The 461,373-nt window shown below is 37.7% G+C and carries 444 protein-coding genes, 5 tRNA genes, 1 pseudogene and 1 riboswitch (2 of these 451 only partly in view); of the genes and pseudogenes, 288 read left to right on the top strand and 162 right to left on the bottom strand.

What is annotated here, in order from left to right; translation table 11 throughout:
- From ACORJQ_RS10405 to ACORJQ_RS10270, 28 genes are all read left to right on the top strand, one after another.
- Positions 1-287, top strand: the end of a protein-coding gene (locus ACORJQ_RS10405; RefSeq protein ID WP_321324298.1) for a sensor histidine kinase. 853 nt of this gene lie to the left of the window's left edge; only the last 287 of its 1,140 coding nucleotides appear in the window; its start codon lies beyond the left edge, outside the window; the stop codon is at positions 285-287.
- Positions 284-1,693: a sigma-54-dependent transcriptional regulator gene (locus ACORJQ_RS10400; protein ID WP_321324296.1), complete on the top strand. Its 1,410-nt coding sequence runs from the start codon at positions 284-286 to the stop codon at positions 1,691-1,693. Before ACORJQ_RS10405 ends, ACORJQ_RS10400 begins: the two co-directional genes overlap by 4 nt.
- Positions 1,694-1,863: 170 nt before the next feature.
- Positions 1,864-2,202, top strand: coding sequence for a flagellar hook-basal body complex protein FliE (fliE, locus tag ACORJQ_RS10395; protein WP_321324294.1), 339 nt, complete (start codon positions 1,864-1,866; stop codon positions 2,200-2,202).
- A 56-nt stretch (positions 2,203-2,258) separates the two neighbouring features.
- On the top strand, positions 2,259-3,950 hold the full coding sequence (gene fliF, locus ACORJQ_RS10390; RefSeq protein ID WP_321324293.1) for a flagellar basal-body MS-ring/collar protein FliF: 1,692 nt from the start codon (positions 2,259-2,261) through the stop codon (positions 3,948-3,950).
- Between the two features lies 1 nt (position 3,951).
- Positions 3,952-4,974 (top strand): flagellar motor switch protein FliG, encoded by a 1,023-nt coding sequence (gene fliG, locus ACORJQ_RS10385; protein ID WP_321324291.1) that lies wholly within the window; start codon positions 3,952-3,954, stop codon positions 4,972-4,974.
- On the top strand, positions 4,975-5,793 hold the full coding sequence (locus ACORJQ_RS10380) for a FliH/SctL family protein (protein ID WP_321324289.1): 819 nt from the start codon (positions 4,975-4,977) through the stop codon (positions 5,791-5,793).
- Between the two features lie 42 nt (positions 5,794-5,835).
- The gene (gene fliI, locus ACORJQ_RS10375; RefSeq protein ID WP_321324287.1) at positions 5,836-7,182 is read left to right on the top strand and encodes a flagellar protein export ATPase FliI; all 1,347 of its coding nucleotides are present in this window, start codon (positions 5,836-5,838) and stop codon (positions 7,180-7,182) included.
- 84 nt (positions 7,183-7,266) lie between these two features.
- Positions 7,267-7,716, top strand: a complete 450-nt coding sequence (gene fliJ / locus ACORJQ_RS10370) for a flagellar export protein FliJ (RefSeq protein ID WP_321324285.1) — start codon at positions 7,267-7,269, stop codon at positions 7,714-7,716.
- An 88-nt stretch (positions 7,717-7,804) separates the two neighbouring features.
- Complete coding sequence (locus ACORJQ_RS10365; RefSeq protein WP_321324283.1) at positions 7,805-9,406, top strand: flagellar hook-length control protein FliK; 1,602 nt, start codon at positions 7,805-7,807, stop codon at positions 9,404-9,406.
- A 9-nt stretch (positions 9,407-9,415) separates the two neighbouring features.
- Positions 9,416-10,402 carry a methyl-accepting chemotaxis protein gene (locus ACORJQ_RS10360; protein ID WP_321324281.1) on the top strand — a complete coding sequence of 329 codons (987 nt, stop codon included), beginning with the start codon at positions 9,416-9,418 and terminating at the stop codon, positions 10,400-10,402.
- Between the two features lie 43 nt (positions 10,403-10,445).
- On the top strand, positions 10,446-11,297 hold the full coding sequence (gene motA, locus ACORJQ_RS10355) for a flagellar motor stator protein MotA (RefSeq protein ID WP_321324279.1): 852 nt from the start codon (positions 10,446-10,448) through the stop codon (positions 11,295-11,297).
- Positions 11,298-11,324: 27 nt separating this feature from the next.
- Positions 11,325-12,206: a flagellar motor protein MotB gene (gene motB / locus ACORJQ_RS10350; RefSeq protein ID WP_321324278.1), complete on the top strand. Its 882-nt coding sequence runs from the start codon at positions 11,325-11,327 to the stop codon at positions 12,204-12,206.
- Between the two features lie 24 nt (positions 12,207-12,230).
- On the top strand, positions 12,231-12,830 hold the full coding sequence (locus ACORJQ_RS10345) for a flagellar basal body-associated FliL family protein (protein ID WP_321324276.1): 600 nt from the start codon (positions 12,231-12,233) through the stop codon (positions 12,828-12,830).
- Positions 12,831-12,841: 11 nt separating this feature from the next.
- Positions 12,842-13,861: a flagellar motor switch protein FliM gene (gene fliM, locus ACORJQ_RS10340; protein WP_321324274.1), complete on the top strand. Its 1,020-nt coding sequence runs from the start codon at positions 12,842-12,844 to the stop codon at positions 13,859-13,861.
- Entirely contained in the window at positions 13,854-14,306 is a 453-nt protein-coding gene (gene fliN / locus ACORJQ_RS10335) for a flagellar motor switch protein FliN (RefSeq protein WP_321324273.1), read from the top strand. Before fliM ends, fliN begins: the two co-directional genes overlap by 8 nt.
- Positions 14,306-14,743: a flagellar biosynthetic protein FliO gene (fliO, locus tag ACORJQ_RS10330; RefSeq protein WP_321324272.1), complete on the top strand. Its 438-nt coding sequence runs from the start codon at positions 14,306-14,308 to the stop codon at positions 14,741-14,743. The genes fliN and fliO overlap by 1 nt, the downstream gene beginning before the upstream one ends.
- 74 nt (positions 14,744-14,817) lie before the next feature.
- On the top strand, positions 14,818-15,507 hold the full coding sequence (fliP, locus tag ACORJQ_RS10325; protein WP_321324270.1) for a flagellar type III secretion system pore protein FliP: 690 nt from the start codon (positions 14,818-14,820) through the stop codon (positions 15,505-15,507).
- Positions 15,507-15,776, top strand: coding sequence for a flagellar biosynthesis protein FliQ (fliQ, locus tag ACORJQ_RS10320; protein ID WP_321326879.1), 270 nt, complete (start codon positions 15,507-15,509; stop codon positions 15,774-15,776). Before fliP ends, fliQ begins: the two co-directional genes overlap by 1 nt.
- Before the next feature lie 4 nt (positions 15,777-15,780).
- Positions 15,781-16,557 carry a flagellar biosynthetic protein FliR gene (fliR, locus tag ACORJQ_RS10315; protein WP_321324269.1) on the top strand — a complete coding sequence of 259 codons (777 nt, stop codon included), beginning with the start codon at positions 15,781-15,783 and terminating at the stop codon, positions 16,555-16,557.
- A gap of 3 nt (positions 16,558-16,560) precedes the next feature.
- The gene (flhB, locus tag ACORJQ_RS10310) at positions 16,561-17,685 is read left to right on the top strand and encodes a flagellar biosynthesis protein FlhB (RefSeq protein ID WP_321324268.1); all 1,125 of its coding nucleotides are present in this window, start codon (positions 16,561-16,563) and stop codon (positions 17,683-17,685) included.
- A 38-nt stretch (positions 17,686-17,723) separates the two neighbouring features.
- Entirely contained in the window at positions 17,724-19,814 is a 2,091-nt protein-coding gene (gene flhA / locus ACORJQ_RS10305) for a flagellar biosynthesis protein FlhA (RefSeq protein ID WP_321324266.1), read from the top strand.
- A 1-nt stretch (position 19,815) separates the two neighbouring features.
- On the top strand, positions 19,816-20,991 hold the full coding sequence (gene flhF, locus ACORJQ_RS10300; RefSeq protein ID WP_321324264.1) for a flagellar biosynthesis GTPase FlhF: 1,176 nt from the start codon (positions 19,816-19,818) through the stop codon (positions 20,989-20,991).
- Entirely contained in the window at positions 20,981-21,856 is an 876-nt protein-coding gene (locus ACORJQ_RS10295; RefSeq protein WP_321324262.1) for a MinD/ParA family protein, read from the top strand. Before flhF ends, ACORJQ_RS10295 begins: the two co-directional genes overlap by 11 nt.
- A gap of 18 nt (positions 21,857-21,874) precedes the next feature.
- A complete protein-coding gene (locus ACORJQ_RS10290; RefSeq protein WP_321324260.1) occupies positions 21,875-22,600 on the top strand; it encodes an RNA polymerase sigma factor FliA in 726 nt (241 codons plus the stop codon).
- Between the two features lie 47 nt (positions 22,601-22,647).
- On the top strand, positions 22,648-23,037 hold the full coding sequence (locus tag ACORJQ_RS10285) for a response regulator (RefSeq protein ID WP_321326877.1): 390 nt from the start codon (positions 22,648-22,650) through the stop codon (positions 23,035-23,037).
- A gap of 76 nt (positions 23,038-23,113) precedes the next feature.
- Positions 23,114-23,782: a protein phosphatase CheZ gene (locus tag ACORJQ_RS10280; RefSeq protein ID WP_321324258.1), complete on the top strand. Its 669-nt coding sequence runs from the start codon at positions 23,114-23,116 to the stop codon at positions 23,780-23,782.
- Positions 23,783-23,924: 142 nt separating this feature from the next.
- Positions 23,925-25,997 carry a chemotaxis protein CheA gene (locus ACORJQ_RS10275; protein WP_321324257.1) on the top strand — a complete coding sequence of 691 codons (2,073 nt, stop codon included), beginning with the start codon at positions 23,925-23,927 and terminating at the stop codon, positions 25,995-25,997.
- A 10-nt stretch (positions 25,998-26,007) separates the two neighbouring features.
- Positions 26,008-26,502, top strand: coding sequence for a chemotaxis protein CheW (locus tag ACORJQ_RS10270; protein WP_321324256.1), 495 nt, complete (start codon positions 26,008-26,010; stop codon positions 26,500-26,502).
- Between the two features lie 175 nt (positions 26,503-26,677).
- On the opposite strand, the gene ACORJQ_RS10265 is transcribed toward ACORJQ_RS10270, so the two are convergent.
- The 5 genes from ACORJQ_RS10265 to ACORJQ_RS10245 all read right to left on the bottom strand — a co-directional run bounded on the left by ACORJQ_RS10265 (position 26,678) and on the right by ACORJQ_RS10245 (position 29,561).
- Positions 26,678-26,983 carry an EscU/YscU/HrcU family type III secretion system export apparatus switch protein gene (locus tag ACORJQ_RS10265; protein ID WP_321324255.1) on the bottom strand — a complete coding sequence of 102 codons (306 nt, stop codon included), beginning with the start codon at positions 26,981-26,983 and terminating at the stop codon, positions 26,678-26,680.
- Between the two features lie 55 nt (positions 26,984-27,038).
- A complete protein-coding gene (locus ACORJQ_RS10260) occupies positions 27,039-27,311 on the bottom strand; it encodes an STAS domain-containing protein (protein WP_321324253.1) in 273 nt (90 codons plus the stop codon).
- Positions 27,312-27,349: 38 nt separating this feature from the next.
- A complete protein-coding gene (locus tag ACORJQ_RS10255; protein ID WP_321324251.1) occupies positions 27,350-27,709 on the bottom strand; it encodes a response regulator in 360 nt (119 codons plus the stop codon).
- Between the two features lie 72 nt (positions 27,710-27,781).
- Positions 27,782-28,306: a chemotaxis protein CheW gene (locus ACORJQ_RS10250; protein WP_321324249.1), complete on the bottom strand. Its 525-nt coding sequence runs from the start codon at positions 28,304-28,306 to the stop codon at positions 27,782-27,784.
- Between the two features lie 211 nt (positions 28,307-28,517).
- Positions 28,518-29,561 carry a flagellar hook-length control protein FliK gene (locus tag ACORJQ_RS10245; RefSeq protein WP_321324248.1) on the bottom strand — a complete coding sequence of 348 codons (1,044 nt, stop codon included), beginning with the start codon at positions 29,559-29,561 and terminating at the stop codon, positions 28,518-28,520.
- Between the two features lie 179 nt (positions 29,562-29,740).
- Here ACORJQ_RS10245 and ACORJQ_RS10240 point away from each other — a divergent pair, with 179 nt between their 5' ends.
- From ACORJQ_RS10240 to ACORJQ_RS10230, 3 genes are all read left to right on the top strand, one after another.
- Positions 29,741-30,568 (top strand): CheR family methyltransferase, encoded by an 828-nt coding sequence (locus ACORJQ_RS10240; RefSeq protein WP_321324247.1) that lies wholly within the window; start codon positions 29,741-29,743, stop codon positions 30,566-30,568.
- Positions 30,569-30,681: 113 nt separating this feature from the next.
- A complete protein-coding gene (locus ACORJQ_RS10235) occupies positions 30,682-31,824 on the top strand; it encodes a protein-glutamate methylesterase/protein-glutamine glutaminase (protein ID WP_420719581.1) in 1,143 nt (380 codons plus the stop codon).
- Positions 31,825-32,170: 346 nt separating this feature from the next.
- On the top strand, positions 32,171-33,424 hold the full coding sequence (locus ACORJQ_RS10230) for a methyl-accepting chemotaxis protein (RefSeq protein ID WP_321324243.1): 1,254 nt from the start codon (positions 32,171-32,173) through the stop codon (positions 33,422-33,424).
- A 123-nt stretch (positions 33,425-33,547) separates the two neighbouring features.
- On the opposite strand, the gene ACORJQ_RS10225 is transcribed toward ACORJQ_RS10230, so the two are convergent.
- Positions 33,548-33,814 carry a hypothetical protein gene (locus ACORJQ_RS10225; RefSeq protein ID WP_321324240.1) on the bottom strand — a complete coding sequence of 89 codons (267 nt, stop codon included), beginning with the start codon at positions 33,812-33,814 and terminating at the stop codon, positions 33,548-33,550.
- Positions 33,815-33,927: 113 nt separating this feature from the next.
- On the opposite strand from ACORJQ_RS10225, the gene ACORJQ_RS10220 reads away from it, so the two are divergent.
- Positions 33,928-34,257 (top strand): YqfO family protein, encoded by a 330-nt coding sequence (locus ACORJQ_RS10220; protein WP_321324239.1) that lies wholly within the window; start codon positions 33,928-33,930, stop codon positions 34,255-34,257.
- Between the two features lie 319 nt (positions 34,258-34,576).
- Here the strand turns inward: ACORJQ_RS10220 and ACORJQ_RS10215 are convergent, their stop codons facing one another.
- Positions 34,577-35,284, bottom strand: coding sequence for an FKBP-type peptidyl-prolyl cis-trans isomerase (locus tag ACORJQ_RS10215; RefSeq protein ID WP_321324237.1), 708 nt, complete (start codon positions 35,282-35,284; stop codon positions 34,577-34,579).
- A gap of 79 nt (positions 35,285-35,363) precedes the next feature.
- The gene (trxB, locus tag ACORJQ_RS10210) at positions 35,364-36,311 is read right to left on the bottom strand and encodes a thioredoxin-disulfide reductase (RefSeq protein ID WP_321324235.1); all 948 of its coding nucleotides are present in this window, start codon (positions 36,309-36,311) and stop codon (positions 35,364-35,366) included.
- Between the two features lie 226 nt (positions 36,312-36,537).
- On the opposite strand from trxB, the gene ACORJQ_RS10205 reads away from it, so the two are divergent.
- The 10 genes from ACORJQ_RS10205 to ACORJQ_RS10160 all read left to right on the top strand — a co-directional run bounded on the left by ACORJQ_RS10205 (position 36,538) and on the right by ACORJQ_RS10160 (position 49,839).
- Complete coding sequence (locus ACORJQ_RS10205) at positions 36,538-39,099, top strand: DNA translocase FtsK (protein WP_321324233.1); 2,562 nt, start codon at positions 36,538-36,540, stop codon at positions 39,097-39,099.
- Between the two features lie 128 nt (positions 39,100-39,227).
- On the top strand, positions 39,228-39,866 hold the full coding sequence (gene lolA, locus ACORJQ_RS10200; RefSeq protein WP_321324231.1) for an outer membrane lipoprotein periplasmic chaperone LolA: 639 nt from the start codon (positions 39,228-39,230) through the stop codon (positions 39,864-39,866).
- Positions 39,866-41,221, top strand: a complete 1,356-nt coding sequence (locus ACORJQ_RS10195) for a replication-associated recombination protein A (RefSeq protein WP_321324230.1) — start codon at positions 39,866-39,868, stop codon at positions 41,219-41,221. Before lolA ends, ACORJQ_RS10195 begins: the two co-directional genes overlap by 1 nt.
- Positions 41,222-41,325: 104 nt before the next feature.
- Complete coding sequence (crcB, locus tag ACORJQ_RS10190; protein ID WP_420719559.1) at positions 41,326-41,709, top strand: fluoride efflux transporter CrcB; 384 nt, start codon at positions 41,326-41,328, stop codon at positions 41,707-41,709.
- 68 nt (positions 41,710-41,777) lie between these two features.
- Positions 41,778-42,923 (top strand): glycine cleavage system aminomethyltransferase GcvT, encoded by a 1,146-nt coding sequence (gene gcvT, locus ACORJQ_RS10185; protein WP_321324228.1) that lies wholly within the window; start codon positions 41,778-41,780, stop codon positions 42,921-42,923.
- A gap of 141 nt (positions 42,924-43,064) precedes the next feature.
- Complete coding sequence (gene gcvH, locus ACORJQ_RS10180) at positions 43,065-43,436, top strand: glycine cleavage system protein GcvH (protein WP_321324226.1); 372 nt, start codon at positions 43,065-43,067, stop codon at positions 43,434-43,436.
- 87 nt (positions 43,437-43,523) lie between these two features.
- A complete protein-coding gene (gene gcvP / locus ACORJQ_RS10175; protein WP_321324224.1) occupies positions 43,524-46,520 on the top strand; it encodes an aminomethyl-transferring glycine dehydrogenase in 2,997 nt (998 codons plus the stop codon).
- Entirely contained in the window at positions 46,513-47,040 is a 528-nt protein-coding gene (locus ACORJQ_RS10170; RefSeq protein WP_321324222.1) for a glycine cleavage system transcriptional repressor, read from the top strand. The genes gcvP and ACORJQ_RS10170 overlap by 8 nt, the downstream gene beginning before the upstream one ends.
- A gap of 147 nt (positions 47,041-47,187) precedes the next feature.
- Positions 47,188-48,474, top strand: coding sequence for a serine--tRNA ligase (serS, locus tag ACORJQ_RS10165; RefSeq protein WP_321324221.1), 1,287 nt, complete (start codon positions 47,188-47,190; stop codon positions 48,472-48,474).
- Between the two features lie 201 nt (positions 48,475-48,675).
- Complete coding sequence (locus ACORJQ_RS10160) at positions 48,676-49,839, top strand: GGDEF domain-containing protein (protein ID WP_321324219.1); 1,164 nt, start codon at positions 48,676-48,678, stop codon at positions 49,837-49,839.
- An 85-nt stretch (positions 49,840-49,924) separates the two neighbouring features.
- On the opposite strand, the gene ACORJQ_RS10155 is transcribed toward ACORJQ_RS10160, so the two are convergent.
- Positions 49,925-50,251 carry an MGMT family protein gene (locus ACORJQ_RS10155; protein WP_321324217.1) on the bottom strand — a complete coding sequence of 109 codons (327 nt, stop codon included), beginning with the start codon at positions 50,249-50,251 and terminating at the stop codon, positions 49,925-49,927.
- Positions 50,252-50,367: 116 nt separating this feature from the next.
- Here ACORJQ_RS10155 and ACORJQ_RS10150 point away from each other — a divergent pair.
- A tRNA-Ser gene (locus ACORJQ_RS10150) sits at positions 50,368-50,458 on the top strand.
- A gap of 230 nt (positions 50,459-50,688) precedes the next feature.
- Here ACORJQ_RS10150 and ACORJQ_RS10145 read toward each other — a convergent pair.
- The 3 genes from ACORJQ_RS10145 to ACORJQ_RS10135 form a co-directional block, all read right to left on the bottom strand.
- Complete coding sequence (locus ACORJQ_RS10145) at positions 50,689-51,855, bottom strand: hypothetical protein (protein WP_321324216.1); 1,167 nt, start codon at positions 51,853-51,855, stop codon at positions 50,689-50,691.
- Positions 51,856-51,864: 9 nt separating this feature from the next.
- Positions 51,865-53,073 (bottom strand): hypothetical protein, encoded by a 1,209-nt coding sequence (locus ACORJQ_RS10140; protein ID WP_321324213.1) that lies wholly within the window; start codon positions 53,071-53,073, stop codon positions 51,865-51,867.
- Between the two features lie 134 nt (positions 53,074-53,207).
- Positions 53,208-53,879, bottom strand: coding sequence for an RluA family pseudouridine synthase (locus ACORJQ_RS10135; protein ID WP_321324212.1), 672 nt, complete (start codon positions 53,877-53,879; stop codon positions 53,208-53,210).
- Positions 53,880-53,956: 77 nt separating this feature from the next.
- Between ACORJQ_RS10135 and ACORJQ_RS10130 the strand changes: the two genes are divergently transcribed.
- On the top strand, positions 53,957-54,439 hold the full coding sequence (locus tag ACORJQ_RS10130) for a low molecular weight protein-tyrosine-phosphatase (protein WP_321324210.1): 483 nt from the start codon (positions 53,957-53,959) through the stop codon (positions 54,437-54,439).
- A gap of 143 nt (positions 54,440-54,582) precedes the next feature.
- Here ACORJQ_RS10130 and rne read toward each other — a convergent pair whose 3' ends face one another.
- A complete protein-coding gene (gene rne / locus ACORJQ_RS10125) occupies positions 54,583-57,249 on the bottom strand; it encodes a ribonuclease E (protein WP_321324207.1) in 2,667 nt (888 codons plus the stop codon).
- Between the two features lie 830 nt (positions 57,250-58,079).
- Between rne and ACORJQ_RS10120 the strand changes: the two genes are divergently transcribed.
- Both ACORJQ_RS10120 and ACORJQ_RS10115 read left to right on the top strand, forming a co-directional pair.
- Complete coding sequence (locus ACORJQ_RS10120) at positions 58,080-59,024, top strand: RluA family pseudouridine synthase (protein WP_321324205.1); 945 nt, start codon at positions 58,080-58,082, stop codon at positions 59,022-59,024.
- Positions 59,025-59,090: 66 nt separating this feature from the next.
- Positions 59,091-59,756, top strand: coding sequence for an HAD family hydrolase (locus ACORJQ_RS10115; protein WP_321324204.1), 666 nt, complete (start codon positions 59,091-59,093; stop codon positions 59,754-59,756).
- 117 nt (positions 59,757-59,873) lie between these two features.
- On the opposite strand, the gene ACORJQ_RS10110 is transcribed toward ACORJQ_RS10115, so the two are convergent.
- Positions 59,874-60,506, bottom strand: a complete 633-nt coding sequence (locus tag ACORJQ_RS10110; protein WP_321324202.1) for a Maf family protein — start codon at positions 60,504-60,506, stop codon at positions 59,874-59,876.
- A gap of 205 nt (positions 60,507-60,711) precedes the next feature.
- On the opposite strand from ACORJQ_RS10110, the gene ACORJQ_RS10105 reads away from it, so the two are divergent.
- The 15 genes from ACORJQ_RS10105 to ACORJQ_RS10035 all read left to right on the top strand — a co-directional run bounded on the left by ACORJQ_RS10105 (position 60,712) and on the right by ACORJQ_RS10035 (position 75,327).
- Positions 60,712-61,248: a YceD family protein gene (locus ACORJQ_RS10105; protein ID WP_321324200.1), complete on the top strand. Its 537-nt coding sequence runs from the start codon at positions 60,712-60,714 to the stop codon at positions 61,246-61,248.
- A 30-nt stretch (positions 61,249-61,278) separates the two neighbouring features.
- Positions 61,279-61,455 carry a 50S ribosomal protein L32 gene (gene rpmF, locus ACORJQ_RS10100; protein WP_321324198.1) on the top strand — a complete coding sequence of 59 codons (177 nt, stop codon included), beginning with the start codon at positions 61,279-61,281 and terminating at the stop codon, positions 61,453-61,455.
- Between the two features lie 6 nt (positions 61,456-61,461).
- Positions 61,462-62,496, top strand: a complete 1,035-nt coding sequence (gene plsX / locus ACORJQ_RS10095) for a phosphate acyltransferase PlsX (RefSeq protein ID WP_321324196.1) — start codon at positions 61,462-61,464, stop codon at positions 62,494-62,496.
- A gap of 113 nt (positions 62,497-62,609) precedes the next feature.
- Entirely contained in the window at positions 62,610-63,587 is a 978-nt protein-coding gene (locus ACORJQ_RS10090; RefSeq protein WP_321324195.1) for a beta-ketoacyl-ACP synthase III, read from the top strand.
- A 141-nt stretch (positions 63,588-63,728) separates the two neighbouring features.
- Positions 63,729-64,652: an ACP S-malonyltransferase gene (gene fabD, locus ACORJQ_RS10085; protein WP_321324193.1), complete on the top strand. Its 924-nt coding sequence runs from the start codon at positions 63,729-63,731 to the stop codon at positions 64,650-64,652.
- A gap of 103 nt (positions 64,653-64,755) precedes the next feature.
- A complete protein-coding gene (gene fabG, locus ACORJQ_RS10080) occupies positions 64,756-65,496 on the top strand; it encodes a 3-oxoacyl-ACP reductase FabG (protein ID WP_321324192.1) in 741 nt (246 codons plus the stop codon).
- Between the two features lie 171 nt (positions 65,497-65,667).
- Positions 65,668-65,901: an acyl carrier protein gene (gene acpP / locus ACORJQ_RS10075; RefSeq protein ID WP_029407252.1), complete on the top strand. Its 234-nt coding sequence runs from the start codon at positions 65,668-65,670 to the stop codon at positions 65,899-65,901.
- Between the two features lie 216 nt (positions 65,902-66,117).
- Positions 66,118-67,356, top strand: a complete 1,239-nt coding sequence (gene fabF, locus ACORJQ_RS10070; protein ID WP_321324188.1) for a beta-ketoacyl-ACP synthase II — start codon at positions 66,118-66,120, stop codon at positions 67,354-67,356.
- Between the two features lie 107 nt (positions 67,357-67,463).
- Positions 67,464-68,936: an aminodeoxychorismate synthase component I gene (locus ACORJQ_RS10065; RefSeq protein WP_321324187.1), complete on the top strand. Its 1,473-nt coding sequence runs from the start codon at positions 67,464-67,466 to the stop codon at positions 68,934-68,936.
- Positions 68,936-69,823 carry an aminodeoxychorismate lyase gene (gene pabC, locus ACORJQ_RS10060; RefSeq protein WP_321324185.1) on the top strand — a complete coding sequence of 296 codons (888 nt, stop codon included), beginning with the start codon at positions 68,936-68,938 and terminating at the stop codon, positions 69,821-69,823. Before ACORJQ_RS10065 ends, pabC begins: the two co-directional genes overlap by 1 nt.
- Entirely contained in the window at positions 69,820-70,896 is a 1,077-nt protein-coding gene (gene mltG / locus ACORJQ_RS10055; protein WP_321324184.1) for an endolytic transglycosylase MltG, read from the top strand. Before pabC ends, mltG begins: the two co-directional genes overlap by 4 nt.
- A gap of 99 nt (positions 70,897-70,995) precedes the next feature.
- Positions 70,996-71,622, top strand: coding sequence for a dTMP kinase (tmk, locus tag ACORJQ_RS10050; protein WP_321324182.1), 627 nt, complete (start codon positions 70,996-70,998; stop codon positions 71,620-71,622).
- Positions 71,623-72,645: a DNA polymerase III subunit delta' gene (gene holB, locus ACORJQ_RS10045; RefSeq protein WP_321324181.1), complete on the top strand. Its 1,023-nt coding sequence runs from the start codon at positions 71,623-71,625 to the stop codon at positions 72,643-72,645. It begins immediately after the preceding gene.
- Entirely contained in the window at positions 72,642-73,418 is a 777-nt protein-coding gene (locus tag ACORJQ_RS10040; RefSeq protein WP_321324179.1) for a TatD family hydrolase, read from the top strand. The genes holB and ACORJQ_RS10040 overlap by 4 nt, the downstream gene beginning before the upstream one ends.
- Positions 73,419-73,512: 94 nt before the next feature.
- Entirely contained in the window at positions 73,513-75,327 is a 1,815-nt protein-coding gene (locus ACORJQ_RS10035) for an ABC transporter ATP-binding protein (RefSeq protein WP_321326873.1), read from the top strand.
- An 805-nt stretch (positions 75,328-76,132) separates the two neighbouring features.
- Here the strand turns inward: ACORJQ_RS10035 and lon are convergent.
- Complete coding sequence (gene lon, locus ACORJQ_RS10030; protein ID WP_321324177.1) at positions 76,133-78,814, bottom strand: endopeptidase La; 2,682 nt, start codon at positions 78,812-78,814, stop codon at positions 76,133-76,135.
- A gap of 104 nt (positions 78,815-78,918) precedes the next feature.
- On the opposite strand from lon, the gene mog reads away from it, so the two are divergent.
- From mog to ACORJQ_RS10000, 6 genes are all read left to right on the top strand, one after another.
- Complete coding sequence (mog, locus tag ACORJQ_RS10025; protein WP_321324175.1) at positions 78,919-79,473, top strand: molybdopterin adenylyltransferase; 555 nt, start codon at positions 78,919-78,921, stop codon at positions 79,471-79,473.
- 20 nt (positions 79,474-79,493) lie between these two features.
- A complete protein-coding gene (gene prmB / locus ACORJQ_RS10020) occupies positions 79,494-80,429 on the top strand; it encodes a 50S ribosomal protein L3 N(5)-glutamine methyltransferase (RefSeq protein WP_321324173.1) in 936 nt (311 codons plus the stop codon).
- Positions 80,430-80,735: 306 nt separating this feature from the next.
- Positions 80,736-81,746 (top strand): carbonic anhydrase, encoded by a 1,011-nt coding sequence (locus ACORJQ_RS10015; RefSeq protein ID WP_321324171.1) that lies wholly within the window; start codon positions 80,736-80,738, stop codon positions 81,744-81,746.
- Between the two features lie 272 nt (positions 81,747-82,018).
- The gene (locus ACORJQ_RS10010; protein WP_321324169.1) at positions 82,019-82,561 is read left to right on the top strand and encodes a cytochrome b; all 543 of its coding nucleotides are present in this window, start codon (positions 82,019-82,021) and stop codon (positions 82,559-82,561) included.
- Positions 82,562-82,642: 81 nt separating this feature from the next.
- Complete coding sequence (locus tag ACORJQ_RS10005; RefSeq protein WP_321324167.1) at positions 82,643-83,221, top strand: YceI family protein; 579 nt, start codon at positions 82,643-82,645, stop codon at positions 83,219-83,221.
- A 200-nt stretch (positions 83,222-83,421) separates the two neighbouring features.
- Positions 83,422-83,595 (top strand): DUF2798 domain-containing protein, encoded by a 174-nt coding sequence (locus ACORJQ_RS10000; protein WP_321324165.1) that lies wholly within the window; start codon positions 83,422-83,424, stop codon positions 83,593-83,595.
- A 34-nt stretch (positions 83,596-83,629) separates the two neighbouring features.
- On the opposite strand, the gene ACORJQ_RS09995 is transcribed toward ACORJQ_RS10000, so the two are convergent.
- The gene (locus tag ACORJQ_RS09995; protein WP_321324163.1) at positions 83,630-84,076 is read right to left on the bottom strand and encodes an acyl-CoA thioesterase; all 447 of its coding nucleotides are present in this window, start codon (positions 84,074-84,076) and stop codon (positions 83,630-83,632) included.
- Between the two features lie 87 nt (positions 84,077-84,163).
- On the opposite strand from ACORJQ_RS09995, the gene aroC reads away from it, so the two are divergent.
- The 4 genes from aroC (at position 84,164) to ACORJQ_RS09975 (ending at position 87,622) form a co-directional block, all read left to right on the top strand.
- Entirely contained in the window at positions 84,164-85,264 is a 1,101-nt protein-coding gene (gene aroC / locus ACORJQ_RS09990; protein ID WP_321324161.1) for a chorismate synthase, read from the top strand.
- 228 nt (positions 85,265-85,492) lie between these two features.
- Positions 85,493-86,650, top strand: a complete 1,158-nt coding sequence (locus ACORJQ_RS09985) for an MFS transporter (RefSeq protein WP_321324159.1) — start codon at positions 85,493-85,495, stop codon at positions 86,648-86,650.
- A gap of 59 nt (positions 86,651-86,709) precedes the next feature.
- Positions 86,710-87,105: a lactoylglutathione lyase gene (gene gloA, locus ACORJQ_RS09980; protein WP_321324158.1), complete on the top strand. Its 396-nt coding sequence runs from the start codon at positions 86,710-86,712 to the stop codon at positions 87,103-87,105.
- 199 nt (positions 87,106-87,304) lie between these two features.
- Positions 87,305-87,622: a pyrimidine/purine nucleoside phosphorylase gene (locus ACORJQ_RS09975; protein ID WP_321324156.1), complete on the top strand. Its 318-nt coding sequence runs from the start codon at positions 87,305-87,307 to the stop codon at positions 87,620-87,622.
- 105 nt (positions 87,623-87,727) lie between these two features.
- On the opposite strand, the gene ACORJQ_RS09970 is transcribed toward ACORJQ_RS09975, so the two are convergent.
- Positions 87,728-87,871 (bottom strand): hypothetical protein, encoded by a 144-nt coding sequence (locus tag ACORJQ_RS09970; RefSeq protein WP_321324155.1) that lies wholly within the window; start codon positions 87,869-87,871, stop codon positions 87,728-87,730.
- A 103-nt stretch (positions 87,872-87,974) separates the two neighbouring features.
- On the opposite strand from ACORJQ_RS09970, the gene ACORJQ_RS09965 reads away from it, so the two are divergent.
- From ACORJQ_RS09965 to ACORJQ_RS09940, 6 genes are all read left to right on the top strand, one after another.
- Complete coding sequence (locus ACORJQ_RS09965; RefSeq protein ID WP_321324153.1) at positions 87,975-89,561, top strand: SulP family inorganic anion transporter; 1,587 nt, start codon at positions 87,975-87,977, stop codon at positions 89,559-89,561.
- Between the two features lie 280 nt (positions 89,562-89,841).
- Positions 89,842-91,590 (top strand): sensor domain-containing diguanylate cyclase, encoded by a 1,749-nt coding sequence (locus ACORJQ_RS09960; RefSeq protein ID WP_321324151.1) that lies wholly within the window; start codon positions 89,842-89,844, stop codon positions 91,588-91,590.
- A 36-nt stretch (positions 91,591-91,626) separates the two neighbouring features.
- Positions 91,627-92,541, top strand: a complete 915-nt coding sequence (locus ACORJQ_RS09955; protein WP_321324149.1) for a PilZ domain-containing protein — start codon at positions 91,627-91,629, stop codon at positions 92,539-92,541.
- Between the two features lie 110 nt (positions 92,542-92,651).
- Entirely contained in the window at positions 92,652-93,821 is a 1,170-nt protein-coding gene (locus ACORJQ_RS09950) for a GGDEF domain-containing protein (RefSeq protein ID WP_321324147.1), read from the top strand.
- A 24-nt stretch (positions 93,822-93,845) separates the two neighbouring features.
- Positions 93,846-94,118 carry a (2Fe-2S)-binding protein gene (locus ACORJQ_RS09945; protein WP_321324145.1) on the top strand — a complete coding sequence of 91 codons (273 nt, stop codon included), beginning with the start codon at positions 93,846-93,848 and terminating at the stop codon, positions 94,116-94,118.
- A 116-nt stretch (positions 94,119-94,234) separates the two neighbouring features.
- Positions 94,235-95,122 carry a Cof-type HAD-IIB family hydrolase gene (locus ACORJQ_RS09940; RefSeq protein ID WP_321324144.1) on the top strand — a complete coding sequence of 296 codons (888 nt, stop codon included), beginning with the start codon at positions 94,235-94,237 and terminating at the stop codon, positions 95,120-95,122.
- Between the two features lie 59 nt (positions 95,123-95,181).
- Here ACORJQ_RS09940 and ACORJQ_RS09935 read toward each other — a convergent pair whose 3' ends face one another.
- The 6 genes from ACORJQ_RS09935 to queE form a co-directional block, all read right to left on the bottom strand.
- Positions 95,182-96,096: a metal ABC transporter permease gene (locus ACORJQ_RS09935; RefSeq protein ID WP_321324142.1), complete on the bottom strand. Its 915-nt coding sequence runs from the start codon at positions 96,094-96,096 to the stop codon at positions 95,182-95,184.
- A complete protein-coding gene (locus ACORJQ_RS09930; protein ID WP_321324140.1) occupies positions 96,096-97,460 on the bottom strand; it encodes a metal ABC transporter permease in 1,365 nt (454 codons plus the stop codon). Before ACORJQ_RS09930 ends, ACORJQ_RS09935 begins: the two co-directional genes overlap by 1 nt.
- Positions 97,461-97,465: 5 nt before the next feature.
- Entirely contained in the window at positions 97,466-98,257 is a 792-nt protein-coding gene (locus tag ACORJQ_RS09925) for a metal ABC transporter ATP-binding protein (RefSeq protein ID WP_321324138.1), read from the bottom strand.
- A 64-nt stretch (positions 98,258-98,321) separates the two neighbouring features.
- A complete protein-coding gene (locus ACORJQ_RS09920) occupies positions 98,322-99,227 on the bottom strand; it encodes a metal ABC transporter solute-binding protein, Zn/Mn family (RefSeq protein WP_321324136.1) in 906 nt (301 codons plus the stop codon).
- Positions 99,228-99,510: 283 nt separating this feature from the next.
- The gene (rlmD, locus tag ACORJQ_RS09915) at positions 99,511-100,746 is read right to left on the bottom strand and encodes a 23S rRNA (uracil(1939)-C(5))-methyltransferase RlmD (protein ID WP_321324134.1); all 1,236 of its coding nucleotides are present in this window, start codon (positions 100,744-100,746) and stop codon (positions 99,511-99,513) included.
- A gap of 96 nt (positions 100,747-100,842) precedes the next feature.
- Positions 100,843-101,487, bottom strand: a complete 645-nt coding sequence (queE, locus tag ACORJQ_RS09910) for a 7-carboxy-7-deazaguanine synthase (RefSeq protein ID WP_321324132.1) — start codon at positions 101,485-101,487, stop codon at positions 100,843-100,845.
- A 121-nt stretch (positions 101,488-101,608) separates the two neighbouring features.
- On the opposite strand from queE, the gene leuC reads away from it, so the two are divergent.
- The 15 genes from leuC to ACORJQ_RS09835 all read left to right on the top strand — a co-directional run bounded on the left by leuC (position 101,609) and on the right by ACORJQ_RS09835 (position 116,559).
- On the top strand, positions 101,609-103,024 hold the full coding sequence (leuC, locus tag ACORJQ_RS09905; protein ID WP_321326871.1) for a 3-isopropylmalate dehydratase large subunit: 1,416 nt from the start codon (positions 101,609-101,611) through the stop codon (positions 103,022-103,024).
- A gap of 22 nt (positions 103,025-103,046) precedes the next feature.
- Complete coding sequence (leuD, locus tag ACORJQ_RS09900; RefSeq protein ID WP_321324130.1) at positions 103,047-103,688, top strand: 3-isopropylmalate dehydratase small subunit; 642 nt, start codon at positions 103,047-103,049, stop codon at positions 103,686-103,688.
- An 87-nt stretch (positions 103,689-103,775) separates the two neighbouring features.
- The gene (gene leuB / locus ACORJQ_RS09895) at positions 103,776-104,849 is read left to right on the top strand and encodes a 3-isopropylmalate dehydrogenase (protein ID WP_321324129.1); all 1,074 of its coding nucleotides are present in this window, start codon (positions 103,776-103,778) and stop codon (positions 104,847-104,849) included.
- Positions 104,850-104,872: 23 nt separating this feature from the next.
- Positions 104,873-105,841: a peptidoglycan DD-metalloendopeptidase family protein gene (locus tag ACORJQ_RS09890; protein ID WP_321324127.1), complete on the top strand. Its 969-nt coding sequence runs from the start codon at positions 104,873-104,875 to the stop codon at positions 105,839-105,841.
- Positions 105,751-106,257 carry a bactofilin family protein gene (locus ACORJQ_RS09885; protein WP_321324125.1) on the top strand — a complete coding sequence of 169 codons (507 nt, stop codon included), beginning with the start codon at positions 105,751-105,753 and terminating at the stop codon, positions 106,255-106,257. The genes ACORJQ_RS09890 and ACORJQ_RS09885 overlap by 91 nt, the downstream gene beginning before the upstream one ends.
- 82 nt (positions 106,258-106,339) lie before the next feature.
- Complete coding sequence (locus ACORJQ_RS09880; RefSeq protein ID WP_321324123.1) at positions 106,340-107,362, top strand: aspartate-semialdehyde dehydrogenase; 1,023 nt, start codon at positions 106,340-106,342, stop codon at positions 107,360-107,362.
- 4 nt (positions 107,363-107,366) lie between these two features.
- Complete coding sequence (gene truA, locus ACORJQ_RS09875) at positions 107,367-108,152, top strand: tRNA pseudouridine(38-40) synthase TruA (RefSeq protein WP_321324121.1); 786 nt, start codon at positions 107,367-107,369, stop codon at positions 108,150-108,152.
- 47 nt (positions 108,153-108,199) lie between these two features.
- Positions 108,200-108,829 carry a phosphoribosylanthranilate isomerase gene (locus tag ACORJQ_RS09870; protein ID WP_321324119.1) on the top strand — a complete coding sequence of 210 codons (630 nt, stop codon included), beginning with the start codon at positions 108,200-108,202 and terminating at the stop codon, positions 108,827-108,829.
- Positions 108,826-110,031, top strand: coding sequence for a tryptophan synthase subunit beta (trpB, locus tag ACORJQ_RS09865; protein ID WP_321324117.1), 1,206 nt, complete (start codon positions 108,826-108,828; stop codon positions 110,029-110,031). Before ACORJQ_RS09870 ends, trpB begins: the two co-directional genes overlap by 4 nt.
- A gap of 47 nt (positions 110,032-110,078) precedes the next feature.
- Complete coding sequence (gene trpA, locus ACORJQ_RS09860) at positions 110,079-110,900, top strand: tryptophan synthase subunit alpha (RefSeq protein WP_321324115.1); 822 nt, start codon at positions 110,079-110,081, stop codon at positions 110,898-110,900.
- Between the two features lie 55 nt (positions 110,901-110,955).
- A complete protein-coding gene (gene accD / locus ACORJQ_RS09855) occupies positions 110,956-111,810 on the top strand; it encodes an acetyl-CoA carboxylase, carboxyltransferase subunit beta (protein ID WP_321324113.1) in 855 nt (284 codons plus the stop codon).
- Between the two features lie 67 nt (positions 111,811-111,877).
- A complete protein-coding gene (locus ACORJQ_RS09850) occupies positions 111,878-113,188 on the top strand; it encodes a bifunctional folylpolyglutamate synthase/dihydrofolate synthase (RefSeq protein ID WP_321324111.1) in 1,311 nt (436 codons plus the stop codon).
- A gap of 4 nt (positions 113,189-113,192) precedes the next feature.
- Positions 113,193-113,780 (top strand): SPOR domain-containing protein, encoded by a 588-nt coding sequence (locus ACORJQ_RS09845; RefSeq protein WP_321324109.1) that lies wholly within the window; start codon positions 113,193-113,195, stop codon positions 113,778-113,780.
- Positions 113,781-113,850: 70 nt separating this feature from the next.
- Positions 113,851-115,368: an amidophosphoribosyltransferase gene (purF, locus tag ACORJQ_RS09840; protein WP_321324107.1), complete on the top strand. Its 1,518-nt coding sequence runs from the start codon at positions 113,851-113,853 to the stop codon at positions 115,366-115,368.
- A 12-nt stretch (positions 115,369-115,380) separates the two neighbouring features.
- On the top strand, positions 115,381-116,559 hold the full coding sequence (locus tag ACORJQ_RS09835; RefSeq protein WP_321324105.1) for an O-succinylhomoserine sulfhydrylase: 1,179 nt from the start codon (positions 115,381-115,383) through the stop codon (positions 116,557-116,559).
- 57 nt (positions 116,560-116,616) lie between these two features.
- Here the strand turns inward: ACORJQ_RS09835 and yhbY are convergent, their stop codons facing one another.
- Positions 116,617-116,922, bottom strand: a complete 306-nt coding sequence (yhbY, locus tag ACORJQ_RS09830) for a ribosome assembly RNA-binding protein YhbY (protein ID WP_321324103.1) — start codon at positions 116,920-116,922, stop codon at positions 116,617-116,619.
- Positions 116,923-116,988: 66 nt separating this feature from the next.
- On the opposite strand from yhbY, the gene rlmE reads away from it, so the two are divergent.
- From rlmE to ACORJQ_RS09715, 23 genes are all read left to right on the top strand, one after another.
- On the top strand, positions 116,989-117,609 hold the full coding sequence (gene rlmE / locus ACORJQ_RS09825; protein ID WP_321324102.1) for a 23S rRNA (uridine(2552)-2'-O)-methyltransferase RlmE: 621 nt from the start codon (positions 116,989-116,991) through the stop codon (positions 117,607-117,609).
- A 133-nt stretch (positions 117,610-117,742) separates the two neighbouring features.
- Complete coding sequence (gene ftsH / locus ACORJQ_RS09820; protein ID WP_321324099.1) at positions 117,743-119,719, top strand: ATP-dependent zinc metalloprotease FtsH; 1,977 nt, start codon at positions 117,743-117,745, stop codon at positions 119,717-119,719.
- A gap of 74 nt (positions 119,720-119,793) precedes the next feature.
- A complete protein-coding gene (folP, locus tag ACORJQ_RS09815; protein WP_321324098.1) occupies positions 119,794-120,630 on the top strand; it encodes a dihydropteroate synthase in 837 nt (278 codons plus the stop codon).
- Positions 120,631-120,664: 34 nt separating this feature from the next.
- Positions 120,665-122,002 carry a phosphoglucosamine mutase gene (glmM, locus tag ACORJQ_RS09810; RefSeq protein ID WP_321324096.1) on the top strand — a complete coding sequence of 446 codons (1,338 nt, stop codon included), beginning with the start codon at positions 120,665-120,667 and terminating at the stop codon, positions 122,000-122,002.
- A gap of 67 nt (positions 122,003-122,069) precedes the next feature.
- On the top strand, positions 122,070-122,825 hold the full coding sequence (gene tpiA, locus ACORJQ_RS09805; protein WP_321324094.1) for a triose-phosphate isomerase: 756 nt from the start codon (positions 122,070-122,072) through the stop codon (positions 122,823-122,825).
- 2 nt (positions 122,826-122,827) lie between these two features.
- Positions 122,828-123,154: a preprotein translocase subunit SecG gene (gene secG, locus ACORJQ_RS09800; protein ID WP_321324092.1), complete on the top strand. Its 327-nt coding sequence runs from the start codon at positions 122,828-122,830 to the stop codon at positions 123,152-123,154.
- 9 nt (positions 123,155-123,163) lie between these two features.
- A tRNA-Leu gene (locus ACORJQ_RS09795) sits at positions 123,164-123,248 on the top strand.
- Positions 123,249-123,308: 60 nt separating this feature from the next.
- On the top strand, positions 123,309-123,665 hold the full coding sequence (locus tag ACORJQ_RS09790) for an NADH-quinone oxidoreductase subunit A (RefSeq protein ID WP_321324091.1): 357 nt from the start codon (positions 123,309-123,311) through the stop codon (positions 123,663-123,665).
- Positions 123,656-124,132 carry a NuoB/complex I 20 kDa subunit family protein gene (locus ACORJQ_RS09785; protein WP_040728184.1) on the top strand — a complete coding sequence of 159 codons (477 nt, stop codon included), beginning with the start codon at positions 123,656-123,658 and terminating at the stop codon, positions 124,130-124,132. The genes ACORJQ_RS09790 and ACORJQ_RS09785 overlap by 10 nt, the downstream gene beginning before the upstream one ends.
- A gap of 22 nt (positions 124,133-124,154) precedes the next feature.
- On the top strand, positions 124,155-124,829 hold the full coding sequence (locus tag ACORJQ_RS09780) for an NADH-quinone oxidoreductase subunit C (protein WP_321324087.1): 675 nt from the start codon (positions 124,155-124,157) through the stop codon (positions 124,827-124,829).
- A 13-nt stretch (positions 124,830-124,842) separates the two neighbouring features.
- Complete coding sequence (locus tag ACORJQ_RS09775; RefSeq protein ID WP_321324085.1) at positions 124,843-126,096, top strand: NADH-quinone oxidoreductase subunit D; 1,254 nt, start codon at positions 124,843-124,845, stop codon at positions 126,094-126,096.
- Positions 126,093-126,599: an NADH-quinone oxidoreductase subunit NuoE family protein gene (nuoE, locus tag ACORJQ_RS09770; protein ID WP_321324084.1), complete on the top strand. Its 507-nt coding sequence runs from the start codon at positions 126,093-126,095 to the stop codon at positions 126,597-126,599. The genes ACORJQ_RS09775 and nuoE overlap by 4 nt, the downstream gene beginning before the upstream one ends.
- Positions 126,600-127,880 carry an NADH-quinone oxidoreductase subunit NuoF gene (nuoF, locus tag ACORJQ_RS09765; RefSeq protein ID WP_321324083.1) on the top strand — a complete coding sequence of 427 codons (1,281 nt, stop codon included), beginning with the start codon at positions 126,600-126,602 and terminating at the stop codon, positions 127,878-127,880.
- A 52-nt stretch (positions 127,881-127,932) separates the two neighbouring features.
- Positions 127,933-130,041, top strand: coding sequence for an NADH-quinone oxidoreductase subunit NuoG (nuoG, locus tag ACORJQ_RS09760; protein ID WP_321324081.1), 2,109 nt, complete (start codon positions 127,933-127,935; stop codon positions 130,039-130,041).
- Positions 130,042-130,046: 5 nt separating this feature from the next.
- Positions 130,047-131,108: an NADH-quinone oxidoreductase subunit NuoH gene (gene nuoH / locus ACORJQ_RS09755; protein ID WP_321324079.1), complete on the top strand. Its 1,062-nt coding sequence runs from the start codon at positions 130,047-130,049 to the stop codon at positions 131,106-131,108.
- Between the two features lie 11 nt (positions 131,109-131,119).
- Positions 131,120-131,611, top strand: a complete 492-nt coding sequence (gene nuoI, locus ACORJQ_RS09750) for an NADH-quinone oxidoreductase subunit NuoI (protein ID WP_321324078.1) — start codon at positions 131,120-131,122, stop codon at positions 131,609-131,611.
- A 17-nt stretch (positions 131,612-131,628) separates the two neighbouring features.
- Complete coding sequence (locus ACORJQ_RS09745; protein WP_321324076.1) at positions 131,629-132,270, top strand: NADH-quinone oxidoreductase subunit J; 642 nt, start codon at positions 131,629-131,631, stop codon at positions 132,268-132,270.
- Positions 132,267-132,572: an NADH-quinone oxidoreductase subunit NuoK gene (gene nuoK, locus ACORJQ_RS09740; protein ID WP_029407865.1), complete on the top strand. Its 306-nt coding sequence runs from the start codon at positions 132,267-132,269 to the stop codon at positions 132,570-132,572. The genes ACORJQ_RS09745 and nuoK overlap by 4 nt, the downstream gene beginning before the upstream one ends.
- 6 nt (positions 132,573-132,578) lie before the next feature.
- Positions 132,579-134,552: an NADH-quinone oxidoreductase subunit L gene (nuoL, locus tag ACORJQ_RS09735; RefSeq protein WP_321324071.1), complete on the top strand. Its 1,974-nt coding sequence runs from the start codon at positions 132,579-132,581 to the stop codon at positions 134,550-134,552.
- Between the two features lie 31 nt (positions 134,553-134,583).
- Positions 134,584-136,098, top strand: coding sequence for an NADH-quinone oxidoreductase subunit M (locus tag ACORJQ_RS09730; protein WP_321324070.1), 1,515 nt, complete (start codon positions 134,584-134,586; stop codon positions 136,096-136,098).
- 23 nt (positions 136,099-136,121) lie between these two features.
- Positions 136,122-137,567 (top strand): NADH-quinone oxidoreductase subunit NuoN, encoded by a 1,446-nt coding sequence (nuoN, locus tag ACORJQ_RS09725; protein WP_321324069.1) that lies wholly within the window; start codon positions 136,122-136,124, stop codon positions 137,565-137,567.
- Positions 137,568-137,620: 53 nt separating this feature from the next.
- A complete protein-coding gene (locus ACORJQ_RS09720) occupies positions 137,621-137,941 on the top strand; it encodes a DUF2818 family protein (protein ID WP_321324067.1) in 321 nt (106 codons plus the stop codon).
- 188 nt (positions 137,942-138,129) lie between these two features.
- Positions 138,130-138,206: transfer RNA gene (locus tag ACORJQ_RS09715), tRNA-Met, on the top strand.
- 152 nt (positions 138,207-138,358) lie between these two features.
- Here the strand turns inward: ACORJQ_RS09715 and ACORJQ_RS09710 are convergent.
- The 7 genes from ACORJQ_RS09710 to ACORJQ_RS09680 all read right to left on the bottom strand — a co-directional run bounded on the left by ACORJQ_RS09710 (position 138,359) and on the right by ACORJQ_RS09680 (position 144,136).
- On the bottom strand, positions 138,359-138,844 hold the full coding sequence (locus ACORJQ_RS09710; RefSeq protein WP_321324065.1) for a hypothetical protein: 486 nt from the start codon (positions 138,842-138,844) through the stop codon (positions 138,359-138,361).
- Between the two features lie 238 nt (positions 138,845-139,082).
- Complete coding sequence (locus tag ACORJQ_RS09705; protein ID WP_321324063.1) at positions 139,083-139,508, bottom strand: hypothetical protein; 426 nt, start codon at positions 139,506-139,508, stop codon at positions 139,083-139,085.
- A 42-nt stretch (positions 139,509-139,550) separates the two neighbouring features.
- Positions 139,551-140,135 (bottom strand): DUF2726 domain-containing protein, encoded by a 585-nt coding sequence (locus tag ACORJQ_RS09700; protein WP_321324061.1) that lies wholly within the window; start codon positions 140,133-140,135, stop codon positions 139,551-139,553.
- A gap of 18 nt (positions 140,136-140,153) precedes the next feature.
- Entirely contained in the window at positions 140,154-140,408 is a 255-nt protein-coding gene (locus ACORJQ_RS09695; protein WP_321324059.1) for an excalibur calcium-binding domain-containing protein, read from the bottom strand.
- A 296-nt stretch (positions 140,409-140,704) separates the two neighbouring features.
- Positions 140,705-141,100 carry a group I intron-associated PD-(D/E)XK endonuclease gene (locus tag ACORJQ_RS09690; RefSeq protein ID WP_321324058.1) on the bottom strand — a complete coding sequence of 132 codons (396 nt, stop codon included), beginning with the start codon at positions 141,098-141,100 and terminating at the stop codon, positions 140,705-140,707.
- Between the two features lie 511 nt (positions 141,101-141,611).
- On the bottom strand, positions 141,612-143,135 hold the full coding sequence (locus ACORJQ_RS09685) for a DHA2 family efflux MFS transporter permease subunit (RefSeq protein WP_321324056.1): 1,524 nt from the start codon (positions 143,133-143,135) through the stop codon (positions 141,612-141,614).
- A gap of 5 nt (positions 143,136-143,140) precedes the next feature.
- Complete coding sequence (locus ACORJQ_RS09680) at positions 143,141-144,136, bottom strand: HlyD family secretion protein (RefSeq protein WP_321324054.1); 996 nt, start codon at positions 144,134-144,136, stop codon at positions 143,141-143,143.
- 362 nt (positions 144,137-144,498) lie between these two features.
- On the opposite strand from ACORJQ_RS09680, the gene ACORJQ_RS09675 reads away from it, so the two are divergent.
- The 7 genes from ACORJQ_RS09675 (at position 144,499) to ACORJQ_RS09645 (ending at position 151,137) form a co-directional block, all read left to right on the top strand.
- Positions 144,499-145,200 (top strand): lysophospholipid acyltransferase family protein, encoded by a 702-nt coding sequence (locus ACORJQ_RS09675; protein WP_321324053.1) that lies wholly within the window; start codon positions 144,499-144,501, stop codon positions 145,198-145,200.
- Positions 145,201-145,326: 126 nt separating this feature from the next.
- Positions 145,327-145,596 (top strand): ApeE family acyl carrier protein, encoded by a 270-nt coding sequence (locus tag ACORJQ_RS09670; protein ID WP_321324051.1) that lies wholly within the window; start codon positions 145,327-145,329, stop codon positions 145,594-145,596.
- Positions 145,597-145,608: 12 nt separating this feature from the next.
- On the top strand, positions 145,609-147,018 hold the full coding sequence (locus ACORJQ_RS09665; protein ID WP_321324049.1) for an AMP-binding protein: 1,410 nt from the start codon (positions 145,609-145,611) through the stop codon (positions 147,016-147,018).
- Positions 147,019-147,020: 2 nt separating this feature from the next.
- Entirely contained in the window at positions 147,021-147,344 is a 324-nt protein-coding gene (locus ACORJQ_RS09660; protein ID WP_321324047.1) for an ApeI family dehydratase, read from the top strand.
- Entirely contained in the window at positions 147,337-148,227 is an 891-nt protein-coding gene (locus ACORJQ_RS09655; protein ID WP_321324045.1) for a lysophospholipid acyltransferase family protein, read from the top strand. The genes ACORJQ_RS09660 and ACORJQ_RS09655 overlap by 8 nt, the downstream gene beginning before the upstream one ends.
- Positions 148,217-148,816 carry a LolA family protein gene (locus tag ACORJQ_RS09650; RefSeq protein WP_321324043.1) on the top strand — a complete coding sequence of 200 codons (600 nt, stop codon included), beginning with the start codon at positions 148,217-148,219 and terminating at the stop codon, positions 148,814-148,816. Before ACORJQ_RS09655 ends, ACORJQ_RS09650 begins: the two co-directional genes overlap by 11 nt.
- A 191-nt stretch (positions 148,817-149,007) precedes the next feature.
- Entirely contained in the window at positions 149,008-151,137 is a 2,130-nt protein-coding gene (locus ACORJQ_RS09645; protein ID WP_321324042.1) for an MMPL family transporter, read from the top strand.
- Positions 151,138-151,147: 10 nt separating this feature from the next.
- On the opposite strand, the gene ACORJQ_RS09640 is transcribed toward ACORJQ_RS09645, so the two are convergent.
- The 7 genes from ACORJQ_RS09640 to ACORJQ_RS09610 form a co-directional block, all read right to left on the bottom strand.
- Positions 151,148-151,891, bottom strand: a complete 744-nt coding sequence (locus ACORJQ_RS09640) for a glycosyltransferase family 2 protein (protein ID WP_321324040.1) — start codon at positions 151,889-151,891, stop codon at positions 151,148-151,150.
- Between the two features lie 38 nt (positions 151,892-151,929).
- A complete protein-coding gene (locus tag ACORJQ_RS09635; RefSeq protein WP_321324038.1) occupies positions 151,930-152,634 on the bottom strand; it encodes a YdcF family protein in 705 nt (234 codons plus the stop codon).
- A 4-nt stretch (positions 152,635-152,638) separates the two neighbouring features.
- Entirely contained in the window at positions 152,639-153,046 is a 408-nt protein-coding gene (locus ACORJQ_RS09630) for an ApeA family protein (protein WP_321324036.1), read from the bottom strand.
- 103 nt (positions 153,047-153,149) lie between these two features.
- The gene (gene fabG / locus ACORJQ_RS09625; protein ID WP_321324034.1) at positions 153,150-153,884 is read right to left on the bottom strand and encodes a 3-oxoacyl-ACP reductase FabG; all 735 of its coding nucleotides are present in this window, start codon (positions 153,882-153,884) and stop codon (positions 153,150-153,152) included.
- Positions 153,885-153,907: 23 nt separating this feature from the next.
- On the bottom strand, positions 153,908-154,357 hold the full coding sequence (locus ACORJQ_RS09620; protein ID WP_321324032.1) for a hotdog family protein: 450 nt from the start codon (positions 154,355-154,357) through the stop codon (positions 153,908-153,910).
- Positions 154,354-155,166 carry a beta-ketoacyl synthase chain length factor gene (locus ACORJQ_RS09615; RefSeq protein WP_321324031.1) on the bottom strand — a complete coding sequence of 271 codons (813 nt, stop codon included), beginning with the start codon at positions 155,164-155,166 and terminating at the stop codon, positions 154,354-154,356. Before ACORJQ_RS09615 ends, ACORJQ_RS09620 begins: the two co-directional genes overlap by 4 nt.
- The gene (locus tag ACORJQ_RS09610; protein WP_321324030.1) at positions 155,166-156,401 is read right to left on the bottom strand and encodes a beta-ketoacyl-ACP synthase; all 1,236 of its coding nucleotides are present in this window, start codon (positions 156,399-156,401) and stop codon (positions 155,166-155,168) included. The genes ACORJQ_RS09615 and ACORJQ_RS09610 overlap by 1 nt, the downstream gene beginning before the upstream one ends.
- A gap of 73 nt (positions 156,402-156,474) precedes the next feature.
- Between ACORJQ_RS09610 and ACORJQ_RS09605 the strand changes: the two genes are divergently transcribed.
- Positions 156,475-157,545 (top strand): class I SAM-dependent methyltransferase, encoded by a 1,071-nt coding sequence (locus ACORJQ_RS09605; RefSeq protein WP_321324029.1) that lies wholly within the window; start codon positions 156,475-156,477, stop codon positions 157,543-157,545.
- 58 nt (positions 157,546-157,603) lie between these two features.
- Here the strand turns inward: ACORJQ_RS09605 and ACORJQ_RS09600 are convergent, their stop codons facing one another.
- From ACORJQ_RS09600 to ACORJQ_RS09590, 3 genes are all read right to left on the bottom strand, one after another.
- Positions 157,604-158,107: a COG4648 family protein gene (locus tag ACORJQ_RS09600; RefSeq protein WP_321324028.1), complete on the bottom strand. Its 504-nt coding sequence runs from the start codon at positions 158,105-158,107 to the stop codon at positions 157,604-157,606.
- Positions 158,107-158,940: a MipA/OmpV family protein gene (locus ACORJQ_RS09595; RefSeq protein WP_321324026.1), complete on the bottom strand. Its 834-nt coding sequence runs from the start codon at positions 158,938-158,940 to the stop codon at positions 158,107-158,109. Before ACORJQ_RS09595 ends, ACORJQ_RS09600 begins: the two co-directional genes overlap by 1 nt.
- Before the next feature lie 193 nt (positions 158,941-159,133).
- On the bottom strand, positions 159,134-160,378 hold the full coding sequence (locus ACORJQ_RS09590) for an L-lactate MFS transporter (RefSeq protein WP_321324024.1): 1,245 nt from the start codon (positions 160,376-160,378) through the stop codon (positions 159,134-159,136).
- A gap of 749 nt (positions 160,379-161,127) precedes the next feature.
- Here ACORJQ_RS09590 and purU point away from each other — a divergent pair.
- The 11 genes from purU to ACORJQ_RS09535 all read left to right on the top strand — a co-directional run bounded on the left by purU (position 161,128) and on the right by ACORJQ_RS09535 (position 172,913).
- Positions 161,128-161,979 carry a formyltetrahydrofolate deformylase gene (gene purU, locus ACORJQ_RS09585; RefSeq protein WP_321324022.1) on the top strand — a complete coding sequence of 284 codons (852 nt, stop codon included), beginning with the start codon at positions 161,128-161,130 and terminating at the stop codon, positions 161,977-161,979.
- A gap of 9 nt (positions 161,980-161,988) precedes the next feature.
- The gene (locus tag ACORJQ_RS09580) at positions 161,989-163,230 is read left to right on the top strand and encodes an FAD-dependent oxidoreductase (RefSeq protein ID WP_321324020.1); all 1,242 of its coding nucleotides are present in this window, start codon (positions 161,989-161,991) and stop codon (positions 163,228-163,230) included.
- A gap of 9 nt (positions 163,231-163,239) precedes the next feature.
- A complete protein-coding gene (locus tag ACORJQ_RS09575; protein WP_321324019.1) occupies positions 163,240-163,500 on the top strand; it encodes a sarcosine oxidase subunit delta in 261 nt (86 codons plus the stop codon).
- Positions 163,497-166,382, top strand: a complete 2,886-nt coding sequence (locus tag ACORJQ_RS09570) for a glycine cleavage T C-terminal barrel domain-containing protein (RefSeq protein WP_321324018.1) — start codon at positions 163,497-163,499, stop codon at positions 166,380-166,382. The genes ACORJQ_RS09575 and ACORJQ_RS09570 overlap by 4 nt, the downstream gene beginning before the upstream one ends.
- Positions 166,379-166,846 carry a hypothetical protein gene (locus ACORJQ_RS09565; RefSeq protein ID WP_321324017.1) on the top strand — a complete coding sequence of 156 codons (468 nt, stop codon included), beginning with the start codon at positions 166,379-166,381 and terminating at the stop codon, positions 166,844-166,846. The genes ACORJQ_RS09570 and ACORJQ_RS09565 overlap by 4 nt, the downstream gene beginning before the upstream one ends.
- A 10-nt stretch (positions 166,847-166,856) precedes the next feature.
- On the top strand, positions 166,857-168,191 hold the full coding sequence (gene glnT, locus ACORJQ_RS09560; protein WP_321324016.1) for a type III glutamate--ammonia ligase: 1,335 nt from the start codon (positions 166,857-166,859) through the stop codon (positions 168,189-168,191).
- A 12-nt stretch (positions 168,192-168,203) separates the two neighbouring features.
- The gene (locus ACORJQ_RS09555; RefSeq protein WP_321324015.1) at positions 168,204-169,103 is read left to right on the top strand and encodes a class II glutamine amidotransferase; all 900 of its coding nucleotides are present in this window, start codon (positions 168,204-168,206) and stop codon (positions 169,101-169,103) included.
- 29 nt (positions 169,104-169,132) lie between these two features.
- Positions 169,133-169,810 carry a GltB/FmdC/FwdC-like GXGXG domain-containing protein gene (locus tag ACORJQ_RS09550; RefSeq protein WP_321324013.1) on the top strand — a complete coding sequence of 226 codons (678 nt, stop codon included), beginning with the start codon at positions 169,133-169,135 and terminating at the stop codon, positions 169,808-169,810.
- A gap of 47 nt (positions 169,811-169,857) precedes the next feature.
- On the top strand, positions 169,858-171,183 hold the full coding sequence (locus ACORJQ_RS09545) for an FMN-binding glutamate synthase family protein (protein ID WP_321324011.1): 1,326 nt from the start codon (positions 169,858-169,860) through the stop codon (positions 171,181-171,183).
- Positions 171,184-171,187: 4 nt separating this feature from the next.
- The gene (folD, locus tag ACORJQ_RS09540) at positions 171,188-172,042 is read left to right on the top strand and encodes a bifunctional methylenetetrahydrofolate dehydrogenase/methenyltetrahydrofolate cyclohydrolase FolD (protein ID WP_321324009.1); all 855 of its coding nucleotides are present in this window, start codon (positions 171,188-171,190) and stop codon (positions 172,040-172,042) included.
- 169 nt (positions 172,043-172,211) lie between these two features.
- Positions 172,212-172,913: a type 1 glutamine amidotransferase gene (locus tag ACORJQ_RS09535; RefSeq protein ID WP_321324008.1), complete on the top strand. Its 702-nt coding sequence runs from the start codon at positions 172,212-172,214 to the stop codon at positions 172,911-172,913.
- A gap of 72 nt (positions 172,914-172,985) precedes the next feature.
- Here the strand turns inward: ACORJQ_RS09535 and ACORJQ_RS09530 are convergent, their stop codons facing one another.
- The 5 genes from ACORJQ_RS09530 to ACORJQ_RS09510 form a co-directional block, all read right to left on the bottom strand.
- A complete protein-coding gene (locus tag ACORJQ_RS09530) occupies positions 172,986-173,429 on the bottom strand; it encodes a GNAT family N-acetyltransferase (RefSeq protein WP_321324007.1) in 444 nt (147 codons plus the stop codon).
- A gap of 142 nt (positions 173,430-173,571) precedes the next feature.
- Positions 173,572-174,822 carry an ammonium transporter AmtB gene (locus ACORJQ_RS09525; RefSeq protein WP_321324006.1) on the bottom strand — a complete coding sequence of 417 codons (1,251 nt, stop codon included), beginning with the start codon at positions 174,820-174,822 and terminating at the stop codon, positions 173,572-173,574.
- A gap of 23 nt (positions 174,823-174,845) precedes the next feature.
- Positions 174,846-175,184, bottom strand: coding sequence for a P-II family nitrogen regulator (locus ACORJQ_RS09520; RefSeq protein WP_321324005.1), 339 nt, complete (start codon positions 175,182-175,184; stop codon positions 174,846-174,848).
- Positions 175,185-175,415: 231 nt separating this feature from the next.
- Entirely contained in the window at positions 175,416-176,009 is a 594-nt protein-coding gene (locus ACORJQ_RS09515; RefSeq protein ID WP_321324004.1) for a type II toxin-antitoxin system RelB family anti-toxin, read from the bottom strand.
- A gap of 259 nt (positions 176,010-176,268) precedes the next feature.
- The gene (locus tag ACORJQ_RS09510; protein WP_321324002.1) at positions 176,269-177,108 is read right to left on the bottom strand and encodes an MYG1 family protein; all 840 of its coding nucleotides are present in this window, start codon (positions 177,106-177,108) and stop codon (positions 176,269-176,271) included.
- 410 nt (positions 177,109-177,518) lie between these two features.
- On the opposite strand from ACORJQ_RS09510, the gene ACORJQ_RS09505 reads away from it, so the two are divergent.
- Together ACORJQ_RS09505 and ACORJQ_RS09500 are read left to right on the top strand one after the other, a co-directional pair.
- The gene (locus tag ACORJQ_RS09505; RefSeq protein WP_321324000.1) at positions 177,519-178,097 is read left to right on the top strand and encodes a hypothetical protein; all 579 of its coding nucleotides are present in this window, start codon (positions 177,519-177,521) and stop codon (positions 178,095-178,097) included.
- 187 nt (positions 178,098-178,284) lie between these two features.
- Positions 178,285-181,209, top strand: a complete 2,925-nt coding sequence (locus ACORJQ_RS09500; protein ID WP_321323998.1) for an EAL domain-containing protein — start codon at positions 178,285-178,287, stop codon at positions 181,207-181,209.
- A gap of 98 nt (positions 181,210-181,307) precedes the next feature.
- Here the strand turns inward: ACORJQ_RS09500 and ACORJQ_RS09495 are convergent, their stop codons facing one another.
- Positions 181,308-182,597, bottom strand: a complete 1,290-nt coding sequence (locus ACORJQ_RS09495; RefSeq protein ID WP_321323997.1) for a 6-phosphofructokinase — start codon at positions 182,595-182,597, stop codon at positions 181,308-181,310.
- Positions 182,598-182,773: 176 nt separating this feature from the next.
- Positions 182,774-183,961, bottom strand: coding sequence for a ribonuclease D (locus tag ACORJQ_RS09490; protein ID WP_321323996.1), 1,188 nt, complete (start codon positions 183,959-183,961; stop codon positions 182,774-182,776).
- A 48-nt stretch (positions 183,962-184,009) separates the two neighbouring features.
- Between ACORJQ_RS09490 and mpl the strand changes: the two genes are divergently transcribed.
- Positions 184,010-185,404 (top strand): UDP-N-acetylmuramate:L-alanyl-gamma-D-glutamyl-meso-diaminopimelate ligase, encoded by a 1,395-nt coding sequence (mpl, locus tag ACORJQ_RS09485; RefSeq protein WP_321323994.1) that lies wholly within the window; start codon positions 184,010-184,012, stop codon positions 185,402-185,404.
- Between the two features lie 179 nt (positions 185,405-185,583).
- Here mpl and ACORJQ_RS09480 read toward each other — a convergent pair whose 3' ends face one another.
- The 3 genes from ACORJQ_RS09480 to ACORJQ_RS09470 form a co-directional block, all read right to left on the bottom strand.
- A complete protein-coding gene (locus tag ACORJQ_RS09480; protein ID WP_321323992.1) occupies positions 185,584-185,718 on the bottom strand; it encodes a hypothetical protein in 135 nt (44 codons plus the stop codon).
- A 3-nt stretch (positions 185,719-185,721) separates the two neighbouring features.
- Entirely contained in the window at positions 185,722-186,174 is a 453-nt protein-coding gene (locus tag ACORJQ_RS09475; protein WP_321323990.1) for a DUF302 domain-containing protein, read from the bottom strand.
- A gap of 77 nt (positions 186,175-186,251) precedes the next feature.
- Positions 186,252-186,848 carry a hypothetical protein gene (locus ACORJQ_RS09470; protein ID WP_321323988.1) on the bottom strand — a complete coding sequence of 199 codons (597 nt, stop codon included), beginning with the start codon at positions 186,846-186,848 and terminating at the stop codon, positions 186,252-186,254.
- Between the two features lie 446 nt (positions 186,849-187,294).
- On the opposite strand from ACORJQ_RS09470, the gene ACORJQ_RS09465 reads away from it, so the two are divergent.
- Complete coding sequence (locus ACORJQ_RS09465; RefSeq protein ID WP_321323986.1) at positions 187,295-187,624, top strand: DMT family transporter; 330 nt, start codon at positions 187,295-187,297, stop codon at positions 187,622-187,624.
- 29 nt (positions 187,625-187,653) lie between these two features.
- Here ACORJQ_RS09465 and ACORJQ_RS09460 read toward each other — a convergent pair whose 3' ends face one another.
- From ACORJQ_RS09460 to ACORJQ_RS09415, 10 genes are all read right to left on the bottom strand, one after another.
- Positions 187,654-187,968: a hypothetical protein gene (locus tag ACORJQ_RS09460; protein ID WP_321323984.1), complete on the bottom strand. Its 315-nt coding sequence runs from the start codon at positions 187,966-187,968 to the stop codon at positions 187,654-187,656.
- 39 nt (positions 187,969-188,007) lie between these two features.
- Positions 188,008-188,535 (bottom strand): elongation factor P hydroxylase, encoded by a 528-nt coding sequence (locus ACORJQ_RS09455; protein ID WP_321323982.1) that lies wholly within the window; start codon positions 188,533-188,535, stop codon positions 188,008-188,010.
- Between the two features lie 100 nt (positions 188,536-188,635).
- A complete protein-coding gene (gene hemL / locus ACORJQ_RS09450; RefSeq protein ID WP_321323980.1) occupies positions 188,636-189,916 on the bottom strand; it encodes a glutamate-1-semialdehyde 2,1-aminomutase in 1,281 nt (426 codons plus the stop codon).
- A gap of 193 nt (positions 189,917-190,109) precedes the next feature.
- Positions 190,110-190,760, bottom strand: a complete 651-nt coding sequence (thiE, locus tag ACORJQ_RS09445) for a thiamine phosphate synthase (RefSeq protein ID WP_321323979.1) — start codon at positions 190,758-190,760, stop codon at positions 190,110-190,112.
- A gap of 74 nt (positions 190,761-190,834) precedes the next feature.
- Complete coding sequence (locus tag ACORJQ_RS09440) at positions 190,835-191,338, bottom strand: TlpA family protein disulfide reductase (protein ID WP_321323977.1); 504 nt, start codon at positions 191,336-191,338, stop codon at positions 190,835-190,837.
- 263 nt (positions 191,339-191,601) lie between these two features.
- Entirely contained in the window at positions 191,602-192,267 is a 666-nt protein-coding gene (gene rpiA / locus ACORJQ_RS09435) for a ribose-5-phosphate isomerase RpiA (protein WP_321323976.1), read from the bottom strand.
- Positions 192,268-192,541: 274 nt separating this feature from the next.
- Positions 192,542-193,057: a hypothetical protein gene (locus ACORJQ_RS09430; RefSeq protein WP_321323975.1), complete on the bottom strand. Its 516-nt coding sequence runs from the start codon at positions 193,055-193,057 to the stop codon at positions 192,542-192,544.
- 62 nt (positions 193,058-193,119) lie between these two features.
- Positions 193,120-193,665 carry a copper chaperone PCu(A)C gene (locus tag ACORJQ_RS09425; RefSeq protein ID WP_321323972.1) on the bottom strand — a complete coding sequence of 182 codons (546 nt, stop codon included), beginning with the start codon at positions 193,663-193,665 and terminating at the stop codon, positions 193,120-193,122.
- Between the two features lie 203 nt (positions 193,666-193,868).
- Positions 193,869-194,471 (bottom strand): SCO family protein, encoded by a 603-nt coding sequence (locus tag ACORJQ_RS09420; RefSeq protein ID WP_321323971.1) that lies wholly within the window; start codon positions 194,469-194,471, stop codon positions 193,869-193,871.
- Between the two features lie 125 nt (positions 194,472-194,596).
- Entirely contained in the window at positions 194,597-196,624 is a 2,028-nt protein-coding gene (locus ACORJQ_RS09415; RefSeq protein ID WP_321323969.1) for a TonB-dependent copper receptor, read from the bottom strand.
- 418 nt (positions 196,625-197,042) lie between these two features.
- Here ACORJQ_RS09415 and ilvA point away from each other — a divergent pair, with 418 nt between their 5' ends.
- Positions 197,043-198,572 carry a threonine ammonia-lyase, biosynthetic gene (gene ilvA / locus ACORJQ_RS09410; RefSeq protein ID WP_321323968.1) on the top strand — a complete coding sequence of 510 codons (1,530 nt, stop codon included), beginning with the start codon at positions 197,043-197,045 and terminating at the stop codon, positions 198,570-198,572.
- A gap of 94 nt (positions 198,573-198,666) precedes the next feature.
- Entirely contained in the window at positions 198,667-199,080 is a 414-nt protein-coding gene (arfB, locus tag ACORJQ_RS09405; RefSeq protein ID WP_321323967.1) for an alternative ribosome rescue aminoacyl-tRNA hydrolase ArfB, read from the top strand.
- Between the two features lie 169 nt (positions 199,081-199,249).
- Here arfB and ACORJQ_RS09400 read toward each other — a convergent pair whose 3' ends face one another.
- From ACORJQ_RS09400 to purM, 6 genes are all read right to left on the bottom strand, one after another.
- On the bottom strand, positions 199,250-199,990 hold the full coding sequence (locus ACORJQ_RS09400; protein ID WP_321323965.1) for a DUF4395 domain-containing protein: 741 nt from the start codon (positions 199,988-199,990) through the stop codon (positions 199,250-199,252).
- Positions 199,991-200,192: 202 nt separating this feature from the next.
- Entirely contained in the window at positions 200,193-200,618 is a 426-nt protein-coding gene (locus ACORJQ_RS09395) for a hypothetical protein (RefSeq protein ID WP_321323964.1), read from the bottom strand.
- A gap of 256 nt (positions 200,619-200,874) precedes the next feature.
- Positions 200,875-201,492, bottom strand: coding sequence for a dCTP deaminase (dcd, locus tag ACORJQ_RS09390; protein WP_321323962.1), 618 nt, complete (start codon positions 201,490-201,492; stop codon positions 200,875-200,877).
- A gap of 21 nt (positions 201,493-201,513) precedes the next feature.
- Positions 201,514-202,317: a DUF3108 domain-containing protein gene (locus ACORJQ_RS09385; RefSeq protein WP_321323961.1), complete on the bottom strand. Its 804-nt coding sequence runs from the start codon at positions 202,315-202,317 to the stop codon at positions 201,514-201,516.
- A gap of 48 nt (positions 202,318-202,365) precedes the next feature.
- Positions 202,366-203,034 (bottom strand): phosphoribosylglycinamide formyltransferase, encoded by a 669-nt coding sequence (gene purN / locus ACORJQ_RS09380; RefSeq protein WP_321323960.1) that lies wholly within the window; start codon positions 203,032-203,034, stop codon positions 202,366-202,368.
- Positions 203,035-203,201: 167 nt separating this feature from the next.
- Positions 203,202-204,251, bottom strand: a complete 1,050-nt coding sequence (gene purM, locus ACORJQ_RS09375; protein WP_321323959.1) for a phosphoribosylformylglycinamidine cyclo-ligase — start codon at positions 204,249-204,251, stop codon at positions 203,202-203,204.
- Positions 204,252-204,474: 223 nt separating this feature from the next.
- On the opposite strand from purM, the gene ACORJQ_RS09370 reads away from it, so the two are divergent.
- From ACORJQ_RS09370 to ACORJQ_RS09340, 7 genes are all read left to right on the top strand, one after another.
- Positions 204,475-205,641, top strand: coding sequence for a DUF8605 domain-containing protein (locus ACORJQ_RS09370; protein WP_321323958.1), 1,167 nt, complete (start codon positions 204,475-204,477; stop codon positions 205,639-205,641).
- Between the two features lie 11 nt (positions 205,642-205,652).
- Positions 205,653-206,360 carry a DnaA regulatory inactivator Hda gene (hda, locus tag ACORJQ_RS09365; protein WP_321323957.1) on the top strand — a complete coding sequence of 236 codons (708 nt, stop codon included), beginning with the start codon at positions 205,653-205,655 and terminating at the stop codon, positions 206,358-206,360.
- A gap of 77 nt (positions 206,361-206,437) precedes the next feature.
- Entirely contained in the window at positions 206,438-206,971 is a 534-nt protein-coding gene (locus tag ACORJQ_RS09360; RefSeq protein ID WP_321323956.1) for a TlpA disulfide reductase family protein, read from the top strand.
- A 122-nt stretch (positions 206,972-207,093) separates the two neighbouring features.
- A complete protein-coding gene (locus ACORJQ_RS09355) occupies positions 207,094-207,627 on the top strand; it encodes a thioredoxin family protein (RefSeq protein ID WP_321323955.1) in 534 nt (177 codons plus the stop codon).
- Positions 207,628-207,693: 66 nt separating this feature from the next.
- A complete protein-coding gene (locus tag ACORJQ_RS09350) occupies positions 207,694-209,190 on the top strand; it encodes a TolC family protein (RefSeq protein ID WP_321323953.1) in 1,497 nt (498 codons plus the stop codon).
- Positions 209,191-209,290: 100 nt separating this feature from the next.
- Positions 209,291-209,803: an efflux RND transporter periplasmic adaptor subunit gene (locus tag ACORJQ_RS09345; protein WP_321323951.1), complete on the top strand. Its 513-nt coding sequence runs from the start codon at positions 209,291-209,293 to the stop codon at positions 209,801-209,803.
- 128 nt (positions 209,804-209,931) lie between these two features.
- Entirely contained in the window at positions 209,932-210,192 is a 261-nt protein-coding gene (locus ACORJQ_RS09340; protein WP_321323949.1) for a hypothetical protein, read from the top strand.
- 83 nt (positions 210,193-210,275) lie between these two features.
- On the opposite strand, the gene ACORJQ_RS09335 is transcribed toward ACORJQ_RS09340, so the two are convergent.
- Entirely contained in the window at positions 210,276-211,127 is an 852-nt protein-coding gene (locus tag ACORJQ_RS09335) for a 23S rRNA (adenine(2030)-N(6))-methyltransferase RlmJ (RefSeq protein WP_321323948.1), read from the bottom strand.
- 86 nt (positions 211,128-211,213) lie between these two features.
- Positions 211,214-212,158: a ribosome biogenesis GTPase YlqF gene (gene ylqF, locus ACORJQ_RS09330; RefSeq protein WP_321323945.1), complete on the bottom strand. Its 945-nt coding sequence runs from the start codon at positions 212,156-212,158 to the stop codon at positions 211,214-211,216.
- 286 nt (positions 212,159-212,444) lie between these two features.
- Here ylqF and ACORJQ_RS09325 point away from each other — a divergent pair, with 286 nt between their 5' ends.
- Positions 212,445-213,254, top strand: coding sequence for a DUF2189 domain-containing protein (locus tag ACORJQ_RS09325; protein WP_321323944.1), 810 nt, complete (start codon positions 212,445-212,447; stop codon positions 213,252-213,254).
- A gap of 424 nt (positions 213,255-213,678) precedes the next feature.
- The gene (locus ACORJQ_RS09320) at positions 213,679-214,011 is read left to right on the top strand and encodes a hypothetical protein (RefSeq protein ID WP_321323942.1); all 333 of its coding nucleotides are present in this window, start codon (positions 213,679-213,681) and stop codon (positions 214,009-214,011) included.
- Positions 214,012-214,083: 72 nt separating this feature from the next.
- On the opposite strand, the gene ACORJQ_RS09315 is transcribed toward ACORJQ_RS09320, so the two are convergent.
- The 13 genes from ACORJQ_RS09315 to ACORJQ_RS09255 all read right to left on the bottom strand — a co-directional run bounded on the left by ACORJQ_RS09315 (position 214,084) and on the right by ACORJQ_RS09255 (position 230,664).
- Positions 214,084-214,323, bottom strand: a complete 240-nt coding sequence (locus ACORJQ_RS09315; RefSeq protein ID WP_321323940.1) for a hypothetical protein — start codon at positions 214,321-214,323, stop codon at positions 214,084-214,086.
- 104 nt (positions 214,324-214,427) lie between these two features.
- Positions 214,428-215,966 carry a diguanylate cyclase domain-containing protein gene (locus ACORJQ_RS09310; protein ID WP_321323938.1) on the bottom strand — a complete coding sequence of 513 codons (1,539 nt, stop codon included), beginning with the start codon at positions 215,964-215,966 and terminating at the stop codon, positions 214,428-214,430.
- A gap of 111 nt (positions 215,967-216,077) precedes the next feature.
- Complete coding sequence (locus ACORJQ_RS09305; protein ID WP_321323936.1) at positions 216,078-216,749, bottom strand: phosphoribosyltransferase; 672 nt, start codon at positions 216,747-216,749, stop codon at positions 216,078-216,080.
- Positions 216,750-216,906: 157 nt separating this feature from the next.
- Positions 216,907-218,622: a proline--tRNA ligase gene (locus tag ACORJQ_RS09300; RefSeq protein WP_321323934.1), complete on the bottom strand. Its 1,716-nt coding sequence runs from the start codon at positions 218,620-218,622 to the stop codon at positions 216,907-216,909.
- 231 nt (positions 218,623-218,853) lie between these two features.
- Positions 218,854-219,387 (bottom strand): DUF2062 domain-containing protein, encoded by a 534-nt coding sequence (locus tag ACORJQ_RS09295; protein WP_321323933.1) that lies wholly within the window; start codon positions 219,385-219,387, stop codon positions 218,854-218,856.
- An 87-nt stretch (positions 219,388-219,474) separates the two neighbouring features.
- A complete protein-coding gene (locus tag ACORJQ_RS09290) occupies positions 219,475-220,239 on the bottom strand; it encodes an SDR family NAD(P)-dependent oxidoreductase (protein WP_321323931.1) in 765 nt (254 codons plus the stop codon).
- 72 nt (positions 220,240-220,311) lie between these two features.
- Positions 220,312-221,526 carry an APC family permease gene (locus tag ACORJQ_RS09285; RefSeq protein WP_321323930.1) on the bottom strand — a complete coding sequence of 405 codons (1,215 nt, stop codon included), beginning with the start codon at positions 221,524-221,526 and terminating at the stop codon, positions 220,312-220,314.
- Positions 221,527-221,620: 94 nt separating this feature from the next.
- Positions 221,621-223,987 (bottom strand): S8 family peptidase, encoded by a 2,367-nt coding sequence (locus ACORJQ_RS09280; protein ID WP_321323929.1) that lies wholly within the window; start codon positions 223,985-223,987, stop codon positions 221,621-221,623.
- 28 nt (positions 223,988-224,015) lie between these two features.
- A complete protein-coding gene (locus ACORJQ_RS09275) occupies positions 224,016-226,358 on the bottom strand; it encodes an AsmA family protein (RefSeq protein ID WP_321323927.1) in 2,343 nt (780 codons plus the stop codon).
- A gap of 259 nt (positions 226,359-226,617) precedes the next feature.
- Complete coding sequence (locus ACORJQ_RS09270) at positions 226,618-226,977, bottom strand: YdbL family probable chaperone protein (RefSeq protein ID WP_321323925.1); 360 nt, start codon at positions 226,975-226,977, stop codon at positions 226,618-226,620.
- Positions 226,978-226,984: 7 nt separating this feature from the next.
- Positions 226,985-227,224 (bottom strand): YnbE family lipoprotein, encoded by a 240-nt coding sequence (locus ACORJQ_RS09265; RefSeq protein ID WP_321323924.1) that lies wholly within the window; start codon positions 227,222-227,224, stop codon positions 226,985-226,987.
- Positions 227,225-227,332: 108 nt separating this feature from the next.
- On the bottom strand, positions 227,333-230,380 hold the full coding sequence (locus ACORJQ_RS09260) for an intermembrane phospholipid transport protein YdbH family protein (RefSeq protein WP_321323923.1): 3,048 nt from the start codon (positions 230,378-230,380) through the stop codon (positions 227,333-227,335).
- 62 nt (positions 230,381-230,442) lie between these two features.
- The gene (locus tag ACORJQ_RS09255; protein ID WP_321323921.1) at positions 230,443-230,664 is read right to left on the bottom strand and encodes a hypothetical protein; all 222 of its coding nucleotides are present in this window, start codon (positions 230,662-230,664) and stop codon (positions 230,443-230,445) included.
- A 264-nt stretch (positions 230,665-230,928) separates the two neighbouring features.
- Between ACORJQ_RS09255 and ACORJQ_RS09250 the strand changes: the two genes are divergently transcribed.
- Positions 230,929-232,293 (top strand): anti-phage deoxyguanosine triphosphatase, encoded by a 1,365-nt coding sequence (locus ACORJQ_RS09250; protein ID WP_321323918.1) that lies wholly within the window; start codon positions 230,929-230,931, stop codon positions 232,291-232,293.
- A 52-nt stretch (positions 232,294-232,345) separates the two neighbouring features.
- Here ACORJQ_RS09250 and queG read toward each other — a convergent pair whose 3' ends face one another.
- Positions 232,346-233,605 (bottom strand): tRNA epoxyqueuosine(34) reductase QueG, encoded by a 1,260-nt coding sequence (gene queG / locus ACORJQ_RS09245; protein WP_321323916.1) that lies wholly within the window; start codon positions 233,603-233,605, stop codon positions 232,346-232,348.
- Between the two features lie 143 nt (positions 233,606-233,748).
- On the opposite strand from queG, the gene tsaE reads away from it, so the two are divergent.
- Together tsaE and ACORJQ_RS09235 are read left to right on the top strand one after the other, a co-directional pair.
- Positions 233,749-234,231, top strand: a complete 483-nt coding sequence (gene tsaE, locus ACORJQ_RS09240; RefSeq protein ID WP_321323915.1) for a tRNA (adenosine(37)-N6)-threonylcarbamoyltransferase complex ATPase subunit type 1 TsaE — start codon at positions 233,749-233,751, stop codon at positions 234,229-234,231.
- Positions 234,232-234,327: 96 nt separating this feature from the next.
- Positions 234,328-235,944 carry an N-acetylmuramoyl-L-alanine amidase gene (locus tag ACORJQ_RS09235; protein WP_321323913.1) on the top strand — a complete coding sequence of 539 codons (1,617 nt, stop codon included), beginning with the start codon at positions 234,328-234,330 and terminating at the stop codon, positions 235,942-235,944.
- 176 nt (positions 235,945-236,120) lie between these two features.
- Here the strand turns inward: ACORJQ_RS09235 and ACORJQ_RS09230 are convergent, their stop codons facing one another.
- Positions 236,121-236,729, bottom strand: coding sequence for a 5-formyltetrahydrofolate cyclo-ligase (locus ACORJQ_RS09230; protein ID WP_321323911.1), 609 nt, complete (start codon positions 236,727-236,729; stop codon positions 236,121-236,123).
- Positions 236,730-237,080: 351 nt separating this feature from the next.
- On the bottom strand, positions 237,081-237,365 hold the full coding sequence (locus ACORJQ_RS09225; RefSeq protein WP_321323910.1) for a cell division protein ZapA: 285 nt from the start codon (positions 237,363-237,365) through the stop codon (positions 237,081-237,083).
- Positions 237,366-237,541: 176 nt separating this feature from the next.
- On the opposite strand from ACORJQ_RS09225, the gene ACORJQ_RS09220 reads away from it, so the two are divergent.
- The 6 genes from ACORJQ_RS09220 (at position 237,542) to ACORJQ_RS09195 (ending at position 244,194) form a co-directional block, all read left to right on the top strand.
- Positions 237,542-238,129, top strand: a complete 588-nt coding sequence (locus ACORJQ_RS09220) for a UPF0149 family protein (RefSeq protein ID WP_321323909.1) — start codon at positions 237,542-237,544, stop codon at positions 238,127-238,129.
- Positions 238,130-238,211: 82 nt separating this feature from the next.
- Complete coding sequence (pepP, locus tag ACORJQ_RS09215) at positions 238,212-239,528, top strand: Xaa-Pro aminopeptidase (RefSeq protein WP_321323906.1); 1,317 nt, start codon at positions 238,212-238,214, stop codon at positions 239,526-239,528.
- A gap of 76 nt (positions 239,529-239,604) precedes the next feature.
- Positions 239,605-240,864, top strand: coding sequence for an FAD-dependent monooxygenase (locus tag ACORJQ_RS09210; RefSeq protein ID WP_321323904.1), 1,260 nt, complete (start codon positions 239,605-239,607; stop codon positions 240,862-240,864).
- On the top strand, positions 240,861-242,138 hold the full coding sequence (locus tag ACORJQ_RS09205; protein WP_321323903.1) for a UbiH/UbiF/VisC/COQ6 family ubiquinone biosynthesis hydroxylase: 1,278 nt from the start codon (positions 240,861-240,863) through the stop codon (positions 242,136-242,138). Before ACORJQ_RS09210 ends, ACORJQ_RS09205 begins: the two co-directional genes overlap by 4 nt.
- 40 nt (positions 242,139-242,178) lie before the next feature.
- A complete protein-coding gene (locus ACORJQ_RS09200) occupies positions 242,179-243,015 on the top strand; it encodes a potassium channel family protein (protein ID WP_321323901.1) in 837 nt (278 codons plus the stop codon).
- A gap of 222 nt (positions 243,016-243,237) precedes the next feature.
- A complete protein-coding gene (locus tag ACORJQ_RS09195; RefSeq protein ID WP_321323899.1) occupies positions 243,238-244,194 on the top strand; it encodes a LysR family transcriptional regulator in 957 nt (318 codons plus the stop codon).
- Between the two features lie 99 nt (positions 244,195-244,293).
- On the opposite strand, the gene ACORJQ_RS09190 is transcribed toward ACORJQ_RS09195, so the two are convergent.
- Positions 244,294-245,700: a PhoH family protein gene (locus ACORJQ_RS09190; RefSeq protein ID WP_321323897.1), complete on the bottom strand. Its 1,407-nt coding sequence runs from the start codon at positions 245,698-245,700 to the stop codon at positions 244,294-244,296.
- 67 nt (positions 245,701-245,767) lie between these two features.
- On the bottom strand, positions 245,768-246,232 hold the full coding sequence (locus tag ACORJQ_RS09185) for a peroxiredoxin (protein ID WP_321323895.1): 465 nt from the start codon (positions 246,230-246,232) through the stop codon (positions 245,768-245,770).
- Positions 246,233-246,461: 229 nt separating this feature from the next.
- Between ACORJQ_RS09185 and dapA the strand changes: the two genes are divergently transcribed.
- The 4 genes from dapA (at position 246,462) to ACORJQ_RS09165 (ending at position 254,542) form a co-directional block, all read left to right on the top strand.
- Entirely contained in the window at positions 246,462-247,343 is an 882-nt protein-coding gene (dapA, locus tag ACORJQ_RS09180) for a 4-hydroxy-tetrahydrodipicolinate synthase (protein WP_321323894.1), read from the top strand.
- Between the two features lie 37 nt (positions 247,344-247,380).
- Positions 247,381-248,502: an NlpB/DapX family lipoprotein gene (gene bamC, locus ACORJQ_RS09175; protein ID WP_321323893.1), complete on the top strand. Its 1,122-nt coding sequence runs from the start codon at positions 247,381-247,383 to the stop codon at positions 248,500-248,502.
- Between the two features lie 61 nt (positions 248,503-248,563).
- Positions 248,564-252,433 (top strand): phosphoribosylformylglycinamidine synthase, encoded by a 3,870-nt coding sequence (gene purL, locus ACORJQ_RS09170; protein WP_321323891.1) that lies wholly within the window; start codon positions 248,564-248,566, stop codon positions 252,431-252,433.
- 195 nt (positions 252,434-252,628) lie between these two features.
- Positions 252,629-254,542, top strand: coding sequence for a 5'-nucleotidase C-terminal domain-containing protein (locus ACORJQ_RS09165; RefSeq protein ID WP_321323889.1), 1,914 nt, complete (start codon positions 252,629-252,631; stop codon positions 254,540-254,542).
- A gap of 324 nt (positions 254,543-254,866) precedes the next feature.
- Here the strand turns inward: ACORJQ_RS09165 and ACORJQ_RS09160 are convergent, their stop codons facing one another.
- From ACORJQ_RS09160 to ettA, 4 genes are all read right to left on the bottom strand, one after another.
- A complete protein-coding gene (locus ACORJQ_RS09160; protein ID WP_321323887.1) occupies positions 254,867-255,340 on the bottom strand; it encodes a hypothetical protein in 474 nt (157 codons plus the stop codon).
- 171 nt (positions 255,341-255,511) lie between these two features.
- On the bottom strand, positions 255,512-256,003 hold the full coding sequence (locus ACORJQ_RS09155; protein ID WP_321323886.1) for a DsrE family protein: 492 nt from the start codon (positions 256,001-256,003) through the stop codon (positions 255,512-255,514).
- An 84-nt stretch (positions 256,004-256,087) separates the two neighbouring features.
- On the bottom strand, positions 256,088-256,999 hold the full coding sequence (locus ACORJQ_RS09150) for a GGDEF domain-containing protein (RefSeq protein ID WP_321323884.1): 912 nt from the start codon (positions 256,997-256,999) through the stop codon (positions 256,088-256,090).
- A gap of 12 nt (positions 257,000-257,011) precedes the next feature.
- Complete coding sequence (gene ettA / locus ACORJQ_RS09145) at positions 257,012-258,682, bottom strand: energy-dependent translational throttle protein EttA (protein WP_321323882.1); 1,671 nt, start codon at positions 258,680-258,682, stop codon at positions 257,012-257,014.
- 239 nt (positions 258,683-258,921) lie between these two features.
- On the opposite strand from ettA, the gene glyA reads away from it, so the two are divergent.
- The 8 genes from glyA (at position 258,922) to thiL (ending at position 266,019) form a co-directional block, all read left to right on the top strand.
- Positions 258,922-260,193: a serine hydroxymethyltransferase gene (gene glyA / locus ACORJQ_RS09140; RefSeq protein ID WP_321323880.1), complete on the top strand. Its 1,272-nt coding sequence runs from the start codon at positions 258,922-258,924 to the stop codon at positions 260,191-260,193.
- Positions 260,194-260,394: 201 nt separating this feature from the next.
- Positions 260,395-260,859 (top strand): transcriptional regulator NrdR, encoded by a 465-nt coding sequence (nrdR, locus tag ACORJQ_RS09135; protein ID WP_321323878.1) that lies wholly within the window; start codon positions 260,395-260,397, stop codon positions 260,857-260,859.
- Between the two features lie 43 nt (positions 260,860-260,902).
- Positions 260,903-262,057, top strand: a complete 1,155-nt coding sequence (ribD, locus tag ACORJQ_RS09130) for a bifunctional diaminohydroxyphosphoribosylaminopyrimidine deaminase/5-amino-6-(5-phosphoribosylamino)uracil reductase RibD (RefSeq protein ID WP_321323876.1) — start codon at positions 260,903-260,905, stop codon at positions 262,055-262,057.
- A 3-nt stretch (positions 262,058-262,060) separates the two neighbouring features.
- Positions 262,061-262,711, top strand: coding sequence for a riboflavin synthase (locus ACORJQ_RS09125; protein ID WP_321323873.1), 651 nt, complete (start codon positions 262,061-262,063; stop codon positions 262,709-262,711).
- Positions 262,712-262,713: 2 nt separating this feature from the next.
- The gene (gene ribBA / locus ACORJQ_RS09120) at positions 262,714-263,829 is read left to right on the top strand and encodes a bifunctional 3,4-dihydroxy-2-butanone-4-phosphate synthase/GTP cyclohydrolase II (protein ID WP_321323871.1); all 1,116 of its coding nucleotides are present in this window, start codon (positions 262,714-262,716) and stop codon (positions 263,827-263,829) included.
- A gap of 104 nt (positions 263,830-263,933) precedes the next feature.
- Positions 263,934-264,395: a 6,7-dimethyl-8-ribityllumazine synthase gene (gene ribE / locus ACORJQ_RS09115; RefSeq protein WP_321323870.1), complete on the top strand. Its 462-nt coding sequence runs from the start codon at positions 263,934-263,936 to the stop codon at positions 264,393-264,395.
- The gene (gene nusB, locus ACORJQ_RS09110) at positions 264,395-264,874 is read left to right on the top strand and encodes a transcription antitermination factor NusB (protein ID WP_321323868.1); all 480 of its coding nucleotides are present in this window, start codon (positions 264,395-264,397) and stop codon (positions 264,872-264,874) included. Before ribE ends, nusB begins: the two co-directional genes overlap by 1 nt.
- A 104-nt stretch (positions 264,875-264,978) precedes the next feature.
- Positions 264,979-266,019, top strand: a complete 1,041-nt coding sequence (thiL, locus tag ACORJQ_RS09105) for a thiamine-phosphate kinase (RefSeq protein ID WP_321323866.1) — start codon at positions 264,979-264,981, stop codon at positions 266,017-266,019.
- A 93-nt stretch (positions 266,020-266,112) separates the two neighbouring features.
- On the opposite strand, the gene ACORJQ_RS09100 is transcribed toward thiL, so the two are convergent.
- Positions 266,113-267,183: a 3-deoxy-7-phosphoheptulonate synthase gene (locus ACORJQ_RS09100; protein ID WP_321323864.1), complete on the bottom strand. Its 1,071-nt coding sequence runs from the start codon at positions 267,181-267,183 to the stop codon at positions 266,113-266,115.
- Positions 267,184-267,501: 318 nt separating this feature from the next.
- Here ACORJQ_RS09100 and ACORJQ_RS09095 point away from each other — a divergent pair, with 318 nt between their 5' ends.
- Positions 267,502-267,792, top strand: a complete 291-nt coding sequence (locus tag ACORJQ_RS09095; RefSeq protein WP_321323863.1) for a DUF3579 domain-containing protein — start codon at positions 267,502-267,504, stop codon at positions 267,790-267,792.
- Between the two features lie 159 nt (positions 267,793-267,951).
- Here ACORJQ_RS09095 and ACORJQ_RS09090 read toward each other — a convergent pair whose 3' ends face one another.
- Complete coding sequence (locus tag ACORJQ_RS09090; RefSeq protein WP_321323861.1) at positions 267,952-268,737, bottom strand: prepilin peptidase; 786 nt, start codon at positions 268,735-268,737, stop codon at positions 267,952-267,954.
- 293 nt (positions 268,738-269,030) lie between these two features.
- On the opposite strand from ACORJQ_RS09090, the gene ACORJQ_RS09085 reads away from it, so the two are divergent.
- The 15 genes from ACORJQ_RS09085 (at position 269,031) to ACORJQ_RS09015 (ending at position 281,757) form a co-directional block, all read left to right on the top strand.
- The gene (locus ACORJQ_RS09085; protein ID WP_321323859.1) at positions 269,031-269,723 is read left to right on the top strand and encodes a DUF502 domain-containing protein; all 693 of its coding nucleotides are present in this window, start codon (positions 269,031-269,033) and stop codon (positions 269,721-269,723) included.
- A gap of 186 nt (positions 269,724-269,909) precedes the next feature.
- The gene (gene aspS / locus ACORJQ_RS09080; RefSeq protein ID WP_321323857.1) at positions 269,910-271,691 is read left to right on the top strand and encodes an aspartate--tRNA ligase; all 1,782 of its coding nucleotides are present in this window, start codon (positions 269,910-269,912) and stop codon (positions 271,689-271,691) included.
- Between the two features lie 47 nt (positions 271,692-271,738).
- Positions 271,739-272,827 carry a quinolinate synthase NadA gene (nadA, locus tag ACORJQ_RS09075; protein WP_321323855.1) on the top strand — a complete coding sequence of 363 codons (1,089 nt, stop codon included), beginning with the start codon at positions 271,739-271,741 and terminating at the stop codon, positions 272,825-272,827.
- A 134-nt stretch (positions 272,828-272,961) separates the two neighbouring features.
- A complete protein-coding gene (gene ruvC / locus ACORJQ_RS09070) occupies positions 272,962-273,480 on the top strand; it encodes a crossover junction endodeoxyribonuclease RuvC (protein ID WP_321323853.1) in 519 nt (172 codons plus the stop codon).
- A gap of 12 nt (positions 273,481-273,492) precedes the next feature.
- Complete coding sequence (ruvA, locus tag ACORJQ_RS09065) at positions 273,493-274,125, top strand: Holliday junction branch migration protein RuvA (RefSeq protein WP_321323852.1); 633 nt, start codon at positions 273,493-273,495, stop codon at positions 274,123-274,125.
- The gene (ruvB, locus tag ACORJQ_RS09060) at positions 274,126-275,133 is read left to right on the top strand and encodes a Holliday junction branch migration DNA helicase RuvB (RefSeq protein WP_321323851.1); all 1,008 of its coding nucleotides are present in this window, start codon (positions 274,126-274,128) and stop codon (positions 275,131-275,133) included. It begins immediately after the preceding gene.
- A 104-nt stretch (positions 275,134-275,237) separates the two neighbouring features.
- Positions 275,238-275,924: a protein TolQ gene (gene tolQ / locus ACORJQ_RS09055; RefSeq protein WP_321323849.1), complete on the top strand. Its 687-nt coding sequence runs from the start codon at positions 275,238-275,240 to the stop codon at positions 275,922-275,924.
- Between the two features lie 52 nt (positions 275,925-275,976).
- Complete coding sequence (locus tag ACORJQ_RS09050) at positions 275,977-276,438, top strand: ExbD/TolR family protein (RefSeq protein ID WP_321323847.1); 462 nt, start codon at positions 275,977-275,979, stop codon at positions 276,436-276,438.
- A complete protein-coding gene (gene tolA / locus ACORJQ_RS09045; protein ID WP_321323845.1) occupies positions 276,438-277,460 on the top strand; it encodes a cell envelope integrity protein TolA in 1,023 nt (340 codons plus the stop codon). The genes ACORJQ_RS09050 and tolA overlap by 1 nt, the downstream gene beginning before the upstream one ends.
- Positions 277,461-277,767: 307 nt before the next feature.
- A complete protein-coding gene (gene tolB / locus ACORJQ_RS09040; protein WP_321323843.1) occupies positions 277,768-279,135 on the top strand; it encodes a Tol-Pal system beta propeller repeat protein TolB in 1,368 nt (455 codons plus the stop codon).
- Positions 279,136-279,205: 70 nt separating this feature from the next.
- Entirely contained in the window at positions 279,206-279,781 is a 576-nt protein-coding gene (gene pal, locus ACORJQ_RS09035) for a peptidoglycan-associated lipoprotein Pal (protein ID WP_321323841.1), read from the top strand.
- 9 nt (positions 279,782-279,790) lie between these two features.
- Positions 279,791-280,726 (top strand): tol-pal system protein YbgF, encoded by a 936-nt coding sequence (ybgF, locus tag ACORJQ_RS09030; RefSeq protein ID WP_321323839.1) that lies wholly within the window; start codon positions 279,791-279,793, stop codon positions 280,724-280,726.
- Between the two features lies 1 nt (position 280,727).
- On the top strand, positions 280,728-281,438 hold the full coding sequence (gene queC, locus ACORJQ_RS09025) for a 7-cyano-7-deazaguanine synthase QueC (protein ID WP_321323837.1): 711 nt from the start codon (positions 280,728-280,730) through the stop codon (positions 281,436-281,438).
- A 101-nt stretch (positions 281,439-281,539) separates the two neighbouring features.
- A tRNA-Lys gene (locus ACORJQ_RS09020) sits at positions 281,540-281,615 on the top strand.
- A gap of 66 nt (positions 281,616-281,681) precedes the next feature.
- Positions 281,682-281,757 (top strand) — tRNA-Lys (locus tag ACORJQ_RS09015).
- A 157-nt stretch (positions 281,758-281,914) separates the two neighbouring features.
- Here ACORJQ_RS09015 and upp read toward each other — a convergent pair.
- Both upp and ACORJQ_RS09005 read right to left on the bottom strand, forming a co-directional pair.
- Positions 281,915-282,538: a uracil phosphoribosyltransferase gene (gene upp, locus ACORJQ_RS09010; protein ID WP_321323835.1), complete on the bottom strand. Its 624-nt coding sequence runs from the start codon at positions 282,536-282,538 to the stop codon at positions 281,915-281,917.
- Between the two features lie 192 nt (positions 282,539-282,730).
- Positions 282,731-283,498, bottom strand: a complete 768-nt coding sequence (locus ACORJQ_RS09005; RefSeq protein ID WP_321323834.1) for a hypothetical protein — start codon at positions 283,496-283,498, stop codon at positions 282,731-282,733.
- Between the two features lie 323 nt (positions 283,499-283,821).
- Between ACORJQ_RS09005 and ACORJQ_RS09000 the strand changes: the two genes are divergently transcribed.
- The 6 genes from ACORJQ_RS09000 to ACORJQ_RS08975 all read left to right on the top strand — a co-directional run bounded on the left by ACORJQ_RS09000 (position 283,822) and on the right by ACORJQ_RS08975 (position 288,909).
- On the top strand, positions 283,822-284,073 hold the full coding sequence (locus ACORJQ_RS09000; protein ID WP_321323833.1) for a hypothetical protein: 252 nt from the start codon (positions 283,822-283,824) through the stop codon (positions 284,071-284,073).
- A 91-nt stretch (positions 284,074-284,164) separates the two neighbouring features.
- Positions 284,165-284,833: a metal-dependent transcriptional regulator gene (locus tag ACORJQ_RS08995; RefSeq protein ID WP_321323832.1), complete on the top strand. Its 669-nt coding sequence runs from the start codon at positions 284,165-284,167 to the stop codon at positions 284,831-284,833.
- Positions 284,834-284,838: 5 nt separating this feature from the next.
- Complete coding sequence (gene glnL / locus ACORJQ_RS08990) at positions 284,839-285,897, top strand: nitrogen regulation protein NR(II) (protein WP_321323830.1); 1,059 nt, start codon at positions 284,839-284,841, stop codon at positions 285,895-285,897.
- Positions 285,894-287,348 carry a nitrogen regulation protein NR(I) gene (gene ntrC / locus ACORJQ_RS08985; protein WP_321323828.1) on the top strand — a complete coding sequence of 485 codons (1,455 nt, stop codon included), beginning with the start codon at positions 285,894-285,896 and terminating at the stop codon, positions 287,346-287,348. Before glnL ends, ntrC begins: the two co-directional genes overlap by 4 nt.
- Before the next feature lie 120 nt (positions 287,349-287,468).
- Positions 287,469-288,239: a hypothetical protein gene (locus ACORJQ_RS08980; protein ID WP_321323826.1), complete on the top strand. Its 771-nt coding sequence runs from the start codon at positions 287,469-287,471 to the stop codon at positions 288,237-288,239.
- Between the two features lie 121 nt (positions 288,240-288,360).
- Positions 288,361-288,909: a hypothetical protein gene (locus ACORJQ_RS08975; protein WP_321323824.1), complete on the top strand. Its 549-nt coding sequence runs from the start codon at positions 288,361-288,363 to the stop codon at positions 288,907-288,909.
- Between the two features lie 192 nt (positions 288,910-289,101).
- Here the strand turns inward: ACORJQ_RS08975 and ACORJQ_RS08970 are convergent, their stop codons facing one another.
- The 3 genes from ACORJQ_RS08970 to asd all read right to left on the bottom strand — a co-directional run bounded on the left by ACORJQ_RS08970 (position 289,102) and on the right by asd (position 290,926).
- Entirely contained in the window at positions 289,102-289,311 is a 210-nt protein-coding gene (locus ACORJQ_RS08970; RefSeq protein ID WP_321323822.1) for a cold-shock protein, read from the bottom strand.
- Positions 289,312-289,651: 340 nt separating this feature from the next.
- Positions 289,652-289,990, bottom strand: a complete 339-nt coding sequence (locus tag ACORJQ_RS08965; RefSeq protein ID WP_321323820.1) for a P-II family nitrogen regulator — start codon at positions 289,988-289,990, stop codon at positions 289,652-289,654.
- 36 nt (positions 289,991-290,026) lie between these two features.
- On the bottom strand, positions 290,027-290,926 hold the full coding sequence (gene asd / locus ACORJQ_RS08960) for an archaetidylserine decarboxylase (protein WP_321323818.1): 900 nt from the start codon (positions 290,924-290,926) through the stop codon (positions 290,027-290,029).
- A 260-nt stretch (positions 290,927-291,186) separates the two neighbouring features.
- Here asd and ACORJQ_RS08955 point away from each other — a divergent pair, with 260 nt between their 5' ends.
- The 5 genes from ACORJQ_RS08955 to ACORJQ_RS08935 all read left to right on the top strand — a co-directional run bounded on the left by ACORJQ_RS08955 (position 291,187) and on the right by ACORJQ_RS08935 (position 295,280).
- On the top strand, positions 291,187-292,398 hold the full coding sequence (locus ACORJQ_RS08955; RefSeq protein WP_321323816.1) for an argininosuccinate synthase: 1,212 nt from the start codon (positions 291,187-291,189) through the stop codon (positions 292,396-292,398).
- A gap of 110 nt (positions 292,399-292,508) precedes the next feature.
- Complete coding sequence (locus ACORJQ_RS08950) at positions 292,509-293,012, top strand: phosphatidylglycerophosphatase A family protein (protein ID WP_321323815.1); 504 nt, start codon at positions 292,509-292,511, stop codon at positions 293,010-293,012.
- Positions 293,013-293,171: 159 nt separating this feature from the next.
- Positions 293,172-293,468, top strand: a complete 297-nt coding sequence (locus ACORJQ_RS08945) for a rhodanese-like domain-containing protein (protein WP_321323813.1) — start codon at positions 293,172-293,174, stop codon at positions 293,466-293,468.
- Positions 293,469-293,570: 102 nt separating this feature from the next.
- A complete protein-coding gene (locus ACORJQ_RS08940) occupies positions 293,571-294,833 on the top strand; it encodes a dicarboxylate/amino acid:cation symporter (RefSeq protein WP_321323811.1) in 1,263 nt (420 codons plus the stop codon).
- A gap of 102 nt (positions 294,834-294,935) precedes the next feature.
- Complete coding sequence (locus ACORJQ_RS08935) at positions 294,936-295,280, top strand: hypothetical protein (protein WP_321323809.1); 345 nt, start codon at positions 294,936-294,938, stop codon at positions 295,278-295,280.
- An 83-nt stretch (positions 295,281-295,363) separates the two neighbouring features.
- Here the strand turns inward: ACORJQ_RS08935 and ACORJQ_RS08930 are convergent, their stop codons facing one another.
- The 3 genes from ACORJQ_RS08930 to ACORJQ_RS08920 all read right to left on the bottom strand — a co-directional run bounded on the left by ACORJQ_RS08930 (position 295,364) and on the right by ACORJQ_RS08920 (position 297,510).
- Positions 295,364-296,125, bottom strand: coding sequence for a UDP-2,3-diacylglucosamine diphosphatase (locus ACORJQ_RS08930; protein WP_321323806.1), 762 nt, complete (start codon positions 296,123-296,125; stop codon positions 295,364-295,366).
- A gap of 228 nt (positions 296,126-296,353) precedes the next feature.
- Positions 296,354-296,857 carry a peptidylprolyl isomerase gene (locus tag ACORJQ_RS08925; protein ID WP_321323803.1) on the bottom strand — a complete coding sequence of 168 codons (504 nt, stop codon included), beginning with the start codon at positions 296,855-296,857 and terminating at the stop codon, positions 296,354-296,356.
- Positions 296,858-296,898: 41 nt separating this feature from the next.
- Positions 296,899-297,510 carry a peptidylprolyl isomerase gene (locus ACORJQ_RS08920; RefSeq protein ID WP_321323801.1) on the bottom strand — a complete coding sequence of 204 codons (612 nt, stop codon included), beginning with the start codon at positions 297,508-297,510 and terminating at the stop codon, positions 296,899-296,901.
- Between the two features lie 292 nt (positions 297,511-297,802).
- On the opposite strand from ACORJQ_RS08920, the gene cysS reads away from it, so the two are divergent.
- Entirely contained in the window at positions 297,803-299,179 is a 1,377-nt protein-coding gene (gene cysS, locus ACORJQ_RS08915) for a cysteine--tRNA ligase (protein ID WP_321323800.1), read from the top strand.
- 352 nt (positions 299,180-299,531) lie between these two features.
- Here cysS and ACORJQ_RS08910 read toward each other — a convergent pair whose 3' ends face one another.
- The 3 genes from ACORJQ_RS08910 to gloB all read right to left on the bottom strand — a co-directional run bounded on the left by ACORJQ_RS08910 (position 299,532) and on the right by gloB (position 304,671).
- On the bottom strand, positions 299,532-301,613 hold the full coding sequence (locus ACORJQ_RS08910) for a transglycosylase SLT domain-containing protein (RefSeq protein WP_321323798.1): 2,082 nt from the start codon (positions 301,611-301,613) through the stop codon (positions 299,532-299,534).
- Between the two features lie 233 nt (positions 301,614-301,846).
- On the bottom strand, positions 301,847-303,796 hold the full coding sequence (locus ACORJQ_RS08905; RefSeq protein ID WP_321323796.1) for a LysM peptidoglycan-binding domain-containing protein: 1,950 nt from the start codon (positions 303,794-303,796) through the stop codon (positions 301,847-301,849).
- 98 nt (positions 303,797-303,894) lie between these two features.
- A complete protein-coding gene (gloB, locus tag ACORJQ_RS08900; RefSeq protein WP_321323794.1) occupies positions 303,895-304,671 on the bottom strand; it encodes a hydroxyacylglutathione hydrolase in 777 nt (258 codons plus the stop codon).
- A 76-nt stretch (positions 304,672-304,747) separates the two neighbouring features.
- Between gloB and ACORJQ_RS08895 the strand changes: the two genes are divergently transcribed.
- Positions 304,748-305,548 (top strand): methyltransferase domain-containing protein, encoded by an 801-nt coding sequence (locus tag ACORJQ_RS08895; RefSeq protein WP_321323793.1) that lies wholly within the window; start codon positions 304,748-304,750, stop codon positions 305,546-305,548.
- A 187-nt stretch (positions 305,549-305,735) separates the two neighbouring features.
- The gene (gene rnhA, locus ACORJQ_RS08890) at positions 305,736-306,200 is read left to right on the top strand and encodes a ribonuclease HI (RefSeq protein ID WP_321323791.1); all 465 of its coding nucleotides are present in this window, start codon (positions 305,736-305,738) and stop codon (positions 306,198-306,200) included.
- Positions 306,201-306,305: 105 nt separating this feature from the next.
- On the opposite strand, the gene dnaQ is transcribed toward rnhA, so the two are convergent.
- Positions 306,306-307,007, bottom strand: coding sequence for a DNA polymerase III subunit epsilon (gene dnaQ / locus ACORJQ_RS08885; RefSeq protein ID WP_321323789.1), 702 nt, complete (start codon positions 307,005-307,007; stop codon positions 306,306-306,308).
- Positions 307,008-307,093: 86 nt separating this feature from the next.
- On the opposite strand from dnaQ, the gene ACORJQ_RS08880 reads away from it, so the two are divergent.
- Positions 307,094-307,519 (top strand): FKBP-type peptidyl-prolyl cis-trans isomerase, encoded by a 426-nt coding sequence (locus ACORJQ_RS08880; RefSeq protein WP_321323786.1) that lies wholly within the window; start codon positions 307,094-307,096, stop codon positions 307,517-307,519.
- 353 nt (positions 307,520-307,872) lie between these two features.
- Here ACORJQ_RS08880 and ACORJQ_RS08875 read toward each other — a convergent pair whose 3' ends face one another.
- Positions 307,873-308,565, bottom strand: a complete 693-nt coding sequence (locus ACORJQ_RS08875) for an MBL fold metallo-hydrolase (RefSeq protein WP_321323784.1) — start codon at positions 308,563-308,565, stop codon at positions 307,873-307,875.
- Between the two features lie 173 nt (positions 308,566-308,738).
- Between ACORJQ_RS08875 and hrpA the strand changes: the two genes are divergently transcribed.
- From hrpA to rluF, 3 genes are all read left to right on the top strand, one after another.
- Positions 308,739-312,776 (top strand): ATP-dependent RNA helicase HrpA, encoded by a 4,038-nt coding sequence (gene hrpA, locus ACORJQ_RS08870; protein ID WP_321323782.1) that lies wholly within the window; start codon positions 308,739-308,741, stop codon positions 312,774-312,776.
- A 202-nt stretch (positions 312,777-312,978) separates the two neighbouring features.
- Positions 312,979-313,530, top strand: coding sequence for a c-type cytochrome (locus tag ACORJQ_RS08865; RefSeq protein ID WP_321323780.1), 552 nt, complete (start codon positions 312,979-312,981; stop codon positions 313,528-313,530).
- A 233-nt stretch (positions 313,531-313,763) separates the two neighbouring features.
- Entirely contained in the window at positions 313,764-314,762 is a 999-nt protein-coding gene (rluF, locus tag ACORJQ_RS08860) for a 23S rRNA pseudouridine(2604) synthase RluF (RefSeq protein WP_321323777.1), read from the top strand.
- Between the two features lie 20 nt (positions 314,763-314,782).
- Here rluF and ACORJQ_RS08855 read toward each other — a convergent pair whose 3' ends face one another.
- Positions 314,783-315,085 carry a peptidylprolyl isomerase gene (locus ACORJQ_RS08855; protein ID WP_321323775.1) on the bottom strand — a complete coding sequence of 101 codons (303 nt, stop codon included), beginning with the start codon at positions 315,083-315,085 and terminating at the stop codon, positions 314,783-314,785.
- 250 nt (positions 315,086-315,335) lie between these two features.
- Between ACORJQ_RS08855 and ACORJQ_RS08850 the strand changes: the two genes are divergently transcribed.
- Entirely contained in the window at positions 315,336-315,782 is a 447-nt protein-coding gene (locus ACORJQ_RS08850) for a hypothetical protein (RefSeq protein ID WP_321323773.1), read from the top strand.
- A 69-nt stretch (positions 315,783-315,851) separates the two neighbouring features.
- On the opposite strand, the gene ACORJQ_RS08845 is transcribed toward ACORJQ_RS08850, so the two are convergent.
- The 3 genes from ACORJQ_RS08845 to ACORJQ_RS08835 form a co-directional block, all read right to left on the bottom strand.
- Complete coding sequence (locus tag ACORJQ_RS08845; protein WP_321323771.1) at positions 315,852-316,214, bottom strand: DUF6172 family protein; 363 nt, start codon at positions 316,212-316,214, stop codon at positions 315,852-315,854.
- A 130-nt stretch (positions 316,215-316,344) separates the two neighbouring features.
- On the bottom strand, positions 316,345-316,626 hold the full coding sequence (locus tag ACORJQ_RS08840) for a VF530 family protein (RefSeq protein ID WP_321323769.1): 282 nt from the start codon (positions 316,624-316,626) through the stop codon (positions 316,345-316,347).
- A gap of 28 nt (positions 316,627-316,654) precedes the next feature.
- Positions 316,655-318,034: a glycosyltransferase gene (locus tag ACORJQ_RS08835; RefSeq protein ID WP_321323767.1), complete on the bottom strand. Its 1,380-nt coding sequence runs from the start codon at positions 318,032-318,034 to the stop codon at positions 316,655-316,657.
- Positions 318,035-318,304: 270 nt separating this feature from the next.
- On the opposite strand from ACORJQ_RS08835, the gene ACORJQ_RS08830 reads away from it, so the two are divergent.
- The 5 genes from ACORJQ_RS08830 (at position 318,305) to ACORJQ_RS08810 (ending at position 321,774) form a co-directional block, all read left to right on the top strand.
- Positions 318,305-318,646, top strand: coding sequence for a hypothetical protein (locus ACORJQ_RS08830; protein ID WP_321323765.1), 342 nt, complete (start codon positions 318,305-318,307; stop codon positions 318,644-318,646).
- Between the two features lie 85 nt (positions 318,647-318,731).
- On the top strand, positions 318,732-319,094 hold the full coding sequence (locus tag ACORJQ_RS08825) for a hypothetical protein (RefSeq protein ID WP_321323763.1): 363 nt from the start codon (positions 318,732-318,734) through the stop codon (positions 319,092-319,094).
- Between the two features lie 261 nt (positions 319,095-319,355).
- Complete coding sequence (locus ACORJQ_RS08820; protein ID WP_321323762.1) at positions 319,356-319,784, top strand: hypothetical protein; 429 nt, start codon at positions 319,356-319,358, stop codon at positions 319,782-319,784.
- Between the two features lie 219 nt (positions 319,785-320,003).
- The gene (locus tag ACORJQ_RS08815) at positions 320,004-321,251 is read left to right on the top strand and encodes a GGDEF domain-containing protein (protein WP_321323760.1); all 1,248 of its coding nucleotides are present in this window, start codon (positions 320,004-320,006) and stop codon (positions 321,249-321,251) included.
- Between the two features lie 70 nt (positions 321,252-321,321).
- On the top strand, positions 321,322-321,774 hold the full coding sequence (locus ACORJQ_RS08810) for an FKBP-type peptidyl-prolyl cis-trans isomerase (RefSeq protein ID WP_321323758.1): 453 nt from the start codon (positions 321,322-321,324) through the stop codon (positions 321,772-321,774).
- A 68-nt stretch (positions 321,775-321,842) separates the two neighbouring features.
- Here ACORJQ_RS08810 and ACORJQ_RS08805 read toward each other — a convergent pair whose 3' ends face one another.
- Entirely contained in the window at positions 321,843-322,106 is a 264-nt protein-coding gene (locus ACORJQ_RS08805) for a PP0621 family protein (protein ID WP_321323756.1), read from the bottom strand.
- A 385-nt stretch (positions 322,107-322,491) separates the two neighbouring features.
- Between ACORJQ_RS08805 and sucC the strand changes: the two genes are divergently transcribed.
- From sucC to ACORJQ_RS08790, 3 genes are all read left to right on the top strand, one after another.
- Positions 322,492-323,655 carry an ADP-forming succinate--CoA ligase subunit beta gene (gene sucC, locus ACORJQ_RS08800; protein WP_321323754.1) on the top strand — a complete coding sequence of 388 codons (1,164 nt, stop codon included), beginning with the start codon at positions 322,492-322,494 and terminating at the stop codon, positions 323,653-323,655.
- A gap of 5 nt (positions 323,656-323,660) precedes the next feature.
- Positions 323,661-324,542: a succinate--CoA ligase subunit alpha gene (gene sucD, locus ACORJQ_RS08795; RefSeq protein WP_321323751.1), complete on the top strand. Its 882-nt coding sequence runs from the start codon at positions 323,661-323,663 to the stop codon at positions 324,540-324,542.
- A gap of 488 nt (positions 324,543-325,030) precedes the next feature.
- Positions 325,031-326,659, top strand: coding sequence for an NAD+ synthase (locus tag ACORJQ_RS08790; RefSeq protein ID WP_321323749.1), 1,629 nt, complete (start codon positions 325,031-325,033; stop codon positions 326,657-326,659).
- A gap of 146 nt (positions 326,660-326,805) precedes the next feature.
- Here ACORJQ_RS08790 and ACORJQ_RS08785 read toward each other — a convergent pair whose 3' ends face one another.
- On the bottom strand, positions 326,806-327,654 hold the full coding sequence (locus tag ACORJQ_RS08785) for an outer membrane protein assembly factor BamD (RefSeq protein ID WP_321323747.1): 849 nt from the start codon (positions 327,652-327,654) through the stop codon (positions 326,806-326,808).
- A 380-nt stretch (positions 327,655-328,034) separates the two neighbouring features.
- Between ACORJQ_RS08785 and rluD the strand changes: the two genes are divergently transcribed.
- Complete coding sequence (gene rluD, locus ACORJQ_RS08780) at positions 328,035-329,054, top strand: 23S rRNA pseudouridine(1911/1915/1917) synthase RluD (RefSeq protein WP_321326869.1); 1,020 nt, start codon at positions 328,035-328,037, stop codon at positions 329,052-329,054.
- Between the two features lie 22 nt (positions 329,055-329,076).
- Positions 329,077-329,820: a peptidoglycan editing factor PgeF gene (gene pgeF, locus ACORJQ_RS08775; RefSeq protein WP_321323746.1), complete on the top strand. Its 744-nt coding sequence runs from the start codon at positions 329,077-329,079 to the stop codon at positions 329,818-329,820.
- 83 nt (positions 329,821-329,903) lie between these two features.
- Here pgeF and ACORJQ_RS08770 read toward each other — a convergent pair whose 3' ends face one another.
- Complete coding sequence (locus ACORJQ_RS08770) at positions 329,904-331,892, bottom strand: monovalent cation:proton antiporter family protein (protein WP_321323745.1); 1,989 nt, start codon at positions 331,890-331,892, stop codon at positions 329,904-329,906.
- 105 nt (positions 331,893-331,997) lie between these two features.
- The gene (gene nadC, locus ACORJQ_RS08765; protein ID WP_321323744.1) at positions 331,998-332,846 is read right to left on the bottom strand and encodes a carboxylating nicotinate-nucleotide diphosphorylase; all 849 of its coding nucleotides are present in this window, start codon (positions 332,844-332,846) and stop codon (positions 331,998-332,000) included.
- Between the two features lie 227 nt (positions 332,847-333,073).
- On the opposite strand from nadC, the gene ampD reads away from it, so the two are divergent.
- A complete protein-coding gene (gene ampD / locus ACORJQ_RS08760) occupies positions 333,074-333,661 on the top strand; it encodes a 1,6-anhydro-N-acetylmuramyl-L-alanine amidase AmpD (protein WP_321323743.1) in 588 nt (195 codons plus the stop codon).
- A gap of 32 nt (positions 333,662-333,693) precedes the next feature.
- Here the strand turns inward: ampD and ACORJQ_RS08755 are convergent, their stop codons facing one another.
- Both ACORJQ_RS08755 and ACORJQ_RS08750 read right to left on the bottom strand, forming a co-directional pair.
- Positions 333,694-335,706, bottom strand: coding sequence for a cache domain-containing protein (locus ACORJQ_RS08755; protein ID WP_321323741.1), 2,013 nt, complete (start codon positions 335,704-335,706; stop codon positions 333,694-333,696).
- A 356-nt stretch (positions 335,707-336,062) separates the two neighbouring features.
- The gene (locus tag ACORJQ_RS08750; RefSeq protein ID WP_321323740.1) at positions 336,063-336,275 is read right to left on the bottom strand and encodes a uracil-DNA glycosylase; all 213 of its coding nucleotides are present in this window, start codon (positions 336,273-336,275) and stop codon (positions 336,063-336,065) included.
- A gap of 234 nt (positions 336,276-336,509) precedes the next feature.
- Here ACORJQ_RS08750 and ACORJQ_RS08745 point away from each other — a divergent pair, with 234 nt between their 5' ends.
- The 3 genes from ACORJQ_RS08745 (at position 336,510) to ACORJQ_RS08735 (ending at position 341,195) form a co-directional block, all read left to right on the top strand.
- A complete protein-coding gene (locus ACORJQ_RS08745; RefSeq protein ID WP_321323739.1) occupies positions 336,510-337,025 on the top strand; it encodes a flavodoxin in 516 nt (171 codons plus the stop codon).
- Positions 337,026-337,371: 346 nt separating this feature from the next.
- Entirely contained in the window at positions 337,372-339,999 is a 2,628-nt protein-coding gene (locus tag ACORJQ_RS08740) for an ATP-binding protein (RefSeq protein ID WP_321323737.1), read from the top strand.
- Positions 339,996-341,195 carry an EAL domain-containing response regulator gene (locus tag ACORJQ_RS08735; protein ID WP_321323734.1) on the top strand — a complete coding sequence of 400 codons (1,200 nt, stop codon included), beginning with the start codon at positions 339,996-339,998 and terminating at the stop codon, positions 341,193-341,195. Before ACORJQ_RS08740 ends, ACORJQ_RS08735 begins: the two co-directional genes overlap by 4 nt.
- Before the next feature lie 178 nt (positions 341,196-341,373).
- On the opposite strand, the gene ACORJQ_RS08730 is transcribed toward ACORJQ_RS08735, so the two are convergent.
- Both ACORJQ_RS08730 and ACORJQ_RS08725 read right to left on the bottom strand, forming a co-directional pair.
- Positions 341,374-341,823: a CZB domain-containing protein gene (locus ACORJQ_RS08730; protein ID WP_321323732.1), complete on the bottom strand. Its 450-nt coding sequence runs from the start codon at positions 341,821-341,823 to the stop codon at positions 341,374-341,376.
- Between the two features lie 196 nt (positions 341,824-342,019).
- Positions 342,020-342,547, bottom strand: a complete 528-nt coding sequence (locus ACORJQ_RS08725) for a DUF2062 domain-containing protein (protein WP_321323730.1) — start codon at positions 342,545-342,547, stop codon at positions 342,020-342,022.
- Between ACORJQ_RS08725 and ACORJQ_RS08720 the strand changes: the two genes are divergently transcribed.
- The 5 genes from ACORJQ_RS08720 to ACORJQ_RS08700 are packed head-to-tail and all read left to right on the top strand — an operon-like array spanning position 342,531 to position 347,673.
- Positions 342,531-345,398, top strand: coding sequence for a DNA internalization-related competence protein ComEC/Rec2 (locus tag ACORJQ_RS08720; RefSeq protein WP_321323729.1), 2,868 nt, complete (start codon positions 342,531-342,533; stop codon positions 345,396-345,398). The two genes, ACORJQ_RS08725 and ACORJQ_RS08720, sit on opposite strands and share 17 nt — an antisense overlap.
- Positions 345,395-346,447: a tetraacyldisaccharide 4'-kinase gene (gene lpxK / locus ACORJQ_RS08715; protein ID WP_321323728.1), complete on the top strand. Its 1,053-nt coding sequence runs from the start codon at positions 345,395-345,397 to the stop codon at positions 346,445-346,447. Before ACORJQ_RS08720 ends, lpxK begins: the two co-directional genes overlap by 4 nt.
- A gap of 26 nt (positions 346,448-346,473) precedes the next feature.
- Positions 346,474-346,674, top strand: a complete 201-nt coding sequence (locus tag ACORJQ_RS08710; protein WP_321323727.1) for a Trm112 family protein — start codon at positions 346,474-346,476, stop codon at positions 346,672-346,674.
- A 21-nt stretch (positions 346,675-346,695) separates the two neighbouring features.
- Positions 346,696-347,457, top strand: coding sequence for a 3-deoxy-manno-octulosonate cytidylyltransferase (gene kdsB, locus ACORJQ_RS08705; RefSeq protein WP_321323726.1), 762 nt, complete (start codon positions 346,696-346,698; stop codon positions 347,455-347,457).
- A gap of 12 nt (positions 347,458-347,469) precedes the next feature.
- Positions 347,470-347,673 (top strand): G protein-coupled receptor family protein, encoded by a 204-nt coding sequence (locus ACORJQ_RS08700; protein WP_321323724.1) that lies wholly within the window; start codon positions 347,470-347,472, stop codon positions 347,671-347,673.
- Between the two features lie 45 nt (positions 347,674-347,718).
- Here ACORJQ_RS08700 and ACORJQ_RS08695 read toward each other — a convergent pair whose 3' ends face one another.
- The 6 genes from ACORJQ_RS08695 to ACORJQ_RS08670 form a co-directional block, all read right to left on the bottom strand.
- Positions 347,719-348,546 carry a cobalamin-binding protein gene (locus ACORJQ_RS08695; protein WP_321323723.1) on the bottom strand — a complete coding sequence of 276 codons (828 nt, stop codon included), beginning with the start codon at positions 348,544-348,546 and terminating at the stop codon, positions 347,719-347,721.
- A 111-nt stretch (positions 348,547-348,657) separates the two neighbouring features.
- Positions 348,658-349,269 (bottom strand): cob(I)yrinic acid a,c-diamide adenosyltransferase, encoded by a 612-nt coding sequence (gene cobO, locus ACORJQ_RS08690; protein ID WP_321323720.1) that lies wholly within the window; start codon positions 349,267-349,269, stop codon positions 348,658-348,660.
- Positions 349,270-349,288: 19 nt separating this feature from the next.
- Positions 349,289-350,863, bottom strand: coding sequence for a cobyric acid synthase (locus tag ACORJQ_RS08685; RefSeq protein ID WP_321323719.1), 1,575 nt, complete (start codon positions 350,861-350,863; stop codon positions 349,289-349,291).
- Between the two features lie 20 nt (positions 350,864-350,883).
- A complete protein-coding gene (locus ACORJQ_RS08680) occupies positions 350,884-352,710 on the bottom strand; it encodes a TonB-dependent receptor plug domain-containing protein (protein WP_321323718.1) in 1,827 nt (608 codons plus the stop codon).
- 206 nt (positions 352,711-352,916) lie between these two features.
- A riboswitch (cobalamin riboswitch) is annotated at positions 352,917-353,158 on the bottom strand.
- 183 nt (positions 353,159-353,341) lie between these two features.
- The gene (locus tag ACORJQ_RS08675; protein WP_321323716.1) at positions 353,342-354,049 is read right to left on the bottom strand and encodes a DUF3581 domain-containing protein; all 708 of its coding nucleotides are present in this window, start codon (positions 354,047-354,049) and stop codon (positions 353,342-353,344) included.
- Between the two features lie 234 nt (positions 354,050-354,283).
- Positions 354,284-354,901: a LysE family translocator gene (locus ACORJQ_RS08670; protein ID WP_321323714.1), complete on the bottom strand. Its 618-nt coding sequence runs from the start codon at positions 354,899-354,901 to the stop codon at positions 354,284-354,286.
- Positions 354,902-355,332: 431 nt separating this feature from the next.
- Here ACORJQ_RS08670 and ACORJQ_RS08665 point away from each other — a divergent pair, with 431 nt between their 5' ends.
- The 3 genes from ACORJQ_RS08665 to fghA all read left to right on the top strand — a co-directional run bounded on the left by ACORJQ_RS08665 (position 355,333) and on the right by fghA (position 358,205).
- Positions 355,333-355,890 (top strand): DUF2058 domain-containing protein, encoded by a 558-nt coding sequence (locus tag ACORJQ_RS08665; protein ID WP_321323713.1) that lies wholly within the window; start codon positions 355,333-355,335, stop codon positions 355,888-355,890.
- A gap of 298 nt (positions 355,891-356,188) precedes the next feature.
- Positions 356,189-357,298: an S-(hydroxymethyl)glutathione dehydrogenase/class III alcohol dehydrogenase gene (locus tag ACORJQ_RS08660; RefSeq protein ID WP_321323711.1), complete on the top strand. Its 1,110-nt coding sequence runs from the start codon at positions 356,189-356,191 to the stop codon at positions 357,296-357,298.
- Positions 357,299-357,359: 61 nt separating this feature from the next.
- Positions 357,360-358,205, top strand: coding sequence for an S-formylglutathione hydrolase (gene fghA, locus ACORJQ_RS08655; protein ID WP_420719580.1), 846 nt, complete (start codon positions 357,360-357,362; stop codon positions 358,203-358,205).
- Between the two features lie 31 nt (positions 358,206-358,236).
- Here the strand turns inward: fghA and ACORJQ_RS08650 are convergent, their stop codons facing one another.
- Together ACORJQ_RS08650 and ACORJQ_RS08645 are read right to left on the bottom strand one after the other, a co-directional pair.
- On the bottom strand, positions 358,237-359,061 hold the full coding sequence (locus ACORJQ_RS08650; RefSeq protein ID WP_321323707.1) for a DnaJ domain-containing protein: 825 nt from the start codon (positions 359,059-359,061) through the stop codon (positions 358,237-358,239).
- Between the two features lie 29 nt (positions 359,062-359,090).
- On the bottom strand, positions 359,091-359,369 hold the full coding sequence (locus ACORJQ_RS08645) for a peptidylprolyl isomerase (protein WP_321323705.1): 279 nt from the start codon (positions 359,367-359,369) through the stop codon (positions 359,091-359,093).
- Between the two features lie 295 nt (positions 359,370-359,664).
- Between ACORJQ_RS08645 and glnS the strand changes: the two genes are divergently transcribed.
- From glnS to dbpA, 3 genes are all read left to right on the top strand, one after another.
- On the top strand, positions 359,665-361,344 hold the full coding sequence (gene glnS / locus ACORJQ_RS08640) for a glutamine--tRNA ligase (RefSeq protein ID WP_321323704.1): 1,680 nt from the start codon (positions 359,665-359,667) through the stop codon (positions 361,342-361,344).
- 41 nt (positions 361,345-361,385) lie between these two features.
- Positions 361,386-361,823: a DUF3010 family protein gene (locus ACORJQ_RS08635; protein WP_321323702.1), complete on the top strand. Its 438-nt coding sequence runs from the start codon at positions 361,386-361,388 to the stop codon at positions 361,821-361,823.
- A 227-nt stretch (positions 361,824-362,050) separates the two neighbouring features.
- Positions 362,051-363,427, top strand: a complete 1,377-nt coding sequence (gene dbpA / locus ACORJQ_RS08630) for an ATP-dependent RNA helicase DbpA (protein WP_321323700.1) — start codon at positions 362,051-362,053, stop codon at positions 363,425-363,427.
- Positions 363,428-363,552: 125 nt separating this feature from the next.
- On the opposite strand, the gene ACORJQ_RS08625 is transcribed toward dbpA, so the two are convergent.
- The gene (locus ACORJQ_RS08625) at positions 363,553-364,017 is read right to left on the bottom strand and encodes a peroxiredoxin (protein WP_321323698.1); all 465 of its coding nucleotides are present in this window, start codon (positions 364,015-364,017) and stop codon (positions 363,553-363,555) included.
- A gap of 412 nt (positions 364,018-364,429) precedes the next feature.
- On the opposite strand from ACORJQ_RS08625, the gene ACORJQ_RS08620 reads away from it, so the two are divergent.
- Positions 364,430-367,015, top strand: coding sequence for a PAS domain S-box protein (locus tag ACORJQ_RS08620; RefSeq protein WP_321323697.1), 2,586 nt, complete (start codon positions 364,430-364,432; stop codon positions 367,013-367,015).
- Positions 367,008-368,192, top strand: coding sequence for a SpoIIE family protein phosphatase (locus tag ACORJQ_RS08615; RefSeq protein WP_321323695.1), 1,185 nt, complete (start codon positions 367,008-367,010; stop codon positions 368,190-368,192). The genes ACORJQ_RS08620 and ACORJQ_RS08615 overlap by 8 nt, the downstream gene beginning before the upstream one ends.
- Before the next feature lie 94 nt (positions 368,193-368,286).
- Here the strand turns inward: ACORJQ_RS08615 and ACORJQ_RS08610 are convergent, their stop codons facing one another.
- From ACORJQ_RS08610 to metG, 11 genes are all read right to left on the bottom strand, one after another.
- Entirely contained in the window at positions 368,287-368,940 is a 654-nt protein-coding gene (locus ACORJQ_RS08610; protein ID WP_321323693.1) for a ribonuclease H family protein, read from the bottom strand.
- Between the two features lie 27 nt (positions 368,941-368,967).
- Entirely contained in the window at positions 368,968-369,894 is a 927-nt protein-coding gene (locus ACORJQ_RS08605) for a sulfurtransferase (protein ID WP_321323692.1), read from the bottom strand.
- Positions 369,895-370,105: 211 nt separating this feature from the next.
- Positions 370,106-370,537: a DUF1841 family protein gene (locus ACORJQ_RS08600; protein ID WP_321323690.1), complete on the bottom strand. Its 432-nt coding sequence runs from the start codon at positions 370,535-370,537 to the stop codon at positions 370,106-370,108.
- A 93-nt stretch (positions 370,538-370,630) separates the two neighbouring features.
- The gene (gene nth / locus ACORJQ_RS08595; protein WP_321323687.1) at positions 370,631-371,263 is read right to left on the bottom strand and encodes an endonuclease III; all 633 of its coding nucleotides are present in this window, start codon (positions 371,261-371,263) and stop codon (positions 370,631-370,633) included.
- A 16-nt stretch (positions 371,264-371,279) separates the two neighbouring features.
- Complete coding sequence (locus tag ACORJQ_RS08590) at positions 371,280-372,005, bottom strand: electron transport complex subunit E (RefSeq protein WP_321323685.1); 726 nt, start codon at positions 372,003-372,005, stop codon at positions 371,280-371,282.
- Positions 371,998-372,642, bottom strand: coding sequence for an electron transport complex subunit RsxG (rsxG, locus tag ACORJQ_RS08585; RefSeq protein WP_321323683.1), 645 nt, complete (start codon positions 372,640-372,642; stop codon positions 371,998-372,000). Before rsxG ends, ACORJQ_RS08590 begins: the two co-directional genes overlap by 8 nt.
- A gap of 8 nt (positions 372,643-372,650) precedes the next feature.
- Positions 372,651-373,685, bottom strand: coding sequence for an RnfABCDGE type electron transport complex subunit D (locus tag ACORJQ_RS08580; RefSeq protein ID WP_321323681.1), 1,035 nt, complete (start codon positions 373,683-373,685; stop codon positions 372,651-372,653).
- The gene (gene rsxC / locus ACORJQ_RS08575) at positions 373,686-376,250 is read right to left on the bottom strand and encodes an electron transport complex subunit RsxC (protein ID WP_321323679.1); all 2,565 of its coding nucleotides are present in this window, start codon (positions 376,248-376,250) and stop codon (positions 373,686-373,688) included. It lies immediately after the preceding gene.
- Positions 376,250-376,810, bottom strand: a complete 561-nt coding sequence (rsxB, locus tag ACORJQ_RS08570) for an electron transport complex subunit RsxB (protein WP_321323678.1) — start codon at positions 376,808-376,810, stop codon at positions 376,250-376,252. The genes rsxC and rsxB overlap by 1 nt, the downstream gene beginning before the upstream one ends.
- Before the next feature lie 10 nt (positions 376,811-376,820).
- Positions 376,821-377,396 (bottom strand): electron transport complex subunit RsxA, encoded by a 576-nt coding sequence (rsxA, locus tag ACORJQ_RS08565; RefSeq protein WP_321323676.1) that lies wholly within the window; start codon positions 377,394-377,396, stop codon positions 376,821-376,823.
- 108 nt (positions 377,397-377,504) lie between these two features.
- Positions 377,505-379,601, bottom strand: coding sequence for a methionine--tRNA ligase (gene metG / locus ACORJQ_RS08560; protein WP_321323674.1), 2,097 nt, complete (start codon positions 379,599-379,601; stop codon positions 377,505-377,507).
- Positions 379,602-379,915: 314 nt separating this feature from the next.
- On the opposite strand from metG, the gene ACORJQ_RS08555 reads away from it, so the two are divergent.
- Positions 379,916-380,218 (top strand): STAS domain-containing protein, encoded by a 303-nt coding sequence (locus tag ACORJQ_RS08555; RefSeq protein WP_321323673.1) that lies wholly within the window; start codon positions 379,916-379,918, stop codon positions 380,216-380,218.
- 214 nt (positions 380,219-380,432) lie between these two features.
- On the opposite strand, the gene apbC is transcribed toward ACORJQ_RS08555, so the two are convergent.
- On the bottom strand, positions 380,433-381,557 hold the full coding sequence (apbC, locus tag ACORJQ_RS08550; protein WP_321323671.1) for an iron-sulfur cluster carrier protein ApbC: 1,125 nt from the start codon (positions 381,555-381,557) through the stop codon (positions 380,433-380,435).
- A 449-nt stretch (positions 381,558-382,006) separates the two neighbouring features.
- Here apbC and mutL point away from each other — a divergent pair, with 449 nt between their 5' ends.
- From mutL to ACORJQ_RS08505, 9 genes are all read left to right on the top strand, one after another.
- Positions 382,007-383,920 (top strand): DNA mismatch repair endonuclease MutL, encoded by a 1,914-nt coding sequence (mutL, locus tag ACORJQ_RS08545; protein WP_321323670.1) that lies wholly within the window; start codon positions 382,007-382,009, stop codon positions 383,918-383,920.
- Between the two features lie 43 nt (positions 383,921-383,963).
- Positions 383,964-384,929, top strand: a complete 966-nt coding sequence (miaA, locus tag ACORJQ_RS08540; protein ID WP_321323668.1) for a tRNA (adenosine(37)-N6)-dimethylallyltransferase MiaA — start codon at positions 383,964-383,966, stop codon at positions 384,927-384,929.
- 250 nt (positions 384,930-385,179) lie between these two features.
- Positions 385,180-385,446: an RNA chaperone Hfq gene (gene hfq / locus ACORJQ_RS08535; RefSeq protein WP_420719557.1), complete on the top strand. Its 267-nt coding sequence runs from the start codon at positions 385,180-385,182 to the stop codon at positions 385,444-385,446.
- A 109-nt stretch (positions 385,447-385,555) separates the two neighbouring features.
- Positions 385,556-386,860: a ribosome rescue GTPase HflX gene (gene hflX / locus ACORJQ_RS08530; RefSeq protein ID WP_321323666.1), complete on the top strand. Its 1,305-nt coding sequence runs from the start codon at positions 385,556-385,558 to the stop codon at positions 386,858-386,860.
- 155 nt (positions 386,861-387,015) lie between these two features.
- Positions 387,016-388,275 (top strand): FtsH protease activity modulator HflK, encoded by a 1,260-nt coding sequence (gene hflK, locus ACORJQ_RS08525; protein WP_321323664.1) that lies wholly within the window; start codon positions 387,016-387,018, stop codon positions 388,273-388,275.
- Positions 388,275-389,132, top strand: a complete 858-nt coding sequence (gene hflC, locus ACORJQ_RS08520; protein WP_321323662.1) for a protease modulator HflC — start codon at positions 388,275-388,277, stop codon at positions 389,130-389,132. Before hflK ends, hflC begins: the two co-directional genes overlap by 1 nt.
- Positions 389,133-389,185: 53 nt before the next feature.
- Positions 389,186-389,374 carry a DUF2065 domain-containing protein gene (locus ACORJQ_RS08515; RefSeq protein ID WP_321323660.1) on the top strand — a complete coding sequence of 63 codons (189 nt, stop codon included), beginning with the start codon at positions 389,186-389,188 and terminating at the stop codon, positions 389,372-389,374.
- A gap of 66 nt (positions 389,375-389,440) precedes the next feature.
- Complete coding sequence (locus ACORJQ_RS08510) at positions 389,441-390,613, top strand: ATP phosphoribosyltransferase regulatory subunit (RefSeq protein ID WP_321323658.1); 1,173 nt, start codon at positions 389,441-389,443, stop codon at positions 390,611-390,613.
- Between the two features lie 65 nt (positions 390,614-390,678).
- Positions 390,679-392,007 (top strand): adenylosuccinate synthase, encoded by a 1,329-nt coding sequence (locus ACORJQ_RS08505; protein ID WP_321323656.1) that lies wholly within the window; start codon positions 390,679-390,681, stop codon positions 392,005-392,007.
- Between the two features lie 173 nt (positions 392,008-392,180).
- On the opposite strand, the gene ACORJQ_RS08500 is transcribed toward ACORJQ_RS08505, so the two are convergent.
- Positions 392,181-392,540, bottom strand: coding sequence for a response regulator (locus tag ACORJQ_RS08500; protein WP_321323655.1), 360 nt, complete (start codon positions 392,538-392,540; stop codon positions 392,181-392,183).
- A gap of 285 nt (positions 392,541-392,825) precedes the next feature.
- Here ACORJQ_RS08500 and ACORJQ_RS08495 point away from each other — a divergent pair, with 285 nt between their 5' ends.
- Positions 392,826-394,730: a SurA N-terminal domain-containing protein gene (locus ACORJQ_RS08495; RefSeq protein WP_321323654.1), complete on the top strand. Its 1,905-nt coding sequence runs from the start codon at positions 392,826-392,828 to the stop codon at positions 394,728-394,730.
- Between the two features lie 182 nt (positions 394,731-394,912).
- On the opposite strand, the gene ACORJQ_RS08490 is transcribed toward ACORJQ_RS08495, so the two are convergent.
- From ACORJQ_RS08490 to ACORJQ_RS08475, 4 genes are all read right to left on the bottom strand, one after another.
- A complete protein-coding gene (locus tag ACORJQ_RS08490) occupies positions 394,913-395,185 on the bottom strand; it encodes a cupin domain-containing protein (RefSeq protein ID WP_321323653.1) in 273 nt (90 codons plus the stop codon).
- A 33-nt stretch (positions 395,186-395,218) separates the two neighbouring features.
- Positions 395,219-395,920: a high frequency lysogenization protein HflD gene (gene hflD / locus ACORJQ_RS08485; protein WP_321323651.1), complete on the bottom strand. Its 702-nt coding sequence runs from the start codon at positions 395,918-395,920 to the stop codon at positions 395,219-395,221.
- Positions 395,921-395,934: 14 nt separating this feature from the next.
- A complete protein-coding gene (gene mnmA / locus ACORJQ_RS08480) occupies positions 395,935-397,062 on the bottom strand; it encodes a tRNA 2-thiouridine(34) synthase MnmA (RefSeq protein ID WP_321323648.1) in 1,128 nt (375 codons plus the stop codon).
- A gap of 164 nt (positions 397,063-397,226) precedes the next feature.
- Complete coding sequence (locus ACORJQ_RS08475) at positions 397,227-397,790, bottom strand: rRNA large subunit pseudouridine synthase E (protein ID WP_321323647.1); 564 nt, start codon at positions 397,788-397,790, stop codon at positions 397,227-397,229.
- Between the two features lie 168 nt (positions 397,791-397,958).
- Between ACORJQ_RS08475 and ACORJQ_RS08470 the strand changes: the two genes are divergently transcribed.
- The 21 genes from ACORJQ_RS08470 (at position 397,959) to ACORJQ_RS08370 (ending at position 417,407) form a co-directional block, all read left to right on the top strand.
- Positions 397,959-400,184 (top strand): NADP-dependent isocitrate dehydrogenase, encoded by a 2,226-nt coding sequence (locus ACORJQ_RS08470; protein ID WP_321323646.1) that lies wholly within the window; start codon positions 397,959-397,961, stop codon positions 400,182-400,184.
- Between the two features lie 423 nt (positions 400,185-400,607).
- Positions 400,608-400,904 (top strand): hypothetical protein, encoded by a 297-nt coding sequence (locus ACORJQ_RS08465; RefSeq protein WP_321323645.1) that lies wholly within the window; start codon positions 400,608-400,610, stop codon positions 400,902-400,904.
- A 129-nt stretch (positions 400,905-401,033) separates the two neighbouring features.
- A complete protein-coding gene (locus ACORJQ_RS08460; protein ID WP_321323644.1) occupies positions 401,034-401,597 on the top strand; it encodes a hypothetical protein in 564 nt (187 codons plus the stop codon).
- A gap of 71 nt (positions 401,598-401,668) precedes the next feature.
- Positions 401,669-403,285, top strand: a complete 1,617-nt coding sequence (locus ACORJQ_RS08455; protein WP_321323643.1) for an SEN1985 family protein — start codon at positions 401,669-401,671, stop codon at positions 403,283-403,285.
- A 264-nt stretch (positions 403,286-403,549) separates the two neighbouring features.
- Positions 403,550-405,121: a hypothetical protein gene (locus ACORJQ_RS08450; protein WP_321323641.1), complete on the top strand. Its 1,572-nt coding sequence runs from the start codon at positions 403,550-403,552 to the stop codon at positions 405,119-405,121.
- Positions 405,121-405,480 (top strand): hypothetical protein, encoded by a 360-nt coding sequence (locus ACORJQ_RS08445; protein WP_321323639.1) that lies wholly within the window; start codon positions 405,121-405,123, stop codon positions 405,478-405,480. Before ACORJQ_RS08450 ends, ACORJQ_RS08445 begins: the two co-directional genes overlap by 1 nt.
- Positions 405,481-405,506: 26 nt before the next feature.
- A complete protein-coding gene (locus ACORJQ_RS08440) occupies positions 405,507-406,775 on the top strand; it encodes a PA3715 family protein (RefSeq protein WP_321323637.1) in 1,269 nt (422 codons plus the stop codon).
- Positions 406,768-406,857: a hypothetical protein gene (locus ACORJQ_RS08435; RefSeq protein WP_420719578.1), complete on the top strand. Its 90-nt coding sequence runs from the start codon at positions 406,768-406,770 to the stop codon at positions 406,855-406,857. The genes ACORJQ_RS08440 and ACORJQ_RS08435 overlap by 8 nt, the downstream gene beginning before the upstream one ends.
- A gap of 90 nt (positions 406,858-406,947) precedes the next feature.
- Positions 406,948-407,337 carry a YybH family protein gene (locus tag ACORJQ_RS08430; protein WP_321323636.1) on the top strand — a complete coding sequence of 130 codons (390 nt, stop codon included), beginning with the start codon at positions 406,948-406,950 and terminating at the stop codon, positions 407,335-407,337.
- An 81-nt stretch (positions 407,338-407,418) separates the two neighbouring features.
- Complete coding sequence (locus ACORJQ_RS08425; RefSeq protein WP_321323634.1) at positions 407,419-407,829, top strand: hypothetical protein; 411 nt, start codon at positions 407,419-407,421, stop codon at positions 407,827-407,829.
- A gap of 92 nt (positions 407,830-407,921) precedes the next feature.
- Positions 407,922-409,085: an EAL domain-containing protein gene (locus ACORJQ_RS08420; RefSeq protein ID WP_321323632.1), complete on the top strand. Its 1,164-nt coding sequence runs from the start codon at positions 407,922-407,924 to the stop codon at positions 409,083-409,085.
- A 206-nt stretch (positions 409,086-409,291) separates the two neighbouring features.
- A complete protein-coding gene (locus tag ACORJQ_RS08415; protein ID WP_321323630.1) occupies positions 409,292-409,555 on the top strand; it encodes a cupin domain-containing protein in 264 nt (87 codons plus the stop codon).
- Between the two features lie 355 nt (positions 409,556-409,910).
- Entirely contained in the window at positions 409,911-410,348 is a 438-nt protein-coding gene (locus tag ACORJQ_RS08410; protein WP_321323629.1) for a hypothetical protein, read from the top strand.
- Between the two features lie 32 nt (positions 410,349-410,380).
- On the top strand, positions 410,381-411,340 hold the full coding sequence (locus tag ACORJQ_RS08405) for a hypothetical protein (protein WP_321323628.1): 960 nt from the start codon (positions 410,381-410,383) through the stop codon (positions 411,338-411,340).
- A gap of 95 nt (positions 411,341-411,435) precedes the next feature.
- Complete coding sequence (locus ACORJQ_RS08400) at positions 411,436-411,792, top strand: hypothetical protein (protein WP_321323627.1); 357 nt, start codon at positions 411,436-411,438, stop codon at positions 411,790-411,792.
- Between the two features lie 79 nt (positions 411,793-411,871).
- Positions 411,872-413,005: a DUF3800 domain-containing protein gene (locus ACORJQ_RS08395; RefSeq protein WP_321323626.1), complete on the top strand. Its 1,134-nt coding sequence runs from the start codon at positions 411,872-411,874 to the stop codon at positions 413,003-413,005.
- Between the two features lie 88 nt (positions 413,006-413,093).
- A complete protein-coding gene (locus tag ACORJQ_RS08390; RefSeq protein WP_321323625.1) occupies positions 413,094-413,510 on the top strand; it encodes a VOC family protein in 417 nt (138 codons plus the stop codon).
- A gap of 146 nt (positions 413,511-413,656) precedes the next feature.
- Positions 413,657-414,280, top strand: a complete 624-nt coding sequence (locus ACORJQ_RS08385) for a DUF4386 domain-containing protein (RefSeq protein WP_321323624.1) — start codon at positions 413,657-413,659, stop codon at positions 414,278-414,280.
- Between the two features lie 67 nt (positions 414,281-414,347).
- Entirely contained in the window at positions 414,348-414,803 is a 456-nt protein-coding gene (locus tag ACORJQ_RS08380) for a hypothetical protein (RefSeq protein WP_321323622.1), read from the top strand.
- Between the two features lie 162 nt (positions 414,804-414,965).
- On the top strand, positions 414,966-416,438 hold the full coding sequence (locus ACORJQ_RS08375; RefSeq protein WP_321323621.1) for an FMN-binding glutamate synthase family protein: 1,473 nt from the start codon (positions 414,966-414,968) through the stop codon (positions 416,436-416,438).
- A 177-nt stretch (positions 416,439-416,615) separates the two neighbouring features.
- Positions 416,616-417,407 carry a M90 family metallopeptidase gene (locus tag ACORJQ_RS08370; RefSeq protein WP_321323619.1) on the top strand — a complete coding sequence of 264 codons (792 nt, stop codon included), beginning with the start codon at positions 416,616-416,618 and terminating at the stop codon, positions 417,405-417,407.
- Between the two features lie 36 nt (positions 417,408-417,443).
- Here ACORJQ_RS08370 and ACORJQ_RS08365 read toward each other — a convergent pair whose 3' ends face one another.
- Together ACORJQ_RS08365 and ACORJQ_RS08360 are read right to left on the bottom strand one after the other, a co-directional pair.
- Positions 417,444-417,680 (bottom strand): DUF2789 domain-containing protein, encoded by a 237-nt coding sequence (locus ACORJQ_RS08365; protein ID WP_321323617.1) that lies wholly within the window; start codon positions 417,678-417,680, stop codon positions 417,444-417,446.
- 185 nt (positions 417,681-417,865) lie between these two features.
- A complete protein-coding gene (locus ACORJQ_RS08360) occupies positions 417,866-419,086 on the bottom strand; it encodes a Card1-like endonuclease domain-containing protein (RefSeq protein WP_321323615.1) in 1,221 nt (406 codons plus the stop codon).
- Between the two features lie 210 nt (positions 419,087-419,296).
- Here ACORJQ_RS08360 and ACORJQ_RS08355 point away from each other — a divergent pair.
- From ACORJQ_RS08355 to mnmH, 6 genes and pseudogenes are all read left to right on the top strand, one after another.
- Positions 419,297-419,689 (top strand): annotated as a pseudogene (locus ACORJQ_RS08355) (nucleoside deaminase); the annotation flags it as partial.
- Positions 419,682-421,598, top strand: a complete 1,917-nt coding sequence (locus tag ACORJQ_RS08350; protein WP_321323614.1) for a diguanylate cyclase — start codon at positions 419,682-419,684, stop codon at positions 421,596-421,598. The pseudogene ACORJQ_RS08355 and the gene ACORJQ_RS08350, both read left to right, overlap by 8 nt.
- Before the next feature lie 97 nt (positions 421,599-421,695).
- The gene (locus ACORJQ_RS08345) at positions 421,696-422,550 is read left to right on the top strand and encodes a PA4780 family RIO1-like protein kinase (RefSeq protein ID WP_321323612.1); all 855 of its coding nucleotides are present in this window, start codon (positions 421,696-421,698) and stop codon (positions 422,548-422,550) included.
- Between the two features lie 46 nt (positions 422,551-422,596).
- Positions 422,597-423,382, top strand: a complete 786-nt coding sequence (locus ACORJQ_RS08340) for a ribonuclease H1 domain-containing protein (RefSeq protein WP_321323610.1) — start codon at positions 422,597-422,599, stop codon at positions 423,380-423,382.
- A gap of 179 nt (positions 423,383-423,561) precedes the next feature.
- Positions 423,562-424,641 (top strand): selenide, water dikinase SelD, encoded by a 1,080-nt coding sequence (gene selD / locus ACORJQ_RS08335; protein WP_321323608.1) that lies wholly within the window; start codon positions 423,562-423,564, stop codon positions 424,639-424,641.
- Positions 424,641-425,765 carry a tRNA 2-selenouridine(34) synthase MnmH gene (mnmH, locus tag ACORJQ_RS08330; protein WP_321323606.1) on the top strand — a complete coding sequence of 375 codons (1,125 nt, stop codon included), beginning with the start codon at positions 424,641-424,643 and terminating at the stop codon, positions 425,763-425,765. Before selD ends, mnmH begins: the two co-directional genes overlap by 1 nt.
- Before the next feature lie 83 nt (positions 425,766-425,848).
- Here the strand turns inward: mnmH and ACORJQ_RS08325 are convergent, their stop codons facing one another.
- From ACORJQ_RS08325 to ACORJQ_RS08315, 3 genes are all read right to left on the bottom strand, one after another.
- On the bottom strand, positions 425,849-427,294 hold the full coding sequence (locus tag ACORJQ_RS08325; RefSeq protein WP_321323604.1) for a sensor histidine kinase: 1,446 nt from the start codon (positions 427,292-427,294) through the stop codon (positions 425,849-425,851).
- Complete coding sequence (locus tag ACORJQ_RS08320; protein ID WP_321323602.1) at positions 427,291-428,013, bottom strand: response regulator transcription factor; 723 nt, start codon at positions 428,011-428,013, stop codon at positions 427,291-427,293. The genes ACORJQ_RS08325 and ACORJQ_RS08320 overlap by 4 nt, the downstream gene beginning before the upstream one ends.
- A gap of 112 nt (positions 428,014-428,125) precedes the next feature.
- A complete protein-coding gene (locus ACORJQ_RS08315) occupies positions 428,126-428,677 on the bottom strand; it encodes a cytochrome P460 family protein (protein ID WP_321323600.1) in 552 nt (183 codons plus the stop codon).
- Between the two features lie 159 nt (positions 428,678-428,836).
- Here ACORJQ_RS08315 and ACORJQ_RS08310 point away from each other — a divergent pair, with 159 nt between their 5' ends.
- Entirely contained in the window at positions 428,837-429,079 is a 243-nt protein-coding gene (locus ACORJQ_RS08310; protein WP_321323598.1) for a hypothetical protein, read from the top strand.
- 77 nt (positions 429,080-429,156) lie between these two features.
- On the opposite strand, the gene ACORJQ_RS08305 is transcribed toward ACORJQ_RS08310, so the two are convergent.
- Positions 429,157-429,630 (bottom strand): CopD family protein, encoded by a 474-nt coding sequence (locus tag ACORJQ_RS08305; RefSeq protein ID WP_321323597.1) that lies wholly within the window; start codon positions 429,628-429,630, stop codon positions 429,157-429,159.
- 235 nt (positions 429,631-429,865) lie between these two features.
- Between ACORJQ_RS08305 and ACORJQ_RS08300 the strand changes: the two genes are divergently transcribed.
- Positions 429,866-430,402, top strand: coding sequence for a YaeQ family protein (locus ACORJQ_RS08300; RefSeq protein WP_321323595.1), 537 nt, complete (start codon positions 429,866-429,868; stop codon positions 430,400-430,402).
- A gap of 66 nt (positions 430,403-430,468) precedes the next feature.
- Here the strand turns inward: ACORJQ_RS08300 and ACORJQ_RS08295 are convergent, their stop codons facing one another.
- Entirely contained in the window at positions 430,469-431,425 is a 957-nt protein-coding gene (locus ACORJQ_RS08295; RefSeq protein ID WP_321323593.1) for a sensor domain-containing diguanylate cyclase, read from the bottom strand.
- A gap of 193 nt (positions 431,426-431,618) precedes the next feature.
- Positions 431,619-432,335 (bottom strand): YebC/PmpR family DNA-binding transcriptional regulator, encoded by a 717-nt coding sequence (locus tag ACORJQ_RS08290; protein WP_321323591.1) that lies wholly within the window; start codon positions 432,333-432,335, stop codon positions 431,619-431,621.
- A 143-nt stretch (positions 432,336-432,478) separates the two neighbouring features.
- Here ACORJQ_RS08290 and ACORJQ_RS08285 point away from each other — a divergent pair, with 143 nt between their 5' ends.
- Entirely contained in the window at positions 432,479-432,673 is a 195-nt protein-coding gene (locus ACORJQ_RS08285) for a DUF2986 domain-containing protein (protein ID WP_321323589.1), read from the top strand.
- Between the two features lie 102 nt (positions 432,674-432,775).
- Here ACORJQ_RS08285 and ACORJQ_RS08280 read toward each other — a convergent pair whose 3' ends face one another.
- The gene (locus ACORJQ_RS08280) at positions 432,776-433,345 is read right to left on the bottom strand and encodes a PhnA domain-containing protein (RefSeq protein ID WP_321323587.1); all 570 of its coding nucleotides are present in this window, start codon (positions 433,343-433,345) and stop codon (positions 432,776-432,778) included.
- A 463-nt stretch (positions 433,346-433,808) separates the two neighbouring features.
- Between ACORJQ_RS08280 and clpS the strand changes: the two genes are divergently transcribed.
- Complete coding sequence (gene clpS, locus ACORJQ_RS08275) at positions 433,809-434,126, top strand: ATP-dependent Clp protease adapter ClpS (protein WP_321323585.1); 318 nt, start codon at positions 433,809-433,811, stop codon at positions 434,124-434,126.
- A 2-nt stretch (positions 434,127-434,128) separates the two neighbouring features.
- Positions 434,129-436,369: an ATP-dependent Clp protease ATP-binding subunit ClpA gene (gene clpA, locus ACORJQ_RS08270; RefSeq protein ID WP_321323584.1), complete on the top strand. Its 2,241-nt coding sequence runs from the start codon at positions 434,129-434,131 to the stop codon at positions 436,367-436,369.
- Between the two features lie 243 nt (positions 436,370-436,612).
- Here clpA and infA read toward each other — a convergent pair whose 3' ends face one another.
- The 7 genes from infA to aat all read right to left on the bottom strand — a co-directional run bounded on the left by infA (position 436,613) and on the right by aat (position 441,746).
- Positions 436,613-436,831: a translation initiation factor IF-1 gene (gene infA, locus ACORJQ_RS08265; RefSeq protein ID WP_029407455.1), complete on the bottom strand. Its 219-nt coding sequence runs from the start codon at positions 436,829-436,831 to the stop codon at positions 436,613-436,615.
- A 60-nt stretch (positions 436,832-436,891) separates the two neighbouring features.
- Positions 436,892-437,335, bottom strand: a complete 444-nt coding sequence (locus tag ACORJQ_RS08260; protein ID WP_321323581.1) for an Sdh5/SDHAF2/SdhE family assembly factor — start codon at positions 437,333-437,335, stop codon at positions 436,892-436,894.
- Position 437,336: 1 nt separating this feature from the next.
- The gene (locus ACORJQ_RS08255) at positions 437,337-438,041 is read right to left on the bottom strand and encodes a succinate dehydrogenase iron-sulfur subunit (RefSeq protein WP_321323579.1); all 705 of its coding nucleotides are present in this window, start codon (positions 438,039-438,041) and stop codon (positions 437,337-437,339) included.
- A 15-nt stretch (positions 438,042-438,056) separates the two neighbouring features.
- Positions 438,057-439,895, bottom strand: coding sequence for a succinate dehydrogenase flavoprotein subunit (gene sdhA / locus ACORJQ_RS08250; RefSeq protein WP_321323577.1), 1,839 nt, complete (start codon positions 439,893-439,895; stop codon positions 438,057-438,059).
- Between the two features lie 125 nt (positions 439,896-440,020).
- Positions 440,021-440,380 carry a succinate dehydrogenase, hydrophobic membrane anchor protein gene (sdhD, locus tag ACORJQ_RS08245; RefSeq protein WP_321323575.1) on the bottom strand — a complete coding sequence of 120 codons (360 nt, stop codon included), beginning with the start codon at positions 440,378-440,380 and terminating at the stop codon, positions 440,021-440,023.
- Positions 440,377-440,778: a succinate dehydrogenase, cytochrome b556 subunit gene (sdhC, locus tag ACORJQ_RS08240; RefSeq protein ID WP_420719555.1), complete on the bottom strand. Its 402-nt coding sequence runs from the start codon at positions 440,776-440,778 to the stop codon at positions 440,377-440,379. The genes sdhD and sdhC overlap by 4 nt, the downstream gene beginning before the upstream one ends.
- Before the next feature lie 215 nt (positions 440,779-440,993).
- A complete protein-coding gene (gene aat / locus ACORJQ_RS08235; protein WP_321323574.1) occupies positions 440,994-441,746 on the bottom strand; it encodes a leucyl/phenylalanyl-tRNA--protein transferase in 753 nt (250 codons plus the stop codon).
- A 281-nt stretch (positions 441,747-442,027) separates the two neighbouring features.
- Here aat and dnaE point away from each other — a divergent pair, with 281 nt between their 5' ends.
- The 3 genes from dnaE (at position 442,028) to ACORJQ_RS08220 (ending at position 446,970) form a co-directional block, all read left to right on the top strand.
- Positions 442,028-445,510, top strand: a complete 3,483-nt coding sequence (dnaE, locus tag ACORJQ_RS08230) for a DNA polymerase III subunit alpha (RefSeq protein WP_321323572.1) — start codon at positions 442,028-442,030, stop codon at positions 445,508-445,510.
- Between the two features lie 105 nt (positions 445,511-445,615).
- Positions 445,616-446,590, top strand: a complete 975-nt coding sequence (locus ACORJQ_RS08225; RefSeq protein WP_321323570.1) for a hypothetical protein — start codon at positions 445,616-445,618, stop codon at positions 446,588-446,590.
- Positions 446,590-446,970, top strand: a complete 381-nt coding sequence (locus ACORJQ_RS08220; protein WP_321323568.1) for a hypothetical protein — start codon at positions 446,590-446,592, stop codon at positions 446,968-446,970. The genes ACORJQ_RS08225 and ACORJQ_RS08220 overlap by 1 nt, the downstream gene beginning before the upstream one ends.
- Before the next feature lie 152 nt (positions 446,971-447,122).
- Here the strand turns inward: ACORJQ_RS08220 and ACORJQ_RS08215 are convergent, their stop codons facing one another.
- Both ACORJQ_RS08215 and thpR read right to left on the bottom strand, forming a co-directional pair.
- Positions 447,123-447,788, bottom strand: coding sequence for a nitroreductase (locus ACORJQ_RS08215; protein ID WP_321323566.1), 666 nt, complete (start codon positions 447,786-447,788; stop codon positions 447,123-447,125).
- 12 nt (positions 447,789-447,800) lie between these two features.
- Positions 447,801-448,367: an RNA 2',3'-cyclic phosphodiesterase gene (thpR, locus tag ACORJQ_RS08210; protein ID WP_321323564.1), complete on the bottom strand. Its 567-nt coding sequence runs from the start codon at positions 448,365-448,367 to the stop codon at positions 447,801-447,803.
- Between the two features lie 433 nt (positions 448,368-448,800).
- Here thpR and acs point away from each other — a divergent pair, with 433 nt between their 5' ends.
- The 10 genes from acs to truB all read left to right on the top strand — a co-directional run.
- Positions 448,801-450,753: an acetate--CoA ligase gene (gene acs, locus ACORJQ_RS08205; protein WP_321323562.1), complete on the top strand. Its 1,953-nt coding sequence runs from the start codon at positions 448,801-448,803 to the stop codon at positions 450,751-450,753.
- A 359-nt stretch (positions 450,754-451,112) separates the two neighbouring features.
- Complete coding sequence (locus tag ACORJQ_RS08200) at positions 451,113-451,331, top strand: DUF485 domain-containing protein (RefSeq protein ID WP_321323560.1); 219 nt, start codon at positions 451,113-451,115, stop codon at positions 451,329-451,331.
- Entirely contained in the window at positions 451,331-452,941 is a 1,611-nt protein-coding gene (locus ACORJQ_RS08195) for a sodium/solute symporter (RefSeq protein WP_321323558.1), read from the top strand. Before ACORJQ_RS08200 ends, ACORJQ_RS08195 begins: the two co-directional genes overlap by 1 nt.
- Before the next feature lie 139 nt (positions 452,942-453,080).
- Positions 453,081-454,946: a putative nucleotidyltransferase substrate binding domain-containing protein gene (locus ACORJQ_RS08190; RefSeq protein ID WP_321323556.1), complete on the top strand. Its 1,866-nt coding sequence runs from the start codon at positions 453,081-453,083 to the stop codon at positions 454,944-454,946.
- Positions 454,946-455,599 (top strand): 3'-5' exonuclease, encoded by a 654-nt coding sequence (locus tag ACORJQ_RS08185; RefSeq protein ID WP_321323554.1) that lies wholly within the window; start codon positions 454,946-454,948, stop codon positions 455,597-455,599. Before ACORJQ_RS08190 ends, ACORJQ_RS08185 begins: the two co-directional genes overlap by 1 nt.
- 226 nt (positions 455,600-455,825) lie before the next feature.
- Complete coding sequence (rimP, locus tag ACORJQ_RS08180) at positions 455,826-456,281, top strand: ribosome maturation factor RimP (RefSeq protein WP_321323553.1); 456 nt, start codon at positions 455,826-455,828, stop codon at positions 456,279-456,281.
- 79 nt (positions 456,282-456,360) lie between these two features.
- Positions 456,361-457,848, top strand: coding sequence for a transcription termination factor NusA (gene nusA, locus ACORJQ_RS08175; RefSeq protein WP_321323552.1), 1,488 nt, complete (start codon positions 456,361-456,363; stop codon positions 457,846-457,848).
- A 17-nt stretch (positions 457,849-457,865) separates the two neighbouring features.
- Positions 457,866-460,376, top strand: a complete 2,511-nt coding sequence (infB, locus tag ACORJQ_RS08170) for a translation initiation factor IF-2 (protein ID WP_321323551.1) — start codon at positions 457,866-457,868, stop codon at positions 460,374-460,376.
- Between the two features lie 197 nt (positions 460,377-460,573).
- Positions 460,574-460,936 carry a 30S ribosome-binding factor RbfA gene (gene rbfA / locus ACORJQ_RS08165; RefSeq protein WP_321323549.1) on the top strand — a complete coding sequence of 121 codons (363 nt, stop codon included), beginning with the start codon at positions 460,574-460,576 and terminating at the stop codon, positions 460,934-460,936.
- Positions 460,937-461,373 carry the 5' portion of a tRNA pseudouridine(55) synthase TruB gene (gene truB / locus ACORJQ_RS08160; protein WP_321323548.1) on the top strand. 478 nt of this gene lie beyond the right edge of the window, so the window shows 437 of its 915 coding nt (coding positions 1-437); its start codon is at positions 460,937-460,939; the stop codon falls past the right edge of the window.

The following is a 461,373-nucleotide window of genomic DNA, read 5'->3' as shown; positions in this document are numbered from 1 at the left end:
ATATTGTTGGCCAAAGGGCCGATATCGAAGTTACTGTGAATAAAGTTTCTGCCAACAGAGTCGATGTCGTTGTCAGTGATAAAGGCCCTGGTATTGAATCAGATAAGCTAGAAAAGATTTTTGAACCTTTTTTTACAAGTCGTGCAAAAGGAACAGGCCTTGGTTTGGCGGTTGTAAGAGCAATTGCTGAAGCTCATAATGGTGAAGTCTGGGTAAAATCCATTGTTGGTTACGGCACCCAATTTGGTTTACGTTTACCTTTAACATCTAGGAAGGAAGTCTCATGAGTATTGCCAAAATATTAGTGGTAGAAGACGACTCAGAATTACAAGAAGCATTAGTTGATACCTTATCGTTAAACGGTTTTGAGGTAATCAGTGTAAGCAGTGCTGAAGAGGCATTAACCGCTTTGAATGATGAGATTGGTATGGTATTCAGTGATATTCGAATGGATGGCATGGACGGCTACACCTTAATGACTAGAATTAGAGCCATAAAACCTTATTTACCGATTGTCTTAATGACTGCCTACGGTACGATTGAGCAAGCTGTTGACGCTATGAAAGCTGGAGCTGTTGACTACATTGTTAAACCCTTTCAAGCTGGTGTTTTGGTAGAAAAAGCCAAGGTGTATTTTAACCGCGATGCCTCTTCTGAAGATGATTTTGTGGTTGCAGATCCTGCTACACAACAACTAAAAACCATGTCTAAGAAAGTTGCAGAAAGCGATGCTAGCGTTTTAATTAGTGGAGAGAGCGGAACAGGTAAAGAGGTTTTGGCTCGATATATACACATGCAATCGCCACGAGCTAAACAACCTTTTGTTGCAATAAATTGTGCTGCAATACCTGAAAGCATGCTGGAAGCTATGTTATTCGGCTATGAAAAAGGATCCTTTACAGGTGCAGCCAAGGCTATGCCGGGTAAGTTTGAACAAGCACAAAATGGCACAATATTTTTAGATGAAATTGGAGAGATGAAGCCCGATTTGCAAGCTAAGATATTACGTGTTTTACAAGAGAGAGAAGTTGAACGAATAGGTAGTGCAAAGGCGGTTAAGTTAGATGTTAGAGTTTTAAGTGCATCAAATATTGACATGAAAAAAGCGATTGCAACGGGAGACTTTAGAGAGGATTTATTCTATAGATTAAATGTATTCCCAATGCATTTACCTCCTTTAAGAGAACGCCCTAGAGACATTGCTGCGATTGCAGAACGATTGATTCAAAGGCATTGTGGAGCTTCAAGAGTTCAGCCCATGATTTCCGCACCTGCTATGAAGCGGTTAATCCAATACACATGGCCTGGTAATATTCGTGAATTAGATAATGTGATTCAAAGGGCATTGGTTATGATGTCTGGTGATACGATTCAAGACCAAAATATCATGCTAGATGATGGTTTTGATACCTTGCATAGTTTAATGAATCCAACTCAGACAGAGGATGCCAAAGCCGAGTTAGCTGATAATGCTTGTGAAGGGATTGAAGAGTCTGAAAATACTGAATCTACAAATTTTAAACCGCTAGAGTTACCGATGGATTTGAAAGCTCGTGAAACAGAGATGATTTTAGAAACGTTGCGTCAAAATTCTGGCCATAGACAAAAAACAGCCGAAGCGTTAAATATTAGCCCCAGAACTTTGCGTTATAAAATTGCAAAACTTAAAGAGCAAGGTGTGGACGTTCCGTAAAGTCGGTAGTTATCGGCCAATGTTATAAATAGTTTAGGGAATTGTTTGTTTTTTGACATAAAACTGGCATATCAATTGCTGAAAGTGTTTTGAAACTGTGTGATAATAAATTCACATTTTTCATAAATCCGTTGAAATGGCCTAGTACTTATACAGAGTGAATAGAGTAAATGAATCCGATTGATACACAAAGTTTAATGTTACAAATGCGTTCTTTAGCTGCTCAAGCAGAAGCTAAATCGGCTGCTGATGTAACGAATACTTCAGAAAGTGGTCAAGAAAAAGCGGCTAATTTTGCCGAACTTTTAGCGGAATCAGTACAATCTGTAAATCATGAGCAGCATAAAGCCGGCGATATGAAAAACGCGTTTGAACAAGGTGACCCTGAAATGGAATTATCAGAAGTTATGCTTCAAGTTCAAAAGGCAAGCCTTTCTTTTCAAGCCATGACTCAGGTAAGAAATAAACTCGTTGAAGCCTATAAAGATGTGATTAATATGCCTTTATAGTTAGAAACTTACCTTCTAACTAATCGCATTAATTTAAAAAACAAGAAGATTTTATAATGGCAGATCAACAAGCGTCTCTCGACAATTCTCTTAATATGCAGCCACCAAGTGGCACTGGCTCTGCTTTATTAAATAATCTTACTTCTCTATCTGTTGCTAAACAAGTCAGTTTAGTGATTGCTTTAGCTGCTTCTCTGGCTCTTGTTGTGGGTATTTTTTTGTGGTCGCAAAACACAAATTACACTCTGCTTTTTGGAAGTGTTGATGCCAAAGATATGAATGAGATTGTACAAACGCTGGAGCAAGAAGGCGTTAAATACCGCATTGATAGCAGCAGTGGTGGTATTTTAGTTCCTAATGATTTAGTTCATTCACTTCGCATAAAATTAGCTGCCGCTGGTTATCCAAAACAAGCCGCTACTGGCTATCAACTTTTAGATGTTGAGCAAGGTTTTGGTATTTCTCAATTTAAAGAAACAACTCGTTATCACCGTGCTCTTGAAGGTGAATTAGCTAAATCGGTTTCATCTATTAATTCCGTAAAATCTGCTCGAGTGATGTTAGGATTGCCAAAGCGTTCAGTTTTTGTAAGAAAGCAGCAAAAGCCATCAGCCTCAGTCGTTGTTAAGCTTTATCCAGGTAGAAGCTTAAATGAAGAGCAAGTCAGTGCGATTGTCTATTTAGTTGCCTCAAGTATTCCAAATTTAGATGCTAAATCTGTGACCGTTGTTGATCAAAACGGAAATCTACTAACAAATTCAAATGCCAATAATGGCATGCTTCATATGAGTATGAAACAGCTGGATTATACTCGCCAGGTTGAAGAGACCTTATCTAACCGTATTATTAGACTTTTAGCTCCTATTGTTGGCGGGGAGAATAAAGTAAGGGCTCAGGTAACTGCCGAGCTTGATTTTACACAGCAAGAACAGACACGAGAAAACTATGAGCCGGATCCTGAAGCGATTCGCTCTGAACAAGAAGTAAAAGAGATTAATCGTGATCAAGGACCAACAGGGATTCCGGGGGCTCTAACTAATCAACCTCCAAGAGCAGGTATTGCACCTGAAGAAGGCTATAAGGCAAGTAATGATCCTAATTTAAAAAGCTCAAGTGAGAAAAAAACCAAAAACTATGAGCTTGATAGAACAGTTAGTCATATTAAAAATTCAGTAGGTAATATCCACCGTTTATCTGTTGCAGTGGTTTTAGATGATAAAACGAGTCTTGATGCAAATGGGCAAATTGTTAGGCAGCCTATTGCAGAAGACGAGCTACTTCGTTATCGACGTCTAGTCAGTGATACTGTTGGCCTTGATGAGGCACGTGGCGATACCTTAAGTGTTGTAAATGCTTCTTTTGTTACTGCTCCTGCAGAAGTGGTTGAAACAGCTCCTATTTGGCAAGAAACCTGGTTTTGGAACTTAATTAAACAAGTTTTAGCAGGCCTGGCAGTTCTATTTATTATCTTTGGTGTGATTCGTCCGATGTTGAAAGATTTATCTAAGAAAGAAGAGACTTACTTAGAGTATCCTGAGGATGTTCCTGAAGAAGCTGAAGAGTTAGAAAATGTAGATGAGATTTCTAGAGCTCTTGAACAGATGAATGAGGAAGTAGAACAGACAGCAGTAGCGTCTGAAGCCGAATCTGAAGCTGAGCATGAGTTATTGGAGAAAGTACGAACAATTGTTGCGTCAGATCCTAAGGTGGCTGCTCACGTAATTAAACAATGGATGTCTGGAGGCTAATATGGCTGATTCACTAATTGAAGAAATGGGAGATGAAAAAGATATTCCTAAGCTTGATAAAGCTGCCATATTGCTACTTTCTTTAGGTAAAGATTCTGCTGCTAAGGTGCTAAAACACCTAAATCCAAGAGAGGTACAGCAAATTGGTTCAGCAATGACATCAGTTGAAAATGTGTCCCATAAAGACATCCATACAGTAATGAAGTCTTTTTTAAATGAGTTAGGAGATGATGCGTTAGGTGTTGATCCTAGTGAATATGCTCAATCGCTTATGGCGGATGCGTTAGGTGATGGAGGTGGACATCTTATGGATGCAGCACTTCTTGGAGACCAGGTTAAGGGGCTTGAAGCTCTTAAATGGCAGCATCCATCAACCATTTCTAATATGCTTCGTAATGAACACCCTCAGGTAATAGCGATTGTATTATCTTATTTTGATTCTGACCAAGCAGCAGAGGTCTTAAGAGGAATTCCTGAACGATTCCAGTCCGAAGTGATTTACCGTATTGCAACTCTAACGACTATTCAGCCTCGGGCTTTATTTGATTTAAATGATGTATTAGAGAATGCATCAAGTGATGGTGAGGGAGGTAAGCTTGCCTCGATTGGTGGTGAAAAACGTGCCGCAGAAATCTTGAACTTAGTGGGTGGTGGCGTTGATTCTCGTATTTTAGATGATATCTCTATTGAGCATGAAGAAGTCAGTAAAGCTATTCAAGACAAAATGTTTGTCTTTGACGACATCGATGGTATTGATGACAGAGGTATTCAAACAATTGTTGCTGAAGTACCGAGTGATATTCTTATTGTGGCACTTAAAGGTGCAGATACAGGCATTAAAGAGAAGTTCTTATCTAACCTTTCAAAACGTCAAGCAGATATTATGCGTGATGATCTTGAAACTGGTGGACCAGTTAAACTTAGTGCGGTTGAAGATGCTCAGCGTAGCATTATTCAAACAGTTCGCCGTTTAGCCGATGAAGAGAAAATTATGATGCCTGGTGGTGGTGAGGAGTTTGTGTAAGTGGTTGATGAATCTTTTCAAGAAAAGAAATACCATGAAGATAATGAGCAACCTGAGATTGCCACTCTTTTGCCATCTTCTGAAATAGATTCTTCAAATCATATTAAAGCTTGGAAAATGTCAAATTTTGAAGAAGAGACTAAACAAGCGGATAAAAAAGTCTCTGATGAGGTGTATCAAAAAATTCAACAAGAGATGCAGCCTGAAATTCAAAAACAAGCTGAAATCATAAAAAAAGAAACCTACGAAAAAGCGTTTGAGCAAGGTTACCAAGAAGGCCTAAAAAAAGGTCAAGAGGAAGGTTATGATAACGGGAAAACTGAGGCGAAATCTGAGGTTTTTGCTAATCTACAACCTAAGTTAGATCAGTTTGATTCAATACTCTCATCTCTTAAAACTCCTTATGATTCTCTAGAACAGCGTATTTATTCTGAGCTAGTTGATTTCGCATTGCATGTTGCGAAAACCGTTATTAAAAAGGAAGTGCAGGCTGATAAAGAGTGGATTCTAAATACGATAAGAGAATCGGTAGCTGCTCTTCCTGAATCATCTAGTGAGATAAAAATCTATTTACATCCAGATGATTTGGCTTTTTTACAAATTTCTCAGCCGTCAATTTCTGAGAAGTGGTCTCTTCATGAAAACCCTAAAATTGAACTAGGAACCTGTATTGTTAAGCAAGACTATTCAACCATTCTTAATAGTTGGATTGCTCGGTTTGATGAGGTGGTTGAAAAGGTTTCACAAGATGTATCTGATGAATCAGATTCTGTTATCCCAGAAATATCTAATAGTTCAGAAACATCCAGTACTGCGTAATTCAGTAATCTAATTATCCATTTATTGATCAAGAAGATAAGTATGGAACTCACCAAACAATTCAATCAAAACTTGAGCGATAAGTTAACACATCTAACCAAAAGCGGTATTAAACCTCAGGCACTAAAAGTGGCAGGAAGGCTTGTGCGAATGGTTGGAATGACGTTAGAAGTTGTGGGTACATTTGCTCCTATCGGTTCCCGATGTCAAATCATGCGAAGTCATGATTTACCACCGATTGAAGCTGAAGTGGTTGGGTTTCATGATGGTCGCCTTTTTTTAATGCCAATTGGCGATACCAATGGGCTTGAGCCCAATGCTGAAGTACTGCCTGTAGATGGTGGTGTTAAAGTAGGAGTGGGTTATGGAATGCTGGGACGAGTTGTAAGCGGCACCGGCGAAGCATTAGATGGACTTGGAGCTATTGAAACTACCGATTATGTATCTTTAGCAGGAGAGAGAATTAACCCTTTGAGCCGCCACCCAATTCAAGAACCACTAGATGTTGGAATTAAGGCGATTAATGGATTGCTAACATTAGGTAAGGGACAACGTATTGGTTTAATGGCCGGAACTGGTGTTGGTAAAAGTGTTTTATTAGGTATGATGACTCGCTATACGGATGCTGATGTTGTGGTGGTTGGTCTAGTTGGTGAGCGTGGCCGAGAAGTAAATGAGTTTGTTAGAAATAACCTCGGTGAAGAGGGGCTCAAACGTTCAGTCGTCGTGGCAACCCCTGCAGATGATCCGCCACTTATGCGTTTGCATGGAGCAATGTTAGCCACATCCATTGCGGAATACTTTAGAGAGCAGGGCAAAAATGTTTTGTTGTTAATGGATTCTTTAACCCGTTTTGCTCAAGCCCAGCGCGAAATTGCTTTAGCGGTTGGAGAACCTCCAGCCAGCAAGGGCTATCCGCCTTCTGTCTTTGCTAAGCTACCACAGTTGGTTGAAAGAGCGGGTAACGGAATGCTGGGCGGAGGTTCTATTACCGCAATTTATACTGTTCTAGCAGAGGGGGACGACCAGTCTGATCCTATTGTTGATTCGGCTCGTGGTGTTTTAGATGGGCATATCGTGCTTTCAAGAGAAATTGCTGATAGCGGTCGATATCCGGCGATTGATATTGAGTCTTCTATCAGTCGAGTAATGGTAGATATTGTTCCCGATGAACAATTAAATTTGGCCAGAAAATTTAAAAACCTCTACTCAACATACCAGCAAAATCATGATTTAATTAGTGTTGGTGCTTATCGTAAAGGTGCTGATCAAGGGATTGATTTAGCCATATCTAAACATCCTGCTCTTAATGCGTTTTTATCTCAAGGTATTCATGAACAATTTTCGCTAGATGTTTCTTTAGAAGCTTTAAAGTCGACTTTAAGCTAAGTGCTGCGTAGCTAATTGATAGATAGGAACCAATTTGTATTGTTTACTGGCAGACGGTAATGCTTATTAAAGGAAACGATATTTGTGTCACGTAGATTGCAAAGAATCAAAAAAATAGTAGAGCTTGCCGAAATGGAGTTAGACAAGGCGGCTCAAACTTATGCCTATATGCAAACCAGATTAGCTGACGCCAAGCAGCAGCTAGAATCTTTACTTTTATATTGTGATGAGTATGCCAAAAAACCGAGTTCTGTTGGTCAAATTTCTCCCATTCAATTGCAAACCCATAATGCGTTTTCAGAAAAGTTAAGCCAAGCGGTAGTTGCCCAAAAAAATCAGGTTGAAGAATCTGAAAAAATGTTGGTTTTATCTAAAGAAGCCTGGATTGAAAAAAGAGCCAGAGTAAAGTCTTTAGAGGCGTTGTATAAACGTATTAGTAATAATGAACAAGCGATACTTAATCGAGCAGAACAAAGGATGCTTGATGAACTGTCAGCCCAAAAATATATTCAAAATCAGAAAATATCACATTAGTTATTTCTCTTTTTATCAGTGTTTTATTTGTTAGGCATGTATATTGCTTTTCTGAGTTTACGATGCAATGTACAGATGTGAGATACAAATGCTTATAAATGCTAAACCTGCACAAGTTGAACAGCCTCTAGAAGGCTTAAATATGTTGGATAAAGGGCAAGGTTTGCCACAAGGGAAACCATTTTCACAGCTTTTTGCCTCAATGATTAATCAGCCAGGTAAGCAGATTGCTAATTCAGACAAGATGGCTGAAGAGCAAACGATTGGTACTGCTAATGATTTGCCAGTTTCTGTTATTGATGTTTCAGCGTTACTGGAAGGTAAAACAATCCCTGCAAGTCAAGTTGATAATGCCGAGCCTTCAGAGGCTTTTGCAAGCATGCGATTAGATGTAGCTAATTTAGATGTACCCAATATTGATAAAGATTCTGTCAATTTACCAGGCCTGGTAAATTCAAATATTGATGCGGCAAGTGAATTAAGTGCTGATAACAATCTTGATATCGTTGTACAGTCAAACACTGAATCCGTTGATATGGTCGTAAATGATGGTGAAGCCCCTGAGCAAAACAATGTGTTAAACCTAGCTGGTTATCAAGAGGTGGATTCTGTAGATAACCCTATTTTAAGTCAGTCTCAAGAATTTGGTTACAGCGTTTCAGATGCGTCTATTGATGAGTCTGCCAATAATGTGGCAAATGTAACCATGCCTTCAGAGGCTACACAAGAAACGGTTGATAAGTCGGTCGATGAGACAACATCACCAGAAAGCATCCAGGCCAACAATTTGGCAACGGATTCTCTACAAAAAAGTGCAGTTGCCTCGAGTAGTCAGAATGTTACAGGCATGGCATCAAATGTATCTCATGCCGGTGCTACAGTAACCGCCAACCAGCAAGTGGTTAATCAGCAATCCGGTGTCCAGCAACCAGGTAGTCAAACTAGTTCTGCTGCACATTGGGGGGCTTCTAGTTCTGATGGCTCTCAATCTTCTGGCTTTGCTCAAGGTGGTCAATCTGGTTCTCAATCTAACGGACAGCAGAGTGCTCAACCAGGAACACAACCAAATGCACAACCATATATAGCAAATGCGATTCAATCATCGCAGTTTCAAGAGAAAAGAGCTCAAAACATTGAACAGCAAATGGCTGTAAAAGCCACGGATGAATTAATTGTTAAAGCCGATTCCAAAGAAAGTTTGCTGGCAATTGATGGTCTTTCTGGTGATAAAAAGACATTCTTACCACCTGGAATGCAGTCGATTCCTGTACCAGTGAGATCTCCACAGTGGGGCCAAGCTTTTGGTCAACGTGTGGTTTATATGGCAAATAATAAACTACAACAAGCACAAATTACGCTTAACCCAGAAAAGCTTGGCCCAGTTCAAGTCAAATTGCATATAGATAAAGATCAGCAAGTACACGTAAGCATGAATGCTCAGCATCTAACGACTCGTGAAGCAATGGAAAATGCAATCCCAAGACTTAGAGAAATGCTTGAGCAAGCTGGTATTGATCTAGCCTCTGTGGATGTTGGAGAGCAATCAAATTTTGCAAATAATTCTGATGGTGAATCTGGTTCTGAAAACAATGCTAACTCATCTGCGATGAGTGCTGATTCAGATGGGGTTGAGCAATCATTAACAAAAACAACAATCATGTCCGATAACATTGTCGATTTTTACGCCTAGGAGCGAGAGATGAAATTTGAAAAAAGTATTGCCCTATTTGTGGCTTTAAGTACAAAAAATGCCTATGCGGGATCAACTATCGCAGGTATTCCAACTGTTGGATTTGTTGTAATGGCAATGGTTGTTGCTGGCTTGGTAGTTGGTTCTTTGGTGTATTTAATGACATGTAATAAATCGGGTGCTTGTGATCAAACAGAATTAGTTGAGGCTTTGCAAAAGGTAATAAACGAAAAAGATTTGGCCACAACGGTTAATCTTGCCAATGCCGATCCAAAGCTTTTAACCGTTGTTAATAACCTTTTAGAGTTAGCATCAAACCAAGTGACTAAAGAGATGATTGAGAAATCAACCATAGAAGCTAAAGTTGCCGACTTAGATAATCAAATTGAAGAGTTAAATGAAACTTTAGCGGCTTGCTATTCTCAACAGAGTTCAACCAGCTCTGCAAAATTTGATAACAGTGAATTGATGATGCTTTCACAAAAGTTAGCCACTAAGCTTCAGGCTCTTAACTCAGGATCATCTCAAGGCATGGAATCTGCCGGTAATGTTATAACAGAGGTCAGTGGCTTAACAGATGAGGTTGTTCATGCTTCTGGTGTTATTAAACGCTTAGAAGAGGACAGCAGTAATATCGGAACGGTTTTAGTCTTAATTCGTGATATTGCAGAACAAACAAATTTATTAGCATTAAATGCGGCAATAGAAGCCGCCCGAGCTGGTGAGCATGGCCGCGGATTTGCTGTGGTAGCTGATGAAGTGCGTATTTTAGCGGGTAAAACTCAGCAAGCAACAACAGAGATTCAAACCATTATTGAAGAGCTTCAGCAGCGTGCACGAAATGCGGTGCAAGTTATGGCGAGTGGTCAAAACAGAGTGGATTCTACTCAAGAGCAAGCTGGACGAGTAAATGACATATTTAATGGTATAGTCGCAGACCTTTCTGAGTTAAAATCTGCGCAAGAAGAATTGGCTGGCGTTATTCAGCGCAGTTAATGGGTAAAACCATAATTTTTGAGCAGCAATATAGGATGAATAGATGAAGGCAATAGTAGGTACACTCGTCGTAATCGGTACCTTATTGGGTGGTTACTTACCACACGGTAGTATAGGTATTATGATTCAGCCGCTAGAGATGGTTATCATCTGTGGTGGTGCATTGGGTGCTTATATTATTGCCAATCCGGGCTGGGTAGTTAAAGCTGGTTTCTCAAAAGGACTTGGTCTTGCTAAGCCTCACCATGTAAACAAAGAATTGTTTATGGAGTTGCTTGGTCTCATGTTTAAAATCTTTAATAAGGCACGTCGTGAAGGTTTAATGTCAATTGAAGCGGATGTAGAAGACCCTCATTCAAGCGAATTGTTTAATAGTGCACCCAAGGTGGCTGCTGATCACCATGCTGTAGATTTTATTTGTGATTATTTGAGGCTAATGATTAGTGGTGCAAGCAATCCTTATCAGTTAGAAGACTTAATGATTTTAGAACTCGATGCCCACCACCATGAGGCTATGATGCCAAGTGCCGCAATTGGTAAGGTTTCTGAGGCTTTGCCAGCCTTTGGTATCGTGGCAGCGGTATTAGGGATTGTTATTACCATGAGTTATCTTGACGCAGGACCGATGGAAATAGCTCATCATATGTCTGTTGCTTTAGTAGGGACTTTTTTAGGGATTCTGATTGCATATGGCTTTATTGCACCGATTTCGTCTGAACTAGCTAACAGAGCAGAGGCAGAAGGAGCATTTTTTGGTGTAATTAAAACCTGTTTAATGGCCAACCTTAATGGATATGCCCCGCAAGTTGCGGTAGAGTTCGGGCGTAAAGCAGTGCCAAGCCATGAAAGACCTACTTTTACAGAAGTAGATGAATTTTTACAGAGCCAGAAATAACCTCTAGTTCGAGTTAGTTGAAACGCCATGAGTGATGAACAATCCATAATTATAAAGCGCTTAAATAAGTGCCCGCACTCAGCACATGGCGGAGCATGGAAAATTGCGTTTGCCGATTTTATGACGGCAGCGATGGCGTTTTTTTTAATGTTATGGGTTTTGGGTGGAACTAACGACGAAGAAATGAAGGCAATGGCTGAATACTTTAGAGATCCTACGGTAATAGAGTCTTCGCCCATGTCTCTTGTTGAATCAAAAGAAGCGGGTCAAACTTCAGATGCAATGATTGATATGGGAGGATTTAAAGATTCACCAAAAGGCACTGAGGGAAATGAGGATGGTTCGGGTAAGGCGGCAGAAAAAGCTCAAATGGAAGCGATGAAGCTTCAGCTTGAAAAACAGATTGCACAAAGTGACTCTTTAAGTGAATTAAAAGATCAGTTAAAAATAGACGTTACTCCTAATGGATTACAGGTACAAATTTTGGATGATAGAAAACGCCCAATGTTTGAAACTGGAGTAGATTTACCTAAAGAGTATGCATCTAAGTTATTGCAAGAAGTTGGTAAGGTTTTATCGACTACCAGAAATAAAATAAGTATAACTGGACATACCGATTCGTCGGGTTATCACGATAACTCTGAATATACCAACTGGGAGCTTTCAGCAGACCGAGCGAATGCAGCAAGAAGGCTGTTACTTAAAGGTGGGGTTGATAGTAATCGTATTGCACAAACAGTTGGAATGGCGGATACTGTGCCGTTTGATAAAGAAAATCCGTATAATCCAAGAAATAGAAGAATTAGTATTATTGTTTTGAATAAAGAGGCTGAGCAGCGTTTGCGTAGCTTAAGTGATGCAGTACCTGTAGAAGACTTGAGTAAAAAGCTACGACTCACTCCTCAGTAAACCAGAGAAAAGGAAGGAAAAACCATGTCTGAAGAAGATGTTAAAGAAGAAAAGAAAAGCGGTGGAAAAGGATTGATTATTGTCCTTTTGGTTGTGGTCATTCTTCTTTTAGTTGGTATTGGCGCTTTAGCTTTTTTGTACCTGAGTGCTGATAAACATTCAGAAGAAAAAGGAGCGAATGCTGAAGTACATGGTTCAGCAGAGCATGGTACTGATGAAGCTGACGGACATGATATGGGGCATGCAAAAGAGTATTCACCTAAATATAAGCAGTTTGAACCACCTGCGGCAGATGCACCTCCAAGTTATTTTACAATGGATAAATTTGTTGTAAATTTCAATGGAGATGGTCAAGCAAAATTCTTAGCAGTTGATTTGAAGTTTCTATCGTATTACCCTCAGGTAGTCGGTCCAGATGGTGAAATGGAATATTTACGACCTATTCTTAAAAATGATATTGAACGTTTATTGCGAAATCAGCACTACAATGAATTAATCAAACCGGATGGGCCTGATCAGTTACGAGCACAAATTTTAGATGTGACCCGTAAGGTTCTAGAAAAACATAATATTTACCCAGATTTAGTTGAAGATGTTTATATGACACGTTTTGTGATGCAGTAAGGCGATTATAAATGGATGATATTCTAAGCCAAGATGAAGTTGACGCCCTTTTAAAAGGGATGGGCGGTGGTGATGTCGAAACTGAAGGTGATGATACTTCAGGGGGGCAGAGTGCCAAAGTCTATGACTTTACTAACCAAGAGCGTATTGTTCGTGGTCGTCTGCCTGCTTTAGATATTATTAACGAACGATTTGCTCGAGGTTTTCAACGTCATTTTAATGAAATGATTATGGCGAGTGTTGAGGTGACGGCGGGTGAAGTAAAAATCATTAAAATGATTGACTACTTGCGTAATCTATTTGTGCCTACCAGCTTGAATATTTATCGTATTAACCCGTTAAACGGAGTGTCATTATTTACCTTAGACTCAAAGTTGATTTTTACTGCGGTTGATATCTACTTTGGTGGAACAGGTCTACTTCCCTTCAAAATCGAAGGGCGTGAATATACACCTGTTGAAATGAGTATGGTAAGAAGTATTCTTGATATCACCTCTGAGAACATGCGTAAAGCATGGGGTCCAGTTATGGATATTGAGATCGAATACATGCACTCTGAAATGAACCCTAAATTTGCAGGGATTGTTGACCCAACTGATATGATTGTTGTGAGTCCAATCAATGTTCGTTTTGAAGGGGTTGAAGGGCGTGTTGATATTGTCATGCCTTATGCCATGCTTGAACCAGTTAGAGACAAGCTTGAAGAAGGTATGCAAAATCTTCAAGGTGAGAGTGATAATCGTTGGTCAAGAACACTTAAAGAAGAAGCAAAAAATATTGAAATTGATTTAAGTGTGAGTTTAGCTGAACTAAAAATGAATGTTGATGATTTATTAAGAATGGAAAAAGGCGATATTATTCCGCTGGAAATGCCTAAACAAGTTACAGTTAAAGCTGAAAATATTGCCATTATGCGTGGCAAACTAGGTGAAAGCCATGATAAAAAAGCCGTTAAAATAGAAGAAGTTTTACGTCACCCCGCTTATCAAGAGCGAACGATAGAGAATGTTAAGGAGTGGTACGATGAGTGATGAAGAAGATTTAAGTGCGTGGGGCGACGCCTTAGCTGAACAAGCTGATGCAGAAAGTGCAACAGGCTCTGCAGATGCAGATTGGGGAGATGCATTGTCGGAGCAAGCAGATGCTATGAATGCTGAGTCAATTAGCTCGGCGGCATTTGATGAACTCAACGCAGAACGTGGTGGCAATAAAGATAAGGTTGATTTAGATGTCTTAATGGATATCCCTGTTACATTGCAGCTAGAAATTGGTAGAGCAAAAGTCTCTATTCGTAATCTGCTCTCATATACACAGGGTTCGGTTGTTGAAATGGATCGTTTAGCGGGAGAACCTTTAGATTTATTAGTAAATGGAACCCTTATCGCTCATGGCGAAGTGGTTGTTATCAATGATAAGTTTGGTGTGCGTTTAACCGACGTGGTTAGTCCACAAGAGCGAATCAAAAAGTTAAAGTAATGACCATGAAATTAATTAAGCAGGCCTGGTTAACTTTACTATTAACTCTTCAAACTACTTGGGTGTTTGCAGAAGATAAAATGCCTTTGATTGGAGAGAAAGTTACCCAACCCAGTGAATATTTTGGACAAATTATTTTGTCTTTGGTTTTGGTTCTGGTTATTATTTTTATTTCTGCTTGGTTGTTAAGACGTTATGGACGTTTTCCTGGTGTGGCTGACGGCAATCTTAAAGTTCTTGGGGCTTTATCTGTTGGGCAAAGGGAACGTATTTTGTTATTGCAAGTTGGTAAAGAACAAGTTTTGGTAGGGGTGACATCGAGTAGAATAAGTCGATTGCATCAACTTGAAGAAAATGTTGAAGTCCAAGAAAATGTTCCTGTTTCAGGGCAGTTTTCAAAGCGGTTGCAAGAAGCCATTAAGTCTAAAGGAAAATAGTCGACATACTCGTGAAGATATTAAAGCCCTCTCTATTTTTTATACTTACTTTTTTCCCTGTATTGACATGGGCTATGCCTGGTATTCCTGCATTTTCTGTAGAAACGGATGCCGCTGGTAATCAAGATTACACTTTAACCATCCAAATCCTACTCTTAATGACAGGCTTAACGTTATTGCCTGCGGCATTAATTGCAACCACGTCATTTTTGAGAATAGTTATTGTCTTGGCTCTACTAAGACAAGCTTTGGGTACAATGCAAACCCCATCAAATCAGGTTTTGATTGGTTTATCTTTGTTTTTAACACTTTTTATAATGGGTCCAGTGTTAGATAAGGTTTATGACACAGCCGTAGCTCCTTACCTTGATGAAAAAATACAGTTTCAAAAAGCGGTAGAACTCGGATCAAAACCCATGCATCAGTTTATGCTCCAACAGACTCGAGAAGATGACTTGGGTATGTTTGCTGAAATGGCTGATGTGACTTTGAAAGACCCTCAGTCTGTACCATTTAAAGTACTTATTCCTGCCTTTATGACAAGTGAATTAAAAACCGCTTTTCAAATTGGGTTTATGTTATTTATTCCCTTTTTAATTATCGATTTAGTCGTTGCCAGCTTATTGATGTCTATGGGTATGATGATGTTATCACCCATGATTATCTCTTTACCCTTTAAACTTATGCTGTTTGTGCTCATAGATGGTTGGGCTTTGGTTGTTGGTACTTTAGCAAATAGCTTCGTTGTACCTGGAGGTATATGATGCAAGAAGAATTTGTATTAACACTCGGGCAAAAGATGCTTGAAGTAACTGCCATGTTGGCAGCTCCTTTATTGATTCCAGCACTGATTATTGGTTTATTGGTGGGTATGTTTCAAGCGGCCACACAAATTAACGAAATGACGCTGAGTTTTATTCCAAAGCTCGCCATTGTTGGTGTTGCATTAGTTGTTGCAGGTCCTTGGATGTTAACGACGTTAATCTCTTTTACTCGTGAGCTTTATCAAAATATTCCTGCCATGATTGGTTAGTCAGATGTCTTTTAGCTATCCAGAATTTTTGCAACTGGTAGGCCTTTATTTTTACCCATTTGTTAGAATTGGTGCCATGCTGTCAATTATTCCTATTTATGGAATAAGAGCTGTACCTGTGCGTTCTAAAGTTATTTTGACATTTTTTCTTACGCTCGTTATTGCCCCTTCTCTTTCACTTCCTCCGCCCGTTGATCCTTTTACAAATGAAGGTGTACTCTATCTTGTTCAACAAGTTCTAATTGGTTTAGCAATGGGGTTGGTTTTTTTAATTGTCTTTCAGGCTTTTGTTATTGCAGGACACTTGATTGCTATGGGTATGGGGTTAGCATTCGCTCAAATGGTTGACCCAGGAACAGGAGTTAACTCTCCTGTTGTATCTCAGTATTTTACCATTGTGGTGACATTGCTTTTTTTAGCGTTAAATGGTCATTTATTAGTTATTCAGGTAGTGGCAAATAGTTTTGAATACTTGCCAGTAGGGACACATTTTCTTAATTCCGAAAGTTTATGGAATTTAGTCAAATTTGGTAGCTATATGTTTACTGCAGGTGTCTTGATTGCTTTACCTGCTATTACTGCTCTGCTGTTGATTAACGTGGCGTTTGGTGTCGTTACTCGTGCCGCACCTTCGTTAAATATTTTTGCAGTTGGTTTCCCTCTTACATTATTAGCAGGCCTGGTCATGTTGTCACTGACAACGCCTTTAATTTTGCCTCATCTTCAAGAGCTAATTCATCGTGCAGTTGATGTCATTAGCCAATTACGTTTAACGGAGTAAATCATGGCTGAAAATGCAGACGGCAGTGAAAAATCCGAAGAACCCACCCAGAAAAAATTAGACGATGCCCGCGAAAAGGGTCAAATACCTCGTTCCAAAGAATTAACCACTTTGTTAATGACCTTGTCGGCGGCAATTTTTATGCTGATGTATGGCGGCTTTATGATGCAAGACTTTATTGATTTAATGACGAAAGGCATTAGTTTTGATCGAGATGTTGCATTTGATTCTCAGAAAATGATTGATTTAATGATTGCTTTGATTCTTCAAGGTATCTATATGATTTTGCCATTTATTTTGGTGATGGTAATTATTGCTCTTATTTCGCCAACTTTATTGGGGGGCTGGTCTTTTAGTACCAAGGCATTAGCTCCAAAAGCAAGTAAATTAAATCCTGTTTCTGGCATTAAAAGAATGTTCTCAGTAAAGGCGTTACTTGAGTTGGCAAAGGCGTTTGCAAAATTTGCTTTAGTGATGACAATGGCGACTTTCTTTTTATATTTTAGTTTTAATGAGGTATTACAACTTGGTATAGAACCCCTTAAGTTTGCTTTGGCTCACTCTGGGAGCTTAATCGTAGAAGCATTTATTTTTGTCAGTTTATCGTTGTTGATTGTTGCAGCTATTGATGTGCCGTTTCAACTTTGGGATCATAATAAGCAGTTAAAAATGACCAAGCAAGAGGTCAAAGAAGAGTACAAACAACAAGAAGGTAATCCAGAAGTCAAAGGGCGTATTCGTCAGGTTCAAAGAGAGATGTCTCAACGCAGAATGATGCAAAAAGTTCCAGAAGCAGATGTGATTATCACCAACCCTACACACTACGCAATCGCACTGAAATATGATCCTGAAAGTATGCAAGAACCCGTAATTTTAGCCATGGGTGTTGACTTTATGGCGGCACAAATTAGAACCATTGCAAAAGAGAATAATATTACCATGGTAGAAGCCCCCCCTTTAGCTAGGGCTTTGTACTATAATGCTGAAATAGACAGGCCTATACCTTACGATTTGTTTAAAGCAGTCGCTGCTGTTTTGGCTTATGTTTATCAGCTTAAAGAAACTGGTACTGCAGATAAGGTGGATTTTGCAAATTTAGCAATTCCAGCTGATATGAAAACCGAATAAAATGTATATTCAACACACTCAGGTTATTTAATTCATTAATGAACTTTACTCAACTTATCAATAAAGCCAAAGAGAGCTTGTCTAGTAGCTTGGGCATACCTATTGCGGTATTAGTTCTGTTGGGTATGGTGACTATACCGCTTCCTCCTTTTTTATTAGATGTATTCTTTACATTTAATATCGCACTCTCCTTGGTTGTGTTAATGGTGACTCTGTATGCCAAAAGACCACTAGATTTTGCCGTTTTTCCAACCATTATTTTATTAGCAACCTTATTTAGGTTGTCACTCAATATTGCATCTACCCGCGTTATTTTACTTGAAGGTCATAATGGTGGTGCCGCTGCAGGTGACGTTATTGAGGCCTTTGGTGAGTTTGTTATAGGTGGAAACTACGCAGTAGGTTTGGTGGTGTTTGCCATCTTAGTTGTTATTAATTTCGTGGTGATAACAAAAGGTGCAGGACGTGTTGCGGAAGTGTCTGCCAGATTCACTTTAGACTCTATGCCCGGAAAGCAGATGGCTATTGATGCCGATTTAAATGCAGGGTTAATTACTCAAGAAGAAGCTCAAGTAAGACGAGCAGAAATATCTACTGAAGCAGAATTTTATGGCTCTATGGATGGGGCAAGTAAGTTTGTAAGAGGAGATGCCATTGCCGGTATCTTGATTCTTTTTATAAATTTAATTGGTGGGTTTGCAATTGGTGTAGGCCAACATGACTTATCGTTTGGTGATGCGGCTCAGGTGTATACCATTTTGACACTGGGTGATGGTTTGGTTGCCCAAATTCCAGCCCTATTACTCTCTACTGCGACTGCGATTATTGTGACTCGCGTTACTGGTGGTGATAAAAAAGACATGGGGGAGCAGATTCAACTGCAAATGTTTGCTAACCCAAAAGCCTTAGCGACTGCAGCTGGTGTGGTAGGTTTTTTAGGTCTTATTCCTGGTATGCCAAACTTTGCCTTTCTTGCCTTTGCTGGTGTTGCAGGGGGCGGAGCTTATTTAATTCATAAACAGAAAACTCAAGAGCAAGAATCAACACCAATCGAAATACCTGATGAAGAAGAGGCAAAACCAGTAGATTTAAGCTGGGATGATGTTCAAAATGTTGATGTATTGGGTTTAGAAGTTGGTTATCGGCTAATTCCTATGGTTGATCAAGCACAAAACGGTCAGCTATTAGATCGTGTGAAAGGGGTGCGCCGTAAGGTATCTCAAGAGCTTGGCTTTTTGGTTCCTCCTGTACATATCAGAGACAACTTAGATTTAAAACCAAATCAATACCGGATCATGTTAATGGGTGTACCAGCGGGTGAGGGTGAAGTTTTTCCAGATAGAGAGTTGGCAATCAACCCTGGCCAAGTCTTTGGTGAAATTGCTGGTACAGCTACTAAAGATCCAACCTTTGGTTTGGATGCGGTTTGGATAGCACCGACTGACCAAGATCAGGCACAGGCACTAGGTTATACGGTAGTCGATTCAAGTACCGTGGTGGCTACCCATGTCAGTCAACTTATTCAAGATTACGCCTTTGATCTATTGGGGCATGATGAAGTTCAAAAACTGCTTGATAAATTAAAAACGGTGTCACCTAAATTGGTTGATGAGCTTGTTCCTGATAAGTTATCTCTAGCAACTTTAGTTAGGGTATTACAAAATTTATTACAAGAAAAAGTCTCTATTAGGGATATGCGAACAATCTTAGAAACCTTAACTAAGAAAGCAGACACTACTAAAGATGCGGCCGAATTAACGATACATGTTCGTACTGCATTAGGACGTTCTATTGTTCAGGGAATTGTTGGACAAGATGAAGACCTTAAGGTCATTACTTTAGACCCAAGCTTGGAACAGATATTGCTCCAAGCAACTCAAGGGGCTCCTGAAGGACAATTAGCAATTGAACCAGGCCTGGCAGAACGTTTACACACCACTTTAAAAGAAGAATCTCAAAAAATGGAAATGTCAGGTCAATCTGCGGTTTTACTGGTTGCACCGCAAATCAGAGCACAATTAGCAAGACTGTTTAGGTACAGTTTGCCAACGTTATATATATTAGCGTACTCAGAGGTGCCAGAAAACCGACAGATTAGTGTTGTGGCTAGCGTAGGGCAAGGAGGATAACTTGAAAATAAAACGTTATTTTGCTCCCAATATGCGGCAAGCAATGAATATTGTTAGAGAAGAACATGGTGATGATGCCGTTATTTTATCGACCAAAGATACTGGTAATGGTGTTGAAATTGTAGCGGCGTTAGATCCGGATTCAAATAAAAATCAGCCAGAAAAACAAGCTTCTACTGGAAGCACATATAACACATCTGAGACCCAACAAAATCAGTTTAATTCTCAACAAGTTCAACAGCCTAATCCTGAGATCGCTAATATGGCTGAGGAACTTAAAGCCGTTAAAGCAATGCTTGAGAATCAACTATCAGGACTGGCATGGAATCAAACTGAGCAAAATGACCCAGCAAGAATAGAGCTTATTAAAAAATTGGTTAAGCTTGGAGTGGGTTGGGATTTAAGTGAAAAATTGGTCAATAAACTGCCACAAGTCAATAACCAGTCTTGGTCAGCTATTTTGATGCAGATGGAAGAACAGATACCTACTGCAGATAGAGATATTATTGATAGAGGTGGTATTTTTGCATTAGTTGGGCCAACAGGCGTTGGCAAAACAACCACAATAGCAAAAATAGCAAGCCGCTTTGTGATGAGAAATAGTCCAAATGAATTGGCTTTGATTACTACAGACTGTTATAAAATCGGTGCTCAGGCACAATTAAAAACGTTTGCAGATCTAATTAATGTTCCTGTTCATATCGCTAAAACGCAAGGTGAACTTTATGCTCTATTAGCATCGCTTTCACATAAGAGGTTAATACTCATTGATACAGCAGGAATGAGTCAGCGAGATTTGCAACTTTCGCAACAAGTGACTTCTGGGCATGAAGGTGTTGCTACCATTAGAAACTATTTAGTTATGTCTGCTGCAACACAATTATCTGTTATGAAAGATATTGTAAAATCGTTCAGTCAGGTGGTATTGCACGGATGTATCTTGACCAAAGTTGATGAGGCCGTACAATTAGGTAATGTGTTAACTGTTTTAATAGAAGAACAGTTACCTATTGCCTATTTATCAAATGGGCAGAGAGTGCCAGAGGATTTAGAATCTGTGAGAACCAGAGAATTTATTGATCGATTCATTGTATTGGGTCAACAAAATAAAGAACATAATCAAAATGAGCAAGCGTTCCGATTAGGAATGGGAAAGGAGATTTCTGATGCTCAATGATCAGGCAGCAGGATTACGTGCAATGCAGACAAATAAAACAACTTCAAGCAGTGAAACACAACCCGTTAGAGTTATTGCTGTAGCCAGTGGTAAAGGTGGGGTGGGTAAAACAAATGTATCTGTAAACTTAGGAATATCATTGTCTAAGCTGGGTCATAGAGTATTGTTAATGGATGCTGATATGGGTTTAGCCAATGTGGATATCATGCTTGGTCTGCAAACTAAATATAACTTGTCTCACGTTCTAGATGGTGAAAAAACGCTTCAAGAAGTTATTGTTGAAGGTCCTGGTGGGCTAAAAATTATTCCTGCCGCTTCTGGTGTTCGAAGAATGGCACAATTAAGTGCTTTAGAAAATGCTGGAATCATCAATGCTTTTTCTGAGTTAAGTGGTGATATTGACATTTTGTTGGTTGATACTGCTGCCGGTATTGCCGATAGTGTGGTGAGTTTTTGTAGAGCTGCCCAAGAAGTGGTTGTGGTTGTAACCGATGAGCCAGCGTCTATTACTGATGCATATGCTCTTGTTAAAGTTTTAAGCAGAGATTATCAGTTAACTCAGTTTAGATTATTGGCTAACATGAGTAGAACGCCTGGCCATGGAAGACAGCTTTATGAAAAATTTGCTAAGGTTTGTGAACAATTTTTAGATGTTAGCATCGACTTTTTAGGTTCGGTTCCATTCGATCATGATTTAAGAGAAGCTGTTCAGAAACAGGTTCCGGTTACGGTTTACCGTCCAAATAGTATTGCATCAAAGTCATTTAATGATATGGCTAAACAAGTTGAAAGATGGCCAATCCCAAGAGGAGTAACGGGTTATTTACAGTTTTTTGTTGAGAACCTGTTTAATTCAGGGCATTAATAAGGTGGCAATAAGAGCATGAGTGGTACACGTGTTTACGAGCAAGTTCAAAAACAATCAGGTAACGAATTACTTGATTTAGAGTCGTATTTGCCATTAGTTAAGCGTATCGCTTACCATCTTAAGGGTCGCTTGCCTGATAGTGTGTTTGTGGATGATCTAATTCAATCGGGTATTATTGGTTTAATTGAGGCTATGCAAAAGTTTAACTCTAATCAAGGGGCAAGCTTTGAAACTTATGCAGGTATTCGTATTCGTGGAGCTATGCTTGATGAAATGCGCAAAGGTGATTGGACTCCGCGATCAGTGCATCGTAAATCTAGAGAAGTCAGCGATGCTATTCAAAAAGTTGAATCTAGAGAAGGGCGTGAAGCCAAAGATACTGAAATCGCTTTCGAAATGGGAATTGAAATTGAACAGTATCATCTCATACTACAAGACACCAATTCTGCACAACTTCTTTCTATTGACGAGCCAGATCACGAGGAACTTTCTGAAGGTAAAATTATAGGTAAAAGCCACACGCCATTTGCAGAGTTATCAGAAAGTGGTTTTCAAGAAGCTTTAGCTAAGGAGATTGGCAATTTACCTGAAAAAGAGAAGCTTGTTATGGCTCTTTATTATGATGAAGAACTGAACCTTAAAGAAATTGGTGAAGTTCTTGAGGTTAGTGAGTCGAGAGTAAGTCAGATTCATAGTCAGGCAATTAAACGAATTCGTTCTAGAATGTCTGAATGGATTTAAATATTATCTGATACCGAATACTTAATGAGAACGGATAAACAGTGCAGATTAACCAAGATATAAACATTCTAATTGTAGATGATTTTTCTACCATGAGAAAAATTGTAAAAGACCTTTTGGAAGAGTTAGGTTTTAAGAATTTTGATGAAGCTTATGATGGTGAAAATGCTTGGCAAAAATTATCGAATCATCATTTTGATTTGATTGTCAGTGATTGGAATATGCCTAATTTATCAGGTTTAGAATTACTCAAACTCGTTCGTAATGACCCATCTTTAAAAAACATTCCTTTTCTCTTAATTAGTGCAGAAGCAAAAAGATCACAAATTATTGAAGCTACTGATGCAGGAGTGGATGGCTATATTGTTAAGCCCTTTAATTCCGAGACTCTTAATGAAAAGATACATAGTATTTTTAATCAAAGATCCGAACTTTAGCAAAATCTAAAATATCACACAAAATTAACTTAAAGGCGTTTTTTCGCTATTAGTCCCTGCAAGGAGCAGTCAATATATGGCAATCTCAAATCAAATTGATCTACAACAAGCAAAACAGCTTGTAGAAGCTCTTGAAAATCAAGAACATGAGCTAGCTGCAAATATTGTTGATGAGATGACTCAGATTAGAGAAAACGAACTTTTCCAACAGTTAAATACATTAACCAGCAATTTGCATTTAACGCTAAATGAAATTGATGATGACTCACTGTTGATGCAGACTAAGCATGACATTCCAGATGCAACCGAACGCTTAGAATACGTCATTCAAGCTACTGAACAAGCAAGTAACCAAACGTTGGATACAGCTGAACGGGCATTACAAAGTATTGAAAGTATTAGCCAAATGTTGCAGAGTAATCAGCATCAAGAAATACAGGCTGAATTAAGTAAAATAAGTGAAGGTTTAACTGAGATTATGTTGGCTCAATCTTATCAAGACTTAACAGGCCAGGTACTGAATAGAGTTATTTTTGTCATTAGTTCACTTGAACATAGCTTGATTCAATTGATAGAAAACTCTGGCCACGACTATCATTCAATTCCCGAACGTGCAAAAGATGCAGATGAACAAAAATCTCAAGAAATGCAGGGAGTTGGTCCAAATGTCACCACAAATGCAAAGAAAGATATCGTAGAATCGCAAGATGATATTGATGATCTTTTAAGTGATTTGGGTATTTAGGGTTAAACGTAATCACAAAAAATGCTTTCTTTTCGCTTTAATAAATACTCAGCCGTAAATGGCATGAGGATTGCTTTTACTTGGGTATTGATTTCAGTGTGACATACTACACTGAGTAAGGAATAGCCAAGAGGTAAAAGCTGTGGATGAAGAGATTTTACAAGACTTTTTAGTTGAAGCATCAGAGTTGGTTGATCAACTCAATGAACAGCTAGTCGAGCTAGAGCATTCTCCTAAAGATGCAGATTTGCTTAATGCCGTGTTTAGAGGTTTCCATACGGTAAAAGGTGGTGCTGGTTTTTTAGGAATTACCCCCCTTATTGAAGTTTGTCATAGAGCTGAAAATGTATTTGATAAGATCCGCAACGGTGATGTAGATTACGATGCTGTTGCCGCAGATGTTATCTTACGAGCGTTTGATGTCATAAGTGATTCTATTGAATTATTAAATGACGGAGAGCGTGATCTTCCTGAAAATAATCCCACTCTTTTAATAGAATTAGATGCTCTAACTAAAGGGCAAAGTTTGCCAGAAATCCCTGCTGAAGAACCACAAACTCAAGCAAGTTCAGGTTTGCATCTTGCTGAAGGCGTTGATCCTGATGGTGATATGACTGATGAAGAGTTTGAAGCATTGCTTAACCAACGTGATGGTAATTCTACTCCAGCTCAAGCTACTAATGGCTTGCAGCTTGAAGAGGGTGTTGACCCTGATGGTGATATGACGGATGAAGAGTTTGAAGCTCTACTGAATCAAAGGGACGGAACGTCCAGCCAAGAAACACAACAATCAAAAGGCTTGGCTCTTGAATCGGGTGTTGATCCTGACGGTGATATGACGGATGAAGAGTTTGAAGCACTGCTTAATCAACGTGACAGTATAGAAGACCAAATAAATGGGGCTTCATCTTCTCAATCAGAACCTGTTTTGGCTGAACCGATTGTGGCAAAACCAACACCGACCGTTGTGCCAAAAGCACCAGAAAAAACCATTTCTCAAGCAAAATCAAAAACAGCCGTTAATGCTGAATCAAAGGCTCCTGCTAAAAATAACACTGAATCAACTGTTCGTGTTGATACTAAGCGATTAGATGAAATTATGAACTTGGTTGGTGAGCTAGTTTTAGTCCGCAACCGTCTATTAACCCTTAGAGGCGGTGAAGCTAATATTGAAGCTATCTCTAATGCAGTTGGTAATTTAGATCATGTGACCACTGATTTACAAGCTTCAGTAATGAAAACGCGAATGCAGCCAGTTAAGAAAGTATTTGGTCGTTTTCCAAGGGTTGTCCGTGACTTGGCGAGAAAACTGGGTAAAGAGATTGATTTAGAGCTTCGTGGCGAAGAAACCGATTTAGATAAAAACTTGGTGGAAGCTTTGGCTGATCCACTAGTGCATTTAGTCCGTAACTCAGTTGATCATGGTGTTGAGATGCCTGAGGATAGAGTTGCCGCTGGCAAACCTAGAAATGGTACTGTGGTTCTTGCCGCCCAACAAGAGGGGGATCATATATTATTGTCCATTACCGATGATGGTAAAGGGATGGATCCAGATCTGTTACGCCGTAAAGCAGTTGAAAAGGGCATGATGGATGAATTAGCAGCAAATCAATTAGATGATAAAGCTGCTTTTGAATTAATTTTATCGGCAGGGTTTTCAACTGCTGAACAGATTAGTGATATCTCTGGGCGTGGCGTAGGGATGGATGTTGTTAAGAATATGATTACCAAATTAAATGGTAGTATCGATATTCATTCAGTCTTAGGTCAAGGTACAGAAATCAGTATTCGAGTTCCTTTAACACTGGCTATTTTGCCTACTTTAATGGTCTCGTTTGATGAAGATAGTTATGCTATTCCGTTAACTAGTGTGCAAGAAATTTTTGACTATGATGCAAGTAAAACCAATAAAATTGATGGTGCTATGATGGTTAGATTGCGTGAACGCAGTGTACCGTTATATTTTCTATCGGAATGGTTAGCACCAGGTTCGGTTAAAGATGACTATCATGGCAATAAGGTCATTATTGTTTCAGTGGGCAATCAACGAGCGGGATTAGTTGTTGATCAAGTAAATGGTCAAGAAGAGGTGGTTATTAAACCCCTTGGTGTTGGTTTAAGACATGTTCATGGTTATGCTGGAGCAACCATTACAGGTAACGGTAATATTGCTTTAATTTTAGACTTACCTGGCGTTGTTCAGCGTTTTCAGTAGGGAGAGATGAATGGAATTTACTAAAGAATCGTTTTCATCGACATCGCGTGGTGCTCCAGTTTTGGATGATGAAGATGAGTACAAAGGGCCAAGTGCTCGCTGCGTTTTGTTTACCTTAGAAAATGAAATTTATGGTATTCAAGTCAAAAAAATTAGAGAGGTTTTAAGGGTAGGTACAATTCGTAAAGTGGAAGGTGCTGACTACAATATTCTTGGAGTTATTAATGTTCGTGGTGTTATTGTTACGGTTATTGATACAAGAGTCATGTATGGCATGCCAGCTAAAGAAATTAATGACTTATCACGAATTATTATTGTTGAATTAGATGACGAAAAAACCGTAGGAATGTTGGTTGATTTTGTTATGGAAGTAAAAGATATTCCTGAAAATCGCTTTGAAGCATTATCCACAACAAAAGAGACCACTTCTTCGTATATTCAAGGAATTGCCCATTTTCAAGATAATGTGATTATTTTGATTGATGTGGATAACATGTTTAGTTAGTTTAGTTCTCTTTAATATTCTTACTTATTTAAAAGCCTTATTTATTTTGCTACGTGTTTTGCAATATAAATAAGGCTTTTTTGTTAAGTTTATACGCAAGTACTTTAATTAAACTTAAAAATGAATGAATAGAAAATTTGTAGATTGTATCTGATGGAGTTGATGTTACTTTTGCTTAAGTCTTTGAAAACTCTGTATGATCTGGTTGATCATCTAATGGAGATTTACCACTGATTTGATAGGCAAAAATCAGCACTTGTGCCACAGCCTCATAGAGGGCTTCGGGTATTTCGTGATTGAGCTCTACCTGGCTTAAAACATTCACCAATTCTGGATCACTTTGAATGGGTATGTTGTGTTCTTTAGCGGCTTGAATAATTTCTTCAGCAATATAGCCTCTGCCCTTAGCGGTTACTTTTGGGGCCCCTGATCCTTCGTACTCTAAAGATACGGCAAATGAATCTGATAAAGTTTTATTCATCGTAACCCTTAAACACTAAAATTCAGATATAAAAAAACGGCTTAAAGCCGCTTTCTTAAAATGAGAGTTGTTGTTTTAAACCGAGTTTTTCGGCACTTAATTTAAGTATTTCTGGTACTTCTAGCCAAGTAACAGTTTTACCATTATCTATAGCGTTTTTAACCAGAATCATTAAAGTTTGTAATCCAGAAGTATCAACGTTTTCAACTGCCGATGCTTCAATAGTAATGTCATCGTCAAAATCATTAAATTTTTTGTTTAATTCATTGAAATGACTTTCAATATGATGAATTGTTAAGCTTTCAGGAAGTTGAATCACGTTGCTCATTAGTTACCTCTTCACTCTGTTATGTATCATTGAGTAAATTACAATACTCGGCTAATCACAGATAATAATTTTTCAGGGCTAAATGGTTTAACAATCCAACCCGTTGCTCCTGCTTCCTTACCTTTTGTTTTCATGTCACCAGAAGACTCTGTGGTTAAACAAAGAATAGGAGTAAACTTAAAGTTTGGCATAGCTCGTAATGCAGTAATAAGCTCAATACCATTCATATTTGGCATATTTATATCTGTAACGATTAAATCAAATTGATTTTGTTGAGCAATGCTTAAAGCAACTGCACCATCTTCAGCCTCAGTTACATCATGTCCTGCGGATTTAAGCGACATGCTTACCATTTGTCTCATAGATTTAGAATCATCAACAGCTAATATCTTGGCCATCTTTATACTCTCACTTTTTGTTTAAATTGATATTTAACGTTAAATTTTTGGTTTGTTTTATTATACAGACGGCTATTCAATATTTAAGGCTTTTTTAATAGAAGCCAGTATGCCATCATTAATTAATTGGTCTACATGTAGCACAATAAGCATTTTGTCTGAAACAGTTGCTAAACCGTTTACGTAATCTGTATTAATCGTACCTGACATTTCTGGAGCGACTTGTAGTTCTGACTTATTTAAAGCATAAACGTCGGATACTCCATCAACCACTAGCCCAATAATCTTTTGTGAACCAGTATGGTCTTCTGAACGCACAATAATAACAACAGTTGAATCATTATAAGTGACTTCTTTTAAGCCAAATCGAACCCGTAAATCAACAATAGGAACTACTGAACCTCGTAAGTTTATTACTCCCATAACATAAGCAGGGCTGTTTGGTATGGCGGTGGTTTTTTCCCAACCTTTAATTTCTTGTACTCTCAAGATATCCACGCCATACTCTTCTTCACCTAAAACAAAGCTTAAAACTTGATCGTCAACCGATTCGTTTTGTTCTATGTGTTCTTGAATAGCGTCCAAATTCTTATCCATGTTGGTTATCTCTCTTTGGTTGGCTCATGTTGTAATAATTAACTGAAATCGTAATGAGCTTTTGTTGCTGTGTTCAGAGTTCGTCATAATATTAGGTTGAATAGGTATGCTTTTCATCTACCTATTTTCTTATGCCTAACTCAAACGGCAATAGTGAACTTTTCAAACTTTTCATAAACCAAGCAATAACATTGCCAAATGGCATAAAAAATTAAATTTTGATGTCGATAAGTGCCATTTTAGTTGATTTGTCGGTTTTGGGTGGTTTGTTTAAAGCAAGCTGGATGGTGTTTAACTCTACACCTTCTATTTGTAACAGTTGTTTGAGTAAATCCATGTGTTGTTCAACATTTTCTTTTAGTTCTTCTGTTTCACCCCAAACAAAGCAGTCTAGTTGGTTATCGTTGTTTAGATTGAGCTTAACGGACAATAAGCCTTGCGGCAATGTTAAATCAATATAAGCTTCCCATTTAGCTTTGTCTGCTTGTTCATGCTTTCTGATTTCAACTGAATCATTATGGATTCTTTTGTTTCTTTCAAACGGTATTTCTAAAGGGGTTATATTTGGGTTTTCAAACAGTTGAACTTGCTGCACGGTAATGCGGCTAAGAGCTTGATCTAACAAGGTAGAAAGTTTGGTTAAACTGCTCGAGTTGTTTTGTTGTTGTATTGCACTCACTTGTTGTTGAAGTTGTAAAATTTGAGCCTTAATATCATTTTTGAAACTAGTCATGTCACCAGGCTTGCTTTGCTTAAGTTTAGACTCTAAAAAAAGCCCACTCTCAATGAGTTTTTGTTTAATCCACTGTCCATCTGGTTGTAGTTGGTTTTTTGAAGTTAAACTCATTAACTCTTGAACCGAAGTTTGTACTGAAGGCGGCAAAGATTGCAATAGGTTAATTTGTTGAAAAACTTGGCTTATAGGTGATTGTAAAGGAACAAATTGCCGATAGGCCGATTGCACTGTTTGAGAAAGATTATTTAAGCTGTTTGGAGCTGGGTTTTTAACAATTGAAAGTTGCAACTCTGGCGTAACTTGGTTGACTTTAACTTGTACCGTACCAGTTTCTTGAATAGGTGTTTTGGTTGTTGCTAGTAATGTCTGATTACCAATGGTCAATTGTACTTGGGTATTACTTAAGGGTTTAATATCGGCAGTTAGTATGTGTCCAACCTTTAATAAACTCTCAATAGAATTACCAGGCCTGGTAGTTAATAGTAGGTTATTAAGGGTGTTATTAACTGTAGTAACCATATTAACAATACCAACCTTTAAATGAATAGAGTGTAGTTACCCTCAATTATAGGGGGTGATTGGTTTATAAATAAACTAGTTTTACTTGAGAAATTTACAATAAAATAACTAAACCCTTAAAAATAGGCTAATTTTTTGCTTAAACAATTATTATTCACCTCAAATTAGAGCAATATAACATGAGCGAACGCGAATTTGATTTTCAAGACAATGACTTTAATCGTGTAAAAAAAATTGTTTACGATTACGCTGGCATTGATTTAAATGAATCTAAAAAGAATCTTGTCTATAACCGTTTATCTAAACGCATTCGTTTTTTGAATATGCAGACATTTGCTGAATATTTAAAGTTTGTAGAAGCTCAAGGTGAAGCAGAATTTGTACACCTTATTAATGCCATTACGACTAATTTAACGTTCTTTTTTAGAGAAAATCATCATTTTGAATATTTAGCTAACACTGTTATACCAGGCCTGGTAAAAGCCAATCAAGGCAAAAAGAAAATTAGGGTTTGGTCAGCTGGTTGTTCTACCGGAGAAGAGCCTTATTCGATTGCAATCGCCCTAAAAGAGTCGGTTCCAGCTGGATGGGATGCAAAAGTGATTGCCACTGATCTTGATTCAAATGTCGTGGCAACTGGTAAAGCAGGGGTTTACAAGATTGATCGCCTTAAAGGGGTGAGTGAAGAACGAAAAAAACGTTGGTTTTTAAAAGGAACGGGTTCTCAAGATGGGCTAGTTAAAGTAAAGCCTGAGATACAAAAAATTATTGAGTTTGGGCAATTAAATTTAATGGAAGACTGGCCCATAAAAGATGATATTGATGTTATATTTTGCCGTAATGTCGTTATCTATTTTGATAAAACTACACAGGCCAAATTATTTAATCGTTATGCTGATAGACTCCCCGAAAATGGTCATTTATTTATAGGACACTCCGAATCACTATACAAAGTTTGCGATCGTTTTGAATTGCTTGGGCAAACCATCTATAAAAAAATCAAATAAATAGTCGTTCATTTGAACCTTATTTACGTATTTATAGAATAATCGTTATAAAATAACTGGTATAGAATTAACCCAATTATCGATATTTAACAGATACAAAAAGGATTACAGTGATTACACCAATTAAAGTTTTAATTGTAGATGACTCTGCCTTAGTAAGAAAAATGCTGAAAGAAATGTTGTCAACAGATCCAATGATAACGGTTGTTGGTACGGCAATAGATCCTTATGATGCACGCGAAAAAATAAAACAGTTACACCCGGATGTTTTAACCTTGGATGTTGAAATGCCTAAGATGGATGGAGTTACCTTTTTAAAAAACCTAATGCGTCTTCATCCTGTTCCAGTCGTTATGGTATCAACCCTTACAGAGAAGGGAGCGGATGTTACATTTGAGGCAATGGATTTAGGTGCTGTAGATTTTGTTACTAAACCTAAAATTGATTTAGCTCATACCTTTGAAGATTACACATATGAGATTTGCAACAAGGTAAAAACAGCTTCAAGAGTTAGTCGCTCAATGTTGGAAAGGCAATATGCTCGATATGTGTCCAACCAGTCGCAAAAACCAGCCACCGCTTCATACTCTGTAAATCATAAAGTGGATCATACAGTGGATTCTTTATCGGCTCGTTTTTCAGCAACAAGTTCTTTGCAAAGTAATCAACAGGTATCTCAAAGTACAAGAAAGAGCACTAAGCTTGTTGCTTTAGGAGCTTCTACAGGCGGTACAGAAGCAATTAAAGAGGTGTTGATAAGATTGCCTGCTAATGCTCCCGCTATTGTAATTACGCAACATATTCCAGCAGCATTTAGTTTACCTTTTGCAAATCGTATGGATTCAGTGTCACAAATGACTGTGCATCATGCTGAAGATGGGATGGAAATACACCCTGGGCATGTTTATATTGCTCCAGGTGATAAGCACTTAGTTATTGCTAAGAGTGGCACTCGTTTAATTTGTCGTTTAGATGATAGTGAACCTGTTAATCGCCATAAACCAGCTGTAGATGTTATGTTTAGAAGCGTATTGCAAGTGGCCGGTTCAAAAGCTATTGGTGTATTGCTAACTGGCATGGGGGCTGACGGTGCGGCGGGTTTAAAAGAGCTTAAACTTTCTGGAGTGCCGACTATAGCTCAAGATCAAAAAACCAGTGTGGTTTGGGGAATGCCTGGCGAGGCCGTTAAAATTGGTGCTGTAGATTCTGTATTACCGCTTGAAAAGATAGCCAGTAAAATAATGGAACTTGCATAAAAAAATAATTTACAGGCGTGTGATTAAATACCCAATTCTTATACAGCACATGACGAGAAAAATTATTACAAAGCCTATAAAACTCTGTGAGTTTATAGGCTTTTTATTTGTTCATCGATTGTTTATTTACTGAACGTTTAACATTTGATTTATTTATGTTAATTCCTTGTTTAATTGACTGAAAATTAAATCGAATGCTTGCTGATTAATCAATCGATATTTTAATCTTTAACAATCCGAAAATGCTTGGCATATTACATGCTTTGTAAGCTACTAAATACATTTAACTATCCCGTTTTTTGGGCGGTTTTATACCTATCCAATCAGCGAATTAAGGAAAAATCTCATGCTTGATGTCATCAAAACATATTGGTTAGCCTGGTTACTTACCCTTTTGGGCGTAATTATGAGTTTTATGGACATACCCTATATTGCGGGCATGATGCTTATATTGGTCTCAATAGTATGGACTTTACTTGTGGCAAATGTTGCCAAAACACAATCTCATACTGCGGCTAATGAAAAAAGTGTGTCAGTCCCTTCAACACCTACAGTACCTTCTTCTTCCAAAGAGGCTGTAGTAAGGGTTAAAACAGTAGATGAATCACTTCAGCTTATTATGAGTGATGTAGATGCAGTTATAGAGAAAGAAGTCTCTGTAGTTGGTGAAGAGCTATTGCAGGTGAAAACCTTAGTCTCTGAGGCCATTGATACCTTAAACGGTAGCTTTTCTGGGTTGCATGAACAAACCCAAGCCGAGTATAAACTTGTTGTATCGCTATTAGACAACTTAGGCGGTGGAGAAACTTCTAGCGAGATGAGTATTCAAAAATTCTCTTCTGAAATTAAAGTTGTATTGCAATACCTTATTGATCTGTTGACTAACGCAAGTCAACGAAGCAATCAAACTGTGGACAAAATTGATGAGATGGTGGTGCAGATTGAATCTATCTTTCACTTGCTTGAAGACGTTAAAGGCATTGCCGACCAAACCAATCTATTAGCACTAAATGCGGCCATTGAAGCTGCTCGAGCTGGTGAAGCAGGGCGAGGTTTTGCGGTGGTGGCTGATGAAGTTCGTAAACTTTCATTAAACTCCAATGTATTGAATGAACAAATTCGTAAACAAGCTGAACAAGCTCGTGTAACAGTTGATCAGGTGCGAAACATTGTCAGTGAAACGGCTACTAAAGATATGGAACATGCTGTGTCATCTCAAACAAAAGTAGGTACTATGCTTGGTGATCTTGAAGAAATGAATGATGGTATTTCTTCTAAATTGGGTGATGTTTCTGGCATGATTTCAGAGATTGAAACGAGTGTATCAAATGCGGTACGTTCACTTCAGTTTGAAGATATTGTGCGTCAGCTGGTTGAACAGGTGATGAGCCATTTAGATAATCTAAATCGTTTTTCTAATGAAATCAGTGAGTTTTTAATAGAAAATCAAAATACGCCTGCACAATCTGAAAGCGAGCATAAACAACGTATTGAAGAGTTTAGAGCACGTATTCATGAAAAACGTCAAGAGATAGATGCTCATCGAATGAGTAGAGTGAATACAGAAAGTATGGACGAAGGTGAGATTGAGCTGTTTTAGTTTTTCAATCAACTCTAGTTCTAAACAAAAGCCCCGTAAATACGGGGCTTTTTTGTTTTAAGAGGTTTTTAAGTCTTTATGTTATAAACCTAATGTTATAAACCTAATGTTATGAACTTATTGTTAACTAGCCATATTGCCCATTTGGTTATTCCATAAGCTACCAAAGATTAAACTAAAGAAAATCCCCGTAGCGAACACCACATACCAGTAACGGCGCATTTTAATTGCATATTCGCTCTCTTCGTCTGGACGGTCTTTAAAGAAGACAACCATAAAACCAACGGCAGAAATAAAACCGGCAATATTGGCTAAATAGTACCAGTCTGTGAGCATGGCAGTGATTCCTAAAAATAAAATAACCGCATAGGTGATTAGAATTAAACGCATGTGTTTACCTTTTATCAATGTGTTATAAATGTTTTAAAGTTTTTTTTGTTTTAAGAGTTGAAACATATTGTAGTGAATTTATTTGGCTGTAAGAGAGCTTTTTGGGAGTAAATATGTATAAAGTCACATTCTATGTGCCTGAATCACATCTAGATGTAGTTAAAACAGCTATGTTTAATGCTGGAGCAGGGAATATCGGCAATTATGATAGCTGCTGTTGGCAGGTAAAAGGTCAAGGCCAGTTTAGACCTCTTAATGGCAGTAACCCTTTTATTGGTAAGGAGAATACTGTACAAAGTGTGGAGGAATTTCGGGTTGAAATGGTTGTTAAAGAAGAGGGGATTGAAAAAGTGATTACAGCATTAAAAAACGCTCATCCCTATGAAACGCCAGCCTTTGATGTGGTTGAATTATTAGATCGCTTTCATAATGATGAAGAGTGAGCTTCTAGTGAAGATAATAAAGCTCTACTAAAGCTTTATGAGGTATAAAATATTGTAATACTTTTTATATTAGAATTTGTTGATATGTTTATCGGGTTCGATTAATATGAGCTCGTTGTTTCATTACAACACTCCTCTAAAAGAGCTAAGATTGTTCCCCTTATTATGGAACCCCCCAGCTTAAGCATGTCTTAACTGGGGTTTTTTTTGCCCTTAAAAAAGGTTTTTTACAGAAACATTTGTTATAAACTTTTGTAACAAAAAATAAGTTAGCTCAGCCAGCAAAACTAATCTAAAACTAACTTATTGCAAACTCACATTATTTAGCTTTAGCGTGGTCGTCAGCTTTTGTAAATTGAATTAATTCAATAGTAAATAATAGTGTTTTATTAGGCCCAATTGCTTGACCAGCACCTTTTTCACCATAAGCTAACTCAGGAGGTATAACGACTTCCCATTTAGCACCAGGCTTCATTAATTTAAGCACTTCACCCCAACCAGGAATGACATTTTCCATTTTAAACTTAAGTGGTGAACCACGCTTGTATGAGCTGTCAAAGACCTTGCCATCAATAAAGCTACCTTTATAATTTGCAAAGATAACATCATCTTCGGTAGGTGACTTACCTTTACCTTCGGTGATTACTTTATATTGAATGCCGTTTTTTAAGGTTTTTACACCAGGTTCTTTAGCATGTTTGGCTAGAAATGCTTTACCTTCTTTACTGTTAGCAGCAGCTTTTGCTTTATGCATTTCAAGTTGTTTTTGCATCATGCCTTTTTTGACTTCTGCGACTGCATCCATCATCTCTTTTTCAGTTAAACGCGGTTTTTTGTTATTAAGTGCGTCTTCTAAGCCAAGAGTAAATGCTTTTACGTCGATATTTAAACCTTGTCTAGTGAAGTTTTTAGCTAAGTCGCTACCTAAGGTATAACTCGCTTTTTGTTCTGTCGTGGCTAGTGGGTCTGCAGAAAGTGCATTTTGAGATGCAAGTAAACCTAATGATAAAAAAAGAACTTTTTTCATGAAATTGCCTTTAGTTGTATATGAAATTGTATGGGTTTTAATCAATTTACCAGGCCTGGTAAATTGATTAACTCAACTTTTAAAGGTTGTCTAGATACTTCTCCGCATCTAAAGCAGCCATACAGCCTGCACCAGCCGATGTGATCGCTTGTTTGTACATTTGATCCATAACATCTCCAGCAGCAAAAACACCAGGAATGGATGTTTGCGTCGCATTACCTTGCAATCCACTTTGTACTTTTAGATAGCCATTATCCATTTCTAGTTGGCCATCAAAAATACCAGTGTTTGGTGTATGCCCGATTGCAATAAATACACCTGCCACATCAATTTCTTTGGTTTCACCTGTTTGAGTATCTTTTAAGCGCAAACCTGTGACACCCATGTTATCACCAAGAACTTCATCAAGTGTTGAGTTAAACTCAATATTTATATTGCCATTGTCAGCTTTTTCTTGAAGGTGTTTAGCCAGAATTTTTTCAGATGAAAAAGAGTCACGACGATGAACGATAGTCACCTCAGAAGCTATGTTTGATAGGTATAGAGCTTCTTCAACGGCTGTATTACCACCACCAATTACCGCTACTTTTTGGTTACGATAGAAAAAACCATCGCAAGTAGCACAGGCAGAAACGCCTTTACCCTTAAAGGATTCTTCAGACTCTAGACCTAGATATTTTGCAGAAGCTCCCGTTGCAATAATTAGCGCATCACAAGTATATTCACCTGAATCACCAATTAATTTAAATGGTTTTTCATTTAATTCAGCAGTATGAATGTGATCAAATAGAATTTCAGTACCAAAACGTTCGGCATGTTGTTGCATACGAACCATCAAATCTGGGCCTGTTAAGCCTTCTGGATCACCTGGCCAGTTATCAACTTCAGTTGTGGTTGTTAGCTGCCCGCCTTGTTGCATACCGGTAATCATTACGGGTTCAAGGTTTGCTCGTGCCGCATAAACTGCCGCAGTGTAACCTGCTGGTCCAGAACCTAAAATTAATAATTTGCAATGTTTTGTAGCCATAACAATTTCCTTTTAACGAATAAGAGTCGCTTGTATTGTGAATTAAAGTTAAGAAAAGTGCCACCTAGATTGTTATGTAATCCAGGTTATAGTCAGATTCTCTCTTTTTTCTATGCTAAAATTTTAGCAGTTTTTAAAAGACAAACTAGACTAAAAGTCGGTTTGTTTTAAATAATGAATAAGTTCAAGTTATTAGCAAATCTAAATAGGATATAAGCAACTCTAAATGTCTTTTAAATCAGCAAAAATTGAAAAAAAGTCCACTACTGTTAGTAATGAAAAAAGCGGTGAAAAAATTAGCACACTCAAACGTTTTAGTTGGATTCTAAAAGACGGTGTCGTGTTGAGCTGTATTGGTTTAGCTTTTTTCTTATTTATTGTGTTATTTAGCTTTTCACCTACTGACTCAGGTTTTGACTCAGTTGGCGAGAGTCAAAGCTTTAAAAATTACGGTGGGCAAACAGGAGCTTGGATCTCTTCGATGTTGCTCTATGTATTTGGCGTTTTTGGTTTTCTGATTCCCTTTGGTATTTTATTAGCAGGCTGGGTCACACTCAAAATTAGAACGGGGAATGAGCTCGATTATTTAAGGTTTATATTGAGTTTATTTGGTTTATTGCTGTTGATTAGTTCAGGAGCAGGCCTGGCAAATTTATATATGCATCCAGATACTTTAATTGCTTTGCCTTATTCTGCTGGTGGTGTTTTGGGTTATGAATTAAGTAATGCTCTGGTTGGTTCGGTTGATTTATTAGGAGCAACCTTAATTTTATTGGTTATGTTTGCCGTCGCGTTTAGTATGTTAAGTAGTTGTTCATGGCTAACGATTATTGAATTTACTGGTGAAAGTACCTTTAAGTTATATGACAAATTAACAGGCCTGTTCAAAGACAAGGTTATGGAATCTGATAGGGTTAAAGAGCGTGTTCAAAAAATCCATACTCAGGTTAAGCAGGGAGTTAGTCAAATAGCCTCCAATACTACAAGTAATGATGCAGTAGAGGCTAGAAAAAAATGGTTGGCAAAAGTGTTGCCTTCCTCTAAAGATAGCAATTCTGAAATAGAAACAGATTTGGCCAATAAACCAACGGTTGATCCAAAAATTGTTACAACGCCTCTTTACAATGACGAAGCTCCGGTTACTCAAACAAACGCTAAAGTAGCTGGTTCAGATTCTATTAGTACAACAACAAATTCAACTGAAACAACGGATTCTACCGTAGCGGCTCCCCAGGGGTTAACGGTAGGTACTAAGCAAGTCGGTTCTGCTAATGTAAGCATTGTTGAAAAAGCGGAACTACCTAAGCTAGATTTATTGGATATGCCTCCAACTTATGATGAAGGTTTTAGTAAAGATGAACTAACTGCGTTATCTTCCTTGTTAGAACAACGATTACTTGAGTTTGGTGTGACCGTCCAGGTGGAATCGGTTCAGCCAGGCCCAGTGGTAACCCGTTTTGAGATTTTGCCAGCACCAGGTGTAAAGGTGAGTCAAATTAATAATTTGGCAAAAGATTTAGCCCGTGTACTTTCTGTGCAATCGGTACGTGTGGTAGATGTTATTCCTGGTAAAGCGGTAGTGGGCATAGAGATACCAAATGAACAACGAGAAATTGTGGGCTTTAGAGAGGTCTTGGCCTCAGAAGAGTTTCAGTCTGCCTCATCACCATTAACGATTGCTTTAGGTAAAGATATTGCCGGTAAGCCAGTGGTGGCGGATATCGCTAAAATGCCGCATTTATTAGTGGCGGGTACAACCGGTTCGGGTAAATCGGTTGGTGTGAACAGTATGATTTTGAGTATGCTTTATAAGAGTACAGCTGAAGAAGTTCGCCTAATCATGGTTGACCCAAAAATGTTGGAATTATCCATTTATGAAGATATTCCGCATCTATTAACCCCAGTTGTTACTGATATGAGCGACGCCGCTAATGCATTGCGTTGGTGTGTATTTGAGATGGACAGACGTTATCAGCTCATGGCAAAACTAGGGGTAAGAAATATTGCCGGTTATAACCTTAAAGTCAAAGAAGCGATTGATAAAGGCCAACCTATTATTGATCCACTTTATCAACAAGCGGCTAACTTTGGTCATGAAATCGGCGAAGCACCGCCAACACTAGAGCCTTTGCCATTTATTGTTGTGGTGGTAGATGAATTTGCCGACATGATTATGGTTGTAGGTAAAGAAGTTGAGCAGTTGATTGCTCGAATTGCCCAAAAAGCACGTGCCGCAGGGATCCACCTAATTTTGGCCACTCAACGTCCATCGGTTAACGTCATTACTGGTTTGATTAAAGCCAATATCCCAACTCGTATCTCTTTTATGGTAAACACCAAAATTGACTCGCGTACTATTTTAGATCAGGGTGGGGCAGAACAACTTTTAGGTATGGGGGATATGCTCTTTATGCCGCCTGGTTCTGGTTCGCCCAAGCGTGTTCACGGTGCCTTTATGACCGATGAAGAAGTTCATAGAGTGGCCGAGTTTGTAAAATCACAAGGTAAACCTCAGTACTTAGAGTCAATTACCAAAGCTAATAATGGGGCTGATGGTAACGGTGGTATGAACGATGGCGATGCTGAACAAGATGCTTTGTATGACGAGGCTGTTGAGTTTGTTGTGCAAGGTAGAAAGGTCTCAATTTCATCGGTACAACGCCGCTTCAAAATTGGTTATAACCGTGCAGCTCGTATTGTCGAGGCCATGGAATCAGCTGGTGTGGTTTCAACGGCAGGTTCAAATGGTAACCGTGAAGTATTGGCTCCAAAACCACAAGAACAATAAACCTTAATGCAGATTATTTTATAAATTACATGTAGAAAATAACTGTCAAAAACCAACAAAATATATAGACATATACAAAGACATATACAAAGACATATAACAAAGACTTAAATATAAGGGCATACACAGTGAAATTGATTTTTAAAACCTTTGCCACTTTATTGGTAGTGGCAAGTTTAGCGGTAACCAATCAGGCCTATGCTAAAGCTAAACCAGGTAAAGCACTGCAAGATTATGTTAACCAGTTACAAACGTTTAAAGCCGATTTTGTGCAAACCCAACCAGATGAGGAGTTGTTTCAAACCAACCAATCTACAGGGCATTTTGAATTGAACAGGCCTGGTAAACTTACTTGGCAATACTTTCAGCCAGAGCAACAAAAAATCGTGGTTGATGGTCATAATCTATGGGTGTATGACCAAGATTTAGACCAAGTTACCGTGCGACCAATAAACGATATAAAAGCCGAACTACCACTTAGTTGGTTGCTTTATAGAGATCCCATTCAAGATAAATTTAGTATTATTGAATCAGGTGATAAAAACGGTTTGCAATGGTTTAACTTAACGCCAAAAGCACCAACCTATTTTCAAAGCATTGATGTGGGTATGAGAGACGGTGAAATGGTTGAGGTAAAAATGTATCAAAGTCCTACCAATGTGACGAATGTGAAATTTAAAAATATTCAATCTAATCAAGTGATTCCTTACAAAAACTTTGAGTTTAAAATGCCAGAAGGTGCAGACTTAGTAGGTACGCCGCAGTAATGTCTGTCTATCAACCACTTTCAGATCGCTTAAGACCCAAAACACTGACTGAGTATGTTGGTCAAACTCACTTATTGGGTGAACGCCGAGCACTTTCAAGAATGCTCGATTCTGGTCGATTACACTCTATGGTTTTTTGGGGGCCACCAGGGGTCGGTAAAACTACCTTGGCACGCCTCATTGCCTTACAGTCAGATTTGCAATTCATCAATCTCTCTGCGGTTTTGGATGGCGTTAAAGAAGTACGAGCGGCGGTAGAACAAGCCAAACTTCACAGAGAGCAATTTAAGCAGGGCACGTTATTATTTGTGGATGAGGTGCATCGTTTTAACAAAGCACAGCAAGATGCTTTTTTACCGTTTGTAGAAGACGGCACTTTTGTGTTTATTGGGGCAACCACAGAAAACCCATCGTTTGAACTCAATAATGCCTTGTTATCACGAGCTAAAGTGTATGTACTTAGAATCTTAGAAGATGATGAGCTGGCAAAAGTACTTGAACGTGGTCGTGCCTTAATTGAACAAGATTTGAGTGTTGATGAAAAAGTCACGGTTCAGATTGAAGACAAAGCTAGAGAATTACTGATTGAAGCTGCCGATGGTGATGCCCGTAGATTATTAAATAGCCTAGAACAAGCGATAGATTTTGCTGAATTTGTGCCCAAAAAAATATCAGACAATCAAGATTTACCAGGCCTGGTCATTTTATCAGCAGAACATTGTAAAGAAGTCATTCAGGGTGGCGTAAGACGTTTTGATAAAGGTGGTGAGGCATTTTATGACCAAATATCCGCTTTGCATAAATCAGTAAGGGGGTCAGATGCCAATGCCGCTTTGTATTGGTTAGTCAGAATGTTAGATGGAGGAGCTGACCCACGCTATTTGGCACGTCGTTTAATCCGCATGGCAAGTGAAGAGATTGGTAATGCCGACCCTAAAGCATTGCAGTTAGCCATGAACGCTGCCGAAGCTTATGAACGTCTTGGTTCTCCAGAAGGTGATTTAGCTCTTGCTCATGCTGCAACGTATTTAGCGGTGGCTCCAAAATCAAACGCTGTCTATATGGCTTACAAAGCAGTATTGGCCGATATTAAAGAACATGGTTCGCATGAAGTCCCATTGCATTTACGCAACGCTCCTACCAAACTCATGGCCGAGCTGGATTACGGACAAGGCTATCGTTACGCACATGATGAATCAGAAGCCTTTGCGGCTGGCGAATGTTACTTTCCAGAAGATATGATGGAGAGAGACTATTATCAGCCTGTTGAACGAGGGTTGGAAATAAAAATTTCCGCTAAGATGGAGCATCTTAGAAAATTGAATGAAAAAGCCATTTATAAACGCCGCTCATAATGATTAAATAAGATTACTTAAAAAAGTTAACCATAAAAGTTAACCACAAAAGCTAATCAAATTTTAAAAACACGTCAAACGTAACAGGTATAAAGGTAAAGCCAATGATGTCAGCTTGGGGATGGATTGCAATTGCTATGGGTGGTGCATTGGGTGCTATGTCGCGTTTTGCCATGTCTCATCATGTTTATCAATGGTTTGGTCGAGACTTTGCCTGGGGTACCTTGTCGGTCAATGTCATTGGTTCCTTTATTATGGGTTTATCGGCAGTGTTATTGGTTGACAAAATCGCCGTTTCTACCGAATGGCGTGCCTTTATTATGGTAGGTTTTTTAGGAGCCTTTACCACCTTTTCTACTTTTTCTTACGAAACCATGCAGTACATTGAAATTGGTGAACTTAACAAAGCCGTGCTGAATATTGGGGTGAGTGTCATCACTTGTTTAGTTGCGGTTTGGTTGGGAATGTTGGCGGCAAAACAGTTTTAAGCCTGTCAGTTTAAATTTATTGATTTTGATTTTATCGGTTTTAAACGTATTCGTTAATAGGAGATTTCATGTCTTCCGAACACCAAATTTCAACGCCTTTACAGCAAACACCTCTGTTTGCCTTACACCAAGAATTGGGTGCTAAATTAGTGCCTTTTGCAGGCTATGAAATGCCGGTGCAATACCCACTTGGTATCAAAAAAGAACACCTTCATACCCGCAGCCAAGCTGGATTATTTGATGTCTCTCATATGGGGCAAATTATCCTAAAAGGCCCGCAAGCCGCTTTAGCATTAGAAAAGCTAGTGCCCGTTGATATTGTTGATTTACCATTTATGCAGCAACGTTATGCTCTGTTTACTAATGAACAAGGGGGCGTAATGGATGACTTAATGGTGACCAATATGGGCGATTCTCTATTTTTAGTGGTCAACGCCGCTTGTAAAGAACAAGATGTTGCCCACCTTAAAAACTATCTTAATCAAGAGTGTGAAATAGAGGTTTTACAGGACAAAGCTCTACTTGCTCTTCAAGGACCAAAAGCCGCAGAAGTGTTAGCCAAGTTAGCACCAGAATCAACTCAGATGGTTTTTATGACTGGCAAAAAATTAACCATAAATGGCATAGAGTGTTTTGTCACTCGTTCAGGTTATACCGGAGAAGATGGGTTCGAGATTTCGGTAGCGAATCATCAGGCTGAAGCCCTGGCAAGAAAATTATTGGAACATGAAGCGGTTGAGATGATTGGCCTTGGAGCAAGAGATTCTTTACGTTTAGAAGCAGGGTTATGTCTATATGGGCACGAATTAGACAATACAATCTCTCCAGTTGAAGCCAATTTACTCTGGGCCTTGTCAAAATCTCGCAGAGCAGATGGTCAACGTGCTGGTGGATACCTTGGCGACCAAGTCATTATGCAACAAATTGCCACGGGTGTTTCTCGTAAACGTGTTGGCGTTCAAGCCTTGGGTAAAATGCCTGTTAGAGATGGTGCGGAGATTGTTGATGCAAATGATGACCTTGTGGGCACAGTCACCAGCGGTGGTTTTGGCCCATCATTTGGCGGGCCAATTGCCATGGGATTGATAAAAACAGAATGGACACAAGAAGGCCAACAAGTAGGTACAGAATTAAATGCGATAGTTAGGGGAAAAAAAGTCCCTGTAAAAATCGTTAAGCTGCCTTTTATAAAACAGAATTATTACCGAGGGTGAAGGAAAATACCCTCATTCAATTGCCATTTACTCCATGCTCAAAGGGCTTTATAACCAGAGAGCATACCAGGCCTGGTAAATTGAAAATCAAGAACAGATTCAATTAATTAAATGTTAGATAAAACACTGAGGAGAAACTCAATGAGCAATATTAAATTTAGTGCAGAACATGAATGGATTCAAGATAACGGTGATGGCACAGTTTTAATTGGTATTACCGACTTTGCCCAAGCACAGCTGGGCGATTTAGTTTTTGTTGAGTTGCCAGAGATAGGTACTGAGATTAACAAAGGTGAAGAAATTTCTGTGATTGAATCGGTTAAGGCAGCCAGTGATCTGTTTGCACCTGTCGATGGAACGGTGGTTGAAGTTAATGATGCTTTAGATGATGAACCCGAGTTAATTAACGAAGATGCCATGGCAAATTGGATTTTAAAAGTTGAACTTTCTGATCCATCAGATTTAGATGATCTTATGGATGAAGATGCCTATAACGCTCTAACTGAAGAATAAAGTTTAAAGAATAAAACTTAAACATAAGTACTTTCAAAAGCATTCCTTTAATGAGTTTTCATTGAAGAATACGCGGGAGAATAGAACATGGGTAAAAGACTTTTATCTAAACTGGCAAATCGTTCACTCCACGAGCTTCAACAGAGCGAACAGTTTGTAAAACGTCACCTTGGGCCTGACCAAACTGAACAACAACAGATGTTGGATTTGCTTGGTTTAGCAACCATAGATGAATTGTTAGATAAGGTCATACCAAAGTCTATTCGCCGCCAACAACCTATGTTGATTAATGAGGGATTGACCGAGCATCAATCTCTTAGCAAATTAAAAGCGATTGCAAGTCAAAATAAAGTGCTCAAGTCTTTTATTGGTATGGGGTATTACAACACTCTGGTACCACCAACCATTCAACGCAATATTCTCGAAAACCCCGCCTGGTACACCGCCTATACTCCTTATCAAGCCGAAATTTCTCAAGGCCGCTTAGAGGCGATGCTTAACTTTCAAACCATGGTTGCTGATTTAACCGGGCTAGAACTCGCCAATGCCTCTATGTTAGATGAAGCCACTGCCTGTGCAGAAGCCATGACACTTTGCCAGCGAATGAGTAAGTCTAAAGGTAAAGTGTTTTTTGTGGCAGATGACTGTCATCCACAAAATATAGAAGTGGTAAAAACTCGTGCAGAACCTTTAGGTATTGAAGTGGTGGTAGCTGATCCCACACAAGGTTTTGATGATTACGATCTGTTTGGTGTCTTACTGCAATACCCAAGTACCTATGGAGAGGTGAGAAACTTAACGCCTTTGATAGAAAAAGCCCATGCTAAAAAAGCATTGGTGGCTGTGGCGGCAGATTTATTGGCATTAACCTTACTAAAACCACCTGGCGAAATGGGGGCGGATGTCGCTATTGGTAATACTCAGCGTTTTGGCGTTCCGCTTGGTTATGGTGGCCCGCACGCCGCCTATATGGCGACAAAAGATGCCTTTAAACGTTCTATGCCAGGGCGATTAATCGGGGTGTCAGTTGATAGTAATGGGCAAAAAGCCTACCGACTTGCTTTACAGACCCGAGAGCAACATATCCGCCGAGAAAAGGCCACCAGTAATATTTGCACAGCACAGGCTTTATTAGCGGTAATGGCTAGCATGTATGCTGTGTATCACGGGGCGGAAGGATTAACTCAAATTGCCTATAGAGTGCATCGTTTTACTCAAGTATTTGCAACAGGTTTAATTAAAGCCGGTATTGAAATTGAGTATAAAAACTATTTTGATACTCTCAAAATAAAATTACCAGGCCTGGTAAATGTTGTATTGCAACAAGCGGTAACCCAAGGTTATAACTTAAGAAAGATTGATGAAAATAGCATTGGACTCTCTTTTGATGAAAGTACTACGCTAGATGACATTAAAGCCTTGTGGCAAATAATAGCGGCAGAGCACGCTGAGCAATTAACCACCGATTTGTTGCCTGAACAAGCTGTGGATAACTTTGTACAAAGTGTTGAGCAAAGTGTTGTGCAGAGTGTTGTGAAAAACGCTGAACACTCCTTATCATCAGCGATTCCAGAAGAATTAATTCGTGAGTCAGAGTTTTTAACACATCCCGTATTTCATGAGCACCGTTCAGAAACTGAGATGATGCGTTACATGCGAATGTTGGCAGATAAAGATTTGGCTTTAGATAGAGCCATGATTCCATTAGGTTCATGCACCATGAAGCTTAATGCCGCAGCGGAACTCATGCCCGTTTCATGGCCGGAATTTGCCAATATTCACCCATTTGTTCCTCTAGATCAAGCCCAAGGTTATCAACAAATGCGGCTTGAGCTGGAACAGATGCTTTGCCAAGCAACAGGTTACGATGCGGTTTCTTTACAACCTAACTCAGGAGCACAAGGTGAATATGCAGGTTTATTGGCAATTCGTGCATACCATAAAAGCCGTGGCGAACAACACCGTAATATTTGTTTAATTCCAGCATCGGCACATGGAACAAACCCCGCTTCCGCACAGATGGTGGGTATGACAGTGGTGGTCGTTAAAACAAATACCAAAGGTGAAATTGACTTAGAGGATTTGCAAGCCAAACTTGAAAAACACTCGCAAAATTTAGCCGCCATTATGATTACCTATCCCTCAACCCATGGCGTGTTTGAAGAAAACGTAAAAACAGTTTGTGATTGGGTGCATCAACATGGTGGGCAAGTCTATATTGATGGTGCCAATATGAATGCCATGGTAGGGGTTGCCGCACCAGGCCATTTTGGGGGCGATGTCTCGCATTTAAACTTACATAAAACCTTTGCCATTCCGCATGGCGGGGGTGGACCAGGTATTGGACCAATTGGGGTGGGCAAACATTTAGCCCCATTTTTACCAGGGTATGCGGTAATTGAAGACGAGAATGAACCTAAGGAAGTTGGTGCGGTTTCTGGAGCTCCATGGGGGAGTGCAGGCGTACTACCGATTAGTTGGAGTTATATTGCCATGATGGGGCGTGATGGCCTTATGCAAGCGACCTCAGTGGCCATTTTAAATGCTAATTACATTGCCCAACGACTCGCACCGCATTATCCAATTTTATATAGTGACGATAATGGCCTGGTCGCTCATGAGTGCATTATTGATTTGCGTCCTATTAAAGAAGAGTCGGGCATTAGTGTGGACGACATTGCTAAACGGTTAATTGATTATGGTTTTCATGCACCCACTATGTCGTTTCCAGTTGCTGGAACCTTGATGATAGAGCCTACCGAGTCTGAGTCTAAAGTGGAGCTTGACCGTTTTTGTGATGCGATGATTGCCATTAAACAAGAGATTAATGATGTGATGAATGGGGTATTGGATGAACATGATAACCCACTTATTAATGCACCTCATACCGCTTACAGTGTTATGAATAGTGAATGGAATCACTCATATAGCCGAGAACAAGCAGCCTATGCTTTAGAGAGTTTACAACAGGTTAAATATTGGCCTCCAGTAGGTCGGGTCGATAATGTTTACGGTGACCGTAATTTGGTTTGTTCTTGCCCGCCATTAACGGAGTATGAGCAAGAGGAGATGAGTTATGAATAAGTCCATTGTGATTAGCGTATTGGGGAATGATTCACCAGGCCTGGTAAAATCGCTTTCAAAAATAATTGTGGCTCATCAAGGTCAATGGATTGAGAGTCAGATGGCCAGTTTAGCTGGCAAGTTTGCTGGTATTTTACGTGTAGATTTACCGGCAAGTGAATTTGAAGGTTTTAAACAAGAACTGCAAAATGCAAAACAATTAGGGTTAAGTGTTCTATTTGAAGAGGTCTCTGAAAACGCCAATAAAGAGCCTCAAAATCAATTTGAGATTGAGCTGATTGGCCAAGACCAACCCGGGATTATTCACCGAATTTCATCCGCTTTAGCTCAAATTAATGCCAATGTGGATGAACTTGAGTCAGAAGTGATTGAAGCTTCTATGTCTGGCGAACATCTGTTTAAAGCCAATATCAAAGTTCACATTTCCACAGAGGTGCCTGCCAGTGAAATTAGAGCAATATTAGAAGAACTGGCCAATGAGTTAATTGTGGATATTGAACTTTTAGAAGAAGATGTCTAACTTTGTATTTTTGGGAGAGCCTTTTGTTTATAGTCTCGTGCAAAGACGACAATAAGTGGTAAAATACTTCGCAAATTAATTGGCAGAAATCTTAATTTCACAGCTCCCAATGCCAATATAAACTGAATAATCAAACAGAGATAAATAATGTTAGACGCAAAGCTATTACGAACGGATTTAGAAACGGTTGCCCAAAAATTAAAAACACGTGGATTTGAACTCGATACCGCTCAAATTCAAACGTTAGAAGCTCAGCGAAAAGAGCTGCAATCCAAAGCCCAAGATTTACAAGCTGAACGTAATAGCCGCTCAAAAGGTATTGGTAAAGCAAAAGCACAGGGCGAAGATATCGCACCGCTATTGGCAGAAGTTGAAAACCTAAAATCTCAATTAGAAACAGCAGAGCAAGCTTCGGTAGCCGTACAAGCTCAAATTGAAGAGATTTATGCAGGTATTCCAAATTTACCGCATGAATCAGTGCCTGTCGGTTTAAGTGAAGATGACAATGTTGAAATCCGTAAATGGGGTGAGCCAAAATCTTTTGCTTTTGAGGTAAAAGATCACGTAGAACTTTCTGAACAGCGTGGCTGGTATGATAACGATGCCGCTGTAAAAGTGACATCAGGTCGTTTCTCTGTACTTAAAGGGCCAATGGCTAAGTTACAACGTGCTTTAACGCAGTTTATGTTAGATACCCATTCAGAAAGTGGTTATGAAGAAGTCTACGTACCTTATTTGGTTAACCAAGACAGTTTGCGTGGTACGGGTCAGTTACCAAAATTTGAAGCTGATTTATATAAAATCAGTAAGAATGACGAACATGATACCAATGACCGTGATTTGTATTTAATTCCAACTGCGGAAGTACCCATTACTAACTTAGTGCGTGATGAAATTATTGATGAAGCAGACTTGCCAATCCGCATGGTAGGGCATACACCATGTTTCCGTTCAGAGGCGGGTTCTTATGGACGTGATACCCGTGGTTTAATTCGTCAGCACCAGTTTGAAAAAGTAGAGATGGTACAGGTTGTTCATCCAGAAACATCTCATCAAGCGTTAGAAGACCTAACCGGACATGCTGAAAAGATTCTACAAAAATTAGAACTGCCTTATCGTGTTATGAGTTTATGTACTGGCGATATTGGTTTCTCATCAGCCAAAACCTACGACTTAGAAGTCTGGTTGCCAGGTCAGCAAGCGTATAGAGAAATCTCATCTTGTTCTAATTTTGAAGACTTTCAAGCACGTCGTTTAATGGCTCGTTACCGTTCAGGTGAAGGCAAACCACAACTGGTACATACTTTAAATGGTTCTGGTTTAGCGGTAGGGCGTACTTTGGTTGCGGTACTAGAAAACTATCAGAATGAAGATGGTTCTATCACTGTTCCAACGGTACTACGTTCATATCTTGGTGGTGTTGAGGTTTTATAACTCGCATTTTAAAAATAAAACTTCAAGTCGACATAAATAGATTAATTAAATAACCGATTAATATAAATGTATAGCCTTACCTTTTCGCGATGAAAAGGGAGGCTATCCCTATTGGTAAATTGCCTTAAGAAAACACGGGCTGTGGTTGAGCAGTTGGATTCATGTACTCAATTATTTCTTAGGTAAAAGGGAAGCCATCAAGTGAATACACCAGAAATACCTGAATTTAAGTACTCAGACAAAAAAGTTGATCAGTTACTGACTGACTATTTGTATTCACACGCCTATGGAACCGTTTTTATTCATACGGTATTTGGTTTATTAGTTGCAGCAACTTTCTTTGGTAAAGTTGATTCGACCTTGCTTGGCTTATGGCTGGGGGTGTTGCTAGTCAATATGCTTGTCAGGTTTACATTTATCCGTATTTGGTTAAATGCCACCACTGTGCAAAGAAATAAGTCTTGGATGAGGAATATGGCGCTCGGAACATCCCTTACAAGTGGTGTTTTATGGGCGGCTTCTGTTGTTTTCTTAGATTTTCACAACTTACCATTTGAATCCTTAGCCCTAAGTTTAATGGTGATGTCTTTAGCGGCAAGTGCCGCGATGTATTCTGCATTTTTTATTCCTGCCTTTTATCTTTCTGTGGTGCCTTATATTGGCAGTTATCTCATTTACAACTTACTGCAGTTTAGCTTTGTATCTATGATTATTAGCATCGTGCTCATGGTCTTTGGGGTTATGTTGTATGGTCAAGTAAACCGTTTGCATCAAACGCATAAGCAAAATATTATTCAAACATTAAAAAATGAATTTTTAATCGCCAACCTTAAGGAAGCCAATCTTAAATTAGAAGAAACTTCCACAACAGATTTTTTAACGAAGGTTTTAAACAGACGTTCGTTCGATGAAATTTTGAACAAAGCTTGGGATGTGCACAAAAAAAATCAGCAACCGATTAGTTTAATCATGTGTGATATTGATAACTTTAAAGATTTTAATGATACTTTTGGGCATAAAATTGGAGATGAAGTATTAGTGAGGGTTGCAAATAACATCAAGCAACAGATTCGGCCAGAAGATGCTCTGTTTCGTTATGGAGGAGAGGAATTTGTGATTACGCTTCATAATACAAATCTCGATGAAGCATTGATCATTGCTGAAAGGATTCGTAACAATATCATGAATGACCAAATTGAAATTGATGGGGGAGAACAGTCGATAACATTGAGTTTAGGAGTGAGTTCTAAAGTACCTGTCAATGGTTTCAGTGCTTCTGATTTATTGCATGAATCTGACAATATGTTGTTTGAAAGTAAACGAAATGGACGAAATAGAGTGACGTCCGTCACGCAACTGAGTTAATAATGTCCAGACAGTGCTTTACAGACAAGACCCTCACCAGCCTAAAGCGCATGATGTGTATTGGTGATAGTTAACCGGTTTTAAATTAATTAAATGTAAATAAATGCGTTTCAAAATCTACTATTTTTCCATCTTTGATTTGTAGCCCTTCGGATTCTAATAACGCTGTTTTTTTATCTATACCAAAAGCATAGTTGCCAAGTGCCCCATTAGCGTTAACCACTCTATGGCAAGGTACAATAATTGGGTTTGGATTTGCTGCCATGGCATTGCCAACAGCTTGATAGGCTTTGGTACCAAGAGCTTCAGCCATTGCTTTATAAGTGGTGATTTTGCCTTTTGGAATTAGCATCAGTAGGGTATAACATTGCTCATTAAAAGGTAACGTATTGTTTTTTATCTGTTTTGTCATGGGTAAAATACCAGGCCTGGTTGTTTGATTCTATTTTACAAAAAAAAAGACAAAAAACTTAATAAAACGCCTTGCAAAAATCCCTCAGACCTCTATAATACGCCACATCAAAACATGGTGGACTGGCTGAGCGGTTGAAGGCGGCGGTCTTGAAAACCGTTGTAGGTTTGTAGCCTACCTGGGGTTCGAATCCCTAGTCCACCGCCATATTTTGAAAAAAGCTCGTACTTAGTACGGGCTTTTTTTTTGCCTAAAATAAGGTTGCAAGCAATCTTCATCTGTTGGTTGTTAATGAATAATGATAGTAGATAGGGTGTTTGATTAAGTTAAAACTTTTACCGTTGAAAAGAGATGGCAGTCGCTTATAAACTAAAAAGCCCATATCGTTTTAATTATATGGGCTATAAGATAGTACAGAATTTTAATGCTAAACGAATTTATTTAGCTTTATAACTATACGGTTGTGGCTCTTTAGGCTGATTAGCTAATTTTTTTACCGATGATTGCATTTCTACAATCTGTTTTTGTAAAGCGCTTTGTTGAAGCTGTAAGTTTTTAAGTTCATTCAAAATTGTGTCATTGTTGGAATGACTTATCTTGTTATCTTTTAAACCAATTTTTGCTTCAATCTCTTTTAATGTTTTAGTTTGCTGTCTTACTATCCAGCTAATGTCATTCAGTTTTTTCGCGTCGTCTTTATTTAGTCCACTGCTGGTTGTGTGATGAGTTTGCGTTTGTAGTGCATTTTGAGCGGCTAATAGCTTTTCAATTAACGCTTTTAACTCTTTGTACTCTTCTTGTGAGAGCGTTACTAGATTAGTGTGTTCTTCCGTTGGAAGGTTAGCTTTAGCTAGTGCCGTTAATTCTTTAGTATGAGTTTTATCATTTGTCTTGTCATCTGTCTTGTCATGTGTCTGCAAAGCGGTAGCGTTGCTCTTTTCTTTATCTGTAGGCACTGTTTTTTCAGATTCATTTTTAGTGTCGATGACGTCTGAATGATCTTCTGAATTTTCTATTTTATGAATACTTACTGCAGTTTTGCCATGAGTTGCGGTTGATTGAGATACTTTTTGAGTAAGAATTTCAATTACAGATGCTAACTCATCCATTTTGAGAGTGACTTTTTTATCGAGCAGAGTGTTTTCTGTTGAAACCATATCCAAGACGTCTCCTTTAAATTGAGCTTCTTGCTTTTGTATGGCATACATCAAATAACCTATTGCTCCAAGAGCGATCAAGCTAAAGGTAATTGAAGTGATGAGCATAATTGTGAAATTGCCCTTAATAGATTCAATTTCTTTATTGGCGTTACGAACAGCTTGACGCCAATTGAAGTTTGATTCACTAAGTTCTAAAGTCTGCTCTTTAAGAATTTCTGCTTGTTTGATTGCCGTTTTGGCAGCTAAATGACTTTGTTTGGCTGCTTCTTGGGCTGTTTTTGAGGTTTCAAGGGCTAATAAATTGGCATCGGCTGATGCTTTATTATTAGCTTTATCAATTTGTTGTTTTTGATTTGCCGATTGTTCAGAAGCTGACTCTAACTCTTGAGTCGATTGTTCTAGCTGTTCAACTTCTTCTAGTAGGTCGTCCATAATATCGCTCATAGAAAAGGCCTATTCTGCTTTAAGTTCTGTAATTCTAGCTCTAATGCTGTCATTCACAGATTTTAATTGAGTATTTTTTTCTTGAATTTCAGCAAGTCGTGAAGCAATTTCATCACTTGTTTGATTGGTATTTAAGCTAGATAAATCTACACTATAACCTGCTTTTTTAGCCGCTTCAAAAGCTCGTTCAGCCGCTGCAAAAGTAGCTTCAATTGCTTGTTGGGTTTTTTCTGCAGAAGCTTGTGCTTGCTCAGAGGTTGCAATGGCAAGTTGAGTCGCTTCATGAGCAGTTGTTTTAACTTGCTGAGCAATTTCTTGAATAGATTGATCTATATTTATGGCTTCTTCCATTGCTGCAACTGAATGGCCTGCTTGATCAATTAAGGCGATATCTTCACTGTTTTGGTTTTCAGTCACAGCTTCTTGTTCATTTGCTATGTCATCTTCTTCTGGCTGATGAACTTCCGGCTCTGCTTCCAGTTCAGTAGTTGTTTCTTCAATATCCAGGTTTGCCATAGAATCAAGATTTTCGATTTCATCTAAAGCATCTAAATCATCTAAGCCATCATTGGATTCAATATCGTTCAGTAGGGTGTCTTCTGTAACTGGTGCTTGCTCTGTTTCTTCAATGTCAGCTGGGATATCATCAGCCGTCATTTCTACATCATTTAAGCCATCTAAATCTTGTAAGTCTTCTAACTCTTCTAAATCAATATCAGCAGTTTCATCAATATTGTCTAAATCATCCATGTTTAAATCTTCAAGATCTAAATCATCAAGATTATCTAAATCAGCTGCAACAGAGTTTAAATCATCTACTTCTGAATCTGATGAATCGGTAGCTAAATTATCAAGGTTATCCATGTCTAGATTATCTATGTCAATATTATCTAAATCAGCCATCTCAGCAGTTGGATTTTGTACTTCAACTTCTGTTTCAACTTCATCAGAGACCTGAGCCATTAAAGAGTCAAGGTCGTCCATGTCGATTCCTAGGTCTTCAACAGAGTTTTCAATGTCATCATTTTTTGTTGATTCGCCAGAGTCGACTTCAATTTCAGCTTCAGAATCCAATTCATCTAAGGCATTGAGTAATTCATCGGCATCAAAATTTTCTAAATCATCCAAAGAATCATCCGTGTTTTCACCTAAATCTCCCATCATCGATAACATCTCTTGGGTGGCTTTGTCGTCTTTTGTTAAATCTATCTCTGACATGGCGAGGTTTCCTATCCTTAAAAATTGACGCTAAAGTCATAAGTTATTGGTGACTTTGACTGTCTTGTAATCTTGATTATGCAGGTAAATAAGCATGTAGTATGCCATTGAGTGAATTAGGTTTTAATGAGGCTTTAGATAATGAAAAGACTTGGACAATCAAAATGCATTTCTTGTTGATTGATAGGGTGGGTAAAGGTTAACGTTTTAGCGTGTAGCATCAGTCTATTAGCTTGATTTAAGCTCGTAGGATCAGCATAAAGATTGTCGCCAAGTATAGGGTGACCAAGCGATTTCATATGTAGTCGAAGCTGGTGTGAACGTCCAGTAATAGGTGTTAACTCTACTAAAAAACGGTCATTGGCTTGGGTAAGAATTTGCCAAAAGGTTTGTGCTCCCTTACCTTGCTTGAAATCAATCATTTGTAGAGGTCGTTTTTCCCAATCACAACGCATAGGTAGGTTTATATGTCCTGATTGTAAGCTTGGTTTACCACTACAAATGGCATGATAGGTTTTTTTAGTTTGACGGTCTTGAAATTGACGGCTTAGGTGTTTGTGAACCTCTGCAGAGCGTGCTAATACCATTAATCCAGAGGTGTCCATATCTAAACGGTGAACAATCTTAATATCTGGGTAAAGGTTTTCTAGGTGTGAAGCTAAACACTCTTGTTTATCGGGGCCTCTACCAGGAACAGAAAGTAAACCACTCGGTTTATTTACAACGACTATATGATCATCGGCGTAGAGAATCCAGTCAGTATGAAATGTGAATTGTAATGGCGGGGCAGATGGCAAAGAGTGCATTTTTTAAGTGAGCCTTGTAAACTAATGGGCTTATTTTATACGAATGTTTCTTGCAGAAGAAAAAAGGTGTGTCTCTGATGAGTAAAGTCTCAGTTTTGTTTGTTTGTCTTGGCAATATTTGCCGTTCCCCAACTGCTCATGCGGTATTTAGAAATATGGTTCAAAATCAGGGGTTAGAAGATTTGATTGAAATTGATTCAGCAGGAACTGCTGCTTATCATATTGGAAAACATCCAGATGCTCGATCGATGCAAACAGCAAGAGATAGAGGGATTGAAATGTTGGATTTACGAGCCAGAAAAGTCGATTTTGGTGATTTTTATCAATATGACTATATTTTAGCGATGGACGATGAAAATTATCATAATTTATTGGATATGGCTCTACCAGAGCATCACGACAAAATTCAAATGTTTTTAGATTACACTCAAGACTACTCTGAAAGAGAAGTGCCTGATCCATATTATGGAGGAGCTCAAGGGTTTGAACATGTGTTTGATTTAGTAGATTCGGCTTCAGAAGGTTTGCTTAATCATATTAAGCAAAAGCATTTATCTTAATTTACCAGGCCTGGTAAATTTGTAGGGTTGATAAAAAATTTAATAGAAATAACCTGAAAAGAAATATCCTGAAATTTAGGTAATAAAAAAGCACCCAAAACTGACGTTAAGAGTGCTTTTTTGTAGGTGTCATCTAGAAGAGATTATTCTTCAGATGCTTCTACTTTTGTTTCAGTTTTCGGTGCTGAATTTTCAGCTTCATCTGAAGACTCTTTTTTAGAACGAGGCCCGGACGGACGAGGACGACGAGTACGTGGACGTCTTCTTTGTCTTGGCTTTTCTTCATTCTCAGAAGAATCGTCTGATTTTTCCGCCGTTTGCTCTGAATCTACTTTGTTCTCTGTATCTGAGTCAGAAGTTGACTCAGGTGCAGATTTAGGGGTTGATTCAGTTGATTCTACCGTTTCTGCTGAAATTGCTTCAACGGTTGGTGTTTGAGCTTCTGTGCTTTCAACGGAAACAGAATCAGAGTTTTCAACAGGTTTTACAGTCTCTTGAACTGGTGTTTCTATAACTGAGTTTTCAGTTTGAACGTTGTCTGCTGGAGTCTCTAATTTTTTATCTGCGTCAGCTTCTTTAGAAGCATGTTCTGAACCAGGAGCTGGCGACTCAATAGATAATTCAGCAGCACCAGCAGGTGCACGTCTACGGCTGTTGTAACTACGGCTGTTGTAACGGCTGCGTCGACGTTGACCATTGTTGCGGCCTTTTTTATCTTTGTTGTCTGTTGTAGATTTATCTTCAGCAGCATTTTTGTTTTGATCGTTAGTGCTTTCAGTAGAATCCACCGTTGAAGCGTTCTTATTTATTGCTTCATCATTTACAGTGGTTTCTTCATCACGATTACGACGGTTACGATTATTGCGACGTGGTTTACGCGTTTTATCCGATTGAGGCTGAGTAGATTGTTGTGTTTCTACTTCATTTTCTTCTGGACGATTATTGCGTGGTTTTTTATTGTCTGAACGGTTTTCGTCGTTGCGAGCATTACGATTACGGTTTCGGTTGTTACGATTGTCATTACGACCTTCACCGTTGTTGTTACGACGACGGTTATTGTTATTTTTACGCGGATTACGCGGACGAGGTTTGATTTCTTCCTCTTCAGCTTCGTCTTTGCTAAATAACGCTTTCCATACACGTGCAAACAAACCTGGTTTTTGTTCAGTTGTTGCAGCTGATGGTGCGGCAGACTGTGCAGTTTGTGGAGGAGCTGTTTGCTGGATGTTTTGAACCGCAGGCTCTTCTTTTGGTGCTTGTTTAGCTGGTTCTGCAGAGAAGTCTAACTCTGGCATTGAGAACTCTTTAATCTCATAACTTGCGTTTTGAGGAGATTCTTCACCAATTCGAGTACGTTCCATAATGTACTGCGGTGTTTCTAAGTGCTCGTTAGGAACAATCATAATATGCAGGCTGTGACGGTCTTCAACTTTGGTAAGTTGGTTACGTTTCTCATTCAATAAGAAAGTCGCCACATCAACTGGAAGTTGAACAGTCACTCTTCGGGTGTTCTCTTTCATGCTCTCTTCTTCAAGCAGACGCAAGATAGATAAACCAAGAGATTCAACCCCACGAATAACACCAACACCGTGACAGCGTGGGCAGACAATCTGGGTAGATTCTTCAATAGAAGGACGAAGTCTCTGACGAGACATCTCCAGTAAACCAAAACGAGAAATCTTACCAATTTGCACACGTGCACGGTCTGACTTAACGGCTTCTCGTATCTTATTTTCAACTTCACGTTGGTGTCTGTTTGAGTGCATATCAATAAAGTCGATAACCACTAAACCACCTAAATCACGTAAACGTAATTGACGTGCGATTTCACAAGCCGCTTCCATATTGGTATTGAAAGCAGTGTCTTCAATATCGGTACCTTTGGTAGCTCGGCTTGAGTTGATATCAATGGCGGTTAACGCTTCGGTAATATCAATAACAATTGACCCACCAGAAGGTAGAGTTACTTCACGTTGATAAGCAGATTCTATTTGCGATTCAATTTGGAAACGAGTGAACAGCGGAATAGTATCTTGATAAGGTTTAACTTTATAAACCTGTTGTGGCATAACGTGTTGAATGAAATCACGAGCTTTATGGAAAACTTCCATATTATCGATAATTATTTCACCAATATCCTGGCGTAAATAATCACGAATTGCCAAGATAACAATGTCTGATTCTTGGTGAATTAAGAAAGGTGCTTCTTTTTCAACAGAGGCGGTTTTGATCGCATCCCAAAGCTGAATTAGGTAGTTTACACCCCATTGCAGTTCTTCGGTATTTTTGCCAACACCAGCGGTACGGATAATTAATCCCATACCTTCAGGTGTTTCTAAATCACGAAGGTTATCACGAATATCGCTACGCTCATCACCTTCAATGCGACGAGAAATACCACCTGCTTTAGGGTTGTTTGGCATCATCACCACATAAGGACCCGCTAAGGTAATTTGTGTTGATAAGGCTGCACCTTTATTGCCACGTTCTTCTTTTTGAACTTGAACAATAATTTCTTGACCTTCTTTTAGCACATCTTTAATGCTAAAACGACCAGATTCTGGTTTTTGGTCAGGGTAGTATTCGTCGGCAACTTCTTTGAATGGTAAAAATCCGTGACGCTCAGCACCGTAGTCAACAAACGCGGCTTCTAAGCTTGGTTCTATTCGGGTGATTTTACCTTTGTAAATATTGGCTTTTTTCTTTTGGTGGTGTGGGGTTTCCACATCTAGATCGTAGAGGGTTTGACCATCTACTAGGGCAATACGAGTCTCTTCTGCTTGAGTCGCATTGATTAGCATTCTTTTCATGCTCTTCTCTTTATGGTTGAGCTGAGCGACATTTTAAATAGACGAGTGCTAACGAGTGGTTTTACCAGGCCTGGTGAAAGTGTTTAGGCGAGTTGTTTCACAAATGGATTTAAATTTAAGTGGTTAGGCATAATTTAGCCAACTTCATTGTTGGTGCTCTAACTCTGGTGTTATATTTTTAAATCCGGTGTTTAAGAGTTAATGCCGTATTGCAGTAACGTGATTTCATCGTGTTTTGTGTAACATTTTTATCGAGCAAATTGGTGTTTGTTATTGTTTATTGTGGCCAATTTGCTCTAGCCAACAGGTAATATGTTTACCTGAATTTAAAATCCTCTTTCAGCCGGTATTGCTCGTGTCGTTTAAATAGTGTCTTAAGGCTGGTTGTTCTTATTGTTGAGGTTTTTGACCTAATAAGAAGAAAATTTTGCACTGCACTTTTAAACTTCGCTTTATAGCTAAGGTACTTAATGAATTTGAATTTTTTCTCATTTCACTAAGTGGGCTGTTATGTATCGTCTTGTATCTAAAAATGTATGGCTCAGAGTTTTTCTAAATCTGACCGTGGCAAAATAATGCCTAAGCAATTACCTTGAATACAGTCGCTGTAAAAATTCTTGCACTTAATCGAGTGCTACGAGTTCATCACTTAAAAATATAAGCTCGGCAAATATATCACTCATTTTGTTAGTTGGCAATGACAACTTTGTTATATACGAGTAAACTGTGCCGCAATTGGTTAAGATGACGTTTTTGGTTTATTGATTTGCTTTCAATTTAAGTCTCTGTTGTTATAAATTTATTAATGGTTAGTTAGTATTGGTTAGGTTATGAGTGCAAAAGTACAACTGGTAGATGTGGGAACTGAAGACGCTGGTCAGCGATTAGATAATTTTCTAATGCGCCATCTTCGTAAAGCACCTAAAACCCTGATTTACCGAATTATTCGTAAAGGAGAAGTGCGAGTAAATAAAGGTCGAGCCAAAGCTAGTACACGTTTAGAGGCGGGTGATATTGTTAGAATACCACCAGTTAAAGTACCAGAGAAAATTGAAGTTTTAGATTCAGATATTCCTGTGGCACAGCTAAGACGTATAGAAGAGAGTATTTTGTACGAAGATAATGACTTGATGGTGGTTAATAAACCTTCAGGTGTTGCAGTGCATGGCGGTGGCGGTATTAACTGGGGTTTGATTGAAGTGGTTAGAGTGCTTCGTCCTTTGGCTAAACGTTTAGAGTTGGTGCACAGGATTGATAGAGATACTTCTGGCTGCCTGTTGATTGCCAAAAAAGCTTCAGTTTTAAAACATTTACATGCTCAAATTCGTGCGGATCAATTTGATAAACGCTACTTAGCTATTGTGATGGGGACTTGGCCTAAGAATAAACAGAAGATTGACTTACCACTGCGTAAAGATCATTTGCCTGACGGTGGTTGGCATGTGAATGTGGCAAAAGATGGCAAGCAGGCAATTAGTTATTTTAAAGTGCTGCAGCATCTAAAAGGAGCGGATTTAGTTTCGGTTAAATTAAAAACGGGTAGAACACACCAAATTAGAGTGCATGCCTTAGCTCAAGGCTGTGCTTTGATGGGGGATGATAAATATGGTGACCGAGAGGTTAATAAGAAATATCGCCCGTTAGGTATGAAACGTTTAGCTTTGCATGCCCAGTTTTTAGGTTTTACGCATCCAGTAACAGAAGAGAAAATGCTCTTCGAAGCACCTCTTTGGCCTGATTTTATTAAAATAATTGATGCCTTAACAATTAAATAAAGAAAATGTATAGAGTGTTTAGGTAACGCTTAAGCAACTTTAAATATATATAAACGGACTACATTTATGCAAAAATCCAAACAATATAAAGCTGTCATCTTTGATTGGGATGGTACTTTAATGAATTCTGAAGCCCGTATTGTTGATTCAATTCAAACGGCTGCTAGAGAGTGTGGTTTGCCAGTGCTACCGTATGATGAATCTAAACAGATTATTGGTTTAAGTTTAGAAAACGCTATATTGGGTTTGTATCCAAATTTAGATCAGTCAAAAGTGGTGGCAATGTCCGAGGCTTATACTCAATGCTTTTTAGAAGAAAGTAACATTGAGATGGTACCTTTTGATGGGGCGGAAGCACTCTTGCTTAATTTGAAACAACAAGGCGTTAAACTGGCTATTGCGACAGGTAAAAGCCGCAAAGGATTAACGGCAGTATTGGCAGAGACAGGCTTTGGAATCTACTTTGATATGACCAGAACTCCCGTTGAGTCAGCTTCTAAGCCTGATCCATTAATGTTGTCACAGATTTTACAGGAATTTAATCTTACTGCTGATCAAGCGGTAATGATTGGTGACACCTCATTTGATATGGAGATGGCTCAAAACATAAATATGGATAGAGTTGCTTTAAGTCACGGTGTGCATCAAGCTGAGGTGTTAAATGAATATGAACCTGTTGCAACGTTGGATTCGTTAAATGAATTAAATATGTGGTTAATGAATCATATTTAATATTTAGTGAGGTGTTATTGCAATTTACTACACCCCGAAAAAAAAAAGGGGGGGTAGAGGCCTGGTAAAACCTTTTGTAGCTTAAGACTAATGTCTTTAACGGTTCGTTTAGAAGGTTTATTGGTTTGGTTTTTGCGGTAACGCAAAGCCCATTTCATAAAAGATATCCGTTAATGCCATAAGAGGTAAGCCAATTAACGCATTTGGGTCTCTGCTGTCTATTTGTTTAAAAAGGGCTACACCCAACCCTTCTGATTTAAAGCTTCCCGCACACTTAAGTGGTTGCTCAATCTCGATATAGTTCCTAATGACTTCTTTAGATAAGTCTCTAAAGTGCACAATGGTTGTATCTAAGTATTCATAGGTTTTACCAGTTTGAGTATTGCTTACTACCAGGCCTGTAAAAAAAGTAATTTGGTGGTTACTAAAGCTTGTTAGTTGTTGAATGGCATTTTCTACAGTGTGCGGTTTACCAATGGGTTGGTTGTTAAATACGGCACATTGGTCAGAGCTAATAATAATGTGTTGTGGGTATTTATCTTTAAAGACTTTGGCTTTTTCATGTGCAAGTCTTAAAACCATCTCTTTTGGTGTCTCAGTTTTAAGTGGTGTCTCATCAATTTCTGGGGCATCTTGAATGAAAGGGATGTGCAACTTGTCTAGTAGTTGTTTTCTAAAGGGAGAGGTTGAGCCAAGAACAACTTGAGGTAATGTTTGCAATTTTGTCTCATTATTTTGATTTATATCCATGTTTTGGCTCAGTTTTTTGTTTTAATTGTCTTATGTTTAGGGTGTTTGTAACAGGTTGTTTTTAAGGTTAAAAGTCGTAAAACCGATGTTGAATATTTATCCTTGAAGCGTAACAAGCCTAAGCATTTAAAAAATATCCACTTTTTTACACTATTTACAGAGTTTTTTTTGACTTCTTAAGGCTGTCCGAGTATGATTCGCGCCTATGTTTAATAAGCTACCTGATTTCATTGATCCTATTTACTCGGTAAATCATAATAAACGATTTACTGGTCGAGTCAATCAAAGCCGCCTAAAACGCTTGGTTGAAGTGGTTAATGAAGCCGATCGAGAGGTCGATGTTCAGATAGAATTTTTTTATGATAAAGTGCTAAGATTTCCTGCCTTTACCATGAAATTAGAAACCAGTTTGAATTTGCAATGTCAGCGTTCTTTGGAATCATTTGACTTGCCTGTAGCCACTGAAATGAAAGGTGTGTTTACAGAAACGCTGGCGTTAACACAAGATTTACCAGCAGATGTTGAAGTTTACGAGCTTGACGGTGAAAAAATCTCACTGTTTGAGTTAGTAGAAGAAGAACTTTTATTAACCGTGCCAATGGCTCCTGTTGATGAAAGTCGTTCTCTTCCTGAGTTTAAGGGGGCTTCACAAAAAACAGATGCTGAAAATCAGCAGGGTGATGTTGATGACACCACCCAAAAGCCGAATCCTTTTGCGATGTTGCAAGAGTTAAAGAAATAGAATTTAAGATTATAAACTTAGGAGATTGCCATGGCAGTTCAAAAAAGTCGTAAAACACCTTCAAGACGTGGTATGCGTCGTTCACATGATGCACTTGGTGCACCTGCGTTAACTGTAGATGAGACTACTGGTGAAGTTCACCGTCGTCACCACGTAACTGCAGACGGTTACTACAAAGGTAAAAAAGTAGTTCAAGATAAGGCGTAATATATCTTGGCTATTAAAATTGCCATTGATGCAATGGGCGGTGACCACGGTCTAGTGGTCACAGTTCCTGCTTCAATAGATGCTCTCAATGCATATCCTGATCTTCACATTGTTTTAGTTGGCCAACAATCTTTGATTGAAGCTGAGCTAGCCAAACATCAATATGATGCCTCTCGTATTACCATTCAACATGCTGACCAAGTTGTTGAAATGGATGATTTACCTTCCAAAGCTTTAAGAAATAAACGTCAATCGTCAATGCGTATCGCCCTAAACTTAGTTAAGGATGATGAAGCTCAAGCGTGCGTCAGTGCAGGTAATACCGGTGCTTTAATGGCTGTGGCCAAATTTGTTCTTAAGACTATTCCAGGAATTGATCGCCCAGCAATTTGTACATCAATGCCAACCATGAAAGGTCATGTTCATGTTTTAGATTTGGGTGCAAATGTTGGTTGTACGGGTGAAAACTTAATGCAGTTTGCTCTAATGGGTTCGGTTCTGACTCAGGCGGTAGATGACAATCCACATCCACGTGTTGGCTTACTTAATATTGGTGAAGAAGAGATTAAGGGTCATCAGCGAATTAAGGATGCACACCAACTTTTAAATGGTACTTCTATTAACTATATTGGTTATGTGGAAGGCGATGACATTTATAAAGGTGATACGGATGTTGTGGCGTGTGATGGGTTTGACGGCAATATTGCTCTGAAAGCCAGTGAAGGTGTGGCAAAGATGATTTCTTTTTATCTAAAAGAGGCATTTACAAAAAACTTGTTAACCAAGTTAGTTGCTATTATTGCTTACCCAGTTTTAAAGTCTTTTAAAAGCAAAGTTGACCCACGTCGTTATAACGGAGCTTCATTGTTAGGGCTTCGTAAAATAGTAATTAAAAGTCATGGTGGTGCAGACCAGTTTTCATTTTTTCATGCAATAACTGAAGCACGATTAGAAGTAATCAAAAACGTTCCTGAGTTAATTTCTGCAGAGGTTTCTCACTTTTTAGAAAACCAAACTAAGCAAACAGAAACTCACTCATAATCTAAAGACGGCGTGTTAATTTGCCAAAATTTAAGTTGAATTTTGGTGACTTAACCCCGTCTTTTGTTGTATTGTTACCAGTTACGTTGACTGTTTAAGCAGATAATAAAAATATGAATCAAAAAATATACAGCCGTATTATTGGTACGGGCGGCTACCTACCAGAAAAGATCCTAACGAATAAAGACCTAGAAAATATGGTCGAGACTAGCGATGAGTGGATTCGTGAGCGTACAGGTATTGAGCAGCGACATATTGCAGCAGATGGTCAAACGACTTGTGATTTAGCTGAACAAGCTTCATTAAGAGCGATTGATATGGCTGGGATTGATGCGAACACAATTGATTTAATTGTTGTTGCCACGACGACACCAGATAAAATCTTTCCAAGTACAGCATGTCTTCTTCAAAGCCGACTAAATATCCATGGTTGTCCAGCATTTGATGTGCAAGCCGTTTGTTCTGGTTTTGTGTATGCATTAAGTGTGGCTGATCAGTTTGTTAAAACGGGGATGGCTAAAAGAGCTTTAGTAGTAGGTGCAGAAACCTTATCGCGCATAACTGACTGGTCTGATCGCAATACCTGTGTCTTATTTGGTGATGGTGCTGGTGCAGTTATATTAGAAGCTTCTGCTGAGGCGGGTATTTTATCCACTCATATTCATGCAGATGGACAATATGATGAGTTGCTTCATGTACCTTCTGGGCCTTCAAAATTGCCAACGACTGATGCTATTGCTGAGCGTTCGATGCAAATGAAAGGTAATGAAGTGTTTAAAATGGCTGTGAATACTTTAAGCCGAATTGCTTCAGAAACCTTAGAAGCCAACAATATGCAAAAAGAAGATATTGATTGGTTGGTACCTCACCAGGCCAACCTAAGAATTATTAAAGGTACAGCTAAAAAATTAAAGCTGACTGATAATCAAACCGTTGTTACTGTAAATAAACACGCAAATACATCGAGTGCCTCAGTGCCGTTAGCGTTAGATGAAGCGGTTCGAGATGGTCGTATTCAGCGAGGCCAAACCTTGTTATTAGAAGCTTTTGGTGGCGGTTTTACATGGGGTTCTGCCTTAATTAAGTATTGATTTATTAATCACTGCTATCTGCTATGGTTTGTTTTATAAGCCTGGCAAGAATTGTGCAGTGATTGTTGAGCCGGTTAGTTTTATTGCTTTGCTGGCTTGAAAAAGAATAAGAAGTCATAAGAAGTAATAGGAATTTAAAATATGTCATATGCATTCGTTTTTCCAGGTCAAGGGTCGCAGTCAGTTGGGATGCTTGCGGAATTAGCAGAATCTCATTCTCAAGTTAATGAAGTGTTTGCTGAAGCCTCTGATGCTTTAGGTTACGATCTTTGGGATGTTGTACAAAATGACTCTGATGGTAAATTAAACCAAACAGATATTACTCAGCCAGCTATGTTAGCGTCTGGTATTGCCGTTTACCGCACTTTAACAGCTCAAAAAGATGTTGCTCCAGCATTTATGGCTGGCCACTCTTTAGGTGAATATACAGCCTTGGTTGCTAGTGGTGCTATGACTTTACAACAAGGTATCTCTTTAGTGGCATTACGCGGTCAGCTTATGCAATCTGCCGTGCCAGCAGGAGAAGGTGCTATGGCCGCAGTACTTGGTCTTGAAGATGCTCAGGTTGTTAGTGTTTGTGAGCAAGCTCAAGGTGTGGTTGAAGCAGTTAACTTCAATTCTCCAGGCCAGGTCGTTATTGCTGGTAATAAAGCCGCAGTCAATACCGCTATGGAACTAGCGACAGAAGCGGGTGCCTCAAGAGTTGTTCCATTACCTGTTAGTGTCCCTTCGCACTGCTCTTTAATGAAGCCTGCTGCCGAACAGTTAGCTTCAAAACTAGAAAGCGTTGATATTGTGATGCCTACAGTACCTGTTTTACACAATGTTAACTTTAAGCAGGCTACAACTCCTCAAGAAATTAAAGAGTTGTTGGTTCAGCAGTTGTATCGCCCCGTTCAATGGGTAGAAACTGTAAATGCAATGAAAGCTCAAGGTGTTGATTCATTATATGAATTGGGGCCAGGTAAAGTACTAATGGGATTGAATCGTCGTATTGATCGTAAAATGGGTATGCAACCAGTGTTTGACAATGCTTCGCTAGAAAAAGCACTAGCAAGTTTATAAACAACTTTATAAAATATCTAAAATTAATTTGAAGTAAAAAAGTTTTTCATTCGCTTTTTATATAAAACGAAATATAAAGCACGCAAAAAACAAGGTGGAAAAAATGTTAACAGGAAAAGTGGCTTTTGTAACAGGTGCAAGCCGTGGAATAGGTAAAGCCATTGCTTTAGATTTAGCTGCACAGGGTGCAACGGTGATTGGTACGGCAACTTCTGAAAATGGTGCCCAAGCAATCTCTGATTATTTGGCACAAGCCGGTGCTTTGGGTGCAGGTAAATGTCTAAATGTCACCAATGCAGAGGCCATTACTGAAGTATTAGCTGAAGTGACCAAAGAGTTTGGTGTGCCAACTATCTTAGTGAATAACGCTGGTATTACTCGTGACAACTTGTTGATGAGAATGAAAGACGAAGAGTGGGATGATATTATTCAAACTAACTTGAGCTCAGTTTATCGTATGAGTAAAGCTTGTTTACGCGGCATGATGAAAGCGAAAGGCGGTCGTATTATTAACATCGCATCCGTTGTTGGAGTTATGGGTAACGCTGGTCAAACTAACTATGCAGCAGCTAAGGCTGGGATTATTGGTTTTAGTAAGTCATTAGCACGTGAAGTGGGCGCCCGTAATATTACTGTAAATACTATTGCTCCTGGTTTTATTGATACAGACATGACTAAAGATTTACCTGAAGAACAAAGAGCGGCATTAACTGCTCAAATTCCATTACAAAGCCTTGGGCAACCAGAAGATATTGCTAGAGCCGTTACTTTTTTAGCGGGTGATGGTGGTTCATACATTACAGGCCAGACTTTAAATGTAAATGGTGGTATGTACATGGTATAAGCCAATCAAATGGCTTGTAAATCATAAGGTTATTATTTTTTTTGTAATTTGAACGTGATAGAAATCAACAAAAAAGCATTAAATGCTTGAAAATCTTGCAAGATAAGAGGAAAATACGTTCAAAATTTAAATCATTCATTTTTATCATAAAAAAACAAATTGGAGAATTCCATGAGCAGTATCGAAGATCGCGTAAAGAAAATCGTAGTTGAACAATTAGGTGTAGAGGAAGATCAAGTAACAGCAGATGCGTCTTTTGTTGATGACTTAGGTGCGGATTCTTTAGATACAGTTGAATTAGTAATGGCTCTAGAAGAAGAGTTTGATTGCGAAATTCCTGATGAAGAAGCTGAAAAAATCTCTACTCTAGCTCAAGCTACTTCTTACGTTGAAGCTAACCTGTAAGTTAGAACAAGTAATTGACTGAGTATCAGTCAAACGCTTAAAAAAGCCGTTTTTAACGGCTTTTTTTGTATTTAAATACAAAAAAAAGATATTGGTTAAACAGCCTTTTGAATATTTAAGTGAGATATTCACCTACGTCAAGAGATTGTGGTTTAAAGTAAATTTAGATATAAATCTAAATTGATTTATATGTTTAAAGTCTAAGAGGGTGCTATTTTGTCTAAGCGTCGTGTTGTGATTACAGGGTTGGGTGTTCTTTCTGCCGTTGGTTTGAATGTTGAAGAAAACTGGTCAAATATTTTAGCGGGTAATAGTGGAATTGATTACCTTACAAAATTTGATACTGATGCTTTTTCAGTAAAGTTTGGTGGCGAATTAAAAGGGTTTGATGTATCTCAATATATTGTGCCTAAAGAAGCCAAAAAGATGGACCCTTTTATTCATTATGGTATTGCGGCTGGTGCACAAGCGATTAAAGATTCTGGATTAGAGATTACAGATGAAAATGCAGCACGCATTGGTGTCTCAATGGGGTCGGGGATTGGCGGTATTGGTTCAATTGAAACCCAACATAAAGCGATGTTAAAAGGTGGCCCAAGAAGAGTTTCACCTTTCTTTGTTCCAAGCTCAATCATCAATATGATCTCAGGTAACCTTTCTATTATGTTTGGTCTAAAAGGACCAAATATGGCTATTGGTACTGCTTGTGCAACAGGTACTCATTCAATAGGTGATTCAGCTCGTATGATTGAATATGGCGATGTTGATGTGATGGTTGCTGGTGGAGCAGAATATGCAACTACTGAACTTGGTTTAGCTGGTTTTGCTGCAGCACGTGCCTTATCTACCCGTAATGATGACCCTAAAGCTGCAAGTCGTCCTTGGGATAAAGACCGTGATGGTTTTGTACTAGCAGATGGAGCAGGAGCCGTTGTACTTGAAGAGTATGAACATGCAAAAGCTCGTGGTGCAACAATTTATGCTGAAGTATTAGGTTTTGGTATGAGTGGTGACGCTTATCATATGACTTTACCAGCCGCAGGTGGTGAAGGTGCTGCCCGTTGTATGGCAACGGCATTAAATAACGCAAAATTAGACCCAAACAAAATTAACTACATTAATGCTCACGGTACTTCTACTCCAGCTGGCGATGTTTGTGAAACTGGTGCTGTTAAAACTGTGTTTGGCGATCACGCTTATAATTTAGCGATGAGCTCAACTAAATCTATGACTGGTCATGCTTTAGGTGCGGCAGGTGCGATGGAAGCGGTCTTTACTGCATTAGCGATTAAAAACCAAATCTTACTGCCAACAATCAACTTAGAGAACCCAGAAGAGGGTTGTGATTTAGATTATGTAGCAACGGGTGCACGTGATGCCAAAATTGATTATGCATTATCTAACTCGTTTGGCTTTGGTGGTACTAACGCAACCTTAGTTTTAGGTAAAGTTTAAAACCGTTTTGGTATTGAATTTAGTCGAAATTTTGTTATTTAAAATGCCTAAAACTCAAGTAAACTGTATCTTCTTAGAAAATCAGAATTAAACGGTTTATAGATTAAATGACTTTTTCGGCCAACAGTCAGGCGAGTACCTCTTTGGGTTCACAATCGCCGATTATCAACAAGATTTTGCTTTCAGATTTACCAGGCCTGGTAAATCTGAAAACGCCATCTATTGATTTGTCTTTACTGCATCAATTAAACCCTTCACGTTACCCGTTTTTATTAGAAAGCGTGGCTAAAGGTGGTTTGGGTGAATTTGATATTTTAATGGCTTATCCGCAAGAGACTATTCAGCTAACCAATCCAGCTGATGCAGAAAACTTTATAAACCAAGCTCAAGCTCAATTTTCTCAAATTAATCCTGATATTCAAAACCGAGAAAACCTGCCTTTTATTGGTGGTTGGTTTGCCTATTTTAGCTATGATTACGCTCAAGTGGTTGAACCTGTTTTACAACTTCCAAAATCACAGTTTCCTTTAGCAAATCTTACTCGCATTCCTGCTGGACTTGTTTTTGAACATTCATCTCAAAACTTGTATCTGGTTGCGGAGCCTGAGTTTGAACACTGTTTAGCAGAAATAGAATCTGATTTAATCAATGCTTTAGCTCTTAATAACGATGTTTTAGCGGTTAAAGTGAACAGTGATCATGAAGAGCCGGAACAAAAATATTTATCGGGTGTAGAAGCGATCAAAGAATATATCTTGGCAGGTGATGTATTTCAGGTAAATCTGTCGCGTCAATGGCAAGTAGAGTTAGAAAAAAATACCTCTTACTTAGATGTGTATAGAGCATTACGTAAATCTAATCCAGCTCCTTTTGCGGCTTTAGCACATTTTGAGACAGGCTCACAACAATCAAATCTAGATAACCAGGCCTGGCAAATTATTAGTTCATCGCCAGAACGTTTGGTTAAATATCAAAAGCCTTGGGTAGAAACACGCCCAATTGCTGGCACAAGAAAACGTGGTGAAAATGCCCAAGCAGATAAAGCTCTAGTCACCGAGTTAATAGAGCACCCTAAAGAACGTGCTGAACACATTATGTTGATTGATTTAGAGCGTAATGATTTAGGAAGAATTTGCCAACCAGGTACGGTTGAAGTGAATGAGTTGATGGTTGTTGAAACCTATGAGCATGTTCATCATATCGTCTCAAATGTAAGGGGGCAGTTACAAGAAGGTTTATCACCATTGGATATTGTGCATGCTTTATTTCCAGGTGGAACCATTACCGGTTGCCCTAAAATACGCTGTATGCAAATAGTGGCCGAATTAGAACAAATGCCAAGAGAGGCTTATACAGGTTCGCTCGGTTATATCAATATAGATGGTTCATTAGATTTAAATATTTTGATTCGTACGATGATTCAATTTGAACAAAACGGTAATCCCATTGTGCAGTTTAGAGCAGGAGCAGGAATTGTTGCTGACTCTGAAGCTCAAAGTGAATTAACTGAGACTCGTCATAAAGCCAAAGGGTTAGTTAAAGCCCTTGAAACCCCTATAGAAACAGTAGGTAGCTGTTAATGGAGCTGCAAGCCACTTACTGGTTAAACGGCAAGCTACAACAAGAACTTACTGTTCAAGACAGGGGCATTCAGTATGGCGATGGTTTTTTTACCACTATTTTGGTTGTCAATAAACAAGTTTTAAACTGGTCTGCACATTGGCAGCGAATAAAAAATAGTAGCCTGGTTTTGGATTTGCCGCTAATAGCTATTGAGCAGTTAAGCGATTGGCTTGAAGTGGCGTTAAATGATTTTTTTAAAAAAAATGCGGTAAAAGACTGTGTACTAAAAATAGTGATTACTCGAGGCATTGGTGGTGCAGGGTATCAAATGCCTGAACATATAGAACCGAACTGTATTTTTTATATAAAACCTAGTCCTATTCAGATAAAACAAAATGAACTACCTGTAATGGCACCTATGGCAGTCGGTTTATGTCAAACCATGGCAAGTATGGGTTCTTTAGCTGGCGTTAAAACCTTAAATCGTCTAGAAAATGTAATGGCAAAAACTGAGATGGCTAACCAGGGGTTTCAAGAAGGGTTAATGGTTAATGCACAAGATCATATTGTTTGTGCCACGCAATCGAATATTTATTTGATTAAAGAGAATAGCGTTATTACACCGCAAATTACTCAAAGTGGCGTTGCTGGCACAACACGTTACAGCATCAATAGACTGCTTCAAAATTTAGGTTGGAAACTGGAAGAAAAAAATATTTTACTCGCTGATATTGAACAAGCGGATGAGCTGTTTTTAACCAATGCGGTAAGAGGTGTACAACCTGTTAAACAGTTTTTAAATACTGACTATAAAACCGAACAAACTACATTAATTCACCAGGCCTGGTCAAATTGGCAAATGCAAAATGCCACTGATGTGATGAACTTAAAGAGTGTCAAATGAGCGAAACTTCTCAACCCATTCAAGCAGCTGTCTCGATTAAACAAGTTAGATGGTTTATGCGTTTATTGTTTGCAATGAATATTGTTGGCTTAGTCTTAGCTGGTTTTGCTTATTACCAGTATAACGCCTTTGTTACTGAGCCTATTTCACAAAAGCAACAGCCTATTGCCTTAACCATTAAACCAGGTAGCTCGGTTGCTAAGGTCGCTGAACAGTTGCATCAGCAAGGCTTTTTAGAGCACCCAAAATGGTTTGCCCTGTATGTTCGTTTTTTGCAAAAACAACATTTAGTTAAGGCGGGTGAATTTGAGATACAGCCGCAATGGACTGTTGATGAACTGATTTCTGGTTTAGAAAATGCCAAGAGTATCCAATACCCCGTGACGATTGTGGCGGGGCAAACTATTCAGCAAACTTTAGAAGAGATACATTCTCTACCTAAAATTAAAAAAGAGTTGGATATAAACGATATTAAAGGTTTGCAAAAATTGTTTGGTGTTGATGAAAAAATCAATCCAAAATACCCGTATGCCTCTATAGAAGGGCGTATTTTGCCAGAAACTTATTATTATCAATCTGGCGATAGTGATAAACAAATTGTTTTAAGAGCCGCTAAAGCTTTAAATAATGCGTTAGACCAGGCCTGGAAAAACCGAGAGAAAAACTTACCTTATAAAACGCCGTATGACGCCTTAATCATGGCTTCAATTGTAGAAAAAGAAACCGGTTATGCCCCAGAAAGACCGTTAATTGCTGGGGTGTTTGTAAGAAGAATGAAAAAAGGCATGCGTTTGCAAACAGACCCAACCGTTATTTATGGCATTGGTGCTAAATACGATGGCAATATTCGTAAAAAAGATTTGTTAACCACTACCATTTACAACACCTATAAGATTGATGGTTTGCCACCAACTCCAATTGCTTTACCAAGTATTGAGGCAATTAAGGCGGCATTAAACCCTGAGCCAACAAAAGCGTTATACTTTGTGGCTAAAGGTGGCGGACAACATCATTTTTCAAATACATTAGTTGAGCATAATAAAGCGGTTCAAAAGTATTTATTGAGTCACTAAAACTTAGTGATTGATATTAGTGGTTGATAAATAAGTCATTAAAAACGAGTCGTTAACGTAAGTTAAATAACCAAAATTTTACTAGGAAATAAGATACATATGTCTGGTCAGTTTATTACCTTAGAAGGTACCGAAGGTGCAGGAAAATCAACCAACTTGTTATTTATTCAAGAGTGGTTAAATACCCAAGGTATTGAACATATTGTGACTCGTGAACCTGGTGGAACAGAGATTGGCGAAGCGATTCGTGAAATTTTATTGAATAAAGATTACACCGCCATGCATGCAGAGACTGAACTGCTATTGATGTTTGCCGCTAGAGCACAACACTTAAAAGAAAAGATATTGCCTGCTATTGAAGCGGGTAAATGGGTGATATCTGACCGTTTTACGGATGCAACCTACGCTTATCAAGGAGCGGCTAGAGGTATGGCGTTTGAGCGTATTGCTGAAATTGAGCATTGGGTCCAGCAGGGATTTTTTCCGCATACCACTTTCATTTTTGATTTACCGATTGAAGTTGGTATGGCACGAGTCGCTTCACGTGGTGGTGAAACGGACCGCTTTGAGCAAGAAAAGCATGACTTTTTTGAAAAGGTTCGTTCTGCTTATTTAAAACGAGCTGAGATGGCTCCAGAACGTTATACGGTATTAGATGCCAGTCAACCTTTAGAGACTGTGCAAGCAAATATTGTGAAACGTTTACAACTTATGCAGGGCAAATAAATGTCTGCTACGCAATTGGCTTCAATTCGTTACCCTTGGTTAAATCCGCAGTGGCAACAATGGCAACAGCTTTTGGGCCGTTTAGGTCATGCGTATCTGCTTTCTGGCCCCCAAGGTATTGGTATTGAGGCTTTTATAAAAGATGTCGCTCAATCGGTGTTCTGTAAAAACAATCAAACAGGGCAAGCCTGTGGTCAGTGTTCTAGTTGTCATCTATTTTTAACGCAACAGCACCCTGATTATTATCAATTGGCTCGGCTTGAAGATAAAAAAGAGATTTCGGTTGATCAAGTCAGAAACTTGATTAATAAACTCAATGAAACTTCTCACCAAGGTGGTTACAAAATCACTTGGATTGAGGGAGTAGAGTATTTAAATCAGTCGGCATTTAATGCCTTGCTTAAATCGCTTGAAGAGCCTGCCGAGAACACCTTGTTTTTATTAACTACCCATCAAATCGACAGATTGCCTGCCACCATTAAAAGCCGTTGTCAGCAGCTCAACTTTACGCCTCCTGCTATACCCGATGCGGTTGAATGGGTGCACAGTCAAGCCCCTCAGGCAGATGAAGCCCTAGTAAAACGAGCATTACGTTTAAATTGGGGAGCTCCAATACAGGCCCTTAATTGGATTGAAACAGGTTTGTTTGATGAAGATAGCCAGTGGCGTAATGACTTAAAACAGATTCAAACAGGGCGAAAAACAGCCTCTCAAGCCGTTGGCGAATGGTTGAAATTTAAACAACCTGAACGTGTGTTTGATTATTTTTATCAATGGACGGTATCTGCCGTGCGTTCGGTAATGTATAACCCGCAAGAACAACAAAACGTTTCAGACGCACAAGTACAAAATTGGTTACGTTTTCAGCAAGCTGTACTGACGGCTAAACAAAACTGGTTAGCTAATGCGAATAAAGAATTGGTTTTAGAAAGCCTGTGCCTAGAATGGTTAAGCATCCAGCAAAGTGAAGAACCTTTAGAAACCGTTTTTAAATCAAGAATTCAAAAAGGAAAATTAGCGTGATTGTTGACTCTCATTGCCATCTTAATATTTTGCCAGAAGAAAAAGTAGGCACCATTGACGACGTTATTAATAAAGCTAAAGAACTCGGTGTTGAGCGAATTTTATGTGTAGCAATAAACCCAGAACAGTGGCAAGAGGTCATTGATATAGCTGAAAAATACGACTGTGTATATGCCTCTATTGGCGTGCACCCTTGTGAAGATAAAAATGTTGTAGTGAGTGATGATGAACTGCTTAAATTTGCCTCACACCCAAAAGTCATTGCCATTGGTGAAGTAGGGTTGGATTACTTTCATTTTGAAAACGAACCAGATATGACTTGGCAGCATGATCGTTTTAAACAACATATTAAAATCGCTAAGCAACTTGATAAACCTTTGATTATTCATACTAGAAATTCAACCCCAGATTGTTTAAGCATTCTAGAGCAAGAAGGTGCACAAGAAACAGGCGGCATTATGCACTGTTTTGTTGAAGATTTAGCCACGGCTGAAAGAGCGATGGCAATAGGGTTTTATATCTCTTTCTCTGGCATTGTGACTTTTAAGAATGCCAAAGAATTAAAAGAAGTGGCCCGTGTGCTGCCATTAGATAAAATCTTGGTAGAAACCGACTCTCCCTACTTGGCTCCTACGCCGTTTCGCGGCAAAACCAATCAACCTGGTTACACCAAATATGTTGTACAAGAAATAGCCGATTTAAAAGCATTGCCGTTTGATGAAGTCGCCAATGCTACTACAGAGAATTTTAATCGATTATTCAAACTGAGTTAATAAACTAAGCCAACAAATACAAACAGTCAAAGAATATCCTGTTATTCGACAACCAAGCAAAGAGTCAATCTAAAAGAGTCAATCTATGAGAAGTATGGCAATGGAAAAACCGAGAAAAGTCAAAGTGACTGCGTTATCAGACCGCTCATATACCTGGCAACGCATTTATGACTTAGTGGTTCAACACAAGCCGCAACTTATCAAAGCTAATATTATTGCTCTTTTTGCCATGTTAGCCACCGTTCCATTACCGTTATTATTGCCAATTTTGGTGGATGAAGTTTTATTGCATAAACCTGGCCCAATCGTTGGTTTTTTACAAAGCTTGGCTCCTACTGATTGGTATGGCCCGTTCTATTACATTGCAGCGATTACCTTAATTACTATTTGGTTGCGTGGTATGGGGTTGATTTTAGGGGTATGGCAAATGCAGCAATTTACGGTCATTGCTAAAGACGTCACCTTTAGAATTCGTAAAGATCTGCTGGCAAGGGTGCAAGGTGTCTCTATGGCACAATACTCATCAATGGGTAGCGGTAGTGTGTCAGCCACCATGTTAAATGATGTTAATACTATCGATACCTTTTTAGGTACTACTGTAAGTAAGTTGATAGTGGCGGTATTTTCTTTAGTTGGAGTCAGTCTTGTTCTATTTTGGCTAAACTGGGAGTTGGCTGTCTTTATTTTGATGTTTAACCCCGTCGTCGTTTACTTCACCATGAAAATGGGACAAAAAGTCAAAACTCTTAAGAAAGATGAAAACAGTGCCGTAGATGCCTTTCAACAATCATTAACAGAGACATTAGATGCTTTGCAACAGGTCAGAGCCGCTAATCAAGATAGTAACTTTTTTGACCGTGTAAGAAACAACGCCTATTCCATTAAAAAACACTCAGAAGCCTTTACATGGAAAAGTGATGCGATGAGCCGTTTTTCATTTATGATTTTTTTAGTAGGCTTTGATTTATTTAGAGGTGTGGGAATGCTAATGGTGGTGTTCTCAGATTTATCTATTGGGCAAATGATCGCCGTGTTTGGCTACCTTTGGTTTATGATGGGGCCGGTTCAAGAATTGTTAGCTATTCAATACGGTTACAGTGCCGCAAGTGGAGCTTTGCAGCGTATAAATGAAGTTTTGGATTTAAAGCAAGAACCTAAATATACTCAAGAAGTTGATCCGTTTAAAGATAACAAAACGGTATCGGTTGCAGTAAGAGATTTAGAATTTCACTACCCTGGTAAAAGTGAGTCAGTTTTAAAACAACTTAATTTTAAAATTGAAGCGGGTGAAAAGCTGGCTTTGGTTGGTGCCAGTGGTGGAGGTAAAACCACTTTAGTTCAACTTCTTCTTGGTTTTTATGAAGCCTCAGGGGGAGATGTTTTATATAACGATATTCCTATTACCAAGATTGGTCAATCGGTCGTGCGAGCCAATGTGGCTACCGTATTACAGCACCCAGCGTTGTTTCATCAAACCATTCGTTTTAACTTAACATTAGGCCAAGAGATGCCTGATGATGTTTTATGGAAAGCCTTAAAACAAGCACAATTAGCAGACACAATTAAAGAACTAGATGATCAATTAGAATCGGTTGTAGGGCGAAACGGTATTAAATTATCAGGTGGCCAAAGACAGCGTTTAGCGATTGCTCGCATGATTTTGCAAGATCCTAAAATCGTGATTATGGATGAAGCGACCTCGGCATTGGATATGGAAACCGAAAGACGTCTTTATGAAGATTTAGCCGAATTTTTAGAAAACAGAACCACCTTGATTGTGGCACACCGTTTAAGTTCCATTCGTCAGGCTGACCGCATTATGGTGTTTGAAGATGGGCATATTATTGAATCAGGTAGTCATGATGAACTACTTGAACAAGGCGGCACTTACCATAAGTTGTATCGTTGATTTATATCAAACAATATCAATTTACCAGGCCTGGTAAATTGTGTTTTTAAGGTTTAATTTATCTTAGCTATTGAGAAGCCTTTTTAATATATATACACCTTTGATATTCACTTTTAGGCTTCTCGTTACTATTTTTACTTGCCTAAAAATAGTAACCACAAAAAGGGCACCCCGCTCCATAAATTGGCAAGTTCTAAAACTCATTCACTGAAACTTCAGAACTCGCTACGCTCAAACAGCTGAAGTTTTTAAACGTTCACTTCGTTAAGAACTTTGCACAATTTATTCCAAGGGGAATCTTGGCGTTTGTGGTTGGCTTTACTGAATAAAATAGTACCCTATGCTCTCAATGTATCAATGACCACAAGACATGCCAGGCTTGGTAAAAAATACAGCACAATAATATCTAAACAATAGAAATACAGAATTAACGTAGTAAAACCTCCCTTTTGTAAACAATCGTGATTTCACTTAGTGCAGAGGGCGTTAAAACGTTTCAATTGTTTGAGCGTAGCGAGTTTTGAAACGTTAGCCAGCAAGCTTAGTGAAATAGATTGTGTCAGCAGGGGGTCTTTTCTTTGTTTACTTTCTTTGGGCAAGCAAAGAAAGTAGGGGGAAGCCAGGGCCATTGAAACGAAGACCTATAAATATTAAAAAGGCTTCTCAATAGCTAAGATAAATTAAACCTTAAAAGTGGCATGCCCTTTAGTTATTTATGTTTTGCGACCATAGGGTAAAAGAGAAAATCCTGTATTTACAAAATGTAAACACAGGATAGATAGAGATAGGTTTTTTGAAGATTGATTTAGTGTTGAGTATTAAACTCTTCTGCCGCTGCTTTATGGACTAAATAGGTTTTTAAAGCCAATGATTTAGTACGAATATTAAAGGTTAAACGAGCGACTTCATCAAAGTGTTTGGCAAAATGTACCGTCATACCTTCTTGTAAATAATCAGGTAATTCTTGGTAATCTTTGCGGTTATCATCTGGCAAAATTAACTCTTTAATGCCAATACGGCGTGCCGCAATCACTTTTTCTCTTATGCCACCCACAGGCAATACCTGGCCTGTCAAACTTAGTTCCCCAGTCATTGCTAAAGCAGTTTTTAATGGTTCACCACGTGCTAATGAAAGTAGGGCGGTTGCCATAGTCACACCTGCACTTGGGCCATCTTTTGGGGTAGCGCCATCTGGTACATGTAAATGCACAAACGCTTTATCAAAAAACTCAGGATCGGCTTTATATTTATCTAAATTAGAAGAGATAAAGCTATAAGCAATACCTGCTGACTCTTGCATGACTTCACCTAACTGACCAGATAATTTAAAACCACGGTTCAAAGTATGCACACGACTCGCTTCAATAGTTAAGGTTGCACCTCCCATTGAGGTCCACGCCAAACCAGTTACTGTGCCCACTTGTTGATTGACTTTTTCTGGAGTAAAGCGAGGTTGCCCTAGCATTTCTTCAAGCTCATTCACGTGAATTTTGGTTGTTTGTAAATCACTGGTGACAAATTTAAAAGCCAGTTTACGTACAAGTTTAGCCAGTTGTTTTTTAAGGTTACGCACCCCTGATTCACGGGCATAACCTTCAATAACATGGCGAATGGCCGCTGGTGTAATTTGTACTTGGTCTTTTGTTAAACCCGCTTCTTCAAGAAGGCTTGGCCATAAGTGGTGTTTAGCTATTTGTATTTTCTCTTCCGTAATGTAACCCGATAAACGAATCACTTCCATTCTGTCTAATAAAGGACCTGGAATTGAATCTAAGGTATTGGCAGTACAGACAAATAACGCTTTAGATAAATCAAAACGCACATCCATAAAATGGTCCATAAACTCATGGTTTTGTTCTGGATCTAATACTTCTAATAGAGCTGAAGCGGGATCACCTTGGAAAGAGGCTCCAATTTTATCGACTTCATCAAGCATAATTACAGGGTTGGCAGTTTGACAATCTTTTAAGGCTTGCACAAATTTACCTGGCATAGCACCAATATAAGTTCGTCTGTGGCCTTTAATTTCAGCTTCATCACGCATTCCACCAACTGAAAAACGGTAAAATTTTCGCCCTAAAGATTCTGCTATTGAACGGCCTATTGAGGTTTTACCCACACCAGGAGGACCAACTAAACAGATAATAGAACCTGCTACTTCACCTTTAAGCGAACCAACGGCTAAAAACTCAAGAATACGATCTTTTACGTCTTCTAAACCATCGTGACCTTTATCAAGTACTTTTTTAGCTCGTTTTAAATCGAGCAGGTCTTTGCTGTGTTTGCCCCAAGGTAACTGAGTTAACCAATCTAACCAGTTACGTGCCACGTTATATTCTGGTGATTGAGGGTCAAGAAAATTGAGTTTGTTCAGTTCTTCTTCGGCTTTTTTTGTCGCCTCTTCTGAAAGGGCAAGTTTTTCCATACGATCTCTAAAACGATCGGTATCAAGTGTTTGGTCATCTTTAACCATGCCCAACTCTTTTTGAATTTCATTGAGTTGTTGGCGTAAAAAGAAGTCACGCTGATGTTCAGAAAGATTTTCTTCTACTCGTTCACGAATATTAAATTGCAGTTTAGTGACTTCAATTTCTTGCTTGAATAAAGCTAACACTTTCTCCATTCTTTCTGAGAGATTAAGCGTTTCTAGAACGTCTTGCAGTTTGTCATTTTCTGCGGTGGTTAAACCTGCAGCAAAGTCGGCAAGTTGTGCAGGCTCACTTGCACTATAACGGTTTAAAAAATATTTTAGCTCTTCACTGTAAAGTGGATTTAGTGGCAATAGCTCTCTAAAGGCATTCATGATGGCTAGGCCATACGCTTTATACTCTTGATCAGAACCATCAATAATGTCTTTAGGATAATTCACTAGAGCACGATAGGGCGCCTTACCTGAAACCCACTCTTTAATTTCAAAACGCTGAATGCCCTCGGCAATTAATTGAATGTAATCTTCTTTGACTTTAGGGTCGTGAATTTTTATCAGCGTTCCCATTTTGCAGAAATCACTTGGTTCAGCTTTATCGTGATGCTCTGTATTTACAAAAATAATACCGATGTATTTACACTTGTTTTCCTTAATCGCTTCATAGGTTTTTCCCCAACTTTCTTTATTGAGTAAAACTGGTAGCTGTTGACCAGGAAAAAACGGACGTTCTTTTACAGGAAGTAAAAAAATCTCACGCGGAATCGTTAGCTCTGGCTTGGCTAATTGACCAAAAATACTGCCGGGATTATGCACTATATGTTCACCTTCAAGCACGGCATTAGCGGTTTCAATGAGTCTTTTGGCTAAGGCTTCATTCACTTCAATCTTGATTTGGTCTTCATCAATGTCATCTTCATTGTCAACTGGCTCAATGTCGGCAGGCTCTTCATACGAAACTTCGTGATGAACAGAAGGACTATCAACCTCATTATTTTTTGCAGAGTTGTTGTCAATTTCAGTTAGTTCTGGGATTTCATTGCTGTTGTTTTTATCAGTCATATCTTTTGGCTTGTGTCTCGGCGTTGAAACGCATGATTTCGTCTAAAAAAGGAGGAATACCGTATTATAATGTGGACACAAATTAACAGATTCAAGAGTGAAGTATGCAAAATAGTGAAATTAAGATTGGTTTTATTACCGTTTCAGACAGAGCGAGCCGCGGAGAGTATGAAGACTTGGGTGGCCCAGCCATGCAAGAGTGGATTAGCAAGGCTCTAACGAATGAATGGACTGCGGTTGCTAAGGTTATTGAAGATGAGCAAGATGTTATTGAAGCGACCTTAATTGATATGGTAGATAACCAGGGTTGCGGCTTAATTTTAACCACTGGGGGTACAGGCCCAGCAAAAAGAGATGTGACTCCAGAAGCGACAGAAAACGTGTGCGACAAAATATTAGATGGGTTTGCTGAACAGATGCGAGCGGTTTCTTTGAAATATGTGCCGACTGCAATTCTGTCTCGTCAAATTGCGGGTACACGTGGTAGCTGTCTAATTATTAACTTGCCGGGTAAACCTTCTGCCATTGGAGAATGTTTAGAAGCGGTTTTTCCAGCGGTACCTTATTGTGTTGATTTAATTGAAGGGCCTTATTTAGAAACAGATGACAGTTTTGTAAAAGGCTTTAGACCTAAACACGCCAAAAAGCCAACTGCATAAAAACCTTTAGAGAAGATACTATGAGCAATGTGAATTACCAAAGTGAAGGCTTAGATAACGTATTAGATTTTGTACGTTGGGGTGGCACTTTATTTAAAAAAGCCAACTTATTTTTTGGTCACGGCACCGATAATGCGTTTGATGAAGCCAGAGTATTGGTATTTTTTGCTTTGAATTTGCCAGCAGAAATTCCTGAAAACTATTGGCAAGCTAAGTTAACCGCACAAGAAAAACACCAAGTGACTGAACTGTTTCAACGTCGTATAGAAAGCAGAAAACCTGCCGCCTACCTAACTGGCGAGGCTTGGTTTGCCGGCTTGCGTTTTATTGTAAATGAAAACACCTTAGTACCACGTTCACCGATTGCTGAACTGATTGCCCAAAACTATGCTCCATGGATTCAAGACCCTGATTCAGTGACACGTGTTTTAGATTTATGTACCGGGAGTGGCTGTATTGGTATTGCTTCACTTAAGGCCTTTCCTTATGCGGAGGTCGATTTAGTCGATATTTCTGCTGAGGCTTTAGAGGTGGCTAATAAGAATATAGAGCAATATGGTTTAAATGATTTTGCTCACGCAATCCAATCTGATTTGTATTCTGCTTTAGAAGGTAAACAATACGATTTAATTGTCTCTAACCCGCCTTATGTTGATGAAATAGAGATGCAAGCTCTACCCGAAGAGTTTAAACAAGAGCCGGAGCTTGGCTTAGCAGCAGGGCACGATGGTTTAGATTTGGTACGTAAAATTTTGGCAGAAGCCCCTAAATATTTAAAAGACGACGGAGTGTTAATTGTTGAGGTGGGGGTTTCTCAGTATTTTGTTGAACAAGAATACCCAGAATTACCGCTGTATTGGTTCGAGTTTGAAAATGGTGGCGAAGGGGTGTTTGCTATTCAAAAATCCGAGCTGGAACTTTTTCAAGATTTATTAGACGAAAGAGTTGTAAATTAAGGAACAATTAGGGATTGTTGTTAGTTAATAGACGTTTAATCGGCCATGGTAGTTAGTGTCTTTAGACTAATAACCATAGACTTTTAATCATCAATTAATGACTAGCCTTTAAATTACCAGGCCTGGCAAACTTATTGCTAGCTATGTTTTTTAATTATAAAGAGAGCTTTGCTCGAGTCACGGACGAAAGAAAAATTGACGTAAGTGCCCCTTGAGGGTAAAAATTTTTACTCGTTTATAATCTCGTGTAAAGCTCTCATCAAATACTTGTCAGTTAAAAAGCCTCTGTAAAGCTTGGAGTAAGTTATGAAGCACCCTTTTTTAAAGTCATTGATTGTGGCAATGAGTTTATCTTCTTTGCCTGTAATGTCACAAGATACTTCTGGCCCAGTAAGGTCAAAAACTCCACTAGTAGATTTAGGGGCTGAGTTAAAAGCCAAATCAGGTATTAAAACACCAGCAACTACGCCAACAAAATCCCAACAAACAACAACTCAACCTGTTGAAGAACAAGCTTCAACTCCTGCCTTACTAGATACAAATCATAACTCTACAGCCAAAAATGATAAAACCACTCACACCACTGAACATAAAGCCCATTGGAGTTATCTTGGCGATACTGGCCCGCAGCATTGGGGTGATTTATCTGCTGATAATATTCAATGTAAAATTGGTAGTAATCAATCTCCAATTAATTTAAAAGATAAAGCGGGTGTAGGTGCAGCAGGTTTACCACAGTTAGATATTCACTACCTTGATGTGCCACTTAAAATCATTAACAATGGCCATACTGTTCAAGTTAATTACCCTCTAGGTAGCTACATTGAAGTAGGCGGACATCGCTATGAATTATTGCAGTTTCATTTTCATACGCCAAGTGAGCATCAAAAAGATGGTTTTAATTACCCAATGGAAGTGCATTTGGTGCATAAGGATGGAGAAGGCCATTTAGCGGTTATTGGTGTGATTTTTCAAGAAGGTGAAGAGAACCCACAAATACAAACGCTACTTGAAAATTTACCCAAAGAATTTGGTAAACAAGAGATTCATAGAGGGGCAAGTATTAATCCTGTGATGTTTATACCCTCTAACACTGATTTTTATAAATATAGCGGTTCTTTAACAACACCTCCTTGTTCAGAAGGTGTTTATTGGATGGTTTTTAAACATCCTATTGAGGCTTCAATGGAACAGATTGAACGTCTTAAAGAGGTTATGGGAGAGAACAATAGACCCGTTCAAAAACTAAATTCGCGTTCTTTGCTTAAGTCTTGGTCTGAGCAAGTTCAAGAACAACCGCTGTATGAATTTTATTAGTTTTTAATTTACCAGGCCTGGTAAAAATTCAACGACCAGGCCTTATCATCTTCACAAAACAACACTTCTTTAATCTCGTATTTTACTCACGTTATTCTTTATTTTTTCTTTGCTATATCACTCTTTCTACGCGTTTTTTGTTCTTTCAGTTAACGATATTCTTGAAATATTGTTCTTAATTTAGCAACAGTCTTTTGTTAATTAGTGCGTTTTTTCTCTCTCTAATTCTTTGTAAACTAAGAACAAGTTAAAAAACAGCGTGAGAAAATTAAATGCAATTAGCCAACAGTACACAATCTTATGGTTGGATTTCTATCCTATTTCATTGGGTTGTTGCGGTATTAGTAATCGCGATGTTTGCATTAGGTTTGTGGATGGTTTCTTTAGATTACTACTCAACTTGGTATCACACTGCACCCGATATTCATAAGTCAATAGGTGTGTTGATCATGGCAGGGATGTTAATTAGATTGTTTTGGAATCTATTCAACTCTAAGCCAAAACCATTGGGCCAATCAAAGCGCTTAAACAGCGTAGCGAATATTGTGCATTTTGTTCTTTATGTATTGGTGTTTGCTTTGGGAGTGAGTGGCTATTTAATTTCTACCGCTGAATCGCATCCCATTTATGTCTTTAATTGGTTTGATGTGCCGGCTTTAATAGAACCTATTAAAGACCAAGCAGACAAAGCTGGAGAGATACATGAATGGCTTGCCTTTATTTTGATTGGGTTGGTTTCCATTCATGCCATTGCAGCTTTAAAACACCATTTTTGGGATAAAGATAACACCTTAAAACGCATGCTTAAACCATAGGAATTAAGAGTTTTAACTAAATCAAATTTTATAAAAGTAACTTTCATTTTAATGAAAAAATTGTAATCAGGAGAACACATTATGACAAAGCTAAAACAACTCTTTTTATCAGTCGCTTTACTATCGGTTTCTGCGGTGGCTTTTTCGGCCCCAGCTAACTATGTGGTTGATACCAAAGGCATGCACGCCTCCATTAACTTTAAAATTCAGCACTTAGGCTATAGTTGGTTAACCGGCCGATTTGATAATTTTTCTGGTAACTATGTATATGATGATAAAGACTTAGCTAACAGTAAAATCAATATCAAAATAGACACTTCAAGTGTCAGCACTAATCATGCTGAGCGAGATAAGCATTTACGTAGTGCAGATTTTTTAAATGTCAGTAAATTTCCAGAATCAACCTTTGAAAGTACTTCTATAGAGGGGACTGATTCAGATATGCAAGTTAAAGGTAATTTCACGTTAAATGGGGTAACCAAACCTATTGTGATTCAAGCTCATAAAATTGGTGAAGGTAAAGATCCATGGGGTGGTTATCGTTCTGGATTTACAGGTACCACCAAAATTAAGTTGGCTGATTACAACATCACATACAACTTAGGGCCTGCGTCAACTTATGTTGAGTTAGATTTGAATATTGAAGGGGTAAAAAAATAAACGATTTTTAATGTTCAAAGTTGTCAGTTAAAATAACTGACTATAACTATTTGAGTTTTCTCAATGATCCAAGTTAACTAATTGTTAACTTGGATTTTTGTTTTTACGAATTTCAAAAACTAACTATATTTAATTAAGAGATTTTAATGTTCCATCCAAAATACCAAACTATCTTATTCGCTTTTTTTATGGCATTTTTTATGTCGTTTTTAATGTCAGCTATTATCACTTTCTTTAATGTTGGTATTCCCCATAACTTTTTTCATATGTGGATGAAGGCATGGTTTATGGCATTTATTGTGGCTTTTCCAATCGTTACCTTTGTAGCACCTTCTGTAAGAAAATTGGTGATGATTTTAATCAGAACTGAATAAACCCTTAGAAATAATCAATCAAGAATTTATTGAATTATCTATTTCGTTGATAGGGTTCAATGAATTCAATAGGTATTTTTCTAGGTTTATGGTGTATTAAATCAATACAAACATAAGTCATCTGTGCGGTGAAAACCGTTTTTTTGTCGCTTTCTCTAATTATTTCAAAATGGCGTTTGCGTAAACAACAGCCTTGCTGCTCACCTACCCAGGTGGCAATGTGCAATGTATCTCCTAAATAGCAACTGGCCAAGTACTGCATACAGTTTTCATACACCGCCATAATGCGATTCAGTTCACGCTGTTTTTCATGGCTAATTCCAACCGATTTTGCATGTTCCCATGCAATCTGCTCCATCCATGCTAGGTAGCTTTTGTTATTTACGTGTCCTAAAAAATCCAAGTCATCTTGACTAACAATATGTTTATAAATAAAGGGGTTTGGGTATTGCCAATTTAATTGTCTATTATTCGGTGTCATTTGGTAAAAACTCAGCAGTGCTAATATGCAATTTAAGCGGATTTTAGGTAGAATACACCGATTATAACGAATATTGAGAACAGGTTTATGTCTGGTAATACTTTAGGTCAAAATTTTAGAGTCACAACCTTTGGCGAAAGCCATGGTTTGGCGTTGGGTTGCATTGTAGATGGTTGCCCTCCAGGCATGGAGTTGTGTGAAGAAGATATTCAAGCAGAGTTAGATCGCAGAAAGCCTGGAACCTCAAAGCATGCTACGGCCCGCAGAGAAGATGATGAAGTACAAATTTTATCTGGTGTCTTTGAAGGCAAGACCACGGGTACGCCAATTGGAATGATTATTCATAACAAAGACCAGCGTTCAAAAGACTATTCAAAAGTGGCTGAAACTTTTAGACCTGCTCATGCTGATTACACCTATACTCAAAAATACGGTTTTAGAGACTACCGAGGTGGTGGGCGTTCATCTGCTCGTGAAACGGCAATGCGTGTTGCTGCAGGTGCGATTGCTAAAAAATATTTAAAAGAGCGTTTGGGTGTTGAAGTAAAAGGCTATCTTTCACAGTTGGGCCCAATTAAGGTTGAAAATGTAACTTGGCCGTTTGATAACTCAAATGAATACTTTTGCCCAAATCCAGAAAAAAGCGAAGAGATTCGTGCTTACATGGATGACTTGTTAAAGCAAAAAAACTCGGTTGGTGCCAAAATTACTATTGTGGCTAAGGATGTGCCTGTTGGTTTAGGCGAGCCAGTGTTTGATCGTTTAGATGCCGATTTAGCTCACGCTTTAATGAGTATTAACGCAGTAAAAGGCGTTGAAATTGGTGATGGTTTTGCCGTAGCAGGGCAGTTAGGTACAGAACACCGTGATGAGATGACTCCAAATGGGTTTGAATCAAACCATTCGGGTGGTATTTTGGGCGGTATTTCAACTGGACAAGATATTGTGGCTCACATTGCTTTAAAGCCGACTTCAAGCATTATGACTCCAGGTAAAAGTATTAATACATCCGGCGAGTCAATAGAAATGGTTACCAAAGGCCGTCACGATCCTTGTGTGGGGATTAGGGCTACGCCAATTGCAGAAGCACAAATGGCAATTGTCTTGTTAGACCATTTTATGCGTAACCGAGCACAAAATGGTGATGTAGTTCCGCCTATTATGGATCTTGCTCACGCGGGTCAATAATCGCTTTCACAATAAGAAAAGCGTTATAAGACTTAAAGCGGAGTATGAGGTGTAATGCCTTATACTCCGTTTTTATTTGTGTCTTTTTTAGATATAGTTTGGTTAATATTATTTTTACCTTGTGCTCACATTGTATGGACGGTCAAAGTGCATACCAGGCCTGGTAATTATATTTAACCGTATATTGACTCTTGTTGAGGTCTCTTAGTGAGTAAATCGTAAAACAATATGAAAAATTGTTCCTATCAAATAGCTTATAAACAGTTGTCATTTCATTACTTTCTCTACTTTGCTGTATTGGGTACCACGGTTCCTTATATGGGCTATTATTTACAGTCATTAAACTTTAATGCTATAGAGATTGGTCAGCTGCTTGGCATTATGATGTTTACCAAAGTGATTGCCCCAAATATTTGGGGATGGTTAGCAGACCGGAGTGGTAAATCTATTTACTGGGTTCGCCTGGCGACGGTTTTAGCGGCAATTGCCTCGATTGGGTTAATTATCTTTGAGAGTTATTGGGCCATCTTTTTTACCCTAATGGTGTTTAGCTTTTTTTGGCACTCCTCATTACCGCAATTTGAATCTTACACATTTAACTGTTTAGGCAAAGAAGATAAACACCGCTACGGGCAGATCCGTTTGTGGGGTTCTATTGGCTTTATTGTGGCGGTAGTCTCTATCGGTTGGCAAATAGAGCATTTCACCGTTCATTGGTTACCTTTTGATTTATTACTTATTTTACTGGCTGTTTGGGGCAGTAGTTATTTAGTAAAAGATGGCAAGCGATTACCGCATGAGGGCGAAGCTCACGGCTTTATGCAAATTATTAAACGCCCAGAAGTATTAAGTTTATTGGTAGTCAGCTTTTTAGTGCAGCTCTCGCACGGGGCGTACTATGCGTTTTATACCATTCAGTTAGCGGATTTAGGTTATGAAAAAACTACTATTTCCTTGCTCTGGGCTTTAGGTGTATTGGCCGAAATAGCAGTGTTCTTTTGGATGAGCAAAATATTTAGACGTTATGCAGTTCGTTTGCTGATTTTAATAAGTATTGTTTTGACGATTATTCGTTGGGCATTAATTGGTTCTTTAGCCGATTCGGTTTTTTGGATGCTATTTGCTCAACTTTTACATGCTGCCAGTTTTGCATTATTTCATGCCGCCGCCATATATTTAATAGACAGCTATTTTAAAGGCATCAATCATGGTAAAGGCCAAGCGATATATGCCGCTTCAAGTCATGGTTTGGGTGGCGCTTTAGGCATGTTGTTGGCAGGTTACAGTTGGACATTTGGCGGAGCACCATTAGCTTATGGTTTAAGTGTGATTATGGTTATAGTGGCATTTTTTATTGCATTGAAATGGACAAAAGAACCGTTGTAAACTAACCTGACAAACTTACGATTTATTAAAACAATTACATAAATTTAACTGGAGATATTATGCGTTTATTACACACCATGTTACGAGTAGGTAACCTAGAGAAATCAATCGCTTTTTATACGGAAGTAATGGGGATGCAATTATTACGTCAAAAGGAATATCCAAAAGGCGAGTTTACGTTGGCGTTTTTGGGTTATGGCAATGAAGATGACAATACCGTTTTAGAGCTGACATACAACTGGGGTGTTGATAGCTATGATTTGGGTAATGCTTATGGACATATCGCGATTGAAGTGCCTGATGTTTATAAAGCTGCAGAAGCTGTAAAAAATGGTGGGGGTAAAATCATTCGTGAAGCAGGGCCTATGAATGGTGGTGAAACAATTATCGCCTTTGCTGAAGATCCAGATGGTTATCAAATTGAGTTTATTGGTGAAAGCCATGTCAGAACATAAAGCATCCAAAATGGATGTTTTATGTTTCAGGCCTTATAGTTATTGTGCCAATAACCGCAGTTGTAACCTATAAAAGCTTAGGGAATTTTGGCTATTTATAAGGTTATATATGACGATATAATAAATAGTTTTTAATAGGTTTAGAATAAACTTGTTTGCTATAATCCGCCAGATTTTAGTTTTATAAAAGAGAAATATTATGTCTAAGTTTGAAAATGTAACTGTATTAAAAGAAGCATCTGTTTATTTTGACGGAAAAGTGACAAGCCGTACTGTGATTTTTGCTGATGGTTCTAAAAAAACATTAGGTATTATGATGCCGGGTGAATATGAATTTGGTACTGAATTAGCAGAAAACATGGAAATGCAATCAGGTGATGTAGAAGTGTTATTACCTGGTGAAACAGAGTGGAAAGCAATTCCAAATGGTTCAAGCTTTGATGTACCTGCCAACTCTAAATTTGGCATTAAGGTAAAGCATATTGCTGACTACTGCTGTTCATATATTGCAGAATAAGTTCTAAACTCACTTAGAACTTTGTGATAAAAAGCCGATTTACCCTTTGTGAGCATAGGATAAATCGGCTTTTTTATGTCTTTAAACCCAACTAATGAGTATTTGTTAAAGAGAGTCTTTAGCACTATTTGCTTTTTGTTGATCTTTTTTCTTTTTTTGGTATTTGAAGAAAAAGTGCAATCCAAAATGGATCAAAATAAGTAATACAAAAAATCCTATCGCAATTTCGCCAATATGGTGAATCCACATAACTCTATCCTAACGCTTGATTTAGCCAACTAAGGCATTGAATATCCGACAATTGTACTGTGTTTTTGTTAAAATTTGCACACATTAAATTTTAGGAGTTTTCATGAGCGATCCAAGTCAGCCATTTCACTGGCAAAACTATAAAAATGATACCTTGTCAGGGATTACCGTTGCCCTTGCTCTAGTGCCTGAAGCGGTAGCCTTTGCCTTTGTTGCAGGTGTTCACCCTTTAGTGGGTTTATACGCGGCTATTATTGTGGGTATGATTACTGCGGTGTTTGGTGGTCGTCCAGGAATGATTACTGCTGCTGCTGGTTCTTTAGCAGTGGTTATGATGCATTTAGTTATGGAACATGGCGTTCACTTCCTGTTTTTAGCAGTCATTATGATGGGTATCTTTCAGATATTTATTGGGATAATGAAGTGGGGGCGATTTATTAGGATGGTACCTAGCCCAGTTATGCTTGGTTTTGTAAATGGTTTGGCTTTAATTATTTTATTTGCTCAATTTACACAGTTTAAAGACTCTTCTGGTGCTTGGTTAAGTGGTGATAGCTTAAATATCATGATAATGATTATTGTAGCCACCTTAGCGATTATTTATCTTTTACCTAAAATTACCAAAGCGGTTCCTTCAGCTTTGGCGGCTATTATATTAGTCTCTTTAGCGGTTGTTTTCTTTGATATTAATGCCATTACCGTGGGTGATAAAGCATCAGTTTCAGGCACATTAGAGTCATTAGTTTACGGTGATGGTACTGACGGTGGTTTTCAGGGGTTAAGTTGGTTTACTACTCTACCAGAAGGGTTTTGGTCTCTTCAAACCTTATGGGTTATTTTGCCGTATGCGGTGATTTTAACTATTGTTGGCTCAGTTGAATCTTTGTTAACGATGACGTTAATTGACGATATTACTGAAACACGTGGTAAAGCAAATAAAGAGTGTATTGCATTAGGTGCGGCAAACTGCACTGCAGGAGCATTTGGAACCATGGGTGGTTGTGCCTTGATTGGGCAATCAATGATTAATGTTAATTCTGGTGGTAGAGGGCGTTTGTCTGGAATTACAGCGGCATTCACATTACTGCTGATTGTGCTAGTCGCATCACCTTGGATTGAGAAAGTGCCAATTGGAGCCTTGGTTGGATTAATGTTTTTTGTGGTCATTGCTACATTTAACTGGTCAAGTTGGAACATTATGCGAGGTATGACCAAAAGTGATGCGTTTGTAATGGTGTTAGTTACGCTTTTAACCGTGATGTATGATTTGGCAATTGCCGTTATCGCCGGTGTCATTGTTGCAGCATTAGTTTTTGCTTGGGAACATGCTCAACGTATTCTTTTGGAAGAAACGACTGAAGAGATAGACGGTAAATTAACCAAAACATATAAAGTTCAAGGGCCACTGTTTTTTGCCTCTGCTCAGAACTTTGTCGATATGTTTGACCCTAAGAATGACCCAGACTGTGTAAGAATTGATTTTATGCACTCTCGCGTTTATGACCATACAGGAATTGAAGCGATTAATGGATTAACCAAAAAGTATTTAGCGGCGGGTAAAAAATTAACACTTCAGCACTTGAGCCCAGAGTGTCAGGTATTGTTAGAAGATGCTAAAGAGCTTATAGAGGTGAATGTTTCCGAAGATCCGCATTATCATGTCTCAACCAGTGGAAAAGCAGATAAATAAAATGGTTGTGTATATTTGTTGAGAAAAAAGCACCTTTAGGGTGCTTTTTTATTAATTGAATCTATGGACTGAAAAAGAACATGAAATTGATTTTATCATTGATTTCATCATGCTATTTTTCTAAAAGATGATGGCAATCATTAGCTTTTAATGAGAAGATTGAAGTGTTTTAAGGCCTTAAAGATAATAAAGTAAATGGTAACTATGTGCCAAGTGAGCGATCAAAATAAACTGTTACTGAAATATTTCCCATTTGCTGAAAATATTAAGGGTGTGCTTTATGAAAAATAGCAAAAAGTTTATTCAATTGTTGGCGTTAGGCCCTGTTGTTTTAATTCCATTGACTGTTTTCTTTATTTCATCGTTAGTCATTAATTCAGAAAAAGATACTTATCAAAGAGCTCAGGCTCAAATCGAACTCGATTACCTAGAAACAGAAAAATCTCGCATCCGTTCAAAAGTCGACAATATGGTTGATTTAGTCAGCTATAGACAATCCATTATTAATCAGAAATTACATGACCGAATTCAACGTAGAGTAGAGGATGCTCATCGAATAGCGATTACTTTATATAACTATTATGTTAAAAAAATGCCAGAAGCCGAACTTAAAAAGATGATTATTGAGGCTTTAAGACCCTTAGTTTGGAATAACGGAGAAAGTTTTATATGGATATTAGACTATAAGGGTAACTTTCAGCTAGCACCTCACTATTTAAAACATTTAGAAGGTTCTTCTATTCTTGATTTTGAGGATGCGACAGGCCGAAAAATCATTAGAGAAGAGATTGCCATTGCTCAAACTCAAGGACATGGTTTTCTTTGGGATACTTTTACCAAACCTAATGAGTCAATTGATAAGCAGTTTAAGCAACTTGCCTATGTAAAAGACTTTGGTATTTATAACTGGTATTTGGGTTCTAGTGAATATCTGGATACAGCTGAAAAACAAACGAATAGTCACTTAATAGAAGCGATTAATCAAATTGGTAAAGGTGAGTCGAGTTACTTTTTTGTGTTGGATTCAGAAGGCACTATGTTAGTGAATAATGCACGCCCTGATATTGTTAATAAAAATATCCACGATTCAAAAAATAAAGATTTAAACAGACTATACATAAAAATAGTAAAGCAAATTGACAGTAAAAAACAGAATTTTATCTCATATTTTTGGATAAACCCTAAAACGGGATTAAAAGAAAATAAGTTAGCTTTTGTTGAGAAAGTGCCATATAGCAATTGGATTATTGGGAGTGGGTTTTATCCAGAAGCATTAAAGAGAAGTTTTAGCAGTCGTGAGAATCATATAAAAAACCAGCATCAACAAAGAGTGCGACATTTACAAAAAATTACATGGTTATCAATGTTAATTTCTTTAATTGTGTCATCGTTTATCTCATTGATGTTTTATAGAGGCTTTATTCGCTATCATGATGGTTTAATAGCCATTAATGATGATTTAAATGATTTAAATATTGAGCTTGAAAAGCAAGTTTTAGAAAAAAACAACAAACTTAATAAACTTAATCTTAAATTAGATGCTTTAGCCTCTAAAGATGATTTAACCAAGACAGCAAATCGTTCATTATTAATGGACCGTATTGTTGAGCTAATGAACCGAGCAAATCAATTTGACGAGATATTTTCGGTACTTATTTTGGATGTGAATCATTTTAAAAAGGTTTATGAAGATAAAGGTTATGAATTTGGTGACGCGGTGTTACAAGATATTGCTTTATTGATTGGAAGCCAGCTTAGAAGTGTTGATCTAGTCGGTCGTTATGATGGTGAGGAATTTTTAGTTGTGATGCCAAATACCTTGATTGATGATGCCTACTTAAGAGCTCAAAAAATTAGCCAGGTTATAGAGGCAACTGACTTTCATGTAGATAATCCTCTAAGTTTAACAATCGGCGTTGTTGAGTATGTAAAAGGGCAAAAGTTCCAAGAGTTGATTAAGTTTTTACATCAAGCTCTTAAAAAAGCAAAAAATAGCCCTATCACAAATGTTTGCAAGTTTAATGAATAGCTCTTTGTGAGTTGATATCAAGAGTCTGGTGTATAAATGGCAAGTGAAAAAAGAATGTTTTTTCGTTTTGATGTGAGCTTACCTTACTACTTAGAGTCAATGAGCAGTGAGCAGGAATGTTTTCAAACGGATAAAAGTAAAATCATTAGTCCTTCTGAAAAGCAGGATTTAAAAGTACTTAATGAATCTTTAGAACAAATTTTTAAAGATTCTGATCATGTTCAAAACGGTAGTGTAGAGGTTTTTTTAGGGTTAAATCAAAAACTGGATTTTATGGTTTGGTTATTGGAATCTCTTATAGAGGGTGATGATGTTTTAAAGTCTGATCAATATCAGCAATACTGGTATGACCAACAACGTTTTATTATACCGAGCTCTAAAAAATCATCCAAAATTCTACCCTTACTTCAGGCGTTTTCAAACAGAATTGATTTACATATTGATGAATTAATAGATGTAATGAAGAACCGTTTGGGAAGTAATATATTTATTTATGGTCAAAGCCACATTAAGCTTTTTAGTCTTCATCACTATATAAGTGGTCTTGATGTATTAGCAGAAAAGGGCAATTGGCTAGCCCAGATTATTGTTACCTTAACTAAAAAGTTAAATGCTTACGAAACTCTATTGCTCAAACTCAAAAAAGTACACAAAAAATTGTCCGATACCGATAATTGGAATCATGAAAAAGTAAATCTAGGTGAGGGCGGTTTTGCTATTTATAGTGAACAGCATTTTGAATTAAATCAAAAAGTGTGCGTGTTGTTAAAACTTGAAGAGACGTTTATTTTTGCCAAGGCTTTTTGTGTGTATCAAACCAGCCAGACAGATAAATTAAGCTACAATAGAACCGCTTTTCAATTTGAAGAGATCAGTTCAGAAGATAGTGCACATATTGTCAGGTTTTTAATGGCGCAAGAATTGGCTTTTCATCAAGTTAATCATGATTAAAATCGATGAACTTGCTCGGTTAACAAATTGGTAAGCAACAAAACAATTTAGAAAATTTGTAATTTAAAATAAACACACAAAAATAAAAGTCGTTTAAAGATGAAGAGTTCATGAAGAAAACTAAGGTTTATCAAAAAAATATATTATTAATTTTAAGTATCGCTATTGTTATAACGTTCTCTTCCATTTCATTACTTTTGTACCATTTTGAAGGTTACTTAAATTCTGCAGATAAGCTAAATAAAGCAAGAGGGTTAGCAAGCCAAGTTGTTTATTTTGACGAAGGTTTGACTATGTCTGCAAGAATGTACACCATTGAGCAAGATCCAACTTGGTTAGAACGCTATGATGATATAACTAATAAGTTAGATAGCACCTTAATTAATATTCTTGTCTTAGAACCCTCTCTAAAAGAGCTTTTTGAATCTTCCTATGAAGTTAATAACCGTTTAATGATCATAGAGAAAAAGGCAATGAATGATGCGTCTTCTGGCAGAACTGATCAAGCTAGAGACAAGCTTTTTTCAAGTGAGTACTCTAAACTCAAGCTTTTATATGCTCAACAGATTGAGCAAGCTTTAAAAATCTTGTCTGATAAATCAGAGGTTTTAGAACAAGAACATAAAAATGAGTATAATTTTTTTGTTTTTTGGATAGTCTTTTTAATGGTTATCTTTATCTTTATTTGGATTTATTTATTACGCTTTTTACGTGTGAATACCCTAAGGTTAAATGGTTTAATAACTACCGATGATTTAACAGGATTAAAAAACCGAAGAAGTTTTGATGAAGCTTTAAAAAAAGAGTTGCGTAGAAGTATTCGTGATGGAAAGTTATTGATGTTAGCCGTTTTAGATATTGATTATTTTAAACAATATAACGATAGATATGGACATCCAAAAGGGGATATTGTTCTTTCTGTTTTTGGTCAGTTAATGCAAAAGGTCATGCGTAGAGCAAGTGAATATGGTTTTAGATTAGGTGGCGAAGAGTTTGCAGTAATTACCGTTATAGATAAAGTTGAAGATGGTTTATATATCTTAAATAAACTAAAAGAAGAACTGATTAATAAAAAAATTGAGCACAAGGGTAATATAGAAAATCAGATTGTTACGTTTTCAGCGGGTGTTGCTATTCATTATTCTGATGATATCTTGACGGATGAAGATTTATATATCAATGCGGATAGGGCTCTGTATAAGGCTAAAAAATCAGGAAGAAATAAGATTATTGTATGTTCTCAAAACCAAGAGAGCGCCAATGACGTACAAAGCGATTAGTTAATAATTTTTTTGAAACCAACTATGTCAAATTCTGAAGAGTGTCATCCAGATAATGAGCAAAACGCTTTACCAAGAGAGCTCAGTAAAAATCTATCACGAAATGTTTGTGTCTGTTATGACGTGCCAAAACAAGAAATTATAGACAGTGTTTTAAACGGGGCTAAAACACTAGACGAGGTTAGTAACCAAACTTATGCTTGCCAGGGAAGTGGTTGCTGTATTCGTCAAGTAGAGCGTTTAATTGAGTTAGTTGAAGAGCATAAAGAGCAGTTATCAGCAGACAAAACAAACTAGAATAGTAATTAAATCCAGTTAAATTTTAATAGATAAAAATGATTTGTATTACCTTTTATCAGCACCTGTTTGAGGTACCAGGCCTGGTAAAATAGAGTATGAGTTAAAGCTAATTTATGAAGACACCAAAAATAAAAAACAGATCAAATTTAATCAAAACCTCATTCAATACCTTTTCCAATGACTCACCTCAGATTTCATTTCAGAACAATATTCATCTTGTTGTCTCTGACTTAGATGGAACTCTATTAAACCCAGAACATAAATTAACAGCTAAAACTAAACAGGCTGTTCATGACTTAGTTAAACAAGGCACGCCATTTATGTTGGCCACGGGGCGACACTACCAAGATGTTTATTTAATTGCCGAACAGATTGGTGTAGAAATGTGTTTAATTACTTCAAATGGTGCCAGAGTTCACGATCATAAAGGTAGATTGCTTTATGAGAATCACATGCCAGCAAACCTTGTTGAGCGAGTATTAGAGTTGTCGCAAAATTTTGATATTCATCGAAATATTTATCAACAAGATTTGTGGTTAGTTGAAGAGCCACATGAATCTTTGCTGGCCATTCATGAAGAGTCAGGATTTGAATATAAGTTTAGAGATTTTTCACAAATCGATTTAAATCACATTGATAAGATTTACTTCACCGCTGAACATTCTGTTTTGCAAGATCTAGAAAAAAGGCTAACCCAAGAGGTTGGTGACCAACTGTATATTACGTTTACCTCTCCCGAATATTTAGAAATCATGAATTTAGGGGTATCGAAAGGGCAGGCTTTACAAATGATTTTGCAACAACGCAATATCAATGCTGAAAATGTGATGGCGTTAGGTGATGGTATGAATGATAAAGAGATGTTGGCTTTGGTTGGGCATGGTGTGGTTATGCATAATGCGAGTGAAAGTGTTAAATCACTTTTTCCTGAGCTTGCTATGGCTAAATCAAACGCGCAAGATGGCGTTGCAGAATATTTAAAGGCAACTTTACTGATTTAGCTATTCAATTTACCAGGCCTGGTAAATTGAATGTATGGAATTTTTTGAATGCCAATGCATTATGAAGTAACGACGACCAACGATTTACGCTTTATTGATTTTTGAATTTGCTGAATAATTACGGTAATCAAAAACAGCACACCTGCACTCACAGCAATTGAGGCCGAAATTGAGCTATCAATCAAAAATGCTACTGCATAACCTACCACCACAGCGGCTTGAGAATAAGCAATGGCAATCCAAAGCATAGATTTAAGTGATGCAGCTAATAGATAAGCTGAGCTAGCTGGTATAACCAGTAAAGCAACCACCAAAATAGCACCTACCGCATCAAACGAAGCAACCGTTGTCATAGAGACTAAGGTCATTAAAAAGTAATGCCAAAATACGACATTAATCCCTAAAGAAGCGGCAAGACTGGGGTGAAAGGCAATGGTTTCAAGTCGTTTAAATCCTATTAATATACTCACCAACACAATTATAAATACCGTGCCGATTCCCCAAAAAGCTCTAGGGCCTAGCTCCCAACCGTGTTCAAGGCCGCCTAATGTGATGGTGTCAAATGGCACAAAGGCAATTTCACCGTACAAAACGCATTCTTGGTCAAGGTCAATTTGCCCGGCATAGAGAGAAACTAAAATAACGCCAGTGGCAAAAAACAGGGTAAATACGATCCCAATACTCGCATCACTTTGTAGTTTACTGACTTGATGTAAGGTATTACTTAACCAAGCGGTGAGTAAACCTATTACAACGGCACCGCTTAACATAACGGGTAAAGAGCGACTCTCAGTTAATAAAAAGGCTAATACGATACCCAGTAAAACCGAGTGACTGATGGCATCTCCAATTAAGGCTTGGCGGCGTAAAATTAAAAACACACCAACTAAAGCAGAAGAGGCTGCAACTAAGCTCGCAGTGGCGATAATCCAAATGTCATTTATGCCCATTTCGGCAATATGTTGAGTTAGCATTATGAATTACCTCCCTTATTATTAGGGTTTAAAGAGCTGTTGTTTGCAGGTATTGGATTGCCGTGTGGATCGGAGTTCGCGTTGGCAAGTTCTAGTGCAAGTTGTTGCTCTTGTTCGGCGGTTAAAATATGTTCAATTCGTTCAGCTTGTTTATGAACTTGTTCAGGGGTTAACTCTGCTTGTTCGTTGAGGTAGTTCTCCCATAAGCGATGACGACGGGTCAGTTGTGTAGCTAGTTCTAAACCTTGAGGTGTCATTCTAAAACCTCGTGAAGAGGACTCGATTAATTGTTTTTTACAGAGCAATTTGAGTGTTTTTTGTAAATCAGAACTCGGTACACTGCGTAAAGCTTGAATGTCGGCTTGGTTAAAATCTTGTTGTTCCAGAGTGTTTCTTTCTAGCAATTTATAAAGCGTTCTTAAGATATTCTCTTCAGCCACTTTTTGACGTAATTGTTTGTGCTCTAGATGTTTTTTTATTAAACCTTTATTAGGTGCAAACAATAATGAGATAAAAAATAAAGCAGATAAGCTAACCACCATCCAGGGACCTGTTGGCATGGCTGGAGCAATATAGGAAACTTGGGTACTAATGATGGCACTTACACCACCAATTATGGCAGACAATACTAATAGATGACTTAGCTCATTACTCCAAAAACGAGCAGCTGCAATTGGGGTAAGTAATACCGCAGCCATTAAAACAACACCCACTAGTTGTAAGCCTACCACCACAGACATGACGATTAATAAGGCAAGCAATAACTCATAAGCTTGAACATTGACTCCAAGGGTTCTGGCGTAATTGCGGTTAAACGTAATTAAACGTAATTTTTGAAAAAATAGACCAACCGCTAACAGAATGGTAACGGCAACATAACCCAGTAAACGAATATCGTCTTGAGTCATGGCCGCAGCCTGACCAAAAAGGATTTTGTCTAGTCCGCTTTTATTTTCAATGTTAAGGCCTTGAATATAAGAGAGTAACATTAACCCTAAGGCAAAGAAAAATGACAGGGTAATCGCTAAAGCGGCATCGGGTTTGATTTTGGTGTTTTTAGGTAACCAGTCAATTAAAAAGAAACCAATAAAACTGCTTGTTACCGCACCCAAAAACATCACCCAGGGATCACGGGTTTGAAATAGCAAAAATGCCATCATTACACCAGGTAAGGCCGCATGTGCAAGAGCATCACCAATCAGTGAACGTTTGCGTAAAAAAGCAAAGGCTCCAATTACAGAGGCGCTCATGCCTAAAAGCACGCCGCCAAAAAGAACCCATACGGCATTCATGTCTTCAAATTGCCAAAATGTTAATAGGTTTTCCCAAACAGAGCTGGACTGAATAAGCGTAAAATCTTGCATTTTAGTTAGTCCGTATCGTGTGCTTGGTTGAGTTTAGTTCGGTACATCTCTTCGGTTAAATCGTTAAGTAAAGAGAGGCGGCCACCATAAGTTTTGTTTAGGTTCTCTTTAGTTAACACTTCTTCAACGGGGCCTGCCGCTACTAAACGAGCATTGATGAAAATAATCCAATCAAAATATTCGCCTACGGTATTCAAATCATGATGAACGCAGACAATCGTTTTGCCTTGTGCTTTGAGGTTTTTAAATAATTCAATAATGGCTTTTTCTGTTGAGACATCTACTCCAGCAAAAGGCTCATCCATTAAATAAAGCGTTGCCTGTTGGGCTAAAGCACGAGCTAAGAAAACACGCTGTTGCTGACCACCTGATAGCTGGCTGATTTGTCGATCTCTAAAATCCCACATTTGTAGGTCTTTTAGGGCTTGTTCTGCAATTTGAATATCTATTTTAGTTGGACGTTGCCACAACTTTAAATGGCCTTGACGCCCCATTAAAACAACATCCATTAAATTGATTGGAAAGTCCCAATCAATTTCTTCTCTTTGAGGAACATAAGCAGTAGAAAGACGTTTTTTAGCTAACGGTTCGCCAAAAAAGTTAACCTGGCCTTCAATAATAGGTTCTAACCCCATAATGCCTTTAAGTAAAGACGATTTACCGGCTCCATTTGGGCCAACAATAGCGATAGTTTTACCTGATGGAATGCTAAAACTTACATCAGTTAAAACGGGTTTATGATGGTATCGCATACTGAGATTTTCAACTGAAAGTGGCGGGATGTTATTGTTTTTCATAATGATCGTTTTTCATATTGTTTAATTGTTCTATAGCGAAGGGTTGATTGCTACTGTGTTATTGTTAGTTTTTTAAGGCTTGTACAATGGTTTCAACATTATGTTTGACCATGCCAAAGTAATTACCAGTAGGAGTTCCTGTTAACCCCATTGCATCTGAATATAGTTCACCACCAATTTTAATTTGGTGGCCTTCCGCTTTAACGCCAGCAACTAAAGATTGAATAAAGCGAGGAGAGACACTGGTCTCCACAAATACCGCTTTTACCCCATTTTGAATAATCACATCTTTAAGTTTTTTAATGTCTTGCAAGCCAAATTCAGCAGCAGTGCTCACGCCTTGTAAACCCATTACCTTGATGCCATAAGCCTTGCCAAAATAGCCAAATGCATCGTGCGCGGTAATTAATACACGCTGTTTTTTTGGAATGGTTTTTACCTGCTCAATAATCCATTGATTTAGAGCATTCATCTCAGCAAAGTATTTGTCAGCTTGGGATTGATAGTATGTCTTGTGCTCTGGGTCTATAGATTGATACACCTCTAAAACACGTTGACCAGCTTGGTGCCATAATTTAAGGTCAAACCAAATATGTGGATCAGGGTGTTTACCGTGTTCAAGTAAATCATGCTGCGATATTTGATCACCTACTGCAAAGACCGCTTTTTTACGAGAAAGCTTGGTAAAGACGTCTTGCATTTTGCCTTCTAGGTGCAGGCCGTTATAAAAAATAATATCGGCTTTAGTGAGTCTACGAAGATCTCCTTGAGTGGCTTTATATAAATGCGGGTCAACTCCGGTTCCCATTAATGGGTTTACCTCAACGTATTGGCCGCCAATGTTTTTAGCTAAGTCTGCAATCATTCCTGTTGTGGTAACAACATTAATTTGGGCTTGAGCATTGAAGCTAAAAATAAAAACAATAAAACCTAAGATTAGAGGCTTTACACGAGAGTTGGTTTGAATCATGGTGATTTCCGTAAATTATTATCAATTATTATTTAAGGCTAAATAAAAAATTAGCCAAGGCTAATTAATAAAATATATCTTATCATTAAAATATAAAATGTTCTAGATATTTAGAGGTTTGTTGTTGAGGAGTATGTTAGGGCAAATATATGAAAAAAAAGAGAAAAGGGGATAAAAAATAACTGGAATAAATAAGGTGTAATAATTGGTTTAATAGGCGTTTATTACAGTAAATAAACGCCAACTATTTAAAATGCTATAAAAGCGTAACAGCCTGTTTTATCTAAAACTTAAAGATTTTACGAGCGGGTTTTTTAGGTTTTTTGGCTTGTTTAAGTTGTACCATTACCTCGGTGTGCACGGTATGTGGAAACATATCAATTAAGCCGGCTTTTTGTAGTTGATAACCTTGTTTCTCAAGTTCTTTGATGTCACGAATCAGTGTCGCAGCATTACAAGAGACATAAACAATAATTTCTGCTTTGACTAAATGCAGTATTTTACTGATTTCAAATGCCCCTTGTCTGCCAGGGTCTAATAAAACTCTATGGTATTTTTGCTCTCTAAACCAAGGGGTTTTTAGGCACTCTGCAAAAAGGTCAGCTTTGTAAAATTCAGCATTTTCAATCTGATTGGTTTTGGCGTTATGTTCTGCGGTTTGGGTTAGTTCAATAAGACCTTCAATACCAACCACTTTTTTAACCTTCTGAGCAATTGGAAGTGTGAAGTTGCCGACGCCACAAAATAGATCAAGCACTTTATGTTGGTCTTCTAGCTCTAACCAATCAATCGCTTGGTTTACCATTTGTTGATTTTGTTCTGCATTTACTTGCACAAATCCGTCAGCAGGAAAGTGAATATCTAAGCCGTTTAATGTGTATTTGGGCTCTAAGTTTGTAGGTTCCTCCAAAGCACTATTAGTAATAAATACCCCATTATCTGCTTCAACAAAGCTAATTTCTTTGTGGGCTCGGCTTGCTTGTTGTAAAAGCTCTGAGCGATTTTCTTTGAGAGCTTTATTTAAATTAGGCGTTAAAACAGGGCATTGCTCTATATCAACCAGTTCATTGGTCGCTTCTATTCTAAAGCCTAAACGGGCAATTTTATCTTGCTTACTAATAGATAGACCAAAACGAGCACGGCGACGATAGTCTGTATCTTTACCAATAAGTGGTTTTGCAATTTTGCATTTTTTGGCATTGACTGCCTGAGTTAAGCGGTTAATAAAATTTTCAGATTTCCAGTGACGTTGTGCATCAATGCTGAGGTGTTGCAGTTGACAGCCACCACACTCATTATAGACTTGGCAAAATGGTTGAGTTCTGTCTTGAGAAGGTGTTTCAACTTCGATTAACTGAGCTTCATCAAATTTATCTTGCTGTTTTATAATGCGTAAACTGACAATGTCACCAGGTACCGTATTGGCTACAAAAGTCGTTTTACCTTCTATACGAGCCACGCCTCTACCATCATGGGTGAGGCTTTCGATTTGTATTTGATTGTGTGTCTGGTTTTGCATTTTATGCCTTTTAATAATGAGTTTTTTAATTACCCTGTGCTCACAATATATGGTCGGCCACAGGGCGTACCAGGCCTGGTAAATTGTGGTTTTTAGTTAATCAATGCCTAAAAGTTTATGTGTTTGTAAACTTAGCTTCCATTTTGGATGGGCTAAACAATAGGCAACCGCTTGCTTAATATTTTGTTGAGTAATGTTTGGGTCTTGATCATCCATAGGTTGTAGATAAAAGTAGTCAAAATCTAAATCAGCTACTTTGTCTGGCATTAATTCTGGTTGCGGAAAGACAAGTTTTAGTTCATGTCCTGAATCCAGAATAATAGGAGCGTTGGCTTTTGGGCTCATACAAATCCAATCGATTCCTGTAGGAGCTGTTTTAGTTCCGTTGGTTTCAACTGCAATTTCAAATTTGTGTTTATGTAAAGCGGTGATTAAGTCTTCATCCACCTGCAATAATGGTTCACCACCAGTTAAAACTACAAATGGGTTTTGGTCGCTATCGTTTGGCCAAAAGCCTAAAAGGTGTTGGCACAATGCTTCGGCGTTAATAAATTTGCCGCCATTTTGCCCGTCTGTGCCAATAAAATCGGTGTCGCAAAATTGGCAAACGGCATCAGATCTATCGGCTTCACGGCCTGTCCAAAGGTTGCATTTACTCATGCGGCAAAAAATAGCAGGTCTTCCACTATGAAACCCTTCACCTTGGAGTGAGTAGAATACTTCCTTGACCGAATAACTCATTTTTGCTTCCTTTTGTCTTAATTTGACGATTTCTGTGGCTATTTTACTATGTCGAATAAAGGATGAAGTGATATAATTTCGGACTATTTTTTAAATGTTTATAACAGTTGGGTTTAGAGCAATGTCAGCAAAGACTTTATACGATAAATTGTGGGATGCACATGTAGTGCGTCAAGAAGATGATGGAACGGCGTTAATTTACATAGATCGTCAGTTACTGCATGAGGTAACTTCACCGCAAGCGTTTGAAGGTCTGCGTCTAGCTGGCCGTAAACCATGGCGAATAGATACTAACTTGGCAACCTGTGATCATAATGTTCCTACTACTGAATTAACTGGTGGTGCAGAATCAATTGTTGATCCAGTATCACGTATTCAGGTAGTGACATTGGGTATGAATGCCCGTGAATTTGGTATTACAGAATTTGGTATGGGTGATATTCGTCAAGGTATCGTACATGTTGTTGGCCCAGAAGAGGGTGCAACATTACCTGGTATGACGGTCGTTTGTGGTGACTCACATACCGCAACTCATGGTGCATTAGGTGCTTTGGCTCACGGTATTGGTACCTCTGAAGTTGAGCACGTATTGGCTACTCAGTGTTTGATTCAGAAAAAAATGAAAAACATGTTAATCAAAGTTGATGGCAAGCTACAGCCTGGTGTTACTCCAAAAGACGTGGTTTTAGCGATTATCGGTAAAATTGGTACTGCAGGTGGTAACGGTCACGCGATTGAATTTGGTGGCCAAGTATTTCGTGATATGTCTATTGAAGGGCGTATGACAGTTTGTAATATGGCTATTGAAGCTGGTGCCCGTGTAGGTCTTGTTGGTGTAGATGAAAAGACGATTGAATATGTTCAGGGTCGTCCATACGCACCTAAAGGTGATGATTGGGATGCGGCTGTAACCGCCTGGATGGACTTGAAGTCTGACGAAGACGCTGCGTTTGATAAGGTTGTTGAAATAGATGGTTCAAAAATTGAACCTCAGGTTTCATGGGGAACCTCACCAGAAATGGTGTTGGATGTTAATGGTAAAGTGCCTAACCCAGCTAATGAATCCGATGCAGTTAAGGCTGGTGGTATTGAGCGAGCTTTAAAATATATGGGCTTAGAAGCCGATATGCCAATTAAAGATATCCCTGTTGATTTTGTATTTATCGGTTCTTGTACAAACTCACGTATTGAAGATTTTCGTGCCGCAGCTGAAGTTTTAAAAGGCAGAAAAATTTCAGATAAAGTTGAGCAGGCTTTAGCTGTTCCAGGTTCAGGTTTGGTTAAACAACAGGCTGAGCAAGAAGGATTAGATAAAATCTTTATTGAGGCTGGTTTTGAATGGCGTAACCCAGGTTGTTCTATGTGTTTAGCAATGAATGCCGATAAGTTACCAACTGGTAAGCATTGCGCATCGACTTCAAACCGTAACTTTGAAGGTCGTCAAGGAGCAGGTGGGCGTACTCATTTGGTGAGCCCGGAAATGGCAGCGGCGGCAGCGGTTGCTGGTCACTTTGTTGATGTTCGTGACTACCTTTAATAGACAATAGCGGAGATATAAAATGGAAAAGTTTGTAAAAAAGACCGCCATTGTGGCACCAATGGATCGTGCTAACGTAGATACCGATGCCATTATTCCAAAGCAGTTTTTAAAATCAATTAAACGCACTGGTTTTGGGCCTAACTTATTCGATGAGTGGCGTTACGAAGATGTGGGTGAGCCTGATTCAGATAATTCTGGCCGCCCATTGCGTAAAGAGTTTGTATTAAATCAGCCACGCTACCAAGGTGCAAAAGTGCTTCTAGCACGTGAAAACTTTGGTTGCGGTTCAAGTCGTGAACACGCTCCTTGGGCATTAAAAGATTACGGTTTTGATGTGATTATTGCGCCAAGCTATGCCGATATCTTTTTTAACAACAGTTTTAAAAACGGTCTATTACCAATTGTTTTAGATGAGGCTATTGTTGATGATTTATTTAATGAAGTGCATGCACAAGAAGGTTATCAATTAACGGTTGATTTAGAAAATCAGCAAATTATTAAGCCAAACGGTGAAGCGATTGCTTTTGAAGTGGATAGTTTCCGTCGTCACTGTTTGATTAATGGTCTAGATGACATTGGTTTAACACTTCAGCATGAAGCAGATATTAAAGCCTACGAGGAAAAAACCAAGAAAACAGCACCTTGGTTGTTTGCGGGTTGATAACCTGTGGTTTGTAGATTTACCAGGCCTGGTAAAATTGCAAAAAAGTAAAAAATTACAAGTTTATAAAGTTAAGAGTATTTAAAAATGACACAAGAAGTATTGATTTTACCTGGTGATGGTATTGGTCCTGAAATTACGGCAGAAGCTGTAAAAGTATTAGAAGCATTAAAAAAGTCTGATGGTTTAGATATTTCGACTACAGAAGATCTTGTTGGTGGTGCAGCTTATGATGTTCATGGAGTGCCTTTAGCAGATGAGACCATGGCAAAAGCTCATGCGGCTGATGCAGTGCTTCTTGGTGCGGTAGGTGGTTATAAGTGGGAATCACTTGATATCTCTGTTCGACCAGAGAAGGGGCTTTTACGTTTACGCTCTGAAATGCAGTTGTTTGCAAATTTACGTCCTGCTTTTTTATACCCTCAGTTGGCAGATGCTTCTACGCTTAAGCCTGAGGTGGTATCAGGTTTAGATATTTTGATCGTACGTGAATTAACGGGTGGCATTTATTTTGGTCAGCCTCGTGGTATTCGTACTTTAGAAAATGGTGAACGCCAAGGTTTTAATACTTATGTGTACTCTGAATCTGAAATTAAACGTATTGCTCATGTGGCTTTTCAAGCGGCAATGAAACGAAACAAAAAGTTAACTTCTGTAGATAAAGCTAATGTTTTAGAAGTAACTGAACTATGGCGTGAAATTGTTGACCAAGTTGCGGTTGAATATCCAGAAGTTGAAGTAAAGCATATGTATGTTGATAACGCAGCTATGCAGTTGGTACTAAACCCTAAACAATTTGACGTTATGGTAACAGGCAATATGTTTGGTGATATCTTGTCTGATGAAGCGTCAATGCTAACAGGGTCTATTGGTATGTTGGCTTCTGCTTCTTTAGATGCAAACAATAAAGGTATGTATGAGCCTAGTCATGGTTCGGCACCTGATATTGCAGGTCAAAACTTGGCAAATCCATTAGCAACAATCTTATCTGCGGCAATGATGCTTCGTTACTCTTTAGGTCGTGAAGATCTAGCTGTAAAAATTGAAAATGCAGTGGGTAAAGTACTTGACCAAGGTTTGCGTACGGGTGATATTTACTCTGAAGGTATGACTCGTGTTTCTTGTAGCGAAATGGGTGATGCAGTCGTCGCCGCACTTTAAGGCTATAAAGCAAAAATTAACCCATGAGAAATTACTTTACCGTCACTATTAGTGATGTGCATGGTTCGCGCCATTACTCCTTTAAGCATTTTATTCGACAGTTTGCTTGGCTGATTGTGTCTATATTTTTGCTTATTTGGACTGTTGGAGCAGTTTCTCTGTGGTGGTTAACTTACCAAGCTCATGAAATGGAAGCCCATAATCAAAAGATGGTTGAAACCTATAATCAGGTTTTATTAAAAACCAAAAATGATTATCAACATCTACTTGATGAGAAAAGTGATATTGAGAAAGACCTTGAGAAGAAAAATGCTCAGGTTGAATTTTTAGATCAATCTTTACAAGGTTTAGAGAGTTTAGTCGGGATTGACCCTGAAGAGCCTGAAAAGTTACCTTATAAAGAGCGAGTTAAGTTAGTTCAGCTCAATACGTTAGGTAAAAGCCTAATGTTAAGTATGATTCCAAGCGGGCACCCAGTTGCTAAATTTGAGGGGATTACCAGCCCATTTGGTTATAGGATTCATCCTATAACGGGTAAACGAGAGTTTCACGGTGGCTTGGATTATCGTGGCCCAATTGGAGAAGATGTGCATGCAACCGCAGAAGGGGTTGTGCAGTATTCAGCCTATAACGAAGAGAGCGGTTATGGTAACTTAGTCACCGTTCTGCACTCTAATGGGTTTAGAACACGTTATGGACATCTAAGTCAGCGCTCAGTTAAAGAAGGCGACATTGTTACTAAGGGTCAAAAAATAGGCGAAATTGGATCTACAGGTCGTTCAACAGGTCCACATTTGCATTATGAAGTATGGTTTTTGCATCATAGATTAAACCCACTACCTTTTGATAAGTGGTCAATTGAAAACTATGATGGCATTTTTACAAAAGTTAAAGGGGTACCATGGGCATCTTTAAGTCAAAACGTCAACCAAATCGTGCAGAAGGTGGGAAAACAATTATCGCCGAAGGCTGCAAAATTAGCGGTGAAGTAACCGAATTAAAAGGTTCTTTGCATATTGATGGCTATGTAGAAGGTGTTATTGATAGCGAATTTGATGTTTCGATTGGTGTTTCAGGTCAAGTAACAGGCCTGGTAAAAGCAAGAAGCATTGTATTGAGTGGTACGCTTGAAGGTAAAGTGGCTTGTGAAAAGATTGATATCTTAAAAACAGGAAAGTTGATTGGTGAGTTGATTAGTGGTGAGTTGACCGTTGAAACAGGTGGTAAGTTTATTGGTCAAAGTCATGAGATGACAGAGGGTGGTATGATTGTGAGTTTGCCAGAAACTTTTGCTCAATTGAATCGTACAAATAAACAAAATCACGGTAGTCAACCAACGATTGAATCTAAAGAGATCGAAAGAAAAGATATCGATTCTGAAGAAGCAGATAAGCCTCTTGAATCGTAGCTTTTGAAAAAGCCATTAAATTGAAATTAAAATAATTAAGTGTAACGTTAAGAGTCTTCTTGACGTTTTGAAGGAAGAAAAAATGACAAAGTTATATGATGTTGCAGTGGTTGGTGCTACAGGTGCAGTTGGTGAAACAATTTTAAAAGTACTTGAAGAGCGTAACTTTCCCGTTGGAACTTTATATCCATTAGCAAGTAGCCGTTCTGCGGGTAAAAAAATTGAATTTAATGGTGCTTGGGTAGAAGTATTAGATTTAGAAACGTTTGATTTTTCAAAAGCACAAATTGGTCTGTTTTCACCTGGGGCTAGCGTGTCTAAAATTTACGCACCAAAAGCCGCTGAAGCGGGTTGTGTAGTTGTAGATAATACGTCAGAATTTCGTTATGACGATGATATTCCATTAGTTGTTCCCGAAGTTAATCCTGAAGCGATTGCAGGCTATAAAACTCGTGGCATTATTGCCAATCCTAACTGCTCAACAATCCAAATGTTAGTTGCTCTTAAACCTATTTATGATGCTGTTGGTATTAGTCGTATTAACGTAGCTACTTACCAGGCTGTTTCAGGTACTGGTAAAGAAGCGATTGAAGAATTAGCCAAACAAACGGCTAATTTACTGAATATGAAGCCAGTAGAAACTAAAGTTTACCCTAAGCAAATTGCCTTTAACTGTATTCCGCAAATTGATGTGTTTATGGAAAATGGTTACACCAAAGAAGAGATGAAAATGGTGTGGGAAACTAAAAAAATCATGGGAGATGATTCAATTTTAGTTAACCCAACAGCGGTACGTGTTCCTGTATTTTTTGGTCATAGTGAAGCGGTTCATATTGAAACCAAAGAAAAAATCTCTGCTGAACAAGCCAAAGAGTTATTTAAGAATGCCGAAGGTATTGTGTTAATAGATGAGCATGTCGATGGTGGTTACCCAACGGCTGTAAGTGACGCGGCAAACACTAACCCTGTTTATATTGGTCGTGTACGTGAAGATATTACTATTCCGAACGGTTTAAATATTTGGGTGGTTGCGGATAATGTTCGTAAAGGTGCTGCGACCAATACGGTTCAGATTGCTGAAGTGTTAATTAAAGACTATATCTAGTTTCGTGAATAAAATTGCACTTTGTGTTGAATATATAGGCACAAATTATTGTGGTTGGCAGAGACAAAGTCACTGTGATTCAGTTCAAGCACAAGTTGAAAAAGCGTTATCGAGCATAGCGGCTCATCCTGTTGATGTGCATTGTGCGGGTAGAACCGATACTGGTGTGCATTCTGTTGGGCAGATTGTGCATTTTGAGACATCAGTATCGCGGCCTAATAAAGCCTGGGTACAAGGGGTAAATACTCAGTTACCTGATGATGTTCGCATTAGATGGGCAAAAGAGGTTGAGGATGATTTTCATGCTCGCTTTTCAGCTGTTGCTCGCCAGTATCGTTATGTTATTTATAACCGAGAGGTACACTCTGCTGTTCTTAATGGAAGAGTAACCTGGGAACCTTATAAGCTTGATGAAAGCTTAATGAATGCGGCGGCACAAAGTTTAATCGGTGAAAACGACTTTAGCTCTTTTAGAGCTTCAGCGTGCCAAGCTAGTCACGCAATGCGTGAAGTTCAGTCTATTAAAGTCTCTCGTAAAGGAGATTTTATTTTCATAGACATACAAGCCAATGCATTTTTACATCATATGGTTAGAAATATTGCGGGCACCTTAGTTGAGGTAGGTAAAAAACATCAGTCCGTGAACTGGGTGGCAGATTTGCTTTTAGCAAAAGATCGAACGCTTGCGGCAGCAACCGCACCAGCAAGTGGTTTATATTTTGTAAATGCTATTTATCCACAAGAATTGCAGATTCCACAGGTTGCTCTAGATGAAGTGTTATGGCAATAATATTTCTTAATTCAAAGAGTATGACGATAAAGCTAAGAGCGTAGAAAATGACACTAAGAACTCGTGTTAAAATTTGTGGATTAACTTCAAGAGAAGATGCTCTTTTGGCAGTGAACGCTGGGGCAGATGCCATTGGATTAGTTTTTTATGAGCCTAGTCCAAGACATGTTGAAATAGACCAGGCCTGTAAAATTGCTCAATCTATTCCAGCGTTTGTGACTAAAACGGCCTTGTTTGTTAACCCTGAAAAGGCTTATGTTCAACAAGTTTTAGATACGGTAGCTATTGATTTACTACAGTTTCATGGTGATGAAACAGCAGAGTTTTGCCAACAGTTTGGAAGGCCTTATATCAAAGCCGTTCGAATGCAAGAATCTACAGACCTAGAACTCTTAGCTAAAGAGTTTGTAAGTTCATGTGGATTATTGTTGGATGCTTATGTAGCAGGTAAGCCAGGTGGAACGGGTGAAAAATTTAATTGGGAATGGATTCCAAAAGAATCTGATTTACCCATTATTTTGGCAGGTGGATTAACGTCATTAAATGTCAAACAAGCAATTCAGGTAGCGTCTCCTTGGGCGGTGGATGTGAGTGGTGGTGTTGAAGCTTCAAAAGGCATTAAATCATCAGAAAAAATTAAGCAATTTATGCAACAAGTAATGAGTACAGTTGAATGACTATAGATTTTTCAAAATTTCCAGATAAACATGGACACTTTGGGCCTTACGGTGGGATTTTTGCCCCAGAGACCTTAATGGCCGCTTTAGAGCAGTTGAATCAGGAATATGAAAGTGTTAAAAATAGCCCTGATTTTTTAAACGAGATTGCTGATGATTTAAGAGATTACGTTGGTCGTCCAACCCCGCTTTATTACGCTGAACGATGGTCTAAAGAGTTGGGTGGTGCCAAAATTTATTTAAAGCGTGAAGACTTAAATCATACTGGTGCACATAAAGTTAATAACACCATTGGTCAGGCTCTTTTAGCAAAACGCCTTGGTAAAACACGTATTATTGCTGAAACAGGAGCGGGTCAACATGGTGTTGCTAGTGCAACAGTCGCAGCTCGTTTGGGTTTAGAATGTGTGGTATATATGGGGGCGGATGACGTTGTTCGTCAAGCTCCTAACGTTATGCGTATGAAAATGCTCGGAGCTAAAGTTGTGGCAGTTGAATCTGGTTCACGTACTTTAAAAGACGCATTAAACGAAGCGATGCGTGACTGGGTAACGAATGTAGATGATACTTTCTATATCATTGGTACGGTTGCAGGTCCACACCCTTATCCTGCAATGGTACGTGACTTTCAAGCAGTGATCGGTGAAGAAGCACGTCGCCAAATTTTAGAAAAAGAAGGTAAATTACCTGATGCTCTAATCGCTTGTGTTGGTGGTGGTTCAAACGCAATTGGTTTGTTTCATAAATTTTTAGGTGATGAATCTGTACAAATTTACGGTGTAGAGCCTGCCGGTCACGGCTTGGAGACAGGTGAGCACGCAGCTCCTCTTTGCAAAGGAACGCCTGGTGTGTTGCATGGTAACCGTACTTATTTAATGCAAGATAAAAATGGTCAGATTTTAGGCACGCACTCTATTTCTGCTGGTCTAGATTATCCTGGGGTTGGGCCTGAGCATTCTTGGTTAAAAGATATTGGTCGAGTTAATTATGTGGCGATTGATGATGAAGAAGCGTTACAAGGTTTTAGGGATTTAACTCGATTTGAAGGGATTATTCCTGCTTTGGAATCAAGTCATGCTTTAGCTTATGCAACAAAATTGGCACCTACAATGCGACCAGATCAGACAATTATCATAAACTTGTCAGGCCGTGGTGATAAAGATATGAATACCATCGCACAAATTGAAGGTTATGAGTTTTAAAAATAGCAGCAATAGATAATGTTGTTGTTTTTAATAAGAGAAAAATCATGAGTAGAATACAGAAAACATTAGCAAACCTAAAAGCCAATGGCAAGACTGCATTGATACCGTATATTACTGCGGGAGATCCAGAGCCAAACGCTACTATTGGATTAATGCATCTTTTGGTAGAAAAGGGTGCAGATATTATTGAATTGGGAGTGCCATTTTCAGACCCAATGGCAGATGGTCCTGTTATTCAAAAAGCGGTCGAGCGTGCTTTAAAGCATAACGTTAGTTTGGATGATGTTTTAGAGTTTGTACGAGTTTTTCGTGAAAAAGATGATAAGACTCCAATTGTCTTGATGGGGTATCTGAATCCAGTTGAGGCTGAGGGTTATGAATCTTTTGCTAATGCTGCAAGCTCGGTGGGAGTGGATGCGGTATTAACGGTAGATATGCCTCCTGAAGAATCGATGGGGTATAAAGAAGCTTTAGAATCTAAGGGGTTAGACCGTGTTTTCTTAGTTTCACCGACAACACCAGAAAGCCGCTTACAAGCTGTGAATGAGAAAGGCAGCGGTTTTGTTTATTATGTCTCTTTAAAAGGGGTTACGGGTTCAAAAGAACTTGATGTGAAAGATGTAGCAATACAGTTAGAGAGATTAAAAACCCAAATTACTCACCCGATTGGTATTGGTTTCGGAATCAAAGATGGTGAAACGGCTTATGAAATGGCTAAACTAGGCGATGCTGTTATTGTCGGCTCTTCATTAGTGACTTTGATTGAGGCCAATGAGTCTAAAGGACTTTATGATATTCATTTGGCTATTGGCGAAAAAATGACCGAATTCCGCGATGCGATAGATCGTGCAGATGCAAACAAATAAACCACAAAGAATGTAAATTGAAACGCAATTAGATGGCATTTCAGCAGGAGAAAATATGAACTGGTTTGAAAAGATTTTACCAAGTATTAAGCAGGTAACAGAGCGTAAGAAGTCTGTTCCAGAGGGGCTTTGGACTAAATGCCCTAAGTGTGAAAGTACTTTATACCGCTCTGAAGTAGCACGCAATCAAGAGGTTTGTCCTAAGTGTGATCATCATATGCGTTTGGGTGGTCGTCAACGATTAGAAACTTTTTTAGATGACGGTAGTTTTGTAGAAACCTCGGCCAATGTTACTCCAGTAGATGCTTTGAAGTTTAAAGATTTAAAAAAATATAAGGATCGTATCTCAGCGGCTCAAAAAGCGACTGGTGAAAAAGACTCCTTCATTACTGGTTCTGGAACTATCGAAGGTTTGCCTGTTATGGTTGGTGCTTTTGAATTTAAGTTTATGGGTGGCTCAATGGGATCTGTTGTCGGTGAGAAATTTGTCCGCGCAGTAAATGAAGCTATTGAGCGTAAAACACCATTTATCTGTTTTTCAGCTAGTGGTGGAGCACGTATGCAAGAAGCATTGTTCTCTCTAATGCAGATGGCGAAAACTAGTGCGGCTTTAGGTCGATTAAGAGCTCAAGGTTTACCTTTTATTTCTGTATTAACTGATCCAACAATGGGTGGGGTTTCTGCGAGTTTTGCGATGTTAGGTGATTTGAATGTAGCCGAGCCAAAAGCATTAATTGGTTTTGCAGGCCCACGTGTTATTGAACAAACTGTGCGTGAGAAACTTCCAGAAGGTTTCCAGCGAAGTGAGTTTTTATTAGAGCATGGTGCTATTGATCGTATTATTCATCGTCACAATCTTAGAACTGAGTTGGCTGATATTTGTAAGATGCTTCAAAACAAGCCTGCTTAATATTAGTTGATGTTGCTATATTATTATCGCTTTAAAAATTACTTAACCTGCGAATCTAAAATACCCGATGATAACTCCAAATAACCAGTCAAACCTCACACAATGGATAGACTGGTTACTGCATTTACATGCAGATGAAATTGACTTAGGGCTTGAACGTATACGTTTAGTCGCTAATCAAATGCAAGTTACCAAACCTGCACCTTTTGTAATTACGGTTGCAGGTACAAATGGTAAAGGTTCAACTGTAGCCATGTTGTCTGCTATTTTAATTGAAGCAGGCTATAAGGTTGGCACTTACACATCTCCTCACATTTTAGAGTTTAATGAACGTATTCAAATTAACAACCATGCGGTTCATGATCAAACCATTGTCGACGCCTTTGCCTCTATTGAAAAACAGCGTAAACAGACTAAACTTACCTATTTTGAATTTTCTACTCTAGCGGCTCTCTCAATTTTTAAAGAGTCGCAATTAGATGTCGTTGTCTTAGAAGTTGGTTTGGGTGGTCGGTTGGATGCTGTAAATATTGTAGATGCAGATGCCTCAATTATCACAGCAATTGATGTTGATCATATTGATTGGTTGGGTGATGATCGCGATCAAATTGCACTAGAGAAAGCGGGAGTTATGAGAGCAGGGCAAATATCAGTATGCTCTGACCCCAAACCACCTAAAACGTTATTAGAATTTTCTAAAAATCTTGGCGTGCAATTTAGCTGTTTATCAATTGATTTTACCTATGATCAAACACGTAATAATGACCAGGCCTGGTTATTTAAAAGTTTAAATGATAATGAATCAGCTTTTGAATTTACTAAGCCTGCATTACATGGTGATTTTCAGCTACAAAATGCCTCGGGCGTGGTTGGTTTGTTGTTTAAAATTCAAGACCAAATACCTGTGACAGTTGAGCAGATAGATTCAGGATTAAAGAAGGTTAAGCATCCTGGACGATTGGACTCTAAGCGAATAAATCACCAAAACTGGTTAATTGATGTGGCTCATAATCCGCAATCAGCCATGGTATTAGCGGGTTACTTAGAAAAACAGACTGAACAACCCAAAGATCGCATTGCTATTTTTTCGGCATTGAATGACAAAGACATGTTGCCGATGGTTCAGGCGATTGTGCCCTATGTAAAAACCTGGGTAATTGCAGATTTAGCTATTCCAAGAGCATCTGACTTAACTCGGCTTAAATCTATTTTGATTTCGGCTGGTGTTGATGAAGTAAATATTACGGAATACCGCTCTATTGATTCTGCTGTTCAAGCAGTAACGATAATGCCAAGCTGCGATGTTTTGGTCTGGGGTTCATTCTTTACGGTTTCGCAAGCATTAATGTCTATTAAATGTATGAAAGGGTGTTGGTAGGTTCATGGATTTAGTCAGTAAATATCGTTTGATAGGAGCTAGCGTTTGGTTGTTTCTATTAGTGTTGATTGTGCCACAATGGTATAGCCATCCAGTTAATTTTGTTCCGGATGGAAAGGTTAAAGTTGAACCTAAAAGTACCTTGCCGATTATTGAACATGCATATCGATTACCGGATAGTAATGATGAGCCTCTTACTGATGGGCAAACTTCTCACAAAGAACAGTTAAATAATAAATCTTTTCAAGATAATAAAGCACCTGTTTCGGAAGAGTCTGTTTTAAACAGTAAGTCAGAATCTGACTTTCAGAATATGCAGGAAATAATTAAAAAGGCTAATAACATTGCCTCAAGTGAAAAATATAAAGGCCAATGGATTGTGAGATTGTTAGCTTTTGAGGATATCAAAGCTGCAAACGATTTATTAGGCCGCTTAGAACCTAATTTTAAAGTTTATATTAAGTATTATGAAAAAACCCAAATGTACTCTGTGAGAACAGGTCCTTATCTTTCTCAAGCTAAAGCTGACAAAGATAAGGAGAAATTAGATAAAATGTTGCATACCAATGGTGAGGTTGTGCAATTACCTTGAGGCCTGTTTTGGGCTCCCCATGAAATCATGGTTAATCAAAGCTATTTAGTAAGTAAGAGAGTGTACGAAAATGTGCGGTATTGTTGGGATTGTGTCGGGTTCTGGAAATTATGTTAATCAGGAGATCTATGATTCCCTGACTATTTTGCAACATCGTGGCCAAGATGCAGCGGGGATTGTTACCTGTAAGGGTGGACGTTTTTACCAGCGTAAAGATAACGGAATGGTTAAAGATGTTTTTAGAACTAGGCATATGCGTGATTTGCACGGTAATATGGGTATTGGCCATGTTCGTTATCCAACAGCAGGTTCATCATCAAGTGCAGAAGCTCAGCCATTTTATGTTAATTCACCCTATGGTATTGCCATGGGGCACAATGGTAATTTGACTAATGCAGAAGAAGTTGCCGATGAAATTTACCGCACAGACTTGCGTCATCTTAATACCAACTCTGACTCTGAGGTTTTGCTAAACGTATTTGCCCATGAGTTAATGCAGCATAAAAAGCTGTTTATTGATCAAGAAGATGTTTTTAATGCTGTTAGAGGTGTGCATAAACGCGTTAAAGGTGGTTATGCCGCAGTGGGAATCATTTCTACTATTGGTGTTGTTGGTTTTCGTGATCCTTTTGCACTTCGTCCTATTGTGGTTGGTAAGCGTGTAACTGAAAAAGGTACTGACTATATAGTTGCTTCTGAGTCAGTTGCTTTGAGCGGTTTAGGATTTACTATAGAGAAAGATTTAGCGCCAGGTGAAGCCGTTGTTATCACAGAACAGGGCGAGATTTACTATAAGCAATGTGCAGAAAATCCTCAGTATTCACCATGTATTTTTGAGTACGTCTATTTTGCTCGTCCAGATTCAATGATGGATGACATCTCTGTTTATAAAACACGTTTACGTATGGGTGAAAAGCTTGCAGAGAAAATTCTGCGTGAATGGCCTGATCATGATATTGATGTTGTTATGCCAATTCCTGATACAAGTCGAACTTCAGCGTTAGAACTGGCTTCTAAACTAGAGTTGCCTTATCGTGAAGGTTTGATCAAGAATCGATACATTGGCCGTACGTTCATTATGCCGGGTCAGCAACTTCGTAAAAAATCGGTTCGTCAAAAACTCAACCCAATCGACCTTGAATTTGAAGGTAAAAATGTATTACTGGTTGATGATTCTATTGTCCGTGGTACAACTTCAGGACAAATCGTTGAAATGGCAAGGGAGTCTGGTGCTAAGAAAGTATACTTTGCATCTGCAGCTCCAGCAGTCCGTTATCCTTATGTCTATGGTATCGATATGCCATCAGCTTCGGAATTAGTAGCAAATGGCCGCACAACAGAGGAAATTGCTGAGTTTATTGGAGCAGATAAACTTATTTACCAAGATTTAGAAGATTTAATCGAAGCCGTTAGTGTAGGTAATGAAAATATTCCAAAATTTGATACATCTTGTTTCAGTGGTGAATATATAACGGGTGATATTTCTCCTGAATATCTAGCTTCTTTAGACACAAGCCGCAATGATACTGCTCAGTCAACAAAACAAGAACCAGGGCAAGAAACCGTTGGTTTACATAATGGAAGCTAAGATTAACCGTTTATGAATGAATTTGATATCGAAACATTAGCCGTTAGAGCAGGCTATCAACAGACGGCTGAACAAGAAAATAGCGAGGCGATTTTTCCGACTTCAAGCTTTCGTTATAAATCGGCAGCTCAAGCAGCAGATCGTTTTAGCGGTGAAGAAAAAGGTAATGTATATTCTCGCTTTACCAATCCAACGGTAAGGGCCTTTGAAAATCGTTTGGCGGCAATGGAAGGTGGTGAATCTTGTGTAGGCACAGCTTCTGGAATGTCAGCGATTCTGTCAACCTTTATGGGATTGCTAGAGTCAGGTGATCATATTGTTTCATCTCAAAGTATTTTCGGTACAACCAAAGTTCTGTTTACTAAGTATTTAGCTAAATTTGGTGTTGAGGTAAGTTTCGTTTCTCAGACTGATGTTGCTGAATGGCAACAGGCCATTCAGGCGAATACGAAAGCGTTTTTTTTAGAAACACCTTCTAACCCTCTAACCGAAATTGCTGATTTAGAGCAATTAAGTAAGATTGCTAAAGCAAATAATTGTTTGTTAATTGTTGATAATTGCTTTTGTACCCCTGTTTTACAAAAACCATTAGAGCAAGGTGCTGATATTGTCATTCACTCAGCGACTAAGTTTATTGATGGCCAAGGTCGAGGTATCGGTGGAGCGGTTGTTGGCTCAGAGACTTTGATAGAAGAGCATATTCGTGGTTTTATGCGAACTGCTGGCCCGACAATGAGTACCTTTAACGCATGGATTTTTTTAAAAGGCTTAGAAACTTTGCCTGTAAGAATGAAAGCTCACTGTGAAAATGCAAAAGAGTTAGCCATTTGGTTAATTGAACATCCAGCAGTTGAACAGGTGTTTTATCCAGGTTTAGAGTCGCATCCGCAATATCCACTAGCTTGTAAGCAGCAACTAGCTGGTGGTGGTTTAGTGAGTTTTAAGGTTAAAGGATCTCAAGCACAGGCCTGGAAAGTTATAGATAGCACTGAAATGCTTTCTATTACAGCGAATTTAGGTGATGTTAAAACAAGTATTACTCATCCTGCCACTACTACGCATAGTCGAGTAGATCCTGAAGCTCGTCTAAAAGCAGGCATTACAGAGAATTTAATTCGAATTTCTGTTGGTTTAGAGTCAATAGAAGATATAAAAAGAGATTTGCAAAAAGGTTTGTCGCAGCTAATTTGAATCATAGCTAGCTTGTGATAAGTCTGGCAATGTTAATCATTGCCAAACTTGTAATAATTATTTTGGTAGTGGTAGTTCAGTATCTTCACTTTGGCGATAGATAACACAAATTTTACCAATAGTTTGCACAAGCAAGGCACCTGTCTGTTCAAGAATATAGTCTACAATTTGTTTTCTATCTTCTCGATCAGCAGAAGCCATTTTGATTTTAAGAATCTCATGGTGTTCTAAAGTACTTTCAAGTTCCTTCATAAGGTTTTCTGTTACGCCGTTTGCTCCAATAATAATCATTGGGTTAATGTTGTGAGCAATTCCACGCAAATATTTCTTTTGATTGTTTGTTAGTTTTTCAGGTTGGCTCATTGAATATTCCAGTAGAAGTCATTATTAATAATTTAAGATTGTATATATTGTAGTTGAAATCTCATTATGGCGAGAAGTAAATCGAGTGCAGGTTGGTTAAAAGAACATTTTGACGATCCTTATGTACTAAAAGCAAAACAAGAAGGTTGGCGATCGCGAGCCGTTTATAAACTTCAAGAAATTGATGATAAAGACAGGCTTTTTAAGCCTGGCATGTGTGTAGTAGATTTGGGTGCAGCTCCAGGCGGTTGGTCACAGTGGACGACACATAAAATTGGCAATAATGGTGAGGTATTCGCTTTAGATATTTTGCCTGTTGAGCCATTTGCAGGGGTAACCTTTATACAAGGGGATTTTCGTGAAGATGATGTTTATGAAAATTTATTAAATGCACTTGATGGTCGAGATGTAGATGTTGTTATTTCTGACATGGCACCGAATATGAGCGGTAATAAAGGCGTAGATATTCCAAGAGCCATGTACCTGGTTGAATTATGTGTTGAGTTAGCAGATCAAGTCTTAAAAAAAGATGGAGATTTATTAATGAAGGTATTTCAAGGTGAGGGTTATAACGAACTTATAAGTAATCTTAAGTCAAAATACAATAAAGTAATTACTCGTAAACCTCAGGCTTCTAGGACTCGAAGTAAAGAGATATACCTTTTAGCTCGTGGTAAAAAAGTTTAATTTGTTATTGATAAGGCTTAATTGTCTATAAGCTTTATTTATGGCAAAATGTGTTAAAGTAGTGCTATAAATATTTGATTGGAATGCACCTGTGGTTAAATGGTCCCAGGGCAAATAGGAAGTAAGGGTAATCATGAAAAATGATATGTTAAAAAATGTACTGATTTGGACTGTCGTAGCAATGGTGCTTATGTCAGTTTTCAATCATTTTAGTACTCAAGGCCAAGGTTCTTCAGGTCGTTTAGACTATTCAGACTTTATTGAACAAGTGCATCAAGGGCAGGTTAGCAAAGTTTCTATTGAAGGAGCTACTATTCGTGGTGTCTATATGAATGGTGATGCCTTTACTACCTATAATCCAGGTGATCCTGGTTTAATGGGTGACTTACTTGATTACCATGTTAAAGTCAGTGCAAAAGCTCCAGAGCAACAAAGTGTATTGATGCAGATTTTCATCTCTTGGTTCCCTATGTTGTTACTGATTGCCGTTTGGATTTTCTTTATGCGTTCGGTCGGTGGAGGCATGGGCGGTAAGGGTGGCCCAATGTCATTTGGTAAAAGTAAAGCAAGAATGCTGACGGATGATCAAAACAAAGTAACTCTTGATGATGTTGCAGGAGCTGACGAGGCTAAGCAAGAAGTTGGTGAAATTGTTGATTTTTTAAGAGATCCAACTAAATATCAGAATTTAGGCGGCAGCATTCCTCGTGGTGTTCTAATGGTAGGGCCTCCTGGTACAGGTAAAACATTATTGGCCAAAGCAATTGCCGGTGAAGCAAAGGTGCCTTTCTTTACGATTTCTGGTTCTGACTTTGTAGAAATGTTTGTGGGTGTTGGTGCTTCACGTGTTCGAGATATGTTTGAGCAAGCTAAAGCACATTCACCTTGTATTATCTTTATTGATGAGATTGATGCGGTTGGTCGTAGTCGTGGCTCAGGTATGGGCGGCGGTAACGATGAGCGTGAGCAAACATTAAACCAGATGCTTGTAGAAATGGATGGTTTTGAGGGTAATGAAGGTATTATTGTTATTGCTGCCACTAACCGTGCAGATGTATTAGATCCTGCTTTACTTCGTCCAGGTCGTTTTGATAGACAAGTTACTGTTGGATTGCCAGATATTCGTGGTCGTGAACAAATCTTAAAAGTTCACATGCGTAAAGTGCCTTTAGCTGATAATGTTGAACCATCTTATATTGCTCGTGGTACTCCTGGTTTTTCAGGTGCTGATTTAGCTAACTTAGTCAACGAAGCAGCTTTGTTTGCCGCACGTAATAACGATAAGTTAGTGACCCAAAGACATTTTGAACAAGCAAAAGACAAAATCCTTATGGGTGTTGAACGTAAGAGTATGGTGATGAGTGAAAAAGAGCGTCGAATGACGGCTTATCACGAAGCTGGTCATGCGATAGTTGGTTGGATCGTTCCTGAGCACGATCCTGTCTACAAAGTGAGTATTATGCCGCGTGGGAGGGCATTAGGTGTCACGATGTATTTACCAGAGGAAGACAGTTATAGCTACAGTAAACGTAAGTTAGAAAGTCAATTATCAAGTTTGTACGGTGGTCGTATTGCAGAAGAACTAATTTATGGGCCGGATGCAGTTACAACTGGTGCAAGTAATGATATTGAACGTGCAACCATGATTGCTCGTAACATGGTTACAAAATGGGGGTTGTCAGACAACCTAGGTCCATTAATGTACGAAGAAGAAGATAAGGGCGGTTTTATGGGTACGTCTCGTAATGCCAATGTTTCTGGTGAAATCTCAAAAGAGATTGATCATGAAATTCGTAGCTTAATTGACCGTAACTATAAAAGAGCAACTGATATTTTGACTGAGCACTCTAAAGAATTAGAGTTAATGACAGAAGCATTAATGCAGTACGAAACGATTGATGCTGATCAAATAAAAAATATTATGGAAGGTCGTCCAGCAGGTGAACCAAAAGGTTGGCACGATACTGACGATAAAGATTCAGGTTCCTCAATGAAGGCATCTGATGATGCTCAAAAAGAAACCGTAAAAAAAGATGAAATGGTTAAAGATGATTTAAGTGGTGACGATTCTGCAAAAGATGCAGAAAATGGTGAGCCAAAACTTCATTAAGGTATCGTTTTATTTCAATTAAGCCCCGTTTTTCGGGGTTTTTTTTTGAATAATACTATTTGGATGATGAATTAATGTTCAATTTGCATGACGAGTTACAAAAAATAAATATTACCAGGCCTGGTATGCCGTTAGTTATGGGAATTCTCAATGTTACCCCTGATTCATTTTCAGATGGTGGAGAATTTTTTGATCAGAAGCACATTGAATCAAGGGTTTTACAAATGATAGAAGAGGGCACGGATATTATTGATATCGGTGGTGAATCTACCAGGCCTGGTGCTGAAAAAGTCTCGCTTGATATTGAGCTGGAAAGGGTGTTACCTGTAATAGAATGGATTAAGGCTAGGTTCAATGTGCCTGTATCCGTGGATACTTATAAAACTAAAGTCATGGCCGAAGCTATATCCCTCGGTGCAGATATGATTAATGATGTCAACGCATTGCAGTCTGAGGGGGCGGTTAAACTTGCCTCAGAAACAGGGGTTACCGTTTGTTTGATGCATAAAAAAGGTAATCCGGAAAATATGCAGGCTGCACCCTATTATGATGATGTCATTGAAGAAGTTAGTCAATTTTTAGAGGCTAGAGCAAAGGCGTGTTTGTCCGCTGGTATTGAAAAAAATAAGATTATTCTCGACCCTGGGTTTGGCTTTGGCAAGACTTTAACGCATAATACGCAGCTGTTTAATGAACTGTCAGATTTGCTTGATTTAAATTATCCAATATTAGTTGGAGTATCTCGTAAGAGAATGATAGGCGAGTTACTTGATAATGCAACATTAGAAAAAAGATTGCACGGTAGTGTTGCAGCGGCAGTTCTGGCAGGAATGAAAGGTGCAAGTATAGTCAGAGTGCATGATGTTGCTCCAACGGTGGAAGCACTTAAAGTTGTTGCTCATCTAGTTTAAGTACTATTCTAGATTGACTAAAGGTAGTTAATATATGGATTTAACACAAAAAAAATACTTTGGAACGGATGGTATTCGTAACCGAGTTGGTTCAGGTATGATTCGACCTGATCAAATTTTAAAACTGGGTTGGGCAACTGGCAAAGTAATGAAAGCTCGTGGTGAAAGTCGAGTTATGATTGGTAAAGACACTCGTATTTCAGGTTATATGTTTGAATCAGCTTTGGAAGCTGGGTTTATAGCTGCTGGTGTAGATGTTATATTGCTTGGACCAATGCCAACACCAGCGGTCGCTTATTTAACGCAAACCTTTCATGCTGATGCCGGTATTGTAATTAGTGCTTCTCATAACCCCCATCATGATAATGGAATAAAGTTTTTTTCATCACAAGGTAAAAAGATTAGTGATGAAATTGAGTTTGCTGTAGAGGCCGCGTTTGAACAAGAAATTGATGTTGTGCCTTCAGAGCAGTTAGGTAAGGCCAAACGTATAGAAGATGCTCCAGGTCGCTACATAGAATTTTGCAAAAGTACTTATGATGCAGTAACTAAGCTGGATAGCTTTAAGATTGTTTTAGACTGCTCACATGGAGCAACGTATCATGTTGCTCCTCATGTTTTTGAAGAATTGGGTGCTGATGTATTAACGATTGGTGCTGAACCAAATGGTATTAATATAAACCAAGAGTGTGGGGCTACACACCTAGATGCATTGCAAAAAGAAGTCGTTAGTCAAGGTGCTGATTTAGGTATTGCTTTCGATGGAGATGGCGACCGAGTCATGATGGTTGATTCAAGTGGCAAAATTGTAGATGGTGATTTAATACTTTATATTTTAGCTACTCAATCAAAATTTGATGTACCTGGTGTTGTTGGTACAGTAATGAGTAACCTTGGTGTAGAGAATGCCTTAAAAGCAAAAGGTATTCAGTTTGATCGATCTTCAGTTGGTGATCGATATGTTATGCAGAAATTGGTGGAAAATAATTGGAATTTTGGTGCAGAACCATCCGGACATGTCTTGTGTTTGAATAAAACATCAACAGGCGATGGAATTATTGCAGCGTTACAAGTTATGTCTGCAATTGTTTCTTCTGGTAAAACCTTGGCTGAATTAACGTCAGAAGTTGAGTTTTATCCACAGATTTTAATAAATCAAAGAGTGGATGATGCTCAGGTTATTATGCAGTCGGATGAGTTAAAAAAAGCAATTTCTTTGGCAGAACAACGTCTTGCAGATAAAGGTCGGGTTTTAGTGCGAGCATCTGGTACTGAACCACTGATTAGAGTGATGGTAGAAGGAGCTGATCGTGAGCTTGTAGAATCGCTTGCAGAAGCATTAATTAATGTAGTTAAATCAGAAATTTCGTAAAAATGCAATATTGTTTTTCAATCAAGAAAACGCTAATATTGTAAAACTTTTGTGTTGGAGATTAGTAATGAGAAAGCCATTTGTCGCAGGGAACTGGAAAATGCATGGTTCAAAGGCGTCTATTTTGAGCTTGGTAACAGGTTTAAATAGCCAAACAGATCAACTTGGAAATGTTGATGTTGCTGTTTGTCCGCCTGCTATCTATATAGATTATGCTAACCGTACACTCGCTGGTAACGGTATTTCTGTAGGAGCTCAAAATATGGCAGAAGAGCCAAGTCAAGGTGCTTTTACAGGGGAAGTTTCAGTTGAAATGTTAAAAGACTTTGATTGTAGTTATGTCATTTTAGGTCATTCAGAACGCCGTGCTATTTATGGTGAAACGAATGAAGAGATTGCAGAAAAAGTGAAGGTTGCTTTGTCTGCAAATGTTACGCCTATTTTATGTGTTGGTGAGACGCTTGAAGAGCGTGAATCAGGCGTGATGGAGCAGGTAATTGCAAACCAATTAGATGCGGTTCTTGATTTGGTTGGTATAGACGCATTTAGCCGTGTTGTAATTGCTTATGAACCAGTTTGGGCAATAGGCACTGGTGTGACTGCCTCTCCAGCTCAAGCACAAGAAGTGCATGCATTTATTCGTGGCAAATTAGCTGGTCTAAATCCAGCAGTTGCTGAAAAAGTTATTATTCAATACGGTGGAAGTGTTAAGCCAGACAATGCAAAAGAGTTGTTTGGTCAAGCGGATATCGATGGTGGGTTGATTGGTGGTGCTTCATTGAACGCTGACGATTTCATCGCAATTTGTAAGGCGGCGGGCTAATCATGTTTGGAATCGTATTAACAATACATTTAATTATTGCATTAATTTTAATTGCACTTGTTCTTGTACAGCATGGTAAAGGTGCAGATGCTGGAGCAAACTTTGGTGGCGGCGGTTCGTCGCAGTCAGTTTTTGGTAGTTCTGGTTCAGCAACATTTTTGTCAAGAATGACAGCAATCGTGGCTACTATTTTCTTTATTACAAGTTTAGTGTTGGCTTACATCGGAAGTCAGCAAGCTAAAGGTTATCAGAGTGTAACTAAAGCACCAATTGAAACCAAAGTAGAAGAAAATAATAAAACTCCATCAGCACCGGTTGTGCCTGAGTAAACAAATAAAGCCGATGTGGTGAAATTGGTAGACACGCTACCTTGAGGGGGTAGTGGCGAGAGCTGTGCCGGTTCGACTCCGGCCATCGGCACCATATTAAATACTGCTGCAATGTTGCAGCAATCAATTAAACGCTAGACGAGGCCTAAAACCCATGCTAGAAAATTATCTTCCAGTCCTAGTTTTTATTGTTCTAGGAGCTCTTTTTGGAGTTGGTCCAATTTTAATCGGTTACCTTTTGGGACCGCAAAAACCTGATTCAGAAAAAAACTCTCCATATGAGTGTGGTTTTGAAGCATTTGAAGATGCACGTATGAAGTTTGATGTGCGTTTTTACCTTGTAGCAATCTTGTTTATTATTTTTGACTTAGAAATCGCTTTTCTATTTCCATGGGCAATCGTCTTAGATGAGGTTGGTACTTTTGGTCTATTAGCTATGGGTGTGTTTTTATCATTACTAGTCGTCGGTTTTATTTATGAATGGAAAAAAGGAGCGCTGGAATGGGAGTAGAAGGCGTTTTAAAAGAAGGGGTTGTTACCACTTCTGCTGATAAATTAATTAACTGGGCAAGAACGGGTTCTTTGTGGCCAATGACTTTTGGTTTAGCTTGCTGTGCTGTTGAGATGATGCACGCAGGGGCTTCTCGTTATGACTTAGACCGATTTGGTATTATTTTTAGACCAAGTCCACGTCAGTCAGATGTAATGGTGGTTGCAGGTACATTAGTTAATAAAATGGCACCGGCTTTACGAAAAGTATATGACCAAATGGCTGAACCACGTTGGGTTATTTCAATGGGTTCATGTGCAAATGGTGGTGGGTATTACCATTACTCGTATTCTGTTGTGAGAGGATGTGATCGCATTGTGCCCGTTGATGTTTATGTACCAGGTTGTCCACCAACTGCTGAAGCTCTGTTATACGGAATTATCCAGCTACAGAATAAGATAAAACGTACTAACACGATAGCTAGATAAGAATAAGAAAGTAGACATTACTATGAAACAGTCAGTATTAGATTTACAAAGCAATGTTAATCAAGCATTAGGAGAGAAAGTAGTCTCTTCTAACATCGGTTTAGATGAGCTTACGATTGAGCTTTCTCCACAAACAGCATTAGATGCATTTGCCATATTAAAGGATGAGTTAGGATTTGAACAGCTCATGGACTTATGTGGTGTAGATTATTTAGATTATGGACAAGCCAACTGGGAAACCATGACAGCAGTTAACAGTGGGTTTAGTCGTGGTGTTTTTGATTTTGCCGAAGATGAAGAAGCTTCTGAAGCGGATTCTATGGAAAGACGCTTTGCCGTTGTTTATCACTTATTATCAGTAAAAAACAATTTACGTTTACGCGTGAAAGTGTTTCCTGAGTCTACACAAATGCCAATCGTCGATAGTGTGATTGACGTTTGGAATGTCGCTAATTGGTTTGAGCGTGAAGCATTTGATCTGTTTGGAATTATTTTCAAAGGTCATCCTGATTTACGTCGAATTTTAACGGATTACGGTTTTGTTGGACATCCTTTAAGAAAAGACTTTCCTCTTACAGGAAATGTAGAAATGCGTTATGACTCAGAGAAAGGCCGCGTCATCTATGAGCCTGTTTCTATTGAAAATCGAGTCAATGTACCTCGTGTGATTCGTAAGAAATCACCAAGCAACGTGTAATTAGGAATCAAATATGCCTGAAATTCGTAACTATACTTTAAATTTTGGTCCTCAGCATCCGTCTGCGCACGGTGTATTACGTTTAGTGTTAGAGCTAGATGGTGAGACCATTGTAAGATCAGATCCACATATCGGTTTATTACACCGTGGTACAGAAAAATTAGCTGAATTTAAGCCTTATAACCAGTCAATTGGTTATATGGACCGTTTAGATTATGTTTCTATGATGTCTAATGAACATGCTTACGTTATGGCAATTGAAAAAATGCTTAACGTTGAGGTGCCAGAGCGTGCTCAATATATCCGTGTTATGTTTGATGAGATTACACGTGTTCTTAACCATTTAATGTGGTTAGGTGCTCATGCATTAGATATTGGTGCTATGACAGTATTTCTTTATGCCTTCCGTGAGCGTGAAGATTTAATGGATTGTTATGAAGCTGTTTCTGGTGCTCGTATGCACGCGACATACTACCGACCTGGCGGTGTGTACCGTGATTTACCAGATACCATGGCTAAATACGAGAAATCTAAATGGAACTCTGGTAAAAAATTAGACCAGTTGAATGAAACGCGTGAAGGTTCTTTGCTTGATTTTATTGAGGCATTTACAGAACGTTTTCCTGGTTATATCGATGAGTATGAGACTCTTTTAACCGATAACCGTATCTGGAAGCAACGTACCGTAGATATTGGTATTGTTTCTCCTGAACGAGCTTTACAGTTAGGTTTTACAGGTCCGATGTTACGTGGTTCAGGTATTGAATGGGATTTACGTAAGAAACAGCCTTATGAAGTCTACGACAAAATGGATTTTGATATTCCTGTAGGTGCAACTGGTGATTGTTACGACCGTTATTTAGTACGTGTTGCTGAAATGCGTGAGTCAAACAAAATTATTAAACAGTGTGTAGATTGGTTAAAAGCCAATCCAGGTGCGGTTATGACTGATGATAACAAAGTTGCTCCGCCATCTAGAGAAGACGCTAAATCAAATATGGAAGCGTTAATTCACCACTTTAAACTATATACAGAAGGTTATACAGTTCCAGAAAGTGAAGTGTATTCAGCCGTAGAACACCCTAAAGGTGAGTTTGGTATCTATATGGTATCTGATGGTGCTAACAAGCCTTATCGTATGAAAGTTAGAGCACCTGGTTTTGCTCACCTAGCATCATTAGACGAAATGGTTAAAGGCCATATGATTGCAGATGTCGTTTCAATCATTGGTACGCAAGATATTGTATTCGGAGAGGTGGATCGATGAGTTCAACAGAGACAAATACAGCTAACTTTATTCAGGGTGATGTAAAAGCCCGTATTGATAAATGGATTGCAAATTATCCAGAAGATCAAAAAAAATCAGCTGTAATGCCTGCGTTAAGAATCGTTCAAGAATGTCACCATGGCTACTTAACGAATGACTTAATGGATCAAATTGCTGAATATTTAGAAATTACTCCAATGGAAGTCTATGAAGTTGCGACTTTCTACGGAAACTATGAACATGCCCCTGTTGGTGAAATAAAGCTGTGTATTTGTAACAGTATTTCATGCATGTTACGCGGCAAAGATGACATTGTTAAATATCTAGAAACTAAACTGGGTATTAAGCCAGGTGAAACAACTCCTGATGGTCGTTTTTCAATCAAAATGGTTGAGTGTTTAGGTTCTTGTGGTGGTGCTCCAATGATGCAAGTTGGAAAAACTTATTATGAAAATCTAACTGAAAATTCAATTGATCTACTACTAGAAGAGTGGGGGAAATAAATGGTCGTACAAAACGAAAACTGTTTCCGTTTAAACCACCTTGATAACTCTTGGGATATTGATGTTTATATCGCCAATGGTGGTTATGAAGTCTGGAAAAAAGTGGTAGCAGGAGAAATCGAACCCAATGAAATTATTGAAGAAGTAAAAACTTCTAATATTCGTGGACGTGGTGGAGCCGGTTTTCCTACGGGCTTGAAATGGAGTTTTATGAACCGTTTCGCTCCTGGACAGAAATACATTGTTTGTAACTCTGATGAAGGTGAACCTGGTACTTTTAAAGATAGAGATATTCTTCGTTATAACCCGCATGCATTAGTTGAAGGTATGGCTATTGCAGGCTACGTTATTGGTGCCTCTGCAGGATATAACTATATTCGCGGTGAGTTCTGGGAACCGTATCAACGTTTTAATAATGCCATCAAACAAGCAAGAGAAGCTGGCCTATTAGGTAAAGATATTCTTGGTACTGGTTGGGACTTTGATTTATATACTCATTTAGGTGCTGGTGCCTATATTTGTGGTGAAGAGACCGCTTTGATTGAGTCAATTGAAGGTAAGAAAGGTCAGCCACGTTTTAAACCACCATTTCCAGCGAGCTATGGTTTATACGGTAAACCTACAACAATTAACAATACTGAGACCCTTGCTTCAATTCCAATGATTCTTGCTAAAGGTGGAGATTGGTTTAACGACTTAGGTGTTGAAAATGCTGGTGGAACAAAATGTTATTCAGTATCTGGACATGTTAATGCACCAGGAAACTTTGAAGTTCGTATGGGTACGCCATTTAAAGATTTGCTTGAACTTGCAGGTGGTATCTGGAAAGGCCGTGAATTAAAAGCGGTAATTCCTGGTGGAGCTTCTACAGCTATTTTGCCAGCTGAAAAAGCCATGGCAATGAATATGGATTATGACTCTATTGCTAAAGCAGGGTCGTTCCTTGGTGCTGGTTCGGTAATTATTATGGATGATCAAACAGATATCGTAAAAGTAATGCAGAATTTAGCACACTTTTATTGGGACGAATCTTGTGGTCAATGTACACCATGCCGTGAAGGAACAGGTTGGTTATACCGTGTTTTAACTCGTATTGTTAATGGTAAAGGTCGTCCTGAAGATATCGTGGCATTAAAAGATGTATCAGGAAAAATTATGGGTAATGTAATTTGTGGTTTAGGTGATGCAGCCACTATCGCATTAACCAGTGCTTTAGAGCACTATGAGCATGAATTCCAGCACTATATTGAACATGGTTGCAGTATTTTAGATCGTAAATAATCGTTTTGGATTGTTTACGTAAAATAAGTTAGAAAACTTAGGTTATAGAATTATGGTAAAAGTTGAAATAAACGGGCAAGTTATTGAAGCACATGAAGGGGACATGTTGATTGATGTCGCTGATGATGCTCAAATTGCCATTCCCCGTTTTTGTTACCACAAGAAATTGTCTATTGCGGCTAACTGTCGTATGTGTCTTGTAGAGGTTGAAGGAGCATGGAAACCACTTCCAGCTTGTGCAACACCTGTTACTGATGGTATGAAAGTTCATACTAAATCAGCAAAAGCAATTGCTGCTCAGAAATCCGTTATGGAATTTCTGTTAATAAACCACCCTTTGGATTGCCCAATTTGTGACCAAGGTGGTGAGTGTGAGCTGCAAGACGTAGCAATGGATTATGGTGATGATGTTTCTCGCTATTCTGAAGCTAAACGCGTTGTCAGCGATCGTGAAGCTGGGTCTTTAATTAAGACTGATATGACACGTTGTATTCATTGCACACGCTGCGTACGTTTTGGTCAAGAAGTTGCCGGAATGATGGAGTTAGGAGCTACAGGTAGAAGTGAATGGATGGAGATTGGTACTTACATTGAGAAGTCAATTACTTCAGAGATGTCAGGTAACATGATCGATTTATGTCCTGTTGGTGCTTTAACGTCTAAACCTTTCCGTTATACAGCTCGTTCATGGGAACTAAAGGCTCATAAATCAATTGCCGCTCATGATAGTATTGGTTCACATATTACAGTTCATACAAAAGGCAATGACGTTAAGCGTGTTGTTCCTCGTGAAAATGAATCAATCAATGAAGTATGGATTTCAGATAGAGATCGCTTTTCTTATGAAGGTGTTAACTGTGAATCACGCTTGACTCAACCAATGATTAAACAAAATGGTGAATGGAAAGCAACTGATTGGGAAACGGCACTTTCTTTTGCTGTAACAGGTCTTCAGGATGTCTTAAAAAGCTCAACAGATATTGGTGTTTTAGCTTCAGCAAATTCAACTGTTGAAGAGTTGCATTTATTACAAAAATTAGCTCGTGGTTTAGATGTCCACAATATTGACTATAGACATCGTCAAGTAGATTTCAGCTCAGATGTGACTGGTTTTAATATGCCTTCGTTAGAGCATGGTCTGACAGATGTAGAAAAACTTAAATCAGTTTTATTGGTGGGTTCTTACCTTCGTAAAGAATTACCAATACTTAATCATCGTGTTCGTAAAGCGGTACAAGCTGGTGCTAATGCATTTGTTGTTAATCCTGCTGCATATGAATTCAATTATAAAGTGTCAGATCTTTCAGATAGTACAGGAGTGGTATTTATTCTTGCAGGCATTGCTAAAGCCGCTTGTGATATCAAAGGAATTGACCAGGCCTGGTTAAATGATGTTTCAGTTACTGAACAACAAAAACAAATTGCTCAAAACCTTATAGATACTGAAAATGCCTCTATTATGGTTGGTCAATTAGCTCAAAATCATTTGGACTTTTCAGTAATTCAAAAGCTTACAGCGATCATTTCTGAAGTAACTGGTGCAGCATTAAACGTGCTTCCTTTGTTTGCTAATGAAGTGGGTGCACATTTAGTCAACTTTTTACCGGCTAATGGTAAAAATAGTGCACAAATGGTTGCAGATGGAATGCAGGCTTTCATTAATATGAATATTGAACCAGAAGCTGATTTTGCGAACGGAGATTTAGCATTGAAAGCAATGCAAGATGCTAAATTTGTTGTGAATTTAACCGCATTTGATAGTGAAAATCAGCGTTCTTACGCAGATGTGATGTTACCAATAGCAACGTTTACTGAAACTGCAGGTACTTTTGTTAACGCTAATGCAACAAAACAGTCTTTTAAAATGACCGTTGAGCCTAAGGGCGATGCTAAAGCTGCCTGGAAGGTTTTAAGAGTACTTGGAAATATGTTTAATATTGATGGCTTTGATTACACAAATTCTAATGAAGTATTGAGTGAAATCTTAGATAACAGTGTTTCTAAAATCAATTTAGTTGATTTAGCTTGTGAATTACCACAAAAAAATAATGATGGTGATGTTCAGATGATTTCTCCATATCAGGTAGATGCGATTGTTCGTCGTTCACCATCACTTCAGGCAACCCCTGATGCAAATATTGAAACAATGGGTAGAGGGTAGAGTTGATGTTTGATGCACTTCAAGCCTTTTTATCAGGCTTTTTATTTGATTGGTTAGCAATCGTTATTACCCTTGTTTTACAAGCTGTAGCTGTTGTTTTACCTATTATGCTTGTGGTGGCCTGGTTAACTTACGCTGAACGTAAAGTTATTGGTTATATGCAGGTTCGTATGGGTCCTAACCGTGTTGGACCAGTTGGTTTATTGCAACCAATTGCTGATGCATTAAAGTTAATGACTAAAGAAGTTATCTTTCCTGCACAATCTAACAAGTACTTATTTATTATTGCCCCAGTATTAGCTTTAGCCCCTGCTGTAGCAGCATGGGCAGTTATTCCATTTTCTGATGGTATGGTGGTAGCTGACATTAATGCAGGCGTGTTATATGTTTTAGCGGTCTCTTCAATTTTAGTTTACGGAACAATTATTGCCGGTTGGGCATCTAACTCAAAGTATGCATTTTTGGGTGCTTTACGTGGTTCCGCACAAAAGATCTCTTATGAAATCGCTATGGGCTTTGCATTAGTTACTGTATTAATGATTGCTGGAAGCATGAATTTAACAGAGATTGTTAATGGTCAAAAGGGTGGTATATATCACTGGTACCTATTGCCATTATTACCAATGTTCTTTGTTTATTTCATTTCTGGTTTAGCAGAAACAAACCGTACACCTTTCGATGTTATTGAAGGTGAAGCAGAAATTGTTGCAGGTTTCCACGTTGATTACTCTGGTATGACATTTGGTGTATTTATGCTTGCTGAATATGCCATGATGATTTTGATCTCCTTTATGACATCAATTATGTTCTTGGGAGGCTGGTTATCACCTTTTGAAGGTATTCCAGTACTAGAATCATTATTTGCATGGGTTCCACAATTAGGTTGGTTAGCATTTAAAGTATCATTCTTATTATTTGTGTTCTTATGGTTACGTGCCACATTCCCACGTTACCGTTATGACCAATTAATGCGTTTAGGGTGGAAAGTATTAATCCCAGTAACTATTGTTTGGGTATTCGTTGTTGGTGCAATGCAATACTTTAGCTTTGGTCCTTGGTTTAATTAATAGAGGCTGACATGGGTAAATTTTTAAAACATCAAATTAAAACCTGGGGTCTTACTGAGCTATTTAAAGGGCTTTCAGTCACAGGTAAATATCTTTTCAAAAGAAAGATAACAGTACGTTATCCAGAAGAGAAAACTCCACTTTCACCTCGTTTTAGAGGTCACCACGCTTTGCGTCGTTATGAGAATGGTGAAGAGCGTTGTATTGCTTGTAAATTATGCGAGGCAGTTTGTCCTGCTAACGCAATTACGATTGAATCAGAAGAGCGTGAAGATGGTACACGTCGTACAACGCAATATGATATCGATATGTTCAAGTGCATTTACTGCGGTTTTTGTGAAGAAGCTTGTCCAGTAGATGCGATTGTTGAAACACGAGTGTTTGAATATGAATTTCACGAGCGTGGTCCGCATATACGCACCAAAGAAGATTTATTGGCTTTTGGTGATGAACATGAAGAGCAAATCGCTGCAGATCGTGCAGTTGATGCTAAATATCGTTAATAGGAAAGTAGATAGTTATGACATTTGAACAATTTATATTTTACCTTCTTGCTACGATTGCCACTATTGCAGGCTTAATGATGATTTCAGTTAAGAACCCTGTTAAAGCAGCTCTTTGGCTTGTTCTTGCTTTTGTATCAACAGCAGGTATTTGGATCATGGCTCAGGCAGAATTTCTAGGCCTGGTACTTATCCTGGTTTATGTAGGTGCAGTAATGGTACTTTTCCTTTTTGTAGTCATGATGCTAGACATCAATATGGCTATTCTTAAAGAAGGCTTTACAAAATACTTACCTTTAGGGGCAATGGCAGCAGCGGCTATTTTTGCAATGATGTATTTGGTCTTAGGGCCAGAACATTTTGGTCTAGAAGTCACAGGAGCACCTGTAACTCATGCCGCAGATTTTAGTAATACAGAATCAATTGCTATTCCTCTATACACAACTCATGCTTATGCATTTGTTTTGGCTGCAGTACTTCTTTTATTAGGAATTGTTGCGGCGATTGCTTTAACGCTACGTCGTAGACCAACAACAGAAGTTCTCTACCAAAATATTGATAAACAAGTTAAAACACAAGCAGCTGACCGCTTCCGTATGGTTAAGATGGAAACCACCATCGAAAAAGATATTGTTGCTAAAGAGGAGGATGACAAATGATTGCTTTATCTGATTACCTAATCTTTGGTGCTGTGCTTTTTATGATTAGTATGGCGGGTATTTTCTTAAACAGAAAAAACGTCATTGTTTTATTAATGGCAATTGAGCTACTTCTGCTTGCTGTTAATACAAATCTAGTTGCGTTCTCACATTATTTAAATGATGTGACGGGTCAAATTTTCGTATTTTTTATCTTAACCGTTGCCGCCGCAGAAGCTGCAATTGGTTTAGCTATAATTGTTTTAGTATTCCGTAATCGTAAGAGCATCAATGTTGATGATCTTGGATCACTGAAGGGGTAGTTGTTGATGTTGCATACAATTCTTATTGTTATTTTACTTGCCCCTTTAATTGGTTCAGCTATAGCTGGTCTATTTGGCCGACAAGTTGGTCGTAAAGGTGCTCATTATTCAACCATAGCTGGTGTTGCTGTTTCTACAGTATTATCAGCTTATGTGTTCTTTGAATTTGTACTAAAGGGTACTGATGCCTATAACGCAAGCTTATATACTTGGTTAGTGAGTGATGGTATTAAGTTTGAACTTGGCTTTATGATTGACCAACTATCTGCCACTATGATGTTGGTGGTGACGTTTGTATCGTTAATGGTTCATATTTACACAATTGGTTATATGGATCATGACGAAGATTATGATCACGATAACCCTTATTACCAGCGTTTCTTTAGTTATATCTCATTGTTTACATTCTCAATGCTTTCATTGGTTATGGCTAATAACTTCCTACAACTATTCTTTGGTTGGGAAGCAGTAGGTTTAGTTTCTTACCTATTGATTGGTTTCTATATGAAACGTGAGTCAGCTATTCAAGCAAACTTAAAAGCCTTCTTAGTTAACCGTGTTGGTGACTTTGGATTTATTTTAGGTATTGCAGTCGTTTTTGTTTATTTCAATACAATGGACTACAACGAGTTTTTTGCTCAGTTAGCGGCTAATAAAGATGTGATGATTGAAATTGTTCCAGGTGTTGAATGGTCAATGATCACTGTTATGCTGATTCTTCTATTTATTGGTGCAATGGGTAAATCAGCCCAAATGCCTTTACATGTTTGGCTGCCAGAATCAATGGAAGGTCCAACGCCAATTTCTGCATTAATTCATGCTGCAACAATGGTAACTGCTGGTATCTTCATGGTGGCTCGTCTATCACCAGCATTCGAACTATCTGAAGCAGCACTAAGTTTTGTCTTGATTATTGGTGCGGTAACGGCTCTTATGATGGGCTTGTTAGGTCTTATACAGAACGATATTAAGCGTGTTGTTGCTTATTCAACACTATCGCAATTAGGTTATATGACAGCTGCAATGGGTGCATCAGCTTATGCAGCAGGTATGTTCCATGTACTAACACATGCCTTCTTCAAAGCATTGTTATTCTTGGCTGCTGGTTCAGTTATCATTGCCATGCACCATAAGCAAGATATTCGTGATATGGGTGGATTGAGAAAGTATATGCCAATTACCTATATTACTATGTTGATTGGTTCTTTGGCATTGATTGGTTTCCCAGGTTTTTCTGGTTTCTTCTCAAAAGATAGTATTTTATTATCATTAGGAGAATCAGAGAGATACGGTGCTAGTCTTGCATATGTACTCTTATTAATGGGTGTATTTATTACAGCATTTTATAATTTCCGTATGTTCTTCTTGGTCTTCCATGGTAAAGAAAGTGAATACGTACGTACTCATCAGATTAAAGAATCTCCTTGGGTAGTGACTGTGCCATTAATTTTGCTATCAATTCCAGCATTACTAATGGGTATTCCAATGATTGAACCTATGTTAACTGGGGCATATTTTGGTGACTCAATCTTTGTACTACCTCAGAATGATGTCATGTCAGCGGTATACAGTGACTATTATCATGGTGTGATCAATTTTATATTGCATTCTTTCATGACATTGCCTGTTTTCTTAGCATTATCAGCGGTTGTTCTAGCATGGTTTATGTACATTAAAGTACCAACTATTCCTGGCAAGCTAAAAGCAATGTGCCCTAGAGGTTTCTATGTTCTAGATAATGCATACGGATTTGATCGACTAAATGAAATCATTTTTGTAGAAGGTGGTCAGAAATTAGGTAAGTTCTTTACCCGTGTTATCGACGTTAAGTTAATCGACACAGGAATGGTAACCAATGCCTTTATGACAGTTGCTAATTCAGCAGCTGCATTACGTCAGTCTCAGACTGGTTTTATGTATCACTACGCGTTTGTAATGATTTTTGGTCTGCTAGCAATGCTAGTTTGGACTCTGTGGTAATTAAAAGAATAAGAAGAAGGGAATAGACTACATGCTATCAAGCTATCCTATTTTAAGCACGCTAGTGTGGCTACCAATAATTGGTGGTCTGCTGGTATTATTTGCTGGTCGTAATAACGACACAGTTGCTAAGTGGTTATCACTTGCAATTGCGGGCCTCACTTTTATTCTTTCACTTCCTTTGTGGATTAATTTTGATGTCACAACGGCTGCAATGCAGTTTGAAGAAAATATCCCTTGGATACCTATGTTTAACATTAGCTATCACTTAGGTGTAGATGGTTTATCAATGCCTTTGGTATTGCTTACTACCTTTACTCAAGTGTTGGTTATCGCTTCTGCATGGGATGTTATTAAAGAACGTGTAGAACAATACATGGGTGCTTTCCTTATTATGGGCGGTATCATGGTTGGTGTTTTTGTTGCACTAGACTCGATTCTTTTCTATGTGTTCTGGGAAGCATTATTAATCCCTATGTTTATCGTTATTGGTAAATGGGGTGGTCCTCGTCGTGTTTACGCAACAATGAAGTTCTTCCTTTATACGTTCTTCGGTTCGGTATTCATGTTGGTTTCATTTATCTATATGTATTACCAATCAGGAAGCTTCAGTATTCTTGATTTTCAGGCCATGCAATTAGGTATGACCGTACAAATCTTAATCTTCTTGGCGTTCTTAATTGCTTTTGCAGTAAAAATTCCAATGTTCCCGGTACATACTTGGTTACCAGATGCTCACGTTGAAGCTCCAACGGCAGGTTCTGTTGTACTAGCAGCAATCATGCTTAAGATGGGTGGTTATGGTTTTGTTCGTTTCAGCTTACCAATTACTCCTGATGCATCGATGACATTAGACTGGTTAGTCATTGTATTGTCGTTAATTGCTATTGTTTATATTGGTGTTGTTGCAATGGTACAGAGTGATATGAAAAAGCTTGTCGCTTACTCTTCAATCTCTCACATGGGGTTTGTAACTCTAGGTATGTTCTTAGTGTATGACATTTTGCAAAACACAGGTTCTATCCAAGGTGCTCAAATCGGTATGGAAGGGGCCATGGTACAAATGATTTCTCACGGATTCATCTCTGGTGCCATGTTCTTAGCCATCGGTGTGTTATACGACCGCATGCATACTCGTGAAATTTCTGCCTATGGTGGTGTTGTTAATAAAATGCCATGGTTCGTGTTCTTTGCTGTTCTATTCTCAATGGCTAACGTAGGTTTACCAGGAACCTCTGGGTTTGTAGGTGAGTTTATGGTTATCATCAGCTCATTTAAAGCGAATCTTTGGTACGGTACTTTAGCGGCATTAACCTTAGTTATTGGTGCAGCTTATACCTTATGGATGGTCAAACGTGTATTCTTTGGTGCTGTTACAAATGAAAATGTCGAACAACTGTCTGATTTAAATAAACGTGAATTTGCCATTATGGCTGTTCTAGCTGTAGCTGTTGTTGGTCTTGGTGTTTACCCAGGTCCAGTCATGGATGTTATGCACACGTCTGTCGCGAACTTATTAGTTCAAGCTACAACTTCTAAACTTTAATCGGATATAGGTGAGTTAATTATATGAATTTTGTTATTCCGTCATTCGCACCAGCTATCCCAGAAATGGTGCTTTTAGGACTCATTTCTTTTATTTTGGTTGCAGATACTTTCTGGTCTAAACGTTACCAATTTGCCACATATTACGCTACTCAAGTTAGTTTAATTGTTGTTGGCTATTTAATTATTACAAGCTTTACTACCGCCCCCGTCATTACATTTGACGGTAGCTTTATACGCGATAGTTTTGCTGATGTTCTTAAACTTTTCACCATTATAGTGAGTTTAGGTGTCTTCTTATTCTCTCGTGAATACCTGCTACAGCATAAATTTTTCACTGGTGAATTCTTCATCATCGGGTTGTTTGGTGTATTGGGTATGTTCGTGATGATCTCGGCTAATAACATGATTACCATGTTTATCGGTTTAGAAATCATGTCTTTAGCAATGTACGCCATGATTGCATTAAGAAAAGATTACGGACAGGGACTTGAAGCTGCCATTAAATATTTTGTATTAGGTGCTCTTGCAACAGGTATGTTGTTATACGGTTTCTCAATGATTTATGGTGCTACTGGCTCTATTACTTTCCCAGAAATGGCTAAGATTATTGCCGAAGGCAACGTAGATAAAGTTGTCTTATCTTTTGGTGTCGTGTTTGTGGTTATTGGTTTAGCATTCAAATTAGGTGCTGTACCATTCCACATGTGGATGCCTGATGTGTATCAAGGTTCACCAACAGCGGTTACCTTATATTTAGGTACAGCACCTAAATTAGCTGGTTTTGCAATGTTATATCGTTTGCTTGAACAAGCTTTACCAGGCCTGGTAGAAGACTGGCAATCGTTAATTATTATGATTTCTATTCTTTCAATTGTGGTTGGATCATTAATTGCGATTGTTCAAGATAACCTAAAACGTATGCTTGCTTATTCAGGTATTGGTCATGTTGGTTTCTTACTGCTTGGTGTTATTGCAGCCACGCCAGAAGGTTACTCAGCAGCAATGTTCTATGTGATTGTCTATGCCCTGACAGGTGTAGCTGGATTCGGTATGATCGTTGCACTATCCAAAACGGGTAATGAGTTTGATAAAATTTCTGATTTTGCAGGATTAAACAATCGTAACCCATGGTTAGCATTTATGATGTTAATCGTACTATTCTCTATGGCTGGTATTCCACCATTCATAGGGTTCTGGGCAAAAATCATAGTCATTGAAGAAGTTATCAAGGCTGGATTTACTTGGATTGCCGTAATCGCGGTCATCATGGCTGTTATCAGTGCTTTCTACTACTTAAAAGTCGTTAAAGCGATGTATTTTGATAAACCAGAAGATAATTCACTTATTGAAACAACAAGCTCAGGTTCAAATATTGCAGTTAGCTTATTTGCCATTGCTTTATTAGTGTTAGGTTTAGTGCCTAGCTCATTAATAGATCTCTGCTACAATAGCTTAAAAGCATTATAAATAATAATAAATAAAGCTCGTTTTACGAGCTTTTTACGTTTAAGGGTAAAGTTATGGATGTCAATCAAGCAGTATGGTTATTACTTGTCACAGCAATCGTTTTAGCTAATATTCCGTTTATACTATCAAATAGACTGTTTATTTTCTTAAAGGTGCCAGAGAAGTCTATATGGATTAACTTGGCCGAATGGTTCTTATACTTTATAGTTACGGGCTTATTTGCATATTTGCTTGAAAATAAAAGTATGGGGCATGTAGCACAACAAGGTTGGGAGTTTTATACCATTACCTTTTTCATGTTTATTATCTTTGCTTTTCCTGGCTTTATTTACCGCTATAACCTTAAACAATTTATCCAAAAAAATAATGCGTAATACGGTATTTTAAATACTTTAAAAGGGAGCTTAAAATGCTCCCTTTTTTGTTTTTAGCACTTCAAAACTACTGCCAATAGTATGTATTAGAAAAAACTTAAATAAACTTAGCATTTAGGGTTGTAATATTTCTGTAACCCCCTATAATACGCCACATCGAAACGGAAACGTTACGAATTACAAATTGTCGCGGGGTGGAGCAGCTTGGTAGCTCGTCGGGCTCATAACCCGAAGGTCGTTGGTTCAAATCCAGCCCCCGCTACCACATTCTAAAGCCAGATATTCTCTTATGAGATGTCTGGTTTTTTTATGCCTGTTATTTAACTTAAATTACACCAGGCCTGATGAATCCGCTTATTTTTTCAAGAATAAAAATTAATTTTACTCTGACCCCAATTATTTGCAATTATTTGTGATTTAAGGGGAGGTGGGTTCGTTTTTATCCGGCCTTGCATGCGCCATTATTTTTATTTTTCTAAATAATGAGGTTTGATTGAAAAATGCACGAGAAACTCTTTGGTAATACGAGCCTGTAATCATCAAAGCGAAAAAAACAATAAACATGATTGATAATAAGTTTGCAATACCCACCCTATGTATAATGTCAGTTAAACCTGTATCAATGTTGTTTTTTGTAAATATTAAAGTGATTATAGTGATAAGGAATGCCAGTGCGAATCTAGCCATTAGCAATGAATCTTTATGTGCCATTTCAGATTTTTCTGAAAAATGAGTTATCAATTCTCCAAGTTGTTCAGGAAGAAGAGTTGAAAGGTCGCTTTCATTATTAGTTAACTTAAGGTTCTTTAATTCGGCATTAACCAGATTTTTAGGGTTCTCTAATGTTTTTAACAGCAAAATTGCAATAATAGTTATGGTTATCAATGAAATTAGTATTTCCAAATCCGAATCCTTAATAATTTTTTCAATTAAATTAATATTACCAATATAAAAATTAAATGGACACAAAAAACCTAACAGAAATAGAGTATGTTTTTTGTAGACGTAAACATTACGTTCCTACAAAAGATTATGTCACTCTCCCGTAAAATAGTGGTATGTTAAACTAGGTTTCTTTGAAATCAATAGGTTATCTTGTATGTATCATTTATAGCTTTGTGCAGGGTAGACGAATGTCATGCTAATCTAAATTCTTTCGTGTAGATTTTTCTAGTTTCTTAAAAAGTAACAAGCCAGTTAAAAAAGTTATAGTGCTTATACCAAGAGTTTTGTATGCGAAGTCACCAAAGTAACTCATGACACCACCTACTAATAGTCCAATAAAACTTAGAATTAGAAGGAGTTGAATAGCTTCACATTTACTGACATCATCACGGTTGTCAAAAAGGTGTTCACATTGATTGTCTGATGAATAAGTCTTTTCGTAAACTTCACCATTAGAACTGGTTACTTTGCGTTTAATTGTCGAATCCTTTTTTGATGGCTTATCACTGTCTAAAATTGCATACAGGATTGCGTAAGGTAAAGCTGAAATAAAGGCAATTACAAATAAGATGCCAAGAATAAACAGTGCTGAATACACTAGTAAATCATATAAAAACTCCATAATTCCTCTCTTAAAATTATTGTTTTATATTTTTAACTTTTCTTAATTCGAAGTTTTTACGCTTGCAACTTTATTAGCGATGGTTTCTGCGATATGCTTATCTAAATATTTATGCTGAGTATCAATCATCACTAATGGAACATTGGCACTTTCAAAAGCTTCGGTGACAAATTGATCTCTCTTCTTCCGATCTTCTCTTTTGTGAGATGGATCATTTAACTCTACTGCGCATACTAGATTTAAATCTGTATCTGTAATTACAAAATCGACATGCTTTTGACTAATTTGTGAAAAAAGCCAATGCCAACCGCTTCCCTTTTCAAATTTATTTACAGCAGGAGTGATAATGTCTGAAATTCTTACTTTGCCAAAAACTTTTAATTGGTCACCAGCTATAGATTCAAGTACAGATAAAAATTTTTGTTCAGTAGGAGTAAACAGATTATCTAAAGCACGATATTTAATTTCAGTTTTTGAAGAATTATTCTTTTTGAGTTGATCTGACCTTGAATCATTTGCGGACTTAATTTTAGATGGAGTGAGGTTTATAATTCTTTTGTACTGTAAAAGTCCAAAGGCAATAATTATAATTGTGAATATGAAGGCGATATACCCAAAAATAGACACTGTAAGGTTCCTTATGATTTAGTAGCTACGAAATTGGCTTTCACATGGTTCTCCATCATTGTCTCCATCCATTTTTGTATTAGGGCAGTTTTCTATAAAGAATTTAGCCTCTTTATATGATGTCATTTGACTACAATATTCTCGTCCGTCACATTCATAAGCCATTTTGTAAGCATCTTCTGAAACTTCTTTATGTCCAGTTGCACTATTAGATTTTTTCAAATAGCTCCAAGTACTTATGGATATAACAAGAAGTAATATAATTGTCTTCATGGATAAGAATCCTATCTTCAAATTAACATTTTGTACCAGGTAGTTTATTGGTTTATTTACGTATGTGCAATTTATTGTCGGAATCTTGAATATTGTAATAGTTGAGCTAACAAATTTTTATAGCTTTGGATAAAGTCGGCCAAAGTCGTTTAACCGACTATTAGGGTTGTTGAGGGTGTTATTAAGTTGTTGATATTGGTATAAATAGTGGCTCATAATCCGTAAGTTGTTTAAAGTTGGATTAAGTAGTAATGAATTAAAAAAGGAGAAGATAAATTCTCCTTTTTTATTGCTTTTTATATCTGCTTGAATGCTTTTAGAAAATGCTTTGGATGGGCGTGAAAACGAATATGATCTTCTGAATTTAGGCGCTTTTTGCATTGTTCGAATGCTGGGGCAATATACCCCCAATCAGCGGATCTACTGAAATAGATGACATAATCGATTTTTGAACCTTTCCATTTGTTCTCAACGGAAACAGATTCGTCGTTAGTCTCTATAGATTTGATTTGTATCCGATAGTAGTTGCTATCATCAGCAACGACTAAATCAGTTTTCTTTCCATGGTCAATAGCAGGAATTAAAACTTCCCAACCATCACTTGATAACCAAGCAGAAGCTAGTTGTTCATATGAAAGTTGTTTGTGAGCAGCAAGAGTAGTTTTTTTGATAGGGTGATTTATTACAGGCATAACAAAATCCTTATTTAATTAAGTTTAAGTTATGCCGCTTCTTGTAATAAGTATACAAAAGCGATCCGAGCAGTGAGGTAACCTAAGCTTACTCCGAATTAGATGTTCGTGAACAATCTATTTAAATCTTACATTGCGATGTGTCGTCAGGAAGTGTTTGATAATTTTTTATAAATTATTAAACAACCTATCTTCCCTTGCTAATGAGCAACAATGTTAAATAAATTATAGTGGTCTTAAGCGAGATTGCAATATTACTTCACAAGTAAAGCTATTATTTACAAAGTTGACTAAAGTAGTTTAACCGTATATTAGGGTTGTTGAAAGCATTGTTAAATTGTTGAAACAATTAAAAATAGTGGCTCATAACCGGAAGGTCGTTGGTTCAAATCCAGCCCTCGCTACCACATTCTAAAGCCAGATATTCTCTTATGAGATGTCTACTTTTTTATTGGCAAAATTATATTTGTCTGGGGTTTGTACGATTCTCTTAAATTTAACTTTTCTGTTTTTAATGACTTCTTTTTCTTATTAAGATGAGTAGTGGAGCCAAGACAATAAAGCTTAGCATTACCGCTGAAAAGGTGTCATTAAATGCGACCATCATTGCTTGCCTATTTACTTCGTTTGTTAATGCGATGATTGATTCTGGCATTTGTACGGTTAAGTTTTGGGTTGCGAGCCAATTTACCACTTCTGGGTTATTAACTTGTATATGACTGCTTAACCCTACCTGGCTTTGATGATTACTATGATTTAAAACGGAAATGGCGATGGAGATACCAACTGAGCTACCAATAGTTCTTGCCACATTGTAAATACCGGCTGCTTGGCTGGTTTGAGATTTTTGAAGGGTTTCATAGGCTAAGGTTGATAAAGGCACAAATATCATTCCCATACCAAACCCTTGAACGACGGCAGGGATGACAAAGTTAATTTCGGCTGAGTTTAAGTCTTGAATACTGAATAGGTAGGTTCCAGTTGCTGCAAAGCACAAACCTGTTGCAATAATCCAACGTAAATCTACATGGTTAATAAATCGTGAAATGGCAAACATTCCAATTGCAGAAGCAATTCCTCGAGGAGCCATTACCAGGCCTGCAGTTTGTGCATCATAGTTGAATAGGTTTTCAAGCATTAAGGGTTGTAATGCAATAGTGCCAAACAGACCAAAACCAAAAACAAACATCATAAAACTAGCCGTTGCTAAATTGCGGTCTTTGAGTAAAGCTAAATTAACAATACTGTCTGCTCTTCCCCATGATCGCCATACAAAGGTGATTAACGCAAGCATACTGATTAGGGCTACGGCTTGAATCGTCATAGAGTCAAACCAGTTGTCATCATTGCCACGGTCTAACATAAACTGTAAACAACCAATACCCAGTGCCAAAAGCCCAGCACCTAACCAATCGGCTTTTACTTTTTGACCTGGTTCATAGTTGAGTAACGCCCAAGCCATCATAAAGTTTAAAGCACCCACGGGTAAATTAATGTAAAACACCCAACGCCAATCAAGATGATCAGTGATATAACCACCTAAAGTTGGTCCTAGTACAGGGGCTAACATAATGCCAACACCCCATAGAGCCATGGCTTTCCCGCGTTCTTCCTTAGGGAAAGTATCAACCATTATTGATTGAGATAGAGGTACAACAGAAGCACCAAAGAAGCCTTGAAATAAGCGGAAGATGACCATTTCGACTAAAGAGTCTGCTTGTCCACATAAAGCTGATGCGACTAAAAAACCAGTAATACTGATGAGCATTAATCGTTTACGACCAAACATTTTTACCCAAAAGCCAGTTAAGGGGATCATAATCGCTTCAATGACTATATAACTGGTTAACACCCAGGTAATTTGTTCTGAGGTTGCACCCAATGCACCCATCATGTCGGGCAAAGCAACATTAACAATCGTCATGTCTAAAATAACCATGATGGTAGTCAACATCACAGTTATCGATATCAACCCTCTGGGTACACCCGATTTAGCGATATTAATCTCTGGAGCTTGAGTAACCGACTCAGTCATGTCAATTACTCAGTAGTAGAGTGGGTATCTAAAGTTATGGTAGCACTTGCACCAACTCTTAAAGCTTGGAGGGCTTTGCTATCATTTTTAGTCATATCTATATGGATTCTAATAGGAAAACGTTGAGTCACTTTTACCCAATTTCCTGTCGCATTTTGTGAAGGTATCATTGAAAATGCAGAACCACTAGCAGGGCTGATGGAATCAACATGACCCGTCAAAACTAAATTTGGAGCTAAATCTAAAACAATCTTGGCGGATTGCCCTGTTTTAATCCTGGGTAAATCAGTTTCTTTAAAGTTGGCTATAAGCCAATAACTATCATCACGAATCAATGGAAACAACTTCTCACCGGTATTCACATATTGACCTGGCTGCACATTAAAGTCTCCTAAGACACCATCATCAGGTGCAGTAACATAGGTTCGTTGCAGATTTAATTTAGCTAAATCTACCGCAACATTAGCCGATGCAATTTGTGCTTGAGCCTCAGATAATTTTGCTTGTGATGCTCTTATTGCTGATTCTGCTGCATTTAATTTTGACTTTGTTTCTTTGAGTTTATATGTGCTTTCATCTTCTTTTTGTTGAGAAGAGAGTCCTTTTTTAGTCATACTTTGAATACGTTTATTATCGATTAACAAATAATCGTATTCACTTTGGAGCTCTTTCTTTTGTGATTGAACATTGTCAATATTGGCTTGGGCAGATACTGCTTGGGTTTTGGCCAGAGTTAATTGAGCCTGTGCTTGGTTTAAAGCCAGATTAAATTGACTTGGATCTAAGCGTAACAACAGCTGACCTTTTTTAACGTGTTCAAAAGGCTTAACTTTAATTTCTTGAATGGGAGCTTGAACTTGTGGGCTGATGTATACACGGTTGGCATCTACATAGGCATCATTAGTAGAAGGGTACTGAGCTTGATATTGCCACCAAAAATAGATTGCTGAGCCAAGTGCTATCAAGATAGCCAAAATGAGCAATTTTTTTAACCATTTCATAAGCAAAATCCTATTAATGTTTTTGTTTACATATTTCTTTTCTTATAAGAAATTGTAGCTAACTTTTAAGATAGTAGTCTGTACGAACTGTTGAATGTGTTTGAGAGTAAATTAAGTAATTTTTTACATTGAAGTCATTCTTCAAGTTGCTAAATTCTTTTAACACATTGAAAGATTGCATGGTTTTTAGGTATGAATGTTAGATATTAGCAAGCTGTGGTTAAGCTCTACATGTATTTAGACGACTATGTGACAAAGAGAGTTATGAATTGAATTGGTTAATTTTTTAGCTAATTTTTTTTAGTTCCTTATAATGCATCAAACTTAATTTGTATTTCAATGAATCTAATATAGTAAATCCAATGATATTGGCAATAAGATCACTACTTTTTTATTTAGGACATTATTCTAATGTTGTTGTATTTGCGACAATAGGCTTAATGTTACAAGTGCTACCCTTAAAAAGACGTCTACAGTTTATGCGTCTTGGTGTGCGTATAAGTCTAATTTGGTTAAGGCTTACTTGTAATATTAAGCATGTTGTTCATTACGATGATAGTCTTGTTGAAGATCAAGCAAGTATCATTTTATCTAGACACGAATCGACTTGGGAAGCATTAGCATTTCATTCTATTTTTCCTTTACAAATCAATGTTGTAAAAAAAGAGCTTAAACACATACCTTTTTTTGGTCTTATTTTGGTCATTATTGAATCCATTTTAATTGATCGAAATAAAACTTTTGAAGCGATAAAAAAAGTAAAAAAAGAGGGACACAAAGCTTTAGTAAATAATTTTTGGGTTGTTATCTTTCCAGGTGGTACTCGTATTAAACCCGGAGAAGAATCTGATATTAATTCAGGCGGTGCAATTTTAGCTAAGCAAGAAAATGTACCAGTGTACTTGGTTGCCCATAATGCGGGTGAATTTTGGCCTAAAGGTACTTTTATCAAAAAACCAGGTGTAGTTGAAGTCTATGTAAAAAAATTGAATGGTGTTTCTGATAAGGATATTAAGTCTATCAATTTGGAAACTAAGGAATGGTTTAAAAAAGCCTACCAATAAACACTATATTGTCTCTGTTTTAATGAATAAACCTTGAGTACATTAGAGCTTTATTATGCGTGTTTATACTGTTTTCTTGTATAATATGCATCTTTAAAAATTAGTTAAATAGTTAGGAACAAAATTATGTCGGCATTAACATCTGAGCAGCTTGAAATAGCGGAGTTGATTATAGAAGCTGTAAACCTTGAAGATATTGAAGCCCAAGACATTAAACCTGATGATCAAATTTTTACAAATGGATTAGGTTTAGACTCGATTGATGCACTTGAAATCTCCTTGGAATTGAGTAAGAAATATGGCGTTAAAATCGGTGCAGGGGATGAAAATGTTAATGAGATTTTTTCATCAGTTGCTTCATTAACTGATTATGTTCAAAAAAATAAAAAGAGCTGATTATTTTCAGTAATGCTCTTACCTCATTTATCAAGTCAATCTCAGGAAGGTTTTCACCAGGCTTGGTTGTCAGAGCCATTTATACTTCATCAAAATGAAGAGAAAGCCTTAACTCGAAAAGAAGTGTTTTTAGCTGCGGAGCAATTCCGCAAACTTCTTTTCGATAAAAATCATAATTCACACTTTTCTTTATTGTTGCTATACCAGCAGCGACACCATTTTCTTATCGCTTTATTAGCCGTTGCCATGCAAAAAGGTCGTGTTGTTTTACCTCCTAATTTGGCAGATAAAACCTTATCTAATTTAAAAGTCGATATGCCAGAACTTATGGTTCTTAGTGATGATCTACCGCATTCTTTAGAAAGTCAGAATCAGATTCAGTCGGTTGAGATTGATAAAGTTATTCAAGGTGTGAAAGATTCAAATACCGAGATTAGCGATCAGTGGTTAAGCGATACATTGGAGAGCATACAAGATTCAGAGATTTGGCTCTATACTTCTGGTTCAACAGGCCTGCCCAAAAAAATCATTAAAACTTGGCGTAATATGATTAACTCAGCAGAGTTAGCGATAGAACGATTCTCTCTAATGGAGCCTTGTTATATGGTGACAACAGTTCCTTCGCAACATATGTTTGGTCTTGAAACTTCAATATTTTGGCCTCTGTTCTCAAGGGCATCTATTTGGTTTGATAAGCCAATGTTTCCAGAAGAGATTGTTCATGCTTTAAATGCAAATAAAGGGCAACCAAGTTTGCTTGTATCAACACCATTACATATTAAAAACCTTGTGTCTTCTTCAACTGAATGGCCGAATAGTCTGAGTCGATTATTGTCAGCAACCGCTCCTTTAACTAGAGAGTTAGCACTGCAAGCTGAATGTGAAATGAATGTTAGTGTTTTTGAAGTATATGGGAGTACAGAAACCGCATCTATAGCCTCAAGGCAAACCGCTCAGTCAGACGTTTGGCAGTGCTATTCAGGTGTAAGATTTACCAAAACCCGAGATGGGGGTGTTTTGGTAAAAACAAAAGGCTTGGATAGTTTTCAACCGTTAAATGACAAAATAGAGTGTTTGGATGAAGCTAGCTTTAGACTCGGAAAACGTAGTACAGATCTGATTAAGGTGGCAGGTAAAAGAGCCTCGCTTTCGGAAATCAATACCCATTTACAAGGGATTTCTGGTATTGTTGAAGGCGTCTTTATTCAATGTAAAACCTCTGAAAGATTAGCGGTTTTTGTTGTGTCCACATTACCTAAATCGGATATTTTGGCCGAACTTAGAAAATGTATCGACCCTTCTTTTTTGCCGAGGTCGATTTTTTATATGCCAAAGCTTCCTAGAAATGAGTTAGGTAAGGTTTTATATAGTGACTTATTTGAAATGTTGCCTCGCAAGATTCTTAGAATGTTTAATGAGTAGTTATGAAAAAAGTTGATTCATTTAAAATTTCTGCAAAACATCCAAGTCTGGCAGGACACTTTCCAGGGAACCCAATTGTACCCGGCGTCGTCTTGCTGGAACAGCTTGAGTCAATGATTAAAAAGCATCTGGCTGGTTGGGAAATCATTGAGTTAATTCAAGTAAAGTTTTTATCTCCGACTCTTCCTGAAGAGGTGATTGAAATTGAAATCGATCTGAATCGATTACATGAACATAAAACGCTATCTTTCAATTTAAATCATGTTGTTTCGGGCCAAAAAAAAGTCACTGGCAAAATCAAATGTGCAGAGTTTAACGATGGATAAACCGAACTCAAGTTGGCAGCAAGAAAAAGAGATGTCTAACGGCTTTTGGCTTAGTTTAATTATCAATTTAGCCATAAAACTTCCACGTTGGAGTGTACGTTTGTTGCTTTATCCGATTGTATTGTTTTATGTATTGATTGCTCCCCAAAAACGTAAGGTTTCAAGGCATTATTTATCTAAGGTTTTGCCAGTAAAACCGAGTATTTTTCATGTTTATAAACATTTTTTTTGGTTCGCTGCCGTTTTGTTGGATAGGGTTTATTTTTTAACAGGTAAATATCATTTATTCACCATTACTTATCATCAGCGACAAGAAGTTATTGATTCCTTTGTTGATAGTCCTGGGCAGTTTTTTTTAAGTGGTCACTTTGGCAGTGTGGACGCTCTTAAAACTCAGGCGATGGATAAGCATTATGAAATAAAGCCCGTTATTAAGCTTGAGCATAATCAAATTGTTGTTAATTTGATGAAACAATTGAATCCAGAATTTTATGAAAATGTTATCGCATATAAAGGATTGGAAACGACTTTTGAAATTTATGAAAATTTAAAGTCGGGTACCTCTATTGCACTGTTAGCAGATAGGCCGATAGGAGACAGCAAGACATTGTTGGTTGATTTTTTAGGTGATAAGATTTTGCTACCAGCGGGTATTTTCGAGATGGTTAAGCGTTATCCATTTCCCACTAATTTTTTCTTTTCTCGATATGAGGGAGGAAACCGTTATTATGTTGAATACATACAAATGAAGCCAAATCCTAATGATACTGTACAAATGATTGCTCAAACTTTTGCCGATGCATTGGCTTTACAGTGTAAAAAATCACCCTATAACTGGTTTAACTTTTACCCTTATTGGATTGAAGCTGATCATGAAGTGTAACCTGTATGTATTTAAAGTCATTGCTCTAATTGGCCTGTGTTTTCCTGGATTAGCCTTTTCTAATCAGATGGATGTAGCTACCTTATTTAAGGCTTGGAGTCAGGTTGAAAGTGCAGATAAACTTTTTACTGAAGAGCAGTTTGATCCTTTGCTTGAAATTTCACAGAATAAGTCGGGTGTGATGCATTATCGTGCACCTAATTTTCTTGAACAGCATTATAGGAAGCCGTTTGAGGGCAAAATAACGTTTTCTGATAACGTGGTTAAGATTGATTTTCCCAATCGTAAGTTAGAGTTATCTATTGAGAATTCTCCTGAAATTACATTATTCTCAAGGACTTTTCTGAATATTCTTAATGGTAGGCTTGCTCTGGTAAAAAAAGACTTTCAACTCGTTTTTTTGGATGAAGAAAATAATCATTGGAAACTCCGATTGATTCCAATTAATCAGTTAAAAAAACAGATTCAAGAAGTATTATTGGTGGGTGATAAGACTGAAATACAATCGATTCTGTTTACCCAGACTTCTGGGGATTGGCGAAAGCTTTCATTGCAAACTCTGCCAACGAATTCTACATTACTAAAATGATGAATCGCCTGTTCAATTTTCAGCCATTAATCTGGATTTTTATTTTCATTTTTTTGTGGGCTGGGTGGACGTTTTATTTTAATAAATCTCCATTTCAAAACAACATCAGTCAATTTTTTCCAAACCAACAGAGTATTGAGTCTCAGTACCTAAAAAACCGATTGGCTGAAACTCAGGCAACGAGTTGGTTAATGCTTGCTATTAAAGCAGAGACTTCTCAACAAAAGCAGAATGAGCTGAGCCAGTCTGTTAAATCTCAACTATTAATTTTGCCAGGTGTAAAACAAGTCTTAAATGGCTCAGAAATTTTTCAGAGTCCACTACAAGGTAAATCTCCACCAAAACTTTACCCTTATCGTTATTTACTCACACAATTTGAGACTTTAGAGCTTCAATCTGATATCAAGAAAAGATGGCAAGAGTACCAATTAGGATTTGTATTGGATAAACACTGGTTGTTAGATGATCCTACTTTTCAGTGGGGAATCTATCAAAAGCAGTTAAAACCTAGTTCGCAGTTGGCCAAAGAAAACGGTGTGTGGGTCAATGTTGAAAATAACCGTGCATTATTATTGATTAATAGCCAAAAAGATCCTCAAGTTCTTTCTGATATTTATGACAACCTAGTCTCTATTTTAGGTAAAGATCATTTTCAGTTATCTGGCTCAGACTGGGTGTCTTTACAGGCCGAGCAGCAAATTAAACAGGCGGTTAACTGGATTACGAGTTTAGCGGTTGTTATGGTGTTTTTAGCTCTTTTTGTGGCCTTTCGCTCAACTAAACTCATTTTTTATAGCAGCTTACCTCTGGTGGTTGCTTTTTTAGTGGGGATATTAAGCACAATTAGCTTCTTTGGTCATATGCAGATGATTACCTTGGCTTTAGGTGCAATTTTATTAGGTGTGGCGATTGATTACCCCATTCACACCATCTCTGCATATCAATCTAGAAAAACATCTGTGGTATTAAGGCTATGGCCAACGATTCGTTTGGGGGCGTTAACCAGCGCGTTTGGATTCTTGATGTTGTGGTGGACAAATATTGAAGGTTTGCAACAGATAGCGATATTTGCTTCAAGTGGCCTGTTATCGGCGTTATTGGTGACTTATGCTCTCAGGCCATATTTGGCTGAGTTTTATAAGTTTGATGAGGTGAAAGAGGTTAATGACTTAGCTAACCTAAAAAAGTCTGTTAATAACAGTATTAGTGGCTCTTCTAATTTGATTTTTTATGTTTTACCAGGCCTGGTCATTATTACAGCCGTTTTATATTTCAAGCCAATCCAGTGGCAGGATGATATCGCTAGTTTAAGTCCGGTTTCAAAAGATTTAATTTCTACAGATAAGCAATTAAGAACGCTGTTTAACTATCAGGAAGCAGGAAAAAAACTACTTTTACCCGCTAGTAACATTGAATCACTTTTGCAAAAAGAAGAAGATTTATTGGCTGAGTTAAATGCATTAAAAACTTCAGGAGCAATAACGCAGTTTCAAATGCTTTCGCAGATTCTTCCTAGCCAAGTTGAGCAAACTCATCGTCAACAAACTTTACCTGATTTAAATTCCCTTAAAACGGAGTTAAGCCAAGCTGTGGAGGGGACGGGGTTTAAAAGCAAACATTTTCAATCCTTTGTAAATAGCGTAGAACAGAGTAAGAACTTACCTTTGTTGACGTATGCTCAGTTTATCGATTCGTCAGGGAATTTCGCACAGTTAGCCAAGCAATTAGCATTGCCTATATCTGATCAAATGATTGGTGTGATTAATCTGTCAGGCGTGTCATCGGATCAAGCAATCCAAGATTTTGTGACAAAGCATCGTGATACAGGCCTGATTTATTTTAATCAACGAAGTTTGGTGGCCCAGCAAATTTCAGAGATTCGTACTAAACTCTTCCAAATACTCAGTTTTATTATTGCGGTGATAGCCTTGAGTCTTTGGTTGAAATACCGAAATATCAAACCAATATTAACGGTTTTAGTTCCGATTTTAATGGCCATGGGTTTTACATTAGCGACCTTTGCATTACTGAATGTTTCGCTGAGTATTTTCCATTTAATGAGTCTAATGCTGGTAGCAGCGATTGGAATTGATTATGCATTACTGTTTTTTGAAGGTGCTGTGCAAAAGGAGGATGGTAATGAATGGAACCGTTCAGTACTCGTGGCATTTTTTACTACGATAGGTTCGTTTAGCATATTAAGTTTAAGCCAATTAGCATTGCTTAATGCGATTGGCTTAACGGTGCTTATTGGCGTTTTTTGGGTTTACAGTTTGTCGTATTTTATGTCCAAGAGATTGGCTATAAAAAACGATTATTGAGATAACAATGCTAATCTTGAATGATATTAGGTGACTGGGTTAAGGATTTAACCAGGCCTGGTAAATTCATACCTTTTCTTAATAGTTTTTTTGCAACCATTAAGGTAATTTGAGTAATATCAAACCCCGCTCTAAAGTGGCTCGCTCTTCTATTCTCTGCATAGATCGTATCGATTGGAATAAAGGCAAAGCCATAGCCTAAGTGAGCCGAGTCAATTAACACTTCACTTTCAAATACAAAGCCTGATTTATTCTCATAAGGTAGTTTTAGTAATTTAAGCAGGCTAGAAGGGTAGAGTCGAAACCCCGACTGGCTATCCGCAATGGGTTTTCCTGCCGCCCAACTGACCCAAAAATCGGCAATGCTATTTGCAATACGTCTTGAACGTGGAGCGTTTTTCCGATCTTTTAATCTTGATGCGATGCATAAATCGTTTGGATTTTTTGCAAAATGAGCGAGCAGTTTTGGAATATCTTCAGGGTTATGTTGTGCATCTCCGTCCAGAGTTATAACTGCCTCAACCCCAAATGATAACGCTTTCTCAAAACCAGCTTGTAATGCCTTTGCTTTACCCCCATTAACAGGTAAATCCACTAAAATGGCATTCGTTTTTTGAACCAATTCGGCGGTATCATCCTGCGAGGCATCATTTACCACAATCACAATTTTTGACTGTTTCAATGCCTCTGTAATCACATTGGTGATGGTTAAGGTTTCATTGTAAGCGGGGATTACTATTGCAAAATTAGTCATCTAAATTTGGCATCCTTTGCAGGTATTTATTGGTAGTTTTATAAAACTTTATTGAGCATTCTTTGGTTTTTTAGAATTTTGCTGAGAAATAAACCCGTATGGTACCAGTTTAAAAATAATGCTTCTAAAGATAATTTATATACCTGGCTTAGATTAAGTTGATAAGTTGCTTCTGCAGGTAAACAAATACTTTTGAACCCTAGGTTGTTCGCTATTGTTGAACAGCGTAATAAGTGGTAACGATTTGATATAACGACTACGTTTAACGGTACTTGTTGTTCAAGCAACAGTTTTCGAGTCTGTTTTAAATTTTCTAAAGTGTTTTTTGATTGGTCTTCTACGAGGATATTAACCTTTTTCTTTTGGTTGGGATGGCATTCTGTGAACAGTGAATTGAAGTATTTTAAGCCTGCTTGTGCTTCACTGACTGTATTGGTATGAGTGCATCCACCCTGAAAGATTAAGGTCTTAGGAGTGTGTGTTTCTAAAGCTTGATAGGCAGCAATTATTCGTTGTTTATATTCTAAATCTAATTGATTATGTTGTAGTTTTTTTCCAAATATAATCCAAGTGCCAATGGTTTCTTTAGGAACTGCTGTTTTAGATGCTACATTGTAGGCTCGATAAAACTGCCATATTAAAGGCAGACCTAGCAATATTGCGGCCCAGATAAAAGAAAGGGATAGCATTAATATGCCATCCCCGTCTACTCTGTGTTGATAACTATTAGAACTATTTCTCAACCGATTACATCACGCTTAACTGTACTTGAATATTTCTATCTAAATTACTAATCCAACCATTATAGTTGCTATGGATTGTCTTATCTTCGGGATTGTAATTTAAATTTTCACTTGATTGATAAATCAAACTATATGAATCTTTAGAATATGGAATGCTAATTTTAGCAACATGTGTTCTCAATAAAAGAGTTCCTTCTAAATGAGTTTTGTCTTTAACTTTAATAATCCATCCTAAAGATGCTCCGGCTCTAATAATGGCATCTTTAACTTGTTTACTAGACTGAATATTTGACGGCACGGCATGCTGCTCAACATCATGTACAGGTTTAGTTCCACAACCCGATAAAGATAGGGTTAAAAGGAAAGCGGAGAAAATATAAAAAATGTTTTTAAAAGTCATCTTGATTTGCATATTGTTTGCCTTTTAGGGTGAAAATAAATGTATATCTATTTAGTTATTACGAAAACCTGATTTCAAAATTATAAATTATTTTATAGTGTTGATGATAAGTAATTTACACCATTCCACCATTAATAGAGATAACTTGTCCTGTTACATAACTCGCCTTATCCGAGGCTAAAAAGCTGACTAAATCGGCTACTTCTTGGGTTTTTCCTGCTCTTTGCATGGGGACGACTTGTTTTAATCTTTCTGTTGGAAAGCTAGAATTTGCCATCTCACCCTCAATAACACCAGGTGCAACCACATTTACGGTAATTTTACGTGATGCCAATTCAAGTGCTAATGATTTACTTGCTCCAATTAATCCTGCTTTTGCGGCGGCATAATTGGCTTGGCCACGATTGCCCATAATTCCTGCTACAGAAGCGATATTAATCACGCGACCCCAGCGAGTTCTAATCATAGGAAGTAATAACGGTTGGGTGACATTGAAAAAACCATCCAGCGAAACTGAGATGACCTTTTGCCACTGTTGATGTGTCATTCCTGCCATGACAGCATCATCATGAATACCGGCATTATTGATTAAGACTTGCACAGGTCCTGTTGCTAATATCTTTTCAAGGCCAGCTTCTACAGCATTAACATCGGTTAAATCAAAGCAAATTGCATGGGCTAACCCTCCTTGATTATTGATGTTTTCAGCGAGTAATTCGGCTTTATTTAATTGTGAGTTAGCATGAATCCAAACTTCATAACCATCCATAGCAAGTTGGTTTGCGATGCTTGCTCCTATATCGCCACTGCCTCCAGTGACGAGAGCTTTTATTCTTGATTTTTCTGTCATATTTTGCCTGTTGAACCTACTTTTTAATCCGAATTTGGATGTACTACCATAACTTTTGCTGAACAAACGTATCCAAACTGAGCGTCGGTAATCGTAAACTCGTAGAGTTTACTGATTTCATCACGCATAACGGCATTTGCTTTGATCTCTAAAAACTCCGTGAGTGGGTCAAAATCTCCCCATTTTACGGCTTTTAGCATGGCAATATACCCTAGCTTAGGCTGGTCATTATCTGAATCTCGTTCCAGTAACCCACCATGTACCGCTATCGCTTGGGCACCATATTCAATTAAATGCATTTTTGAGAGTTTGCCATCCGTTTTCAACGGATTGTCTGTATTGAGATGCGATTGTGTTCGGCAAACAATCTCTTCATTGGAGAAAGTGATAACTTGTTCTAATAAACACATGCCACCAGCATGTGGAATCATGGCTTCAATATCTGATTTGCTCAGAATAGATGTTGCTGTCACGTTAGAGAAACCTTAATAAAGTTATTTCGATTTAATGGAAAATGGATTTCTGAACTTTCTCTGTTTGACTCAAACAACACCAAAGATTGCAAAAGCGGATAGGCTTCTGCTGCAGGTAAGCCTGAATAGGGATTATTAAAAGAAGTGGCTGTTGGAGTCTGTTGTGTAATTGAAAGATTAAGAGCAGGGTAGTCAGTTTGTTGATTTGAGTCACTGGCGTCTAAAATCATTGAAAAAGCAAATGGAATGGCTGCATTTTGTGAAGCATCCTTTGGTATTAAATCATCTAACGGCAAATCATAAATGACCATTAAAACTGGCTTTGCATAATTTTGTGATTGCAATGTCGCTTCTAATAGACCATTTGCTATTGCGTACTGGCCTACTGAAATAGCACTCGCAGGGGATTGATTTTTTTGACCTATCATCCAATAACCTGCTGGTGCGTTGTGTACCGAATTATGGAATTGTGTTGGCGATATCATCGGTTCTTCTTCAGCAACAGTCTGGCACATTCTGGCGGAGATGTGGGTATCACCATCTTTACTCACAAATAAAACGGGTAATTTGCTGTCTGCCTGCGGATAACGCTGTTGAAAATGAGTGAGCGCTTCTTCAGCGGTTTTCAATGCCAGCTTAATGGTGGCGGTAGTGCGACGACGTTCATTTGGTGGCAGAAAGGTTGGACTGTACTTTTCTAACGCTTCAGATGTGTCTGGTGATTGGTTTTGTAGCATCATTGATTTAAAGTTTTCAAAATTTACCAGGCCTGGTGCAGTAAGACCAATACTAAGTATTTGAGCTTTCATTACACTGACTCCATTTTTAAAATCACTGAGGCGTTATTACCGCCAAACCCAAAGGAGTTACTCATGACATATTGTAGCTTCTGATTGGTTTCTGTAAGTTGCAGGGTTTCCAAAGGGATATTTACCGTGGAGTGTTGCAGTTTTTCAGTTAACTGAGGGTCTAAATGGGTTAAATTCAAATTTGCTGGTACAAACTGTTCTTCTAGTAGCCATTGGCAAAAAATGATTTCTGTGATTCCTGCTGCACCTAATGTGTGTCCAGTAAAGCCTTTGGTAGAACTTACCCAAGTTGGAGAGGCTTCTGTAGAAAGGTGAGCAACAGCAGAGATTTCTGAGAGATCATTGCTAGGAGTCGCTGTGCCGTGCAGATTAATATAATCAATATCTTCCATGCTAATCTTAGCTTGTTGCATAGCGGCCAACATCGCTAATTGTGCTCCTTCTCCTTCTGGATGTGGGGTTGATATGTGGTAAGCGTCACTACTTTCGCCAACTCCCATAACTTTAATCAATGGATCTGGGCCTGCGGATTCTTCAAAAGGTGATGTGTTGCTTAGCAGCATAAAACCACCAGCTTCACCAATATTAATGCCATTTCTATCTTGATCTAGTGGTTTACAAATCTGTTCACTAACCAAGCCTAAAGCATTAAAGCCGTGTAGTGTCGTCAAACATAAGGTATCCACTCCGCCAACTACGACGGCATCTACAATGTCTGCATTTAGCCAACGTTGTGCCACTTCAAATACCTTGGCACTTGATGAACAAGCGGTAGATATGGCAAAACTTGGACCTTCTATCTCTAGTGCTTGACTACAAAATTGAGCTAAAGAATCCATTTGCTGGGTCGTTTGGTAATTATATTCATCAGGTTTTAGTTCATTTCTAAAAAGATGTTCCGTAGCCGCTATCCCTGAGGTACTGGTACCAACCACTAAACCAATACGATGACGACCATGTTTTTTAACCAGTTGATTTACTTTAGATAAAAAGCCATTCTCTTGCAGGGCTTGCCAAGCTAATTGATTGTTTCGGCAAGCGTATCTTTTAAAGGATTCGGGGAGCTGTATGTTTTCAAGATTGTTTACTACACCTAAGAAAGTGTTGATGCTGGGAATTCTTATATGAAAATTCGTTTGATTTGATAATCCTGTTTTTTCAGTTTTTAATGCTTTGATGTGTGCTTCTTTGTTTTGGCCTAATGGCGAAACTAAAGAGGAGCCTAAAATGAACATAAATCGACATTTCCGTGAATATTTTTAATCTATAATGTACGCCAATTTTAGTACAAAACAAGATAACATCCCAATGAAGTTTCCATTTAAATTTTCAAAACTGACTGCACAACAAGCAATGTATGAAGCACAAAAGATTGCGTTTTCGCCTATGACTTTTCAGGCTGTCAGAATTGCCTGGAAGCGAGGTTTGTTACAACTTCTTTCGGATACACCAGAAGGGCTGACGCCAAAACAAGTGGCCGAAAAGGTTGATATGAGACTGTATGGCGTGCGTGTGGTCTTGGAATCCTGTTTGAGTGTAGGGGTGGTTGCGTTTGAGGATGAAAAATATTTTGTAACCAAAACGGGGCAGATGTTTTTATACGATGAAATGACTCAAATTAATATGAACTATAACCATGATGTGAATTATTTGGGGATGTTCTATTTAGAAGAATCAATTGATTCAGCGACACCCGTTGGCTTAAATAAAACGTTTGGTGATTGGCCGACTATCTACCCAGCACTAACGGCTTTACCTGAACCGGCTAAATCTAGTTGGTTTGAGTTTGATCACTATTATTCAGATAATGCCTTTCCAATTGCTTTACCTCATGTTTTTAAAAGTTCACCTAAAAAGCTTATGGATATTGGCGGAAATACCGGTAAGTTTTCAATGACAGCGGCTAACTATAACGATAATGTGAATATCACGATTGTTGATTTGCCCGAACAGTTAGCCGTTGCTAAGACGCATATTATGCAAGCCGGGTTGCAGGGAAGAATCAACACTATTCCTACCAATATGCTTGATCATTCTCAGGATTTACCGCTTGGCTATGATGTTATTTGGATGAGTCAGTTTTTAGATTGTTTTGGGGACGAAGATATTATTGCCATATTAAAACGCGCCGCTCAAGCGATGTCAGCAGACAGCAAACTATTTGTTCTGGAAACGTATTGGGATAATCAACGTTTTGAAGAGGCGGCATTCTGTGTTGTAAATACCTCTCTGTATTTCACGGCCTTGGCCAATGGTACTAGTCGTATGTATCGTTTGTCAGATATGCTGGGCTTTATGGACGAGGCGGGGTTGACGGTTTGTAATACCGTAGAAAATATTGGCAAAGGTCACACTCTTTTAGAAGCTCAATTAAAGTAAATCTTAAATAAGAAAACCTTAAAAAGAAAAGCTTAAATAAGCAAAACTTTATGGCTTTTTACTTGATGTTTCTTTGATTTTTATCAAACAGCCAGATTTGTTTAAGTGGTATTTTTGAAAGTCGGTATAAAAAGGTAAGTAAAGAGCTACCTCTATGATGAGGTAAAAATATTTGCCGGATGTAAAACTCACCAATAAATAAAACAACACTCCCTAGATAGAAAAGCACTGCGATATAGCTTAGCGATAAAAACGTGAAATGAAAAAATAGCGAGTTTAATTTCAGTAACCATAGGCTTAATAAAAAACTTAGCCAAATCCAGGTCACTATTCGTGTGTACTGTCGTTCTGCAAAAGTATCTTCCGCATCCATTAAAAGAGCATATCTTGTGATGATAGGGGTTTTATCTTTAAGTAGGCTCCAAGCAAATAAAGTCAGTAACAGCGTTAATAAGATAAAAGTAAATGACTCTATGAGGGTTTTAACTTCTGCATCACCCCAATAGAATAAGGCAAACAATCCCGCGGTTATGCTTAGACCCCAAATGAATTTATGCGCCATTATTCATATCCATAAACTCTGTCTTTAGACCGTAAAAAATTCCAGGTAAGCGTTAAACCATAAGTATGGCTAAACTGATTATCAATCAAAGGGCTGTCTTTGTATACGGCTTGGCTTAAGTCAAAGCCATGCCAAAAGGCACCAAGCCAAAAGTTGTCAAAATGATAACTTAAGCCAACGGTATAGTTCACACCAGAAAACCCTTCTGTCGATTTATAGAAAGGGCGTTCATTCGATGCATACTGGAGAGGAACGCCGTAGAGATAATTATGATATTCAGAAGAAGAGTATTGAGCGGATACGCCAGCTGTTAATTCAATACGATTTTTACTTGAATAAGCCTTTTTATAAGAATAGCTAACTCCTGGACTGGTTATCCAACCTTCTGTATGTATGGTTTTGAAGTCAGAGGCAATAATTGCTTCAAATGGGAATTCAAATTTTACGGTATTGGCTCCGTTGTTAAACAGGGCGTATTTTAAAACAGGTCCTAGTCCGATCGAACCATCTAAATCATTCATTCCTGCCCGTTTAGCATTTTCTTTACTTGAAACGGGGATGTTGCCTGAAGCACTTAAATCTAATTCAAAATTGTTGTTTTCAAAGAAAGGTTTAACCACTTTATTGTTATTAATAGAGAAATCTTTCCCGCGATAGACAATATATGGAATAGGTAAAACAAGCGTATTTTGCTCTTTTGACCCGGGGTAATCAGGGTATGAAATCATGCCGGGACCTAAACCGAACTCCCACTTAGGTAAGCTTGGCTCAGCGTAAATAGCTTGAGGCATTCCAGAAGAAAATAAGATCGTTATTAAAAGTAATTTTTTCATTTGTAGGTGTCTAAGATGGGCCGTTTTAAATGTGCCGTCTAAATGCTTATTTAATTCTAGGCGAGTGATTAAATATTTTACACTACTTGGTTAGGGGCTAAAACACTAAAGCTGGATAGGTGTTTACTTAATGAGTAGAAGGGGGAGTGTAAGAAACATAAAGCTTCTTACACTTAGGTCTTAGAGAGGGTTTTTACTGAGCTAGATTTTGTTTTTTCTCGATTGATTTAATATTAATGAGCATGGAAATAGAGATGATTAACGCGATCACAAAGAATCCAGAGAATACATATAAGGTTTCAGAATAAGAACCTGTAGCATCTTTGACCATTGAGATGATTAGAGGGCCAACTAAACCAGCCGCAGCCCATGCCGTTAAGATATAACCATGAATTGCACCAAGTTCTTTGGTTCCAAATATATCTCCAATATAGGCCGGTATTGATGCAAACCCTCCACCATAACAAGACATAATAAAATATAAGATTACCTGGAATAATATAATTTCAGTAATTGATGGTAAGACATAAAATGCAATGGCTTGGGTTGCAAAGAAAATGATATAGACAATAGGTCTGGTTAAATAATCCGATAATGAAGCCCAGAAAATTCTGCCCGCACCATTAAAAATTCCCATTAAACCAACAGCCGCCGCGGCTATCAATGCAGATACACCTAGAACTTCTTGTAACAGAGGAGAGGCAACACCAATAATTGCAATACCACAAGTAACGTTGATAAATAGCATTAACCATAGGCCATAAAAGCGCGGCGTTTTAACGGCTTCGTGTAAACCAAGCATGGCAAGATCAGTTTTGAGTGTTTTATGACCCGCTTCTACTTTTTTCTTAAAGCCTTCTGGTAAATATCCTTCTTCTGGTTTTTCTAAATACATAGCAGAAGCGAACATAATCACAAAATAAGTGACACCCAGGGTAATAAAAGTTGATGCTACGCCAATTTCAGAAATTAATACTTTAATAGTTGGTCCCCATATTGCAGAAGCAAAACCAAATCCCATAATGGCTAAGCCTGTTGCTAGGCCTCGTTTGTCTGGAAACCACTTTACGAGTGTAGAAACCGGAGAGATATACCCGATACCTAAACCACACCCGCCTAAGACTCCGTAAAAGAAATATAGCAGGAGTTTTGATTCCATTAATATGGCTAAACCAGACCCTGCAGTACCTAAACCAAAAAGTACGGCAGCAATAATAGCGGCGACTCTTGGACCATTGCGTTCAACAAATTTGCCCATCAACGCGGCAGATAAACCTAAGAAAAAGATGGCTATACTAAATGCAATCGTTACATCTGTTAAAGTCCAATTCATTTCATCTTTAATTGGGTTAACGTACACACTCCATGCATACACAGAACCAATACATATATGAACCCCAACGGCTGCTAAGGCCATAAGCCATCTATTTTTTTTCATAGATTAAATCTCCTTTAAATCATATTCGGGAAAAATTTAAGTAAAACGGTTTAATGCGGCGTCAATTGCCATGTTAATCAAATTTGATTTTCTCACCGCTAAAAAGAATATTGATTACCTTTAATTTTTATATCTCACAGGATAATCCAATGCTAACAGCCTGATAATGTGAAATAACTGATGGACATAATATGCGATATTACAAATCAAGTCATGAGCATTGGAGTGTGAAAAATTTAATGGCATTATAAGAATTTGAGAACCATTTAAGAAACTTAAAATAAGGCTTTTTATCTCATTTGGTTGCTTACTTTTTAAATTAGCAAATTACCAGGCCTGGTAATTTGCTTTTAACTCTATCTTTTTTATTGGTTATAGACCATAAAAGAGCACTCTCTAGGCTTAGGCTAACGGATGTTCTCAAATAAAGTTGGTTAAACTCTACTTTGTATCCGCACTTCCGCACTTCCGCAATTCCGCAATTTCACAATTTCACAATTTCTCAATTTCTCAATTTCTCAATTTCTCAATTTCTCAATTTCTCAATTTCTCAATTTCTCAATTTCTCAATTTCTCAATTTCTCAATTTTCAGTTCCCAATTTGCAAATTAATACTTATCAAGTTATTACGAATTAATGAAGTTTGATTTTTATAGAATTTAATTTTTATTAAAAGTAATAAAAAGTTCTTGTAATGAAAGTTTTGTTTAGGTAGTATAAGAACAAATAGTTCATAAGGAGAACATTTTGTGAATTCTAATCATTATGTATTAACCATTTCTTGCCCTGATAAGACTGGAATTGTTTCTAGAGTATCTACATTTTTGGCAGAAAATAATTGTTTAATAAATGAAGCAAATCACCATGCTGATAAAGAGTTAGGCATGTTTTTTATGCGAAATGAAATTTCTAAACTTAATATCTCTGAGGAAGAATTTCAGACTGAGTTTAGTGTGATTGCTGAAGAGTTTGATATGAAGTGGAACCTTTCAGCATGTGCAATTAAAAAGCGCGTCATCATTATGGTGAGTAAACAAGATCATTGTTTATATGATTTGTTATATCGCTGGAAGTCTGGAGAGATGGACTTTGAGATCCCTTGTGTAATATCTAATCATCTAGATTTAAAGTCATTGGTTGAATGGCACGGGATTCCATACGTTCATATTCCCGTAACGCCTGACAATAAGCCTCACGCATTTTCTGAAGTGGTTAACTGGGTTGATCATTATCAGGCCGATACTATCGTCCTTGCAAGATACATGCAGATTATTCCCCCTGATTTGTGTCAAAAATATCCAGGACAAATTATCAATATTCACCATAGTTTCTTGCCTTCATTTATTGGTGCCAAACCATACCATCAAGCATTTGATCGCGGCGTTAAGTTAATTGGTGCAACTTGTCATTACGTTACTGAAGATTTAGATGCAGGACCAATCATTGAGCAAGACGTTAGACGTGTTTCACATAGTGAATCTGCAGACGAGATGGTAATGCTAGGGAAAGATGTTGAAAAAAATGCATTGGCTCGTGGCCTTAAATTTCACCTAGAAGATCGTGTTCTTTTAAGTGGTAATAAAACAATAGTATTTGCATAGGAGTTTGAGATGCCACTTAGATTATTAAAGTACGCTTGGAAAAAACCAGAAGATGAGTTGCGATTTTTCCCTGAAGAAAAACCATTAGAAAAAGAGTATGACGTTGTCATTATTGGTGGCGGTGGACACGGAATGGCGTGTGCCTACTACTTAGCTAAAGAGCATGGAATTACCAACGTTGCTGTTTTAGAACAGGGCTATATCGGAGGTGGAAACACTGGCCGAAATACAACCATTGTTCGTTCTAATTATTTGACTTCTGAAGGGGTCAAATTTTATGACGAAAGCCTCAAGTTATTTAATGATTTAAGTGAAGACTTTGATTTGAATATTTTTTATTCAACTCGTGGTCATTACACCTTAGCTCATACAGACAGCTCTTTAAGAACAATGCGCTGGAGATCGGAAGTAAATAAACATCATGGCATTGACAGTGAAGTTGTTGATTCTGAAACCATCCAAAAAGATGTTCCGTATATGGATATTGAATGTAATGGTCAACATCCTGTCATGGGTGCACTTTATCACGCACCTGGTTCTGTTGCGAGACATGATGCAGTGGCTTGGGGATATGCTCGTGGAGCTCAAATGCGTGGTGTTGAAATTCACCAAAAAACCCAGGTAACAGATATTAAAACGTTTGCTGGAAAAGTGGTTGGTGTTGAAACAAATAAAGGTTTTGTTAAAGCTAAAAAAGTTATCTCTATGGTGGCTGGATCCTCACCTCGTATTACTAATATGCTGGATATCAAAACACCAATAGAAGTCTTTCCTTTACAAGCTTGTGTTACCGAGCCTGTTAAGCCATTTATGAATACGATTGTGGTATCAGGAAGCTTACATGTTTATGTCAGCCAATCTTCAAGGGGGGAGCTAGTTATGGGAGCCTCTGTTGATCCTGCCGAATTACATTCTACTCGTTCAACCCTTGATTTTGTTGAGGGGCTAACCGATCAAATGATGGATCTATTCCCTTTTACAAGTCGCTTAAAAATCATGCGTCAGTGGGCAGGGATGAGTGATATTACGCCAGATTTTGCACCAATAATGGGTAAGACCAATGTTGAAGGTTTTTATTTAGATAGCGGTTGGGGAACATGGGGTTTTAAAGCGACACCAATCAGCGGCAAAACAATGGCTTATACGGCGGCGACAGATCAAACACATGAGTTAATAAAACCCTTTAGCTTGGATCGTTTTGAATCATTTCAACTTGTTGGAGAAAAAGGGGCGGCTTCGGTCGGTCACTAAGGAGATTGTATGAAATTTATAACGTGTCCACCAATTGGGAGAAGAGCTTTAAGTGAATTCACTTATGGCGGTTTGGTTCAAGACGAACCAGAGTTTGAAGGAATAACAGAAAAGGCGTGGACTGATCACTTGTTCTATCGACATAGTAATCCTCAGGTACAAAAAGAGTGGTGGTATCACCGCGCAACAGGTATGTGGTTTTTCTTTGAAAGAAATACGCTAACGGACGTTATTAGCCATGTCAGCATTGCAAAAAGGATTGTTAAATGAAACTTAGATTAATAAAACAGCCTTTAGAGTGGATTGATAGAGATACTGAGTTCACGTTTCAGCTCGAAGGTCAAAAGGTAACAGGTTTTAAGGGTGATGTTATTACCAGTGCTCTTTGGGCTAGTGGCAACAAAGTGCTTGGACGTAGTTTTAAATATCATCGTCGTCGCGGTGTTTTGACAATGGCTAACCATGATATTAACGCGTTATACCAATCTTCCGATGAGGTAAATATTCGAGGAGATGTGGTTGAAGTTTCTGATCAACAAAGCCTTTTGTCTGTTAACACCTTTGGAAACCTTAATAAAGATGCTGGTTCACTTGTTGAACTCATATCTAAATTTCTACCGGTTGGTTTTTATTACAGAGCTTTTTACTCTCCTAAATTTTTATTCCCAAAATGGGAGTCTCTAATTAGACACATGGCAGGTTTAGGGAATGTAGATACTCGTTGGACAGAGCAGAGAAAGCATAAGCGTTACCAATATTGTGATGTTGTGGTTATTGGTGCTGGGCCTTCAGGGATGAAAGCGGCCATTAAAGCAGCACAGCAAGGTTTAGATGTTTGTTTAATTGATGAAAATACCTTTATAGGTGGTTCTTTAGATTACCAATATGCTAATGATGAGTCTCAAGTTGAAAACCGAAAAACATTAAAAGACACGATTGCTAGTATGCCTAATATTGATGTGAAAACATCTTCTTATGTGGCAGGTGTTTATGGCGATAAGTGGTTAGCTGTTAATACAAAAGAAGGTTTAATCAAAATTTCGGCACTGTCTATTGTGGTGGCAACAGGCGTATTTGAACAGCCAGCGGTATTTCGTAATAACGATTTACCAGGTGTTATGAATGCCAGTGCAGCACAAAGATTAATTGCTCGTTATGCTGTAGCTCCGTGCGAAAAATCGGTTGTGCTAACTTCTAATATTGAAGGTTATCGAGCAGCACTTGACCTTCATAAAGCTGGGATTTTTGTTTTAGCGGTTTTAGATTCAGGCGAATCAAAAGGTGAATGGTGTGATGCTGTTACTGCTTTAGGCATTCCAGTGTATAGAAATATTGAGCATATTGAAGCTCTAGGTAAAAAGTCTTTGTCTGGGGTTTTGTTTAGTGTGAATGGTAAAAGTCACATCATTGATTGTGATGGCTTACTCATGAGTGTTGGCTGGGCACCTGCAGGTGCTCCAATTTATCAGTTAGGGGGAAGCTTTTCTTATGACTATAACGTTGAGCAACTTACACCTAAAACATTACCTGATGGGTTATTTTCTTGTGGCCGTATAAATGGGGTTTTTGATATTGAAGACCAATTAAAAGACGGTGAACAAGCAGGGTTAAATGCGGCTGAATACGTTAAAAATCAAACCTTAACACCGACAGTAGATTTGACCTCAAGTATTGCCCACTCTCATTCTTACCCAATTTGGGATCATCCTAAAGGCAAAGCGTTTGTTGATTTTGATGAAGATGTTCAGTTTAAAGACTTGAAAGCGACGATTGCTCAAGGTTTTGACAATATTGAACTAATGAAACGTTTTTCTACCATTGGAATGGGGCCAAGTCAGGGTAAGCACAGCAATATGAATGGTATTCGTATTTTGGCTAAATTAACAGGCAGAACCATTGATGAAGCGGGCTCAACAACCGCAAGACCTATGTTTCATCCTGTTCCAGTTTCTCATCTAGCAGGTATGCGTTTTAGACCAGAGCGTCTAACCGCACTGCATAGCCAACATGTCGCAAAAAATGCCAAATTTATGGAAGCGGGTAATTGGTTAAGACCAGAGTATTATCAGAGTCAGTCTGATAGACAGGCTTGTATTGATGCTGAAGTAAATGCGGTTAGAAGCTCAGTAGGACTGATTGATGTTTCTACTTTAGGTAAGTTAGAAATATTTGGTAAAGATGCCGCTGAACTGATGGATCGTCTTTATACCATGCGTATGTCAAACATGAACGTTGGGGCAAGTCGTTACGCTGTAATGGTCGATGATACAGGTGTTATTACCGATGATGGTGTTGCAATTCGCTACAGCGAAGAACATTACTATGTCACAACTACAACAAGCAGTTCAGATGCCGCTTACCGACTTATTCAAATGAAAATCATTGAATGGGGATTGGATGTCACTGTGCTAAACCGAACAGGTCAATTAGCCGCTATGAACCTAGCAGGGCCAAATTGTCGACGTATTTTGTCACAACTGACTTCTTTAGATTTAAGCAATGAAGCTTTTCCTTATTTGGCAATGCGTCAAACAGAAGTTTGTGGTCATAAAGCAACTCTTATAAGGGTCGGCTTTGTAGGTGAACTTGGCTATGAAATCCATCTTGAATCTACAAACGCAGCGGCAGTTTGGGATGAAATTATGAATAAAGGTCAAGAGTTTGATATCAAACCATTTGGTGTAGAAGCTCAGCGAATCTTAAGACTTGAAAAAGGCCATATTATTGTAGGTCAGGATACTGATGGATTAATGAATCCTTTTGAAGCGGCAATTCCTTGGTCAGTTCATCTTAAGAAACCTTATTTTATAGGTAAGCCAAGTTTAGAAAAATTAAAGAGCTTACAAAAGCGTAAATTGGTTGGGTTTGAACTTGTCAAAGAACCTGTTGGGGAAGCTCCTCTTGAATCGAACTTGTTTATTGAGCAAGGCGAGATTGCAGGCAGAATTACCAGTGTTTCTTATAGCCCATCTTTACATAAAACTATTGGTTTAGCAGATGTTTCATTAGCATTTTCAGAAGTAGATACCTTGCTGAATATTAAGCTAACCAGCGGTGATTTTATTAAAGCTAAGGTTGTTGCATTACCTTTTTATGATCCAAAGGGTGCTAAGCAAACTCCTGAGGAACTTCCTGAAGGAGAGGTCGCATGAAAATTCAATTAACAAAACACAGTTTGCCAAATTTAACAGTTTTGAGAGGAAAAAATTTACCGCAACTGATTGCCAAACTTGAAATAGCGAATCCTGAATTATTTAAATATGAACTTTTTAATAAAGAAGAGTTCATAGCCAACTTAGGTCAAGAAGAGATTTTGATTAATCATTCAAAATTTTCTTACGACCAACTTGAATTACAACAATATGCATTCCAACGAGGGGATGTGGTGATTACCTTGTCGGGAGATTGGCGAAATTTAATGTCTGAAGTTTGTGTATTTGATTTTAGACAAGCCAAACCTGGTGATTTTGTAATGGTTTTAATGGCGGGTGTAGGCGTCTGGATGCTTATACCTGAAGAAGGAGAACCCGTCACGATAGGATGTGACCCAACTTATGGTCAGTATTTTATTGAAACCTTGGAAAAACAAATCGAAACATCCCCATTTTTAAATTAGGAGTGTCTAAATGACTTTAGAAGAAGCAAAAAAATTACTTAAAGACAATGAAGTTAAATTTATTTTAGCCCAGTTTGTCGATATTCATGGCGTAGCTAAAACTAAATCTGTTCCTGTTCACTGTCTAGAAGATATTGTGAAAAGTGGTGCAGGTTTTGCAGGTTTTGCAGTTTGGGGATTAGGGTTAGAACCTCATCAAAGTGATTATATTGCCAAAGCTGATTTAAGCACATTATCTCTAGTGCCTTGGCAGCCTGGTTATGCTCGAGTTTCTTGTACAGGCTATGTAGATGGCGAGCCTTATGCATTTGATTCACGTCATATCATGTTAAAACAAATTGAAAGATTAAGTGCTAAAGGTTGGACGCTTAATACTGGTATCGAACCAGAATTTAACCTGTTAAAGAAAGATGAAACAGGGCAAATGGTTCCATTTGATGAATCAGATACTTTGCAGAAGCCATGTTATGACTATAAAGGGATGTCTCGTTCACGTCACTTTTTAGACAAATTTGTTGATTCGTTACAGCAAGTTGGTTTTGACGTTTATCAAATTGATCATGAAGATGCCAATGGCCAGTTTGAAATTAACTACACCTATAGCGATGCTAAAACATCGGCTGACAGAATTACCTTTGTAAAAATGGCAGGTAGTGAAATTGCCAATGAAATGGGAATGACCTGTTCATTTATGCCTAAACCAAATTCTAATCGAACAGGAAATGGCTTTCATTACCATCTCTCTATGACCGATGAGAGCGGCACAAACTTATTTGCAGATGAAAGTGATGAAAACGATCTTGGATTATCAGAAATGGCGTACCACTTTATGGGTGGGCTTATTCACCATGCTAAAGCTCTGTGTGCATTTTCAGCTCCTACCGTTAACTCATATAAACGACTTGTAGTTGGGCGTTCATTGTCTGGTGCTACATGGGCACCTGCGTTCATTAGTTATGGTGATAACAACCGAACTGCAATGGTGCGAATTCCACGCGGCCGTTTAGAGTTTAGACTTCCAGATTCTGGTTCAAATAGCTATTTAGTTACTGCTGCAATTATTGCTGCAGGATTAGACGGAATTGAGAAAAAGTTAGATCCAGGTACACCTAAAAATATCAATCACTACGCATTGTCATTAGAAGAAATTGCTGATTTAGGGATTGAAACTTTACCACAGTCATTAGGTGAAGCCGTAACAGCTCTAGAAAACAGCACGGTGTTCCATGAACAGCTTGGTGAAGACTTTGTTAAAGAATTTATTGATATAAAACGCATGGAATGGGTTGAATACCAGAGACATGTTTCAGATTGGGAAATTAACCGTTATGCGGATTTCTTTTAAGGAGAAAAAAATATGTGCGGAATTGTAGGTTTATACCTTAAAAATCAAAGTTTAGAGAATCAGCTAGGTGAATTGTTTGAACCTATGTTGATTGCTATGACAGACCGTGGTCCAGATAGTGCAGGATTTGCTATTTACGGAGATGAAGTCGAACAAGGTATGGTTAAGATTACTCTTCAACATGAAGATGAAAATTACCCTTGGCACAACTTAGCAGGGCAACTAGAAGAAGATTTTAATACGTCAGTTTCTGTTTTACATAATGCAAATGCCGCTGTATTTAAGATGAAAGGTGATGAAGCTTTAGTTAGAGAAGCTATTACTGAATATGCTCCAGACGTCAAAATTATGAGTGTGGGTTTATCAATTGAAATTTTAAAATCAATCGGTTTGCCAGAAGAAATTGTTAAGAAATTTAATTTAAAAGGAATGAAAGGTTCTCACATTATTGGCCATACCCGAATGGCTACTGAAAGTGGTGTAAGTATGGAAGGGTCTCACCCTTTTACAACGGGGATGGACTTATGTTTAGTGCATAACGGCTCTCTTTCAAACCACAACCGTTTAAGGGAAGAATTAAAAGCCAAAGGCATAACTTTTGAAACAGAAAACGATTCTGAAGTTGCTGCTGGATACCTGACTTGGAGATTACAAGAAGGCGATACCGTTAAGCAAGCGTTAGAAAGTGCCATTGATGATTTAGACGGTTTCTTTACCTTCACAGTTGGTACTAAAGACGGTTTTGCAGTAGTTAGAGATCCTATTGCTTGTAAGCCAGCGATTATTGCAGAGACAGATGATTACGTTGCAATGGCTTCTGAATACCATGCGTTATCTACATTACCAGGTATCGAGAACGCCAAACTTTGGGAGCCTGATCCAGGCAAAGTGTATTACTGGGGTAAAGAGTAAACATTTAGGGTTTAAGTAAAGGAAATACTATGAAATTCAATCTAAAAGAACAAAGTGTAAGAGAGTTAAATCAAGCACTTCATAATTTGCCTGAATCTTCTACTGAAACTGTTTTAGTTGAAGGAATCAGTGGTGATCATAATTTATGTGTGGGCCTTAATGCACCAGTAAATATTGAGATGCAAGGTCATGCAGGCTACTACTGTGCGGGCATGAATAAACATGCAACAGTTACGATTAATGGAAACGTTGGGCAAGGCGTTGCAGAAAATATGATGTCAGGAAAGGTTCATGTAAAAGGTAATGCAAGTCAGTCTGCTGCCGCAACAGCACATGGTGGATTACTGGTTGTTGATGGTGATGCCGCAGCTCGTTGTGGAATTTCCATGAAGGGTGTCAATATTGTTGTTAAAGGTTCTGTTGGCCATATGAGTGCTTTTATGGGTCAATCAGGTTGTATGGTGGTTTGTGGTGATGCGGGCGAAGCTTTGGGTGACTCTCTTTATGAGGCTCACCTGTATGTAAAAGGCAAAGTCGCTTCTTTAGGTGCAGACTGTATTGAAAAAGAGATGAGGCCTGAGCATATTGAAGAACTCCAAGCCTTATTAAATGAAGCAGGTTCTGATGAAAAACCAGAAGACTTTACTCGTTATGGTTCTGCTCGTCAGCTTTATACCTTTAAAGTTGATAATGCCTCGGCGTACTAATTGGTAAACCAAGTGGCAAACTAAATAGAAAGAATAAGGAGTCTATCATGACTGATAAACAACCAGGTTTGAAAGAATCGGCCACTTTTAGCCGAGATGTTATTAATGAAATTCAACGTGCTGCAGATACCGGAATTTATGATATCCGTGGATTTGGTGCCAAAAGAAAAGTACCGCATTTTGATGATCTTCTATTTTTAGGTGCAAGTATGTCACGTTACCCATTAGAAGGGTATCGTGAAAAATGTGGAACGGATGTTACTTTAGGAACCCGTTTTGCCAAAAAGCCTATCAAATTAGATACTGTTGTAACGATTGCAGGTATGAGTTTTGGTGCTTTATCGGCCAATGCCAAAGAGGCATTGGGTCGTGGAGCAAACATTGCAGGTACTTCAACCACTTCTGGTGATGGTGGTATGACACCTGAAGAGCGTAAAACCTCTAAAACCTTGGTGTATCAGTATCTACCTTCTCGCTACGGCATGAATCCAGATGATTTACGTAAAGCCGATGCGATTGAAGTTGTACTTGGACAAGGTGCTAAACCAGGTGGGGGCGGTATGCTTTTGGGTCAAAAGATTTCAGACCGAGTTGCTTATATGCGAAACCTACCAAAAGGGATTGATCAGCGAAGTGCTTGTCGTCACCCAGATTGGACTGGCCCAGATGACTTGGCCATTAAAATTCAAGAATTACGTGAAATCACAGATTGGGAAGTACCTATCTATATCAAAATCGGTGCGACACGTACTTATTATGATGTGAAACTTGCCGTAAAAGCAGGGGCAGATGTTATTGTCTTGGATGGTATGCAAGGTGGTACAGCTGCAACGCAAGATGTGTTTATTGAACACGTTGGTATTCCTACTATGGCGGCACTTCCGCAAGCGGTACGTGCATTACAAGAAATGGGTATGCACCGTAAAGTACAATTAATTGTTTCTGGTGGTATTCGTAGTGGTGCCGATGTCGCTAAATGTATGGCATTAGGAGCAGATGCGGTAGCCATTGGTACAGCAGCACTTGTCGCTCTAGGTTGTAACCATCCTAAATGGGATGAAGAGTACAAAAAAATTGGTTCTGCGGCAGGTTATTACGACGATTATCATGAAGGCAAGTGTCCAGCTGGTATATCAACGCAGGATGAAGGTTTGGCTGCTCGTTTGGATCCAGAAGATGCTGGACGACGTTTAGCAAATTATCTACACGTTCTAACCTTAGAGGCTCAAACTTTAGCAAGAGCTTGTGGTAAATCGCATCTACATAATTTAGAGCCAGAAGACTTGGTGGCTTTAAATGTAGAAGCAGCTGCCATGGCTGGTGTTCCACTCGCTGGTACGGATTGGATTCCAGGTAAAAAAGGGTATTCATAAGGTTATGTCTGCACAAATAATTGACGGTAAACTTGTTTCTCAAGCGATTAGAGAAAGGGTCAAAGATGCTGTTGATATGCGTCAATCTCAGGGGTTAAGAGCTCCTGGGCTTGCTGTTATATTAATTGGTGAAGATCCAGCCTCAGCCATTTATGTAAATAATAAAAAGAGGGCTTGCGAGCAAGCAGGTTTGGTCTCAAAAGCTTGGCATTGGCCTGATTCAACCACACAAACGGAACTATTGAATTTAATTGAACAATTGAATGATGATTCCTCCGTAGATGGTATTTTAGTTCAACTGCCTTTACCTGAACACATTGATACTGAAACGGTAATTGAAGCCATTCATCCTGACAAAGATGTAGATGGTTTTCACCCATATAACATTGGTCGGTTAACGGTACGCATGCCAACACTAAGGCCTTGTACACCTTTTGGTTGTATGAGTTTGCTCAATCATTATGGTTTATCTGCTAAAGGTAAGCATGCGGTGATTGTAGGAGCATCAAATATTGTTGGTCGTCCGATGTCTTTAGAGCTTTTGTTAGCAGGGGCCACCACAACGGTTTGCCATCGTTTTACTGAAGATCTAAAAGTACATGTGGGTATGGCAGATATACTTGTCACAGCCGTTGGAAAGCCTAATTTTATTCCAGCAGACTGGATTAAACCAGGAGCAATTATATTGGACGTTGGTATCAACCGTTTAGAAGATGGTTCTCTAACGGGAGATGTTGATAAAAATGCGATCAATGTGGCAGGACACGTAACTCCTGTTCCAGGTGGTGTTGGTCCTATGACAATTGCTACTTTGCTAGAAAATACTCTTAAGTCATGTGAGCGACGTCAAGGGTTTTAAATGAAATAATGATTATTGCCAATATTTAATAGGTTGTTTTCAATAAGCCGTATTCAAAATTGAATACGGCTTTTTTGCTTTAGCGAATGAAAGAGCTTTGCCCGAGATTTATGTTTATGCAAAAGTCTCTATGAGTATTTAAAAAGTTATTAAGATTAAAGGAAATTTTGTGAAGGTTCTTATCGTTAAACATGCCGTTTTTGAAAAAGAAGGGAATATGGCAGCTTGGCTGCAAAAAAAACAAGCTGATGTTGTGTATCTTAATTTATACGAATCTACTGTTTTTCCTGACCCTAAAACATTTGATTTAATTGTTTTATTGGGTGGCCCAATGAGTGTAAATGATGAGGAGGAGTATCCATGGTTGGTTGCGGAAAAACGATTTGTCAAAGAAGCTTTATTGTTAGATATGCCTATCTTAGGTATTTGTTTGGGGGGTCAACTTATCGCTAATGCATTGGGTGCACCTGTAACCTTAAATAAAGAGACTGAAATTGGTTGGCATACTATTTCAAACAGTACATCAAATAGCACTTCAAACAAAAGAATATTTCAGTTTCCTGAGCAAATGCCAATTTTTAACTGGCATGGAGAAACTTTTGCTTTACCTACTGGAGCAGAATCTATAATGAAAAGTCAGGCCTGTGAAAATCAAGGTTTTCAGTATGGTGGGAAAGTTATTGGGTTGCAATGTCATCCTGAAGTGACACCTGAAATTATTCAAGACTGGATTGACGAAATAGGTGAACAGATGGTTCAAGGTGAGTTTGTTCACACCCCAGAACAAATGTTTGTTGATGTAGAGAATAAAGTGGCACAAGCACAAATACAGCTTGAAAATATGCTCGATTTTATTACGATAAAAAAGTAATAAAGCGTGTTAGATTAAGTCAATTTTTTAAAATTAAATAGCCTTTTGAAAGGCTATTTTTTATCTAAAAATCTACAAAGGTTTGGTAAAAACTCCCAATTTAGTGTGATTAAAGTTCCGTTTTTCGTAAAACTCAATCGCAGGTTGGTTAGCCAAGTCATATACCAGCTGTATTCTATTGCAACCTTGTTCTATTGCCCACCTCTGTATGGCTTCGATTAATTGGTGTCCTACACCATTACCACGGTATTTATTAGCAACAATTAAGTCTTCCATCCAGGCCGATTTTTGTCCTGTTGCGGTAGAGATTACCCATTGTGCTGTACACATCCCAACCAGTTTTTCATTGTCGCTTAAAGCGACAAAAGCACCGCAATTTTGGTCTTGAATAACAGCGGATAATCCAGCGTGGTGTTTCTCTGGTGAAAATTCAAAATCAACTTCTATTTCAAATAAAACTTTTAGTAACTGAATCATGTCTGGTATGTCTTTGCATTCAGCTGGTCTAATTTTCATTGTCGTTATCCTTAAATGGCAAGTTAACTTGCGGATTAGTGTTTAAGAATTATAAGTAATAAAAAAGGCCGCAAAGCGGCCATTTTTATAAAAGAGATCTTTGCATGTATGGAGCGCAAAGGTCTCTAAGGTAAGGTAGAAATTACTTTTGTGTAAATTCTGGGTAAGCTTCCATACCGCATTCTTCCCAATCCATACCTTCTTGTTCTTCTTCTTCCGTAGGACGAAGTCCAACTGTTTTCTTAATAATAAACAAGACAATCATTGAAGTAATAAACATCCAAGCAAATGTAGCAACTGTACCGACTAATTGTCCAATGAATGTTGCATCAGAGTTACTAAACAATACAGCGAAGATACCCCAGATACCAGCAGTACCGTGAACAGAGATTGCACCAACTGGATCATCTAATTTAAGCTTGTCCATGAATACCACAGATAACACTACGATCACACCACCAACAGCACCAATAATCATGGCTAAGCCTGGTGTAGGGGCAAGAGGTTCGGCAGTAATAGATACCAGGCCTGCTAAAGCACCGTTTAAAACCATTGTTAAATCTGTTTTACCAAACATAAATTTACTTAGAAGGGCAGCAGCAATCATCCCCGTTGCAGCAGCGGCATTAGTGTTTACAAAGATTTTTGCTACAGCATTGGCTTCATCAACGTTTGAAACCATAAGCTCAGAACCACCGTTAAATCCAAACCAGCCCATCCATAAAATAAACATACCTAAAGTAGCCATTGGTAAGTTCGCTCCAGGAATCGGTTGAACTTCACCTTTTGGTCCGTATTTACCTTTACGTGCACCCACCATAATGACAGCAGCTAATGCAGCAGCAGCACCCGCCATGTGAACCACAACAGAACCTGCAAAATCTTGGAAGCCTAATTGGTCTAACCAACCACCACCCCATTTCCAGTATCCTTCCATAGGATAAATAAATGAAGTCATAACAACTGCAAACACTAAGAAAGGCCATAGTTTCATTCTCTCAGCAACCGCACCTGACACAATAGACATGGTCGCTGCTGCGAATACAGCTTGGAAAATAAAATCAGACATACCTGAATAGTAAGGAGCATCATCTCCACCAGCTAAAACAGCTTCTACTGTATTGTCAGCACCTAATAAAAAACTTAAGTTTGGTAGGTAAGCACTTATTGCGTCGGCAGGGTACATTACGTTGTAACCAATGATTAAGTACATAGTGCAAGCAACACTGTATAACAATGCGTTTTTAGTTAAGATTTCAACTGTGTTTTTACTACGAACTAAACCTGCTTCCAGCATTGCAAAACCAGCCGCCATCCACATAACTAGCACGGCACTCATTAAAAAATAAAACGTATCCAATGCATAGGATAGTTGTAAAAAATTTCCTTCCATAATCTACTCCAAACTTTTAAAAACTATAATGCTGCATCACCAGTTTCTGAGGTACGAACCCGTACAGCTTCTTCTAATGGCAAAACAAAAATTTTTCCATCTCCTGTTTTGCCTGTTTTTGCATTGTTGACAATAGCCTCAATAATGCTCTCTAAAACATCATCTGGCACGGCTATTTCTAGTAAAACCTTTGGAACAAATGAGATTTGATACTCTGATCCTCGGTAAATTTCTTGATGACCTTTTTGGCGACCATAACCTTTAGCTTCTGTAACAGTAAGACCAAACTCTCCTAATGAAGATATAGCTTCGCGTACGTTATCAAGCTTATAAGGATTTATGATCGCTTTAATTAATTTCATGGTGCGACCCCTAAATACAAAAGATATAGAAAAATGAAATGAATCAAGCTTCTAATCAAATTGATTATTAGCTTGATTCAAGGTGGTATGGAACAAATACCAATGAGGATTAAGAACGTTTGGTGCCAAAAAAATTAAAAGATATTTAAATCAATATGTTAGGTGTGTTTTCATGGTTTTTTATTCCTTACAGGAATAAAAGTTGCACCATGGGAGGTTGGGATTTTCCTATTATGGTGCAGGCTGATTGTAGATTATGATGTTTAGAAATCGTATAGGTACTTCAATCAATTCTTCAGGACCGTGTGAAACTTTAGCATCGTAAGTTAGAGAGTCACCGGGTTTCATATGGTAGTTTTTTTTGCCGTGACGATAAATCATCTCGCCTTCAAGAAGGTACATAAAAACCGTACCTTCGTGACTAAATGTAGGAAAAACCTCACTTTTATTGTCCAAAGAGATAAGAAAGGGTTCAAAAGCTTTATTAGGTCCATTGTCATAAGCTAATAGGTGATAAGTGTGGCCTACTTTAGTTCCACGACGAACCACTTCCAATCTTTCATTGGATCGTATTAATTGTGCTTGGCTTTCTTCATTATCAAACTCTTTGAATAATGCAGATATAGGAATTCCAAGTGCTCTCGCGATTTTGAGAAGAGAATCTAAACTAGGCGAGACTTGACCATTTTCAATTTTACTTAACATTCCTCTACTAATGCCTGATTGTTCAGCTATATCAGCAATAGTAAGACTCTGTTTTTTTCTGGCTTTATTGATTGTTTTACCAATATGCAGGTCTAAGCTTTGTGGTTGTTTAGGAATCATGTCAATCTTTCAATTAGTGAATAAAGTTTACGTAATTATAACGCTAACTTATTCATATTTTGAATGATAAAGTTATATATTGAGTATAAATAAAGAGGGGATGACGTCATCTATTGGACATCTATACGCTTGCTATAAAGACGGGTATTTTGATTTATTGTATTCTAAATAGTAGAAAATACTGGTTATGATCTGTAACAAAAAGCAATAATTTACGGTGTTTTGTAACTTATTGCTTTTTTCTATTTTTTGTTTAGTTTTATTGGCTATTGGCCATAAAAAGGGCACTTTCTAAGCTAAGGCTTACTGACATAAAACCTGATTTATGGCAAAAAATAGTGTCAGTTAAACCGGTTACTTCATTCAGTTCAGTATCTCTTAAACCTCTAAACCTTTGAGGTAAGTGATTTTCTTGGCCATTACAGTACACACCAAATTGCTCTTCACTTCTTGGGTAAACGACGCGTTTTATTTCTGGATGTGAGGTAATGAAATCTTTAAAAGGTAAGTTTTTGTCTAATACTAAAATACCGTTTTCAACTGTTTTAGCATACTCTTCTAATTCCACTACGACTTCAGCCTCTTTTATCGCCGCCTTGATAAAATTATTGAGTATCTCAGTAGTAAACTCTATGGCTTTATTAAAAGCAATTTCTTGTTTCTCAGGCTCGTCAGAAGATTCGTTCATCATCGCAATAATTTGAGAAACTGATGGGCGAGGGTCATCTAAATACATGCCATTATCTACGGCATCAATATCGGCAATCAGTTTGTCATCTACCCATTGGGTTGCAAAAGCAACTTCATAATCACCTTTTAACCCTTTTATATTAAAAATGCGTTTGGCGTAATGTCGCCAAATTAGGCCTGCTGTAGCAAATGGGATTCCGTTGTCACGTTCTTCAGTAAAACTATTTTGGTGATGGTCAAAACGTAATGTTTCTGGATTGTATTCAGCACCAACATCCAAAACGATATCGGCTTGTTTAATAATCTCCTCGTCTCTAGTTCGAGTAATTTGACGCTTTTCAACCATTAGCACCATTGATATGGCAAAGACTTCGTCGGCATGAAAGCGACCTGAGTGAGTAACAAGCATGGATGTTCCCTTTAGGTATGTAAATAGTGGTTATTTGTTAAGGTTTTCTTGGTTTGTATTTTAGCGTATTTGTCGTCTATTTGGTTTATAAACGCTTTTATGTACTAGGGCTATTTTTATAAATACATATTTACCAGGCCTGGCATGCCCTGTGGCCATCTAAAACTTTGTAAGCATAGGGTAAGTCACAAAACTGTCATCTATTTGTTACTTAAGTTTTAAAAAACCTTTTTAGAATAAACGCAAGTTTTGAGTTTTGTTTAGATTCTATTGTTGAGATTCCTCTGCGGAGACTTATTAACATTTTGCTTGTATTGCATAGGTTTTAAGTGATTCGTATTGAGCAAGTAATTTGAACAATATTATCTAAACAAATGATATTTATTAGTTTTATATTTTAGGAAAACACTATGCGTTTATTTTCTTTATTTGCAGTAACGACTTTAACAGCTTCAATGGCATTAACTGGTTGTAATTCAACTGAAACAAAACAAGCAGAATCTAAGCCTGTCGCAAGTAAAGCGGCAGAAGTTACAGCAACTTCAATTACCTTGTTTGAGTCTCATGATGAAGGACGTATAAATATTTTTTACGATCTTCCAACTTTTAAAGGATATAAATCAGTTGGAGAAACCTCTTTTAGATTGACTCGTATTGGTGCTGGTCCAAATGGTGAAACGGTTGTATTTGGTTTGCCAAAAGAAGATAAGAAAAAAGGGGCAAACACACCTGCTGCTATGCTTTGGGATGGTAAAACAAGCTACGATAATTTTTACGGTGAAATCTATGCAAATAATCGAATCTATGTATTTGATAACAAAGATGACATGGATTTTGTTCGTAAAATTGGTGAGCCTACCTTTATGTTTACCGACATTGGTGCAGGACCAAATGGTGAGACAGTTGTATTTGTTTTAAACAAACAAAATAAAAAGAAAAAACCGGTTGATTTAATTGCAAAGTTTAAGGCAATGCATGCAGGTTCTTAGTAACTAAATTTAGCATTTAGTTGTATAAAAAGCCCGAATTTCGGGCTTTTTTTGTTTTTAAGGACTGAACTTATACCTTCTAATGACAGAGCCATAATTTAATGACTCATAGATAAAATACAGATATACTGAGAATGTTATAAATTCCAACCTTTTTAGTAATGTTAAGTGTGTAAAGTGAGTTTAAATGCCTGATTCAGTTGATTTAGAGCAGCTTATTTCTGTTATTTCTTTATTGCCTAATCCTGTGGTGATTAATAGATACCAAGAGTGTACAGATAGCGACTATTCAAGTGATGAATTTGTTTATGTAAACCCTGCCTTCGTCAATTCAATTGGTTACACCGTTGATGATATTCCAGATGATAAGACCTGGTTTGAAAAATCCTGCCCAGAAGAATCTTATAGAGACTATATTACCCATTCTTGGTATTCGTCTATGGAATCTAATCGAAAGAATCAAACAAAATTTACCTCTTTATCAGTCAAAATTCGTTGTAAAGATGGGGCTGATCGTTGGTTTCAGGTTACAGCGCATCCTGAAAAAAGAGTGGTTGGCGATTATCATTTAATTGTTTTTGTTGAAACCGATACTCCCGATGAGGTTATTCAATCTCTACAGACTAAATCTGAACGTTTATTTCAAAAAAACCAAGATTTAAAAATAAGTGAGCAGTTATTAGCTGAAACTCAGCGTATTGCCAAAATTGGTAGTTGGGAAATTAACTTGCTTGACGGCTCCCTAAAGTGGTCTGAAGAGATGTATCACATTTTGGGTGAGGACCATGAATCATTTCAACCTACGCTTGATAAATTTTATTCCAAGATTTCTGAAGAAGAAAAAAAATTAATTCAAGCAATGATTGAAAAAACAATCGAAACTGGCGAGCGTGTTTCAGTTAGAGAAAAAGTTCCTATTGGTGACAATGAAGATGATTTTGTCTATTTAGAAACATTTTTTGAAGCAATTTATGATGAAAATCATCAAGCAATAAAGGTTCTTGGTTCATCACTTGATATTAGCGATAAAGTCAACTTACAAAATCAAAGCAATGAATTGGCAGATTTAATCAGAGTTGCTCACCAAGAACTTTATATCGTTGACTACGACACCGATCGCTATTTATATGCTAATGAAAGTGCTTCTTTGAACACGGGTTATTCCAATGAAGAGATTTTGAGTTTTACGATATATGAACTTAATCCTATGCTTACACCCGAACACGTTAAACACCTTAAAGAGGTTGGCGATAATCTTAATAGAATGAGTAATATCTCTTTACATAAACGTAAAGATGGCACGACTTATCCCGTGCACGCCACTCTTCAGCGAGTTTCTTATAAAGGGAAAATGTGTTACGCCATTTTTGATGCCGATATTTCAGAATTACATGCGGTACAAGAGGCATTAAAAACGCAGTTAAATTTACTGCAAAAAATAGTCGATACTGTGCCAGTTAGAATTTTTTGGAAAGATTTAAACGGCTGCTATTTGGGAGCTAATAAATTATTCTTGCAAGATGCTGAACTAGAGTCTCAGGAAGATCTTATTGGAAAAACCGATGAAGATATGGTTTGGGCCAGTTCCAATGCAGAACAATATCGTAAAGATGATATTCAGGTTATGAGTACTGGCAAGCCACTTTTGCAATTTGAAGAAAACCAAATTAAAGGAAGAGGTAAAGACATTATTCTTTCAACATCCAAGGTACCTTTGGAAGGTGTAAATGGAGAAGTTATTGGTGTTTTAGGCACCTATGAAGATGTGACTCAACAACGCAAGAATGAACAAATGCTGATTAGCCAGCAAGAGAATTTGCACTATCAAGCTTATCATGATGCTTTAACAGGGCTGCCAAATCGTCTTATGTTAGAGGACCGGCTCGAGCATGCTATTCAACAAACAAAACGTCACAGACAAAAATTTGCACTTATCTTCTTAGATTTAGACCAGTTTAAACAGATTAATGACTCTATGGGGCATGATGTTGGGGATCAGGTTCTTCAAGAAGTGGGTAAAAAATTACATACCTGTATTCGAGACTCAGACACTCTTGCAAGAATTGGCGGTGATGAATTTACCATTATTATGAATGAAGTAGAGCAGTTAAATGACATCTCTATTTTTGCTAAGAAACTCATTGATATTTCTAAAGAGCCTGTATTTATAAAAGAACAAGTTTTTTATCTTTCTAGCAGTTTAGGTATAAGTGTTTACCCCAAAGATGGTCAAACAACAGAGGCATTGCTTAAGTGTGCAGACGCAGCAATGTATAGAGCGAAGGAACAGGGTAGAGACAATTTTCAATTTTATACCCGAGATATGACCTTAGCTGCCTTTGAACATGTTGCTATGCAAGCAAGTTTAAGGCAAGCGATCAATAAAAATGAATTCATAATTCACTACCAGCCACAAATTAATGCCGCAACCAATAAAATTGTAGGTATGGAGGCTTTAGTCCGCTGGATGCATCCCGCTTTAGGCTTAGTGGTACCCAATACCTTTATTCCTTTAGCAGAGGAGACGGGCTTGATTGTTGAGCTAGATAGGTTGGTCATGAAAACCGCTATGCAACAATGGTCCGACTGGCATCAACAAGGTATTGATCCAGGGATTTTATCTATCAACTTAGCGGCTAAACAACTTCAGAAAGCAGATTTTATTTACTATTTAAAAGATTGCCTAGTTCGTAGCCAGTGTAAGCCAGAGTGGTTGGTTTTTGAAGTGACTGAAAGCGATATTATGAAAAACCTAGAAGTCATCAATTCTTTACTGCTTGATTTGGGTGAAATGGGAGTGAAGATTGCGATTGATGATTTTGGTACTGGTTATTCATCGTTGTCGTATTTAAAACGTTTACCAGTCACCAAATTAAAAATAGATAGATCTTTCATTAAAGATTTGCCTAATGACGAAGAAGATTGCACCATTACTAAAACCATTATTTCTATGGCAGAGAGTTTAAGTTTAGAAGTTGTTGCAGAAGGTGTTGAAACCGTTGAGCAAAAAGACTTCTTATTACAGAACGGTTGTCAGTTAATACAGGGTTACTATTACTCAAAACCCGTTCCTTCTGAAGATATTCCGCTGATTATAAAACCTTGGTTATAAATTTTAAGATTAACTCACTTAAGATTAACCCAATTTTTAAAAATTTAAAAAGTGGGTTTTTTAAGCCATAGGTTGTGTGCGGATTTACAGATTAACGTTTATTTAATGGCAATAAATTGCTGCATTTTCGGTTTAACCGTTTTAAATTTTATAGGTGTTATGTCTGGTAAACCATTTTTAAATGGTGCACTTTTTTCGCCCTGAACAAGCGGCTTTAAGTAGTCTATAGCCTGTTGTGTTACATCCATTCCGTCTTCAGTTAGAAAGTGTTTAGGCACAGTTTTTTCTAGGTTAGCTACTTCAATTAATGGCACATTAATAAATTCAAAGGTAAATGGGGCTTCAGAAGTCACTTTTACAATTGGCAATACACCGTGTTCTCCTTTTATTGCCGCCATTACTGAGGCTTTACCTGCTTGGTAAGCAATTTGCCAGTCGGTTTCAGAGACTAAGTGACTTGCTGAGCGTTGGCAATAGTCAGGAACACTGTAATGCGTTTTGCTGTTTAAATGTTGCCCTACTAAGTGTGCAAGGGTTGAACCCACACCACCCAGTTGAATATAGTCTCGTTCATGAGTATGTTCAATTGTGGCAATAGAAATATATTCACCATTCTCATCCATTAACCCTTCTGATACCGCACAAACACAAAAACCTTTAGAGGCAACTAAGGCGTCTACTTTATCTAAAAAAGCCTGTTTATTAAACTTGCATTCAGCGGGTAAAACGATTAACGGAGCATCCGGGATAACTTCCTTTACCAGGCCTGCAGCAATAGTTAACCAACCTGTATTGCGCCCCATAGCTTCCATAATATAAAACTTGGTTGATGTTTGATACATTGACATTACGTCTAATGTGGCTTCTATAAAACTGGTTGCAACGTACTTTGCGGCACTCCCAAAACCAGGACTGCAATGAGAGATATCTAAGTCATTATCAACAGTTTTAGCTACGCCAACGCATATAACTGGGTGACCATTTTCACAACAATAGTCAGCAACTTTCTGAGCGGTAACCATTGAGCCATTACCACCGTTATACAAGAAATAGCCAATATCGTAAGTTTTAAATACTTCTAACACACGCTGATATTGCTCGGGGTTATGCTCTAAAGGATCAAGGTCAAAACGGCATGCTTGAAAAGCCGCTCCAGGTTGGTATTTAAGTTGGTCTATTGTGGCATCGTCAATATCAGACAAATCTACCAAATCTTCTTCAAGTACACCTTTAATACCATTAATAGCGGCGTAGGTTTTACCAAAAACGTTGGGGTGTTGTTGAATGGTTTCAAGCACTGCAGCAGCACTGGCATTAATTACGGCGGTTACTCCACCAGCTTGTGCATAAAGTATATTTTTAGGCTGTTGTGGTTGAGCTACATTCACGGTCATATTTCCTGAGTTATTTTTTTGAAAAAGAAGAGCGTTTTGTACGAGCTCACAAATGAGTAAAAATGGCTAAAATCTCACTGCTTTTGGTTTTAAAACTTGTTTCAACCATGATCCGTACAAAGCTTTCTAGAAAATTAAATTATAAAGAGAGTCAATTTGAATATTGCTAATTATTTATGAACAAGTACCACTTGTTGGTTTTGTATTTTTAATTCTACCAGACCTGTTAAAAGAGCAACCAGTGAATGGCCAATTAATTCTTCACGCCAACCTGTTAATAATGCTTGATTAGGATTTCTAACCAGTGAGAGTAAATCCGTTTTATTAATTAAATGATTCGCCATGATATTGTACTCAAGAGCAATCTGGTGAATATACGCATTAGCAAAATGCATTAAAACTTCTTCTTGAGGCGTCTCTTTTGTAGGCTTCGCTTCTTGCTTTGGTAAACTGTCTTGTGGAAGGTTAAATACTTCATCAATCAGTTCAATCCACTGTTCACCATACCCCTTAACTGACGAGGCCTTAATATTAGGCACTTTATATAATGCTTGCACGGTTTGCGGTGGTCGTTTGGCAATATGCACAATGACTTCATCACTCATAACCCATTTTTTAGGGCGGTTGTTTTCAATGGCAAACTCTTCTCGCCACTTAGCCAAGGTATTTACAATTGCCAACCCTTTGCCACGTAGTCCTTTGGTACCTTTGACTTTTTCGCCTGCCTTAAGAGGGTTAGGCTCATACAGTGATTTATCTAGCAGAGCGTTACAATCTTCTATCACCGCTTGCAGTTGAGTATCACTCAATTCTACAAGGTATTTTTCATAAAGCGGTGCTAAGTAGCGAACATCGTCTAAAGCGTATTCTATTTGTTTATCGGTTAATGGGCGATGATGCCAATTAGTTCGAGTTTGGCTTTTGTCTAATTTCGTATTGAGTTCGTTCTCAATAACTCGGGCAAATCCTGCAATATCGCCATGTTTTTTAAAAATAGCGGCGATTTGGGTATCAAAAATAGCGGCAGGCATTTGGTTTTGTAGTTGATACAACACCTCAATGTCTTGGCGAGCGGAATGAAATACTTTAACCACCGATGTATCGGCTAATAATTTTACAAGAGCATTAAGAGGCTGGTCACTTTCAGCGGTTTCTTTAATGGCGATAGGGTCAATAATCGCCGCTTGTCCTAAGCAATCCTGAATTTGTACCAAGCTTAATTCAGAAAAATAAGTATCAACGCGCACAAATTCTGTGTCAATCGCAATCCATGTGATGGTGGAATTTGCTAGAATCTGTTGGCAGTAGTCATTTAGTTGTGATTCAGTCAGAATCGATATATAGGCTTGATTTGTCATAGTCAGTCAAGTTTAAAAGTTAGTTACTATTAGAGCAAGGATAAATCAGTGAAACCGCAAAAAATACACATATTAGGCATTGCCGGAACCTTTATGGGTGGTATCGCCCAAATTGCCAAAGCCATGGGGCATGAGGTTACGGGATCTGATAAAGCGATTTATCCTCCAATGAGCACGCAATTAGAACAAGCGGGCATTGGCGTAATGGATGACGATTCAATTGAATTTTTAAAACACGAGCCTGATGCGGTTGTGGTGGGTAATGCTAAAAGCCGAGGTCACGTTGCAGTAGAAGCCACGTTAAATGCACAGCAAGTGTATACCTCAGGTCCACAATGGCTGGCAGAACACATTTTAAAAGATCGCTGGGTAGTCGCAGTTGCGGGTACGCATGGCAAAACCTCAACCGCCTCTATGGTGGCGTGGATTTTAGAGTTTGCTAAATTGAACCCTGGATTTTTAATTGGCGGCGTGCCAGAAAACTTTGGTGTTTCCGCCCGTTTAGGTGATTCGCCATTTTTTGTAGTAGAAGCCGATGAATATGACACGGCATTTTTTGATAAACGCTCAAAATTTGTCCATTACCACCCAAGAACCTGTGTACTTAATAACCTTGAATTTGACCATGCCGATATTTTTGATTCGGTCAAAGATATTCAAAAACAGTTTCATCACTTAGTTCGTACGGTGCCGGGCAATGGCTTGATTGTTATGCCTAATTATGAACCTAATTTAGATGAAGTCATCACACAAGGTTGCTGGACACCAATTGAAAAGCAAGGCTCAAGTGCTGAATGGAGTTATAAGCTTTATGAGCAAGATGGTTCTGAGTTTGAAGTGATGTTTCAAGGCAGTTGCTTAGGGCGTGTGGTTTGGCCATTAACAGGATTACACAATGTAAGAAACGCACTTAGCGCGGTAGCTGCAGCCGTTCATTGTGGCGTACCTGCACGTATAGCGGTAGAAGGGCTATCTAAGTTTACTGGGATTCGTCGCAGAATGACATTAATTGGCGAAGTTCAATCAGGTCCAAAGCAGGGCATTAAAATCTATGATGATTTTGCTCATCACCCAACTGCAATTGAAACCACTTTAAAAGGGGCGAAAAATCAACTGTCAAAATCTACCAGGCCTGGTAAATCTGGTAGATTGATTGCGGTGTTTGAACCTCGCTCAAATACTATGCGAATGGGGATTCATAAAGCGACTTTGCCGTTAGCTTTTAAAGAAGCCGATGCCGTCTATGCGTTTATTGATGATGATTGGAATTGGCAATTACCAACAGAACAATTTAGCCAACCTGTACACGTACAAAATAGCTATGAAGCTTTGTTAGAACAGTTAGTGAATGAATTACAACCTGGTGATACCGTTGTGATAATGAGTAATGGCAGTTTTGGTGGTATTCACCAAAATTTATTTACCGCATTACAAGAACGTTAAGGCCAATAAAGACTATGTGGGCATTATTAGAAATAGCCATCTTACTCTTAGTAGTAGGGTGGATTGTTTGGATGATAATACCACCCAAGCCACCTAAGTGAATGTATAGAAACGTTACCGCAGCTCGAAACCACACTCTACAAAAAAGCATAATAGCCTGGTCACCTTTTCAATTAGGCTTAAATACCAGGCCTGGCATGTTCTGTGGCAATAAAAATTATGTAAGCATTGGGTAAATGTATTTCTTCTGGCAAACGGAGTTGGTGCATTGCTCCATGAATATATCCATTTGGCATTAACGTATTTTTAGACAATGCTTATTTTGCTATCGCTGCTTTTGATAACGTTTTTAGCAGGCCAGATATCTTATTAAATACCTCATCACAGCCTTTAACCTGATGGCGTTTCTTTAGGTAATCAGGATTGTTATAAGTTAACCAAACTAAATGATTGGCATCTTCAGTTACCATTACCTTTTGAGGTAAATCTATCGCAATATCTTGAGCACACTGCATTAAACGTGTCCCCACTTTAGGATTACCAAAAATAATCACTTCGGTTGGTCGTAATGTTAAATTTACACCACTGGCATTTTTTTGATGGTCGATTCTTGCAAATACAGTTATCCCTTTGCTTTTGGCAATATTTTCAAAACGGTCAGCCGTTTCTTTTACCGAATAATGACTTTGGTATTTAACCAAACCATCATCAGCAACAACTGAAAATGATGTACAAAATAAAACTAAAGCTAATGGTATTAATCTCTTCATTTCTATATTCCTGCGAGTTAAATTTTAGTGTTTTGAAAGATATAGAGATAATAATTATCTGACTTTCATTTTTATAACTAATTTATCCAATCCGTGAATTTTTTCCACAAACCATCCAACGTGTCTAGAGAATTACTCCAAACACTGGCGCTCATTGCTTTGGTTGTTTCCCAAGTTTCACTGCTAAAGCCCTTTGTATCTTCCCAGGCCTGATCGACTATTTCGGGTACGGCTTTTTTTACCGATGTAACTATTTCTTTTGAGTCTTCGTTTGCAGCAATTAAGCACTCGTTAAAATTGAATTCTTCTTTCTTATTGAACAATATGTTTTCATCTTCTTGAAGTTCTTTTTTATCTTCACAATATTCATAAACCTCAAGCCCTGCTATAGTTACTACCACTCCTGCTGTTCCAATAGTTGCAGCAGCTACCGCTGAGGAAGCAATTTTTTGACTTGAACGCTTAACATATTTTTTTGATACAGCCAGCTTTTTCTCAGCATGTCGTTTTTTCATGTTTTCAACGACCTGTTTGGAATTTCTTAGTTCATTCAGTGTTTTAGTAGAAGTAGAGGCGAGGCCAAAAAGGCCTAAGATTCCATTTAGAAATGTCGATACCACAAAAGTAGCAACTATCAATGTAGTGCTAATTGTTATAAAAATGGTTTTAATCATTATTGATTCCAGTCAAAGCCAGCTTATTCTATTGTCTCCATATCTTAGCATTAACGATTAAGAGAAGCGTACAGCGTTTACGCAGAACGCTTTAGAGACTTGTTAAAGCAGAAAGTTTGAGATCGTTACTTAAGCCTTTGGAAAGCCATTATGCCAATTAATATAAAACCAAAAACAGGTTTACCAGGCCTGGTAATTCCGTTTTAATATTTAATATAAAAGGTTATTGTTTTTCTTAAGGTATAACTGTAATTAAGGAAGTTAGTTATACAAGCATGACAAGAAACCTAGTTACTAAAATAAATTCGTAGTGAATTACGCTGAAAATAATATGCGATTTCTACTGAAAACGGTTGTTGCAAACGGACGTAGATGTTCTTACTATTTAGGGTTTAATAGTGCATGATTAAACCATGTTGATTAAGGGTTTTTTAAAGGAAATAAATATGGTTTATTTGTATTTGGGTTTAGCGATTTTTTTTGAGGTGGTTGCGACCAGTTTTTTAAAGCTGACTGAAGGGTTTACTAACTTATGGCCTAGCGTGATTGTGGTGGTTGGGTATGGGTTGGCTTTTTATTTTTTAGGACTAACGTTAAAACATTTGCCTATTGGGATTACTTACGCCATTTGGGCAGGGCTTGGCATTATTTTATTGGCGATTATAGGCATGGTCTTTTTTAAGCAGGTGCCAGATATGGCGGCTTGGATAGGTATGGCACTAATTTTGGCTGGAGTGGTTGTGATTCAGGTGTTTTCTAAAACATCCGCTCATTAGTTTTAAGCGATTTTTGCAAGAGAAATGCTTTAAATAAGTAAGTCACCAAAGCCCCAGATTAATGTCCCGGTTATTAAGGTAATGTGCGTTAGATGGACTTTCTTTTGATGCCAACGAGATGGGGTAATATCGTCTAACTCTTTAATGGTGTTGTGGCTTTCTAAACTGTCGTAAAGGATTTTAAGTTCACCGTGTAATAAAGAGTATTCGCTCATTACCGCAAAAAGTACAATTAAGCTCCCAAAACGAGCAAACCAAAGTGGTTCGAGGGTAAGGCCTAAAATGAGACCAACTACGCCAGCTAACCAAGAGAGAAGTAATAATAAACCGCTTTTCTTTTTCATATTGTCTTCCTGATGATTAATATCTATTGTTGAGCTGAATTATAGGGCAAAAACCTTTTTATCAAGTGGCTTGTTGGGCCGATAGTGCTTTAAGAGTACATCAGACCATATTTGAGCACGTCTAGGTAGACCCTTTTCTAAATATTCTTGAACTTGTTCAAGTACCGCTTGTTTAAAAGGCTCTGATGGTTGGTTGTTTAAAGCAATATTATCGGCACTAAAATGAAAGGTAAAGTCGGCTGACTCTGAGAATATCCATTCTAAAGCTTGTGGTTTGATTTCTACTCTTTCAAATTCGGCCTGGCGCTGCTCTGAGCGACCGTCTGGTTCATACCAATAACCAAAGTCTTCTAGTAATCGCCGCTCTTTACCTGCAACACACCAGTGTGAAATTTCATGCAAGGCACTGGCAAAAAAGCCATGGGCAAAAATAATTCTATGGTGTGGGTGGTTCTCATCAGCAGGGCGATAAACAGGTTCTTCTTCACAGCAAATTAATTGAGTGTTATGACTTGGAATAAAGGTTTGATTGAAAAGCGTTACAAGGGTATCTGGAGTGTGGGACATGAGATTTTGAGTAATCGAAGATGAATAGAATTACCAGGCCTGGTAAAAGTAAATTATCACACCCCGTAAGGGGGTGATAAAGGCCTGGTAAAATCAGTTTTTATAAACAGGCCATAACTTTACGTGCGGCTGCAATGGTTTTTTCTACGTCTTCATCGGTATGTTTTGCAGAGATAAAGCCAGCCTCAAAGGCCGATGGGGCAAGGTAGATGCCTTCATTTAACATGCCGTGGTAAAAGGCTCTAAATCGATCCATATCGCCTTTGGCTACTTGGGCAAAGCGACGGATATTTTTCTCTTCAGTAAAGAAGAAACCAAACATACCGCCCACCTGATTGGTGGTGAATGGAATGTTATTTTCATCGGCAGCCGCTTGCATGCCTGCTAATAATTTTGCTGTTTTAGCGGTTAAGTTTTCAAAGAAACCGTCTTCTTGAATCATTTGTAAAGTCTTTAAACCTGCCGCCATCGCTAGTGGGTTACCAGATAAAGTACCAGCTTGATAAACAGGGCCAAGCGGGGCGATATGTTGCATGACTTCACGTTTACCACCAAATGCACCAACTGGCATACCGCCACCAATCACTTTACCGTAAGTGGTTAAGTCTGGTTGTACGTTATATAAACCTTGTGCACCTTGTAGACCAACACGGAAACCACACATGACTTCATCAAAAATCAGTACCGCACCAGACTCGTCACAGACTTCGCGAAGCGTTTGTAAAAAACCTTCTTCAGGAGGAATGCAGTTCATATTGCCCGCAACGGGTTCAACAATAATACAAGCGATTTGATCACCAATTTCAGCAAATACTTTACGCACTTCATCCGAATCGTTATGAGTTAAGGTTAGGGTTTCTTCTGCAAGGGCAGCTGGCACACCAGGGGATGAAGGTACACCAAGCGTTAAAGCACCAGAACCGGCTTTTACTAATAATGAATCTGAGTGACCGTGGTAACAGCCTTCAAATTTAACAATTTTGTCACGCCCGGTATAGCCACGTGCTAAACGAATGGCGGTCATCGTAGCTTCGGTTCCTGAGCTCACCATACGAACCATATCCATTGATGGAATTAAGTCACAAACCAAATCGGCCATTGTCGTTTCAATTTCAGTTGGGGCACCAAAACTTAAACCTTTTTCGGCTTGTTGCTGAACAACTTTAACCACTTCTGGGTTGGCATGACCTAAGATTGCAGGACCCCAAGAACCAACATAGTCAATGTACTGTCTATCATCGGCATCAATTAAATAAGCCCCTTTGGCTTCTTTAAAAAATACAGGATCTCCACCAACCCCTTTAAACGCTCTAACGGGTGAGTTTACGCCACCTGGAATATGTTTTTGGGCGGCTTCAAATAGATCATGTGACTTACTCATGGAGATTCCTTTTTGGTAAAGCTGTTAGAGGCAGATTTTTTGGCCTTTAAAAAGCAGAATAGGTTCGCTAAATTGTGTCGGTATTATAGCGTGAATTGTTGTTAATTATAAGCGAGCTTATTGCGGTTAATTAAGTTTGTTTAAGTTTGTACAAGTTTGTTTAAGGTGGATTATTAATATTTGTTAATGTTGGTTAATGCTGATTATTCTGCTCAAACAAAAGCTGAATCTTTTTGGCTTTTTGTTGTATATCTTTATGAGCAAAGACACCTTGAATTACGGCAACAGAATCGGCTCCGGCTTCTATGAGCTGGTGTGCATTGTCTATGGTAATTCCGCCAATTGCCACAATAGGGATCTGTAATTGTTGTTTAGCAATTGTTAAGGTAGATATTTCTGCTTGTGGAGCATTAGGTTTGGTTTTTGATGGATAGAAACGACCAAAAGCCACATAGTTAGCTCCTAGACTTTGCATTTTTTTGGCACGATTAATATCGTTATAACAGCTCACGCCAATTATTGCATTCGGCCCTAATTTTTCACGAGCTAAAGTAATATCAGCATCATTTTTGCCAATATGAATACCGTGAGCCTGTACATTTTTAGCGAGTTGAATATCGTCATTAATAATGAACCAGGCCTGGTAATTTTGGCAAAGCCCTTTGAGCTTTGTGGCGAGTTCAAGTTTTATTGCTGGGTTATTGACTTTGTCCCTAAACTGAACAATTTGAGCACCACCTAAAAGTGCTTGTTCAACCATTGCTAGGATGTTGCTACTATTCATTAACTGAGTATCAGTAATGACATATAAACCAGATAAAGGTTTGTACGTGGGCTGGGTCATAAAAGTATTTCTGTTGAGAAAAGATAGGTACTCCTTACTCATTATGTTTTGAGTAAGGAGGAAAGGGCTTTAGATTAAAGTTGTGGGCTCATTTGTTTGATGCGTTCGGTCACTTTGTCAAATTGTAATTCGCCTACTTGCTGATAAACAATTTTGCCATTTGGAGCAATTAAAAAGCTTGTTGGTGTGAGTAAAACATCACCAAATGCTTTAGCCAGTTTGCCATCCGTATCCATTACAAATGTAAATGGGTATGGGTTGGCTTTAATAAACTTTTCTACTTGTTTAGCAGGATCATAATCCATTGATACGGCAACCAGTTCAAAACGATCACCTAATGTCTTTTTCATTTTAGCAAGGTCAGGCATCTCTTTAATGCAACCAGGACAAGAAGTGGCCCAAAAGTTCACTAAAATGGGTTTCATAGGTTTGCTTAATTGAATGGTTTGGCCTTCTTTACTGGTAACGGTTACGTCAGGTGCGTTGCCTAATCCATCAGAAAACACAGTGAGATAAAGTAGGGTAGAAAGTAAACCTACAACAAAAAGTCCAAAAATTTTACTACCGATATTTTCCATATTCTTCTCGAGGTGTACGTTATTAGTTAATGTTTACTTAATGCGTTGTAATAATGAGACTATTATATTTGTACTAATGGTTTGAGTACAAATAGAGCAAAGGCTAATAGTTATAATAAACGATTATTAAAATAGTTATTGCTCAGGCATAAAAAAAGGTCATCTTAAAAATGACCCTTTTCTGGTTTTCTTAGTCTGCTTAGAATATTACGTCGTTGCAGGTAAATGGCAACTAGTTAACTTTCATTGTCAGACTTTTTTCATTATTCTTCAGTAATAGTTTCTACGCCGTTTGCTGTTCCGCATAAGAAAATATCCGCTTTACGAGCTGCAAACAATCCGTTTGTTACCACACCTACAATGCTGTTCAATTCATTTTCCATTGCAACAGGGTCAACAATTTCTAAACCATGAATGTCTAAAATTACATTACCGTTATCTGTTATAAAACCATCACGTAAAACAGGTTCACCTCTAAAACGCTTAACAATTTCACGAGCAACATAGCTACGTGCCATTGGAATCACTTCAACAGGTAGCGGAAACTTACCTAAAACATCTACTTTTTTGCTGTCATCGGCAATACAAATAAACTTTTTGGCTACTGCTAATACAATCTTTTCACGAGTTAAAGCACCACCACCACCTTTTACAAGGTGAAGACCTGGATCAGCTTCATCAGCACCATCAATATAAACTGACATTTCAGCAACACTGTTTAAATCAAAAACAGGAATTCCGTGACCTTTAAGACGTTCTGCGGTTGCTTCAGAGCTGGCTACTGCACCTTCAATAGTCCCTTTGATTTTTGCAAGCTCGTCAATAAAAAAGTTGGCTGTTGAACCTGTACCTACACCAATAATGGTATCTGGAACAACGTATTCAATTGCTGCTTGAGCCACTTTTTGTTTTAGTTCATCTTGTGTCATGAGAGACCTCTTCTAAATAGTTATTGTTTTATTTTTTGTAACCGACAATTCTAATCAATTGTTGAGGTAATGTATAGGGGATATTACGGATTGTTTAAGATTAGGCAGGAGTTTGAATTGCTATAAAGTTTGTTAAATTAGCTGGGAATGAGTTTTTTCTGAAGGTTAAAAAAATAACCAGGCCTGGTAATTCAGAACTGGTTATTTTCAAAGCTAAATTGAATGTTGTTGATTCATTTTGAGAAGCCTTAAATGAGCAACAAATTTGGCTTAATTACTCTTTTAAAGGCTTGGCTTCTTTAAGCGTTGGCGACTCTTGAACCTTTGGTACTTTAGGGATCAGTGCCGGTGGTACAGAACCTTTTTCTCGTGGGTACATTTCAACCACTACACCAGACTGAGTAACATAGTACATATCTGGATAAACATGAACTGATTTAAATGTCATTGGAGCAATTTGACGAGATTTTTCAGCTATTGGTTTGCCGCGAGACATATACATGCCGCACATTGTCATACTGGTTTCTACTTTGTGTTGGTCAATTAACTTATGATCTTTTTCACTAAGTTGTGAGCGCAAGTCTAACTCTTTCATGTGTTTAGCACGATCTTCGTCAGTAGTTAATGTTGAATATTCAACACACAAATCAAGCGTGGGTACTTTTGATAAGGAACCATCACGTTCTAAAACTTTTTTTGCGGCATCCGTCTGAGCATGAGCATAAGTAGCCATTGACGATACAACCATTAACCCGATTGCCATAGAGGCTTGTTTTATATTTGTTCTCATAACGTTCTTCTATTTTGCTAATAAAATTTAATTGGTGGTAGATTCTACCAGGAAAAAATTAATTAATGCATATGCTCTTGTGAATGCTCCATCATATGTTCATGATTATGCTCTTCCTGATTCATATTCTGTTTCGGCATAGGCATTTTATGATTCATCATCATGCCTTTAATTGATTTAACCGGCATTGACACCGTTTTGGAGCTACCGTCTTCAAAGTTAAGTTTAACGTTAACTGTTTGTCCCATTTTTAAAGGTTGGTGTGGGCCAATTAACATAATGTGCAAGCCGCCAGGTTTTAGTTCAGTTTTTCCGTCTGCTGGCACCTCAATAAATGGAATCTTACGCATACGCATGACACCGTTATCGTTTGTATGAGTGTGTAGTTCAACGGTTTTTGCTACACCTGATTCTGCTGAAATGATTTTTAAAGGTTTATTAGATTTATTCTCAATGGTCATAAAGCTTGCACTTGCAGGAGCTCCAGGAGGAACTTCGCGAGCAAAGGGGGCAGAAATGGTTGCTTCTTCAGCTTCATTGGCAAATGCCGCTAAGCTGGTTAGAGAGGTGATAATGCTTAAAGATAAAATACTAAGTGTTTTTTTCATGGTGTATTCCTTTTTTGAGAGCTTTGCATGAGTCATGGACGAAAGAAAAATTGACGTAAGTACCCCTTGAGGGTAAAAATTTTTACTGATTGAGGCCTGAAACGCAGTTAATAGCTAGCTATTAACAAGTTTTAGAACAAAAAGCAGTTAAATTTTAGCCATTTTTATTTGTTTGTGATCTCGTGCAACGCTCTCATTGTTATTTATTTTTCATATTCTTGAACGGTTTTTACAAACACATCCGGTGAAGTGGCATGAGGAAGTTGTTTTTGCAGTTTGCCATTTGGATCTACTACATAAGTAAAGGCTGAGTGGTCAACGGCATAGTTAGTACCGTTATTTGGATCATCTACCTTAGCGTATACAACGCCATATTTTTTTGCCACTTTCGCAATTGTGGCGGGATCACTGGTTAATCCAATCATATTGGCATCAAAATAGTTTACGTACTGCTGTAAACGTTTTGGGGTATCACGTTCAGGATCAACTGAGACAAAAATAATTTGTAAACCGTCTTTTTGTTTTTGAGTAAGTTGATGATAAGCAACAGAAATGTTACCTAAGTTGGTTGGGCAGATGTCAGGGCAAAAAGTGTAACCAAAATAAAGTAATACAAGTTTGCCTTTAAAATCACTTAACTTGATATTGCCGTTAATGCCTTTCAAGGTAAAATCACCACCTTTAGGTTTTTCATCAGAGATAATTTTTGCATGATTGTTTTGCGGTTGTTTAAAAGGTTGAGCAACCCAAATAGTTCCTAGAACAATACTTAAAGCAACGATAAATAATACGACTTTTGTATTCATTGAAATCTCTTTATTTTGTTATAAAAGGTTAATTTTTTACTTCTTTAAAGACAATAAAGCCATTCATTTTGGCAATGAATGGCTTTATTGTATAAAGATATTTTTTGCTAAAAAGTAATTAAGTATTAAAATTTAGCGTTTAACTTAGCCCAAATAACACGGCCAGGTTCATAGACTTTATAAGTATTACCAGACGTAACGTCTGTGCGGTTCATATATGTGTAATAGGCGTGGTCAAATAAATTATCAACTCCGGCAGAAAGTTTAAACATTTTATTAATTTTATAATGACCAAATACATCAACCGTATTCCAACCAGGAGTAGCTAGTTCATTAAACTCACTATTGACTGAATCTTGGTTTGTTGCAAAGTTAAAGCGTGAACCTACGTTCCAGTTAGAAGCTGAGTAATCTGCAAAAACACTACCCGAAAGCGGTGCAATATTGCTTAGGTTGCGATGATCGGTTTCATTGGTTCCATTAGCTAAGCTTGCATTACCACCAACAGTGATGTGTTTTGTCGCTTTAACACTACCAGATGCTTCAATACCGAATAATGTTGCATCTTTATTTAAGTAAACGGTTCTATTTGCAGGTGTAATAGATGCTTGATTGTTACTAGAGTCACGCAAAATATAATCATTAACAACATCATAGTATGCCGATAATGACCAGTTTGAATCTTTAAAATCTTGTGAGACACCAATATCAAACTGGTTGTGTTGCTCTGGTTTTAGGTTTGGATTACCTACCCATGCTCCAGTGCCACCTTTAACTATATACAATTCAGTTGCATCAGGATAACGGTGAGTTCGGCTTAAAGCTGTGAACACATTTAAATTATTATCGTAAGTACGTTCATAACGAATTAAGCCATTTAAATTAGCATCATCGTTCTTTGTTTCACCGTTATATGTAGTTGCGTAAGTTGAAGAGTATAAGTTAGTTGCTAGGTTTCCAGTATCTGTTGCAGTATTGGCTTTATTGGCTTTTGATTCAACAGCATCGTAACGAAGACCTAAAATAACCTTTTGGTTGTCTTTAAAGAATGAGGTAGATTCAGCAAAGATACTCTTAGTTTCTGTTTTAACATCAGGCCACATAAACCACATGCTTTTATCATTTTGGGCATTTGATAATGTAGACATTTTCTCAACGCCTTCAAACTGCACACCGTAATCCAGTTTAGTATGTCCGAACATACTCGTCGCTTTTATTTTTGCGCCCTGTGTTTTAACATTGGTCTTGTTTACAGACAACTTACCAGTCGTATTATCTCTTAAGGTGTAGTTATCCATAACATGGTCAACTTCTGAGTTGTAGAGATTAACTTCAATATTTTGAATGTTTTCAGAAAGGTTGGAGCCTTTATAGTTTAAACGTGTGGTTGTACCATCGGATTTTGGTGAATCCATTGATGCACCAGCAAATAGAGCGTCTTCAACTAAGGTGTTTTCATAAGAGAAACGAAGTTCATTGTTTTCATTAGGAGTCCAACCTAAATCTACGTGGCCTTGCTGGCTTTCATAGCTTGATTTAACAGTATTGTTATCACCATCTTTATAGTTATCAGCTGATTTTTTTGAGCCTTGTAGAACAATGTAACCTTTATTACCACCTGCAGAAACGGTGGCGTTCATATCTTTAGTTAAACCATTACTTGTTGTGCCTAAATTAATTTCACCGTTATAAGGTTTACCTTCTTCAAAGGTTGGTGCATTACGTTCAAAAAGAACAGTACCACCTGTACCTCCTGAACCGTAAGTAACTGATTTAACACCTTTAATAACAGTAACTTCATCAAAGCTACTCATTTCTGCATAAGCAGTTGGTGGATCCATGCGGTTAGGGCAACCACCTTCAATTTTAGCACCATCAATCAGTACGTTTAACTGTGAAGCACTTTGTCCACGAATCACTAGATCTACACCGTGACCTCCCATGCGAGAAGCGTCAACACCTGGTATTTGACGTAAAGTTGTACCTGTTTCTGAGTTTCCGGTATCCAATAATGCAGATGCTTCTACTGTGGTTTGTTGCGTTTGTTCTTTTGTTGTAGAAACCTCAATTGGATCTAAATCTGTTGCAAAAGCATAGCCTGGTGCTAAGCAAGCTGTAAGTATCGCAATATTGATTTTTTTGTATGAAAACATCTCTACCTCTACGTAAATATTATTAATTGAATTGCGGTGTATTGTAAGTATTGAGCAAGTAAAACACTTTTAAGAAAGTGATGAGTATAAGGCTCAAAGCTTAACAGGTGATGAGTATACTATTGAGTAAGTTTTGATTGTTGATAAGGGTTAAGAAAACGATAAATAGGTGATTAAAATTATTTTTGATGGAGTATTTAGAGAATTAATTAGTGAATATTTAACATGTTTATTAGTTACAGCTGATCTAAATAAAATTCACCAGAATAAATGGTTAAACAATTATAAATAAGCCTCTATATGCATAAGTTATTGCTCTGCCTGAATGCTATAATAAATTAAATTTTAAACATTGCATTGCAGTGGTTCTGTTTTGATTTAAACTCTGAATAAATACTGCTTATTTTTAGGAATATAAATGCCAGAAGAAATTCTCAAAAGAGCCTTAATGGCTCCTATTTATGATGTTGCTAGAGAAACCCCTCTGGAACTTGCTCCATTATTATCAAAAAGACTACAAAATAATATTTGGTTAAAGCGAGAAGACTTACAGCCTGTTTTTTCATTTAAATTACGCGGTGCTTATAATCGCATGGTGCAATTAAGTGATGAAGAGAAAAAAGCTGGTGTTATTGCTGCATCAGCAGGAAATCATGCTCAAGGTGTTGCTTTGGCAGCCGGTAAACTTGGTGTTAAAGCCACGATTGTAATGCCTGAAACCACACCTCCTATTAAGGTAAATGCAGTTAAAGACATGGGCGGCAATGTGGTGTTAATTGGCGATTCTTATGACCAGGCTTCAGCGTATGCAAAGAAGTTGGTTGAGGAACAAAAGTTAACCTATATTCATCCTTATGACGATTTAGATGTTATTGCCGGTCAAGCTACTGTAGCTCTTGAGATGATACGTCAAAAAAGCAAACCGTTTGATGTGATTTTTGTTTGTGTTGGTGGTGGTGGTTTGATTGCGGGTATTGCTTCTGTCATTAAACAGGTTTCTCCTAAAACCAGAGTGATTGGAGTTGAACCAGAAGATGCGGCATGTATGACTGAAGCTTTAAAAGCCAACAGCAGAGTAGTTTTAGATGAGGTTGGAATTTTTGCTGATGGTGTAGCCGTTGCCCAAGTAGGGGAGATTCCTTTTAGAATTGCTACAACCTGTGTGGATGAAATGATTACCGTTACAACGGATGAAATATCTGCAGCGGTAAAAGATATTTTTGAAGATACTCGAGCAATTGCTGAACCCGCAGGGGCTTTAGCTGTAGCAGGGGTCAAAAAGTTTGTTGAGAAATACCAAATATCTGGACTGAATATGGCGGCCACAGTGAGTGGTGCCAATATGAATTTTGATCGTTTACGCCATATTTCTGAAAGAACGGAATTAGGTGAAAAACGTGAAGCAATTTATGCGGTTACTATCGATGAGACGCCAGGTAGTTTTAAACAGTTTTGTGAATTGTTAGGTAAACGCCGTTCAATTACAGAATTTAATTATCGTTTTTCAGATGAAAATCATGCGGTTGTTTTTGTAGGTGTACGAACTGAAGGTGGAATTGCTGAAAAAGAAGCTATTTTGTCAGAGCTAAAAAATGCAAACTATCCTGTTCAGGATATGACTGATAATGAAATGGCTAAGTTGCATTTACGGTATATGGTAGGTGGCCATGCTAACGGCGTACAGAATGAGTTGTTGTATCGTTTTCAATTTCCAGAACGTCCTGGTGCATTATTAAACTTTTTAATTCACATGAGTGAAGAGTGGAATATCAGCCTGTTTCATTACCGTAATCATGGTGCAGCCTATGGCCGTGTTTTGGTTGGTGTTCAAGTGCCCCCAGAACAACATGCAGACTTTGAGGCTTATTTAGAAAGTTTGGGTTATCCTTTTGTTAATGAGCAAGAAAATCCTGGATATCAGTTGTTTTTACGCCCTAAAAATGACTAAAGTAACCTTAGTTACTATTAATTGTTTGTTAATTAGAAACCATGCTAGTCATGGTTTTTTATTATTTAATTACACGCCTATTAGGTGATTTTTTATGATTTGTATTTCTAAGTATGTATCGATACCTGATGATGAAGTTGAATTAATCGCGATTCGTTCACAGGGTGCGGGTGGTCAAAATGTGAATAAGGTCGCTTCAGCAATACACTTACGGTTTGATATTAATGCCTCTACACTCCCAGAAATTTATAAGTCTAAACTGCTTGCTTTACGAGATAAACGAATCAGTAAAGAAGGGGTGCTGATTATTAAAGCTCAAAAGTTTCGTACCCAAGAAAAAAATAGAGAAGATGCGATTCAACGATTAATTGAGTTGGTTAAATCAGTAACGGTCGTGGAGAAGGTGAGAGTTGCTACAAAACCAACAAAAGGTTCCCAAAAAAGGCGTTTAGAAGGTAAGTCTAAACGTAGTCAGATTAAATCATTGCGTGGTAAGTTGGATTATTAATAGAGTAGATGTAAAGAGTGTGCTTGGTATTGCCAAATTTGACAGTGGTAATTACTTTTACTTTATTAATATTAGAGAACCAATATTAGAACTAATATTAGAAATTTGTTTTATAAATAAACAGGCCTGGTAATACCAGGCCTGTAAAAAACATAAAATGGATGATGAATTAGTTTGCAGGGTTTTCTGCTAACTGTTTCTCTTTATGTTTGCGGGCGATTTCATCCCAATCTATATTGTTACACTCTACGCACTCTTCTTTAAGAATACCAAGCATAACGAGTAAAGAGTGAATTTTACAGCCTACGCAAAAACCAAGCGTTGCTTCAAGCCACATAAAACCAAAACAAACCCATACCAGTGTTAATGGAATCCAGTAAGGCAAGAAGTTGTAAGTTTCTGGTAATAAAGTAGAACCAGCAATCGCATTGACCCATCCTGCAACGGTGCTTGGATTAAAGAATACTAAACATACCAAAATAAACGAAGAGCCTAAAGTCCAAGCAAAACGTTTTGGAACAAGAGGTTTCCAAACAGGTGGAACCTTACGGGCTAAAAAAGCAGAAATATAAACGGTTGGTGAAAGTCTTGAGGTGATGACAAACATACCTGCAATCATTTCAAACAATCCATAAAAAAGCACACCTGTTTGAAGAGTCCAGTCATAGACACGTCTTGTTGCTTCTACTTGGTAGATGATTTGGTCATCCCAGTTTGTATCGTAAGTATCTACGGCTGTGTTTCCATCTACAACCCAATGGCTACCAAAAACCGCATCAAAAAGTGTTATCCCCATAAAGATTGGAATTAAGAGTAGGATCCCTGCACGAATACGAACGGCAACATCATTGATAAAAAGGGTTTGCTCCTTTACATCTCGAAACCATAAATTTTTAAACACATCGAGCATACTTTGCTCCTTATCTAACTTCAGTGACAAATTGGCCTAAATAATTTAAAAAAAGGGCCTTTCATTAAGAGACCTTAGAGTATCCAGATTATTTCATCTAGGGTCAATTCAGTATATTTAATACTAAAGCAAATTAGTTTTATCTAATATGTTGTGAGCCGCCTATACGCCTATGTAAAGGGTGAGGGCTACTAAGATGCCATTATTGTTTATTAAGCTGATCACAAATGTTGTATTTTTCTAACTCATCAAAACTTGGAGGGCTAGGCATAAATTGGTTTTTTTCCATATCCTTCGTGCAAGATTGAATGGTTTTAAACGCTTTTGAGTTAGTTATTTTCTTACCAAAAGCTACCGCTTTGCTTTGAGCTTCTTCACGTTTACCTTGTTTGCAAAGTGTATTCAGTTCGTTTTCAAGTTGGTTGCTTTCTGATTGGTAGTTTAGTAATTCGTTTTCATCTACCTGCATTAAACACTCTTGCATTTTGTTCATCTGAGCAATCATGTCTCTCATATTTGGAGTATCTAAACCACTCATGTTTTCAGCATAAGAAGGTGTTGTCATGCCAAAGCTAATAAGTAAGAAAAGAGATGCTTTTAATATGTTTTTTTTAAGTATGGTTTTCATGATTTAGAGGTCTCAGAATATAGAGTTAAAACTCAAAAAGATAAGAATTTGGTTTGGGTTAAGAATGATAAGATGCACAAACAATACTGCATTTATCTAGCTCTAATTATAGAACTAGATTTTCAATATAACTCTTAAATCATTATGACAATGAGAATATTGCAGAGTATTGATGATTAGTCTTTACCCAAGGTGAGTGCAGGGCGTGCAAAAACTAAGCGGTGTAAATATATGTTAAGTAAAAGTTAAGTAAACTTTAATTAAGTAAGTCTAATTGGCGTTCATTAAGCTTTTGATCTTCATTAATACGGCTTGAAGTTGGTCCTGTTTGGTTTTTGTATTTGGCATCGGCACGTTTATTGTATGGTTTTGATGCGGCACTTGAGAGTGTTTCAAAGTTGATGGCACAAATATCCATGCCTGGTCTAAGGGCTAAAGGTAATTTACCACTGTTAAATATTTCTAAAACAATCTGGCCATGCCAGCCTGGATCAATTCGGTGAGCGGTAACGTGAACCATCAAGCCAAGTCGAGCTAAACTTGAACGACCATCAAGCCAGCCAACTAAATCGTCAGGAATGGTTATAGATTCAAAAGTCGCTGCAAGAGCGAGTTCACCAGGGTGTAAAAAGAACGCTTGATCTTCAGCGATTAAAATTTCATCACCCATTACGGTATCCATGATTTTTTGAACTTCGTCTTTTGGACCACTTAGATCAATGTAAGGTGCGGTGTGGTCATTAAAGACTCTAAAACGATTGTCTAAACGTAAATCAACACTGATGCCTTTGATTTTTTCAGGGCCTGGTTCTGGGCTTATGACGATTTTACCAATCTTAAGATGTTGGATGATGTCTCTATCACTTAGTTTCATATGGTTGTTTTCAATGTTTTTTTACAAAAAGTTGGGTGGCTCTGCTAAAGAGAGTGTTATGGTTTTTTCTTCTTTATTAACTATGCGTATTTTACCTGGAAAATAATTATATTTTGGTAATAACCACAACTCAATATTTACATGGTTGCTAGTAAAGCTGTATTTAACCGCATCTAAACTGTCATCAGCAAAGTCTAAATCAACAAAATTGTGCTTATCAGTGGCTTTATGGATAAGCTTATCTTGAAAATTGCTATCTTGAAGTGTGAAGTTGTCAATTGGTTGTTTGTTTAATATAGCGTGCTGAATGGCATAAGCAATCGAGACACTATCAAATAGATTTTCTCTCATTGGCCATTCACGTTTTTTTTGTGGGTAATCAACCATGTCTGTTTTAGCGTTATAGGTGAGATTGAGGTGTTTTTCTTTGGCTTTATCACCTTTATAGCTGATACCCAGCTTGTGGTAGCTTAACCAATTTAGTTGATTGTCGTTTTGAAGAAGCTGAACCGTTTCATGAGATGAGTCTTTAAAAAATGCAGCTGCTAAACCTGATGGCTTAGCATCACTTTTTAATGTGCACTTTTGTTGTTGGCAAATAAAACTTTGTTTGGCTTGTCCAAGAGTAATGCCTATCGCTTCCACATCAAATACCGCTTTAAAGTTTGGTAGCTCAACAGAATATGCCGGTAGAGAAATAAATAAACTCAGAAATAACATGATAAAGCCCACTAAGCTTTGACAAACTTTATTTGAGCGGTCTAGCAAAAGGCTGTTTTTAGCTAAGCTCTTTGGGTAAATTATATTATTTTCTTTTGCCAACATAGAGTGTCTCCATTTAACAAGCAAAGCGAGTAATATTTACAGCATGCGTTAATTCAGTGTATTTAACAATAGCGGAGTGTGAATACAGCTTTGATTTAACCAGGCCTGGTTGTTTTTTAATTCCAGTTTACCAGAAACAAACCATTCAACTACTTGCGGGTACGCAATATGTTCTAAGGTGTGGACTTTATTAGCAAGAGTTTCTTCGGTATCCTCAGCGTTAATATTCACTTCGGCTTGCAAAATAACTGGCCCACCATCAAGTTCAGCTGTTACAAAATGAACACTAAGACCGTGTTTAGAATCGCCTGCCTCAAGAGCACGTTGGTGTGTATTTAACCCCGTGTATTTAGGAAGAAGGGATGGATGGATATTAAGCATTTTGCCTAAATAATGTTTGGTAAATTCAGTGGTCAAAATACGCATAAAGCCTGCTAGCACCACTAAATCAATCTCAACTTCATCAAGAGCTTTTTGCAAAACGGCATCAAAAGAGTCACGTGTGTCGTACAGTTTATGGTCAACCACTAAAGTTTGGATATTGGCATTTTGAGCTCGGGTAATGCCATAAGCATTCGGACGGTTAGAGATAACCAGGGCTATTTCATATAAATCTGAGTGAGATTTTTGGTGATCAATAATAGCCTGCAAGTTAGAGCCATTGCCTGAGATAAGTACAGCGATTTTTTTAGGGGTTTTAGTCTTGGTTGATAGCATATTGATTGGCTGATTTTCTTGTGAGGCTTGAATAAAAACAGTGATGAGCTTTTGTGGAAAGATAATTTTTAAAAGAGTCTTTAAAACAATTATTGTTGTTTCTTTTAAAAATTAACCTGAATTAATTCCCCCTCAAACTTAGTTTGAAAGGGAATTAAACGATGTAATTAACCTTGAACCAGTTTTACGGATGGTTCGGTTTGCTTTGAAGCTTCAATTTGACCAATAACTGAAACGGTTTCACCAGCATTAGTTAAAATCTCAATCGCTTGATCTTTAACAGATTCATCAACCACAATAACTAAACCAATACCGCAGTTTAATGTGCGATGCATCTCTTCAAATTCAACATTGCCGTTAGCTTGAATCCAATCAAATACCGCAGGACGATTCCAGCTATTGGTATTAATGTTAGCCATTGTGTTGGTAGGCATAACACGTGGTAGGTTTTCTAATAAACCACCACCAGTAATGTGTGATACGGCATGAATATCAACTGATTTCATTAACTCTAATAAAGATTTAACATAAATCTTAGTAGGAGCCATTAATGCATCAATAAGTGGTTGACCATCCATATCCATTTGTAAATCAGCATTACTAACTTCTAAAATTTTACGAATTAAAGAGTAACCGTTAGAGTGAGGACCTGTTGATGCTAAACCAAGCATAATATCGCCAGCTTTTACTTTAGAACCATCAATTAAATCAGACTTTTCAACAATACCTACACAGAAACCAGCTAAATCATAATCACCATCTGGGTACATACCAGGCATCTCAGCGGTTTCACCACCAATTAATGCACAGCCTGATTGTAAGCAACCTTCACCAATTCCTTTTACAACGTCAGTGGCTACAGGTAGGTCTAATTTACCTGTTGCATAATAGTCTAAGAAAAATAAAGGCTCTGCACCTTGGACAATTAAGTCATTTACACACATTGCAACTAAATCAATACCCACTTTGTCATGTTTGCCGCTATCGATAGCCAAACGCAATTTTGTGCCAACGCCATCGGTACCTGAAACCAAAATTGGATTTTTGTACTTGGTCATATCCAATTCAAATAAAGCACCAAAACCGCCTAATGAAGCAGGAACCTCTGGACGAGTTGTGGCTTTAGCAATGGGTTTGATGGCATCAACCAATGCATTACCTGCATCAATATCAACACCAGCGTCTTTGTAACTAATGGATTGTGTATTTGTTGTCATATTCTCGAATCTATCATTTAACGGTTTAAAATGCGGGTTTTAAAATGAGTTTGGTTACTGACTTAGATACTGATGTAATTTGTCAGTAGTATTTCGTAATTTTCAAGGTTTAACGTTATTGTTGCGTTTAAGCGTTGAAAAAAGCTGACCATGTCAGGTAAAAGTCTATACTGACTTTACGAAAAAATATTATGATATTGTAACGAAATTTTGAGAGTCTGATATGAGAAGTTTTCACCAATTATTGGTAATTTTAGGTTTGTTGGCAATGTCGCTCAACTCTTGGGCTAATTCTGCTGTTATGTCTGCTGTGATGCCACAAGCTTTTTTTAGTATTACGCTACCTTATGATGAAGAGTTGGATGGGGTAAAAACGCCAAGTGATAAAAACTCAAATGCGAACAGTTTGCTCTCTCAAAAAGCTCAACAAGGCATGAGAACTTTATTATTGCGTCTTACTGGTCAACAACGGTTGTTGAATTCTAAAATCGGCCAAAACTATATTCAGAAAGCAGATAGTTGGTTGGCAAGCTACAACTTTAAAGCAAGACAAGAAGATGGTGTAACGGTTGGTCAAAATGTTGAATTAAATTTTGATGAGACTCGTCTTAAAAAATCTTTTGAAGAGAATCATATTAAACTTTGGTCTGCTTTTGAGCGTCCAAAAACTTTAGTAATGGGTTCTTTTGTCCAGCAAGGACGTTTAGTTAAACTGAATACAGAAATTTTAAACTATCGTGTGGATGTTGATTTTAGAGACTATCCTAAAACATTGGGTTTACCTGTTTATATTCCAGATGAAAATACGGGATGGATATATCCAGTGGATCCAGAACATGGCTATGCCAGAATTCAAGAAGCACTGCTGAGCCATTCTCAACAAAATTTATTGAGCTTTAAATTGCTTGCTAAAGGAAAAGGCCAGTATGAACTGGTTTGGTATCTATTTAGTTTGTCAGGTAAAACCTTATTAAAGGACAGTTATTATGGTCAAGATCGCCAAGCATTAATGCAGCAAATGTTTGAATCTGTCATACAACAATATGTTAAGTTAGCGGCGGTTAAAAATATACGTAAAAATCACATCTTAATCAACGTAAATCAATTAAAGTATGCGGATGAAGTAAATCAGCTTGAACAAGACTTAAAGTCTCAGCAGCCGATGATTAGAAGTGCCGATTTAATCAGTCTGTCAGCGGCTGGTGCACAGTTTGATATTGAATACCAGGGTGATTTACAGAGCGTTCTTGATTGGTTGAAAAGTTGGAATAAGATCCAATTTGTTAGTTTATCTGCGGATAAACAAGAACTGGATGTCAACGCGATAGAGCAGAGCTTTAAACCACAATTTCAAAATAAAACCGAGCCTGCTAGTCAGTCGGATAGATAAAAGGTTCGTTAATGTTTGTACAAATGCCATTAAAAATAGGCTTAAGAGATGATGCATGCTTTCAAACCTTTGTAACTGAGCAAGAGTCTTTGGCGGTTGCTCTCAATAGTTTACAGGCCGCATTGTTAAAAAACAGTGGTAATGCTTTTTATCTTTACGGTAAGGGCGGGGTAGGTAAAACTCATTTATTACAGGCGGCATGTCGTTTTGTAACTGAAAAAGAGAAAGCCAGTGTGTATTTACCCATGAGTGATGTCGGGCTACCTTTAATACCCGACGTATTGCATGGTTTAGAACAAACACCATTGGTGTGTTTAGATGATATGAACCACTTGATAGGGGATGCAAAGTGGGAGATTGCCTTGGCAAATCTCATCACAAAATCAAGCGTGCAAGGTCATACGATTGTGCTTTCTGGCGAAAAAGCGATTAACGATTGGGATATTCGCACCCAAGAATTGGCTAAAGCCCTGATGAATGTCTTGCCGATTCATATGCAAGGTTTAGAAGAAAAAGCCGAAGTGATTGAGGCTCTCAAAAGACATAGTACAAAAATGGGGTTTGACTTACCTAGTGAAGTGGGTAATTTTTTGGTTAAACAGTTTTCTACGGATTTACAAGAGTTGCTTGCGGTACTTAAATTATTAGAGCAAGCGACTTTGGTTGAAAAAAGACGTTTAACCCTACCGTTTGTAAAACAAGTTTTAAAACAGGCGTAACAAGCTATTTGTTAAAGCGACTTATTAATCGTATGGCAAATAACTTTTTGTCTGACAGAATGAATTAAGGAATAAAAATGTATTTAAAAAAAATAGTCTTTACAACTTTTATGATTGCCATGAGTTTCTTGGTAAGTATGAATACTTCTTATGCTAAAGAGCAATCACAAGATGTTGAATTTGTTGATTTAGATGGTAAATCGATTCATTTGTCAGACTATAAAGGTAAGTGGGTAATTATTAATTTATGGGCAACTTGGTGTCCACCATGTTTGGTAGAAATTCCTGATTTAGTTATGTTTCAAGATGCACACAAAGGTAAAGATGCGGTTGTTTTAGGGGTGAACTATGAGTCAAACGACCCGCAAAAGGTGAAAAATTTTGCCGAATCACAAATGATTAATTATCCTGTAGTTCGTTTTAAAGGAAAAGTAGATGGTAAAACCACTCCATTTGGTCCTTTAAAGGGATTACCTACCACTTATATGGTAACGCCAGAAGGTGATGTTGTTGCAGCAAGAGTGGGAATGGTTGACCAAAAGATGTTAGATACCTTTATGTCACGTTACACTTCAATGCAAGACAAAAAAGAAGAAACTGACAAAAAATAGTAGTAACTTTTATCATTAAACAAAATAAAAATTGATGATATATTTGGTTATTATTTACTTTGGTTTTTAATTAAAGCCATTAGATTGAAAACAAAGAGGGCATTATGTTGAAAAGAAATTTTATGAATACAAAAACTTTGCTGGCTTTTTTATTGAGTACTTTTATGCTGTTAATAAGTCATCAAGCTTGGTCAGCTGATGATGCATTCTTTGATGAAACCTTTGGTAATTATCAAGATGAATTAGAAACAGCAAAAGAACAGGGTAAAAAAGGGGTATTTATCTTCTTTCATATGGATGATTGTCCATTTTGTCACCGCATGCAAACTACCTTTATGAAAGATCCGGACGTGATTAAGTTATATAAAGATAACTTTATTACTTTGATGCATGATATTGAGGGTAGTAATGAAATTACTGATTTTGATGGTACAACTGGCACTGCTCAAGAACTTGCTGAAAAAAAATACCGTGTAAGAGCAACACCAGTAATGATGATTTTTGGTTTAGATGGCAAACCAATGGTTAGATACACTGGCCCAACAAGAACCAAACAAGAGTTTAAATGGTTGGCAGATTATGTGATTGATGGTAGTTACAAAAAAGAGTCATTTACTGCTTACAAACGTGCCCGAAAAAAAGCAGAAAGAGAATAAGTTAAGTCAGTTGTTACAACATTCTTAGTCTTTAATTTGTTATACAGTCAATATGAGGTCATATCATTGATCAACAAACTTATTAATACACCGCCAGATTTAAGCCGAGTAATTCAGCATAGGCTTAATAGTTCGGTAGCTGCGACCTCTGTTGCGGCATTAACCCGTCAGAAAAATAGACTAAAAACTTGGCCTGTTTTGACTCTTTTTTTAACGGCCTCTTTAACCTGCTCTTCAGTGGTGAAAGCCCAAACGGATTCTACCGAAAATGCTCAGCAAGCCTCTTCAAAACCTGTGGCAGAACAACCTGCACCAAGCCTACCAAATCCATTAGATTTAAATACACTGCTAAACACTTATGCGGATAAATCTCCTGAGATTGATATGCAAATGGCAAATATTGATTTGGCAAAGGCTAGCCTGGACGGAAATCAAGTTGGTAATGCTTGGAAAGCCAATATTGAAGGACGTTTAGGGCGAAGGGAATTTGCAGAAGAGAGTCAGCCATACAATTTATTAGCTTTACATGTGGGTAAAGTTCTTTACGATTTTGATCGTTCTGACAGTTTATTGCAATCAGATCAATCTAAATTAGCCCAACAAACTGAAATGCTTAGTTTGATGGAAAACAAACAGCGATTGAATGTTGTTAAGGCATATTTAAATGTCTTGTTAGCAGACTTTCAATATCGTATTGATAACGAAGCGATGGCGGTAGAGTATGTTAGTTATGATAAGGTTAAAGATAGACATGCTATTGGCCAGTTATCAGATGTAGATTTACTTTTATCTGAGCAAAAATATCAGAATTCGTTGGTTAAACGTCAACAAGCTGAGCAGATGCAACTGCAGACACGTATTGAATTAGCTAACGTAATCGGTTTGCCTGATACCCGGCCTGATGAATTAAAATTACCTGATTTAAAAGCTTTTAATAATCGTTCAGTTAAAGATGTGCAATTGCAAGATTTACAAAAGCAGGTATTGGCAAATAACCCTCAATTAAAAGCCTTAAAACAGGCACAACAAGCACAAATTTATGCTTTACAGAATGCTCAAAAAACCTCATCGCCAACAATAAGGGCAGATGCTTGGGTTGGTCCGTTATCTAGCTACCCTGAAACCAAAGAAGGCAATTGGATGGCCACGCTATCAGTTGATGTACCTTTGTATGACGGCGGTGCAAAAAGCTCTGCTATGGCTAAGGTACAAGCTCAATTAAATAAGGTTAAGGCAGAATCTCAGCAGTTAGAGCAAACGTTAAGATCTGAAGTATCTGATATTTATTTTAAATTGAAACTTCTAGGTGCTGAAAAGAAACAACATCAAGTTTTTGGTGATTATGCAGATTTGTATTTAGATTATAGTCGTGGCTTATACGAAAACGAAAGCTCAACCGATTTAGGGGATGCGATGGTTCGTTTATCAGAAGCCAATTACGATATGGTGGCCTGGAGATTTAAGCAAGCTTTACTATGGCTGCAGTTAGATTATCTACAAGGCAAAACCGTCTCTATAACGCCAGATAAAAATCAACTAGCTCAAACGGATGTTGCTAAATAAACTGAAATGTTTATTAAGAGCAATATCAGAAGCAATGCCAAAATTTGAATAACCGATTTAAAAGAGTAATCCTATAATGATGAAAATTAAGGAAACCAACGTGACTAAACAGATTAAACAAGGGTTAATGCTTGCGACATTATTGTTGGCAAGCAGTATGGCTCATGCAGAGAATGCAGCCGTTAAAATTGGTGCTTTAGTAACGGGTCAAGTCACTAAGCTGTATGTAACAGAAGGGCAAACCGTCAAAGCGGGTGATAAATTACTTGAGATTGATTCAAGTCGTTATCAGGCTAAGTTAAGTTTGCTTAAAGCACAACAAAATATGGCTAAATTAACGCTAGATGATGCCAAGATTGAGTTGAACCAAGCTAAAGACTTGTATGATAGAACCGTGACTTCAAAACGAGCCTTAGATGCTTCTCAGTTACGTTATGATATTGCCCAAGCTCACTACCAAGAAACCAAAGCGGCAGTGGCATTACACCGAGCTTGGTCAAAATATGTGTATGTTAAATCACCAATTGATGGCAAAGTTGCTAAAATACTCGCTCCTAAAGGCACCACGGTATATAAAGAAAATACCCCAATGTTAGAGTTAGAGTCACAATAAAAGACTTTAAAAAAAATAAAACAATTTTCTCTAAGTTTATAAGGGATTATAGCCACAGGGCATACCTGGGCATACCAGGCCTGGTAAATTGTAAAGTCACTTTAACGTTTATATGAATAAGGATTAACATGCTGCAAACACGTCTAAAATATGGTTTTAAATATTGGAAGTTGGCTATTCACCTTATTTTTAAGACAAAACACTTTGGTGTAAATAATTTGTGGTGGGCTCAACAGCCTTCTGCAATTGGTTGGCACTGGTATCAAATTTTATTTGGAGTGTTAACGGTTTTTCCGATTTTAAGAAACTATCAATCTTTAAAAGTACGTAGTTGCTTAGGCTGGTTGCCTGAGTCTGAATGTATTGCATTGGGCTTCAAACCAAAATAGACTTAAAAACCATAGAGTTAACGGAATAGTCGTTTTTATTTTTTAAAGCCCGATTAAGTTTGGGTTTTTTTATGTCTGATGTTTTATTCTGGGACTAACTGCTCACAGCGATAAATCCCTCTTGAACCTGCTAACTGCTTGGCAAGTAGAGGTAAAGATTCTTTGGCTTGTTTCATTAAGGTCCAAGGAGGATTAATGACAATCATGCCACTTGATGTCATGCCTGGTGCTTTGTCTTTTTCAATGCCTAATTCAAATAACTGAATATTTTTAATACCACTTTTAATAAACGCTTTTTCTATTTCATCAATACGGTAGCGGTCAACTACTGGGTACCACAGTGCGTAAGTTCCAGTTGCAAACTTCTTATGGGCTTGAATTAAAGTGTCCGTTGCGGTTTTATAATCTTGTTTAACCTCATAAGGTGGATCCATCAAAACATAACCACGGCGTTCTTTTGGCGGTAGCTGGCTTATACATGCGTGAAAGCCATCTTTTTGAAACGCTTTAATTCTGCGATCTCCTCTAATGTTTTGCAGCAAACTCTTAAACTCTCTTGGGTGTAGCTCAAAAAGACTCATACGATCTTGTTCACGTAATAAATGTTGTGCAAACCAAGGAGAGCCCGGGTAGGTTTCTAAGGTTTCTGTGGTATTAAAGGTTTTAATTAAACTAATATAGGTTTTTACCAGGCCTGGTAAATTGTTTGCCTCTTGCTCTGATAAGTTCCAGAGTTTAGCAATACCATTTATATACTCTTGGGTTTTTTGAGCTTCTTTGTCTTTTAAAGAAAATGCCCCTGTACCTGAGTGTGTGTCGAGATAAAAAACAGGGTTAGGTTTTTCTGTTAAGTAGTTAAGAATATGTGCACTAATACTGTGTTTTAAAACATCTGCAAAGTTGCCTGCATGAAATGAGTGTAAATAACTCAACATAAAATTTTTACCTTAATAATAACCGTTTATTCTCTTAGAGACTTTCATGAGTGAGGTGCAAAAAAGTCTCTCTTAAATCAAAGAGATTAACGTTTGTTCTTTTTATAGCGTGCTCTACGTTCTTTTTTAGCTTGTTCGCGAGCCTGTTTTTTCTCTTCTTTTAAGAGTCTTTGTATGGCCACTTGTTTTAATTCTTGTTCTATCATCTCTGGGGTTTCTAATGAGAGGTTACCGATAGAATTATCACGATATTCCATAATTAAAATTCTGGATACTTTATCTAAATCGACCATACCGCCAGAACGTAAGCAACCACGTTGGCGACCAATAGCTTCAAGAAGTTCCATATCTGTATGCGGTAATTGTTCTAAGTTAAAACGTGTTTTTATCTCTTGTGGATAGGCTTCAAGAAAATATTCTGCTGCATAAGAGGCAATATCTGGGAGTTCAAACGCGGTTTCTTTTATTCCACCTGTGATGGCTAGACGATAACCACTGTTTTCATTTTCAATATTGGGCCAAAGCATACCGGGAGTATCAATTAGAGTAATGTTCTCTTCTAATTTAATACGTTGTTGATTTTTGGTTACCGCTGGTTCGTTTCCTGTTTTGGCAATGGTCCGTCCTGTAATATTGTTGATTAAGGTTGATTTACCCACATTTGGAATACCAATAATCAATGCGTGAATGGTTTTAACGCTATTGGCTTTTTCTGGCACCATTTTTTTAATAAGACTAAGTAGCTGTTGGCGTTTATCGGCATTCTGTGTATTAAATGCTAAGGTTTTAATGGTGCTTTCTTGCTCCATATGTTGTTGCCAAGTTTCAGTAATTTCAGGATCAGCTAAATCCGTTTTGCTTAAGATTTTAATGGTAGGTTTATCTTGGCGAATTTCTTCAATAAGCGGGTTTTGACTGCTATAAGGAATGCGAGCATCAAGCACTTCAATAAAAACATCCACTTGGTTAAATATTTCACGCACTTCTTTTTGAGCTTTGTGCATGTGACCTGGATACCATTGAATTGCCATTTTATTACCTACTTTTTACGTCAATTGAGAGTAAATCATCTGTTTTCAGAATGCCCATATTATAACGGACAGAACTATAAAATCGTTTTTAATGTCATGTAATTTCAGCAATGTAACAAAATGAACTTGTATTGTTTTTTTGTTTGCTTTGATGGTCTATTATTAAAAAGTCGTTTATTAACAATGACTAATATGTTTGAAATTAAATTTAGGATATGTCTTAATGATAATAACCTAGTAAATAGGTTGGTTTTGTATTCTTAAACTAGTTTCATAGGAGGGCGTCATGGCTCAAGTAATTAGTACACAAAATACACATCACCATTACACTGAAAGCGGCGAACATATTGTTTCAAAAGATGTCGGTGTTGCTAGAATTGGTACATGGTTAAAACAGGGTTGGATGGACATCGCTCATGCACCATTAGCCTCTTTGTTTTATGGTGTCTTAATGGCTTTCACAGTTTATGCAGTGCATGCTGTGTTTAAAAATGAACCATTAATGCTATTTAATTTATCCACCTTTTTCATTATGTTAACGCCATTTTTGGCAACCGGGCTGTATGCCATTTCGATTAACCTCTCTAAAGGGCAAAAGCCCGATCTGTCCCATTCAATGTTTGCTTGGCGTAAAAATACCACTGAGTTTGCATTGTTTGCATTAGTGCTTGGTATTGTTATCGCAATTTGGGGGCGAATCACTCCTTTAATTGCGGCTATTGTTAAATCGAATAGTCTATTAATTGTAAACCCAGATATGGGGGTTATGGGTTTTATCGCTTCTGATTCAGGTATGACATTTATGGTCTACTTCTTAATTGGTGCGGCATTTGTCTCTGCATTTGTATTTGCAATTAGTGTAGTGACCATCCCATTACTGTTAAGAGATAACAAAGTTGGTGTAATTTCTGCCATGGTGTTGAGCTTTAAAGTGGCAATGGAAAATAAATTAACTATGGCTGTTTGGGCAGTGTTGATTGCAAGCTTAATCACTTTGGGCTTGGTCACTTTAGGATTGGCTATGATTGTTGTGATGCCTCTTTTAGGTTACGCAAGCTGGCATGCATTTAATGACTTGATTGAAGTGGATGATTAAAGCCATCAATTATAAATTGTTTATAGAAGAAGCTCTTTTCTGTAAGGCCTTCAAATAAAGTCTTGTTTGCGGTCTTAAAAAGCAATCAAGGTTATATGACGCCCAAATAAATACGGCCATACAGATTTACATAAAAACAAAAGACCAATTATTAATTTAAGTTTAAACACAGCCCTAAAATTTATTTTTAGGGCTTTTTTTTGGATTTGAGTTTTTGCTTATTGATGTCAAAAAGAGGCAAAAATTATATAGAGACCAGTAATAAGAAGGGTTAGTTAAGGATAATATAAATTTATGAACATATTAAAAAATATAATTTCCTACTTTTTTACTAGGTTTTTATACTGGAAGTGAGGTAATAAATAAGTAAATAGCTAACAAAACAATTTCGGGATCTTTAGTGTTTAAATTAAGGAGTCCTATTGTGGCTACTGTTGCAAATCTAATGCCTAAGATGAGTGCTGAACAAACTTATATTCCAGTTCGTTCAGCCACCATCTCAAATCAAAATGGTCAAACACATAATCAGGTTTGCCAGTTCAAAGACAAAGAAGTCGATATGATGCCTGGTCAATGGGCAGAACCAGGAAACCCAACTCCATACGAATTACGAATAACCATTCAAACGTGTAAAAGACTTTGGTATTTAAACAAAGAAGCACTTACATACGCAGACTGTGATCAAGAGACCACTCTCTATAATATTAAAGTGTTAGAAAAACTCTATATCCATCTAATGGATTATTTATCAGGATGAAAACTTAAGGGCAGGTAAGCATAGATAAATTCATTTTAAATGAATTATCTATGCAATCAGGTTTGATGCTATTTATTTACGGAACATTCTTAATAAAAATCGTCCAAATAAGAAAATGGCAGAAATCATCCATACATATACAAACCAACGTGCAAATTCATAAAAAGAGGTAAATTGCCCCTCTAAATGCGAAAGGCCTTCAACGGTTAGTTGGCCGTTTTCTTGGGTAGAAAGTGCTACTAAAGCAACAATTAAAAAACAGGCTGCAATCAAAGCACCTAAATAGAGAAAGATTTTTTGAAAAATATCCACGGTAAAATCCAGTTAACTAGTCATTAAATTTAATTACAAATTGTAGCATGAGAAAATCTAGTAGACCTTGTGAACTTGCTCGTATTGGCTCGTATTGGCTCGAGTTATTGATTTACAGCGGTTAATTCTTCAGAAAACTCTCTAAACTGACCTTTACCAGCACGCTTGGCTTGATACATGGCCATATCCGACGCTTTTAGAAGTGAGTGGCGGTCAAAAGAGTGTTGAGGATAGTGGGCAATACCAATACTTGATCCAATATTAATTTCATTGTCTTTGATATAAAAAGGCTGTTTGAGTCTATCTGTAATACGTTGAGCAATTTCCGTTGACGACAGACTACTAGAATGTGGTTCATAGTAAAAAACGAACTCATCCCCACCTACACGAGCGAGTAATGAATTGTTTGGAATCAGTTTACTAATCTCTTGACCAACTTGTTTAAGCAATACATCTCCAATGTCATGACCCAGCGTATCGTTAACGTTTTTGAAGTTATCTAGGTCTAAAAACATCAAGGTTATTTCAGTCTTAGAATTTAGGACATTTTCCAAAGTATTGTAAAGTTTATGACGGTTAGCCAAGCCAGTTACGCTATCCACGTTAGCCAGGTTATCTAAGGCGGCTTGTGTCTTTTTCAGGTGAGTAATGTCCGAATGAATAAAGCTGTAATGGGTTGTTTGAGTTGTCTCATGAAAGATTTTTTGAATGCTAATACGACTTGCCAGGCTGATTTCATTATTATCATCAAATAAGGTTAATTCTCCACGCCAAGCTCCTTCTGACTCAAAAGTTGCAATGATGGAGTCGTCAACTTCATTTTGTAACCCGTTAATTAACTCAATGAGGTTAGAGCCCTTTAACTCTTCTCGAGTTTGGTTTAACGATTGGCAAAGCGTATTGTTGCATCGTTGAATTTTTAGATCATCACCTGTAATGGCAATACCTTCAAAAGCGTGTTCAATAATAATGGAGTCTACTTCTAATTCGCTCTCTATCCATTTTTGTTCACTCACATCTATGCGAATGGCAAAAATACGTTCAATCTCGCCATTATTATTCAAATAAACTTGACCTTTATCATGAACCCAAATGTAGTGGCCGTCTTCATGCTGAATACGGTGAGTACACTCGAATAAGTGCTCTTTACCACTCAAGACTTTAAGAAGTTTTTGTTGTACCGCTTTTTGATCTTTAGGATGTATGCGGTTTTGCATGTCGTGCAGATTATTTAATAGTACATCTTGCTCAAGGCCCAGCATTTTCTTCCATTGTGATGAATATTGAACCTCGTTGGTTTTTACATTCCATTCCCAATAGGCAAATTGCTCGTTTTCTGTTAAGGCTTGAATTCGATAGTTTTCTTTTTGGTGAGCTTGTTTAAGTGCCTTAATCGCCTGTTTATTTTGTTGAGATTGCCATGCAATTACTTTTTGTATGCTTCGGGTTTGCAAAGTACTAAGTAGCGATAAGGCGAATAGAATGATAAAAAGAACAATAAGAACTTGTTCTGAACTCCAAGGTAAAAAAGATATATCAATAAGAAAAGGAGGAGATAAGGTATACCAAAGACATACAGCGAGACTAATCCATAGTAATAAGATAACTAGAGGACGAGTTAAGAATAGCAGTGTATTTGTCATTGTATGTAATACTGTGAAGTCAGATTTAATATAATTATAACCTTATATTTTTTGCATGGTTATGGAATAAAAATAGGCAGGTATAAAATAATTATTTGTAAGATATGACTATTATCTTTCGCTAGCGTTATTTTGCCAGGCCTGGCTTAATTGCGTTTTTACTTCTGCATCACTCACCTGAGTAAAATCAATGTAATATTGGCCTATAGAGCCTAAGTCATTAGGTTGTATAGGGCAGATAACATTATCGACCAATTGACTAATTTCTTGAATTGTCTCTTCAGGTGCGACTGGAACAGCAACGGTAATAGACTTTGGGTTTTGGCTTTTAACGGCTTTTATTGCTGCTAGCATGGTTGAGCCAGTTGCTAACCCGTCGTCAACTAAGATAATGTTTTGATTAGTCAGCTCGAGGGATGGCTTTTCGCCTTTATATAATATTTCTCGACGTTTGAGTTCTTTAAGTTCACGAGCTTTTACTTCATTAATGTCTTGTTGAATTCTATAACTTTGTATTACCGATTGATTGAGGGTTTCAATATTACCACTCGCGATAGCTCCCATGGCAAGTTCAGGAAATTGTGGAACGCCTAACTTTCTAACCAGTATAAGATCAAGTGGTGCGTGTAAAGATTTTGCAATCTCATAAGCTACAGGAACACCTCCTCGAGGAAGTGCAAGAATTAACGGCTTGCTGTATAAAGGCTTATTAAGTATTAGCTGAGATAGCCACTGACCAGCAATAGAGCGGTTTGGAATAGGGGGGAGCATTTTTGAGTGCATATAAAACCTCAGTAATTATCTGAAATTTAATAATTTTTATTGGTTAAAGGGTATAGATATGAACCGAAAACATCAAGTAGAAAAAGTGGATAGAGATTGAAATAGATAAGATTAAACAGCCTCGATGCTAAATATCGAGGCTGTTTATGGGACGTGATTAAGCGTTTAATTTAGCCATTAAGAAATCCATGAAACCATCAGCATCAACATCTTGTGCTTTTTCATCACGACGATATTTGTATTCAATTTGACCATTATCTAAACCACGTTCACCAATAACGATACGATGTGGAATACCAATTAAATCCATATCTGAGAACATAACACCTGGGCGTTCGCTACGGTCATCAAACAATACTTCAATACCTTGAGCCGTTAGTTCTTTATACATCGCTTCAGCAGCCTCTTTTACACGCGGAGACTTATGCATTTGCATCGGCACGATACATACTTGGAATGGAGCGATAGATTCAGGCCAAATAATTCCTTTATCATCATTATTCTGTTCAATGGCTGCGGCAACCACACGGGTCACACCAATACCATAACAACCCATTTCTAAGACTTGAGAGCGACTATTTTCATTTTGAACGGTGGCATTTAAAGCGGTTGAATATTTATTACCAAGTTGGAAGATGTGCCCAACTTCAATTCCACGACGAATCTCAATTTTGCCATTACCACATGGGCTTGGATCACCTTTGACTACATTGCGAATGTCAGCCACTAGCGTCGCGGTTGCATCACGATCCCAGTTTGCACCTGTCATGTGATAGCCGTCTTTATTGGCACCACATACAAAGTCACTCATGTGAGCCGCAGTACGATCAACAATGACCGGAATCGTTAAACCACATGGACCAATAGAGCCTGCTTTACAACCTACAGCAGCTTGAATTTCTTCATCAGTTGCCATTTCAAATGGTTCAGCAACTAAATCTAATTTTTCGGCTTTGATCTCATTTAATTCGTGGTCTCCGCGAATCACTAAAGCCACAACAGGTGCTTGTTCCGTAGCACCTTTAACTAATAAAGTTTTAACAATTTTCTTTTTCTTAAGCTGTAAGAAATCGCACACTTCTTCAATTGTGTGTTTGTTTGGAGTTTCAACTTCGGTCAAAGTTTCGGTCGCTTCTGCACGTTCACCACGTGGTGCCAAAGCTTCTGCTAATTCAACGTTAGCGGCAAAATCTGACCCTGTTGAGAATGCAATATCATCTTCACCCGATTCAGCCAATACATGAAATTCGTGAGAACCGTCGCCACCAATTGAGCCTGTATCGGCTTGCACAGGGCGAAAATCTAGACCTAAACGGCTAAAAATACGATTATAAGCATTAAACATTTCATCATAAGTTTCTTGCAGGCTTTCGCGATCCATATGAAAAGAGTAGGCATCTTTCATAATAAATTCACGAGAACGCATTACCCCAAAACGAGGGCGAATCTCGTCACGGAATTTGGTTTGGATTTGAAAGAAGTTTGCTGGTAATTGTTTATAACTACGAATCTCTTTACGGACTAAATCAGTGATGATTTCTTCGTGAGTTGGCCCAAGTGCAAAGTCTCTGCCGTGACGGTCAACAAAACGTAACAGTTCTGGGCCGTAATCTTGAGCACGACCTGATTCTTCCCATAGTTCCATTGGTTGTACAACTGGCATTAAAACTTCTTGAGCACCAGAACGATTCATCTCTTCACGAATAATGGCCTCTACTTTTCTTAAAACACGCACACCTAAAGGTAGCCAGTTGTATAAGCCGCCAGCTAAAGGGCGGATAATGCCAGCTCTAAGCATGAGTTGGTGACTGATAACCACGGCATCAGATGGGGTTTCACGTGTGGTAGAAATAAGTAAGTTAGAAGTTCTCATGATAGGGAAATGACCTTGAATTTTCAAAACGATTAAATTGGGCGTATTTTAGCATGCCAAAAGGTTCTGAAAAATGATTATGTTATCAATACGGATTTGATTTTTGGCATTATTAAAGGATGTTTGAATTTACCAGGCCTGGTAAATTATTGTAGTTTGCTAAGTTTATTTTGGGTTATTTTGGGCTATTGTGAGTTATTTTGATTTATCTTAGGTTAATCTAAGCTTAACCTAAGATACCTTTTGACGCAGGATAGTGCGGCGAATAAATAAACTGATACTTGCCCAGTGAAAATGGGCAATAAAGGTGTACATCACCAAGCCAATAAGAGTACCTAAAACCATATTGCCAATGTAAAACGGTTTCCAGATAAGCGGAAAGACTTGATCAAACCAAAGTTGCGAGCCAACTGTAATATGTGCAGAGGCGGTGAATAAATCTGGCGTTCCTAACATCCAAGTACCAAATTCATAGCCACCATACCAAATTGGCCACATTGTTAACGGATTCGTCACCCAAGCAAGAGCGGTGGCCAATGGGATATTCGCTCTAAAGAAGTATGCAAACACAGAACCTAAAACCATTTGAAATGGCACCGGCAGCATCATACAAAATGAGCCAATTAATCCGGCACGAGCAAATGACTTACGGTCACCAGCCCAGTAAATGCGATCTTGAAATTTGGGGAAATGCTTATTTAGAAATGCAGAACGTTTGGTTGCTCTGCCAATACGATGCACTTTCAGTTTTAGGTATCTAATCATATTTTTGAGTATATCAGATAAGTCTAATCTTTAACCTGCTAAATCATGGAGTTAGTTTGACTAACGGGTGAAAGGAGGTATTAAAAGTTATAGGTTTTTGATGGTTGTTGGGCCAGCAAGAGCTTGATGTACCGGCATTATCTCAATGTTATTGATATTAACGTGAGCAGGTTGTGCTAATACCCAACGAATGGTTTCTGCTACATCTTCAGACCTTAACGGTTCAAGTCCTTCATAGACTTGATTGGCTTGTTCTTTATTACCTTTAAAACGTACTAAAGAGAATTCACTTTCATTTAACATGCCTGGTTCAATATTGGTTACGCGGATTGCCGTGCCTAATAAATCTGAACGTAAATTACTTGAGAACTGTTCCACAAAGGCTTTGGTTGCACCATATACATTGGCACCTCTGTAAGCATAGCTACCGGCAATAGAACCAATATTAATAATATGTCCGTGATTACGTTTTACCAGGCCTGGTAAAATTTGGCGAGTTAAAAAAGCTAATGATAGACAGTTGGTATTAATCATTGTTTGCCAATCTAACCAATCCGTTTGATGAGCAGGGTTTAATCCCAGTGCTAAGCCTGCATTATTTATGAGAATATCAATTTGTTTAAACGGCTCTGGTAGTTGTTCAAATGCTTTTAATAATTGAGGGTGGTCATTGATGTCGCAAGCAATAGTGTGGCACTCACTAAACTCAGAAAGCTCAGTTTTTAATTGATTAAGCAGTGACTCTCGGCGGGCTAAAAGAATAAGTTTAACGCCTTGTCTAGCCAAAACCTGTGCGGTCGCTTTGCCGATTCCGCTTGATGCTCCTGTGATTAGTGCAACTTGGTTTTTCATAATAACTCTCAATAACTCTTATTTTGATTTTTGATGTTTATTGTAGAGAGCTTTTTGCTTCTTACAAGAGGGTTATAACAAACGTGAACCTATCTCAATAATCACAAAAACGGTACTACTGAAGAACGCGATTAACGAAATAAAACGCGGTGAATTAAAACAGTTTTCAACTTTAGGTTGCTGGGCTTTTATTTTCCATAAGGCTAGGTTTATAACAGAAAAAACAATCAACATTATTAAAGAAGTTAATTCAGCTAAGGAAGCTAAATTACCAATTAAGGCCATAATTAAAACGATAAGTCCTGCAATGACTGTGGCAACAACAGGGGTTTGAGTTATAGAGTTTACACGCCCTAAAAAACTGGGTAATTGATGGCGGCTGCTTAGGCCGTGTATGACTCTGGATGCCATAATAATCTGAATTAAAGAGCCATTAATAATCGCTAAAATACTGATAATGGAAATAATTTGTGCAGATTGCCCTGTATGAAATGTATATAAAGTCGCCAATGGGGCTTGGCTTTTGGCTAACTCTTGCGGAGCAATAGAAAGAATGGCCAATAACATAATCAGTATGTAAAGAATGGTGGTAATAATAAGAGTCAAAAATATTGCCATAGGCAAATTATATTTTACATTTTTTACCTCTTCAGCAACATCCACCATATCTTCAAAACCAATAAAGGCGTAAAAAGCCAATAGGGCTCCACTAAAAATAATGCCTAAACTGGTTAGGTTAAAGTCAGGAATTAACAGATTACCCAGTTCGGGTAGGTGGCTAATGGCACCTTTACTGATATAAATCATCCAGATTAAACCACCTACCTCTATTAACGTGATTAAGCTGGCAAGAAATACCGACTCTGCAATGCCATAAATGGCTAAAGCGGTTAAAAATAGGGCGATTAATATAATGGTGATATTTGTATCAATATTGATGAGCTGTTGAATATAGCCAGAAAAGGCATTGAGCAAGGCGGCGGCAGAGACCAGGCCTGCAAAAATGACCAAAATACCAATGAATAAAGCAAATTTAGAAGAGTGAAAACCCTGTTGTGTATAAAGTGCAGCACCTGCGGTATAAGGGTAACGACAAGAGAGTTCTGCAAAAGATAGGGCGGTAAGTCCAGCAAGAATGGCAGCGGTTAAAAATGCAATAGGAGCTAAGTACCCAGCTTGATTGGCTAATTCACCAACTAGTGCATAAATGCCAGCACCAATCGTTGTTCCTAGCCCATATAAAATAAGTTGGGGAAGCGACAAACTTCGCTTTAAGGTCGTTTTCATCCATTTCCTAAAAATATTGGACTAAGTTTGCACTAAGTTTTTGATGTATTTTGATATTTTTATAAGTTTTAAAAAACGTCTACCAAGTTATTAATTAAAAACGCTGGTTCATACTGATTCCTATACCAGAATCGTCCGGATTATTGATTGCGTTTAGCTGCAAGTGAGATTGTTTGGTTGTTTTAAAGTTAAAGAAGAGCTCTACCGTATCTGGATTAATATTGCCTTTTTGATGATATTTAACGGTTTGAGTTTCAATATCTCCATTAGCATTCATGCCGGTTGGCAGGGTTAAATTAATATCGGAATTTAACAAAGTATTGTAGTTATAGGCTTGCACACCCCAGCTAGAATGGTTGTTTACTTGCTGTAAAACACCAAATTTAAATTGACCTAGTTCAACATTTTTAACGTCTAAATAACTACCGCTGGCCAATTGAGAATTTAGCAATTGGCCTGTTTGATATTGTCCAAATAATTGGGTTCCGTTGTTGTTGTACTGCAAAGCAAAGGTATTCATTTGGCTTAGGTTTTTATCACCAAAAGAGAAAGTTCCTGTTCCTTGTATTCCCATTAACGCATCCTGCTCTTCTCGTAATTGAGAAGAAACATTAATCGCAAAACTAGGTGTTAAATGGTAATTAACACCCACAGATTGCAGCTTGGCAAAGGTATGGTTATTTTGCACACCTTTTAGGGTAGGGGTTTGTTGTTCTTGAACAGCACTATATACAAATAAACCTGGAGTGATGTTTTGCATAATAGCTAAAGAATTACCAAAATCGTTTAGATTATTAGAATAAAAGTTTTGGCTTAAAGGGGTAAATTGAGACTCTACAAAACCATTTGAGCTATTACGAGCGTATTGAATTGCGAGTTGATCGTCTGAGATTTTAAGGTTTTTTAAATTATTCTCATTGTTGTAATCAAAACCAGCACTCACTGTAAACTTGGCAACTTCAGCTTGCGTGGTCAAACCAGGTTGAGCATTGGCCCAATAACGGTTCCATTCAATAGGTGTTTTTTCAATTTGAATGGCGGGAGTAATATCTACTGAAAAATCACGGTTGTAATTGTCAAAATAGGCGACGGATTTTAATGCCGATAAGCTAGCCAAGCCGCTTAATGAGGCAGGTACTTTAAGGGTTGACTCGCTTAGTGTGTAGCTTTGTTGGGTTTGCTGAGTTGATGCAGTAGATTTCAAGTTGCCAACAGGTGTTAAGGCAGCTTGTAAATCTAAAAGGCCTACGCCGTATGTTTCTGGAGCAGCGTAAATCCCACTGTTATTGGCGGTTGTCTTTAAAATCTCTACGGCTTGCTGAATAGTAAGTTGATCCCATGAAGATAATAATACCGCTAAGCTTCCACTTACAATTGGAGCGGCCATAGATGTTCCACTATAAGAAACCGTTCCTGTCGTCGTACTACCGTCAGCCGCTTTAATAGTGACACCAGGGACGGAAATAAATGTATTTTGAATTGCTGACATCACCGTTCCATCACAACTGGTGTCGGAAGTTCCTGGTACATCACTACAATTTCCTGGATAGTTTGAAAAGCTAGCGATACTACCACTATCGTCTAAAGCAATAACCGATAAAACCTGGTTATCAATACCCGTTTGTATAGCTAGATTTTTTGCGGTGTTATTATTGATAAAATGTTCAGCTCCAACAGGGTCACCAATTTCGTCATCTCCCCCATTACCAGCCGACACAATTAGGGCTGTATCGTTGTTTTCTAAAATTGTTTTATAGGCATTTAATTCGCTAGAGGTTCCACCCTGTGTAGAAAGATTTACCATACCGCTGATTGAAGTATTCATAATAGGAGTTTTATCAGCTAAATAGTCTGCTGCGGCGAGAACCGCAATGTTGTAGGTTTCTACGTTATCTTGAAACACATTAACAGGTAATAGAGTTGCTTCAGGTGCAATACCATATTCGCGGCCTAATGCAATAGAGGCAACATGAGTTCCGTGATGATAATCGGTATCAGTATCTATGTAATTATCAGAATAAATTAGCTGGTCGTTAATTGCATCATATTCAATTCCAGCAGCATCTAGATAATTGACTCGACTGGTTCCATCATCTCTATAAAACTCGATGTGGTTGGGGTTGACACCAGTATCGATAGTACCGATCGTAATGCCTTGACCTTTATAGCCGGCATCCCAAGCCGCGGTTGCATTGATTACTGTTTGTTGTTCTAGGGTTCCAGATATTGCTGATGTACCTAATGAGTCATAGGTTACCGGAACAAGTGGATCTCCATCAACATAGATGACAGTGGGCGTATTGTCGGCGGGTATAATGGTTTCACCGCCACCACCTCCTCCGCCGCAAGCGGTTAGGCTTGAGGCGATAAGGATAGTGAGACTTGATTGAATTAACCTTTTTTTAGAAAAGTATGTATTCTTTTTGTTATTCAAAGAAGAGTTAAGTTGCTTCGTTGTCATTTCTAAAAAATCCTGTTAATACCAATATTTAGAATTTAAAGCCTTTTAATAAAGAGTCTTTCAGTTTATCTTCTACTTTTTTCTGAACATCTTTCACAACTTCATCTTTTTTCTTTTCAATTTCGGCTTTGGCTTTGCCCTCAATTAAAGAGGCTAAATCAAGAGAGATAGAAGGATCTGTTAAATTTCCTTTAAGTTTAACTGGAATGGTTAAACCATTTAAATCCTTAAGATCTTCACCCCCTTGGCCTTTATCTGAAGCAACAATTTTTGTTTTAACAAGATAGTTAAGTTGTTCTTTGGCAATATCTACTGTTCCTGAACCATTAACACGCATAAAAGGTGCTTGAGCAGACAGTGTATTAGTATTCACGACACCATTTTTAATAGTGACATCGGCAATTAAAGAGCTAAAGTCTGTTTGTGGTGTTTTATCTTGAACGGTTGCTGGTTTACCGCTGATTTTAGCTTGAGCGTCACGAATCGTTTGAGCTAAGTTAAAGCCTTTAATAGCACCGTCTTTTAAATTCACTTTGGCAGTTCCGTTTAGATTTTTCTTAAATTCACTTACACGTTCACCTTTGGTGGTTATATCGGCATTAACTGTACCAGTTCCTTGAACTTTGTCGGTATCGGCAACGGCAAGTAGCACATCGCCAATTGGTAAATTCTTGGTGTTAGTTTTAACGCTATATTTAGGTATTTTTCCACTTACATCTAAACCTGCTATAACAACTGCTTGAGTATTGAAAATATCAGCTTTAAGAGGGTTCACCGTTAATTTACCCTTCGAACCTTTTGTCGTCATAATGATATTTTTTGGGTTGAGTTTATCGTAAGTTGCACTACCTACTTTGATTGTTCCATCAATTGTTAATTTACGCAGTAATTCAACAGGCAGTTCAATTTTGGCCTCTTCAGTTGCCTTTGTTTCTGGAGCAGGAGTAGCTTTTTCTGATTTAGGCGGTAAATAACGATTTACATTAATTTTATTTAACGCTAAATCATAACTGATATTTGGCGCATCAAACTGGCTGACCGATGCCTTACCTGTTAGTTCACTGTCGTCTAAAGTCAGTTTTAGGTTGTTGACTTTAACGGCTTGGGTTTTACTCGCAAATTGCACGCCTAACTTAGCTGCAAACTTAGTTAACGTGGTTTTATCGCTCATTTCAGGTAAGGTGACTTTCAGTTGTGTAAGTAGGTCACGTAAATTGGTTTGAGCAATATTCAAGTTGGCATCAACAATTGCATCAGAAGTGATTTGAGTGGCTTTTACACTTCCATCTGCGGTTAAATTTAATAGTTTTAAAGTCAGTTTAGGAAGCTCAGCAGTTTGTTTTGTAAGATCGATGTTAGCGGAGGTATTAAGATCAATAGTAGCCGAACCATTAGGAATACTTTCTCCTTTAACGTCTGAATTTAAAGCAATCTGTTTGGCACTAAAAGACTGGTTTTTAATATTTCCGCTTAAATCGGTGATATTTAGTTGCCCTTTAATTTTTTCTAAAGGGAATGATTCTCCACCGTCCACATCATAATCAATTGATAGGTTAGGGAGAGAAAGCACATCGTCTTTAATTGCAAATTCGGGTAGATTAATTTTAGTTGTGGCCTGCTTAACTGGGATGCCTTTACCGCTAACCGTATTTTCAATGTTCAGGTTGCGAATGGCATACTGACCGTCTTTATCTAGTTTAGCTTCTACATTGATGGCTAATTTATTAGACAGTTCTGGCTTACTTACTTCAGTATCAGCAGATAGGGCGATAGAAAAGAACTCACCAAAATTAATTGCACCACTACTAAGGTTTAGGTTTTTTAAGGTCACATCTTGCTGGTTTTGTGCATCATGCCATTTTACAAGACCATCTTTGATATCAATTCCGCCAAAATTTAAAGCGGCCAATTTATCCATTGGGTTTTCAGAAGACTCGTTGTCTTTTTTCTCATGATCGCTTGTTTCTGTGCTTGGTTTAACTAAGTCATCCCAGTTGGTTTTACCTTCAGCGTTGCGTTCAAGATTTAATGAAAGTCCGTGCAGGGTAAGAGTGTCCACTTCTAGTTTTTTGCTCAGTAACGGCAGTATGGCTGCACCGAGTTGGACTTTGTCTATTTTTATAAATGGAGTGTCATTAAATCCTTTTGCATTGCTGAGTGATGCGGATTCTAAGTTAATTCCTAGATGCGGAAAGATTGAAAGACTCATCGTTTCAACTTTAAAGTCGCGGCCTGTCTCTTTTTTGACTAAGGTGGTAATTTCATCACGGTAATCATTTGGATCGACTGTAACCACAATTACCGCAACGGCAATAATAATTACGGCAACGAAACCAGCTAAAACTTTAAGAATTAAACCAAATGCTTTCATGTGATGACTCCATCGTATTTTTACGAGCTTTTAATATAAAGAATATTAACAGATGAGTAAGACGAATCAATCTTTAGTTTATGAATTTTAAGTTAACTAGTTTCAAACTTGATTCAAACTAAAAGCAAGATCTTTAGCTTTATTGGATAGGCGTGTAGACAAAAATAGGTACATTTAATAAATTTTATCAATGTACCTAATTCTTTGAATGGGCGGGTTAAAAGTGGTCAAGAAAAGATCAAAAAATGTTCAAGAATATTTAGGGTTTTTTAATCCATTTTCCATCTATTTGGATGTATAAGCCAGAAGGTGTCTTTTGAATAGCTTTTTTACCTGCTAAAACTTCAATTTCACTTAAAGGAACGTTATGGTTTTGAGCAAGCTTTTGATATTGCTCTTTACGTGCTTGGTTAATCAGTTTTACAACTTCTTGAGCATCGTTTTGGTTTTTTATGACACCTAAATAGCCATTAGGTTGTTCACCCACCAGGCCTTGAGATTTAGCAGATCCTAACTGACTCATCGCTGCAGATAAATCCATTGACCAAACGTTGGCAGAAAAAGCTAATAAAATGCTCAGCATTAAAACTTGTGTCGATTTAAATAAAGTAGTCATCATTACTCTCCTAAAATAAGCCGCTAGAGCTGCTAAACATGTTATCGAGTTGTTTATCGATTTTAATTAGAATCTCATGTTGAATCTTAACGTTTAAGTTGATGTTTATAGGTTCATTAGGTAACGCAACTTGAACAGAAGGGGTGCAAGCTGTTAGTGAGCTAAAGGCAAAGGTTGCAATAATAAATGCACTTAATAAGCTCTTTTTTTGATGGGTTAATAAATTCATTGGTGTTGTGTGTGAGAGCATAGAAGACTCCATCTAGGTTAAATAACTTAATTCAAGTTTAGCAGATTAATAAACATCAGCTGTAATCTTGTTATTAATTTTTATATTAGCTTTACTTTTTAGTCAGTTTTATTGTTGAAGCTTTTCTTGGATGCGTTTTTTAATGGTTTCACTAACTTGATTACTTAACTGCATAGTTGTGATTAAGGCTGGTAAGTCCTCTTCTAAATTAATATTAAAATTGACTTGTCTACCATTTTCAACATTCGGATTTTTACCTTGTAAATGCAGTGTTAAGTGTAATGTTTTATTGGCATCATAAGTGACATTACTGTCTAAAACAGAATAATGAAAGTCTTCAAGTACGGTAAACACAAACTGCATACTTTGATGAGTTTGTTTAATGCTCGGAGCCGCTTTATATTGTATTAATCCACCAGGAGACTTTGCTTTGATTGCTCCTTTATCTAGAGTAAAAAAAGGCTGCTCTTGCAAGTTTAGACTAAATGGTAAATTGCCATGAATAATACCGCTACCTTTAATTTCTGCTGATGGGTATTGCTCTAATAAGGCTTTAATATCAATTTGAGACAGATGAAGTTGGCTGTTAATCGGTTGGCTTAAATCAAATGTTTGATTGTCTAACCAGGCCTGACCATTAAATAGTTTAGTATTAAATTGCGTTAATTTGAGTTTGCCTTGTAACCATGAATCAATCGATGTTTGGTAGTTTCCGTTAAAGACGGTGGGACCAAAAATTAAACCATGATTAATTTGTTTAATTTCTAAGTTATTAAACTCTGTTTTTAAAACGCCATGATTTAAGCTTAAATTAATCTTGCTGCTTACTTGGTTTAGAGTTGTTTCATTATAAATGCCACTTATACCTTTGGTATCTATTTCGGCCTTTGTATAAAGGATATTTAGCAAATTGGTATTATCATTTAAAGAGGATAAGTTGAGTTGTGTATTGCCTTTAGCTTTTAATTGGCCACTTCCTAGGGTGAGGAGTTTAGGCCAATCTTTAAAGGTTTTTTGAATTGGATTGCCTGCCAAGAGGTAAATATTGGGGATTTCCCAATCAGTGTATAGATTGTTAGGTTTATAAAAAGCATTATGAAAAACGACCAGGCCTGCTTTATTTGAAACACTGCCTTGAATATTGAGTTGATTGATTGAGCTTAATGTATTTGGTAGCTGGGATTGAATTTTGCCTCTCAAAGTCCATGCAAGTGGCTGTAGGTTTTGTTGCTCAACGCGATCTGTTTTTAATATATATTTAGCGGTGAATTGCTTTGTATTCAGTTTGTTAACATGGTCAGTGTTATTTGGATTTTTTGCATCAAATTTAGGTGCTAATTTTGGATTAGACAGCACTAAATCGATATTCTTCATTAATATCTGTTGCTTGTCTTTGGGCGAATAATTCAAATCTGCTTTAATGTTAATCGACTTCGCTGAAGCTTGTATTTCATCTAAAAACAAAGCTGGTTTGCTGTTCAGGATGAGATTATTTGTATTAATCTGCATTTTGCTTAGAACTAAGTTTTGGTCTTTATCTGAATAAACACCCGTTACATTAAATTTAGGTATTTGCAGATTAATATTAGAAACATCTAACTTGCCATTCAATTGAATCTCGCCAGATAGCTCATTGAGTAATTTTTGATTTGTTAAAGCAAGATTAACTTGCGAGAAATTTAGCAACCCACTATTTATGTTTAACTCTGGCGTTTTAGAAAGTTGAACTACACCCTCTGCTTGAAGTTTGGCAACGGCATCAGTCGCATTTTTTGAATTGATTGAATTGATTGAGTTTATAGACAGTTTAAAAGGTAAGGAGTTAAGTTTATCAATCTCTGTTACTTGTTTTTGAGATGAGCTTGCCAAGAATTTAAAGTCTTGAAAGGGTTTGATTTGTTGATTATCAAATAGCGCGATTGGTAGGCTTCTATGAAAAAATCCATTAGCATCTAAATCATAGGATTGGATCATGCCATTTTTAAAGGCTAGATTAGCTTTGATTGAGCCTTGAATAGAACCAATAGATGGGATAGGAAAGGGGGCGTTAAATTGTGCCTTTATTTCATTTGAAAACGCAATGGTGTTCAACAACTCAGCGATAGTTGTTTCAGTTTTAATACTTGTGAGTGAATCTACCAAAGAATCTAATTGAATAGTTGTATTTGTTTTTACTTCAAAATCAGAAGCAAAGTCTGAGTTTGAATTTGCAGACTCCTGACTCTCGAGGGCACTAACGTGGGGAGTCTTTACCGGCAAATACTGATTAAGATGATCTAACTCTAATGGCTGGCCAATCCAGTTTTGATAGATGGCTTGGATGTTTTGCCACTCTTTATCAATCGTATTATTTTTACCAGGCAATAAACCAGAAAAATGGTTGTGTACTGATAGTACTGGTAATTTTTGTTTTTCAGTAATTTTCCCCGCCTGAGAAAATTGCATGAGATTTGCGTTGCTATTAACGGCCTTTAGCTCACTATCAATTTTATATTCCAAACCTGTGTATGCATTATTTGAAGTATTTGCATTGCTTTCATTAGCAACATTATGGCTTTTTATATTGCTAGGTATTTTGATTAAAAGCCGAGTTTCTAACTGTGGGCTAGCAATCTCTTGGTCATGAAAGTTGAGGTGTCCTTGTGCCTGAATATCAGTATGTGTATTAATTATCTTTAAGTCTGCTGAACCTTTAACTGAGCATGAGCTTTGTGGGCAGGGTGCTTGAACAATAAAAGAAGTAATGTTTATTTTTTTAGGCAAGAATGCAAACCATTCAGGTTTGTTTTGAATGTTTTGTAGTTGACGTTTAAGGTTTTCAATCGTTTTATCTATAGAGTGCTTAGTATCCACTTTCGTTTGATTTTGCTGTGAATTTAAAATATTAATTTTAACAATACCAATTTCAACTTTGCTTAAAGTCAAATACGGAAAAATATCGTTTTTAGAGTCTGATTCACTTGAAGAGAAATGAATGTTTTCTAGTTGGATATCGAGTTGGTTATTAAAGGTGAAATCAATGTTTTTAAAGTTTAACGAACGATCTTTAATTTCATCAAACTGCCAGGAGTAATTACTGATTTTTTGTTCGGTCAGTTGCTGATTAATTAAATAGAGTGACGCTGTTATGACAATAGCTAAGAGTGCAATTGGCAAGAGTGCACTGATAACTAAAATTTTAGAAATACTACCTTTCCGGGACATTGTTCAATTCGACATTATTTATTTTTGCATTTGGCAACGGCATTCCAATAAGCTTGATTGGCATTTTTATCATTGGTTTTGCTATCCCAGAGATGGCTTTGTTTATCAATGCAGAGTTTTTCTTCTGATTTGCCGCAAGCACTAATTGAGAAAGTAACGACAAACATGCACAACCAGGTTAATAGTTTAGTTTTTGAGTGAATAGTTTTTGAGTAAAGAATAGATAAAGTATTCATAACGATCCCCGCAAATTATTTGTGTCGTAGTTTAGTGTTATATAAAAACGAAATTTAACACAATATAAGTTGAACTGAATTATCAGGATAACTATAAAAATGAAAAACGTCTATTTTTTGATGAGGTAGTTTCAAATAATAGGAGTAGTCATTTTTATATCGATAGGAAAACAGGTTGTTATTCAGTATCATAAGCATTAATAAAGCAAAATTTTGTGCGTTTTGGATGTGTGTTCATTCATTAAATAGAAATAAAAGGTCATTATGGATTCAATAGAAACACAGCTGTGGACTCAACGGTATTCAGATTATTTACAATCTTTGCCATCCAGGCCTGCACGTATTGTTTATCAACGTGATAGAGCTAGAGTAATTCATTCAGCTTCGTTTAGGCGTTTACAAGCTAAAACTCAAATATTTGGGTTAAGTGAATCTGATTTTTATCGTACTCGGTTAACGCATTCTATGGAAGTAGCCCAAATTGGATCTGGCCTGGTTGAGCAACTGATTACTATTGGAATGAATGAAAACGGCAAAGATGCTGATTACATGGAATGGTTACCGTCATTTTATTTGATTGAAGCCATCTGTTTAGCACATGATTTGGGACACCCGCCTTATGGTCATGGAGGAGAAGTCGCTTTAAATTATATGATGCGACATTATGGTGGCTTTGAAGGCAATGCTCAAACCTTAAGAATCTTAGCTCAATTGGGTGAATACACCGCTAAAAATGGCTTAGATCTATCGCGCAGAACGGCTTTGGGGGTGATGAAGTATCCTGCGATTTATAATGATGTTATTGCTTCAAACACAACATACCTTGCTCAACTGCAAGAACCTCAAGTCGATGATTTTAGAACCTTGCAGATGAATCGTTGGTCACCACCAAAAAGCTTGTATCTAGAAGAAAAAGCCCTGTTTGATTGGGTTTTGGCTCCATTTTCAACAGAAGATAAATTGCGTTTTACGCAATTAATTGACTGTAAAGGCTGTCATCGTCAAACCCAATATAAAGCACTAGATACTACGATTATGGAGTTAGCCGATGATATTGCTTATGGTATTCACGATTTAGAAGATGCCGTTGCTATGAAGATGGTCGCTCGTGAATTGTGGCAAGCTGAAGTGATGGAAAACCCTTCATTTAAAAAGTACGCTTTATGGGACGATTCAATGACGGATTTATTGTTTAGTGAATCTTCAAAAGGGCGAAAACATGCGGTCAGTAAAATGGTAGGTATTATGGTCGAGTCTATTTTTATGGATGAAAATACCGATTTTGAACACCCATTGTTGCGTTATCAAGCCCGTTTAAAAGAGGGTGAAACGGCGGTTTTGGAGTTGTTAAAAAACTTTGTTTTTAAGAATGTGATTACCATCCCTGAAGTTAAACAAATGGAATACAAAGGCCAGTTAATTGTTTTGGAGTTGTTTAAATCACTTAGAGCAAACCCAAGTGCTTTATTGCCATCTAACTCGTTTGAAAAATATCAAAGAGCTGAGACCGAACAAGCTAAGCAGAGAGTTATTTCAGATTATATTGCTGGGATGACAAATACCTATGCTTCAAGGCTTTACGCTAAATTGTTTACTCCAACTCAGGGTTCAATTTTTGATAGGTTATAGTGTTTTAATTGGATTTGAGTTGGTTTAAATGGATTTAAATTTAGGGTTAAATTTAATGTTTAGGTAAGTAGTATTTTTTTGCAATAAAGGGCTTTATTGAATTCAAGCTCTTTAAGTTTGCATCTTGTTTTTGTTGATTCAATTCTATTTGTGTTGGTTCAATTTGATTTAGATCAAGGTCTTGTTCAGCTAAATTACCAGGCCTGGTAAAATTATATTTTGATAATTGTTCTAAAGCCCAATCAATATGCTCATCTACTAAAGAACTGATTAACCCTCGTTTGTTTTGTAATGCAGTGATGGCTAGATTTGTATTTTGCTGCGTACTTTGCATATTGCCAATAGCAACCGCTAAATTACGATTCCACTGTGCATAACCAATACGGCGAATTGCTGAACCTTCAAAACGTTTCATAAATTCGGTTTCGGTCCACTCCCAAAGTTCTAAAAGTGTAGCAGAATCCATGTCATTCAGGGTTTTGAACGCAGATTCATTTGTTGGTTCGGTAAATTTATTCCACGGACAAACAAGTTGGCAATCATCACAACCATAAATACGGTTACCCATCAACGCTCTGAACTCGGTTGGAATTGAACCTGTAAACTCAATCGTTAAATAAGAAATACAACGCCTAGCATCAACAACCGCATTATCAACGATTGCTTGGGTTGGACACTCTACAATACACGCGTTGCACGGTCCGCAACCTTGTTTGGTAAAAGGGGCATCAACTGGTAAATTAAGGTTGGTGTATATTTCACCTAAAAAGAACCAAGATCCAGCTCTAGGATGAATAATCAAACTGTTTTTACCAATAAAACCAAGCCCCGCTTTTTCAGCAATCGGCCTTTCAAGTACGGGAGCACTATCTGAAAAAGCCCGATATTGAAAGTTTTCAGTAACGTCATCAATTTTATTGGCTAAAGCCTGCAAACGTTTACGCATGAGTTTGTGATAATCTTTACCTAATGCATAACGTGATATATAAGCCTTATCGGTGGAATGCAGTTGCTGAGTAGCATGACTAGAATTAGAGTCAAAATAGTTCATGCGTACACTAATAATGGCGGTTGTACCCGGCTCTAGTTCGTTTGGGCGAGTACGTTTTGTTCCGTGCCGCTCCATATAAGCCATTTCGCCATGAAAATTTTCACCTATCCAGTTAAAATAATCGGCCTCATAAGCTGATAGCTGAATATCAGAGATACCAATATCTGCAAAACCAAGTTCTTTTCCCCACTGTTTAATTTGTGAGACAAGCGTTTCGGGAGTCATATTGGATAAATTGTTGCAAATTTGAGCTGGTTTCATGTGTGATAGTGTATCAAATTAGAATTGTTGCAATTGCACCACATATTGAGTTGGTAGCAAGAAATAAATTGCATGTTAGGCGGAATTTTTATGAGTGTAATGAACAGATATCTAACCTTGCTAAACATAGATGAGTGAAACTGATGAGTATAGAGATAAAACTACTTAATGAATCTGAAAGTATTGATTTTGCAAGGGAAATGGCATGTCTGGTAGAAAAGAATGGTGATTTTAAAGATGGGTTAATGGTCTATTTATATGGTGATTTGGGTGCTGGAAAGTCATTTTTTTCACGTGCTTTTGTACAGTATTTTATACCAGGTCAAAAAGTCAAAAGTCCAACCTATACGATAGTTGAAAGTTACAATTATTCTATAAATACGATACATCATCTTGATTTATATAGACTTTGCGATCCAGAAGAGTTAGAGTATTTAGCTATAAGGGATTTGCTGAAGAAAAATTATGTGGCTTTAATTGAGTGGCCACAAAAAGGAGCCCCGATTTTACCTAAAGCTGACGTTGAGTTAGAGTTTGTTTACCAGGACGAAGGTAGAAAGGTTGTGGTCAAAGGGGTTTCAGATAAAGGCAGGTTGCTAGAACAGCAGATAATGGCTACAAACTAGTTAAAAATGCCAAAAAAATGGCGTTTATAGTGGCACGTTATTTGTTTGTATTGTCTTGAGAGTAAGCGAAAGTAAAAACATAAAAAGGCTAAATGAATGAAATCGCTAAATTTGACTAAAAAAACAATTACCGTAACGTTGGCGGCATTTACACTTTTGTGGATGCAAAATGCTATTGCTGGTGGTGACCTGTCATCTATGCGTATTGGGCAAGTTAAAGATAAAACGCGTGTTGTGTTTGATTTAACTAAGGCTCAGACATATAAAGTGACTGAACTGGCAAACCCAGCTCGTATAGTGGTTGATTTTTACAATACAGATAATTCACTCTCATTTAAAAAGAAAATTATTACGGATAGTCGATTATTTAAAATTCGTGTATCAGATAACCGTAAACGTGTAAGAGTTGTTTTAGATTTACACAAATCGCCAGAATATAAAGCTTTTATGTTGGATGACAAACGCAATAAATCTAGACTGGTTGTTGATTTAACCGATAAGCATAGAAAAAACATATCTCATGTTGCGGTTAAAAAAACAGTTAAACCAGTAAGTCATGTCAAGGTTGCAAAAGCATCTATAGCAGTGAAGCCATCAAACAAAGCTAATCTAGCAAATTCAAATTCCAAACCCCAGCAGACTTCTCAAAAAGCTTTAATAGAACATTCAAATCAAAATAAGAGTGTGGTTAATACGACTAATAAAAAAGTCGTTCCATTAGTTAAATTGGCTAAAGTTAATAAATCTGGCCAAGCACTTAAATTGTCTAAACCTGACAATGTTATAGATGAAAATACGCAACGCCTTCTTAATAAAGAGAGTGCTATTTTAGCGGCTAGTCAAGAATTTATTGTTGCGATTGATGCAGGGCATGGAGGTAAAGATACTGGAGCAATTGGCTATAATCATATCTATGAAAAAGATGCGACTTTAAAAATGGCTAAAGAATTGAAGAAAATCATAGATTCTCAACCAGGCATGCATGCTGTTCTTACGCGTGATAGAGATATTTTTATTCCGCTTTCTAAACGTGTAAAAATTGCTAAAGAAAAAAATGCAGATCTTTTTATCTCCATTCACGCCGATGCTTTTCATGACCACTCTGTAAGAGGAGGTTCTGTTTATGTACTTTCTGAGCGTGGTGCAAGTAGCACTATGGCCAAATTGCTGGCTAGAAGTGAAAATGCTTCATTACAAGATGTAAGTTTAGATGGTATGGACCAAGATGTTGCATTTGCTTTAAGTGATTTATCAAGAGAGGCTAATGTTAAATCAAGTCGCAAGCTAGCTTCGACAGTTTTAAAAGAGATGCAGAAAAAAGTCAAAATGCATAAGCATTCGGTACAGTCTGCTGGTTTTGCTGTTTTAAAATCCATTGATATGCCGTCATTGTTGATTGAGACCGCTTTTATTTCAAATCCACATGAGGCTCGAAACTTAATGAGTCATGGTTTCCGTGTCAAAATGGCAAGTGCGATTGCTGATGGTTTAAATAAGTACGTTAAGCAACAAACTAGAAAGCCGCAATGGGGTGATACACTTTTTGTTCATTATAAAGTACAAAAGGGCGACACTCTCTCGCAAATAGCGGCGAGCTATGAGGTAAGTACACACACATTAAAGAAACTTAACGGCATTAAAAATGCTAACTCTCTTTATGTTGGTAAAAAACTTAAAATTCCAGTATCAGATAAATTGGTAGCGGGTATCTAGCTTTAAATTTAAAAAATAGCAGATAATAAATTTAATTATCAAATTTATTCTATAAGGCACCTCATTTATTGAAGGTGCTTTTTTGTTTTTAAGGGAGCTTAATTTAGATTAAGAAATTTAGATTAAGAATTTAATGGCTAAACAAAGCTAATAAAAAGATTACTTCAAAGTTAACTTCAGTCAAATAGGTTGAAACCATTTTCAGTTAAAACCCCATCTAAAGGGACATCCCAAGGTTCTTTTGGTAGCTTTTCTACTCTTTGGCATTCATGAGCCCAGCCGATCAGTTTTGTTGGATGGGTTTTGTTTTGTATTTTAAATTCAAAGGTGCGATCGTAATAACCACCACCCATACCTAGGCGATTGCCTTGATTATCAAAACCAACTAATGGCATAAAAACCCAATTTATCTGTTTACCATCTAAATGTTCACTATGAGGAACTGAAGGCTCTAATATTCCAAATTGGTTGGCGGTTAATTTACTGTTTTTAGTATAGTGAGCAAAGGCCATGTGCCATTCATCTAAAGTTTCTAAAACAGGTAAATACACTTCATGTGCTGTGTTTTGCCAAAGATATTCTATGGTTTTTTGAGTGTGTAACTCACCATCTTGGGATAAGAATAAGGCGATTTTTTGAGGTGTTTTAAATTCAGTTGAAGTTTCAATTAGCTTTTTTACAGCTTCAAAGGCTTGCTCAGAATGTTGTGATTGCTGAATAGGTGATAAGTTTTGGCGAATTTCTCTAAGCTGTTTACGTAAGCTTGTTGAGTCAAGAGTCATCATGGATTGAGGTTCTCGATAAAAGAAAAAGCACATAGCCACCAAACTAAAATCCCTAGACCGTAAAGTCCAGGTGGCAGTCTCCTCAAGAAATTTAGGCTTCTCGGGTTAGCCAAGCTAACGAGATGCACACCATTTCAAGTTTCTGACCCCAATATTGTAATTATCGGAACGGGGTTTATGTTTGGTAACCATATGCCGTGAAGTAATTATACCAAATTGATTAAAGTAAATGCTTGAGGAGTGAGTGTTTTTTTGACTAGTTTTATTAATCGATTGATGTAAATATCACTAATAATAAGTAGGCTTGCTTAGAGTTTTACGTTTTGCCTAATAAGTTTAGCTGCTATAAGATTAGGAGTTTGATGTGTTTTCTAAAGAAGCTTCGTTGGCAACTTGGTTGATAACGGTATCCAACTGATCTTCTAGTCTTAGGGTATATTGGGTGGTGTCTTCTTTTAGCTGAAGATAGTCAAAGCATAAATTAAGAGCAACCATTAAAACTTTGCTTTCGCCTTTAAGTCCTGGAAGTTGGTCAAGTTTATCTTCCAGTAGAGTGGCCGCCTCAATTAATTTGTCACGCTCGTGGGCTTCACATGGAATTTCAAAAGTATGATTCATTAATGTTAACGTTAGCACGGTGGCACTCCTGGCTATTGATTTTAAAGAAAAGCATTTGAAATAAAAGGAGATTTAATTTCTTAAAACTTCAGATCGCTTTTTTGTTGTTTTGGTTTAACGATTAGATTAAGCGTTAACCATTTCAATTATGATATTATTCCCCAATCGTAGAAGTTTAACAAGAGATAGTTGTAATGGATTTTGATCAAGTCAATGAGGTGATTGCACCTTTTCCAGAACTCGAGTCACCTGCTTTTATACAAGGTATGTTGATTGGTTTATTGTGTGGTGATAGTGATATTCAAGAAGCGGTTTGGATAAAAAAGCTAATTGAAGAAGCTCAAATTAAATCGGTAAAAGAGTCATTTTTAAAAGTTTTGGATGAAGTCTTTCAAGAGACGAATAAGGGGATGAATGGTTCTGGTTTTGAACTTAATCTTTGTATTCCTGATGACTCTGAATCTTTAGTGTTTAGAGCCGCAATGTTAGGGCAGTTATGTGAAGGTGTTCTATATGGTTTGGGGCTAATTGGTGCTCTAAATGAATCAGAAAATGAGATTCCAAAAGAAGTACGAGAGTTAGTGGATGATTTTGGTCAAATTTCGCGAATTGATGTCGCAGGTTTAAGTGATTCAAAAGAATTAACTGATGCTGAAGAAGCCGACTTTATGGAATTAGTTGAATTTGTGCGTGTGGGTATTTTAACGATTAATGAAGAGTTAAATCCAACTCAAGCACCGCCTATTATGGATGCTATGCCTGATTCTGATACACTGCACTAAAACAACTTATACATAAAATAACGTAAAAATCAGATTGAAATGTGCCTAAGTCACAAACAAGATTCAGTAAAAGAGTAAATCGATGGATAATCCCCTTTTTTATCAAAAAAACCGCCAATCTTTACTAGAAAAAATGCCTAACAACAGTGTTGCGATTATTGCTTCTGGTGAGGAGCAAATTCGAAATCGCGATGTAGAATTTCCTTTTAGAGCGGATAGTGATTTTATTTATTTAACCGGTTTTACTGAACCTGACTCCGTTCTATTCTTAATTAAGCAAGATAACACGCAAAGTGTGCTTTTTTTGCGTCCAAAAGATCCAGAGCAAGAAACCTGGCAAGGAAGACGTTTAGGTGTTGATGCGGCAAGTAAAACTTTATTAATTGACCAGGCCTGGTCAATTACCGAGCTTGATGAAAAAGCAATTGAACTTCTTGAAAACATAGAGTCAATTTATATCAGTTTTTCTCATCTTGCTGATTGGAATGAATCTTTAAATGATTGGATTGGTTTGCTAAAGCAAAAGGTTCGTAAAGGTATTTCTGCTCCATCTAATATTTGTGATTTAGATAAAATTCTTCATGAAATGCGAGTGTTTAAATCTGAGCAAGAAATTGAGTATATGCGTAAAGCGGCTCAAATCTCGGTAAGTGGTCATTTAGCAGCGATGAAAGCGGTTTTAAATAGTGATTATGAATATCAAGTTCAAGCTGAGCTTGAGTCTGCTTTTGTAAAGCAAGGGTCACCGCGGGTTGCATTTAGCTCAATTGTAGCTTCTGCTGAAAATGCCTGTATTTTGCATTACACAGAGAACCGTTCAAAAATTAATAAACAATCATTGTTATTGGTTGATGCAGGTGCCGAATGGCAAAGTTACGCTGGAGATATCACCACAACTTTTCCTGCCAGTGGTAAGTTTTCAAAACCTCAAGCAGAGCTTTATGAGCTGGTTTTAGATGCTCAGCAAGCAGCCATTCAAGCCATTAAACCTGGGGGCAGTTATGATCAAGCCCATCAGGCATCGGTTAAGGTGTTGACAACAGGCCTGGTAAAATTAAATATTTTGCAAGGTGATGTGGATGAGCTGATTGAATCAGAAGCTTATAAAGACTTTTTTATGCATGGTACTGGCCACTGGTTAGGTATGGATGTACATGATGTGGGCGAATATAAAGTTAACCAGCAATGGCGAGATTTTGAAGCAGGTATGGTGGTGACAGTTGAACCTGGCCTGTATATTTCAGCAGAACACGAAAATGTTGATAGTAAGTGGCACAATATTGGGATTCGTATTGAAGATGATGTGCTTGTTACACAAACGGGTAATGAGGTTTTAACAACAGGCTTACCAAGAACCGTTAACGAGATTGAGCAATGGATGGCATCTTGTCAAGAGTAACGTGTCAGGACTAAGGTTCTGCTAATTTCACTTTATCTCTTTTGGTAATTGAAAATAAATTTGAGCAAATACATTTATGACAAATAACACCAATCAAACTAAAAAAACTCACGCAGATGTTTTTATTGCGGGAGGAGGTCCTGTTGGTTTAATGCTTGCAATAGGCTTGTCTCAGCAAGGTAAAAAAGTCGTGTTGGCTGAGCGTTATTTGCCAGAAGAGAATGATCTCTCAGATGTGAAAAATTCATTTGATGGCCGAGTGCTTGCTATTTCAAAAGGATCACAAGTCTTTTTGCAAAATATTGGTGTTTGGAGTGATTTACAAAAAATTACCACGCCCATTGAGCATGTTCATGTATCCCAAAAGGGTTATATGGGAATTACCACCTTACACGCTGAAGAAGTTGATGTTGATGCTTTGGGGTTTAGTGTGCAGTCTAGTGATTTAGGAACTGTGCTTTGGAAGTGGGCAAAGACCTCTAAAAATATAACGCTATTGTGTCCGGCAGTCGTAGAAAATTTTGTTCAAACAGATGAATCAGTGGAAATAACCGTAAAAATCAATTCTGAGCAAGAGTATCAAAACGATAGCCAAAAAGACATAGAAAATCATAATTACCAGATTATCTCAGCTCAGGTGGTCATAGGTGCAGATGGCACTCAATCAAAAGTTAGAGAGATATTGGGCTTGGCAATTGAAGAGAAGTCATACGATGCATTTGGCATTTTAGCTCAAATTGAAACAGAGCAGCACCCACATGGTTGGGCTTATGAGAGGTTTACTAAAGACGGCCCTGTTGCTTTGCTACCAATGCATGGACATGCACATAAAGCGGTTTTGGTTTGCCCAAAAGATCAGGTCGATCATATTATGGGATTAGATGATGAAAACTATCTGGCCTTGTTTGCTTCAAAAATGGGTGAAAGATTAGGGCGTTTTGTTAAGGTGAGTCCACGTATCGCTTATCCACTTAAAGAAACTTATGTGCCTCAAATGACCAAAGGTAGAGCGGTATTGATGGGTAATGCCTCACATACTCAACACCCAGTTGCTGCACAAGGTTTAAATCTTGGTATTCGTGATATTGAGGTCTTTTTAAAAGGTTCTTTACAGCAAACAGATTTAGGTGATCAGACCTGGTTAAATGAGTATGCTTCACAAAGAGAAGTAGATCACCAAAAAGTAATGGGATTAACCGATGGTTTAATTCAGATTTTTCAACACTCGTCACCCGTTGTTGGGCATCTTAGAGGAGTTGGTTTAATGGCTATGCAGGCAATGCCAGGATTAAAACGCAGGTTTTCTAAATTTGCTATGAGAGGTCGTCAAGTATGAGCCATGTCACAGAAGAAGCCAATTCATTGAATAGAGCCGCTGGTTTAACTGAAAAAGTTTGGGATGCCATTATTGTCGGTGGTGGCATGGTAGGTGCCGCAGCGGCTTTAGGTTTAGGGCAGCAAGGCATGCAAGTGTTATTGCTTGAAAAAAAGCCCATAGATTTGCAATGGGATAAGGATTCTCCTTACCAAATTCGAGTGAGTGCTTTAACCCGAGCATCCGAAAAAATTTTAAAAAATCTTGGTGCATGGCAAGGTATCGAAAATCGACGTTATCATCCATTTACCGCTATGCACGTTTGGGATGAAATTACACCAGGAGAAGTGCATTTTTCTGCTCAAGAAATGAACGAACCTAATCTAGGTTACACGGTAGAAAACGACATTATTCAAGCGAGTTTGTGGGAGCAGGTTGAAAAATGTGAAGGCATAGAAGTTTTATTTGATGCCGAACTTGAAAGCTTAGAGTTTAAAAATTACCAGGCCTGGTTAGGCATAAAAAACATTGGGGTCTTGCAAACTCATTTGCTGGTTGGTGCAGACGGAGCGTCTTCTAGTGTTCGTCAATTAGCTAATATTGGTTTAGATACTCATGATTATGAGCAATGTGCTGTTGTGGGTTGTGTAAAAACCGAGCTTTCGCATCAAGATACTTGCTGGCAAAGATACACTAAAGATGGTCCGTTTGCGTTTTTATCAATGGATAATAATGTCAGCTCAATTGCTTGGTATCTACCTATAGACAAAATGCAGTGGGCATTAAGTTTATCTGACGACGATTTTGCCAGAGAGATTTCTCAGGTTTCTGAGTATAAGTTAGGACAAGTGATTGAAGTATCTGTAAGAGGGGCTTTTCCTTTAGTGAGAAGACACGCTGAGCACTATGTTAAGGCAAACTTGGCATTAGTAGGTGATGCTGCTCATACTATTAATCCACAGGCTGGACAAGGTGTAAATCTTGGCTTATTAGATGCTGCAGCTTTGGTCGAGGTAGTCTTAAATGCGAGAGCGGCCTCCAAAAATTGGGGAAGTTTTGCTGTATTAAGAAAGTATGAGAGATGGCGTCGTGGTGATAATGCGATTGTGCAACGGTCTATGGAAGCTTTTGACTGGCTGTTTAAGCAAAATGCCTCTTTAAAAGCAGTAATTAGAAAGCCATTATTGCCGCTAGCTAATAAAATGACATTAGTTAAGAATTGGTTGATGAGTCAAGCTTTGAACGGCAGAGAAGCTTTACCAAAGCTTGCTAAGAACGTGCCTAAAAGTGAATAAAATTTAAAGATGATTAATAAAGTTTAATTAAGCTATGCAAATGAAAATAAATGTTTTATTAGGTGTTGCGGGTGTTAACAAGTTAGAGTCAGAGAAAGCTCTTAAGGTTGGGAGATTATTCCAGTTTTTAGTACTTTTGGCTTTATTAGTTGTGTTTGCACAAGTCGTTATGTCTTTTACGGACTTCGCCATTGAGGCAGATTGGGTAACCAATACTGTTTGGCTAGTGTTTTTTTTAGAGTTAGTAGTTAACCTCTATAATGTTAAAAATAGAGTAAGGTACTTAAAAGAAAACTGGCTAAATGTGTTAATTGTTGTCATAGCTTTCCCAGGTGTTTCTTGGGGTAGTGAGTGGGCTTTAATCGTTCGTTCACTGCGTCTGTTATTATTTGTTCGTTTTTTAACTAGTTTCTTTAAAGATTTTATCTCAATATTAAATCGCAATCGTTTTGGTCAGATCTTGGTAGCATCTGCTTTTATCATTTTTGGAGCGGGTGCACTGTTTGCATACATAGAAGATAAAAGCTTATGGGATGGTGTTTGGTATTCTTTAGTGACTATTACCACTGTGGGTTATGGTGATATTGTTCCCACCACTCAGTCCGGACGAGTTTTTGGCATCTTTTTAATTCTTTTTGGTGTAGTCTTCTTCTCTTTAGTTACCGCAAATATTGCTGCGTTTTTAATTGGTTCTGAACAGCGTAAACTGGAAATTGATATTCTTGATTATATGAAGGCGACTGAAAAACGTCTTATTAGTCAGCAATTAATGAACGATAAGCATGTTGATCGTATTATTCAACATATGAGTAGTGAGATTAAAGAGCTTAAGATTGAGATTCAAAAAATCAAACATGATAAAGAAAGCAGTAGATAGGCTTTTTAATCTTATTTTTACGCTTTATTTATAAATAATTAGGATTTGGTTAACCTGTTAATAAATGTAGTAAAGTTACATATTTTGAGGCGTTTTTGTGTCTTGGTAAGCAATAAGTTAAAAAAGCTTTATATGCAGATTAAGTTCATTGACTTTTTATAAGTAAACGCCTATATTCATTTCACTCAAATTCAGTTTATAGAGCATAAAAGGAAATTACGGATGGCAGATAGACGTCTTCAGGTTTTTCACACTGTTGCAAAGGTCATGAGCTTTACTAAAGCAGCAGAGACGCTTCACATGACACAACCTGCGGTAACATTCCAAGTTAAACAGCTTGAGGATTTCTTCAATACTCGTCTTTTTGATAGAACTCACAATAAAATCACTTTGACAGATGCTGGTAAAGTCGTATATGACTATGCTGATCAAATTCTCGAACATTATGAGAAGATGAATAGCAAAGTGCGTGAGTTAACAGGAGAGGTAACGGGAACTTTAGTGATTGGTGCAAGTACGACCATTGCAGAGTATATGTTACCAAGCCTTTTAGGTGCATTTAAAAAGCAATTTCAAGATGTAAATATTCGTTTACAGGTAGGTAATACTGACGCGATTGTTTCTATGGTTGAAAACAATATGATTGACTTAGGTTTGGTTGAAGCACCTGTGCAAAATAAAAACCTAGAAGTTGATGTTTGTCGTATTGACGAGATGCAGCTGATTTGCCCTCTAGATCACCCATTAGCCAAGCGCGATAAGGTGACTGTTGAAGACTTCCGTAAGTATGGTTATATTTCTCGTGAAGAGGGGTCAGGTTCGCGTTCAGTTATTGATACATATATTCGTGAGCAAGGTTTTAGCTACAGTGATTTGAATGTGGTTATGGAGCTAGGTAGTCCTGAAGCGGTTAAAATGGCTGTTGAATCTGAAGTTGGCTTAGCTGTTGTTTCTCGTACTACACTTTCAAAAGAGCTGCGTTTAGGCACTCTTAAAGCAATTCCGTTAGATCCTCCTATTTTACGTCCTTTTTCTCATGTAAGACAAAAGCACAAATTCCGTCATAGAGCAGTAGGCGAGTTATTAGAGTTTGCAGTGGAGTATTGTCGTGACAGAGCTACTGAGTTAGGCTTTAGAGTACCTACTGAAGATGAACAATCTTTAGGTAGAACAAAATAAGTAGAACAAAGTAAATAGTTTAGTTAGATAAAATTATAGTTTTACTTTATAAAAAAAAGGCCCGAAAGGGCCTTTTTTGTTTTCTATGATTTAACTTTACTATAAGTTGTCAGATGCAAATTCTGCTAGTCTAGAACGCTCGCCTTGTTGTAAGGTGATATGAGCACTGTGTTGCCATTTTTTGAAACGATCAACAATATAGGTTAATCCTGTAGTTGTTTCAGTTAAGTAGGGTGAGTCTATTTGCCCAATGTTTCCTAAACAAACTACTTTTGTGCCTTCGCCTGAACGAGTTACTAGTGTTTTCATTTGCTTTGGCGTAAGGTTTTGTGCTTCATCAAGAATAATGAATTTTTTCTGAAAAGTACGTCCACGCATAAAGTTCATTGATTTTATTTTTATACGTTTACTTAGTAGGTGCTGAGTGCTCTCTTTTTCCCAGTCGGTATAGCCATCAGAGTCTGTCAAAACTTCGAGGTTATCCATTAAAGCACCCATCCAAGGGGTCATTTTCTCTTCTTCCGTACCTGGTAAAAAACCAATGTCTTCACCAACAGGAATCGTGGCTCGAGTCATAATAATTTCATTGTAGATATTTAAATCTAGGGTTTGCTCAAGAGCTGCTGCTAATGCCAGTAGGGTTTTTCCTGTTCCTGCTGTTCCTAAAAGAGAAACAAAATCGATGTCAGGATCCATTAGGTAGTTTAAAGCAATATTTTGTTCTGTATTTCGAGCATTAATACCCCATATGGAGTGATTGGGGTTTTGATAATCATGCAGATACTCTAAAATTGCATTGTTATGGTTTACTTCTCTAACGATGGCGTTAAACCCAGCATCGTTTTGGCTAATTAGGCATTGATTTGGAAACCATTTAGATTTTTCATCAATGGCTAGTTCATAGAAAGTTCGACTACCTTCTTGCCAAGACTTCATTGAATGGCCGTGTTTTTCAAAGAAGTGCGGTTCAAGCATTTCCCAGCCCGTATAGAGTAAATCAGCATCTTCTAAAACGCGATCATTATAATAATCTTCAGAGTGTAGCCCTACGGTTGAAGATTTAATACGCATGTTTATGTCTTTCGTGACTAAGGTAACATTTCGTTCGCTGTATTTTGTTCTAAGAGCTAGGCCTGTTTTTAAAATATGGTTGTCAGCTTTATGGCTAGGTAAGGAGCTTGGTAGATCAAATGCTAATGGTTCAGTTTCAAAAAAAAGTCTTCCTAGGCGTAAAGATTCCTGGTTTGGGTTAGGGTGAATTCTTTCAAGCGAAAGACCGGCTTTAATATCTTCAAATGTTGCATCACTGATTATTTCATCAATCAAACGATTGGTTTCACGAACGTTGCGTGAAACTTCTGACATTCCTTTTTTACCCGCATCAAGTTCCTCTAGAACAGTCATGGGGATGAAAATATCATGCTCTTCAAAATTAAATAGAGCCATTGGGTCGTGCATTAATACATTGGTATCTAAGATAAATAACCTTTTAGGTTCATTGGTCATGATGCATCCTTTACGGGTTTACTTGGTGGGTACTTAGAGTTTTTATTACATTTTGTACTTGGTTTATTTACATGGTTTTTATGAAGTCCAATACTTCTTGAGCGTGTCCTTTTACTTTTACATTTGGCCAAATGTGGATGAGAGTTCCTGTTTTATCAAATAAATAAGTGCTTCTGACTATTCCCATATATTCTTTACCAAAGGTTTTTTTCATTTGATACGTACCAAAAAGATTACAAAATTCCGCTTCTGGATCGGATATTAAATCGAATGAAAAGCCTTGTTTGGCTTTGAAATTATCATGTCGTTTCATGCTGTCTAATGAAACACCAAATATTTGTGTATTGTGCTTTTTAAAATCTGCTTGGAGTGCTGTGAAATCACGTCCTTCGGTTGTGCACCCCGGCGTGCTGTCTTTAGGGTAAAAATAAATAACGGTATATTTGTCTTTTAAGTTGGTGTTGGTAAGGGTTAGATTTGATGTTGCATTTACTGAGAAGGGAGGAAGTTTTTCGCCAATTTTTATACTCATTAATTTTTTTCCATATTTAAAGGTTGACGGTTTCAGTATGCCCAACTTTTTGAAGCTTATCAACCGTATTTGATTACTGGGTTTACATATTTTTACCTAGACCACGTTAAGAGGTTCGAGGTTAATAAATTTAGACACTCAAATGGTCTATTAATTGGTTGAAGTGTCGTGGTGGAAAGGGTAATATTACACTTTTTATATTACTGTAAAATGAATGGAGAAATTCACCGTGTTTAGAGGCAGTATGGTGGCGTTGGTCACACCGATGTTAGAAGATGAATCAGTCGATTTTGACGCCCTAGAAAAATTGGTGGAATTCCATATAGCTTCTGAGACGGATGCCATTGTTGCAATGGGCACTACTGGCGAATCCGCAACATTAGACATGGATGAGCACTGTGAAGTTGTTCGTTTTGTTGTTGAAAAAGTCAACGGTCGAATTCCAGTTATTGCTGGTACTGGTGCAAACTCAACCAGTGAAGCGATAACGCTGACACAAAGTGCTAAAGATGATGGTGCAGATGCCTGTCTATTAGTGACACCATACTACAATAAGCCTACTCAAGAAGGGCTTTATCAGCACTATAAGAAAATTGCAGAAACTGTTGATATTCCTCAAATTCTTTATAATGTGCCTGGTCGAACTGCGTGTGACTTATTACCAGAGACAATAATCAGACTTTCCAAAATAAAAAATATTATTGGTGTAAAAGAAGCAACGGGTGATATTAGTCGTGTAGCTGAAATCCTTGCTGGAGTTACACCTGATTTTGATCTTTATACTGGGGATGATGCTTCTGCTGTTGATTTTATTCTGGCAGGAGGTCATGGAGGTATTTCTGTTACAGCTAACGTCGTTCCAAAACAATTACACGATGTTTATGCTGCAGCCTTAGCTGGGGATGAGGTGATGGCTCGCGATTTAGATGTTTCTTTACGGGCGTTGCATCGTGACTTATTTGTTGAGTCTAACCCAATTCCCGTTAAATGGGCCGTGTACAAAATGGGGCTCATAGGGCCTGCAATACGTTTGCCACTAACCCCATTATCTGAATCTTACCAACCTGTTGTGCGTAAAGCACTTGAAGAGGCTGGTGTGGCACTTAAATAAGTGTGTTTTATTTACTAATAAAAAGGTAAAAAGTTTTATGCGTCTTTATGCAAAAACATTTGTATTATCAACATCAATAGCGACGTTGAGTTTGACTGGTTGTTCTACAATTTCCAATATGTTTGGTACCGATGGTAGCTACAGAGACAACGAGGCAAAATTAGTTAAATCACTTGAAATGCCACCTAATTTATTTAACCCCGCCAAGCCTAAAACAGAAATGGATTTAGCTCTAAAGAAAGCTGAGCAAGATGCTTTAGCTGAAAAAGATACTTACGATTATATCCCTAACTTTAAAGCTAAAGGCGTAGCAATTAAGAGTAATCTTTCTGAACGATGGTTGGAGCTTGAGTCAACCAATAGTGAACAAGTTTGGTCTAGCTTAAAACGTTTCTTTACCTCTAAAGGGTTCTCTATAAAGGAAGAGAGAAAAGATATTGGCGTAATGAAAACAGATTATCTTGCTCGTAAGGAGTTAGTTCCTCTTGATGATGTTGGGCCTATTACTAGAATGCTTAATAGCTGGCGTCCAGAGTTAGCTGATGGTGTATATGAAAAATACACTGCTCGTGTAGAAACCGATCCAAAAGACGGTGTGGTTAGAGTTTATATTAATAACAGTGAACTATTTTCGCCTGATGCGAATGAAGCTCGTGATATTGACCAGCAGTGGAGAATTAAACCTTATAACCCTGCATTAGAAGCTCAAGCTTTATATGAAGCGATGGTGTTCTTTGGTTCAACCAGTGAAAAAGCTTTAGCACAATTGAAAGTAACCGAACAAATGATTGAAGTTATTGACGGTGAAGAATTGGATGGGTTAGCTTTCCGTAGTGATATGGAAAGTAGCTGGAGTTATTTACAAGCGATGATTTATCGTTCAGGATGGTCAATCGATAACGTTAAAGCTTCTACAAATGAGCTTTGGGTTAAGGTGCCAGATTCAGTCAAAAAAGATGATTCGTTCTTATCAAGTCTTGCATTTTGGCGAGATTCGGGCAAGAAAAATCTACCAGAATTTATTAAGTTAAAATTAACGCAATCTGAAACAGATGCTGATAAGGTTATTTTGACCGCTAGAGCACCTGAAAATGCAACACCATTAAATGCTAAGCAAAGACGTTATGTCTTTGAAAGTCTTGGTTTGTTAGCTAAATAATCAGACGTTACTTTAGCCCTCAATTTTTGAGGGTTTTGTTTTTGTATAAGGGTCAAAAAGTATGCAAGTTATCTGGGGAAATCCAGCTCATTCAGCTTATCGTTTAAATCAACTTCTTTCTAAATTACAGAAAATTGGAAGTATTGCCAGTGTGCAATCTCAATTTATATATTTTGTAGATTTAGAAGGTGAATTATCTTCCACCGAATTAGCGCATCTTAAGGTGTTGTTAAATAATTCAGAGGCTGATGTAACTGCTAAATTATCTTCTGATAGTTGTATTGTTACGCCAAGATTAGGGACTATATCGCCTTGGTCATCTAAAGCAACAGATATTACGCATACTTGTGGAATTAGCCATGTTCATAGAATTGAGCGTGGTATTGTTTACACTCTTACAGGTATTTCAGAAGCTGATAAAACAGCAATGGAAGCCGCTATTCATGATCGAATGATGGAGCAAGTTTCTTATGATTTTGAATCATTAGAAGGATTATTTTCTCATCAGTCACCAAAACCTTATTCTACGGTTGATATTATTGGTGGCGGACGTGAAGCTTTAGCAAAAGCCAACGTTGAAATGGGGCTTGCTTTAAGTTCTGATGAAATTGACTATTTAGTTGATGCATTTAAGGGGTTAAATCGTAACCCTGTTGATGCGGAATTAATGATGTTTGCTCAAGCAAACTCAGAACATTGTCGTCACAAAATTTTTAATGCGGACTGGACAATAGATGGTCAAGATAAACCAAACTCATTGTTTGGCATGATCCGAAATACTTTCCAAAAAAATCCAGAAGGCGTATTGTCTGCGTACAGTGATAATGCCGCAGTTGTAGAAGGTTATGCTGCATCCAGATTTTTTCCAAATCCAGAAACTCATCAATATGAAACGCATAAAGAAAATGTGCATTTTCAAATTAAAGTAGAAACTCATAACCATCCAACTGCAATTTCTCCATGGCCTGGTGCAGCTACCGGTTCTGGTGGTGAAATTCGTGATGAAGGAGCAACCGGAAAAGGCTCTAAACCTAAAGTAGGTTTAACTGGTTTTACAGTTTCTAACTTAAACATTCCAGGTTTTAAACAGCCTTGGGAAAGGGATTATGGGAAACCTGGTCGCATCGTCACTCCTTTTGAAATTATGATGGAAGGTCCTTTAGGTGCTGCAGGTTTTAACAATGAATTTGGTCGTCCGGCAATAAATGGGTATTTCCGTACCTATGAAAATACCTTTACAACCCATGATGGCGAAGAGGTTCGTGGTTACCATAAGCCAATTATGCTTGCAGGTGGTCTTGGAAGTATTCGTGAAGAACATGTACAAAAAGGTGATATCCCAGTTGGTTCAAAGTTAGTTATTCTTGGTGGGCCTGCAATGTTGATTGGTCTTGGTGGTGGGGCAGCTTCATCAGTAGATACTGGTGCAGGCTCAGAAGCTCTTGATTTTGCTTCAGTTCAGCGCGAAAACCCAGAGATGGAACGTCGTGCCCAAGAAGTGATTGACCGTTGTACTTATTTAGGTGAAGACACTCCAATCGCATCCATTCATGATGTAGGCGCGGGTGGTATTTCTAATGCTTTCCCTGAGCTTGTTAATGATGCAGGTAAAGGCGGGCATATCGATTTACGTTCTGTACCTAATGACGAACCTGGAATGTCTCCAATGGAGATTTGGAGTAATGAGTCTCAAGAACGTTATGTTATAGCGGTTCATGCAGACAAAATTGAGCAGTTTGAAGCGATTTGTAAGCGTGAGCGTTGCTTATATGCGATTGTGGGTGAAGCCACTAAAGAGCAGGAATTAATTGTTAACGATACGGTGTTTGATAATAACCCTGTGGACATGCCTTTAAATGTGCTTTTAGGTAAACCACCTAAAATGCACAGAACCGCTGAAACGCGCAATATTCCACAAGCGGGATTTGAAACAGCTGTTTTAGATTTTAATGATGTTACTGAACGTCTATTGAAGCTACCTACCATTGCTAGCAAGAATTTTTTAATCACGATTGGTGATAGAAGTATTACTGGTATGGTTACGCGTGACCAAATGGTTGGTCCTTGGCAGGTTCCTGTTGCTAATGCGGCGGTAACTTGTGCTGATTATAATGGTTATACAGGTGAAGCAATGGCTTCAGGTGAGCGTCCTCCTGTTGCATTGATTAACCCTAAAGCCTCGGCACGTCTTTCAATTGCCGAAGCGATTACCAATATCGCTTGTGCCAAAATTGAAAAAATGAGTGATATTAAAATTTCAGCTAACTGGATGGCTGCTGCTGGCCACCCTGGTGAAGATTCTGCATTGTATGATGCAGTTGAAGCGGTAGGTTTAGAACTTTGTCCTGAGCTTGGCATTGCTGTACCAGTTGGTAAAGATTCAATGTCTATGAAGACTGTTTGGCAAGATGGTGATGAGTCTAAGGCTGTCATTTCACCAGTATCACTCAATATTACAACATTTGCACCTGTGCAAGATGTTCGTAAAACTGTAACTCCACAGCTTAGAACCGATTTAGGTAAAACTGAATTATTAGCAATTGACTTGGGTAAGGGGCAAAACCGTGTTGGAGCAAGCTGTTTAGCTCAGGTGTACAACCAAGTAGGGGATGTTTCTGCTGATTTGGATGATTCTGCTGACTTATTAAATCTGTTTAATGCTACTCAGGAAATGCTAGCTGATGATTTGATGATTGCTTATCATGACCGTGCTGATGGCGGTCTATTAGTAACCTTATTAGAGATGGCTTTTGCTGGGCATTGTGGTTTAAATATCGATGTCTCTGAATTAGGTTCAGAAGCGATAGCGGCACTGTGTGCAGAAGAAGTTGGTGTAGTGATTCAAGTTACTACCTCAAATAAAGAGGCGGTTACTTCAATTCTTAATAAATACAACTTAGCTTCAATGTCACATTGGATTGGTAGTACTGCGGATAATGATCAAATTGTTATTAATGCACACAGTAAAACTATGCTTGATATGCCACGAAAAAAATTACAGGCCTGGTGGTCTGAGACATCTTATCGTATGCAATCGCTTCGTGATAACGAAAACTGTGCACAGCAAGAATTTGATGCGATTGAAAACGATGCTAATACCCAAATTTCACCAGTGGTGACATTTGATGCAAATGATGATATTACTGCAGAATTTAACGGCAAACCACGTCCTAAAGTAGCTATCTTACGTGAACAAGGTGTAAATGGTCAGCAAGAGATGGCTGCGGCTTTTGATAAAGCTGGTTTTGATGCCATTGATGTACATATGACTGATGTGTTATCTGGCTCTGTAAAATTTGCAGATTTTAAAGGCCTGGTAGCTTGCGGTGGTTTCTCATACGGTGATGTTCTTGGAGCTGGACGAGGTTGGGCTAACTCAATCCTGTTTAATGAGACCGCGCGTAGCGAATTTGAAGGATTCTTTAAACGCCAAGATACCTTTACTTTAGGTGTTTGTAACGGTTGTCAAATGTTATCCAACTTAAAAGAAATTATTCCTGGTGCTGAGGGCTGGCCTGCATTTGTACGTAATGAATCTGAACAGTTTGAGGCACGTTTTTCTCAGGTTCAAATTCAAGAATCGCCTTCTATTTTATTAAAAGGTATGGAAGGAACACGCATTCCAGTGGCTGTTGCTCATGGTGAAGGGCGTATGGATTTTGGAGCAGGTTCTTCTGCAGATGTTACAGGCCTGGTAGGTTTACGTTATGTTGATGCAACTGGAGCTCCGACAGAAGCTTACCCATTTAATCCAAATGGTTCAGAGGCAGGAATGACTGGACTAACTACACCTGATGGACGAGTTACTATTATGATGCCTCATCCAGAACGTGTTTTTAGAACAGTTCAGAATTCATGGCATCCAGATGATTGGCAAGATGATGCACCATGGATGCGTTTATTTAGAAACGCTCGTAAATGGGTTGGTTAATTTAGATTCATTAAATGAAAAAAATGAGTAAAAAATAGTTTATTAGCAACTTCTAATAAGTTTTTTCTGCTAATTGATAACTTTCATTTATTTGACTTTAGGTGGACGAACCCTTAAATTGTTCTGACTAAATTTAAAAGCCCTTGTTTTACTAAGTAATACAAGGGCGTTATTTTCATTAAAACGGAGAGACCTATGTCTTTAAATCGTCGCGAATTTCTTCACGTAATGTCTATGGCTGCTGCCGCTGGAATGTTGCCTGGTACCGCAAGTGCAATGTCTGGTGGAGCTGATAAAGCAGCTATCGCTAAAGCTTCTGATGAAATGTATAACCAGCCTATGAAAGGTAAAGTTCGTCTATTACACATCACAGATACTCATGCACAGTTAAAGCCAATTTATTTCCGTGAACCTAACGTAAACTTAGGTACAGGTCCTGCTTTTGGTAAACTTCCGCACGTTGTAGGTCACCATTTATTAAAAGAATTGGGTTATAAAGAAAATACTCCTTTGGCTAATGCGTTTACCTACCTAAATTTCCAAGATGCTTCTGAGCAATACGGTAAAGTTGGTGGTTTTGCACACGTTAAAACACTTTTAGATAAACTACGTGAACAAGCGGGTGGTAAAGACAATACATTAACTATGGACGGTGGTGATTTATGGCACGGTTCAGGTACTGCGTTATTTACACGTGGTATGGATATGGTTGAAGCATCTAACATCTTAGGTGTTGACGTTATGACTGGTCACTGGGAATTCACTTATAAAGAAGATGAAGTTCTTAAAAACCTGAATGCCTTTAAAGGTGAGTTTTTAGCACAAAATATTCGTATTAAAGAAGATTCTTTATTCGGTGATGATTACAGAGATATGGTAGACGCTCACAATGGCGTTGGTCTTTATGATGAAGATGAAGCTCGTGCATTTAAACCTTATACTGTAAAAATCATCAATGGTGAGCGTATCGCTGTTGTAGGTCAAGCTTTCCCACGTACTGCTAACGCAAACCCACAGTCTAACTTCCCAGATTGGTCTTTCGGTCTTCGTGAAGATGCTTTACAAGATACGATTGATAAGATTCGTGAAAAAGAAAAAGTAGCAGCTATTGTTATGATTTCTCACAATGGTATGGATGTTGATATTAAGATGGCTTCACGTGTAAGTGGTCTTGATGCTATCTTTGGTGGTCACACGCATGATGGTATTCCAAAAACAACTCCAGTTAAAACTCCTGAAGGTGGTGTTTGTCACGTAACTAACGCTGGTTCTAACGGTAAGTTTGTTGGTTGTATGGATTTAGATATCCAGAACGGTAAATTACGTGGTGTTGACTATAAGTTACTACCTGTATTCTCTAATGTTCTTGCAGCTGATCCTGAAGTTACAACTTTCCTTGATCACCTATACACTAAGAAATACGATGAGAATGTTATTGAATCACGTAACCCAGATCGTGCTGTAAATAAAGATCGTCTAGGTAAAACGTATGGCGAAATTCTTGGTGAAGAACTAGCTGTTGCAGAAGATACTCTATACCGTCGTGGTAACTTCATGGGTACTTGGGATCAGATTATCGTAAACTCACTACGTGAAGAGCACGATACTCAAATCGCAATGTCTGCAGGTGTTCGTTGGGGTACTTCAGTATTAGCTGGTGAAATGATCACTATGGAACGTGTTATGGATGAAACATCTATGACTTACGGTGAAACTTACAAGTCAGAAGTAACTGGTGCTCAAATGAAAGATATCCTAGAAGGTATCTGTGAGAACCTATTCCAAAAAGACCCATACCTACAGTCTGGTGGTGATATGGTTCGTCTTGGTGGTATGGACTACGCTTGTGAACCAAATGGTAAGTTTGGTAGCCGTATTTCTGAAATGCGTCTAGATGATGGTACGCCTTTAGAAGCGAACAAAACATATACTGTTGCTGGTTGGGCACAGGTTGAAGCAGTTGGTCAAGGACGTCTTATGTGGGATGTTGCAGCTGACTACCTACGTAACAACAAAGGTTCAACTAAGCTTAAGAAAGTTAACCATCCTAAGCTTAAAGGTGTTAAAAACAACCCTGGTATCGAAGCATACGAAGGTGAAATGGTTTAATTCATTTAGATTTAAACTTTTAACACTCAATAAAAAGCCGGCTTTATGCCGGTTTTTTTATACCTTGAATTTTAACTAAAAAAACATATTCTTAAATTTGATAAACCGTTTTAAAACTTAATGAAAGCAATTTAATTAAATAAATTCTTAAGAAGTGGGTTGAGTCGATGTAAAAAGATGGCTCAGGGCTTTTAATAGATGCCAATGCGTGTGGTTTAAAGCCAAATCATGGAACAGATATCCAGATTATATTTAAAGAGCCTAGGAGTGAGCTTTAATAATTTAGTGGTTTCAAAAATAATTTACCAGGCCTGGTAAATTGTATTAAAGGTGACAGAGTTGTTTATTAATTCTATGCAAGGCCACGTTATTGCCCTTTAAATCTTCATATTGAACAATGACTTCGTTATCTAAACCTTCGCTCTGAATGGTATAAAACAAATCAGTTTTACAGTAGCTATCAATAATATCTAAGGTAAAGCTCTTTTGAAAGTTAACTCCGTTTACTCGGCTTGCAGTTTCTGCAATTTTGTTTACTAAATTTTGGTAACAAATTTGTGGGTTATGGGTCACTTGAATAATGATTTGATTATTTTTCTGAAAGGTAGAGATATGATTGATACCAGGGTTGTTTTTAAGATTAAGTTTGGATTTTAAGGTATTGTTAAGATTGTTAATCAAATCATAATCACCAATCATTTTTGGTTTCTCGATCTCATCATTATCATTGGCTACAGAGGTCGCAGGCAAGAGAAGCAAAGTGCTTATCCAAATAATAGTGAGTTTTGATTTAATCATAGAGAGTTGGTCAATTGGTTGTATTTATCTTTCACACATTATAAATAGCTAATTAATGAAGTTGTAGCTTAATATTGAATGTTTAATGCTTTGTTCACTATCAACAAAAAAGCCCTGTAAGAGGTTCTTAGCAGGGCTTTTTATTTATTCATTCATATTTAGTTTTGTTTATTACTGAATTTTTAAGTATGAATAACCTTCACTTTGTAATATTGCAATTTCAGCGACACCAGAAGGGACAAATTTAATACCCTTGTACACTTTGCTTTGTGGTAAGCCTACTTCGTCACGAGTTTTGTCACATAACTCTACTTTAACGCCACGAACGTTAATGAGAGCATCTAAACGTCCTTTAAGTTCAGCTCGTCTATCTAAAAGTGCTTTATCGGCTTCATAAGGCGTGCCTTTTAAATCATCATCGGTTGTAAAGCGTAAACCATAGCCTACAAACACCAAATGCACATCAGCTTCCATTAATTCAGATTGATAATAGTTCATGATGTTGTTAATAGAGGTAAGGGTGGCTGAGTAGCGAGTAGGGTCTTTAAAATCGACATGGTAAACCACCTTAGCCCCATCATCAGCAGCTTGAGTGGAAAAAGAGGCTAAAGCAAATGACACTACCAGTAGTGTACTAAACACATTTCTAATAATCTGTTTCATTTTTAAGATTCCTTTTGGGGGATTAATTGGTTTAATAAACTGTAATGTTTAAATTACTGTAATGCTTGATTCTTTATTATACCGCTACATAATTCGTGTAATATCACGGGTACCTTCTGCAGCTTGAATTGCATCATTAACTCGTTTGAATAATACCTGACTATCTTCTTCTTTCCCTCGCAATTCTGTTACCCCTGCATGGCTAGTTAAACAAGTGGTTTGGCCATCATCTAATTTAATGGTTTGTGTTTGAATCGTTTCTTGTGCCAGTTTAGCAATGCGGAAAGCATCAACGGCTTTAACTTCTGGTAAGACAATCATAAACTGATCACAACTTAAGCGTCCTACGTAACCAAGGTCTTTAACAATGTTTTGAATAGCGTGTGCTGCTGTTAAAATTGCTTTGTCGCCCATCTCATGACCATAGCCATCGGTAATACGCTTAAAACAATCAAGATTGATTTTAGCTAATGAAAGTGCTTGGTTATTTAAGCGTGCTTTATTTAGTTCTTCATCAACTAAACCTAAAAAGAAGTCTCGATTAAACAAACCTGTTAAAGGATCAGTTGAAGATAGGTGTTCAATTTGTTCTTCCATATGTTTACGGCTAGTGATGTTGATTGCTAGCCAGATAACGGCAGGTTGATCATAGGTGCCTTCAGTCACAGGATAAACACGAGCTTCATACCATTGACCACCTGAAGGTCCTTCTTGAACACCTTCTACTTCATTGTTAGCCAGTTGGTATTCAATTTCTTGAAGTTGGCCCGAAGCGATAGCACGCTGAACCACTTTTAAAAAGCGATTAGCCATCTGTTCCGGTAAAACATCATGGTATTTTTTGCCAATTAAGCTAGAACCATCTGCATACAAGTTACGAGCTTGCCCGCCAACGATGTCTAAGTAAGTTCCATCTTGCCCCATTACAAAAATCGGATCAGGCATGGCATTTGCAATGGCCTCTAAATGTGATGCAGTAGTAAGAATTTCCGTCATAACTTAATCCTTTTAATTCTTTGTAATTGGCTTGTATTTAATGCGGTGTGGCTGAGCGGCATCTGCACCTTTACGGCGTTTTAGATCTTCTTCGTAGTCTGAGAAGTTTCCTTCAAACCACTCAACGTGTGATTCACCTTCAAAGGCGAGCATATGTGTTGCAATTCGGTCTAAGAACCAACGGTCGTGGGAGATAACCACTGCACAACCTGCAAACTCTAATAATGCTTCTTCTAAAGCACGTAAAGTTTCAACATCTAAATCGTTAGTTGGTTCATCTAATAATAGCAAGTTTCCGCCACTGCGAAGTGTTTTGGCTAAATGCACACGGTTACGTTCACCACCGGAAAGCTGACCAATTTTCTTTTGTTGGTCACCACCTCTAAAATTGAAGCGACTGCAATAGGCACGAGAATTGACTTCTGTATTACCCACCATGAAGATTTCATCTCCTTCAGAAATCTCTTCCCAAACGGTTTTATTATCATTGAGAGCATCTCGACTTTGGTCAACATAAGAAAGTTGCACGGTTTCACCAAATTCAATGGTTCCTGAATCTGGTTGTTCTTGGCCAGTTAGCATTTTAAATAATGTTGACTTACCAGCACCGTTAGCACCAATAATACCTACGATTCCCCCTTGAGGTAGGCGGAAGTTTAAATCATCAATTAACAAGCGGTCACCAAACCCTTTTGAGATATGGTTTACTTCAATTACTTTTTCACCTAAACGTTCAGCAACAGGTATAAAGATTTCACTGGTTTCATTACGTTTTTGACTTTCTTGTGAGCTAAGCTCTTCAAAGCGTGCTAAACGTGCCTTAGATTTGGCATGGCGTCCTTTTGCATTAGAACGAACCCATTCCAGCTCACTTTTAATTGTTTTCATGCGAGCCGCTTCAGATTTAGATTCTTGTTCAAGACGTTTTTCTTTCTGTTCTAACCAAGAAGAGTAGTTGCCTTCATAAGGAATTCCTTCACCACGGTCAAGTTCTAAAATCCATTGAGCGGCGTTATCTAAGAAATATCTATCGTGAGTGATTGCGACAACCGTTCCAGGGAAATCAAGTAAAAAACGTTCTAACCATGCAATCGATTCGGCATCTAGATGGTTAGTAGGCTCATCTAAAAGTAGCATGTCTGGCTTTTCTAGTAAAAGTTTGCATAGAGCCACACGGCGTTTTTCACCACCAGATAGATGAGAAACGTCAGCATCCCAATCAGGAAGACGAAGGGCATCAGCAGCAATTTCAAGGGTTCGTTCAATATTGTGACCATCTTTAGCCTGAATAATGTCTTCAATTTCGGCTTGTTTTTTTGCTAGGGCATCAAAGTCTGCATCAGGTTCTGCGTAAGCAGCATAAACCGCATCTAGTTCCGCTAGAGCATCTTTAACTTCTGAAACGGCCTCTTCAATATTGCCACGAACAGTTTTAGTTTCATCAAGCTGAGGTTCTTGGGCTAAGTAGCCAATTTTAATACCCGGTTGTGGCCTTGCTTCACCGACGATGTCAGTATCGAGACCAGCCATGATTTTTAGAAGGGTAGATTTACCTGAACCATTCAAACCTAAAACGCCAATTTTGGCTCCTGGGAAAAACGATAATGAGATGTCTTTTAAAATATGACGATTTGGCGGGACAACCTTGCCCACGCGGTTCATGGTATAAACAAACTGAGCCATGTATCTTCCTAACTTTGTATGTGTTTTGTTAATTAATCTTTGTTAATAGTAGCTATAAATTTAATTTAACAAACTTTACCTAAAAACCGACATGATATAAAGCTTTAAATCAAAGACGTTTCCATTAAAACACTATATGTTGTGGTTGACTAAATAATTGATTTGGTTATTTGCCGTAAAACAGGTAAAATCGTCATCTTTGAAAATACAGCAATTTTTTGAAACGGAGAGCCGTAAACATGTTCACAAAATCAATGACTATCGCAGGTTACGATGATTTAATCGCTGACGCGATAAAAAACGAAGAAAATCGTCAAGAATCTCACATTGAGTTAATCGCATCTGAAAACTATACCAGCCCACGTGTTATGGAAGCTCAAGGCTCATATTTCACAAACAAATACGCTGAAGGTTATCCTGGCAAGCGTTACTACGGCGGTTGTGAGTTTGCAGATGTTGTTGAGCAAGCAGCTATTGACCGTGCCAAAGAATTGTTTGGTGCTGACTATGCAAACGTACAGCCACATTCAGGTTCTCAAGCAAACGCAGCAGTATATCTAGCGTTGTTAGAAGCTGGTGATACGGTTCTTGGTATGAGCTTAGCTCATGGTGGTCACTTAACTCACGGTTCTCATGTTAGCTTCTCTGGTAAGCTTTATAATGCCGTTCAATATGGTATTGACCCTGTTTCAGGACAGATTGATTACGATGAAGTTCAGGCATTAGCTTCTGAGCATAAGCCTAAAATGATTATTGCAGGTTTTTCTGCATATTCTCAGGTGGTTGATTGGGCAAAATTCCGCGAAATTGCAGATTCTGTTGGTGCGTACTTGTTTGTTGATATGGCTCACGTCGCTGGTCTAGTTGCTGGTGGTATTTATCCTAACCCAGTTCCTTTTGCAGATGTGGTAACAACTACTACTCATAAAACATTACGCGGACCGCGTGGTGGTTTAATTATTTGTAAATCTAATCCAGATTTAGAGAAAAAATTAAATTCTGCAATTTTCCCTGGTGGTCAAGGTGGACCTTTGGTTCACGTTATGGCAGCAAAAGCGGTAGCTTTTAAAGAATGTTTAGAGCCAACTTGGAAAACATACTGTGAAAACGTAGTTAAAAATGCACAGGCAATGGCTAAAGTATTTATGTCTCGCGGTTGTGATGTAGTTTCAGGCGGTACAGAGAATCACTTGTTCTTAGTAAGCTTAATTGAAAAAGGTTTAACAGGTAAGTTGGTTGATAAGGCGCTAGATGAAGCTCATATCACTGTTAACAAGAACTCAGTGCCAAATGATCCAATGTCTCCGTTTGTAACGAGTGGTATTCGCGTTGGTACAGCGGCTGCTACATCACGCGATTTTAATGAAGAAGATTGCACAAACTTAGCGACTTGGATGTGTGATGTAATCGATGCTTGTGATCAAGAAAATGAAACTTGGGATGAATCAGTTATTGCTGATGTTCGTAACAAAGTTTCTGCTTTATGTGCTGCTAAGCCAGTTTACAAGTAATCCAAAAAAGGTTCTTATTCAATTGAATAAAACCACTTTGAAACTGTTTTTAATATAGCAGTATCTAAAAAACCACCAGGCCTGGTGGTTTTTTGGTATTTAAAATTTACAAATTCAAATTAATTTTTTTCTTTATTCAACCTTTTATATTTAGTTAAATTCGTTTTTATTTTTTTAAAAAAATAAGCAAAGGAGCTTGCTATGCATTGTCCATTCTGTAATGCGTCAGACACCAAAGTGATTGACTCACGTTTAGCAACAGAAGGTGTACAAGTGCGTCGTCGCAGAGAATGTATACAGTGTTCTGAACGTTTTACAACTTATGAGTCTGCTGAACTTTCTTTACCACGAGTGGTTAAGAGTGATGGTAATCGTGAAAAATTTGATGAATCTAAAATCAGAAGAGGCTTAATTAAAGCCTTAGAAAAACGACCAGTATCTAGTGATGCTATAGATCAAGTTGCTAGCCAAATGACAAAACGTTTAATGTCAGAAGGTGTACGTGAGATTCCATCTTCACAATTGGGTGAATGGGTTATGGATGCCTTGCGTGATTTAGATCAAGTTGCTTATGTACGCTTTGCTTCTGTATATCGTTCATTTCAAGATGTAAATGCTTTTAGAGAAGAGATTGAACGTCTTGTTAAAGTTACTACTGCTAAATAATCTGATTGTAATAATTAGCTTATAGCTTAAATAGGAAGTTGTTTTGTCTCACTCTAAACTGCTTGAATCTGATATTTTTTACATGCAAAAAGCCCTTGAGCTAGCTAAAAAAGGGTTGTATTCAACAAAACCTAATCCTGCGGTTGGTTGTGTATTAGTTAAAGATGGCATAATTGTAGGTGAGGGGTGGCATCAGAAAGCTGGGCAACCTCATGCTGAGCGAGTGGCTTTAGCTAGTGCGGGTAATAAAGCACAAGGTGCAACTGCGTACGTAACCTTAGAACCTTGTTCGCACTTTGGTAGAACGCCTCCTTGTGCAGATGGCCTAATAGAAGCCAAAGTTGCTAGAGTCGTTGTAGCAATGAGAGACCCAAATCCTCTAGTATCTGGTCAGGGGATTAAAAGAATTGAAGATGCTGGTATTGATGTTTTGGTCGGTGTTTTAGAAGAAGAAGCCAAAGCGATTAATTTAGGATTTATTAGAAAAATGGAAAAACAGTTACCGTTTGTTAGGTTAAAAATGGCTAGTAGTTTAGATGGACGCACAGCAATGAATAATGGTGAGAGCCACTGGATTACTGGCGAGGAGTCGCGTAAAGAAGTTCATAAAATGCGTGCACAAAGCGGGGCTTTAATTACTGGTATTGGTACTGTGTTAGCTGATAATCCAAGTTTAACGGTTCGGCTAACCGATCAAGAGTTAACGGAGTTAAATTTATCACAAGATAATTGTCATCCAATTAGAATCGTGCTTGATCCAAATTTAAGTATGCCAACAGATGCTAAAATGCTCTCTTTGCCTGGTCGTACTATTTTAATGACTTCCAAAGAAACTACAGACCGAAGCCCAGAGCTGGTTGAAATGTTTTACAATCATGGTGTGGAGCTTGTTGCTGTGTCAGCTCAAGATGATCGCTTAGATATAGAGTCTATTTTGCGTTATCTAGCTGAAGTAGAAGATGTTAATGATGTCATGGTTGAATCAGGAGCGATTGTTGCAGGTGCATTTATGCAATCTGGCCTGGTAAATGAATTGCATAGTTTCATTGCTCCGTCTTTAATGGGGAATACCGCTAAACCAATGTTTGTTTTGCCAGGTATTGAATCAATGGATCAAAAAATGAACTTCAAAATTCAATCGATGGATCGTTTTGGCGAAGATATTCGATTAATTTTGGTGCCAAAGGAAGCGATTTAAATTATGTTTACTGGAATTATTCAAGCAGAAGGTACTATTGCTAACATTGAGCCTAAAGATGGCGACTGGAAAGTAACGATAAATATTGGCAAATTGGATATGAGTGATGTTCAAGTTGGAGACAGTATTGCTGCTAATGGCATCTGCTTAACTGCGATAGAGTTCAATGACCATCAATATGTTGCAGATGTTTCTGGAGAAACACTCAAGGTAACAAATGCGGGTGACTGGTCAACAGGTACCCCAGTGAACCTAGAAAAAGCATTGACCTTGCAAGACCGTTTAGGCGGACACCTTGTTAGTGGGCATGTTGATGGCGTAGGTCAAGTTGTCTCAATTTCTCAAGATGCCCGTTCATGGCGTTATGAGATAGAGGCACCTATTGATATTTGTAAATATATCGCCGCTAAAGGCTCAATTTGCATTAATGGCATTAGTCTCACTGTTAACCAAGTAAATGATTGTGTATTTGGTGTAAATATTGTGCCTCATACACGTCAAGAAACAACCATTAAACATTTAGAAGTTGGCTCAACAGTCAATTTGGAAGTCGATTTACTTGCTCGTTATCTTGAAAGAATGATGACGGCACCACAAGCACCACAAGAAAGTAAAATAACCCCAGAATTTTTAGCTGAAAACGGATTTAATTAAAAATGCTATTAAACACAATAGAAGAACTGATTGCAGATTACAGAGAAGGCAAAATGGTCATCCTTATGGATGATGAAGACCGCGAAAATGAAGGTGATTTGTTAGTTCCTGCAAGCACTTGTAGTGCAGAAGATATCAACTTCATGGCTAAGTATGGGCGTGGTTTAATCTGCTTAACCCTAACTAAAGAGCGTTGTAATCAACTGCATTTACCGTTAATGGTAACCAATAATACAGATCAAAACGGTACAAACTTTACTGTATCTATTGAAGCCGCTGAAGGCGTGACAACGGGGATTTCTGCAGCAGACAGAGCCGTTACCGTGCAAACTGCGGTTGCAAGAGATGCCGGGCCAGCTGATATTGTTACCCCTGGGCATATATTTCCGTTAATGGCACAACCAGGTGGTGTATTAACTCGTGCTGGTCACACAGAGGCAGGGTGCGATTTGGCTCGCTTGGCAGGAATGGAACCAGCATCAGTCATTGTTGAAATTATGAATGAAGATGGTTCAATGGCTCGTCGGGAAGACTTAGAAGGTTATGCAAAAGAGCACGATATAAAAATTGGTACTATTGCAGATTTAATTGAATACCGTTTGCAGAATGAGAAAACCATTGAACGCGTTTCTGAATGTAAATTGCCAACACGATTTGGTGATTTTAAATTGATTGGTTATCAAGATATTCTTGAACAAAAAGCCCACTTTGCTCTAGTTTATGGAAAAATTGAAAGTGACAAACCAACTCCAGTTCGTGTTCATATGCTTGATACATTATGTGATGTATTTGGCTCGCAACGTAAAGAGTGTGGTTGGTCTCTAGATAAAGCGATGAAGCAGGTAGCTGAAGAGGGTGCTGGTGCGATAGTAGTGTTACGCAAACACGAAGATGCTACGGAGTTACTTGATAAGATCCAACAATATCAAATGAAAGACTTAGGTGTTAATTCGCCAGATCGAATCTCTGATGATGACACTAAAACTTACGGTCTTGGTGCACAGATTATTGCTGATTTAGGCATTAAAAAACTTAAAATAATTGGTTCGGCATGGGGCATGAAAGCTTTGGGTGGTTTTGGTTTAGAAATCACTGAGGTGATTGCTAAAAAGGACTAATTTATAAATGGTGGCTTTTGCGACTAGAATTAGTTTTTAAACTAGACGATTTATGGCAAAATAACTCGCTAATACAAATAAAAAGAATGTAAGAGAAGTAAATTATGGAAATGATTCAAGGCAATTTAAATGCTGAAGGAATGAAGCTTGGTTTTGTGGTAACGAGATGGAATAGCTTTGTGGTTGATCACCTTGTAAAAGGCTCTATTGAAGTGGTAGAAAGACATGGTGGTTCTGCAGATAACATCACACAAGTGTTGGTTCCTGGTGCGTTTGAAGTCCCTCTGGCTGTTGAAAAAATGGCTGCTTCTGGTAAGTATGATGCAATTGTTGCACTGGGTGCAGTGATTCAGGGTGGTACACCGCATTTTGATTATGTTGCCGGTGAAGCGACTAAAGGAATTAGTAGTGTTATGCTCAAGTATGGTGTACCTGTTGCATTTGGTATCTTAACGGTTAACTCTATTGAGCAGGCGATTGAACGTTCTGGTACTAAAATGGGTAACAAAGGTGAAGAAGCAACCGTTTCTGCAATTGAAATGGTTAACGTGTTGAAGCAGCTTTAATGAAAACAATTAAAGATATCCAACCAGGTCAGGGTGAAGAAGTTATTGAAAAAGAAGGCCAAATTACGCCACGTACGCAATCACGTCGTGTCGCTATGCAGGCACTTTATCAATGGCAAATGACCAATGAAGAAGTTCCAGAAATTATTAAACAGTTTAATGAAGATGGTCTGCTTGAAGACTTAGAATTTGATTTCTTCAAAGAGCTTTTAACTGAAGTATCAAAATCGACTGAAAGTTTAGATGCACTTTATGCTGACTATTTAGATCGTTCTGTTGCTCGAATCGATCCTGTTGAGCGAGCCATTATGCGAATGGGTGTTTATGAACTGCAATCTAAAATTGAGATTCCATACAAAGTTATTATTAACGAAAGTGTTGAATTAGCTAAACGTTTTGGGGCTGAAGAAAGTCATAAATACGTAAATGGTATTTTAGATAATGTGGCTAAGCAATTACGCTCGGCTGAAATGGCGTAAATTACATCGCGTTGTTTACACACGCGATTTACATCAAATATCTATTTAATGAGCCTCGTTAATCCGAGGCTTTTTTATATCATAAAAAAATTAAAAGTAGAGTTATGGCGAGCGAATTTGAATTAATCAAAACGTTGTTTCAACCTTTATCAAAAGGACTTTCAGAGGATGAAATAGGTATTGGTGATGACGGAGCTGTATTGAGTGTTCCAGAGAACCAACAGTTGGTTGTGGTTACCGATACCTTGGTTTGTGGTGTTCACTTTCCTGAAGATACCACTGCTTATGATATTGCCTGGAAAGCCGTGGCGGTCAATTTAAGTGATTTAGCCGCTATGGGGGCTAAGCCGGGATTTTACTCTTTAGCATTAACCACTCCTAGCAATGACCAGGCCTGGTTAACTGATTTTGCTAGAGGTTTAGCTGATATTTCTACTTTATATAAAATACCGTTAATTGGTGGAGATACCACTAAAGGACCTTTGACGATTACAGTCACAGCCCAAGGTTTTGTTGAACATGGTAAAGCTGTAAAAAGGTCAGGTGCTAAAGCGGGTGATGTTATTTGTGTTACTAATACCATTGGTGATGGTGCTTTGGGGTTGTTAGTGGCATTAGATAAGTTACCAGGCCTGGTAAAACATGATATGAAATTAGAGCAGCAACACTATCTATTAAATGCATTAAATCGTCCCAAACCACAATTGGAGTTTGGTGAAAAAATGTTAGGGTTTTCTAACAGTGCTATCGATATTTCTGATGGATTATTTGCAGACTTAGGGCATATTTTGGAGGAGTCTAATAAACTTATTAAAACTGGTGAGCCATTACTTGCTGCTAGAGTGGATCTGGACAATTTACCTTTATCAGAATCTGCCCGTTTGTATATTGAAAAAACAGATGATTGGAAAACGATTTTAACTGGCGGTGATGATTATCAACTTTGTTTCACGCTTTCATCTGAACAGTTTGTTTATGCTAGCAAACTGGCTGAGGAGGTTGGAATCTCTATTTCAAAGATTGGTCAAATGGTGGAATCTGAAATCATGAAATCTGATGCGGATAAAGATGTGGCAAATATAAAATTAACACTTAATGATAAGTTATTTAATTTGGGTGAATCAAAAGGTTATCTCCATTTTTAAAATAAAAAAGCCTGGTGATAAAAATATCACCAGGCTTTTTATTTTTTAATTTTTAACATTGTTAAAACTTGTGTTTAAGTCTATTTATTATGTTTATTTGTTATTAAAGGCTCTTCTTGCTTCAACACCTTTAGAAAGGCTTTCAAGTACTTTTTGACTGTCATCCCAATCAATGCAAGCATCTGTAATGCTTTGGCCATAGTTTAATGGCTGGCCTGGCTCTACGTCTTGGCGTCCACCTACCAGGTGGCTTTCTACCATTGCACCCATGATATAAGGTGAGCCAGCAGCTAGTTGCTCTGCAATAGATTCGGCTACCACAATTTGTCTTTGATGTTGTTTACTGCTGTTAGCATGACTACAGTCAATCATTAACTTGTCTTCAACTTTTGCGTCTTGCAGTTGTTTTACTGCGTCGGCAACGTATTCAGGTTCGTAATTTGGTCCATCGTTACCACCTCGTAAAATAACGTGACAATCTTCATTTCCGTTAGTTTCAAAAATAGCTGAATGACCGTCTTTTGTTAAAGACATAAAAATGTGAGGATTGTTAGCTGCACGGATAGCATCAACGGCAATTTTAAATCCGCCGTCTGTACCGTTTTTAAAACCGACAGGGCAAGACAGGCCAGAAGCAAGCTCACGGTGACCTTGGCTTTCGGTCGTGCGAGCACCGATCGCTCCCCAAGAGATTAAATCAGCAACGTATTGAGGTGAGATTAAGTCTAAAAATTCAGTGGCAGCAGGAACCCCCATGTCGTTAACGTCGCGCAATAGTTCACGGGCTAAACCTAAACCTTTGTTGATTTCAAAGGATTCGTTAAGGTTTGGATCATTGATTAAGCCTTTCCAGCCTACCGTGGTTCTAGGTTTTTCAAAATACACACGCATAACAATCAGTAGGGTGTCTTTGTATTTTTCAATTTGTTCTTTTAATTTTTTAGCGTATTCACGAGCTGCACCAGTGTCATGAATTGAACATGGGCCGATAATCACTAATAGGCGGTCATCTCTACCTGCAAGGATATTGTGAACTTGCTGACGTGTATCATAAACAGTTTGTGCGGCCGCTTCCGTAATAGGAAATTGCTCATGTAAGTCACGAGGAGAACGTACTTCAGTAATGTTTTTGATGCGTAAATCATCTGTTTGATACTGCGTCATATTGAAACCTTAATCATCAATTTATTTTCAAATGTATTTCTATTATAAATACATAAAGAGCACTCTTTATAAAGTACCCTAGGATTTGTCGCGATATTATGCCATTTTATAATGGTATTTGCTTTATCAATTCAATTAAATAACAGTGATTTCTTATGTTTTTTGATTTGCGTTTTGAATTTACCAGGCCTGGTAAATTTTTTATATAAGATTTTTTATTACAAAAAACTTGAAAAAATCCTTTTAGATGCCAAAAACTCAAAGGATAACTATGCTAAAATTGTGGCGTTTTAAAATTCTGAAGTATGGACTAGAGAAGTGCATTGTAAATATATTATTGAAGGCGTTACTGAAGACGGACGCAAATTTAGACCGAGTGATTGGATTGATCGCATCTCATCAATGGGTGCATCTTACGATATGCAAAGATTGGTCTATTCAGACATGCTGCATCCAGAATTGTATGAAGGTCAAAAATGCTTGATGATTGATATGGCGCTTGAGCAAGAAAACCCAGGTATGTTTCGGTACGTAATGAATTTTGTAAAAAGTAATGGCCTAAAGATGACACAGGTGTGTGATCTTGATGAATCTAAGTTAGGTGCATAAGACTCTCTTTTATAAAAAGAGATAGCTGTAATTAAATGGCTATGGCTATTTAAGCTTCAAGTGATGAAGTTTAACTACAAAAAAGCCCCTATAAACAACTGTTTATAGGGGCTTTTTTGTATGTGAAGTTTTAGTCTTTAATTAAAACTTATTTTTATTTTAAAAAATATTTGCCCCTAAAAATAAGGTTGCCCAACCGCCCATTGCTAAAAATGGTCCAAATGCCAGTGGCGTATCTTTACTTCTGGTTTTTAAAATTATGCCAACTAAGCTGACTAAAATACTGGTTAAAGCGGCAATTAATATGATTTGTGGTAAAGCAATAAAGCCAAACCAAGCTCCTAAAGCAGCTAATAGTTTAAAGTCGCCATACCCCATGCCTTCTTTTCCAGTTAATAGTTTAAAAGCATGAAAGACGATCCAGAGAAGTAGGTAGCCAATGGCAGCACCCCAAATGGCATCAATCGGAGTGGCAAACAGGGTTTGAGAATTAAATAGTAAACCTAGCCAGAGTAAAGGCAGGCTTAAGTTATCCAAAATCAGTTGATGTTCATAATCAACTACAAAAATAGCGATTAATATCCAACTAAAAAGTGTAGCGGCAATACCTTCGGTAGTTAAGCCAAATTGCCACATACAAATAATGGTAAAGATAGCGGTGCTTGCTTCAATAATTGGGTAGCGAGGCGATATTTTGCTTTTGCAGTTATGGCATTTACCTTTTGTATACAGCCAGCTAAAGAGTGGAATAAGTCTATACCATGGCAGATTGGCATCACATTGGGGACATTTTGAGCCGCCCAAGCTAATTTCTTTAAACTGTAACTCCTCTTCTAACATCATGACTCGGGGTAATCGCCAAGTGAGCATGGATAAAAAACTACCAATTACTAATCCAATTATGCCGCTGAAAATAAGAAGTTGGGGAGTGGAAAGTTCTGTCATGTTATTAACTCTTGAAAATTAGGTTTTAGACAATCTAAGCAAATTTGCGTTTGGTTGTTTAAGTTGCTCAGTGGTTTTGATTTTATCTGGCAGTCACTTTATCAAAGATTGTAAATAATGCCTATGTTGTTTCTATATTTTCGTTGATTGTGTTGAGCTAAGCGTGGCTATTCTTTTGGGATTAAAAAATAATTCTTAAAAGCTGCCTTAAGGTGTAAATCTGTTGTTAAAAGTGTTATGAATTCCTTTATAATACTTTGTTCTCTTATTGTTAATTAACCAGGTCGTGTTAAGTGTCTTTTTTTAAGCGTTATTTGATTGCAGGGTTGTTAGTTTGGTTGCCATTGGGTGTGACTATTGCAGTCATTAAGTTTTTAGTTGATTTGTTTGACCAAACATTGTTGCTAATACCTCATGATTACAGGCCAGAAACCTTATTGGGGTTTAATATTCCAGGCCTGGGTGTTGTTTTATCCTTTTTGCTTATTTTGATAACGGGGATTTTTGTTGCCAATTTACTAGGTAGTAAAATTGTAAAGTTGTGGGAAGCCTTTTTATCAAGAATTCCGTTGGTGCGTTCAATCTATAATGCAGTAAAGCAAATTGCAGAGGCGGTTTTTGGTTCTGGCGATCAAACTTTTGAAAAAGCTTATCTCATTGAATATCCAAGAAAAGGGTTGTGGACACTTGCTTTTCAAACGAGTACACATCAAGCAGAAGCTCAGAAAAAGACCAGAATGAATGATGTGGTTAATCTATTTGTGCCAACCACACCAAATCCAACCTCTGGCTTTTTTATTATGGCGAATCGTCATGAAATTGTAGAGTTAGAAATGACTGTTGATGATGCTTTAAAAATGGTGATTTCAGGTGGTGTGGTTGTACCAGGTATGAAAAAAAATAAAAACACTAAAGTAGAAGGGCCTGATAGTCTTCAAGGAACTCAAGGGATTGAAAAGGTTACACCACCCATTAGTGAGAAATAGTCAGTAGCTTTGTACTTCTGGCGAACCAAGGTGGTTTTTAGAGCTTTTTAATAAGCTCTAACGTTAATAGAACAAAAGATTAACAAAACAAATTTATTTTAGAGGTTGTGCATTTAGCAACCAAAGCAATAACTACGGCTTAGTTGTTTAAATTAAGCTGTTAATTTATTAAAGGTATTAAAGAGTATGCGTACGCAGTATTGTGGGCAAGTTACAGAAACATTTATTGACCAAACCGTAACCGTTGCAGGTTGGGTTCATCGACGCCGTGACCACGGTGGGGTTATCTTTATCGATTTACGTGACCGTGAAGGTTTGGTGCAAGTGGTTGTAAACCCAGATACAGCAGATATTTTTGCCAAGGCTGAACGTTTACGTTCAGAGTGTGTATTGCAAATTACAGGTCAGGTTATCGGCAGAACAGAAGGTACAATTAACCCAAATATGACAACGGGTAAAATTGAGATTGTTGCAACAGAACTGAATGTGTTGAGTATGGCTGAGCCAATTCCATTTCAGTTGGACGACAAAAATGTTGGTGAAGAGACACGTTTAAAATATCGATATATTGATTTACGTCGTGAAGAAATGCAGCAAACCATGATGTTGCGTTATAAAGTGACTCGTTCAATGCGTCGTTATCTTGATGATAATAATTTCATGGATATTGAAACGCCGATTCTGACTAAATCAACACCAGAAGGTGCACGTGATTATCTAGTGCCAAGTCGTACTCATCAGAATAAGTTTTTTGCTCTTCCTCAGTCACCACAGCTGTTTAAGCAGTTACTGATGATGTCTGGTTTTGACCGTTATTATCAAATTACCCGTTGTTTCCGTGATGAAGATTTACGTGCTGACCGTCAGCCTGAATTTACTCAGTTAGATATTGAGACTTCTTTTATGGAAGAAGATGCGGTCATGGATGTAATGGAAGGTTTAACTAAGACCATCTTTAAAGAAGCAATTGGTCACGACTTTGGTTATGACTTTCCACGTATGACTTATGCGGAAGCGATTGAGAAGTACGGTATTGACCGCCCTGATTTGCGTATTGATATGCAGTTGGTTGATGTCGCTGATCTATTGCAAGATATCGAGTTCAAAGTATTTGCAGGTCCTGCTAAAGATCCCAAAGGACGTGTTGTTGCACTTAAAGTTCCTGGTGCGGGTGCAATGAGCCGTAAAGATATCGATGCTTACACTAAGTTTGTAAGCATCTACGGTGCTAAAGGTTTAGCGTACATCAAAGTAAATGATTTATCTGCGGGTATTGATGGTCTGCAATCACCAATCGTTAAATTCTTCCCTGATCAAGTTATGGAGATTATGGAACGTGTTGGTGCTCAAGATGGCGATATCGTATTCTTTGGTGCAGATAAAGCCAAAATTGTAAACGATGCTTTAGGTGCGTTGCGTGTCAAGATCGGTGAAGATTTAAATATGCTAAACGGTCAGTTCAAGCCTGTATGGATTGTGGATTTCCCAATGTTTGAAGAGGATGAAGAAAATGCTCGTATGACGGCCATTCACCATCCGTTCACTCAGCCAAAAGCAACCACAGAAGAAATCTTAAACCATCATGCTCCTGAGCAAATGTTGTCTAAAGCGTATGATTTAGTCATTAACGGCCTAGAAGTGGGTGGTGGTTCTGTGCGTATTCATGACACTAACATGCAAGCAGCGGTGCTTAAATTATTAGGTATTTCTGATGAAGAAGCTCAAGATAAGTTTGGCTTCTTATTAACAGCACTTAAATATGGTTGTCCTCCACACGCTGGTATGGCATTTGGTTTAGACCGTTTGGTTATGATTTTAGGTGATATCGATTCCATTCGTGATGTTATTGCTTTCCCTAAAACTCAATCAGCAGCGTGTCTATTAACAGAAGCACCAGGCCTGGTAGATAATGCTCAACTTGAAGATTTAGCACTTAGATTTAGAAAACCAATGCGTGGCGAAGCGTAAAAAAGTAACAAAGCAAAGTAATCCTAGGGAATGAGAGAGTAGATTGTATGTCACAAGTGATATCGACTAAGTCAACGGATGTACCGGTTCAGTTAGAATCGCGTATTCAACAATTGGCATCATCTGCTCCGACTCAACCTTGGCTGAATAATGCAGATAAAGAAGCATTAAAGACTGAAATTAAGCAGTTATTAAAAGCTAATAATGCTCAGTTGGTCGCCCATTATTATGTCGATGATGAGCTACAAGCTTTAGCAGAAGAAACGGGCGGTACCGTTGCCGATTCTTTAGAGATGGCTAACTTTGGTGCTCAGTCTGATGCCGATATGCTGGTGGTTTGTGGTGTGCGTTTTATGGGTGAAACGGCTAAAATGTTAAGCCCAGAAAAAACCGTCTTGATGCCAGACTTAGAAGCCACTTGTTCTTTAGATGTAGGTTGTCCAGCGGATGAATTTGCCGAGTTTTGTGCACAACATCCGGATTACACCGTTGTGGTGTATGCCAATACTAGTGCTGAGGTCAAAGCGATCGCAGATTGGGTTGTTACCTCAGGTAATGCGTTACAAATCGTGACACATCTAAAAGAGCAAGGTAAAAAAATTATTTGGGCTCCAGATCGTCATCTTGGAAACTGGATTGAACAGCAAACCGGTGTTGAGATGATTCGTTGGCAGGGGCATTGTATTGTGCACGACGAGTTCAAAACCTTTGAGCTAGAAAGCCTAAAACAACAACACCCAAAAGCCAAAGTTTTAGTGCATCCAGAATCTCCTTCTGAGGTAGTCAATTTGGCTGACATTGTTGGTTCAACCAAAGTATTATTAAATGCGGTGGTTGATCTTCCAGATGATGAATTTATTGTGGCGACTGATTACGGTATCTTTTATAAGATGCAGCAATTAGCTCCCAATAAAAAGCTCTATATTGCACCTACAGGCAGTAAAAAAGACTCTTGTAATAGCTGTGCACATTGTCCTTGGATGGCGATGAACGGTTTGCAAAATTTGCGTGACTGTTTAAAAAATCATACTGGTGAAGTATTGGTGGATGAAGAAGTTCGTCAAAAAGCCTTGATTTCATTACAAAGAATGCTAGATTTCTCAAGACAGGCAGGCCTGGTAAAATCAGCAAACTAAAAGCAATATTTTAGAGCGGGTGTTTAAGCCCGCTTTTTTATGTAATTGGTTTTATGTTCGCTGTTTATGTAAGCCATTTTTAAAGTTTTTAAATAGATTTACCAGGCCTGGTAAAACAGGTAAGAGAGAAGAATTTGCCTAAATTAAAACGCATATTAGGGATTGACCCAGGTTCACGTAAAACGGGTTTTGGTATTGTTGAGTCGGGACGTTATCACCCCAACTATTTAGTGAGTGGCGTAATTCGGGTTGAAAAGTTTTCTGGTGCGATGCGTTTAAAAAATATTTTTGAATCAATTTGCCAAATTATCGACCAATATCAACCTGATGTGATGGCAGTAGAAAAAGTCTTTGTCTATAAAAATCCAAAGTCAGCCATTACATTAGGGCAGGCTCGTGGCGTAATTTTATGTGCGGCGGCCATTAAAGGTGTGGATATTATGGAATATACGCCGACTCAAATTAAAAGTACGATTGTCGGAAAAGGTCACGCCGGTAAAGATCAAGTTCAATATATGGTTCAAAATATTCTCAAACTTACAGATACACCGCAAGAAGATGCGGCAGACGCCTTAGCGTGTGCTTTGTGTCATGACCGTTATATGTCATTAGGTATTGATCCAGAGCTGATTTCTAAAGGCTCTAAATTTTAAGGAACGTAAAACGTGATTGGATTTTTAAGAGGGCAGTTGGTTCAAAAGCTACCGCCAATGATGGTATTAGATGTGAATGGTGTCGGTTATGAAATAGAAGCCCCTATGTCTACTTTCTATCAATTAGAAAAAAAAGAGGGTGACATTACCATTCTTACGCACATGCATGTGCGAGAAGATGCCATGTTACTTTTTGGTTTTGCTACTGAATCTGAACGAGTACTTTTCAAAACACTGATTAAAGTGAACGGTGTTGGTGCAAAGATGGCATTAGGAATTTTATCAGCCATGTCGGTAAATGAGTTTTGCAGTTATGTTGATAACGGTGATATTTCAGCCTTAACGCGTATTCCTGGCGTGGGTAAAAAAACCGCCGAACGTTTGCAGATAGAAATGCGCGATAGACTCAAGCCGATTGTTGAATCTGGCATGCTGGATTACCAACCAAGTATTACTGATTCAGGTAATCAAACGGCCATACCAACAGGTGGTTTTGCAAGCTCAATACAGCAGTCAGCCTGTGAAGCTTTAGTTGCGTTAGGATACAAAAATACCCAGGCAGAAAAAATGGTTGCAGGGGCTTTTGAAGAAGGGTTAACATTGGAAGCACTTATTAAACGTGCCCTACAGGGAGTAAAACTGTAGATGATTGAAACAGATCGCATAATTGGCAGTCAAGAGGTTGCTGATGACATCTACACAGCTCCTTCTGTAAGACCGCAACAGATTAATGAATATATTGGTCAGCAATCGGTTCGTGAACAGTTACAGCTTTCTATGGATGCCGCCAAGATGCGTGGTGAAGCTCTAGACCATGTATTACTTTATGGACCACCAGGCCTGGGAAAAACGACTTTATCAAATATTATTGCTCAAGAAATGGGCGTGACGTTGCGTCAAACCTCAGGGCCAGTTATTGAAAAACCGGGCGATTTAGCGGCGATACTAACGCGTTTAGAGCCGCATGATGTGTTGTTTGTGGATGAGATTCACCGCCTAAGCCCGATTGTTGAAGAAGTGTTATATCCAGCAATGGAAGACTTTCAAATAGACATTGTGATTGGCGATGGCCCAGCGGCACAAAGTGTAAAAATCGATCTTCCGCCATTTACCTTAGTGGGAGCGACTACAAGAGCTGGCTTATTAACTTCGCCACTGCGTGATCGATTTGGATTGGTACAACGTTTAGAATTTTATACCCATGAAGAACTCACTCAAATTGTGACACGTTCTTCGCATATCTTAGGTATGCATTCAGAACTAGAAGGTGCTCAGGAAGTTGCTCGCCGTTCTCGTGGTACACCTCGTATTGCCAATAGACTGTTAAGACGTGTACGAGATTTTGCACAAGTAAAAGGCGATGGCATTATTACTCAAGCTATAGCCGATTCTGCTCTGAATTTATTAGAAGTAGATACACTTGGTTTAGATAAAATGGATAGACGTTTTTTAGAAACCTTAATTCATAAGTTTGACGGCGGGCCGGTTGGTATAGATAGTATGGCAACAGCTTTGGGTGAAGAGCGTGGTACTATTGAAGATGTAATTGAGCCATTCTTGGTTCAACAAGGTTTTTTAGTGAGAACGCCAAGAGGCCGAATGGCGACATCACATGCGTATAAACATCTGAACTTTGAACAAATTGCAGAATAAAAGTAATATAATTACATTTTAAAGTTAGGGTGAGTTTTGTTAAGCTTAGTTCGCCTAAATTAATTAATTTGATTAACCTCCAAAGAAAATGGAAAGAGAAGACCATGAACGATAGTGATTTAATTGAAACTGTATTAAGTGCTAGCCCAGTTGTACAAGCGGTTATGGTGCTATTAGCAATAATGTCGTTAGCCGCATGGTCGGTAGCATTTGCTAAATCGTATCAGGTCAGAAAAGCTATGCGAGAAGCCAAAGAATTTGAAAAAACTTTTTGGGTTACTCAAGAGCTATCAGGTTTATATCAAACGATAGAATCAAATCGTAATGAATCTGCAGGTCTTGCTTTAATTTTTGCGGACGGTTTTAAAGAGTTTGCTCGATTAAAGCAACAAGATGTTCATGATGCTTCTGATCTGATTGTCGGTGCTCAAAGAAGCATGAAAATTGCCTTTTCAAAACAATCGGATAAATTAGAAAACCACCTATCATTGCTAGCAACCGTTGGTTCTTCAGCACCTTATATTGGTTTGTTTGGAACGGTTTGGGGGGTTATGCATGCTTTTCAATCTTTAGGTGATGTTCAACATGCTACCTTGGCATCCGTTGCTCCAGGTATTTCTGAGGCATTAATTGCAACGGCAATTGGTCTGTTTGCCGCTATTCCTGCCGTTATTGCATACAACCGTTTAACGAATCGTGTTGACCGTTTATTAAATGAATACGAAAACTTTGCTGATGGATTTTTAACTCTATTGCAACGCCAAGCCCATACGGTAAAAATACAAAATTAATCAATGATTACTGACAGATTTTGTGACGCAATAAAAGAGTTTAGGGAAAAATATGCAAAACGGTTTTCGAAGCAGTAGACAAAAAAAACGCCTAATGGCGGAAATCAATGTAGTGCCATACATTGATGTTACCTTAGTGTTGTTGATTATATTTATGGTTACTGCTCCTATTGTGCAACAAGCGGTTACTGTAAATTTACCGCAGACTCCAGAAATAACTAAACAAACCAATGCTGAAGTTACCGAAGAGAACAAACCTTTTGTTATTACGGTAACCAAAGACGGCATGTATAAAACGTCTGAACAGCCTGAAATTGTTTTAGGTAACAAAGATATTGAAAGCTTGGTTGCTGAAGTTATTGCACGTTCTCAATTAAATAAAGACCAAGTGATTTATATTCAAGGCGATCGCCAAGCACCTTATGGCAAAGTAGTGCATATTTTTGTATTACTAAAAGCGAATGGTGTCGAAAACGTTTCATTAATGACTGAACCTGAAATGGTAAAACCGTAATGTTGAAATTTATTGTTAAACATCCTATTTCTGTATTTTTAGCCGTGCTTCTTCACGTTACTTTAATTACTTTATTCAGTATTAAATGGCTAGATCAGCCTGAAACTATCAAAATCTCATCTGATGGTGAAGCCAACCAAGAAATTAAGCAAATTACTCAGCTCGAGCCTATGAAGACCTTTACGGTTGATGCCTCGCAAGTTAAAGCTCAGCTTGAAAAAATTAAGGCTGAGCAAGATGCGAAACTTTTGGAACAAAAAAATCTAAAAGCCCAAACAGCCGAAGAGCGCCAGCGTTTACAAGAGCTTAAAAAGAAACAACAAGCTGAAAAAGCGAAAGCTGAGAAAGCAAAATTATTAGCAGAAGAACAAAAACGTAAAGCCGATGCCCAACGTAAGAAAACAGAAGAACAAAAACGTTTAGCACGTATAGAAAAACAAAAAGCAGACGCAGAACGTAAAAAAGCTCAGCAAGCTCAAAAAGCCGCTTTAGATGCTGAGAAAAAAACCAAAGAAGCGAAACAAAAAGCAGCTTTAGCTGAGAAACAACGCCAAGCTGAAGAACAGAAAAAACAAGAACTACAAAAAGAGCTTGCACAGAAAGCGGAAGAGAAAAAAGCACTTGAAAAAGCGGCTTTAGAAGCTAAAAAGAAAAAAGAGCAAGAACAAGCTGCGGCAGACCTGCAACGTCAACTTGATGAAGAAGCTGCTCAGCAACGTGAAGCTCAAAAACGTAAACAAATGCTTACTTTAAAAGAGACATACATCTCATCGATTACGGCAAAAGTAAAAGATAACTGGCGTACACCTGCTCGTATCTCTCCAGATGCACAGTGTGATTTAAATATCACTCAGTCACCAAGTGGTAATATCACGAGTGTTAAAGTACTTAATTGTAATAAATTTGCGAGTAAGCAGTTTAAAGAAGCGGCTGAAAAAGCGGTTTATAGAGCAGAACCTTTACCAGCACCGCCGGTTAAAGAATTGTTTGAACGGGAAATCACATTTCAATTTAAGCCTTAATATTGAGTGCTTTGCATGAAGTTATAGAGGAATAAAAAAGGTTAAAATTTTACTGTTTTTCTGATGATCAGCTGTGTTTCGAGTCTTAACCAGTAAAATATGTTCACTTTTTTTGTCGATGTCTCATGCAAAGATTTTATATAGTTTGTTAGTGTTATAAGTATTGAAAAATACTTTTTGATAGCAATAAGAAAGACGAACAATAGCTTAGCTTATTAAACAAATTCAACAAATTTACCAGGCCTGGTAAATTTGTTTGGTTTACGCATAATTCTAATCATAAATTCTAAAAAAAACGGTGATTACATTGAGTTTACAACAGAATCTACATAAAAAAATGCTGGCTAAAATACAGCCTATTTTACTGAGTCTTTTAATGGTTGCATCTTTACCAGCTTGGTCAGGATTAACGATTGAAATTAACGAAGGATATGAAAATGCTCTGCCAATTGCGGTAGTTCCATTTGGTTATACTGATTCTGTTGTTACTGGTCAAAACAATACGACTGCACCAACGGCAAAACAAACCGCTCCAGTTGATATTGCTCAAATTGTGGCAGCCGATTTAAGAAGAAGCGGTAAATTTAGCCCTATATCAAGAACGGCTTTACCGTCAACCCCCAATGAGATTGAGCAAATAGATTTTGATGATTGGAAGGCTTTAGATGTTGATAACATGGTTATTGGTCAAGTCGTTTCTGAAGGTAATGGACTGTATCAGATAGATATGCGTTTTATGGATGTATTACGCAAAAACCAAGTAATGGGTAAGCGTTGGACTCACATCCCAAAAGCAAAACTTAGACAAATTGCTCATCAAATTAGTGATCTGATTTATGAAGAACTCACTGGTGTTCGTGGTGCATTTAACACTCAGATTGCTTATGTAACTTTGCAAAAAGTTTCTGGTAAGCGACTTTATACTCTAGAAATAGCTGATTCTGATGGTTATAACGCCCAGCCGATTTTAAAATCAAAAATGCCAATTATGTCTCCAAGTTGGTCACCAGATGGTAATAAGCTAGCTTATGTCTCTTTTGAAAGTGGTCGTTCAAATGTCATAGTACAAAGCTTGGATGGCAAGTACCGTAAAGTTATTGCCAACTTTAAAGGGATTAACGGAGCTCCTGCTTGGTCTCCAGACGGCAAAAAAATTGCTCTAACGTTATCTAAAGATGGAAGTGCCGATGTCTATATTATGGATTTAGCAACCCAAAAATTACGCCGCTTAACACGAAACTATTCAATTGAAACCGAAGCTGCATGGGCGCCAAATGGCAACTCATTGTTTTTTAACTCTGACCGTCGTGGTCAGCCGCAAGTATTTCAGGTGTTTTTAGATACAGGTGAAATTCGCCGTGTGACTTTTGAGGGCAAATATAATGCTAACCCAGAAATTTCTCCAGATGGCAGATACCTAGCGGTTGTGCATGGAGATGGTGGTTTTCACATTGCCTTGCAAGATTTGTATACTAATGAATTTACTGTTTTAACGAAGACTTTTTTAGATGAGTCGCCAACATTTTCACCTAATGGTGAGATGATTCTTTATGCCATGAATAAAAATGGCAAGGGTGAGTTAGCAGTGGTTGCCATTGATGGTAAAACATCACAAACATTAAAAGTAAAAGATGGCCAAGTACGAGAACCTGCTTGGGGTCCATATTTAAATTAACCAACAAGCTGTTAAACCATTATTAGTATTTAAATTTTCAATATTTAAAATAGTTTTTTAGGGGATAAAGATGAATATAGTACAAAAAGTATTTACGATTGCTGCAATCTCTATGCTAGCAGCATGTAGTTCTTCGCCACAAAAAGGTGGTGGCGATGGTGCTAATGACCCAGAAGTAACAACAGATACTGCTCCTGGTGTAGGTGATGCAGGAAATGGCGTTGAGGTGATTCCTGCCAATGGTACCCAGGTAGAAGACGGCAATATGGTTGATGGTCAATCATTAGATGATATGAAAATGACCGATGTAGATAGTATTTACGAGCCAGTTATTTATTTTAAGTATGACCAATATGAATTAGATGATAAAGCAACAGAAAATGTGCGTTATCACGCTAATATCTTATTACAAAATCCAAAAGAAAAATTAATCTTAAAAGGCCATACTGATGAGCGTGGCACACCTGAATATAACTTAGCTTTGGGTGAGAAGCGTGCTAAAGCAGTAGAGCAAGCCATGATGTTGTTTGGTGTAGATCAAAGCCGTATTGAAGTTATTAGTTTTGGTGAAGAGCAGCCTGCAGTCCTTGGTAGTAACGAGCTAGCTTGGCAAAAAAATCGTCGTGTTGAAATCGTAATTAAATAAGGAATCGTAATGCGTAAAACACTATTAGTAACTGCAATGACAGGTTTGTCTTTAAGCTTAGCATTGCCTACTTATGCTGCTACTACCGGTAATTTAGAGCAAAGAGTTAACCGTTTAGAACGCATGATGGATAACCCTGTATTGCTACAATTAAGCCGTCGTTTAGGTGAGCAGCAGCGTGATATACAATCTTTACAAGATGAAAATGATCGTTTGAAAAGAGAGTTAAGAAATATTCACGCTCTTATGGATAAACGATATAAAGAGAGTGATGAACGTTTAAGTGTACTTGAAGGCAAAACGCCAAAAACAGCGAGTATGTCAGTACCTGAAAATGACTCAAGCTCGGTACAAGAAACATTGCAAGATGAAGTTGAAGATCAAGCTCAAACTCAACCAGGTGAAATGCAAACGGTTGCTCAAGAGAATGCTCAATCAACACAGCAAGCAACCACATCAAACGTTGATAGTTCTGTTCCTTCTGATAAGCAGGTTGCCGTTTTAGAAACTCAATCGGCAGGATCTGAAAAGCAGGGTGATGAGTCAAAAGTGATTCATACTCGACCAGCAACGGATATAGAAAAAGAAAAATATAAAGATGCATTCGCAGAAATGCGTGCCTCAAAATATGATAAATCTATTGCTAGCTTTGAATCGTTTATTAAGCAGTATCCAGAAAGTGAACTTGCTAGTAATGCCGCTTATTGGAGTGGTGAGGGCTATTTAATTAAAGGTGATAATCAAAAAGCGTTAGACTCTTTTTTGATGGTTATTCAACGTTATCCTAATTCAACAAAAGTACCTGATGCAACTTTACGAGCAGGTGATAGCTATAGCAACTTGGGTGATAACAAAAAAGCTGAAGCATTGTATAAGCAAATTATAGAATCACGTCCAAGTAGTCGTGCGGCTCAAAATGCCCAAAAGCGTTTGGAGAAGCAATAACATGTCTGAGCAAGTAAATTTAACAAGCAACTCAAAACCCAAAGCCGTTGTTTTATTGTCTGGTGGGTTAGATTCCGCTACTGTATTAGCTATAGCAAACGCGCAAGGGTATGAATGCCATACCATGAGTTTTGATTATGGGCAGCGTCATAAAGCAGAGCTAACTGCCGCCCAAAACCTGGCTAAAACTCTTGGTGCAAAAACCCATAGAGTAATGAGTATGGATATGCGTGCTATTGGTGGGTCGGCTTTAACAGATGAGTCAATTGCGGTGCCTATCTCAGGTGTAGAAGAAGGCGAAATTCCAGTGACTTATGTGCCTGCCCGAAATACCGTTTTTTTATCCTATGCATTAGGTCTAGCAGAAGTGCTTGAGGCTGATAATGTATTTATCGGTGTTAATGCAGTTGATTATTCTGGCTATCCAGACTGCCGTCCTGAATACATAGCCGCATTTGAAACTCTAGCAAACCTAGCAACTAAGGCTGGAGTAGAGGGGCATAAAATGCATATTCAAACGCCATTAATTAACCTGACTAAAGCAGAAATTATTCAACAAGGGATGAAAAACGGAGTTGATTACAGCTTGACTGTTTCTTGTTACAAGGCGGATGATTTAGGGCGTGCTTGTGGTGAATGTGATTCATGTCGCTTGAGAAAACAAGGGTTTAGCGATGCAGGTGTTGCTGATCCAACAATTTACCAATCTTAAGCACGAGAGTGCTTTGTGATAAAAGTTAAATAAATCTGAAATAATTGCCAAAATAGCTTGCACACTTTTCATAGACTTGTATAATACGCCCCATTCCAAGCGGGTCGTTAGCTCAGCTGGTAGAGCAGTTGGCTTTTAACCAATTGGTCGTGCGTTCGAATCGCACACGACCCACCATTTACTCTGGGTTTGTTTGGAAATATTGAGCTGTTTAAAATGAGTATAAATTTTAAATAACGATTTGGGTCGTTAGCTCAGCTGGTAGAGCAGTTGGCTTTTAACCAATTGGTCGTGCGTTCGAATCGCACACGACCCACCATATTCTTAAACCCCGTGCTTAACTCAGTTAGCACGGGGTTTTTTATTGCCTCAATTTTTTTAGGCTGTTAGTTCATAGAATGCGAGTCTTGCATTTTACCAGGCCTGTATACAGTCTTGTGGAGTAGCATGTTTATATTACTACTCTCGTTATGAGTTTATTCAGGTGTATTAAAAGCTCGATCACCAGCATCGCCCAAGCCTGGGTATATAAATTTGTTTTCATCTAATCTTTCATCAATCTTGGCAATCGTTATTGATATGTCTGGATGACTATCTATCACAGCTTTAACACCTTCCGGTGAGCCAATGATATTTAGGCTAAAAATCTGCTTAGGGTGATGTTTTTTAACTAAGGTTATGGCATCGGATAAGGAACCACCCGTTGCAAGCATTGGATCAAGCAGAATTACGGTTTTACCTGAGCAGTCAGGTAAACGTTTATAGTAAGTTTTAGCTATATGGGTTACTTCATCACGTTTCATTGCTAAAAAGCCATTAGGTGCATCAAGAAGAAGGCTTTGTAAGCCATTTAGCATAGGCAAGCCAGCACGCATTATTGGAATTAACACTAAATCAGACTGGTCAATGAAGTCAAAAGGTAAATCACCGTGCCAAGTAGTAATGGTTTTGTTTTGTAGGCTTACTGATTGGCAAGTTTCATAAAACAGTATTCTGCTTAATTCCTCAATGGTCTGTTGAAATTGATTGGCATTGGTTGTAGTTTTACGTAAACGGTTAACCAGTTCAGTGACTAATGGGTGTGAAAGTTCCTTAACCATAAAAACCTCTTTGTTTTTTCTGTAACAGCTACGTTTATATTAAAGTACTATGAATTGGGCGTAAAATGATAAAAATTTTGGAGAGATATGTAGAGGTGTGTTTGGTTTATATGTTGTGTTAGATTTGAGTTGGAGGCTGATTAATATAAAGGCCTGCCATACCCATAAAAGAGTAACCAGGCCTGGTAAAAGTTATAAGTGATTAGCTGCAATTGTGCGTAGCTTACTGACTTCTAAGCCTGCTTTATCAGCAAAGCCAATTGCTCTAGTAAGGCGAGCTGGTGCTGAGCGCCCCATGCAGCCATGTTCAAGGTCTCCATTAATCGCTTCTAATAAACCTTCCATCAAACGTTCTCTGTCATTTGATGTCTCTGTTAGCCAATCTTGAATATCAAGTACATCATTGGCTACCGCTTGCATAACGATTGAATGCTGTGTTTGCAGCTGATCTACATTACCGCCTACTTCTAGACCTGCAATATTGGTGGTGAGGATGTAGAGGTTCTTGCGAACTAATTCATAGGTTAACTCTTCTTCCGAATCTAAAATGAAGCTGGGTAAATCAACCTGAGCAAGAGCATTAAATACCAGTTTTGCATTTGCACCAAAAATTGGCGAGGGGAGTACCACTTTGCTGTCCATGCCTTTTTTCTTTTCAAACCAAACTGAGATAACGGTCGGGTTTTCAATTGCAGCCGCTTTCCAATCTTTAGGCAGTAGTTCATTTTGAAGCAAGATAACGCGGTCTTTCCATACTTGCGGTATGTCCGCTAATGTTTGTTCAATATCAGCTTCACCTACCGCAACCAAAACAGCGGTAGGGTTGGGAATGTTTTTGGCAACAATATTAGTATCCATGTCTCGAGTAACGCCTTGTACAGGATATCCTAGACGTAAAAAACCACGTGCAAAAACACTGCCTAATTCACCTAGCCCGATGACGATAATGGGATCTTTCATTTAATGACCTCTATAAGAATAATGGTTAACTTAATGAGACCTTTGCATGAGTATAGTTATGGTTAAAAATGGCTAAAATCCAACATCTATCAGCCAAAAAAACACGCCCAATAGCTCGCTATTCTGCGTGTTTTTTGACTAAAATCTGCAAAAAAAATTTACATTTTTAATTCGCACCTTACTCGTGCAAAGGTCTTTTAATATTTAAATTGTTGTCTATTTTGATTGTGCAATCTTGCACCAAAATGGCTTAAGTTATATCAACACCATGTAAATTTGAGTGTAGAATATATGGATTAAAAGACTATCCGAGAATCTTAACAATGAATGAAAAAAAAGCAAAATTTACTTGGCACTATTATGTGATGGCGTTTGGGGCTTTATTAGCAATGTTAGCGGCTACTTTAGGAACTCTAGGTGGGATTGTTTCTGGTCTGGCTATTGCTATTATCAGTCATCCTAAAATCCAGTTTCAAGGAGTGGCTCGTTTTGTGTTTTATGTTTTATTTATGATCTTATATGTATTTGCTTTTCCAGATGCCGATGTAGTTAGAGAGATGATGACTAATCATTAAGTTATTATTTTAAATAGTTAGCTTAAGTTGTTAGTTAAATTAAATATCATGAAATACTTTTTAAAAACGTTTGTTGTTAGGAATGCTTAACATGGCTTCAACTGCCTTAGAAGATTATTTAAAAATCATTTATAAATTGGAAGATAGCGGTTCTATAGATAAAGGGGTACAAACTTCTGTTATTGCTGAACGCCTCTCCATTTCTCAAGCTTCAGTTTCAAATATGATTAAAAAACTGGCTGATAACGGATATGTCTCATATGCACCGTATTACGGTGTAAGCCTAACTGATTCAGGTCGTAAAATTGCCTTGAATATGGTTCGAAAACACCGAATATTAGAACAGTATCTTGTTGAAAGATTAGGGTATTCTTGGGATGAGGTTGATGAAGAAGCCGAAGTTTTAGAACACGCTATCTCAGATAAACTCGCCAATAGAATGTGGGATGATTTGGGGCAGCCTACTCATGATCCACATGGTTCACCTATTCCAAATATCGAAGGAGAGTTGGTTAAACACAATTGGCAGTCGCTAATTGATATGCCTTTAAATCAATTAGTTTGTGTAAAAAGAATTAAGAATAGAAGTCCAGAAGAACTTCGTTATCTAGCCAGTATTGGTTTAACCACAGGCGTGAATTTGGTAGTTAAAAATAGGGCTCCATTAAATGGTCCTCTACTCGTTGAAATTAATGCGGACGAGCTTCACGCTATAGATTACAGATTGGCCATGGCATTACAGGTAAGCAAAATAAAGTGATTAAAATGCAATCAGAAAAATTATTTAATGAAATGCTTGAAGGGTTAACCACGGCAGTACTTTGGTTAGATAGTAACGAACGAATTCAATTTATGAATGTTGCTGCAGGTGAAATCTTTCAAGTAAGTCCTAATCGCATGATTGGAGAGAGTTGGCAGAATGTTTTACCAGGCCTGGTAGATAACTTGGCAGATTCGATTGATAAAAAACTCACTATTCATGAATATACGCTCAATGTACAGGGTTTAGAAAAAATCCGAGTGAGTGCCATTATTACTCCGTATGAACTATGTGGTCAGCAAGGCTGGTTATTTGAAATTTACAATACAGAAAGGCATCACAGAATCGTTGAAGAAGACGAGCGGTGGCACCAGTATGAAGCAGGTAACTTACTTATCAAAACCTTAGCTCATGAAGTTAAAAATCCTCTAGCTGGTATTTATGGCGCCACCCAGTTGTTGCAAAAACGTTTTGGCCCTGAAGACAAAGAATCTTCTTTTTTAGAGGTGATTGCAAAAGAAGTACTGCGTTTAAAAAATTTGGTAAATCGTATGTTGGGCCCTGAACAAAATAGTGAAAAAGCTGAGCATAACGTGCATGAATTAATTCGATATGTTTTGCAGATTGTAGAGGGTGAAAAGCCTGAAAATGTCTATATTAAATTAGATTATGATCCAAGTATTCCAGACATTTATATGGATTTTGAAGCAATGGTGCAAGCACTGCTTAATCTAATTCAGAATGGTATTCAGGCGATGAAAGATACTGGCGGGTTTTTAACTATTAAAACGCGTGTAGAGCACAAATTTACACTTGGAGCAAAAACCTATCCGTTGGTGGCTAGTATCAGTATAAAAGATGAGGGAGAAGGTATTCCTGCAAGCGTATTTGACTCAATTTTTTATCCAATGGTAACCAGTAAAAAAGAAGGAACAGGCTTAGGTTTGCCTGTTGCACAAAATGTATTACGTCAGCATGATGGGCTGATTGTTGCAGAGAGTGAACCGGGAGATACTGTGTTTACAGTGTACCTGCCCTTGAATCAAAAGGAAAATGATGCATGACTACAGAAAGCAATACTAATTTAAACAATGAAACAATTGAGCCAATTGTTTGGGTTGTGGATGATGATGCATCGATTCGTTGGGTCTTGGAAGCGGCACTAGAAGATAGGCCTTATTTGGTTAAGATATTTGATTCGCCTTTAACCGCGTTAAAAGCGTATGAGTCATTTCCACCATCAGCGGTGATTAGTGATGTAAGAATGCCAGATATGGATGGCTTAACCTTTATGGAAGCTTTGCATGAACTAGATAAGCAAATTCCTGTCATTATTATGACCGCTCATGCAGATTTAGATACGGCAGTAAAATCCTTTCAAAGCCGTGCTTTTGAATACCTTCCTAAGCCATTCGATATTGATGAGGTTTCGGTTTTGGTTGACCGCGCAGTAAAGCGTTTTCAATCAGGGGGTGTTAAACGCGCAAAACGTAGCCCAAAAGCTGAGAAACAACCTCTTAATATCATTGGTGCAGCACCTGCAATGCAAGAGGTTTTTAGGGTTCTTGGACGAGTTTCTCAATTAGATGTGACTGTATTGATTAATGGTGAGACGGGGACTGGTAAAGAGTTGGTTGCCCAAGCATTACATGAATTAAGCCCACGATCTGAGGGGCCATTTGTGGCTCTTAACACCGCAGCCATTCCAAGAGAATTATTAGAGTCTGAATTGTTTGGTCATGAAAAAGGCTCGTTTACCGGTGCACATTCACAGCGTGTAGGTCGTTTTGAACAAGCTGATGGCGGAACTCTGTTTTTGGATGAAATAGGGGATATGCCCGTTGATTTGCAAACACGCTTATTACGTGTATTAAATGATGGCAGTTTTTATAGAGTTGGTGGTAAAAGTGCCATTAAAACCAATGTAAGAATTGTGGCCGCAACACACCAAAATATGGAGCTCTTAGTTCGTGAAGGTAAATTTCGTGAAGATTTACTCTATCGCTTAAATATCATTCGTATTAAAGTCCCTGCTTTACGTGAACGATCTGAAGATGTTCCACTTTTACTGCGTTTTTACCTAGAAAAAGAAGCTCGTGGATTAGGCTTAGAAGAAAAAGTTCTCAGTAAAGATGTTGTGAAGTTCTTATCATCACTGCCATGGCCAGGTAATGTTAGGCAGCTTAGAAGCTTGTGTACCTGGTTAACCATTATGGCACCAGATAAAACTGTATATATGGACGATTTGCCGTTAGAGTTGCAAAATCCAAGCAGTGATATTTGTGAAGAGGCTTCAGGGGATAACTGGGAAAAACCTCTAAGAGAATGGTCAGAAGAATTTATTAAAAGTGGCCGAGAAGGTTTGCATACCGCAGCAGAACAGATCTTTGAAAAAGTCCTCATTGAAGTTGCTTTAAAGGCATCTGCTAACCACCGCCAAAAAGCGGCGGTGCTATTAGGTTGGGGGAGAAATACCTTAACCAGAAAAACCCAAGCGTTGGGCTTAGACGAATAACTTTTTACCCTCTATTTTGAAAACGTTTGTTTACCTTTAATACTTGGTTTGTTATTTGCATGGCGTTATAGCATGCAAAAATAAGCCAAGTCATTAGTTTGATTTTGTCAGAGAAAATATATGATTTTAGAGTTTTGGAAGTATTTAACCACCACCCCTAAGATTAAACAGGCAAAAGAGATGGGATATGTAAAAGAAGCTATTGCGATGGATGCAAGAGCTAAACGTTGTCAGAAAGAGTGGGATGAACACTATCAAAACTGCCGAAAAGTTATATTGAAAGCAGCAGAAAGGGCTGTGCAACATCGCACGGTTTTAATCTTTGGAGCGGGTTCATTGAAAGACGTACCAGTAACTGAACTGGCTACTCAGTTTGAACAAGTTTATTTAGTTGATTTGGTTTTTTTAAAGTCAGCACAAAACAAGGTTCAGGGGTTAGAGAATGTTTTTTTAATTGAACATGATGTAACCGAGTCATTAGATTGGATTTCACAAGGAGAAGCCGTGGTGCAATCACCTTCTGCCTGGTTAGACGATACTACAATTGATTTAGTGGTCTCTTTGAATCTTATAACACAACTTCCTCTTATACCTGTTAGATGGCTTATTACGGATTTTAATTTATCTGAAGAAGATGCGGACATTGTAGGTAAGCAGCTTATTTTTGCTCATATGCATTATCTTAGACAGTTTTCTGGCGAGGTTTGCTTAATTGCAGACCGTTTAGATATCGAATTTAATGAACTCGGTCAAGAAATTGATCGTTTTGACCCTTGGTGGGATGTAGAGCCTCCTAAAGCAGATTTTAATTGGGAGTGGCAGGTAATACCTTTGGGTGAAAATGGCTCAAATAAATGGCAAAAAAACTATGTTGGCGTTAGTTTTTTATAAAACCGCACATAATAATAGTACTCTTGTATAACTCTTTATTTATACACATCATTACGCTTGTTAATCTACTGGCCTGAAAGTCTTGATAAAATATGTTCATATTTATTTATAGGATAGAAAAATGGCAGTTTTAATTGAAGGGTATTCAATTGTTCTAAATAAACAAGAAGCGGTGAAAAACCAAAAGGCACTCGATGTTTTAGGAGCCGTAGAAGGTACTTTACATCCAACCGCAATTTGTTCAGACCAAGATTTACTAAGAATTGGTTTTGTTGATTTAGCCCAAGCGAATGAGTTTTTAGCTGCATTAGAAGGTGGTGGTTTAATTCAAGGTAAAGAGATGGTAATGGTCTCTCAATTTGGAGAAACAGAAACGCCTACAGATTGGTTAAAAGTGCAGTTTACCAAACTTAAAGATAATACCTTAATCTGCATCGCAACTTTACAATCTGATGAACCTGTTAAAGGTGTTGCTATGCCAAAAGGCTGGCGTTTAGAAACTTCTTTATTGAAACGTTATTTTGAAGAGCGTTCTGTTTATATGCATGAGTATTATGAGTTGGTGAGAGAGGAACCGATGCATGATATTTATAAAAACCGTGAAACAGGTGATGAGGTTAGGTTGCTTAAATTGACTATGAAACCTATGGATGAAGCGGAACTTCAATAGTAAGTTATGTATTACTGATCTAGCTACTGATCTAGCTGAATTATATAGCGAGATTATTTCGATTTTACCAGGCCTGGTAAATTTGAAAGTTATTTTAAATTAAAGTCATTTGACTGACGCTAAAATTAAGGCATAAAAAAAGGGAAGCAAATGCTTCCCTTTTTTATTAGCTTTTGAAATCTAAACTGTTAATTAAACAGCTACGATGTTCTCAGCTTGAGGACCTTTAGGACCTTGAGTTACTGTGAACTCAACTTGCTGACCTTCAGCAAGAGTTTTGAATCCGTCACCAGAGATAGCACTGAAGTGAGCAAAAACATCTGGACCAGATTCCTGTTCTAGAAAACCAAAACCTTTAGATTCGTTGAACCACTTAACGGTTCCTTTAACTGTATTAGACATAATAATGTACCTGAATTTTATAAATAGAGTTGTGTCATAAAATAATTATGACTTGTGTAGCAGTGGAAATCTTGACTTTACTTTAAAACTTCAGAACGGGTGTTACGAATAAAACAACGAAATGTAGGATATAAATTTTAGGCTTTCTTTCTTGCTAGGTATAACCATACAGAGATTATTAGGAAATGTCTAGTAATAGTTTTTTTATTTAAAAGAAAATGGTCATGGTAGGATTTGTTGTGTGATTTGAGTTTATTATTTTATAAAATAATAAACAAAAACGCCACGTAGTTGTTGGCTAGTAGCGTTTTTAAGGAAAGTTAGTTAGGTTGGAAAACTATTAAAGAGCTTCTGCACCTGTTTCGCCTGTACGAATACGAATTGTTTGCTCGATACTGGTTACAAATATTTTACCGTCACCAATTTTACCTGTTTGCGCTGCTTGAATAATTGCTTCAATAGCAGAGTCAACCATTTCACCTTTAATAGCAATTTCAAGCTTAAGCTTTGGTAAGAAGTCCACAACATACTCTGCACCACGGTACATTTCTGTGTGACCTTTTTGACGTCCATATCCTTTTACTTCAGTTACGGTCATACCATGAATATCAATTTCATGAAGAGCATCACGAACGTCATCAAGTTTAAATGGTTTAATTACTGCGGTAATCAGTTTCATATTACTTCCTTAAGAGTTAAGAGCTTAGTGTTCTGCTTAGTCTTCTATTGTATTGTTTGAATCGACTTCACTGTTGATTGGATATTTTGCCAAATGTTGACCCATTTGAATAGGGGTATCTGGACGAATCTTTCCTAATTCAGGTAATTGACCTTCAGGAGTGAGTAAAACCACGGTTGACCCCATGTTGAAACGCCCAATTTCTTCACCTTTTGAGAAGCTAATGTTTTCATCAGTGTAATCCCAGTGTTGGATAGTAGGTTCATAATCTGGCGTAACTTTACCCTGGAAGACGGTTTCCATACTACCTACAAAAATCGCTCCAACCATAATCAAGCAGTAAGGACCTTTTTCACTTTCAAAGCGTATAACTAAACGTTCATTACGAGCAAACAGACCATCTACAAGGCGAGCAGTGGAGGGATTAACTGCGAATAAATCTCCAGGAACATAGGTCATAGAAAGTAATTTAGAATCAACGGGAATATGAACACGGTGGTAGTCTTTGGGTGAAAGGTAGATAACGGCGGCTTCACCATTCTGGAATTTTTTAGCATATTCAATATCACCACCTACAAGAGCTTCTAATGTATAGGTGTGACATTTGGCTTGAATGATTTTATTGCCTTCAATGTGTGTTGACTGACTGATTAAGCCATCTGCAGGGCTTACCCAGCTATCTGGAGAGTTATCAATAGGGCGTGCGTCCGGTTTTAATTCTCGGGTAAAAAAAGCATTAAAGTGTGGATAGTTCTCTATATTTTCGTCAGCCGCTTCGCTAATGTTGATACCGTAAATTTTGGTAAGTAACTTAATGACATTATTTTTAATCCAAGGGGTTTCAATCTGCATAAACCCATGCATGCCACTAGAAAGCAAATGTTTGGGGATAAAATATTGTGGGGTAACCTTTATCAGGTCCATAAGTTTTGCCATTACCAAGCTTTCCTTAAAAATAAATAAACTAGTCTAAGTTATGGGATTCTAAAGTAAAAGATTCAAGGTGGCTACTGCATATTTTAATTGCTTTATCAATCAATAGTACAAAGAGAGATGTTTTTTGAGGGAATCAATGAATAAAAATGGGCTTTTTTGTAGCCAATATATTATCCCTGTTTAATTGTAAATCTATGATGTTTTGGGCTATTTAATGTATAATTCGCGCAATTAAATATTTCATAGTAAGGAAATTAATCATGTCTGACGTAAAAAAGGTCGTTTTAGCCTATTCTGGTGGTTTAGATACTTCAATTATCGCTAAGTGGTTACAGGATGAATATAACTGCGAAGTTGTTACTTTCACCGCTGATATTGGTCAAGGTGAAGAGATTGAACCAGCACGAGCTAAGGCTCAAGCAATGGGAATTAAAGAGATCTATATTGAAGATTTACGTGAAGAGTTTGCACGTGATTTTGTTTTCCCTATGATGCGTGCCAATGCGATTTATGAAGGTGAATACCGTTTAGGTACTTCTATTGCACGTCCGTTGATTTCTAAACGTTTAGTTGAAATTGCTAAAGAAGTGGGTGCTGATGCCATTGCTCACGGTGCAACAGGTAAAGGAAACGATCAGGTTCGTTTTGAATTAAATGCGTACGCTTTAATGCCTGACGTTAAAGTTATTGCACCTTGGCGTGAATGGGACTTAATGTCTCGTGAAAAACTGATGGCGTATGCAGAAGAGCATAATATTGCCGTTGAAAAGAAAAAAGGTAAAAAATCACCTTATTCAATGGACGCTAACTTACTGCACATCTCTTATGAAGGTGGTGTCATTGAACACCCTGAGAATGAGCCAGAAGAAGATATGTGGTTATGGACAGTTTCACCAGAAAATGCTCCTGATGAAGCGACTTACTTAGATATTGAGTTTGAGAAAGGCGATATTGTTGGAATTAATGGCGACAAGATGTCTCCTGCAACGGTTATGGAATACCTAAACAAAGTGGGTGGTGAAAATGGTGTTGGTCGTGACGATATCGTTGAAAACCGCTTTGTAGGGATGAAAGCTCGTGGTTGTTATGAAACACCTGCTGGAACTATTATGCTTAAAGCACACCGTGCAATGGAATCTTTAACATTAGACCGTAATGCGGCTCACCTTAAAGATGAGTTAATGCCTAAGTATGCTGAGATGATTTATAACGGTTTTTGGTTTGCACCAGAGCGTGAAATGCTACAAGCATTGATTGATCAGTCGCAAACTTATGTTACTGGTAATGTACGTTTAAAACTTTATAAAGGTAATGTGATTATTGTTGGGCGTACGTCTGAGTTCAGTTTATTTGATGAAGCAATCGCAACTTTTGAAGAAGATGGTGGTGCTTATAACCACAAAGATGCAGAAGGGTTTATTAAGTTAAATGCCTTGCGCCTTAAAACAGCAGCAAAAAAACGTCTTAAATAATTAATTTATTAATTATTTTAATGTGTTAGTTTACAAAACAGCGTTATTTTTAACGCTGTTTTTGTTTCTGAGTTTGTAATTTTATTCTATGTTCAATAAGTGCGAAAGTTATGTCTAATAAATCCCCACGTATTCCTAGTTTCTCTGAGTTAAGACAACATCCATTATTAATGCTTGGTTTTGGTTTTGGCTCAGGTTTATCTCCAAAAGGACCAGGTACTGCGGGAACTCTTTTAGGCTTACTTTTGTTTCTCCCTGTTTTGTTATGGTCAGAAATTGCAGCATGGATTTTATTAACGATAGGCTTATTTGCTGGGAGCTATATTTGCGGTAAATCATCAGAATATATGCAAGTGCATGATCACGGTGGCATTGTTTGGGATGAGTTTGTAGGTATTTGGTTAGTATTGATTATGCTTCCGTTACAAAACTGGCAGTATTGGGTACTAGCATTTGTTGTTTTTAGAGTATTTGATATCTTTAAGCCTTGGCCAATCAAAACGGTTGATGAAAAAGTTTCAGGCGGGTTTGGTATTATGCTTGATGATGTATTGGCCGCGATTTATTCTATTATCCTAATTTGGGCTGTTTTTTTATTAATGGCGAGCCGTTAAGTTATATAAAGTTATTTATGGTGAACCAACTTTATAATTGATTATAAGTTTTACTTTGTCTATCATTAATAACTTTAAAACTGTTGTGTATATAAAAAAATACCTTTTTAAGGTATATTACGCACCAAAATTACAGTATAAGTGGGAGTTAGAATAAAAATGTTTATTCCATGCGATGATGCAAAACGTTTAGTAAAAGAAAAAAATGCACAGTTGGTTGATGTAAGAACTCCTGAAGAGTTTGCTATGAGTAAACTACCTGGCGCGATCAATATCCCGCTTCAAGATATTGACCGTGTTGGAGAGAGCATGTTAGATGCGGATTTACCAGTAATTGTATTCTGTCGTTCAGGGCAACGTTCACATATGGCAATGCAAATTTTGTTGTCGCAAAATTTTTCCGAGGTCTATAACCTCGGTTCATTTATGTCTTGGCATCAATGTCCAGATCTATAGCATACAACAGCTAATCTATTTAAAAATAAAAGCACTTAAAGCACTTCAGTTTTAAGTGCTTTTTTTGTATTGATAAACCTAAAAAGTCTTTAAGGATTTAATATGAAACTTGCATTGCATTGGCAGATTTTAATTGCATTAGTTTTAGCCGCTTCAATGGGGGCATATACGGGTACAGAAGGCACTATTTTAGGCATTCATTGGTTGGCAATTTATACCTTTATAGGCACTTTATTTTTGAATGCTTTAAAGATGATTGTTGTGCCATTAGTTGTGTCAGCCATTATTACAGGTATTTCGAGTGTTGGTAGCCAAGGTGGTTTTGGCCGCTTAGGTATGAAAACACTAGGTTATTACGTTGCCACCAGTTTTATAGCTATTTTAATAGGCCTGGTCTTAGTCAATATTATTCAACCAGGTGTAACAGGAAACCCTCCACCTCAAATTGAAGCTAATGAGCATATTACTCAAGCGGTTCAAGGTAAATCAGCTGGTGATGTGGTTGAGGTTTTTTTAAGAATGATACCTACTAATATTGTGAACGCGGCTTCACAAGGTCAGATGCTAGGTTTGATATTTTTTAGCTTGTTGTTTGGCTTTTTTATGACGCAGCTTAAAGGTGAAGTAGCTAATACTATGAATAACTTTTGGCAGGGAATTTTTGATGTCATGATGTTAATTACAGGTTTAGTCATGAAGTTTGCTCCCCTAGGTGTTTTTGGCCTAGTAGCCGCTTCGGTTGCTAAAACAGGGTTTGATCAATTTGGTAATCTTGCTCTATTTTTTATGACAGTAGTGGCGGCACTGTCAATTCATTTCTTTGTGGTTATGCCGATTATTCTGAGAGTGTTTGGCGGTATTAAAAACCCATGGTTACACTATCAAGCAATGGCACCTGCATTGTTAACCGCATTTTCAACTAGCTCATCGTCTTCTACGCTACCTGTTTCATTAAATGCCGTTGAGCACAGAGCAGGGGTGTCTAACCGTGTAACAAGTTTTGTATTGCCATTAGGGGCTACTGTTAATATGGATGGTACCGCTCTTTATGAATGTGTAGCTGCTATTTTTATTGCTCAGCTTTTTGGTGTACAACTAGACTTTGCCACTCAATTGTTAATTGTATTTGTTGCCTTGACGACCTCAATTGGTGTAGCAGGCATTCCATCAGCAAGTTTGGTGGCAATCAGTATTATTTTAGTAGCAGTAGGGCTTCCTGCAGAAGCAATTGGCTTATTATTAGTAGTCGATCGATTATTAGATATGATGCGAACAGCGGTGAATATCTTTAGTGATTCAGTAGGTGCTGTCGTTATTGCTAAATCAGAAGGTGAGAAAAATATTCTGGTTTCTAAAGAATTTTAGTGTTGTAGTTTTTAGGTTTTGTCATAACTTTAAAAAGCTAAAAAGGTTTGCTATACAGGCCACATAAAGTGATTAAAATTGAGAATGTAAAAGGATAACCCATTGAAAATTATCATTGCAGATTTAGCAGGCCTGGTAAGTTTACAAAATGAAGAGAATACTCTAAAAATAAAAGACTCACTTAATCAATGTATTGAAAATTACAGCGATGACTTTGTGCAGGATATGAGTCATATTAGCCAAGCAGCAAATTACACGGGTAATATGCGTGTTGATGCTGTAATTCATATTAAAGACAATCTATACCGTTGTGATTATAGTTATGATTGGGCCATTGCTTGGACTTGTTCTGGCACTCAAGAGGCCGGAAGAGTTAAAGAGAAAGTAAGGTTTACTCTAAGCCCAAATGGTGAACTAGAGTTTAAATTTTTAAAATTCGATTCTTAACTTCTCAGTCACTAATACGTCAGGATTTTAGAACCGCATTTATGCGGTTTTTTAATGTAGGGGGTTTTTAATTAAAGATCGGTTTACTTTGCTGGAAAATCGATAAGTTGTGGGCCATTTGCATCGATTTTTATGATTTGTGCTACAGGGCGCCAATCACCTAAAACCCAGCGATGTAAGGTTTTGTGCTCGGCTTCAATAATATGATGATCTGGTCGGTGTGTATGTCCATGGATCATATGAGTGACTTGTGGAAATTTTTTAAACACTTCACATAAGCTTTGTTGGTTAACATCCATTATTTGATTTGGCTTTTTTTCAGTAAAGTCACTGGAACTTTTACGTAACTTATTTCCAATATAAAGTCGGCGTTTACGGCATAAACTTAACAGAGCCCATTGAATAAAACGGTTTCTTAAAACCTTACGCATACGCTGGTAGCCGATGTCATCGGTGCATAATGTATCACCATGTAAAAACAGATAAGGCTCGTTATATAATGTGATTAATGCAATATCTTCAATAATCGTAATGCCGGTGGCCTGGCAAAAGGCTTTTCTCATTAAAAAATCACGATTGCCATACTGTAAATAAATTGGCAGACCTGCATCAGTCAGTTTTTTGAATTCAGTAATAATTTCGGCATACATCTCTAAACCTACGTCATCACCTACCCACATTTCAAATAAGTCGCCTAAGATATATAGCGCTTCTGCTGATGGAGCTTCCTGTTTTAAAAAGTCCATAAAGGTCTTATTGATGGGGTGTTTATGCATTGGTTGAAGATGTATATCTGCAACAACAAGAGTGTAGGGTAAATTTGGGGAAGGGTGTGTTTGTTTCATCTATTTCTTCTTTGTAGTTAGCCCAATTTTACCAATAAAGAAAGCTAAGGGGTAAATTCATAAATGAAAAAAACCAGGCCTGTAGAAATGCTCTAAAAATGTATATAAAAGAGCAAAAGACCTGGTTTATAAAGGTTGTAGTCAATATTTAGAAAACACTAAATACAACACTCAATGCAAAACTAAACGTTTACAGCATAGTTTTGAAAAGCTGAACTAGAGATATAATTAATCTTCAATCAAAGTTGTTTTGGTGATGGTGATGTCCTCTACAGGTACATCTTGATGTCCGCGTCGAGAAGTAGTTTCTACGCCAGCCATTGCATCAACCACATCCATTCCCTCAATAACTTTACCAAACACGGCATAACCCCAGCCTTGAGTATCTTTACTTGTGTGGTCTAAAAAGCTATTGTCTTTTAGGTTAATAAAAAACTGAGTAGTTGCTGAATGTGGATCCATAGTACGAGCATAAGCTAATGTTCCGCGTTCATTTTTTAGTCCGTTATCAGCTTCGTTCTCAATAGGTGCATCTGAGTCTTTCTCCTGCATGCCTTCAATCATGCCACCGCCTTGCACCATAAAGTTTGGAATGATGCGGTGAAAGATTGTGCCTTTATAAAAACCATCCATCACATAGTGAATGAAGTTTTCTACTCCAACAGGAGCCTTTTCACTGTCTAGTTCAACGGTGATGTTTCCCATAGTGGTTTCAATAATTACTTTTGACATGCTTTATCCTTTTTTATTCTTTAATTTATTGGCTGCGTATTCTACTTGATTTGACGGGCTTTGATGATTTTTACCGTTTTTAGTGGTACATCTTTCATACCATTTTTAAAGCCAGTTTTAACGTTACGAATTTGATTTACGGTTTTCATGCCACTAATCACTCTACCAAATACTGCATATCCCCAAGCACGAGGTGTTTTTTCACGAAAATCTAAAAAGGTGTTTTGTGCTACGTTAATAAAAAATTGTGCTGTAGCCGAATTTGGATCATTTGTACGAGCCATTGCCACAGTTCCAATACGGTTACGTAAACCATTGTCGGCCTCATTAGGGATTGGAGCATGAGTGATTTTTTTAGTAAAGTCTTCAGTAAAACCACCTCCTTGAACCATAAAGTTTGGAATCACACGGTGAAAAATAGTGTCATCATAAAAACCTTCATTTACATACTGTAAAAAGTTTTTAACTGTTTTTGGAGCTTTATCAGGATAAAGTTCTAATACAATCGTACCGTATGTCGTTTCAATTAATACTTGAGGGTTTTCTTGAGGTGTTGCTTTAGCTTGTGGTGCCGTAGATTCAGCAAAAACAGCCGTGCTTACAAATAAGGTTAACAGGCTCGCTTTTAAGGTTAAAAACAATCTTCTTGTCATGATTCACTCCAAAATTATTGACGTATATAAGATACAATAGCCGCATTCTAACACCTAGTTTTAATAGACTTAAGTCCTTAAGAACGGTTTTTACCTATTTAACGTTGAATTTTAATGATGATGTCATTATTTAAGGTCATTATTTCAAGATTCACTTAAAGGTTCTTTAAGGGCTGTTTAATCTTAATTTGGCTGGGTAGTGTTGCAAAACATACAAATACACAAAAATCACAATTTTATAGTAAATAAGTAGATAAACTTATTTCGCTTTTGACCATACGATAGGAATATTATGAGCCTACAAATTTATAATACTGAAAGCCGCAAAAAAGAACTTTTTACTCCAATTCACCCAGGTAAAGTTGGGATGTATGTATGTGGTGTAACAGTATATGATTTGTGTCACATTGGCCATGCTCGTGTAATGGTGGTGTTTGATACGGTAGTTCGTCATCTAAGAGCCTTAGGCTATGACGTAAATTATGTAAGAAATATCACAGATATTGACGACAAAATCATTAAACGTGCTTTAGAAAATGGTGAATCTATTCAAGATCTTACCACACGCATGATTGCTGAAATGCACGCTGATGAAGCAGCTATGAACGTCTTAAGACCAGATATGGAACCTAAGGCCACAGAGCACATGGATGATATTCGTCAGATGATTGGTACATTGATTCAAAAAGGTTTTGCGTATCCAGCAGAGAATGGCGATGTATATTTTAAAGTTAAAGCGTTTGATTCTTATGGCCGTTTGTCAGGTAAAAACACCGATGATTTAGAATCTGGTGCTCGTGTTGATATTAATGAAGTTAAACAAGATCCATTAGATTTTGTTCTTTGGAAAGCTTCTAAAGAGAATGAACCTAGTTGGAATTCAGATTGGGGTAATGGACGTCCAGGTTGGCATATTGAATGTTCAGCCATGTCCACCAAATGTCTAGGTAATCATTTTGATATTCATGGTGGAGGTATGGATTTATCTTTCCCACACCATGAAAATGAAATAGCTCAATCTGAATGTGCTACTGGTGAACATTATGTCAATACTTGGATGCATTGCGGTTTTGTAAGAATTGATGATGAGAAAATGTCTAAGTCGTTAAATAACTTTTTTACGATTCGTGAAGTGTTAAAGATGTATCACCCAGAGGTGATTCGTTATTTCTTACTTTCTAGTCATTACCGTAGCCCTGTAAATTATTCAGAAGAAAATTTAAATAGTGCAAAAGCGAGTGTAGGGCGTTTATATACCGCTATCGAAAACGTAGATTTGGCTTCTGCTACTCAACCTACTGAAGGTACCGAGTACGAAGCAGAATTTATGGCAGTTATGAATGACGACTTTAATACACCTAAAGCCATTGCGGTGTTATTTGAATTGGCCAAAGAAGTTAATAAAACTAAATTACCAGGCCTGGTCGCTTTACTTGTGAAGTTAGCAAATCAAATTGGGTTATTAGAACATTCAGCAGAAAGCTTTTTTAAATCTCAACCGAATGATTCAGATTTAACTGATGAGATGATTGCTCAACTTATTGAAGAAAGAAAAAATGCAAGAGCAGAAAAAAACTTTGCTCGCTCAGATGAAATTAGAGATTTATTAGCTGAACAGAAGATAGAATTGTTAGACAGTGCAGAAGGAACAACTTGGCGAAGAGGTTAGTTGTGAGCCTTGTATTTTAAGGGGATATGCTAGATTTAAGGAGGTAAATAATTTCCTTAGTAAAAATAAGTGTATATAAAACAGCTACTTAAAATTGCTTATAGATTTTGCTTATTAAGCCAAAAGTATATTTATATTTGACAAGATAAGAGAATACTAATATACTTTAGTCATTCATGTTTCTTCATGAGTATCCTCCTCTGATTATTTCTATTGAGATAATGTATTTAAACCCGAGTCGTCCAACTCGGGTTTTTTTTGTCTAAAAAAGTATCTTGTTATCTATTAGAAGCCATATTTTGAAGTAAATGAGCTAAAAAGCTATTTAATAACTTCTATTAATAGTTGAATTTTAAGGGTGTGCGGGATCTGTATTTTTAATATTCTTGTGTCCAATTGGCGGCATCACATCTTTTAGACGGTCGTATTTTTTGTTCATTATTGATTTAAATATGGTCGTGTATTCCAACACGGCTTTTACATAAGCACGAGTTTCTGAAAAAGGGATTGAATCAATCCACTGATCTGCTGGAAGCATTCCTGTTTTTGGAATCCAAGAATCAACCCTGTTGGGGCCTGCATTATATGAAGCAGTTGCTAGTACTTTTTGGCCTGCGTATTTATCACTTAAATAACTTAAATAAGCACTGCCAAGTTGTATATTGTTTTCTGCTTTTGATAAATCTTGATAAGAGACCTTTTTTACACCAATCTTTTTACCGATATATTTGGCTGTTTTGGGCATTATCTGCATTAAACCAACCGCACCTACTGGTGAACGAATATCTTCAGAAAAAGCACTCTCACGTCGCATAATTCCGTAAATCCAAGCTGGATCAATATTGTTTTTATTGGCATTTTGCATAACCGGTTCTTTGTGTGGGGTTGGAAAACGCAAACCTAAATCATGCCAATTTTTTGCTTTAGCTAAGCTACGAATAGATTGTGAGTATTGTTCCCATTGATAGGCAAGAACAGCAATGGCTTGTAGTTCATTACTATCAACACGTTTAAGCAGTTGATACCATTCACGCTTAGCACTTAACGGCCAATCAACCGCCATGAGCTCTTGTATACGTTGTAGCTCTGGGTATTTTTTAATTAAATATTTAGTGTCTCTTTTTTTAACTGGGTTAGGGTTAAAACGATAAGGTTTATTGAGTTTATCAGCGGCTAAAAACCCATAATAATTTCGTTGTTTAGCAAGTTGATTATAGATATCATTTGCCTCTTTATGTTGTTTAGATGCCTCTAACGCTCGTGCTTTCCAATAGAGCCACTGTTTATCTTTCTGGTTTTCTGCTGGCATGAGTTCAATGGTTTCTAATAGAGTTGCCCAATCTGATTTTTTTAATGCTACTTGAGCTTGCCAACGTAGGGTGTCTTTGTTTTTAGCAGAACTTCCATTAACTTCATCCAAGTATTCCTCAGCTTGCGGAGCATATTTATAGGCGGTTCTTAAGGCAATTTTGCGTTTAAGTACGGCGTATTGGTCCTTATTTAGCCCGTACTGTTCATAAAAGGTATTTAAGCTGGTGTTGGCCAAGTTAGGATTTTTGGATGCGAGAGAGCGAATACCTTGCGTAAAAATACTTTTTTTAACGGTAGGTGAGATACTCTTTGGAAGAGGTTTAGCAATTAATTCTGGTTTTTTATAGACTCGTATCCAGTAGTCGAGCATAGCTCTATCTTTTGCAGATAAGTCCTTGCTTAGTTTTTTAGCAAGATTGATTTTTCTTTTACTCATGGCGAGTTCAATACGATGCCATAACATGGTGCCGGTCAGTTTTTTGTGATTACGAATAAGTTTGTCTAGTGGCTTGCAGGCCTTATTTAAATAGGTCTGGTCTTGCCAAATAGGCTTGGCTAACTCTAATGCTTTAGAGACTTGCTTGCGATTAGCAAGGGCTTGAATGTGGTAGCAACGTAGGCTTAAAGATTTTTGAGGTTTATAGTTTTGAAGAAACGTGGTCCAGTGTTTTTTATTGGCTAAATAGGTAAGCCATTTGCTATAGAGCCTATCTCCCAGATAATTATTTTTGTTATTAGCAATAAAGGCTTTAATTTGTTTTTTAGGTGTCGTGGCTAAATGTAAGCGGTAGTCGTGGTAATTAATATAGACAATTAAGGGATAATTTTTTAGCTTTTTTTTATAATTGGCAATCGCTTTACGATCATTGCGTTTAATCGCCTTATAGGCATCTAAAAAATCTTGTTGTTGTGGTGTTAATAACGATTTATTGGGTTGAGCATTAGCGTTTAGCGGGATGGCAAAGAGGGTTATTGTTACAACCCATAAAAAGGCATAAAGAGTTTGATAAACGTATTGAGGTGACAGGACTATTTTTTGAGCACTATTTGTTAAAGGTGCCGTATTTATTACTGCTTCAGTATGGCTGCTAGCATAAGAAATTTTGGGATTTCTATCAGTCAAAATCAATTCCATCGTTGGTGATTTTTAAGGTTCACGTATTGAATGTTTAAATAAACGAGTGAGTTAAACCTGTTTTATTTGAGAATACGGATTTTTACTTTTATTGTGATTTTAATAAGTGATTATATCGAGTCAATATATTAAGTAATTTTACGGCTTACTGAGACAATTAAAAGTCTTTTTGAAGCTTTTGCTAAATTAATCTCTTTTAAGATGATTTAAATCATCCTTAATTAACCTTCTTGCGTGGCTGATGATGCAGGAATCTGTAATACCTGTCCAGGTTGTAAAAAAGTTTTGAGCGATAGTTTATTAAATTTAGCTAAATGAGTAGCTGAAATTTGGTTTGCCTTAGCAATATTCCATAAGTTATCACCATCTTTAACAATGTATTTAGTTGCTAAATCATGTGGAGCTTGGCTCCAAATAGTGAGTTTCATTCCTGGCCTTAGTACTTTGTGAGTAGATATGTTATTCCACTTGGCAATCTGTACTGTTTTAACCTGATAACGTTTAGCTAATAGCCATAAACTCTCACCTGACTTTAACACATGCACAATTTTATTATTTAATTTAGCCGTCGTTTTTATGGTTTTGCTTGTCTTATTTTGTGACGTAAATATGGTTAATTTTTGACCCTGCTTTAATCTCGTCTTAGGTGGTAGGTTATTCCAGCTTGCTAGCTGTTTAATGCTGGTATTGTAATGCTTAGCTAATTTCCATAAAGAATCACCTGATTTAACCGTGTGAATATGTTTTCTTTTGGTTAATGAATTTGTTTGATTATCAGCTAACTGTTTTTGTTGTGATTTATGGCTTTGGTTTTTTTGAACCGCTTTAATCGTTGAACTATTTTTAGCTAAAGTAACGCTAGAACGATCTACAGGAATAGGGATTAATAAGGTTTTGCCTGCACGTATATTTGAATTTTTCATGCCATTAAGTTTTTTAATTGCACTAGATGAGGTTTTGTATCGATAAGCGATAACACTCAAGCTATCACCAGGTTTAATCTTGTGCTTTTTCCAATGTACTTTAAATAAATGCGAATCACTTTGCAGTAATTGTGCAAATTTATCGGCCTTTTTAATAGGCAGTAAAATATGATGTTCGCCATTAGGTGGTGTAGCAGGTTGGTAGTAGCAAGGATTTAATTTTTTAAACGTTTGGCTTGAGGTGCTTGATACATTGGCAACTTGATGTAAAGAAACTTGTTTATCAAGGGTAAATATTTTAAAGAAAGGTTCGTTATCAATTGGTTTTAGGGTAACGTCAAATTTTTCTGGATTTTCTACAATATGTGCTACTGCCAGCAATTTTGGAACATAACCTTGTGTCTCTTTTGGAAGGTAGCGTTGAATTTCCCAAAAGTTGGGTTGATAATCTTTAATTCCAGGCTGCTCTTTATGGTCTTTACGATACTTGCGTTGAGCACGATAAATATTACCCAGGCCGGCATTATAAGAAGCTAAAGCCAGTAACCAGTCGTTATTATTTGATGCATATAGCTCTTGTAAATAATCAAGAGCAGCCGTCGTGCTTTGCACAACATCTTTACGTCCGTCATACCACCAGTTACGGTGAAGGTTAAAAAGGTCACCAGTGCTTGGTATAAATTGCCAAAGACCAACAGCACTTTGATGTGAGCGTGCTCGTGCTTTAAAACCACTCTCTACCGCAGGTAAAAGGGCAATTTCAAAAGGCATATTGCGTTTTTTTACTTCATTTAATATGTAGTATAAATATGGCTTAGCACGTTCAGAAATAAGTTTTAAATGCGTTTTGCGCTGGTCATAAAAATGTAAATAATTATCGTATTTACCATAATGCTCATCAGCTAAATTAAAGTTATGGCTCATTTCATCCCAAATATTTGAGTAATGAATTTGAGTGGCTACTTCAAGATTAATTTTGTCTGGGGTAACGTCAGTTTTTGCTGGCTGAGCATTGTTTTTATGGCTGGTTATTTCACTAATGGTAGTAACGGGCTTTATTAATGAAGAGTCAGTTGATTGAACTGTTTGGGCTTGATTGGTTACACACCCAGTTAACAATACAGAACTTAACCCAATTCCAACAACGGCAGAAGCTACGTTTTTGTAACGGTGCAATATTTGCTGAATGGCTTTGTGCAGAGGTACATTTTGCATAGTCGTTTTGGTTGTTTTTTGTTTATGGGTCATGTTTATTATTTTTTTGAGTTAATCGTTTTTTGGTGTTTTGTATCTTGGTTAATTTCTGTTGTAAATATGTTTCAATTTTTTATTAGCATGCAAACAAATTAGTTTTGCCTGTCAAACTCATCTTTCCATTCTCTTAAGGTCGCAAATAAGCTGCTAGCATTTTCGCTAGCTCCACGTTCAACAAGCTTGCGTTTAAGTTCTGCGGTATCAAATCTTAAAAATGGATTAGTTGCTTTCTCTTCACCCAGAGTAGATTGTGGCTCTTTCAGTATTGATGGGTAATTAATATGAGTCAGTTCAATTCGTTTTTGCAAGTCATTATTTTGAGGTTCAACTAATTTAGCAAACGTAAGATTGGTATTGGTATATTCATGAGCACAGTAAAATGCTAAGTTATCGGGTAAGTTTCGTAACTTCAAAATAGATTCACTAAACTGCTCAACGGTTCCGCCTAATACTCGTCCACAGCCTGCGGTAAATAAAGTGTCACCACAAAATAGCAGGGTATCGTTATAAAACGCAATGTGGTCTTTAGTGTGGCCAGGGGTATCTAAAACGGTCAATTGCACATCATCTGTTAAGGTTACAATATCACCTTCTTTGCATTTTACTTGAATAGACGAGTGGTTTGCTTTTGCTGGACCATACACCGTTGTATGGGGGAAGTGGCTAAGAATGTTTTCAATGCCGTTAACATGATCACCATGCTGATGCGTGATTAAAATACCTTTAGCGGTCAGTTGATTTTTATTTAGATAATCAATGACTTGACTTGATTCTCCAGGGTCAATAATCCAGGCCTGATGAGCGTCGTGCATAATCCAAATATAATTGTCATAAGTGCCAATGAGAGCGGGTAAGCCAACGATATTCATATAAGATGCAAAAACCAATTGTTATAATTGGGCTTATTCTATCAAAAATACATAAAAAAATACTGGGAAAAGAGCCATGAATGTGGGATTTCAGCAGTTTTTAGAAAAATGGTTTGCTACCTCACCCGGAGAGGTGGTTTATGAACAAGAAAAACGTCTGGTTGATGATGCATTACATAACCTTTTTGGTTACTTTTTAGTGCAACTTGGATGTGTATCTAAAACCAGCTTATTAGCGAGCAGCCGGATTTCATGCAAGCTATTAGTTGATGAAGTTATCTCACCTAAAATAGTAAACAGTAAAGATATTTGTTGGATACAGGCAGAGCTTGATTTTTTACCCATAGGTAAAGAAAAAGCGGATGTGGTTTTTTTACCGCATACCCTTGAAACGGTTGATGATCCTTACTACCTTCTGCGTCAGGTAGATAGTATGTTATTGCCAGAAGGGCATATTGTAATTACTGGTTTTAATTCATTAGCTTGCATGCCATTAAGGTTAAAACATTTTTCTAAATTATCAGGGTTTAATGATGCCCATTATCGTCGTGTAGGCCGTTTAAAAGAGTGGCTTGAGGTCTTGGGTTACGATGTAAAAACCGTAAAATACAGCTCGGTAATGTGTTTTGCTCAAAATGAGAAATATAAATTCTGGGCAAAGACCATAGAAACCATAGAAAAAGGTTTTAAACGAATTGGTTTAGATTTTGGAAATGTTTATTGTTTGGTGGCAAGAAAACATGTCGATTCACCAACTTTAGTTGGTTTAAAATGGCATTTACCTAGGTGGCAAGGTATTAGAAATGGTGCCGTTGCCTCTCAACGATCAGGTTCATATAAAAAACAACCAACAGACAAAAAGAACCTGAAAAAGTAATCATAATTTTTAACTTTTATTGTGTTTTTTAGTTATTAAGTTGACTGATTTACCAGGCCTGGTAAATTCAAAAAAAAGATAAAAACTGAGTTAAAAAGTTCTAATTAAATGCCAATACTAATCATCAAATAATCATTAATTAGTCATTAATTAATCACTAATAAAACAACCAATTAAAAGAATCAAAATGTCATTACAGAATACGTCAATTGTTTATGCCTTTACCGATGGAGGCTGTCGAGGCAATCCAGGCCCTGGAGGGTGGGGTGTTCTTTTGAAATACGGTTTACATTTTAAAGAGCTTAACGGTTTTCAAGAAAATACGACCAATAACCAAATGGAATTAATGGCCGCTATTCAAGCATTTGAAGTGTTAAATCGAGCGAGCGTGGTTCATATTACAACCGATTCACAGTATGTGAAAAACGGCGTAACAAAATGGATGGAAGGATGGCAAAAAAACGGTTGGAAAACTTCAGCCAACCAACCCGTAAAAAATAAAGAGTTGTGGATTCGTTTAGACGCGGCAATGCAAGGTCATAAAGTACAATGGTTTTGGGTTAAAGGCCATTCTGGTCACCCAGAAAATGAGCGGGTGGATGAATTGGCCAATTTGGCAATTGATGAATTACAAATGATGAGGCAAGGTTAAGCTGTTAATAGGTTAAGGCCAATTACGCGAATATGTCTTTTAAAATTGAGTCATTTAAACCACAAACGAATTCGCCTTAGTAATTTATCGTTGTTACTTAATTAGTTACCAGGCTACAGATTCACCACATTTTTTTGAAATTTCTTCTAACTTCTTCTCATGCAAAATGGTTTCAGCATCAGAGGCTTTAATGACTCTTAATTGAGGTCGATCACTTCTAATTCGTACTTGAATATCTTCATTATTGGCGTTTTGTTGACTGTCGGCATTTAGTATTAGGGCGGTCTGTCCACCAGTCATTGCCAAATATACATCGGCTAAGATTTCTGAATCGAGTAAAGCCCCGTGAAGAGTACGATTTGAGTTGTCTATATACAGACGTTTACAAAGAGCATCTAATGAGTTTCTCTGACCAGGATAGGTTTTACGAGCCATTTTAAGTGAGTCTGTTATCACGCAATGGTCTTCTATCTTCCCCCATTTATTGTTAGGTAAAAGAGAGAGTTCATGGTTAATAAAGCCTACGTCGAAAGGGGCGTTGTGAATAATAAGTTCTGCACCCTTTACATATTCCATAAAGTCATCAGCAATTTTGGCAAAGATTGGTTTATCTTTTAGAAAGTCATCGGTTATACCGTGGACCTCAATCGCTTCTTGCGGCACAGAACGTTCTGGAAAAACATATTGATGATAATTGTTGTGAGTAAGACGGCGTTTCACCATTTCAACCGCACCAATCTCAATAATCCGATCACCATTTTGGGGTTCAAAACCTGTTGTTTCAGTATCTAAGATAATCTGACGCATTTGTATTCTCTTTACGGTAAAATATCGTCCATTATTTTAAAGCAAAAAACCTGTTCACATCACATTAAAGTATTAAAGGGTCAGTTATGAGAATTAAAAAAGGCAGCCGTGTAACATTTCACTATGAGTTACGTGATGATAAAGGCAATATCATCGATTCAACATTTGACTCAGACCCTGTGATCTATATTCAAGGTGAAGGCGAAATTATTGAAGGCTTAGAAGAGTTTTTAGAAGGTGAAGAACCAGGATTTGAAGCCAAAGTAACTATTCCACCAGAAAAAGCTTATGGTGTTACTAGCCAAGATTTAATTGTATTTGCCGGACCAGAAAATTTTGAAGATAACGTTGAAATTGAAGTCGGTTCAACTGTAGAAACGGAAGACCCAGATGGAAATACGGTGGTATTTCGTATTGTAGAAGTTACTGAAGATAAGGTTTATTTGGATGGTAATCATCCATTAGCGGATAAAACCTTGGATTATAAAGTAGAAGTCCTAGAAGTCCATTAAAACGGTTAGATTGTCCTCTAACACCGCCATTTCTTTGTCAAAAACGGTCGAGTACTATTCGTACACTCCCTTGTTTTTCCTTGAACTGGCAGTGTTATAGAACAATCTAACTCGTTTTAACTGTCATCGTTACAAGCTCTAACACCGCCATTTCTTTGTCAAAAACGATCGAGCACTATTCGTACACTCTCTTGTTTTTCCTTGAACTGGCGGTGTTAGAGGACAATCTAACGTGATTTGATAATGGTGATAATAGCTCTTCTTGATCACCAGGCATTAAAAAAGCCCGATTGAATTTAAATTCAATCGGGCTTTTTTGTAGGTCAGGTTTTAAGTTGTAATTTAGTCGCGGTTTAGTCGTCTAAATTACCGCACTTTAAGTTACCTGGTACTGAGATATCAATACGTTTTGGATTAGGTAAATTTAAACCATCCATAATGGTTGAGAAGTCTTGGAAAGGTTTGCCGTTACCAGCACGGGTATTAAACTGCTTCTCTTCACCAATGGTACTTTGAGTAAAGCCTTTGTAATCATGTGCAGGAAAAACTAAGGTATCTTCAGGTAAGTTAAATAGCTTTTCAGTTAATGAGTGGTACATATCTTCATTGCTGCCTAATTGAAAATCTGTTCGTCCACAATCACGAACTAATAATGTATCGCCAGTAAAAGCAGCACCATCAATCAAGTAAGTAATATCATTATTTGTGTGACCTGGTGTGTGCATGACTTTAATCTCTTGCTCTCCCAGTTTAAATACATCACCTTCAACCGCTAAAATATCAGCACATTCAGAGCCTGAGTTTTTGTGTACGACAATTTTTCCGTGAGTACGTTTACGAATTGGGCCAGCACCCGTAATGTGGTCGGCATGAATATGGGTTTCTAAAAGATACTTAACATTTAAGCCAAGTTCTTCAATATGCTGAATATCACGGTCAACCTGTTCTAACACGCAATCAATTACCGCCGCTTCTTTGGTTGCTTCGTCCCATAGTAAATAGGTGTAAGTCCATGTGTCGTAATCAAATAATTGGCGAATTTTCATGATGCTAGTCCTTAATTGGTTAGGTGAAAGCTGAATTGTTGAGCTACGTATTGGCAGCGTATTCAGTAATGTATTTGCTATAATACAGCTTTTAAAGACACCTTTATAGTCGCAATATTTGTTCTTAAACAAACTTTCGATATAAAAAATTAATCTGGTTATTATCTATAGTTATGGCATCATCGTCAACCACCAATTTATCAGCATCAAATACAACAAGTGCAATACCAAGTGAAATACAAAAAAATATTTCTCGTTGTATGATTAAAGACCGTTATTTTTTGCAAAAAGAATATAAGAAAGCGGCTTTAGATGGCTTGTCTGAAGCAGAGTTAACAAATCACCAGGCCTGGTTGTCTTGGAGTGAGAAGTTACAAAACTCCCTATTAAAAGTAGAAACACGTCAAAAAACCGTGCCCAATATTGAGTACGATGATGCTTTGCCTGTTGCCAGTAAAAAAGCTGAACTGGTTGATCTGATTAAAAATAATCAAGTTGTGGTGATTGCTGGTGAAACTGGTTCAGGTAAAACCACACAGATTCCTAAAATCTGTTTAGAGGCTGGGTTAGGTGTGCACGGTAAGATTGGTTGTACTCAGCCAAGACGACTAGCCGCTCGCAGTGTAGCAGAAAGAATATCAGAAGAACTTGGTTCATCTCTTGGACAAATCGTCGGTTATCAAGTGCGTTTTTTAGACCAGGTGCATGAGAACAGTCTAATAAAAGTGATGACGGATGGTATTTTGCTAGCCGAAGTACAAAATGACCGTTACCTAAGCCAGTACGAAGCAATTATTATCGATGAAGCCCATGAGCGTAGTATTAATATCGATTTTTTGCTCGGTATTCTTAAACAACTCCTGCCTAAACGACCAGATTTAAAAGTCATTATTACTTCTGCCACCATAGATACTCAGCGATTTGCAGACCATTTTACGATTGCTGGTAAACGCCCTCCGGTTATGGAAGTTTCAGGTAGAACTTACCCTGTTGAACTGCGTTACCGACCTTTGTCGGTGTATAAAGATGATGCCGGTAATGAAATTGAACAAGATATGGTTACAGGCATTGTTGATGCAATTGATGAGCTAGCTCATGAAGACCCATTTGGTGATGTCTTGGTGTTTCAGGTTGGTGAACGAGACATTAAAGAGACCGCAGAGGCATTACGCAAACATCAATTAAAAAATACCGAAATTGTGCCTTTATATGCTCGTTTATCAATGAGTGAACAGCAAAAGGTCTTTCAAACCTCGCAAAAACGCCGCATTATTTTAAGTACCAATGTGGCCGAAACCTCATTGACTGTTCCAGGCATTAAATATGTGATTGACCCAGGCCTGGTAAGAATCAGCCGTTATAGTGTTAGAAATAAAGTTCAACGTTTACCCATTGAAAAGATTTCACAAGCCTCTGCTAATCAACGTAAAGGGCGTTGTGGTCGTGTAAGTAACGGTATTTGTATTCGCCTGTATGACGAAGAGGATTTTAAAGCTCGTCCAGAATTTACGGATCCTGAAATTCATAGAACATCTTTATCTTCAGTTATTTTGACAATGACTCAGTTAAAACTGGGGGCGGTGAATCGTTTTCCGTTTATTGAAGCCCCTAGCGATAAATCGATTAATGATGGGTTTAGGCAGCTTCATGAATTAGGTGCGTTAGATGACAATCGCCGTTTAACGGAAGAAGGTCGTCAAATTGCTCGCTTACCGATTGACCCGAGTGTGGCAAAAATGGTGATTGAAGCTGAGAAAAATGGCGTTTTGCATGAGGTTTTAGTGATTGCGGCGGTATTAAGTATTCAAGACCCGCGTGATATTAATGAAACCACTATGCAAGCGGCTCGTAATGCACATAAACAATTTGAAGATGAACGTTCTGATTTTCTGTTTTTCTTAAACCTTTGGCGTTTTTATGAACATCAACGCCGCCATTTAACCCAAAACAAACTGCGTAAACTTTGTAAAACCAACTTTCTTTCTTATATGCGAATGAAAGAGTGGCATGAACTCACTTTGCAACTAGAACAAAGCCTTAAACGTATTGGTATGAAAATAGGTGAGTTACATCTATATGAAGAGGTTCGCAATAGAGGTCCGCAAGGTCAAGAGGGTGAGGTAAAAGAACGTTTAAGCGATCTTCACAGTATTGCGGTGCATCGCTCACTTTTAGCAGGCCTGTTAGGTAACGTCGCTACTAAAGACGATGAAAAATCTTATCTAGGTGCTCGCAATACCAAGTTATTTATTCACCCGAGTTCATCGTTATTTAAACGTAAGCCAAAATGGATATTATCAGCAGAGCTGGTAGAAACCACCAAACTCTATGCTAGAACCAATGCCAATATTGATGTGCGTTGGGTGGAAGGTCTTGCTAAACATTTAATCAAACACAGTTACAGTGATCCGCATTGGCAAAAGAAAGCGGGACAGGTTGGGGCTTATGAGTCAATCACTCTCTATGGTTTGCCGATTGTTACTCGTCGGCATTGTAATTATGGGCCAATAAACCCCGCAGATGCCCATAAAATATTTTTACGCCACGCGTTAGTTGAAGGTGAACTGTTTACCAACGCTAAGTTTTTTGTGCATAACCAAGCTTTGATTCAAAAAATAGAAAAGCTAGAACATAAACTTCGTCGTCCAGACTTTTTGGTAGATGAAGAGGTGTTGTATCAGTTTTATGATGAGCGTATTCCCAAACATATTTACAGCAAACCCGCCTTTGATAAGTGGGTGAAAAAAACCGAAAAAGAGTCGCCTCAAACCTTACAAACTTTGTTCTTAACTGAACAGGATTTAATGAAGCAAAAAGCCAGTGAATCTTTGTTAGTTGATTTCCCTGACCAGGTGCATTTGAGTAATCAAATGTCATTAGAGGTGGACTACCATTTTGAACCAGGTCAAAAACGTGATGGTTTGATTTATCACCTGCCGTTATCTACCTTAAATACCGTAAATGTTGAGGATTTTGAATGGTTAACACCAGGCCTGTTAAAAGAGAAAACGGCTTTTTATATAAAATCGTTACCTAAATCGTTACGTAAGCAGTTTATTCCTGCTCCACAATATGCCGATTTAGTTTTGACAGAAATGAATCCTGAAAAAATATTAAGTGGTTCCAAAAAAGAGCCATACCTAAATCAATTGGTTTGGGCATTAAATCGCCGAGCCAATGTTAAGGTGTCGCTGAATGATCTAATGGATGTTGAACTGCCAGATTATTTAATGCCGTTTTTTGTTCTGGAAGACGATAAAGCCCGAAAGCTTGCAGAAAACAGCAGTCTAATGGCATTAAAAGATGAGTATCAGCATTTGGTTGATGCCAAAATTCAAAAACATCAAGCTAAGCAGAAATCAGAAGATACGGTAATTACTGAATGGGATTTTGGTGATTTGGCTGAGAGTCAAACCATAAAAAGCCAAGGTAAAGAGATGTTGGCTTTCCCGGCTTTGCAAGTTCAAAAAGATAAGATTGTATTGGGCTTAATGGGAGAGCAACAAGCGGCGTTAGAGGCCCATGGCCAAGCGGTTTTAAAATTGATTGAGCGATTATTGACTGATAAATCAAAATACCTACAAAAAAAGCTGCCTATGCAAAAAGCCTGTTTATGTTACGCACCTTATGGGACATGTCAGGATTTAACCCAGCAAGTGATAGACCGAGCCTTGCATGATTTAGTCCCTGCTCCTGAGAAAGTGAGAACTCAGAAAGCGTTTGAAGAGACATTAAATCAAGTGCAATCCAATTGGATTGATATTGCTCAACGAATTGCTAAGCAAGTTAACACGATTTTTACCCTGCATCAGCAAGTGGCTAAACAGGTTAGGGGGCGGGTAAACCCTCGTTGGTTAGCCTCAGTTTCGGATATTCAGCAACAGTTGGATGATTTAATCTCCAAAGACTTTGTTCGTAATACCCCAGATTTTTGGTTTAAACAGATTGAACGATATTTAAAAGCTCTACAAGTACGTTTAGAAAAGCTTGATTTAGATCCAAATAAAGATCAAAAATCGATTCGTGAGATTCAACCCGTTATCGCAAAATATCAAGAGATGGCTAAAGAACCGGCTTATCAAAATTTGCCAGGCCTGGTAGATATCCGTTGGATGATTGAAGAATTACGTATTTCATTATTTTCACAACCGATGAAGACAATTAAACCAGTATCAATTCAACGAATTGAAAAACAGATTCAAGCTTTATAAGCATTTTTGTTACCGCAAAACAGTTAAATTAAATAGTTATTCTGTATCAGCTTTTGCTAATGGAAGTGGTTGTTTATGCTTATTTTCTTGTTTCGGTGATAAAAGCGTTTTACACTTATATAGAAAGATTGATTTTATGCATTGCTTTGATGCATGAATTATTATGTATTAATACTCTGCAACGCTAGATAAGGATTCGAATATGAAAAAACGTTTTAACTTTAAGACCACGGCATTTTTATCAACAGCTCTATTAAGTTCAGCTCTTTTGTTAGGTGGCTGTTCAGGTGATAACGATGATGCTACCCAGGCTCAAGCACCAGCTGAACAACAAAATACCATGGCGGTAAAACAGCCAGAACCAACCGCGGCACCTAAAGAAGCTTTGCAAGCAGAGCCAGCAGCGAGTAATGAAGAGACGGTTGCTAAGGTAGAAGAAAACCTTGATGCGATTAAAGAACAAGTGGTAACGGATAAAGTTGAAGATGCCAAAGAAGAAGTAGCGGCGGTTGTAGCTGCAGCTCCTTCTGGTGAAAAACTCTATGCCACTTGTGTGGGTTGTCACGGCGCTAAAGCAGAAGGTGGGGTTGGTCCTCGCTTAAATAACCAAAAGCCAGAAGATATCGTTGCTAAACTTAAAAAATATAAGTCTGGTGAACAAATGGGACCAATGACTGCAATGATGGCTCCAATGGCATCTGGTCTTAGTGACGATGATATGAAAGCTATTGCTGACTATGTGACTACGCTTTAATTTAAAAACGTACATTTACGCTAAAATTTAAAGAGCACCTTTTTAGGTGCTTTTTTGTTTAAGAGATTTGTATATTCAATTTTTTACGCATCTTTCAAATTACCAGGCCTGGTAATTTTATAAATTCAAATGACTAACTATTGAATACTAACCACATTAAATTAAAGCAGTTTTATGTCAAATCTCAGTGGTTATGGTTTAATACCCTCTAAAATTAGTAGAGAGGCTTTGCTTTGACTGCATCATCTGAAAAACGTTTAAATAAATTCATTAGTGAATCGGGGTTTTGTTCCCGCCGTGAAGCGGATCGCTTTATAGAGCAAAACCGTGTCACTATTAATGGCAAAAAGCCTGAATTGGGTACAAAAGTCCAGCCAGGTGATGTGGTTAAGGTCGATGGTAAATTAATAAAAGCCAGTGCAGAAAACAAATCAGACCGTATTTATATTGCCTACAACAAACCAGTAGGCATTATCTGTATTACCGATAGTAATATTGAAGACAATATTATTGATGCAATTGGCTATCCGCAAAGAATTTTTCCGATTGGACGTTTAGATAAGCCTTCAGAAGGGTTAATTTTTTTGACCAACGATGGTGATATCGTCAATAAAATTTTACGAGCTGAAAATGCCCACGATAAAGAGTATATCGTTACCGTAGATAAACCAATTACTGAACAGTTTGTTGATCACATGTCTCGCGGAGTGCCTATTTTGGGTACGGTCACTAAGCCTTGTAAAGTGACTATGCAAAGCCGTTACGTATTTAAAATGATTTTAACGCAAGGCTTAAATCGTCAAATTCGTAGAATGTGTGAACATTTAGGATACAACGTAACTCAGCTCAAACGTTCAAGAATTATGAATGTTGAATTAGGTGATTTAAAACCTGGTCATTGGCGGTATTTAACAGAACAGGAGATGAGTCAAATTAATGCCGCTGTTAAAGATTCTAAAAAAACGGCTAGCGGAGTACGTTCTGGGCCTAAAGCACAAAATTTTACCCGTCAAGAGTATCGAGAAATTCTTAGAGAGCGAGAAGAGGGCAAAAAGTTAGCCGATATTGCTAATAATTCAAAAAAGCCAGTGCGTTCTCCCGTTCGTTCTAATAAGCAGAATGAAAACAAAGATAACAAAGCAAGCAAAAACAGTCGAACATCTGAACGCAAGTCAGCAAAAGTTCAAAAAGTTCCACGTTCAAAAACGCTAAGGCTAAAACCCAAAAAATAGATATTTTTAATGCGTTAGTTTCATTGAGCAAGCTGGCGTTTTTTAATCCAAATCAAATGATAACCATGTACCGTTTTAATCGGTCCAATCACGGTTTCTAATGGGGCGTCGCTAAAAATTGCCTCAGCCATTTCAGTTACAATCACCTCGGGTTTTACTAAACCAATATCGCCACCAATTTTAGCCGAAGGACACTTTGAATATTCTTTAGCTAGTTCACTAAAGCTTTCTAAACTCTCAATTTGTGGAATCAGCTCTAAACAGGCTTGCTCAGTGTCTAATAAAATATGATGTGCCTTGGCTCGAGAATCTGGATGAATCATAATGTAATCTTTTAAGTATGGAAGGGGGCAATTAAATATAAAAATACAGACTAAAAATACAGACTAATATAAGTGGACGTTATTGCTGTTGTCACGAATCTATTTAATCAATAAACCCCAAAATATAAGATTGTTGATGTCTGTATAAATAATACTATTTCAGTATTTTGCATGAATAAGGGGCATTTTTACAAGACTTGGTTATACTAGTAATATGAAAATTTTGGTATAGAACGATTAGTTTTTAAATATGACAAAGAATCAAACCTCTCTTTTTTTAGCAGTATTCACTTTTATATTTTTAACTTTATCCACTAAAGCATATGCAGTTGATGGTAGAAAAGTAATCTACTTAAATGAGACTGAAAAAGCTGTGCTTATGATAGAGATGCGTAACTTTTTACGTGGTAGTCAAGAAGTGCTAGACAATTCTTTAAAAGGCGATTTAACTTTGGTTCACCGTACGGCTCAGCCTCTTGGTGTGAAAATGCTTAAAAATTTACCAAAAGATATGACCGATAAAATGCCAAAAACGTTTTACGCCATGCTCAAATCACTGCATTATGGTTTTGCAGAAATTGCTGATGTAGCAAAACGTCCAGATACTGAACCCAAAGTGATTATGCAAAAATTAGCAAATATGCAAAAACTTTGTGTTGCTTGTCACGCTAATTTTCAGTTAAAGATTAAAAATTAAAGATTGTTCTAAATAAAGAGCTAAAACGAATAGCTAAAACAAATAATTAAAAGCATTAATTGTTATTAATTAGTCTTGATCGTAATCAAACTCATCATCAAATTCTTCGTCAAACTCGTCTTCTAATTCTTGAGCTTTTAATTCGGCTGGTTTTTTAGTGCGATTAGCTGGTCTAGCAATCACTTCTAAATAAAATGTCTCTAAGTTTTCTGCTAGAGCTTTATCAATGTATTGGCCAATCTCAGCTTCATGAATTTCTGTGCTTTCAGCCTCATTGATTCCATATTTACAATCAAAAGCCCAAAAATCTGAACCCTTTGGTAAAGCTTTACTTCGCTCACGTTTAATATATTTTTTTACTTCACTTTTAATCGCATCCGCCAAACGTGCAGGTTGGATTTTTTCGTGAGTCAGTTTAAAAGTTTTTTTCATGTTTTTCTCTATTATGAATAGGGGGTTAGATAATTTAGGGATTATAGAGTATTTTACTTTTTAGGCTTTATTTATTCACAACCTATCTTATTTACATTCTATAAAGCTAGATAATGTAGAGATATTTCTCTTAGTGTTTTTTATATTTGCCCCAGTTCTGTTTTGATTTAATGTAAAGCTGTTCAATTTTCTCTCTAGCCCAAGGCGTTTTTCTTAAAAATGTTAGGCTTGATTTTAAACTTGGATTACTTTTAAAACAGTTAACTGGCACTTTTTCAGCCAGGCCTTCCCAACCATATTGTTCTTCTAGCTCTATTACGATATTTTTAAGCGTTATGCCATGCAATGGATCTTTAGGGTGTTGGCGTTGTTGGTTATTTTCTTGGCTGTTGTCACTATCTGATTTGGTCATATTGTTATCTTAATCTTATTGGCTTAATTTACTGATTTTCTGGTAATTTATTTTTGGCTTCTATCCATTGTGCCATATATTTGGTACTTTTATGTTGATGATGATTGAGCATGGCACCAACAAAATTTTGTGCTCTATGTTGCTGAGAGTTTTTCTGTAAATAATTAAGTTCTTTAAGTAAGTTTTCTCCAAAACTATCTGGAGTGTCTTTATCTGATTTATTTTCATCTAAAGTTCTATTACTAATATAACGTTGTAAAACATTCATATAGCCAATTGTTTGATAATTTTTCCAGGCCTGGTCATCTTGATACAACCTAATTGCGGCTTCTGCAAAATCATGAGTATTGTTAGCAATAGCTCCTGGCCATTTGTCTGAACCGTTGTTATTTAATTCTTTGTTCATCATCGATTCAGAACCGATTAAGGTTGTCACGCTAGGCGTACCATTTAACATCGCCTCGGCCAGTTTACCTTTAATGCCTGCGCCAAACCGCAGTGGAGCAAGTAACACTCTTGCTTGAGCAATAACCTTAAACGCATCTTGTGCCCAACCTTTAACTAAAAAACCCTGTTTGGGATTATGCAGTGCGGTGGCTTTAGGTGGCGGGTAAGCACCATAAATATGCAGTTCAGCATTGGGTAATTGTTGACGAATTTTTGGCCAAATAGACTCTTTTAACCATAAAACGGCATCCCAATTGGGTTCATGTCTAAAGTTACCTATTGTGACAAAGTGTTGTCTTTGTTCAAAAGTGGGCAGGCTGGATGGGTTGATGGAGGTATACAAAAAGGGCAAATAAAACAGTTGTTGTTTGGGTATATGAAATTGTTGATGTAATAACTCCATCTCAAACTCAGAGATCATTAAGGTTAAATCACAGCGAAAAATAGCTGCAATTTCGCGTTTTGCAATATCCGACTTTGCCATTTCTTGAAATAACCAGGCCTGGTCATTTAATTTAAGATTAATTAAATCAATCTCTTTAGGTTGTGTTTTTAAGTAATTTTTAAGTATTTGCTGACGAGAAGCTCTGAGTGAGTGCAAATCTTCGGTATTTAAAACTCTTATCGCTTTTGGCGCATATTGTTCAATCCGCCAACCAAACTGTTCTTCCATCATAAATCGATCAAAAATTACCAGGCCTGGTTGGAGCTGTTTAATAAATTGGTCAAAACTTGAATCATTTAATTCAATGTTTTGTTCTTGAATACCGTATTGTGTTAAGTCTTCTTTGTGTTCACCAAGCTTAGCAGGGCTAGCAAAGGTAATTTGCCAATGGTCTTGTTGCAGTAGTTGAATAAGTTGCATCATTCTTGTGCCTGCGGCTGAAGAATTAGGTTCTGGCCAAACATAGCCGATAATCAATAAGGTTTTATTTGTTGGTTGGTTCAATGTTTTATTCAACTTATGGATTGCTCAATTTAATAAAATTCATCCTAACCAAAGTAAACTAGGGATGCTAAGTAGCTAGCTTAAATTACGTTTAAAGTATGGTTATGAGTTGAATTTTTGGAATTTAGACATATATTGTAAACGGATTGGTAAAAGAACTGTTTAGAAAGTCGGTGAGTCGTTAAGTTGTTTATTAAAGCGGGCATGTCGTTTACGTGGTTTAAATTGTCCAGACATAAAAACTAAACCATAGATGAAGAATTAAGAATCAGGAATTGAGTAATGAAACATAAAGCGTTAAAAACTATTTTTATGGCGAGTTTGTTAATTTTAACATCGCAAGCTCAGGCTGGCTTATGGGATGATACAAAAGAAGCTGCCGCCAATGCGTGGCAAAAAACCAAAGAAACTTCATCCGACATTAAAGACGGTGCAGTCAAAAAATGGAACGAAGCAACAGCTGATAAACCAGATAACTCTTCAGATGATTCAGGATCTTTGTCAGACATTAAAAAATTAGGTGATAAACAGACTTACGTAAAGGCTTGGGAAGGTATTAAAGAAAGTGCTAAAAACCCAAACAAGCCAGATGTGGATGAAAATGGAATTCCTAAAAACAACTGAGCTGGGTTATTTGGCAGCAAAGAGCCTTTAAATTAATTAAGCAAGATGACAAAATGAAGCCAGTAAATAAATATGTGGAGTAAAGATGTCACTATCTAAAAAAACAAAATCCTTAATAAATATGTTTGGCGGTATGGCATTTTTACTGGCCAGCATCGTTACGGTTTCTAGCTTATCCGGTTGTGAAAAGGTTGCTAATAGCGCCAAAAACTTACAGTCTGATTGGGTAGGTTTAAAGCGTAATGTTGAAATTTATAGTTGTATGACTGGTAAATTAATAAAAGTTTATCGTGGTGATGTGCGTTTAAACCCAGAAGATGTACATGGTACCTCTTTGTTAGTAAACGGTAAAAAAGTACATACTAACCTTTGTTATATTATTTCTGAAATTGGCACAAAAGAAGAACCGTTAATTAAAGAGAACTTTATTAATGAGCAATCAAAATAGTCTCTAAATTGTTTTTTCTATACAGGTAAATAGATTAAAAAGGCGGTAATTGCATAGGCCTTTTTAAAAGAATTCTGCTATTATGACAGGCATTAAACAAGGTGTAAGTTTTGGTTTGTTTTTTTACAAATTAAAAAATTAAGCATAAGTGACCAGGCCTGGTAAAAGAGGCCATAATATTAAATAGTAACGGTGAAGTGAATGCTGAATCCATTGGCAGCAAACCAAAAAACGTGTAGTCAATCTACAACAAAAGATTTTATGAATAAAACACAATCAAAAACAGCAGGCTTGGTTTTAGCTGGCTTATTAGCATTTAGCTTAACAGGCTGCTCAACCGTTGGTAAAGGTGTTAATGCTGTGGGTTCTGGTGTGGTTTATGTAGCAGAGAGTGCTGATAAAGCCATTAGTGATGTTAAGGTTGATAAAACCGCTGATGACCAGTTTACACTTACCGAAACGTTTTATGAACCTGTGAGAAGTTTAGACAGTTGGTCAATGCGTATTGAATCTAGAGAGTTATGTCCACAAGGTTATGTGTATGTGAACCGCAATGCATTTAAGTCGTCAGAGTTTGCGTATTCTGATGATCAGTGCGTTGGAGGTAAGTCTTGTGAATATAAACTACAGTGGCAAATCCAATGCCAGGATGTACCTAAAGAACCATTTAGTTTGTTTGGTAAAACTTGATTTAGACTAGTTCTTAAACGGACTTTAGATTTTAATTACCGTGAAATTTAACGGCAATACAATCATTAATATTTGATTAAATAGCCACAGACATTTGTGGCTTTTTTGTAGAGGTTTAAGCATTCGCGTAAAGGAATCTTTAAAACCTCTTCTTTTAAAAGATTGGTTTAGCTTAGAAAATAAAGTGAGTTTATTATTACTATTTTAACTCGGCATTACTTGTGGCTCATTGCTTTATCTATTATTGCGGTTTGGCAGGCAATAGAGATACATTCCTGGCCAAAATCATGGTTAACGTTAGTTGAGTATGCTCCCTATGCCATTATGGTAATAGGTGGTTTTATTAGTCTTTGGCTCAATAGAATTCAGCCATTTCTGGTTTTATTCTCTATTTTTTTAGTCAATCTTCTGTTTTTCTATTTTGCCCCTTCTGAACAAGTTTCTATTGCACAATCAGTGCTGTTTCCTGTGGTGAGTTTATTGCTGCCATTAAATATTTTTTTATGGTCTCTATTGCCCGAAAAAGGCGTGCATCATAGACAATACAATGGTTTTGTTGCCGCGGCATTTTTGTTACAAGCTTTGTTTTTTTATTGGTTAATGACTGAATTACCTTTGGCTTGGGTTGCGTCAATTGCTCAGCCTGTTTTTCCTGGTTCAAAACTGTATCATCTGACATTTGCAAGCACCTTGGCTTTTTTGATTGCAGGTTTTGTTTTGTCTATGAAACTGAATTCGCTCCGTCAATTAAGAATTTTTAATCATTCGGTAGTTTTTATTCTTTTATTGATGGCGTTTGCATTAAATCAATATCACCAATTAGGTGTTATGGCTTGGGTTTCATCTATTGCAGGGTTAATCATTATTTTATCGCTAGTATTTGATGCACATCATATAGCTTATACCGATGAACTAACGGGGCTAAAAGGGCGTAGGGCGTTAAATGAATCATTTATGAGTCTCGGAAAACGATATGCGATAGCTATGGTTGATATTGATCATTTTAAACAGTTTAACGATACCTATGGTCATGATGTAGGGGATCAAGTTTTAAAAATGGTTGCCGCAACGTTAGATACCGTTTCTGGTGGTAAAGCGTATCGCTTTGGTGGTGAGGAATTTACCCTAATCTTTAAAAACAAATCGATTGATTCTATTATTCATGAGTTAGAACGTTTGCGAGTAGATATTGCTAAAGAAGTTGTTTATGTGCAAGTAGAAGATGCTACAAATACAGCTAAACGCGGTAAAGCCAAGCCAGCTGTAAAAGAGGTGAGTGTCACCATTAGTTTAGGTTTAGCCGTACCTGATAAAAAACATACCACCCCAGAACAGGTACTTAAATTTGCTGATGAAGGCTTATATAAAGCCAAAAGAGCAGGCCGTAATAAATTAGTCGTAGCAAAAGATGCTGAAAAGCCTGCTAGAAAACCCAGAGGCAAAAAACCGCCAATTGTGAAAGACTGATTGAAAAAAAACGATTGATCAAAGAACAATTTATTAACTATTAAATTAAAAACGTATTAAGGGAATTAGAATGTCTAACAAAGCAAACTCACCGTTACCTGTTGTAGAAGAGAACAGTGAAATAGCCATTACCTTTAAACTTGAATTACCTGATGGTACTGTTGTTGAAGAGACTCCAGAAAACGAACCGATGCGTTTTACCTTGAGAGATGGAACATTTATTAACACTTTAGAAGATTTATTGGTCGGTTTGGAGTTAGGTACTCAAGCAAAGTTAACTTTATCTCCAGGACATGCTTTTGGGTTTCCAGACCCTGATAATTATCAAACCATGCAACGCTCGGATTTTCCAGCCGATATGCCTTTAGAAAAAGGTTATGTTATTGGTTTTAATACCCCTACGGGTGAAGAAATCCCTGGCACTCTTTATGAAATTGATGAGAATGAGGTGGTTGTCGATTTTAATCATCCATTAGCAGGAGCAACCGTAATTTTTACCGCTAAGATTGAAGAGATATTTTAGATTATCAAAAGGTTAGTTACTTTTGGTAATTTGGTAAAGGGTTATTAATTTTAATTACCAGCTAGAATTTAGTGATGTTCATCATGGTATTGCTTCATGTGACCTTCGCTGCAAAAAGTGTCTTTGCCATCAAAATAGGCTTCTGCTTGAGGTAAATGCACGCCACATAACGCACATCTCACCATTGTTTCAGGATCTGGCTGGTTCTCTTTTTCCTGTTTTTTTAGTGCTTCCTGACGTTGTTTTTCACGAATTTCAATCACTCGATTAAGAGTAAAACGAATAATGAAATAAATCAGGATAACAAATAATAAAAATACAATGGCTCTCACGGAGTCTCCTCAAAAATGATTAAAAATTTTGTCTGAATTTTACCTAATAGATAAGATTATAAATCGAATTCTCTGTTTATCGTTAACTATCCTTTGCCTGTTTATAAACCAGTTTACAAATCGGTTTATAAATCCGTTTATAAATCCGTTTATAAATAACACCCAAAATAGAGCGTTTAGGCCTAATTTAAAAGTAATTAAAACGAATTGTTAATGCATTCAAAGCCTAAAAATCATACAATAAACTGATTATTATTCTTTAAATATTTAATCCAAAATTTAGTCATAAAAAATTTATTTCTAGCCGTTTTACTTGAGGCCTTTACTCGTCTAAAGATCTCTATTTGCGAAAATGGTAGTAATGAATTGATAGAGAAGCGTTTACATGAATTTACATGAATATCAGTCAAAAGCCTTGTTTTCAGAATACGGCATTGGTGTGCCACAAGGGCAGTTGATTACCAAATTAGAACAATTAGACTCAGCCTTAGATGCGGTAGGTGAAAACGCATGGGTAGTTAAGGCACAAATTCACGCCGGTGCTCGCGGTAAAGCGGGCGGTGTTAAATTAGTCACTAGCCGTGATGAAGCCAAAAAAGTTGCAACTGAATTACTGGGAAGCAAACTAGCCACGATTCAAACAGCGGGTAAAGAACTACCTATTAATAGTCTTTTGATTGAGCAAACGTTAGATATCGAAGAAGAGTTATATCTAAGTTTAGTGGTAGATCGTGTTACTCGAACTCACACTTTTGTTATTTCTGCAGCAGGTGGTATGGATATTGAAGCGGTGGCAGAACAGAGTCCAGAGAAAATATTAAGTGTGCACATAGATCCAACAGTTGGTGTGATGCCTTACCAATGCAGAGAAGTTGGTTTTGCATTAGGTTTGACGGGTGATGCATTTAAACAAATCGGTCAGTTAATGACGCGTTTTTATAAACTTGCGGTAGATAAAGATGTTTCTCAGTTAGAAATAAATCCTTTAGTTAGAACCTCTGATAACGCATTAATTGCGTTAGATGCAAAAGTAAATATTGATCCTAACGCTCTTTACAGACAACCAGGCCTGGTAAGTTTGCGTGACTTCTCCCAAGAAGACGAGCGTGAAGCCAAAGCATCGGAACACCAGCTTAACTATATTGCTTTAGACGGTGATATTGGTTGCATGGTAAATGGTGCAGGGCTTGCAATGGCTACGATGGACTTAATTAAACTAAATGGTGGTGAGCCAGCTAATTTTTTAGATGTAGGTGGTGGTGCGACTCCTGAGCGTGTGGCTGAAGCCTTTAAATTGATTTTGTCTTCATCTGAAGTGAAGTCAATTTTGGTCAATATATTTGGCGGTATTGTGCGTTGTGATTTGATTGCAGAAGGGATTATTCAAGCGGTACATGAGGTGGGGCTAAATATTCCAGTTGTGGTCCGTTTAGAAGGCACCAATGTAGAGCTTGGTAGAGAAATTTTAGCCAACAGTGATTTAAGCATTATTACGGCAGACGGCCTTGCCGATGCAGCACGTAAAGTAGTAGAAGTGGCAGGAGCATAATTTAGATGAGTATTTTAATTGATAGCAACACTAAGGTTATCTGCCAAGGATTTACAGGAAAGCAAGGCACGTTTCACTCAGAGCAAGCGATTGCTTATGGCACCAAAATGGTCGGTGGTGTTACCCCGGGTAAAGGTGGGCAAACCCATTTAGGGTTACCTGTATTCAATACGGTTGCAGAAGCGGTTGAACAAGCTGGTGCCGAAGCTTCTATGATTTATGTTCCCCCTGCGTTTGCGGCAGATTCTATTATTGAAGCGATTGCGGCAGGCATTAAAGTGATTACCTGTATTACTGAAGGGATTCCGGTTGCCGATATGCTAAAAGTGCGAGCAGTTTTAGAAAAATCAGATGCTTATTTAATTGGCCCGAACTGCCCAGGGTTAATCACTCCGGGTGATGGTGAAGAAGGGTGTAAGATAGGTATTATGCCTGGACATATTCATCTACCAGGTAAAATTGGGATAGTGTCACGTTCTGGAACGTTAACCTATGAAGCGGTTCATCAAACCACGCAGAATGGTTTAGGACAATCAACCTGTGTAGGTATTGGTGGTGACCCAATTCAGGGTATGAATTTTATTGATTGTTTGACCTTGTTCCAAGATGACCCACAAACCGAAGGTATTATTATGGTGGGTGAAATTGGTGGCCAAGCAGAAGAAGATGCGGCTGAATTTATTAAAGCCAATGTCACTAAACCTGTTGTTGCTTACATTGCAGGGGTAACTGCACCAGCTGGTAAACGTATGGGGCATGCAGGGGCAATTGTTAGCGGCGGTAAAGGAACGGCTGAAGCTAAATTTGCCGCTTTAGAAGATGCAGGCGTGACCGTTGTTCGTTCACCTGCAGACTTAGGCCAAGCTATGAAAGCTCTTGTGGGTTAGAAGAATTTGTAGTGATGGTAGGAGGGGTATTATTTGATACCCCGTATATCAATCTAAAACGATAAAAAATTGATTGCAAATAAACTTACCAGGCCTGGTAAGTTTATAATTCAAAGTAATAGTTAGCGTTGCTTTACACTTTATTCTTTAACAAAGATTGTTAAATGCCTTCCGTTGTATTGGTTAAGGAATCGAGATTGAATCGGTTGGCTTCTGGCAACGCCAAAATTGTCAGATCAAGGCGTGAAGTTGCCGTAATGTCTAGACCTTACAAAACTTCACGACGCAGAGCTGGTAATTTTGGCTAAGCTCCTGAGGACGGGGCTTAAAGCCCACCTCGTCGTAGTTTGACCATAGAATTGACTGAGGCTGGCGAGTTACGCATAGAGTAGGTGGGCTTTAAGTCCTGCAGAAGCTCAAACAGATTTAATTGGAAGTTTCTTAAGGACTCCTTAACTTCTTATCGACACAGAAAAGAGAGATTCTCAATGACTCAAAATGTAACCGTTGTTATGGGCCAGATCGACCCAATTGTGGGTGATATTTCAGGAAATGTGGATTTAATCATTGCGGCTGCTAATCGAGCTAAAAATGAATTAGAAGCAGATATTATCGTTTTTCCAGAAATGACTATAACAGGGTATCCGCCTGAAGACTTATTACTACGTAATGGGTTATACCCTCAGGTAAACGTGGCTTTAAGTCGTTTGTGCCAAGAAGTAACGGATATTGTTTGTGTCGTGGGTTACCCAATGATGGATGAATTGGGTGAACGTTTTAATATGGCGGCTTGGATAGAAGACGGTATGATTCAAGCCAGTTACATAAAACAAAATTTACCTAATTACAGTGTGTTTGATGAACAACGATATTTTACGGCTGGCCATAGCCCTTGTGTCATTGACTATAAAGGGATTCGCTTTGGTATTTTAATCTGTGAAGATATTTGGAAGATTACACCTTCTACTCAAGCAAGAGATGCTGGTGCGGATGTTATTCTTAATCTAAATGCATCGCCTTTTTCTGAAGAGAAACATCAAGATAGAATCGCTACGTTAAAAAGACGTGTAGATGAAATAAAAAAACCGATTATCTATGTTAATCAAGTTGGTGGGCAAGATGATTTAGTGTTTGATGGCGGCTCTTTTGCTATGTGTGCTGAAGGCGATGTTTGTGTGCAAAGCCCAGAGTTTAAAACCGATTTAATGCCCGTTAAGTTAGTTAAACAAGCCGACTCAGTGGTGATTTTAGAAGGTGAAAAGTCACTTCTTGTTGAAGGCGAAGCTCGTGTTTATGAAGCCCTTAAAATGGGTGTAAAAGACTACGTGAAAAAGAATGGTTTTTCTGGTGTGCTTTTAGGTCTTTCTGGAGGTATTGATTCAGCATTAACTCTAGCCATTGCCGTAGATGCTTTAGGGGCAGATAAAGTAGAAGCGGTTATGATGCCGTTTCGTTATACTGCCGAAATCAGCAAGCAAGATGCCGCTTTGCAAGCCGCGACTTTAGGTGTGCAGTATCAATCTATTCCCATTGAAAATATGTATAACGAATTTGAAGCGGCTTTAGCAAGTAGTTTTGAAGGTTGTGAAACTGATTTAACAGAAGAAAATTTGCAAGCCCGTATCCGTGGAACTTTATTAATGGCTTTGTCTAACAAATCAGGCAAGATGGTATTGGCAACCAGTAATAAAAGTGAAGTGGCGGTTGGGTATTCAACACTCTATGGTGATATGGTTGGAGGTTTTTCGCCGTTAAAAGACGTGCCTAAAACTTTAGTGTATCGTTTAGCGAAGTACCGAAATTCATTGTCAGATTGTATTCCTGAGCGAGTCATTACTCGACCACCATCAGCTGAGCTAAGACCGGACCAATTAGATCAAGACTCTTTACCTGATTACGATGTATTAGATGCTATTATTAAGTTTTACGTAAAGCAAGATAAAACTCCAGAAGAAATTATTGCTCTAGGTTACCAAGAAGATGAAGTTCGTAAAGTGATTAGATTAATTGAACGAAGTGAATACAAGCGTCGTCAATCTGCACCAGGTATTAAGATTACTCAAAGAGCTTTTGGGCGTGATAGACGTTATCCAATAACCAGCCATTATTCAGAGTAGTGAATTGTGTGGCATTAGCTTTATTGCCAGATTAACTATGCATAAAAATTTAGATAATAAAAAACCGTTTTACCACACCAGGTAAAACGGTTTTTTTATTTAAGTATTAATGTAAGAATTAAGTTAATTAGGCTATCTAACTAAAGCTAAAACATCTTTTTAAACTTAGCCCACCAAGAATCATCTTCTTTATTTTTAGTGGCTTTTGAAACATTATCTTTAGCTGGACCAAAGTTTAAATTGATAGCTTCTTTGTCTGCATTTTTGTTCAATTCATATACACGTTGAACATCTGCTGCTGTTTCAGTCATGCCAAGTTTGCGGTAAGATTTTTCTAGCATTTTTAAAGCCTGTAACGTTACTGAAGCTTGTGGATAGTTTTCCAAAATGTATTCAGCACGGTTTGCTGAGGCTAGATAAGCCTGTTTTTTAAAGTAGAAATCAGCCACTTTAATTTCATGTCTAGCCATTTGATTTCGTAAAATAACTAAACGTTTACTCGCTGCGATAGCGTATTTACTATCTGGAAAACGCTTAATTAATTCATCGTAATAATCAAAAGCACGTTTAGCAGATTTAACATCACGAGTGGCTGGGTCAGTGATGTAGTTATCTAACCAACTACGAATAATCGAATCTGCTGCTAATGCCTTTAAATAATAGGCATAAGCAAGTTGTTTGTGTTTAGGAAAGAGCCTAATAAACTCATCCAATTCAACAATGGCTGACTCTGGCTCATCATATTTATAGTAAGAATAAGCTAGCTCTAAGTGAGTTTGTTCTGCATAACGACCATATGGAAAGTACGCTTTTAACTTTTCATAGTTTTCAATGGCAGTACCCCATTGTTCGTCCTTAAATGCGTCGGTTGCATCGGTATAAAACTCTTCTACGGTTTTTTCATCATCGGGTTTTTCTATTAAACCGTTAAGGGTTGAGCAGCCGTGTAAAGTTAGGCTTGAAAGTAACAATAAGGATAGAAGTGTTTTTTTCATGTTTATTCGGTACTCTTAGGTACAATAGGCAACAGGGCATCTTGAATAGGTTGATTTTGTAAGACTTAGCTAAGTTCTTCAGTTCTTTGTGGTGAAAGATGGCAAGGTTTAGATATTCCCTCGCATTCACGACCCGATCTTAAAAACTTGACATTGCTAAAATTAACCTGAGGTTATTCAAGTAGTACCCATTAATAAATTGCCAATGATTGTATCACAAATATTGTAAATTCAATGATTGCCTTTATATTAAAAATAGATATAAAAACAGATATAAATGTTTTCAAAGAATTCTAATAAAAAACCGTAAATAAAGCGGTTTTAATATCAAAGACTTAACAAGTAAAGGTTTACTTTTGACACAACAAACACTGACAGCCATGATTCCGCATGATGCCCTTGGCGAACGCCTAGATGTAGCATTATGTCCGCTATTTTCAGATTATTCTCGCAGCCGTATTCAGCAATGGATTAAAGATGGCAATGTTAAATTAGATGGTGAGGTTTGGAAAAAACCAAAACTTCCTGTGTTGGGTGGAGAACAGGTTGAGTTAATTGCTGAGATTGAAAATGCAACTGAAATTCCAGCTCAAGAAATTGAGCTTGAAGTGGTGTATGAAGATGATTCAATTATGGTCATTAATAAACCACCAGGTTTAGTTGTTCATCCTGGGGCTGGAAATCCAGATCAAACTTTAATGAATGCATTATTGTTTTATAACCCGGCTTTGCGTGAGGTGCCAAGAGCTGGAATTGTGCACCGTTTAGATAAAGATACCTCTGGTTTGATGGTGGTAGCTAAAACCATTCAAGCTCAAACCAGTTTGGTTGATCAGCTTCAACGTCATGAAGTAGAGCGTATTTATGATGCGGTATTAGTGGGTAAATTAGCTCGTGGTGGAACCGTTGATAAAGCGATTGGTCGTAGCCCATCAGATAGAAAAAAGATGGCAGTGCGTGCCTTTGGTGGCAAAGAAGCAGTTTCACACTACCGAGTATTAGAACACTTCAGAGAACATACTCGTGTGCGAGTTAAATTGGAGACAGGGCGTACTCATCAAATTCGTGTACATATGGCTCACTTAGGTTTTCCATTGGTTGGCGATCCTGTTTATGGTTCACGTTTTAGAATTCCTAAAAAAATGCATGAGGAATTTGTTCAATTTTTACGAGGTTTTCATCGTCAAGCATTGCATGCGGGAGCATTAAGTTTAAAACATCCAGTTACGGGTAAAACCATGAAATGGAAAGCCCAGATGCCTGACGACATGTTTGAATTGATTGATGTGCTTAGGGAAGATTTAGAAGCCTATGAATCGCAACAGTTAGGTTATGATGAATTTGACTACGACAATGGTGTTGAAGTGGAATGGGTAACCGATGAAGATATTCCTGAGTAATTAAAAGCACTAAGGGTTTTTGATGTTTATTAGTCCAAACTGGCCTGTGCCTAAAAATATTAAGGCTTTTTGCACTACTCGAAAAGGTGGAGAAAGCCTAAGACCGTTTGATTCTTTTAATTTAGCAATTCATGTCGATGATGATGAACAAGTGGTTATACAAAATCGTGCTTTATTGGTTGAATTAGCCCATCTTCCCTCTCAACCCGTTTGGTTAAATCAACAACATACCGATAAGGCTTTAGCTTTAACCTCAGAATCTAGGTTTGCAGAACCACCCATTGCAGATGCTAGTTGGACAGATACGCCTAATGTGGTCTCTGTCATTATGACGGCTGATTGTTTGCCTGTTTTGCTCACAGATATGGATGGCACTTGTGTTGCCGCAATACATGCTGGTTGGAAAGGGTTGGCAGATAATATAGTCACTAAAACGATTCAGGCCATGCCAGTTAAACCTCAAAAATTAATGGCTTGGATTGGGCCAGCAATCTCTAAAAATCAGTTTGAAGTAGGCCAAGATGTATTTGATGCCTTTGCAGACATTGATATTGATAATAAGGATTATTTTGAAGTAAAAGATACTCAGCAGAATAAGTATCTTGCAGATTTACCAGGCCTGGTAGAACGTGAATTAAAGCAAATTGGTGTTAACCAGGTTTACCAAAGTGGTTTGTGTTCTTATGAGGATGAAGAACATTTTTACTCCTACCGCAGAGATGGTAGAACAGGGCGCATGGCTTCTTTGATTTGGATTGAATCTTAAGCACATTTAGGTTGAGTAAACCCATTTATAAAATAGGCCAGAACTTTTGACTAAAGGCCTTCAACTAAGGCCTGATGATGCAATTATTTACCAAAAAGAATAAATTTCTCAGCACGTTTAATGTCTTCAGGTAAACCACTTAATACTATATGGTCTTCTAAACGCATTTTGGTTTCACCATCAGGATGTTCGCCACGAACATGTCCGCGTTTAATGGCATCTACATTCACATTGAATTGACTAAGATCTAAATCCTTAAGTTTGGCTCCTAATGCATAGCTAGAGCTTTCTATTAATACACTATGAATAACCCCACTCATAACTTGGTGCTGTTCTAAAGGATTATCATCTTCACCGGGGTAAACACTTTCAAGAAGTTTATAGCGTCCTTTACGAGCATCTCTTGTGGCTCTGAGCACTTTACTAGGTTGTTGGCCAAGCATTAACATTAAATGAGAAGAGAGCATAATGCTCGACTCAAAGGTATCAGGAATAACTTCAGTTGCTCCTGCTTCAATCAAATCATTAACGTGAGAGTCATCCAATGTTCTAACCAGTATTGGAATACTCTTGTTTATTCTACGGATGGTTTTTAAGATTTTAATGGACGCATGAAAGTCGCTAAAAGTAATCATAATCACTTTTGCTTTATCAATTGATGCCGCATGCAAAATAGTCTCTTTTGCAGCATCACCATAGTAAACGCGTTCACCGGCAGCACGGGCTTCATGAACACGTTTTATGTCCATATCTAAAGCCATAAATTCTTGGTTAGAAGCGTGTAAAAAACGCCCAACAGTTTGCCCTACACGCCCAAAACCACACAAAATAACATGCTCATTTATATGCTGGCTGTCTTTTAATATGGTGTTTTCAATTTCGCTGTGATTTGCTGAATAAGATTCTTTATGAATCATTTTTGCAATCTTGCCATTAAACTTAACTAAAAATGGGGCGATAGACATGCTTAAAACCGCAGCAGTCAGTAAAATATTGCCCATCTCTTCTGGGAGCAGTTTGTAAGTAAAGGCTAAAGTCATTAGTACCAAGCCAAATTCACCTACTTGCGATAAAGAGAGGGCAATACGTAGCGATACTCCAGCTTCTTTATTAAAGAAGCGAGACACTAAATAAAGCACAGCTCCTTTAACCATAAATATACTGATAGTTAGAGCAATAATTAACAAAAAGTTATTGGCTAAAACATCAATAGAAATAAGCATCCCTACGGTAACAAAGAACAGGCCTAGTAAAATATCTTGAAACGGTCTAATGTCAGATTCAATTTGGTGACGGTACTCGGTTTCACTTAACATCATGCCAGCTAAAAATGCCCCCAAAGTCATGGATAAACCCATTTCTTCAGTAAAGGCGGCGGCACCTAAAGCAACTGTAAGAACGGCAAGGGTAAACAGTTCTTGAGACTTAGCTGAGGCAACTTCATGAAACAGTGGGCGTAGCAAGTATTTACCAATAAGGTGCATGATAATAACCACCAAAACGCCTTTGATAAACGCCATAGTAAGAGCCATTGCTAAGGCATTATCACTATCACCACTCATGGCCAAAGCAGGGATTAAGATTAATAGCGGTATCGCTATAATATCTTGAAAGATTAAAATACCTACTGCCGATCGGCCATGCCGTGACTGAATTTCAGACTGTTCGGTTAATTGTTTTATAACAATAGCGGTGGAAGAGAGAGCAAAGGCACCTGCAATAACAATATTGGTATTGCTATCTAGCCCTGCTAAATGTCCAATAATATAAATGATGGCGGCGGTGACTAATACTTGTGTAGTGCCAAGTCCAAATACTTGTTTACGCATAGCAAACATTTGTGAAATAGAGAACTCTAAACCAATAGCAAACAATAAAAATACAATTCCAAATTCGGCTAAAAGACTAATGGTCTCTTCTTTTTGAATAAAACCAAATACATTAGGGCCAACAATAATACCCACAATGATATAACCTAAAATAGGAGGGAAGTGCATCCTTCTAGAAAGCGATACAGTAATCACCGCTATGGCTAAGAGTAATACAATATTTAACAGTAAATGGTCTTGCACTTTAGAGTATCCGCATCGTGTTAATAAATGGTTTGAAAAGGGGTGTTTTTAATAAACAATATTAATGTTTATTAAAAGTGTTTAAGTGTATTTTTTATGTCTTTTTTAAGATTTAGTCATCTTAAAACGCATTGATAAATCAATACAGCGTAGATGTTTAGTAATTGCCCCTGTAGAGATGAAATCAACTTCAGTGTTAGCCAACGTTGCAAGGTGTTGAATTTCAACATTACCCGATACTTCTAGTTTTGCTCGGTGGTTTACCAAGGCAACCGCTTTATACATCATTTCGAGTGTAAAGTTGTCTAACATAATAATATCTGCACCGCCTTCTAAGGCTTCTTGCACTTCGCTAAGGTTTTCAGTTTCTACTTCTACGGTTTTACCAGGATGTTGAAATTTAGCTAAACCAATTGCTTCAGCAATTCCACCAGCGGCAATAATGTGATTTTCTTTTAATAAAATTGCATCATACAAACCTATACGATGATTTTGACCACCACCGCAAGCAACGGCATATTTTTGAGCTAAACGTAGGCACGGCAAAGTTTTACGTGTATCCAATAGCTTGGTTTTTGTGTTAATTAGAGGTTTAACATACTCAGAGGTTGTCGTTGCAGTGCCAGACAGAGTTTGTAAAAAATTTAACGCTGTGCGTTCTGCAGTTAATATGTTTCTTGCAGAACCTTTTATTGTGCAGATTAATTGGTCTATTTCAACCTCTTCACCTTCTTCACACAGCCAATCTACTGTAAGGTCTTCGTCTACTTGCCTAAAGACTTCATCAAACCAAGGACGACCGCAAATAATGGCTTTTTCACGACAATAAATATTGGCAACCGCTTGAATGTTTGGAGGGATGAGACCGGCAGTTAAATCGCCGGTTTTTATATCTTCATCTAAGGCGGTAGTAACGGTTTCTTCTATATTCTCAAAATAGTTAATGTCATTCATAGTTGTTATTTATTTTGGCTTTGATGGTTTTGGGTAACTAGATAAAACTGTGAGTTTTATATAATGAGTTGTATGATACGGAGAGTATTATAACCAGTGTATTATATAGATTTTAAAGTATCTAAATACGTATTATTCATATCTATATAATTTACTGTACATCGCTTTTGTTTATGCCCGTTACAAAGTGAGCTAATAACATAATCATAAAAACCAAAAGAAAGTAAATGCAGCAAAATACACAACAAGACTCACTTAACAGTATTAGAGTAAACAAACAAACCGGCTTAATTGAACAGGGGGTTTTTATTCAAAGTCCCAATTTTGATGAACGACCAAATCAAGAATTACCAGGCCTGGTCGTTGTGCATGGTATTAGTTTGCCGCCTAACCAATTTGGTGGTGAAGGCATTACTCAATTATTTACTAATCAATTAGATCCTAATGCGCATCCTTATTATCAAACTATTCAACATTTAAAGGTTTCTGCTCATGCTTTAATTCGTCGTGATGGACAAATTATTCAATATGTCCCTTTTCATAAAAGAGCATGGCACGCAGGGGTTTCTGAATATGAAGGCCGAGAACGGTGCAATGACTTTTCAATAGGGATTGAATTAGAAGGTACAGACCAAACACCTTACACGGCTTCTCAATACAAGGCGTTATCCCAGTTAATTAAAGCTCTTTGGCAAAGTTACCCAACCATTAAAAGAGAAAACCTAGTTGGGCATTGTGATATTGCACCTGGTAGAAAAACCGATCCAGGCGAGTATTTTATGTGGTCATCTCTCAATAGATTGTTAGAAAGCTAAAATTTTAGATGCATTGAGTTAACCGGCAGGTATTAAATGCCAGTTAATACAAGGGCGATAACATCATTTTTATAGCCATCGCCATTTTTATATTCTCGATAACCATTACTGACTTTATAACCTACAAGATAGGTCGTGTTATTCCATATCCAGGCAATAGTATCATTTTCCCCATTTTGTGCTTCTAACACCTTTTTTGGTATGTTGAGTGTATCCTCTGGATTTATAACAGGATTTGTAGAGGATATAACCTTTCCGTCGCGATCAATATAGGCACTAAAAGTGGTTTGATTGATTGCATCATTTAGATACTTGGGTTGGGTTTCATTTAGCATTGCACTAAATTCTGGTTTAGAGTCAAATACTAGAGCAATTCCACCAACGTTAGTATTTAAGTCCTCCCAAGCTTTTACTGGTGCATGATAAATGTAAGTATATTCATTATCATACAGCTCAGATTTGTGAAAATCTGATACTGTGTAAGATTGCGTGTTTTGTAGTTTTAAACAGCGTGCCGTCTCGGCAGGCCGAGGCATAATCGTTCCCACGATATGGTTTTCTAATTCATTTGAAACGGCCAGTATTTTGCCAGAATTGTCATACAGAATAATATTGGTATAAACCGTATAGAGGCTGTTTATATAACTAAGTACTTTAGTTAGTTTTTGACTATTTTCTGGGGTAATATTCCCCGTTTTATGGTTTGTGGTTAAGATTCGTCTAAAACTACTATTTAATGCCCACCAACGACAATCGTTAGCTCTTTCATAAAGGTTTCTATCCATAACATCAATCGATAAGGCCGCACTAAATGACGTTTTTGATTGAATGGTATCAATCAAAACTTGATGAATGTGTCTGATAAAACGAGAAAAAATATCCTGAATTTCTAAACTTATCACTTGAAAGCGATCCAGTATAGGCAAGAATGATTTTACCTCTCTTTTTAAAGACATAATTTTTCCGTTTAGAATAACGGTTAAAAGTAGGGTGCTTACTTTTAGATTAGTTTGTTCTAAATCTTTTAAATAAAGAGGCGATTCACTCGGTATTTCAATGCCCAAATCTTTTTTGTTGTGTTTATCTTTAAAGGCATCATTCATTTCAATTTCAGCATACCCAATCCATGGTAAACCAAAAAAACCTTGGTAGCCTGTTGTTGTGGTTGAGCACCTTAGTGTATTTCCCACTCTTTCGGGGGATGAGTTTTTTGTAAAAGCAGTGGCTGACTTATTACTATGAGAATTCTTACGGTTGTTAGAAGCAATAACCTTTTGCTCTTCATCGAAAAGCATCAAGGTATAGCCTGTTTCGTTGTCAAGTGAATCAAATATCCCATTCATTTCCTCATCAAAGTTAAAACTTAGGCATAAAACGCCAAGGTTTTGCTCAGTTCCGTTGGGATTGGTTTGAGTGATTTTTTTTGCATAAATCAAAGACGATTTTTTTGCGAATAAGTCTGAATTACGAAAAACTTCTACATAGTCTTCTTGTGTATTTAACGCTTTTTTAATCAAAGGATCTGTTGAATGTTTTACTGGGTTAGACTTATTTAATTTTGCCTTAACTTCACCATTTGGTTTGACTAGGATAATATCGTCATAAACCGAGTATTTAGCCACATACTCCTGAATACGTTGATCAATAAAGGCTTCATCTTCTGGGGTAATATGCTCTTTAGCCATAAACTCGACAAGGTCATCATCCGTCGCTAAAAAACCTACGTCTGCGGTTCGTTCAAATAAGTTACGAATTAATATATCTATCGTAGTTTGAGCTTTTAGCATAATTTCACTATTTGCCTGGTTTAAGTAACGACCAATCAATTCAGAAATCATAATGTCTCTTAAATTTTGAAACTCTTTTTGAGTTTCAACAATTGAAACTAACAGTTGAGCATCAATGTTCTCATTATTAATTTTGCCAACCATGCCAACCGTACTCCACCATAAATCCTGGTGCTCGAGTTCGTCAATATAGCCTTTTACTGCTGGGAGGTAATTAATATAAGATTTGTTTTCCTGAGAATGGTTTTTTTGAGTCATTTTTGAGTTTTCTTAATAGTGTAATTAAGCCTCGGTTTAAGCAGATTGCATTCCAGTTAAGCCTAGAATACGGATTTAAGTAAAATTTTATGGTTTTATGTACGTGATTTTTTCAACCTAGTTATGCACTTTAACTATATGTTTTTTTGATATGGCAAAAAATAGAGAAATATATTGGTTCTCAATAGCACACTTCTAGTGCGAATGGATTGGTTGCAACCTTTGAGGCTAAAACTATCATGAATAGCGTACAGAAAATAAAAGCGGTTAAATTAGACTTGAACAAATGAAACGGTTTACTTGATTAGTTTTAAGTTTGGATTTTACAAATATTTGACAGATAAAGGGAGGGCTAGTTAAGCAATCCATCCCGTTTTTTTGTTTTGTGCTGAAGCTTCTTTTTTGGGGCAAAACTTTAAACACTCCTCTCCTGAAGTTTCAAATACCACATGGCTTGGTATACGTTTGGTTTTAAAACCAAACGCCTTGCATCCTCTAGGAGCGTGGGTATCCCAAGTAATATAAAAATATTGGCATTTAAAGCAGTCTATTTGATTAGTTTTTTTCATGTGAATGTATAAAATAAGTAAATTCTTAAATAAATAGCACTGTGCTATTATTCAAATCAGGTTATAAGTAATAGTTATTAAGCATAAGTAAAGCTTTAGAATAAGTTGTTTGTTATCAACTAATATTCAATTATTTACTATTTAACGTTGATTTACGTTGGGTTTTCTTAATAATGTATCTAAATAGTAGATTAACATTCTACTAAAAAATTAAATGTTTAAAAGGGTAATCAAATGAGTAAAGTTGGCCTATTCTACGGAACGGATACAGGTAATACAGAACGTGTTGCAGACATGATTAAAGACAAAGTGGGTGCAGATATTTGTGAAGTACACGATATCGCTTCTGCTAGTGCAGATGATTTTGCAAAATACGACAAAATTATTCTAGGCCAACCGACTTGGTATTATGGTGAGTTGCAAAGTAGCTGGGATGATTTTTGGGAAGACTTTAAAGGCATCGACTTTACGGGTAAAACCGTGGCTTGTTTTGGTTTAGGTGACCAAGCCGATTACTCAGAATACTTTTTAGACGCAATGGGGATGATGCATGACATCGCCGTTGAAAACGGTGCTACACCAGCAGGTTATACCTCAACCGATGGTTTTGAGTTTGATGAATCAAAAGCCGTAACTGAAGACGAAGAATTCTTTGTAGGTTTAGGTATTGATGAAGACCAGCAACCAGAACTCACGGCTAGTCGCGTTGACGACTGGGTTGACCAAATTAAAGAAGAATTTGGGATTTAAGTTTTAATAAAAAAAAAACATATTTTCTGTAAATTTACAAAATTTAATAAAACCGCTTATGTTCGTAAATGTAAGCGGTTTTTTTGTTTATAAAATTCATAAAAAGCCTTTTTTTAAAATTCTAACTAGGTTCACCAGCTTTGTTTACAATAAAAATATTATAAAATTAATTTTACTTTCTATAAAAAAAACGATTTAAAAATAAGGGGTTATTATGTTTGGGGGTGTTATTATGACAAGAAAGATATTTACCATATACATCGTACTTCTAATTAATCCTGCTGTTTTTATTTTATCGAGATTCAATAAAATGAAATAAGCTGACTAAATTCAAAAGATGAATTATATGCCAAAATTTGTAAATCTAAAGTTTTTCCTACCTACGTTACTTATTGTTATTATTTTAATGCTTATTATTTTTCAAATGGATAAAGTCCAGGGAGAAAATAGAGAAAAAAATAACATTATTTCTACTAATTTACAGATCGCACAATTAATACAAAATGATTTTAGTATTATTAATTCTGACCTTATGTACTTAGCAGGTGAGAATGAAGCAATTGCCTATTTTCAAAAACCGAGCCCTAAAAAAAGGGCTGATTTAGAAGAGCATATCCTTAATTTTTCTAAAAATCATACAAATTACTCTCAACTAAGGTATCTCGATTTACAAGGTCAAGAAGTGGTACGAGTAAATAGAAAGGGGGGGCATTCTGAATTAGTTGCTAAGAAAGATTTGCAAAACAAATCCGACCGGTACTATTTTATTGAAGCTCAAGACTACCGTGTTGGAGAAATCTATCAATCTGTATTTGACTTAAATGTAGAGCGTGGTGTTATTGAAAAACCAATCAACCCAACAATACGCTTTGTGACTTCATTGCAAGATTCACAAGGTAAAAAATTGGGGTATGTAATACTCAACTTTAATGCGACTATTCTGTTGCAGCAAATAACAAAACTTGTCACAGATGTTAGCTCTGCTACAGATAAACATTTTTCTGTTATGAATCAACAAGGTTATTACTTTTTAAGTGACTCTCCAGAGAAAAATTGGGGGTTTATGTATGACCAGCCTGATAATACATTGGCTGTAAAAAATCCCAAATTGTGGGAAAAAATACAACATGTTATTGATGATGAAGGCTTTGAATATGACGGTGTTTTTTATGTTGTCCATCGGATTTATGGCAGAACAGGAAATGGATTAACTGGTGAATCTTCAACGTTGTTAAATAACTACGCCAAAGATATGCCATGGATTATTTTAGGTCAACGCTCATTAGCATCTCTTTCAGGAGAGTCCGGTTGGCAAGCTTATTGGGTTTATTTTATTGCTTTTTTATTGATCATAATTGTTCTTATTTCTTTAGGTATTGCTAATCGTTTGACGAAAACAATTCAAAACCTTACTGATCGGGAATGGACTTTGCTTAAGTTCAATAAACGTTTTGAAGCTTTAATTGAATCAATGCCCGAAGGTATATTAATACTAGATAAAGCTGGGTGTGTTGAAGTAGCAAATAATGCTGCTGAAGAAATTTTAAACCTTAAAGAAGCAAAGATTAAAAACCAACCTTTTGAAAATATGCTTCCAGGAATATTTACAAAAATGCAGTTTCAAACTATGGCCGATTATTTTTTAAACCCTCAAAAAATTGCTATAGAACAAGATGACGCTTTTTCTTTTGAAAGAGTTGATGGAACCGTTGTTTTATTAGAAGTAAAAATAGTGCCAGTCGTTTTAGGTGATGAAGTTTTAGCCATTGTAATGCTAAGGGATGTTACCAGTATTATTGAGCATCGAGCTAATATGCGCCAAGTACAAAAAATGGAAGCGATAGGGCAGTTAACTGGTGGAATTGCACATGATTTTAACAATATGTTAGGTATTGCAATGGGTAATCTTGAATTGTTAGAAATGAATTTAGCCGGTGATGAAAAAGCTCTTAAAAGAGTAAGTAAACTAAATAATGCTTTATTAGGTGCGGCTGATTTAACCCAAAAGTTACTTTCTGTTTCACGTAAAAAAGCGTTGAGTATAGAGACGGTTGACTTAGACTTATTAATGAAAGATGTCTTACAGATGCTTTATCGTTCTGTAAAAGAGCGTATTCGAATTCACTATATTTCAGAAGGTTCTTTACCTAACGTTAAAATTGATCCAAATGAGTTAATTAACTGTTTAATTAATCTTGCTGTTAATGCTCGCGATGCTATGCCAAATGGCGGTGATATTTTCATTAAAACAGAATTGGTTGAGTTGGATGAGGATTACACCAGTCAATTAAGAGATGAGGTAGCACTTGGTCAATACGTTTTGATAGAGTTTAGTGATACTGGTTCAGGTATACCAAAGGAGCTTATTGATAAAGTTTTAGAACCATTTTTTACAACAAAAGAAAAGGGTAAAGGAACTGGGCTTGGTTTGGCTATGATCTATGGTTTTGTAAAACAGTCTCAAGGCCATTTACGTATCTATAGCGAGCTTAATAAAGGAACAAGTATTCATATTTATCTGCCTGTTTTATTAGAAGATGAAATGGTAGTAAATCAGCCGCAAAAACAGACTGAAATTGTTGAAAAATCTTTAGAAGGAATGAAAATTTTAGTGGTGGATGATGAAGTTGATCTTGCTGAAGTGTTAACTGAATATATCTCTTTTGAAGGGGTTGCATGTGATGTTGTTTATTCTGGAGATGACGCTTGGTTAAAGTTACAGGCCGAACCGTATGATTTAGTGTTTTCAGATATTGTAATGCCTGGAGAGCTTGATGGTTTAGGGCTTTATGAAAAAGTGAAACAAAGCAATATGGCAACTAAAGTTATATTAACGAGTGGTTTTTCTGAAGAAATGTTGAAAAAACAATATGGATTTGATCCTGATATGACGTTTGTAAGAAAACCTTACAACAGAAGCCAAATTAAAAAAGCATTATATGAAAAATTAAATGCATTTGGAGATGTTCTATGACAGCACAAGTATTCATATTGGATGATGAAATTTCGTATGGAGAGTTAATAGCTGAAGTTGCTGAAATGCAGGATCTTGTTGCGGTATATACAGATAATCCAATGGATTTTGAAGTCACGTTTAATAAACATCCGATGATAAAAATATTATTTTTGGATCTTAATATGCCAAAACTAGATGGTATAGAGATATTAAGGATATTAGCTGAGAAAAACTTTAGTGGTAATGTTGTTCTTATGAGTGGATTTGATGCCGCTGTACTAGAAACGGCTCGGGTTTTAGCGGATGAATCAGGGTTAAATCTACTAGACCCAATTAGTAAACCTTTTAGTTTACAAAAAGTAGCTGAAATTTTATCTAATCAGGATTTTGATTCATTAAATCTTAATGAAAATGTTGTTAGTTTGAGCGAACCAAAAAGTCAATTATTAAGCCGAAAAGAAGTTTTAGATGCTCTGCAAGAAGGTCGTTATGAAGTGCATTTTCAGCCTCAAATTTGTATGTTAAAAGGCGAATTAAATGGTGTTGAATCATTGGTAAGGTTGCTAGATAAGGATGGTGGATTAATTTATCCAGACCGTTTTATACAGGTAGCTGAAAAATATCACATGACAAAGTTGTTACTATCATGTGTATTAAGTGGCGTAGTTGAAGCGTATATAAATCACTTGCGATTTTTAGGGGATTTTACCATCTCTATAAATGTATCCGCACTTGATTTAGATGATTTAAATTTTCCAGATAACCTAAATAATTTAGTACAAAATTCTTTATTGTCACCAAGTAAAATTATTGTAGAAGTGACTGAAAGCAAAGCTATTTTACAAATTAAAACAGGGCTCGATATTCTCGCTAGATTAAGACTGAAAGGCTTTCAATTATCTATAGATGATTTTGGAACAGGTTCGGCAGTATTATCAAATATTAAAAAAATGCCATTCAATGAGTTGAAAATTGACAAATCTTTTGTTGATCGCCTGTTAGTTGATTATCGTACTCGATCAATTACTCAAGATTTAATCAGTATGGGGCATAATTTAGGGCTTAAAATTGTTGCAGAAGGTATAGAAGATCGAGAAACAGAGCTGATATTAAAAGGCATGGGGTGTGATATTGCTCAAGGTTATTTACATGGCAAACCTATGCCAGCTGCAGACTTGGTGGAATGGTTTAAAAAACGAATTCCACATAAGTAAAAAATAACTATCAATAATCGTAAATTAAATTTGCCTGCAAACTCATTTTTATGGATTGAGGAATGAGTTGAGTAATTTAAAAATGGGATTTAAATTCAAAAAAAAACTAATTTTCTAATAAAGTTTTTCGTTTTTTACTGTTCTAAACAACTCAATTACCAAGTTACCAATCACGTTATTAATAAAGGGTGCTTAGCTCTTCATCTGACATACTCATAACTTCTTGTTCTAAGCTATTAATTGCAGCAAGTAACTCTTCAGAAATAGAAATTAAATTTTGCATTAATTCTTGTGCTTTCTTTTCATTTTTTGCACGTTGCTTTTCTTTTGAGTTGAACATGCCTCCTAAAATGCCCTTTTTAGGTTTTGAATACATGACTTTATAGATTTCCATATATACCTGGTGAAGCATGGCATGAGGTTTATCAATGGCAGAATAATTGTTTAAATTAGCCAATATTTGCCCTTGACCATAATACCATTGCCCAAATTTACAATTGGTATGTATCACTGGAACGAGGTTTTGGTCGATAGAAAAACCTGATACAAGAGCTTGGGCATAAGCACGCCATTGAATGTGGGCTGTTTTAGCAGCTCTTAACTGTGCGATGATCTCTTTTTTTGTCATTTTTTTCACTCATTTTGTATATTTAGATTTTCGGCAGTTATTAAATCTTTAACTAGTATTGTATGAAATTTAACGTAGTTAGAGTAGTGATAAGATACTATAAAATGGGAATTGTTAACGAATTTTTTAATAAATTGATAACAGAATGAAGTGTAGAATAGTGTAATAGGTTTTATTTCTTATGCAATATTGTTTATTACTTACTATTTTGTTTGGAGTGTTTTCTAGCTACCCAGTTTTTATACACATGGTGTCGCCAAAGCAATTTAATCCCTAGGTAAGAGGCGAGACCTAACACTAAGCCAACAACAATACTGCCTAGATATAAAGGCAGCCAAAGCTCACCTAACACATTTACAATCCAGTGCCAGCTGAGTTCAAAATTCAGAGTTTCTTGGGCTTCATCACCTAAAATAAATGACCCAACTAAGTAGTTAAAGTAAAAAATGGGTGGCATTGTGAGTGGGTTACTTATCCATACTAAAGCAACACTTAACGGCAAGTTAGCTCTAAATAAAATCGCAGTAAGGGCTGAGGCCACCATTTGAGATGGGATGGGAATAGACATCCAAAATAGACCAATAAAAAATGCCTTAGAAACAGAGTGTCTGTTGAGATGCCAGATGTTTGGATTATGAAGCCATGTGCCTAAAAATCCCAAACCTTTCATTTTTTTTATTTTGTCTGGTGTAGGTAGGTAGCGTTTAATGTATTTTTTGGGCATGTTTATTCAGTTTGTTTTAGGTTTTTTGGTAACCGTTATTCTATGTTACCAAGTGCCTCAATTTCCACCTTTATGGGTGGGTGGGGTATTGGTAGTTTTAATGGCCTGGATTTTGTGGTTTATTGCTTTCCATAAATCACACCATTTTTATTTCACAAAACGTACTCAAACCGTTGAGCAAAGCCTATTTACCGTTTCTATAAAAAATCGACTTTTTCATTTATTGTTGAGTGTCATTATAGGGATGAATTTGGTTTTCTGGCAGGCTTTTTTTTCGCCAAAAATTCCGCAAGAAGTTTTTAATCATAAAAATATTTTAGATATTAAGGTGTTAAGTCTTCCGGAGGTGGTAAAAAGTTCACATTTTACCAAAATCTCGTTTAAGGCAACTTTAGCTAATATCGATGTTGCAAACCGTCAAGCCCCTTCCTTTAAAACCACTAAAAAACCAACTTATGCTATCAACACAAACCTGGATAGCGACAGGATTTACCAGGCCTGGTATATCAATCAACCAATCATTAAGCTCTCTTGGTATTTAGATAATGCTGAATATGAAACCTTATTGAAACAATATAATCTGCCCAAGGTTGGTCAAGCTTGGCGGTTTTACGCCAAATTAAAAGCCAATCATGCCTCTATGAATATAGCTGGGAGAGACTATGAAGCTTGGTTATTTCAAAACCATATCAGTGCTAAAGCAACGGTCTCAGGTTTGCTGATTAAGGATTCCTTAATTCATAATCATGCTAACGCAGCTTCTAAATCGAAGACTCAAAATACGGCAATTAAGTTAGAAGAGGCCTCTTCTTTAAACTGGCGAGTGTGGCGAGCGAGTGCTGTTAACTACCTTGATAAATTGTTTGCCAACAGTCCCTTTAAAGCGATTTATTTAGGCATTTTGGTGGGAGATAAATCGGCGATTAATAACCAACAATGGATGCTTTTTCAGCAGACAGGCACGATTCATCTCATGGCGATTTCTGGTCTTCATATGAGTATCGTCGCTTTAATGGGTTTTTTGGTGTTTAAGTTAATGTGGCGATGGATTTTTTACCGTTATCAAAGCATTACTTTACCTACGTTTGGGGCGATAGGCGGTTTGGTATTTGCCACAGTGTATCTGTTTATTTCAGGAGCAAGTATTCCAACCCAAAGAGCTTGGATTATGGTGGCAACGGTATTAGGTTTTTTATTGGTTAGGCGCCAATTTCAACCTTGGAGTGCTTTAGCCATGGCCGCTTTTTTAGTGGTTGTTTGGGATTCACGAGCGGTTTTAAGTAATGGCTTTTGGCTCTCTTTTTTGGCGGTGTCATTTATTTTTGTGGGTTTGAAACTTTTTCAAGACAAGAAAAACTGGCAAAAGTTGATTGCCATGCAAGTTATGTTAACCGCTGGGTTAGCTCCGTTTCTTTTATATAGTTTTTATCAAGTACCGATCTACGGATTATTGGCTAATCTGGTTGCCGTGCCGTTTGTAACAATTATTGGATTACCGGGTTTGATTGTTGTGATAGGTAGTAGTGTGTTCTCTACAAAATTGGCGGATAGTTTGCTTGAAATCATAGATTGGTTTTGGCAGCAACTTTGGGATTATTTAATTGAAATCACTAAACTTACTCGGCTTGCAAATCACGAAAATCTTAACATGGTAACAAGCCATCATTCTCTGTTTTGGGTGTTTGCAGTGAGTGGTGTTTTATTGCTTTTTATTTGGCTTTTTAACTATTATCAAAAACCAATTCAGCAAAAAATCATTTATAGTCGAGGTTATTTCTTATTATTTGTTTTGGGCTATTTTTTGGTGGTAGCTTTGTATCCGTATTCTGCAGAACGACCATTAAGTGATTTTGGAGATTTGAATAAAAATTCTATAAATCAAAATTACCAGGCCTGGTTAACAATCTTAGATGTTGGGCAAGGCCAATCGATTGTGATTGAAACGGCCAATCATGTTGTAGTGTATGACACGGGAGCAACCTGGGGAGCTAATACGGATGCGGCTAAAGTGGCGTTGATTCCCTATTTAAAAGCTCAGGGTTGGCAAAAAATTGATTTATTGATGGTAAGCCATAGCGATATTGACCACGCTGGCGGTACGCCCAGTGTTTATCAGGCGTTTAAGATTATTCAAGCCGTAAGTGGTCAACCTAAACAAGTCAATCAACAGTTAAATAAAAAGCTTAATCAAGACAACAAAACGTTAAATGATCAAATGTCATTTTTATCTAATGTAAATCTTAGCAAACAACCTATATTTACCCAGTGCCATGCAGGGCAATCTTGGTCTTTTGATGGAATTAAATTTGAGGTTTTATCGCCTTTTATTGACTCTAAATCCCCATTAAAATCTGATAATGATTTGTCCTGTGTTTTAAAGGTGAGCAATAATTACCAGGCCTGGTTAATTACGGGTGATTTAAGTGAAAAGGGTGAACAATATCTAATTAAATATTATCAATCTAATACATCTGAGCGAAATCAAAATCAAAAGCAAAATCAAAAGAAATTTAGTCATGTAGATATATTAAAAGCCAACTTATTAGTCGCAGGTCATCATGGTAGTAAAACGTCAACTTCACAGGCCTGGTTAAATGCTGTACAACCTAACAAAGTGGTATTTTCTTCAGGGTATTTAAATCGTTATCATTTTCCTTCATTGCAAGTTGTTAAACGTTTAAAGCAGCAAAGAATGCCATCCATATCTTGGTGGAATACCGCCTGTTCTGGTGGTCTTTCTTTTGAAATGAATCAAAGCAGTACCATTTTGCGTTATCAAGCTCGCAAAAAACAGCGTAAATGGTATCATCACTCCTGTTTAACATCTGAGCAAGGAACCTATTTTCAGTGAGTTGGCCTACATTTTGGAAAAAGAAACAGTGGCAAAGTACTCTGTTGCTCCCTTTATCAAAGCTAGTATGCTGGGAGGCTGCTCGCCGTTTAAAACGTTTTGAAGCCGAACCACCATTAAAACAGACTAATGCCACTGTAATCGTAGTGGGTAATATTGTGGTGGGTGGTACAGGCAAAACGCCTTTTATTATTTGGCTAGCCAATCAATTGCAAAAGCAGAATTTAGCGGTGGGTATTATTAGCCGCGGTTATGGGGCTAAAAATAAACACTGGCCGTATTGGGTAACTAATCAGAGTTTAGCAACCGAGTGTGGTGATGAGCCTTTAATGTTAGCTAAACAAACAGGTTGCCCGGTGGCGGTATCACCGAAACGAGTAGAGGCATTGGCGTTGTTAAACCAAAAAGCCAAATGCGATGTTATTATTAGTGACGATGGTTTGCAGCATTACGCCTTGCAGCGTGATATTGAGATTGTGTTAATTGATGCACAACGTCAGTTTGGCAATGCTTGTTGCATTCCTTCTGGCCCTTTACGTGAGCCTCTTTCCCGCATAGAAAAAGTCGATTTTACCGTGTGGAATGGTTTATCGGTCAATCAGCCGATTCCGCAATTGGCGTTCAATCAAAAAAAAGCGGTAAGCATGCAATTAAAAGCACATGCTTTTAGATTGGTTGGTAATCCGGCAGTAGCGCTCAGTGTTGCCGATTTTTTAGAAAAATACCCCAGTCAATCTGTTAAGGCCATTGCCGGTATTGGCAACCCGCAACGTTTTTTTAATACTTTGCAAGAGATTGGTTTACAGGTGGATGGTACTGAGTTTAAAGATCACTACGCTTACCAAAAATCGGACTTTCAACGGCTGTTAAGTCAGTCATCAGTAGCAATTGATCAAAAACCATTAATTATGACTGAAAAAGATGCGGTAAAATGTACCGACTTTGCTAAAACAGAAATGCATTGGTGGTACTTAGAAGTATTGCCAGAATGTGATGTAGCAATTGTTGATTCAATCGTTAATACAATTGTTGAAAGCGTTTCACAATAAATTCTTAACCAATATAAGAGCAGAAAATGGATCCTAAATTATTAGAAATTTTAGTTTGCCCAGTAAGTAAAACCAAACTTATCTTTGACAAGGCAAACCAAGAGTTGATTTCAACCGCAGCCAATTTGGCATTTCCGGTAAGAGATGGTATTCCAATTTTACTTGAAGATGAAGCACGTCAGCTAACTTCTGAAGAAGCTGAAACTTTTCGTAAACAAAAAAGCTAACGGCTAACGTAGATTCTTTATATGTCATTTTGCATTATTATTCCTGCACGTTTTGAATCAAGCCGTTTACCGGGTAAACCATTGATGGATATTCACGGTAAACCGATGATTCAATGGACTTGGTTACAAGCTAAACAGTCGGGGGCGGAACGTATTATTATTGCCACAGAGTCCTTGCAAGTGAAGCAGGCCTGTGAAGCTTTTGGTGCCGAAGTCTGTTTGACAGGTGACCAACACCAGTCAGGTACAGAGCGTATTGCTGAAGTTATTGAACTTTCTGGCATTGCCGACGATGAAATTATTGTAAACGTTCAGGGTGATGAGCCCATGTTGCCTGCGGAATTAATTCACCAAGTTGCCGAAGGTTTAGAAACTCATTCACACATTCAAATGGCGACTTTATGCGAGCCAATTCATTCTGTTGAAACGGTGTTTGATCCGCACGCTGTAAAAGTTTCTAGAGATGTTAATAACTACGCCATTAACTTTAGCCGTGCACCATTACCTTGGTCTCGTGATACCTTTTCTCAAGAGGTTAAAACTTTGCCAACTAATTGGGCGTATAAACGCCATATTGGTTTGTACGCTTACCGTGCAGGTTTTGTTAAGCAGTATGTGGCTTGGCCAGAGTGTGAACTTGAACATGTAGAAAAGTTAGAGCAATTACGTGTGCTTTGGCATGGCGTGAATATTTTGGTGTTAGATGCGTTGTGTGATGCCGGTGTTGGTGTGGATACAGCAGAAGACCTAAAGCAAGTTCGTAACTTGTTAACTCCAAATTAACCACTGATTACTATGCTTAAATACCTTACCTTAATGGCCATAATTTATTTTTTTTACTGGTTAATTAAACAAAAAATCCGTAATCGTAAATTAGAACAGCAGGGCATAGTGGTTGAGCAAAAAGGCTTAAGACCCATAACGCTAATGAGTATTGTTATGGTGGTTATGTATGGTGGTTATATGCTCTATTTTTTGATTTTTGCCAATAACGCTTAATTTTTAAAAACGTATCTTCTCTTCAAACATTTTCTCGTTCTTATGTTACGGTTTATTGAGAGTCGGTTTTTCTCTTGCTTGGTCAATTAGCCTACATAAGTCAGGCAAATTCTCAATAAAACGTGCAGTTGGTCTTTGGTATAAATCATTATTCAAAAGATAAATTTGTTGGTTTTTAACCGCATCCAAAAATGGATATTCTAGCCATTGTTGTTTCCAACCATTTTGAAACTCTTTTTGCCCACCTATTAAAAATACGTCTGGGTTGCGTTGAATCACGCTTTCAACATTAATTTCTGGCGCTAAAATGGGTAGGTCTGCAAAGACATTTTTTGCTCCACAAACATTCATCGCCAAACTAATAAACTGTTTGCCATTAACGGTCATTAAGGGTTTTTGCCAAACCTCATAAAATGCAGAAACTTGCTGTTTTTGGCTATAAATAGCTTTTAATTGATTTAAGGTTGAGCTTAACCTTTGGGCTTGGTGGTTTGCAAATGTAGCAGTGCCTGCTTGTTGACCAATTTGACTGATAAAATTTGGAATATCTTGCAAAGTTTGTATCTGTGTTAACCAAACCTCTAATCCGAGTGACCTTAATTTGGCAATATCTTGTGGCCTAATAGATGACTTCCATGCAATGATTAAATCGGGTTTAAGCGCCAATATGGCTTCTATGTTTATGGCGTGAGAATTACCCACAGAAGGGAGCTGTTTGACTTGGTTAGGGTAGTCTGAATAGTCACTCACACCAACTAGATACTGACCTGCACCAGCAGAATAAACCAGCTCTGTAATATGCGGTGCCAAAGAGATAATGCGGTGTTTTGGCATAGAATCGGCAGACCAGGCCTGGGAATTTATAAAAATCAAACATAAACCCAGTAAGTGCAGAACTAGCAAGCGCACGGTAATAAGCCTATCCCAATTAAGCATCGCATTTCTCAATATTGAGGAGCTGAAATAAATAAGATTGAAAACTCATTATAAATCCACACCTTTTTGAGCTCTAATACCATTTGTATAGGCGTGTTTTTCATCTTTAATATCTGAAACCGTATCGGCTAAATCGCGTAATTCAGAAATCGCTGATCGACCAGTTACCACAACATGTTGCATCTCTGGACGATTTTGAATGGTATCGAGTACTACGTTTTTATCTAGATATTCATAACTTAATAGATAAGTGAGTTCATCTAAGACGACTAAATCATAGCTTGGATCGGTTAACATTTTAGTGGCGATTTCCCAGCCTTTTTCAGATGTGATAATGTCTTGTTGTCTATCTTGAGTGTCCCAAGTAAAACCGTCACCTAATACATGCCATTCGCAATTAGGTTGTTGTTTAAAAAAAGCTTCCTCACCCGTATCGGTACGGCTTTTAATAAACTGGCAAACACCCACTTTCATTCCGTGACCTAAAGCACGGGCAACCATACCAAAGCCTGAAGTTGATTTGCCTTTACCATTGCCAGTAATGACAACGAGTATGCCTTTTTCATCAGAAGCTCGGGCAATAGAGGCATCAATTTGGGCTTTTTTTCGCTCCATGCGAACCTTGTGATATTGGTCTTGTTTGTTTTCTGATTCACTCATATTGGTTCTCTGTGATTAATTAAGAGTTAATGTTGTTTGATTGCATAATGGTTAAAACCGCTTGTAGATTTAAATTTTCTTCAAGCATATCTGCCAGACGGTTAATTTGTTGTTCTTGATGGTTATTTTTATCAAACAGAATTTCCGTTGCAAAGCCTGCCCAAGTTAATATCTCGTTTAATGCTTGTGGCGTGTCAAAAATACCGTGTAAATAGGTGGTAAATATTTGATTATCTGCAGAAATCATACCATTCGTTTGTTGATTATCTAATTCAATGGCAGGCTGGTTTATATTTGAACCTCTGGCTGGATCATGAGTTGCACAATTAGTTGGGTAATCAGTTGGATAATCGGCTAGATAATCAGCTGAAAAACTCGTTACGCCGCAATGAATCTCGTAGCCTGAAACCTTAACCTGTTTATGGTTAATGTGCAGTACACCATTAACTTGCTTTAAGGTTTTTTGAGGTTGTAAAGTGGTTTCATAATCACAAATTCCCAGGCCTGGTTGTTTTAAATTTGAGCTTTCAATGCCATTTGGATCAAATATCCAATTACCTAACATTTGTAAGCCACCGCAAATACCAATCAGTTTGCCACCGTATCTGAGATGTTTTGAAACTTGAGTTTGCCAACCTTGTTCAATTAGCCAGTTAAGGTCAAAACTAACATTTTTACTGCCAGGCAAAATAATTAAATCAGCAGGGGGAATAGCTTGTTGGTGACGGATGTATTCAAAATCAATGTCTGGATGAAATCGTAAAGCATCAAAATCGGTATGGTTGCTGATATGAGGCAAAAGAGGAGCAATGATTTTAAAGCGTTTTGGTTTTTTATACTCAGAGACGGTTTCAGAAATAGCGTCTTCAGCATCGAGTTGCAAACCGTGTAAATAGGGTAGAACACCTAATATCGGTTTATTGGTTTTGGCCTCAAGCCAGTCTAAACCGTCTTGAAGTAAAGCAATATCACCTCTAAAACGGTTAATGACAAAACCTTTTATTCGATCTCTTTCAGATTCTGATAAACAAGCCAATGTGCCAATAATGTGAGCAAATACGCCACCTTTATCAATATCAGCAATTAAAATAACTGGGCAATCCACTTCTTCAGCAAATCCCATATTGGCGATATCGCCTTTACGTAAATTGACTTCAGCAGGGCTACCAGCTCCTTCAACTAAAATAGTTTGGTACTGTTTACTCAGAATGTGAAAGGAATCGAAAACCGCTTTTGCGGCTTTGGGTTTATAGTCATGGTAATCCAGTGCTTCTAAATTACCAATGGAGTGCCCTTGCAAAATCACTTGAGCACCCGTATCGGTATTGGGTTTTAAAAGTACAGGATTCATATGAATAGAGAGGGGAACTTTAGCGGCTTGAGCTTGTAAGGCTTGGGCGCGGCCAATTTCTCCACCGCAAGGGGTAACGGCACTATTCAGTGCCATATTTTGGGGTTTAAATGGGGCAATTGAATAATTACGTCTTGCCAGAACACGACATAATCCCGCAACTAAAGTACTCTTACCTGCATCCGATGTGCAGCCTTGAATCATTAAGCAGTTTAAGCAGTGCGATGAATTTTTCGTGTTCATGGTTTATAACGTCTTATTCATTATAGGTTGCCACGTATACCAATAAAGAATTGACGGCCACCATTAGCATAAACATAATTAGGCGTAATATTGGTAGCAGGGTAGTCGGCTACACTGGTTACATAATCTTCATCGGTAAGATTGACTACTTTGGCATACAGATTTAAGTTTTTATTCACTTGGTAATCCGCATTGAAATCAGTCACAAAATACTCACCAATTTGAGCACCTAATTCATCGTTAGCTGAATAATTTTTACCTATATAACGAGTTTCTAAACCAAGATGTAGATTATTAATGCTGTAGTTATCAAGACTTACATTAGCTTGTTGCTGAGGGATATAGGCCTTCAGTTCTCCATCAGAGTTTTTGGCTGTTAGCCAAGTTGCGTTCATCGTAAAATGCGTATCAATAGAGTTAATCTCTTGCTGGTAGCTTAGCTCCCAACCTTCTGAGGTTGTTTTTCCATCGGCATTAATAACATAGTTATTCGGCCAAAAACCTTGCCCTTCAAGTAAGTCTTTAGTCACGCTATTAAAATAGGTAATTTCGGCACCATAAGCTCCCAAAGTAAATTCATAACCTTCAACCGATTCTGGTTTAAGTTCAGAAGGGTTACTTGTTCTAGTCACTTGATATATAGAAGGGGCGTTATAGCCAGTGCCGTAATTAGCGGCCACAAAAACTTGATCCGTAAATTGGTTTTTGAAGCCTAATTTACCAGTGGTTGCGTTATCAAATTTGTCATATTCGTCATAACGTAATGCCTCGTTTAAAACGAGTGAAGGAGTTAAATAATGGCTATTTGCGATGGCATAACCCATATTGGTATATTCGGTTTTGCTTAATACATCTCTAGAATGCTTTTTCTCAATTGAGATATTTAAGGCATTTTTTTTGCCATATTGATAACCTAATTGCCCGCCAAGATTTTCAATTAATCCCTCAGTTTGATAACCGCTACTAAAAGAACTATTTAAGATTTGTTGGTTAACAAATAGACGGCCATTGATTTGATCTTGTTTATATAAATATTGCAGTTGGCGGGTGGTAATCTCATTGCTGTTGCTGTCAGTGTCACCATCAGGATTGCTTGACGGGTCATATTGATTATCAGCGGTTAGGGTTTTAATCATTGTTTCAATACGATGAGCGGGAGTGATGTTTAAGCCCATCTTAAAAGAGAGGTCAGTTTGCTCAAAGCCATCACTTTCGTAATCTTTTTCATCCCCTTTATAGGGTTTTACTGCGGTAAACCCGTCTGTGTCAATGTGGTCAAAATGAATAGCAAAATCAAACTGCTTGTTATTGGCTCCTAGAGTAGTAGAGATTTTTTTGGTGTTATTTGAGCCTAATTCAACATTTACATTGGCCATTTTTTGGCCTTTGGTGGTAATGATATTAATCACACCGGCTGAAGCATTTGCTCCCCAAACACCAGACTGCGGGCCTTTTAAGATTTCTATACGTTCTACATTACTCAATAACATATTGGCAACGTTTGCTCCATAGCCAGCTGGATCGGTCTGTTCTATGCCATCAATTAAAATTAATACTTGGCGATCTGAGGAAGAGGATCCTCTAATAAAAATTGAACTTGATTTACCTAAACCACCAGTGCTTTTAACCGATACACCAGGTACCGTTCTAACGGCTTCGCCTAAAGTTTGATAATTTTTTTGTTCAATTTCTTCTCGTGATATCACTGAAATTTGGCTAGTGACTGAATTAACGTCTTGAGCCATGTTATTTGCAGAAATAACAATATTATTAAGAGATGTGGCATCAGCTATGGCTGATGATGAAAAAGCAACTAAAATAGCCGCAGAGATTTTTGAAAGTTTCATGATTTTCCTTCTATTCATAAATGAACGAAGGCAAACGGACAGGCGTGGTAAATGATGGTTACCACACCCCGCAAGGGGGTGTAAAGGCCTGGTAAGATAAATTACTCTAGTGAATGTTAAAAACATTGGTGTATTTGGCTTATCTCCGTATTGCCCACCGCAATCGGTTTTGAGATATCGCTTTAAAAATAAAAACAAAATAAAGGCGATACACTCCATTTTCAGGCCGGTATCCGGGCTTAAGAGCAATTTCAGATTGCCTTCTCAGAACTAAAGTTCCAATGGCAAAGTAATCTGTTTTCTCTATCACCGTTGCGGGGGCAGCGTAGGATTTACAAGGTTAAACAAAGCTTTTGCTAAGTTAGGCCTGGTGCACCAATCTTCCCGTTTAACTCGAGACTTTATTTTTTATAAAAAAGTTTCAAGCACCTGAAAATCAGAAATTCTACAAGTATACTGAGCAAATGCAAGCGTTTTAGTTAGGTTTATCGGTTTAAGGAGCGAGGAGGAAGTAGAAATGCCTGGTCAGGACAAAAGGCGTGGAGAGAGGAGCCTGTTTTTTGTGGGGTAGGTTTATATAGCCTCCCCACATCTCTTAAAGTATTAGTTATACAACTATACAACTATGAAACTATGCAACGTAATGGGTTTTTGATGATTCATATAATTCAATTAACGTATCTACCTGTGGCTGGTCGTATTCACGTAAACCGCTCATCACCATGGTTTTATACCCTTTACCCACTTGTACATCTTGATCCATAATGGCAAATTCTAAGCGAACGGTGCCACGCTTTCCATCTACAACTAATTCGCTATTATTTAGTTCAAGTGCGGGGTGACTAACATCAAAGTTGTCAAATTCAAAAGCCATGCTTTCATAGATAACCATCGGTCTCTGTGGGTTAATCATGACATTATGTTTCTGCATTAATGGCACTAAAATATGCGGAAAACTGCGTCCAGAAAATGCCACATAGGCTTTGGAAAACGCTTCAATGAGTGTCATATCTTGACTGATTTCACCATCACGTGTGACATTTAAATAGGGTTTATCGTTACCATCTTTAATGGTGAAGCTGGGTTCATTGGTATCTGGAATGCTCAGTTCAACACCTTTACCGACCATGCCTGTGTAATTGAATATCATCTTTTTCGATAAACCAAGACGAGCCAACGTTAACGCAAATAATAAGTCACCAGGCACACAAAAACGCTTAGAATCTGGATTGTGTAAAGGGTTAAAGTCATCTGAAATTTCTTTGGCAAAACGGCTGCCTTGTTCAGGTGTGATTTTAATTAAATTGTTCTGAATAACATGAAAAGCGTCTAAATACATAGTTTCTCGGTTTAATGATAATAAGTAAAATTAACAAGTAAAAAATAATAAGTAGGGAATGATACTCAAATATATGAAAATAATCATCTTTTACTGCTAATTATTTTTACGGTTAATACGCCAAAACGGTCTAAAAATACTCTATAAAAGGCCTTTTTATATGCTTTTTAAGCAGATGCTCACAATCATCAAGTCTCATTTTTTCTTGTAGATCTAGAATGAATATCAATGAGTTTATATTAATAGGTTGATCGCTAATCCTACAAATACCAAACCTGCAATACGATTTAAATAAAGTTGAGCTTTTTCTGATTGATTTAACCAATTCCCTAATTTGCCAGCAACCAATGAAATGGTAATAAATGAGCCTAAACCCAATGCCATAAAAATGGCCCCAAGCATAAAGACCTGTGAAATTACTGGACCGTTTTCAGCTGAAACAAATTGCGGTAAAAAGGCCAAAAAGAAAACCGTCACTTTTGGATTAGTGATATTCATAATAATTCCGCGTCGATAGAGTTGGAACGCTGTTTTGGGAATATTTTTCTCTGCTTTTAGTTTTTCGGAATGTGCGTTAAAGGCTTGCCACGCCAAATAAAGAAGGTAAATAGTTCCGAGTGCTTTAAGTACCGTAAAAGCAAGATGGGAGGCGAGTATGATTGCCGCTACGCCAAAGGCGACTAATGAAGTATGAAAGATAAGACCTGAAACCAAACCGAGTGTGACTGAAATCCCTGTTTTTGGTCCATGAATTGCCGATTGAGTAATGACAAAAATAAGATCGGGGCCAGGAGAGTTAATTAGTACCAGTGAGGCAATAATAAAAGGGATAAGCGAATCAGCGGGAATCACGGAAGTATTGTTCTCAATTATAGGTTTTCAGTTTTAAAACGGATTTAGTATTGTTTCTGTAACTAGGTTATTTTAATCAGGCCTATTTTAACCAGGATGTCACGAAGACACGAAGATTTTTAAAGTTAGAAGATATTTTTAATTTTTCTTTTGCTTGATACGACTGTCTCATACACCAAAAAATATGAGGCTAAATACAAGAATCAAAAATATACCAGGCCTGGTAATTTTAAAGACATAGTCACTTTATCTCTTTGTATCTTCATCTCTCCATTTATTTATATCGTAGAAGTTCACAATTAAAAGATAGCACCATAGCCACGAAGTTTTAAAAATTGGCTATTCTTAATTTGGTTTGTTTTTGTCAGAACAAGCAATAGGGTAAAATACCGCCACATAAAAAATCATTAAAAGAAACGGTAGGCAAAATTATGGCAGGTTCACTCTTTGATCAGTTGAAAAATTCTGGTTTGGTAAATGATAAAAAAGCTAAACAGATTCAGCGTGAAAAACAGCAACAGTCTAAAAAAAACAAAGCCAATAAAACCAAGAAAGGTCAAGTTGTTGTAAGTGAGTCGGCACAACTAGCTGCTAAAGTGGCACAAGAAAAGGCCGAACATGATCGCCAGCTAAATTTACAACGTCAGCAAGAGCAGGCGGAAAAGGCTAAGCAGGCCGAGTTATTGCAAATTATAGAATCTAATCAGCTCAAAAATTATGAAGGTGATATGGCCTATAATTTTGTGGATGATTCTTTAGTAAAAACCCTAAATGTGAACACTAAAACACATAAACAATTAAGCCGTGATGCATTGCGCATTGCTCGTTTTAAAGGTGGTTATGCTTTAGTTTCTGCAGAAGTTGCTGAAAAAATTAAACAACGAGATGAATCTGTGTTGATTGGATTAACGACCTCAGATGATTCAATGTCTCAAGAAGACAAAGACTACTACGCAAAATTTGAAATCCCAGACGATTTAGTTTGGTAGCTCTTTTGTCTAGATAAATAGACGGCTCTATATTTCTAATTTTTTCTATATCTTCCATATTGTAGGTAAAAGCCATTTTCTGACATTATCAGAGTATCTGTTTTTACCCGATTTCTTATCTAGTTATTTCTGAATCATTTTTATTTTGATAAGCGTGGAGTTGCGTTCATTTATTATTTGTTATTTTCTGTGGTTCCACGCCTATTTTGTAGTAGTATGAATACAAATTTTTTGTGAATTTACCAATAAATTCAATAGCAAATTATAGCCGCTAATTAAATATACAAGGACATCAGAAATGAAATGCAAAGCAGCAGTTGCCTGGGCACCAAAACAACCGTTAGAAATTGAAGAAGTTGAAGTAGAAGCACCTAGAGAGGGAGAGGTGTTATTAAAGGTGATTGCATCGGGTGTTTGTCATACTGATGCATTTACTTTATCTGGTGATGATCCAGAAGGCGTTTTCCCAGCGATTTTAGGGCATGAAGGTGGTTGTGAGGTGGTTGAATGTGGCCCTGGTGTTAAAGATTTAAAACCTGGCGACCATGTAATTCCTCTGTATATTCCTGAGTGCGGTGAGTGTGAATATTGCAATTCAACTAAAAGCAATTTATGTCAATCGATTGCTAGTACGGTTTGGACTGGCTACATGCCAGATGGAACCCGTCGTTTTTCAAAAAATGGTAAGCCTATTTATCACTATATGGGCTGTTCGACTTTTTCAGAATATACCGTTGTTCCAGAAATCGCTCTAGCAAAAATTAATAAAGCCGCACCTCTTGAAAAAGTGTGTTTGCTTGGTTGCGGTGTGACGACGGGAATTGGTGCCGTTCTTAATACAGCTAAGGTTGAACCAGGATCTACTGTAGCCGTTTTTGGTTTAGGCGGGATTGGTCTTTCTTGTATTCAAGGTGCCGTCATGGCTAAAGCTTCTCGTATTATTGCTGTCGATATTAATCCTAGTAAATGGGAAATGGCCAAAGCATTAGGGGCAACTGATTTTGTAAATCCTAGAAGTGTAGACGGCAAAGTTAGTGAATACATTGCAGAGATTACTAAAGGTGGTGTTGATTACTCATTTGAGTGTATTGGTAATGTCGATGTCATGCGTGATGCGCTTGAATGTACTCGTATGGGTTGGGGAGTTTCTACCGTTATTGGTGTAGCTGGTGCAGGCCAAGAGATTTCTACCCGTCCATTTAACTTAGTCGTAGGTCGTACTTGGCAAGGTAGTGCTTTTGGAGGCGTCAAAGGGCGTACTGAACTACCAGGTTATGTTGATAGATACATGAATGGTGAAATTGAATTGGATTCCATGGTAACTCATACCATGGGGTTAGAAGACATTAACAAAGCTTTTGATCTCATGCACAGCGGAGAAAGTATTCGCTCAGTGATTATTTTTTAAGATAGCTCTTGCTGAAAGAAAACTATTTTTAAAAATAAGGGAAAACGAAATGAATCAAAAAATCAAACAGATAGAAAGTATTAAGGAATTTGGTGGTTTTTTAAATCGCTACACTCACTATTCAGATACCTGCAAATGTAATATGACATTTTCAGTATATTTACCGCCGCAAGCAGAAACTAAGGCTGTTCCTGCTTTGTACTGGTTATCAGGGTTAACCTGTACTGATGATAATGTGCGAGTTAAAGCGGGGGCACAACGTTATGCTGCCGAGCATGGTATTGCCTTAGTGATGCCAGACACTAGCCCACGTGGTGACGATGTAGCAGATGACGAAGAACGCTATGATTTAGGAAAAGGTGCAGGGTTTTATGTAAATGCAACTCAAGAACCTTGGGCACAACACTATCAAATGTATGATTATGTTACTGCCGAATTACCCGATTTAGTTGAGCAATATTTACCCATAATTACAGGGCTGAAATCGATTAGTGGCCACTCAATGGGTGGGCATGGTGCATTAATATGTGCATTAAAAAATCCAGAGGCCTTTAAGTCTGTTTCTGCTTTTTCGCCCATTTGTCATCCTATGCATTGTGGTTGGGGGCAAGGTTGTTTTAACGCGTATTTAGGCGAAGAAAACCTGAAAGACTGGGCGGATTATGATGCGGTTAAACTGATAGAAGATGGTGCTTTTTGTCCAGAGATTTTGGTAGATCAAGGTACAGCGGATGAGTTTTTAACAGAAGGTCAGTTGCAGCCAGAAAGTTTACAAAAAGCGTGTGAAAATAAAGGCATAAAATTGCAATTAAGAATGCAGGATGGTTACGATCATAGCTATCATTTTATTGCCACATTTATTGGTGAACATATCGCTTATCACGCAAACGCACTTTTACAAAAATAGGCACGACTTTTTGCCTTATAGTTTGTTTTAACTACTCACCTCTGCGGCGTTTAATCTCTTCATACGCCGCATTGATATCCTGCATTTTTTCAGTAGCTTGCTGAATATCTTTATCCTCCATTCCTTGACCGTGCATAAAGTCTGGATGATGTTGTTTCACTAATTTACGGTAAGACTTCTTGATGATTGAAAAATCATCAGATTCTTTACATTCCAATATTTGATATGGATCTTTGTCTTGAAATGTATTGGCATAAGAACCTGCAGTACCGCCACGAACCTGATCAATAAAGAGTTTGATTTCTTCTTCGCTAAATTCAAACAACTCACCAATTTCAAAAATAAGCTGTTTGGTATTGTCTGACAAGCCATCTAAAGAGGCAAAAGAAATCATTTGCAATAAAGCACCACGGCGTACTTCAATGCCAGCTTGTTTTAAGGATTGGCAATAATAAGAAGTAGGGTTGTCATCTTTTTTGGCTTGATTCGCTAAGGCGAATAGGCGTTTTTTAGCGACTTCAATAATCGTGTTTGGCAGACCCGCTTGTTGCATAGCATGAGCCATTGATTTGATGGTGTCGCTCATGAATTCAACTTCTAGGCGACTAATTTGTCCATCACTTTTGGCGACTTTCGCCATAAGAGCAATAATCTCTTCTGGCACACTTAAACGAGATTTACTGTATTGATTGGTTGTAAAGTTTTTGTAAGCCTCGTCAAAACTATCACTGTTTTTAACAGATTTATAGGCATCTACACCAATATCAACCGTTTTGCGTGAACCTTTAAACAGGAGGTGGATAATCTTTAAAAAGATAAAAACAATAACTAACAGTAAACCTTTAATAAAACGCAATGTGTTTCCTTTAAGTCTTTGAGGGTGGATTAACTTCGATAAATGGTTTCAATAAGATGATAACCAAACTTGGTTTTGATTGGGCCGTGAACAGTTAAAACGGGTAATTTAAATACCACATTATCAAACGCTTTTACCATTGTCCCTGGTGCAAACTCACCTAAGTTTCCGCCTTTCTTTTTAGATGGGCACAAAGAATGTTTTTTAGCTAAAGTGGCAAAGTCAGCTCCTTTTGCTAATTGTTGTTTGATTTTATCGGCTTCATCTTTGGTTTTTACCAAAATGTGTCTTGCACAAGCTAGGGCCATTTTAAGTTCTCTTACAGGTAAATTGGGTCAATTATAATGTTTGTGGCTGTCGTTCGCAGTAATCTTAACTTTGAATTTACCAGGCCTGGTATGCTTGGTGTCTAAAAAGTTTGGTAACTATAAGTTAAAAGTGTTTTTTATTATGTGTTTATTTGCCAAAAATTAGTCTCTGTAAAGACTACGTTATCTTGAATAACAGGCTCTCTTTAGTGCTATAATTTGCGGCATTAATTTCTTTACAAGCCTAATACAATATTAGGTTTGTCACACCCGCATTTGAACAGGTTTTAAATAGATGAGTAACAACGGTAAGTCCGAAGCAGTTGAACGCCCAGTTAATTTTATTCGCAATATTATCAATGAAGATCTAAGCACTCATAAGCATGATGCAGTGCAGACGCGTTTTCCACCAGAGCCTAATGGCTATTTGCATATTGGCCATGCTAAATCAATCTGCTTAAACTTCGGTTTAGCTGAAGATTATAAAGGTAAATGTAATTTACGTTTTGATGATACCAACCCCGCTAAAGAAGACATGGAATATGTTGATTCAATTAAGCAAGATGTCAGCTGGTTAGGTTTTCATTGGGCCGGTGAGGTTTGTTACTCTTCTAACTATTTTGATCAGTTTTATGCATATGCTGTTGAATTAATTGAAAAAGGTTTAGCGTATGTTTGCTTCTTAAATGCAGAAGAGACTCGTGAATATCGCGGTAACTTAAAAGAGCCAGGTAAAGATAGCCCATATCGCGATACCTCTGTTGAAGAAAATTTAACCCTATTTACCAAAATGAAAAATGGTGAGTTTAAAGAGGGTGAATGTGTATTACGTGCCAAGATTGATATGGCGTCTTCATTTATGTGTATGCGTGATCCAACGTTATACCGTGTGCGTTTTGAACACCATCACCAAACGGGTGACAAGTGGTGTATCTACCCTATGTACGATTATGCACACTGTATCTCAGATGGTATTGAGGGTGTGACTCACTCATTGTGCACATTAGAGTTTCAAGATAACCGTCGTTTGTATGATTGGGTGTTAGATAATTTAAACGACTTCCAAAAACCTGACCGTCCGCATCAATATGAGTTTTCACGTTTAAATCTTGAATACACTGTGATGTCTAAACGTAAATTGCATCAGTTGGTGGACGATAACTTAGTAGAAGGTTGGAATGACCCACGTATGCCAACCATTTCTGGGATGCGTCGTCGTGGTTATACATCGGCATCGATTCGCGATTTTGCAGAACGTATTGGTATCTCTAAAGTAGATAGTATGACTGAAATGACTATTTTAGAAGCCGCAGTACGTGATGATTTAAATGTGGTTGCTCCTCGTTCAATGGCGGTGTTAGACCCTATTAAATTAGTGATTGAAAACTATGAGGGTGAACCTCAAGCATTAATGGCACCAATCCATCCGCAAAATGAAGAGATGGGTAAACGTGAGATTTTCTTTGGTCGTGAGTTATATATTGATCGAGCGGACTTTACTGAAGTTGCACCAAACGGTAAATTCATGCGTTTGGCCTTAAACAAAGAAGTGCGTTTACGTAATGCGTATGTGATTAAAGGCGAACGAGCTGACTACGATGCCGATGGCAATGTTACCACTGTTTACTGTACTTATGACCCTGAAACGCATGGTAAAAATCCAGCGGATGGACGTAAGGTTAAAGGTGTTATTCACTTTGTAGAGGCAACGAAAGCAATCCCAGCGGAGTTTAGATTATATGATCGTTTGTTTACCGTTGAGAATCCAGCAAAAGAAGATGATTTTGAATCGGTGATTAATCCGGAATCATTAACCATTAAACATGGTTTTGTAGAACCAGGCCTGGCAAATTCAGAGCCAGAAAAAGCTTATCAGTTTGAGCGTGAAGGTTATTTCTGCCGAGACAATCAATCTGGTGATAATCAAGTTTATAACCGTACGGTTGCATTACGCGATACTTGGTCTAAAAAATAATCAGCTTTATTAAAGGTGATTAAGTAAAAGGAACACATAAAATGATGCGAATTTGTGGGGTCGAACTAACAGGCAATGATGCGATCATCTGCCTATTAACGGTAGATAATGAGATATTTAATTTACCTGACTGCCGTGTACGTCGAGTAACTTGTCAAAACCCAGATACATCTAATGATTTGCAATATTTTCAAAAGACGTTTGTACAGCTAATGAAAGATTACCAAATTGATACGGTTGTGATTAAAGAACGTATGAAACGCGGTAAATTTGCCGGTGGTGCTAATGGTTTTAAGCTCGAAGCGGCCATTCAATTAGCGAGTGACTTAAAGGTGGTTTTAATGAATCCAACAGACCAAAAAGTGCACTTAAAACATTACCCTCTGCCAATCAGTTTTGCGGAAACAGGGCTTAAAAAATTCCAAGAAACGGCATTTATGGCGGCGTTTTCGTACTACGCTAGTAAACACGTTTGGTAATGAATATCTGAACCAATAAACGAAGTGCTCAGCTGAAAAGCAGAAAAGACACGAAAGCACGAAGGTTTTATGTATTTGTTTTATGCAATCTTGTTAAATTTTGAAATCATAGTTTGATTGCGCTTTTTACAAATCAGCTTTTAATTTTCATTTCTTCGTGTCTTCGTATTAAAAAAACAAAAAAGCAAAAAACATAACTATCCCATTCCAATTAAATGAGTATTCCCATGCCAAGCAATTTTGAACATCTTGATTTACCTAAGGCACAGTTAAATAACCTAACGCAATTGGGCTATACAACGATGACGCCAATTCAAGAAGAGGCCTTACCTTTGGCATTAGGTGGCCATGATTTAATTGCTCAAGCAAAAACGGGTAGCGGTAAAACAGCGGCGTTTGGTATTCCTATGCTGAACAAGTTGGATATGTCTAATATGACGGTTCAAGGATTGGTCATTTGTCCAACACGAGAGCTAAGTAATCAGGTTGCTGAAGAGCTTAGACGTTTAGCTCGTTTTAAATCTAATATAAAAATCATTGTTTTGTCGGGCGGTATTCCAATGCGTCCGCAAATTGCTTCGTTAGAACATGGTGCTCATATTGTGGTGGGTACGCCTGGGCGTTTAAAAGATCATATTCAAAAAAATAACCTGGATATTTCTCAAATTCATACTTTAGTCTTAGATGAAGCTGACCGTATGTTAGAGATGGGCTTTAAAGAAGAGATGGTCGATATTATTGGTTACACACCACACACGCGCCAAACCTTATTGTTCTCAGCAACCTTTCCGGATGATATTGAATACATAAGTCGCCGTTTTCAAAAGAACCCAATGCAAGTTGCAGTTGAGTCGCATCATGATTCAGCAAGTATTGAACAGCTGTTTTATATGTGTCATCACAAAGATAAATTGGCGAGTTTAGTGCGAATATTGTCAGTCAATGAGTTTGAACATGCGATGATTTTTTGTAACACCAAAGCCTTGGTGCAAGAAGTCATGGATTTTCTGGAAGAGAAGGGCTTTGATGCCGTTGCTTTGCATGGCGATATGGAACAGCGTGAACGTGAGCAGATTTTGATTCGTTTTAAACACCATAGCACCAACTTCTTAGTAGCAACGGATGTTGCCGCTCGTGGTTTAGATATCGAAGCTTTACCAGCCGTTATTAACTATGAACTGCCACGTAATCAAGAGACTTACACTCACCGTATTGGACGAACTGGGCGTGCAGGCTTGGAAGGTAAGGCAATTACCCTTTTTACTGAAAAAGAGCGTTATAAGTTAGACCATTTAAGCAGTTACCAAGGTCATGCACTTGAGTATGAGTCCATTGAGCGTTTACCGCAGTCACGTTCTAATCGAGTTCAACCAGAATACGTTACTCTGTATATTTCAGGTGGTCGTAAAGACAAAGTACGCCGTGGAGATATATTGGGGGCGATTACTAAACAGATTGGGTTAGAGGGTAAACACGTTGGCAAAATAGATGTGGTTGATCACTCTAGCTACGTAGCAATTGAACGTGGCTATGAAGCTGAAGTGGTAAAAGGCTTAAACCAAAATAAAATTAAAGGCCGTAAGTTTAAAGTAGGGCGAGTTTGATACAACTTAACAAACCTAATTCTTCATACTAAAAAGCGATTTACCACCCTATGCTCACGATATATGGATGGTCACAGGGCATGCTTATCTAGACTTGGTTAGTTGCAATGATCTTTAAGAGATTGTTAAAGTTCTTTTACAAGCTCGAGCATTTGAGCGGCATGGCCATCTGGTGAAACGCCATATTCAACATAAGTCAGGGTGCCTTGTTTATTAATAATAAACGTTGAACGAACAATTCCCATTTTAGAAACACCATTTTTCTCTTTTAACTGCCATACACCAAATGCATCACAAACTTCACCAGAAGTATCGGCTAATAAATCGACCTTAAGTCCAAACTTATCAATAAAAGCTTGGTGACTACCACAATCATCTTTACTCACTCCAATCACGACAGTATTCGCAGCCGCAAATTCTGCAGCCAATTTAGTGAAATCATTGGCTTCAATCGTGCAACCAGGCGTGTCGTCTTTAGGATAAAAATACAACACAATATTTTTATGACCTTGGTAGTCGCTTAGCTTAACAGCTTCGTTGTTTTGATTGAGGCTGGTAACGTTTGGGACTTGGTCTCCAATTTTTAACATAATGTATTCCTTTGATTGTAAAACTTTGCTGTAGATTTATTTTTTATTATTGAACTCATATCGTAATCAATTTTACGATGAGTTTCGCCCTTAAAGTTTTTGTGGGTTCTTTAGCTTATTAATGAGTTATTAATGGCTATATTATAAAATCAATTAGGCCTATTCTTTGACAAATTGTATAGAGAAAAATACGGTACTCTAGGGTTATACGTTAAAATAAGTATTTTTTACTGTGTTACAAACTGAAAGCTGAAAAAATAGGGCTGAGGTTTGTATTGGCCTGTATTGACATAAAGATAAAAAACAAAAAGATAAAAAACCAAAGGTGGATGTTGTAAAGATATTAAAGGTCTTAATATTTGTAACTGGCCACGTTTATATTGTTATTTTTTCTGTTTTTTTTGGATATAGCATGAATAAAATTTATTCAATGAAATCAATTTACCTAATTACTGTTGCCGTGTTTGCTATAGGGCTTTCACTGACTTCATCATGGCTGCAATATAGTGAAAAAAAACATATTCATGCTTTAGAAACAAAATTTAATCAATACTCACTACAAGCATTTAATGTTATACAAAATCTGCTGAATAGAGAGCTTGAACGACTAAATAGTTTGTCTGCGGTATTCACTCTTTCAGATAAAGTTACTCAAGCCGATTTTGATATTTTGGGTAAATCCCTTTTGGACTTAAATTCAGGGATTCAAACTATAGAATGGATTGAAGTCATTCCGGCACAAAATATTGATCAATTTAAAGCTGAGATGAGAAAGAAACTGAGCTTAGATCATTTTGTGATAAAACAGAATGCAGAGGGACGGTTAGATAAACAAATTAAAGAAAACGACGCCTATGCAATTGTTAAATACGTTTATCCTTATGTTGAAAATAAACTTGCTATAGGAATAGATGCCTATGCGAATGAAGCTCAAAGAGTTGCAATGCATGCTGCAGCTTCTGCTCGAAAGCAAGTTGCTACGGTTCCACTGAATAATGCTCAAGGCTCTAACCAGGACCAGTCGGTTATTATTTATCAACCAGTTTACAATGGTTCTGATAAGTTATTAGGGTTTACTGCGATTGTTTTAAATTTGGGTCATTATTTTAAGTTCATTCGAAGTAACTTGCTCATTGAGAAGTCATTACGTCTTTCACAGCTAGCTTCATTAAACAGTACACAATCTTTTGTTTCAGTCGGTCCTAATTATTCAAAAAAAGATGCCTTATTTCGTAGTAAACAGCATTACCTTAATTTTGCTGGACAAGATTGGTTTTTTGACACGAGTGTTAATCTTAAATCTTTACCAGACTATAACGCTTTACAAGGCTGGCCTATAAATAAAGTATGGATTGACGGTATCTTAATTAGCTTACTGTTTAGTGTAGTGGTGTTTCTTTTCTTAAAATATCTATATCAACTTTCACGTAATCAAGGCTCTTTGCAAGAACAAGAAAATCGCTACCATAAGATTATTGATCAGAGTTCTGAAGCGTACTTTTTAATGAATTGCGACGGTGAAATTTTAGATGTTAATAATCAGACTTGCCATCTTTTAGGTTATGAGCGTGAAGAACTTTTGCAAAAAAAGATCAATCAGATTGATATTAAATACACCCCAGAAGAAATAGCTAATATTTGTCGTGATTTTGATCCAGGTACTAGAGTGTTATTTGAGACGATTCATCAACGTAAAAATGGTACCAGCGTACCAGTTGAAGTGGCAGCAACTAAATTTAAAGTTGATGGTGATTGGGTAACGTGTGCTTTTGCTCGAGACATGAGTGAAAGAATAAGCAATAAAGCCTTAACTGTCGATAATGAAGAATTACAACGCGCAATTGAAATTTATACCAAACAACTCAATGAGCAAAAAAAGACCTTTGAAACCCTTTTTGAAAAAACTGCCGATGGAGTTTTTATTACTGAAGGTCGTCATGTATTAGACTGTAACCAAGCCGTGGTAGATATGTTTGGTTATGAGTCAAAACAAAAATTGCTGAGCTTGCCAAATTCAGTATTTGCTCCTAAGTACCAGCCTGATGGTGAATCTTCTCATCGTAAAGGATATAGAATGCTCCAGCTTTGTTTAACCAAAGGCACACATCATTATGAGTGGTTAAACCGTCGAGCCAATGGTGAAGAATTTTGGACAGATGTCGTATTAACGCAACTCGAATACTATGGCAGAAAAGTGATCCATGTTGCTTTAAGAGATATATCAGAACGAAAAATATTAGAAGAAGCGATGTATCTTGCACGAGAAGAGGCGGTATCTGCAAATAAGGCTAAATCTGACTTTTTAGCAACGATGTCGCATGATATTCGTACTCCATTGCATGGAATATTAAGTTATGCAGAAATGGGAATGTCACGTATTGGTTCAATAAGTGAAGAGACTACAAAGCGCTATTTTAATAATATTCAGTTAAGCGGTTTGCGTTTAATAGGTTTGTTAGATAATTTATTAGATTCAGCCAAATTAGAGTCTGGTTTAATGAGTTTTGACTTTAACTACCAGACAATCGAGCCGGTTATTGAAAGCTGTTTGCTAGAGCAACAATCATTGATTAATGACAAAGAGCTTAATGTTGAGTTAAAACACATTGATTTTATGGCTTATTTTGATGCGCATAGAATTGCTCAAGTAATCTCTAATCTTCTTAGTAATGCCATTGTGTACTCTCCTAAAGGTTCAACCATAACATTATCGGTTGAAAACATTCAGTCTGAATCATTAGTGTTTTCAATACAGAATGAAGGCAAAGGGATTAATGATGGGGATTTGGATACTATTTTTAATAAATTTGTGCAGAGCAAAAACGCTTATCAAAGTGCAGGTGGGTCAGGCCTTGGGTTAGCGATTAGTAAAGAGATAATTGATGCACATGATGGCAAAATTTGGGCAGAAAATTGGAACGAAAATGGTGTTATTAAAGGAGTTATTTTTAGATTTACGTTGCCAGCGAGAAGCCCTGATAGGATGAAATATGTCTAAAAATCTCATGAATCCTTTTGATAGCACATTTGTAGATACACCTACCATCAGTCAATCACCTGTGGTCAAACCTTATGTTTTAGCGGTAGATGATGAACCTCTAAACAGATTGATACTTCAAGATTTAATAGAAGATCGCTATCAACTTAAATTGGTTGAAAATGGCCAAGCCTGTCTTGATGAAGTAGAACAAAAGAAACCTAATTTAATTCTGCTTGATATAAATATGCCAGGTCTATCTGGTTATGATGTTTGCCAAAAACTCAAAGAAAACCCACTTACTAAGGATATTCCTGTGATTTTTTTAACCGCTAAAATAGGGGTTGAAGATCAAAAAAGAGGGTTTCAGATTGGAGCGGTAGATTACATTACCAAGCCGTTTACCGAATCAATTTTATTGGCCAGGATGGAAACTCATCTATCGTTATATTTTACGGGTAGATTACTTGAGCAAAGTTATCAAGTTTTACAACAAGAGCGTAATCAAATTGAGCATATTATTACTTCAATGCATCAAGACAAGCGATTTTATAAGGAGTCGCTCAGACAAGTCGTTTCTCCTGTAGAAAAATCTAACGGTGATATTATTTTGTCGAGCTTAAGTGCAGACAACCATCAACATATTTTGGTGGGCGATTTTACAGGTCATGGACTTATGGCTGCAATTTCAGGGCCTTTAGTCGCTTCTTTATTTTATACGCATGTGCAACAAAATCGATGTGCTGAAGATATTTTACAAATTATAAATGATGAACTAGTAAGCAAGCTGCTACCACAAAATTTTTTAGCAGCGACGTACATAGATTGGAATAAAAATAATCAACAAGCCACACTTTGGAACTTTGGTATGCCTTGCAGTCTGTACGTTGAACCTAATAAAGTTGATAAAATTGCCTCAATGTCAGTCGCCCTAGGCATTATGAATATGCATGAACACAAACTCACGCCAAAAGTAATGTCGTTTTCTCCTGGCGACAAACTTTTTATTTATACAGATGGATTAGCTGAAGTTAAAAATAATAAAGGTGAAGAGTTTGGTGAGACAAGAACTTTAGAGTTATTACTTAAAGTGATTGAAGAGAATTTAGAATTGAATGAAGTCTTTCAGAAAATTAATCATTTTTCTGATGGTAAGGGAGTAACGGATGACACTACTTTGTTAGAGATCTCACCGTAACCACAACTTAGTATTGAAGTGGTATTTGCTCACCATTTGTAACAAATTCGTCTTGCTAAAATGTAAAAGAATTAAGCTGTATTTGCATAGATTTTTAAGAAAATTGCGTTTTGTTAATAACAGCTTGTCTAGCCAATGAATCAGCTACCGTATTACCCAGGTTGCCATTATGTCCTTTAATCCAACGTAAGGTAACTTTTTGTTGCTGAGTTAATTTAGAAAGACTTTGCCAAAGTTCTTTATAAACTACGGTTTTACCCGATTTTACACGCCACTGATTAGCACACCACATGGCATATTTTTCTGTGAGACCTTCAATTAAAATTCTAGAGTCAGTAAATAAGGTGATAGAAAAACTGCTTGTTAGTTTTGAGGATGAATCTAGACGTTTGTTAGATTGGCGGGTTTCTTGATATTTAGTATCGTTATCATAGTTAAAGTTTTGTTTAATATCACTAATATCATTTATATGTTCCAGAGCCTTTTTTGCCGCATAAAGTTCCATCTCTAAGCTAGATGTCTGTTTTTGCCAGCCTGAATCACGCAGAATTTCTTGGTCATTTTTAAAAATAACCAAACCCCAGCCACCAACGTCAAGTTTTTCAAAATAACCACCATCAGTGTAGATATGATAATTATCATGAATGTTATCAGATGGGGCTGTGTTTACTATACTATCGCTTGCTCCATCACAAGTATCGCTTTGCAAGTTAGACTGTTCTGCATGATGTAATTTTGCTTGCTGCATCAATTTACCAGGCCTGGTTCCATTTATTTAAGGGCGGTCACTTCGTTTTAAAGGCAGAGACTTATCCATCATATATTCTTGAATCGAGCCGTCATAAAGTTTTACTTTTTTAAAGCCTAAGCTTTTTAACATAGTAAAGCTACGGGCTGCTCTATGTGCGGTATTGCAATATACAATAATTAGTTGATTAACATCATAAACACCAATGGCACGTAATTTTTGTAATAGCTGCTCTTTTGGGTATTGCTTGTAACCATCTCTTAAATTAACCGCGTTTGACCATTCAAACCATAAGGCAGCCGGAATATGCCCGCTCTGCTTTTGTTTAGGGTTACCAACATATTCGGCCTGTGAACGTGCATCAATTAATACCACATTGTCTTTTTTAGCATTAATAACATCTTGTTTATAAGCCGTTAAGGATTTAGTTAAATCTTTTTTAGGGGCCTGGTAGTGGGTTTTGCTTGGAGCTACAGGACGTTTTTGAGTCACCGGATTTCCAGCTAAAACCCAACTAACAATACCGCCGTCTAAAATGTGCACTTGGGCATGATTAAGCTTTTTAAGTTCCCAATAAAGACGACTTGAAGGTAAGCCTCCCATGTCATCATAAATAACAATGTTGTCACTGTTTTTAATGCCCAATTGAGAAAGTACATCGGCCATATAGTTTGGCCCACCACTTAATTCGACACCATTTTGAGGTTTGATTAGCCAAGCATAGTTCACCCAAAGAGCATCTTTAATATGAAATTTTTGATAATTACCACGCTCACTCATATCTATGATTTTGACTTTAGATTGATGACTTTTTAACCAACTTGGACTAACAAAAATATTGTTGTCTGCAGCATAAGTAGGCAAAGAAAATAGGCTTAAAAATCCAATAATTAAAATTAACAGGCCTGGTAAAACAGAAAAATGTTTCTGGTTGCTAAGGTGGTTATAAAACATAAATGATTCCTTAATCTTAAAAAATTGGCTAGCTAAAATTGAGAATAGATTTAGAGACCTTTGCACAGAATTATAAGCAAGTAAAAATGGCTAAAATTTCACTGCTTTTCGTTCTAAAACTTGTCAATAGCTAGCTATTAACTGCGTTTCAGGCCTCAAGTAGTATAAATTTTCTCACATTTTTCTTTTGTTCATAATTCAGGTAAAGGTCTCACTTAAAAAGTAAATTCTGTAAACAGCGTAAATAGGCTTGTTCATTTGGTTCAACTTGATCACGTTGAGCGATCCATAAAGACTCAGCTAAACAGTCCATCATGGCGTGTTCGGTTTTATGAACATCACCTAAACGTTCACCTAGTTGTTGGTAAACCGCTTGAATACCAGCAGGGCGGTCCATTGAAACTTGTTCTTGTAGCCCTAGATGCATACCCATATGTAAAAAAGGATTGGTTTCGCCATCTTCGGGTTTGTATTCATTACCTAAATGTTTTTCATTGCTTAGCATAGCGTGATATTCAGGATGTAATTCAATCACTCTAGCCACCATGGTTTCCATGGCATCCATGGGTAAACCATGGCGTGCCTTTTGCCAGGTATCTACATAAAATTGTCTAAGCTTGTCTCTTTCAGAGGTATAAAACATAGTAAACCTTGGTTTTGTTTTTGCAATAAATTACCAGGCCTGTATATCTGTCTGTGGGATGTGGTAATTTTCTGTGTATAGTTTGTTTTTTGTTTATTCTGTTTTTTCTTTAAATTCGCATAGGTCATAAATACAACAAGCACCGCAACGAGGTTTGCGTGCTACACAGGTATAACGACCATGTAAAATCAGTAAGTGATGTGCTGGAATAAGATACTGTTTTGGAACATTTTTGAGCAATTTCATTTCTACTTCCAAAACATTTTTGCCTGGGGCAATTTTGGTACGATTTGATACCCGAAAGATGTGAGTATCAACGGCCATTGTTGGCTGACCGTATGCGGTGTTAAGCACCACGTTAGCGGTTTTTCGGCCAACACCTGGTAACGCTTCTAAATCTTTACGGTTATCTGGCACTTGTGAACCATGCAAGTCAATTAACATCTTGCAGGTTTTGATAATATTGGCTCCTTTGGTGTTAAATAACCCAATGGTCTTTATGTACTCTTTTAAACCTTCTTCTCCCAACGCATAGATAGCTTCTGGGGTATTGGCTACCGGAAACAGCTTGTCAGTAGCGATATTAACCCCTTTGTCGGTCGCTTGAGCAGACAAAATAACCGCAATAAGCAGTTCAAAAGGGGTGCTGTAATTTAGCTCTGTTTCAGGCTCAGGGATTGCTTCACTGAGTCTTTCAAAAATTTCTAAACGTTTGGCTTTATTCATAGAGTCTGACTAATTTTTATTTAGCTTGCATGGGAGTAACGGCAACTTGAATACCGAGTTGGTTTTGTTGTTTTGCTACCTTTTTTGCATCGGCCCAATTTTTTAAGGCAATTAATAAACCTAAACCTATAAATGCACCAGGAGGCAAGATCGCTAATAGAACACCTTGGTAGTTATCGCCAAAATGCAAAGTCCAGCTGCGAGCAGATTCACCAAACATTAAATAGGCTTGGTCAAATAAGGTGCCATTACCAATCATTTCACGCAGGCTTCCAAGTAATACTAGCACCGCTAAAAAACCTAAGCCCATAAATAAGCCATCAACAAACGCTTTATCCATGGTGTTCTTAGAAGCATAAGCCTCTGCACGCCCTAAAATGGCACAGTTGGTTACAATTAATGGAATAAAGATACCCAAAATACCATGTAAGGTATGAAAGTAGGCATTCATGACTAAGTCAATAATAGTTACCATTGTGGCAATGATAGCAATAAATACAGGGATACGAATTTCATCAGATACATGATTTCTTATCGCTGAAACCAAAACATTGGACAACAATAAAACTAATAAAGTCGCCAGACCCAATCCAAAGCCATTAATCGCGTTGTTAGACACCGCTAAAAGAGGGCATAAGCCTAATAAAGCGACTAATGCCTGGTTATTTTTCCAGAGACCGTTTTCAATGATGAGTTTGTAATCTTGCCAGATCGATTTATGTTCTGTTTGAGCATTACTCATATAATCGTTCTCCTAAATCATTAACCACAATCAGTGCATTTTTGATTGCTCCCACGACTGCACGAGGGGTAATGGTTGCACCGGTAAACTGGTCAAAATCGCCACCGTCTTTTTTAACTGCCCAGCGAGGGTCATTATCATCACGTAAATTGCGGCCATCAAATTCAAGCACCCATTTACTTTTATTAATTTCAACTTTATCACCCAGGCCTGGTGTTTCGGTGTGTTTAATAATTCGTACACCTGAGATTCTTCCATCTGGAAAAACACCAATCAGTACATAGATTTTACCGCTATAACCATTGGGTGCAATAGTAGTAAAAATTGCACCAGCAGGTTGATTGTTTTTAGTAGCACGGTAAAAGGTTACTGGCTCAGAACTGCCTAATAATTTTAAATAGGCTGGATCAGTAATGACTTTGGTGTTTTTTAAAGGGTCATTGTCATAATAAGTACTAGGCAAAACTTCACTAAAAGTATTAAGTAGGGTTTGCCTTTCTGCTTGTTGTATTTCTGGTGCAGTCACGTAACGTATTGATAGTAATAGAATAATGCTGATAAACACAAAAAAAGTCAGTTTACCTGCTGAAGAGAACATGGTTTTAATCAACGATTGTGAAGGATTAGGATTCGTCATCATCGCTCCTAACGTTTGTGGCCATAAACACGTGGTTGCGTGTATTGGTCAATAAGTGGCACCGCTATATTCATCAGTAAAATCGCAAAAGCAATACCATCTGGGAAGGCACCCCAGTTACGAATGACATAAACTAAAACCCCAATTCCGCAGGCATAAATGAGTTTGCCTTTTGGTGTGGTACTGGCGGTTACAGGATCGGTAATAATAAAAAATGCTGCTAACATGGTTCCACCCGTTAATAGGGTAAAACTCATTGGCGGATAGGTTGTAGGATCAATCTGGTTAAAAACAAAACTGATTAAAGCAAGAGTACCTATAAAACCTACAGGAAACTGCCAGCTAATGGTACGAGTAAGCATCATCCATACACCACCCACGATAAAAGCGATATTTACCCAGCCCCAACTGGTTAAGCCCCATAAATTGCTGGTTGCTTCAGTGCTTAAGGTTTCAATAACCGATTTACCTTGAGACAATCCTGTTCGAACTTCATTTAGCGGCGTTGCCCCCGTTAATGCATCAATTGAAAGTCCTGGTATGTGGCCTGTAAAAATATAATAGGCAGATTCCCAAAAACTTAAAGCATGACCGCTTAAACTCACAGGTAAGGTCCATTGAGTCATTTGGATTGGAAAAGAAATTAACAGAAAGGCGTAGCCCAACATAGCTGGGTTAAAAGGGTTATAGCCAAGTCCACCATAGAGATGCTTACCAAAAATTAAGGCAAAGGCACTTCCAGAAACAATAACCCACCATGGGGCTTCTGGTGGAATACAAAAAACTAAACCAGTTATGGTAATTAAGGCACTCATATCGGTTATATAAGGCAGGATTGGTCTGCCACGTAAACGAAGCATCACATATTCCACCACAAGCATGGTGGCAACGGCTAACAGCCATTGCACCACAATACCAAAGCCAAAAAGATAAATATGTGTGAGTAAAGCCGGTAGAGCTGCAATCTGCACTTGCAACATCACTTTGCGTACACTTTGGTTGTTATGAGTAAAAGGCGATGAACTGAGGTGGTTTGAGTTCACTTATTTAGTCTCCTCAGGAGTTTCTGATGCAAGCTTTTCAGCTTGTTTTTGTGCCGCACGTTCTGCCGCTTTTTGTTTAGCCATTTCCATTGCTTTGCGTTTTTTGTCTTCAGGCGATGGTTTGTTTGCCTGATCCTCCGCAGGCTCAATGCTCTCTGAACTTGATGAATTGTCTTGGTTAAGTTGTTCAGATTGCTTACTTACTGATGTATTTGCTGAATTACGTTTTTTAGCAGCAGCACGAGCTGCTTTCATTGCTGCTTTACGAGCCGCTTCTTTTTTTGAAGCGGCAGTGTCTTCAGTATTTTGAGTTAGGTCTGTTGCTATATTTTCGGACAACTCTTTTTTATGAACTACTTGTTCAGCTTGAAGTTCCATCTCTTGATCATCAACTTGTTTGCTTTCAATAGGGGGAACTTCTAAAGTTTGTATGATTGCTTTTTTAGACTGAGCACGTTTTCTGGCTGCAGCCATTGCCGCAGCCTTAGCGGCTTGTTTGGCATCATGCTGAGCTTCTTTTACGGCTTCATTTGGAGTTTCGTTTGTCGCTTCGTTTGTCGCTTCGGTTGTCGCTTCGGTTGTCGCTTTGCTTTGATCGGGTTCGGCTTCGTTATTCGCTTTTGCTTGAGCACGTTTTTTCGCTGCGGCCATAGCTGCAGCTTTAGCGGCCTGTTTGGGATCCGCTTTAGTTGATTCATCTGGAGTTGGTTTAGGCTTTAACTCTGGAGTTAACTCGGAAGAATTAACATTTTTACCTTCCAATGATTTTGCTGCAGCTTTTTCTTGAGCACGTTTTTTAGCCGCGGCCATAGCTGCATTTTTAGCAGCATCTTTAGGGTTTTTAGCACCATCCGCTTTTTCAGTGGCTTGTTTGGCCGCTTCAATCGCTTTTCTGCGAGCTGGAGGAATATTATCTTCTTGTGTATTTTGCTGAGACGTTGAAGTATTAGCATTAGCTTTTGCGGCGGCTCGTTTGGCAGCAGCAGCTTTTGCCGCAGCGGCCGCCGCCGCTGAGCTAGCAGGTTTCGTGGTTTTTGAATTATCTTCAGTCGTATTTTGACTTGCGGCTTGTTTTTTAACCGCTTCTTTTTTAGCTCTGAGACGTTCTTCTCGTTCTTGTTTTTCACGCTCAATACGTGCCAATTTAAATTCATGGCGTTGTTTAGCAAGTTCAACTGCTTTTTCTTCGGCATGAATCTCTTTAATTTCTGATTTAGCGTTTCGATAATATTGAACAAGTGGAATATGACTTGGGCATACATAGCTACAACAGCCACATTCTATACAATCAAAAATATTGAGCTTTTCAACTTTATCAAACTCATGTGCTTGGCTATGCCAGTACATCTGCTGAGGTAAAAGGTTGATAGGGCAGGCATCCATGCACTCACCACAACGAATGCACGGCATTTGCATTTCTGTAGGTTCTGGTGGATTAGCTAAAATGCAGTTGGTGGTTTTGAGTACAGGTACTTGGTTAGATTTAACGGCAAATCCCATCATTGGGCCACCCATGACTAAAGGATAGTTGAGATCTATTTTGGGTTCAGCCGCTTGTGCTAACTCTGCAAAAGGGGTACCAATTAAAGCACGAATATTAAAAGGACGATGTAACCCCAAGCCTGTAACACTAACTAATCTTGATGTCAGAGGTTCTCCAAGAGTGACAGCCTTGTTGATAGCTGAAAATGTTGCCACATTCATCATTAACATACCGATATCAACAGCGTGTGCCTTGTGTGGCATTTCAATGCCCGTTAACTCTTGGGTAAGCTGTTTTTGCCCACCCATTGGGTAAACGGTTTCTACCTCAATAATTTGGATAATCGTATCTTTAGCAGCCGCTTTCATCGCTTTGATTGCGGCTGGTTTATTGGTTTCTATGCCGCATAAAATTTTGGTTGAACCTAGAGCATTAGCGGTAATGATTGCTCCTTGAATAATTGATTCAGCCTCGGTTTGCATCAGTAAATCATCACAAGTGATAAAAGGTTCACACTCTGCACCGTTAATCATTAAGGTATGAATTTTGCCTTTTTCAGCAGGAATCTTTGCATAGGTTGGAAAACCTGCACCACCCATACCGACAATTCCGGCATTCAGCAAAATGTCTTTTAGCTCTTGCGGTGACTGGGGTTTATTTCCTGAAACCTTAAGTGCATTTTCAATAGTGGTATTTAAGTGATCAGGTTCAATAATGATGGCGATATCTTCTAAACCAGAAGGGTGAGGTAGTGTCACTTTTTCAATTGCGGTAATCACTCCAGAGGTTGGAGCATGAATGGGCACAACCAAGGCTTTACTGGCATCTTTAGAAGAGCGGGCAATTAATTGATTTTTTTTAACTTTATCGCCAACTTTTACCAATAAATCAGCAGGTAAACCCACTTGCTGTTGCAAGGGCATAATTAAGCGACTAGGTATTATGGCTTCTCTAATTGGTTGGCGAGAAGAGAGCTCTTTATTATATGCTGGGAAAATCCCACCATTAAAGCGGTGTAACCAACGTTTTGCCTGAGGGTAAATGGGAGCGATTACATTAACAATCTGAGCAAAAAGAGACATTACTTTTCACTCCCTTGTGTTGTTAAATTAGGCTGAGGTTCCGGCCATTTCCAGTTTTTGGTTGATACGGCAAGAGGTACCATTTCAATACAATCAACTGGGCAAACAGGTACACATTTTTCGCAGCCAGTACACTCTTTTTCAATCACGGTATGCATTAATTTTGTTGCACCTAAAATGGCATCAACAGGGCATTCTTTAATACATAGAACACAACCAATACAAAGATCCTCATTTATTTTGGCAACTTCTTTAGGTTTGTCTTCCTCTTCTACCACTTCCATCTCTTTGGGTTCTAGCCCGGTGATTTCGGAGATTTGAATCATCACTTCAGTGCCACCGGGAATACAAAGATTTACCTCAGTTTCACCTTTAGCTAGAGCTTCAGCATAAGGTTTACAACCAGGAAACCCACATTGACCGCATTGTGTTTGTGGAAGGATTTTGTCAATGCGTTCAGCGGTTGGATTGCCTTCAACCTTAAATTTAACTGAAGCATAACCAAGCAATAAACCGAATAAAATGGCTAGACCAACGAAAATAAGAATGGCTTCTAACATCAAATATCCTCTACACCAATCCGCCAAAGCCCATAAATGCCATCGACATTAGGCCAGCGGTAATTAAGGCGATTGGAGCACCTTTAAATGGGCCAGGAACATCAGCGACATCAATACGCTCGCGAATTGAGGCAAACAAAACCATTACTAAAGTAAAGCCAACGGCAGCCCCAAAACCATAAACGGCAGAGGCAATAAAGTCATTTTTTTCACCAACATTCAATAAGGCAACACCCAGTACTGCACAGTTAGTGGTGATAAGCGGTAGGTAGATCCCTAATACTTGATAAAGAGCGGGGCTGGTTTTATGAATCGCCATTTCAGTAAAGCCAACCACAGCGGCAATAGCTAAAATAAAAGCGATTGTTTGTAGATACTCTAAACCAAAAGGTTCTAGTAAATAAGTGAAAATGATGTAACTCAAAACAGAACTTAATGTTAATACAAAAGTGGTAGCTAAGCCCATTCCTAAAGCAGCATCGGTCTTTTTAGAAACACCCATAAACGGGCATAAGCCTAAAAACTTCACTAATACGAAGTTATTGACTAAGACAGTGCTAATCAAAATAAGAATGTATTCTTGCATTTAACGTTCCTGTTAATGTTTATAACAATGCTTCTAACAATGTTTTGCGCGTTTTACATTTTCGTTTTTACCAATTTACCAGGCCTGGTAAATTGGTAAGGTTAGTTATTATTTAACACGCATTCCAGGTGTAGCACCTTCATCAGGAGAAAGTACATATAAATCACTGCCACCAGGACCTGCGGCTAAAACCATACCTTCAGATAGCCCAAAACGCATCTGACGAGGTGCTAAGTTAGCCACCATTACGGTTAGTTTGCCAATTAAATCTTCTGGTTCGTAAGCTGATTTAATGCCTGCAAACACTTGACGTTGTTCAGAACCAATATCTAAAGTTAATTTAAGTAATTTTTTAGCTTCTGGAACGGCTTCTGCATTTACTATTTTGGCAATACGTAAGTCAATTTTAGCAAAGTCGTCAATCGTAATTTGTTCAGCAATCGGTTCAATGGCAACTTCTCCATCTTTTTGGACTGCTTCAGTTTGTTTTTTAGGCTTTTTATCACCTTTTTTACCATCTGGAACAGAAGATGAATTACTTAAAGATTCAGCTGACGCTTCAATCATTTTTTCAATTGCAGGCATTTCTAAACGAGTTAATAGGGCTTTAAATTTAGTAATTTCATGACCCATTAATGGCGTTTTAACATCGTTCCAGTTCCAAGACTCAAGATTTAAAAAGGCTTTAGCTTTAATGGCAGTTTCTGGAATAACAGGTGCTAAATAACTCATTAATACACGGAATAGGTTAATTCCAACACTAACAGATTCATGCAATTCGGCTTCTTTGCCTTCTTCTTTTGCTAATACCCAAGGTGCGGTTTCTGCAATGTATTCATTTGCTTTATCTGCTAACGCCATAATTTCACGCATAGCATGACCGTATTCACGTTGTTCATATAAGTCTGCAATCTCTTCAGATTTATCAGCAAAAGATTGATATAAAACGTTTGCATCATCGGACCATGAAGTGGCTAATTTGCCGTCAAATTTCTTGACTACAAACCCTGCACAACGGCTCGCGATATTAACAACTTTACCAACTAAGTCTGAGTTTACACGCTGGGCAAAGTCTTCTAGGTTAAGGTCAATATCATCAATACGGCCACTTAATTTTGCCGCATAGTAGTAGCGTAAGTATTCTGGATTTAGATGCTCAAGATAGGTCTTGGCCATAATAAATGTGCCGCGAGACTTAGACATTTTTTGACCGTCAACGGTTAAAAATCCGTGTGCAAATACCGCATTAGGCGTTCTAAATCCAGCACCTGATAACATTGCAGGCCAGAAAAGGGCATGGAAGTTGATGATGTCTTTACCAATAAAATGATACAGCTCGGTGGTTGAGTCTTGTTTCCAGTATTCGTCAAAATTTAAACCTGCTTTATCGCAATAGGCTTTAAAGCTAGACATATACCCAATAGGTGCATCTAACCAAACATAAAAATATTTATTGGTTTCACCTGGAATTTCAAAACCAAAATAAGGCGCATCACGCGAGATATCCCAACCGCGTAAACCAGTTTCTAGCCACTCATCTAGTTTATTGGCGATTTGTGGTTGCAGATGACCAGCATGAGTCCACTCTTTAAGCATATCTTCAAACTGTCCAAGTTCGAAGAATAGGTGGTCGGTCTCTTTTTCAATAGGAGTGGCACCAGACACGGCTGATTTTGGATTAATTAAATCAGTTGGGCTATAGGTTGCACCACACACTTCACAATTATCGCCATATTGGTCTTCGGCTTTACATTTAGGGCAAGTACCTTTTACAAAACGGTCAGGCAAAAACATCTCTTTTTCTGGGTCATAAGACTGGGTAATTGTTTTGCGTGAAATATACCCTTTGGCATTTAACTGGTTGTAAATGTATTCGGCAAACTCTTTATTCTCTGGAGAGTTAGTGCTGTGGTAGTGGTCAAATGCAATATTGAAGCCCGCAAAGTCTGCTTGATGATCTTCAGAGGATTTTGCAATCAACTCTTCTGGCGTAATGCCTTCAGCTTGGGCTCTAAGCATTATCGGTGTGCCATGTGCATCATCGGCACAAACATAAGTACACTCATTACCACGCATTTTTTGAAAACGCGACCAAATGTCAGTTTGAATATATTCAACAAGATGACCTAAATGAATTGGGCCATTTGCATAAGGCAATGCACTTGTAATTAATATTTTTCTTGGAGTTGTTACGGTCTCTGACATGGGTGTTTTTTTCCAGTTCTTAGTTTGATTCAACGTTGGTTTAGATAAAAATAAAGGCTCGTCTGTAATGCTTGTTGTAATACGCTTTATTAATAATTTAGGGTGAACGTTAAAATCGAATTGTGTAAATCTATAAATTAGCTCGATATTATAGAGTTTTTTGCTGATTTTGTATGGATACTTTTGAGTTAATCGGTGGCTTTTTATAACGACAATTGGGGCTTAGTAATTTGCCTACTGTTTTTAAATACCAGTCTCGGTTATGCTAGTTTTTATTAAGTGTATTGTATATTGCAAATTTAGGGTGGCTACATATGAAAAAAATACTTACTAAACAACAGGATAGTTTAGTAACCATAATGTTGCCTGGCAGTTTTGATGTGAGCCAGTACGAGGAATTTAAAGCAATTTGTCAAAAATATAATTCAGATAGCAATTGCTTTGAAATTGATTTTGCAGAAACCCAGTATATGGACAGTTCTGCCTTGGGCATGTTGCTGCTGTTAAGAGAGCAAGTTAAGGCTGATAAAAAACGAGTTTTACTAAAAAACGTTAACGGTACGGCATTAAAGATACTGGAAATTGCTCAATTTAATCAGTTGTTTAATATTAATTAAATATTATTAATTAAATATATTAACTAAGTTATTTTAACTAATCATGGTTTAACAATCTAAATTACCAGGCCTGGTAAAACTTTTTATATAAAGTCATTCAAGAGCCATTCAAGACTGAACAAAACAATCAAAATTAATTAGTTTATTAAAATATGTTGCCGCCATATTATCTTTTAAAATAACAGAAGCGGCATTATGTCTGATGTCTATTTGCTTATGTATTTTGAATAACAATGTTTGGAAATACATTAGCATAGTTACGCTTTTTAATACCAATTTGAGCACCGATTTTATGTGACATGTGACGATATTTTTGAGCGATGTCGCTTTGTGGTTCTGCAGTAACGGTTGGTTTTCCGGCATCAGCTTCTTCTCTGATACGCTTGTCTAATGGCAAAGCACCTAAAAAATCTACCTTGTATTCTTTAGCCATGTTTTCACCACCGTGAGCACCAAAAATGGCCTCTTCATGTCCACAGTTACTGCAAACATGGGTACTCATATTCTCAATAATTCCAAGAACAGGTATCTCTACCTTCTCAAACATTTTTAAGCCTTTCTTAGCATCAATTAAAGAGACTTGTTGAGGAGTGGTTACAATCACAGCACCGGTTACTGGTATTTGTTGTGAAAGAGTTAGTTGTACGTCACCAGTGCCAGGTGGTAAATCAATGACTAAGTAATCAAGATCATGCCAATTAGTTTCTTTTAATAGTTGGGTCAAGGTTTGAGTCACTATTGGGCCTCGCCAAATCATGGGCGAATCTTCTTCAATTAAGGCCCCAATAGACATAACCTGTAACCCATAAGCTTCTAAAGGTTGCATGCTTTTGCCATCATTTGATTGTGGTTTGTCTTTAATATTTAGCATGGTTGGAATGCTTGGGCCATAAATATCGGCATCTAATAAACCAACAGTTGCACCTTCTTGTTGAAGGGCTAGAGCGATATTGACAGAGGTTGTTGATTTACCTACACCACCTTTACCCGAGGCAATTGCAATAATGTTTTTAATGTTTGGTAGAGGAGAAACCCCTTTTTGAGCATCATGTGAAACCACTTTGGTTTCAAACTTAACCGTTACTTGGTTGATTTCATCCAGTTGAGCTAACTCATGCATGATGTTTTGTTCAATGCTTGGCCAAAGGCTCTTGCATGGGTAAGGCATGGCAATTGTCAGAGACAAAGTGCCTTTTTTAATTTGTAAATCACTTACCGCTTTTAGGGAATCTAGGTCTTGTTTTGAGGTTGGATCAACAATGGCTTTGAATTTTTGGGTGAGCTGTTCTTGCAGTTCTTGTGAAATGCCATTGCCAAAAAGAGTGTTAAGTATGCCCATGTTAAAAACCTTTATTTATTAAACGTTCTAGCAAACATTATTAAAAAAACATAATGAGAAGTGATAAATGATAAAACAGCCAACTATTCTAGCAGGTATAGAGGAGATAAAAAAACGACTTAATCTATGGTTTTTATAAGGGTCACTTATTTAAGTCACTTATTTTAAAGAATGACATTATTCGATTTACCAGGCCTGGTAAATTGTTTTTAACGTTTATTGTTTTAGTTTGTGTTACTAATTGTGTTACTAAAATTTGTTTTGAATTAGGCTATTTTATTTAAGAGGTATGGTCGCTATATTCGCTAGTGCCTTAATGATATAATTTTGCGAATTTTAAAATGCATCTTCTATTTGTTATTGCCACAGGTTTATTAAATAAAATTCTTAAGCTTAATAGTAAGTAACGGCTAGCGAATACATTAACAGAATAAAGGTTTTCACTTTACATGAGACAATCTATTGAACAACTACCTAGTTACCTTGCCGACCAAATTGCGGCAGGTGAGGTAGTTGAACGCCCAGCCTCAGTAGTAAAAGAGCTGCTAGAAAACGCCTTAGATTCTGGAGCCAATCAAATTGATATTTTGATTGAAGAGGGTGGAGAGAAGTCCATAACGGTCATTGATAACGGTCATGGAATTCCAAAAGATGAATTGCTTTTAGCGGTAAGCCGACACGCCACCAGTAAAATTAAAACTGGTGCAGACTTGGCATCAGTAGCCACCCTGGGGTTTCGTGGCGAGGCTTTAGCGAGTATAAGTTCGGTTTCTCGGTTTGAGATTATTAGTCGTCATCAAGATGAATCCGCCGCATGGAAATTATATGCCGAAGGGGAAGGTAATTGGAGTGATGCCCAGCCATCAGCAGGTAAAGTAGGCACTCGCATAAGTGTAAACGACCTGTTTTTTAATACGCCTGCTCGTAAGAAGTTTTTGAGAACGGCCAGAACTGAATTTTCTAAGATAGATCAGCTGGTTAAAAGTGTGATGTTAAGCCGTCCTAATGTGGGTTTTAAACTGGTTCACAATCAAAAGGTGGTTAGACAAGTTTATGCGGTCACAGACCAAGCGAGTCTGCAAAAACGTTTGAGCCAATTAATGGGTTCAGCTTTTGTAGAGCAGTCACTTTCTATTGCGTTTGAAACTCAAGATATTAGTTTGTCTGGATGGGTAGGATTGCCAACATTTAATCGTAGTCAAACAGACATGCAATATGTGTTTGTAAATGGTCGAATTGTACGTGATCGCTTACTCTCTTATGCTGTTAAACAAGCGTATGCCGATGTTCTATATCATGGTCGTCACCCAGCTTATCTAATTTTTATTGAGATGCCGCATGATTTGGTGGACGTAAATGTCCATCCAGCAAAATATGAAGTGCGATTTGCCAACGGGCGTTGGGTATATGATTTTTTAAGAAGAAGTGTTAGAGATGCCGTTGCCAAACCTGTGGTTTCAGAAACGGGAAGTGGAGCATCTTTAAATTCTGTTATGCCTGGCTTAGACTCAACTAGTGCGGGCCAAAAGCCATATTCACTTTATCGTCCTGAATCTGGCACCCAAAATATCTCTATACAAGAATCGATTTCATTTCAGGCGCCGAGTGACTATCAAAATAACCACTCAATACCCACGGCGTTTAGTCCTAATCAAGGAGGCTATAATGCTGATTTAGCAGAGCTTATTCAGCAGCGTAGACAGGGTGGTGATTTAACTTCAATGGGAGTCTCTGAGACTCAATCTGATTATGAGTCTGCTGTACAAAATAGTGAAAACATGCCTATGCTGGGCTTTGCAAAAGCTCAATTGCACGGAGTCTTTATTTTGTCTGAAAACCAACATGGTATGGTTTTGGTAGATATGCATGCCGCTCACGAACGTGTAGTCTATGAACGTTTTAAGCAGCAGTGGCAAAATGATCGTTTAATTAGTCAGCCATTGTTAGTACCAATGGCATTAACCTTTGAACAATCCTATATTACGGTTTGGCAAGAACACCAAGAACTGTTTGAAAAACTTGGCTTTGCAATGGAAGAGTTGGGGCCAGAGCAATTAAAAGTCACCGCAGTTCCTGTTTTATTGGCAAAAAGCGATATTGCTGGCTTGGTCAATGACATGATTGCTGATTTAAACGTGGCAGGGCAAACTCAGCAAGTTGAAGAACGTATAAATCATATTTTATCGACTATGGCTTGTCATGGCTCGGTAAGAGCAAACCGTCAACTCACGATTGCTGAAATGAATGCGTTATTAAGAGAGATGGAAGTCACTGAGCGCTCAGATCAATGTAATCATGGACGACCAACTTGGGTTCAGTTATCAATGAATCAACTTGATAGTTTATTTATGCGTGGCCAGTAAAATTTGAATATCGCTCAATTACACTATATAAAAAGACAATAAAATGGATTTAGTGCAAAAATTAATAAAAAACAAACAGTGTTTGGCGATCATGGGGCCAACTGCATCCGGCAAAAGCCAGCTTTCAATGTTGCTGGCAGAAGAAATGCCTATTGAAATTATTAGTGTTGATTCAGCTCTTATATATAGAGATATGGATATAGGTACGGCTAAACCAACTCAAGAAGAATTAGATACTGTGCCGCATCACTTAATTAATACACATGATGCCAGTGAAACCTATTCAGCCTCAGATTTTGTGGATGATGTGAATCGTTTAGTGTTTGAGATTTTTGCCCGCAATCGTTTACCAATTTTAGTTGGCGGAACCATGATGTACTTTAATGCCTTGCAACAAGGTATGTCTGACTTACCCTCGGCGGATGAAAAAACCCGTGAAAAGTGGCTAAAAATATGGAATGAGACCCCTGATGCTTTGTATGAAAAGCTACTGGATATAGACCCTGAATCTGCAGAACGTATTCATAAAAATGACCCACAGCGATTAATTAGAGCGATTGAGGTTTATGAAGTTACGGGCAAAACCTTAACCGAGTTTAGAGCAGAGCCTAAAAAAGGTTTGCCAGAATTTGAGCTTATTAAGGTTGCTTTAATTCCAGAAGATAGAGCAAAACTCCACAAGCAGATTGAGAAACGTTTTATGCAAATGGTCGAAAACGGATTTTTGCAAGAAGCCAAAAAGCTATTTGAACGTGGAGATTTAAATGAAGATATGACCTCCATTCGCAGCGTGGGTTATCGCCAGGCCTGGTTGTTTATGATGGGGGAATATGATTTTGAAGAATTTATTTATAAAGGGCTGGTTGCGACAAGACAACTGGCAAAACGTCAGCTAACATGGTTACGTAAAGAACAAGACGTTACCATTATTGATCCATACAAAACCACGGCTCAACAAAGGGTGGAGCTGGTCGTTAATCTATTGAAGCAATGTGCTGATAATGGATAAATAACTTAGTGTTTCATAAAGAAATATGGTTGGGATACGTAATTTTAAGCAATTAATTTATTGGTAAATAAAACGAATTGATAGTGATAAAAAACCATGCTGTGGTATGCTTTTCGCTAAATATTTTGTAGTGTAATAAAATTGACGATTTAGTTGTGATTTTTACAACTAAATGAGATTCTAGTAATACACTTCTTAGTGTTTTATAAAATAAATAAAAAAATAATAAATAATAAAAATAGGAATCATCATGGAGAATAAGAAAGTGGCTAAGGCTTTGCCAATTCAAGACCCATATTTAAACGCTTTAAGAAAAGAACGTATTGGCGTTTCTATCTACTTGGTTAATGGCGTAAAACTACAAGGCAAAGTTGATTCTTTTGATCAATTCGTTGTCTTGCTAAGAAGCAATGTCACTCAAATGGTTTATAAGCATGCAATTTCAACAATTGTTCCAATGCGCGACCCAAAACCTTATGAGGTTGCTTCGGAAGAGCGTGAAGTTGCAGAGGTTTAAATCTCAATTCAAAATATATTTTAATAATCTCATTAACTGTTTTCTAATTGACGTTAAATTTGATAAAGTCCCATCCCTTGCAAATAACTTAGTCATTTAGAGAGCGTTAATGGAATTATTTGATCGTCTCGAAAGACAAGAACTAGAACGTGCTGTTTTGGTTCATGTCGATTTTCATAATGAAGCTGATAGAGAAGAACTCGATGAGTTCTATGAATTAGTGGATTCTGCTGGTGCTGAAATATGCACGCTTCTTACGACTAAACGTCAACACCCTGATTCTAAATTTTTTGTTGGTAAAGGTAAGGCTGAAGAGATTCAACAAGCGGTTGAACTTTATGAGGCTGATGTGGTGATTGTTAATCACGCCTTAACACCTGCCCAAGAAAGAAATCTATCTCAACTGGTCGGTTGCCAGGTGCTTGATCGAATTGGCTTAATTCTTGATATATTTGCCCAAAGAGCCCGCTCTCATGAGGGTAAATTGCAAGTTGAGCTTGCTCAGCTTAAGCGTATGGCTACTCGTTTAGTAAAAGGTTGGACTCACCTTGATAGACAAGGGGGTATTGGAGCAAGAGGGCCGGGTGAAACCCAGTTAGAGTCGGATAGACGTTTGGTTCAAGGTCGTATTAAACAGTTGGAAGCAAAGATTGAAAAGGTTCGTAAACAGCGTGATTTAGGCCGTCGTTCACGTAAACGCTCTGAGCTACCAACCATTACTATTGTTGGCTATACCAATGCCGGTAAATCAACCTTGTTCAATTACATGACTACCGCCAATGTGTATGCTGAAGATCGCCTTTTTGCCACTTTAGATTCAACCTTGAGAAGAGTGCATTTACCTGGAGCAGGCCCTGTTATATTTGCCGATACGGTTGGTTTTATTCGTCATATTCCGCATGATTTGGTAACGGCATTCCGCTCTACATTAGAAGAGACTAGAGAAGCCAGTTTGTTAATTCATTTAGTGGATGCTGCAGATATACATCGTGAAGAAAAGATGACAGATGTCTATGATGTAATTCGTGAAGTAGGAGCAGATGAAGTTCCACAATTGGTGGTTTTTAATAAAATTGACTTGTTAGAGCCAAAAGTTGAACCACATATCGACTATGATGAAGAGGGTGTGGCCAGCCGAGTTTGGGTTTCGGCTCAAAAAGGCTTAGGGGTTGAGTTACTGATGGAAGCAGTAGCCTCTTTCTTTAAAGGACGTTTTTATACTGTTGACTTGGTTTTAGACGTAAATGCAGGTAAAAAACGTGCAGAACTCTATGAATTAGGTACTATTTTGGAAGAAGGATTTGATGAGAATGGCAATAGTCTATTCACGATGCTTCTTACTGAAATAGAGTGGAATACTATAAAAAAATGGCCAGAACTTTTAAAGGCTGAGATTAAATCAACCGATTCTTAAAGTAATAATCAAAGTTTCTCATCTATAAAAAATTTTAATAGGTGACATTTGATGCGTTACTCTCTAAAATATCGGAACTACAAATCGCAACATTGGATTTACTTTTTAATTATCAATGTCTGCACAACCAATGTGAAAGCATGGAGAAAAGTTAAATGGCTTGGAATGAACCAGGTAAGTCAGGACAAGATCCTTGGGGTAACTCAGGAAACTCTGGCAATAATGGTGGTGGTGATAAAAAACCACCTAAAAAACCAAATAACGATGACTTAGATCAGTTATTAAAAAAAGCTCAGAGTATCTTAGGTGGTGCGGGTGATAAGTTTGGTAATAACGGCGGCGGTATTGGTGGCATAGGTGGAACCATCATCTTTGCCATTATTGTTGTTGTATGGTTATTGTCAGGTATTTATATTGTAGATCCGGCAGAACGAGGTGTTGTAACTCGATTTGGTGCTTATGTTGATGAAACTCAAGCTGGACCACATTGGCACATGCCTTACCCAATTGAAAGCGTACGAATTGTAAACGTAGATCAAATTCGTACAGCTGAAATTGGTTATCGTTCTGGTGTTATGCAAGACTCTCGTGGTCGTTCTGGCTCTGGTAGTGTTCTTAATGAATCATTAATGCTAACAAAAGACGAAAACATTGTTGACCTAAAAATTGCGGTTCAATATCAGGTTGCTAGTGCTAATAAATACCTGTTTGATGTGACTGATCCAGATACTACATTACGTTCTGTTACTGAAAGTGCCTTACGAGAAGTTGTTGGTCAAAGCACAATGGATTTTGTTTTGACAGAAGGTCGTGATGAAATCGTTAAACGTGTTCAAGAATTAGCTCAAGAAAGATTAAATGCATATAACACAGGTTTAATGATTACTAGTGTTAACTTGCAAGAAGCTAAACCACCAGAACAAGTGCAACCAGCATTTGCCGATGTAGTTAAAGCGGGTCAAGATAGAGAGCGTTCAATTAACGAAGCAGAAGCTTACTCTAATGACATCTTACCTAAAGCACGTGGACAAGCAGCTCGTCAGCTTGAAGAAGCCAGTGCTTACCATGACCAAGTTATTGCACAAGCAAAAGGTGAATCAGCTCGTTTTACAAGTATTGTTAATGAGTATGAAAAAGCACCACTAGTTACTCGTAAACGTATGTACATCGATGCAGTTTCAGATGTTCTAAGTTCTACTAGCAAAATATTTGTTGGCTCAGAAAGTTCAAATAACTTACTGTATTTACCATTAGATAAAATGATTGGTAACCAACATACTGTTCCATTTAAATTAGATGCGAACACATCAACCAGCTCGCAAAATAACACAACCCAAAAAGCACCTGTAGTAAATAACACTACAACGCAAAAACCTGGGATTCGTGAGTATTTAAGAAATAGGGAGCTACGTTAATGAAATCATTATTATTAATCTTTGTAGCAGCGGTTTTATTTGTTGCAAGCAGTTCAGTTTATGTTGTAAATCAATGGCAAACTGGCGTAGTTCTTCGTTTAGGGGAAATTGTAAAAGCAGATGTAAAACCGGGTTTACACTTTAAAACTCCGTTTATTAACAACGTGCGTTTGTTTGATTCTCGTCTACAAACATTAGATGCTGCACCAGAAGATTACTACACCGTAGAAAAGAAAAAGCTAGAAGTGGATTCTTTTGTAAAATGGCGTATTGTCGATGTTAAAAAGTTTTACACCACAATGAATGGTGATAACCGTTTAGCTGGTATGCGTTTAGGTCAAATTGTACAGTCTGGTCTTAGAGATGAGTTTGGTAGCCGTACGGTTAAAGAAGTTATCTCTGGTGAGCGTGTTGAAATTGCTCAAAAAATCAAAAAAACGACAGATTTACAAGCCAAGTCATTTGGTATTGAGATTGAAGATGTTCGTATTAAGCGAATTGATTTAGCAAAAGATATCAGTGAATCGGTTTACCAACGAATGAATGCTGAGCGTAACCGTGAAGCCAAAGATCTAAGATCTAAAGGTACTGAAACGGCTGAAAAAATTAAAGCAGATGCTGATCGTCAACGTGTTGTAATTTTAGCTGATGCTTACAGCAAAGCTGAAATCTTACGCGGTAAAGGTGATGCTACAGCTGCAGAAATTTATGCAAAAGCTTACGGACAAGATCCAGAGTTCTATGCTTTTTATCACAGCATTAACGCTTACAAAAAATCATTTAACAATAAGTCTGATGTGATGGTGGTTGATCCTAAGTCTGATTTCTTCAAGTACTTTAATCAGTCATCAAAATAGATTTATCTAGTTAACAAATATAAGGTGGGGTAACCCACCTTTTTTATGGACGTATGATAGAAAATACCTTATTAGCCGCAATTGCATTAGTCTTTATATTAGAAGGTTTATTGCCGTTTGTGTTTCCGTCTTTTTGGCAAAAAATGATGTCAGAAGCGGTCAAGCTCGGAGAGCGTGATTTACGACTAATGGGGTTTATATCAATATTAATCGGTTTGGTTTTATTGCTATTTTTTAGTTAATGGAAGCAGAGTTGATTTATAATAATTTGTCCTACAGAATTTTATTAAATAAAAAGAAGTTTTGAAATGCAACAATCTACGTGGTTTACGCCCGAAGGTTTAGAAGACCTCCTGCCATCTCAAGCACAAAAATTAGAATTTTACCGTCGCAAACTGGTTGACGGTTTTGAGTTATCTGGTTTTGAACTTGTTCTCCCTCCAATTGCGGAATTTACCGATTCTTTATTAACAGGAACCGCTGGTCATATGGCTGTGGATACTTGTCGTTTTACAGACCAAGAAAGTGGTCGAATGATGGGTGTTAGAGCGGATATGACTCCTCAGGTGGCTCGTATTGTTAGTAATCGTTTAAAAGCGAGCACAACAATATCAAGGTTATGTTATGTAGGAGAGGTTCTAAAGACTCGTAACAACAAAGCCAAAGGTTCACGTAGCCCTATTCAGGTTGGAGCTGAGTTATTTGGTCATCAGGGTGTAGAGAGCGACTTTGAAATTATTGAGCTTATGCTTGAAAGCATGCAACGTATTAATTTGCCTGACATTAAGATGAGTTTGGGTCATGTTGCCATAGTTACAGAAATGATGAGACTTGCAGATTTTGACTCTAAGCAATCAAAAGAGTTTATTGATATCTTGCAACGTAAGGCCATTCCAGAATATGAGAGCTTTATGGCCAGTGTTGAAATTTCAGCAGATTTAAAAGAAAAATTTGCCGTTCTTCCAAAGCTATGTGGTGATGCATCAAATGTGATTGTTGAAGCTAAAAAATCACTATCAGGCCTATCTACAGAGATAGATTCGGCACTTGATCGCGTTGAAACGATTAGTCAATTTATACAAACAGGTTTTTCTATACCAGTACATTTAGATATTACTGAAATGCGTGGTTATCAATACCATACAGGAATTGTTTTTGCCTCATACAGTGGTAACAGATTGCAGCCAGTAGCTAAAGGTGGACGTTATGACAATATCGGTTCTGTGTTTGGACTAGCTCTGCCGGCAACAGGTTTTAGCTTAGATTTACGTTCTGCATTAGATTTACTAGCCGATGTTGAACTGAATGTAAAAGAAACTATTTATGTGCCACATTTAGTTGATACCGGGTTAAAAACCGAAATTGCTGAATTAAAGTCAAAGGGCTTTAGGGTAATTAAATCTTACGATATGGATGCTGTTCCAGGCGGATCAAAAAAACTGGCTGAAGAAGCGGGTAAATGGGTTGTTAAAACTGTTTAAGTTTTTTATATAAATGTTTAACAGTGTAGATTAAAGAATTATTAAAAGTCATTAAGAAGTATTTTATGTCAAAGCGAAATATTGTTGTAGTTGGTACCCAGTGGGGCGATGAAGGTAAAGGTAAGATTGTTGACCTTCTAACAGATAGAGTGGCTGCGGTTGTACGCTTTCAAGGCGGACATAACGCAGGGCACACACTGGTTATTGATGGTAAAAAAACAGTTTTACACCTTATTCCTTCTGGAATTTTACGTGAAGAAGTTGAGTGCTTAATTGGTAACGGTGTGGTTCTTGCACCTGATGCATTAGAAAAAGAGGTGAACCAACTTGAAGCTACGGGCCTAAAAGTTCAAAACCGTTTAAAAATCAGTGATGCTTGTCCTTTAATTTTGGATTACCACGTTGCATTAGACCAAGCTCGTGAAGTTGCACGCGGTAATAAAGCGATTGGTACTACGGGTCGTGGAATTGGTCCTGCTTACGAAGATAAAGTAGCTCGTCGTGGTTTACGTGCTGGTGATTTTAAAAATATGCCTGCATTTAAAGCAAAGTTATTAGAGGCTTTGGAATATCACAACTTTATGATCGAGCATTACTACAAAGCAACGCCTGTTTCATTTGATGAGCTTTGGGCAAAATGTGAGCGTTACAGCAAAATGATTTTGCCAATGCTTGCAGATGTACCAAACCTAATCAGTGAGTACAATGCGGCTGGTAAAAACTTAATGTTTGAAGGTGCTCAAGGGACTTTATTAGATATTGACCACGGTACTTATCCTTACGTAACCTCGTCTAACACCACATCTGGCGGTGCGGGGCCTGGTGCAGGTATTGGGCCAACAGAATTAGATTATATTTTGGGTATTACCAAAGCCTATGCAACCCGTGTTGGAAGTGGACCATTCCCAACTGAGTTAGGTTATGACTGTGATACTGATGTTGGTGATCCAATTGGTAAAGAATTAGGTACTCGTGGCCATGAATTTGGAGCGACAACAGGTCGTCAACGTCGTTGTGGTTGGTTTGATGCAGTTGCTTTACGCCGCTCAGCACAAATTAATGGCTTAACGGGTATGTGTTTAACCAAGCTTGATGTCATGGATGAACTAGCAGAAATTAAAATCTGCGTTTCATATACTCAAGATGGCAAAACATTGTTGTTGCCGCCTGCAAGTGCTGATGAATATGAAACTTGTGTTCCTAATTACATCACTATGCCTGGTTGGCAAACTTCAACGGTAGGGATTGATTCTTGGGATGCTCTTCCAGAAGAAGCAAAAAACTACATTCAATTTCTAGAAAAAGAAGTGGGTGTACCAGTTTCAATTTTATCTACGGGACCTGACCGTTCTGAAACCTTAGTGATTACAGACCCTTTTGCTGAAGTTGCATAGATCTAATAGGTTATAAAACCTATATGAAACCGCTAAAAAACCTCTAGTTATTTTTTTGATAACTAGAGGTTTTTTGTTTTTTACGGTAAAAAAATGAGTGACAGCACTTATTGCTATGAGGCGTAAAGTGTTTATAGAGCTATTTATTTTTAGAATTAAGTAGTTTGAATATATTAAGGAATTAAACGATTAATGGCACTGGCCAGTTTTTCAGGGTCAAAGGGTTTAACAATCCAACCGGTTGCTCCAAGCTGTTTTCCCTTTGCCTTGAGTTCGGCACTTGCTTCAGTGGTTAGCATTAAAATAGGCGTAAATTGGCTATTAGGGTGCTGTCTTAATTTTTCAAGCAGTTCTAAACCAGACATTACAGGCATGTTAATATCAGAGATAATAACGTCAAAAACCTGCTTTTGAGCCGCTTCATAGCCTAAAAGTCCATTTTCGGCCATGGTAATATCAAATTCGCTGCTTAAAACCAAATTAACCAATTTTCGCATCGACTGAGCATCATCTACATACAGTATTTTTTTCATATCAGTCTCTAACTATTTAATCTTTAGTATTTCATTCTACTAAAAACAGAAAAATAGACACTTATATATTTGAAATCTCTTTGAATCTCACTCAGTCTTTTTTTAAAAAAGCTTTTGAAATGGGGTTTTTGAATCATTCTAATTAAATAGAATTGAACAAAAGACCAGGCCTGGTAGAAAAACAGGGTTTATTATTGAAATAAGCCATAAAAATTCTGAAAGAATTGTTACAGATTGGTATTATAAACCACTATTTTTTTACAAAACTGAACAAAAGGATTAAGCATGTTACAAGCTATTCGTGATCACGCTCAAGGGTGGATTGCTTGGGTGATTGTCGGATTAATTATTTTAACGTTTGCTTTATTTGGTATTGACCAATATGCACGTGGAGATAAAGTCGTTGTTGTTGCAGAAGTAAATGGTAAAGACATTACCGGTAACCAGTTTATGACGATGTATAATCGCCAAAAACAGCGTTTACAACAGCAGTTTGGTGAGATGTATGATCAAGTGGTAAAAGATGAAGATTTACGTTCACAAGTGCTTGATGCCTTGATTGAATCTGAAGAAATTCGTCAATGGGCAGCTGATAACCATATGGTGATTAGTGACCAGCAACTTGCTACAGCCATTCACGCAGCAAGTGTGTTTCAAAAAGATGGCAAGTTTTCTCAAAAAATCTATGAGGATGTATTACTGCGTAACGGTTTAAATGTGGCTCGTTTTGAACAAGAACAACGCCAATTTTTATCAGAAAACCAGTTTAAAAACCTAACAGAAACGTCTGGTTTTGCTACAGCATCTGAAGTTGAACAACTTGCCAGCTTACAGGCACAACAAAGAAAAGTGAATTATCTTCGTGTAGATCAACGTCCTTTCTTAAAGACGGCTATTGTGAGTGATGATCAGATTAAAAAATACTACGAAGATCATCTTAAAAATTATGTAGAGCCTGAAAAAGTATCTATTGATTATATTGAGCTTTCTAAAGAGAAACTGGCCGATAAGGTTGCGGTAACTGACGATATTATTAAAGGCTATTATGAAGAGAATAAAAGCCAGTTTACGCTTCCTGAAAAACGTCATGCAAAACACATTTTAATTACGGTTGATGCTCAAACGCCTGAAGCAGATAAAGCGGCTTTAGATAAAATTGCCATGATTCAAAAGAAACTAAAAGCGGGTGAGTCCTTTGAAGAGTTAGCTAAAACGTACTCTCAAGATCCTGGTTCTGCCAAAACAGGTGGTGATTTAGGTACTTTTGAACAAGGTATGATGGTGCCTGAGTTTGATGAAGCTGTATTTTCTATGAAAGAAGGTGAGGTAAGTAAGCCGATTAAAACTCAGTTCGGTTACCATCTAATCAAGCTTGTAAAAATTGAACCAAAATCACAACAACCACTTTCTGCGGTTAAAGATGAAGTAACTAAACAATATAAGTTACAAGAAGCAGAACGTGAATACTTTGATATGTTAGAAAAGTTAAATACTATTGCTTATGAGCAAACGGATAGTTTAGAGCCAGCAGCTGCTGAAGCAGGATTAAAAGTCATGACTTCAGAATTATTCAGTCGTGAAGGCGGTAAAGGAACAATCCTATCTAACTCAAAAGTGATTAATTCAGCATTTTCTGACGATGTATTAAAGTCACACCTAAACAGTGCTTCTATTGAAATTGCGCCAAATGATTCAGTGTTTATTCGTGTCAATAATCATCAAGATGCACGTCAAAAAACATTAGATGAAGTTTCTGCATCTATTAGAGAAGAATTGGTTCGTGAAGCGGCTGTGGCTGAATCTGCAAAACTGGGTACAGAGCTACTCGCTAAAATTAAAGCGGGTGAAGCGCCTGAATCTCTAATGAAAGATGGTATTGAGTGGAATACGATTGGTTGGATTGGTCGTGATGCACAGAATTTACTACCACAAATGGTAAGTGAAGCCTTTAAAACAGTTAAGCCAATTGAAGGTAAAACAAGTTGGACTAAGTTTGCTTTAGCAACTGGTGATACTATTCTTCTTCAGGTGTCGGGTGTAAAAACAGAAGCCTTAACGGATAAGCAGAAAGAAGCACTGAAAAAAGCATATATTGGATTATTTGCAAATACAGAACTTGCTGGCCGTTTAGCTGAGTTAAAAGCACACTCAAAAGTGGTTAAAAAAGAGGTTTATAAAACTCTTAAATAATTAGATATTTAATTATTAGATTTTTAATGAATAAGCTCTTAATAATAGAGGTGTTTAACCTCTTTTCTTGAGAGTTTAAAACCACAAAAAAACCAAATTACCAGGCCTGGTAATTTGGTTTTTTTATTTCTAGAAAGTAATATTTTGATTAACTTAACAGTTTTGTGAGTTAACTGGCTGTTTTACATGAACTGGTAGTGTTTGCGTATATCTTCAGCTATATCCCAATGACAAACCATGCCACGAGGAAAGGTGACCAAATCGCCAGCTTTAATGGTTACCGCATCGCCTTGTTCTGGGGTAACGGTTACCAGGCCTTGTAAAATGTAACAAACTTCTTTCATGTCATAAGTCCAAGGAAAAGAAGAAGCTTCTTTTTCCCAGATAGGCCAATCTAAAACGCCTAATTCAGCCAGTTGTTGTTCACTTGGTTGAGAAATGATTTCAATGTTCATAGAGTTTAACCGTTAACCGTTAACTGTTAATCGTTAATCTTTAGGGTTGAAATAACCGTTATCATCATCGTTATTATCGCGATCTTCTTTAGTATCATGACTATTTGGTCGATATAGAGCTTGGGTACTTTGTAGGTATTTTTTACGTGACCAAATAAGCCCCCAGCGAGAACCGCCAACTTGATACCAAAGCAGGGCAGAACGAATACCTGCTAGCAGCAGTGCTCTAATTTTATTAGCCACGCGAGCATTTTGTAAATGGCCATGTTGGCCATTAACCATAATTCTTGGTGATACCACACTCACGTTTTCTGAATAAGCACGAGCCAGTGTTGCAATCACATTTTCATGTAGCTCACCAAATTGTTCGGTTTGCATTTTAGCGGTTTCTAGCAAGTTGAAAATTTTGTCTAAAGGTGTGCCTTGTTCTTGAAGTTTTTTAGCCAAAATCATTAAGTTTAAAACGTAACGAGTAATTTCTATATTGCGATTTTGAACAGCTTGATCTGAGCTCATTTGTGCTAAAAGAGTCTTAACACCTTTTTGAATATTTTCTACTTCACCGCCGTAAACATCTAAAGTTGATTTTGGGCTATCAACAAACAAAGATTCAATACAGGTTTTATAAGCCAATTCATCTGCTCTTCCTGTTGTAGCCAGTTCAAAAACCAACTGAGAACACTGATATAAGCCAACTAAGGCGATGGTTTTATCTTGTTGTGTATAGTCGCTCATAATTCACTCTATCGTTAAATTCGTTCATCTAAGTTGTGCAGGCGTTGTTCAATAATACCGCCACCTAAACAATCATCTTCTATATAAAACACCACTGATTGACCCGGTGCAATAGCGGTTTGTGGCTCATCAAATTTCACCACAATTTTGCCATTTTTATGTTCAATAATTTGGCATGGTTGCTCTGCTTGTCGGTAGCGTATTTTTGCTTTTAATGGCGAGTTAAGAGCAGGGCATTCACCTGATACCCAGTCTAAAGTATCTGCCACTAAATATTGGTGCTGTAATAATGGGTGTTGTTTACCTTGTACGGCAACCAATACATTGTTTTTTAAATCTTTATCAGCCGCATACCAAGGCTCATTGCCTGTTCCGTGACCGCCACCAATACCTAGGCCTTTTCTTTGCCCTAAGGTGTGATACATCAATCCATCGTGCTTACCAATTACATTACCTTGGTCATCGACAATATCGCCAGGTTGCGCAGGTAAAAACTGTTGTAAAAAGTCTTTAAATTTACGCTCACCAATAAAACAAATTCCGGTACTGTCTTTTTTGTCATGGGTAATAAAGCCGGCTTCTTCTGCTAATTGACGAACAACGGGTTTTTCTAATTCACCCACCGGAAACAGCGATTTTTGCAATTGATGTTGTTGTAGAGTGTACAAAAAGTAACTTTGGTCTTTATTGTCATCTAAGCCTTTTAATAGGTGGCACTGATTGTTTTCATCACGTGATACACGGGTGTAGTGACCCGTTGCAATGTAATCGGCTCCTAAAGACAAAGCGTGCTGTAAAAAGGCTTTAAACTTAACCTCTTTATTACACAAAATATCTGGGTTAGGCGTGCGGCCTGATTTGTATTCCGCTAAAAAGTGTTCAAATACGTTATCCCAATATTCACCTGAAAAGTTTTCAATATGAACTGGAATATCCAACTTTTCTGCAACCGCCATGACGTCTTTTAAATCTTCAGCGGCTGGGCAATAGTCTTCGGTATCATCGCCTTCCCAGTTTTTCATAAACAAGCCTTCAACGTCATAGCCTTGTTGTTTTAATAATAAAGCAGCAACCGACGAATCGACGCCTCCAGAAAGGCCAACAATAACTTTTGTTTTGGAGTTGTCTTGAGTTGAATTCATGCTGTTTTATTACCTAAATGTTTATGAGTTTGATATGTGTTTAAAGGTTTGACATTAAAGTATGAACTTAATGTGGGTAAGTGTGTTGTTTTTCAAGCCTGTTAGTTTAGCAGAGAGTCAGGTTTTCTGCGACTAGCACGATAGGTCTTTATTGGCTAAAGGCATTATATAGACTGATTTTTTAAAAGTGTTGATTCGCCTAAAGCAAGATTACCCAGTTTCCACTGACCAATTTGAATACGCACTAAACGCAAAGTCGGAAAACCCACCGCCGCAGTCATTCTTCTTACTTGGCGATTTTTGCCTTCGGTAATGGTCAATTCAAGCCAACTGGTAGGAATGTTTTTACGTTCTCTAACGGGCGGGTTACGTTCCCAAAGCCACTTGGGTTCAGAGACTTTACGAGATTTAGCAGGCCTGGTTAAACCATCTTTTAATTTAACACCTTGCTCAAGTTGTTTAATGGCTTCTTTAGTAATTTCACCTTCAACTTGCACCAAATACGTTTTGGGTTGTTTGGTTTTAGGGTTGGCAATTTGTTGTTGTAATTTACCATCATCGGTCAGCAGTAATAAACCTTCAGAATCACGGTCTAATCGTCCTGCGGCATAAAATCCTGGTTGGTCAATATAGTCAGCCAAGGTTTCACGCTGTTCTTTAAATTCGGATTCGTCCGTAAACTGGCAAAGAACATTAAAAGGTTTGTTAAAAAGAAGTAGATTTGACATAAATTGGCTGTTTACTCGGTTAATCGCTGATGAATTGCAGGTTAATCCCTGGTTAATTGCTGGTTAATTACTTTTATTAAACGGAGCAGGTGATAAAATAGGCTAAATTTTAACATTTTTTATATTAGCGTACTCAACGACGAGTCAAAGTAAACTACGGGAAATTGTATGTCAGAAAAATCCAAGATTATTTATACCTTAACCGATGAAGCTCCAGCATTAGCCACTTACTCATTTTTACCAATAGTAGAAGCCTTTACTAGTGCGGCAGACGTTGCTGTTGAGACGCGTGATATTTCATTAGCAGCCCGAATCATTGCTAACTTTCCATCTTATTTAAAAGAAGAACAGCGTATTGGTGATACTTTAGCCGAACTAGGTGAAATGGCGACTACGCCAGAAGCTAATATCATTAAATTACCAAATATTTCAGCATCTGTTCCTCAGCTTGTTGCCGCAATTACTGAATTACAATCTCATGGTTATGCGGTTCCTAACTACCCAGCTGAACCACAAAATGACGAAGAAAAAGCCATTAAAGCGACTTACGCCAAAGTATTAGGTTCTGCAGTAAACCCTGTATTACGTGAAGGTAACTCAGACCGTCGTGCACCATTATCTGTTAAAAACTACGCACGTAAAAACCCACATTCAATGGGTGCTTGGTCAGAAGAATCTAAATCTCACGTTGCTCATATGTCAGAAGGCGATTTTTACGGTTCAGAAAAATCGATTACCCTAGCCGATGAAACTACCTTTAAAATTGAATTTGTAGCAGAAGATGGTTCAGTAACCGAGCTTAAATCAGACGCGCCGTTACAAAAAGGTGAGGTTTTAGATGCCTCAGTGATGAGTCAATCTGCTTTAAGAGCCTTTTTAAAAGAAGCTAAAGCTAAGGCTAAAGAAGAGGGCGTTCTGTTCTCATTACACCTTAAAGCCACAATGATGAAAGTCTCTGACCCAATTATTTTTGGTAATGCGGTTGCTGTGTATTTTGAAGATGTTTTTGCAAAACATGCAAAAACCTTTGCAGAGATTGGCGTTAACTTAAACAACGGTTTAGGTGATGTTTACAATAAAATCGCCACTTTACCAGCCGAAAAACAAGCAGAGATTGAAGCCGATATCGCCGCCGCTATTGACGCTGGGCCAGATATTGCCATGGTTGACTCTGATAAAGGCATTACCAACCTTCATGTTCCTTCAGACGTAATTGTTGATGCTTCTATGCCAGCTATGATTCGTACTTCGGGTCAAATGTGGAATAAAGACGGCAAACAGCAAGATACTATGGCGGTTATTCCAGACCGTTGTTACGCCAGTGTTTATGAAGAAACAATCCGTTTTTGTAAACAACACGGCGCCTTTGATCCAACCACAATGGGCTCTGTTCCAAACGTAGGATTAATGGCTCAAAAAGCCGAAGAATACGGTTCACATGATAAAACTTTCCAAGCAACGGGTACGGGTGTTATTCGTGCCGTTGATGCTAACGGTAATACTTTGTTAGAACAGCCAGTTGAAGAAGGCGATATCTTCCGTATGTGTCAGGCTAAAGATGCCCCAATTCAAGACTGGGTTAAATTAGCGGTTAATCGTGCACGTGCAACGGGTAATCCAGCGGTTTTCTGGTTAGACACTGAACGTGCTCATGACCACCAAATCATCGAGAAAGTGAATCAGTATTTAGCCATTCACGATACGGCTGGTTTAGAAATTCATATTATGGCTCCAGCAGAAGCCACTCGTTTTACTCTTCGTCATATTAAAGAAGGTAAAGATGTAATTTCAGTTACAGGTAACGTATTGCGTGATTACCTAACAGATCTATTCCCAATTTTAGAGTTAGGTACTTCAGCCAAAATGCTATCTATTGTTCCACTAATGAACGGCGGAGGCTTGTTTGAAACCGGTGCAGGGGGTTCAGCTCCTAAGCACGTTCAGCAGTTAGTTAAAGAGAACCATTTACGTTGGGATTCTTTAGGTGAATTCTTAGCATTAGCCGTTTCGCTTGAGCATCTTTCTCAAACGTTTAATAACCCTAAAGCACAAGTACTGGCCGATGCATTAGACAAAGCCACTGGTAAGTTCTTAGATACCAATAAATCACCATCACGTAAAGTTGGTGAGATTGATAACCGTGGAAGCCACTTCTACTTAGCGATGTATTGGGCACAAGAACTTGCAGCTCAAAATGACGATGCCGATTTAAAAGCTCGTTTTGCGCCAGTAGCCGATGCATTAACGGCGAATGAAACAAAAATTGTTACTGAGTTAAACGAAGTACAAGGTAAAGCCGTAGATATTGGTGGTTACTATCAACCAAATACCGTTGAAACGGCAATCGTAATGCGACCAAGTGATACTTTAAACGATATTATTAACGCAATTTAAAAGTTAATTACGCTTTTAATTTAAGCAAATATAAAACCCGCAAGTTATACCAGGCCTGGTAATTCTTGCGGGTTTTTTTATATCTAAAATTTATGTAAAAAGCAGAATATGATTTTACCAGGCCTGGTAAAAAGTATTAAAGACAGATAATCTTAGTTTTTGTGAAAATATTTTCGTAAATATATTAGATTAAGTTTATAGTAACTTTTAAGTGTTTTTTACTTGGTTTTACGTGGTTATTTAGGCAGTCTAAATAATCATAAAAATACGTTTTAAACCAAATGATAACAACAAAATTTAATATCAAACACATCCTAATATTTTGTATAAAACGGCTGTTTTATACACGGTTCAAATACGTTTTATATAAGTGTTAGGGTGTCTAATTATAGTTATGTGTCTTTAGAACAATGATAATGAATTATGGATAAGAAACCATCTGAAAAAGAAATCATATCAATGTTTCAACACTATCTAAGTAGTGGGGATTCTAGTGAAATTGATAAATTAAATTTGAAAGATCTTATTGTTGCTGAAGAACGAATGAGTATCAGAGGAATGAATCCTCAATTTGCACAAGCCATAAAAAATAAAATTAAAGACCTTGAACTAAAAGAGGCTAGGCAACATGAAAGTAAAATTAGAGCCTTAAATTTGATTACAGGCCTTATACTCGGGGTGGTAATATCTGGTATAACAGCATGGCTATTCAACACATAACAAGGCCTGGCACCAACGGTTACTTACGTAAGCTGGACTTTCACTGCTTCGCACCTCAAGCCGGTGCTGGCGGGCGTTATAGCTCAAAGAATTAGTGGCTTTGTAATCAATATTACCTTTAAGAATAAAATGCTAAAAAATTTAATTGAAAAGATAAAATTTAACAGAAAGTATGGGAATGGCCCTAGTGTAGAGCAATTCATTAATGAATGGTTGAAAGCACCTCAGGAATTTTTCTTTGGTTACTTTGAACAACCGTTAGAGTGGTCAACTTGCTATGGCCTCGCTCCTATGGAAGGACTTCCAGATACCCATGGATATAGCAAGATTCCAGACATACGATGCGAATATAGAGAATACAAATACTCACTTAAAATTGGGTATATTGAAGGTATTTCTATGTATTCAGGTGGAACTGTTCGTATCAAGCACTTTGCACTTAACTCAGAACTAACCCAAAATAACATTGGCAAAAAATTTCTCAACTCTATCCTTGAGTTCTTTAAATCTAAGAATGCAGTCGTTGTAGAGTTTCATGAGAATCACAGTTCAAAGATTGAACACTACAGAAAGTTTTTCGAAAAATTAGGTATTGAAGAAATTAAAGATAGGGTATGGCGGGTAGAGCTTTATAAAGAAAGCGAGATCCCTAAAGAGGTATTGTCTTACCATGAAAAATTACAACGTAAATAACGCCATAACAATTCACTCAACCTGACCGCGCTGGGGCGTGGCCGGTTAGCTTAAACGTTAGAGATACAAAAATGAGTTCTTACTCTGAGATAGAAAAAAACAAAGCAAGAGCAGCGGTAATAGGCAGTGCTATTGAATCCCTTACCCGAAATAGATCAGTCTCGACTCTTGCTCGGCGTAGCTATGTTCGGGATGTAAGAGACTATATCTTAGGGAAAGACAATTCATATGATGTGTTGGTAGCGAAGGAACTATCGGACACAACTGTAGAAAGATGGGAATCGTTTTATGACTCAATTGTTCAAAGCAGGTCACCTGAAAATCTAAAGGTAGCTTACTTATCTGGGCCAAACCCAGAAAACGACCTGAGAGTATTATGTCAAGCTGGTGTGCTCCCAGAAAATATTTGGGCATTTGAATCAGAGAACTCGACCTATTCTGATGCGGTGGTTTCCGCGCTGAATTCTGAGTTCCCATTTATTAAGATAGTCAATGGGGGTTTAGATACATTCATTGAAGCTTCGCCACAGCGATTTGATATTATTTATTTAGATTTTTGTGGGCCGCTTCCTAGCAGAAATAAAAAGCAAAAAACACTTACTGCTTTAACGAGAATTCTTGCAAGACACGCACTTAACTCCCCAGGAGTTCTAATAACAAACTTTTCACTACCTACGATAGAGCAGGATGAAGTTGGCAGGTCATTACTTTCAAAACTGGTTTCGTGCTACCTATACCCTAAAGAATTTATTGAGGATAAAGACTCGGAGAGTGGTTTTAGCGAAGGGCCGGTGGCACATGACTTAGACCCTGATGAATGGTTTAAAAAAGTTTCAAACGATCTGGACTACTACTATGGACAGTTTGTAACCCGCCTATTGATAGATCACGCTAGCCTCATATCTACGTACAACAGGTTTCCGAAGAAAAACTTTCTTTACAAGAAGTTTTTTAATGCAGATGAGAATAGCCTTTTGAGTACGCTGAAGAAAAGCTATTTTCATTTTGACGAAGAAGATGAAGGTGGCGATGTTATTGTTGATTCAGGTCAACATCCTATTTTGTGGACTCTGGCAGCGTTGGATAAAGAATTAAATGGAGGGGACTCGAATTACCCTCAGTTCATTAATGAGGATGAAGAATTTGCCAAATTTTCAGAACAATTTCTTTCGCAACTAGACGTAGGTGGAAGTAAAAAAGAACTGGTCAATTCTTTTTCAATAATTACTTACTTGCTCTCTGAGGGGAATGGTCAGGAGGAGCTTTGGTCTGCCAAGCTTAAAGAGCTATATAGCAAACACAGTTTCTGGGATTTTCATCAATTTTGCGACCTTGTCTTATTCCATCAGATACTCGAAGCGCTATTTAGACAAGTTGCTATTCCCTACCATGTAAATATCAGTGAAACCAAACGGTGGAGTTATAAGGCGAAAGCTACACCGATGTATATGGACATGATTATACTTGATGAATGTCGATATCTTTATGATTGGATGCCAACAACAGACATGTTTTCTAATGCAATTACAGATGTTGAGCGACAGCTGAGTTACCGGTTTGCCCTTGATGGGGTTGCGAAGCATAGGCGGTGGTACAACCCTGAGTATTTTTTTGGCACAGCGGTAGTTGACCAATACACTAAAGGTTTTAGTGCTAAAACCCTGAAGCCCAGGGAAGCAATCGAATAATGATCTCTAACAAAGCGCTTCTGTCGGACAACTTTTCCGCTGCGCTCCAAATTTGCCGCAGAGCGCGGCGTTATGCTCAAAGCCGCTGAGTGAAACCAATCTACGGGATAAGTTATGAACCACAAAATTCTCGATAAAAAATCTAAGAAGAGGTGACGAGTCTTTTCACTCCTGTTTTCCTCTCATCTGAAGAGAAGGAAAAAGAAGGATAATTAGTAACCTTGCCTCAGAGCTATCTTCAAGAGCCGATAGAAGTACTACTTTATGGAAATGATCCTCATTATTTTTCTGCTCCTCTTGCTGACCGGCATACTCGTTCTTGCCATTAGGCTAGTCAAGTGGATTTTAGTAAATAAAATAAGATCATGGATATGTTTAGGTATTGTGGTAATTAGCTCGGTAGGATTTGGTATTCATCATTTCTTTTTCAAGCACATGATGCTCATCCAGTCTGAAGTATATCCTAATCTTTACTTAGCCAAGGATTATGAAAATGATGAAAATCAACTCCATTCATTAATCAGAGAAAAAATAAAAAATCATCTAAGTAATCAGGTTCCCGATGGTAAAAAACTGAATTACCAAAAAGAAAACGTCATTTTCTTTTATGCGTATTACAAGGCATTTCCTATCAGTGTGTTTCAAGATGAAGGGACAGCATATTTCTTAGAAAATGAAGAAGACCTCGGTGGATTAGTGACTGAAGAGCTAGGGATGTATTTCAGATACAAGTTAGCAGAGTTTTATTATGCTCCCTGCGAATCTGAGCCAACGCTTTATTGTGGTGAAATCAGCTATTTCAACGACGGTAACTTAGTTAAGTCTGAGCGTCTGAATAACCTTAAGGTTTATCAACGTGTTGAAAAACCAATAGATACTGAGGCTCTTATAGATCAACTTCAGTTGGCTTATTCAACAAAAAATGAAGAGCAGTTTCTAAATCAATTTCCGTCAGACTTTGAGCAGTTTGTCACTCTTTTTGGCTGGGATGAACAAGCCGATCGTCCTAATAAACTATATGAAGTGAGTGATGCGTATATTACTTATTTCTTCACGTTAATCGATAATGAAAGGTATCGGGAATTTGACGATAAGATAATTAGCATTGCTAAAGGTGGCAGATGGAAAGCGGATGCCGTCAATTATTTTCAAAATAAAGCATTAGTTTATATAAGGGATAAGCATCGATATTACCTTATCAATGACCTGGAATACAACGATGCAAAATCGGTTCTGTTTTTCCTTTTTGATGGACCTCATCCTAAGTTTGACAAAGTATTTACTCACAGTCTCAACAACGACAAAATGCATATCGTTTACGATTTGTTTGCGAATGAGTTTGCAGGATGGGAAGAGCGTTTGAACCCAATCAATAAAGATTTTTCCTATTACGTGGATAACGAAAACTACTTCATTAGAGATATTGATGTTAACAACGACTATGCAATGGATAAGGTTGTCAGTGCCAAGCCTTACCAAGAAGATGAATTATTAATATTTATTAATTCAGATGGGGTATATCGATTTGCTTTTAAAACGACCAATTTTTCACAAGATGGTGGTCAGCAAATTGTCGATGTGATTGCGGAGAAAAACGGATTTTACGTTCACACAAGGTTTCCGGATCGTGGCCTAAATGAGGCTTATCATCATATTGCTTTTATCGATCGAAAATTGATCCTCACCCATTCCGTAGTCAAGTTCCAAAGAAGTAATGAAGAAGGTGCACCTATATATACCTGTGATATTATTCAGGGTATGGATTTTAGTCATCCCGCCTTACTGGAAAAAATGGAATCGTTGCCAAATGAAGGGGAAGGCCAATCGCCTTGTTAATGAGAGCCGCCATGCTAAAACGGATTTTTGAATATGTACTTTGGGCCATAGCCGCTTTCTTGCTTGGCATGGGGTATATTTTCCTGCTCTTTACCTTTATTCTTGGAGAGATACCCGAAGAAACTAGCCTTATATCATTCGTTACTTTGAAACTATTTATTTTTGGTGTGATTTATGTTGGCTCCACCTTCGGTGTGATTTTGGCCGCGTTATTTATTTTGCTTGATGTTTTTTATTTAAAAAGAAAATGGCAGAAATCTAAACATTTTTTCCTAAAACGTGTGATTTCGCTGTTGCTTCTGTTAATCGTTGTGGCTGTGTTGCACTATCTTCTTGAAAAAACTTTTGATGTGATATGACTATGAACTTTTTGAGAGCGGTCTTTTTGTTGTCAGTCCTACTGCCTTTTTATGCTTTTGGTGGTGAGCAGCCTGATGTGGAGGATGCCGCATCAGAAGTTGAAATGGCAGTTGAAGTTGATACAAATAACAGTGCGAAAATTTCAGATTTTCAAAATGCACTTAAGTTGATACCAGAGAGAAAAGTGCCATTCATTGATAACACCAACTTTGATATTTTCATTGAACCAGAAGATTTTAAACCCATTAATGATGGTGCTTTAAATATTGAAGCGGTGTATCCGGATTTTTATCAAGAGACATCTAAGTACCGCTCAGTGATGTCGTATAAAGTCAGCTTGTCACAACATTTTTATACGGTAGTGGTGACGTATTGGGTAGGTAAGTACGAAATGGAGTCCACCCTCATTAACTATGATAGGCAGGGCAATGTTATTGACCATCAATTAGTTGCTTATGACGAGATCGGTAAAGGTCAAACGATAACAAAGTCCAGAATCAGCGAACATGCGATAACCAGCCAGCACAGTTCTTGGGGCTTAACGAAAGAGATTATTGAGGAAGAGTTTGTTATCAATTACGACGGCACTATAGACAAACTCGAATCAAAAAATCTGAACGATACCATCGATAATGAGGCATTGGTTTTATACGTTTTAAAAGAGATGGATCTTGTGCCGCTCTCGGTCAAAACAGATTTAGTTGTCTCCAAAGCGAATCCTGAAGCATCGCATGAAGTGATCGTGGTTATCCCTGAGATTGTCGATGAAGGTGAGGGCTATTTTGAGTTGAATAGCCATATCGTTATAGCGGATGATCGTTCTGGGAAAGTCACGCATCAGTATTTTGAAACTAGTCAAACAAATGGCTGGTATTCGGATGCTATCCGGCTTAGAGAAATTAACTTAGACACGGCGCCATACCGAGTAACAGATGATGTTCGGGCTTTTGGTGTTCGGGTACGACATGCTGGCACGTCTAGGGTGACTCAGTATCAAAGTGAAATGTTGAGCTTATTTATCAAGTCCGGCGATAAGTTAGAAAAAATTCTTGATAAATACCCGGTTAAAACCTTGAATGGTCAATGGGATGGTGAGTGTTCTGGTGAATTTACCGATACTGACAGCATCTTGATGATGTCAGAACAACAATCCAATGGTTTTCATAACATCATCCTCAAAACCAAAGTTAAAACCATTACAGATAACGTGAGTGATGATGGGGAATGTAACTCTAACGAAATGACTGCAACAAAAACAACGGTACTAAAATACAACGGCAAAGAGTATAAGTGAACTTTTCTCGGATTTTGTACGAGATGCCGAAAATGCATTTTCTCGAGAGCATACTCAATGGATTGCTAAAATTGAAGGGTAGTTATAACAAGGTGTTTCTGTCGGACAATTTTTCCGCTGCACTTCAAAATTGTCGCAGAGCTCGACGTTATACATAAAGGAGAAAAGGGCTGTGAAACGTCATCCTGTAGAAATTCAAATTGAAATTGCCGATAAGGCTATCGTTGCTGAAGATTTTGATGCTCTTATGGGTATTTACACTGACGATGCTGTTTTAGTTATTGAGCCTGGCCGTAATGCGATTGGGAAAAATGAAATCCGTAAAGCGTTTGAAGCTATAGCTGTATATTTTAAAAATGGTCTGCAAGTTGAACAAAATGGTTTGGAAATCCTTGAGTCAGGAGATACAGCGCTTGTGCTAGCAAATACTGTAGTATCTGGTCCAGGTTTTCCTGCCACTGAACGTAAGGCCACATATGTATTCAATAAATCGGCTAGTGGTATCTGGCTGTGTTCTATCGACAATTCATATGGTCATGAGATTATCGGTAAAAATGCATAACAATCAGCTCCACAGACAGAGGATTCGTTCCCTTCGGTCGCTCTCCTGTGAGCTGGGGCGTTTTGCGAGTAGGGGAGCATAGTGAGTATTAAAAGAAGCTTGCTTTCAGTGGTGCTAATTTTTGTTGTGGCCATAATATGGAATGGCTTATTTCATATGGTTCTTATTGCCGAGCAGAATGAAATGATTGCCAGTATCCAGCGTCCCGATATGTCGGAGAAGCTGTTTCTATCTCTCTTCATCACTATTGGGATGGCAACTCTTTTTGTTGTTAGTTACAACAAGTGGCGCAGGAGTGGGACTTTAATTGAAAGTTTAATCCATGGAATATTTTTTTCGGTCCTGGCTGGTGTCTTAGTCAATGCGAATCAATATTTGGTGTACCCAATCCCAGGTATGCTGGCCGTTCTATGGTTTTTGGGAGGGCTAGTTGAGTTTTCCTTGTACTCAATAATTGTCTGGTTGGTTCAACGCAATGAAAAACTTACATAACAAGCGTATGTTGTCGGACTGGTTTTCCACTACGCACCAAATTTGCCGCAGAGTGTGGCGTTAGGCAAATGGATAAGATAGAGGATTACTAAATGACTGACTACAAATTGACCATTGAAGATTTATCGAATGCGATAAAAAACGATGAATTTCTATTTTTTTATCAGCCAATTCTCTCATTGGAGACAGGTAAAATTGTTTCGGCTGAGGCTCTTATTCGCTGGAAAAAAGACAATGGTGAATTAGTACAACCTGACAACTTCATTCCTTATGCAGAGCAGACCGGTTTTATAACCGAGATAACAAAAGCGATGATTCCCCGTTTTCTGGAAGATTTGAAAAAAATACATCAAGAGAATAATACAATCGTTTTAGCAATAAACATATCCTCTAAGGACATGATTCAGAAAGAGTTTGTCCCTGATTTTTTGAAGCTCGTTAAGGATTCGGGTGTTGAGTATTCCAAAATAAAAATAGAATTAACAGAAAGTTCTGCCCTGGCTTTAAGCACTGAATGTCTAATGGATATAGCTGAACTAAAAGCAAATGGCATAAAGCTCGCTATTGATGACTTTGGAACTGGGCATGCTACATTTGAAAAATTAAAAAAATTACCATTTGATACATTAAAAATAGACCAGACGATGACGAGTGAAGCAATGTCCACCCCTGATGGTCTTACGTTACTGGATCACAGTATAAATCTTGCACACCAACTCAAGATGAATTCTATTGCTGAAGGGGTAGAAACCGATACTCTCATGAAGTATTTAATGGGGCTCGGTTGCGATCATATTCAAGGCTATTACATCAGCAAGCCATTGGAGCTTTCATCTTTCATAGAGTTTATAAATAAAAAACGTGTCTGGGACATCATGAAACATGGTCAAATTTACAAGACAATGATCGATTTTATCGACTGGGAACGTAAAGTATATTCATGCCTATATATGGAAGGTGGAAATGCGAGAATTGTGGCATTTGAACCAGAAGATAGTCCAACGGGAAAATTTTTATCTGAGGTTTCAGAGAGTGTCGAAATTGAGTTGTATAACGAACTTGATACTTCTTATAAGAAAAGTTATGAAATTGCCAAAATACTGCTCAATGCAAAAAGTTCTGGAGACTCAGACCTAATTAAAAAGTTATTACCTGATTATTTTAAAGCTTGCGCAAAGGTCAGTACCTTACTTCAAAAAGCATACTCTAAAGAATGTCAGAATGGCCTCTTAAAAAACACCTCTTTTCGAAAATGAAAAGATTGCATAGAAATATTGCATAACAAGGTGCTAGTTTAAATGCAAACTACGTTGCACCGCACAGCTTTAATGTTAGCTGTAACCAGTATTGAGAATGAATGTTGAATAAAGAAACTATCATTGCAAATCCATCCTCCTCTGATACTACATGGGAGTTTCTGGATGGTAGCAAAAGATCTGCAGTCAAACTAAGAACGTCATTTGTGGGCATAGGTACTTATCAGCCTGGGTGGCGGTGGTCCGAGCATGTAGGTAAACAAACAGGCAAACAATCGGAAAATCACATAGGTTATATATTGTCTGGTTCGTTTACTGTTAAAAGTGCCAGTGGTGAAGAATCCGTTGTTGGGCCCGGTGAAGCTTTTGAATTGGCCCCGGGTCATGATGCATGGGTAAATGGTAGTGAACCTTGCGTGGCTTTAGACTTCGGCTGTAATGAAAAGCCTAAAGTGCAGAATGGCAGCTAACAAACTTAAACTCATTCTGGCCACAAAAAATGTAGTTACCGCCAGACTTGCTAACCCTCGCCGTTTAGCAGGGCGTTAGTGTAAAAATAATCCCGCAAAATTTACCAGGCCTGGTAAATTTAGTTTTCTATAAAAAATATTCGTAACTATACTAAATAATGTTTATAGTAACTTCTAAGTGTTTTTTACTTGGTTTTACGTAGTTGTTTAGGTAGTCTAAATAATGACAAAAAGGCCTTTTAAACCAATATATAACAAATTAAATTAATAATAACTAAATCCTAAATACTGTTTGAACTATGTTTTATTTTCAGTATTAGGATGTTTAATTATAGTTAGGTAATAAGAGAAGCATATGGAACTAATTGATATTGGATTAAGCAAGTACGATATTGCACTACTAATATTTTGTCCTATTGGGGCGCTGATAGGTAGTTTTGCATTTTCAATAACGGCGACTATTTCATATGTTCCACCGAAAAAGGAGAGTCAAGCCAAATTCGCGTCCAGCCAATTAGCTAAAGCTCGGGGAGCTTGGCTTATGCTTCGGCTCACGCTGGGAGCAATTTTGGGGTTGTTGCTCGGTTTGTACTTTATTGGTGCAATTCAAGAAACACCCTCTACCTTAGCTAAGGTTATTGCCCTATCTATTATTGCTGGCTATGCTGCTCCTAATATTTGGCTTGCACAGGACAAAGTGGTCTCTTCCCAAATTGAACGAGCCATAAAGATGGCTCTTTCAAAGTTTGACGAGACTCCTGCGCCTAAAAAGCAAAGTCAGTCGGACGGATAAATGCACCGCTGCTTTGGGTGTTAGTCTAAAAAATGAATACTCTCCTGAGAAACGCGATCGAATCTATACAGATTGGAGTGGAGGACTATCAGTCCAGTGATCCACGTCGCGTCTTGTCATCGGTTCGGAATATTTCAGCTGGAGTGTTGCTGCTCTTTAAAGAAAAGCTTAGGCAACTTTCCCCACTGGATTCAGATGAGGTATTATTAAAGCAAATTATTAAGCCTAAACTTATTTCAGGGCAATTATCATTTGTAGGTACAGGAAAGAAAACTGTAGATGTCCAGCAGATTAAGGAGCGCCTTAACACGCTAGGAATCGAAGTTGAGTGGCAAAGATTAGATAAAATAATAAAAGTCAGAAACGATATTGAGCACTATTGCACAAGTCAGTCAGGATCTAGGGTAAGTGAGTTAGTAAGCCAATCCTTCTTAATAATACAAGATTTTTTAAAATCTCATTTGGAACTTGAGCCAATCGACACTCTAGGTGAGTCCACATGGAAAGCATTATTAGAGGCAGCGGAGGTTTACGAAAAAGAGCTAAAAGAATGTAAAGAAGCATTGGCTGATGTAGATTGGAAAACAGATGCATTAGCAAAAGCCATTTATGAAGTTCGGTGTCCGAAATGTTACTCAGAACTGATAAAGACAAATGATTTTTCAGAATATGTTCCAGATGAGTGCATTAGTTTGTGTTCATCATGTGGCAACAAATTTATACTCACATCGGAAATTCTTGAAGAAGCCATAACAGAGGCATTCTTTGGTGAAACATATATAGCAATGACAGATGGTGGAGAGCCGCCAATTAGTAGTTGTCATGAATGTGGTATGGAATCCTATGTGTACGAAGAAGATGAATGTGCAATATGTCTAGCATCTAGGCCATATATATCCTGTGCTCGATGTGGAGCGAGCTTGAGTACTGATGAGCAAGAATTAAATGGGTTATGTGGTTATTGTCATCACATTTCTTTTAAAGATGATTAACAAGGTTAATAAAAAAAATCACCCAATCCATAAAACTCTTCACGTTTTTCGGTCAGGTGAATTTAGGCGTTTTGTTTTAAAAAGATGAGTCAATCGTGGAAAGAGTTTCAGTATTAAAACTTAGTTTATTCAAGGATAGTGAAAAATCTTTTCTTGCTGCACTAGATGCTGAAGGCATCGAACATAGTAGAGTTGATTTGTTCACTAATCAGCCTCATGCATCAGAAATAGTTGAATCAATCTCAGCACTGTCTAAATCGATGCCTTGGAATGCAATTGCAAAAGTAATCGTTAAGTGGATTGACGCACGTAAAAGCAGAAAAATAATTATTACTACAGAAGATGGAAAAGTTATTCATGCTGAAGGTTATTCAATTAAAGAACTAGAAAGCATTCTCCCAAAAACTGAAAGAGTGTCGGTAATAGACATTGAAAGTCATAATGAATCATAACTATTCACTCAACCCGACCGCACTAATGCGCGGCCGGTTGGCTTAAACATTATGTATCAAATTGGATCGGAATGAGAAAATGGTAACTTTCGATATTGGTGAGAGACGGAGGCTCACAAAAATGTTAGCACCTTCGGCGGACTTCGATGGTGCTTATACGTTTTACTATGACGAAACAAACAACATAAGGAAGTTCTACGTAAGAGAGCTGGATTTCAATTCCGCTTTCACAGATAACTTCATCTTAGGCGGTTTGGTGCATGAAGGTCCCGCTCCCGACGTCCAGCCTCTCATAGATAGTTTTAAACTGCAAAGTTCCGTCAAAGAGGTTAAGTTAAAACATATTGCAAAAGGTGACTTCCTTGATTGCCTGAAATCCCAGAAACTTAATATATTTTTAAAATATATCAGCACAAGCCATATATATATTCACTACTCAAGTTTAAATATTTTATATTGGTCAATTGTTGATATTGTTGACTCCGCGATTTCTCATTCTGAAGCAAGCCAGCAATTAGGGATTCAGTTTGCAAACGCCCTAAAGAATGATCTTTATAAACTCGCAAGAATTGAGATTGATTCAGTTATTTCTCTATTCCACAAGTATGAATACCCGAACATCAAGCCCTGTGATGTTATTTTATTCATTGAAGATATAAGCGATCTATTTGAAAAGTACCTTGATGACATGGAGTTCCACTTTGGTTTGGAGTCGCTCAGACAGTTATTAAAAGAGGCGAAGAGAAACGGATCGCTGCCATTTGTTATGGATGAAGAGAATTTTGTCCTTATAAAGGACTTTTCGCAGTTCTATTTACGGCCAATATATTTATTTAAAAACGCTACACATATTTTTGATAACGAAGAGTCAATAGCTGAATTGTTGTCTGGGTATAAAATCTTGGACGGATTAAAAGAGGTCAAAAACTATTCATTTGTTGATTCAGAATCATGCCAATTAACACAGTTGTCAGATATATTGGTTGGTCTTATTGGAAAAATGCATGGTTATATAAACTCTCATCCCAGAGACGAGATACATACTGACTTTAATCAATTAAACTCGATCCAAAGTGACAATATTAGCCTCCTCTTGGATTTGATTGACAGATCCCATGAAAAGAATATCGGATTTCTGCATTCAACGGACAGTTATGAGGAAATGTCTAAAATTGAGGTCATCCGCGCAAGTAGGATTGAGCCCCGTGCATAACAAGGCGCTCGTTCGGACGCAAACTACGCTGCACTTCGTTTGCACCGTACAGCTTGGTCGTTATGTGTAAAAAAGGAGATTTTAAATCGTGAAGCCAAGAATCAGCATGATCACTCTTGGAGTTGGTGATCTGGCTAAGTCAATTCAGTTCTATGAAAAAGGATTAGGTTTTCCGCGAATGGAATCGCCTCCTGAAGTAGCATTCTTCACGTTGAATGGCACATGGCTTTGTTTGTATGGTCGAGTGGCATTAGCGGAAGATGCTCAAGTCTCATCAGAGGGTAGTGGCTTCGAGGGCTTTTCTCTTGCCCATAATGTCGAGTCTGAAAGCGAGGTCGATGTGGTCATGGCGCAAGCACTAGATGCTGGTGCAACATTAGTCAAGATGCCGCAGAAAGTCTTCTGGGGCGGTTACAGTGGTTATTTTAAAGATCCTGATGGTCATCTTTGGGAAGTTGCATATAATCCATTGTTCTGGGCTGGTCCAAACGATGAAAGCGTATAACAGGCGTTCAAACTGCTCGCCCGGAAGCTCAGCACTCCGCACCTTATTGCGTATGGCTCCGTCATTTTCGCACAAAGGGTGCTCTATACTGAGTTCTGCTTAACTGGGCGTTATGTGTTGAATGTGACTATTTAAGGAAGATTAAAATGACTAATACATACAGTGCCAGAACATATGCTTTGATAGCGGGTGGTAGTTACTGGATTATTTTCTTTGCAGCAATATTCGCCAATTTTTTTGTTCTTGAATCTTTAGCGATGGATCCATTAGCAACTGTGCAACAAAGTCATGCTTTGGTGAGTGCTGGTATTATGGCCTTTATGATAACAGTAGTTTTTGATGTTATTGTTGCATGGGCTCTTTATGAATTATTCAAAGAACACTCTCTTTCTGTTTTAAGTACACTATTTAGAATGATGCATGCAACCATTATGGGTGTTGCAATTTTTGCTCTTCCTGCAGTATTCACTTTAAATAATAATGAAGAAATTCTAAAGCAAGTTGATACTTTTAATACGATTTGGCTGTTAGGGCTTTTCTTCTTTGGTATTCATCTTATCCTTTTAGGAAAAATAATTGCGAAACCAAAAATAATCGCATTTTTTCTCATTATTGCCGGCATCATGTATATGGTTGATACTGCCGCCCATTTCGTATTTCCAAATTATGAGGCTTATGCGTCAATTTTCTTGGCTATGGTAGCTATTCCGAGTATTTTGGGAGAAATGTCATTTGCAATTTGGCTCCTTATAAAAGGAGGTAAATATTGATGCTAGCAGCACTTCAATTAAGCAATATTAAAATACGTAACAATCGCTTCCGCGCGGCCAGGTGACCATGAAGCGAAGCGTTAACCTTTTTGAAATTGATCGATATAAATGGAGCTATCAGTTGAAAATTTTTAATACCATTCTATTAATTCTCTCTTTACTTATGAGTAGTACTGGAGTCGCCAGAGCTGAAAAAGGACCAGATATATTGCAGATATTCGATATGTTTGTAATTACAAATGCAGCAGCAAGCTCCTGTGAAAAACCAGATGATGAAACTCTTACAAATTTTCTTTCTAACTTTCAAATGGTAACTATTCGAGCTTCTATGGAATTAGAGTCAAGATATCCTAAAAAATCCAAAGAACAAATTAATGAAGCGATGAAGAAGAAGTCAGAGTACTTAACAGATAAAGTTAAAAAAATAATTAAAGCAGAAGGGTGTGGAACAGAGAAGGTAAAGGCTCTTGTAAAACGCTTCTATTTTCATTCCAAATGGAATCCATACAAAAGTAATGGCTAAAAATACTCTCAACCCGGCTCGTTCTTGGAAGTGCTTGAAATGAGCGTGACAAAGTTAATTGCAAATTCAAAGATTAGCAGAGCTAAAAACCTAGTAGACATAATAGATACAAACTAAAGCTAAGTTGAGCTAAATAGTTACAAAAGTGAACAAGGATATCCAATGAAGAAAATTGTTATTTTTACTTTTATCGCATTATTGATTTTTGCCATTATTATCTGTGTCGCTTTATGGCCTTTAACTGGGTTTATTGCACTTACAATTTCGCTGGCATTGATTGGCTTTTATGATTTGTTTCAAAAGAAACATTCAATTTTGAGAAATTTTCCGGTCATTGGGCACATGCGTTATTTATTAGAAATGATTGGGCCTGAACTGCATCAATATTTTGTGGAGTCAGATACCGATGGAAAACCTATTGATAGAAATCATCGTAATTACATCTATGAAAGAGCCAAAGAGCAAAATGAAACTCATCCCTTTGGTACAGAGTTGAATATAAATGATGATAATTATAAATGGATGCAACACAGTATTTATCCTGCCAAAAAAATGCAAACACCACCAAGAGTTGTGATTGGTGGAAAAGATTGTCAAAAACCTTATAGTGCAAGTCTATTCAATATTTCAGCGATGAGTTACGGTGCTTTGAGTAAAAATGCAATAACCGCATTAAACTTAGGTGCCAAAGCCGGAAATTTTTTTCACGATACAGGTGAGGGCGGTATTTCAGAATATCATTTGCAAGGTGGTGATTTAGTTTGGGAGATTGGTACAGGCTATTTTGGATGCCGAACACCTGATGGTAATTTTGATGCAGAGAAGTTCAAAGAAAAAGCAAATTTAGAACAAGTGAAAATGATTGAAATTAAGATTTCACAAGGTGCAAAACCAGGGCATGGTGGTGTGCTTCCGGCCTCAAAAAACAATGAAGAAATAGCTAAAATTAGGGGGGTGTTACCTCACACTGATGTACTTTCTCCTCCTGGGCATTCTACTTTTAAAGATGCTAAAGGGCTTTTGGAATATGTAAAACAGTTAAGAGAATTGTCTGGTTTTAAACCTGTTGGTTTTAAGTTGTCTATAGGCAGTAAGCAAGAATTTATTGAGCTATGCGAAATGATGGTAGAAAGCGGTATAAAACCTGATTTCATAACCGTTGATGGTGCTGAAGGTGGGACGGGGGCAGCTCCTATCGATTTTTCTAATTATGTAGGTATGCCGTGGGAAGAGGCCTTGATATTTGTAGTAGATACACTCAATAAATATAACCTAAAAGAAGAAATTAAAGTGATTACTGCCACTAAGATTTTTACAGCATTTGATATTTTTAAAGCACTTTGTATTGGGGCGGATGTTTGTAATTCGGCTAGAGGCATGATGTTAGCGCTTGGTTGTATTCAGTCGCTTAAATGTAATACCAATGAATGCCCAACTGGTGTAGCCACCAATAACCCTAAACTTATGAGAGGTTTAGTAGTGACTGATAAATACAAAAGAGTTCAAAATTATCATAAAAACATATTAGAAGATTTTTTGGAGTTGCTTGCGGCATCAGGTTGTAATTCACTAGAAGAGTTGAATAGAAGCTTAATTTATAAAAAAGTGAATAAAGAATCGGTTTCATACGAATAATATAAACTTGGCTTAAGTTTCAATAAATCTCTTAATTGAATAAGAGGCCTTTGTACGATTAAAAACAGAAATTTAGAACCTGATGCCCGAAAAGATAAGTCGAGAATGAATACAGTTTTCTCGCTTGTTTTTTAGTCGAAGACTCGTGCAAAAATTTGAAATAGAGATAACTAATCAGTGAATATAATAACTAAAATACAACACCTCGTTTTAGCCAGTCATTTAAAACGCCATAAAATTCCGCTTAAATTGTGGCATCAATCTATTAGCAAAATGCCTATTGTGCAGCGTTATAGCTCTCAGCAACGTATGCAGTTACGTTTGTTAGCCAGCGAAATTCTTAGAACCAAACATTTTATTGCGGTCAAAGGTATGCAGTTTACCGATGAAATTAAGGTGATGATTGCTACTCAAGCCGCCATTATGGTTTATGGTTTTGAAGAGGATAAAGAGGGTTCTGCAAACAGTTGGTTGCGAAATTGGAATCAGATTATTGTTTACCCAATGCCATTTTTAAATGGTAGAGATAATATCGTTAGCCCAAGTGGAATTTTGGTGAGTCAGTTGGCTTTTGAATCGGGTGAAACGCAGTACCAAGGTGGTATTGTGATTGATTGGAATGATGATGAACCGCATCCTCTAAGAGCTCACGCTAATCAAGTGTTAATGCATGAAATGGCGCATAAAATAGATATGCTTGATGGCAATACCAATGGGCATCCGCCATTACATTCTAATATGAATGAACAGGCCTGGTTTGATGCCTTTGAAGAGGCTTTTAATCACCTTAGTAAACAGGTTGAAAGTGGGACAAGGGTTGATATAAACCCTTATGCTGCAACCAGCCCAGCAGAGTTTTTTGCAGTAGTGACCGAATACTTTTTTGAAGCCCCTGTTGTTCTTAAAAGGGTGTTTCCAAAAGTGTATGAACAGATGGTGTTATTTTATAAACAAAACCCACTAGCATAGTGAGTTTTGTTTGGCTGAGTAAAATGAATTTTGCAATTACGTTTGTCTAAGTAGGGTATCTAAATGGTTAACCACATCAACCCAATCGGCATCTGCTTCAACGCTTTCTTTTAAAAACAAACTTTGCGATTCAGTCCAAAACGGTGCTTGATGAAGCAAAATTTTTGGTTCAAGTGGTGAGTGTGAGCGAATAAAGTTATCTATCTCTTGTTCGCTATCTGCCAAGCCTAATTGGGCAAATAGAGCAGGTAAATCATGCATTGGTGCTTCCATATCAACGCCTCTTGTTTTAATGAGTGTTTTTTAATTGTACGCTTAATTGATATTCTGAGCAAAATCAGTCGGTTATTAAATTTACCATACCTTTTTCATAGTTATTGAGAGCAAGTAATGTCTATGAGGATTAATTTATAAATTATTGAATTGTAAAGATTTGTTTTTAGAGGTCATTGGCGTTATTAATGGGGATGGACAGGTTTAACAGCAATTTCATTTAATACCCATTCTTGGATGTGATGTTTAAGGTGTGAAAGTTGATGACCATCAATGACACCCACATTTAATAAGTTTGCTTTTGGCAGATTGGCACCAATATATTCAGTGGTGATCAATAACGAGTGAGCAGTGCTTCCACCGAGTCGATTTCTAAGACTATCCAATCGTTGTAAATGTAAATTAATATTGACGTTGTTTCCCGTTTTGCACTCAACTACAAACAGTTGGTTGTTAGCTAGGAACAGCACATCGGCTTCATCATAGGCATTTTCACGTTGTAGTTTAACGCCAAATGCGACCTCTTTAATTTTTTCAATCTCAGTTTTGAGCTCTAGTAAGGTGCGGTAGGTATAGTACTCTAGCCAACCACCTTCAAAAAAGGTTCGTCTCCAACTGTCTTTTTCAGGAAGTGGATAGGTTTCATGATTTTCACTTTTTAGGTGTAACACATTTTGATTGTGTAACTTTCTTAAAAACCCAAGTAAAAGATCGGTTTTTAAATGCGGGTGTGTGTTGTTGATGTCATTTAGATAGTAGTGTTCATTGTGTTTAATTAATTTTATAGATTTACCACGTGCAAAACGGGTAGAGAACTGTTGATAGGTATTAAGTGCATGTTGTTGCAATATGATTTTTTGGATGGCATTCACCAAACTATTGGCAAAGTTTGCTTGGCTTGGCGTTAATTTAACAGGGTAGGAATGCTCTATACCGTGTGCATGTAAAAACTCGTCGAGCTGCATATTTTCTGCGATATTAAACTCGGGTAATCCACTGGGTTGAACCCATTTGAATTGATCATTGGGTAACAGATAATAAAGACCAACAGGTGTGTTTTCAAATGCCTTAAAAGCACCTAACGTGTAGAGTTTATTGGCACAACTTAGATTGATTGAGAGTGTTTCATAAGGTATGTCTTGTACCAATTTTTGCAACTCTTCGACAATGATTGGGATTTCAAATGAGGCTTCTATAAGATGAGTATCGGCTTTAATGTGGTGTGCATTGTAGATGGTTTTTAGCCGTTGGGCATTTTCTTCCAAGTTCGCTGTGTAGGTGATTAATACACGCTTAACGGTGAATCTTTCATCCAATATTGGTGCCAGGTTAGGTGTCATCTCTCGGTCAGCAAAAACCAGATGTGTACAAAATTGGTTTAATATTTTTACCTCGTTGCCAGCCATTTTGTCGTGTTTCCCATTAAAAACTTGTATTTTTAATACTTTAGCATGAAAGAGATTGAATTGGTTTAAGTGAAAATGTTTTCATCCTGCTGGATTATGTTTCATAATATGTCACATTTATTAAATATTGAGTTGGATTGTTCCGTGGATTATTTAGCACTTTTAAACCCCGCATTTGAACAGGCAAAGTAGGGTTATGCCGAAGGCGGAGTACCTGTTGGTGCCGCTATGTTTGATGCACAAGGTAATCTATTAAGTGTGGGGCGTAATCGACGCGTTCAAGATAATGATCCTTCAATACATGGTGAAACAGATGCTTTTAGAAAGGCGGGGCGCCAAAAAAACTATCGCGATAAAATATTGGTTACCACGCTTGCACCTTGTTGGTATTGTTCAGGTTTGATTCGCCAGTTTAATATTGGCACCGTTGTGGTCGGTGAGTCGGTCAATTTTGATGGCCATTTAGAGTGGCTGCGTGAAACAGGTGTGAAGGTGATTGAGTTAAATAATCAGGCCTGTATCGATTTAATGAGTCAATTTATAGCAGAGAGTCCAGATATTTGGAATGAAGATATTGGAGAGTGTGAGTGCTCACATGATTAGTCGAATTTTTGCACTCGTTTTAATGTTTCATGTTAATGGAATTCAGGCTGCTGAAACGGCTTTAAAACCGATTACAGTTCAACTTAAATGGCATCATCAATTTCAATTTGCGGGTTATTATGCAGCGATAGAAAAAGGGTTTTATCGTCAAGCAGGGTTAGAGGTATCTTTGCTTGAGGCAGAGCCAGGTTTGGACCCTATTAGTGTGGTGCTTAATAAACAAGCCGAATTTGGCGTAGGTACCAGTGAGTTAGTTTTAGCTTTTAATAAAGGTGCTCCTATTTCCATATTGGGAGTGATCATGCAACACTCCCCACTAAATTTAATGACTTTGACTGATTCGGGTATTGATCACATCCATAAATTTGTTGGCAAAACTTTAAGCATTGAGCCTAATTCAGCTGAGTTATTTGCTTACATGCAGTCTGAAGGAATCAATCGGCACGCACTCACGTTAGAAACTCATTCACACAATGTTGATGATTTAATTCATAAAAAAGTAGATGTCATGTCGGTTTACAGTACTGATGAGCCTTATATGTTGGATGAGCAAGGAATTGGTTATCAGCTGTTCTCTCCACGTATGAGTGGTATTGATTTTTATGGAGATAATTTTTTTACACTGCAAAGTTTGGTTGAAGAGGATCCTCAACTCGTTCGAGACTTTTATACGGCGACCATCAACGGCTGGAAATATGCAATGTCCCATCAAGAGGAAATTATACAGCTGATTTATCAAAAATATTCACAACGAAAAAGCTTAGACCATCTTCGATTTGAAGCAAAATCAATGGAGGATTTAATGATTCCTATGTTGATTGAGCCAGGTTATATGACTCAGGGGCGTTGGCGTCATATTGCGGATACGTATCATAGCCTTGGATTAGTGCCTGAAAAAATCAGTTTGGATGGTTTATTGTATCAACCAAATTATGATTTTGAATATGCTCAGTTGAAAGAGCAATTGAAGTATGTAATTTTGATTATTTTGGCTTTACTCGCTCTAATTATTGGCTTAACCAAACTATATCGTGTGACCCACGCTAGAAAAGAGCAGTTAGATACAGTATTTATGCAATCACCATTGAGTTTGATTGTAATGGATAAAGCGGGAAAGATTCAAAAATGGAATCGCCAAGCTGAACAGACTTTTCTATGGAAAGAGAAAGAAGCGATTGGTAAAAAATTGGTAGAACTACTGGTTCCTGAAAAAGATCAAACTAAAACTACAGAAGTTTTAACGAAAACTCAGCAGAGTGCTGAGACCGTGATGGCAGAAAGTATCAATCTGCGTAAAGATGGTCGTGAAGTTTTTTGTGAGTGGGTGAACGCTCCCTACCAAAACACACTATCCAAAGAAACCGATATTATTTGTATGGCTCGAGACATCACAAAACGTAAGGAACTTGAGGCAAAGCTCTATGAATCCGCTCAGTTTGATGGATTAACAGGGGTTGCCAACCGTAATATGTTGAGGCAATTAATCGATCAGCAATTGGTTGAAAGTAAAAGAGATAAAAGCCATTTTGCTTTGTTGTTTATTGATATCGATGACTATAAGCAAGTGAATGACCGTTATGGCCATTTGGTGGGAGATGATGTGTTAAAGGCAGTGGCCAAACGACTCAAGAAAAGGCTGCGAGAAAGTGATCTTGTAGGACGTTATGCAGGTGATGAGTTTATCATTTTGCTACGAGGTGTAGAAACAGAAGATAAAGTAAATACTCTAGTGAAAGAAATTATGGATGAGTTCATACCCAAGATTCATTTAAAAGAGGTGAGTTTGAGAGTACGAGTAAGTATTGGTGCCAGTATTTATCCCCAAGATAGTGACAATATTGAGGGATTGATTCAAATTGCTGACAAAAAAATGTATCAAGCTAAAGCAATTAATAAAATAAAAGTTTGATGTCAAGATTCTGCAAACTTGCTAGCCCCCCGTGTATCATAGTCTCCTATGAAATATTCAATAACTCCTTTCAAATTTCGATGCAGATAATCCCATTATGAAAACCCCTGAGAGAATTCTTCCTTTAGTAGAAGATGGCCTGGTCGATGAAGTGATTCGTCGATTAATGAGTGGTAAAGAAGCTGACGTTTTTATGGTGCGTTGTGGTGATGAAATTCGTTGTGCCAAAGTCTATAAAGAGGCGAGTAAACGTAGTTTTAAAAAGGCCGTGGAGTATCAAGAAGGCCGCAAAGTCAAAAACAGTCGCCGTGCTAGAGCCATGCAAAAGGGTTCAAAGTTTGGTCGTCAGCAACAAGAAGATATTTGGCAGAATGCTGAAGTTGATGCACTTTATAAATTAGCTCAAGCAGGAGTAAGAGTCCCAGAACCTTATGGTTGTTTTGATGGTGTTCTGTTGATGGAACTGATAACCGATGAAGACGGTGATGTGGCTCCACGCTTAAATGATGTGTCTATGTCAAAAGAGCAGGCAATAGAAGATCATGCTGAAATTATGCATTATGTAATGTTGATGTTATCGGTTGGATTAATTCACGGTGATTTATCAGAGTTTAATGTATTGGTTGATGAATATGGCCCGGTGATTATTGACTTACCTCAAGCGGTTAATGCGGCGGCCAATAACAATGCAAAACGCATGCTAACGCGTGATATTGATAATATGACCAACTACTATGCCCAATACGCTCCAGAGTTAAAACAGACCCAATATGCCAAAGAAATTTGGGCTTTATTTGAAGCGGGCGAATTAACCGAAGATACCAAGTTAACAGGATATTTTGACGAGGTTGAGCAAGAAGCCGATGTGGATGCAGTTATGTTAGAAATAAAAGCGGCTTTAGAAGAAGAGCAAAAACGCCAGGAACGTTTAAAAGAAGCTTTAGAAGAATAGAATATTAGAAAATAAAACAAACAAAAAAATAAAAAGATAAAAACAGATGGCAAAAAAATATTATGTGGTTTGGGCGGGAAGACAACCTGGAATTTACACCGATTGGAATAGCTGTAAAGCCCAGGTAGATAAGTTTGCAGGGGCAAAGTATAAATCGTTTCCAACCCAAGCAGAAGCGGAGCAAGCCTTTGGCGGAAAAGCCACTTTTTCAACGTCAAATTCAAAGACAACTTCAAAAACTCAATCTTCAGTAAAAAAGAAACCAGCTGCAAATGGCATTAAAACCTATACGGCTGCTGAAATTGATGCCATGAATTTGGATGTTAAGATGTTTACCGATGGTGGTTGCGATCCTAATCCAGGTCAAGCAGGTTCAGGTATGGCGGTTTATCGCAATAACAAAATTGCGGAACTTTGGTATGGTTTGTACAACCCAATGGGTACCAATAATACGGCTGAGTTAAACGCCTTACATCAAGCGTTGATGATGGCAAAAAAAGAAGTTCAACTTGGGCATTCAGTCGCCATTTTATGCGATTCAAAATATTCTATTCAATGTGTTACTCAATGGGCTGTTGGTTGGGAAAAGAAAGGCTGGAAAAAATCTGGCGGTGAAATTAAAAATTTAGAGTTGATTAAAGCTATGTTTGCTTTGCATCAAACTTTAAAAGATAAAATTCAAGTACTGCATGTGAATGGTCACGTTGGGGTAGAAGGCAATGAACTTGCCGACAGAATGTCTATGGTGGCGATTGCCGAGAAAGAAACCGAGTTTGCACGTTATCCTGATCCTATCAATGTAGCTGAAATTTTAAAAATGCAACATGGCTAAGTCCCTAAGATAGAAATCAGCAAATAAAAATCAACAGATAGAAATCAATTTAAATATTAGTTTTATAAAAAAATACACAGAATTAAATATTTAACCAGGCCTGGTATGTCCTGTGGCCATTTTTCTTATGTGAGCACAGGGTAAAACCATAAAACAGATTTAAACTTAGGAAAATTTACATGCAAAACACAACCAATAATGACTCAGCTTCGCAATCCATTAAATTGACTGAATACAGTCATGGTGCAGGTTGTGGCTGTAAAATTTCGCCAATGGTGTTAGACAGCATTTTAAAGACATCAATGAATATTGTGCCTAACCCTAATTTATTGGTTGGCAATAGCACGAAAGATGATGCCGCAGCCTATGATTTGGGTAATGGGACTTCGGTTTTAAGTACGACTGACTTCTTTATGCCGATTGTCGATGACCCGTTTACCTTTGGGAAAATTGCCGCTACAAATGCCATTAGTGATATTTACGCTATGGGCGGTAAGCCGCTTATGGCGATTGCAATTTTTGGCTGGCCTATTGATATTTTGCCTGCCGAAGTGGGTCAGCAAGTGATTGAAGGTGGGCGAGCAACTTGTGAAGCTGCGGGAATTCCATTGGCGGGTGGTCACTCTATTGATGCACCAGAACCTATTTTTGGATTAGCCGTCACGGGGATTGTTGAAAATAAACACCTTAAAAAGAATGCATCAGCAGAAGCGGATTGCGAGTTGTTTTTAACCAAACCGGTTGGTATTGGTATTTTAACCACTGCTCAAAAACAGAAAAAAATTCAACCAGAACATCTTGAAATGGCTATTGAAGCCATGACAACTTTGAATAAACCAGGGGCAGATTTTGCCCAAATTGATGGTGTAACTGCGTTAACCGATGTAACAGGTTTTGGCATTTTAGGTCACTTAATAGAAATTTGTGAGGGCAGTGGTATTGCCGCACAAGTTGAGTTTGATAAAGTGCCTATTTTGCCGCACGTTTTAAACTATTTACAACAAGGTTGTACGCCTGGTGGAACAGGCCGTAACTATGCAAGTTATGGTCATAAAGTCTCTCCTGCTGAAGGAGTGTTGAATGAAACTAAAAAAATGATTTTGTGTGATCCACAAACATCGGGTGGTTTATTAGCGGCAGTTCGTAAAGATGCGGTAGCGGAATTTAAAGCGGTTGCAGCTCAGCATGGTTTAGATTTGCAACCTATTGGAAAGACCGTTGCCGCAGATTCGCAATCTCATGTGGTTGAGGTCATTTAATGACGGTTCAGATTACTGAGTTTACAAATGATCTGCCACAGACCGATGATTTTAAATCGATTGTACTAAATCAAACGCCATTAATTGACGTGCGTGCTCCAGTAGAATTTATTCAGGGGGCATTTAACTCTGCGACTAATTTGCCATTAATGAATGATGACGAACGCCAAAAAGTAGGGCTTTGTTATAAACAAAATGGCAATGCCGCAGCAGTAGAGTTGGGGCATAAGTTGGTTAATGAGCAAACCCGTGAACCAAGAGTACAGTCTTGGATTGAGTTTATGGATGCGAATCCAACTGCATTACTCTACTGTTTTAGAGGTGGTATGCGCTCAAAAATTTCGCAACAATGGTTGCAAGATGCTGGGCGTGAAATAGTGCGGTTAAAAGGTGGTTATAAAGCCTTTAGACGTTATTTAATTGATTACTTAGATAATTTACCAGGCCTGGTAAATCAACAAAATGTAAAACCGATTGTGTTAGCAGGTAGAACAGGTTCAGGTAAAACCTTGGCAATTCATAAATTAAACAATGCCATTGATTTAGAAGGTCTGGCTCATCATCGAGGTTCGGCCTTTGGGCGTCACGCCACACCACAACCTACACAAATTAATTTTGAAAACAATCTAGCTATGGCCTTGATTCGTTTTATGGAAAAACAACCTAAACAGTTAGTGATTGAAGATGAAGGGCGTAATATTGGCTCGGTAAACTTTTCTAAAGAACTGTTTGAATGCTTTAAAAGCGGTTCAAGAGTGGTGGTAGATACTCCCATGGATGAGCGTGTTGCGATTACATTGGATGAGTATGTTATTGAGGCACAAGCCGAGTATAACAATATTGCAGAATGGGAAGACTTTATGCGTGCCGCTATGCAACGTATTCAAAAACGGTTGGGTGGTGAGCGTTATCAGAGAGTCATGAGCCAATTTGATTTTGCTATGCAAGCTCAGTTAAATCAAAACTCAACAGAAGAACACCAGGCCTGGATAAAAACTCTTTTAGCCGAATACTACGACCCAATGTACGACTATCAAATGCAAAAAAATAACCATGCAGTTGTCTTTAAAGGAAGTGTTAAAGAGGTTGTTGAGTATCTTAACGACGAAAATGTTAAAAATTAGTTTTAGTTGTTTTGACTGTAGGCAGTTATTTATAAAAAACTACCTACAAAGTTACTAGACAACTAGAGAACTAGGTTACTAGGCTACATGGGTAGTCTAATCACAAAACAGTTACTATTTTCTTTACGTCGATAGACAAGTTGTCCGTTATGTTTTTCAACAATGGAATGCACAATAGTTAACCCTAATCCAGAGTAATTAGGAAGGGGATTATGTGATTGCTCTGCTTGAGTTTTAAGATTAAATAGATTATCTGGTTGTAACAGAAATTCTTTTTGTAGATCTGGCAATATAAAAGCTTGAACCCCTGTATTGCAAATGGATATCTCTAGCCATTGTTCAGTCATTGCACAGGCTAAACAAATATCTTCCGTACCGTATTTTATGGCATTATCCAGTAAGTTGCATACGGCCCGTTCAAGTTGGTTAGCGTCAAATTTATAGATAAATAATCCGTCAAACTGTAATTTAAAATCCCTAGATGGATTATTATTTTTATACTCTATATAAATATCATTACAAAACTCATTAACCGATAGTTCTTGTCTATTTAGTGCTTTTTGTGGAAGCTCTAGTTTTGAAAATTCAAATATTTGATCTAAGTAATGCTTAAGTTTAATGCCGTTTTGATAGGCTGTTTTTAGGTTGTTATCATCATAGTTTTGCATGGTTTGCTCTATGTAACCTAATAAATTGGTTAATGGAGTTCTAAGGTCATGAGATAGGCTTGAAATCATAAAACGACGGTTTTGATCAATACGACTAAGGTGCTCCATTTGCTCGGTTAATTCGTTAGACATTGTCATAATATCCAAATGTAATTGATCTAATTCATCACGGAGTTTTTTGGGTGGTGGTATCGGGATTTGGCGATTTTTTGAAAAAGTCGTTACGCTATATGACAAATCGTTAATTCTTTTGGTCAAATGAAAAAACAACAGTCCACCTAAGATAAATCCAATAATTGCACTAACGACAAAAGCTACAGCACTGACTTTTAGCAAAATACTTTCTTGTAATTGTCTGTTAGCTTCTTTTTCAATTTGGCTTTGAATAATGACGTATAAAAAACCGCCATTAGGTAATGGAGCAACAGAAAAGGGTTCTGTATGATTCGCCTGTCTAGGGTCATCCCCCATTGGAAAGCTTTTTAAAGGTTGATGGCTTAAAAAATAGTTAATGGGTTGCAAGCTGACTTTTTGTCGTTTAATTTTTTTAGGGTCCGCTGAATAATCAATAATATTCCCTTTTGAATCAAGCAAATAGAGCTCTAAGTGTGGGTTTAGCAACATGTAACGATTAAAGGCTGCTTTTATTGCGTTTGAATCAAGTTTTTGTTTTTCAATGATTTTGAAATCTTGAATAATCGTTGTAGCAATATTGATGTGTAATTTGGTTTGTACTTGCTCTAAATAGTACTTTGAAATACTCATACTAATTGCAAAGTACATTACTCCCATTAATGTAAATATAAGAGCAAAATAAAGCGTATATTGTTTGATAAGTTTAGATTTAGTGAGTTGAATCATATGGATGTATTTTCTAACGATTGGCTGTTTAACCTGTAACCGATACCCCAAATAGTTTCAATAATTTTAGGTGTATTAGCGTCCACTTCAATTTTTTTTCTTAAACGATTTAAATGAGAGTTAACAGTATGTTCGTAGCCAATATAATCCACACCCCAAATGGTATTTAATAGCTCATTGCGGTTAAATATTTGGTTTGGATTTAATGCAAATAAAGTGAGTAGCTCAAATTCTTTAACCGTTAAAGTGATCACCTTATCATTGAGGCATACACGGTGTTTTTTAGGCGTGATAGTTAAGTTACCAAGAGTGATATTTTCTTGAATAGGTTTGATTATGTCAGAATTTTTTGAGCGTCTTAAAAGCGCTTTAATTCTTGCTTTTAACTCGGCTAGACCAAAAGGTTTACTTAGATAGTCATCTGCACCCAGTTCTAAACCTTTTACACGATCCACTTCATTAGAACGAGCACTAATAATTAATATAGGTGTGGTCTGGTCATGTTCTCTTATGGTTTTACAAAATGTTAATCCATCACCATCTGGTAACGATAAGTCGAGTATAAATAAGTCCTTAGCATGTGAATTTGAATAGGTTGTAGCAGATTCTATGTTGTTAGCAAGGTAGGCACTGCCATCAAGTGATTTTACTTGCAGAGAGATAAGTTGAGCAATGTCTGTATCATCTTCAAGAATAATGGAATGAAAACACCCTTGCATAATATAAATGGACCTAAATAATAAGAATAGATTTTAAAGAAATTCAATATAACATCAGTTGTTATATTGAATTCATTATATTAGTTAGATAGTTTGATCGTTTTTCTATTAATTATTTTATTTCTACACGAGCCGGCATTATCGCTGGTTTATGAAAAACCCAGTCTTGATTTTTAACAGGTGTATGACAGGCAATACACGAATCTTGTGCTGCTTTTGCCGTGTTGCCAAAAGGTGTTTGTTCTAATCCAACCCATCGTGCCCAGCCCCAGCCACCAGTTTGTGCCCACTTATCGGTATCTTTAAACATAAATTCAGCATGAATAAATTTACCAGGGATAGTTGCTGTTTTCCAATGTTCATCTATCGCGTCTTTCCAAACCAATTTACCTAAAACAGCACCATTAGGCCAAGGATTTGTTTTACCTTCTTTTATTGCTTGGATAGCCGCAGGATTGCCAATTACAGTACGAATTGATTTATTGTCTTCTCGATGTGTCACAGAAACAATAGACCAATCTTGATAACCGGCAGGAAATTCAATTCCATTAGCGGTAGGTTTTGGCATATCGCCAGCAAAGGCAGAAAAAGAACTAAAGGCTGTAATTAAAATGGTACTTTTGATTAGGTTTATATATTTATATTTAAAAAATTGAGTGTTCATAATGGCTCCTTATTTGAGTTTCAGGCTCATTATGAAAATACGAGACTTAAAAGTCCTCACAAAAAGTTAACAATATGGTTTTATTTCAAAATAGATTTGTATGAAGAGTTATATGAATGTTTAAAAATCAGCTGGGGGTGAGAGCGTTATCAGAGAGTAATGAGCCAATTTGATTTTGCTATACAAGCTCAGTTAAATCAAAACTCAACAGAAAAATACCAGGTCTGGATAAAATCTCTTTTGGTTGAATACGAAGACCCAATGTACGACTATCAAATGCAAAAAAACAACCATTCGGTTGTTTTTAAAGGTTCTATTTCTGAAATGGTTGAGTACCTGAAATTAACTTTTTACGGGTGTTTAGAAAGTTTCAAAACCAGGTTCTCAACATTAGATTTTTAAAATAGGGTTCGTAACAGAGGGTTTTTAACAAAGGCTTCTTAATAAAGGCTTTTTAACAAAGGTTTTTTAATAGAAATTTACCCTCCCCAAAAAGGACCCGATGTACCAATAATTGCTTCAACAACCCCTAATGTTAAGTTAATTGCAATAACAGGTCGCATTTGGTTATTCATTATTGCACCTGCATCGGGGTAAGATTGTTGGCTAACTAACGTTTTAAATTTGGCAAAAGGTACAAAATAGAGCCAGGCAAATAAAATAATCATGACCCAACCAACTATGTGCATGGCATGAATATAAAGTGGAGTCACTTCTAAATCACCAAAACGTGCGTACCAGTCCCAATAGCCTGTTACGACTAATAAAACAATAAATAGCCAAACCCATGGGAAAAAACGACTGAATACGTTAACCCACAAGTTTAAACGTACAGGTGGTTCAAGGGTCATCGCTGCGGGTCTTAAAACACGATAAGCTAAAAAAATACCTCCTACCCAAAGTACAGCACTGACGGTATGTAGGACAATAGCAAGTTGATCAATTAATGACATAATGATTTCTCTTAGTGATATTTATTTTAATAATATAAGGCAATTTTGGTTGTGCGTTCGTCGTTGAACGGGGTAGGAGTTAGAAACAAATACGCGTGTTTCGAGTTTACTCTATTCTCTACATCCATAGTGACTTATGCAACCTAAAAATAGTATTAAGGTATTTCTCTGCTAAACTACGCAGCCAATCTTTATTCATTCTTTACTCATTAAGCTTATTAAAAGGCAAATTTCTGTGGCATTAAAACCAACTATTTATAAATTCCGAATTTCACTTTCTGATATGAACCGTGATCTATATGATTCTATGGCCTTAACGGTTGCTATGCATCCATCTGAAAATGTGGAACGGATGATGGCAAGAGTGATGGCATATTGCTGGAATTACCAAGAGTTTTTAGATTTCACCAAAGGTCTAAGCTCAATTGAAGATCCAGATATTTGGGTAAGAACATTAGATGACCAACTCATGTTATGGATAGATATTGGTGAGCCAGCATTTGATAGAGTGAAAAAAGCCACAACGTTAGCACGTGAGGTTAAAGTGTATAGCTTTAATAGTAAGGCCGAAGTTTGGTGGAAGCAGGGCGAGGCTAAATTTAGTAAGTTAAAAGCAAGTTTTTATTATTTCGATAATAAACAAATTCAAAAATTAGCAGGCCTGGTAGATAGAACTACCGAAATGTCGGTAACTATTTCTGGAGAATCAGCTTATGTGACAACAGATAAGGGTGATTGCGAATTGGTTTGTAATACGTTTTTGGAGCAGTAAATAGTTCGCGATTATCTATGTTTAGATATGAGAACTTGATGTGTAAATAAAATTAAAAATATAGCTTTAAAAAAACTCTATATCGTTATCGGTTTCGTGAACCACCACGCAATTTCGTCCATTACGTTTGGCAGCGTATAAAGCCTCGTCAGCATATTTATAAATTTCTTCGGTAATGTAGGTGTTTTTGGGGTCTAAGATCATAATTCCAACTGACACAGTAATTGCAAAATATGGATCGTTACCAGAGTGTTCTATACTTTTTTCTTGTATTACTCTACGGCAACGTTCCGCAATTAAACGTGCTTTTTGGGATTCATCTACGCTAAATAATACCGCAAATTCTTCACCTCCCAGTCTAAATACAAAGTCACCAGCACGCTGAAAACATGCTTGAGCGGAAGTAACAATCTCTTTTAGTACTTCATCACCGGCTTGATGCCCATAGGTATCGTTGTATTTTTTGAAGTTATCTACGTCCATCATCATTAAACATAAAAAATGACTTTCACGTCTGGCACGATCAATTTCTTTAGGCAATGATTGGTTATAAAAACGTCGGTTATAAGCCCCGGTTAACTCATCGGTAATGGTTAGGCTTTCAATTCTTTTGTGGTCAGTAATATCATGTTTTATAAATAGATAGCCAGTTATTTGCCCAGTACTATTTTTTATTGGGTCTATATTCATATCTACCCAATAGGCTTCATTGTTTTTCTTTGATATTTGAATCTCACCTTTCCAAGATTTGCCTAATTCAATGGTTTTCCAGATGGCTGAAAAAATTGAAGCTGGTGTATTAGGGTGTTTAATATAGGAAAAGTGTTTACCGATAAGCTCAAAATCTGAATAGCCTAGACTTTTACAAAATGCTTCACTAGCATTTGTAATAATGCCATTTATATCTGTTGATGAAGTGATTACATGTTGATTCACCATGTCAGAATAACGATGAATGTCATTAAGAATGGATTCGAGTTCTCGAATTAAGTTTTGACCTATGTTGTGGCTTGATTTATACATGTTTTGTTTTAACTTACTTTTTTATAAATTGTAACTTAATTACGTAATTTAACTAGAGTTAATTTGATAAACACGTATAGATAATAATGGATTTAGTATTGTTTTGACATGATTCTTTTGAATACATTTTCTTAAATGATCGATTTTATTTGATATGCGATCATTTAAGAATTTAATTCTTTAGAAACTGTTTTTAGAATTCGGCGTCGTAATAGACTTTTTGGACGTCATCTAAATCTTCAAGCAAGTTGATAAACTTTTCAAACATCTCTAGATCTTCACCCTCAATCGTTTTGGTCATTTGAGGAATAAACTGAATTTCATCAACCTCAAACTCAATACCTTCAAATGCATCTTTTAAGGCATTTTTAGCTTTTGCATATTCTGTGTGAGGGGCAAATACGGTAATCTTTCCGTCTTCTGCTTCAATATCAGTTACATCAACATCGGCCATCATTAGAGCTTCTAATGCCGCTTCTTCATCGTCACCTGCAAAAACTAAAATGGCTGAGTGGTCAAACATGTGGGCCACGCTGCCTTGAGTACCAATTTTGCAGTTGGTTTTTGTAAAGCAGTGACGCACATCACCAAATGTACGGTTAGGGTTATCAGTTAAACACTCTATAATTACCATGGTATTGCCAGGGCCGTAACCTTCATAACGTGCAGGTGAGAAATCTTCACCGCCACCACCTTTGGCTTTTTCAATGGCTTTTTCAATAACGTGTGCAGGAACTTGGTCTTTCTTTGCTCTATCAATCAAACCTTGTAAAGCAAGGTTACCTTCCGTTTCAACGCCACCAGATTTGGCACAAACATAGATCTCACGGCTGTATTTACTATATACCTTGGCTTTTTGATCCGAGGTTTTTGCCATGGATTCTTTGCGGTTTTGAAAGGCTCTTCCCATTACTTTTGCTCCATTAAAAAATGCATTTAAAAATTTGTGCGGTAAATTTTACACAATTCCACCATTATTGAGGAGGTTTTGCTCTAAAATCGCTCTTAATTGTATTGAAAAACATGAAATAAGTGATGAATTAGGACAAAATTATGAATCGACAGAAGAAAATCAGGCAAAAATTTGAGAAGAAGTTAAAACAAGCTAAAGCAAAAAGATTCCCAAAAAATAAAGAACCATATATTGCAAAAGCGGATCGCGAGGCAGTGAATGAGTCAAATATTGAATCTGATAATTCTCCAAATTCTCAAAGTGCTCAAGCTTCTTCGAGTAGCAAAGAAGATTGAATTCCCAAACAAAAAAGCCGTATTAATTTAGAAAATCTGAATTAATACGGCTTTTATATTTTAACAAGACCCAATTGAATGAGTTTTATCGTTAAAAGTGAATTATGCTTTTTTCAAGAAGGCAGAAACCAATACAATTTGTGTACCGTTTACTTTGCCTTCAATGTGTAAAGGGTTATCTGTTAAATGAATGTTTTTAACAAGCGTTCCGCGCTTAGCAGTAAAGTTAGCACCTTTAACATCTAAGTCTTTAATCAGCGTAACGTCATCACCTTCATTTAAAATTGTGCCGTTGCTGTCTTTAGTAGGTGTTGTGTCGTCATCTTCATCTGCTAGACCAGCATCAGCCCAGGCTTTCATATCATCGTCTAGGTACATCATGTCTAAAAGATCTTGCGGCCAACCTTCTGCACGTAAAGCGTGTAACATTCTATAAGAAAGTACTTGCACTGCAGGTGTTGGTGACCACATGCTGTCATTTAAACAACGCCAGTGATTTGCATCCATTGTTTCTGGGTTTTCTATTTGTGATTTGCATGTGCCACAAACCAATACAGATTGTTCTTCTGAGCCGTCACTTGGAGCTACTTCAAAAACAGATAAATCGTGTTCTGAACCACATAGTTCACATTTGTTGCCGCTACGGCTCATTAAAGCTTGCTCTACGCTCATAAGAATCATCCTTTGTAAGGTGTGTTAAATTTAAGGGGCGTATTATGCATTAAATGGGCGTAAAAGTCATTAAAACCCTTTAAGATGAGTGGTTTAAATTTTTGCTAGAAATAATCAATGGATTTATCTAATGTTGCTAGAAGTTATTAATATCTGTTGGTTTCAGGTTATTTGTTAGTTTTTTATTTTATGACTTACTTGAAAAATAGGGCTTATCCCATATTGAATATAAACATCCATTGACAATAAGCTATGTTAAGTTTTGTCATTGCATTTTTTATAAAAGATTATTAATTCATTTTCACTCTTAGGAAGCATTTATAAAAGATTGAGTAAAAGTGGAAACTAATAATAAGCTTTTACGGAACTGTTTTTGCTTTGATGTAGAATAGTTATAAACAAACAATTTAATCAAATCTATGGTGGTACTTAACCATAGATAGTACGGAATTAATGAGAACAGATGCCTTATTCACCTGAATATGATGATGGTAATTTATTACTAGAAACCGCTAAACCTAAAGTGAAACCGCCAAAAAAATACCAGGTGGTGTTGTTAAATGATGATTACACGCCAATGGAGTTTGTGGTAGAGGTTTTACAACGCTTTTTTGGTATGGATGAGCTTAAAGCCAATGCAGTGATGTTGGCAGTTCATCATGATGGTAAAGGTGTATGCGGCGTTTTTAGCCGTGAAATTGCTGAAATGAAAGTGCAGCAGGTAAATAGTTATTCTCGTCAAAATAAACACCCATTAATGTGTCAATTAGAGGTTGCCTAAGAATGTTAAGTAAAGAATTGCAAATGACCCTTAGCAACGCATTTAGCGTGGCACATGAGTATGAACATGAATTTGTAACGCTTGAGCACCTATTGCTTGAATTATTAGGTGTACCAGCGGTGCAAGAGGTGGTAAACGCCTGTGGTGCCGATGTGGTTGCTATTGAAGAGGGCTTAGAGCGTTTTCTAGAATCTGAAATGGTAAGCCGCAAACCTGATGAATTGCAGCCTACTATGAGTTTCCAGCGAGTGATTGAGCGTGCTATTTACTTGGTGCAATCTAATGGCTACCCAGAAGTCACCGCGGTGCATGTTTTAGCATCACTTTACGCAGAACAAGATTCGCAAGCGGTGTTTTTACTTGAAAGTAACGGTGTAGAGCGTGTTGATGTTTTAAGCTTTTTATCGCATGGGGTGACGGCCGCAGAGAGTGAAGATTATTTGCCTGCTACCAATAATGATGGTGATGAAGAACAAATGCAATCTGGTGGTGAAGCTAAAAAATCACCTTTAGAAAGCTACGCTACCAATTTAAATGAAGAAGTAAATCTAGGTAAGATCGACCCGATTATTGGCCGAGAATGGGAGCTTAATCGTACGCTTGAGGTATTAAGTCGTCGCCGTAAAAATAATCCGCTATTAGTGGGTGAGCCAGGGGTTGGAAAAACCGCCGTAGCAGAAGGTTTAGCGTATCAAATTGTTCATAACAAAGTGCCTGAGAGTTTAGCTGATGCAGTGGTTTACAGCTTAGATATGGGGGCTTTATTAGCAGGTACGCGTTACCGTGGTGATTTTGAAAAACGCTTTAAAGCGTTACTTAAAGCGTTAGAAGAGCTACCGCACGCTATTTTATTTATTGATGAAATTCATACGGTAATTGGGGCTGGTGCTGTGCAAGGTGGGGCAATGGATGCTTCTAATCTAATGAAACCATCATTATCATCAGGTAGGTTACGTTGCTTGGGTGCAACGACCTATGAAGAGTATCGTGGTGTCTTTGAAAAAGATCGTGCCTTAGCTCGTCGCTTCCAAAAAGTGGATGTAAAAGAGCCTAGTCAGCAAGAAGCTTTTGAGATTTTAAAAGGCTTAAAGTCAAAATACGAAGAACATCACAATATCAAATACACATTACCAGCCTTAAAAGAAGCGGTGGCATTATCGGCACGATATATCACTGATAGACAGTTACCAGACAAAGCGATTGATGTTATTGATGAAGCGGGTGCAAAACAAGTTTTAAGCGTGGTAAGTAAGCGTAAAAAACAGATTGGTGTTCATGAAATTCAACAGGTTGTTGCCAGTATTGCACGTATTCCTGTGTCGCAGATTACTCAAAAAGAGAAAGACAAACTGTTTGATTTAGAGGCTGATTTAAAGCGTGTCGTATTTGGTCAAAACCATGCGGTAGAGAAAGTGACTGCGGCTATTCATTTAGCTCGTTCTGGATTAAATAACCCTAATAAACCAACCGCCTCATTTTTATTTGCAGGGCCAACTGGTGTGGGTAAAACAGAGCTGAGTCAACAGTTAGCTAACCACATGGGTGTTGAGATGTTACGTTTTGATATGTCTGAGTATATGGAACGCCACACGGTGTCTCGTTTAATTGGGGCTCCTCCTGGTTATGTTGGTTATGACCAAGGTGGTTTATTAACGGAAGCGGTCGCTAAAAACCCTCATGCCGTCGTTTTATTAGATGAAATAGAAAAGGCACATCCAGATGTCTTTAACTTGTTACTGCAAGTGATGGACCACGGAACTTTAACCGACAATAACGGCCGTAAAGCTGACTTTAGAAACGTTACTTTGATTATGACCTCTAATGTGGGTGCGGAGCAGATGGCTCGTGCCAGCATGGGCTTTACTGTGCAAGACCATACTATGGACTTTGATGCAGAACTTAAAAAAGTCTTTACTCCAGAATTCCGTAACCGTTTAGATGCCGTTATTCAGTTTAATCGTTTATCTGAAGAATCTATGGAATCGGTAGTGAATAAGTTTATCTATGGTTTAGAAAACGCTTTAGCCGATAAAAAAGTGACGGTTAAGTTAAGCGATGCAGCTCGTCATTGGTTAGCCAAAAATGGTTATGATCCATTGATGGGAGCTCGCCCAATGGAGCGTTTGATTCAAGAAAAGGTCAAACAACCATTGGCTGAAAAATTACTGTTTGGTGATTTACAGCATGGTGGTGAAGTGTTTATTGACTGCAAAGATGACGTGCTTACTTTTGAAAAAATATAATTTAAGAAAGTATGAGATTAAGTTAGATAAGTTTAAGTGTTGATCAAGTAACTTATTAAGTTGATTATGTTTTTTACTTTTACTGCATCCCCGCAGGCAGGCGCGCCTGGTAAAAGCAATAATAATAAAATCTAGTTAATAAAAGTTCAGAACATAAAGTATAGATAATAAAAAACCCTTAGTAGCAGATGTTACTAAGGGTTTTTTATTTAGAAAGGTTTTTAATTTCTCAACTTACCGGGTTTATTTACCACGGTAAGTGATACGTCCTTTGGTTAGGTCGTAAGGAGTCAGCTCAACTTTTACAGCGTCACCAGCAAGAATTCGGATATAGTTTTTACGCATACGTCCAGAGATGTGTGCCAAAATTTGGTGACCATTTTCTAGTTCTACCTTAAACATTGTGTTCGGTAAAGTTTCTAGAACGACACCGTCGAATTCAATTACGTCTTGTTTTGCCATATGCTTGTTTAAACCCTTTCTATAAAAAATTGTGCGCGGATTATAACAAATTTATTTGTTTTATTTCAAATAATTATCTCTTATTTCGGTAATTAATTGAAGATAGTGCTCTGGTACGTCTAAAACCGGGTTGGTTGAACTAGGTTGGCTATTGAGTAGCCAATGGAATAGGTTTTGTTCTGATTCTAAAAACAGTTGATCAATGAGTTGAGTTTTTTGTTTTATATTTTTGTTATTATTATCAATAGGTAATGAGATTTTTATAGAATTAATATAGTTTTTTAAGAGTAATTCTGTTTCTAAATTTCCTCTTTTACAAAGGAATAATGCTTGTTTTTTCCATACCTCAAAAGACCATTCATGGCTTGAATCTCTAACAATGTGGCCAGTTTTTGCTTGATTCTTATTATTCACTTTTTTTAGCCTATTTTCTTTTTTAGAGTTTTTTAAAAACTTTTTAAAAATTTTTTGTAATCTTTTGCAAACCATTTGGCTTGTAATCAAGTTATAACTCTTTAACCATAATGGATTTTAATTCTTGAATCGCTCTACTTGGGTTAAGACCTTTTGGACAGGCGTCAGTACAGTTTTGAATATGCCTACAGCGAAACACCGTGTTTGGGTTATCTAGTTGTGTAATGCGATCAATATGTTTAATGTCTCTAGAATCGACCACAAAACGTTGGGCGGCTAATAGGGCCGCTGGGCCTGCAAATTGATTTGGGTTCCACCAAAAAGAGGGGCAAGCGGTTGAGCAGCAACCGCATAAAATGCACTCATAACTGCCATCAAGCTGTGCTCTTTGTTCTGGAGATTGTAAATGTTCATGATTTGGGTCTAAATCACTGGTTTGTAAATAGGGTTCTACTATTTTGTATTGGCTATAAAATAACGCCATATCAATGATTAAATCTTTAATAATTGGCAGGCCTGGTAAAGGTTTAATGACAATCGGTTGTGATAACTCTGATACACGTGTTATGCAGCTTAAATGGTTTTTTCCATTTACGTTCATCCCATCGGAACCACAAACGCCTTCTTGGCATGAGGAGCGAAAACCCAACGTTGGGTCTTGTTCGCGAACCAACTGCAATAAACCTAGTAACATCATATCGTCGGCAATTAACTCATCGTCAATGTGATAGGTTTGATCGTAAGGGGTAGTGTCGTTTTCTGGATTAAAGCGGCTAATAATCAGTTGCATAACCATCCTTTTTATCAATATTCAATACACACGTTCTTTTGGTTCAAAAGGGGCGTGAGTTTTGGGTGAAAAATTGACTGGTTTATAACTTAATCTATGAGCTTGTTTAAAATACAAGCTGTGTTTTAACCAGGCCTGGTCATCTCGTTGTTGATAATCAATACGAGAATGTGCACCTCGACTCTCTTTACGAGCTAATGCTGATACTACGGTTGCATAAGCGATATCAATCAAGTTCTCAAGTTCAAAAGCAGAAAGTCTTTCTAGATTAAAAATATCACTGGCATCTGTTAAGTTCACTGTTTTTAAACGGGCTTCAATAGCAGGGAGTTTGTCTAATGCTTGTTGCATTGTGCTCTCATCTCTAAAAACACTGCATCCTTGCTCCATGATTTTTTGCAAATCTTGTTTTATTAAACTTACGCTGTCATGGTTGGTTTTTGAGGTAGGTATTGGATTGCTCGGTGTTGTCCATCTATTAATGCGTTTTAGTATGCTTTCTAAAGAGTGAATATCCATCTCTTTAGTTGAGTTCGTTTGCTGTATTTGTTCTAAAACGGTTCGTGCTGCTTTACGACCAAATACAATAATGTCTAGCAAAGAATTACCACCTAAACGGTTAGCTCCGTGAACTGATACACAAGCACATTCACCAATGGCGTATAAGCCATTAATAATTACAGCGTTACCTTCTTTATCTTGGCTAATAACTTGACCCTTTAGGTTGGTTGGAATGCCTCCCATCATATAATGGCAGGTGGGAAAAATGGGCACGGCTTTTTCAATCGGATCAATGCCCATAAAGGTTAGGCTAATATCCCTAATTCCAGGTAAACGCTCTTTGATTGTTTGTTCATCTAGATGTGTTAGGTCAAGTAATACATAATCTTTATTTGGACCACAGCCACGGCCTTCATTGACTTCAATAGCAATGGCTCTAGAAACCACATCGCGAGAGGCGAGGTCTTTAACATGTGGTGCGTATTTACCCATAAAGGCTTCACCATTCGCGTTTCTTAGCACGCCACCTTCACCACGAGCCGCTTCTGAAATTAACATGCCTTTACCGGCAACACCAGTTGGATGAAACTGCCAAAACTCCATGTCCTGCAAAGGATAACCAGCACGTAAAACCATGCCTAAGCCATCGCCGGTATTAATGCTCGCATTGGTATTGGTTCTAAAGATTTGCCCAGCACCTCCGGTTGCAAGGATGATGTGTTGACTGTTAAGTATTTGATATTCACCATTGTGAATATTCATAATCACAACGCCACAAATATCGCCTTGGATGTCTTTAATCAAGTCAATCGCATAATGCTCTTCAAATATGATGGTACCTTGGCGAATATTTTGTTGATAAAGTGAATGCAAAATAGCATGACCTGTGCGGTCAGCGGCAGCACATGTTCTATAGGCCTGGTCTTCTCCAAAGTTTTGACTTTGCCCACCAAAAGCACGTTGATAAATTTTGCCGTTTTCTAGCCTAGAGAAGGGCACTCCATAATGTTCAAGCTCTCTAACAATTTCTGCCGCTTCTTTACACATAAATTCAATAGCGTCTTGATCACCTAAATAGTCGCTGCCTTTAATCGTGTCATACATGTGCCATTGCCAGTTGTCAGGTGTTACGTTACCTAAGGCGGCATTAATTCCACCTTGGGCAGCTACTGTATGTGAGCGAGTAGGAAACACCTTAGAGACCACGGCTATTTTAATTGTGGATTTCATCTCATTTGTCAGTTGTAAAGCGGCACGTAAACCAGCTCCGCCAGCACCGATAATTACCGCATCAAATGTTTGGCTTGGTAGCTGATTAAGTTGGTCGTTATCTTTACCGTTATCTTTACATTTGGTCATTATCTTAGTGCTCTTTTAACTATTGGTTGCTATAACCTAGTTGTTAATTTAGTTATTTACTTACTTGTTAACTAGTTGTGGTATCAGTTTTTAGAAGTCTTTAAAAGTGATCTATAAAGAATGATTTATAAAAAATGGATTATTAAAAACAGTAAATCCGCCGCAATCAGTAGTAAAAACAGGGCATAAAGTTGTAGCCAAATTTGTACTGTATTTTGTGGTAAATAATCAATCATGATGTCTCTTAAACCAACCCAGGCGTGTATTAAGATAAACATGCATGCAATCAAACTGCTAAAGGTAAAGATTGGAGTAAAAAGTGTATTTAGTACATCACTTATTTGGGTGGAGTGAACAATGGTTATATTCGAGATTTTCAATGCAAAGTAAGGGAAAAAAAACAGTAGATATAGTGCACTGTAGGTTTGCCATTTATGAGCTGTGACACCAGTGAGTTTTAATCCAAATACAGTTAGTGTTTTCATAGATAACTTCTTGACCAGGCCTGGTAAAAAATCCATAAAGTAATTAGCAACCATACAGCTATGATGATATAGCTAACAACAAAACCATTAATTCTTTTGTAGGAACTGGGGTGGGTGAAATGTTGTGCCAATATGTGGCGTAAACCGGTTAACCAGTGAAAAGTTATCGATGACCAGAAAAATACAAACAGTATTTTATGTATACAGTGGCTAAAGACACTTGTCATTGTGACGTTTGGATGAAATAGGATTAAATGAAATAAGGCCAAATAGCCAAGTAAGCTGACAATCAACATAAGCCCCGTTATGCGGTGCAAAGCTGAGAGTTTGGCATTTAACGGAAACTTAAACGCAGTTAAACTTAAAAAGCGGGGTCGATTACTTGGGTGGTTATACATCAAGACCTCTTATTACTTAAAAGTGCATGTTACTAAAAACGTATGTTTCTAAAAGTTTGTGAAATGAGACGTACTTAGTAAGGCTATAGATTCATTCTACATTGTGCGACAGAAACAAGAAAAGAAGAAATCCTAATAGGCTTGATGATTTATTTAATGATTATTTATGAAATGATGATTTATTAAGAATAATTAATATGAGAGTGATGTTTACATTAAGAGTTAACAATTAAATCGGGCCAGTTTTCAGATAAGGTCCATTTTCCAGGTGCAAAAGCTTGTTGAGTGAGTTCGTTTATTAGAGCTTCAAAGCTCTCTCTAGATATTAATTGAGCCCCCAAACTATTTAGGTGAGGGGTTTCAACTTGAGTGTCAATCACCTTAAAACCCCATTGTTTAAGTTGCATTGCCAGAGCTGTTAAAGCAATTTTTGAAGAGTCTGTCATTTTGCTAAACATGGATTCGCCATAAAACATCTTGCCAATGCTTACGCCATAAAGACCCCCAACCAATTCATTATCAAACCAAACCTCAACTGAATGAGCATGACCTGCATTATGTAAAGAGGTGTAAGCCTTAAGCATGTCATCTGTAATCCAGGTGCCATTTTGACCTTCTCTAGGAACCTCTGAACACGCTTGCATTACATCACTAAAGTTTTGGTCAAAGGTGACCTTTAAGAGGTTAGACTTTAGATGTTTTTTTATGGTTTTTCGTAAACTTTTACTGATTTTAAATTCATCAATAAACAGCACGCTTCTTGGATTGGGTGACCACCAAAGAATAGGTTCGCCTGGATTAAACCACGGAAATATCCCTTTGCTGTAAGCCATCAATAACCATTCTGGGGTTAAGTCTCCACCCACTGCTAACAAACCGTCAGGCTCGGTCATGGCTAAGTGGCTTGGTGGAAAAAATACCGGTTGAGTATCAAGCCAAAAGGGTACAGCGTTTTGCGGGGTTGTCATATGAATGTTTTTAACTTAATAGTGATTATTTGCGGCAACTAATCGCCGATATATTTGTAATATGCGATAGAATATCACAATTAAAAACACAACCTATTTTGAACTGCTTAAATTAGAAAAAATTTTAGGTAGCTACTTTGCATGGTTACATATCATGCTTGCCTAGCATTTGTATTGTTGTTACAAAGTATTTAGATATGCTAAATGTACTTCTTTAAGTTTTTACCAGGCCTGGTAAATCGTTCAAAAATAAAAATAAAAAGCAAAGTTGACCCTCTTTTATGAACCAATTTGTTCACCTACATGTTCACTCTGAGTACTCTGTTGTAGATAGTACGCTTGGAATAAAACCCCTGATTTCTCTTATTAAAGGTTGCGAACAGCCAGCCATGGCATTAACCGATAAGAGTAATTTATTTGCACTGGTTAAATATTATGGTGCCGCAATGGGGGCGGGGATTAAGCCTATTATTGGTGCGGATATCTTTATTGAAGATGACAATGGTGAAGTATTTAAAGCGGTGCTGCTTTGTCAAAATCCACAGGGTTACTTAAATCTTTCTCATTTAATTTCTCAAAGTTATTTACACAACCAAAAGCTTTATAACAACCACATGGAAGCCTTGATTAAACGTGAGTGGTTGGCAGAATTTAATGATGGTTTAATTGTACTTTCTGGAGCAAGAGAGGGCGATATTGGTGTTGCTTTATTGGCGGAGAAGCCAAATCTCGTCGCCAATAGAATGAAGTGGTGGTTAACCCATTTTGCAGATCGTTTTTATATTGAATTGGTGAGAACCAAAAGAGAAAACGAAGAAAACTATATTGCCAAAGCAATTGATGTGGCAATTAGATATGAAGTTCCTGTTGTAGCCACAAACGATGTGCGTTTTGCCAAGCCAGAAGACTTTGAAGCACATGAAGTAAGAACCTGTATTCATGATGGCTATATCTTAGAAGATCAAAATCGACCAAAACGTTATTCAGAAGAACAATATTTTAAAACCACTGAAGAGATGGTTGAGCTGTTTTCTGATATTCCTGAAGCCATTGAGAATACGGTAGAAGTTGCAAAACGATGTAATTTAGACCTAACTCTTGGAACCTATTTTTTACCAGACTTCCCAGTTCCAGAGGGTATGACAATCGACGAATTCTTTATTGAAGAGAGTCATAAAGGTTTGGATGAACGTTTGGAATTTTTGTTTGGTCACTTATCAAAAGAAGAGTTTGCCAGAAAACATGAAGAGTACTATGCCCGAATTAAGTTTGAGCTAGATATTATTTTACAAATGGGATTCCCTGGGTACTTTTTGATTGTTGCCGACTTCATTCAATGGGGTAAAAATCATCAAATACCCGTTGGTCCTGGACGTGGTTCTGGTGCAGGTTCATTAGTGGCTTATGCTCTAAAAATTACCGATTTAGATCCTATTCAATATGATTTACTTTTTGAACGTTTCTTAAACCCTGAACGTGTCTCCATGCCCGATTTTGACGTTGATTTCTGTATGGATCGCCGCGATGAGGTAATCGACTACGTATCTCGTCACTATGGTCGTGACCATGTGTCGCAAATCGTGACTTATGGAACCATGGCCGCTAAAGCGGTAGTGCGAGATGTTGGGCGTGTATTAGGACTTGGTTACGGCGTTGTTGATGGGATTGCAAAGCTGATTCCAAATGAGTTAGGTATTAAGTTGGCAGAGGCTCTTGAGAAAGAAGAAGAGCTACAAAATAAGTACGATAACGATGAAGACGCACGTCAACTACTCGAACTTGCATTAAAGCTAGAAGGTACTGTTCGTAACACGGGTAAACATGCGGGTGGTGTTGTTATTGGTCCTAAGCCTCTTGACCACTTTTGCCCAATATTATGCGAACCAGATGGTTCAAGTGTGGTTACCCAGTTAGATAAAAATGATGTTGAATATGCCGGCCTGGTAAAGTTTGACTTCTTGGGCTTACGTACCTTAACCATTATTGATTGGGCATTGCAGTCTATAAATGGTAATAAAAAACCTGGCGATGAAGGGTTTGTGGATATTGCTCGTATTCCATTAGACGATAAGCCAACCTTTGATTTGATTCAAACGGGTAAAACAACCGGGGTGTTTCAGCTTGAATCAAGTGGAATGCAAAGCTTAATTGTTAAGCTAAGACCTGACTGTTTTGAAGATATTATCGCCTTGGTAGCTCTGTTTAGACCGGGGCCACTTGAATCGGGAATGGTTGATAACTTTATTGCCCGTAAACATGGCCGAGAAAAAGTTTCATACCCAGATGCACAATGGCAACATGAGTCATTAAAAGAGACGTTGTCTCCAACCTACGGTGTTATTTTGTACCAAGAACAGGTTATGCAAATAGCTCAGATTCTTGCTGGTTATACACTTGGTGGTGCCGACATGTTACGTCGTGCCATGGGTAAGAAAAAACCTGAAGAGATGGCTAAGCAACGTTCGGTTTTCAAAGATGGAGCCATTAGTATTGGTGTGGATGGCGAACTAGCCATGAAAATCTTTGACTTGGTTGAAAAATTTGCCGGTTACGGTTTTAACAAATCTCACTCTGCTGCTTATGCTTTGGTTTCATATCAATCCGCTTGGCTAAAAACGCATTTCCCAGCAGAATTTATGGCTGCTCAGATTTCATCTGATATGGATAACACTGAAAAAGTGGTACATATGGTAAATGAGTGCTATGCAATGGGCTTAAGCGTATTGCAGCCAAATATTAATACTGGGCAAATTCATTTTAAACCCTATGGTGAACGCACGGTCAATTATGGTTTAGGTGGTATAAAAGGCGTAGGTGGGGCGGCTCTTGAAGGTGCAATTGAAGAGCGTGAAGCCAATGGTGCTTATACTGATCTGTTTGATTTTTGTTTGCGTGCTGGTAAAAAAGCCAATAAACGAGTGTTAGAAGCCTTGGTACGCTCGGGGGCGTTTGATGAGTTACACGATAACCGCAACGCTATGTTACAAAGTATTCCAATGGCGTTAAAGCAAGCGGAACAACAGCATAAAAATGATGAAGTAGGTCAAAACGATTTATTTGGGGATATGCTTTCTGTTGCTGAATCGGGCGAATCTAAATTATTAGATGTACCTGAAATGCCACAAAAACTCCGTTTAGCCGGTGAAAAAGAGACGTTAGGTTTATATATTACTGGTCATCCAATTGATTTATATCAGAAAGAATTATCAACCCTAATTCCAACTAAATTAGCGAGTTTACGCCCAGAAAAATGGAAGAAAGTCTCGGCAGCTGGTTTAGTTGTAGAGTTAAGAAATAAAACTACTAAAAATGGTTCAAGAATGGGCTTTATGGCTTTAGATGATAAAACGGCCAGGTTAGAAGTGGTTATGCGTCCAGCAGTTTACGAAGCCATTAAAGACACCATTAAAGCTGATATGGTAGTGATTGTTCAGGGGGAAGTAAGTGAAGACACCTTTAATGGAGGCATTAAGTTAGATGCTGAACAAGTAGTGAGCTTGGCTGAAGCACGAGTAGAAAAGTGTCGTGCTATAAAACTTAATGTAAATACGACAGAGACTACACTTAACAACAATAAGATTTTTGAGTTAAAAAGTTTGTTAAGTGCTTATCAAACTGAGAATGGCTTGCCATTGGTGGTTGATTATACAAATGACTTAGCAACGGCTCAGATGAAAACGATGGGTGAAAATCAGTATTTTCCTGATGATGAGTTGATTGAGACATTAAATGCACAGGGTTGGAAGCCAGAAGTGGTTGTTTAATTATTTTATTAAGCACTTTGTCATAATTATTGCTTAATAATTTCTTAATAGTTGCTTAGTGTTGCTAAAATAATATTAATGAATAACTTATAAGTAGGCTGATGAGTGGCATTTTGGTTTGATAAAAATGAATTAAGGCGATTTAGTCGAATAGATATGCCTGTAAAAATATTTATTACATCGGCAGCACCTATTGTTGATAAAGAAATTTTTGCTTTAGGAATCGACTATTTTCCAAATAGTGTTAATAAAAAAATTCGACAAAATCACCAGCAACTTTTGCATTGGGTAAATCATATTCAAGAGCAAAAAGAGATTTTGCAGCCTGTTTTTTTGCAAGTGATAGATTCAGCCGAAATCTTGGGGGAGGCTGTAAAACAAATATCATTGGGTAAAAATCCATTGCTTGATGAAAGCTTTTCTCAGCAAATCATGAACAATCTAAAATCGATTGGACGTATAAAAACCCTAGAAGAGCCAGCTCCTAAAACCTTCCAATATTTTTTAGAAGTCGAAAAAAAACTTACTCATTTTTATCGGTTACTATTAGTTACACTGCATAGGTCAACATCCAAAAGCTATCATTGCTTTGAACCTATCACTGAGTCTTTTAAAATTGATGAAATGACCCAAAAATTTAGTCAACCATCATTTCATAAAATCCCTTTGGTCCAATCTATAAATTACATGCATAAATTAGTGGATAATTTTTGTGCTGTTTTTCAAGAAATGAACCTGGATTATTATTTGCGAGAAAACCCTCAGGCGTGGAAAGTGCAAGATGTCAGAATTAGTGCGGGTGGTTTTTCAGCTCTGTATCAAAAACGTTTTTTACCAGGTAGACCTTTAAAATCTTATATCTGTTTAAGCGATTCTGGACGTATTATGACCGTAAAATCAACCTTAGCACGCTGTGCAACCAATGTTCAAAAAAAGGGTGAACATAATGCGTTCTATTTTGAGTTTCCAGACCCTCAAGATCAAAAATATTTAGAGCTAGAAATTGAACGACGTCAGCTTGAAAAAGTAACTGGGCTTTGCACGCTTTATCAATTTCAAATATCGAATGGATTAATTTAGTGGCGGCAATAGTTGAAACCTATTTTATGAATTCGCTGCCGTTGTCTTTAAGAACGGCAGCACAAGATTTGTACGTTAAAGAGAATCTTGACTCTATAGTTGAGTTCCGTCTAAAGAAATTGGCTGACAAATATAGTCATGCATTTTCATTAACCGAAGACCAATGGGAAATTTTGTTAAATGCGTTAATTTTAACCAAATTATCTCAGATTACTTTGGGATCTCACCTTTCGAAAGAGAGTATTATTCAGCTTAGATTTTTGGTTAAACTTGCACTTGGAATGCAAGATTCTAGCGATAGTGAAATTGAATCTTATTTGCAAGAGAATGCAAAAAATTTTGCTTCTTGGTATGCCAATTTACTTAGGTGTTCTAAATAGCGTTTAAAAAAGATAGCGTTTAAAAAAGAGTTATAAACCTAAATTTTTTCTTTAATCTAGGTGTTATTAATTCCCTATATAACTCTCTCTATATAACTCTCTCTATATGACTTTCTTAACTAAACTTGATTTAATCTGTTTACTCAATGTTTTTATTCATAAAACGTACAAAATTCGTCAAGTTCAATTCTATCTGTTCGGTATTGGTTTACAGGGTGGTTTACATCTTTATAGCCTAAAGCCATCCCACCAATTAGTTTTTTAGTTTTTTCGATATTAAACGCTTGTTTAATAATACTCGGGAATTCAGCTAATGCACCTTGAGGGCAAGTTGCAAGACCATATTCTTCTGCTAATAGCATAATATTTTGTAAAAACATTCCGTAATCTAAATAGGAACCGGTTTCTAAGCTTTCATCTATAAAGAACAGCAACATAACTGGAGCATCAAAAGAACGATAGTTGGCTTCCCATTGTGCAAGACGTTTTTCTTTATCTTCTCGCTGAATATTTAAGGCTTGATAAAGCTTTGTACCCGTTTCAACTCGTCGGCTTTTATAAGGCTGTATCCATGTAGTGGGGTAATAATGATAGTCCATCGTTTCTGTTTCTTTTGCTCTAAACGCTTTAATCATTTTTTGCGAGATTTCTTCTTTACGTTGCCCCTGAACAACGACCACTTGCCAGGGCTGCATATTTACGCCAGATGGAGCATGTTTAGCAATCTCCAAGATGGATTTAATGGTTTGAATATCAACGTGTTGAGGTGTAAAAGCTCGGGTTGATTGTCTCTGGGTAATGGCTTGGCTTACGTTCATGACTCTACTTCTTTATTGTGGTAGCTGAATGCTTTTAATTTTAGTATAAACTGGTGCTGTTGCAGTTAGTTCACTTTGGTAAAGGGTAACTGCGTTGACATTTAGCCAAATGTTTTCACAGCTTGCAAGCGTTCGAGGGATAATTATTTTGCTTAAGTCAGTTTGTTTGTAGATTCTTCCTAGACTAATGTGAGGTATGAATTCTTGATTTGCTTTTCTGAGACCAATTTTTTGGGTATCAATCCATAAATTATTTACCAAAATTTGTAGTTCTTGATTTTTTTTAACGCTCGCAATCAAGGTGTGTGCTGAATCTGAATTAGGAAAAAGTTCAATTTTATTTAGTTGAAGTTGGAATGCTGAAATTTCTTTATTTACCCAATCGTTCATTGAGGATTGTATTTCTTGAACTTTATTATTTTCTAAATGGCCGCCAAGAAATTGTAAGGTGATGTGAAAGTTTTGTGGTAAAAACCAGCGAATCCCCTCTGACCAGGGATGAAGTTTTAGTTGTTGTATTTTAGCAGCGAGCTGTGTTGTTGCATCAGTATCGATTGCTAAGGCAATGAAACATCTCATGTTTATTTTTTAATCTCTGGGTGCAATAAAAGAATTGTTTAAGTTGTTCTAGATGCTGTAAAGAATATTTCCTTATGGTTTTGGTTTTAGGCATAAGCGATAACAGCCAGTTGGCTATAAGAAAAATTTGTACAGCATTGCTTTATTTCTATCTATAAAAGTGGCGCAACCCCTTTAATTTTAAAATTACGGTGGTACACTTTGCACATTAACTTCCGCACGCCCAAAAAAGTGCACAAAAATTGAAGTGATTCTCCAAGTCCTAAGTAGCTGGTCCGAGTATCCTAATATATTATTAGGAGACTTTAGCACGAAGACGTTGATGAATACAAAGGTCTCGACTCTATACGCTAAGGTTGAGAATTTAACTTTCCTTTGTTTCTAACGTTTCATGCAATTGTCTCATTTGAGAATAATTATTGTAGGAGACGCCATGTCTAATATTGAATCGATACTAACTGAAACACGTTTATTTCAACCTTCTGACGCCATTAAAAACAGCGTTGCAATCAATGAACAAACATTGGCAGAAATGCGTGCTAAGGCAAGTGAAGATCATGTTGGCTTTTGGTCTGATTTAGCTAAAGAAAAGCTGTCTTGGACAAAACCTTTTACTATCGGCTTAGATGAATCTAATGCCCCTCATTACAAGTGGTTCACTGATGGTGAACTAAATGTTTCATACAACTGCATTGATCGACACCTTGACACTAAAAGCGATAAAACTGCGATTATTTTTGAAGGCGATCAAGGCGATGTAGAACGCTATTCCTATAAAGAACTTCATGATCAAGTTTGTCGTTTTGCTAACACTTTAACCGCTCAAGGTGTTGAGAAGGGTGATCGTGTCATTATCTATATGCCAATGATTCCTCAAGCGGTTATCGCTATGCAGGCATGTGCTCGTATTGGTGCTATTCACTCTGTGGTTTTTGGTGGCTTTTCAGCAGAAGCTTTACGTGATCGTATTGAAAATGCACAAGCAAAGCTTGTTATTACAACTAATGGTAGCCGTCGTGGTGGTAAAACGATTCCTCTTAAAGGTGCGGTGGATGATGCTTTAGCAAAAGGCTGCGATCATGTTAAGAAAGTAATTGTATATCGTCGCACTGACGATGAAGTTTCAATGAAAGAAGGTCGTGATATTGACTGGATGGAAGCTGAAGCTGGTATGAGCAATTACCATGATCCTGTTCCTGTTAATGCTGAACACCCACTGTTTTTGTTATATACATCAGGTTCAACAGGTACGCCAAAAGGGGTACAACATAGTTCTGGTGGTTACTTATTAAATGCACATCTTACCAATGAGTGGATGTTTGACTTAAATGATAACGATGTCTTTTGGTGTACCGCAGATGTAGGCTGGATTACAGGCCACTCCTATGTAGCTTACGGGCCACTTTCTGTTGGTGCCACTATTGTAATGTTCGAAGGTGTTCCAACATATCCTGATGCCGGACGTTTCTGGCAAGTTTGCCAAGATCATGGTGTAACCGTTTTCTATACCGCTCCTACAGCTATTCGTGCATTAATGAAGTTCGGTGCGGATTTACCAAGCCAATATGACTTAAGTAAATTACGTTTACTTGGAACAGTTGGTGAACCTATTAATCCTGAAGCGTGGATGTGGTATCACGATGTTATTGGTCGTGGTGAGTGCCCAATTATTGATACCTGGTGGCAAACTGAAACCGGTGCTCATATGATTGCTCCATTCCCAATTACCCCTCTTAAACCAGGTTCATGTACTCAACCATTACCAGGTATTGATGCAGCTATTCTTGATGAAGAAGGTAATGAACTTGGTAAAGGCCAAGGTGGTCTTTTAGTTATTAAAAAGCCATGGCCTTCAATGATTCGCAATGTTTGGGGGGATGAAGAGCGTTATAAGAGTACTTATTTCCCACTTCAAGATGTCCCTTATTATGTTGTTGGCGATAGTGCTTATCATGATGAAGATGGTTACTTCTGGATCCTTGGTCGTGTTGATGATGTATTAAACGTTTCTGGCCACCGTTTAGGAACTATGGAAATTGAGTCTGCATTGGTTTCTCACCCATTAGTCTCAGAAGCCGCAATAGTTGGGCGTCCTCATGATATTAAAGGTGAAGCGGTAGCGGCATTTGTTGTGCTAAATGTTGATATTCCAAAAGGCGACGCTCGCAATGCTTTAATTGCAGAGCTACGTGATCATGTTGCTAAAGAAATTGGTCCAATTGCTAAACCTGACGATATTCGTTTTGGTACCAACTTACCAAAAACACGCTCAGGTAAAATCATGCGTCGTCTTTTGAGAACTATCGCTAAAGGTGAGGAGATTACTCAAGACACCTCTACTCTAGAAGATCCTAGTATCTTAGATCAGTTTCAAAAGAAAAAATAATCTGAGCATATCTAATCAATTCTAAATATATGTAAATATTAACCAGTTTTGGGGTGACCCGAATTGTCTGCCTTGTTTTGGGTGTTAAACAAGGTGGGTTGTTTTTTTAATGCCTGTATGAGAACTCTGTACGAGATCATAAACAATTTAAAAAGGCTAAAACTTTATTGTTTTTCGTTTTAAAACTTGTCAATAGCTCTGGCTGTTAACGGTTTTTTTGACCTCAAGCAGTAAAATTTTCTCAATTTTTTCAATGTTTTATGACCCATACAAAGGACTCTATTTAGTTTTTAACTAAATAAAAATAAAAATAAGAATAGTCATTAGACAATTCAGTTTTATAAATGAGGAGGAACTTTGTGAATAATAAAGTTAAATATTCGGCCATATTGTTGGTCATTTTCACAGTACTGTACTTTGGTGTTGCACTCATGGTGAGTGCTTCTTTCAAAGATCTTGCTGCGACAGTTGTGGCTGGTATGCCAATAGCAATTTGGGGTGGGTTATTGGTCATCATTAGTGGTGTAGTCATTACTCGCTTGTATTTAAAGAAGATGGACGCTGAGGAGAACGAATAATGGAAAACCTTGTTGCTCTAGTTATCGTTGGACTTGGTATAGGTCTATCGATTTGGATTAGTTTTTACCACCGTGCTTCAACTGGAAGTACAGCAAACTTCTACGTTGCTGGTGGAGGTATTTCACCTCGTGTAAATGGTCTAGCTATGCTAGGTGATTATGCTTCAGCTGCGAGTTTCTTAGGTGTAGCTGGTGCGGTTGCACTTCAGGGTGTTGACGGTTGGTGGCTTGCCATTGGTTTCTTTGCTGCATGGGTTGTTGTTTTATTGACTATTGCAAGCCCTCTAAAAAATGTCGGTAAATTTACTGCGGCTGATGTACTAAATGCACGTTTCTCTGAACATTCAAAAAAGATTCGTACAGTTGCAATGGTTTCAACATTAGTGCTTTGCGTTATGTATTTGGTTCCGCAGATTGTGGGAGCGGGTTACTTATTTGGGCTACTTCTTGGTTGGGACTATCTTCCAACAGTATTGGTTACAGGTTCTTTGATGGCACTATTTGTAATTATTGGTGGTATGAAAGGAACGTCTTATAACCAAGCTATCCAGGGTTCAATCCTTTTTGGTGCGATGCTATTCCTACTTGTTTTCGGAGTAATTCATTTATTCGGCGGTAATCCAGGTGGTGTAATTACAGCGGCTGAAACTATGGTTCCTGTGAAATTAGCAGCAACTAATGCAGAAGCAGTTGCGGCAGCGGCAGCAGCATCTAGTCCAGGTGCAGCAGTTGATGCAGTTCGTGCAATTATGACTGATGCTCCATCTGCAGTAACTCCAGGTGTTGGTCTTCGTGACTTTGCTAACCAAGCATCACTTGTTATTGCTTTGTTCCTTGGTGTATTAGGTTTACCTCATATCTTAATCAAGTTCTATACAGTATCAAACGCTTCTGATGCTCGTAAGTCTGCAGAGATTACTATCTGGGGTCTAGCGGTATTTTACGCAGCTATCTTTTTTGTTGGTTTGATTGCAATGTATGCTCTATATCCAGAGCTGATTAAAATGATTGCAAATGGTGAAGTTGGTAAAGCGAAGAACATGACAATGCCTATGCTGGGTGACATGCTTGGTGGTCAGATCCTAATGGGTGTGATTGCGGCAGGTGCGATGGCGGCTATGTTAAGTACTTCAGCAGGTCTATTAATCTCTGCAACGTCTTCTTTGTCACACGATCTTTATAAAGGTGTTATTAATCCTAACTCAACTGATGAGCAAGAACTTAGATTCGCTAAAATTGGTGCATTCTTCCTAGCGGTTGTTGCAATTGCAATGTCTGTATGGCTGAAAGAAGAAAACGTAGCAATGCTTGTAGGTATGTGTTTTGGTATTGCGGCTTCAACTTTTGCTCCAGTTCTAGTATTAGCTGTTTGGTGGAAAGGTTTAACAAGCCAAGCAGTTGTATGGGGTATGGCAGCAGGTCTAGTATTCTCTTTACTATTCACGTTCTCTAAGTTCTTTGGACTAAAAACGATGTTAGGTTTAGATGTATTAGTTAACCCAGCGCTTTACTCAGTTCCGGTAGCGATTCTTGTGACTGTTGTTGTTAGTATGATGACTAGCGACCGTGGTAATACAGAAGAGTTTATGGCGAAAGCACACGGAAATTAATAGAATTAATTTTGTGTTGTAAAAAAGGGGCTTTTAGCCCCTTTTTTATTGCCTTGAATAATTGTTTATCAAAATATTCACGGTCTGTTTTCTTATACATACTCGTTTTTTCAGAGTATTATTGTAGTAATGAAAATGAATGGTTATTAATAGTATGGCAATTACTCAGCAGCGAGATTTTCTTGCACAAATCCCTCCGTTTGATCATCTTGAAGAAGCATTATTAAATGAACTTGCTGATAGTATGAATGTAGTTTATTTACCTCACAAGAAGGTGATTGAATTTAAAGACGCTTTAGATAAGAGCTTTCTCTATATTTTAATTAAAGGAAAAGTGGCAGAGATTGATGATGGTGAGGTTACATCTCGCTATAGTGTGCGTGGTTTTTTTGGTGATACCGATATTTTGTCTGAGGCCGAGCGTACTTCCCATTATGAAGTGCAAGAGGAGGCTATTGCTTATAAGCTACCTGCAAAGCTCTTTATAAAGGCCTTTGAAACCAATCATGATTTTGCCCATTTCTTTAATTCTTCAATTGTTGAAAAATTAAACCGTATTCATCAAGCTGTTCAGTCAGCTACCTCAACTGAGGTGATGATGGATACCGTCTGTTCAGCACCTTTACAGTCTTATGTTTCTTTAAGTAAAGAATCTACCTTGCATCACGCCGCAAAACTAATGGTAGAGAAGCGAACGGATGCTTGTATAGTTGAGTTTGATGATTCTGAAATCGGTATAGTTACTTCTACAGATATATTAAAACTTCTGGCAAAGAATGAGCCGAATCTAGCTTCTTTAACACTCGGTAAATTAGCAAATAAACCAGTTCAAACCGTTCATGAATTTGACTATCTTTTTAATGCATTGCTGAAGATGACTCGCTTTCAAATTGACCGTCTAGTTGTAAGAGGAGATCAAGGATATAGGGGATTTTTGCATCAAAAAGATTTAATGAGTTTGTTTGCAAATCAGTCAGGTTTGGTCTTGTTGAAAGTTGAGCAAGCACAGTCTGTAACGGATTTAGTTGTGCTTGGAGAGCAGATTGATGGGTTAATTGGTAACCTTAATCGTAAAGGAATTAAAACTCATTATATTGCTAAGCTTGTTAACGAATTACACCGTAAGATGATTTATAAGCTTGTTGAGTTTTTATTACCAACACATTTAGCAAATAAGGTTTGTATTTTTGTTATGGGTAGTGAAGGTCGATCCGAACAAGTGATTCGTACAGACCAAGATAATGCACTTATTTACTCTGATGAATTGACGGATAACGAGCTCATTGAATTAGAACAGTTTTCCTCAAGTTTTATAGAAACTTTGCAACAGATGGGGTTCCCTCCATGTCCAGGAAATATAATGCTTTCCAATACAGATTGGCGTATGAGTCAATCTGATTTTATGCTTAAAGTAGCCCAGTGGTTTGCAAATCCTTCTGAAGAAAACTTTATGCATGCAGCTATTTTGTTTGATGCCGAAGCGGTATTTGGTCAAAAAGAGTGGCTTTCTGAGCTTAAAGAAACTTTGCAAAATGAAAAAGAGCGATATTCAAACTTTTTGCGACTTTTTGCAGTCTCAGTTTTAAGATTTAAAACACCAATAGGTTTTTTAGGAGGCCTGGTTGTTGATTCTGAAGCGGGCCATGAAGTGATTGATATTAAAAAAGGCGGCATTTTTAGTATTGTACATGGTGTGCGTTGTTATGCATTGGAGGCAGGTATTTCAAAAACCAATACTCATTGGCGTATAAAAGCACTTATGGATGCAGGCGTTTTTGAAAAAGAGTTTGGTATTGAGCTCGGTGAAACCCTGAACTTTTTAAATACATTAAGGCTTGAATCTATGCTCCATCAGCTCGCGGATGGTTGTGAAATACCTGATAATAAGATTCGTCTTTCTGAACTGAGTCATATGCAACAAGGCTTGCTTAAGCAAAGTTTTGGTGTGGTAGATGATTTTAAAAAGCGAATTAATCACCACTTTGCACTTGATGGATTGTTGTAATGCTTGCAGATATTAAGGCCTGGTTGAAAGGTTCCCAAATAAGTAAACTTAAACGGCAACTAAAAGACCCTAGTTACCAGTATCTTTTTGATGTAGAGCCAGGTGTTTTTGTCTGTTTTGACTGTGAAACAACAGGTTTGGATAGAAAAAAAGATCGGATCATTACCCTTAGTGCAATAAAGATTGTTGAAAATGAAGTTCAGACCAGCCAGAGTTTAAATCTTTTTATTAAGCAAAAGAATGATATTTCAGCAGAAAGTATAGCAATTCACCAGATTCGAAATATAGATGTAGACAATAGTGATGTACTCTACGATGATGAATTTGAAGCTATAAAGGTGTTTTTAGAGTTTATTCGCGGTGCGACATTGGTTGGATATTATCTTGAGTTTGATGTTGCAATGGTAAATAGAGTGATAAAATCACATTTAGGTATTGGGCTTCCAAACCCTCAAATTGAAGTTTCGGGTATGTATTATGAACATGCAATACAAAAATATAAACGTTCATGTATTGAGCCTAATATTGATCTTTCATTTGATGTTATTCTTAAAAGCCTAGATATTCCTAATATGGGGCAGCATGATGCCTTTAGTGATGCGTTGATGACGTCATTAATTTTTGTTAAATTACAAGAGCTTAACAAGGTTTAAAGAAAGAAAAATTACCCTCTTTCGTCACAAAACAATAAATAAAAGTTCATGGTTAAGTTCTTGACAAATAAACAAAAAACAGTATAATTATGCTCAGATTTTTTAAAAAAAGTTTTATCGAGGGTTGCTTAATCTTTGTTTAAGCAGCGGTTCGATTTTTAAAAAACCCCGTTTTTACGGGGTTTTTTGTTATTTAAACTTCAGAATACTTGGAATTGGTAAATTAGTGACGATTGAAGAAAAAATAGAAAATGCGTTAAAACCAACCGTTGAATCAATGGGGTTTGATTGGTGGGGTATGGAATACATGCCTGCTGGTAGACATACGTTATTACGCATATTTATAGAAAAAGCAGACGGTACAGTTAATTCTGATGAAACCTATGCGGTATGTAAGCAAATTAGTGCGATTTTAGATGTTGAAGATGTGATTAGTAGCGAATTTCGCTTAGAGGTTTCTTCACCAGGAATGGATCGTTTGTTATTTACACCTGAACAATTTAAACGCTATGAAGGCCAAGAGGTGCAAGTTCGTAGCAGTGTGTCGGTTTTAGGTAGAAAACGTTTTAAAGGGCCTATGTCAAAAGTAACAGACTCTGGTATTGAATTAGAGATTGATGGTGAATTATATGAGATACCATTTGATTTAATTGATAAAGCCAACCTGGTGCCAGTTTTTTAAACCGATTTTAAACCCGATTATTAAACCCAGTTTTAATCCCAAATTTTGAAGTACTAAACAGAATTAGAGTGAGACAGAAATGAGTAAAGAAGTATTAGCCGTTGTTGAAATTATGGCCAATGAGAAAGGTGTTGATAAAGAAATCATCTTTGATGCTATTGAAACTGCTTTAGCCACTGCAACCCGAAGAAGTCATGATGATGAAATTGACGTACGTGTTTCTATTGACCGTCATACAGGTGATTATGAAACATTTCGCCGTTGGGAAGTCATTGACGACGCCACAGCAATTGAAGATAACGTTGGTTGGTATATCCGTGAAATGGATGCAGTTGATGAAGATCCTAATGCTGAAATTGGTGAATACATTGAAGAGCCAATGGAATCAATTGATTTTGGTCGTATCGGTGCACAAACCGCTAAACAAGTTATCATCCAGAAAGTGCGTGAAGCTGAGCGTAAAAAAGTTGTAGAGATTTATGAAAAACGTGTTGGTGAAATTTTAACAGGCCAGGTTAAACGTATCGATCGCGGTGATGTCATTCTTGATATGGGTGACAATGTTGATGCGGTGATTATGCGTAACCAATTAATTGGTCGTGAAACATTCCGTATTGGTGATCGTGTTCGTGGTTATTTACAAGAAGTTTCTTTCCGTCCACGTGGACCTCAGTTATTTATGTCTCGTGCTTGTAAAGAGATGTTAATTGAACTGTTTAAGATTGAAGTGCCAGAAATCAGTGATGATTTAATTGATATTATGAGTGCTGCTCGTGATGTTGGTTTCCGTGCAAAAATTGCGGTACGTGCTAATGACCCACGTTTAGATCCGATTGGTGCTTGTGTTGGTATGCGTGGTGGTCGTGTTCAAGCAGTAACAAATGAATTAGCAGGTGAAAGAATCGATATCATTCTTTGGGATCCAAATGATGCTCAGTTTGTTATTAATGCAATGGCACCTGCAGAAGTTACCTCAATCATGGTTGATGAAGATAGACATACTATGGACTTGGCTGTTGAAGATGAGCAGTTATCTCAGGCGATTGGTAAGAACGGGCAAAACATCCGTTTGGCTAGTGAGCTTACTGGTTGGGAACTGAATGTTATGACTCAGACAGCAATGGCTGAGAAACATGAAACTGAATCTAAAGATCAGGTTGATGTATTTGTAAATGCACTAGATATTGATGAAGATTTTGCAGAAGTATTAGTTTCTGAGGGCTTCACTAGTGTGGAAGAAGTGGCTTATGTACCAGCCGCTGAAATGCTTGAGATTGATGGTTTTGATGAAGAGTTAGTTGGTGAATTAAAACAGCGTGCAAAAGATGCATTATTAACTCAAGCACTTGTAGCAGAAGAAAAAACGGCGATGGCCGAACCTGCTGAAGATCTGTTAGCCCTTGAGGGTATGACAGAAGAAATGGCTAAGCAATTAGCTAGTAATGGTGTAATTACTCAAGAAGATCTAGCAGAGCTTGGTACCGATGAGCTACTTGAATATGTAGAAATGGATGAGACGGCTGCTGGAGAATTAATTCTTAAAGCACGTGCACCATGGTTTGAATAATAAAAGGAAGAGTTTCGATGGCCGAAGTATCAATAAAACAATTTTCAGAGACACTTAACCTTTCTGTTGAAAAACTGATTTCTCAATTAAACGAGTCTGGTGTTAAAGGTAAAAAAGAGTCCGATTCATTATCAGAAGAAGAAAAACGTACCTTGCTAACTTATCTAAAAAGTTTGCATGGTGAAACGTCAGAAGACGCTCCTAAAAAAGTGACGCTTCGTCGTAAACAAACATTAAATTTGTCTGCTGGTTCGGGTAGCGGTAAACGTACCGTTAATGTTGAGGTACGTAAGAAACGTACCTATGTTAAAAAACCTGAGCAAGTTGAAGAGCCTGTGGTTGAAGAACCAATTGTTGAAGAAGTTGTAGAAGAAGTAGTTGAACAACCAGTAACAGTTGAGACACCGGTAGCAGAAACGGTAGCTGAAGAAGTTGCGGTTGAAGAAAAATCTCAGGCTGTACAAGAAGAACCTATTAAAAAAGTTTCAGATAAAAAAGCGACTTTAGATGAAGAGACAATCGCTAAGATTGCTCCAGTTCCACCTAAAGAAGATCACTCTAAAGCGGCTAAAAAAGCCAAAGATCAGAAACATCATGAAAGCCGTAAAGCAAATGACGGGGCAGATGGGCCTAAAGGTAAAGGTAAAAAGACTAATGTTCGTCAAAATGCCTTTGGTAATGGTCGTGGTAAAGGTCGCAGAGGTCAAGTTGATAAACGCAATGTAGCCCAAGCTGATAATGAGCATGGTTTTGTAAAACCAACTGAGCCAGTAATTCGTGAAGTTAAAGTTCCTGAAAGTATTACTCTTGCAGCACTTGCAGAACAAATGTCTGTTAAAACGGGTGAAGTCATCAAATTTATGATGATGGAGCTTGGCACAATGGCAACAATAAACCAAATCCTTGACCAAGAAACAGCTATGTTGATTGTTGAAGAAATGGGACATAAAGCCGTTGCTTTCAATGAAGTGACGATTGAAGACGAAGTTGTAAACCAAGAGTACCATGGTGAAACGGTTCACCGTTCTCCAGTTGTTACTATCATGGGTCACGTTGACCACGGTAAAACATCTTTACTTGATTATATTCGTAAAGCAAAAGTAGCCCATGGTGAAGCGGGTGGGATCACTCAGCACATTGGTGCTTACCATGTTGATACTGACAAAGGTGGTGTTACCTTTATCGATACTCCTGGTCACGCGGCCTTTACTGCTATGCGTGCTCGTGGTGCAGAAGTAACGGATGTTGTTGTTATCGTTGTTGCTGCAGATGATGGTGTTATGCCACAAACAAAAGAAGCAATTCAGCATGCAAAAGCATCTGGAGTGGGTATTGTTGTTGCAGTAAACAAAATGGATAAAGAAGCGGCCAATATGGACCGTGTTATGCAAGAGTTAGCTGCATTAGAAGTTATTCCTGAGTCTTGGGGTGGTGATATTCAGTTTGTTCCAGTTTCGGCTAAAACAGGTATGGGTATTGATGAGCTTCTAGATGCAATTTCTTTACAATCTGAAATGTTAGAACTTGAAGCACCAACTGAAGGTCATGCTAAGGGTGTGGTTATTGAATCTCGTCTTGATAAAGGACGTGGACCAGTTGCAACGGTTCTTGTTCAGTCAGGAACACTTAAGAAGGGTGATATTGCTCTTTGTGGTATGGAATATGGTCGTGTTCGTGCTTTAATCAGTGATTCTGGTGAATCTATTACTGAAGCTGGTCCTTCTATTCCTGTTGAAATTTTAGGTTTATCAAGTGTGCCGGTTGCTGGTGATGAGATGATTACTGTTGAGAATGAGCGTAAAGCTCGTGAAGCGGCAACCTTCCGTCAAGGTAAGTTCAAAGAACTTAAGATTGCACGTCAGCAGAAGTCTAAGTTAGACAACATGTTTAACAAAATGGCCGAAGGTGATGTTCAAACTGTAAATATTATTCTAAAGGCTGACGTACAAGGTTCTATTCAGGCTATCTCTGATGCCTTGACTAAACTTTCTACTGATGAAATCAAAGTAGTGATTGTTTCTACTGGTGTAGGTGGTATTTCTGAAACAGATGCTAACTTAGCAATGGCTTCAGACGCGTTAATCTTTGGTTTTAACGTGCGTGCAGATGCTTCAGCTAAACGCATTATTGATAATGAAGGTATTGGACTTAAATACTACAGCGTTATCTATGAGATTGTTGACGATGTTAAGCGTGCAATTGAAGGTAAAATGGCACCTGATTTCCGTGAAGAAATTGTTGGTGTGGCTGATGTTCGTGAAGTCTTTAAAGCACCTAAAATTGGTCTTATCGCTGGTTGTATGGTTACTGAAGGGTCAGTTAAACGTAATAACCCAATCCGTGTTTTACGTGATAACGTGGTTATCTACGAAGGTGTTCTTGAATCTTTACGTCGCTTCAAAGATGACGTACCTGAAGTTCAAAAAGGTATTGAATGTGGTATTGGTGTTAAAGATTACAATGACGTTAAAGCCGGTGACCAAATTGAGTGTTATCAGCGAGTAGAAGTTAAACGTACCTTAGACTAAACACTTAGGTTTGAATTATTAAAAAATGCTTTTCACTTAGGTGTTTTACCGCAATTTACCAGGCCTGGTAAATTGCAATTGATTAGCTTTTTGAATATTCACGTTGCCTCAATGGGATAATCTTTTGATTAACGACCATTGGGGCTTTTTGATTTAAGAGAGACTTATTCGTTTAAAAGTTTCTAAGGATAAAGATTATGAGTAATCAAACAGTGAGCAGACCAACACGTGTCGCTCAAGAAATTAGAAGAACCATTGCACAGTTAATTGTGCAAGAGGTCAAAGACCCTCGTTTTCAAAACATGAGTATTACTGATTGTAAAATCAGTAAAGATTTAAGTATTGCTAAAATACATTTTGCTTTAATGGGTTTTAATGAAAAAGATCCAGAAGTGGGCGAAGCTTTAGCTGCACTAGAAAAAGCTCAAGGGTTCTTTCGTTCAGAAATTGGTAAGCGTTTACGTTTACGTATCGTGCCGCAGATCCGTTTTTACTACGACAGTATTCCAGAGCATGCTCAGCATATGGAAGCGTTGATTAATAAGGCGTTAAATTCATAAATGGTTCAGCAGTTTAAACGACCACCTAAACGTGTGGTTAACGGTATTGTTTTGTTAAATAAACCAGTCGGTGATTCATCAAATGGTATTTTACAAAAAGTCATTCGTGCTTTTAATGCTAAAAAAGGTGGTCATACAGGTGCTTTAGACCCTTTTGCTACTGGGCTTTTACCTATTTGTTTGGGTGAGGCTACCAAAGTTTCAGGGCTGCTTTTAGAATCGGATAAACGCTACACAGCTACCCTCAAGTTGGGTGAACAGTCTGATACTGGTGATACAGAAGGGGAAATTATTAAAACCTTGCCTGTGCCAGAACTTTCTCAAAATTTGATTGAGTCAGTCTTAGCAAAGTTTATGGGTGATATTCAACAAATTCCACCGATGTATTCTGCATTAAAACATCAAGGTAAACCGCTGTATTTTTATGCCCGTCAAGG

Origin of the sequence: Thiomicrorhabdus sp. (genome assembly GCF_963662555.1) — a bacterium.
In the GTDB taxonomy this organism is placed as follows: Bacteria; Pseudomonadota; Gammaproteobacteria; order Thiomicrospirales; family Thiomicrospiraceae; genus Thiomicrorhabdus.
The sequence above is the reverse complement of the archived record's forward strand: the minus strand, read 5'-3'. Positions and strand labels throughout refer to the sequence as shown.

Coding starts and splice junctions, on each gene's coding strand:
- ACORJQ_RS10400 (WP_321324296.1), top strand. CDS start 284: ATGAGTATTGCCAAAATATTAGTGGTAGAAGACGACTCAGAATTACAA.
- fliE (WP_321324294.1), top strand. CDS start 1,864: ATGAATCCGATTGATACACAAAGTTTAATGTTACAAATGCGTTCTTTA.
- fliF (WP_321324293.1), top strand. CDS start 2,259: ATGGCAGATCAACAAGCGTCTCTCGACAATTCTCTTAATATGCAGCCA.
- fliG (WP_321324291.1), top strand. CDS start 3,952: ATGGCTGATTCACTAATTGAAGAAATGGGAGATGAAAAAGATATTCCT.
- fliI (WP_321324287.1), top strand. CDS start 5,836: ATGGAACTCACCAAACAATTCAATCAAAACTTGAGCGATAAGTTAACA.
- ACORJQ_RS10365 (WP_321324283.1), top strand. CDS start 7,805: ATGCTTATAAATGCTAAACCTGCACAAGTTGAACAGCCTCTAGAAGGC.
- ACORJQ_RS10360 (WP_321324281.1), top strand. CDS start 9,416: ATGAAATTTGAAAAAAGTATTGCCCTATTTGTGGCTTTAAGTACAAAA.
- motA (WP_321324279.1), top strand. CDS start 10,446: ATGAAGGCAATAGTAGGTACACTCGTCGTAATCGGTACCTTATTGGGT.
- motB (WP_321324278.1), top strand. CDS start 11,325: ATGAGTGATGAACAATCCATAATTATAAAGCGCTTAAATAAGTGCCCG.
- ACORJQ_RS10345 (WP_321324276.1), top strand. CDS start 12,231: ATGTCTGAAGAAGATGTTAAAGAAGAAAAGAAAAGCGGTGGAAAAGGA.
- fliM (WP_321324274.1), top strand. CDS start 12,842: ATGGATGATATTCTAAGCCAAGATGAAGTTGACGCCCTTTTAAAAGGG.
- fliN (WP_321324273.1), top strand. CDS start 13,854: ATGAGTGATGAAGAAGATTTAAGTGCGTGGGGCGACGCCTTAGCTGAA.
- fliO (WP_321324272.1), top strand. CDS start 14,306: ATGACCATGAAATTAATTAAGCAGGCCTGGTTAACTTTACTATTAACT.
- fliP (WP_321324270.1), top strand. CDS start 14,818: ATGCCTGGTATTCCTGCATTTTCTGTAGAAACGGATGCCGCTGGTAAT.
- fliQ (WP_321326879.1), top strand. CDS start 15,507: ATGCAAGAAGAATTTGTATTAACACTCGGGCAAAAGATGCTTGAAGTA.
- fliR (WP_321324269.1), top strand. CDS start 15,781: ATGTCTTTTAGCTATCCAGAATTTTTGCAACTGGTAGGCCTTTATTTT.
- flhB (WP_321324268.1), top strand. CDS start 16,561: ATGGCTGAAAATGCAGACGGCAGTGAAAAATCCGAAGAACCCACCCAG.
- flhA (WP_321324266.1), top strand. CDS start 17,724: ATGAACTTTACTCAACTTATCAATAAAGCCAAAGAGAGCTTGTCTAGT.
- ACORJQ_RS10295 (WP_321324262.1), top strand. CDS start 20,981: ATGCTCAATGATCAGGCAGCAGGATTACGTGCAATGCAGACAAATAAA.
- ACORJQ_RS10290 (WP_321324260.1), top strand. CDS start 21,875: ATGAGTGGTACACGTGTTTACGAGCAAGTTCAAAAACAATCAGGTAAC.
- ACORJQ_RS10280 (WP_321324258.1), top strand. CDS start 23,114: ATGGCAATCTCAAATCAAATTGATCTACAACAAGCAAAACAGCTTGTA.
- ACORJQ_RS10270 (WP_321324256.1), top strand. CDS start 26,008: ATGGAATTTACTAAAGAATCGTTTTCATCGACATCGCGTGGTGCTCCA.
- ACORJQ_RS10265 (WP_321324255.1), bottom strand. CDS start 26,983: ATGAATAAAACTTTATCAGATTCATTTGCCGTATCTTTAGAGTACGAA.
- ACORJQ_RS10260 (WP_321324253.1), bottom strand. CDS start 27,311: ATGAGCAACGTGATTCAACTTCCTGAAAGCTTAACAATTCATCATATT.
- ACORJQ_RS10255 (WP_321324251.1), bottom strand. CDS start 27,709: ATGGCCAAGATATTAGCTGTTGATGATTCTAAATCTATGAGACAAATG.
- ACORJQ_RS10250 (WP_321324249.1), bottom strand. CDS start 28,306: ATGGATAAGAATTTGGACGCTATTCAAGAACACATAGAACAAAACGAA.
- ACORJQ_RS10245 (WP_321324248.1), bottom strand. CDS start 29,561: ATGGTTACTACAGTTAATAACACCCTTAATAACCTACTATTAACTACC.
- ACORJQ_RS10240 (WP_321324247.1), top strand. CDS start 29,741: ATGAGCGAACGCGAATTTGATTTTCAAGACAATGACTTTAATCGTGTA.
- ACORJQ_RS10230 (WP_321324243.1), top strand. CDS start 32,171: ATGCTTGATGTCATCAAAACATATTGGTTAGCCTGGTTACTTACCCTT.
- ACORJQ_RS10225 (WP_321324240.1), bottom strand. CDS start 33,814: ATGCGTTTAATTCTAATCACCTATGCGGTTATTTTATTTTTAGGAATC.
- ACORJQ_RS10220 (WP_321324239.1), top strand. CDS start 33,928: ATGTATAAAGTCACATTCTATGTGCCTGAATCACATCTAGATGTAGTT.
- ACORJQ_RS10215 (WP_321324237.1), bottom strand. CDS start 35,284: ATGAAAAAAGTTCTTTTTTTATCATTAGGTTTACTTGCATCTCAAAAT.
- trxB (WP_321324235.1), bottom strand. CDS start 36,311: ATGGCTACAAAACATTGCAAATTATTAATTTTAGGTTCTGGACCAGCA.
- ACORJQ_RS10205 (WP_321324233.1), top strand. CDS start 36,538: ATGTCTTTTAAATCAGCAAAAATTGAAAAAAAGTCCACTACTGTTAGT.
- ACORJQ_RS10195 (WP_321324230.1), top strand. CDS start 39,866: ATGTCTGTCTATCAACCACTTTCAGATCGCTTAAGACCCAAAACACTG.
- crcB (WP_420719559.1), top strand. CDS start 41,326: ATGATGTCAGCTTGGGGATGGATTGCAATTGCTATGGGTGGTGCATTG.
- gcvT (WP_321324228.1), top strand. CDS start 41,778: ATGTCTTCCGAACACCAAATTTCAACGCCTTTACAGCAAACACCTCTG.
- gcvH (WP_321324226.1), top strand. CDS start 43,065: ATGAGCAATATTAAATTTAGTGCAGAACATGAATGGATTCAAGATAAC.
- gcvP (WP_321324224.1), top strand. CDS start 43,524: ATGGGTAAAAGACTTTTATCTAAACTGGCAAATCGTTCACTCCACGAG.
- ACORJQ_RS10170 (WP_321324222.1), top strand. CDS start 46,513: ATGAATAAGTCCATTGTGATTAGCGTATTGGGGAATGATTCACCAGGC.
- serS (WP_321324221.1), top strand. CDS start 47,188: ATGTTAGACGCAAAGCTATTACGAACGGATTTAGAAACGGTTGCCCAA.
- ACORJQ_RS10155 (WP_321324217.1), bottom strand. CDS start 50,251: ATGACAAAACAGATAAAAAACAATACGTTACCTTTTAATGAGCAATGT.
- ACORJQ_RS10145 (WP_321324216.1), bottom strand. CDS start 51,855: ATGAGCGATATTATGGACGACCTACTAGAAGAAGTTGAACAGCTAGAA.
- ACORJQ_RS10140 (WP_321324213.1), bottom strand. CDS start 53,073: ATGTCAGAGATAGATTTAACAAAAGACGACAAAGCCACCCAAGAGATG.
- ACORJQ_RS10135 (WP_321324212.1), bottom strand. CDS start 53,879: ATGCACTCTTTGCCATCTGCCCCGCCATTACAATTCACATTTCATACT.
- ACORJQ_RS10130 (WP_321324210.1), top strand. CDS start 53,957: ATGAGTAAAGTCTCAGTTTTGTTTGTTTGTCTTGGCAATATTTGCCGT.
- rne (WP_321324207.1), bottom strand. CDS start 57,249: ATGAAAAGAATGCTAATCAATGCGACTCAAGCAGAAGAGACTCGTATT.
- ACORJQ_RS10120 (WP_321324205.1), top strand. CDS start 58,080: ATGAGTGCAAAAGTACAACTGGTAGATGTGGGAACTGAAGACGCTGGT.
- ACORJQ_RS10115 (WP_321324204.1), top strand. CDS start 59,091: ATGCAAAAATCCAAACAATATAAAGCTGTCATCTTTGATTGGGATGGT.
- ACORJQ_RS10110 (WP_321324202.1), bottom strand. CDS start 60,506: ATGGATATAAATCAAAATAATGAGACAAAATTGCAAACATTACCTCAA.
- ACORJQ_RS10105 (WP_321324200.1), top strand. CDS start 60,712: ATGTTTAATAAGCTACCTGATTTCATTGATCCTATTTACTCGGTAAAT.
- rpmF (WP_321324198.1), top strand. CDS start 61,279: ATGGCAGTTCAAAAAAGTCGTAAAACACCTTCAAGACGTGGTATGCGT.
- ACORJQ_RS10090 (WP_321324195.1), top strand. CDS start 62,610: ATGAATCAAAAAATATACAGCCGTATTATTGGTACGGGCGGCTACCTA.
- fabD (WP_321324193.1), top strand. CDS start 63,729: ATGTCATATGCATTCGTTTTTCCAGGTCAAGGGTCGCAGTCAGTTGGG.
- fabG (WP_321324192.1), top strand. CDS start 64,756: ATGTTAACAGGAAAAGTGGCTTTTGTAACAGGTGCAAGCCGTGGAATA.
- acpP (WP_029407252.1), top strand. CDS start 65,668: ATGAGCAGTATCGAAGATCGCGTAAAGAAAATCGTAGTTGAACAATTA.
- ACORJQ_RS10065 (WP_321324187.1), top strand. CDS start 67,464: ATGACTTTTTCGGCCAACAGTCAGGCGAGTACCTCTTTGGGTTCACAA.
- pabC (WP_321324185.1), top strand. CDS start 68,936: ATGGAGCTGCAAGCCACTTACTGGTTAAACGGCAAGCTACAACAAGAA.
- mltG (WP_321324184.1), top strand. CDS start 69,820: ATGAGCGAAACTTCTCAACCCATTCAAGCAGCTGTCTCGATTAAACAA.
- tmk (WP_321324182.1), top strand. CDS start 70,996: ATGTCTGGTCAGTTTATTACCTTAGAAGGTACCGAAGGTGCAGGAAAA.
- holB (WP_321324181.1), top strand. CDS start 71,623: ATGTCTGCTACGCAATTGGCTTCAATTCGTTACCCTTGGTTAAATCCG.
- ACORJQ_RS10035 (WP_321326873.1), top strand. CDS start 73,513: ATGGCAATGGAAAAACCGAGAAAAGTCAAAGTGACTGCGTTATCAGAC.
- lon (WP_321324177.1), bottom strand. CDS start 78,814: ATGACTGATAAAAACAACAGCAATGAAATCCCAGAACTAACTGAAATT.
- mog (WP_321324175.1), top strand. CDS start 78,919: ATGCAAAATAGTGAAATTAAGATTGGTTTTATTACCGTTTCAGACAGA.
- prmB (WP_321324173.1), top strand. CDS start 79,494: ATGAGCAATGTGAATTACCAAAGTGAAGGCTTAGATAACGTATTAGAT.
- ACORJQ_RS10015 (WP_321324171.1), top strand. CDS start 80,736: ATGAAGCACCCTTTTTTAAAGTCATTGATTGTGGCAATGAGTTTATCT.
- ACORJQ_RS10010 (WP_321324169.1), top strand. CDS start 82,019: ATGCAATTAGCCAACAGTACACAATCTTATGGTTGGATTTCTATCCTA.
- ACORJQ_RS10005 (WP_321324167.1), top strand. CDS start 82,643: ATGACAAAGCTAAAACAACTCTTTTTATCAGTCGCTTTACTATCGGTT.
- ACORJQ_RS10000 (WP_321324165.1), top strand. CDS start 83,422: ATGTCGTTTTTAATGTCAGCTATTATCACTTTCTTTAATGTTGGTATT.
- ACORJQ_RS09995 (WP_321324163.1), bottom strand. CDS start 84,076: ATGACACCGAATAATAGACAATTAAATTGGCAATACCCAAACCCCTTT.
- aroC (WP_321324161.1), top strand. CDS start 84,164: ATGTCTGGTAATACTTTAGGTCAAAATTTTAGAGTCACAACCTTTGGC.
- ACORJQ_RS09985 (WP_321324159.1), top strand. CDS start 85,493: ATGAAAAATTGTTCCTATCAAATAGCTTATAAACAGTTGTCATTTCAT.
- gloA (WP_321324158.1), top strand. CDS start 86,710: ATGCGTTTATTACACACCATGTTACGAGTAGGTAACCTAGAGAAATCA.
- ACORJQ_RS09975 (WP_321324156.1), top strand. CDS start 87,305: ATGTCTAAGTTTGAAAATGTAACTGTATTAAAAGAAGCATCTGTTTAT.
- ACORJQ_RS09970 (WP_321324155.1), bottom strand. CDS start 87,871: ATGTGGATTCACCATATTGGCGAAATTGCGATAGGATTTTTTGTATTA.
- ACORJQ_RS09965 (WP_321324153.1), top strand. CDS start 87,975: ATGAGCGATCCAAGTCAGCCATTTCACTGGCAAAACTATAAAAATGAT.
- ACORJQ_RS09960 (WP_321324151.1), top strand. CDS start 89,842: ATGAAAAATAGCAAAAAGTTTATTCAATTGTTGGCGTTAGGCCCTGTT.
- ACORJQ_RS09955 (WP_321324149.1), top strand. CDS start 91,627: ATGGCAAGTGAAAAAAGAATGTTTTTTCGTTTTGATGTGAGCTTACCT.
- ACORJQ_RS09950 (WP_321324147.1), top strand. CDS start 92,652: ATGAAGAAAACTAAGGTTTATCAAAAAAATATATTATTAATTTTAAGT.
- ACORJQ_RS09945 (WP_321324145.1), top strand. CDS start 93,846: ATGTCAAATTCTGAAGAGTGTCATCCAGATAATGAGCAAAACGCTTTA.
- ACORJQ_RS09940 (WP_321324144.1), top strand. CDS start 94,235: ATGAAGACACCAAAAATAAAAAACAGATCAAATTTAATCAAAACCTCA.
- ACORJQ_RS09935 (WP_321324142.1), bottom strand. CDS start 96,096: ATGCTAACTCAACATATTGCCGAAATGGGCATAAATGACATTTGGATT.
- ACORJQ_RS09930 (WP_321324140.1), bottom strand. CDS start 97,460: ATGCAAGATTTTACGCTTATTCAGTCCAGCTCTGTTTGGGAAAACCTA.
- ACORJQ_RS09925 (WP_321324138.1), bottom strand. CDS start 98,257: ATGAAAAACAATAACATCCCGCCACTTTCAGTTGAAAATCTCAGTATG.
- ACORJQ_RS09920 (WP_321324136.1), bottom strand. CDS start 99,227: ATGATTCAAACCAACTCTCGTGTAAAGCCTCTAATCTTAGGTTTTATT.
- rlmD (WP_321324134.1), bottom strand. CDS start 100,746: ATGCAAAACCAGACACACAATCAAATACAAATCGAAAGCCTCACCCAT.
- queE (WP_321324132.1), bottom strand. CDS start 101,487: ATGAGTTATTCGGTCAAGGAAGTATTCTACTCACTCCAAGGTGAAGGG.
- leuC (WP_321326871.1), top strand. CDS start 101,609: ATGTCAGCAAAGACTTTATACGATAAATTGTGGGATGCACATGTAGTG.
- leuD (WP_321324130.1), top strand. CDS start 103,047: ATGGAAAAGTTTGTAAAAAAGACCGCCATTGTGGCACCAATGGATCGT.
- leuB (WP_321324129.1), top strand. CDS start 103,776: ATGACACAAGAAGTATTGATTTTACCTGGTGATGGTATTGGTCCTGAA.
- ACORJQ_RS09890 (WP_321324127.1), top strand. CDS start 104,873: ATGAGAAATTACTTTACCGTCACTATTAGTGATGTGCATGGTTCGCGC.
- ACORJQ_RS09885 (WP_321324125.1), top strand. CDS start 105,751: ATGGGCATCTTTAAGTCAAAACGTCAACCAAATCGTGCAGAAGGTGGG.
- ACORJQ_RS09880 (WP_321324123.1), top strand. CDS start 106,340: ATGACAAAGTTATATGATGTTGCAGTGGTTGGTGCTACAGGTGCAGTT.
- ACORJQ_RS09870 (WP_321324119.1), top strand. CDS start 108,200: ATGACACTAAGAACTCGTGTTAAAATTTGTGGATTAACTTCAAGAGAA.
- trpB (WP_321324117.1), top strand. CDS start 108,826: ATGACTATAGATTTTTCAAAATTTCCAGATAAACATGGACACTTTGGG.
- trpA (WP_321324115.1), top strand. CDS start 110,079: ATGAGTAGAATACAGAAAACATTAGCAAACCTAAAAGCCAATGGCAAG.
- accD (WP_321324113.1), top strand. CDS start 110,956: ATGAACTGGTTTGAAAAGATTTTACCAAGTATTAAGCAGGTAACAGAG.
- ACORJQ_RS09850 (WP_321324111.1), top strand. CDS start 111,878: ATGATAACTCCAAATAACCAGTCAAACCTCACACAATGGATAGACTGG.
- ACORJQ_RS09845 (WP_321324109.1), top strand. CDS start 113,193: ATGGATTTAGTCAGTAAATATCGTTTGATAGGAGCTAGCGTTTGGTTG.
- purF (WP_321324107.1), top strand. CDS start 113,851: ATGTGCGGTATTGTTGGGATTGTGTCGGGTTCTGGAAATTATGTTAAT.
- ACORJQ_RS09835 (WP_321324105.1), top strand. CDS start 115,381: ATGAATGAATTTGATATCGAAACATTAGCCGTTAGAGCAGGCTATCAA.
- yhbY (WP_321324103.1), bottom strand. CDS start 116,922: ATGAGCCAACCTGAAAAACTAACAAACAATCAAAAGAAATATTTGCGT.
- rlmE (WP_321324102.1), top strand. CDS start 116,989: ATGGCGAGAAGTAAATCGAGTGCAGGTTGGTTAAAAGAACATTTTGAC.
- ftsH (WP_321324099.1), top strand. CDS start 117,743: ATGAAAAATGATATGTTAAAAAATGTACTGATTTGGACTGTCGTAGCA.
- folP (WP_321324098.1), top strand. CDS start 119,794: ATGTTCAATTTGCATGACGAGTTACAAAAAATAAATATTACCAGGCCT.
- glmM (WP_321324096.1), top strand. CDS start 120,665: ATGGATTTAACACAAAAAAAATACTTTGGAACGGATGGTATTCGTAAC.
- tpiA (WP_321324094.1), top strand. CDS start 122,070: ATGAGAAAGCCATTTGTCGCAGGGAACTGGAAAATGCATGGTTCAAAG.
- secG (WP_321324092.1), top strand. CDS start 122,828: ATGTTTGGAATCGTATTAACAATACATTTAATTATTGCATTAATTTTA.
- ACORJQ_RS09790 (WP_321324091.1), top strand. CDS start 123,309: ATGCTAGAAAATTATCTTCCAGTCCTAGTTTTTATTGTTCTAGGAGCT.
- ACORJQ_RS09785 (WP_040728184.1), top strand. CDS start 123,656: ATGGGAGTAGAAGGCGTTTTAAAAGAAGGGGTTGTTACCACTTCTGCT.
- ACORJQ_RS09780 (WP_321324087.1), top strand. CDS start 124,155: ATGAAACAGTCAGTATTAGATTTACAAAGCAATGTTAATCAAGCATTA.
- ACORJQ_RS09775 (WP_321324085.1), top strand. CDS start 124,843: ATGCCTGAAATTCGTAACTATACTTTAAATTTTGGTCCTCAGCATCCG.
- nuoE (WP_321324084.1), top strand. CDS start 126,093: ATGAGTTCAACAGAGACAAATACAGCTAACTTTATTCAGGGTGATGTA.
- nuoF (WP_321324083.1), top strand. CDS start 126,600: ATGGTCGTACAAAACGAAAACTGTTTCCGTTTAAACCACCTTGATAAC.
- nuoG (WP_321324081.1), top strand. CDS start 127,933: ATGGTAAAAGTTGAAATAAACGGGCAAGTTATTGAAGCACATGAAGGG.
- nuoH (WP_321324079.1), top strand. CDS start 130,047: ATGTTTGATGCACTTCAAGCCTTTTTATCAGGCTTTTTATTTGATTGG.
- nuoI (WP_321324078.1), top strand. CDS start 131,120: ATGGGTAAATTTTTAAAACATCAAATTAAAACCTGGGGTCTTACTGAG.
- ACORJQ_RS09745 (WP_321324076.1), top strand. CDS start 131,629: ATGACATTTGAACAATTTATATTTTACCTTCTTGCTACGATTGCCACT.
- nuoK (WP_029407865.1), top strand. CDS start 132,267: ATGATTGCTTTATCTGATTACCTAATCTTTGGTGCTGTGCTTTTTATG.
- nuoL (WP_321324071.1), top strand. CDS start 132,579: ATGTTGCATACAATTCTTATTGTTATTTTACTTGCCCCTTTAATTGGT.
- ACORJQ_RS09730 (WP_321324070.1), top strand. CDS start 134,584: ATGCTATCAAGCTATCCTATTTTAAGCACGCTAGTGTGGCTACCAATA.
- nuoN (WP_321324069.1), top strand. CDS start 136,122: ATGAATTTTGTTATTCCGTCATTCGCACCAGCTATCCCAGAAATGGTG.
- ACORJQ_RS09720 (WP_321324067.1), top strand. CDS start 137,621: ATGGATGTCAATCAAGCAGTATGGTTATTACTTGTCACAGCAATCGTT.
- ACORJQ_RS09705 (WP_321324063.1), bottom strand. CDS start 139,508: ATGGAGTTTTTATATGATTTACTAGTGTATTCAGCACTGTTTATTCTT.
- ACORJQ_RS09695 (WP_321324059.1), bottom strand. CDS start 140,408: ATGAAGACAATTATATTACTTCTTGTTATATCCATAAGTACTTGGAGC.
- ACORJQ_RS09690 (WP_321324058.1), bottom strand. CDS start 141,100: ATGCCTGTAATAAATCACCCTATCAAAAAAACTACTCTTGCTGCTCAC.
- ACORJQ_RS09685 (WP_321324056.1), bottom strand. CDS start 143,135: ATGACTGAGTCGGTTACTCAAGCTCCAGAGATTAATATCGCTAAATCG.
- ACORJQ_RS09680 (WP_321324054.1), bottom strand. CDS start 144,136: ATGAAATGGTTAAAAAAATTGCTCATTTTGGCTATCTTGATAGCACTT.
- ACORJQ_RS09675 (WP_321324053.1), top strand. CDS start 144,499: ATGATATTGGCAATAAGATCACTACTTTTTTATTTAGGACATTATTCT.
- ACORJQ_RS09670 (WP_321324051.1), top strand. CDS start 145,327: ATGTCGGCATTAACATCTGAGCAGCTTGAAATAGCGGAGTTGATTATA.
- ACORJQ_RS09665 (WP_321324049.1), top strand. CDS start 145,609: ATGCTCTTACCTCATTTATCAAGTCAATCTCAGGAAGGTTTTCACCAG.
- ACORJQ_RS09660 (WP_321324047.1), top strand. CDS start 147,021: ATGAAAAAAGTTGATTCATTTAAAATTTCTGCAAAACATCCAAGTCTG.
- ACORJQ_RS09655 (WP_321324045.1), top strand. CDS start 147,337: ATGGATAAACCGAACTCAAGTTGGCAGCAAGAAAAAGAGATGTCTAAC.
- ACORJQ_RS09650 (WP_321324043.1), top strand. CDS start 148,217: ATGAAGTGTAACCTGTATGTATTTAAAGTCATTGCTCTAATTGGCCTG.
- ACORJQ_RS09645 (WP_321324042.1), top strand. CDS start 149,008: ATGCTTGCTATTAAAGCAGAGACTTCTCAACAAAAGCAGAATGAGCTG.
- ACORJQ_RS09640 (WP_321324040.1), bottom strand. CDS start 151,891: ATGACTAATTTTGCAATAGTAATCCCCGCTTACAATGAAACCTTAACC.
- ACORJQ_RS09630 (WP_321324036.1), bottom strand. CDS start 153,046: ATGCAAATCAAGATGACTTTTAAAAACATTTTTTATATTTTCTCCGCT.
- fabG (WP_321324034.1), bottom strand. CDS start 153,884: ATGACAGAAAAATCAAGAATAAAAGCTCTCGTCACTGGAGGCAGTGGC.
- ACORJQ_RS09615 (WP_321324031.1), bottom strand. CDS start 155,166: ATGAAAGCTCAAATACTTAGTATTGGTCTTACTGCACCAGGCCTGGTA.
- ACORJQ_RS09610 (WP_321324030.1), bottom strand. CDS start 156,401: ATGTTCATTTTAGGCTCCTCTTTAGTTTCGCCATTAGGCCAAAACAAA.
- ACORJQ_RS09605 (WP_321324029.1), top strand. CDS start 156,475: ATGAAGTTTCCATTTAAATTTTCAAAACTGACTGCACAACAAGCAATG.
- ACORJQ_RS09600 (WP_321324028.1), bottom strand. CDS start 158,107: ATGGCGCATAAATTCATTTGGGGTCTAAGCATAACCGCGGGATTGTTT.
- ACORJQ_RS09595 (WP_321324026.1), bottom strand. CDS start 158,940: ATGAAAAAATTACTTTTAATAACGATCTTATTTTCTTCTGGAATGCCT.
- ACORJQ_RS09590 (WP_321324024.1), bottom strand. CDS start 160,378: ATGAAAAAAAATAGATGGCTTATGGCCTTAGCAGCCGTTGGGGTTCAT.
- ACORJQ_RS09580 (WP_321324020.1), top strand. CDS start 161,989: ATGCCACTTAGATTATTAAAGTACGCTTGGAAAAAACCAGAAGATGAG.
- ACORJQ_RS09575 (WP_321324019.1), top strand. CDS start 163,240: ATGAAATTTATAACGTGTCCACCAATTGGGAGAAGAGCTTTAAGTGAA.
- ACORJQ_RS09570 (WP_321324018.1), top strand. CDS start 163,497: ATGAAACTTAGATTAATAAAACAGCCTTTAGAGTGGATTGATAGAGAT.
- ACORJQ_RS09565 (WP_321324017.1), top strand. CDS start 166,379: ATGAAAATTCAATTAACAAAACACAGTTTGCCAAATTTAACAGTTTTG.
- glnT (WP_321324016.1), top strand. CDS start 166,857: ATGACTTTAGAAGAAGCAAAAAAATTACTTAAAGACAATGAAGTTAAA.
- ACORJQ_RS09555 (WP_321324015.1), top strand. CDS start 168,204: ATGTGCGGAATTGTAGGTTTATACCTTAAAAATCAAAGTTTAGAGAAT.
- ACORJQ_RS09550 (WP_321324013.1), top strand. CDS start 169,133: ATGAAATTCAATCTAAAAGAACAAAGTGTAAGAGAGTTAAATCAAGCA.
- ACORJQ_RS09545 (WP_321324011.1), top strand. CDS start 169,858: ATGACTGATAAACAACCAGGTTTGAAAGAATCGGCCACTTTTAGCCGA.
- folD (WP_321324009.1), top strand. CDS start 171,188: ATGTCTGCACAAATAATTGACGGTAAACTTGTTTCTCAAGCGATTAGA.
- ACORJQ_RS09530 (WP_321324007.1), bottom strand. CDS start 173,429: ATGAAAATTAGACCAGCTGAATGCAAAGACATACCAGACATGATTCAG.
- ACORJQ_RS09525 (WP_321324006.1), bottom strand. CDS start 174,822: ATGGAAGGAAATTTTTTACAACTATCCTATGCATTGGATACGTTTTAT.
- ACORJQ_RS09520 (WP_321324005.1), bottom strand. CDS start 175,184: ATGAAATTAATTAAAGCGATCATAAATCCTTATAAGCTTGATAACGTA.
- ACORJQ_RS09515 (WP_321324004.1), bottom strand. CDS start 176,009: ATGATTCCTAAACAACCACAAAGCTTAGACCTGCATATTGGTAAAACA.
- ACORJQ_RS09510 (WP_321324002.1), bottom strand. CDS start 177,108: ATGCTTGTTACTCACTCAGGTCGCTTTCATGCCGACGAAGTCTTTGCC.
- ACORJQ_RS09505 (WP_321324000.1), top strand. CDS start 177,519: ATGCGTTTATTTTCTTTATTTGCAGTAACGACTTTAACAGCTTCAATG.
- ACORJQ_RS09500 (WP_321323998.1), top strand. CDS start 178,285: ATGCCTGATTCAGTTGATTTAGAGCAGCTTATTTCTGTTATTTCTTTA.
- ACORJQ_RS09490 (WP_321323996.1), bottom strand. CDS start 183,961: ATGACAAATCAAGCCTATATATCGATTCTGACTGAATCACAACTAAAT.
- ACORJQ_RS09475 (WP_321323990.1), bottom strand. CDS start 186,174: ATGAAGAGATTAATACCATTAGCTTTAGTTTTATTTTGTACATCATTT.
- ACORJQ_RS09470 (WP_321323988.1), bottom strand. CDS start 186,848: ATGATTAAAACCATTTTTATAACAATTAGCACTACATTGATAGTTGCT.
- ACORJQ_RS09465 (WP_321323986.1), top strand. CDS start 187,295: ATGGTTTATTTGTATTTGGGTTTAGCGATTTTTTTTGAGGTGGTTGCG.
- ACORJQ_RS09460 (WP_321323984.1), bottom strand. CDS start 187,968: ATGAAAAAGAAAAGCGGTTTATTATTACTTCTCTCTTGGTTAGCTGGC.
- ACORJQ_RS09455 (WP_321323982.1), bottom strand. CDS start 188,535: ATGTCCCACACTCCAGATACCCTTGTAACGCTTTTCAATCAAACCTTT.
- hemL (WP_321323980.1), bottom strand. CDS start 189,916: ATGAGTAAGTCACATGATCTATTTGAAGCCGCCCAAAAACATATTCCA.
- thiE (WP_321323979.1), bottom strand. CDS start 190,760: ATGACCCAGCCCACGTACAAACCTTTATCTGGTTTATATGTCATTACT.
- ACORJQ_RS09440 (WP_321323977.1), bottom strand. CDS start 191,338: ATGGAAAATATCGGTAGTAAAATTTTTGGACTTTTTGTTGTAGGTTTA.
- rpiA (WP_321323976.1), bottom strand. CDS start 192,267: ATGACACAAGATGAACTAAAACAAAAAGTGGCTCAAGCAGCAATTGAA.
- ACORJQ_RS09430 (WP_321323975.1), bottom strand. CDS start 193,057: ATGAGAACAAATATAAAACAAGCCTCTATGGCAATCGGGTTAATGGTT.
- ACORJQ_RS09425 (WP_321323972.1), bottom strand. CDS start 193,665: ATGAAAAAAACACTTAGTATTTTATCTTTAAGCATTATCACCTCTCTA.
- ACORJQ_RS09420 (WP_321323971.1), bottom strand. CDS start 194,471: ATGAATACAAAAGTCGTATTATTTATCGTTGCTTTAAGTATTGTTCTA.
- ACORJQ_RS09415 (WP_321323969.1), bottom strand. CDS start 196,624: ATGTTTTCATACAAAAAAATCAATATTGCGATACTTACAGCTTGCTTA.
- ilvA (WP_321323968.1), top strand. CDS start 197,043: ATGCCAGAAGAAATTCTCAAAAGAGCCTTAATGGCTCCTATTTATGAT.
- arfB (WP_321323967.1), top strand. CDS start 198,667: ATGATTTGTATTTCTAAGTATGTATCGATACCTGATGATGAAGTTGAA.
- ACORJQ_RS09400 (WP_321323965.1), bottom strand. CDS start 199,990: ATGCTCGATGTGTTTAAAAATTTATGGTTTCGAGATGTAAAGGAGCAA.
- ACORJQ_RS09395 (WP_321323964.1), bottom strand. CDS start 200,618: ATGAAAACCATACTTAAAAAAAACATATTAAAAGCATCTCTTTTCTTA.
- dcd (WP_321323962.1), bottom strand. CDS start 201,492: ATGAAACTAAGTGATAGAGACATCATCCAACATCTTAAGATTGGTAAA.
- ACORJQ_RS09385 (WP_321323961.1), bottom strand. CDS start 202,317: ATGTTGGCAAAAGAAAATAATATAATTTACCCAAAGAGCTTAGCTAAA.
- purN (WP_321323960.1), bottom strand. CDS start 203,034: ATGCTATCAACCAAGACTAAAACCCCTAAAAAAATCGCTGTACTTATC.
- purM (WP_321323959.1), bottom strand. CDS start 204,251: ATGACAACAAATACACAATCCATTAGTTACAAAGACGCTGGTGTTGAT.
- ACORJQ_RS09370 (WP_321323958.1), top strand. CDS start 204,475: ATGAGAAGTTTTCACCAATTATTGGTAATTTTAGGTTTGTTGGCAATG.
- hda (WP_321323957.1), top strand. CDS start 205,653: ATGTTTGTACAAATGCCATTAAAAATAGGCTTAAGAGATGATGCATGC.
- ACORJQ_RS09360 (WP_321323956.1), top strand. CDS start 206,438: ATGTATTTAAAAAAAATAGTCTTTACAACTTTTATGATTGCCATGAGT.
- ACORJQ_RS09355 (WP_321323955.1), top strand. CDS start 207,094: ATGAATACAAAAACTTTGCTGGCTTTTTTATTGAGTACTTTTATGCTG.
- ACORJQ_RS09340 (WP_321323949.1), top strand. CDS start 209,932: ATGCTGCAAACACGTCTAAAATATGGTTTTAAATATTGGAAGTTGGCT.
- ACORJQ_RS09335 (WP_321323948.1), bottom strand. CDS start 211,127: ATGTTGAGTTATTTACACTCATTTCATGCAGGCAACTTTGCAGATGTT.
- ylqF (WP_321323945.1), bottom strand. CDS start 212,158: ATGGCAATTCAATGGTATCCAGGTCACATGCACAAAGCTCAAAAAGAA.
- ACORJQ_RS09325 (WP_321323944.1), top strand. CDS start 212,445: ATGGCTCAAGTAATTAGTACACAAAATACACATCACCATTACACTGAA.
- ACORJQ_RS09310 (WP_321323938.1), bottom strand. CDS start 215,966: ATGACAAATACACTGCTATTCTTAACTCGTCCTCTAGTTATCTTATTA.
- ACORJQ_RS09305 (WP_321323936.1), bottom strand. CDS start 216,749: ATGCACTCAAAAATGCTCCCCCCTATTCCAAACCGCTCTATTGCTGGT.
- ACORJQ_RS09300 (WP_321323934.1), bottom strand. CDS start 218,622: ATGAGAACTTCTAACTTACTTATTTCTACCACACGTGAAACCCCATCT.
- ACORJQ_RS09295 (WP_321323933.1), bottom strand. CDS start 219,387: ATGATTAGATACCTAAAACTGAAAGTGCATCGTATTGGCAGAGCAACC.
- ACORJQ_RS09290 (WP_321323931.1), bottom strand. CDS start 220,239: ATGAAAAACCAAGTTGCACTAATCACAGGAGCATCAAGCGGAATCGGC.
- ACORJQ_RS09285 (WP_321323930.1), bottom strand. CDS start 221,526: ATGAAAACGACCTTAAAGCGAAGTTTGTCGCTTCCCCAACTTATTTTA.
- ACORJQ_RS09280 (WP_321323929.1), bottom strand. CDS start 223,987: ATGACAACGAAGCAACTTAACTCTTCTTTGAATAACAAAAAGAATACA.
- ACORJQ_RS09275 (WP_321323927.1), bottom strand. CDS start 226,358: ATGAAAGCATTTGGTTTAATTCTTAAAGTTTTAGCTGGTTTCGTTGCC.
- ACORJQ_RS09270 (WP_321323925.1), bottom strand. CDS start 226,977: ATGATGACTACTTTATTTAAATCGACACAAGTTTTAATGCTGAGCATT.
- ACORJQ_RS09265 (WP_321323924.1), bottom strand. CDS start 227,224: ATGCTCTCACACACAACACCAATGAATTTATTAACCCATCAAAAAAAG.
- ACORJQ_RS09255 (WP_321323921.1), bottom strand. CDS start 230,664: ATGAATACTTTATCTATTCTTTACTCAAAAACTATTCACTCAAAAACT.
- ACORJQ_RS09250 (WP_321323918.1), top strand. CDS start 230,929: ATGGATTCAATAGAAACACAGCTGTGGACTCAACGGTATTCAGATTAT.
- queG (WP_321323916.1), bottom strand. CDS start 233,605: ATGAAACCAGCTCAAATTTGCAACAATTTATCCAATATGACTCCCGAA.
- tsaE (WP_321323915.1), top strand. CDS start 233,749: ATGAGTATAGAGATAAAACTACTTAATGAATCTGAAAGTATTGATTTT.
- ACORJQ_RS09235 (WP_321323913.1), top strand. CDS start 234,328: ATGAAATCGCTAAATTTGACTAAAAAAACAATTACCGTAACGTTGGCG.
- ACORJQ_RS09230 (WP_321323911.1), bottom strand. CDS start 236,729: ATGATGACTCTTGACTCAACAAGCTTACGTAAACAGCTTAGAGAAATT.
- ACORJQ_RS09220 (WP_321323909.1), top strand. CDS start 237,542: ATGGATTTTGATCAAGTCAATGAGGTGATTGCACCTTTTCCAGAACTC.
- pepP (WP_321323906.1), top strand. CDS start 238,212: ATGGATAATCCCCTTTTTTATCAAAAAAACCGCCAATCTTTACTAGAA.
- ACORJQ_RS09210 (WP_321323904.1), top strand. CDS start 239,605: ATGACAAATAACACCAATCAAACTAAAAAAACTCACGCAGATGTTTTT.
- ACORJQ_RS09205 (WP_321323903.1), top strand. CDS start 240,861: ATGAGCCATGTCACAGAAGAAGCCAATTCATTGAATAGAGCCGCTGGT.
- ACORJQ_RS09200 (WP_321323901.1), top strand. CDS start 242,179: ATGAAAATAAATGTTTTATTAGGTGTTGCGGGTGTTAACAAGTTAGAG.
- ACORJQ_RS09195 (WP_321323899.1), top strand. CDS start 243,238: ATGGCAGATAGACGTCTTCAGGTTTTTCACACTGTTGCAAAGGTCATG.
- ACORJQ_RS09190 (WP_321323897.1), bottom strand. CDS start 245,700: ATGACCAATGAACCTAAAAGGTTATTTATCTTAGATACCAATGTATTA.
- ACORJQ_RS09185 (WP_321323895.1), bottom strand. CDS start 246,232: ATGAGTATAAAAATTGGCGAAAAACTTCCTCCCTTCTCAGTAAATGCA.
- bamC (WP_321323893.1), top strand. CDS start 247,381: ATGCGTCTTTATGCAAAAACATTTGTATTATCAACATCAATAGCGACG.
- purL (WP_321323891.1), top strand. CDS start 248,564: ATGCAAGTTATCTGGGGAAATCCAGCTCATTCAGCTTATCGTTTAAAT.
- ACORJQ_RS09165 (WP_321323889.1), top strand. CDS start 252,629: ATGTCTTTAAATCGTCGCGAATTTCTTCACGTAATGTCTATGGCTGCT.
- ACORJQ_RS09160 (WP_321323887.1), bottom strand. CDS start 255,340: ATGATTAAATCAAAACTCACTATTATTTGGATAAGCACTTTGCTTCTC.
- ACORJQ_RS09155 (WP_321323886.1), bottom strand. CDS start 256,003: ATGAAACAGATTATTAGAAATGTGTTTAGTACACTACTGGTAGTGTCA.
- ACORJQ_RS09150 (WP_321323884.1), bottom strand. CDS start 256,999: ATGACGGAAATTCTTACTACTGCATCACATTTAGAGGCCATTGCAAAT.
- ettA (WP_321323882.1), bottom strand. CDS start 258,682: ATGGCTCAGTTTGTTTATACCATGAACCGCGTGGGCAAGGTTGTCCCG.
- glyA (WP_321323880.1), top strand. CDS start 258,922: ATGTTCACAAAATCAATGACTATCGCAGGTTACGATGATTTAATCGCT.
- nrdR (WP_321323878.1), top strand. CDS start 260,395: ATGCATTGTCCATTCTGTAATGCGTCAGACACCAAAGTGATTGACTCA.
- ACORJQ_RS09125 (WP_321323873.1), top strand. CDS start 262,061: ATGTTTACTGGAATTATTCAAGCAGAAGGTACTATTGCTAACATTGAG.
- ribBA (WP_321323871.1), top strand. CDS start 262,714: ATGCTATTAAACACAATAGAAGAACTGATTGCAGATTACAGAGAAGGC.
- ribE (WP_321323870.1), top strand. CDS start 263,934: ATGGAAATGATTCAAGGCAATTTAAATGCTGAAGGAATGAAGCTTGGT.
- nusB (WP_321323868.1), top strand. CDS start 264,395: ATGAAAACAATTAAAGATATCCAACCAGGTCAGGGTGAAGAAGTTATT.
- thiL (WP_321323866.1), top strand. CDS start 264,979: ATGGCGAGCGAATTTGAATTAATCAAAACGTTGTTTCAACCTTTATCA.
- ACORJQ_RS09100 (WP_321323864.1), bottom strand. CDS start 267,183: ATGACGCAGTATCAAACAGATGATTTACGCATCAAAAACATTACTGAA.
- ACORJQ_RS09090 (WP_321323861.1), bottom strand. CDS start 268,737: ATGACAGAACTTTCCACTCCCCAACTTCTTATTTTCAGCGGCATAATT.
- aspS (WP_321323857.1), top strand. CDS start 269,910: ATGCGTACGCAGTATTGTGGGCAAGTTACAGAAACATTTATTGACCAA.
- nadA (WP_321323855.1), top strand. CDS start 271,739: ATGTCACAAGTGATATCGACTAAGTCAACGGATGTACCGGTTCAGTTA.
- ruvB (WP_321323851.1), top strand. CDS start 274,126: ATGATTGAAACAGATCGCATAATTGGCAGTCAAGAGGTTGCTGATGAC.
- tolQ (WP_321323849.1), top strand. CDS start 275,238: ATGAACGATAGTGATTTAATTGAAACTGTATTAAGTGCTAGCCCAGTT.
- ACORJQ_RS09050 (WP_321323847.1), top strand. CDS start 275,977: ATGCAAAACGGTTTTCGAAGCAGTAGACAAAAAAAACGCCTAATGGCG.
- tolA (WP_321323845.1), top strand. CDS start 276,438: ATGTTGAAATTTATTGTTAAACATCCTATTTCTGTATTTTTAGCCGTG.
- pal (WP_321323841.1), top strand. CDS start 279,206: ATGAATATAGTACAAAAAGTATTTACGATTGCTGCAATCTCTATGCTA.
- ybgF (WP_321323839.1), top strand. CDS start 279,791: ATGCGTAAAACACTATTAGTAACTGCAATGACAGGTTTGTCTTTAAGC.
- queC (WP_321323837.1), top strand. CDS start 280,728: ATGTCTGAGCAAGTAAATTTAACAAGCAACTCAAAACCCAAAGCCGTT.
- upp (WP_321323835.1), bottom strand. CDS start 282,538: ATGGTTAAGGAACTTTCACACCCATTAGTCACTGAACTGGTTAACCGT.
- ACORJQ_RS09005 (WP_321323834.1), bottom strand. CDS start 283,498: ATGAAAGATCCCATTATCGTCATCGGGCTAGGTGAATTAGGCAGTGTT.
- ACORJQ_RS09000 (WP_321323833.1), top strand. CDS start 283,822: ATGAATGAAAAAAAAGCAAAATTTACTTGGCACTATTATGTGATGGCG.
- ACORJQ_RS08995 (WP_321323832.1), top strand. CDS start 284,165: ATGGCTTCAACTGCCTTAGAAGATTATTTAAAAATCATTTATAAATTG.
- glnL (WP_321323830.1), top strand. CDS start 284,839: ATGCAATCAGAAAAATTATTTAATGAAATGCTTGAAGGGTTAACCACG.
- ntrC (WP_321323828.1), top strand. CDS start 285,894: ATGACTACAGAAAGCAATACTAATTTAAACAATGAAACAATTGAGCCA.
- ACORJQ_RS08980 (WP_321323826.1), top strand. CDS start 287,469: ATGATTTTAGAGTTTTGGAAGTATTTAACCACCACCCCTAAGATTAAA.
- ACORJQ_RS08975 (WP_321323824.1), top strand. CDS start 288,361: ATGGCAGTTTTAATTGAAGGGTATTCAATTGTTCTAAATAAACAAGAA.
- ACORJQ_RS08970 (WP_321323822.1), bottom strand. CDS start 289,311: ATGTCTAATACAGTTAAAGGAACCGTTAAGTGGTTCAACGAATCTAAA.
- ACORJQ_RS08965 (WP_321323820.1), bottom strand. CDS start 289,990: ATGAAACTGATTACCGCAGTAATTAAACCATTTAAACTTGATGACGTT.
- asd (WP_321323818.1), bottom strand. CDS start 290,926: ATGGCAAAACTTATGGACCTGATAAAGGTTACCCCACAATATTTTATC.
- ACORJQ_RS08955 (WP_321323816.1), top strand. CDS start 291,187: ATGTCTGACGTAAAAAAGGTCGTTTTAGCCTATTCTGGTGGTTTAGAT.
- ACORJQ_RS08950 (WP_321323815.1), top strand. CDS start 292,509: ATGTCTAATAAATCCCCACGTATTCCTAGTTTCTCTGAGTTAAGACAA.
- ACORJQ_RS08945 (WP_321323813.1), top strand. CDS start 293,172: ATGTTTATTCCATGCGATGATGCAAAACGTTTAGTAAAAGAAAAAAAT.
- ACORJQ_RS08940 (WP_321323811.1), top strand. CDS start 293,571: ATGAAACTTGCATTGCATTGGCAGATTTTAATTGCATTAGTTTTAGCC.
- ACORJQ_RS08930 (WP_321323806.1), bottom strand. CDS start 296,125: ATGAAACAAACACACCCTTCCCCAAATTTACCCTACACTCTTGTTGTT.
- ACORJQ_RS08925 (WP_321323803.1), bottom strand. CDS start 296,857: ATGTCAAAAGTAATTATTGAAACCACTATGGGAAACATCACCGTTGAA.
- ACORJQ_RS08920 (WP_321323801.1), bottom strand. CDS start 297,510: ATGACAAGAAGATTGTTTTTAACCTTAAAAGCGAGCCTGTTAACCTTA.
- cysS (WP_321323800.1), top strand. CDS start 297,803: ATGAGCCTACAAATTTATAATACTGAAAGCCGCAAAAAAGAACTTTTT.
- ACORJQ_RS08905 (WP_321323796.1), bottom strand. CDS start 303,796: ATGACCCATAAACAAAAAACAACCAAAACGACTATGCAAAATGTACCT.
- gloB (WP_321323794.1), bottom strand. CDS start 304,671: ATGAATATCGTTGGCTTACCCGCTCTCATTGGCACTTATGACAATTAT.
- ACORJQ_RS08895 (WP_321323793.1), top strand. CDS start 304,748: ATGAATGTGGGATTTCAGCAGTTTTTAGAAAAATGGTTTGCTACCTCA.
- rnhA (WP_321323791.1), top strand. CDS start 305,736: ATGTCATTACAGAATACGTCAATTGTTTATGCCTTTACCGATGGAGGC.
- dnaQ (WP_321323789.1), bottom strand. CDS start 307,007: ATGCGTCAGATTATCTTAGATACTGAAACAACAGGTTTTGAACCCCAA.
- ACORJQ_RS08880 (WP_321323786.1), top strand. CDS start 307,094: ATGAGAATTAAAAAAGGCAGCCGTGTAACATTTCACTATGAGTTACGT.
- ACORJQ_RS08875 (WP_321323784.1), bottom strand. CDS start 308,565: ATGAAAATTCGCCAATTATTTGATTACGACACATGGACTTACACCTAT.
- hrpA (WP_321323782.1), top strand. CDS start 308,739: ATGGCATCATCGTCAACCACCAATTTATCAGCATCAAATACAACAAGT.
- ACORJQ_RS08865 (WP_321323780.1), top strand. CDS start 312,979: ATGAAAAAACGTTTTAACTTTAAGACCACGGCATTTTTATCAACAGCT.
- ACORJQ_RS08855 (WP_321323775.1), bottom strand. CDS start 315,085: ATGATTCATCCAGATTCTCGAGCCAAGGCACATCATATTTTATTAGAC.
- ACORJQ_RS08850 (WP_321323773.1), top strand. CDS start 315,336: ATGACAAAGAATCAAACCTCTCTTTTTTTAGCAGTATTCACTTTTATA.
- ACORJQ_RS08845 (WP_321323771.1), bottom strand. CDS start 316,214: ATGAAAAAAACTTTTAAACTGACTCACGAAAAAATCCAACCTGCACGT.
- ACORJQ_RS08840 (WP_321323769.1), bottom strand. CDS start 316,626: ATGACCAAATCAGATAGTGACAACAGCCAAGAAAATAACCAACAACGC.
- ACORJQ_RS08830 (WP_321323765.1), top strand. CDS start 318,305: ATGAAACATAAAGCGTTAAAAACTATTTTTATGGCGAGTTTGTTAATT.
- ACORJQ_RS08825 (WP_321323763.1), top strand. CDS start 318,732: ATGTCACTATCTAAAAAAACAAAATCCTTAATAAATATGTTTGGCGGT.
- ACORJQ_RS08820 (WP_321323762.1), top strand. CDS start 319,356: ATGAATAAAACACAATCAAAAACAGCAGGCTTGGTTTTAGCTGGCTTA.
- ACORJQ_RS08810 (WP_321323758.1), top strand. CDS start 321,322: ATGTCTAACAAAGCAAACTCACCGTTACCTGTTGTAGAAGAGAACAGT.
- sucC (WP_321323754.1), top strand. CDS start 322,492: ATGAATTTACATGAATATCAGTCAAAAGCCTTGTTTTCAGAATACGGC.
- sucD (WP_321323751.1), top strand. CDS start 323,661: ATGAGTATTTTAATTGATAGCAACACTAAGGTTATCTGCCAAGGATTT.
- ACORJQ_RS08790 (WP_321323749.1), top strand. CDS start 325,031: ATGACTCAAAATGTAACCGTTGTTATGGGCCAGATCGACCCAATTGTG.
- ACORJQ_RS08785 (WP_321323747.1), bottom strand. CDS start 327,654: ATGAAAAAAACACTTCTATCCTTATTGTTACTTTCAAGCCTAACTTTA.
- rluD (WP_321326869.1), top strand. CDS start 328,035: ATGATTCCGCATGATGCCCTTGGCGAACGCCTAGATGTAGCATTATGT.
- pgeF (WP_321323746.1), top strand. CDS start 329,077: ATGTTTATTAGTCCAAACTGGCCTGTGCCTAAAAATATTAAGGCTTTT.
- nadC (WP_321323744.1), bottom strand. CDS start 332,846: ATGAATGACATTAACTATTTTGAGAATATAGAAGAAACCGTTACTACC.
- ampD (WP_321323743.1), top strand. CDS start 333,074: ATGCAGCAAAATACACAACAAGACTCACTTAACAGTATTAGAGTAAAC.
- ACORJQ_RS08755 (WP_321323741.1), bottom strand. CDS start 335,706: ATGACTCAAAAAAACCATTCTCAGGAAAACAAATCTTATATTAATTAC.
- ACORJQ_RS08750 (WP_321323740.1), bottom strand. CDS start 336,275: ATGAAAAAAACTAATCAAATAGACTGCTTTAAATGCCAATATTTTTAT.
- ACORJQ_RS08745 (WP_321323739.1), top strand. CDS start 336,510: ATGAGTAAAGTTGGCCTATTCTACGGAACGGATACAGGTAATACAGAA.
- ACORJQ_RS08740 (WP_321323737.1), top strand. CDS start 337,372: ATGCCAAAATTTGTAAATCTAAAGTTTTTCCTACCTACGTTACTTATT.
- ACORJQ_RS08735 (WP_321323734.1), top strand. CDS start 339,996: ATGACAGCACAAGTATTCATATTGGATGATGAAATTTCGTATGGAGAG.
- ACORJQ_RS08730 (WP_321323732.1), bottom strand. CDS start 341,823: ATGACAAAAAAAGAGATCATCGCACAGTTAAGAGCTGCTAAAACAGCC.
- ACORJQ_RS08720 (WP_321323729.1), top strand. CDS start 342,531: ATGTATTTTTTGGGCATGTTTATTCAGTTTGTTTTAGGTTTTTTGGTA.
- ACORJQ_RS08725 (WP_321323730.1), bottom strand. CDS start 342,547: ATGCCCAAAAAATACATTAAACGCTACCTACCTACACCAGACAAAATA.
- ACORJQ_RS08710 (WP_321323727.1), top strand. CDS start 346,474: ATGGATCCTAAATTATTAGAAATTTTAGTTTGCCCAGTAAGTAAAACC.
- kdsB (WP_321323726.1), top strand. CDS start 346,696: ATGTCATTTTGCATTATTATTCCTGCACGTTTTGAATCAAGCCGTTTA.
- ACORJQ_RS08700 (WP_321323724.1), top strand. CDS start 347,470: ATGCTTAAATACCTTACCTTAATGGCCATAATTTATTTTTTTTACTGG.
- cobO (WP_321323720.1), bottom strand. CDS start 349,269: ATGAGTGAATCAGAAAACAAACAAGACCAATATCACAAGGTTCGCATG.
- ACORJQ_RS08685 (WP_321323719.1), bottom strand. CDS start 350,863: ATGAACACGAAAAATTCATCGCACTGCTTAAACTGCTTAATGATTCAA.
- ACORJQ_RS08680 (WP_321323718.1), bottom strand. CDS start 352,710: ATGAAACTTTCAAAAATCTCTGCGGCTATTTTAGTTGCTTTTTCATCA.
- ACORJQ_RS08675 (WP_321323716.1), bottom strand. CDS start 354,049: ATGTATTTAGACGCTTTTCATGTTATTCAGAACAATTTAATTAAAATC.
- ACORJQ_RS08665 (WP_321323713.1), top strand. CDS start 355,333: ATGGCAGGTTCACTCTTTGATCAGTTGAAAAATTCTGGTTTGGTAAAT.
- ACORJQ_RS08660 (WP_321323711.1), top strand. CDS start 356,189: ATGAAATGCAAAGCAGCAGTTGCCTGGGCACCAAAACAACCGTTAGAA.
- ACORJQ_RS08645 (WP_321323705.1), bottom strand. CDS start 359,369: ATGGCCCTAGCTTGTGCAAGACACATTTTGGTAAAAACCAAAGATGAA.
- glnS (WP_321323704.1), top strand. CDS start 359,665: ATGAGTAACAACGGTAAGTCCGAAGCAGTTGAACGCCCAGTTAATTTT.
- ACORJQ_RS08635 (WP_321323702.1), top strand. CDS start 361,386: ATGATGCGAATTTGTGGGGTCGAACTAACAGGCAATGATGCGATCATC.
- dbpA (WP_321323700.1), top strand. CDS start 362,051: ATGCCAAGCAATTTTGAACATCTTGATTTACCTAAGGCACAGTTAAAT.
- ACORJQ_RS08625 (WP_321323698.1), bottom strand. CDS start 364,017: ATGTTAAAAATTGGAGACCAAGTCCCAAACGTTACCAGCCTCAATCAA.
- ACORJQ_RS08620 (WP_321323697.1), top strand. CDS start 364,430: ATGAATAAAATTTATTCAATGAAATCAATTTACCTAATTACTGTTGCC.
- ACORJQ_RS08615 (WP_321323695.1), top strand. CDS start 367,008: ATGTCTAAAAATCTCATGAATCCTTTTGATAGCACATTTGTAGATACA.
- ACORJQ_RS08610 (WP_321323693.1), bottom strand. CDS start 368,940: ATGCAGCAAGCAAAATTACATCATGCAGAACAGTCTAACTTGCAAAGC.
- ACORJQ_RS08605 (WP_321323692.1), bottom strand. CDS start 369,894: ATGTTTTATAACCACCTTAGCAACCAGAAACATTTTTCTGTTTTACCA.
- ACORJQ_RS08600 (WP_321323690.1), bottom strand. CDS start 370,537: ATGTTTTATACCTCTGAAAGAGACAAGCTTAGACAATTTTATGTAGAT.
- nth (WP_321323687.1), bottom strand. CDS start 371,263: ATGAATAAAGCCAAACGTTTAGAAATTTTTGAAAGACTCAGTGAAGCA.
- ACORJQ_RS08590 (WP_321323685.1), bottom strand. CDS start 372,005: ATGAGTAATGCTCAAACAGAACATAAATCGATCTGGCAAGATTACAAA.
- rsxG (WP_321323683.1), bottom strand. CDS start 372,642: ATGACGAATCCTAATCCTTCACAATCGTTGATTAAAACCATGTTCTCT.
- rsxC (WP_321323679.1), bottom strand. CDS start 376,250: ATGTCTCTTTTTGCTCAGATTGTTAATGTAATCGCTCCCATTTACCCT.
- rsxB (WP_321323678.1), bottom strand. CDS start 376,810: ATGTTAGAAGCCATTCTTATTTTCGTTGGTCTAGCCATTTTATTCGGT.
- rsxA (WP_321323676.1), bottom strand. CDS start 377,396: ATGCAAGAATACATTCTTATTTTGATTAGCACTGTCTTAGTCAATAAC.
- metG (WP_321323674.1), bottom strand. CDS start 379,601: ATGTCAGAGACCGTAACAACTCCAAGAAAAATATTAATTACAAGTGCA.
- ACORJQ_RS08555 (WP_321323673.1), top strand. CDS start 379,916: ATGAAAAAAATACTTACTAAACAACAGGATAGTTTAGTAACCATAATG.
- apbC (WP_321323671.1), bottom strand. CDS start 381,557: ATGGGCATACTTAACACTCTTTTTGGCAATGGCATTTCACAAGAACTG.
- mutL (WP_321323670.1), top strand. CDS start 382,007: ATGAGACAATCTATTGAACAACTACCTAGTTACCTTGCCGACCAAATT.
- miaA (WP_321323668.1), top strand. CDS start 383,964: ATGGATTTAGTGCAAAAATTAATAAAAAACAAACAGTGTTTGGCGATC.
- hfq (WP_420719557.1), top strand. CDS start 385,180: ATGGAGAATAAGAAAGTGGCTAAGGCTTTGCCAATTCAAGACCCATAT.
- hflX (WP_321323666.1), top strand. CDS start 385,556: ATGGAATTATTTGATCGTCTCGAAAGACAAGAACTAGAACGTGCTGTT.
- hflK (WP_321323664.1), top strand. CDS start 387,016: ATGGCTTGGAATGAACCAGGTAAGTCAGGACAAGATCCTTGGGGTAAC.
- hflC (WP_321323662.1), top strand. CDS start 388,275: ATGAAATCATTATTATTAATCTTTGTAGCAGCGGTTTTATTTGTTGCA.
- ACORJQ_RS08515 (WP_321323660.1), top strand. CDS start 389,186: ATGATAGAAAATACCTTATTAGCCGCAATTGCATTAGTCTTTATATTA.
- ACORJQ_RS08510 (WP_321323658.1), top strand. CDS start 389,441: ATGCAACAATCTACGTGGTTTACGCCCGAAGGTTTAGAAGACCTCCTG.
- ACORJQ_RS08505 (WP_321323656.1), top strand. CDS start 390,679: ATGTCAAAGCGAAATATTGTTGTAGTTGGTACCCAGTGGGGCGATGAA.
- ACORJQ_RS08500 (WP_321323655.1), bottom strand. CDS start 392,540: ATGAAAAAAATACTGTATGTAGATGATGCTCAGTCGATGCGAAAATTG.
- ACORJQ_RS08495 (WP_321323654.1), top strand. CDS start 392,826: ATGTTACAAGCTATTCGTGATCACGCTCAAGGGTGGATTGCTTGGGTG.
- ACORJQ_RS08490 (WP_321323653.1), bottom strand. CDS start 395,185: ATGAACATTGAAATCATTTCTCAACCAAGTGAACAACAACTGGCTGAA.
- hflD (WP_321323651.1), bottom strand. CDS start 395,920: ATGAGCGACTATACACAACAAGATAAAACCATCGCCTTAGTTGGCTTA.
- mnmA (WP_321323648.1), bottom strand. CDS start 397,062: ATGAATTCAACTCAAGACAACTCCAAAACAAAAGTTATTGTTGGCCTT.
- ACORJQ_RS08475 (WP_321323647.1), bottom strand. CDS start 397,790: ATGTCAAATCTACTTCTTTTTAACAAACCTTTTAATGTTCTTTGCCAG.
- ACORJQ_RS08470 (WP_321323646.1), top strand. CDS start 397,959: ATGTCAGAAAAATCCAAGATTATTTATACCTTAACCGATGAAGCTCCA.
- ACORJQ_RS08465 (WP_321323645.1), top strand. CDS start 400,608: ATGGATAAGAAACCATCTGAAAAAGAAATCATATCAATGTTTCAACAC.
- ACORJQ_RS08460 (WP_321323644.1), top strand. CDS start 401,034: ATGCTAAAAAATTTAATTGAAAAGATAAAATTTAACAGAAAGTATGGG.
- ACORJQ_RS08455 (WP_321323643.1), top strand. CDS start 401,669: ATGAGTTCTTACTCTGAGATAGAAAAAAACAAAGCAAGAGCAGCGGTA.
- ACORJQ_RS08450 (WP_321323641.1), top strand. CDS start 403,550: ATGGAAATGATCCTCATTATTTTTCTGCTCCTCTTGCTGACCGGCATA.
- ACORJQ_RS08445 (WP_321323639.1), top strand. CDS start 405,121: ATGAGAGCCGCCATGCTAAAACGGATTTTTGAATATGTACTTTGGGCC.
- ACORJQ_RS08420 (WP_321323632.1), top strand. CDS start 407,922: ATGACTGACTACAAATTGACCATTGAAGATTTATCGAATGCGATAAAA.
- ACORJQ_RS08410 (WP_321323629.1), top strand. CDS start 409,911: ATGGAACTAATTGATATTGGATTAAGCAAGTACGATATTGCACTACTA.
- ACORJQ_RS08405 (WP_321323628.1), top strand. CDS start 410,381: ATGAATACTCTCCTGAGAAACGCGATCGAATCTATACAGATTGGAGTG.
- ACORJQ_RS08395 (WP_321323626.1), top strand. CDS start 411,872: ATGGTAACTTTCGATATTGGTGAGAGACGGAGGCTCACAAAAATGTTA.
- ACORJQ_RS08385 (WP_321323624.1), top strand. CDS start 413,657: ATGACTAATACATACAGTGCCAGAACATATGCTTTGATAGCGGGTGGT.
- ACORJQ_RS08380 (WP_321323622.1), top strand. CDS start 414,348: ATGAAGCGAAGCGTTAACCTTTTTGAAATTGATCGATATAAATGGAGC.
- ACORJQ_RS08375 (WP_321323621.1), top strand. CDS start 414,966: ATGAAGAAAATTGTTATTTTTACTTTTATCGCATTATTGATTTTTGCC.
- ACORJQ_RS08365 (WP_321323617.1), bottom strand. CDS start 417,680: ATGGAAGCACCAATGCATGATTTACCTGCTCTATTTGCCCAATTAGGC.
- ACORJQ_RS08360 (WP_321323615.1), bottom strand. CDS start 419,086: ATGGCTGGCAACGAGGTAAAAATATTAAACCAATTTTGTACACATCTG.
- ACORJQ_RS08350 (WP_321323614.1), top strand. CDS start 419,682: ATGATTAGTCGAATTTTTGCACTCGTTTTAATGTTTCATGTTAATGGA.
- ACORJQ_RS08345 (WP_321323612.1), top strand. CDS start 421,696: ATGAAAACCCCTGAGAGAATTCTTCCTTTAGTAGAAGATGGCCTGGTC.
- ACORJQ_RS08340 (WP_321323610.1), top strand. CDS start 422,597: ATGGCAAAAAAATATTATGTGGTTTGGGCGGGAAGACAACCTGGAATT.
- selD (WP_321323608.1), top strand. CDS start 423,562: ATGCAAAACACAACCAATAATGACTCAGCTTCGCAATCCATTAAATTG.
- mnmH (WP_321323606.1), top strand. CDS start 424,641: ATGACGGTTCAGATTACTGAGTTTACAAATGATCTGCCACAGACCGAT.
- ACORJQ_RS08325 (WP_321323604.1), bottom strand. CDS start 427,294: ATGATTCAACTCACTAAATCTAAACTTATCAAACAATATACGCTTTAT.
- ACORJQ_RS08320 (WP_321323602.1), bottom strand. CDS start 428,013: ATGCAAGGGTGTTTTCATTCCATTATTCTTGAAGATGATACAGACATT.
- ACORJQ_RS08315 (WP_321323600.1), bottom strand. CDS start 428,677: ATGAACACTCAATTTTTTAAATATAAATATATAAACCTAATCAAAAGT.
- ACORJQ_RS08310 (WP_321323598.1), top strand. CDS start 428,837: ATGAGCCAATTTGATTTTGCTATACAAGCTCAGTTAAATCAAAACTCA.
- ACORJQ_RS08305 (WP_321323597.1), bottom strand. CDS start 429,630: ATGTCATTAATTGATCAACTTGCTATTGTCCTACATACCGTCAGTGCT.
- ACORJQ_RS08295 (WP_321323593.1), bottom strand. CDS start 431,425: ATGTATAAATCAAGCCACAACATAGGTCAAAACTTAATTCGAGAACTC.
- ACORJQ_RS08290 (WP_321323591.1), bottom strand. CDS start 432,335: ATGGGAAGAGCCTTTCAAAACCGCAAAGAATCCATGGCAAAAACCTCG.
- ACORJQ_RS08285 (WP_321323589.1), top strand. CDS start 432,479: ATGAATCGACAGAAGAAAATCAGGCAAAAATTTGAGAAGAAGTTAAAA.
- ACORJQ_RS08280 (WP_321323587.1), bottom strand. CDS start 433,345: ATGAGCGTAGAGCAAGCTTTAATGAGCCGTAGCGGCAACAAATGTGAA.
- clpS (WP_321323585.1), top strand. CDS start 433,809: ATGCCTTATTCACCTGAATATGATGATGGTAATTTATTACTAGAAACC.
- clpA (WP_321323584.1), top strand. CDS start 434,129: ATGTTAAGTAAAGAATTGCAAATGACCCTTAGCAACGCATTTAGCGTG.
- infA (WP_029407455.1), bottom strand. CDS start 436,831: ATGGCAAAACAAGACGTAATTGAATTCGACGGTGTCGTTCTAGAAACT.
- ACORJQ_RS08255 (WP_321323579.1), bottom strand. CDS start 438,041: ATGGTTATGCAACTGATTATTAGCCGCTTTAATCCAGAAAACGACACT.
- sdhA (WP_321323577.1), bottom strand. CDS start 439,895: ATGACCAAATGTAAAGATAACGGTAAAGATAACGACCAACTTAATCAG.
- sdhD (WP_321323575.1), bottom strand. CDS start 440,380: ATGAAAACACTAACTGTATTTGGATTAAAACTCACTGGTGTCACAGCT.
- sdhC (WP_420719555.1), bottom strand. CDS start 440,778: ATGTATAACCACCCAAGTAATCGACCCCGCTTTTTAAGTTTAACTGCG.
- aat (WP_321323574.1), bottom strand. CDS start 441,746: ATGACAACCCCGCAAAACGCTGTACCCTTTTGGCTTGATACTCAACCG.
- dnaE (WP_321323572.1), top strand. CDS start 442,028: ATGAACCAATTTGTTCACCTACATGTTCACTCTGAGTACTCTGTTGTA.
- ACORJQ_RS08215 (WP_321323566.1), bottom strand. CDS start 447,788: ATGAACGTAAGCCAAGCCATTACCCAGAGACAATCAACCCGAGCTTTT.
- thpR (WP_321323564.1), bottom strand. CDS start 448,367: ATGAGATGTTTCATTGCCTTAGCAATCGATACTGATGCAACAACACAG.
- acs (WP_321323562.1), top strand. CDS start 448,801: ATGTCTAATATTGAATCGATACTAACTGAAACACGTTTATTTCAACCT.
- ACORJQ_RS08195 (WP_321323558.1), top strand. CDS start 451,331: ATGGAAAACCTTGTTGCTCTAGTTATCGTTGGACTTGGTATAGGTCTA.
- ACORJQ_RS08190 (WP_321323556.1), top strand. CDS start 453,081: ATGGTTATTAATAGTATGGCAATTACTCAGCAGCGAGATTTTCTTGCA.
- ACORJQ_RS08185 (WP_321323554.1), top strand. CDS start 454,946: ATGCTTGCAGATATTAAGGCCTGGTTGAAAGGTTCCCAAATAAGTAAA.
- nusA (WP_321323552.1), top strand. CDS start 456,361: ATGAGTAAAGAAGTATTAGCCGTTGTTGAAATTATGGCCAATGAGAAA.
- infB (WP_321323551.1), top strand. CDS start 457,866: ATGGCCGAAGTATCAATAAAACAATTTTCAGAGACACTTAACCTTTCT.
- rbfA (WP_321323549.1), top strand. CDS start 460,574: ATGAGTAATCAAACAGTGAGCAGACCAACACGTGTCGCTCAAGAAATT.